Annotated in this window: 404 protein-coding genes, 18 tRNA genes, 6 rRNA genes, 1 other RNA gene, 10 pseudogenes and 1 riboswitch (2 of these 440 only partly in view); of the genes and pseudogenes, 216 read left to right on the top strand and 223 right to left on the bottom strand. The window is 71.3% G+C overall.

All coding sequences use genetic code 11. The annotated features are described in order from the left end of the window. The 3 genes in view from OHS33_RS20150 to OHS33_RS20140 are tightly spaced (each overlapping or abutting the next) and all read left to right on the top strand, a layout consistent with a single transcriptional unit that may run on beyond the window. A protein-coding gene (locus OHS33_RS20150) for a FecCD family ABC transporter permease (RefSeq protein ID WP_330331797.1) crosses the window boundary here: on the top strand, nt 1-1,018 show its 3' portion. Its footprint begins 14 nt before the window's first position; 1,018 of the gene's 1,032 nt are visible here — the last part of the coding sequence; its start codon lies off the left edge, out of view; its stop codon occupies nt 1,016-1,018. Further along, nucleotides 1,015-2,073: a FecCD family ABC transporter permease gene (locus OHS33_RS20145; RefSeq protein ID WP_330331796.1), complete on the top strand. Its 1,059-nt coding sequence runs from the start codon at nt 1,015-1,017 to the stop codon at nt 2,071-2,073. Before OHS33_RS20150 ends, OHS33_RS20145 begins: the two co-directional genes overlap by 4 nt. Then, a complete protein-coding gene (locus OHS33_RS20140; RefSeq protein ID WP_330331795.1) occupies nt 2,070-2,858 on the top strand; it encodes an ABC transporter ATP-binding protein in 789 nt (262 codons plus the stop codon). The genes OHS33_RS20145 and OHS33_RS20140 overlap by 4 nt, the downstream gene beginning before the upstream one ends. Nucleotides 2,859-3,630: 772 nt before the next feature. Here the strand turns inward: OHS33_RS20140 and OHS33_RS20135 are convergent. Further along, nucleotides 3,631-4,653 (bottom strand): hypothetical protein, encoded by a 1,023-nt coding sequence (locus OHS33_RS20135; protein WP_330331794.1) that lies wholly within the window; start codon nt 4,651-4,653, stop codon nt 3,631-3,633. A 130-nt stretch (nt 4,654-4,783) separates the two neighbouring features. Here OHS33_RS20135 and OHS33_RS20130 point away from each other — a divergent pair, with 130 nt between their 5' ends. From OHS33_RS20130 to OHS33_RS20115, 4 genes are all read left to right on the top strand, one after another. Next, complete coding sequence (locus OHS33_RS20130; RefSeq protein ID WP_330331793.1) at nt 4,784-7,231, top strand: helicase C-terminal domain-containing protein; 2,448 nt, start codon at nt 4,784-4,786, stop codon at nt 7,229-7,231. A 90-nt stretch (nt 7,232-7,321) separates the two neighbouring features. Continuing rightward, the gene (locus tag OHS33_RS20125) at nt 7,322-7,936 is read left to right on the top strand and encodes a DUF4291 domain-containing protein (protein WP_330331792.1); all 615 of its coding nucleotides are present in this window, start codon (nt 7,322-7,324) and stop codon (nt 7,934-7,936) included. Nucleotides 7,937-7,990: 54 nt separating this feature from the next. Further along, entirely contained in the window at nt 7,991-10,468 is a 2,478-nt protein-coding gene (locus OHS33_RS20120) for an ATP-binding protein (RefSeq protein ID WP_330331791.1), read from the top strand. 84 nt (nt 10,469-10,552) lie between these two features. After that, the gene (locus OHS33_RS20115; protein WP_330331790.1) at nt 10,553-12,196 is read left to right on the top strand and encodes a DNA repair helicase XPB; all 1,644 of its coding nucleotides are present in this window, start codon (nt 10,553-10,555) and stop codon (nt 12,194-12,196) included. Nucleotides 12,197-12,236: 40 nt separating this feature from the next. Here the strand turns inward: OHS33_RS20115 and OHS33_RS20110 are convergent, their stop codons facing one another. Continuing rightward, on the bottom strand, nt 12,237-12,410 hold the full coding sequence (locus OHS33_RS20110; RefSeq protein WP_330331789.1) for a hypothetical protein: 174 nt from the start codon (nt 12,408-12,410) through the stop codon (nt 12,237-12,239). A 414-nt stretch (nt 12,411-12,824) separates the two neighbouring features. Between OHS33_RS20110 and OHS33_RS20105 the strand changes: the two genes are divergently transcribed. Then, complete coding sequence (locus OHS33_RS20105) at nt 12,825-14,810, top strand: HelD family protein (RefSeq protein WP_330335120.1); 1,986 nt, start codon at nt 12,825-12,827, stop codon at nt 14,808-14,810. 563 nt (nt 14,811-15,373) lie between these two features. Here OHS33_RS20105 and OHS33_RS20100 read toward each other — a convergent pair. Next, nucleotides 15,374-16,060, bottom strand: coding sequence for a copper homeostasis protein CutC (locus tag OHS33_RS20100; RefSeq protein WP_330331788.1), 687 nt, complete (start codon nt 16,058-16,060; stop codon nt 15,374-15,376). Between the two features lie 124 nt (nt 16,061-16,184). On the opposite strand from OHS33_RS20100, the gene OHS33_RS20095 reads away from it, so the two are divergent. Beyond that, nucleotides 16,185-16,844, top strand: coding sequence for an HD domain-containing protein (locus tag OHS33_RS20095; RefSeq protein WP_330331787.1), 660 nt, complete (start codon nt 16,185-16,187; stop codon nt 16,842-16,844). A gap of 74 nt (nt 16,845-16,918) precedes the next feature. Beyond that, the gene (locus tag OHS33_RS20090) at nt 16,919-18,148 is read left to right on the top strand and encodes a Cmx/CmrA family chloramphenicol efflux MFS transporter (protein ID WP_330335119.1); all 1,230 of its coding nucleotides are present in this window, start codon (nt 16,919-16,921) and stop codon (nt 18,146-18,148) included. On the opposite strand, the gene OHS33_RS20085 is transcribed toward OHS33_RS20090, so the two are convergent. Then, on the bottom strand, nt 18,145-18,417 hold the full coding sequence (locus OHS33_RS20085; RefSeq protein WP_330331786.1) for a DUF4031 domain-containing protein: 273 nt from the start codon (nt 18,415-18,417) through the stop codon (nt 18,145-18,147). The genes OHS33_RS20090 and OHS33_RS20085 overlap by 4 nt on opposite strands. A gap of 12 nt (nt 18,418-18,429) precedes the next feature. After that, nucleotides 18,430-18,804: a hypothetical protein gene (locus OHS33_RS20080; RefSeq protein ID WP_330331785.1), complete on the bottom strand. Its 375-nt coding sequence runs from the start codon at nt 18,802-18,804 to the stop codon at nt 18,430-18,432. Between the two features lie 169 nt (nt 18,805-18,973). Here OHS33_RS20080 and OHS33_RS20075 point away from each other — a divergent pair, with 169 nt between their 5' ends. From OHS33_RS20075 to OHS33_RS20065, 3 genes are read left to right on the top strand one after another with little or no spacing between them, the layout of a single operon-like run. Then, nucleotides 18,974-19,882: a MurR/RpiR family transcriptional regulator gene (locus tag OHS33_RS20075; protein ID WP_330335118.1), complete on the top strand. Its 909-nt coding sequence runs from the start codon at nt 18,974-18,976 to the stop codon at nt 19,880-19,882. Nucleotides 19,883-19,894: 12 nt separating this feature from the next. Continuing rightward, entirely contained in the window at nt 19,895-20,860 is a 966-nt protein-coding gene (gene murQ, locus OHS33_RS20070) for an N-acetylmuramic acid 6-phosphate etherase (protein ID WP_330331784.1), read from the top strand. 49 nt (nt 20,861-20,909) lie between these two features. Beyond that, a complete protein-coding gene (locus OHS33_RS20065; RefSeq protein ID WP_330331783.1) occupies nt 20,910-22,424 on the top strand; it encodes a PTS transporter subunit EIIC in 1,515 nt (504 codons plus the stop codon). Nucleotides 22,425-22,436: 12 nt separating this feature from the next. Here OHS33_RS20065 and OHS33_RS20060 read toward each other — a convergent pair whose 3' ends face one another. Genes OHS33_RS20060 through OHS33_RS20050 form a run of 3 tightly spaced genes read right to left on the bottom strand, consistent with a single transcriptional unit; the run spans nt 22,437 to nt 24,492 of the window. Continuing rightward, the gene (locus OHS33_RS20060) at nt 22,437-23,684 is read right to left on the bottom strand and encodes a serine hydrolase domain-containing protein (protein WP_330331782.1); all 1,248 of its coding nucleotides are present in this window, start codon (nt 23,682-23,684) and stop codon (nt 22,437-22,439) included. Nucleotides 23,685-23,734: 50 nt separating this feature from the next. Then, nucleotides 23,735-24,277, bottom strand: a complete 543-nt coding sequence (locus OHS33_RS20055; RefSeq protein ID WP_330331781.1) for an amidase — start codon at nt 24,275-24,277, stop codon at nt 23,735-23,737. Next, the gene (locus OHS33_RS20050; protein ID WP_330331780.1) at nt 24,274-24,492 is read right to left on the bottom strand and encodes a hypothetical protein; all 219 of its coding nucleotides are present in this window, start codon (nt 24,490-24,492) and stop codon (nt 24,274-24,276) included. The genes OHS33_RS20055 and OHS33_RS20050 overlap by 4 nt, the downstream gene beginning before the upstream one ends. 114 nt (nt 24,493-24,606) lie before the next feature. Between OHS33_RS20050 and OHS33_RS20045 the strand changes: the two genes are divergently transcribed. Further along, nucleotides 24,607-25,443, top strand: coding sequence for a helix-turn-helix domain-containing protein (locus OHS33_RS20045; protein ID WP_330331779.1), 837 nt, complete (start codon nt 24,607-24,609; stop codon nt 25,441-25,443). Then, on the top strand, nt 25,427-25,687 hold the full coding sequence (locus tag OHS33_RS20040; protein ID WP_330331778.1) for a DUF397 domain-containing protein: 261 nt from the start codon (nt 25,427-25,429) through the stop codon (nt 25,685-25,687). Before OHS33_RS20045 ends, OHS33_RS20040 begins: the two co-directional genes overlap by 17 nt. Here the strand turns inward: OHS33_RS20040 and OHS33_RS20035 are convergent. Further along, complete coding sequence (locus OHS33_RS20035) at nt 25,684-27,255, bottom strand: alpha/beta hydrolase (RefSeq protein WP_330331777.1); 1,572 nt, start codon at nt 27,253-27,255, stop codon at nt 25,684-25,686. The two genes, OHS33_RS20040 and OHS33_RS20035, sit on opposite strands and share 4 nt — an antisense overlap. Nucleotides 27,256-27,590: 335 nt before the next feature. Here OHS33_RS20035 and OHS33_RS20030 point away from each other — a divergent pair, with 335 nt between their 5' ends. After that, entirely contained in the window at nt 27,591-28,808 is a 1,218-nt protein-coding gene (locus OHS33_RS20030) for an NAD(P)/FAD-dependent oxidoreductase (RefSeq protein WP_330331776.1), read from the top strand. Next, a complete protein-coding gene (locus tag OHS33_RS20025) occupies nt 28,805-29,746 on the top strand; it encodes an RNA polymerase sigma-70 factor (RefSeq protein ID WP_330331775.1) in 942 nt (313 codons plus the stop codon). Before OHS33_RS20030 ends, OHS33_RS20025 begins: the two co-directional genes overlap by 4 nt. A 13-nt stretch (nt 29,747-29,759) precedes the next feature. On the opposite strand, the gene OHS33_RS20020 is transcribed toward OHS33_RS20025, so the two are convergent. Next, nucleotides 29,760-30,422: a beta-glucanase gene (locus tag OHS33_RS20020; RefSeq protein ID WP_330335117.1), complete on the bottom strand. Its 663-nt coding sequence runs from the start codon at nt 30,420-30,422 to the stop codon at nt 29,760-29,762. A gap of 165 nt (nt 30,423-30,587) precedes the next feature. Next, nucleotides 30,588-31,196, bottom strand: a complete 609-nt coding sequence (locus OHS33_RS20015; RefSeq protein WP_330331774.1) for a phosphoribosylanthranilate isomerase — start codon at nt 31,194-31,196, stop codon at nt 30,588-30,590. 138 nt (nt 31,197-31,334) lie between these two features. Between OHS33_RS20015 and OHS33_RS20010 the strand changes: the two genes are divergently transcribed. Continuing rightward, a complete protein-coding gene (locus OHS33_RS20010) occupies nt 31,335-31,841 on the top strand; it encodes a SigE family RNA polymerase sigma factor (RefSeq protein WP_330331773.1) in 507 nt (168 codons plus the stop codon). 80 nt (nt 31,842-31,921) lie between these two features. Next, complete coding sequence (locus OHS33_RS20005) at nt 31,922-32,746, top strand: hypothetical protein (RefSeq protein ID WP_330331772.1); 825 nt, start codon at nt 31,922-31,924, stop codon at nt 32,744-32,746. 108 nt (nt 32,747-32,854) lie between these two features. Here OHS33_RS20005 and groL read toward each other — a convergent pair whose 3' ends face one another. From groL to thrC, 4 genes are all read right to left on the bottom strand, one after another. Continuing rightward, entirely contained in the window at nt 32,855-34,477 is a 1,623-nt protein-coding gene (gene groL / locus OHS33_RS20000) for a chaperonin GroEL (protein ID WP_330331771.1), read from the bottom strand. Between the two features lie 316 nt (nt 34,478-34,793). After that, a complete protein-coding gene (locus OHS33_RS19995) occupies nt 34,794-35,000 on the bottom strand; it encodes a cold-shock protein (protein ID WP_003967346.1) in 207 nt (68 codons plus the stop codon). Nucleotides 35,001-35,420: 420 nt separating this feature from the next. Beyond that, nucleotides 35,421-35,696: a MoaD/ThiS family protein gene (locus OHS33_RS19990; RefSeq protein ID WP_330331770.1), complete on the bottom strand. Its 276-nt coding sequence runs from the start codon at nt 35,694-35,696 to the stop codon at nt 35,421-35,423. Nucleotides 35,697-35,741: 45 nt separating this feature from the next. Then, the gene (gene thrC / locus OHS33_RS19985; RefSeq protein ID WP_330331769.1) at nt 35,742-37,055 is read right to left on the bottom strand and encodes a threonine synthase; all 1,314 of its coding nucleotides are present in this window, start codon (nt 37,053-37,055) and stop codon (nt 35,742-35,744) included. Between the two features lie 17 nt (nt 37,056-37,072). Beyond that, nucleotides 37,073-37,223, bottom strand: a riboswitch (SAM riboswitch). A gap of 194 nt (nt 37,224-37,417) precedes the next feature. Here thrC and OHS33_RS19980 point away from each other — a divergent pair. Together OHS33_RS19980 and OHS33_RS19975 are read left to right on the top strand one after the other, a co-directional pair. Continuing rightward, a complete protein-coding gene (locus OHS33_RS19980) occupies nt 37,418-38,368 on the top strand; it encodes a glucosyl-3-phosphoglycerate synthase (protein WP_330331768.1) in 951 nt (316 codons plus the stop codon). Between the two features lie 70 nt (nt 38,369-38,438). Further along, on the top strand, nt 38,439-39,869 hold the full coding sequence (locus OHS33_RS19975; protein ID WP_330331767.1) for an alpha,alpha-trehalose-phosphate synthase (UDP-forming): 1,431 nt from the start codon (nt 38,439-38,441) through the stop codon (nt 39,867-39,869). A gap of 423 nt (nt 39,870-40,292) precedes the next feature. On the opposite strand, the gene otsB is transcribed toward OHS33_RS19975, so the two are convergent. From otsB to OHS33_RS19960, 3 genes are read right to left on the bottom strand one after another with little or no spacing between them, the layout of a single operon-like run. Then, nucleotides 40,293-41,150, bottom strand: a complete 858-nt coding sequence (gene otsB, locus OHS33_RS19970) for a trehalose-phosphatase (protein WP_330331766.1) — start codon at nt 41,148-41,150, stop codon at nt 40,293-40,295. 34 nt (nt 41,151-41,184) lie between these two features. Next, on the bottom strand, nt 41,185-41,421 hold the full coding sequence (locus OHS33_RS19965) for a DUF3263 domain-containing protein (protein WP_330331765.1): 237 nt from the start codon (nt 41,419-41,421) through the stop codon (nt 41,185-41,187). Nucleotides 41,422-41,455: 34 nt separating this feature from the next. Continuing rightward, a complete protein-coding gene (locus OHS33_RS19960; RefSeq protein ID WP_443065324.1) occupies nt 41,456-42,760 on the bottom strand; it encodes an ABC transporter substrate-binding protein in 1,305 nt (434 codons plus the stop codon). 178 nt (nt 42,761-42,938) lie between these two features. Between OHS33_RS19960 and OHS33_RS19955 the strand changes: the two genes are divergently transcribed. The 3 genes from OHS33_RS19955 to OHS33_RS19945 all read left to right on the top strand — a co-directional run bounded on the left by OHS33_RS19955 (nt 42,939) and on the right by OHS33_RS19945 (nt 46,089). Then, on the top strand, nt 42,939-43,871 hold the full coding sequence (locus OHS33_RS19955) for an ROK family protein (RefSeq protein ID WP_330335115.1): 933 nt from the start codon (nt 42,939-42,941) through the stop codon (nt 43,869-43,871). Continuing rightward, nucleotides 43,871-45,022: an N-acetylglucosamine-6-phosphate deacetylase gene (gene nagA, locus OHS33_RS19950; protein WP_330331764.1), complete on the top strand. Its 1,152-nt coding sequence runs from the start codon at nt 43,871-43,873 to the stop codon at nt 45,020-45,022. The genes OHS33_RS19955 and nagA overlap by 1 nt, the downstream gene beginning before the upstream one ends. 119 nt (nt 45,023-45,141) lie before the next feature. Further along, entirely contained in the window at nt 45,142-46,089 is a 948-nt protein-coding gene (locus tag OHS33_RS19945) for a 1-phosphofructokinase family hexose kinase (RefSeq protein WP_330331763.1), read from the top strand. 19 nt (nt 46,090-46,108) lie between these two features. Here OHS33_RS19945 and OHS33_RS19940 read toward each other — a convergent pair whose 3' ends face one another. Both OHS33_RS19940 and cdgB read right to left on the bottom strand, forming a co-directional pair. Continuing rightward, nucleotides 46,109-47,170: a CBM35 domain-containing protein gene (locus tag OHS33_RS19940; RefSeq protein ID WP_330331762.1), complete on the bottom strand. Its 1,062-nt coding sequence runs from the start codon at nt 47,168-47,170 to the stop codon at nt 46,109-46,111. Nucleotides 47,171-47,249: 79 nt separating this feature from the next. Beyond that, entirely contained in the window at nt 47,250-48,995 is a 1,746-nt protein-coding gene (gene cdgB / locus OHS33_RS19935) for a diguanylate cyclase CdgB (RefSeq protein ID WP_330331761.1), read from the bottom strand. Between the two features lie 392 nt (nt 48,996-49,387). Here cdgB and OHS33_RS19930 point away from each other — a divergent pair, with 392 nt between their 5' ends. Then, nucleotides 49,388-49,978 (top strand): flavin reductase family protein, encoded by a 591-nt coding sequence (locus OHS33_RS19930; RefSeq protein WP_330331760.1) that lies wholly within the window; start codon nt 49,388-49,390, stop codon nt 49,976-49,978. Nucleotides 49,979-50,002: 24 nt separating this feature from the next. Here OHS33_RS19930 and arfB read toward each other — a convergent pair whose 3' ends face one another. Continuing rightward, nucleotides 50,003-50,428, bottom strand: a complete 426-nt coding sequence (gene arfB / locus OHS33_RS19925; RefSeq protein ID WP_330331759.1) for an alternative ribosome rescue aminoacyl-tRNA hydrolase ArfB — start codon at nt 50,426-50,428, stop codon at nt 50,003-50,005. A gap of 240 nt (nt 50,429-50,668) precedes the next feature. Here arfB and OHS33_RS19920 point away from each other — a divergent pair, with 240 nt between their 5' ends. Beyond that, nucleotides 50,669-51,244 carry a TerD family protein gene (locus OHS33_RS19920; protein WP_330331758.1) on the top strand — a complete coding sequence of 192 codons (576 nt, stop codon included), beginning with the start codon at nt 50,669-50,671 and terminating at the stop codon, nt 51,242-51,244. Between the two features lie 427 nt (nt 51,245-51,671). Next, nucleotides 51,672-52,205, top strand: a complete 534-nt coding sequence (locus OHS33_RS19915) for a GNAT family N-acetyltransferase (protein ID WP_330331757.1) — start codon at nt 51,672-51,674, stop codon at nt 52,203-52,205. Here the strand turns inward: OHS33_RS19915 and OHS33_RS19910 are convergent. Beyond that, nucleotides 52,189-53,658 carry a M1 family metallopeptidase gene (locus OHS33_RS19910; RefSeq protein ID WP_330331756.1) on the bottom strand — a complete coding sequence of 490 codons (1,470 nt, stop codon included), beginning with the start codon at nt 53,656-53,658 and terminating at the stop codon, nt 52,189-52,191. The two genes, OHS33_RS19915 and OHS33_RS19910, sit on opposite strands and share 17 nt — an antisense overlap. Before the next feature lie 53 nt (nt 53,659-53,711). Beyond that, nucleotides 53,712-54,242 carry a GlcG/HbpS family heme-binding protein gene (locus OHS33_RS19905; RefSeq protein ID WP_330331755.1) on the bottom strand — a complete coding sequence of 177 codons (531 nt, stop codon included), beginning with the start codon at nt 54,240-54,242 and terminating at the stop codon, nt 53,712-53,714. Nucleotides 54,243-54,634: 392 nt separating this feature from the next. Between OHS33_RS19905 and OHS33_RS19900 the strand changes: the two genes are divergently transcribed. The 4 genes from OHS33_RS19900 to OHS33_RS19885 all read left to right on the top strand — a co-directional run bounded on the left by OHS33_RS19900 (nt 54,635) and on the right by OHS33_RS19885 (nt 59,060). Next, the gene (locus OHS33_RS19900) at nt 54,635-55,906 is read left to right on the top strand and encodes a sensor histidine kinase (RefSeq protein ID WP_330331754.1); all 1,272 of its coding nucleotides are present in this window, start codon (nt 54,635-54,637) and stop codon (nt 55,904-55,906) included. Beyond that, the gene (locus OHS33_RS19895) at nt 55,903-56,559 is read left to right on the top strand and encodes a response regulator transcription factor (protein ID WP_330331753.1); all 657 of its coding nucleotides are present in this window, start codon (nt 55,903-55,905) and stop codon (nt 56,557-56,559) included. Before OHS33_RS19900 ends, OHS33_RS19895 begins: the two co-directional genes overlap by 4 nt. A gap of 362 nt (nt 56,560-56,921) precedes the next feature. Then, a complete protein-coding gene (locus OHS33_RS19890) occupies nt 56,922-58,454 on the top strand; it encodes a M4 family metallopeptidase (protein ID WP_330331752.1) in 1,533 nt (510 codons plus the stop codon). 102 nt (nt 58,455-58,556) lie between these two features. Further along, nucleotides 58,557-59,060 carry a hypothetical protein gene (locus OHS33_RS19885; protein WP_330331751.1) on the top strand — a complete coding sequence of 168 codons (504 nt, stop codon included), beginning with the start codon at nt 58,557-58,559 and terminating at the stop codon, nt 59,058-59,060. 30 nt (nt 59,061-59,090) lie between these two features. Here the strand turns inward: OHS33_RS19885 and OHS33_RS19880 are convergent, their stop codons facing one another. The 3 genes and pseudogenes from OHS33_RS19880 to OHS33_RS19870 form a co-directional block, all read right to left on the bottom strand. Continuing rightward, a complete protein-coding gene (locus OHS33_RS19880) occupies nt 59,091-59,750 on the bottom strand; it encodes a pentapeptide repeat-containing protein (RefSeq protein ID WP_330331750.1) in 660 nt (219 codons plus the stop codon). Nucleotides 59,751-59,779: 29 nt separating this feature from the next. Continuing rightward, nucleotides 59,780-60,283, bottom strand: a complete 504-nt coding sequence (locus OHS33_RS19875) for a GNAT family N-acetyltransferase (RefSeq protein ID WP_330331749.1) — start codon at nt 60,281-60,283, stop codon at nt 59,780-59,782. Between the two features lie 80 nt (nt 60,284-60,363). Then, nucleotides 60,364-61,301 (bottom strand): annotated as a pseudogene (locus OHS33_RS19870) (aminoglycoside phosphotransferase family protein). A gap of 76 nt (nt 61,302-61,377) precedes the next feature. Here OHS33_RS19870 and OHS33_RS19865 point away from each other — a divergent pair. After that, nucleotides 61,378-62,775: an NAD(P)/FAD-dependent oxidoreductase gene (locus OHS33_RS19865; protein ID WP_330331748.1), complete on the top strand. Its 1,398-nt coding sequence runs from the start codon at nt 61,378-61,380 to the stop codon at nt 62,773-62,775. A 96-nt stretch (nt 62,776-62,871) separates the two neighbouring features. Here OHS33_RS19865 and OHS33_RS19860 read toward each other — a convergent pair. Beyond that, a tRNA-Thr gene (locus OHS33_RS19860) sits at nt 62,872-62,949 on the bottom strand. Nucleotides 62,950-63,257: 308 nt separating this feature from the next. Here OHS33_RS19860 and OHS33_RS19855 point away from each other — a divergent pair. The 4 genes from OHS33_RS19855 to OHS33_RS19840 all read left to right on the top strand — a co-directional run bounded on the left by OHS33_RS19855 (nt 63,258) and on the right by OHS33_RS19840 (nt 67,687). Further along, nucleotides 63,258-65,000 (top strand): hypothetical protein, encoded by a 1,743-nt coding sequence (locus OHS33_RS19855; protein WP_330331747.1) that lies wholly within the window; start codon nt 63,258-63,260, stop codon nt 64,998-65,000. A gap of 152 nt (nt 65,001-65,152) precedes the next feature. Beyond that, nucleotides 65,153-66,241, top strand: a complete 1,089-nt coding sequence (locus tag OHS33_RS19850; RefSeq protein ID WP_330331746.1) for an ABC transporter ATP-binding protein — start codon at nt 65,153-65,155, stop codon at nt 66,239-66,241. 176 nt (nt 66,242-66,417) lie between these two features. Next, complete coding sequence (locus tag OHS33_RS19845; protein WP_330331745.1) at nt 66,418-66,831, top strand: hypothetical protein; 414 nt, start codon at nt 66,418-66,420, stop codon at nt 66,829-66,831. 52 nt (nt 66,832-66,883) lie between these two features. Then, nucleotides 66,884-67,687, top strand: a complete 804-nt coding sequence (locus OHS33_RS19840) for a nucleotidyltransferase family protein (protein ID WP_330331744.1) — start codon at nt 66,884-66,886, stop codon at nt 67,685-67,687. Between the two features lie 84 nt (nt 67,688-67,771). Here OHS33_RS19840 and OHS33_RS19835 read toward each other — a convergent pair whose 3' ends face one another. The 6 genes from OHS33_RS19835 to OHS33_RS19810 form a co-directional block, all read right to left on the bottom strand. Then, nucleotides 67,772-69,319, bottom strand: a complete 1,548-nt coding sequence (locus OHS33_RS19835) for a DoxX family protein (protein WP_330331743.1) — start codon at nt 69,317-69,319, stop codon at nt 67,772-67,774. A 142-nt stretch (nt 69,320-69,461) separates the two neighbouring features. Continuing rightward, nucleotides 69,462-70,418 carry a 23S rRNA (guanosine(2251)-2'-O)-methyltransferase RlmB gene (rlmB, locus tag OHS33_RS19830; RefSeq protein ID WP_330331742.1) on the bottom strand — a complete coding sequence of 319 codons (957 nt, stop codon included), beginning with the start codon at nt 70,416-70,418 and terminating at the stop codon, nt 69,462-69,464. An 85-nt stretch (nt 70,419-70,503) separates the two neighbouring features. Next, nucleotides 70,504-71,904 (bottom strand): cysteine--tRNA ligase, encoded by a 1,401-nt coding sequence (gene cysS, locus OHS33_RS19825; RefSeq protein ID WP_330331741.1) that lies wholly within the window; start codon nt 71,902-71,904, stop codon nt 70,504-70,506. A 106-nt stretch (nt 71,905-72,010) separates the two neighbouring features. Next, nucleotides 72,011-72,520 carry a 2-C-methyl-D-erythritol 2,4-cyclodiphosphate synthase gene (ispF, locus tag OHS33_RS19820; protein WP_330331740.1) on the bottom strand — a complete coding sequence of 170 codons (510 nt, stop codon included), beginning with the start codon at nt 72,518-72,520 and terminating at the stop codon, nt 72,011-72,013. After that, the gene (gene ispD / locus OHS33_RS19815; protein ID WP_330331739.1) at nt 72,510-73,256 is read right to left on the bottom strand and encodes a 2-C-methyl-D-erythritol 4-phosphate cytidylyltransferase; all 747 of its coding nucleotides are present in this window, start codon (nt 73,254-73,256) and stop codon (nt 72,510-72,512) included. The genes ispF and ispD overlap by 11 nt, the downstream gene beginning before the upstream one ends. Nucleotides 73,257-73,550: 294 nt before the next feature. Next, complete coding sequence (locus OHS33_RS19810; RefSeq protein ID WP_003953493.1) at nt 73,551-74,033, bottom strand: CarD family transcriptional regulator; 483 nt, start codon at nt 74,031-74,033, stop codon at nt 73,551-73,553. A gap of 549 nt (nt 74,034-74,582) precedes the next feature. On the opposite strand from OHS33_RS19810, the gene OHS33_RS19805 reads away from it, so the two are divergent. Next, complete coding sequence (locus OHS33_RS19805) at nt 74,583-75,248, top strand: DUF461 domain-containing protein (RefSeq protein ID WP_330331738.1); 666 nt, start codon at nt 74,583-74,585, stop codon at nt 75,246-75,248. 88 nt (nt 75,249-75,336) lie between these two features. On the opposite strand, the gene OHS33_RS19800 is transcribed toward OHS33_RS19805, so the two are convergent. Both OHS33_RS19800 and OHS33_RS19795 read right to left on the bottom strand, forming a co-directional pair. Continuing rightward, a complete protein-coding gene (locus OHS33_RS19800) occupies nt 75,337-76,017 on the bottom strand; it encodes a response regulator transcription factor (RefSeq protein WP_007265514.1) in 681 nt (226 codons plus the stop codon). Continuing rightward, complete coding sequence (locus OHS33_RS19795; RefSeq protein ID WP_330331737.1) at nt 76,014-77,252, bottom strand: sensor histidine kinase; 1,239 nt, start codon at nt 77,250-77,252, stop codon at nt 76,014-76,016. The genes OHS33_RS19800 and OHS33_RS19795 overlap by 4 nt, the downstream gene beginning before the upstream one ends. Before the next feature lie 207 nt (nt 77,253-77,459). Here OHS33_RS19795 and phoU point away from each other — a divergent pair, with 207 nt between their 5' ends. Both phoU and OHS33_RS19785 read left to right on the top strand, forming a co-directional pair. Next, nucleotides 77,460-78,137 carry a phosphate signaling complex protein PhoU gene (phoU, locus tag OHS33_RS19790; protein WP_330331736.1) on the top strand — a complete coding sequence of 226 codons (678 nt, stop codon included), beginning with the start codon at nt 77,460-77,462 and terminating at the stop codon, nt 78,135-78,137. Between the two features lie 104 nt (nt 78,138-78,241). Beyond that, nucleotides 78,242-78,388 (top strand): hypothetical protein, encoded by a 147-nt coding sequence (locus OHS33_RS19785; RefSeq protein WP_283456926.1) that lies wholly within the window; start codon nt 78,242-78,244, stop codon nt 78,386-78,388. Between the two features lie 120 nt (nt 78,389-78,508). Here OHS33_RS19785 and OHS33_RS19780 read toward each other — a convergent pair whose 3' ends face one another. After that, nucleotides 78,509-79,270, bottom strand: a complete 762-nt coding sequence (locus OHS33_RS19780) for a phosphoglyceromutase (RefSeq protein ID WP_330331735.1) — start codon at nt 79,268-79,270, stop codon at nt 78,509-78,511. 197 nt (nt 79,271-79,467) lie between these two features. On the opposite strand from OHS33_RS19780, the gene OHS33_RS19775 reads away from it, so the two are divergent. Continuing rightward, entirely contained in the window at nt 79,468-80,748 is a 1,281-nt protein-coding gene (locus OHS33_RS19775; protein ID WP_330331734.1) for an MDR family MFS transporter, read from the top strand. Between the two features lie 27 nt (nt 80,749-80,775). On the opposite strand, the gene OHS33_RS19770 is transcribed toward OHS33_RS19775, so the two are convergent. Together OHS33_RS19770 and mshA are read right to left on the bottom strand one after the other, a co-directional pair. Next, nucleotides 80,776-81,282 (bottom strand): YbjN domain-containing protein, encoded by a 507-nt coding sequence (locus OHS33_RS19770; protein WP_330331733.1) that lies wholly within the window; start codon nt 81,280-81,282, stop codon nt 80,776-80,778. Further along, nucleotides 81,275-82,645, bottom strand: coding sequence for a D-inositol-3-phosphate glycosyltransferase (mshA, locus tag OHS33_RS19765; RefSeq protein ID WP_330331732.1), 1,371 nt, complete (start codon nt 82,643-82,645; stop codon nt 81,275-81,277). The genes OHS33_RS19770 and mshA overlap by 8 nt, the downstream gene beginning before the upstream one ends. A 204-nt stretch (nt 82,646-82,849) precedes the next feature. On the opposite strand from mshA, the gene OHS33_RS19760 reads away from it, so the two are divergent. From OHS33_RS19760 to OHS33_RS19740, 5 genes are all read left to right on the top strand, one after another. Beyond that, entirely contained in the window at nt 82,850-83,656 is an 807-nt protein-coding gene (locus OHS33_RS19760; RefSeq protein ID WP_330331731.1) for a class I SAM-dependent methyltransferase, read from the top strand. Nucleotides 83,657-83,869: 213 nt separating this feature from the next. Beyond that, nucleotides 83,870-84,991 (top strand): C40 family peptidase, encoded by a 1,122-nt coding sequence (locus tag OHS33_RS19755; protein WP_330331730.1) that lies wholly within the window; start codon nt 83,870-83,872, stop codon nt 84,989-84,991. 310 nt (nt 84,992-85,301) lie between these two features. Then, nucleotides 85,302-85,880, top strand: a complete 579-nt coding sequence (locus OHS33_RS19750) for an IS607 family transposase (RefSeq protein WP_330331729.1) — start codon at nt 85,302-85,304, stop codon at nt 85,878-85,880. Next, nucleotides 85,873-87,531 carry a transposase gene (locus OHS33_RS19745; protein ID WP_330331728.1) on the top strand — a complete coding sequence of 553 codons (1,659 nt, stop codon included), beginning with the start codon at nt 85,873-85,875 and terminating at the stop codon, nt 87,529-87,531. Before OHS33_RS19750 ends, OHS33_RS19745 begins: the two co-directional genes overlap by 8 nt. 147 nt (nt 87,532-87,678) lie before the next feature. Further along, nucleotides 87,679-88,992: a PP2C family protein-serine/threonine phosphatase gene (locus OHS33_RS19740; protein ID WP_330331727.1), complete on the top strand. Its 1,314-nt coding sequence runs from the start codon at nt 87,679-87,681 to the stop codon at nt 88,990-88,992. A gap of 9 nt (nt 88,993-89,001) precedes the next feature. Here the strand turns inward: OHS33_RS19740 and OHS33_RS19735 are convergent, their stop codons facing one another. From OHS33_RS19735 to OHS33_RS19715, 5 genes are all read right to left on the bottom strand, one after another. Beyond that, complete coding sequence (locus OHS33_RS19735; RefSeq protein WP_330331726.1) at nt 89,002-89,349, bottom strand: DUF2516 family protein; 348 nt, start codon at nt 89,347-89,349, stop codon at nt 89,002-89,004. A gap of 146 nt (nt 89,350-89,495) precedes the next feature. Continuing rightward, a complete protein-coding gene (locus OHS33_RS19730; RefSeq protein ID WP_330331725.1) occupies nt 89,496-90,080 on the bottom strand; it encodes a hypothetical protein in 585 nt (194 codons plus the stop codon). A gap of 16 nt (nt 90,081-90,096) precedes the next feature. After that, nucleotides 90,097-90,507, bottom strand: a complete 411-nt coding sequence (locus tag OHS33_RS19725) for a helix-turn-helix domain-containing protein (protein ID WP_330331724.1) — start codon at nt 90,505-90,507, stop codon at nt 90,097-90,099. 81 nt (nt 90,508-90,588) lie between these two features. Then, the gene (locus OHS33_RS19720; RefSeq protein WP_443065323.1) at nt 90,589-91,749 is read right to left on the bottom strand and encodes a serine hydrolase domain-containing protein; all 1,161 of its coding nucleotides are present in this window, start codon (nt 91,747-91,749) and stop codon (nt 90,589-90,591) included. Nucleotides 91,750-91,847: 98 nt separating this feature from the next. Further along, nucleotides 91,848-92,555, bottom strand: a complete 708-nt coding sequence (locus OHS33_RS19715) for a helix-turn-helix domain-containing protein (protein ID WP_330331723.1) — start codon at nt 92,553-92,555, stop codon at nt 91,848-91,850. A gap of 120 nt (nt 92,556-92,675) precedes the next feature. On the opposite strand from OHS33_RS19715, the gene OHS33_RS19710 reads away from it, so the two are divergent. Then, the gene (locus tag OHS33_RS19710) at nt 92,676-94,130 is read left to right on the top strand and encodes an MFS transporter (protein ID WP_330331722.1); all 1,455 of its coding nucleotides are present in this window, start codon (nt 92,676-92,678) and stop codon (nt 94,128-94,130) included. On the opposite strand, the gene OHS33_RS19705 is transcribed toward OHS33_RS19710, so the two are convergent. From OHS33_RS19705 to OHS33_RS19690, 4 genes are all read right to left on the bottom strand, one after another. Continuing rightward, a complete protein-coding gene (locus tag OHS33_RS19705) occupies nt 94,108-94,911 on the bottom strand; it encodes a putative protein N(5)-glutamine methyltransferase (RefSeq protein ID WP_330335113.1) in 804 nt (267 codons plus the stop codon). The genes OHS33_RS19710 and OHS33_RS19705 overlap by 23 nt on opposite strands. Nucleotides 94,912-94,928: 17 nt before the next feature. Continuing rightward, on the bottom strand, nt 94,929-95,843 hold the full coding sequence (locus OHS33_RS19700) for a sigma-70 family RNA polymerase sigma factor (RefSeq protein ID WP_330331721.1): 915 nt from the start codon (nt 95,841-95,843) through the stop codon (nt 94,929-94,931). A gap of 97 nt (nt 95,844-95,940) precedes the next feature. Beyond that, nucleotides 95,941-97,197, bottom strand: coding sequence for a GNAT family N-acetyltransferase (locus OHS33_RS19695; RefSeq protein ID WP_330331720.1), 1,257 nt, complete (start codon nt 97,195-97,197; stop codon nt 95,941-95,943). Between the two features lie 113 nt (nt 97,198-97,310). Continuing rightward, a complete protein-coding gene (locus tag OHS33_RS19690) occupies nt 97,311-97,934 on the bottom strand; it encodes an RsiG family protein (protein ID WP_330331719.1) in 624 nt (207 codons plus the stop codon). A 133-nt stretch (nt 97,935-98,067) separates the two neighbouring features. Between OHS33_RS19690 and dtd the strand changes: the two genes are divergently transcribed. Next, nucleotides 98,068-98,493, top strand: a complete 426-nt coding sequence (gene dtd / locus OHS33_RS19685) for a D-aminoacyl-tRNA deacylase (RefSeq protein ID WP_330331718.1) — start codon at nt 98,068-98,070, stop codon at nt 98,491-98,493. 27 nt (nt 98,494-98,520) lie between these two features. Here dtd and ygfZ read toward each other — a convergent pair whose 3' ends face one another. From ygfZ to OHS33_RS19625, 13 genes are all read right to left on the bottom strand, one after another. Next, nucleotides 98,521-99,486, bottom strand: a complete 966-nt coding sequence (gene ygfZ / locus OHS33_RS19680) for a CAF17-like 4Fe-4S cluster assembly/insertion protein YgfZ (RefSeq protein ID WP_330331717.1) — start codon at nt 99,484-99,486, stop codon at nt 98,521-98,523. A gap of 21 nt (nt 99,487-99,507) precedes the next feature. Continuing rightward, nucleotides 99,508-99,960: a Fur family transcriptional regulator gene (locus tag OHS33_RS19675; protein WP_330331716.1), complete on the bottom strand. Its 453-nt coding sequence runs from the start codon at nt 99,958-99,960 to the stop codon at nt 99,508-99,510. 98 nt (nt 99,961-100,058) lie between these two features. Continuing rightward, nucleotides 100,059-100,631, bottom strand: coding sequence for an FABP family protein (locus tag OHS33_RS19670; RefSeq protein ID WP_330331715.1), 573 nt, complete (start codon nt 100,629-100,631; stop codon nt 100,059-100,061). A 253-nt stretch (nt 100,632-100,884) separates the two neighbouring features. Then, nucleotides 100,885-101,775: a hypothetical protein gene (locus tag OHS33_RS19665; RefSeq protein ID WP_330331714.1), complete on the bottom strand. Its 891-nt coding sequence runs from the start codon at nt 101,773-101,775 to the stop codon at nt 100,885-100,887. Next, on the bottom strand, nt 101,772-102,656 hold the full coding sequence (locus tag OHS33_RS19660) for a hypothetical protein (protein WP_330331713.1): 885 nt from the start codon (nt 102,654-102,656) through the stop codon (nt 101,772-101,774). The genes OHS33_RS19665 and OHS33_RS19660 overlap by 4 nt, the downstream gene beginning before the upstream one ends. Then, on the bottom strand, nt 102,653-103,492 hold the full coding sequence (locus OHS33_RS19655; RefSeq protein ID WP_330331712.1) for a hypothetical protein: 840 nt from the start codon (nt 103,490-103,492) through the stop codon (nt 102,653-102,655). Before OHS33_RS19655 ends, OHS33_RS19660 begins: the two co-directional genes overlap by 4 nt. 134 nt (nt 103,493-103,626) lie before the next feature. Continuing rightward, on the bottom strand, nt 103,627-103,893 hold the full coding sequence (locus OHS33_RS19650; protein WP_330331711.1) for a DUF3099 domain-containing protein: 267 nt from the start codon (nt 103,891-103,893) through the stop codon (nt 103,627-103,629). Between the two features lie 173 nt (nt 103,894-104,066). Next, the gene (locus OHS33_RS19645) at nt 104,067-104,357 is read right to left on the bottom strand and encodes a DUF1416 domain-containing protein (RefSeq protein WP_330331710.1); all 291 of its coding nucleotides are present in this window, start codon (nt 104,355-104,357) and stop codon (nt 104,067-104,069) included. 57 nt (nt 104,358-104,414) lie between these two features. After that, nucleotides 104,415-105,260 carry a sulfurtransferase gene (locus tag OHS33_RS19640; RefSeq protein ID WP_330331709.1) on the bottom strand — a complete coding sequence of 282 codons (846 nt, stop codon included), beginning with the start codon at nt 105,258-105,260 and terminating at the stop codon, nt 104,415-104,417. A gap of 201 nt (nt 105,261-105,461) precedes the next feature. Then, entirely contained in the window at nt 105,462-105,545 is an 84-nt protein-coding gene (locus OHS33_RS39845) for an Ms5788A family Cys-rich leader peptide (RefSeq protein ID WP_351046484.1), read from the bottom strand. 173 nt (nt 105,546-105,718) lie between these two features. Beyond that, nucleotides 105,719-106,420 carry an LmeA family phospholipid-binding protein gene (locus OHS33_RS19635; protein WP_330331708.1) on the bottom strand — a complete coding sequence of 234 codons (702 nt, stop codon included), beginning with the start codon at nt 106,418-106,420 and terminating at the stop codon, nt 105,719-105,721. 75 nt (nt 106,421-106,495) lie between these two features. Beyond that, a complete protein-coding gene (locus tag OHS33_RS19630; protein WP_330335112.1) occupies nt 106,496-107,710 on the bottom strand; it encodes a hypothetical protein in 1,215 nt (404 codons plus the stop codon). A gap of 592 nt (nt 107,711-108,302) precedes the next feature. Continuing rightward, on the bottom strand, nt 108,303-108,557 hold the full coding sequence (locus OHS33_RS19625) for a MoaD/ThiS family protein (protein ID WP_330331707.1): 255 nt from the start codon (nt 108,555-108,557) through the stop codon (nt 108,303-108,305). Nucleotides 108,558-109,042: 485 nt separating this feature from the next. Between OHS33_RS19625 and OHS33_RS19620 the strand changes: the two genes are divergently transcribed. From OHS33_RS19620 to OHS33_RS19600, 5 genes are all read left to right on the top strand, one after another. Next, nucleotides 109,043-109,870, top strand: a complete 828-nt coding sequence (locus tag OHS33_RS19620) for a response regulator transcription factor (protein WP_330331706.1) — start codon at nt 109,043-109,045, stop codon at nt 109,868-109,870. Nucleotides 109,871-109,894: 24 nt separating this feature from the next. Further along, on the top strand, nt 109,895-110,917 hold the full coding sequence (locus OHS33_RS19615) for a LacI family DNA-binding transcriptional regulator (protein ID WP_330331705.1): 1,023 nt from the start codon (nt 109,895-109,897) through the stop codon (nt 110,915-110,917). 137 nt (nt 110,918-111,054) lie between these two features. After that, nucleotides 111,055-112,275: a S1C family serine protease gene (locus OHS33_RS19610; protein ID WP_330331704.1), complete on the top strand. Its 1,221-nt coding sequence runs from the start codon at nt 111,055-111,057 to the stop codon at nt 112,273-112,275. An 89-nt stretch (nt 112,276-112,364) separates the two neighbouring features. Beyond that, nucleotides 112,365-113,108, top strand: coding sequence for a response regulator transcription factor (locus tag OHS33_RS19605; RefSeq protein WP_330331703.1), 744 nt, complete (start codon nt 112,365-112,367; stop codon nt 113,106-113,108). Continuing rightward, nucleotides 113,105-114,592 (top strand): sensor histidine kinase, encoded by a 1,488-nt coding sequence (locus OHS33_RS19600; RefSeq protein WP_330331702.1) that lies wholly within the window; start codon nt 113,105-113,107, stop codon nt 114,590-114,592. The genes OHS33_RS19605 and OHS33_RS19600 overlap by 4 nt, the downstream gene beginning before the upstream one ends. Here OHS33_RS19600 and OHS33_RS19595 read toward each other — a convergent pair. Continuing rightward, nucleotides 114,566-115,477, bottom strand: coding sequence for a phosphatidylinositol-specific phospholipase C (locus OHS33_RS19595; protein ID WP_330331701.1), 912 nt, complete (start codon nt 115,475-115,477; stop codon nt 114,566-114,568). The genes OHS33_RS19600 and OHS33_RS19595 overlap by 27 nt on opposite strands. 149 nt (nt 115,478-115,626) lie before the next feature. Then, nucleotides 115,627-117,444: a bifunctional metallophosphatase/5'-nucleotidase gene (locus OHS33_RS19590; protein WP_330331700.1), complete on the bottom strand. Its 1,818-nt coding sequence runs from the start codon at nt 117,442-117,444 to the stop codon at nt 115,627-115,629. 153 nt (nt 117,445-117,597) lie between these two features. Between OHS33_RS19590 and mshD the strand changes: the two genes are divergently transcribed. The 7 genes from mshD (at nt 117,598) to pstB (ending at nt 126,993) form a co-directional block, all read left to right on the top strand. Continuing rightward, nucleotides 117,598-118,527 (top strand): mycothiol synthase, encoded by a 930-nt coding sequence (mshD, locus tag OHS33_RS19585; protein ID WP_330331699.1) that lies wholly within the window; start codon nt 117,598-117,600, stop codon nt 118,525-118,527. 229 nt (nt 118,528-118,756) lie between these two features. Beyond that, a complete protein-coding gene (locus tag OHS33_RS19580) occupies nt 118,757-120,988 on the top strand; it encodes an RNA degradosome polyphosphate kinase (RefSeq protein WP_330331698.1) in 2,232 nt (743 codons plus the stop codon). Beyond that, nucleotides 120,969-121,940, top strand: coding sequence for a CHAD domain-containing protein (locus OHS33_RS19575; protein ID WP_330331697.1), 972 nt, complete (start codon nt 120,969-120,971; stop codon nt 121,938-121,940). Before OHS33_RS19580 ends, OHS33_RS19575 begins: the two co-directional genes overlap by 20 nt. A 903-nt stretch (nt 121,941-122,843) precedes the next feature. Then, nucleotides 122,844-123,986 (top strand): phosphate ABC transporter substrate-binding protein PstS, encoded by a 1,143-nt coding sequence (pstS, locus tag OHS33_RS19570; RefSeq protein WP_330331696.1) that lies wholly within the window; start codon nt 122,844-122,846, stop codon nt 123,984-123,986. A gap of 129 nt (nt 123,987-124,115) precedes the next feature. Further along, nucleotides 124,116-125,105: a phosphate ABC transporter permease subunit PstC gene (pstC, locus tag OHS33_RS19565; protein ID WP_330331695.1), complete on the top strand. Its 990-nt coding sequence runs from the start codon at nt 124,116-124,118 to the stop codon at nt 125,103-125,105. Next, a complete protein-coding gene (gene pstA, locus OHS33_RS19560) occupies nt 125,105-126,187 on the top strand; it encodes a phosphate ABC transporter permease PstA (protein WP_330331694.1) in 1,083 nt (360 codons plus the stop codon). The genes pstC and pstA overlap by 1 nt, the downstream gene beginning before the upstream one ends. 29 nt (nt 126,188-126,216) lie before the next feature. Beyond that, entirely contained in the window at nt 126,217-126,993 is a 777-nt protein-coding gene (gene pstB, locus OHS33_RS19555; RefSeq protein ID WP_330331693.1) for a phosphate ABC transporter ATP-binding protein PstB, read from the top strand. A gap of 159 nt (nt 126,994-127,152) precedes the next feature. Here the strand turns inward: pstB and OHS33_RS19550 are convergent, their stop codons facing one another. Further along, nucleotides 127,153-128,151 (bottom strand): inorganic phosphate transporter, encoded by a 999-nt coding sequence (locus OHS33_RS19550; protein WP_330331692.1) that lies wholly within the window; start codon nt 128,149-128,151, stop codon nt 127,153-127,155. A 5-nt stretch (nt 128,152-128,156) separates the two neighbouring features. Continuing rightward, complete coding sequence (locus OHS33_RS19545; protein ID WP_330331691.1) at nt 128,157-128,777, bottom strand: DUF47 domain-containing protein; 621 nt, start codon at nt 128,775-128,777, stop codon at nt 128,157-128,159. Between the two features lie 210 nt (nt 128,778-128,987). Here OHS33_RS19545 and OHS33_RS19540 point away from each other — a divergent pair, with 210 nt between their 5' ends. Further along, nucleotides 128,988-129,332, top strand: coding sequence for a metal-sensitive transcriptional regulator (locus OHS33_RS19540; RefSeq protein ID WP_330331690.1), 345 nt, complete (start codon nt 128,988-128,990; stop codon nt 129,330-129,332). Between the two features lie 15 nt (nt 129,333-129,347). On the opposite strand, the gene OHS33_RS19535 is transcribed toward OHS33_RS19540, so the two are convergent. Then, the gene (locus tag OHS33_RS19535; protein WP_283457082.1) at nt 129,348-129,503 is read right to left on the bottom strand and encodes a hypothetical protein; all 156 of its coding nucleotides are present in this window, start codon (nt 129,501-129,503) and stop codon (nt 129,348-129,350) included. Between the two features lie 147 nt (nt 129,504-129,650). Further along, nucleotides 129,651-130,475, bottom strand: a complete 825-nt coding sequence (locus OHS33_RS19530; RefSeq protein ID WP_330331689.1) for a hypothetical protein — start codon at nt 130,473-130,475, stop codon at nt 129,651-129,653. A 131-nt stretch (nt 130,476-130,606) separates the two neighbouring features. Between OHS33_RS19530 and OHS33_RS19525 the strand changes: the two genes are divergently transcribed. Together OHS33_RS19525 and OHS33_RS19520 are read left to right on the top strand one after the other, a co-directional pair. Next, the gene (locus OHS33_RS19525) at nt 130,607-130,804 is read left to right on the top strand and encodes a hypothetical protein (RefSeq protein ID WP_443065322.1); all 198 of its coding nucleotides are present in this window, start codon (nt 130,607-130,609) and stop codon (nt 130,802-130,804) included. Nucleotides 130,805-131,279: 475 nt separating this feature from the next. Further along, nucleotides 131,280-131,588: a hypothetical protein gene (locus tag OHS33_RS19520; RefSeq protein WP_330331688.1), complete on the top strand. Its 309-nt coding sequence runs from the start codon at nt 131,280-131,282 to the stop codon at nt 131,586-131,588. A gap of 208 nt (nt 131,589-131,796) precedes the next feature. On the opposite strand, the gene OHS33_RS19515 is transcribed toward OHS33_RS19520, so the two are convergent. The 4 genes from OHS33_RS19515 to OHS33_RS19500 all read right to left on the bottom strand — a co-directional run bounded on the left by OHS33_RS19515 (nt 131,797) and on the right by OHS33_RS19500 (nt 136,688). Continuing rightward, complete coding sequence (locus tag OHS33_RS19515; RefSeq protein WP_330331687.1) at nt 131,797-132,507, bottom strand: phosphatase PAP2 family protein; 711 nt, start codon at nt 132,505-132,507, stop codon at nt 131,797-131,799. Nucleotides 132,508-132,748: 241 nt separating this feature from the next. Continuing rightward, entirely contained in the window at nt 132,749-133,780 is a 1,032-nt protein-coding gene (locus OHS33_RS19510) for a C40 family peptidase (protein ID WP_330335110.1), read from the bottom strand. An 85-nt stretch (nt 133,781-133,865) separates the two neighbouring features. Then, a complete protein-coding gene (locus OHS33_RS19505) occupies nt 133,866-135,860 on the bottom strand; it encodes a serine/threonine-protein kinase (RefSeq protein WP_330331686.1) in 1,995 nt (664 codons plus the stop codon). A gap of 21 nt (nt 135,861-135,881) precedes the next feature. Continuing rightward, nucleotides 135,882-136,688: a thioesterase family protein gene (locus OHS33_RS19500; RefSeq protein ID WP_330331685.1), complete on the bottom strand. Its 807-nt coding sequence runs from the start codon at nt 136,686-136,688 to the stop codon at nt 135,882-135,884. A gap of 172 nt (nt 136,689-136,860) precedes the next feature. Here OHS33_RS19500 and OHS33_RS19495 point away from each other — a divergent pair, with 172 nt between their 5' ends. Continuing rightward, complete coding sequence (locus OHS33_RS19495; protein ID WP_330335109.1) at nt 136,861-137,658, top strand: pentapeptide repeat-containing protein; 798 nt, start codon at nt 136,861-136,863, stop codon at nt 137,656-137,658. A 159-nt stretch (nt 137,659-137,817) separates the two neighbouring features. Here the strand turns inward: OHS33_RS19495 and OHS33_RS19490 are convergent, their stop codons facing one another. Then, a complete protein-coding gene (locus OHS33_RS19490; protein ID WP_330331684.1) occupies nt 137,818-138,969 on the bottom strand; it encodes an alpha/beta fold hydrolase in 1,152 nt (383 codons plus the stop codon). 43 nt (nt 138,970-139,012) lie between these two features. Next, nucleotides 139,013-139,309: a hypothetical protein gene (locus tag OHS33_RS19485; RefSeq protein WP_330331683.1), complete on the bottom strand. Its 297-nt coding sequence runs from the start codon at nt 139,307-139,309 to the stop codon at nt 139,013-139,015. A 702-nt stretch (nt 139,310-140,011) separates the two neighbouring features. Between OHS33_RS19485 and OHS33_RS19480 the strand changes: the two genes are divergently transcribed. The 6 genes from OHS33_RS19480 (at nt 140,012) to OHS33_RS19455 (ending at nt 147,074) form a co-directional block, all read left to right on the top strand. Then, nucleotides 140,012-140,320, top strand: a complete 309-nt coding sequence (locus OHS33_RS19480; protein WP_008742356.1) for a hypothetical protein — start codon at nt 140,012-140,014, stop codon at nt 140,318-140,320. A gap of 97 nt (nt 140,321-140,417) precedes the next feature. Beyond that, nucleotides 140,418-141,254, top strand: a complete 837-nt coding sequence (locus OHS33_RS19475; RefSeq protein WP_330331682.1) for a hypothetical protein — start codon at nt 140,418-140,420, stop codon at nt 141,252-141,254. Beyond that, complete coding sequence (locus tag OHS33_RS19470; RefSeq protein ID WP_330331681.1) at nt 141,244-142,569, top strand: hypothetical protein; 1,326 nt, start codon at nt 141,244-141,246, stop codon at nt 142,567-142,569. Before OHS33_RS19475 ends, OHS33_RS19470 begins: the two co-directional genes overlap by 11 nt. After that, nucleotides 142,566-144,128, top strand: a complete 1,563-nt coding sequence (locus OHS33_RS19465) for an SCO6880 family protein (protein ID WP_330331680.1) — start codon at nt 142,566-142,568, stop codon at nt 144,126-144,128. Before OHS33_RS19470 ends, OHS33_RS19465 begins: the two co-directional genes overlap by 4 nt. Before the next feature lie 19 nt (nt 144,129-144,147). Continuing rightward, nucleotides 144,148-145,572: an ATP-binding protein gene (locus OHS33_RS19460; protein WP_330331679.1), complete on the top strand. Its 1,425-nt coding sequence runs from the start codon at nt 144,148-144,150 to the stop codon at nt 145,570-145,572. A 2-nt stretch (nt 145,573-145,574) separates the two neighbouring features. Continuing rightward, nucleotides 145,575-147,074, top strand: a complete 1,500-nt coding sequence (locus OHS33_RS19455) for a type VI secretion protein (protein ID WP_330331678.1) — start codon at nt 145,575-145,577, stop codon at nt 147,072-147,074. Between the two features lie 28 nt (nt 147,075-147,102). On the opposite strand, the gene OHS33_RS19450 is transcribed toward OHS33_RS19455, so the two are convergent. From OHS33_RS19450 to OHS33_RS19425, 6 genes are all read right to left on the bottom strand, one after another. After that, nucleotides 147,103-147,666, bottom strand: a complete 564-nt coding sequence (locus OHS33_RS19450) for a GNAT family N-acetyltransferase (protein WP_330331677.1) — start codon at nt 147,664-147,666, stop codon at nt 147,103-147,105. A gap of 122 nt (nt 147,667-147,788) precedes the next feature. After that, a 5S ribosomal RNA gene (gene rrf, locus OHS33_RS19445) occupies nt 147,789-147,905 on the bottom strand. A 74-nt stretch (nt 147,906-147,979) separates the two neighbouring features. Continuing rightward, nucleotides 147,980-151,101 (bottom strand): 23S ribosomal RNA (locus OHS33_RS19440). A gap of 287 nt (nt 151,102-151,388) precedes the next feature. Further along, a 16S ribosomal RNA gene (locus OHS33_RS19435) occupies nt 151,389-152,913 on the bottom strand. Together the 16S, 23S and 5S rRNA genes form the textbook arrangement of a ribosomal RNA operon. A 536-nt stretch (nt 152,914-153,449) precedes the next feature. Then, nucleotides 153,450-154,070 (bottom strand): cysteine hydrolase family protein, encoded by a 621-nt coding sequence (locus tag OHS33_RS19430; RefSeq protein ID WP_330331676.1) that lies wholly within the window; start codon nt 154,068-154,070, stop codon nt 153,450-153,452. Beyond that, nucleotides 154,067-155,320: an MFS transporter gene (locus OHS33_RS19425; RefSeq protein ID WP_330331675.1), complete on the bottom strand. Its 1,254-nt coding sequence runs from the start codon at nt 155,318-155,320 to the stop codon at nt 154,067-154,069. The genes OHS33_RS19430 and OHS33_RS19425 overlap by 4 nt, the downstream gene beginning before the upstream one ends. Before the next feature lie 139 nt (nt 155,321-155,459). On the opposite strand from OHS33_RS19425, the gene OHS33_RS19420 reads away from it, so the two are divergent. Continuing rightward, nucleotides 155,460-156,392: a LysR family transcriptional regulator gene (locus OHS33_RS19420; RefSeq protein ID WP_330331674.1), complete on the top strand. Its 933-nt coding sequence runs from the start codon at nt 155,460-155,462 to the stop codon at nt 156,390-156,392. Nucleotides 156,393-156,420: 28 nt separating this feature from the next. On the opposite strand, the gene OHS33_RS19415 is transcribed toward OHS33_RS19420, so the two are convergent. Next, nucleotides 156,421-157,074: a maleylpyruvate isomerase N-terminal domain-containing protein gene (locus OHS33_RS19415; RefSeq protein WP_330331673.1), complete on the bottom strand. Its 654-nt coding sequence runs from the start codon at nt 157,072-157,074 to the stop codon at nt 156,421-156,423. Nucleotides 157,075-157,164: 90 nt separating this feature from the next. Between OHS33_RS19415 and OHS33_RS19410 the strand changes: the two genes are divergently transcribed. After that, nucleotides 157,165-157,578 carry a cytidine deaminase gene (locus tag OHS33_RS19410; protein ID WP_330331672.1) on the top strand — a complete coding sequence of 138 codons (414 nt, stop codon included), beginning with the start codon at nt 157,165-157,167 and terminating at the stop codon, nt 157,576-157,578. Nucleotides 157,579-157,652: 74 nt separating this feature from the next. On the opposite strand, the gene rrf (OHS33_RS19405) is transcribed toward OHS33_RS19410, so the two are convergent. From rrf (OHS33_RS19405) to OHS33_RS19390, 4 genes are all read right to left on the bottom strand, one after another. Further along, nucleotides 157,653-157,769 (bottom strand): 5S ribosomal RNA (gene rrf, locus OHS33_RS19405). Nucleotides 157,770-157,843: 74 nt separating this feature from the next. Beyond that, nucleotides 157,844-160,965, bottom strand: a 23S ribosomal RNA gene (locus tag OHS33_RS19400). Nucleotides 160,966-161,254: 289 nt separating this feature from the next. Then, nucleotides 161,255-162,779 (bottom strand): 16S ribosomal RNA (locus OHS33_RS19395). 557 nt (nt 162,780-163,336) lie between these two features. Next, complete coding sequence (locus tag OHS33_RS19390; protein WP_330331671.1) at nt 163,337-163,873, bottom strand: MarR family winged helix-turn-helix transcriptional regulator; 537 nt, start codon at nt 163,871-163,873, stop codon at nt 163,337-163,339. A gap of 124 nt (nt 163,874-163,997) precedes the next feature. Here OHS33_RS19390 and OHS33_RS19385 point away from each other — a divergent pair, with 124 nt between their 5' ends. Next, nucleotides 163,998-165,287, top strand: coding sequence for an MFS transporter (locus OHS33_RS19385; protein WP_330335108.1), 1,290 nt, complete (start codon nt 163,998-164,000; stop codon nt 165,285-165,287). A gap of 71 nt (nt 165,288-165,358) precedes the next feature. Here the strand turns inward: OHS33_RS19385 and OHS33_RS19380 are convergent, their stop codons facing one another. Both OHS33_RS19380 and OHS33_RS19375 read right to left on the bottom strand, forming a co-directional pair. After that, entirely contained in the window at nt 165,359-167,146 is a 1,788-nt protein-coding gene (locus tag OHS33_RS19380; RefSeq protein ID WP_330335107.1) for an ATP-binding SpoIIE family protein phosphatase, read from the bottom strand. Between the two features lie 142 nt (nt 167,147-167,288). Then, on the bottom strand, nt 167,289-168,707 hold the full coding sequence (locus tag OHS33_RS19375) for an NAD(P)/FAD-dependent oxidoreductase (RefSeq protein ID WP_330331670.1): 1,419 nt from the start codon (nt 168,705-168,707) through the stop codon (nt 167,289-167,291). Nucleotides 168,708-169,050: 343 nt separating this feature from the next. On the opposite strand from OHS33_RS19375, the gene OHS33_RS19370 reads away from it, so the two are divergent. After that, entirely contained in the window at nt 169,051-169,833 is a 783-nt protein-coding gene (locus OHS33_RS19370; RefSeq protein WP_330331669.1) for a TetR/AcrR family transcriptional regulator, read from the top strand. 283 nt (nt 169,834-170,116) lie between these two features. Continuing rightward, the gene (locus OHS33_RS19365; RefSeq protein ID WP_330331668.1) at nt 170,117-172,105 is read left to right on the top strand and encodes a sigma-70 family RNA polymerase sigma factor; all 1,989 of its coding nucleotides are present in this window, start codon (nt 170,117-170,119) and stop codon (nt 172,103-172,105) included. Between the two features lie 98 nt (nt 172,106-172,203). Here OHS33_RS19365 and OHS33_RS19360 read toward each other — a convergent pair whose 3' ends face one another. After that, on the bottom strand, nt 172,204-175,500 hold the full coding sequence (locus OHS33_RS19360) for a BTAD domain-containing putative transcriptional regulator (RefSeq protein WP_330331667.1): 3,297 nt from the start codon (nt 175,498-175,500) through the stop codon (nt 172,204-172,206). A gap of 524 nt (nt 175,501-176,024) precedes the next feature. Then, on the bottom strand, nt 176,025-178,310 hold the full coding sequence (locus tag OHS33_RS19355) for an asparagine synthase-related protein (protein ID WP_330331666.1): 2,286 nt from the start codon (nt 178,308-178,310) through the stop codon (nt 176,025-176,027). A 591-nt stretch (nt 178,311-178,901) separates the two neighbouring features. On the opposite strand from OHS33_RS19355, the gene OHS33_RS19350 reads away from it, so the two are divergent. The 4 genes and pseudogenes from OHS33_RS19350 (at nt 178,902) to OHS33_RS19335 (ending at nt 184,102) form a co-directional block, all read left to right on the top strand. Then, nucleotides 178,902-180,560: a sporulation protein gene (locus OHS33_RS19350; protein WP_330331665.1), complete on the top strand. Its 1,659-nt coding sequence runs from the start codon at nt 178,902-178,904 to the stop codon at nt 180,558-180,560. Between the two features lie 178 nt (nt 180,561-180,738). Further along, nucleotides 180,739-181,641 (top strand): annotated as a pseudogene (locus tag OHS33_RS19345) (FAD-dependent oxidoreductase); the annotation flags it as partial. Between the two features lie 185 nt (nt 181,642-181,826). Further along, nucleotides 181,827-182,633, top strand: coding sequence for a tRNA (guanosine(46)-N7)-methyltransferase TrmB (gene trmB, locus OHS33_RS19340; RefSeq protein ID WP_330331664.1), 807 nt, complete (start codon nt 181,827-181,829; stop codon nt 182,631-182,633). A 107-nt stretch (nt 182,634-182,740) separates the two neighbouring features. Then, the gene (locus tag OHS33_RS19335; RefSeq protein ID WP_330335105.1) at nt 182,741-184,102 is read left to right on the top strand and encodes a PrsW family intramembrane metalloprotease; all 1,362 of its coding nucleotides are present in this window, start codon (nt 182,741-182,743) and stop codon (nt 184,100-184,102) included. Here OHS33_RS19335 and OHS33_RS19330 read toward each other — a convergent pair. The 4 genes from OHS33_RS19330 to OHS33_RS19315 form a co-directional block, all read right to left on the bottom strand. Next, complete coding sequence (locus tag OHS33_RS19330; RefSeq protein ID WP_330331663.1) at nt 184,011-185,096, bottom strand: M23 family metallopeptidase; 1,086 nt, start codon at nt 185,094-185,096, stop codon at nt 184,011-184,013. The two genes, OHS33_RS19335 and OHS33_RS19330, sit on opposite strands and share 92 nt — an antisense overlap. A 309-nt stretch (nt 185,097-185,405) precedes the next feature. Further along, nucleotides 185,406-186,500: a PP2C family protein-serine/threonine phosphatase gene (locus OHS33_RS19325; protein ID WP_330335104.1), complete on the bottom strand. Its 1,095-nt coding sequence runs from the start codon at nt 186,498-186,500 to the stop codon at nt 185,406-185,408. A 280-nt stretch (nt 186,501-186,780) separates the two neighbouring features. Beyond that, nucleotides 186,781-186,854: transfer RNA gene (locus OHS33_RS19320), tRNA-Met, on the bottom strand. Between the two features lie 83 nt (nt 186,855-186,937). Further along, entirely contained in the window at nt 186,938-187,432 is a 495-nt protein-coding gene (locus tag OHS33_RS19315; RefSeq protein WP_330331662.1) for an FBP domain-containing protein, read from the bottom strand. A 273-nt stretch (nt 187,433-187,705) separates the two neighbouring features. Between OHS33_RS19315 and OHS33_RS19310 the strand changes: the two genes are divergently transcribed. Further along, nucleotides 187,706-187,778 (top strand) — tRNA-Lys (locus OHS33_RS19310). 132 nt (nt 187,779-187,910) lie between these two features. On the opposite strand, the pseudogene OHS33_RS19305 reads toward OHS33_RS19310, so the two are convergent. Beyond that, a pseudogene (locus OHS33_RS19305) lies at nt 187,911-188,407 on the bottom strand (hypothetical protein); the annotation flags it as partial. 176 nt (nt 188,408-188,583) lie between these two features. On the opposite strand from OHS33_RS19305, the pseudogene OHS33_RS19300 reads away from it, so the two are divergent. After that, nucleotides 188,584-188,816: pseudogene (locus OHS33_RS19300) on the top strand (class I SAM-dependent methyltransferase); the annotation flags it as partial. Nucleotides 188,817-188,984: 168 nt separating this feature from the next. Here OHS33_RS19300 and OHS33_RS19295 read toward each other — a convergent pair. After that, nucleotides 188,985-189,155 (bottom strand): annotated as a pseudogene (locus tag OHS33_RS19295) (HAD family phosphatase); the annotation flags it as partial. Nucleotides 189,156-189,328: 173 nt separating this feature from the next. Between OHS33_RS19295 and OHS33_RS19290 the strand changes: the two are divergent. Continuing rightward, nucleotides 189,329-189,697, top strand: a complete 369-nt coding sequence (locus OHS33_RS19290; RefSeq protein WP_330331661.1) for a hypothetical protein — start codon at nt 189,329-189,331, stop codon at nt 189,695-189,697. Here OHS33_RS19290 and OHS33_RS19285 read toward each other — a convergent pair. From OHS33_RS19285 to OHS33_RS19270, 4 genes and pseudogenes are all read right to left on the bottom strand, one after another. Continuing rightward, entirely contained in the window at nt 189,685-190,233 is a 549-nt protein-coding gene (locus tag OHS33_RS19285; RefSeq protein ID WP_330331660.1) for a dihydrofolate reductase family protein, read from the bottom strand. The two genes, OHS33_RS19290 and OHS33_RS19285, sit on opposite strands and share 13 nt — an antisense overlap. Before the next feature lie 56 nt (nt 190,234-190,289). Further along, nucleotides 190,290-191,240, bottom strand: a pseudogene (locus OHS33_RS19280) (sigma-70 family RNA polymerase sigma factor); the annotation flags it as partial. Between the two features lie 42 nt (nt 191,241-191,282). After that, complete coding sequence (locus OHS33_RS19275; RefSeq protein ID WP_330331659.1) at nt 191,283-192,257, bottom strand: RNA polymerase subunit sigma-70; 975 nt, start codon at nt 192,255-192,257, stop codon at nt 191,283-191,285. 68 nt (nt 192,258-192,325) lie between these two features. Beyond that, nucleotides 192,326-193,066, bottom strand: coding sequence for an SDR family oxidoreductase (locus OHS33_RS19270; RefSeq protein ID WP_330331658.1), 741 nt, complete (start codon nt 193,064-193,066; stop codon nt 192,326-192,328). Nucleotides 193,067-193,427: 361 nt separating this feature from the next. Here OHS33_RS19270 and OHS33_RS19265 point away from each other — a divergent pair, with 361 nt between their 5' ends. Then, a complete protein-coding gene (locus tag OHS33_RS19265; RefSeq protein ID WP_330331657.1) occupies nt 193,428-193,946 on the top strand; it encodes a hypothetical protein in 519 nt (172 codons plus the stop codon). 436 nt (nt 193,947-194,382) lie between these two features. On the opposite strand, the gene OHS33_RS19260 is transcribed toward OHS33_RS19265, so the two are convergent. Beyond that, the gene (locus tag OHS33_RS19260; RefSeq protein WP_330331656.1) at nt 194,383-194,742 is read right to left on the bottom strand and encodes a hypothetical protein; all 360 of its coding nucleotides are present in this window, start codon (nt 194,740-194,742) and stop codon (nt 194,383-194,385) included. A gap of 750 nt (nt 194,743-195,492) precedes the next feature. Between OHS33_RS19260 and OHS33_RS19255 the strand changes: the two genes are divergently transcribed. Continuing rightward, entirely contained in the window at nt 195,493-195,834 is a 342-nt protein-coding gene (locus OHS33_RS19255) for a MerR family transcriptional regulator (RefSeq protein WP_330331655.1), read from the top strand. Nucleotides 195,835-195,926: 92 nt separating this feature from the next. On the opposite strand, the gene OHS33_RS19250 is transcribed toward OHS33_RS19255, so the two are convergent. Further along, nucleotides 195,927-196,202, bottom strand: a complete 276-nt coding sequence (locus tag OHS33_RS19250) for an isoamylase early set domain-containing protein (RefSeq protein WP_330331654.1) — start codon at nt 196,200-196,202, stop codon at nt 195,927-195,929. Nucleotides 196,203-196,407: 205 nt separating this feature from the next. On the opposite strand from OHS33_RS19250, the gene OHS33_RS19245 reads away from it, so the two are divergent. Then, complete coding sequence (locus OHS33_RS19245) at nt 196,408-196,608, top strand: hypothetical protein (RefSeq protein ID WP_330331653.1); 201 nt, start codon at nt 196,408-196,410, stop codon at nt 196,606-196,608. A gap of 177 nt (nt 196,609-196,785) precedes the next feature. On the opposite strand, the gene OHS33_RS19240 is transcribed toward OHS33_RS19245, so the two are convergent. Continuing rightward, a complete protein-coding gene (locus OHS33_RS19240; protein ID WP_330331652.1) occupies nt 196,786-198,858 on the bottom strand; it encodes a SpoIIE family protein phosphatase in 2,073 nt (690 codons plus the stop codon). A gap of 584 nt (nt 198,859-199,442) precedes the next feature. Between OHS33_RS19240 and OHS33_RS19235 the strand changes: the two are divergent. Then, nucleotides 199,443-199,520: pseudogene (locus OHS33_RS19235) on the top strand (hypothetical protein); the annotation flags it as partial. 91 nt (nt 199,521-199,611) lie between these two features. After that, nucleotides 199,612-199,884: a hypothetical protein gene (locus OHS33_RS19230; RefSeq protein ID WP_330331651.1), complete on the top strand. Its 273-nt coding sequence runs from the start codon at nt 199,612-199,614 to the stop codon at nt 199,882-199,884. 72 nt (nt 199,885-199,956) lie between these two features. Here OHS33_RS19230 and OHS33_RS19225 read toward each other — a convergent pair whose 3' ends face one another. The 4 genes from OHS33_RS19225 to cseB form a co-directional block, all read right to left on the bottom strand. Further along, nucleotides 199,957-202,503 carry an ABC transporter permease gene (locus tag OHS33_RS19225; protein ID WP_330331650.1) on the bottom strand — a complete coding sequence of 849 codons (2,547 nt, stop codon included), beginning with the start codon at nt 202,501-202,503 and terminating at the stop codon, nt 199,957-199,959. Between the two features lie 43 nt (nt 202,504-202,546). After that, nucleotides 202,547-203,290, bottom strand: a complete 744-nt coding sequence (locus tag OHS33_RS19220) for an ABC transporter ATP-binding protein (protein ID WP_330335103.1) — start codon at nt 203,288-203,290, stop codon at nt 202,547-202,549. Between the two features lie 164 nt (nt 203,291-203,454). Continuing rightward, complete coding sequence (locus OHS33_RS19215) at nt 203,455-204,717, bottom strand: sensor histidine kinase (protein ID WP_330331649.1); 1,263 nt, start codon at nt 204,715-204,717, stop codon at nt 203,455-203,457. After that, entirely contained in the window at nt 204,714-205,430 is a 717-nt protein-coding gene (gene cseB / locus OHS33_RS19210; RefSeq protein WP_330331648.1) for a two-component system response regulator CseB, read from the bottom strand. The genes OHS33_RS19215 and cseB overlap by 4 nt, the downstream gene beginning before the upstream one ends. 244 nt (nt 205,431-205,674) lie before the next feature. Here cseB and OHS33_RS19205 point away from each other — a divergent pair, with 244 nt between their 5' ends. Beyond that, nucleotides 205,675-206,880, top strand: a complete 1,206-nt coding sequence (locus tag OHS33_RS19205; protein ID WP_330331647.1) for a S8 family peptidase — start codon at nt 205,675-205,677, stop codon at nt 206,878-206,880. Nucleotides 206,881-206,995: 115 nt separating this feature from the next. Here OHS33_RS19205 and OHS33_RS19200 read toward each other — a convergent pair whose 3' ends face one another. The 3 genes from OHS33_RS19200 to OHS33_RS19190 form a co-directional block, all read right to left on the bottom strand. Further along, complete coding sequence (locus OHS33_RS19200) at nt 206,996-209,347, bottom strand: DEAD/DEAH box helicase (RefSeq protein ID WP_443065321.1); 2,352 nt, start codon at nt 209,345-209,347, stop codon at nt 206,996-206,998. 984 nt (nt 209,348-210,331) lie between these two features. After that, nucleotides 210,332-210,709 (bottom strand): fluoride efflux transporter CrcB, encoded by a 378-nt coding sequence (gene crcB, locus OHS33_RS19195; RefSeq protein WP_330331645.1) that lies wholly within the window; start codon nt 210,707-210,709, stop codon nt 210,332-210,334. Continuing rightward, nucleotides 210,706-211,191, bottom strand: a complete 486-nt coding sequence (locus OHS33_RS19190) for a FluC/FEX family fluoride channel (RefSeq protein WP_330335102.1) — start codon at nt 211,189-211,191, stop codon at nt 210,706-210,708. The genes crcB and OHS33_RS19190 overlap by 4 nt, the downstream gene beginning before the upstream one ends. Nucleotides 211,192-211,316: 125 nt before the next feature. Between OHS33_RS19190 and OHS33_RS19185 the strand changes: the two genes are divergently transcribed. From OHS33_RS19185 to OHS33_RS19170, 4 genes are all read left to right on the top strand, one after another. Beyond that, entirely contained in the window at nt 211,317-211,667 is a 351-nt protein-coding gene (locus OHS33_RS19185) for a metallopeptidase family protein (protein ID WP_330331644.1), read from the top strand. A 146-nt stretch (nt 211,668-211,813) separates the two neighbouring features. Beyond that, nucleotides 211,814-211,886, top strand: a tRNA-Glu gene (locus tag OHS33_RS19180). 39 nt (nt 211,887-211,925) lie between these two features. Further along, nucleotides 211,926-211,999: transfer RNA gene (locus OHS33_RS19175), tRNA-Asp, on the top strand. Between the two features lie 22 nt (nt 212,000-212,021). Continuing rightward, nucleotides 212,022-212,095: transfer RNA gene (locus OHS33_RS19170), tRNA-Phe, on the top strand. 40 nt (nt 212,096-212,135) lie between these two features. Here OHS33_RS19170 and OHS33_RS19165 read toward each other — a convergent pair. The 3 genes from OHS33_RS19165 to OHS33_RS19155 all read right to left on the bottom strand — a co-directional run bounded on the left by OHS33_RS19165 (nt 212,136) and on the right by OHS33_RS19155 (nt 214,152). Beyond that, nucleotides 212,136-212,972 carry a cytochrome c biogenesis CcdA family protein gene (locus OHS33_RS19165; RefSeq protein ID WP_330331643.1) on the bottom strand — a complete coding sequence of 279 codons (837 nt, stop codon included), beginning with the start codon at nt 212,970-212,972 and terminating at the stop codon, nt 212,136-212,138. Beyond that, complete coding sequence (locus tag OHS33_RS19160; RefSeq protein WP_330331642.1) at nt 212,969-213,700, bottom strand: DsbA family protein; 732 nt, start codon at nt 213,698-213,700, stop codon at nt 212,969-212,971. The genes OHS33_RS19165 and OHS33_RS19160 overlap by 4 nt, the downstream gene beginning before the upstream one ends. Before the next feature lie 62 nt (nt 213,701-213,762). After that, complete coding sequence (locus OHS33_RS19155) at nt 213,763-214,152, bottom strand: hypothetical protein (protein WP_330331641.1); 390 nt, start codon at nt 214,150-214,152, stop codon at nt 213,763-213,765. A gap of 117 nt (nt 214,153-214,269) precedes the next feature. Between OHS33_RS19155 and hrpA the strand changes: the two genes are divergently transcribed. The 3 genes from hrpA (at nt 214,270) to OHS33_RS39840 (ending at nt 218,633) form a co-directional block, all read left to right on the top strand. Continuing rightward, a complete protein-coding gene (gene hrpA / locus OHS33_RS19150; protein ID WP_330331640.1) occupies nt 214,270-218,193 on the top strand; it encodes an ATP-dependent RNA helicase HrpA in 3,924 nt (1,307 codons plus the stop codon). Nucleotides 218,194-218,272: 79 nt separating this feature from the next. Continuing rightward, a tRNA-Asp gene (locus OHS33_RS19145) sits at nt 218,273-218,346 on the top strand. Nucleotides 218,347-218,477: 131 nt separating this feature from the next. After that, on the top strand, nt 218,478-218,633 hold the full coding sequence (locus tag OHS33_RS39840) for a DUF6274 family protein (RefSeq protein WP_443065320.1): 156 nt from the start codon (nt 218,478-218,480) through the stop codon (nt 218,631-218,633). Nucleotides 218,634-218,985: 352 nt separating this feature from the next. Here OHS33_RS39840 and bldC read toward each other — a convergent pair whose 3' ends face one another. Both bldC and OHS33_RS19135 read right to left on the bottom strand, forming a co-directional pair. Then, on the bottom strand, nt 218,986-219,192 hold the full coding sequence (gene bldC, locus OHS33_RS19140) for a developmental transcriptional regulator BldC (protein WP_003949541.1): 207 nt from the start codon (nt 219,190-219,192) through the stop codon (nt 218,986-218,988). Nucleotides 219,193-219,704: 512 nt separating this feature from the next. Then, nucleotides 219,705-220,559, bottom strand: coding sequence for a hypothetical protein (locus OHS33_RS19135; protein ID WP_330331639.1), 855 nt, complete (start codon nt 220,557-220,559; stop codon nt 219,705-219,707). A gap of 190 nt (nt 220,560-220,749) precedes the next feature. Between OHS33_RS19135 and OHS33_RS19130 the strand changes: the two genes are divergently transcribed. Further along, nucleotides 220,750-221,859 carry a Leu/Phe/Val dehydrogenase gene (locus OHS33_RS19130; RefSeq protein ID WP_330331638.1) on the top strand — a complete coding sequence of 370 codons (1,110 nt, stop codon included), beginning with the start codon at nt 220,750-220,752 and terminating at the stop codon, nt 221,857-221,859. A gap of 275 nt (nt 221,860-222,134) precedes the next feature. Then, nucleotides 222,135-222,446 (top strand): DUF3073 domain-containing protein, encoded by a 312-nt coding sequence (locus OHS33_RS19125; protein ID WP_443065319.1) that lies wholly within the window; start codon nt 222,135-222,137, stop codon nt 222,444-222,446. A gap of 132 nt (nt 222,447-222,578) precedes the next feature. On the opposite strand, the gene purM is transcribed toward OHS33_RS19125, so the two are convergent. After that, nucleotides 222,579-223,649: a phosphoribosylformylglycinamidine cyclo-ligase gene (gene purM, locus OHS33_RS19120; protein ID WP_330331637.1), complete on the bottom strand. Its 1,071-nt coding sequence runs from the start codon at nt 223,647-223,649 to the stop codon at nt 222,579-222,581. Between the two features lie 49 nt (nt 223,650-223,698). Beyond that, nucleotides 223,699-225,216 (bottom strand): amidophosphoribosyltransferase, encoded by a 1,518-nt coding sequence (purF, locus tag OHS33_RS19115; RefSeq protein WP_330331636.1) that lies wholly within the window; start codon nt 225,214-225,216, stop codon nt 223,699-223,701. 158 nt (nt 225,217-225,374) lie between these two features. On the opposite strand from purF, the gene OHS33_RS39835 reads away from it, so the two are divergent. Beyond that, on the top strand, nt 225,375-225,470 hold the full coding sequence (locus OHS33_RS39835) for a putative leader peptide (RefSeq protein ID WP_350325720.1): 96 nt from the start codon (nt 225,375-225,377) through the stop codon (nt 225,468-225,470). Between the two features lie 110 nt (nt 225,471-225,580). After that, nucleotides 225,581-227,011, top strand: a complete 1,431-nt coding sequence (locus OHS33_RS19110) for a sulfatase-like hydrolase/transferase (protein WP_330331635.1) — start codon at nt 225,581-225,583, stop codon at nt 227,009-227,011. Nucleotides 227,012-227,033: 22 nt separating this feature from the next. On the opposite strand, the gene OHS33_RS19105 is transcribed toward OHS33_RS19110, so the two are convergent. The 4 genes from OHS33_RS19105 to purS form a co-directional block, all read right to left on the bottom strand. Next, nucleotides 227,034-227,834 carry a maleylpyruvate isomerase family mycothiol-dependent enzyme gene (locus tag OHS33_RS19105; RefSeq protein WP_330331634.1) on the bottom strand — a complete coding sequence of 267 codons (801 nt, stop codon included), beginning with the start codon at nt 227,832-227,834 and terminating at the stop codon, nt 227,034-227,036. A gap of 85 nt (nt 227,835-227,919) precedes the next feature. Beyond that, entirely contained in the window at nt 227,920-230,169 is a 2,250-nt protein-coding gene (purL, locus tag OHS33_RS19100) for a phosphoribosylformylglycinamidine synthase subunit PurL (RefSeq protein ID WP_330331633.1), read from the bottom strand. Further along, nucleotides 230,166-230,846 carry a phosphoribosylformylglycinamidine synthase subunit PurQ gene (purQ, locus tag OHS33_RS19095; protein WP_330331632.1) on the bottom strand — a complete coding sequence of 227 codons (681 nt, stop codon included), beginning with the start codon at nt 230,844-230,846 and terminating at the stop codon, nt 230,166-230,168. Before purQ ends, purL begins: the two co-directional genes overlap by 4 nt. Before the next feature lie 2 nt (nt 230,847-230,848). Further along, the gene (gene purS / locus OHS33_RS19090) at nt 230,849-231,100 is read right to left on the bottom strand and encodes a phosphoribosylformylglycinamidine synthase subunit PurS (protein WP_008740952.1); all 252 of its coding nucleotides are present in this window, start codon (nt 231,098-231,100) and stop codon (nt 230,849-230,851) included. A gap of 320 nt (nt 231,101-231,420) precedes the next feature. On the opposite strand from purS, the gene OHS33_RS19085 reads away from it, so the two are divergent. The 8 genes from OHS33_RS19085 (at nt 231,421) to OHS33_RS19050 (ending at nt 235,989) form a co-directional block, all read left to right on the top strand. After that, on the top strand, nt 231,421-231,738 hold the full coding sequence (locus OHS33_RS19085; RefSeq protein WP_330331631.1) for a histone-like nucleoid-structuring protein Lsr2: 318 nt from the start codon (nt 231,421-231,423) through the stop codon (nt 231,736-231,738). Between the two features lie 88 nt (nt 231,739-231,826). Then, nucleotides 231,827-231,898: transfer RNA gene (locus OHS33_RS19080), tRNA-Gly, on the top strand. A 93-nt stretch (nt 231,899-231,991) separates the two neighbouring features. Continuing rightward, nucleotides 231,992-232,064, top strand: a tRNA-Gly gene (locus tag OHS33_RS19075). 164 nt (nt 232,065-232,228) lie between these two features. After that, nucleotides 232,229-233,173: an ABC transporter ATP-binding protein gene (locus tag OHS33_RS19070; protein ID WP_330331630.1), complete on the top strand. Its 945-nt coding sequence runs from the start codon at nt 232,229-232,231 to the stop codon at nt 233,171-233,173. Nucleotides 233,174-233,178: 5 nt separating this feature from the next. Next, complete coding sequence (locus tag OHS33_RS19065) at nt 233,179-233,940, top strand: ABC transporter permease (protein WP_330335100.1); 762 nt, start codon at nt 233,179-233,181, stop codon at nt 233,938-233,940. Nucleotides 233,941-233,990: 50 nt separating this feature from the next. Beyond that, the gene (locus OHS33_RS19060; RefSeq protein WP_330331629.1) at nt 233,991-235,244 is read left to right on the top strand and encodes a sensor histidine kinase; all 1,254 of its coding nucleotides are present in this window, start codon (nt 233,991-233,993) and stop codon (nt 235,242-235,244) included. Further along, entirely contained in the window at nt 235,241-235,894 is a 654-nt protein-coding gene (locus tag OHS33_RS19055; RefSeq protein WP_330331628.1) for a response regulator transcription factor, read from the top strand. Before OHS33_RS19060 ends, OHS33_RS19055 begins: the two co-directional genes overlap by 4 nt. A gap of 22 nt (nt 235,895-235,916) precedes the next feature. Continuing rightward, nucleotides 235,917-235,989, top strand: a tRNA-Gly gene (locus OHS33_RS19050). A gap of 118 nt (nt 235,990-236,107) precedes the next feature. Here OHS33_RS19050 and OHS33_RS19045 read toward each other — a convergent pair. The 6 genes from OHS33_RS19045 to ffs form a co-directional block, all read right to left on the bottom strand. Next, a complete protein-coding gene (locus OHS33_RS19045; RefSeq protein ID WP_330331627.1) occupies nt 236,108-237,019 on the bottom strand; it encodes a phosphoribosylaminoimidazolesuccinocarboxamide synthase in 912 nt (303 codons plus the stop codon). 107 nt (nt 237,020-237,126) lie between these two features. Further along, nucleotides 237,127-238,614 (bottom strand): N,N-dimethylformamidase beta subunit family domain-containing protein, encoded by a 1,488-nt coding sequence (locus OHS33_RS19040; RefSeq protein WP_330331626.1) that lies wholly within the window; start codon nt 238,612-238,614, stop codon nt 237,127-237,129. A gap of 397 nt (nt 238,615-239,011) precedes the next feature. Beyond that, nucleotides 239,012-240,685, bottom strand: a complete 1,674-nt coding sequence (locus tag OHS33_RS19035) for a hypothetical protein (protein ID WP_330331625.1) — start codon at nt 240,683-240,685, stop codon at nt 239,012-239,014. Nucleotides 240,686-240,993: 308 nt separating this feature from the next. Continuing rightward, entirely contained in the window at nt 240,994-242,247 is a 1,254-nt protein-coding gene (gene purD / locus OHS33_RS19030) for a phosphoribosylamine--glycine ligase (protein ID WP_330331624.1), read from the bottom strand. Nucleotides 242,248-242,306: 59 nt separating this feature from the next. Continuing rightward, nucleotides 242,307-244,478 carry a DNA polymerase III subunit gamma and tau gene (locus tag OHS33_RS19025; RefSeq protein WP_330331623.1) on the bottom strand — a complete coding sequence of 724 codons (2,172 nt, stop codon included), beginning with the start codon at nt 244,476-244,478 and terminating at the stop codon, nt 242,307-242,309. Between the two features lie 121 nt (nt 244,479-244,599). Further along, an RNA gene (gene ffs / locus OHS33_RS19020) (signal recognition particle sRNA small type) lies at nt 244,600-244,698 on the bottom strand. Nucleotides 244,699-244,827: 129 nt separating this feature from the next. On the opposite strand from ffs, the gene OHS33_RS19015 reads away from it, so the two are divergent. After that, nucleotides 244,828-244,915: transfer RNA gene (locus OHS33_RS19015), tRNA-Ser, on the top strand. 77 nt (nt 244,916-244,992) lie between these two features. Here the strand turns inward: OHS33_RS19015 and OHS33_RS19010 are convergent. Next, entirely contained in the window at nt 244,993-245,238 is a 246-nt protein-coding gene (locus tag OHS33_RS19010) for a hypothetical protein (RefSeq protein ID WP_330331622.1), read from the bottom strand. Then, the gene (locus tag OHS33_RS19005) at nt 245,235-245,510 is read right to left on the bottom strand and encodes a hypothetical protein (RefSeq protein ID WP_330331621.1); all 276 of its coding nucleotides are present in this window, start codon (nt 245,508-245,510) and stop codon (nt 245,235-245,237) included. The genes OHS33_RS19010 and OHS33_RS19005 overlap by 4 nt, the downstream gene beginning before the upstream one ends. A 501-nt stretch (nt 245,511-246,011) precedes the next feature. Here OHS33_RS19005 and OHS33_RS19000 point away from each other — a divergent pair. Together OHS33_RS19000 and OHS33_RS18995 are read left to right on the top strand one after the other, a co-directional pair. Beyond that, nucleotides 246,012-246,380, top strand: a complete 369-nt coding sequence (locus tag OHS33_RS19000; RefSeq protein WP_330331620.1) for a hypothetical protein — start codon at nt 246,012-246,014, stop codon at nt 246,378-246,380. 3 nt (nt 246,381-246,383) lie between these two features. Continuing rightward, nucleotides 246,384-247,079, top strand: coding sequence for a hypothetical protein (locus OHS33_RS18995; protein WP_330331619.1), 696 nt, complete (start codon nt 246,384-246,386; stop codon nt 247,077-247,079). Nucleotides 247,080-247,146: 67 nt separating this feature from the next. Here the strand turns inward: OHS33_RS18995 and OHS33_RS18990 are convergent, their stop codons facing one another. The 3 genes from OHS33_RS18990 to OHS33_RS18980 all read right to left on the bottom strand — a co-directional run bounded on the left by OHS33_RS18990 (nt 247,147) and on the right by OHS33_RS18980 (nt 248,983). Then, nucleotides 247,147-247,791 carry a disulfide bond formation protein B gene (locus tag OHS33_RS18990; protein WP_330331618.1) on the bottom strand — a complete coding sequence of 215 codons (645 nt, stop codon included), beginning with the start codon at nt 247,789-247,791 and terminating at the stop codon, nt 247,147-247,149. Nucleotides 247,792-247,803: 12 nt separating this feature from the next. Then, nucleotides 247,804-247,962, bottom strand: coding sequence for a hypothetical protein (locus OHS33_RS18985; protein ID WP_330331617.1), 159 nt, complete (start codon nt 247,960-247,962; stop codon nt 247,804-247,806). Between the two features lie 112 nt (nt 247,963-248,074). Next, nucleotides 248,075-248,983: a LysR family transcriptional regulator gene (locus OHS33_RS18980; RefSeq protein WP_330331616.1), complete on the bottom strand. Its 909-nt coding sequence runs from the start codon at nt 248,981-248,983 to the stop codon at nt 248,075-248,077. Between the two features lie 70 nt (nt 248,984-249,053). Here OHS33_RS18980 and OHS33_RS18975 point away from each other — a divergent pair, with 70 nt between their 5' ends. Together OHS33_RS18975 and cydB (OHS33_RS18970) are read left to right on the top strand one after the other, a co-directional pair. After that, nucleotides 249,054-250,556 carry a cytochrome ubiquinol oxidase subunit I gene (locus tag OHS33_RS18975; protein ID WP_330331615.1) on the top strand — a complete coding sequence of 501 codons (1,503 nt, stop codon included), beginning with the start codon at nt 249,054-249,056 and terminating at the stop codon, nt 250,554-250,556. A 67-nt stretch (nt 250,557-250,623) separates the two neighbouring features. After that, nucleotides 250,624-251,715, top strand: a complete 1,092-nt coding sequence (gene cydB / locus OHS33_RS18970; protein ID WP_330331614.1) for a cytochrome d ubiquinol oxidase subunit II — start codon at nt 250,624-250,626, stop codon at nt 251,713-251,715. On the opposite strand, the gene OHS33_RS18965 is transcribed toward cydB (OHS33_RS18970), so the two are convergent. From OHS33_RS18965 to OHS33_RS18955, 3 genes are all read right to left on the bottom strand, one after another. After that, nucleotides 251,702-251,995, bottom strand: coding sequence for an SCO5918 family protein (locus OHS33_RS18965; protein WP_330331613.1), 294 nt, complete (start codon nt 251,993-251,995; stop codon nt 251,702-251,704). The genes cydB (OHS33_RS18970) and OHS33_RS18965 overlap by 14 nt on opposite strands. Beyond that, the gene (locus tag OHS33_RS18960; protein ID WP_330331612.1) at nt 251,983-252,267 is read right to left on the bottom strand and encodes a hypothetical protein; all 285 of its coding nucleotides are present in this window, start codon (nt 252,265-252,267) and stop codon (nt 251,983-251,985) included. The genes OHS33_RS18965 and OHS33_RS18960 overlap by 13 nt, the downstream gene beginning before the upstream one ends. Before the next feature lie 87 nt (nt 252,268-252,354). Then, the gene (locus OHS33_RS18955; protein WP_330331611.1) at nt 252,355-252,558 is read right to left on the bottom strand and encodes a cold-shock protein; all 204 of its coding nucleotides are present in this window, start codon (nt 252,556-252,558) and stop codon (nt 252,355-252,357) included. A gap of 370 nt (nt 252,559-252,928) precedes the next feature. Between OHS33_RS18955 and OHS33_RS18950 the strand changes: the two genes are divergently transcribed. Next, nucleotides 252,929-253,351: a TOBE domain-containing protein gene (locus OHS33_RS18950; protein ID WP_330331610.1), complete on the top strand. Its 423-nt coding sequence runs from the start codon at nt 252,929-252,931 to the stop codon at nt 253,349-253,351. 18 nt (nt 253,352-253,369) lie between these two features. On the opposite strand, the gene OHS33_RS18945 is transcribed toward OHS33_RS18950, so the two are convergent. Next, nucleotides 253,370-254,851, bottom strand: a complete 1,482-nt coding sequence (locus OHS33_RS18945) for a helix-turn-helix domain-containing protein (RefSeq protein WP_330331609.1) — start codon at nt 254,849-254,851, stop codon at nt 253,370-253,372. 284 nt (nt 254,852-255,135) lie between these two features. Here OHS33_RS18945 and OHS33_RS18940 point away from each other — a divergent pair, with 284 nt between their 5' ends. From OHS33_RS18940 to OHS33_RS18920, 5 genes and pseudogenes are all read left to right on the top strand, one after another. Next, nucleotides 255,136-255,960: an FAD binding domain-containing protein gene (locus OHS33_RS18940; RefSeq protein ID WP_330331608.1), complete on the top strand. Its 825-nt coding sequence runs from the start codon at nt 255,136-255,138 to the stop codon at nt 255,958-255,960. Then, the gene (locus OHS33_RS18935; protein ID WP_330331607.1) at nt 255,957-258,740 is read left to right on the top strand and encodes a molybdopterin-dependent oxidoreductase; all 2,784 of its coding nucleotides are present in this window, start codon (nt 255,957-255,959) and stop codon (nt 258,738-258,740) included. The genes OHS33_RS18940 and OHS33_RS18935 overlap by 4 nt, the downstream gene beginning before the upstream one ends. A gap of 65 nt (nt 258,741-258,805) precedes the next feature. Continuing rightward, a pseudogene (locus OHS33_RS18930) lies at nt 258,806-259,270 on the top strand (molybdopterin-dependent oxidoreductase); the annotation flags it as partial. Between the two features lie 88 nt (nt 259,271-259,358). Beyond that, entirely contained in the window at nt 259,359-259,874 is a 516-nt protein-coding gene (locus tag OHS33_RS18925) for an SRPBCC family protein (protein WP_330331606.1), read from the top strand. A gap of 314 nt (nt 259,875-260,188) precedes the next feature. Beyond that, the gene (locus OHS33_RS18920) at nt 260,189-261,166 is read left to right on the top strand and encodes a helix-turn-helix domain-containing protein (protein WP_330331605.1); all 978 of its coding nucleotides are present in this window, start codon (nt 260,189-260,191) and stop codon (nt 261,164-261,166) included. Here the strand turns inward: OHS33_RS18920 and OHS33_RS18915 are convergent. Then, nucleotides 261,129-261,941, bottom strand: a complete 813-nt coding sequence (locus OHS33_RS18915; protein ID WP_330331604.1) for a VOC family protein — start codon at nt 261,939-261,941, stop codon at nt 261,129-261,131. The genes OHS33_RS18920 and OHS33_RS18915 overlap by 38 nt on opposite strands. Before the next feature lie 120 nt (nt 261,942-262,061). Here OHS33_RS18915 and OHS33_RS18910 point away from each other — a divergent pair, with 120 nt between their 5' ends. Both OHS33_RS18910 and OHS33_RS18905 read left to right on the top strand, forming a co-directional pair. Next, nucleotides 262,062-262,670 carry an HhH-GPD-type base excision DNA repair protein gene (locus OHS33_RS18910; RefSeq protein WP_330331603.1) on the top strand — a complete coding sequence of 203 codons (609 nt, stop codon included), beginning with the start codon at nt 262,062-262,064 and terminating at the stop codon, nt 262,668-262,670. 63 nt (nt 262,671-262,733) lie between these two features. Continuing rightward, nucleotides 262,734-263,249 carry a cupin domain-containing protein gene (locus OHS33_RS18905; protein ID WP_330331602.1) on the top strand — a complete coding sequence of 172 codons (516 nt, stop codon included), beginning with the start codon at nt 262,734-262,736 and terminating at the stop codon, nt 263,247-263,249. On the opposite strand, the gene opcA is transcribed toward OHS33_RS18905, so the two are convergent. Together opcA and OHS33_RS18895 are read right to left on the bottom strand one after the other, a co-directional pair. After that, nucleotides 263,198-264,130 (bottom strand): glucose-6-phosphate dehydrogenase assembly protein OpcA, encoded by a 933-nt coding sequence (opcA, locus tag OHS33_RS18900; RefSeq protein WP_330331601.1) that lies wholly within the window; start codon nt 264,128-264,130, stop codon nt 263,198-263,200. The genes OHS33_RS18905 and opcA overlap by 52 nt on opposite strands. 118 nt (nt 264,131-264,248) lie before the next feature. Next, a complete protein-coding gene (locus tag OHS33_RS18895) occupies nt 264,249-265,856 on the bottom strand; it encodes a helicase HerA-like domain-containing protein (protein ID WP_330331600.1) in 1,608 nt (535 codons plus the stop codon). An 88-nt stretch (nt 265,857-265,944) separates the two neighbouring features. Between OHS33_RS18895 and OHS33_RS18890 the strand changes: the two genes are divergently transcribed. Together OHS33_RS18890 and OHS33_RS18885 are read left to right on the top strand one after the other, a co-directional pair. Further along, entirely contained in the window at nt 265,945-266,241 is a 297-nt protein-coding gene (locus tag OHS33_RS18890; RefSeq protein WP_330331599.1) for a type II toxin-antitoxin system VapB family antitoxin, read from the top strand. A 114-nt stretch (nt 266,242-266,355) separates the two neighbouring features. Continuing rightward, the gene (locus tag OHS33_RS18885; RefSeq protein ID WP_330331598.1) at nt 266,356-267,042 is read left to right on the top strand and encodes a LytR C-terminal domain-containing protein; all 687 of its coding nucleotides are present in this window, start codon (nt 266,356-266,358) and stop codon (nt 267,040-267,042) included. 50 nt (nt 267,043-267,092) lie between these two features. On the opposite strand, the gene upp is transcribed toward OHS33_RS18885, so the two are convergent. After that, nucleotides 267,093-267,728 (bottom strand): uracil phosphoribosyltransferase, encoded by a 636-nt coding sequence (upp, locus tag OHS33_RS18880; RefSeq protein WP_330331597.1) that lies wholly within the window; start codon nt 267,726-267,728, stop codon nt 267,093-267,095. Nucleotides 267,729-267,866: 138 nt separating this feature from the next. On the opposite strand from upp, the gene OHS33_RS18875 reads away from it, so the two are divergent. The 9 genes from OHS33_RS18875 to OHS33_RS18835 all read left to right on the top strand — a co-directional run bounded on the left by OHS33_RS18875 (nt 267,867) and on the right by OHS33_RS18835 (nt 273,807). Continuing rightward, nucleotides 267,867-268,076: a hypothetical protein gene (locus OHS33_RS18875; RefSeq protein WP_330331596.1), complete on the top strand. Its 210-nt coding sequence runs from the start codon at nt 267,867-267,869 to the stop codon at nt 268,074-268,076. A gap of 300 nt (nt 268,077-268,376) precedes the next feature. After that, nucleotides 268,377-268,934 (top strand): tRNA adenosine deaminase-associated protein, encoded by a 558-nt coding sequence (locus OHS33_RS18870; protein ID WP_330335099.1) that lies wholly within the window; start codon nt 268,377-268,379, stop codon nt 268,932-268,934. Between the two features lie 116 nt (nt 268,935-269,050). Continuing rightward, entirely contained in the window at nt 269,051-269,479 is a 429-nt protein-coding gene (gene tadA, locus OHS33_RS18865; RefSeq protein WP_330335098.1) for a tRNA adenosine(34) deaminase TadA, read from the top strand. Between the two features lie 75 nt (nt 269,480-269,554). Next, a tRNA-Ser gene (locus OHS33_RS18860) sits at nt 269,555-269,641 on the top strand. A gap of 144 nt (nt 269,642-269,785) precedes the next feature. Beyond that, nucleotides 269,786-270,073, top strand: a complete 288-nt coding sequence (locus OHS33_RS18855; RefSeq protein WP_330331595.1) for a hypothetical protein — start codon at nt 269,786-269,788, stop codon at nt 270,071-270,073. Between the two features lie 387 nt (nt 270,074-270,460). After that, entirely contained in the window at nt 270,461-270,622 is a 162-nt protein-coding gene (locus OHS33_RS18850; protein ID WP_330331594.1) for a hypothetical protein, read from the top strand. 345 nt (nt 270,623-270,967) lie between these two features. Next, nucleotides 270,968-271,774 (top strand): RNA polymerase sigma factor SigF, encoded by an 807-nt coding sequence (locus OHS33_RS18845; protein ID WP_443065457.1) that lies wholly within the window; start codon nt 270,968-270,970, stop codon nt 271,772-271,774. Nucleotides 271,775-272,028: 254 nt separating this feature from the next. Continuing rightward, complete coding sequence (locus OHS33_RS18840) at nt 272,029-272,910, top strand: RNA polymerase sigma factor SigF (protein WP_330331592.1); 882 nt, start codon at nt 272,029-272,031, stop codon at nt 272,908-272,910. An 84-nt stretch (nt 272,911-272,994) separates the two neighbouring features. Continuing rightward, complete coding sequence (locus OHS33_RS18835) at nt 272,995-273,807, top strand: hypothetical protein (RefSeq protein ID WP_330331591.1); 813 nt, start codon at nt 272,995-272,997, stop codon at nt 273,805-273,807. Nucleotides 273,808-273,833: 26 nt separating this feature from the next. Here OHS33_RS18835 and OHS33_RS18830 read toward each other — a convergent pair whose 3' ends face one another. Then, nucleotides 273,834-274,052, bottom strand: a complete 219-nt coding sequence (locus OHS33_RS18830) for a hypothetical protein (protein WP_330331590.1) — start codon at nt 274,050-274,052, stop codon at nt 273,834-273,836. A 198-nt stretch (nt 274,053-274,250) separates the two neighbouring features. Here OHS33_RS18830 and OHS33_RS18825 point away from each other — a divergent pair, with 198 nt between their 5' ends. Together OHS33_RS18825 and OHS33_RS18820 are read left to right on the top strand one after the other, a co-directional pair. After that, on the top strand, nt 274,251-274,667 hold the full coding sequence (locus OHS33_RS18825; protein WP_330331589.1) for a MarR family winged helix-turn-helix transcriptional regulator: 417 nt from the start codon (nt 274,251-274,253) through the stop codon (nt 274,665-274,667). Between the two features lie 14 nt (nt 274,668-274,681). Beyond that, nucleotides 274,682-276,325: an MDR family MFS transporter gene (locus OHS33_RS18820; protein ID WP_330331588.1), complete on the top strand. Its 1,644-nt coding sequence runs from the start codon at nt 274,682-274,684 to the stop codon at nt 276,323-276,325. 3 nt (nt 276,326-276,328) lie between these two features. Here the strand turns inward: OHS33_RS18820 and OHS33_RS18815 are convergent, their stop codons facing one another. From OHS33_RS18815 to OHS33_RS18765, 11 genes are all read right to left on the bottom strand, one after another. Further along, nucleotides 276,329-276,940 carry a TetR/AcrR family transcriptional regulator gene (locus OHS33_RS18815; protein WP_330331587.1) on the bottom strand — a complete coding sequence of 204 codons (612 nt, stop codon included), beginning with the start codon at nt 276,938-276,940 and terminating at the stop codon, nt 276,329-276,331. 93 nt (nt 276,941-277,033) lie between these two features. After that, complete coding sequence (locus tag OHS33_RS18810) at nt 277,034-279,202, bottom strand: ArnT family glycosyltransferase (protein ID WP_330331586.1); 2,169 nt, start codon at nt 279,200-279,202, stop codon at nt 277,034-277,036. Next, nucleotides 279,199-280,497: a glycosyltransferase gene (locus tag OHS33_RS18805; RefSeq protein ID WP_330331585.1), complete on the bottom strand. Its 1,299-nt coding sequence runs from the start codon at nt 280,495-280,497 to the stop codon at nt 279,199-279,201. The genes OHS33_RS18810 and OHS33_RS18805 overlap by 4 nt, the downstream gene beginning before the upstream one ends. Before the next feature lie 25 nt (nt 280,498-280,522). Beyond that, nucleotides 280,523-282,034, bottom strand: a complete 1,512-nt coding sequence (locus tag OHS33_RS18800) for a sensor histidine kinase (RefSeq protein WP_330335097.1) — start codon at nt 282,032-282,034, stop codon at nt 280,523-280,525. A gap of 23 nt (nt 282,035-282,057) precedes the next feature. Further along, a complete protein-coding gene (locus tag OHS33_RS18795) occupies nt 282,058-282,825 on the bottom strand; it encodes a response regulator transcription factor (RefSeq protein WP_330331584.1) in 768 nt (255 codons plus the stop codon). Between the two features lie 69 nt (nt 282,826-282,894). Next, nucleotides 282,895-283,830 carry an amidohydrolase family protein gene (locus OHS33_RS18790; protein ID WP_330331583.1) on the bottom strand — a complete coding sequence of 312 codons (936 nt, stop codon included), beginning with the start codon at nt 283,828-283,830 and terminating at the stop codon, nt 282,895-282,897. 55 nt (nt 283,831-283,885) lie between these two features. Beyond that, a complete protein-coding gene (locus OHS33_RS18785) occupies nt 283,886-284,776 on the bottom strand; it encodes a DUF2797 domain-containing protein (RefSeq protein ID WP_330331582.1) in 891 nt (296 codons plus the stop codon). 17 nt (nt 284,777-284,793) lie between these two features. Next, nucleotides 284,794-285,228, bottom strand: coding sequence for an Lrp/AsnC family transcriptional regulator (locus OHS33_RS18780; protein WP_330331581.1), 435 nt, complete (start codon nt 285,226-285,228; stop codon nt 284,794-284,796). 117 nt (nt 285,229-285,345) lie between these two features. Next, nucleotides 285,346-285,711 carry a PH domain-containing protein gene (locus tag OHS33_RS18775; protein ID WP_330331580.1) on the bottom strand — a complete coding sequence of 122 codons (366 nt, stop codon included), beginning with the start codon at nt 285,709-285,711 and terminating at the stop codon, nt 285,346-285,348. 75 nt (nt 285,712-285,786) lie between these two features. After that, nucleotides 285,787-285,859 (bottom strand) — tRNA-Arg (locus OHS33_RS18770). A gap of 229 nt (nt 285,860-286,088) precedes the next feature. Next, a tRNA-Ser gene (locus OHS33_RS18765) sits at nt 286,089-286,179 on the bottom strand. 189 nt (nt 286,180-286,368) lie between these two features. Here OHS33_RS18765 and OHS33_RS18760 point away from each other — a divergent pair. The 3 genes from OHS33_RS18760 to OHS33_RS18750 all read left to right on the top strand — a co-directional run bounded on the left by OHS33_RS18760 (nt 286,369) and on the right by OHS33_RS18750 (nt 290,864). Continuing rightward, on the top strand, nt 286,369-286,797 hold the full coding sequence (locus tag OHS33_RS18760; protein ID WP_330331579.1) for an SSI family serine proteinase inhibitor: 429 nt from the start codon (nt 286,369-286,371) through the stop codon (nt 286,795-286,797). A 130-nt stretch (nt 286,798-286,927) separates the two neighbouring features. Further along, complete coding sequence (locus OHS33_RS18755; protein ID WP_330331578.1) at nt 286,928-290,275, top strand: PAS domain-containing protein; 3,348 nt, start codon at nt 286,928-286,930, stop codon at nt 290,273-290,275. Nucleotides 290,276-290,288: 13 nt separating this feature from the next. Then, the gene (locus tag OHS33_RS18750; RefSeq protein ID WP_330331577.1) at nt 290,289-290,864 is read left to right on the top strand and encodes an antibiotic biosynthesis monooxygenase; all 576 of its coding nucleotides are present in this window, start codon (nt 290,289-290,291) and stop codon (nt 290,862-290,864) included. A 6-nt stretch (nt 290,865-290,870) separates the two neighbouring features. On the opposite strand, the gene OHS33_RS18745 is transcribed toward OHS33_RS18750, so the two are convergent. The 16 genes from OHS33_RS18745 to OHS33_RS18670 all read right to left on the bottom strand — a co-directional run bounded on the left by OHS33_RS18745 (nt 290,871) and on the right by OHS33_RS18670 (nt 307,648). After that, complete coding sequence (locus OHS33_RS18745; RefSeq protein ID WP_330331576.1) at nt 290,871-292,520, bottom strand: long-chain fatty acid--CoA ligase; 1,650 nt, start codon at nt 292,518-292,520, stop codon at nt 290,871-290,873. A 203-nt stretch (nt 292,521-292,723) separates the two neighbouring features. Then, nucleotides 292,724-293,281, bottom strand: coding sequence for a SigE family RNA polymerase sigma factor (locus OHS33_RS18740; protein WP_330331575.1), 558 nt, complete (start codon nt 293,279-293,281; stop codon nt 292,724-292,726). 134 nt (nt 293,282-293,415) lie between these two features. Continuing rightward, complete coding sequence (locus tag OHS33_RS18735) at nt 293,416-294,582, bottom strand: lipid-transfer protein (RefSeq protein WP_330331574.1); 1,167 nt, start codon at nt 294,580-294,582, stop codon at nt 293,416-293,418. Next, a complete protein-coding gene (locus tag OHS33_RS18730; RefSeq protein WP_330335096.1) occupies nt 294,579-295,040 on the bottom strand; it encodes a MaoC family dehydratase in 462 nt (153 codons plus the stop codon). The genes OHS33_RS18735 and OHS33_RS18730 overlap by 4 nt, the downstream gene beginning before the upstream one ends. A gap of 18 nt (nt 295,041-295,058) precedes the next feature. Next, nucleotides 295,059-296,099 carry an acyl-CoA dehydrogenase family protein gene (locus OHS33_RS18725; RefSeq protein ID WP_330331573.1) on the bottom strand — a complete coding sequence of 347 codons (1,041 nt, stop codon included), beginning with the start codon at nt 296,097-296,099 and terminating at the stop codon, nt 295,059-295,061. Continuing rightward, nucleotides 296,099-297,100: a bifunctional MaoC family dehydratase N-terminal/OB-fold nucleic acid binding domain-containing protein gene (locus tag OHS33_RS18720; RefSeq protein WP_443065318.1), complete on the bottom strand. Its 1,002-nt coding sequence runs from the start codon at nt 297,098-297,100 to the stop codon at nt 296,099-296,101. Before OHS33_RS18720 ends, OHS33_RS18725 begins: the two co-directional genes overlap by 1 nt. Continuing rightward, entirely contained in the window at nt 297,097-298,272 is a 1,176-nt protein-coding gene (locus OHS33_RS18715; protein WP_330331572.1) for an acyl-CoA dehydrogenase family protein, read from the bottom strand. Before OHS33_RS18715 ends, OHS33_RS18720 begins: the two co-directional genes overlap by 4 nt. Nucleotides 298,273-298,438: 166 nt before the next feature. Next, complete coding sequence (locus tag OHS33_RS18710) at nt 298,439-298,750, bottom strand: hypothetical protein (RefSeq protein WP_330331571.1); 312 nt, start codon at nt 298,748-298,750, stop codon at nt 298,439-298,441. Nucleotides 298,751-299,331: 581 nt separating this feature from the next. Next, nucleotides 299,332-299,682, bottom strand: coding sequence for a DUF6344 domain-containing protein (locus OHS33_RS18705; RefSeq protein WP_330331570.1), 351 nt, complete (start codon nt 299,680-299,682; stop codon nt 299,332-299,334). Nucleotides 299,683-299,926: 244 nt separating this feature from the next. Beyond that, nucleotides 299,927-301,186 (bottom strand): transglycosylase family protein, encoded by a 1,260-nt coding sequence (locus OHS33_RS18700; RefSeq protein ID WP_330331569.1) that lies wholly within the window; start codon nt 301,184-301,186, stop codon nt 299,927-299,929. A 73-nt stretch (nt 301,187-301,259) separates the two neighbouring features. After that, a complete protein-coding gene (locus tag OHS33_RS18695; protein WP_330331568.1) occupies nt 301,260-302,720 on the bottom strand; it encodes a CHAP domain-containing protein in 1,461 nt (486 codons plus the stop codon). A 369-nt stretch (nt 302,721-303,089) separates the two neighbouring features. Then, nucleotides 303,090-303,179 (bottom strand) — tRNA-Ser (locus tag OHS33_RS18690). A 96-nt stretch (nt 303,180-303,275) separates the two neighbouring features. Beyond that, nucleotides 303,276-304,328 (bottom strand): YeiH family protein, encoded by a 1,053-nt coding sequence (locus tag OHS33_RS18685; protein ID WP_330331567.1) that lies wholly within the window; start codon nt 304,326-304,328, stop codon nt 303,276-303,278. Continuing rightward, nucleotides 304,328-304,882 carry a cysteine dioxygenase family protein gene (locus OHS33_RS18680; RefSeq protein ID WP_330331566.1) on the bottom strand — a complete coding sequence of 185 codons (555 nt, stop codon included), beginning with the start codon at nt 304,880-304,882 and terminating at the stop codon, nt 304,328-304,330. The genes OHS33_RS18685 and OHS33_RS18680 overlap by 1 nt, the downstream gene beginning before the upstream one ends. A gap of 102 nt (nt 304,883-304,984) precedes the next feature. Continuing rightward, nucleotides 304,985-305,890 carry a LysR family transcriptional regulator gene (locus OHS33_RS18675; RefSeq protein WP_330331565.1) on the bottom strand — a complete coding sequence of 302 codons (906 nt, stop codon included), beginning with the start codon at nt 305,888-305,890 and terminating at the stop codon, nt 304,985-304,987. 132 nt (nt 305,891-306,022) lie between these two features. After that, nucleotides 306,023-307,648, bottom strand: a complete 1,626-nt coding sequence (locus OHS33_RS18670; RefSeq protein WP_330331564.1) for a S1C family serine protease — start codon at nt 307,646-307,648, stop codon at nt 306,023-306,025. A 241-nt stretch (nt 307,649-307,889) separates the two neighbouring features. On the opposite strand from OHS33_RS18670, the gene OHS33_RS18665 reads away from it, so the two are divergent. The 3 genes from OHS33_RS18665 to OHS33_RS18655 all read left to right on the top strand — a co-directional run bounded on the left by OHS33_RS18665 (nt 307,890) and on the right by OHS33_RS18655 (nt 310,633). Next, a complete protein-coding gene (locus OHS33_RS18665) occupies nt 307,890-308,726 on the top strand; it encodes a glycerophosphodiester phosphodiesterase (protein ID WP_330331563.1) in 837 nt (278 codons plus the stop codon). A gap of 85 nt (nt 308,727-308,811) precedes the next feature. Beyond that, nucleotides 308,812-309,414 carry an ATP-binding protein gene (locus tag OHS33_RS18660; protein ID WP_330331562.1) on the top strand — a complete coding sequence of 201 codons (603 nt, stop codon included), beginning with the start codon at nt 308,812-308,814 and terminating at the stop codon, nt 309,412-309,414. A 244-nt stretch (nt 309,415-309,658) separates the two neighbouring features. After that, nucleotides 309,659-310,633, top strand: a complete 975-nt coding sequence (locus OHS33_RS18655) for a DUF5926 family protein (protein ID WP_330331561.1) — start codon at nt 309,659-309,661, stop codon at nt 310,631-310,633. Between the two features lie 254 nt (nt 310,634-310,887). Here the strand turns inward: OHS33_RS18655 and OHS33_RS18650 are convergent, their stop codons facing one another. Next, nucleotides 310,888-311,436: a hypothetical protein gene (locus tag OHS33_RS18650; RefSeq protein WP_330331560.1), complete on the bottom strand. Its 549-nt coding sequence runs from the start codon at nt 311,434-311,436 to the stop codon at nt 310,888-310,890. Nucleotides 311,437-311,613: 177 nt separating this feature from the next. Continuing rightward, nucleotides 311,614-312,363, bottom strand: a complete 750-nt coding sequence (locus OHS33_RS18645; RefSeq protein ID WP_330331559.1) for a bifunctional DNA primase/polymerase — start codon at nt 312,361-312,363, stop codon at nt 311,614-311,616. A gap of 406 nt (nt 312,364-312,769) precedes the next feature. Here OHS33_RS18645 and OHS33_RS18640 point away from each other — a divergent pair, with 406 nt between their 5' ends. Next, nucleotides 312,770-314,332 carry a PP2C family protein-serine/threonine phosphatase gene (locus OHS33_RS18640; RefSeq protein WP_330331558.1) on the top strand — a complete coding sequence of 521 codons (1,563 nt, stop codon included), beginning with the start codon at nt 312,770-312,772 and terminating at the stop codon, nt 314,330-314,332. Nucleotides 314,333-314,418: 86 nt separating this feature from the next. Further along, the gene (locus tag OHS33_RS18635) at nt 314,419-315,885 is read left to right on the top strand and encodes an aminopeptidase P family protein (RefSeq protein ID WP_330331557.1); all 1,467 of its coding nucleotides are present in this window, start codon (nt 314,419-314,421) and stop codon (nt 315,883-315,885) included. 95 nt (nt 315,886-315,980) lie between these two features. Here OHS33_RS18635 and OHS33_RS18630 read toward each other — a convergent pair whose 3' ends face one another. Beyond that, a complete protein-coding gene (locus tag OHS33_RS18630; protein WP_330331556.1) occupies nt 315,981-316,472 on the bottom strand; it encodes an ATP-binding protein in 492 nt (163 codons plus the stop codon). Between the two features lie 259 nt (nt 316,473-316,731). Between OHS33_RS18630 and OHS33_RS18625 the strand changes: the two genes are divergently transcribed. From OHS33_RS18625 to OHS33_RS18585, 9 genes are all read left to right on the top strand, one after another. Beyond that, nucleotides 316,732-317,577, top strand: coding sequence for a hypothetical protein (locus OHS33_RS18625; RefSeq protein ID WP_330331555.1), 846 nt, complete (start codon nt 316,732-316,734; stop codon nt 317,575-317,577). 110 nt (nt 317,578-317,687) lie between these two features. After that, on the top strand, nt 317,688-318,398 hold the full coding sequence (locus OHS33_RS18620; RefSeq protein ID WP_330331554.1) for a YcnI family copper-binding membrane protein: 711 nt from the start codon (nt 317,688-317,690) through the stop codon (nt 318,396-318,398). 49 nt (nt 318,399-318,447) lie between these two features. Next, the gene (locus OHS33_RS18615; protein ID WP_330331553.1) at nt 318,448-319,098 is read left to right on the top strand and encodes an SCO family protein; all 651 of its coding nucleotides are present in this window, start codon (nt 318,448-318,450) and stop codon (nt 319,096-319,098) included. Further along, nucleotides 319,095-319,568 (top strand): copper chaperone PCu(A)C, encoded by a 474-nt coding sequence (locus tag OHS33_RS18610; protein WP_330331552.1) that lies wholly within the window; start codon nt 319,095-319,097, stop codon nt 319,566-319,568. Before OHS33_RS18615 ends, OHS33_RS18610 begins: the two co-directional genes overlap by 4 nt. Before the next feature lie 22 nt (nt 319,569-319,590). Further along, the gene (locus OHS33_RS18605) at nt 319,591-321,537 is read left to right on the top strand and encodes a copper resistance protein CopC (RefSeq protein ID WP_330331551.1); all 1,947 of its coding nucleotides are present in this window, start codon (nt 319,591-319,593) and stop codon (nt 321,535-321,537) included. A gap of 5 nt (nt 321,538-321,542) precedes the next feature. Then, entirely contained in the window at nt 321,543-322,808 is a 1,266-nt protein-coding gene (gene efeB, locus OHS33_RS18600; protein WP_330331550.1) for an iron uptake transporter deferrochelatase/peroxidase subunit, read from the top strand. Nucleotides 322,809-322,850: 42 nt separating this feature from the next. Continuing rightward, nucleotides 322,851-323,786 carry a prephenate dehydratase gene (pheA, locus tag OHS33_RS18595; protein WP_330331549.1) on the top strand — a complete coding sequence of 312 codons (936 nt, stop codon included), beginning with the start codon at nt 322,851-322,853 and terminating at the stop codon, nt 323,784-323,786. Between the two features lie 556 nt (nt 323,787-324,342). Further along, nucleotides 324,343-325,632 (top strand): serine--tRNA ligase, encoded by a 1,290-nt coding sequence (gene serS / locus OHS33_RS18590; RefSeq protein WP_330331548.1) that lies wholly within the window; start codon nt 324,343-324,345, stop codon nt 325,630-325,632. Beyond that, nucleotides 325,629-326,441: an HAD family hydrolase gene (locus OHS33_RS18585; protein ID WP_330331547.1), complete on the top strand. Its 813-nt coding sequence runs from the start codon at nt 325,629-325,631 to the stop codon at nt 326,439-326,441. Before serS ends, OHS33_RS18585 begins: the two co-directional genes overlap by 4 nt. Nucleotides 326,442-326,635: 194 nt before the next feature. Here the strand turns inward: OHS33_RS18585 and OHS33_RS18580 are convergent, their stop codons facing one another. The 5 genes from OHS33_RS18580 to OHS33_RS18560 all read right to left on the bottom strand — a co-directional run bounded on the left by OHS33_RS18580 (nt 326,636) and on the right by OHS33_RS18560 (nt 330,885). Then, nucleotides 326,636-327,307: a rhomboid-like protein gene (locus tag OHS33_RS18580; RefSeq protein WP_330331546.1), complete on the bottom strand. Its 672-nt coding sequence runs from the start codon at nt 327,305-327,307 to the stop codon at nt 326,636-326,638. 85 nt (nt 327,308-327,392) lie between these two features. Continuing rightward, a complete protein-coding gene (locus OHS33_RS18575; protein ID WP_330331545.1) occupies nt 327,393-328,112 on the bottom strand; it encodes an ABC transporter permease in 720 nt (239 codons plus the stop codon). A 16-nt stretch (nt 328,113-328,128) separates the two neighbouring features. Continuing rightward, complete coding sequence (locus OHS33_RS18570; RefSeq protein ID WP_330331544.1) at nt 328,129-329,040, bottom strand: ABC transporter ATP-binding protein; 912 nt, start codon at nt 329,038-329,040, stop codon at nt 328,129-328,131. Continuing rightward, a complete protein-coding gene (locus tag OHS33_RS18565; protein WP_330331543.1) occupies nt 329,037-329,924 on the bottom strand; it encodes an ABC transporter permease subunit in 888 nt (295 codons plus the stop codon). Before OHS33_RS18565 ends, OHS33_RS18570 begins: the two co-directional genes overlap by 4 nt. Further along, nucleotides 329,914-330,885, bottom strand: coding sequence for an ABC transporter ATP-binding protein (locus tag OHS33_RS18560; RefSeq protein WP_330331542.1), 972 nt, complete (start codon nt 330,883-330,885; stop codon nt 329,914-329,916). The genes OHS33_RS18565 and OHS33_RS18560 overlap by 11 nt, the downstream gene beginning before the upstream one ends. Nucleotides 330,886-331,108: 223 nt before the next feature. Here OHS33_RS18560 and OHS33_RS18555 point away from each other — a divergent pair, with 223 nt between their 5' ends. The 4 genes from OHS33_RS18555 to OHS33_RS18540 are packed head-to-tail and all read left to right on the top strand — an operon-like array spanning nt 331,109 to nt 335,657. Continuing rightward, entirely contained in the window at nt 331,109-331,981 is an 873-nt protein-coding gene (locus OHS33_RS18555) for a M24 family metallopeptidase (protein ID WP_330331541.1), read from the top strand. 5 nt (nt 331,982-331,986) lie between these two features. Next, a complete protein-coding gene (locus tag OHS33_RS18550) occupies nt 331,987-333,747 on the top strand; it encodes an SDR family oxidoreductase (protein WP_330335094.1) in 1,761 nt (586 codons plus the stop codon). Next, complete coding sequence (locus OHS33_RS18545; RefSeq protein ID WP_330331540.1) at nt 333,744-334,646, top strand: metal-dependent hydrolase; 903 nt, start codon at nt 333,744-333,746, stop codon at nt 334,644-334,646. The genes OHS33_RS18550 and OHS33_RS18545 overlap by 4 nt, the downstream gene beginning before the upstream one ends. A 54-nt stretch (nt 334,647-334,700) precedes the next feature. After that, nucleotides 334,701-335,657, top strand: a complete 957-nt coding sequence (locus tag OHS33_RS18540) for a MerR family transcriptional regulator (RefSeq protein ID WP_330331539.1) — start codon at nt 334,701-334,703, stop codon at nt 335,655-335,657. Between the two features lie 118 nt (nt 335,658-335,775). Here the strand turns inward: OHS33_RS18540 and OHS33_RS18535 are convergent, their stop codons facing one another. After that, nucleotides 335,776-336,594, bottom strand: a complete 819-nt coding sequence (locus OHS33_RS18535) for an aquaporin (RefSeq protein WP_330331538.1) — start codon at nt 336,592-336,594, stop codon at nt 335,776-335,778. Nucleotides 336,595-336,727: 133 nt separating this feature from the next. Between OHS33_RS18535 and OHS33_RS18530 the strand changes: the two genes are divergently transcribed. Both OHS33_RS18530 and OHS33_RS18525 read left to right on the top strand, forming a co-directional pair. Next, nucleotides 336,728-337,267, top strand: coding sequence for an RNA 2'-phosphotransferase (locus OHS33_RS18530; protein ID WP_330331537.1), 540 nt, complete (start codon nt 336,728-336,730; stop codon nt 337,265-337,267). Between the two features lie 70 nt (nt 337,268-337,337). Then, entirely contained in the window at nt 337,338-338,012 is a 675-nt protein-coding gene (locus tag OHS33_RS18525; protein WP_330331536.1) for a hypothetical protein, read from the top strand. A 44-nt stretch (nt 338,013-338,056) separates the two neighbouring features. On the opposite strand, the gene OHS33_RS18520 is transcribed toward OHS33_RS18525, so the two are convergent. Then, complete coding sequence (locus tag OHS33_RS18520; protein WP_330331535.1) at nt 338,057-338,959, bottom strand: LLM class flavin-dependent oxidoreductase; 903 nt, start codon at nt 338,957-338,959, stop codon at nt 338,057-338,059. Between the two features lie 54 nt (nt 338,960-339,013). Between OHS33_RS18520 and OHS33_RS18515 the strand changes: the two genes are divergently transcribed. Further along, complete coding sequence (locus OHS33_RS18515) at nt 339,014-339,928, top strand: Cof-type HAD-IIB family hydrolase (protein ID WP_330331534.1); 915 nt, start codon at nt 339,014-339,016, stop codon at nt 339,926-339,928. Here OHS33_RS18515 and OHS33_RS18510 read toward each other — a convergent pair. The 4 genes from OHS33_RS18510 to OHS33_RS18495 form a co-directional block, all read right to left on the bottom strand. Beyond that, on the bottom strand, nt 339,925-341,640 hold the full coding sequence (locus OHS33_RS18510; RefSeq protein WP_330331533.1) for a sensor histidine kinase: 1,716 nt from the start codon (nt 341,638-341,640) through the stop codon (nt 339,925-339,927). The genes OHS33_RS18515 and OHS33_RS18510 overlap by 4 nt on opposite strands. A gap of 63 nt (nt 341,641-341,703) precedes the next feature. After that, on the bottom strand, nt 341,704-345,270 hold the full coding sequence (gene cydD, locus OHS33_RS18505; RefSeq protein WP_330331532.1) for a thiol reductant ABC exporter subunit CydD: 3,567 nt from the start codon (nt 345,268-345,270) through the stop codon (nt 341,704-341,706). A 65-nt stretch (nt 345,271-345,335) separates the two neighbouring features. Then, the gene (gene cydB, locus OHS33_RS18500; protein WP_330331531.1) at nt 345,336-346,337 is read right to left on the bottom strand and encodes a cytochrome d ubiquinol oxidase subunit II; all 1,002 of its coding nucleotides are present in this window, start codon (nt 346,335-346,337) and stop codon (nt 345,336-345,338) included. Nucleotides 346,338-346,355: 18 nt separating this feature from the next. After that, a complete protein-coding gene (locus OHS33_RS18495) occupies nt 346,356-347,861 on the bottom strand; it encodes a cytochrome ubiquinol oxidase subunit I (RefSeq protein WP_330331530.1) in 1,506 nt (501 codons plus the stop codon). A gap of 201 nt (nt 347,862-348,062) precedes the next feature. Between OHS33_RS18495 and OHS33_RS18490 the strand changes: the two genes are divergently transcribed. Next, complete coding sequence (locus OHS33_RS18490; protein ID WP_330331529.1) at nt 348,063-348,431, top strand: cyclophilin-like fold protein; 369 nt, start codon at nt 348,063-348,065, stop codon at nt 348,429-348,431. Nucleotides 348,432-348,479: 48 nt separating this feature from the next. Here the strand turns inward: OHS33_RS18490 and hisC are convergent, their stop codons facing one another. Continuing rightward, entirely contained in the window at nt 348,480-349,562 is a 1,083-nt protein-coding gene (gene hisC, locus OHS33_RS18485; RefSeq protein ID WP_330331528.1) for a histidinol-phosphate transaminase, read from the bottom strand. A gap of 350 nt (nt 349,563-349,912) precedes the next feature. Between hisC and OHS33_RS18480 the strand changes: the two genes are divergently transcribed. The 3 genes from OHS33_RS18480 to OHS33_RS18470 all read left to right on the top strand — a co-directional run bounded on the left by OHS33_RS18480 (nt 349,913) and on the right by OHS33_RS18470 (nt 353,447). After that, entirely contained in the window at nt 349,913-351,028 is a 1,116-nt protein-coding gene (locus tag OHS33_RS18480) for a LacI family DNA-binding transcriptional regulator (protein ID WP_330331527.1), read from the top strand. 175 nt (nt 351,029-351,203) lie between these two features. Further along, nucleotides 351,204-352,496 (top strand): metallophosphoesterase, encoded by a 1,293-nt coding sequence (locus OHS33_RS18475; RefSeq protein ID WP_330331526.1) that lies wholly within the window; start codon nt 351,204-351,206, stop codon nt 352,494-352,496. A gap of 147 nt (nt 352,497-352,643) precedes the next feature. Next, on the top strand, nt 352,644-353,447 hold the full coding sequence (locus OHS33_RS18470; protein ID WP_330331525.1) for a hypothetical protein: 804 nt from the start codon (nt 352,644-352,646) through the stop codon (nt 353,445-353,447). A 100-nt stretch (nt 353,448-353,547) separates the two neighbouring features. Here the strand turns inward: OHS33_RS18470 and thiC are convergent, their stop codons facing one another. After that, nucleotides 353,548-355,335 carry a phosphomethylpyrimidine synthase ThiC gene (gene thiC / locus OHS33_RS18465; RefSeq protein ID WP_330331524.1) on the bottom strand — a complete coding sequence of 596 codons (1,788 nt, stop codon included), beginning with the start codon at nt 355,333-355,335 and terminating at the stop codon, nt 353,548-353,550. A 171-nt stretch (nt 355,336-355,506) separates the two neighbouring features. Here thiC and OHS33_RS18460 point away from each other — a divergent pair, with 171 nt between their 5' ends. After that, nucleotides 355,507-356,934: a YibE/F family protein gene (locus tag OHS33_RS18460; protein ID WP_330331523.1), complete on the top strand. Its 1,428-nt coding sequence runs from the start codon at nt 355,507-355,509 to the stop codon at nt 356,932-356,934. A gap of 17 nt (nt 356,935-356,951) precedes the next feature. Here OHS33_RS18460 and OHS33_RS18455 read toward each other — a convergent pair whose 3' ends face one another. The 4 genes from OHS33_RS18455 to OHS33_RS18440 all read right to left on the bottom strand — a co-directional run bounded on the left by OHS33_RS18455 (nt 356,952) and on the right by OHS33_RS18440 (nt 359,226). Beyond that, a complete protein-coding gene (locus OHS33_RS18455; protein ID WP_330331522.1) occupies nt 356,952-357,401 on the bottom strand; it encodes an SsgA family sporulation/cell division regulator in 450 nt (149 codons plus the stop codon). 97 nt (nt 357,402-357,498) lie between these two features. Next, nucleotides 357,499-358,236 (bottom strand): IclR family transcriptional regulator, encoded by a 738-nt coding sequence (locus tag OHS33_RS18450; RefSeq protein WP_330335093.1) that lies wholly within the window; start codon nt 358,234-358,236, stop codon nt 357,499-357,501. 281 nt (nt 358,237-358,517) lie between these two features. Then, entirely contained in the window at nt 358,518-358,736 is a 219-nt protein-coding gene (locus OHS33_RS18445; RefSeq protein WP_330335092.1) for a DUF5326 family protein, read from the bottom strand. Nucleotides 358,737-358,908: 172 nt separating this feature from the next. Continuing rightward, a complete protein-coding gene (locus tag OHS33_RS18440) occupies nt 358,909-359,226 on the bottom strand; it encodes a cupin domain-containing protein (RefSeq protein ID WP_330331521.1) in 318 nt (105 codons plus the stop codon). Between the two features lie 89 nt (nt 359,227-359,315). Between OHS33_RS18440 and OHS33_RS18435 the strand changes: the two genes are divergently transcribed. The 5 genes and pseudogenes from OHS33_RS18435 (at nt 359,316) to OHS33_RS18415 (ending at nt 362,669) form a co-directional block, all read left to right on the top strand. After that, entirely contained in the window at nt 359,316-359,696 is a 381-nt protein-coding gene (locus OHS33_RS18435) for a phage holin family protein (RefSeq protein ID WP_330331520.1), read from the top strand. Nucleotides 359,697-359,751: 55 nt separating this feature from the next. After that, the gene (locus tag OHS33_RS18430) at nt 359,752-360,195 is read left to right on the top strand and encodes a low molecular weight protein-tyrosine-phosphatase (protein ID WP_443065456.1); all 444 of its coding nucleotides are present in this window, start codon (nt 359,752-359,754) and stop codon (nt 360,193-360,195) included. Continuing rightward, nucleotides 360,192-361,337 (top strand): cystathionine gamma-lyase, encoded by a 1,146-nt coding sequence (locus tag OHS33_RS18425; protein ID WP_330331518.1) that lies wholly within the window; start codon nt 360,192-360,194, stop codon nt 361,335-361,337. The genes OHS33_RS18430 and OHS33_RS18425 overlap by 4 nt, the downstream gene beginning before the upstream one ends. Before the next feature lie 253 nt (nt 361,338-361,590). Next, nucleotides 361,591-362,136: pseudogene (locus tag OHS33_RS18420) on the top strand (substrate-binding domain-containing protein); the annotation flags it as partial. Nucleotides 362,137-362,189: 53 nt separating this feature from the next. After that, nucleotides 362,190-362,669: an NUDIX hydrolase gene (locus OHS33_RS18415; RefSeq protein WP_330331517.1), complete on the top strand. Its 480-nt coding sequence runs from the start codon at nt 362,190-362,192 to the stop codon at nt 362,667-362,669. A gap of 28 nt (nt 362,670-362,697) precedes the next feature. Here the strand turns inward: OHS33_RS18415 and OHS33_RS18410 are convergent, their stop codons facing one another. Continuing rightward, nucleotides 362,698-363,798, bottom strand: coding sequence for a globin domain-containing protein (locus OHS33_RS18410; RefSeq protein ID WP_443065317.1), 1,101 nt, complete (start codon nt 363,796-363,798; stop codon nt 362,698-362,700). Between the two features lie 228 nt (nt 363,799-364,026). Next, nucleotides 364,027-364,677 carry an HAD family hydrolase gene (locus tag OHS33_RS18405; RefSeq protein WP_330331515.1) on the bottom strand — a complete coding sequence of 217 codons (651 nt, stop codon included), beginning with the start codon at nt 364,675-364,677 and terminating at the stop codon, nt 364,027-364,029. Between the two features lie 130 nt (nt 364,678-364,807). Between OHS33_RS18405 and OHS33_RS18400 the strand changes: the two genes are divergently transcribed. From OHS33_RS18400 to OHS33_RS18390, 3 genes are all read left to right on the top strand, one after another. After that, on the top strand, nt 364,808-365,695 hold the full coding sequence (locus OHS33_RS18400) for a GNAT family N-acetyltransferase (RefSeq protein WP_330331514.1): 888 nt from the start codon (nt 364,808-364,810) through the stop codon (nt 365,693-365,695). 26 nt (nt 365,696-365,721) lie between these two features. After that, a complete protein-coding gene (locus OHS33_RS18395) occupies nt 365,722-366,174 on the top strand; it encodes a GNAT family N-acetyltransferase (protein ID WP_330335091.1) in 453 nt (150 codons plus the stop codon). A 64-nt stretch (nt 366,175-366,238) separates the two neighbouring features. Then, nucleotides 366,239-367,414: a winged helix DNA-binding domain-containing protein gene (locus OHS33_RS18390; RefSeq protein WP_330331513.1), complete on the top strand. Its 1,176-nt coding sequence runs from the start codon at nt 366,239-366,241 to the stop codon at nt 367,412-367,414. Here OHS33_RS18390 and OHS33_RS18385 read toward each other — a convergent pair whose 3' ends face one another. Together OHS33_RS18385 and dnaB are read right to left on the bottom strand one after the other, a co-directional pair. Continuing rightward, nucleotides 367,415-368,833 carry a serine hydrolase domain-containing protein gene (locus OHS33_RS18385; RefSeq protein WP_330331512.1) on the bottom strand — a complete coding sequence of 473 codons (1,419 nt, stop codon included), beginning with the start codon at nt 368,831-368,833 and terminating at the stop codon, nt 367,415-367,417. Between the two features lie 9 nt (nt 368,834-368,842). Next, nucleotides 368,843-370,306, bottom strand: a complete 1,464-nt coding sequence (gene dnaB / locus OHS33_RS18380) for a replicative DNA helicase (protein ID WP_330335090.1) — start codon at nt 370,304-370,306, stop codon at nt 368,843-368,845. Nucleotides 370,307-370,758: 452 nt separating this feature from the next. On the opposite strand from dnaB, the gene OHS33_RS18375 reads away from it, so the two are divergent. Beyond that, nucleotides 370,759-372,096 (top strand): MATE family efflux transporter, encoded by a 1,338-nt coding sequence (locus OHS33_RS18375; protein WP_330331511.1) that lies wholly within the window; start codon nt 370,759-370,761, stop codon nt 372,094-372,096. A gap of 115 nt (nt 372,097-372,211) precedes the next feature. Here OHS33_RS18375 and rplI read toward each other — a convergent pair whose 3' ends face one another. The 4 genes from rplI to rpsF form a co-directional block, all read right to left on the bottom strand. Then, nucleotides 372,212-372,658: a 50S ribosomal protein L9 gene (gene rplI / locus OHS33_RS18370; RefSeq protein ID WP_330331510.1), complete on the bottom strand. Its 447-nt coding sequence runs from the start codon at nt 372,656-372,658 to the stop codon at nt 372,212-372,214. A gap of 18 nt (nt 372,659-372,676) precedes the next feature. Next, entirely contained in the window at nt 372,677-372,913 is a 237-nt protein-coding gene (gene rpsR, locus OHS33_RS18365) for a 30S ribosomal protein S18 (RefSeq protein ID WP_003956534.1), read from the bottom strand. Nucleotides 372,914-372,955: 42 nt separating this feature from the next. After that, on the bottom strand, nt 372,956-373,558 hold the full coding sequence (locus tag OHS33_RS18360) for a single-stranded DNA-binding protein (protein ID WP_330331509.1): 603 nt from the start codon (nt 373,556-373,558) through the stop codon (nt 372,956-372,958). Nucleotides 373,559-373,631: 73 nt separating this feature from the next. Continuing rightward, nucleotides 373,632-373,922, bottom strand: coding sequence for a 30S ribosomal protein S6 (rpsF, locus tag OHS33_RS18355; RefSeq protein ID WP_004950685.1), 291 nt, complete (start codon nt 373,920-373,922; stop codon nt 373,632-373,634). A 257-nt stretch (nt 373,923-374,179) separates the two neighbouring features. Here rpsF and OHS33_RS18350 point away from each other — a divergent pair, with 257 nt between their 5' ends. From OHS33_RS18350 to OHS33_RS18340, 3 genes are all read left to right on the top strand, one after another. Then, nucleotides 374,180-374,482 (top strand): hypothetical protein, encoded by a 303-nt coding sequence (locus OHS33_RS18350; protein WP_330331508.1) that lies wholly within the window; start codon nt 374,180-374,182, stop codon nt 374,480-374,482. A 129-nt stretch (nt 374,483-374,611) separates the two neighbouring features. Continuing rightward, complete coding sequence (locus OHS33_RS18345; protein ID WP_330331507.1) at nt 374,612-375,730, top strand: lipid II:glycine glycyltransferase FemX; 1,119 nt, start codon at nt 374,612-374,614, stop codon at nt 375,728-375,730. Nucleotides 375,731-375,788: 58 nt separating this feature from the next. After that, entirely contained in the window at nt 375,789-376,820 is a 1,032-nt protein-coding gene (locus OHS33_RS18340) for an alanine racemase (protein WP_330331506.1), read from the top strand. A 25-nt stretch (nt 376,821-376,845) separates the two neighbouring features. Here OHS33_RS18340 and OHS33_RS18335 read toward each other — a convergent pair whose 3' ends face one another. Beyond that, nucleotides 376,846-378,303: a glycosyltransferase family 87 protein gene (locus OHS33_RS18335; RefSeq protein ID WP_330331505.1), complete on the bottom strand. Its 1,458-nt coding sequence runs from the start codon at nt 378,301-378,303 to the stop codon at nt 376,846-376,848. An 87-nt stretch (nt 378,304-378,390) separates the two neighbouring features. Then, complete coding sequence (locus OHS33_RS18330; RefSeq protein ID WP_330331504.1) at nt 378,391-380,916, bottom strand: transglycosylase domain-containing protein; 2,526 nt, start codon at nt 380,914-380,916, stop codon at nt 378,391-378,393. A gap of 267 nt (nt 380,917-381,183) precedes the next feature. On the opposite strand from OHS33_RS18330, the gene OHS33_RS18325 reads away from it, so the two are divergent. The 3 genes from OHS33_RS18325 (at nt 381,184) to OHS33_RS18315 (ending at nt 384,302) form a co-directional block, all read left to right on the top strand. Continuing rightward, entirely contained in the window at nt 381,184-381,786 is a 603-nt protein-coding gene (locus tag OHS33_RS18325) for a PadR family transcriptional regulator (protein WP_330331503.1), read from the top strand. Nucleotides 381,787-381,835: 49 nt separating this feature from the next. Continuing rightward, nucleotides 381,836-382,918, top strand: coding sequence for an inositol-3-phosphate synthase (locus OHS33_RS18320; protein WP_330331502.1), 1,083 nt, complete (start codon nt 381,836-381,838; stop codon nt 382,916-382,918). A gap of 115 nt (nt 382,919-383,033) precedes the next feature. Next, the gene (locus OHS33_RS18315) at nt 383,034-384,302 is read left to right on the top strand and encodes an MFS transporter (RefSeq protein ID WP_330331501.1); all 1,269 of its coding nucleotides are present in this window, start codon (nt 383,034-383,036) and stop codon (nt 384,300-384,302) included. Nucleotides 384,303-384,368: 66 nt separating this feature from the next. Here the strand turns inward: OHS33_RS18315 and OHS33_RS18310 are convergent, their stop codons facing one another. Beyond that, nucleotides 384,369-385,811 carry a CCA tRNA nucleotidyltransferase gene (locus OHS33_RS18310; protein WP_330331500.1) on the bottom strand — a complete coding sequence of 481 codons (1,443 nt, stop codon included), beginning with the start codon at nt 385,809-385,811 and terminating at the stop codon, nt 384,369-384,371. A 199-nt stretch (nt 385,812-386,010) separates the two neighbouring features. Here OHS33_RS18310 and OHS33_RS18305 point away from each other — a divergent pair, with 199 nt between their 5' ends. The 7 genes from OHS33_RS18305 to trxA all read left to right on the top strand — a co-directional run bounded on the left by OHS33_RS18305 (nt 386,011) and on the right by trxA (nt 395,511). Next, a complete protein-coding gene (locus OHS33_RS18305) occupies nt 386,011-388,290 on the top strand; it encodes a DUF6049 family protein (protein WP_330331499.1) in 2,280 nt (759 codons plus the stop codon). Between the two features lie 46 nt (nt 388,291-388,336). After that, nucleotides 388,337-390,511 (top strand): murein biosynthesis integral membrane protein MurJ, encoded by a 2,175-nt coding sequence (gene murJ, locus OHS33_RS18300; protein WP_330331498.1) that lies wholly within the window; start codon nt 388,337-388,339, stop codon nt 390,509-390,511. Between the two features lie 117 nt (nt 390,512-390,628). Continuing rightward, nucleotides 390,629-392,371: a protein kinase family protein gene (locus OHS33_RS18295; protein WP_330331497.1), complete on the top strand. Its 1,743-nt coding sequence runs from the start codon at nt 390,629-390,631 to the stop codon at nt 392,369-392,371. A gap of 26 nt (nt 392,372-392,397) precedes the next feature. Further along, entirely contained in the window at nt 392,398-393,093 is a 696-nt protein-coding gene (gene sigM, locus OHS33_RS18290; RefSeq protein ID WP_330331496.1) for an RNA polymerase sigma factor SigM, read from the top strand. Then, on the top strand, nt 393,090-394,022 hold the full coding sequence (locus OHS33_RS18285) for a hypothetical protein (RefSeq protein WP_330331495.1): 933 nt from the start codon (nt 393,090-393,092) through the stop codon (nt 394,020-394,022). Before sigM ends, OHS33_RS18285 begins: the two co-directional genes overlap by 4 nt. A 125-nt stretch (nt 394,023-394,147) precedes the next feature. Continuing rightward, nucleotides 394,148-395,107, top strand: coding sequence for a thioredoxin-disulfide reductase (trxB, locus tag OHS33_RS18280; protein WP_330331494.1), 960 nt, complete (start codon nt 394,148-394,150; stop codon nt 395,105-395,107). 59 nt (nt 395,108-395,166) lie between these two features. Beyond that, nucleotides 395,167-395,511, top strand: coding sequence for a thioredoxin (trxA, locus tag OHS33_RS18275; protein WP_330331493.1), 345 nt, complete (start codon nt 395,167-395,169; stop codon nt 395,509-395,511). A 75-nt stretch (nt 395,512-395,586) separates the two neighbouring features. On the opposite strand, the gene OHS33_RS18270 is transcribed toward trxA, so the two are convergent. The 9 genes from OHS33_RS18270 to rpmH all read right to left on the bottom strand — a co-directional run bounded on the left by OHS33_RS18270 (nt 395,587) and on the right by rpmH (nt 402,079). Beyond that, entirely contained in the window at nt 395,587-396,204 is a 618-nt protein-coding gene (locus OHS33_RS18270) for a GNAT family N-acetyltransferase (RefSeq protein ID WP_330331492.1), read from the bottom strand. A gap of 105 nt (nt 396,205-396,309) precedes the next feature. Further along, entirely contained in the window at nt 396,310-397,410 is a 1,101-nt protein-coding gene (locus OHS33_RS18265) for a ParB/RepB/Spo0J family partition protein (RefSeq protein ID WP_330331491.1), read from the bottom strand. After that, a complete protein-coding gene (locus OHS33_RS18260; protein ID WP_330331490.1) occupies nt 397,407-398,495 on the bottom strand; it encodes a ParA family protein in 1,089 nt (362 codons plus the stop codon). The genes OHS33_RS18265 and OHS33_RS18260 overlap by 4 nt, the downstream gene beginning before the upstream one ends. 301 nt (nt 398,496-398,796) lie before the next feature. Further along, nucleotides 398,797-399,513: a 16S rRNA (guanine(527)-N(7))-methyltransferase RsmG gene (gene rsmG / locus OHS33_RS18255; RefSeq protein WP_330331489.1), complete on the bottom strand. Its 717-nt coding sequence runs from the start codon at nt 399,511-399,513 to the stop codon at nt 398,797-398,799. Nucleotides 399,514-399,620: 107 nt separating this feature from the next. Beyond that, nucleotides 399,621-400,136 (bottom strand): Jag family protein, encoded by a 516-nt coding sequence (locus OHS33_RS18250; RefSeq protein WP_330331488.1) that lies wholly within the window; start codon nt 400,134-400,136, stop codon nt 399,621-399,623. 15 nt (nt 400,137-400,151) lie between these two features. Further along, entirely contained in the window at nt 400,152-401,261 is a 1,110-nt protein-coding gene (gene yidC, locus OHS33_RS18245; RefSeq protein ID WP_330331487.1) for a membrane protein insertase YidC, read from the bottom strand. A gap of 3 nt (nt 401,262-401,264) precedes the next feature. Continuing rightward, complete coding sequence (yidD, locus tag OHS33_RS18240) at nt 401,265-401,546, bottom strand: membrane protein insertion efficiency factor YidD (protein ID WP_443065316.1); 282 nt, start codon at nt 401,544-401,546, stop codon at nt 401,265-401,267. Further along, entirely contained in the window at nt 401,543-401,917 is a 375-nt protein-coding gene (gene rnpA / locus OHS33_RS18235; RefSeq protein ID WP_330331486.1) for a ribonuclease P protein component, read from the bottom strand. Before rnpA ends, yidD begins: the two co-directional genes overlap by 4 nt. 24 nt (nt 401,918-401,941) lie before the next feature. After that, nucleotides 401,942-402,079 (bottom strand): 50S ribosomal protein L34, encoded by a 138-nt coding sequence (rpmH, locus tag OHS33_RS18230; protein WP_330331485.1) that lies wholly within the window; start codon nt 402,077-402,079, stop codon nt 401,942-401,944. A 97-nt stretch (nt 402,080-402,176) separates the two neighbouring features. Here rpmH and dnaA point away from each other — a divergent pair, with 97 nt between their 5' ends. The 11 genes from dnaA (at nt 402,177) to OHS33_RS18175 (ending at nt 416,742) form a co-directional block, all read left to right on the top strand. After that, a complete protein-coding gene (gene dnaA / locus OHS33_RS18225; RefSeq protein WP_443065315.1) occupies nt 402,177-404,291 on the top strand; it encodes a chromosomal replication initiator protein DnaA in 2,115 nt (704 codons plus the stop codon). Between the two features lie 843 nt (nt 404,292-405,134). Next, nucleotides 405,135-406,265: a DNA polymerase III subunit beta gene (gene dnaN, locus OHS33_RS18220; protein WP_330331483.1), complete on the top strand. Its 1,131-nt coding sequence runs from the start codon at nt 405,135-405,137 to the stop codon at nt 406,263-406,265. Between the two features lie 180 nt (nt 406,266-406,445). Beyond that, nucleotides 406,446-407,321: a phosphogluconate dehydrogenase (NAD(+)-dependent, decarboxylating) gene (gene gnd / locus OHS33_RS18215; protein ID WP_330331482.1), complete on the top strand. Its 876-nt coding sequence runs from the start codon at nt 406,446-406,448 to the stop codon at nt 407,319-407,321. A gap of 78 nt (nt 407,322-407,399) precedes the next feature. Further along, nucleotides 407,400-408,551, top strand: a complete 1,152-nt coding sequence (gene recF / locus OHS33_RS18210) for a DNA replication/repair protein RecF (RefSeq protein ID WP_330331481.1) — start codon at nt 407,400-407,402, stop codon at nt 408,549-408,551. Then, complete coding sequence (locus tag OHS33_RS18205) at nt 408,548-409,093, top strand: DUF721 domain-containing protein (protein ID WP_330331480.1); 546 nt, start codon at nt 408,548-408,550, stop codon at nt 409,091-409,093. Before recF ends, OHS33_RS18205 begins: the two co-directional genes overlap by 4 nt. A gap of 325 nt (nt 409,094-409,418) precedes the next feature. Beyond that, nucleotides 409,419-411,476 (top strand): DNA topoisomerase (ATP-hydrolyzing) subunit B, encoded by a 2,058-nt coding sequence (gyrB, locus tag OHS33_RS18200; protein WP_330331479.1) that lies wholly within the window; start codon nt 409,419-409,421, stop codon nt 411,474-411,476. Between the two features lie 40 nt (nt 411,477-411,516). Next, the gene (gene gyrA / locus OHS33_RS18195; RefSeq protein ID WP_330331478.1) at nt 411,517-414,111 is read left to right on the top strand and encodes a DNA gyrase subunit A; all 2,595 of its coding nucleotides are present in this window, start codon (nt 411,517-411,519) and stop codon (nt 414,109-414,111) included. Between the two features lie 2 nt (nt 414,112-414,113). Continuing rightward, nucleotides 414,114-414,788, top strand: a complete 675-nt coding sequence (locus OHS33_RS18190) for a DUF3566 domain-containing protein (protein ID WP_330331477.1) — start codon at nt 414,114-414,116, stop codon at nt 414,786-414,788. Between the two features lie 104 nt (nt 414,789-414,892). Continuing rightward, nucleotides 414,893-414,966: transfer RNA gene (locus OHS33_RS18185), tRNA-Ile, on the top strand. 179 nt (nt 414,967-415,145) lie between these two features. Then, nucleotides 415,146-415,280, top strand: a complete 135-nt coding sequence (locus OHS33_RS18180) for a DLW-39 family protein (protein WP_208809277.1) — start codon at nt 415,146-415,148, stop codon at nt 415,278-415,280. 112 nt (nt 415,281-415,392) lie between these two features. Then, complete coding sequence (locus OHS33_RS18175; RefSeq protein WP_330331476.1) at nt 415,393-416,742, top strand: hypothetical protein; 1,350 nt, start codon at nt 415,393-415,395, stop codon at nt 416,740-416,742. Nucleotides 416,743-416,749: 7 nt separating this feature from the next. Here OHS33_RS18175 and OHS33_RS18170 read toward each other — a convergent pair whose 3' ends face one another. Beyond that, entirely contained in the window at nt 416,750-417,913 is a 1,164-nt protein-coding gene (locus tag OHS33_RS18170; protein WP_330331475.1) for a serine/threonine-protein kinase, read from the bottom strand. Nucleotides 417,914-417,966: 53 nt separating this feature from the next. Continuing rightward, complete coding sequence (locus OHS33_RS18165) at nt 417,967-418,515, bottom strand: helix-turn-helix domain-containing protein (RefSeq protein WP_134072835.1); 549 nt, start codon at nt 418,513-418,515, stop codon at nt 417,967-417,969. 159 nt (nt 418,516-418,674) lie between these two features. Between OHS33_RS18165 and OHS33_RS18160 the strand changes: the two genes are divergently transcribed. From OHS33_RS18160 to OHS33_RS18150, 3 genes are all read left to right on the top strand, one after another. Further along, a tRNA-Ala gene (locus OHS33_RS18160) sits at nt 418,675-418,747 on the top strand. 338 nt (nt 418,748-419,085) lie between these two features. Continuing rightward, nucleotides 419,086-420,129, top strand: coding sequence for a hypothetical protein (locus OHS33_RS18155; protein WP_330331474.1), 1,044 nt, complete (start codon nt 419,086-419,088; stop codon nt 420,127-420,129). Further along, nucleotides 420,122-420,739 (top strand): class F sortase, encoded by a 618-nt coding sequence (locus OHS33_RS18150; RefSeq protein WP_330331473.1) that lies wholly within the window; start codon nt 420,122-420,124, stop codon nt 420,737-420,739. The genes OHS33_RS18155 and OHS33_RS18150 overlap by 8 nt, the downstream gene beginning before the upstream one ends. Nucleotides 420,740-420,850: 111 nt before the next feature. Here OHS33_RS18150 and OHS33_RS18145 read toward each other — a convergent pair whose 3' ends face one another. Then, a complete protein-coding gene (locus tag OHS33_RS18145; protein WP_330331472.1) occupies nt 420,851-422,377 on the bottom strand; it encodes an MFS transporter in 1,527 nt (508 codons plus the stop codon). Between the two features lie 115 nt (nt 422,378-422,492). Between OHS33_RS18145 and OHS33_RS18140 the strand changes: the two genes are divergently transcribed. Together OHS33_RS18140 and OHS33_RS18135 are read left to right on the top strand one after the other, a co-directional pair. Continuing rightward, a complete protein-coding gene (locus tag OHS33_RS18140; protein ID WP_330331471.1) occupies nt 422,493-422,972 on the top strand; it encodes a MarR family winged helix-turn-helix transcriptional regulator in 480 nt (159 codons plus the stop codon). Between the two features lie 112 nt (nt 422,973-423,084). After that, nucleotides 423,085-423,570, top strand: coding sequence for a LysM peptidoglycan-binding domain-containing protein (locus OHS33_RS18135; RefSeq protein ID WP_330331470.1), 486 nt, complete (start codon nt 423,085-423,087; stop codon nt 423,568-423,570). Between the two features lie 108 nt (nt 423,571-423,678). Here the strand turns inward: OHS33_RS18135 and OHS33_RS18130 are convergent, their stop codons facing one another. Further along, nucleotides 423,679-424,362 carry a DUF5324 family protein gene (locus OHS33_RS18130; RefSeq protein WP_330331469.1) on the bottom strand — a complete coding sequence of 228 codons (684 nt, stop codon included), beginning with the start codon at nt 424,360-424,362 and terminating at the stop codon, nt 423,679-423,681. A gap of 188 nt (nt 424,363-424,550) precedes the next feature. On the opposite strand from OHS33_RS18130, the gene OHS33_RS18125 reads away from it, so the two are divergent. Both OHS33_RS18125 and OHS33_RS18120 read left to right on the top strand, forming a co-directional pair. After that, nucleotides 424,551-425,078, top strand: a complete 528-nt coding sequence (locus OHS33_RS18125; protein ID WP_330331468.1) for a peptidylprolyl isomerase — start codon at nt 424,551-424,553, stop codon at nt 425,076-425,078. 138 nt (nt 425,079-425,216) lie between these two features. Further along, nucleotides 425,217-426,113 (top strand): rhomboid family intramembrane serine protease, encoded by an 897-nt coding sequence (locus OHS33_RS18120; RefSeq protein ID WP_330331467.1) that lies wholly within the window; start codon nt 425,217-425,219, stop codon nt 426,111-426,113. A 230-nt stretch (nt 426,114-426,343) separates the two neighbouring features. On the opposite strand, the gene crgA is transcribed toward OHS33_RS18120, so the two are convergent. Then, nucleotides 426,344-426,598: a cell division protein CrgA gene (gene crgA / locus OHS33_RS18115; protein WP_214931340.1), complete on the bottom strand. Its 255-nt coding sequence runs from the start codon at nt 426,596-426,598 to the stop codon at nt 426,344-426,346. Nucleotides 426,599-426,689: 91 nt separating this feature from the next. Here crgA and OHS33_RS18110 point away from each other — a divergent pair, with 91 nt between their 5' ends. From OHS33_RS18110 to OHS33_RS18085, 6 genes and pseudogenes are all read left to right on the top strand, one after another. Continuing rightward, a complete protein-coding gene (locus tag OHS33_RS18110) occupies nt 426,690-427,475 on the top strand; it encodes a DUF881 domain-containing protein (RefSeq protein WP_330331466.1) in 786 nt (261 codons plus the stop codon). Nucleotides 427,476-427,512: 37 nt separating this feature from the next. Then, nucleotides 427,513-428,211, top strand: coding sequence for a class E sortase (locus OHS33_RS18105; RefSeq protein WP_330335089.1), 699 nt, complete (start codon nt 427,513-427,515; stop codon nt 428,209-428,211). A gap of 79 nt (nt 428,212-428,290) precedes the next feature. Further along, nucleotides 428,291-428,467: a hypothetical protein gene (locus tag OHS33_RS18100; RefSeq protein WP_330331465.1), complete on the top strand. Its 177-nt coding sequence runs from the start codon at nt 428,291-428,293 to the stop codon at nt 428,465-428,467. Beyond that, nucleotides 428,464-429,102 (top strand): aminodeoxychorismate/anthranilate synthase component II, encoded by a 639-nt coding sequence (locus tag OHS33_RS18095; RefSeq protein WP_330331464.1) that lies wholly within the window; start codon nt 428,464-428,466, stop codon nt 429,100-429,102. The genes OHS33_RS18100 and OHS33_RS18095 overlap by 4 nt, the downstream gene beginning before the upstream one ends. Next, nucleotides 429,093-430,013, top strand: a pseudogene (locus tag OHS33_RS18090) (class E sortase); the annotation flags it as partial. The gene OHS33_RS18095 and the pseudogene OHS33_RS18090, both read left to right, overlap by 10 nt. Before the next feature lie 62 nt (nt 430,014-430,075). Continuing rightward, entirely contained in the window at nt 430,076-430,807 is a 732-nt protein-coding gene (locus OHS33_RS18085; RefSeq protein ID WP_330331463.1) for a class E sortase, read from the top strand. A 168-nt stretch (nt 430,808-430,975) separates the two neighbouring features. Here OHS33_RS18085 and pknB read toward each other — a convergent pair whose 3' ends face one another. From pknB to OHS33_RS18055, 6 genes are all read right to left on the bottom strand, one after another. After that, nucleotides 430,976-432,991, bottom strand: coding sequence for a Stk1 family PASTA domain-containing Ser/Thr kinase (gene pknB / locus OHS33_RS18080; RefSeq protein ID WP_330331462.1), 2,016 nt, complete (start codon nt 432,989-432,991; stop codon nt 430,976-430,978). Between the two features lie 236 nt (nt 432,992-433,227). Continuing rightward, complete coding sequence (locus tag OHS33_RS18075; RefSeq protein ID WP_330331461.1) at nt 433,228-434,688, bottom strand: peptidoglycan D,D-transpeptidase FtsI family protein; 1,461 nt, start codon at nt 434,686-434,688, stop codon at nt 433,228-433,230. Next, entirely contained in the window at nt 434,685-436,109 is a 1,425-nt protein-coding gene (locus OHS33_RS18070; protein ID WP_330331460.1) for an FtsW/RodA/SpoVE family cell cycle protein, read from the bottom strand. The genes OHS33_RS18075 and OHS33_RS18070 overlap by 4 nt, the downstream gene beginning before the upstream one ends. Before the next feature lie 31 nt (nt 436,110-436,140). Continuing rightward, a complete protein-coding gene (locus OHS33_RS18065) occupies nt 436,141-437,631 on the bottom strand; it encodes a Stp1/IreP family PP2C-type Ser/Thr phosphatase (RefSeq protein WP_330331459.1) in 1,491 nt (496 codons plus the stop codon). Nucleotides 437,632-437,775: 144 nt separating this feature from the next. Next, nucleotides 437,776-438,288, bottom strand: coding sequence for an FHA domain-containing protein FhaB/FipA (locus OHS33_RS18060; RefSeq protein ID WP_330331458.1), 513 nt, complete (start codon nt 438,286-438,288; stop codon nt 437,776-437,778). A 10-nt stretch (nt 438,289-438,298) separates the two neighbouring features. After that, nucleotides 438,299-439,141, bottom strand: a complete 843-nt coding sequence (locus tag OHS33_RS18055) for a DUF3662 and FHA domain-containing protein (protein ID WP_330331457.1) — start codon at nt 439,139-439,141, stop codon at nt 438,299-438,301. A 291-nt stretch (nt 439,142-439,432) separates the two neighbouring features. Here OHS33_RS18055 and OHS33_RS18050 point away from each other — a divergent pair. From OHS33_RS18050 to OHS33_RS18025, 6 genes are all read left to right on the top strand, one after another. Then, nucleotides 439,433-439,515 (top strand) — tRNA-Leu (locus OHS33_RS18050). A gap of 263 nt (nt 439,516-439,778) precedes the next feature. Then, a complete protein-coding gene (locus OHS33_RS18045; RefSeq protein ID WP_443065455.1) occupies nt 439,779-441,407 on the top strand; it encodes a sensor histidine kinase in 1,629 nt (542 codons plus the stop codon). 75 nt (nt 441,408-441,482) lie between these two features. Then, nucleotides 441,483-442,160 carry a response regulator transcription factor gene (locus tag OHS33_RS18040; RefSeq protein WP_330331455.1) on the top strand — a complete coding sequence of 226 codons (678 nt, stop codon included), beginning with the start codon at nt 441,483-441,485 and terminating at the stop codon, nt 442,158-442,160. A 119-nt stretch (nt 442,161-442,279) separates the two neighbouring features. After that, nucleotides 442,280-443,836, top strand: a complete 1,557-nt coding sequence (locus tag OHS33_RS18035) for a DUF2252 domain-containing protein (protein WP_330331454.1) — start codon at nt 442,280-442,282, stop codon at nt 443,834-443,836. 67 nt (nt 443,837-443,903) lie between these two features. Next, nucleotides 443,904-444,719 carry a J domain-containing protein gene (locus OHS33_RS18030; RefSeq protein ID WP_330331453.1) on the top strand — a complete coding sequence of 272 codons (816 nt, stop codon included), beginning with the start codon at nt 443,904-443,906 and terminating at the stop codon, nt 444,717-444,719. Between the two features lie 37 nt (nt 444,720-444,756). Further along, nucleotides 444,757-445,110 (top strand): rhodanese-like domain-containing protein, encoded by a 354-nt coding sequence (locus OHS33_RS18025; protein WP_330331452.1) that lies wholly within the window; start codon nt 444,757-444,759, stop codon nt 445,108-445,110. A 22-nt stretch (nt 445,111-445,132) separates the two neighbouring features. Here the strand turns inward: OHS33_RS18025 and OHS33_RS18020 are convergent, their stop codons facing one another. The 6 genes from OHS33_RS18020 to paaA form a co-directional block, all read right to left on the bottom strand. Continuing rightward, nucleotides 445,133-446,290, bottom strand: coding sequence for an acyl-CoA dehydrogenase family protein (locus OHS33_RS18020; protein ID WP_330331451.1), 1,158 nt, complete (start codon nt 446,288-446,290; stop codon nt 445,133-445,135). Nucleotides 446,291-446,410: 120 nt separating this feature from the next. Then, the gene (gene paaE, locus OHS33_RS18015; protein ID WP_330331450.1) at nt 446,411-447,523 is read right to left on the bottom strand and encodes a 1,2-phenylacetyl-CoA epoxidase subunit PaaE; all 1,113 of its coding nucleotides are present in this window, start codon (nt 447,521-447,523) and stop codon (nt 446,411-446,413) included. Beyond that, entirely contained in the window at nt 447,524-448,018 is a 495-nt protein-coding gene (gene paaD / locus OHS33_RS18010) for a 1,2-phenylacetyl-CoA epoxidase subunit PaaD (RefSeq protein WP_330331449.1), read from the bottom strand. Next, complete coding sequence (gene paaC, locus OHS33_RS18005) at nt 448,012-448,758, bottom strand: 1,2-phenylacetyl-CoA epoxidase subunit PaaC (protein WP_330331448.1); 747 nt, start codon at nt 448,756-448,758, stop codon at nt 448,012-448,014. Before paaC ends, paaD begins: the two co-directional genes overlap by 7 nt. Continuing rightward, nucleotides 448,755-449,039: a 1,2-phenylacetyl-CoA epoxidase subunit PaaB gene (paaB, locus tag OHS33_RS18000; RefSeq protein ID WP_330331447.1), complete on the bottom strand. Its 285-nt coding sequence runs from the start codon at nt 449,037-449,039 to the stop codon at nt 448,755-448,757. Before paaB ends, paaC begins: the two co-directional genes overlap by 4 nt. Beyond that, on the bottom strand, nt 449,036-450,031 hold the full coding sequence (gene paaA, locus OHS33_RS17995; RefSeq protein ID WP_330331446.1) for a 1,2-phenylacetyl-CoA epoxidase subunit PaaA: 996 nt from the start codon (nt 450,029-450,031) through the stop codon (nt 449,036-449,038). Before paaA ends, paaB begins: the two co-directional genes overlap by 4 nt. Before the next feature lie 102 nt (nt 450,032-450,133). Between paaA and OHS33_RS17990 the strand changes: the two genes are divergently transcribed. From OHS33_RS17990 to OHS33_RS17980, 3 genes are read left to right on the top strand one after another with little or no spacing between them, the layout of a single operon-like run. Next, nucleotides 450,134-450,844, top strand: coding sequence for a DUF5819 family protein (locus OHS33_RS17990; protein ID WP_330331445.1), 711 nt, complete (start codon nt 450,134-450,136; stop codon nt 450,842-450,844). After that, nucleotides 450,820-452,082 carry an HTTM domain-containing protein gene (locus OHS33_RS17985; protein ID WP_443065314.1) on the top strand — a complete coding sequence of 421 codons (1,263 nt, stop codon included), beginning with the start codon at nt 450,820-450,822 and terminating at the stop codon, nt 452,080-452,082. The genes OHS33_RS17990 and OHS33_RS17985 overlap by 25 nt, the downstream gene beginning before the upstream one ends. Before the next feature lie 22 nt (nt 452,083-452,104). Continuing rightward, nucleotides 452,105-452,881 (top strand): TrmH family RNA methyltransferase, encoded by a 777-nt coding sequence (locus tag OHS33_RS17980; protein ID WP_330331444.1) that lies wholly within the window; start codon nt 452,105-452,107, stop codon nt 452,879-452,881. An 18-nt stretch (nt 452,882-452,899) separates the two neighbouring features. Here the strand turns inward: OHS33_RS17980 and paaN are convergent, their stop codons facing one another. Continuing rightward, nucleotides 452,900-453,069, bottom strand: the 3' end of a protein-coding gene (gene paaN / locus OHS33_RS17975) for a phenylacetic acid degradation protein PaaN (protein WP_330331443.1). It continues 1,513 nt past the right edge of the window; only the last 170 of its 1,683 coding nucleotides appear in the window; its start codon lies off the right edge, out of view — the gene reads right to left on this strand; the stop codon is at nt 452,900-452,902.

Here is a 453,069-nt window from a genome sequence, read left to right as displayed (position 1 = left end):
TCCCAGCGCCGCCCCGCGGCGCACTCTGACGGCCCGTCGCCTCGGCTGGACGGCGGCCGCGCTCGCCGCGCTGCTGTGCGCGGTCGTGCTGAGCCTCGCCGTCGGCGCCCGTTCCATACCCCCCGCCGAAGTCTTCGACGCGCTCTTCCGCGGCGCGCACACCCCGGACGCCGAGGTCGTACGGAGCCTGCGGGTCCCGCGCACCCTGGTCGCCCTGATGGTCGGGGTGGGCCTCGCGCTCGCCGGGACCGCGCTCCAGGGCATCACCCGCAACCCCATCGCCGACCCCGGCATCCTCGGCATCAGCCAGGGTGCCGGGGTCGCCGTCGTCTGTGCGATCGCCTTCGCCGGGGTGCACACGCTCACCGGGTACGTGTGGTTCGCGTTCGCCGGGGCGGCGGTGGCCTCCGTCGCCGTGTACGCCATCGCCGCGAGCGGGCGCGGGGGCGCGACCCCCGTGAAACTCGCCCTCGGCGGCGCCGCGATCAACGCGCTGCTCGCCTCCGTCACCATGGCGGTCCTGACCGCCAAGGCGTCCACGCTGGACGAGTTCCGCTTCTGGCAGGTCGGCTCGGTCGCCGGGCGCGACCTCCAGGTCGTCTCCCAGCTCTGGCCGTTCCTGCTGGTGGGGGCCGTCCTGGTGCTGTCGGTGGCGCGCGGACTGGACGCGCTCGCGCTAGGCGAGGACGTCGCCCGGGGTCTGGGGCAGAACGTCGGCGCGGTCCGCGTCATCGGCGGGCTCGGGGCCACCGTGCTGACCGGCGCCGGGGTCGCGGCGGCCGGGCCGGTCGCCTTCATCGGGCTGGCCGTGCCGCACATCGCGCGGGCCGTGGTGGGCGGCGACCACCGCTGGGTGCTGCCGATGGCCGCGCTCATCGGGCCGGTGATGCTGCTGGTCGCGGATGTGGCCGGGCGGATCGTGCTGCCGCCGGGCGAGGTTCCGGCCGGGGTGATGACCGCGCTCATCGGGGTGCCGTTCCTGATCGTCCTGGTGCGGCGCAAGGCGGTGGCCGCGTGAGCGCCCCTGCTCTCGCGCGTCCCGCTGGGTACGCGCTGGTCCGGGCCGGGCGCGGGTCGTTCCTGCTGCACCGGCGGGCCGCGGCGGTCGCGCTCGGCCTCGCGGGGCTGCTGGCCGCAGTGTGCGTGGCGTACCTCTGCGTCGGCGAGTCCTTCGTCGCCCCCGGGGAGGTCGTCAAGGTGCTGCTGGGGCGGCCCTCGCCGGACGACCTGGTCGTCGGCACGCTGCGGCTGCCCCGCCTGACGGTGGGTCTGCTCGTCGGCCTCGCCTTCGGGGTCGCGGGCGCGCTGATCCAGACCGTCGCCCGCAACCCGCTGGCCAGCCCCGACATCATCGGCATCAGCCAGGGCGCGGGCGCGGTCACCGTGGCGGCGCTGACCTTCGGGGTGACCTCGTACGCCGTCCTGCCCTACCTCTCGGTGCTCGGCGGGCTCGCCGCGGCCGCCCTCGTCTACGCCTTCGCCTGGCGCGGCGGCCTGCACGCGGGGCGCTTCGTGCTCATCGGCATCGGCTTCGCCATCGCGCTGCGCTCCGTGACCAGCCTGCTGATGACCAAGGGCGACTACCTGGTGGCCCAGCAGGCCCAGATCTGGATGACCGGCTCCCTCAACGGGCGCGGCTGGGACATCGCGGCCCCGCTCGCCTGGGTGCTGGTGGCGCTGCTTCCCGCCGTCCTGTGGGCGGCGCGGGCACAGCGTACGGTCTCGCTCGACGACGACACCGCGACCGCGCTCGGGGTCCGGCTGGGCCCGGTACGGCTCGGGCTGGTCGCGCTGGGCGTCGTACTGGCCTCCGTGGCCACGGGAGCTGCCGGACCCGTCGACTTCGTCGCCCTGCTGGCCCCGCAGATCGCCCGCCGGATGACGAGGACCGCGCAGATCCCGCTCCTGTCCTCGGCGCTGACCGGCGCCGTGATCGTGCTCCTGGCCGACCTGCTGGCCCGCAGGCTGCTGTCACCGACCGAGCTTCCCGTGGGCGTGCTGACCGCCGCCGTGGGAGCGCCGTACCTGATCTGGCTGATCATGCGCAGCCGCAGTGGAGGGACGAAATCGTGAGCCGTCTGACAGCCAGCGGGCTGACCCTGGCCTACGAGGACCGGGTCGTCGTGGAGGACCTCGACCTGTCCGTCCCCGACGGGAAGGTCACGGTGATCGTCGGGCCGAACGCCTGCGGGAAGTCCACCACGCTGCGGGCGCTGGGGCGGCTGCTGAAACCGCGGGCGGGGGCCGTCCTGCTCGACGGCGAGGCGCTCGCCTCCCTGCCCACCCGGCGGATCGCCCGGACGATCGGGCTGCTCCCGCAGTCCCCGGTGGCGCCCGAGGCGATCACGGTCGCGGACCTGGTGGCGCGCGGGCGCCAGCCGCACCAGCACTGGTGGCAGCAGTGGTCCGAGGCGGACGAGCGGGCCGTGGCCGCGGCGATGGAGCGTACGTCCGTCACCGAGCTGGCGGACCGGCCCGTGGACGCGCTGTCCGGCGGGCAGCGGCAGCGGGTGTGGATCGCGATGGCGCTGGCGCAGGAGACGGACCTGCTGCTGCTGGACGAGCCGACGACGTTCCTGGACATCGCGCACCAGGTGGAAGTGCTGGACCTGGTGCGGCGGCTGAACCACGAGCGGGGGCGGACGGTGGTCGCCGTCCTCCACGACCTGAACCAGGCCGCGCGGTACGCGGATCATCTGGTGGCGATGAAGGCGGGGCGGGTGGTGGCCCAGGGCCCGCCCTCCGCCGTCGTCACCGCCGACCTCGTCCGCGAGGTCTTCGGCCTCGCCTCCATCGTCATCCCGGACCCGATAACGGGCTCCCCTCTGATCATCCCGTCCTCCCCCTGGTCCCCGTAACCCCCTCAACCGCCGGGCGGTCCGCCCCCCTTCCCCTCCGGCGCGCCCCGGTAAGGCCTCCGGCGGGCCCTCAAACGCCGGGCGGGCTGGATCTGCCCACCCAGCCATACCGCCTGCAGCCCCCAGCGCCTCCGGCGGCGGCCCTCAAACGCCGGGCGGGCTGGATTTGCCGCGCGGGCCAGCCCAGGGCGGGACCATCCCGGCTGCGCCGGACCGTCCCAGCCCCGCCGGCGTTTGAGGCGCGGGGCCGGGTGGAGCCTCCGGCGGGCCCTCAAACGCCGGGCGGGCTGGATTTGCTCGCTCAGGGTGGATTTGCTCGCTCGGGCATCTCGGCCGAGGGCGGGCTGGGTTTTCAGCCCCGCCGGCGTTTGAGGCGCGGGGCCGGGCGGAGCCCGGGGACCACCTCAGCCTCGCCGGCGATTGAGGCGCAGAGCCGGGCAGAGCCCGGGGACCACCTCAGCCTCGCCGGCGATTGAGGCGCAGAGCCGGGCAGAGCCCGGGGACCACCTCAGCCTCGCCGGCGATTGAGGCGCAGAGCCGGGCAGCGCCCGGGGACCACCTCAGCCTCGCCGGCGATTGAGGCGCAGAGCCGGGCAGCGCCCGGGGACCACCTCAGCCTCGCCGGCGATTGAGGCGCAGAGCCGGGCGGAGCCCGGGGACCACCTCAGCCTCGCCGGCGATTGAGGCGCGGGTCCGGGCAGCGCCCGGTTTCGGGAAGGGGCGGGGAGGGGGACAGGCACCGCGCAGCGGGACACCGGCAGCGGCGGCGGCGTCAGGCTCGGCGGCGGGAGCGCCAGCCCAGGTAGAGGGCGGAGGCGACGGCCGCCCCGCGGACCAGCCACGGCCACATCCCCGAGAAGGCCTCGCCGAGCTGGCCGTCGACGAGCGGGTCGCCCCAGTGGTGGTTCAGCCGCCCCCACACCCACACCACCGCACCGGCGAACACCGCCCCCGGCAGCCCGAACACGACCCACTTCTTCTCCGCGGGCCCGAGCACCCGCGAGGCGTAGGCGACCAGCCAGCCCAGCCCGAGGAGCACCCAGTACCCGCTGACCGCACCGACCGTCAGCAGCAGCGCCGCGAGGAGCAGGAACGCGTGCGGCTTCGGGCGCGCGGCCTCCGCGACGGCCACGTCGGGAGCCGCGGCCTCCTTCTTGCGGCGCCGCCGCTCACGCAGCGCCCGTACGACGGCCCGCCCCCGGGACCCGTCCCTGCCCGCGCCGACCGCATCGGCCTCGGCCGCCTCGTCCTCCTCCGCCGGCACCTTGAAGAGGTCCGGCAGGTCGGGCATCTCGATGCCGCCCGCGAATCCCTCGACCTGCGGCCCGGCGCCGTAGGGGCCGGGGGTGACGCGCCACCAGTCGGGTTCGGCGGACCCGCCCCCGTCGGGGCCGAGTTCGTCCAGCCCGGCGAGGTGCGGCGACGCGGGCCCGGGCGCCGGGGGCGGCGCGGGGGACGGCGCGGTCCGCGGCGGCGGTACGGACTTGCGGCCGCGCAGCCGCCCCGGCCCCCGCTGCTCGGGCACGCCCACAGCCGCCTCCGGAGCCGCGGCCGCCCCCGGCCCGCGCCCCGACGCCAGCGCGTCCAGGATCTCCTCGGGGCTGCCGATCCGGTCGAGGATGCGCCGCACGGCGGCCGGGGTGTCCGGGTCGTACTTGGCACGGCGCCGGTCGATCTCGTCCCGAAGGCCCGTCACCAGCCGCATCCGGTCGCTCGACGGCAGCTGCCGCCGCTGGGCCAAGTCGCCGACCCGGCTCAGATATTCGTAGACCAGATGGTCGCTCTCGATGCCCACGCCCCGGCTCCTCCCGTACCGCCTCGTCGAAAGGTAGCGCGTGCGCCCGTGGAGCGGCCGCGTACGCAGCGGATAACGTGGACCGGATGGGAACCGGCCGAAGACCGGCCGACGCGACCAGGAGGCGACCGTGCCCGAGCCAAGCACCGCAGGGACCGCTCCGCGTTCCCTCGCCGAGGCGCTGCGCGCCCGTGACGACGCCGCGCTCGCCGCTCTGCTGCGCGCCCGGCCGGATCTGCTGAACCCGGTGCCGGGGGACGTCACCCAGCTGGCGACCCGCGCCGGGACCCGCGCGTCGGTGGTGCGCGCCCTGGAACACCTGGACCGGTTCTCGCTGCAGTGCGCGGAGGCGCTGGCGGTGGCCCCGGACCCGTGCCCCTACGAGGCGCTGGAGTCGCTGCTGACCGGGGTGGCCCCGGACGGCGGGGACGACCGGCCGGCCGCCGCCGACGCGGTGCGCGCCGCGCTGCCCGGCGCCCTGCGGACGCTGCGCGACCAGGCCCTCGTGTGGGGCGGGCCGGACGCGGTGCGACTGGTGCGCACGGCAAGGGAGTTGCTGGCCCCGTCGGCTTCGCGGCCCTCCCCCACCGGGCTCGGCCCGACCGTCGCGGAGGCCACCGCGGGGATGTCCCCGGGCCGGGTTCAGGAGATCGTGCTGGCCGCCGGGCTGCCCGCCACCCACGACCCGGTGTCCGCGGTGTCCGCGCTGACCGCCCTGTTCACCGACGGGGAGCGGATGTCGGCGCTGCTCGACGAGGCGCCCGCCGAGGCCCACCAGGTGCTGGGGCGTCTGGTGTGGGGGCCGCCGTACGGGGAGGTGACCGCGAATCCGACGCCGCCGGTGCGCTGGCTGCGCGACCGCGGGCTGCTGCTGCCCGCCTCGACGCGCACGGTCGTCCTCCCGCGCGAGGTGGCCCTGCACCTGCGCGGCGGGCTGGCCCACCGGACGGCGGAGCCGGTGGCCCCGCCGGTGGCCGCCGCGCGCGAGCACCGTCCACAGCTTGTGGACGCGAACGCGGCCGGGCAGGCGCTCGCCGCACTGTCCACGGTCGAGGAACTCGTCAAGTACTGGGAGCACACCGGCCCCGCCGTGCTGCGCGCGGGCGGCCTCGCCGTCCGCGACCTCAAGCGGACCGCCGCCGCCCTGGACACCACCGAGTCCCTCGCCGCGTTCTGGATCGAGCTCGCCTACGCCGCCGGTCTGCTGGCCAGCGACGGCGAGGCCGACGAACGGTACGCGCCCACCCCCGCCTTCGACACCTGGACCGAACTCCCGCCCGCCGAGCGGTGGTCGGCGCTGGCCGCCGCCTGGCTCCCGGCCACCCGTACGTCCGCGCTGGCCGGGGAGCAGGACGCGAAGGGCCGCACCCTGTCCGTCCTCGGCCCCGACCTGGACCGCAGCGCCGCCCCCGAGGTGCGCCGCCGGGTCCTCGAACTCCTCGCCGCGCTGCCCGAGGGCGGCTCCGCCGACCCCGACGCGCTGCTCGCCCGCCTCGCGTGGGAGCGCCCGGTGCGCGGGACCAGTGAGCTGCGGGCCCGCCTCGCGCACTGGACCCTGGCGGAGGCGGAGCTGCTCGGGGTGACCGGGCGCGGGGCGCTGTCGGCCCCCGGCCGGGCGCTGCTCGCGCACGAGGATCCGGGGCCGCTGCTGGCGCCGCTGCTGCCGGAACCGGTGGACCACGTACTGCTCCAGGCCGACCTGACGGCCGTCGCGCCGGGTCCGCTGCGCCGCCCGCTCGGGGACGTGCTGGCCGTGCTCGCCGATGTGGAGTCCAAGGGCGGGGCGACGGTGTACCGGTTCACGCCCGGGTCCGTACGCCGCGCCCTGGACGCCGGGCGGACCGCCGCCGACCTGCACGCCTTCCTCGCCGAGCACAGCCGTACGCCGGTACCGCAGCCGCTGTCCTACCTGATCGACGACGTGGCCCGGCGGCACGGGCACCTGCGGGTGGGCGCGGCCTCCTCCTACGTGCGCTGCGACGACGACGCGGTGCTCGGCGAACTCCTCGCCGACAAACGCTCGGCGGGCCTCGGGCTGCGCCGCCTCGCGCCGACCGTGCTGGCCGCGCAGGCCGAACCGGGCGCGCTGCTCGACGGGCTGCGGGCCATGGGCTACGCCCCGGCCGCCGAATCCCGGACCGGTGACGTACTGGTGGCGCGGGCCGACGCGCACCGCACACCGCGCCGCGCCGCGCCCGTACCCGTCCCGGACGGCCCGCCCGCGCCGGACGCGACCCTGCTGGGCGCGGCGGTACGGGCGATCCGCGCGGGCGACCTGGCGGCGACGGCGGTCCGCAAGGAGCCCGCGCCGTCCGCCGCCGCCTCCGCCCTGCCCGGTGAACTGCCGCGCACGAGCGCGGCGGAGACCCTGGCGACGGTGCAGGCGGCGGCGCTGACCGGCTCGGCGGTGTGGATCGGCTACGTGAACGCGGACGGCGCCGCCAGCCAGCGCGTGATCGCTCCGGTCCGGGTCGAGGGCGGCTTCGTCACCGGCTACGACCACACCGCGGACGAGGTGCGCACCTACGCCCTGCACCGGGTGACGGGCGTGGCGGAACTGGCCGACGACCAGGTGTAGCAGCGCGTGGGCGGACAGCACGCGGGCGGACAGCGCGAGGGCGGCGAAAACCGTTCGCCGCGCCGCCCGGCGAACGGCGATCCTGAGGGCATGTCCCGAGAACCATCCCCGGAACCCTCCCCGGAGCCGTCCCGCCGGATCCGCGCGGCCCACACCGCCGACACCATCACCGTCTACCAGGCCTACGGCCCGCACCTGGGCCCCCCGGCCGCCCGCGACGGCCGCTTCCCGCCCGCCTGGAAGCGGGAGCGGATGACGTGGATCAAGCCGTCGTTCCTGTGGATGATGTACCGCTGCGGCTGGGCCACCAAGGAGGGCCAGGAGACGGTGCTCGCCGTCGAGATCACCCGCGCCGGTTTCGACCACGCGCTGCGCCACGCCTGCCTGTCGCACTACAAGTCCGGCGTCCACTCCGACCACACCGCCTGGCGGCACGCGCTGCGCGCCGCCCCGGCCCGCGTCCAGTGGGATCCCGAGCGGGACCTCCGCCTGAAGGCCCTGCCGTACCGCTCGCTCCAACTGGGCCTGTCCGGGCCCGCGTCCCGGGCGTACGCCGACGAGTGGACGGTGTCCATCCGCGACGTCACCCCGCTGGCCCGGGAGATCCACGCCCTGGTCCGCGCCGGGGACGACGCGGCGGCCCACGCCCTGCTCCCCGCCGAAACCCCCTATCCGGCGGGCCCACTGCCACATCTGGGCACCTAGGCCGCCTCCCCCTTGTACGGTGGCCCAACTGCCGCCGCAGCCAGGGGGGTTCGGGTGGATGTCCGCAACGACGCGGCCGGGATCTACTTCAGCACCGTGGTGCAGGGCGCCCACATCACGCTGACCCTGCCCCGGGAGATCACCCCCGCGCTGAGCGGGATGCCCGCCGCCTCGGGCACCTTCACCGGCCGCGAGGACGTCATGGCGGCCCTGACGGGCGCGCTCGCGCCGCCCACGCCCGACGGCGCGCCCACGCTCCCGGCGCACGCCGTGTCCGGGCTCGCCGGGGTCGGCAAGACCGAGCTGGCCCTGCAGACCGCCCACCACGCCCTGAAGCAGGGGTGGTTCCCCGGCGGGGTGCTCTACGTCGACCTCTTCGGCTACGACGACGACCGGCGCCTCGACCCCGAAGACGCCCTGGCCTCCCTGCTGTACGCCCTCTCCGTCCCCGGGGAGCACATCCCGCACACCCTCCAGGACCGCGAGCGCCTCTACCGCTCGGTGCTCGCCTGCTACGCCGACCAGGGCCGCCGCGTCCTCGTCGTCCTCGACAACGCGAGCAGCTCCGGCCAGGCGGGCCCGCTGCTGCCCGGCGACCCCCGGATCCCCGCCCTGATCACCTCCCGGCACACCCTGTCCGACCTCGGCGCGCGGCTGTACGACCTGGACGTGCTGGAACCGGAATCCGCCGTGGAGCTGCTCCGGCTCGCCGGGCAGGCGGCCCGCGGTGCCGGGGACCAGCGGGTGCGCGAGGACCCCGCCTCCGCCGCCGAGATCGCCCGGCTGTGCGGACACCTGCCGCTGGCCCTGCGGATCGTCGCCGCGCTGCTCGCGGACCTGCCCGCCCGGCCGCTCGCCGACCTGGCCGGGGCCCTCGCCGACAGACAGCGCCGCATGCACCGGCTCTCCCGCGGCGATCTCGGCGTGCGCGCCGCCTTCGAACTGTCCTACCGGAACCTGGGGCCCCGCCAGGCCCGGCTGTTCCGGCTGCTGCCGCTGAACCCGGGCCCCGACCTGTCCACCGAGGCCGCGGCCCGTCTCGCCGACGGGGACCCCTACGACACGGAGGAGCTGCTCCAGGACCTGGCCCGCGGCCACCTCATCGAGGCGGGCACGACCTACGGCCGCTGGCGCATGCACGACCTGATGCGCCTGTACGCCGCCGGCCTCGGCGAGACCCACACCGCGGCCGTCCAGCACCCGGCCGCGGTCCAGCGGCTGCTGAAGCACTATCTGGCCACCTCTTGGGACGCGGTCGGCCACTTCACTGCCGGGATGGTCGTGACGCCCCGGTTCGAGGACCGGCGGGCCGCCCTCGAATGGCTCGACGCGGAATCCGGCTCCCTCACCGCCGCCGTGCCCTTCGCGGTGGCCCAGGGAAACCACGTCTTCGCCATGGCACAGGGCAACCTGTTGCTCGAATACCTGACGCTGCGGCGCATGCCCGATGTGCTGATCGCCGTGTGCGACAGCTGCCTGAGCATCCCCCCGGAGCAGGTCCCCGCACCGATCAGGATCGCCATGGTCGGCGGAAGGGGCGGCGCGCTGATCCTGCTGAGACGCTTCGAGGAGGCCATCGCGGACCACGAGGAGGCGCTGCGCCTCAGCACAGACCATGACGTCCCCCTCGGCCGGGCGGAAGCCCTCAACAACATCGGGCTCGCCCTGGCCTTGATGGGCCGCGCCGAGGAGGCCGTGCCCGTCCTGTACGAGGCGGTCGCCCTCCACCGTGAGGTGGGACAGGCCCCGGACCTCGCGAACGCGCTGAACAACCTGGGCTCGGCACTCACCGGAACGGGCCGGCACGAGGAAGCCGTCCCGGTCCTGATGCAGGGCATCGAGGCGGCCGGGCGCTGCGGCGACCTCCGCGTCAAGGCCGCCAACTGCAACAGCCTGGGGAACGCACTGCGACACCTGGGCCGCCACGAGGAAGCCGTCGCCACCTTCCGGCGGGCGGCCACCCTGTTCCGCGAGGCCGACGACGCGCACGGCGCGGCCAAGGCGGACGGCAACCTGGGCACCGCACTGCGCGAGGCCGGGCTCAGCGACGGCACGGCGGAGCACAGGGCGGTCGCCGCCGCCATCCGCGAACTGGGCGACCCGCACCAGGAAGGCGGGGCCCTGATCAACCTGGGGGTGTCCCTGATGCGGGCCGGACGGCACGACGAGGCCCTCACCGCCCTCGCGGAGGCCGCACGGCTGCTGTGGGAAGCGGGAGACCCGCGCGCCCACGTCGATGCCCTCGTGTGCACGGGGATGGCCCTCGGCCTGGCGCAACGCCCCGCCGAATCCATCGCCGCCTACCGCCGCGCGGTCAGCGCACTGCGGGCGCTGCCGCCCCTGCCGGAGCTGGCCCAGGTCCTGCGCCTCCTCGCCGAGGCCCTGCGGGACGCCGGTCCCCCCGGCTCCGCCGAGGCCCCGACCGTGATGGCCGAGGCCGCCGACGCCTTCGAACGGACCGGTTTCCCCGACGAGGCGGCCCGAGCCCGCACCCACGCCACCCGCATGTCCGCGGACCTGCGATCCCGCTGAACCCCCACACCCGGCGGGCGATACGGCAGACTGGAGGTTTGGCCGTCCGCGCCCGGACCGCCACACCGCCGGAAAGGGACGCTCTTGAACGGGCCTCTGATCGTCCAGAGTGACAAGACCCTCCTGCTTGAGGTCGACCACGAACTGTCCGCCGCCGCGCGGCGGGCCATCGCGCCCTTCGCCGAGCTGGAGCGGGCTCCCGAGCACATCCACACCTACCGGATCACCCCGCTCGGACTGTGGAACGCCCGGGCGGCCGGGCACGACGCCGAGCAGGTCGTGGACGCGCTCGTCGAGTACTCCCGCTACCCGGTGCCGCACGCCCTGCTCGTCGACGTCGCCGAGACGATGGCCCGCTACGGACGGCTCACCCTCACCAAGCACCCCGTGCACGGGCTGGTGCTGACCAGCACCGACCGGCCGGTGCTGGAGGAGATCCTGCGGTCCAAGAAGATCGCCCCGCTCGTCGGCGCGCGGCTCGACGCCGACACGGTCGCCGTGCACCCCTCCGAGCGCGGGCAGATCAAGCAGACCCTGCTGAAGCTGGGCTGGCCCGCCGAGGACCTCGCCGGGTACGTCGACGGTGAGGCGCACCCGATCGAGCTGGCCGAGGACGGCTGGGCGCTGCGCCCCTACCAGCAGCAGGCCGTCGAGGGTTTCTGGCACGGCGGCTCGGGCGTGGTCGTACTGCCCTGTGGCGCGGGCAAGACGCTGGTGGGCGCCGGGGCCATGGCGCAGGCCAAGGCGACCACGCTGATCCTGGTCACGAACACGGTCTCGGCCCGGCAGTGGAAGCACGAGCTGATCAAGCGGACCTCGCTCACCGAGGAGGAGATCGGCGAGTACTCGGGCACCCGCAAGGAGATCCGCCCGGTCACGATCGCGACCTACCAGGTCCTGACGACGAAGCGGAAGGGCATCTATCCGCACCTGGAGCTCTTCGACTCCCGGGACTGGGGCCTGATCGTCTACGACGAGGTGCACCTGCTGCCCGCGCCCGTCTTCAAGTTCACGGCGGACCTGCAGGCCCGGCGGCGGCTCGGACTGACCGCGACGCTGGTGCGCGAGGACGGCCGCGAGTCGGACGTCTTCTCGCTGATCGGCCCCAAGCGGTTCGACGCGCCGTGGAAGGAGATCGAGGCGCAGGGCTACATCGCCCCGGCGGACTGTGTCGAGGTACGGGTCAATCTCACCGAGAGCGAGCGGCTCGCCTACGCGACCGCCGAGACGGAGGAGAAGTACCGCTTCTGTGCGACGACCGCGACGAAGCGGAAGGTCACCGAGGCGTTGGTGCGCAAGCACAAGGGCGAGCAGACGCTGGTGATCGGGCAGTACATCGATCAGCTCGACGAGCTGGGTGAGCACCTGGACGCGCCGGTCATCAAGGGCGAGACCTCGAACGCGCAGCGCGAGAAGCTGTTCAACGCGTTCCGCGAGGGGGAGATCAGCGTGCTGGTCGTCTCGAAGGTCGCGAACTTCTCGATCGACCTCCCGGAGGCGACGGTCGCCATCCAGGTGTCGGGCACCTTCGGCTCCCGCCAGGAGGAGGCACAGCGCCTCGGCCGTGTGCTGCGCCCGAAGGCGGACGGTCACGAGGCCCGCTTCTACTCGGTGGTGGCACGGGACACGATCGACCAGGACTACGCCGCCCACCGCCAGCGCTTCCTCGCCGAACAGGGCTACGCCTACCGGATCATGGACGCCGACGAGCTGCTGGCCGGCGACTGACCGTACGCCGGGGAGTACGCCGGGGAGTACTACGGGGACGTCAGCGACGTATAACGCCGGCGTCCTCGGCGTATTCGCCGAGGAGGACCACGCTCACGGCGGTACCGGCGAAGATCTTCGCCGCCCGCAGCAGGCCGTTCTTGTGTACAGGCTTGGTGGTGGCGCCGCGAGTGTGGCGGCGGCCCTGGCTCGGGGTGAAGGTTGCGGTGCTCATGTATCCAATGGTGCTTTTCCCGCACGGAAATCACATCGCCCTCGGGGCGGAACCTGACACCCTCCCACCTCCTCCTCACGGCGCACGGCGACCCCTAGGGCCCCTACCCAAGGTCTGACACTCTCCGGTATGACACGGGTGGTACCAGCGTCGAAAACGGTTCGCGCCGCGCCGCCCCGCTGACTAGAATCTCCGCTCTTGCCGCCTCCCCTCCCGCCGTCGCTCCACCACGCCGCCGGGGAGAGCCGCCGTCCGCTCGGAAACCGGACGGTCCGATCACAGAGATCAGCAGCTGGAGGCAGTTCCGTGTCCGCAGGCAGTTCCGTGTCCGCCGATCCCCTCGCCCTCGATCCCCTCGATCCCCTCGCCCGGGAACGGGCCCACCTCGCCGCGTCGCGTTCCGCGCTGCGCGCCATGCGCGAGGACGTCGAATCCCTCGACATCCGCGACGTCACCGCGAACTGGGTCAACGCCATCGTCCTGCAGGCCCAGATCGACGACCGGATCAAGGCCCTCGCGGACCTGGCCCACACCCCCCTCTTCTTCGGCCGCCTCAACTACCTGCACGCGCCCGGCGCGTCCGTCGCCGAAGGCGCGGAGGGCGAGCAGTTCTACATCGGCCGCCGCCACGTCCACGACGCGGGCGGCGACCCGATGGTCATCGACTGGCGCGCGCCCGTCTCCCAGCCCTTCTACCGGGCCTCCAAGACCGACCCGCAGGACATCGCGCTGCGCCGCCGCTTCGGTTACACGGGCGGCGAGCTGACGGCGTACGAGGACGAGCACCTCTCCGACCCCGCCGAGGCGTCCGCCGTCAGCAAGCTCCTCCAGCAGGAGATCGAGCGCCCGCGCGTCGGCCCGATGAGGGACATCGTCGCGACGATCCAGCCCGAGCAGGACGAGATCGTCCGCTCCGGCCTCGGCGGATCGGTATGCGTCCAGGGCGGCCCCGGCACCGGGAAGACCGCCGTCGGCCTGCACCGCGTCGCCTACCTCCTCTACGCGCACCGCGACCGGCTCGCCCGCACCGGCACCCTGGTCATCGGGCCGAACCGTTCCTTCCTCCACTACATCGAGCAGGTCCTCCCGGCCCTGGGCGAGCTGGAGGTCAAGCAGGCGACCGTCGACGACCTGGTGGCCCGCCCGGGCGTGGCCGAGATCCGGGCCGTCGACCAGGCCGAGACCGCCGTGGTCAAGGGCGACGCCCGGATGGCGGAGGTGCTGCGCCGGGCCGTACGGTCACACGTCACGCTGCCGACCGAGCCGCTGATGGTGGTCCGCGGATCGCGGCGCTGGCGGGTCCCGGCGTACGAACTCGCCGAGATCGTCGAAGAGCTGCAGAACCGCGACATCCGCTACGGCGCCGCCCACGACGCGCTCCCGCAGCGCATCGCGCACACCGTGCTCGTACGGATGGAGCAGGCGGGCGAGGCCCCCGACGACCGCGTCCAGGACGCCGTGGCCCGCAACCCCGCCGTCAAGGCGGCCGTCAAGCAGATGTGGCCGCCGGTGGACCCGGCGAAGCTGGTGCTGCGGCTGCTGGCCGACCCGGAGTTCCTCGCGGAGCACGCCGAGGGGATCCTCACCGAGGACGAGCAGAAGCTGCTGCTGTGGCCGAAGCCGTTCCGCAGCGTGAAGGCCGCCAAGTGGTCCCCGGCCGACCTCGTCCTCATCGACGAGGCGAACGACCTGGTGGAGCGCACGCACTCGCTCGGCCACGTCGTCCTCGACGAGGCGCAGGACCTGTCGCCGATGCAGTACCGGGCGGTGGGGCGGCGCTGCACGACGGGCTCGGCGACGGTACTGGGCGACCTGGCCCAGGGGACCACTCCGTGGGCCACGCGGAGCTGGGCCGAGGCGCTGGGGCACCTGGGCAAGCCGGAGGCGGTGCTGGAGGAGCTGACGGCCGGTTTCCGCGTGCCGCGCGAGGTGATCGCGTACGCGTCGCGGCTGCTGCCGGAGATCTCGCCGGGGCTGGCCGCGGTGTCCTCGGTGCGTGAGACGCCGGGGTCGCTGGACGTACGGGCCGTCCCGGCCGCCGACGAGCTGACGGGGGCGGTCGTCGCGGCCTGCCGTCAGGCGCTCGCGCACGAGGGGTCGATCGGGCTGATCGCGGCCGACGCGCGGGTCGGGGGGCTGGGGGAAGCCCTGCTGGCGGCGGGGCTGCCGTATCTGGCGCCGGGTGAGGAGACCACGGCCGAGTCCCGGCTGACGCTGGTGCCCGCATCGCTGGCCAAGGGTCTGGAGTACGACTACGTCGTGCTGGACGAGCCGTCGGCCATCGTGGACGGCGAGCCGGACGAACGGACCGGGCTGCGTCGGCTGTACGTCTGCCTGACCCGAGCCGTCTCCGGCCTGACGGCCCTGCACACGTCCGCCCTGCCGGCGGCCCTGGCCTAACCCGTCCCGGGGGGGGGCGCGGAGGCCGAATGGCAACCTGCGGCGCATCTGCCCTCCGGGGGCGCCTCAAACGCCGGCGAGGCTGACTTTGGCCGCGTCCTCGGACGGCCGGCGAGGCTGATTCTGGCCCCGACCTCGCCCCGGGCCCGGGCGCACGGAGCCCAGACGGCGACCTCCGGCACATCCGCCCTCCGGGGGCGCCTCAAACGCCGGCGAGGCTGACTTTGGCCGCGCCCTCGGACGGCCGGCGAGGCTGACTTTGGCCCCGTCCTCGGACGCCTGCCGAGACCCCCCAGCCCCGCAGGAAACCCCAGCCCCGCCGGCGTTTGAGGCGCCCCCGGAGGGCCAACCGGCCGCAGGCGGCGTCCGGCCCGCAGCCACACCATCCCCAGCCGCACCCCACCACCCCCAGCCCCAGCCCCGCCGGCGTTTGAGGCGCCCCCGGAGGGCAGCGGAGCCGCAGGCGGCACTCCGGGGCGCGCCCGTCCCCCGGGTCCGGGTCGGGCAGCACCCGGGGCGCGGCGTCAGGGCGAGGCCCGGGGCGCGGTGTCAGGGCAGGGCCGTCAGGACAGGGCCTCGCGCCATTCCGCGACCGCGGCCGGGTTGACCGGGGCCGACCAGCCTTCGGGGCGGGCCGCGCCGCCGATGTGGAAGGCGTCCACGCCCGCCGCCCGCAGCCGCGGCAGGTGGTGCAGGCCCAGCCCGCCGCCGACCAGGATCCGCGCCTCGTAGCCGGGCTCACCGCGCCGCGCGGCCTCCGCGAGGAGCATCGGCAGGCCCGCGTCCACGCCATCGGCGGCGCCCGCCGTCAGGTAGGTGTCCAGGCCGGGCAGGTCCGCGAGGGCCTTGCGCAGGCCGTCCCGGTCCGCGGCCCGGTCGATGGCCCGGTGGAAGGTCCAGCGGCAGCCGTCCAGCTCCGCGACCAGCGCCTCGACCGTCTTGAGGTCGGGGGTCCCGTCCGGGTTGAGGAAGCCGAGTACGAACTCCTCCGCGCCCTCCGCCCGCAGCGCCCGCGCGTTCTCGGTCAGCGCGTCGACGTCGCCCGCGGCGAAACCGTCCGCCAGCCGCAGCATCACCCGCAGCGGGATGTCGACGGCCGCCCGGATCGCCGCGAAGGTCTCGCGCGGCGGGGTGAGTCCGTCGGCGGCCATGTCGGTGACCAGTTCCAGACGGTCCGCCCCACCGGCCTGGGCCGCGACCGCGTCCTCCGCGTCGAGGGCGATCACCTCCAGGAGCGCACGGTTGCTCATTTGACCCCATCCTTCGGATTGCTGCTCGTATGACTGGTATGGAAAATAGGTCTAGTCCAATATCCAGGGTACGGCTCCTCCGGCACCCTCACCAGCAGAATCACGCCACCCGCACAATGTGCGCATGGACTCCGACACCCCGCAGCTCCAGCAGGACCTCCGCGCCGCCTGGCACCGGACCGCCACCGAAGCCGGAGCCGACCGCGATCCCGGCCCCTACGCCGACCGGCTGCTCGCAGCCTGGGCCGAGCCCTGGCGCCGCTACCACTCCACCGCGCACCTGGCCGCCGTACTCACCCACGTCGACACGCTGGCCCCGCACGCCGCCGATCCGGTCGCCGTCCGCCTCGCCGCCTGGTTCCACGACGCCGTCTACCGCCCCGACCGCTCCGAGAACGAGGAGCGCAGCGCCGCACTCGCCGAGCGCGCCCTGCCCGAACTCGGCGTCGGCGCGGCCCGCACCGCCGAGGTGGCCCGGCTCGTCCGGCTCACCGTCACCCACGACCCCGCCCCCGGCGACACCGACGGCGAGGTGCTCTGCGACGCGGACCTCGCCGTCCTGGCCGGGTCCCCGCAGGCCTACGCCGCCTACGCCGCCGCCGTCCGCGAGGAGTACGGCTTCGTCCCCGACCAGGCCTTCCGGGCCGGCCGCGCGGCCGTACTGCGCCAGCTCCTGGCCCTGCCCCGGCTCTTCCGCACCCCGTACGGCGCCGCGCACTGGGAGGCCCCGGCCCGCGCCAACCTCGCCGCCGAAGCCACACAGCTCGAGCAAAACGTCTCATAACGGAATGTCCGGGAATGCGGCGGCGTTCCGCGCGGTTGGTGCAGATCATGCCCGCAGCAGCCGAACGCACCCGCATGCCCGTCGCCGTCTACATCCTCGGCCTCTCCGTCTTCGCCCTCGGGACCAGCGAATTCATGCTGTCCGGGCTGCTGCCACCCATCGCCGAGGACATGGGCGTGAGCATCCCGCAGGCGGGCCTGCTCATATCCGCCTTCGCGATCGGCATGGTCGTCGGCGCCCCGCTGCTCGCCGTGGCCACCCTGCGGCTGCCCCGGCGCACCACCCTCATCTCCCTGATCAGCCTCTTCGGCCTCGGACAGGTCGCGGGCGCGCTCGCCCCGACCTACGAGCTGCTCTTCGCCTCCCGCATCGTCTCCGCCCTCGCCTGCGCGGGTTTCTGGGCCGTCGGCGCGGCCGTCGCGATCGCCATGGTCGAGCGGAACCAGCGGGCCCGCGCCATGGCCGTCATGATCGGCGGCCTGTCCATCGCGAACGTCCTCGGCGTCCCGGCGGGCGCCTTCCTGGGTGAGCACCTGGGCTGGCGTTCCGCGTTCTGGTCGGTCGGCGCCGCCTCCGCGATCGCGCTGGTCGGCATCCTGGCGCTGATCCCGCCGATCCCGCTGCCCGCCGAGAAGCCGCGGCTGGTGCGCGAGCTGCGCATCTACCGCGACCGTCAGGTCTGGCTGTCCATCGGCGTCACCGCGCTCGCCGCGGGCGGTGTCTTCTGCGCCTTCAGCTACCTCTCCCCGCTGCTCACCGATGTCGCCGGGCTGGACGCGGGCTGGGTGCCGTGGATCCTCGGCCTCTTCGGCGTCGGCGCGCTCATCGGTACGACGGTCGGCGGCCGGGTCGCCGACGCGCACCTCTTCGGGGTGCTGCTCTGGGGCATCAGCGCCTCCACCGTCTTCCTGACCGCGCTCGCGCTGCTGGCCTCCGCGCAGGCCGCCGCGATCGCGCTGGCGTTCCTGCTGGGCTTCTCCGCCTTCTTCACGGCCCCGGCGCTCAACGCCCGCATGTTCAATGTGGCGGGCGCCGCCCCGACCCTGGCCGGGGCGACCACCACGGCCGCCTTCAACCTGGGCAACACCGGCGGCCCCTGGCTCGGCGGTACGGTCATCGACGCGGGCTGGGGCTTCGCCGCCACCGCCTGGGCGGGCGCCGCCATGACGGCCACCGCGATCGCGCTGGCCGTCGTCTCCCTGCGCCTGGACCGCCGTACGCCGCCCCGCGCGACCCGCGTCGTGACCTCGTCCGCCCCCGCCCCGGCCCTGCGGAACAACCGGGTCCAGGAAGACCTGGTCTAGTACGGAGCCGGGCGCCCCTTGGGCCGCCGCAGGCCCGCCGCCGTGATCCGGCGGACGATCTCCTTGCTGCCGACCTCGACGGCGCCCGCGCGCACCGCGTCCGCGTACCGGTGCGCGGGCACGTCGTAGTGGTCGCGCTCGAAGGCCCGCTCCGGGCAGCCGATGCGCGCCGCGAAGGCGTGCAGCTCCTCGAACGAGACGTCGCTGACCAGGTGGGACCACATCCGGCCGTGCCCCGGCCAGGTGGGCGGGTCGATGTAGAGGGTCACCGGCGCCCCGGACTAACGGCCGAGGACGGCGCCGAGGCCGCCCACCGCGGCCACCTTCACGCCCTGCTTCCCGCACACCCAGTGTGGATCGGGCCCGAGTTCCGGATCGACGTCCATCGCGTGCAGATCGGCGTGCGAGCACACCGGGCACAGCGGCCAGCGCCCGTGCTTCTCCAGGAGCGCGTCCTGCACGTCCTGGGCGACGAGCCCGGCGAGGTAGCCGGCGCCCTCCGGCCACTGCTCCGCCCACCAGCGGCGGTGCACGACCGAGTCCTCGACGAGGGAGACGACATCGGCTTCGGCGACCTCACCCGCGATGAGGTCGGCGAGTACAAGAGCGCGAGCGGCGTGCAGTGCCTGCTCCAGGGGTGGGGTCGCGTGGTCCATACGAGTCATTGTGGACCCCGGCAAGCCAAGTGGCGAAGGTCCCCCCGGTCCGGGGCCTCATGGCGTCTTGACGCCCGGAACGGCCTGAAAATATCTTTCAAGGGTGAGCGAAAACCAGAAGGAAACTTTCAGCCGGACCAAGGTCGCGACGGCACCCGCCCCGGCGGCCATCCCCGGCCCCGAGACCCTGCGCGCCAAGATCCGCGCGCTCGGCCCCGCCATGACCCGTTCCATGCTGGTCGTCGCCGAAGCCGTCGCCGCCGACCCGGCCGACTGCTCGCAGCTCACCGTCACCGCGCTGGCCGCCCGCACCGGCACCAGCGAGGCCACCGTGGTCCGCACCGCCCGCCTCCTCGGCTACCCCGGCTACCGGGACCTGCGCCTGGCCCTCGCCGCGATCGCCGCCCGCCAGGAGTCCGGCGCCTCCCCCGCCGTCACCGCCGACATAGCCGTCGACGACCCGATCGCGGACGTCGTCGCCAAACTGGCCTACGAGGAGCAGCAGACCCTCGCCGAAACCGCCGCGGGCCTGGACCACGCCCAGCTCGCGGCGGCCGTCGCCGCGCTCGCCGCGGCCCGCCGCATCGACATCTACGGCGTCGGCGCCTCCGCCCTGGTCGCCCAGGACCTCGCGCAGAAGCTGCTCCGCATCGGCCTGATCGCCCACGCGCACGGCGACCCGCACCTGGCCATCACCAACGCCGTCCTGCTGCGCCCCGGCGACGCGGCGGTCGCGATCACCCACTCCGGTTCCACCGGCGATGTGATCGAGCCGCTGCGCCACGCCTTCGAGCACGGCGCGGCCACCATCGCCATCACCGGCCGCCCCGGCGGCCCGGTCTCCCGCTACGCCGACCTCGTGCTCGCCACCTCCGCCGCCCGGGAGACCGAGCTGCGCCCGGCCGCCATGTCGAGCAGGACCAGCCAACTGCTCGTCGTCGACTGCCTGTTCGTCGGCATCGCGCAACGGTCCTACGCGACGGCCGCCCCCGCACTGGCCGCCTCCTACGAGGCCCTCGCGCCCCGGCACCGAGCCTCAGCCCCCGGCACGCCCCGCACCCCCGGCACCGCCCGCTAGGAGCCCTTCGCCATGACCCCCGACACGACGACCGGCACGGCCACGGCCTACGCCGCCCTCCGCGCCCAGCTCGACACCCTCACCACCGAGGCGTTCCGCCCCGAGCTGGCCGACATCGACCAGCTGTCGACCCTCGACATCGCCGTCACCATGAACGCCGAGGACGCCACCGTCCCCACCGCCGTCGCCGCCCAGCTGCCCCGGATCGCCACCGCCGTCGACGCGATCGCGGAGCGCATGGCCCGCGGCGGCCGGCTGGTCTACGCGGGCGCGGGCACGGCGGGCCGGATGGGCGTCCTGGACGCGAGCGAGTGCCCGCCCACCTTCAACACCGACCCGTCCGTGGTCGTCGGCCTGATCGCGGGCGGCCCCTCCGCCATGGTCAAGGCCGTCGAGGGCGCCGAGGACTCCAAGGAGCTGGCGGTGGCGGACCTCACCGCCCTCGCCCTGACCGCCGACGACACGGTCATCGGCGTCTCGGCCTCCGGGCGCACCCCGTACGCCATCGGCGCCGTCGAGTTCGCCCGTACGCGCGGCGCCCTGAGCGTCGGGCTGTCCTGCAACGCGGACTCCGCGCTCGGCGCGGCCGCCGACCACCCCGTCGAGGTCGTCGTCGGCCCCGAGCTGCTCACCGGCTCCACCCGGCTCAAGGCGGGCACGGCCCAGAAGCTCGTCCTGAACCTCATCTCGACGATCGTGATGATCCGCCTCGGCAAGACGTACGGAAACCTGATGGTCGACCTGCGCGCCTCCAACGAGAAGCTGCGCGCCCGCTCCCGCCGCATCGTGGCCCTCGCCACCGGCGCCCCCGACGAGGAGATCGAGGCCGCGCTGAGCGCCACGGACGGCGAGGTCAAGCACGCCATCCTGGTCATCCTCGGCGCGGTCGACGCCCCCACGGCCGCCGCCCTGCTGGAGTCCTCCCACGGCCACCTCCGCGAGGCCCTCGCCGCGTCCCGCCCGGCCGCCACCGCCTGACCCGACCCGACCGACCCGCCCGACCCACCACCGAGGGACGACCCGCCCCATGTCCACAGACAAGAACCGCGCCACCGCCGCCGCGATCCTTCCGCTGGTCGGCGGCCCCGGCAACATCCTCTCGATCGCGCACTGCATGACCCGGCTGCGGATCGGCCTGCGCGACCGGACCCTCGTCCAGGACGAGGCCCTCAAAGCCCTCCCCGCGGTGCTGGGCGTCGTAGAAGACGACACCTACCAGATCGTCCTCGGCCCGGGCACCGTCGCCCGCGTCACTCCGGAACTGGAGGCCTTGGTCGCGGAAGAACGCGCCAAGGCCCCGGCACCCGAAGCGCCCCACCCCGTCACGGCCGACGAACTCGCCGCCCAGGGCGCGGCCCTCAAGCAGGCGCAGAAGGCGAAGAACTCCACCCCCTTCAAGCTCTTCCTGCGCCGCGTCGCGAACATCTTCGTCCCGCTGATCCCCGCCCTCATCGGCTGCGGCATCATCGCGGGCCTGAACGGCCTGCTCACCAACTTCGGCTGGCTGCCCGCCCTCGTCCCCGCGCTCGCCGCGATGGCCTCCGGCTTCATGTCGCTGATCGCGGTCTTCGTCGGCTACAACACGGCCAAGGAGTTCGGCGGTACGCCGGTCCTGGGCGGGGCCGTCGCCGCGATCATCGTCTTCCCCGGCGTCGCGAAGATCGACGCCTTCGGCCAGCACCTCTCCCCCGGCCAGGGCGGTGTCCTCGGCGCGCTGGCCGCCGCGCTGCTCGCCGTGTACGTCGAGAAGTGGTGCCGCCGCTGGGTCCCCGAGGCCCTCGACGTCCTGGTCACCCCCACCCTCACCGTGCTGCTCTCCGGCCTCGTCACCCTCTTCGGCCTGATGTTCCTCGCCGGTGAGGCCTCCCACGCCATCGGTACGTTCGCCACCTGGCTGCTCGCCACCGGCGGCGCCTTCGCCGGGCTGGTCCTCGGCGGGCTCTTCCTCCCCCTGGTCATGCTCGGCCTGCACCAGGCCCTGATCCCGATCCACACCACGCTGATCGAGCAGACCGGCTACACCGTCCTGCTGCCGATCCTCGCCATGGCGGGCGCGGGCCAGGTCGGCGCGGCCATCGCGGTCTACTACCGCCTCCCGCGCAACGGTTCGCTGCGCCGCACCATCAAGTCCGCGCTCCCCGCCGGTTTCCTCGGCGTGGGCGAACCCCTCATCTACGGTGTCTCCCTCCCCCTGGGCCGCCCCTTCGTCACCGCCTGCGTCGGCGGCGCGGCGGGCGGGGCCTTCATCGGCCTCTTCAACCAACTGGGCGTCGCGTTCGGTTCGACCGCGATCGGCCCCTCGGGCTGGGCCCTGTTCCCGCTGCTCAACGGCAAGGCCGGGCTGGGCGCGACCATCGCCATCTACGCGGGCGGCCTGGCCGTCGGCTATGCGGTCGGCTTCCTCGCCACCTACTTCTTCGGCTTCACGAAGCAGATGCTGCTGGACCTGAACACCGACCCGGAGCCGGACCCGGCCGCCGCGACCGCCACGGACACGACCTCGCCGGCCCCCGATACCGCGAAGGAACCGGCGCTGTCGTAGGACCGCGCCGCGCTACCGTGCCGCGGGCTGGCTCGGCAGGTTGAACACGTTCCCGGGCGAGGCGATCTTCGTGATCGCCTCACCGAAGACCGTGGAGGGCTCCGCGCCCTTGTAGTTGATGTCGGTGTTCAGCACGACCACGAGGGTCGCCTTCGCCTCGGGCAGGTAGATGGTCAGCGTCTCGTAGCCCGGCAGCGAACCGTTGTGCCCGGTCCAGCCCTGCACCCTGAAGATGCCGAGACCGTACCCGGCGCCCGGGATCGTGGTCTTGATCGTGTCCAGCCGCTCCTTCTGCGTGGCGGCGCTGATCAGCGGCTTCCCGTCGGGCAGCACCCCGGTGGCCACGGTCGGCGCCCAGGTCCGCAGGTCGTCGAGGGTCGAGATCATCGCCCCGGCCGCCCATCCCCAGGACGGGTTCCAGTCGGCGGAGTCCTCGACCTTCCCGCTGGCGGTCTGGTCCGTGTACCCCTGCGCGTGCGGCTCCGGGAACTCCGCGCCCTTCGGGAAGAGCGTCTGGTGCATGCCCGCCGGGGTGACGACGTACTCCTGTATGTAGTCCGCGAGCGTATCCCCGCTCAGCTTCTCGACCACCAGCCCGAGCAGGATGAGATTCGTGTTGCAGTAGAGGAACTTCGCCCCCGGCGCGAAGAGCACCGGGTGCTTGAAGGAGTACGCGAGCAGCTCCTGCGGCGTGAACGGCTTGTCGGGGTTGGTCGTCAGCGCCTTGTAGAAGCCCTCGTCCGCCGAGTAGTTGAAGAGCCCGCTGCGCATTTCGGCGAGCTGGCGCAGGGTGATCTTGTCGCCGTTCGGCACCCCGGAGATGTACTTGGCGATGGGATCGTCCAGCCCCGCCTTCCCCTGGTCCACCAGCTGGAGCAGCGCGGTCACCGTGAAGGTCTTGGTCTCGCTGCCGATCCGTATGTGCAGGTCCTGGGTCATCTTCTGCCCGCTGGCCTTGTCCGCGACCCCGAAGGACCGTACGTACTGCCCCTTGTCCGGAGTCCACAGCCCGACGCTCACCCCGGGCACGTTCGCCTCGTGCATGACCCGCTGCACGGCCGCGTCCAGCTGCCGGGCCACGGCGGGCGTGAGCTGCCGTACGGTCCCGGGCGCGACCGGCGGCTCGGTCGCGGCGGCGGCACCCGTTACGGAACCCGCCCTATCCGCGAACGCGACCCCGCCCGCTACGGGCACGAACAACGCCCCGACCGCGACGGCGGTCACGGCCCCCCTGCGCAACCGAATGGACGAGTGCGTCATGGCCGTACTCCTGCCACACGAGAACAAACCCGAGCTTCCAGCGTAGGCCGTCACGGGTGGGCCCGCTCGTGGAGCGGAGGGCCGCTGAGCCTGGCCCGCTTGGCCGCGACGTCCTGCGGGTCGGCCGGGCCGTTGACCTCCTCGAAGTGGGCGATGAGTTCGTCCAGGCCCGCACTCCCACTCTCGGATTCGGCAGCCGTACGCAGGAACCGGACCAGGTCATCGACGCTGTAGCCGAGCTTCGGGCCCCGCTCGGCGGCCATCAGCAGCAGTTGGCCCACGATCTCCGCGCCCCAGCCGTCCGTACCGTCCGCCGACCACTCCCAGAGCTTCTCGATGCCGAGGTCGGTCATCAGCAGCCCGTACCGGACCCGGATCTCACGGCAGGTCTCGCCAACGGCGTCCAGGAGCCGCACACCCGGCCGCTCGCAGCGCAGCCCGAAGTACCCGCCGATGTCCTCGACCACGCACCCTTCCGGCGGCGCCGCCCTGATCGGGTCGTACCTCGGGTCGTCGAAGCCCGGGAAGTCGTCCACCGGACAGTGGACCAGCGTGAACCGCTGCGCCCCCGCCGGCCCAGGCGCCCCGGTCACGGGTGGGCCCGCTCGTGGAGCACGGCCGCCAGCCGCATCGCCGTGTCCAGGTTGCACCGGCCGAGATCGACCAGCGGGAGCCCGTACGTCCCGGCCGCCGACACCACGTCCACCCCGAGGGACGGGAACACCACCCCGACGCCGTCCAGCGCCTCCTTGAGCTGGCCGACGGCCTCCTCCGCCGCCCGGCGCCGCTCCTTCGGGGTCATCACCATGACATGTCACCTTTCGCTCTGAGTAATCAACTTCCGCACACAGAGTGGCGACCGGCTCGGTAGCCTTTCAATGCGAACCCCGCAACAACGGGACGTGTTGACCAAGGAGTTGGCATGCCACCTAAGCCCCTGGACCCCTCCACCTCACCCCGCGCCCTGCTCGGCGCGGAACTCCGCGTGGCCCGCGAACGCGCGGGCCTCACCCAGGCCGAACTCGGCGAACCCCTCTTCGTCAGCGGCTCGTTCATCGGCCAGCTCGAAGCCGGTACGCGGCGCATGCACCTCGACATCGCGCGCCGGATCGATGAAATCCTCAAGACGGACGGCTTCTTCGCCCGCAACTGCGAGGCGGCGGCGAAGTCGAAGTACCCCGATCACTTCGCCGAGGCGGCCGAGGCCGAAGCGCTGGCGACGGGCATCCGGGAGTACGCGCCGCTGATCATCCCGGGGCTGTTGCAGACGGAGGCGTACGCCCGCGCCATCTGCCGCGCCTACCAGCCGACAGCGACCGAGGACGTCATCGACGAGCTGGTCAAGAATCGGCTGGACCGTGCCGCGCTGCTCGATGACCCAACAACCCCGCTGATGTGGTGCGTGCTCGACGAGGCGATCCTTCGCCGGGCGGGCGAGCACACAGCCGTGCTCGCCGAGAACCTACGACACATCGCGTCGCTGATCCGGTCGCGCCGGATCATCGTGCAGGTGCTCCCGTTCAGTGCGGGCCTGCACGCAGGCCTGTTGGGCTCCCTCAAGTTGATGACTTTCGACGGTGCACCCCCACTGGCCTACATCCAAGGCATGGGAACGGGGCAGCTGTTCGACGACCCGGCAACGGTCGCCAAACACAGGCTGACCTACGATCTCCTCACGGCCAATGCGCTGTCGCCGCGCGAATCACTGGCCATGATCGAATCGGTGGCGGAGGATTTCGAGAATGACCAGCACACGTGAGTACGACCTCTCGACGGCCCGGTGGCACAAGTCCAGCTACAGCGGCGGTGACGGCGGCGACTGCCTGGAGATGGCCACCTGGCGGAAGTCCACGTACAGCGGCGGCAACGGTGGCGAGTGCGTCGAGGTAGCCGAAGACCACGGCCACCCCGACATCGTCCCCGTCCGGGACTCGAAGCGTCCCGACGGCCCCCACCTGGCCTTCGCCACCCCCGCGTGGTCGGCCTTCGTCACCACCCTCTAGGGCCGCTTGACGCAGGTCTGGTCCTTCGACGGCAGTTCTCCGGAGGCCAGGTACGCGTTGACCCGGTCGTCCACGCAGTCGTTGCCGTAGCGCCCGAAGAGGGCGTGCCGGTTGGCGCCCTCAAGGGTGACCATCCGGGAACTCGGCAGCATGCGGCGCAGCTCGGCACTGCCCCTGTACGTGGTGCGCGGATCACCCGTGGCGGCGACGATCAGCACAGGGGCATCGCGCCGCACCTGCGTGGGCTCTTCGCGCGGCCGGTCCCAGAAGGCGCACGGCCCGATGTTGTGGGTCAGCGGGCCGAACAGCGGGTGCGCGGTCCGGCTGCGCTCGATGTCCCGCCAGTAGACCTCGGGGTGGCGCGGTGCGGCCACGTCCCCGCAGATGACCGCGGCCTGCACGCCCGAGGGCTGGGCATCGCCGTGCAGCAGGTAGCGGAGCGTCGCGGCGAAGTCGGGCGACAGCGAGGTCGGCGCCGCGCCCCGGGCGGCCTTGTCCAGTACGGACATCTGCTCGCCGAGGAAGGCCCGCGTGGGGTCCCTGTCGTCCCCGATGGCGCTGAAGAGGAGCACCGGCACCTGGCTGTCGTCGATCCGGAAGGTGTCGGCGCCGATGCCGACGGTCAGCGGCTCGCGCGCGGCGGCCGCGACCACACGGCCGACGGTGGCGAGCACCTCGGCGCGGGTGCGCCCGAGGCCGTAGGTGTCGTGGCGCTCCGCCGCCCAGGCGGCCCAGTCCGCGAGGGCCTTCTCGTTCTCGCGCTCGGAGCCCTTCAGCAGCCGCGGGCCGAAGTCGTCCGGGGCGATGGCTCCGTCGAGCACCATCCGGTCGTAGCGGCCGGGGAACATCTGGGTGTAGACCGTGCCGAGGTAAGTCCCGTACGAGTAGCCGAGGTAGGAGATCTTCCGCTCGCCGAGCGCGCCGCGGATGACGTCCATGTCCCGGGCCGTGTTGCGGGTGCTGATGTGCGGCAGCACCGAGGGGTCGGCGGCGCGGCACTTGTCGGCCAGGCCCTTCTGCAGCGCGACCTGACGGTCGAAGGCCGTCCGGCTGGCCCCGGCCGAGAACCAGGACGTGCCGACGGTCCAGCCGCAGTCCAGCGGAGTGCTGCGGCCGACGAAGCGCGGGTCGAAACCGACGATGTCGTAGCGCGCGCCGACCTCCTTCATCGCCGTGCGGACGACCGGCGGTGACGGGACCGAGGGACCGCCCGGGCCGCCGTTGTTCAGCAGGATCGAACCGATGCGGTGACGGGTGTCGGTGGCCTTGAGCCGGGACACCGCAACGGTGATCGTCCGGCCCCGGGGGGCGGCGTAGTCCAGCGGTACGGTCACGTCCGCGCACTGCACGCCAGCCTTGTCGAGATCGCGGCCCGCGGCGTCGGCGGGGCCCTCGGCGCAGGTGCCCCAGCCGAGGCGCTGCCCGTAATACCGGTCGAGCCCGGCCCCGTCCTCGGCAGCGGCCCCCGCCCCGGCGGCCGCGGCCGGGGCGGGGGAGGCGGTCAGGCAGGCGGTGAGGGCGAGGCCCACGGCGGATGCGAGGCGCGCGGCGGGGCTGAGGGTGGGCATGGGTCTCCTTGGCTGGTCGCGTACGCCCGGCCGCTTCGCCCGGTCGCATGCCCCGAGGCTAGGAACCGGCCCCGGTACGGCGCATCGCCCACGGGCACGAGGACCCCGCTCCCACTCCCGGCCCCACCCGGGACCGGCGGCCCGGTCGGCCTGGAACCCGCCCTGGCGGGCCCGCGCCCATCAGCCCGCCTTCCGGCTACCAGTTCGATCATGATTGAATGCCGCGTCGCGGTGACGCGGGTCACATCGCCTCCATGTCACGAACGGAAGGGCAGCTTGCGTCTGGTGGTCGTACGCACGGCGGGAACGACCGACACGAAAGAGGCAGCGCAGCGATGGACACGACGACAGCGCAGCGGCACGAGGTTCCGGTCCACGAGGTTCTGGTCCTGGGCGCCGGTTACGCCGGGCTCTCCACGGCGATCCAGCTCGCGGCCCGCACCAGGAAGCGCGGGAACCTGCGCGTGACGCTGGTCAACCCGTACGACACCTTCACCGAGCGGCTCCGGCTGCACATGACCGCGACCGGCCAGGAGACGGCCGAGATGAACATCCCGGAGCTGCTCGACGGCACCGGCGCCGCCTTCGTCCGCGGCTGGGTCACCGCCGTGGACGCCGACGCGAAGACCGTACGGATCGACGACGACCGGGTGCTGCGCTACGACACCCTGGTCTACGGCCTGGGCAGCATCGCGGACACCGTCACCGTCCCCGGCGTCGACGACCACGCCTACACCTTCAACAGCCCGCAGGACGCGGCCCTCCTCGCCGACCGGCTGACCCGGCTGACCCGGCTCGACGGCGGGACCGTCGTGGTCGGCGGCAGCGGCCTCACCGGCATCGAAGCCGCCGCGGAGATCGCCGAGCGGCACCCGGAACTCCAGGTGGTGCTGCTGGGGCGGCAGGAGCCGGGCGCGGGCATGCACCCGAAGGCCAAGGCCCACCTGGACGCGGCGCTCGCCCGGCTCGGCGTGCGGGTGCTCGCCGGCGTCGAGGTGGTCAAGGTGCTGCCGGACAGCGTCGAACTCGCGGACGGCACCGGCATTCCGGCGGACGCGGTGCTGTGGACCAGCGGCACCCGCGTCTCCCCGCTGGCCACCGCCGCGGGCCTGACCGTCGACGAGCGCGGCCGGGTGGTCACCGACAGCGCGCTGCGCTCGGTCTCCCACCCCGAGGTCTACGCCGTGGGCGACGCGGCGGCGATCCGCCAGGGCTACGGCGTGATGCACGGGACCTGCCAGGGCGGCATGCCCACCGGTGTGCACGCGGCCCTCTCGATCCTGCGGGTACTGGCCGGGAAGGAGCCCAAGCCCTTCCGCTTCGGCTACTACCACACGCCCGTCAGCCTGGGCCGGGGCGACGCCGTCGTGCAGTTCACCCGCCCCGACGACAGCCCGCGCCGGATCGTGCTGACCGGCAAGCGGGCGGCGAAGTACAAGGAGACGGTCAGCGCCGCGCCGTGGCCGACCTTCGCCCGCATGAAGAAGATGCCCGCCTCGGGCGCGTTCTGGCCGCACGGCGGCCGCTACACGAAGATTCGGAGCGCCAAATGACCCAGCCGCAGCAGACCGGCCCGCAGTCGACCGGTCCGGAGCAGACCGGTCCCGACCAGCTCGCCTTCCAGGAGTACCGGACCCTGCTCTTCTCCGTCGCCTACCGCCTCCTCGGCTCCGCCGCCGACGCCGAGGACGCGGTCCAGGACGCCTGGCTCAAGTGGTCGTCGGCCGACCGGTCCCAGGTCGCCGACCCCAAGGCCTACCTGACCCGGATCGTCTCCAACCTGGCGATGGAACGGCTGCGTTCGACCCGCCACCAGCGCGAGACCTACGTCGGCCCCTGGCTCCCCGAGCCGATCCTCACCGGCCCGGACACCGCCGACGGCGTCGCCATGGCCGACTCGGTCTCCACGGCCCTGCTGGTCGTCCTGGAGACCCTGAGCCCCCTGGAGCGCGCGGTCTTCGTCCTGAAGGAGGCCTTCGCCTTCAGCTACGCGGAGATAGCGGACGCGATGGAACGCTCGGAGGCGGCCGTCCGGCAGGCCGCCCACCGCGCCCGCGAGCACGTCCAGGCCCGCAGGCCCCGCTTCACCGCGGACCGCGCCCGCCAACGCGATGTCACCGAGCGGTTCTTCGCGGCGGCGACGGGAGGCGACATCAACACGCTCATGGAGCTGCTCTCCCCGGACGTGACGCTGTGGACCGACGGCGGCGGCAAGGTCCGCCAGGCCCTCAAGCCGGTCATCGGCCTGGAGACCGTGGCCCGCTGGTTCGCCGCGCTCGGCACGGTGACCTACCAGGGCATCGAGCCCGGGCAGATGCGCGCGGAACTCACCTCGGTCAACGGCGGCCCGGGCGTGGTCTTCCGCGGCCCGGACCGCGTGATCGCCACGCTGACCTTCGACTTCGACCAGGAAGGCCGCATCTCGACCATCCACAACGTGGCCAACCCCGACAAGCTCCACGCCATCACCGACGGCACCCGGCACGCCTGACCCAGGCCCAGGCCTAGCTCCGGTACACCCGCAGCCCCGTCACCTCATACGACAGCTCAGTGACCCCCGGCTCCGGGGCCGGGTGGTAGCGGCCCGCCGAGACCGAGAGGTTGACGACGAGGTAGGCGTGCCAGGAGCGGCCCACGCCCCGGCCGTCGCTGAAGACCCGGGCGCCGTTGACCCACCAGATGACCGAGGACTTGCCGAATTCGACCTTGAGGTCGACCCACTCCCCAGGCCGGATCACCGGGTCGCGGTGGTAGCGGTGCGCCTCGCGGACGTGGTTCGACAGCTCCAGCAGGTCCGGGTTGTCGGGGTGGTACTCGAAGACGTCGATCTCCTGGCCGCCGTCCCGCCAGGTCCAGATCGCGGGCCAGGCGCCCCGCCCCACGGGCAGCTTCACCCGGGCCTCCAGCACATCGCCGGTGCGCACCATGAAGCCCTCGTCGCTGCCCTCGGTGGTGAGCAGCCCGCTGTCCCAGTCGCCGTCGGGGCGCAGGGTGGCCCGGAAGACCCCGCCCCGGCTGTACGCGGGGTCTTCGACGAGGTGGTCCAGCTTGTTGTCGCCCGGATTGACCGGGCCGCCGTCGGGATAGGCCCACGAGCGGCCCGCGATCCACTGGGCGGGAGAGGTGAAGTCGGCGGTGAAGACGGGAGTGCGGCGCGGGCGCGGCATGAACAGCCCCCCGCCGCCGCCCTCCCTCGGGGCGAGGTGGCGGGTCAGCCGCCACAGTCGTTCGAGCATGTCCGAGACCATGGTTCCGGTCTGCCCGCCCGGCGCCGCCCCACACCCAAGTTCTCGCTCAGAGTAATCACACCAACACGATGTGCGACTACGCGACTAGCGGTGGCTGCTCCGGGCCGCCTCGATGAACGCCCGGATCAGCTCGGGGGACTTGACCCCGCGCGCGCTCTCCACCCCGCTGGACACGTCGACGCCCCACGCCCCCGTGGCCCGTACCGCTTCCCGCACGGTGCCCGGCGTCAGCCCGCCCGCCAGCAGCCAGTGCCCCTCGGGGGCGGTGAACTCGTCCGATCCCCAGTTCCAGGGCTTGCCGGAGCCCGGGTCGGGGGCGTCGAGCAGGAGCAGGTCCTCCCCGTACTCCCCGCACCGCTCCACGCGCTCGGCGGTGGCCCGCAGCAGGGTCCGGCCCTCGGCGCGCAGCGCCGCGAAGTCCCCAGGCCCCTCCTCCCCGTGCAGCTGCACGCCCCGCACACCGCTCTCCTCTGCCAGCCGGCGCACCTCGTCCACCGGCTGCCCCCGGAACACCCCGACCGTGAGCACCCCCGCCGGGACCCGGGCCGCCAGCTCGCGAGCGGACGCGGTGTCGACCGTACGCGGGCTGCCCGCGGCGAAGACGAACCCGATGGCGTCGGCCCCCGCGGCCACGGCCACGTCGACGTCCGCCGCGGTCCGCAGCCCGCAGATCTTGATGAACACGTCAGTCATGCCCGCAGTCAACCACCCGCACAGGAGAACGAGCGCAGGAGACCGAGAAAGAACTCCCGGCCGCGCGACATCCTGTCCCCTCGCGTAGTCATCAGGGGTATGCGGGGATCACTGAGCAAGAGAACGGGCGGGGACCGCGTGACATCAGCACAGGAGGAGGCGTACCTGGAATTCGTGGCCGGGCGGGCGAAGGCGCTCTACCGCTCGGCGTACGCACTCGCGGCCGGCGACACCCATCTCGCCGAGGACCTGGTCCAGGAGACCCTGAGCCGGCTGTACGTGCACTGGAGCCGGGTGGCCCGCGCGGACAGCCCGGCGGCCTACGCCCAGACGGTCCTGGTCCGTACGTTCCTCAGCATGCGGCGTCGGCGCAGCACCGGCGAGCGCCCGACCGGGAACATCCCCGACAGCCCGCAGGCCGGTCCCGACGCCGCGCTGCGGATCACCCTGCTGGACGCGCTCGGCCAACTGCCGCCCCGCGACCGGGCGGTGATGCTGCTGCGCTACTGGGAGGGCCACACCATCGAGGAGACCGCCAAGATGCTCCGGCTGAGCAACGGCGCGGTCCGCTCCCAGGGCACCCGGGCACTCGGCAGGCTGCGCGCGCTGCTCGGCGACAGCCTGTCCGACCTGGTTCCGCGGTGAGCGCCGGAGCCCGCGGGCCCGTGCCGCCGCAACGCCCCCACCAGCGAAAGAGAAGTGACGCCACCATGCCGGATGCCACCATGCCGTTCGAAACAGACCTCGCCCACGCCCTGAACCGCACGACGGACTCCCTCGAACCCGACCTCACCGCGCTCGTCGGCGGAGCCGTCCAGCGCGGCCGCAGCCGCCGGCGCCGGCGCAACGCCGGGATCACGGCCGGGGTCGGCGCCTGCGCCGCGCTCGCGGTGGGCGCCCTGATGCTCCCCGGCATGCTCTCCGGGGCCTTCCCCGGGACCTTCTCCACCGGGTCCGACATGGAACCGGCGGCGCTGGCGCTGCCCCGCTCCGCGGTCAGCGGCGACCAGATGATCGCGGCCGTGGAACAGTCGCTCCCCGGGGGCCGGTTCAGCGAGAAGACCGGGCAGAGCAACAACCCCGCGGATCCGTCCGCCGGGTACGTCGCCAACGGCGGCATGGCCGTAGACGACGGGCACGGCGTCGCCTACGTCGGCGTCTCGGCCCTGCGGCTCAAGCTGCCGCTCAGGGACGGCGACGGGCTGAACTGCGAGGAGAAGCGGACGCCCAAGCGGGCCAAGGGTGACACCTGCGAGCTGCGCGAGCTGCCGAGCAGCGCCGCGGTCCCCGGCGGGGCGCTGGTGATGTGGGAGAAGACCGCGGCGGAGCAGCCGGTCCGGGCCGACACCGCCCACCGCTGGACGATGACGGTCACCCTGAAGGCAACCGGCGCGCAGGTTCAGATGGTGCAGTGGAACAGCCCCGGCGGCGGCACCGGCGGCGGCGTGTTCCCGAAGGCGACCCGGCCCGCTCCCCCGCTCTCCGAGGAGCAGGCGGAGGCCGCCCTCACCGGCGCCGTCTGGGCACCGGTCCTGGGCGCCGTCGGCTGAGCCAACGAAACATCTCAAATAAACGCCCGAGGGCGGCACCCCCCGTGGGGAGTGCCGCCCTCGTTCGAAGAACAGCCGATCAACCGTCGGGCCGGAGCCCGGGGCGGATCAGAAGTCCATGTCACCGCCCGGCATGCCGCCGCCCGCGGGGGCACCGGCCTTCTCGGGCTTGTCGGCGATGACGGCCTCGGTGGTGAGGAAGAGGGCCGCGATCGACGCCGCGTTCTGCAGCGCGGAGCGGGTGACCTTCGCCGGGTCGATGATGCCCTCGGCGATCATGTCGACGTACTCGCCGGTCGCGGCGTTCAGGCCGTGACCGATCGGCAGGTTGCGCACCTTCTCGACGACGACGCCACCCTCGAGACCACCGTTGACGGCGATCTGCTTGAGCGGGGCCTCCAGCGCGAGCTTGACGGCGTTGGCGCCGGTCGCCTCGTCGCCGGTGAGCTCGAGCTTCTCGAAGACCGCGGAGGCCTGGAGCAGGGCCACGCCGCCACCGGCGACGATGCCCTCTTCGACGGCCGCCTTGGCGTTGCGGACGGCGTCCTCGATGCGGTGCTTGCGCTCCTTGAGCTCAACCTCCGTCGCGGCACCGGCCTTGATGACGGCCACGCCGCCGGCCAGCTTCGCGAGGCGCTCCTGGAGCTTCTCGCGGTCGTAGTCCGAGTCGGAGTTCTCGATCTCGGCGCGGATCTGGTTGACGCGACCCTGGACCTGGTCGCTGTCGCCGGAGCCGTCGACGATCGTGGTCTCGTCCTTGGTGATGACGACCTTGCGGGCGCGGCCGAGCAGGTCGAGGCCCGCGTTCTCCAGCTTGAGGCCGACCTCCTCGGAGATGACGGTGCCGCCCGTGAGGATGGCGATGTCACCGAGCATGGCCTTGCGGCGGTCGCCGAAGCCCGGAGCCTTGACGGCGACGGACTTGAAGGTGCCGCGGATCTTGTTGACGACCAGGGTCGACAGAGCCTCGCCCTCGACGTCCTCGGCGATGATCAGCAGCGGCTTGCCGGACTGCATGACCTTCTCCAGGAGCGGCAGCAGGTCCTTGACCGAGCCGATCTTGGAGTTGACGATCAGGATGTACGGGTCGTCGAGGGACGACTCCATGCGCTCCATGTCGGTGGCGAAGTACGCCGAGATGTAGCCCTTGTCGAAGCGCATGCCCTCGGTGAGCTCAAGCTCCAGGCCGAAGGTCTGCGACTCCTCGACCGTGATGACGCCTTCCTTGCCGACCTTGTCCATCGCCTCGGCGATGAGCTCGCCGATCTGGGTGTCGGCGGCGGAGATGGAGGCCGTAGAAGCGATCTGCTCCTTGGTCTCGACATCCTTGGCCTGGGCCAGCAGGGCGGCGGAGACGGCCTCGACGGCCTTCTCGATACCACGCTTGAGGGCCATCGGGTTCGCACCGGCGGCTACGTTGCGCAGGCCCTCGCGGACGAGCGCCTGGGCCAGCACGGTGGCCGTGGTCGTACCGTCACCGGCGACGTCATCCGTCTTCTTGGCGACTTCCTTGACCAGCTCGGCGCCGATCTTCTCGTACGGGTCCTCGAGCTCGATCTCCTTGGCGATGGAGACACCATCGTTGGTGATCGTGGGGGCGCCCCACTTCTTCTCAAGGACGACGTTGCGACCCTTGGGGCCAAGGGTGACCTTGACGGCGTCGGCGAGCTGGTTCATGCCTCGCTCGAGACCGCGCCGGGCCTCCTCGTTGAACGCAATGATCTTGGCCATCTGAAGTGGTCCTCCCGGACAGCGGTGGATTGCTCCTGGACCGCGCCCGCGCCCGCGACGGACGGCCTGTTGAGCCTGCCGGTTCCTTCCCGCCAGACTCGCTGGGCCTCACCGACCCGGTCCTCGTTTAGTAGCACTCTCACCAGGAGAGTGCTAACGCCAATGATTAGCACTCGGCACCCCCGAGTGCAAGCGGCTTCGGGGAACAGCCGGTGAACGACGGGGCCGGGCGCGGGCCGGGCGTACGAGGGGCCCGCATCCCCTGTCTCAGGATGCGGGCCCCTCGTGTTCGTCTGTCGGTGGTCGATCGCTCCGGCTAGCCGACTGCGAGCTTGACCATGTCCGCCTGCGGACCCTTCTGGCCCTGCGAGATCTCGAACTCGACCCGCTGACCCTCTTCAAGGGTGCGGTATCCGTCCATCTGGATGGCGCTGTAGTGGACGAACACATCCGCACCACCGTCGACCGCGATGAAGCCGTAGCCCTTCTCCGCGTTGAACCACTTGACGGTGCCCTGAGCCATGCCTAACTCCCCTATTACTGGCCCTTGCGCAGGACCGCACTTCGCGGACCCGGGTCAGAACTTGCGCCGGAACGCCTCGACCGGGGCTGAATGTATCCGCACCGCTGCTGTCTGCGACAGGTCATTCCGACGAGAAATCCGGACACGCCAATAGATTGAAATAGGGTGAAAATTAGGAATCTTCCGGGGCAACTCGGGCCGGACAAACTGCGCCAACGACCCATAGCGCGCCTGCATGTTGACTCAATGTCAACCCTTCCGCGACCCGTTCATATGCGGCGGGCAAGAACAGCGGCGGGGACTTCCCCAACTCTACCGCGCCCAACCAAGCAGAATTGCCCCCTCCGTTTCTTACCGGAGGGGGCAATTCAGGTTTTCGCCTGCTCGGCAGGCCTACAAGGCGGGCCTACAAGGAGCGGCTCAGCCGCCCGCGACGGCGGGAATGATCGAGACACCCACGCCGTCGGGCGTCGGCGTCTGCAGCCCGCTCTCGAAGCGCACGTCGTCGTCGTTCACGTAGACGTTCACGAAGCGGCGCAGCTTGCCCTGGTCGTCGAGCACGCGGGCGGCGATGCCCGGGTGGCTCTGCTCCAGGGAGTCGATGACCTCGCTGAGGGTCGCGCCCTCGGCGGGGACCTCGGCCTGGCCGCCGGTGTAGGTGCGCAGGATGGTGGGGATGCGGACGTTGACGCTCATGGCGCTACTGCCTTTCCGGGGGTCAGAGGACGGTCGGGAGGGTGGTCACGCCAGGCCGGCGGCGCGGAACGCGTCCAGGCTCGGGCGGATGGTGGCGGTCTGGCCGCTGTCGCCGGCCACCGCCTCCAGGGTCTTGAGGCCGTCACCGGTGTTCAGGATCACGGTGGTGAGCGCCGGGTCGAGCTGCCCGTTCTCGATGAGCTTCTTCGTCACGCCGACGGTCACGCCGCCCGCGGTCTCGGCGAAGATGCCCTCGGTCTGCGCCAGGATCTTGATGGCCTCGACGACCTGCGTGTCGTTGACGTCCTCGACGTAGCCGCCCGTACGGCGGGCGATGTCCAGGACGTACGGGCCGTCGGCCGGGTTGCCGATGGCCAGCGACTTGGCGATGGTGTCCGGCTTCTGCGGGCGGACCACGTCGTGACCGGCCTTGAAGGCGGTCGAGACGGGCGAGCAGCCCTCGGCCTGGGCGCCGAAGATCTTGTACGGCTTGTCCTCGACCAGGCCGAGCTTGATCAGCTCCTGGAGGCCCTTGTCGATCTTCGTGAGCTGCGAGCCGGACGCGATCGGGATGACGATCTGGTCGGGCAGCTGCCAGCCGAGCTGCTCGCAGATCTCGTACGCCAGCGTCTTGGAGCCCTCGCCGTAGTACGGGCGCAGGTTGACGTTGACGAAGCCCCAGCCCTCGCCGAGCGGGTCGCCGATCAGTTCGGAGCAGAAGCGGTTGACGTCGTCGTAGTTGCCCTCGATGCCGACCAGGTCACCGCCGTACACGCCGGCCATGACGACCTTGCCCTGCTCCAGGTCGTGCGGGATGAACACGCAGGAGCGCAGTCCGGCGCGGGCGGCGGCGGCGCCGACGGCCCCGGCCAGGTTGCCCGTGGAGGAGCAGGAGAGCGTGGTGTAGCCGAAGGCGCGGGCGGCCTCGACGGCGATCGCGACGACCCGGTCCTTGAAGGAGTGCGTCGGGTTGCCGGAGTCGTCCTTGACGTAGAGCTTGCCGGTGACGCCCAGCTCCTTGGCCAGGTTCTCGGCGTCCACGAGCTTGGTGAAGCCCGGGTTCAGGTTCGGCTTCGAGGCCACGTCGGCGGGGACGGGCAGCAGCGGGGCGTAGCGCCAGATGTTGGCCGGGCCGGCCTCGATCGCGGCGCGCAGCGCTTCGGGGTCACCGGCCGGAAGCTCGTAGGCGACTTCCAGGGGGCCGAAACACTCGGCGCAGGCGAAAATGGGACCCAGTTCGAAGCGGGTGGCACATTCGCGGCAGGAAAGCGCGACGGCGGGTCCGAGATCGACGGTGGTCGCAGCAGAAGTGGCGGAAGTGGTGGTCGCGGCAGAGGTGGCGACAGTCTGTGCAGACATGACGGCGAGGCCCTTTCTCCTCATCTTCCCCGTGGCGCACTTCGCCACGAGACGGATTTGGCACCTTCCCTAGCCGGGGACCTCGCTGACTTTGCAAAAATCGCGAGACCGACTGGAGGGTTGCCGGGGCTTCAACGGGCCGTATCCCTCTGCCCCTCTGGATGAGCGGTATGGCGCGAACGCGCCTTGGCGGCGCACCCGTGCGTTTGTACGTGGGGACCCCCGACATGCGATGGTCCTCCGCGTTGTTCAAGACTGTAACCGAAGGCATGGATGGTTGAGACAGCCGTCCAAACCGCGAGATGGATCATATTTCGGCCATAACGATGGCCGGGACACCACTGAATCAGGGAGTGCTGAAGGTGCTGGAAGAGGTGGAGCGCTGGCTGGGGGCCCGCTCCTGGTCCGCCACCGACCGACCGCTGGAGCGGCTACTTTCGGCCAAGCGGGCATCGGGCATCAGGGTCAGTGTCGTGTTGCCCGCTCTCGACGAGGAGGCGACGGTCGGCGCGATCGTCGAGGTCATCCGCCGTGACCTGATGGATTCCCTGCCCGTACCGCTCGTCGACGAACTCGTCGTCATCGACTCCGGGTCGAGCGACCGCACCTCCGAGGTCGCGGCCAAGGCCGGCGCCCGCGTGGTGCACCGCGACGACATCCTGCCGCGGGTCCCGGCCCTGCCCGGCAAGGGCGAGGTGCTGTGGCGCTCGCTCCTGGTCACCAGCGGGGACATCGTCTGCTTCGTCGACGCCGACCTGCGCGACTTCTCCGCCGCCTTCGTCTCCGGGATCGTCGGCCCGCTGCTGACCGAGCCGGACGTGCAGTTCGTCAAGGCGATGTACGACCGCCCGCTCGGCGACGCGCCCGGCCAGGGCGGCCGGGTCACCGAACTGGTGGCCCGCCCGCTGCTGAACCTGCACTGGCCGCAGCTGGCCGGATTCGTCCAGCCGCTGGGCGGCGAGTACGCCGTACGCCGCTCCCTGCTGGAGCGGCTGCCGTTCCCCGTCGGCTACGGCGTCGAGCTGGGGCTGCTCGTGGACGCGCTGCACACGGCCGGCCTGGACGCGCTCGCCCAGGTCGACGTCGGCGTACGGCTGCACCGCCACCAGGACGGGCGGGCGCTGGGCCGGATGGCCGCCGCGATCTACCGGACCGCGCAGCTGCGGCTCTCGCGCGGGCACCTCGTACGGCCGGAGCTGACCCAGTTCGAGCGCGGGCCGGACGGCTTCGAACCGCACACCTACCCGGTGGACACGGTGGAGCGGCCGCCGATGCGGGACGTGGAGGAGTACGCCCACCGGCGCGTGGCCTGACGGGTGCCCCGGCGCGCCGCATGACGGGACTCACGGTTTGAGGGAACGTCGGCCGGGCTAGGTTGCCCGCATGGCCTCTCAGGTACTCGTCGCCGCCAACCGCGGCCCGCTCTCGTACGCCCTCGACGCCGAAGGCACGCTCAGTGCCCGGCGCGGCGGGGGCGGTCTCGTCTCCGGCCTCTCCGCCGCCCTCGCCCAGCAGCCGGAGGCGCTGTGGATCTGCGCGGCGCTCTCGGAGGCGGACCGCGAGGCGGTGCGCCGGGGGGTCGCCGAGCCGGGCGTGCGCATGCTGGACATCGACCCGGCGGTCTATGACGACGCCTACAACTCCATCGCCAATTCGGTGCTCTGGTTCACCCACCACCACCTGTACGACATTCCGCGCGAGCCCGTCTTCGACGCGGCGTTCCACCGGGCCTGGGAGTCGTACATCGCCTACAACCGGGCCTTCGCCGAGGCGCTGGCCGAGGAGGCGGGGCCGGGCGCGCGGGTCCTGGTGCAGGACTACCACCTGGCGCTGGTGCCCGGCATGCTGCGCCTGCTGCGGCCCGACCTGCTGATCGCGCACTTCACCCACACTCCGTGGGCCTCCCCCGACTACCTGCGCGTCCTGCCCACGCACGTCCGCGAGGAGCTGGCCTGGGGCATGCTCGGCGCGGACCTGGTCGGCTTCCACACGGGGACCTGGGCCGGAGCGTTCCTGGCATCGATGGCGGAGATGGACGACCGCTACGGCGTGGTCACGGTGGACGGCGACGACATCGACCACCGGCGGTACGCGGTCTGGTCGCGCCGGACCACCGCGGTACGGGTCTTCCCGCTCGGCGTGGACGGCGACGAACTGCGCGCGCTGGCGCACCGGCCCGAGGTCAACGACAAACTGGCCGCGCTGCGGGCGGAGGTCGCCGGGCGCAAGACGATCGTCCGCGTGGACCGCACCGAACTGTCGAAGAACATCCTGCGCGGGCTGCTCGCCTACCGGGAACTGCTGACCACCCGGCCCGAATGGCGCGGGCGCGTGGTGCACCTGGCGTCCGCCTACCCCTCGCGGCAGGACCTGGCCGTGTACCGGGCGTACACGGAGTCCGTGCGGGAGCTGGCCGCGGAGATCAACACGGAGTTCGCCACCCCGGACTGGCAGCCGGTGATCGTCTCCGTCGAGGACGACTTCGCGCGCTCCCTGGCGGCGTACCGGCTCGCGGACGTGGCTCTGGTGAATCCCGTGCGGGACGGGATGAACCTGGTCGCGAAGGAGATTCCGGTGGTGTCGGAGGCGGGGTGCGTGCTGGTGCTGTCCTCCGGGGCGGGGGCGTACGAGGAGCTCCACTCGGATGCGCTGACGGTGAACCCGTACGACGTCACGGAGACGGCCTCCGCACTGCACGCTGCCCTGTCCATGCCGGACGGCGAGCGCGCCGAGCGCACCAAACGCCTGGCGGCGACCGCCACCGCCCTCCCCCCGGCGTCCTGGCTCACCGCCCAACTCACCGCCCTCGCTTAGCCCTCAATCGCCGGGCGGGCTGACCCATGCGCTCAATCGCCGCGCGGGCTGAGGATCTGCCCTCAATCGCCGGGCAGGCTGACCTCGTGCGCTCAATCGCCGCGCGGGCTGATCTTGCCTCCGGCGGGCCCTCAAACGCCGGGCGGCTGGGGGTGCCCACCGGCCCAGCGAATCCAGCCCCGCCGGCGTTTGAGGCGCCCCCGGAGGGCGAACCGGCCGCAGCTCGGTCTATCGCCGTGCGGGCCGATGTCGCCTCCGGCGGGCCCTCAAACGCCGGGCGGGCTGGGATTGCCGGGCAGGCCACGCCGGCAAACCCAGCCCCGCCGGCGATTGAGGCGCCCCCGGAGGGCCCAGCAGCCGCGGGCGCCCACCGAGGGCAGCGAATCCAGCCTCGCCGGGCGGCTGAAACTGCCCCCGCCGGGGCTAGAGGGCGGCGGCCAGGGTGGCGAGGAAGGCGGCTATGTGGGGCGGGCCCGCGAGGGTGAGGTCGGCTCGGGCGGCCAGCTCGGGAACTTCGGCGGAGCCGCTGCACAGGAGGAGGCCGGGGATCCCGTCCGAGCGGAGCTTTTCCACGGCGGAGAAGGCGGCCAGGTCGCCCAGGTCGTCCCCGGCGTACAGCACCGCCTCGGCCCCCGTCTCCGCGAGGTAGGACGAGAGGGCCACCCCCTTGTCCATCCCCGGCGGACGGAGTTCCAGCACGGCCCGCCCTGGTTCGACGATCAGCCCGTGCCGCGCGGCCAGCTCGGCCAGCGGCCCCCGCAGCGCGTCGAAGGCGGCCGCCGGATCCGCGGCGCGGCGGGTGTGGACGGCCAGGGCCCGCCCCTTCTCCTCGATCCAGGTGCCGCGCCACGCCCCGATGGAGTCGAGGAATCCCGGCAGCTCGGCCCGCAGGGCCGCGACCCCGGGGTGTTCGGCGGGGGCGTGGACGCTGCCGGTGACGGCGTCCCAGCGTTCGGCTCCGTAGTGGCCGAGGACGACGAGGTGTTCCAGCCCCGGCACCCCGGCGAAGCCCCCGTGGCGGACGGCGACCCCGGCGGGCCGCCCGGTGATCACGGCGACGGACGCCACCCGCGGTGCGAGCGCGGCGAGCGCGGGCACGGCGTCGGGGTGGGCGCGCGCCTGGTCGGGGTCGGGCACGATCTCGGCGAGGGTGCCGTCGAAGTCGAGGGCGATCACGGACCGGCGCGGGTTGCGCAGCAGGGCGTCGAGCCCTTCGCGTCCGGCGGCGGTGACGGGCACCGGCAGGTGGTTCATCGGCAGGCTGTGCGGATGGCTCCCCATGCCCTCGACCCTAACGGTCCCCCCGACCGGAGGGCTATCGCCGGGCGCGCTGCGCTTCGCGCAGCCTGCGCAGGCGGTTGACCGTACCCGGCGCGTGGGCGAGCGCCCGGGGGTCGTCCATCAGCGCGTTGAGCAGCTGGTAGTAGCGGACGGGGGGCATCCCGAGCACTTCCCGTATCGCCCGCTCCTTGGCGCCGGGTCCGGGCCAGGTGCGCCCCTCGTACGCGAGCACGGCGGCTTCCGTCTCCGTCAACCGCCCGCCCTCCGTCATACCGCCAGATTAACGCCGCCCACCGACAGGACGCTCAGTGCGTGTCCGCCGCCCGCGCCGAGCGCGCCATCTCCTCCAGCGTCTTGGCCGGCTGTCCGCCCGGCTGGACGGTCTTGCCGATGTTCTGCTTGATGTTCTCGCTCACCCCGGCCCAGGACTTCTTGCCGACGGGGTAGAGCCGCGAGGTGGGCAGCGCCTGGAGGAAGGTCTTGAGCTGGCTCGCGCCCGCCCCGTTGGCCGCTTCCATCGACCGATAGCCGCTGGTGGTCACCGGCAGCAGGTCGTAGCGGCTGGTGAAGGCGGTCTGGTTGTCGGCGGAGTAGAGGAAGTCGAGGAACTTGCCGGACTCCTTGCGGTGGCCGTTCTTGAAGGCCATGACCCAGTCGGCGACGCCCATGCCGGGCTTCTCGGCGCCGTCGGCGGTCGGCAGGGCGACCATGCCGAACTTCACGCCCTTCCCGCCGGCCTGCTTGATCAGCGTCGGGTGGCCGTTGAGCATGCCGACCTCGCCGCGCGTGAAGCCGTCGAAGGCGGCCTGGCGGTCGAGCTTCGCGGGCTCGACGGGGCCGGTGAGGCCGCCGCCGACCAGGGTGTCGCGCAGGTACTCGAAGGTCTTGACGTTGTCCGGGGAGTCGAGGGCGTAGGACTCCTCGTTGTCGGTGTAGCCGCCACCGCCCGCGAGCAGCCAGTTCATGGTCTCGGCCTGCGCCTCCTCGCGGCCCAGGGGCAGCGCGAAGGGGGTGGGGACCTTGGCCGCCTTGAGTTTCTTGGCGGCGGCTTCCAGTTCGGACCAGGACTTGGGCTGCCAGCCCTTGCCGGTGCCGACCGCGCTCGCCGGGATGATGCCCGCGTCGGCGAAGAGCTTCTCGTTGTAGAAGAGCAGCCGGGTGCTGGCCACGAAGGGCATGCCGTACTGGACCCGCTTGACCTTGCCCGCGTCGGCGAGCGGCGCGAGGAAGTCGGCCTCGGTCTGTACGGAGAGCAGCTCGTCGGCGGTGTAGAGCTTGTCGGCGGCCGCGTAGTCGGCGTAGGCGCCGATCTGCGCGATGTCGGGGGCCTTGCCGGCCTTGACCAGCTCGGCGACCTTCGCGTCGACCTCGGTCCAGGAGTAGACGTTGACCTCGACCTTGATGCCGGGCTGCTCCTTCTCGAAGCGGTGGGCGAGGTCCTTCCAGTACGTGGCGGAGGAATTCGCCGGATTGTCCCCGTAGTCGGCCGCCACGACGCGCAGGGTCACCTCGTTGTTCCCGCCGAGGACCTCGCTCCCGCAGCCGGTCAGGGTCACGGTCATGCACAGTGCGGCGCCGGAGGCCGCCAGGCTCAGGTAACGGGCTCTCACAGCTCTCGGTCCACCCCATGGTTGTACGTACGATCCACGTAAGGTCTACACCACTTTCGCGGAGTGTCCACAACCGGACGGGGGTCGGGGTCCCCCATTTGTATGGCCACTCAACAATCCCTCTCAGTGGACTAGACCTTTGCCCGTCGAGCACGCGAGACTGTCACCTGTGAAACCCGTGAAACACGTCATCGCCCTCGATGTGGGCGGCACCGGGATGAAGGCCGCCCTCGTCGCCGAGGACGGCACTCTGCTCCACGAGGCGCGCCGCGCGACCGGCCGCAAGCGGGGCCCCGACGCCGTCGTCGAGTCGATCCTGGAGTTCGCCTCGGAACTGCGCGACCTGGGGGCGCAGCGCTACGGAGGCAGCGCCCGCGCCGCCGGAGTCGCCGTCCCCGGGATCGTCGACGCCGAGAACGGGATCGCCGTCTACGCGGCGAACCTGGGCTGGCGCGACGTACCCATGCGCGCCCTGCTCAGCGAACGCCTCGGCGGCATCCCCGTCGCCCTCGGGCACGACGTGCGCACCGGCGGACTCGCCGAGGGCCGCATCGGCGCGGGCCGGGGCGCCGACCGCTTCCTCTTCGTGCCGCTCGGCACCGGCATTGCCGGCGCCATCGGCATCGCGGGCCGGATCGAGGCGGGCGCCCACGGCTACGCGGGCGAGATCGGCCACATCGTGGTCCGCCCCGGCGGCCCCGCCTGCGGCTGCGGCCAGTACGGCTGCCTGGAGACCCTCGCCTCCGCCTCCGCCGTCACCCGCGCCTGGGCGGCCGCCTCCGGCGACCCCGACGCGGACGCCGCGGACTGCGCCAAGGCCGTCGAATCCGGCGACCCGCGCGCCCAGGAGGTGTGGCTGGCCGCCGTCGGAGCCCTCGCCGACGGGCTGGTCACCGCGCTCACCCTGCTGGACCCGCGCACGCTGATCATCGGTGGCGGGCTCGCGGAGGCCGGGGAAACCTTGTTCACACCACTTCGGACGGCCGTGGAGGAACGCGTGACGTTCCAGCGGCTGCCCGAGATCGTTCCGGCGGCCCTCGGGGACACCGCCGGATGCCTGGGCGCGGGTCTGCTCGCCTGGGACCTACTCGCCACGGAGGTACCTGCCTGATGGCCGGAAGCGCACACAGCACCGTTCTCTCCGGCGCCAAGGTGGTGCTGCCCACCGGGACCGTCACGGGCGGCCGCGTCATCGTCGAGGGCGAGCGCATCGCGGGCAGCGCCCACGAGGACGCGCGCACCCTCGACCTGGCCGGACACTGGATCGTCCCCGGCTTCGTGGACATGCACAACCACGGCGGTGGCGGCGCCTCCTTCACCTCCGGCACCCCCGAGGAGATCCTCAAGGGCGTACGGACGCACCGCGAGCACGGCACCACCACGCTGGTCGCCTCCACCGTCACCGGTGACCTCGACGAGCTGGCCCGGCGGGCCGCGCTGCTCGCCGAGCTGACCCAGCAGGGCGAGATCGCGGGCATCCACTTCGAGGGCCCCTTCATCAACCCCTGTCGCAAGGGCGCGCACAAGGAGGACCTGCTGCGCGACCCGGACCCGGCCGAGGTCCGCAAGCTGATGGACGCCGCGCACGGAGCGGCCCGGATGTTCACCCTGGCCACCGAGCTGCCGGGCGGGCTGGACTCCGTACGCCTGCTGGCCGAGCACGGGGTGATCGCCGCGATCGGGCACACCGACTCCACCTACGACCAGACCCGCGAGGCCATCGACGCGGGCGCCACCGTCGCCACCCACCTCTACAACGCGATGCCCGGCCTGGAGCACCGCGCGCCCGGCCCCATCGCGGCGCTGCTGGAGGACGAGCGGGTCACCGTCGAGCTGATCAACGACGGCACCCACCTGCACCCGGCGATGCTGGAGCTGGCCTTCCACCACGCGGGCGCGCACCGCGTCGCGCTGATCACCGACGCGATGGACGCGGCGGGCTTCGGCGACGGCACCTACCACCTGGGTCCGCTGGAGGTCGAGGTCAAGGACGGCGTGGCCCGGCTGGTCGAGGGCGGCTCCATCGCGGGCTCGACGCTGACCCTGGACACCGCCTTCAAGCGGTCGGTGACCCTGGACCGGCTGCCCGTCGAGTCCGTGGTCCAGGCGATCTCCGCGAACCCGGCCCGGCTGCTCGGCGTCTACGACCGGGTCGGCTCGCTGGAGCCCGGCAAGTACGCCGACCTCGTCGTCCTCGACGCGGACTTCGACGTCAAGGGCGTCATGCGGCGCGGCGAATGGATCGTCACCCCGGCGGTGTGAGCCCGGCCGCCTGAGCCCGGCCGTTCGAGCGCAGGCGGCGGGCGGTCGGCCCGGGGGACTGGGCCGACAGCCCTGCATTTGGCATGATCCCGGCAGACCGATACCCGGGGGTCCGCCACATGATCGTCACCGTCACACTCAACACCGCACTCGACGTCACCTACCGCGTGCCGAGGCTGCTGCCGCACGCCTCGCACCGGGTGTCCGACGTCATCGAGCGCCCCGGCGGCAAGGGCCTCAACGTGGCCCGGGTGCTCGCCGCCCTCGGCCACGAGGTCACCGCCACCGGCTTCGCGGGCGGCCCGGCGGGCGAGGCGGTGCGCGCGGGCCTGGCCGCCCACGCGCCCGGCGTCGTCGACGCGCTCGTCCCCTGCGCGGGCCCCACCCGCCGCACCCTGGCCGTGGCCGACGCGGCGACCGGCGACACCACCCAGTTCAACGAACCCGGCCCGCTGATCACCACCGCGGAATGGGCCGCCTTCCAGGGCCGGTACGAGACCCTCGTACGGTCCTCCGCGCGCCCCGTCGCCGCCGTGGCCCTGTGCGGCAGCCTCCCGCCCGGCGTCCCCGTCGGCGCGTACGCGCTCCTGATCCGCACCGCCCGCGCGGCCGGCGTCCCGGTCCTCCTCGACACCAGCGGCGAGGCCCTGCGCCGCGGGATCGCCGCCCGCCCCGAGATGATCAAGCCGAACGCCGCCGAACTCGCCGAACTGACCGGCTCCCGCGACCCGCTCCCCGCCACCCGCGACGCCCGCCGCCGCGGCGCCCACGCGGTCATCACCTCGCTGGGCCCCGCCGGGCTGCTCGCCGCCACCCCCCAGGGCACCTGGCGGGCCGCCCCGCCCCGCGCCCTGTCCGGCAACCCCACCGGAGCCGGGGACTCCGCCGTCGCGGGCCTCCTGTCGGCACTGGCCGAGGGCCTCGACTGGCCCGCCCGCCTCACCCGCGCCGTCGCCCTCTCGGCGGCCACCGTGCACTCCCCGGTCGCGGGAGAGTTCGACCCCCGCACCTACGAAGAGGTACGGGGGTCGGTCACCGTCACGCAGGCACCCGGTCCCGGTCAGTGACCAGGGCCCGGGGTCGGCGTCAGCTCGCTTCGAGCCACAGCTGGTCGATGAGGACGTCGCACTGGTTGCCCGCCTCGCACGAGATCTTGACGGTGTTCGCGCCCGCCTTGAGGTCGACCAGCGAGTAGGTGTTGGTCCAGCCCTTGTCCCACTCGCCGGGCTTCGCGTTCGCCCAGTTCTTCATGTTTATCGGACGGGTCTGCGCCTCGCCGTTGACGGTCAGCGTGGTCGTGCCGTCCTTGCCGGGCACCCCGTAGGTCATCTTCAGCTTGTAGTTGCCGGCCTTCGGCACGTCCAGCGACCAGGTCAGCGACGCGCCCGGCTTGTTGAAGCCGCCCACGTACTGACCGGTGCTCGACTTGGCGCCCGGCACCGCGTTCTGCACGCTCGCACCGCCCGCCAGCGCGAAACCGGAACCCGTCGCGTCCGCCTTCGGCAGCGCCGGGCCCGCCGAGGGCGACGCCGAGCCGCTCGGCGACGTGGAGGACGGCGGCTGCTGGGACTGCGACTGCGTCGTGCCCTTGTCCTTGCCGTCCGCCTTGTTCTGGTCCTTGTTGTCGTTCCCCCAGATCACGGCCGCGCCGATGCCGATCGCCACGGCGGCGACCACCGCACCGGCCGCGATCAGCATGCCGCGGCGGCTGGACCCGCCGCCGTTGCCGCCGCCGTGACCGCCGCCCTGGGGCGGGATGGCCTGGGTGTACTGCTGCTGCGGGGGCACGCCGTAGCCGCCCGCCTGGAGCGCTTCGGGGGCCTGGTACTGCGCCTGGTACTGCGGGGCCGGGCCGTTCGGGTACGCGGGCTGCTGGCCCGGGCCCTGCTGCGGCGGGCCCTGCTGGTAGGGGACCTGGCCGCGCTGGCCGCCGTACGTCCGGTCGCCGACCGTACGCACCTGGTTGTAGGAGGTCCTGGGAACACCTGGCTGCGCACCACCGGCGGGGCCGGGGTAGCCGTATCCGCCACCCTGTCCGGGCGGCGTGGCGCCGGCGGCCTGCCCGTCCTCGTAGAGGTAGCCGAACGGGTCGTCGTCCTCGGGCTTGTTCGCCCCACCGTTCGAGCCGTGGTTCGCGGGCGTCGTCATCTCAGGTCACTCCTTTCGACCCACGGGAGCCTACCTCGAACAGGCAAGCTCCAGGCGCTCTGCCACCAGGTGGACGGACTCAGCCCGCCCTGCGGTGGGCCTTGGAGCGCGAGCGCTTCTCGATGTACATCCGCTGGTCGGCGGAGCGCAGCACCTCGTCGGCGGACATTCCGCAGCTGGCCCAGCCGATCCCGAAACTCGCCCCCACACGGACCGCCCGGCCGTCCACCCGGATCGGCGGGATGATCGCGTTGCGCAGCCGGACCGCGAGGTCCGCCGCGTCCGCGGAGCCCAGCCCGTCGGCCAGCACCACGAACTCGTCGCCACCCAGCCGGGCGACGGTGTCACCGTCCCTGACCCCGGTCGTCAGCCGCCGGGCCACCTCGATGAGCACCGCGTCCCCGGTGTGGTGCCCGAACCGGTCGTTGATCGACTTGAAGCCGTCCAGGTCGCAGAAGAGCACCGCGAGCCCCTTGGTGCCGTCGTCGACCTCCGTCTCGGGCGCCACCGTGTGCACGTGGTGGTCGTACGGTCCCGCTCCCCCGGCACCGCCCGGGCCACCGGGGCCGCCCGCCTGCCCCGGCACCCCGGGGAACTCGAAGGGGTCGGGCCCGCCGGGCCCGCCGTCGGGGCGGAAACCGTGCTCACCGCCCCCGCCGCCACCGCCCGCCGCCACCGGCCCGCCCGGCCCGTCCCGCCCCTCGAAGGCGGCGTCCAGGGCCTCCACGGCCGTCGCCCGCACGGACTGCGGTCTGCGACACAGCCGCGCGCCGAGCCGGGCGCGCAGCTCGGCGCTGTTGGGCAGCCCGGTCAGCGCGTCGTGACTGGCCCGGTGCGCGAGCTGGAGCTCGTGCCGCTTGCGCTCCTCGATGTCCTCGACGTGGGTGAGGAGGAAGCGCGGCCCGTCGGCCGCGTCCGCCACCACGGAATTGCGCAGCGACACCCATACATACGTGCCGTCGCGCCGCCCCAGCCGCAGCTCGGCCCGGCCGCCCTCGGCGGAGGTCCGCAGCAGGGTGCCGATGTCCTCGGGGTGGACGAGGTCGGAGAAGGAGTACCGGCGCAGGACGGAGGCGGGCCGGCCGAGCAGCCGGCACAGCGCGTCGTTGGTGCGCAGCAGCCGTCCGTGCTGGTCACCGCCCATCTCGGCGATGGCCATGCCGCTGGGCGCGTATTCGAAGGCCTGGCGGAACGACTCCTCGCTGGCCCGCAGCGCCTGCTGCTCGCGTTCGAGCCGGACCAGGGCCCGCTGCATGTTCGCGCGCAGCCGCGCGTTGCTGATCGCAATCGCCGCTTGGAACGCGTACATCTGGAGGGCTTCGCGGCCCCACGCGCCGGGACGGCGCCCGTTGCGCGGCCTGTCCACCGAAATGACACCCAGCAGTTCCCCGCCTGACGCGTACATGGGGGCGTAGAGCCGGTCCTCGGGGTGCCACTCGTCCTCGAACCGCGGATCGGGCCCCTCGGTGTGCCACTGGGGGACGTCGTCCTCGATCAGGACCCAGCCCTCGGTGTGCGGGATGAAGCGCAGACCGTCCCAGTCCCGACCCATCGTCAAGCGGCGGTCCCAGGAGGCGCGGGAGCCCACGCGACCGGTGATGAGGGCCTCCGCGGAGGGGTCCCCGGCGAAGGCGGCGACGACGAGATCGCCGTCCGGGCGTACGAGGTTGACACAGGCGAGTTCATAGCCGAGGCCCAGGACGATGCCGTCCACGACGGTCTGCAGGGTGTCCGCGAGACTCCGGGCCGTATTCAGCTCGGCGACCACCTTGTGCAGCTGCCGCAGGGTCGCAAGACGGACGTACGGCTCCGACTCGGTCTCCATTGCTCGCTCTCCCCGAGACCTCGACAGCAACTCCAGGTTTGTCATCGGCGTTTCGTTGCGGTGTCCCGTCCACTGAATCACAGTGAGCTGTGCCGCAGGTACACAGGGTCAACAAATCTTGCCCTCTGTGACTCAAGTCACATGAGATGGATAGTGGGGCTCCAGCCGCCTGGGGGCGCTCCCCTTCATTTCCGGGAGCAAACGATACGCCGAGCACCGGGGAACCGGTGGGAAGAGCGCGGCAGAACGCGGCACGTGTGGCGGGCAGGCGTGGCCGGGAAGCACGGCCCGGCAGACCGGAGCGCGGCCCGGAAGACCTAGGCCGCGGGTCGCGGACCTCCTGGGACCAGGGCCCGATGTGCCGGCCGGACCGCGAGACTAGCGTTCCCGGTGTGCTGAAGACGAGACCCGCGATACCGCAGATCCCCGCCGTGATCCCCGCGCCCCCGGCCACCCCTCATGCTGAGGGAGTGAGCAACGACGAGTTCCGGGAAGCCATGTCCCGGCTGGCGGCGGGCGTGGTGCTGGTCACCGCACGCGAGGAGCCCCTGTCCGCGACCGGCCCCAGCGGCGAGGACGTCGGCATGACGGCGACCGCCTTCATGTCGGTGTCCCTGGACCCGCCGCTGGTCCTGGTGAGCCTGCGCGAGGGCTCCCGGATGGACGACCTGCTGGCCGAGCAGCCGCTGTGGGGCGTCTCCGTACTCGCCGAGAACCAGCGCCAGGTGGCGAGCCGGTTCGCGATGAAGGGCCGGATCAGCGACCGGCTGCTGTTCGAGGACGTGCCGCACCTGCGCGGCGAGGCCTCCGGCGCACTGCTGATGGGCGGCGCGCTCGCCACCCTGGAATGCCGCACCGAGAGCCGCGTCGAAGCGGGCGACCACACCCTGGTCATCGGGCGCGTGCTGACCGCCACCCTGCCGTCCTCGGGGGACCGCCCCCTCACCTACTTCCGGGGGCGCTACCGGAACCTGGGGGCGTGACCGGCGACCACCGCGGTCGCTCGGCTACCAGTCCCGGCCGGTGCGGCCCCGCTTGGTCTCGGCCCGCGCCTTCTTCTCGCGCAGCCGCCGCTCGTTGATCCCGCGCGGGATCTTCGTCGCCCGCCGCGCCTTCGGCGGCGGCGCCGTCGCCTCCGCGAGCAGCGAGGCCAGCCGGACCAGCGCCATCTCCCGGTTGCGCAGCTGCGAGCGGTGCTCGGAAGCCCGTACGGTCACCACCCCGTCCACCAGCCGGGAGGCGAGCCGCTCCAGCGCCCGCGCCTGCCACACCTCGGGCAGCGCCTTGGTGGCGCCGAGGTCGAAGAGCAGCTCCGCCCGGGAGTCGGAGGTGTTGACGTGCTGCCCCCCGGGCCCCGAGGAGCGCGAGAAGCGCCACGTGAGCTCGGCCTCGGGCAGCACGACCGAACCGCGGATGACATAGGGACCAGGCATGCCCCCTATGATCCGCCCCCGCCCACCGCCGCGTCACCCGCATTTCACAGCGGGTCCCGGAAGCTCGGCGGGTCCTGGAACTTCGGCGGGTCCTGGAACCTCGGCGGGTCCTGGAACCTCGGCGCCCCCTCCCGGCGTTATGACAGTCAGCGGTAACGTCACCAAGTCGGTCACCAAGGCGTCAGAGGACGTCGCACGGCGTCGCAGGGCGCCGGCAGCACAGAGGAAAGGGACATCCCCATGGCTGTAAGCCTGTCCAAGGGCGGCAACGTCTCGCTCAGCAAGGAGGCTCCCGGCCTCGCAGCCGTCACGGTCGGCCTCGGCTGGGACGTCCGCACCACGACCGGCGTCGACTTCGACCTCGACGCGTCCGCGATCGCGGTGAACCCGACGGGCAAGGTCGTCTCCGACGGCCACTTCGTCTTCTTCAACAACAAGTCCACCCCGGACCAGACCATCGTGCACACCGGTGACAACCGCACCGGCGAGGGCTCCGGCGACGACGAGTCCATCAAGGTCAACCTGGCGGGCCTCCCGGCCGACGTGGACAAGATCGTCTTCCCGGTCTCCATCTACGACGCCGACGCCCGCGGCCAGAACTTCGGCCAGGTCCGCAACGCGTACATCCGCGTCGTGAACCAGGCCGGCGGCGCCGAGATCGCCCGCTACGACCTCTCCGAGGACGCCGCCACCGAGACCGCGATGGTCTTCGGCGAGCTGTACCGCAACGGCGCGGAGTGGAAGTTCCGCGCGGTCGGCCAGGGCTACGCCTCGGGCCTGACGGGCATCGCCCAGGACTTCGGCGTCAACGTCTAGTCCCCCGCACCAGTCCGGGACCCGTCCGTCCCGGCCTCCCCACCAAGGCCCCCCGAGCCCGTCCGCCCGGGGGGCCTCGGCACGCCCGAATCCAGCCCGCACCCGTGCCCCAGGCCGGCCAACTCCAGCCCGCCCGGCGCTTGAGGGCCCGCACCCGGCACCCAGGCCGGGGCAAATCCAGCCCGCCCGGCGCTTGAGGGCCCGCACCCGGCACCCAGGCCGGGGCAAATCCAGCCTGCCCGGCGTTTGAGGGCCCGCCGGAGGCCCCACGACCCGCGGCCGGGACCAGGGGGCCGGGCCAACTCCAGCCTGCCCGGCGCTTGAGGGCCCGCCGGAGGCCCCACGACCCGCGGCCGGCACCCGGCACCCGGCACCCGGCACCCAGTGGGCATCCGCACCCGGGACCAGGACGGGCTACCGTCACCCGGTGATCCTCGAACCCCTCGCCCCCGTCGACGGCGCCCTCCCCGGCCCGGTCCTCACCGAGGTCGCCGCCCTCTACGCGACGAACCGCGCCTTCTTCGAACTCAGCGGGGACTTCCCCGACCCGGCCCGCATCACCGTCGAGCAGGTCGCGGCCGCGCTCGCCGACGAACTCGCCCGGGACGGCGCCCAGGTGCTGCTGGCCCGTTCGGCGGGCCGCCTGGTCGGCCTGGCCGCCACCCTCGACCGGCACCCCGACCCGGCCTCCGGCGACCCGGACCCCTGGATCGGCCTGCTGCTGATCGACGCGACCGCCCACCGCGCCGGGTACGGCCGTACGCTCGCCACCCTCGTCGAAGACCGGTTCCGCGCCGCGGGACGGGACGGCGTACGCCTGGCGGTCCTCGACGCCAACCCGTCCGCGCTCGCCTTCTGGACCGGCCGGGGCTACACCGAACTGCGCCGGGCCCCGGACCTCGAACACGGCCGCCCCTGCACGGTCCTGCGCAAACCGCTCACCCTCACCGCACCGCGCTGACCCCGGGCCGCGGCACGGCGGCCTTCCCGTCATCCACGGTGGGCTTGTCCTTCCCGTACAGCCACACGTCCCAGACATCGCTCAGGTCGTGCCCGGTCGACTTCTCGGCGAAGGCGGTGAAGTCGCCCGTACCGGCGTTCCCGTGCCGGTGCTCGGCCGCCCAGCCGCGCACCAGCGCGAAGAAGGCCGGGTCCCCGACCTCCTGACGGATCCGGTGCAGGACCATCGCGCCCCGGTAGTACACGGGGTCGGCCGAGATGTGCTCGGGCCCCGGCGGCTCGGCGGGCGGGAAGTCCCCCCACGGCCGGTCGGCGTCCGGATCGACCTTGGTGTCACCCTCCACGAACGCGGTGAACCGGGCCTGCGCGCTCGGTCCGCCGTGGTCCTCGGACCACAGCCACTCCGCGTAGGTCGCGAAGCCCTCGTTGAGCCACATGTCCTTCCACGCCTTCGGCGACACCGAGTTCCCGAACCACTGGTGCGCCAGCTCGTGCAGCACCAGCACCTCGCTCGGCGCACCGGCGAACACCGGCCGGGTCTGCGTCTCCAGCGCGTAGCCCAGCGTGCCGTGCCGCTCGACGATCGCCCCGGTGGTGCTGAAGGGGTACGGCCCGAACTTCGCGCTGCCCCACTCGACCATCTCGGGCAGCCGCGCGAGCGGGGCGGCGCTGGCGGCCGCCTCCTCCGGCGCGACGGCTTCGTACACGGGGATCCCCGAGGGGGTCTTCCCCGTCGTGATCTTGTACTTGCCGATGGCGGCCACCGCCAGGTAGCTCGCCATCGGCTGGTCGCCGTGCCACGCGAAGACCGTCCGCCCCGCCGCGTCGTCGTCCGTACGGGAACGCAACTCCCCGTTGGACACCGCCTCGTACCCCTTCGGCACGGTGAGCGTGATGTCGTAGGTCGCCTTGTCGCTCGGATGGTGATTGCCCGGGAACCAGGCCATCGACCCGACCGGCTCGCCCACCCCCACCGCGCCGTCGGCCGTGGGGATCCAGCCCTCCTTGGAATCGTCCACGTCGTGGATGACCTTCGGCGTGCCCGAATAGCTCACCTGCGTACGGAAGACCGCGCCCTTCGCCAGATCCTCGGCGGGGCGCACCGTCAGCTCGTTCCCGGTCCGGTTGAACCGGGCCCCGGCGCCGTCGACGGTGACGCCCTTCACGTCGAGCCCGGCCAGGTCGAGGTTGAAGGAACTCAGCCCCTGGGTGGCCCGCGCGGTGATGACGGCGGTCCCCGTCAGATGCCGCCGCCCCGGCTCGTAGGCGATCCCGAGGTCGTAGTGCTGTACGTCGTAACCGCCGTTGCCCGCCTTGGGAAACAGCGGATCCCGCAGCCCCGAAGACCCCGGCATGCCCTCGACGGGCCCGCCCGTACACCCGGAGAGCAGGCCGATGAGCAGGGCGAGGACGGTCGCCACGGCGGGGGCGGGAGGCAGGGCGCGGTGATCCACGCTCCGATAGTAGGGGTGTCCTACATATCGGACGTGTCGGACGCTCCTTCGTGTTACTTCAGGAGGGAGTCCGCGCCCGCCTTGGCGTACTTCTCGTCCAGGTCACCGCTCGGCGCACCGGCCACACCGATGCCCGCGACCGGGGCGCCCTTGGCCTGAACGGGCGTACCGCCGCCGAGGAAGAGGGTGCCCGGGATGTCCTTGAGGTTCGGGGTCTGGGCGAGACGGCCCGCGAGGACGGAGGTCGGGGCGTTCCAGGACACGGCGGTGTACGCCTTGCGCTGCGCCGACTCGTAGGACTGCGGGCCCGCGCCGTCACCGCGCAGGGTCACGATGGTGTTGCCGTTGCGGTCTACCACCGCGACCGTCACCTTCTGGTTCTCCTTCTCGGCGGCCTGCAGCGCGACCTCCGCGGCGCGGGTGGCGGCGTCGATGGTGAGGTGGGTGGAGGTGGTGAAGTTCTTGTCGCTCGCGTCCTTCGCCACGGTGGCGGGCGCGGCGCTCGCGGTGACGGCCCCGAAGGTCCCCGCGCCGAGGGCTACGGCGAGGGCGGCACCGGTGAGGACACGGGTACGGGTGTTCATGGCTGCTCCTGGGGTTCAGGGGCCGGGGTTCCGGCCACCCCCACATCGTGTCCCGGGCCCCCGCCCCGCCGGATCCCCGCACCGGCTCGCCCGCGCGCCCGCACCGGATGACCCGGGGGTCAACCGATCGGCCGATGCGGAGGCCGCCCGGAGGGGCCACGGTTGTCTCCGGGGCTCAGCCCCGCGGGGCCTCCGGCGGGCCCTCAAACGCCGGGCAGGCTGACTTTCCGGCCCCGCCGGACAAACCCAGCCCCGCCGGCGTTTGAGGCGCGGGTCCGGGCAGAGCCCGGGAGCCACCCCAGCCCCGCCGGCGATTGAGGCGCGGGTCCGGGCGGAGCCCGGTTTCGCGAGGGGGCGGCCCCGCGCAGCGGCACGCACCCCGGCCGGGCACGATGGACGGGCACCGGCCCACCGGCCACCCACCCACCCACTCCGGAGGAGGAAACCCCGTGCCCCCACCCAGCCGCACGCTCACCACCGTCGTCCACACCGCCTTCTTCCTCCTCCTCGGCTCCTCCGTGGCCCGCTTCCTCCTCCGCCACCCCGGCGAACCCCGCACCCCGTGGATCATCGCCCTGAGCATCACCCTGGCCCTGCTGTACGTCCTCGGCCCGACGACCGCCAAGGCCACCGCCAGGGCAACGGCAACGGCCACCGCCGACGGCCCCACCCCCCGCCACCTCGTCTGGCTCGCCCTGGTCGTCACCACCTGGGTGGTCCTCGTCGTCCTCGCCCCCAGCTTCGCCTGGTGCGCCGTGCCGCTCTTCTACACCGCCCTGCGCACCCTCCCGCCCCGCGCCGCCGTCGTCCTCGTCGCCCTGCTCACCGCCTTCGTCGTCGCCGCCCAGCTCAAGCTCTCCGCCGCCTTCGACCCGAACCTGCTGCTGGCCCCGCCCGCCGTCGCCGCCCTCGCGACCGCCGTGTTCGTCCACATGGAGCGCCAGACCCAGGCCCAGCGCACCCTCATCGACGACCTCATCCGCACCCGCCGGGAACTGGCCGCCACCGAACGCCGCGAAGGCACCCTCGCCGAGCGCCAGCGCCTGTCGATGGAGATCCACGACACCCTCGCCCAGAACCTCTCCAGCCAGCAGATGCTGCTCCAGGCCGCCGAGCGGACCTGGGACGCGGACCCGGCCACCGCGCGGGCGCACGTCCGTACCGCCACCGGCATCGCGGCCCGCGGCCTGGCCGAGGCGCGCCGCCTGGTGCACGACCTGGCCCCCTCCGAACTCGCCGACGGCGTCCCGCTCGCCGACGCCCTGCGGGGACTGGACGCCGGTCCGGAGGTCACCGTCCGCTTCCACCTGGAGGGCGCCCCGGTCCCGCTCCCGGCCCGGACCCAGTCCGCGCTGCTGCGCATCGCCCAGGGCGCCCTCGCCAACGTCCGCGAGCACGCCGGCGCCCGCACCGCGGCCCTGACCCTCAGCTTCCTCGGCGACCAGGTGGTCCTGGACATCGCGGACGACGGCCGCGGCTTCACCGCGCCCCCGGCGGGTCCGGGGGCACCCGACCGCGGCCACGGCCTGCCCGCGATGCGCGCCCGGGTCCGCCAGCTGGGCGGCACCCTGACCGTCGAGTCCACCCCTTCGGAGGGCACGGTCCTGTCCGCCGCGCTCCCCCTGCCCCCCTCCTCCCCCACCCCCCTGGAGCCACCCCGATGACCCCGCCGACCCCCACCCCTCCCACCACGATCCTGCTCTGCGACGACCACCTGGTCGTCCGGGCCGGCCTGCTCGCCCTCCTCGGCAGCGAGCCGGACATCGAGGTGGTCGGCGAGGCGGGCAGCGGCGAGGAAGCGGTGGCCCTGGCGGCCGCGCTGCGGCCCGACGTCGTCCTGATGGACCTCCAGCTCGGCGAGGGCATCGACGGGATCGAGGCCACCCGCCGCATCGCCGCGCTCCCGGGGCCACCCGCCCCGCCGCACGTCCTGGTGCTGACGACGTACGACACGGACGCCGACATCACGCGCGCCATCGGCGCGGGCGCCACCGGGTACCTGCTGAAGGCGGAGCGGCCCGAGGAACTCTTCGCCGCCATCCACTCCGCCGCCCAGGGCCGCACCACGCTCTCCCCGCCGGTGGCCAGCCGGGTGATGGCCCACATGCGCGGTACGAAGCCCACCCTGACGGAGCGTGAACTGGACATCCTGGGTCAGCTCGCCCGTGGCCTGGGCAACCGGGACATCGCCCGCGCCCTGTTCATCAGCGAGGCCACCGTCAAGACCCACCTGGGCCGGATCTACGACAAGCTCGGCGTCGACACGCGCACGGGCGCCGTCTCGGTGGCCAAGGAGCAGCGCCTCCTGCCGTCCTGACCCGGCCCGGACCCGCCCGTACGCCCGTACGCCCGTACGCCGGCGAGGCTGGAACGGCCCCCGGGCTCTGCCCGGACCCGCGCCTCAAACGCCGGCGAGGCTGAGTTGGCCCGCAGGGCCGCGGTGGCCCAGGCCCGGGCACATTCAGCCTGCCCGGCGTTTGAGGGCCCGCCGGAGGCCCCGCGGCCCGCGGCCGGAAGACCAGCCCACCCACTCCACCGCCGAATTCCGGACAGTCACGCCCCCTCTTCGGACAACCACACCCCGCCCCGCGTCACACCCCTGTCCCCTCCGCACCCTCCGCTGGCACGCTCCGCTCACGCGTCCACACCCCGGCCGCCGCCGCCAGCGAAGGAGCCCGAGTGACCCACCACGCGTCCTCCCCCCGCACCCTCGTCCGTCTCGCCACCGCCACCACCGCGGTGCTCGCCGCCACCCTCGCGACCCTCGCCGCCCCGGCGAGCGCGACGACCACCGCACAGAACGCCTCCGCGCAGGCCCCCTCCGCGCGGCTCACCGCCGAGCAGCTCACGGCCCGCCCCGGTGCCACCGTCACCGACCCCGACGGCACCACCCACACCCACTACGACCGGACCATCGGCGGCATCCCCGTCCTGGGCGGCGACCTGATCGTCCACCAGCGCCCCGACGGCACCCGTACGACCACCGACTCCACCACCCCGGCCGCCCTGAGAGCCGCCGCCGCGGCCCCCGTGGGAGCCGCGGCCCCCGCCGGAGCCGCCCCGGCCACCGCCCACGGACCCGGCCCCGGCGCCCGCCGGATCATCTGGGCCGCGACCGGCACCCCCGCCCCCGCCTGGGACACCGTCACCCGCACCCCCCGGCCCGACGGCACCCCGAGCGAACTGCACACGGTGACCGACGCCCGTACCGGCGCCGTGCTCGGCTCGTACGACACCGTCCACGCGGGCACCGGCAACAGCCAGTACGCGGGCACGGTCACCCTGGGCACCAACCCCAGCGGCTCCCTCTTCCAGCTCCGCGACCTCCCCCGCGGCGACCAGCGCACCCTCGACGCCATGAACCAGACCACCGGCGGGGTCCTCTTCACCGACGCCGACGACGTCTGGGGCAACGGCGGACCCACCAGCCGCCAGACCGCCGGCGTGGACGTCCACTACGGCACCGCCGTCACCTGGGACTTCTACCGGGGCGTCCTCGGCCGCAACGGCATCCGCGGCGACGGCCGCGGCGTCGTCTCCCGCGTCCACTACGGCAACAACCTCGACAACGCCTTCTGGGACGACAGCTGCGGCTGCGTGAGCTACGGCGACGGCGCCGCGGGCAGCGGAAAGCCGCCCACCTCCCTCGACATCGTCGGCCACGAACTCGCCCACGGCCTGACCGCCGCCACCGCCGGACTCCTCTCCTCCGGCGAGTCCGGCGGACTCAACGAAGGCACCTCCGACATCCTCGGCACCGCCGGGGAGTTCTTCGCGAACAACCCCGCCGACCCCGGCGACTACCTCATCGGCGAACGCGTCTACAAGGGCGCCCTGCGCACCATGGACCGCCCGAGCAGCGACGGCTCCTCACGCGACTACTGGTCCAGCGACATCGGCAACCTCAACGCCTACGCCGCCTCCGGCCCCGCCCGGCACTTCTTCTACCTCCTCTCGGAGGGCAGCGGCCGCAAGGTGATCAACGGAATCACCTACGACTCCCCCACCTACGACGGCTCCAAGCTCCTCGGCATCTCGCGCGAGAAGGCCGTCCGCATCTGGTACCGGGCCCTGACCGTCTACATGACCTCGACCTCGAACTACTCCCGCGCCCGCGTCGCCACCCTCCAGGCCGCCACCGACCTCTACGGCGCCACCAGCCCCGAGCGCCTGGCCGTCGCCGCCACCTGGAACGCGGTCAACGTCCACTGACCCCCACGTCGTCCAAGCCCGCACTGGTGCCGCGCGGCCGGAGCAGCGAATCGAACGCCCCTCCGGCCGCACGACGCCCCCACCCGTGACACCATCGACTACGTGCTCGACATCGGCTACTCCCTCTCCCGGCGCTTCCCGGACCCCCCGCAGACCGACTACCGCTCGGCGGACGTCCGCTCCCTGCGCCACGACCTGTTCTGCGGCGACGTCTACCTCGCCGACACCAACGCGGACCGGGAAGTATCCACAGCCTGGGGATGGGTCCCCGTCCTCGACTTCGCCTGGGCCCTGTGCGACATCGTCGAACAGCTCGACCAGGACCCCCGCGGCAGCCGCGCGGCGAACCGCCAGTACGCCGAACTCGACTTCACCGAGTCCTCGGACCGCATGCTCTTCGAACGCCGCTTCGGCTGGGTCGACGTCGAAGCCGACTGGATGGACCCCGAGGAGCCCCCGCTCACCTTCAGCCACCGCCTGCTGCGCCGCGAGGCCCGCGACTTCCTCCACGACGTGATCGCGGACCTCACCGACATGCACGACGGACTGGCCGACAACCCGACCATCTGGACCCTCCAGACCCGCTTCCCCCGCGTCCCCGCGTAAGAGCACGGGAAGGCACCGGAAGCACCTCCCCTACGCCTCCACGCGCAGCCCCACCTGCGCCGCCAGCGCCGGAGCCAGGTCCAGCAGCTGCGGCGGGCTGATCACCGCACCCGCCAGGGACTCCACCCCCCGCGCGATGTCCAGCTCGACCGCACCCCGCAGGTCCACGTCCGTCATCCGCGCCCCGCCGAAATCCACCCCGCGCAGCGCACAGTCCCGGAACTCCACCCGCTCCAGCACCGCACCCGCGAAATCCGCCTCCACCAGGACGCAGCCCTCGAAGACCACGTCCTTGAGCCGGGCCTTCCGCAGGTTCAGGTAATCGATCTTGCCGCCGCGGACCAGCACCCGCTCCAGCACCGCCCCGTGCAACTGCACCCCGCCGAGCCGGGCATCACGCAGCTCCACATCGCGCAGCGAAGCCTCCGCCAGATCGGTGCCCACCCCGCGCACCCCCTCCAGCACCACGTCCATGAACCGCGCCCGCGCCAGCCCCGTCTCGTCCAGCGAGCAGCGCCGCAGCGCGCAGTCCATGAACCGCGCCCCGCCCCCCTCCTGCCCGCCCAGATCCAGGTCCGCGAACTCCAGCCCGTCGTAATCCCCGTCCGGCTCCAGCTCCGCGTCCCCGAAGGGCCGCAACTCCGGCAACCGCACCTCTGCCCGCCGCACAGCCTTCACTTTTCGCGCCATACGTCCATCCTGGCGCAGGCCACTGACAGTCACCCCGAAGCGGGCGCCGAAGCGGGCGCCGCCCCGCCGCCCAGCTCCGCGAGCGCCCCGTCCGTCAGCCGGAACACCGTCCACTCGTCCTGCGCCACCGCGTCCAGCGACTCGTAGAACTTGATGGCCGGCTCGTTCCAGTTCAGCACCCACCACTCCAGGCGCTCGTAACCCCGCTCGCGGCACAGCCCCGCCAACTCCCTCAGCAACGCCTTCCCGTACCCGCCACCGCGGTGCTCCGGACGGACGTACAGGTCCTCCAGGTAGATCCCGTGCACCCCGCGCCACGTCGAGAAGTTCAGGAACCACAGGGCGAACCCCGCCACCTCGCCCTCCTCGGTCTCCGCGATGTGCGCGAACACCGCCGGACGCTCCCCGAACAGGGCCTCCCGCAGCTGCTCCTCCGTGGCCCGCACCTCGTGCAAGGCCTTCTCGTACTCGGCGAGTTCACGGACCATCGCATGAATCGCGGGGACATCGGCTTCAGTCGCTGTACGGATCATGCCCGCAGCCTAGGGGGTGTCTTGCGGATCACGCCGGGCTCCCGGCGCCCGGCACCGCGCCCCGCCCGCACCGCCCGCCCTCACCGCCCGAGCAGCAGCCGCGCCACCTCCGCCTGCTCCTCCCCCATCGCCGCCTCCCCGTCCTCCACGTCCCACACCGCGTTCTGCAGCACCCGCCCCAGCGTCCACGCCCGCGCCCGCTCGCGGTCCAGCCCCAGCTCCCCCGCCAGCAACTCGAACCGCCACACCACCTCATCGGCGCGGAACCGGTTCACGATCGCCGGAAGCAGCTCGAACCCCGGATCCCCGGACAGCGGCTTCGGATCGATCGCCAGCCACTCCCCCCGCCCCGCCCCGGCCCAGGCCCTGGCCCCGCCACCGGCACCGCCGTCCGCACCCAGCACGTTCCCGAAGTGCAGGTCCCAGTGCAGCAACCGGTCCCCCGGCTCCCCCGCCACCTCCGCCAGCGCCGCCGCACAATCCCGCAGCAACCCCCGCTCCCCCGCGTCCGCCAGCCGCCCCACCGCCCCCGGCGCCCGCTCCAGCAGCCCGCCCGCGATCTCGCCCAGCCCCCGCAACCCCACCGGAGCCGGAACCTCCGTCAACCGCCCCAGCAACCCCGCGATCACCCGCACCGCACCCCGCGCGTCCCCTCCGCCGCCCCGAGCACCGACAACGGCCTGCCCTCGTCGAGCCGCTCCAGCAACAGCGCCCCGGACCCCGCGTCGTGCTCCAGCAGACGCACGCACCCGCGCCCGTCCCAGGCGCGCAACGCGAGCGCCTCCCCCGCGTTCTCCTCGTCCGGCAGGACCAGCTTCAGCACCGCCGCAGTCCCGTCCGCCCGCACCACCGGCAGCACCAAGGCCGTCACCCCGTGCATCCCCGGACCCGTACGCCGCAGCTCCCACCGCTCCAGGAACCGCGCCGCCAGCCCCGGCAGCGCGTCCAGGAACGCCCGCCCCCGCGCCCCGTTGAACTCCAGCTGCCCCGCGGCCAGTCCGTCCGGAATGTCGACCATGCGCCGACGATAACGGCCACCAGCCGCAAGGCACCGGCCCTGGACACCTGTGCGGAACGCGGTGTACCACTCCCCCATGACCAGCGCGACGATCAACGGCGGCATCTCCTTCTGGTACGCGACGGAGGGCACCCCGCCACCCCGCGAACCCCTCACCGCCGACGCCACGGCCGACGTCGTCATCGTCGGCGGCGGCTACACCGGCCTCTGGACCGCCTACTACCTCAAGCAGGCCGCCCCCTTCCTCCGGATCACCGTCCTGGAGCAGAAGTTCTGCGGCTACGGCGCCTCCGGACGCAACGGAGGCTGGCTCTACAACGGCATCGCCGGCCGCGACCGGTACGCCACACTCCACGGCCACGAGGCCGCCGTACGCCTCCAGAAGGCCATGACCGACACCGTCACCGAGGTCATCGACACCGCGGCCAAGGAAGGCATCGACGCCGACGTCCACCACGGCGGCGTCCTCGAAGTCGCCCGCAGCCCCGCCCAGCTCGCCCGCCTCAAGGCCTTCCACGCCGCCGAAACCGCCTTCGGCGAGACCGACCGCGTCCTGCTCGGCGCCCGCGAGACCCGCGCCCGCGTCGACATCGCCGACGCCGTCGGCGGCACCTGGAGCCCGCACGGCGCCCGCATCCACCCCGCCAAGCTCGTCACCGGCCTCGCCGACGCCTGCGAACGCCTCGGCGTGACCATCCACGAGTCCACCCCGGTCACCGCCATCGCCCCCAAGCAGGCCGTCACCCCGTACGGAACCGTCCGCGCCCCCTACGTCCTGCGCTGCACCGAAGGCTTCACCGCCTCCCTCAAGGGCCAGAAGCGCTCCTGGCTCCCGATGAACTCCTCGATGATCGTGACCGCCCCGCTGCCCGCCGCCACCTGGGACTCCCTCGGCTGGACCGACCGCGCCACCCTCGGCGACATGGCCCACGCCTACATGTACGCCCAGCGCACCGCCGACGACCGCATCGCCATCGGCGGCCGCGGGGTCCCGTACCGCTACGGCTCCCGCACCGACAACGACGGCCGCACCCAGCCCGCCACCATCGAGGCCCTCACCGCCCTCCTCACGTCCTTCTTCCCCCAGCTCACCGGCACCCCGATCACCCACGCCTGGTCCGGCGTCCTCGGCGTCCCCCGCGACTGGTGCGCCTCCGTCACCCTCGACCGCACCACCGGCCTGGGCTGGGCCGGCGGCTACGTCGGCTCGGGCGTCGCCACCGCCAACCTCGCCGCGCGCACCCTGTGCGACCTGGTCCAGCAGGACTCCGGCCAGTCCGGCCCCACCGCCCTGACCACCCTCCCCTGGGTCAACCACCGCGTCCGCCGCTGGGAACCGGAACCCTTCCGCTGGCTCGGCGTCCAGGCCCTCTACGCCGCCTACCGCGAAGCGGACCGCCACGAAACCGCCACCCACACGGCGACCACGACCCCCCTGGCCCGCCTGGCCGACCGCATCTCAGGCCGCCACTGACCCACACAAAAGGCCCACGCAAAAGGCCCCGGGCAACCGCCCGGGGCCTTCCGCTTTCGTTCGAATCCCCTCGGCCAGCAAGCCTCTGACCTGGGATGGGGCCCCCTGTCGGATTCGAACCGACGACCTTTCCATTACAAGTGGAGTGCTCTGGCCGGACTGAGCTAAGGGGGCACCTGTGACACTGCACAGCGCACAGAATCGCCTTCACTCTACACAGCAGCCAGACACCGCCGCGAAGAACTTTCCGACCCCCGCAACCCCTCGCCCGCCAGTTCGTTCTACGTACTGGAGTGCACGTCCGACTATCGGACCGTAGGGATGGGAGGGTTCGTGGCCGAAGCCGCGGAGCAGAAGGAGCGCCTCACAGGCGCCGAGGCCAAGCGCCTCAAGCGCAAGGTTCTGGGCATCCCGGACCAGCGCAAGCACCAGCAGCGTGCCGCGAAGCCGCTCACGAGCCCGATGCGAGAGGAGGTCAGCGCGTGGAACGTAACAAGCGTGGCAAGCGTCTGCGCGTCCTCGCCGACCCGTTCACCGTGGCAGCCCCGACCGGCGCCCGAATCCGGGACCGGCTGCACGCCACCAGCCGGGATACCGAAGTCCTGACGCTGGTCGGCCGACACCTGGGTGGCCTCCAGAGGGCCGACCTCGCCCGTCGGGTGGAAATCGGCAAGGTTCCGGTTAAGGAAAACCAGCGAGCCGCCCGTAAGAAGACGCTCACGAAGGCGTCGTCCTCGCGGTGGGCCGGGGCCATGACCCGGGTGAGCGAGGATCAGTACCAACTGTCGTTGCGCTGCCTGTATGACGACCTATCCGGTCTGCGCCGGGCTGTCCGGAAGATCGGCAAGCGTCTCGTGGTGCCGTGCGGGCAGCGTGAGGGCAAGGTCCGTGGCTACAAGGACCAGGCCGAGCGGGCTCAGAAGCAGCGCCGCCTGCGGGTCCTCGTGGCCCGGATGGCAGTGGTCGAGCAGCGGATCAGCGAGGGCCGCCCGAGCATCGTGGTTGGCGGGCGCCGCCTGGCGAAGGTCCGGCACAACTTGGAGGACGCCCAGCTCACCGAGCAGCAGTGGCGTGAACGTTGGGATGCAGCCCGCCTGTTCCTCACCGCCGATGGCGAATCGGGGGCGCCGCACGGCAACTACACGATCTGCGTGGACCCGAACGACGGTTGGGTGATGCTCGTGCTGCCCGAACCCCTCAGGCACTTGGCCAACGCCCCCCGCGGCCGGTACCGGCTGGCCTGCACCGTGTCTTTCTCCCACCGCCGCGAAGAGTGGCTCGATCGTGTAACCGCGAACCGCGCTGTGCGGTACGACATCACCTACGACCCGGCCCGTGGCCGCTGGTACCTCGATGCATCGTGGTCCACCGGCGAAGTCGCACTGCCCACCCCGAAGGAGATCCACGGCTTCGGTGAACGCCTGGTCGGTGTCGATCTCAACGCCGACCACCTGGCCGCCTACGTCCTCGACCCGCACGGAAACCCTGTCGGCCAGCCGGTGACGATCCCCCTCCACCTCACTGGACCGACGTCCCAGCGGGACGGTCGGCTCCAAGAAGCGATCAGCCGTCTGCTCGACCTCGCCCGAGAGCACCAGTGCGCGGGCATCGCGATCGAGAACCTGGGTTTCGCTCACGCCCGATCGACCGGCCGCGAAACGATGGGCCGAGGCCGACGTGGCAAGACCTTCCGCCGAACCGTCGCGGGCATCCCTACCGCGAGGTTCCGCGACCGGTTGTCCGGGATGGCTTTCCACGCTGGCCTCGTCGTGATCGCCGTCGATCCCGCGTACACCAGCGTCTGGGGCGAACGGTACTGGAAGGCTCCACTCCAGCGGCAGAACAGCAAGACCACCGTCACACGGCATCATGGTGCCGCAGTGGCCATCGGCAGGCGCGGCCTGGGACACAGGGCTCGGCGTCGGCCAGGTGTGACCTCCGCTCACCAGAGGATGAGTGCGGGGAAAGCTACCGGCCAGGCCGTATCCGCCCCCAGGCCACGCGGGACCGCGAGTCCACCCAGGACAGCGAGCGCAGCCCAACCGGGCGGTAAGACTCGACCGTGCCAAAGTGACCAGCTCACGCTGTTCCCGACCCCGAAGACCGTTCGCGGGGCTACCGGATCACCGATCCGGTTTGTCGTGATTCAGCCAACACTGGCCGAGCACGATAGGAACGGTCAGGTCGTAGACGGTCATGGGCGGGATCAAAGCAGTCGCCTCTGACAGCCGCCCCGGGCCATAAGTGAAGTCACGCGCTCCGGGGGCTGACAGGAGCGGACTCCGGCGGGTAGCGTCGGGCGGAGTCCAGCGACTGGACTAGACCTTCCTACACGGATCGTCCGGCACGTTCCTGCCGGTAGAAGGGATTCATCACCATGGCTTCTGTCACGTTCGACAAGGCGACCCGCATTTACACCGGGGGCGAAAAGCCCGCCGTCGACCAGCTCGAGCTGCACGTCGAGGACGGCGAGTTCCTCGTCCTCGTCGGACCGTCCGGCTGTGGCAAGTCCACCTCGCTGCGCATGCTCGCCGGCCTGGAGGACGTCAACGGCGGTGCCATCCGCATCGGCGACCGCGACGTCACGCACCTGCCGCCCAAGGACCGGGACATCGCGATGGTGTTCCAGAACTACGCGCTGTACCCGCACATGTCCGTCGCCGACAACATGGGCTTCGCGCTCAAGATCGCCGGTGTGGACAAGGCCACCATCCGCAAGAAGGTCGAAGAGGCCGCGGACATCCTGGACCTGCGCGCGTACCTCGACCGCAAGCCGAAGGCGCTCTCCGGCGGTCAGCGCCAGCGCGTCGCCATGGGCCGCGCGATCGTGCGCCAGCCGCAGGTGTTCCTCATGGACGAGCCGCTGTCCAACCTGGACGCCAAGCTCCGCGTCAGCACCCGTACGCAGATCGCGAGCCTCCAGCGCCGTCTGGGCATCACCACCGTGTACGTGACCCACGACCAGGTCGAGGCCATGACCATGGGCGACCGGGTGGCGGTGCTGAAGGACGGCCTGCTCCAGCAGGTGGACACCCCGCGCAACATGTACGACCGCCCGGCGAACCTCTTCGTCGCCGGTTTCATCGGCTCGCCCGCGATGAACCTGGTCGAGGTCCCGATCACCGACGGCGGCGTGACCTTCGGCGAGACCCTGGTCCCGATCGCCCGCGAGGCGCTCTCGGCGGCCGCGGATGCCGGTGACCGTACGGTGACGGTCGGCGTGCGTCCCGAGCACTTCGACATCGCCTCCGAGGGCGGCCTGGCCGTCACGGTCAACGTGGTCGAGGAGCTGGGCGCGGACGGCTACGTCTACGGCACGGCGACGATCGACGACAAGCCGCAGGACATCGTGGTCCGGGTCAACGGCCGTCAGGTGCCGGACAAGGGCTCGGTCCTGAACGTGGTGCCGCGCGCCGGTGAGGCCCACGTGTTCTCGACCTCGTCGGGCGAGCGCCTCGCCAACTGATCGACCGGTAAGGAGCGTTGGGCGCGCGTGGGCGCGCCCAACGCTCCTTTACCCCGGCAGACCCGTCCTTTTCGAGTGCCGTTCGTCAACGCCCCATTCGAAAAGCCACGTCGAACCGTCCCCCGACCGGGTGACTAAATGTCGCCAAATCTTCACCGAGCGCTACTCTCGCCCTCGTGACCCACTCTGCCCGCCGTATCGGCCGTTCCCTCGCCCTGGTCCTGCCCGTCGTCCTGGTCCTGTCCGGGACCCTCGCGGTCACCATGGTTCCCTGGGCCGACAGCACCCCGTCCCAGATCCTCACCGCGTCCTCCGAGAACGTGAACGTTCCCGCGAAGCCGCTCGCCGCACAGGACGTGCTGCGCGAGAAGCTGCTCGGCGAACTGCAGCAGGGCAAGGAGCCCGGTGTCGTCCTCACGCACCTCCAGCAGGAGGTGGACCGGCGGCCGTCGCTCGCCGACCACTGCGTGGGCATCGCCCGGGCGATCGGCCGGGCCGCGGTGGACGCGTACGGGCCCACGAAGGCCCAGTCGTTCGCGCGCCCGGTGTGCGACACGTCGTACGCCGCCGGTGTCGCCTCCTTCAGCTGACCCGGCCCGCGCCCGGCGGCCCCAGGGACCTTCCGGCCTCTAGGCTGCCCGCATGACGGACGCCCCCACAGCAACCGCAGCAACCGACTCCCCGCCCACCCAGCCCCAGCGTTCCGCGGCCGCGGACCCGGTCCCGTCCCCCCAGGCGCCCACCCAGGCGGTGGTCCTGGCGGGCGGCCAGGGTTCGCGGCTGCGCCCGTACACGGACGACCGGCCGAAGCCGATGGTGGAGATCCCGGGCACGGGGATGCCGATCATCGGGCACCAACTGGCCTGGCTGGCGGCCGAGGGCGTCACCGACGCGGTGATCTCCTGCGGGCACCTCGCCGGGGTCCTCCAGGACTGGCTGGCGGGGGCGGACCTGCCGCTGCGGGTGGCCACCGTCGTGGAGGACGAGCCGCTGGGCCGGGGCGGGGGCCTGAAGTTCGCCGCCGCGCACCTGCCGCATCCCGACGAGCCCTGGTACGCGACCAACGGGGACATCTGGACCCGGTTCTCGCTCCGGGAGATGGCGGCGTTCCACGCCGAGCGCGCGGCGGTCGCGACCCTCGCGCTGGCGCGGCCGCGGATCCCGTGGGGCGCGGTGGAGACCAATGAGTTCGGTCAGGTCCTGGACTTCATCGAGTCCCCGCCGTCGCCTTATCTGATCAACGCCGGCGTGTATGTGTTCGCGGCCGAATTCGCCGCGCTGCTGCCCGACTTGGGCGACCACGAGCGGACCACGTTCCCGCGGCTGGCCCGCGAGCGCCGCCTGGCGGGCTTCCCGCTGCCCCAGGGGGCCTACTGGCGGGCGATCGACACGGCGAAGGACCTGACCGAGGCCGCGCGCGAGCTGGCGGCTCACAGGCCCGTGTAGCGCCTCGCCCGCCATACGACATGTGACAGGGCCCGGTGCGCGTCACGCGCACCGGGCCCTGTCAGATCTGGAACGGCTGACCGGTCAGCCGCCCAGCAGCCCGCCCACCAGGCCCGGCTTCTTCGCCGGGGTGGACGAACCGCTGGTGCCGGCGGACGAGGACTTCTGCGGGGTGGACTGGCCCGTGGAGCCGCTCCGTTGGGGCTGGGTCGCACCGGCGCCGCGGGTCGCGGTCGGGGATCCGGTGCTGCCCGCGGTCGACTTGGACGGTGCGCCGGAGGCGGTGTGTCCGGGCTTGGCGCTCTCCGAGGCCTTCGCGGAGGGGGCGGCCGTCTTGGACGGCTGCTGCTTGGCGGGCTGCCGGGAGGTGGAGGGGTCCTGCGGCAGCGGGGAGCCGGGCAGGTAGTTGCTGGGGGCCTGGCCGGGGCCGGGGACGGTGACCACGGTGGAGGAGCGGACCGCGCCGCCGAGCAGGGAGCCGACGAGGAGGGTGAGTCCGCAGACGACGGTGGCCATCATCGCGCCGCGCCGCAGGACGCGCCGCCGCAGCCGCCAGATCTCGGAGCGCGGGCCCAGCGTGCGCCAGGCCTCGCCCGCGAGCCGCCCGTCCAGGGAGTAGACGGGGGCGCCCGCGATGATCAGCGGGCTCCAGGCGGCGAGGTAGATGATGTCGGGCGCGTCGTAGGCGGGGACGGTCTTCCAGCTGACGGTCATCAGCAGGGCCGCGGAGAGCAGCGCGCCGAAGCAGGCGGCGAAGCGCTGCCAGAGGCCGAAGACCGTGAGGACGCCGACGACGACCTGGAGGAAGGCGACGCTGAGGCCGGCGCCGACCGGGTGGGCGAGGGCGAAGTCGCGCAGCGGTTCGGCGAGCGCCCAGGGGTGCAGGGTGTGCAGCCAGGTGACCATGGAGCCGCGCTCGCCGCCGTCGAAGTAGACGGGGTCGCAGAGCTTGCCCATGCCGGCGTAGATGGAGATGAAGCCGAGGAAGACGCGCAGCGGGAGCAGGACGACGCCGAGGTTCATCCGGCGGCCGGGGTAGTACGAGGCCTGCCCGCGCGCGTCGGCGGCGCGCCGGGTGTCCTCGGCCGAGGCGGGACCGCCCGGACCACCCGGTCCGCCGACTCCGCCGCCGCTGTCGCCGTACTGCGGTGCGTACGGCAGGCCGCGTACGGGCGCCATCGCGCGGGTCTCGTCGGGGTCCCCGTAGCTGCGCTGGCCGATGACGGTCGGCGTGGCGAGGGTGTCGTCGGCGAGGTCCTGGGCGAGGTCGACGCGCGGGATGACCTGGGTGTCGCCGCCGTCGAACTCGTCGTGGCCGCGTCCCGCCTCCCGTACGGCCTGGAGCAGTCCGCCCATCGCGGCGGCGTCGCCGGGGGCGGACTTGCCGCTCCAGACGACGGGCGCGCGCCTGCGGCCGGCTCCGGCGGCGCCGACGACGGCGCCGGCGAGGGCGGGGGCACGGCCCGGGAGGGGGCCGTTCGCGGGGGGCTTGGGACGCGCGCTCGGGCTCGGAGCGAGCCGCACACGGAAGCTGGCGTGGTTGACGATGACCTGTGCGGGGTCGCACGGCACCTTGACCATGCTCAGCGCGGGCTGATCGTCGAACCCTGGCGTTCTGGTGTCCACACTCATCTAACCGAGTGATGAGTGTTTAGGACACTGCCTTGACAGCAGGGATGTGTCCGAGGCCCGTCAAGATCAAGCCATTCGGGGGGCCCGGGCGGGACCCGGCCGGGTGAAAGCGTTCACCCGGCCCGGTACCAAAGGGGACTGCTCAGGCGCGGCGGCGCGCGGTCTCGTACAGGACCACACCGGCGGCGACACCGGCGTTGAGCGACTCGGCGCCGCCCGGCATCGCGATGCGGACGAGGTAGTCGCAGGTCTCGCCGACGAGGCGGCCGAGGCCCTTGCCCTCGCTGCCGATGACGATGACGACGGGGCCGGCGAGCTGTTCGAGGTCGTCGACCGTGTGCGTGCCGTCGGCGGCGAGGCCGACGACGGTCAGGCCTTCCTTCTTGTACGCCTCCAGGGCGCGGGTCAGGTTGGTGACCCGGGCGACCGGGGTGCGGGCCGCGGTGCCGGCGGAGGACTTCCAGGCGCCGGCGGTCATGCTGGCGGCGCGACGCTCGGGGATGACCACGCCGTGGCCGCCGAAGGCGGAGACGGAGCGGATGATCGCGCCGAGGTTGCGCGGGTCGGTGACGCCGTCGAGGGCGACGATGAGGGGTTCCTCGCCGTTGTCGTAGGCGGCGGCGGTCAGCTCGTCCGGCAGGGCGTACTCGTACGGCGGGACCTGGAGGACCAGACCCTGGTGGTTGAGCCCGTTGGTCATGCGGTCCAGCTCGGGGCGCGGGGCTTCCATCAGGTTGATGTTGCCGCGCGCGGCGGCGAGCTGGAGGGCTTCGCGGACGCGCTCGTCGTTGTCGATGAACTGCTGGACGTAGAGGGTGGTGGCGGGCACGCCGTCGCGCAGGGCCTCGAAGACCGGGTTGCGGCCGACGACCATCTCGCTGGTGCCCTTGGGGCCGCCGCGGCGGGGGGCCGGGCGGCGCTTGGCCGCCTGGCGGGCCATGGCGCCGGCGATGCGGTTCGCCTTGTGCTTCTTGCGGTCCTCGGCCTTGGGCGTGGGGCCCTTGCCTTCCAGGCCCCTGCGCCGCTGGCCACCGCTGCCGACCGTCGCGCCCTTCTTGTTGGACGTGCGGCGGTTCCTGCGCTGGCTGTTCCCGGCCATGACCTATACCTGTTTCGTTTGTTCAGCAGTGTGTACGTATGAAGAGTGTGCCGCCCGGAGCGCCGGGCGGCACAACGAGCTGGGCTCAGCGGGGGCCGAGCGTCCAGCGGGGACCCGTCGGACCGTCCTCGATGACCAGGCCGGACTGCTGGAGCTGGTCGCGGATCGCGTCGGCGGTCGCCCAGTCCTTGCGGGCCCGCGCGGATTCGCGCTGCTCCAGGACGAGGCGGACGAGTGTGTCGACGGCGCCGTGCAGGTCCTCGCCGCGGTCGGTTTCCCCGGCCCAGTGCGGGTCGAGCGGGTCGAGTCCGAGGATGGCCAGCATGGCCCGTACCTCGGAGAGGCGGGCGATCGCGGCGTCCTTGTCGTCGGCGGCGAGCGCGCTGTTCCCTTGGCGGACGGTGGTGTGGATGATCGCGAGGGCCTGGGGGACGCCGAGGTCCTCGTCCATGGCCTCGGCGAAGGCGGGCGGCACCTCGGTGGCGGGCTCGACGTTCTTGCCGGCCTTCTCGATGACGCGCTGGATGAAGCCCTCGATGCGGGCGAAGCCGGATTCGGCCTCGCGCAGGGATTCCTCGCTGTATTCGATCATCGAGCGGTAGTGCGGGGTGCCGAGGTAGTAGCGCAGGACGATGGGGCGCCAGTGCTTGACCATCTCGGAGACGAGGACCGAGTTCCCGAGGGACTTCGACATCTTCTCGCCGGACATGGTGACCCAGGCGTTGTGCATCCAGTACTTCGCGAACTCGTCGCCGTAGGCCTTGGCCTGGGCGATCTCGTTCTCGTGGTGCGGGAAGATCAGGTCGAGGCCGCCGCCGTGGATGTCGAAGGCGCTGCCGAGGTACTTGTGGGCCATCGCCGAGCACTCCAGGTGCCAGCCGGGACGGCCGCGGCCCCACGGGGTCTCCCAGTCGGGCTCGCCCGGCTTGGTGGCCTTCCACATGGCGAAGTCGCGGGGGTCGCGCTTGCCGGTGATGCCGCTCTCGGCGGGCTGGCGCAGCTCGTCGATGTCCTGGTTGGACAGCTCCAGGTAGCCGGGGAAGGAGCGCACGTCGAAGTAGACGCTGCCGTCGGCCTCGTAGGCGTGACCGCGCTCGATCAGGCCGCGCATCATCTCGATCATCTCCGGCACGTGGCCGGTCGCGCGCGGCTCGTAGGTGGGCGGGAGGCAGCCCAGGGCGTCGTAGCCGTCGTTGAAGGCGCGCTCGTTCTCGTAGCCGATGGACCACCAGGGGCGGCCCTGGTCGGCCGCCTTCGAGATGATCTTGTCGTCGATGTCGGTGACGTTGCGGATGAAGGTGACGTCGAGGCCGCGGTAGGTGAGCCAGCGGCGCAGGATGTCGAAGTTGAGGTACGAGCGGACGTGCCCGATGTGCGGAGCCGCCTGCACGGTGGCACCACAGAGGTAGATCGAGACGCAGCCCGCGACGAGCGGAGTGAAGTCACGGATCTGCCGGGCGCTGGTGTCGTACAGGCGAAGAGTCACGGCATCCAGGGTAGTGCGCGTGCGGCAGTGCCCCGCGACCCTTTCGGGGGCGCGGGGCGGCTTTGTTGCGGAAGCGGTGCCGTGCGAGGCGTTCGTACGGTCGTACTCAGGCCCCGCTCGTGCGGTACACCAGCGCCGTGGCGATCGCGGCGAGGCCCTCGGCCCGGCCGGTGAGGCCCAGGCCGTCGGTGGTGGTGCCGGAAACGGAGACGGGGGCTCCGGCCGCGGCGGTCAGTGTCTTCTGCGCTTCGTCGCGCCGCTTGCCGATCTTCGGGCGCACGCCGATGACCTGGACGGCGATGTTCCCGATCTCGAAGCCTTCGGCGCGGACGATCCGGGCCGCCTCGGCCAGCAGGGTGACGCCGGAGGCGCCGGACCACTCGGGGCGGGAGGTGCCGAAGTGCGCGCCGAGGTCGCCGACGCCCGCCGCGGAGAACAGGGCGTCGCAGGCGGCGTGGGCGGCGACGTCGCCGTCGGAGTGCCCGGCCAGGCCGTCCTCGCCCTCCCAGAGCAGGCCGGCGCACCACAGTTCGCGGCCGGTCTCGAAGGCGTGGACGTCGGTGCCGATGCCCACCTGCGGGAGCAGGGGGAGGGCCGGTCGCGGGCTAGTAGACATCGGTGGCCCTCCTGCGGGCGAGTACGGCCTCGGCGAGGACCAGGTCGAGCGGGCGGGTCACCTTGAAGGCTTCCTCGTGGCCGGGGACGAGCACCACGGGCACGCCGAGCTTTTCCACCATTCCGGCGTCGTCCGTGGCGCCCTCGCCGTTGACGGCGATGCGCTCGTGGGCGCGGACCAGGGTGGCCAGGTCGAAGCCCTGCGGGGTCTGCACGGCGCGCAGCCGGGCCCGCTCGGGGGTGGCGACGACCGGCTCGGGCTCGCCCGGCTTGCCGGGCTCGACCTCCTTGACGGTGTCGGAGAGCGGCATCGCGGGGACCACGGCGGGCGCGCCGTCGCGGACGGCCTCCACGACCGCGTCCACGGTGTCCACGGGCACCAGGGGGCGGGCCGCGTCGTGGATGAGGACGGAGGTGATGGTGTCCGGGAGCGCGTCCAGGCCGGCCCGTACGGACTCCTGGCGGGTCTCGCCGCCGGAGACCACGACGAAGTCGGTCCGCTCGGGCAGCGCGTGCTCGTCGAGGAGGTTCCTGACCTCCTGGGCGCCGCCGGGCGGGGCGACGACGACCACGAGGGAGACGGCGCGGGAGCGGGCCATGGCGCGCACGGCGTGGATCAGCATCGGGACGCCACCCAGGGAGCGCAGGGCCTTGGGGGCGCCGGGGCCCAGCCGGGTGCCGCGGCCGGCCGCGGGGATCACCGCGGCGGTGCGGTGGGGACGCGTTTCGTCATACATCGGTGGTGGCTCCGGGTTTGTGACTTCGGCCGACGTGGGTATGGCCAGAAGGGTGCCGGGTGCGACGCCCTCGCCCCTTCCGTGACGACCGGTCGAGCCGGCTGCCCGGACCCGGCCCGCCACCGCGCTGTGCGCGGGGAGCCGGATGCGGCAGCTCGGCATGCGGCGACCGGGGATGCGCGGTGGAGGCCGGGGAAACAGACATGCCGCAGCGCCCGGCGACAGTCCTCTCGGCGAGCGAGAGGGCCGTCATCGGGCACCGCGGCACGACTGCTGTGTAGGCGGTTCGTCGCGTCAGGACGCGAGAACCTCGTCGAGGAGGGCCTCGGCCTTGTCCTCGTTGGTGTTTTCGGCGAGCGCGAGCTCGCTCACCAGGATCTGGCGCGCCTTCGCGAGCATGCGCTTCTCGCCCGCGGAGAGCCCGCGCTCGCGCTCACGACGCCACAGGTCACGGACTACTTCCGCGACCTTGATGACATCGCCAGAGGCGAGCTTCTCCAGATTTGCCTTGTAGCGACGAGACCAGTTCGTCGGCTCTTCGGCGTACGGTGCGCGAAGCACCTCGAAGACCCGGTCCAGCCCGTCCTGGCCGACCACATCGCGGACACCGACGAACTCCGCGTTGTCCGCAGGTACGCGAACCGTCAGGTCACCCTGGGCGACCTTGAGCACCAAGTAGGTCTTGTCCACGCCTTTGATCTGGCGAGTTTCGATGGCCTCGATCAGCGCGGCCCCGTGATGGGGATAGACCACGGTGTCGCCAACCTTGAACGTCATGTGACAGGTACCCCTTCCGTGGCTATCCAGGGTAACACGAGAACCGACTGTTATGAATGGCGTTTTCGCAGGTCAGGGCCTATCTCGGGGCTTGACAACAGCGACACGATCGTGCTGCGGAGGGCTTCCGGAAGGGGGTATTCGCAGGTCGGAGCCACTGCGCGGACGGACAGAATCGACCACGCTACACCCGCGGGGCGCCGCGCTCGACGTGACGTACGTCCCGTTTTGCCTGGTTCGGCGCGGTGAAACCGAACTACTCCGTACGACTGGTGAGGCCACTCTGTAGCGGGTTCCGGCCCAATCCCGAATTGATCACGGAGCGCTGTTCGAAGGAATCCCGGAATTGATCATTAATTGCGAGATCGACGGGACGGGTTCAGGGTGGCCCGCGCACTGCGGAGGGTCGGGTGCGGGGGCGGGGCGGCGGCTCGGTAACCTAAGCGCGCTGACACACACTTAGGGCGGCTTTACCCGCCGCCCGACCGCACCACCCGCAGTACCTGCCTCGCCGTCCTCCGTCCGTACGTCCTAGGAGTTGCCGCCGCCGTGAGCCGCAGCCTTCGACGCGGCGCTCTCGCCGCCTCCGCCCTCGCGTTCTCGATCGCCTCGCTCGCCGCATGCGGCGCGGGCAACGACGCACAGACGCTCGAAATCAAGCCGGACAACGCCGCCGTCACCAAGGGCGACATCAAGGTCCAGAACGCACTGGTCATCACCCAGGGCACGAAGGACGGCAAGGGCCCGGCCGTCGTCTCGGCGACCGTCTTCAACACCGGCGCCACCCCGCAGACCCTCGACGCCGTCACCCTCGCGGGTGCCACCGGCAAGGTGACGCTGAAGGACTCCACGGGCGGCGCCAAGGTCACCGTGCCCGCCCACGGCTCGGTCGTGCTCGGCGGCAAGGGCAACGCCTCCGCCGTCATCGAGGGCGGCCGCCAGGCCGTCAAGGACGGCGACGCGCAGAAGGTCGTCTTCCAGCTGAGCCAGGCCGGTGACGTCGAGCTGGCCGCCTTCGTCGTCCCCGCCTCCGGGTTCTACGCGGGCTACGGCCCGACCGAGGCCCCCGCGGCCGGTGCCACGCCGTCCGGCAGCGCCTCCGCCTCGCCCTCGGGCACGCCGTCGCCCTCCGGTTCCGCGTCGCCCTCGGGTGCCGCGTCGCCGTCCGGCACCCCCTCGGGGTCCGCGTCCCCGTCGCACAGCGCCGGTCACTGACCGACCCCGCTCGCGGACACAGACGAGGAGGGCCTCCCCCGGATTCCGGGGGAGGCCCTCCTCGTCTGTGTGCCCGTACGGTTTCGGTTTACGGCTCGAACTTGTAGCCGAGGCCGCGCACCGTGACCAGGTAGCGCGGCGCGCCCGGGTCCGGCTCGATCTTGGCGCGCAGGCGCTTGACGTGGACGTCGAGGGTCTTGGTGTCGCCCACGTAGTCAGCGCCCCACACCCGGTCGATCAGCTGCATGCGGGTCAGTACGCGGCCCGCGTTGCGCAGCAGCATCTCCAGGAGGTCGAACTCCTTGAGCGGGAGGTCGACCTTGGCACCGGCGACGGTGACCACGTGACGGTCGACGTCCATGCGGACCGGACCGGCCTCCAGGGCCGCCGGGGTGACCTCTTCCGGCTCGCCGCGGCGGCGCAGGACCGCGCGGATGCGGGCGACCAGTTCGCGCGAGGAGAAGGGCTTGGTGACGTAGTCATCGGCTCCTATCTCCAGCCCGACGACCTTGTCGATCTCGCTGTCCTTGGCGGTGACCATGATCACGGGCACGTTGGAGCGGCCTCGCAGCTGCCGGCAGACCTCCGTACCGGGCAGCCCGGGGAGCATCAGGTCGAGGAGGACGAGGTCGGCGCCGTTGCGCTCGAATTCGTCCAGCCCGTCGGGCCCGGTCGCGGCGATGGCGACCTCGAAGCCCTCCTTGCGGAGCATGTAGGACAGGGCGTCGCTGAAGGATTCCTCATCCTCGACGACGAGCACTCGGGTCACGGAAGGACCTCCGGGGCAGGAATGGCTGGTTCGGGTTGGAGCACGGGTCGGGCGGGTGCGGTGGCCGCCGCGGGGGCGGGTACGGCGGCCTCCGGAAGCCGCAGGGTGAAGGTGGAGCCCTGTCCCTCGGAACTCCACACCGTGACCTCCCCGCCGTGCGAGGCGGCCACGTGCTTCACGATCGCGAGGCCGAGGCCGGTGCCGCCCGTGGCACGGGAGCGGGCCGGGTCCACGCGGTAGAAGCGTTCGAAGATGCGCTCACGGTCCTTTTCCGGGATGCCGATGCCCTGGTCGGTCACGGCTATCTCGATCAAGTCTCCACCCGGCGCGTTCACCCGGCGCGCGGCGATGCCGACGCGGGTGCGGGCGGGGCTGTAGTTCACGGCGTTCTCGACGAGGTTTCCGAGGGCGGCGGCGAGCTGCCCCCGGTTGCCCCAGATCCGCAGGTCGGCGGTGCCGCCGACGGCCATGGTGATCTGCTTGGAGGAGGCCGTGTGGCGGCAGCGGTCGATGGCCTCGGCGACCAGGGTGTCGGCGCGGACCGGTTCGGCGTCCTCCAGCGGGTCGTCGTTCTGGACCCGGGAGAGGTCGATCAGCTCCTGGACGAGGTTGATCAGCCGGGTCGCCTCGATCTGCATGCGGCCGGCGAAGCGGCTGACCGCCTCGGGGTCGTCGGCCGCGTCCATGACGGCCTCGGAGAGCAGGGAGATCGCGCCGACGGGGGTCTTCAGCTCGTGCGAGACGTTGGCGACGAAGTCACGGCGGACCGCCTCGATCCGGCGGGCCTCCGTCAGGTCCTCGACCAGCAGCAGTACGAGGCGGGAGCCGAGCGGGGCGACCCGCGCCGAGACGGCGAGGGCCTCGCCGCGGCCGGTGCCGCGGCGCGGGAGGTCCAGTTCGATCTGGCGTATCTCCCCGTCGCGGCGGGTGTCGCGGGCCATGTGGAGCATGGGCTCCACGGCGAGTTTGCCGCCGCGCACCAGGCCGAGGGCGTACGCCGCGGAGCTGGCCTTGACCACCGCGTCACCCTCGTCCAGTACGACGGCGGAGGAGCGGAGTACGGAGAGGACGGTGTCCACTCCGGGCGGGAGTACCGCATTGATGTCGGGTCGCATGGAGCTCCGGGTGGGGCGGGCTTGGTCGCGCTCGCTCCAGCGGAACGCCAGCATGGCGATCACACCGGTGCACAACCCGGCGATCGCTGCAGCTGCGGCGACCGCCGCGTTCACGTCCATGTGTCCAGGTTAAGCAGGTGCGACGAGACTTCCACAGCCGTTCGGGTGGCACCTCGAACAGTCGTCGCCCAGAGTTCACCCTGGCGACGGGGTTGATTCACTTGTGATGCCGGAGTCGGACGCGTTTACGGCTCAACGTGTCAACGTGGGGCAAGAGGCCCCGGCCCCACGCACGAGCGGGCACGACGCAAGAGAGGGACACCCACCATGCGGGACGCGTACCACGAGGAACTGGACTCGATCGGAGAAGGCCTGGTCGAGATGGCCCGGCTCGTCGGTTCCGCGATCGGCCGGGCGACCACGGCCATGCTCGACGCCGACCTCAAGCTCGCCGAGAGCGTCATCGCCGCCGACCAGAAGGTGGACGACCTCCAGCACGACCTGGAGGCCCGCGCCATCGCCCTGCTGGCCCGGCAGCAGCCCGTAGCCACCGATCTGCGCATCGTGGTGACCTCGCTGCGCATGAGCGCGGACCTGGAGCGCTCCGGCGACCTGGCCCAGCACGTGGCGAAGCTCGCCCGGCTGCGCTTCCCGGACACGGCGGTCCCGCGGGACCTGCACGCCACCATCCTGGAGATGGGGCAGCTGGCGCAGCGCCTGATGGCGAAGGCCGCCGAGGTCATCATCACCAAGGACGTCGACCTCGCGCTCCAGCTGGAGCAGGACGACGACGAGATGGACCAGCTGCACCGCACGCTGTTCCAGCACCTGATGGACGACCGCTGGAAGCACGGCATCGAGACGGCCGTCGACGTGACGCTGCTGGGCCGCTACTACGAGCGTTTCGCCGACCACGCGGTCTCGGTCGCCAAGCGCGTCGTCTACCTGGTGACGGGCGAGCACGCCGACGAGCTGCAGCCGCCGACGGCGGTCGACGGCGCCTGACGGCGCATCACGGCGCCTGCCCCAATGCGCCGTTGACGCGCCCGTGCGGCTGGGCATGAATGAGGCAAAGGCAGTACGACCCGGTACGCCTGCGAGGAGGAACCATGTCCGATTCCCCCGTCCCCATCACGCCCGAGCAGGAGCACCAGCCCCCGGAGGCCCTGCGCCTCCCGCTGCTCGCGGCCTGCGGCTGCGGCTCGGGCTGCGGCTGCGGCTGCCAGTCCGGCGCCCCCTGCCAGTGCGGCGGCTGACCCCGCCCGCCTGACGCCCGTACGCGCAGACAGCCCCCCACCCGCCGGGAAACGGCGGGTGGGGGGCTGTTCCGTGCGTGAGGGCTGCTTCTCGCTGCCGCTTCTCGCTACTTCTTCTTGCTACTTCTTCTTGCCCTGGTTCTTGACGGCCTCGATGGCGGCCGCGGCGGCGTCCGGGTCGAGGTAGGTGCCGCCCGGGTTCAGGGGCTTGAAGTCGGCGTCCAGCTCGTAGGAGAGCGGGATGCCGGTCGGGATGTTCAGGCCCGCGATGTCCGCGTCGGAGACGCCGTCGAGGTGCTTGACCAGGGCGCGCAGGGAGTTGCCGTGCGCGGCGACCAGGACGGTGTGGCCGTCGAGGAGGTCCGGGACGATCGAGTCGTACCAGTACGGGAGCATGCGGACGACGACGTCCTTGAGGCACTCGGTCCGCGGGCGCAGCTCCGGCGGGATCGAGGCGTAGCGCGGGTCCTCGGACTGCGAGAACTCGGTGCCGTCTTCCAGCGCCGGGGGCGGGGTGTCGTACGAGCGGCGCCACAGCATGAACTGCTCCTCGCCGAACTCGGCGAGGGTCTGGGCCTTGTCCTTGCCCTGGAGGGCGCCGTAGTGGCGCTCGTTCAGGCGCCAGGAGCGGTGGACCGGGATCCAGTGGCGGTCGGCTGCCTCAAGCGCCATCTGCGCGGTGCGGATCGCGCGCTTCTGGAGCGAGGTGTGCACGACATCGGGGAGCAGACCGGCGTCCTTGAGCAGCTCACCGCCGCGGACCGCCTCCTTCTCGCCCTTCTCGTTGAGATTGACGTCCACCCAGCCGGTGAACAGGTTCTTCGCGTTCCACTCGCTCTCGCCGTGGCGGAGGAGGATCAGCTTGTACGGTGCGTCGGCCATGCGTACGAGCCTAATGGACGCCGGATGCCCTCGCGCGCGTCGCAGGGGGCCTGCCGGGACGGGTCCCGGGACCCTCGTCAGGCGGCGCCAATTGACGCACGGCGTCAATCCAGTGGCGCCCGCGCGCCCGTGGTCGTAACGTGCCGATGGCAGCCGCACCACTTACATCTCCAGGGGGAGCCCGTATGTCATCCCGTATGTCCGCCGACAGGATGAGGCGGGCCGCGCGTGCCAGCGTCGCGGGGCTGCCGCGCGAGTTCTGGTGGCTGTGGACGAGCACCCTGGTGAACCGGCTCGGGGCTTTCGTCGCCACATTCATGACCTTGTACCTGACCCTGGACCGGGGCTACTCGGCCTCGTTCGCGGGGCTGGTGGTCGCCCTGCACGGGCTCGGCGGGGTGGTGTCCTCGCTGGTCGCCGGGGTGATGACGGACCGGCTGGGGCGGCGCCCGACGCTGATGGCCGCGCAGCTGTCCACGGCCTTCTCCGTCGCCCTGCTCGGCTTCATGCAGCACCCGGCGGCGATCGCCGCGGTCGCCCTGCTCGTCGGCATGACCTCCAACGCCTCCCGCCCGGCGGTGCAGGCGATGATGGCGGACATCGTGCGCCCCGAGGACCGGGTCCGGGCCTTCGCCCTCAACTACTGGGCCATCAACCTCGGTTTCGCGGTCTCCGCGACCGCCGCCGGTTTCATCGCCGAGTACAGCTACCTCGCCGGGTTCCTCGGCGAGGCGGCGCTGACCCTGGCCTGCGCGGTCCTCGTCTACGTCAAGCTCCCCGAATCGCGCCCCGAGAAGGGCGCGGACGGCGCCGCCGGGGGCGCGGAGCCGGCGGTCGGGATGGGGACCGTGCTGCGCGACGGCCGCTTCATGGGGGTCGTCGGGCTGTCGTTCCTGATCTCGCTGATCTTCATGCAGGGGTCGTTCGGGCTGCCGCTGGCGATGGGGGCCGCGGGCTTCACCCCGGGTGAGTACGGCATGGTCATCGCCCTCAACGGGGTGCTGATCGTGCTGCTGCAGATCCCGGTGACCCGGCTGATCGAGCACCGCGATCCGCAGAAGCTGCTGGTCGCCTCGGCCCTGCTGGCCGGGTACGGGTTCGGGATGACCGCCTTCGGCGGCTCCCTCGGGGTGATCGCGCTGACCGTCTGCGTCTGGACGGTGGCCGAGATCATCAACTCGCCGACCCAGATGGGCCTGGTCGCGCGGCTCTCCCCGACCCACGGCCGGGGCCGCTACCAGGGCATGTACACGATGTCGTGGGCGGTGGCCTCGCTGATCGCCCCGCTGACGGCGGGCTTCGTCATCGACCGGTTCGGCGCGGGCTGGCTGTGGGGCGCGATGGTGGTCCTCGGCTCGGTCGCGGGCCTCGGCTACTGGATGCTGATGCGGAACCTGCCCGAGGCCGGGCAGCCGAAGGAAGAGGAAGAGGTGCGGGAGGAGGCGGACGCCGTCCTGCCCGCGCCCGCCGCCGCCTGAGGCGCGGACGCCCGGCCGGTCAGCCGGTCAGCCGGCCGGGCGTTCCGTCAGGTGCTTGAAGGCGTCGAGGTTGCGGGTGGACTCGCCCCGCGAGACCCGCCACTCGTACTCCTTGCGGATGGCGCTCGCGAAGCCCAGTTCCAGCAGCGTGTTGAAGGCCCCGTCGGCGCCCTCCAGGACCGCGCCGAGTACGCGGTCCAGCTCCGGCGGGGTCACCACGGCCAGCGGCAGCCGGGCCGTCAGGTAGACGTCGCCGAGGCGGTCGACGGCGTAGGACATGCCGTAGAGCTTGAGGTTGCGCTCCAGCAGCCAGCGGTGCACGGCGCCTTCGTTCTCGTCCGGGTGACGGATGACGAACGCGTTGACCGACAGGGAGTGCCTGCCCACCTTGAGGGAGCAGGTGGTCGACAGTTTGCGCGTGCCCGGCAGCTTGACGACGTACGACCCGGGCTCGGGGCTCTCCCACTCCAGCCCGGCGTCGTCCAGCGTGCTCTCGATGATCTCCGCCGGGGCGGTCGGGGCGCTCTCAGCCATGGTGGGAGCGTACGTGACGGCGGTGATCGTGCATCGCCGCGGTGTACACGTCCGCCGTGCCGGCGGCCGCCGTGTCCCAGCCGAAGAACTGCGCGTGGCGGGCCGCCTCGCGCCCCATCCGGTCGGTGAGCGTGGGGTCGTCGACGAAGCGGCGCAGCTGGCGCGCGTAGTCGACGGGGTCGTGACCGGGTACGAGAATGCCCGTGACCCCGTCGTTGACGGCGACCGGGAGCCCGCCGACCGCGGCCGCGAGGACCGGCGTACCGGTGGCCTGGGCCTCTATGGCGACCAGTCCGAAGGATTCGTTGTACGAGGGCATGACCAGCACGGACGCGGCCCGGAACCAGTCCGCGAGCTGGTCCTGGCCGACCGGCGGGTGGAAGCGGACCAGGTCGGCGATGCCGAGCCGGGCCGCGAGCTTCTGCAGGCCCTCGGGCTTGGCGAGGCCGCTGCCGCTGGGGCCGCCGACGACGGGGACGAGGAGGCGGCCGCGCAGGGTGGGGTCCTGGTCGACCAGCTCGGCGACGGCGCGCAGCAGGATGTCGGGGGCCTTGAGCGGCTGGATGCGGCCCGCGAAGAGCGGGATGACGGCGTCCTGCGGGAGTCCGAGGCGGGCGCGGGCGGCGGCGCGGCCGTCGCCGACGGTGAAGCGCTGGAGGTTCACGCCGGGGTGTACGACGGCCACTTTGCCGGGGTCGGCCTCGTAGTGGCGGACCAGCTCGTCGGCTTCCTCGGCGGTGTTGGCGATGAGGCGGTCGGCGGCGGCCACGATCTGGGTCTCGCCTATGACGCGCGCGGCGGGCTCGGGGCTGTCGCCCTCGGCCAGCGCGGCGTTCTTGACCTTGGCCATGGTGTGCATGGCGTGCACGAGCGGGACGCCCCAGCGTTCGGCGGCGAGCCAGCCGACGTGGCCGGAGAGCCAGTAGTGGGAGTGGACGAGGTCGTAGTAGCCGGGGCGGTGTCCGGCCCAGGCCTGCATGACGCCGTGGGTGAAGGCGCAGAGCTGGGCGGGCAGCTCTTCCTTCGCGAGGCCCTCGTAGGGGCCCGCGTCTATGTGCCGGACCAGGACGCCCGGGGTGATCTCCACGACCGGGGGCAGCCCGCCGGTGGTGGCCCGGGTGAAGATCTCGACCTCGATATTGATCGCGGCGAGCCGCTTGGCCAGCTCCACGATGTACACGTTCATACCGCCCGCGTCACCGGTGCCGGGCTGGTGCAGCGGCGAGGTGTGCACGCTGAGCATCGCGACCCGGCGCGGTTTGCGGTGGTGGCCGACGGCGGGCAGCAGCCGCCGGGGCGCGTCGAGGCGGGTGCTGCGGGCGGCGGCGATCCTGCCGCCGAGCCGGGACACGTACTGACTCAAGGAGCGGTCCTCTCACTCGGGCTCGTACGGCTTACAGGACGGGGCACGACGGGGCTGGGCGGAACAGGGCAGCGCGGAGCGCGGCGCACCCCCTGCAAGGAGTGCAACCCGCGCGACCGTCCCGCGCATTCCGGGGCGGCGCGAGGAATCCCGGCGGTTTACCGGATTTTTATCGAGCGCCCGGCGTCCGCTTACCCTCGGATCATGGCCGCACGCACTCCTCCTCCCAGCCGACCCGTGGGTGCGGTGACCCGGGGCACCACCAATCCGAACCGGTTGCGCCGAATGGACCGCTGGATCGCCGCCACGCACGGGGCCGCACTGCTGCGCGCCGCGGCGCCCGTGGCCGTGGACCTGGGGTACGGGGCCGCGCCGTGGACGGCGGTCGAGCTGCTGGCCCGGCTGCGGCCGGTGGCGCCGCGGGTCCGGGTGGTCGGGATCGAGATCGAACCGGCCCGGGTCGCGGGCGCGAAGCCGTACGAGCGCGAGGGCCTGAGCTTTCGGCACGGCGGCTTCGAGGTGCCGCTGGACGGCGGTGAGCGGCCGGCCCTGATCCGGGCGGCGAACGTGCTGCGCCAGTACGACGAGGAGCAGGTCGCACAGGTGTGGGAGCGGCTGTGCGGGCGCCTCGCGCCGGGCGGGCTGCTGGTGGAGGGGACCTGCGACGAGATCGGGCGGCGGCACGTGTGGGTCGCGCTGGGCCCGGAGGGGGCGCGCACGGTGACCTTCGCGACCCGGCTGGGCTCCCTGGAGCGCCCCTCGGACCTGGCGGAGCGGCTGCCGAAGGCGCTGATCCACCGCAACGTGCCGGGCGAGCCGGTGCACGCGTTCCTGCGGGACTTCGACCGGGCGTGGGCCGCGGCGGCTCCGTACGCCTCGCTGGGCGCCCGGCAGCGGTGGATCCGTGCGGCGAAGGGACTGGCGGCGGACTGGCCGCTGACGGACGGTCCGAAGCGCTGGCGGCAGGGTGAACTGACGGTCCGGTGGGAGGCGTTGCGCCCGAGGGCGTGAGGCGGGACGGGGTGCGGCGACTCGGTGGGGTGAGGCGTGCCGGACGGGGAACCGGGGGCGTGGGCGGCCCGTTGAGTGCGTGCGGGGCGTGGCGGGTGCGGGTCGGAGGGTGTTGGAATTCGCCGAGTCGTGGCACCATCCCGAGGGCAGTGAGAAGTTACTGATGAATAGTCAGATCTGATACGGGATCTGGCGCGGGTGCCTGGGGGGACCATGAAACGACACCGTGGCGCATCCGCGCTCACCCTGCTCTGCGCGATGGCGATACTGACGGCCCCGGGCCTGGTGAGCACGGCGTACGCCGCCCCGGGCGCCCTGGCGGCCCCGCTGGCCCCCTCGGCCCCCTTGGCCCCTTTGACCCCCGCCGCGCCGGGCACTCCGGCCGCGCCGGAGCCGGGGGCCAAGTCGCTGGAGCAGGTGCACAAGGAGATAGAGGACCTGTACCGCCAGGCGGGCACCGCCACGGACGCGTACAACCTCGCGGTGGGCGAGGCCAAGACCCAGTCCGACAAGATCGTCGAGATCGCCAAGCAGGTGGTGGCCGGGCAGGAGCGGATCTCGACGCTCAAGAACCGCGCGGGCGCCGCCGCCCGCGCCCAGTACCGCTCGGGCGGCCTGCCGCCGGGCGCGCAGCTGGCCCTGAGCCCCAGCCCGAGCGTGTTCCTGGCCGGCGCCGACCTGCTGCGGCAGGGCGAGAAGGCCACCGCGGACAACCTCGCCGAGCTGAACCGGACCCAGTCCGACCTCCAGCAGTACGCGGCGGACGCGAGCGCTCACTGGCAGACCCTGGAAGCCAACCGGGTCAAGCAGGAGACCGCCAAGAAGGAGATCGAGCAGAAGATCAAGACCGCGGAGGAGCTGGAGAGCAAGCTCCAGGCCGAGGAGAAGGCCCGGCTGATCCAGCTGGAGCAGGAGGCGCAGTACAAGGCGCAGACCGCCTGGCTGTCCTCGGGCGCGCTCAAGGAACTCCAGGGCACGGCCTCCGAGGCGGGGCGCAAGGCGGTCCAGTTCGCCACCGCCCAGATCGGGAAGCGGTACGAATGGGGCCACGAGGGCCCGGACACCTTCGACTGCTCGGGGCTCACCTCGCAGGCGTGGCTGGCGGCGGGCCGGCCGATCCCGCGGACCTCGCAGGAGCAGCTGCGGCTGCTGCCGAAGGTCGCGGTCAAGGACATGCGGCCGGGCGACCTGATCATCTACTTCGACGACGCGAGCCATGTCGCGATGTACATCGGCGACGGGGCGATGGTGCATGCGCCGCGGCCGGGGCGGACGATCACGATCGCGGGTGCGGGTTCGATGCCGATCAAGGCGGTCGTGCGGCCTGACGCGTAGGGCTCCGGCGGGGGGCGGGGTATGTGTGCCGGGGGCGGGTACGTGCGCCGGGCCGCCGCCGCTGCCGACGCTGCTGCCGCCGCCGCCCAGGGCTGGGGGCCCGGGGCTGCCGCCCTGCGGCCCGGGGCCCGTGGCCCGTCCCCGTGGCGGGCTGGGGTGCGGGGGCCCGGGCGGAGCCGGGTGGGGCCCCCGGCGGGCCCTCAAACGCCGGGCGGGCTGGGATGGCGGCCAGGGGTGGAGAACTGCTGGTCCTTTGGTTCGCTCTTGTGAGTGATAGTGCATTTGGGTGAGTGTCGTTACGGTCGCGCGTATGAACCTCAAGGAGTGGGCGAAGGCGCAGGGTGTGCATCCGCAGACCGCGTATCGCTGGTTCCGTGAGGGCGTGTTGCCGGTTCCTGCTGAGCGGGTGGGGCCGCGCACGATCCTGGTCAACGTCGAGGCGAACTCGTCGCCGTCCGTGACGGGTGGTGTGGGCCTGTACGCCCGCGTTTCCTCTCACGATCAGAGGCAGGATCTGGAACGTCAGGTCGCCAGGCTGACCGAGTGGGCGGCGAAGGCCGGGCACCGAGTGGTGCGGGTCGAATCCGAGATCGCCTCGGGCATGAACGGCAGCCAGGCAAAGGCGCGTCGCCTGCTGGCCGACCCTGCGGTGACCACTGTGGTGGTCGAGCACAATGACCGCCTCGGCCGGATGAACATCGAACTCGTCGAAGCCGCCCTGTCTGCGACCGGCCGCCGCCTGGTGGTCCTGAACGAGGGCGAAGCCGAAGACGACCTGGTACGGGACATGGCTGAGGTCCTGACCTCCTTCTGCGCCCGCCTGTACGGCCGCCGCTCTGCGGAGAACCGGGTGAAGAAGGCTCTGGAGGCGGCGGCTGCCGATGACTGAGCGGCCGAAGAAGAAGCAGCTCCGTACCCTCGACGCGCCATTCGTGGCCCTCGGCCCGTCCGGTGTGGCGATACGCGACCGCCTCAAGAACCTCACGCCCGAGGACGAGAAGGTGTTGCGGCTGGTGGGTGAGCACCTGGGCGCGCTGGCTTCCCGCGACCTGGCGGCCCGCTGTCGTGATGGTCTGGAGCACTCCACGGATACGTGGGCTGGCCGGAAGCGAGGTGTGACGGCTGAGTCCTCGTCCCGCTGGGCCGGGGCGATCACGAAGGCCACACACGATCAGTGGGCCCTCTCCCGCCGCTGCCAGCTCGCGTACATCCTGAGCCTTGAGGCCGGTGTCCGCACGCTGATGCACCGCCTGTCCCAGCCGATCGGCGAGCGCGGTACGAAGCGGGCACCCGGCGCCTACCGCTCCAAGCGCGAATGGTTCCACAAGTCCCGGCGTCTGCACGTACTGGAGCACCGTCTCGACATCGCGCATGCTGAGCGGGAAGCGGGTGCAGTGCACGTGGTGCGCGGCGGCCGGAAGCTCCTGAATACCCGCCACAACCTCGAAGCCGCTCAGATCGATGAGTCCGAGTGGCGCCAGCGGTGGGAAGCCGAACGCTGGTTCCTCCAGGCGGACGGCGAGTCGGGGAAGCGGTTCGGGAACGAGACGATCCGCGTCACCCCCGACGGCGAGATCGACATCAAGCTGCCCACCCCCCTCGCCCACCTGGCCAACGCGCCGCGTGGCCGGTACGTCCTCGCCTCCAAGGTGGCATTCGCGCACCGGGGCCAGGAGTGGGGCGACCGCATCGAGGCGAACCGGGCCGTCGCCTACCGCGTCCACCTCGACGTGGAACGCGGACGCTGGTACCTCACCGCCTCGTGGCAGCGCCCCGTCGTCCGGACGATCCCGCTGGCGACGGCCCAAGCTCAGGGCATGATCGGTGTGGACACGAACGCCGACCACTTCGCCGCCTACCGGCTCGACGCGCACGGCAACCCGGTCGGCGACCCGCGCCGGTTCTTCTACGACCTGTCCGGCACCGCCGACCACCGCGACGCGCAGATCCGCCACGCCATCACCCAGATACTGCACTGGGCTGAGCGATCCGGGGTGGCGGCCATCGCGATCGAGAACCTCGACTTCACCGCCGAGAAGACCCGCGAGAAGCACGGCCGCAAAAAGCGGTTCCGGCAGCTCATCTCCGGCATCCCCACCGGCAAGCTCAAGGCCCGGCTGGTGTCCATGGCAGCCGAGATGGACATCTCCATCGTCGCCGTCGATCCCGCATACACGTCGATGTGGGGCGACCAGCACTGGCGCAAGCCCCTGACCAGCAACAAGCGAAAGATGTCCCGTCACGATGCCGCTGGCATCGCGATCGGACGACGCGCCCTCGGGCACCCGATCCGGCGACGGGAGGCACCGCCCCACGACGACCGGAGTGATCGTCGCGGGCATCGGACCGTCCAGGCCGGACCGGACACCCGAGGGCGTGAGGGAACCCGCCCACCCGTCACGGAACGTGCACACGATGCACGCCGCCGGACAGGGACACAGCGAACGCGGGAGACCAGCGCACCCAAAACCGTTCGGGATGCGCGCAGTGCCGGGACGTGGGTCCAAGATTCACTCCTGCTCACTGATGAGGAACGGTGACGTTGGTCATCCCAGGATGGGCGATCCCACGCGATAACGGCATATGCCGGGGGCGGCCGCCGGGGACACCATTCACGTGCCGGGCGCGGACCGCTAGGGTCGGGGCGCACGAGCGCACCCTCGGGGGGAGGGAAGGAACCGGAGACGATGCCCGCATCCGTACCGCGGCAGAGGGACACCCCGCCCGCGGAGAGCGGTCAGGCCCGCCCGCCCGCCACGTACACCGTCGTACCGCCCCAGCAGCCGGGCGGAACGGCCCAGCCGGCCGGGCCGCAGGCCCTGACCCTGCTGGTGATCCAGGACGACCCCGCGGGCGGTCTCACCGTCCCCGAGATCCTCGACTCCGACGGCCACCGCATCCGGATCCGCACCGCCCGCAACCTCACCGAAGCGGCGCGGCTGCTCACCCATGACGTGCACTGCATCCTGCTCGACCTGTCCTTGACGGGGACAGGGACAGGTACCGACAGCGCCGACCCCGAGGCCGACGAGCTGGCGATGCTGCGCCAGGTGCTGCGCATGGCTCCGCGGCACGCCGTCCTGGTCCTGACCGCCGAGGCCGACGCCGAGCGGGCCGCCGAGGCGGTCCGTGTCGGCGCCCAGGACTTCCTCTTCGGCAGCGAACTGGACGGCCGGCTGCTGAGCCGCGCCATCCGCTACGCGGTGGAACGAAAACGCGCCGACATCGCCCAGTACAAGCTGGCCGAGTCCCGGCTGCGCGCCCAGGAGAACGCCCGCCTGGAACGCGGCCTGCTCCCCCACCCCCTGCTGGAGGGCTCGGACCTGCGCTTCGCCGCCCGCTACCACGCGGGCCGCAGCCGGGCCCTGCTCGGCGGCGACTTCTACGACACCGTCCGCACCCCCGACGGCACCGTCCACGCGATGATCGGCGACGTCTGCGGCCACGGCCCGGACGAGGCCGCCCTCGGCGTGGAGCTGCGCATCGCCTGGCGCGCGCTGACCCTGGCGGGCCTGTGCGGGGACGATCTGCTGGCGACGCTCCAGGAAGTGCTGGAGGTGGAACGTCCCTGCGAGGAGATCTTCGCGACGCTCTGCACCGTGGACATCTCCCCGGACGGCCGCCGCGCGGGCCTGTGCCTGGCGGGCCATCCGGCCCCGCTCATATCCCGGCCGGGCCGCCCCGCACGACTCCTCCCCTACGAGGACAGCGGCCCGGCGCTGGGACTGCTGCCCCGGGCCCGCTGGCCCCGCCGCCAGGTCGACCTCGGCGGCACGTGGAGCCTGATGCTCTACACGGACGGCCTGATCGAGGGCCGGATCGGCGCCGGGCGCGAGCGCCTCGGCCAGGACGGCATGGTCGAGATGATCAACCGGCACCTCGACCGCGGACTGCGCGGCGAGGGCCTGCTGGAAGCGGCCGTCAGCGAGGCCCGCCGCCTCAACGGGGGCGAACTCACCGACGACGTGGCCGTCGTCCTCCTGGACCGCACGGCGGGCTGACGGCTACGCCTACCGGCCGCCGTTGTAGGGCCCGTACGGCCCGTCGCTGCTGCTGCCGCCCTTGCGCCGCCCGCCGCCGCCCGAGACCTGCTTGAGGGCGGGGCGTACGTCGACGAAGAAGACGATGGTGGCGACCAGCCCGGCGATCTGCAGGAACAGCATCGCGGACCCCAGGAAGAAGTCCACGAGGACCGCGACGCCGAGGAGCACCATCCAGAAGGTCTTGGTCTGCTTGCCCGCGGCCCGGTACGCGTCCTCACGGGCCAGCAGCGCGAAGACGAACGCCGCGACGGCGAGCAGCAGCATGGCGTAGCCCAGCAGGGGCAGGACCCCGTTGTCGAAACCCCGGATCAACATCGACTCGACCGCCTTCTCGCACGTGCATTTGTGTGGGAACGCCCCCTGTGAATCCACTCCACGCTACCGGCTGGGCGATCCCGTGGAACGACAACGGACCGGGCACCCGCAAAGGTGCCCGGTCCCGTCCGTGTCGTGCGTGTCGCTCAGCTGGCGTCGTCCGGCGCGGCCGCGGCCTTCTTGGCCGTGCTCTTGCGCGCGGAGGTCCGCTTCGCGGCGGGCTTGTCCTCGGCGGCGGGCGCCTCGTCCACCGGCTCGGCCTCGGCCGGGGCCGGGACCACCGCCACGACCACGGGCTCCGGCTCGACGGCCTCGGCGATGTCGACGATCTCCTCGGCGACCTCGCCGCGCCAGGCCCGTACGGCCTGCTCGCCGTGCTCGGCGACCTTGTCGTAGGTCTCCTTGGCGCGCACCGCGTACTCGGCGGCCACGCCCACCCCGCGCAGCGCCAGGTCCTGCGCGCTCTCCCCGAGCTTCTTCGGGTCGAAGGCCCCGAGGACCTCGGCGACCTTGGCGGTCACCGCTTCCTGGGCCTCGCGCGCCTTGTCCTGCACGACCTTCGGGTCGGTGTTCTTCACGGCCTCGATCCGCGCCGGGGCCTCGGCGCGCAGCTGCTCGATGAGCCCGGGCACCTTCTTGGCCTGCTGCACGGCGAGGTCCGCGGTTCCGGCGGCGAAGTAGAGCGGGGTCGGGTCGGTGAGGGTCTTCTTCAGCTCATCGGCGATGGCCATGTGCGGTCCTCCCGGATCACAGTTCGGTCGTATCGGCTTCGGCACGCGTATCGGCTTCGGCATGCGCACCGGCTTCGGCATCGAGCGCGTTCTCCTTGCGGAACGACTCGTAGATCTGGAGCAGGACCTGCTTCTGCCGCTCGCTGATCGACGGGTCGGCGAGGATGACGGCGCGCGTCTCCACTTCGTCGCGGTCGCGCTCGTCGAGGATCCCGGCCTGCACGTACAGCGTCTCCGCGGAGATCCGCAGCGCCTTGGCGAGCTGCTGCAGGATGTCCGCGCTCGGCTTGCGCAGCCCGCGCTCGATCTGGCTGAGGTACGGATTGGACACCCCCGCCGCCTCGGCCAGCTGCCGCAGCGAGAGCTGCGCCTGCCTCCGCTGCTCGCGGAGGTACTCGCCGAGGTTCCCGACGTTGAGCGATGCCATGCCCCGATCCTGCCGCACCCTGCTAACTATTGCAAGCACTTGCTTGCAATAACTCCCGCTGGAGAAGGGCGGGGAACCGGGTCAGCGGCCGCACAGGGCTGTGTCCACGATCTTCGCGACGTGGTTCATGGCGGCCTTGTCCGTCGGCTGGATGGTCACCGCCACGTTCGCCGCGCGGCCCTTGGCGGTGACGCCGCCGCGGGTCTCGTACCCGGGGAAGCTGCCGCCGTGGCCCCAGTAGACGCCGCCGCACGACAGCGGGATGCTCACCAGGCCCAGGCCGTAGCGAGCGCCCTCGCCGAAGTACTCCGCGCCGACGGTGGTCTTCATCTGGTCGAGCTGGGCGCGCGGCAGGAGGCCGCCGGACAGGAGCGCGGTGTAGAAGCGGTTGAGGTCCGCGTTGGTGGAGATCATCTGGCCCGCCGCCCAGGCCCAGGACGGGTCCATCTCCGTGATGTCGACCAGCGGCGCGGTCGCCGACTCCCGGTCGTAGCCGTGGGGGTGGGGCTCCCGGATGGTGATGTCGCCGGGGGCGGGGAAGTAGGTGTGGCGCAGGCCCGCGGGCACGATGACGCGCCGGGTGATCTCCTCGGCGAGGGGGCGCCGGGTGACCTGTTCGACGATCAGGCCGGCCAGGACGTAGTTCGTGTTGCTGTACTCCCACTTCTCGCCGGGGTCGAAGTGGCCCGGGTGCGCCAGGGCGATGGCGACGAGGTCGCGGGGATCGTAGGGCTTCGGCTGGATGTCGTAGGCGGTGTAGTTGGGGAGGCCGCTGGTCTGCTGCAGGAGGTGCCGGACGGTGATCCGGCTGCCGTCGATCCGCTCCCCGTGGACCAGGCCCGGCAGGTAGGTGTCGACCGGGGTGTCGAGGCCGACCCGTCCCTCCGCGACCAGTTGCAGCACGGCCACCGCGGTGAACGCCTTGGTGTTGCTGCCGATCCGCACCTGCCCGTCCCCGGGCACCGCCGCGCCGGTGGCCAGGTCGCCGACGCCCGCGGTGTACGTACGGGTACGGCCGTCGCGGTCCCGTACGGCGGCCAGCGCGCCGGGCAGGCCGTCGTCGCGCACCAGCGCGTCCAGCCCCCGCTGGACGGTGTCCGTGCGGGTGGCGGCGAACGCCGCGGGGGGCGCCAGTGCGCCCGCCGTCATGACGGCGGCGGTCATCGCGGCGACCACGGCCACCGCGGCCGCCGACCGCGCTCCGAAGAACGAACGCGACTTCTGTCCTGCTTGCTCACTCACGAGCACGAGCCAACTCCTGTGATCGACGGAGGAGATCACAGCATGTCCGGGCGCCGCCGCCCGGGACGATCCTGCTGGCCGCCGACTCCGGCCGGGGGCTAGCCCCCGTCGCCGCGGGGTTTCGCGCGGACGTGCATGCGCTCGCCCTGTCTGCCGAAGAGGCTGAGGAGTTCGACCGGGCGGCCGTCCGCGCTGGTGAACCAGTGCGGGAGGCGGGTGTCGAACTCGGCGACCTCGCCGGGCCCGAGGACCAGGTCGTAATCGGCGAGGACGAGGCGCAGCCGCCCGTCGAGGACGTACAGCCACTCGTAGCCCTCGTGCGTCCGCGGCTCCGGCTGCGCGCCCCGGTCCGCGATGACCATCTTGAACGCCTGGAGCGGGCCCGGGCCGCGCGACAGGGCCACGGACATGCCGCCGTTGGGCAGGGTGCGCGGGGTCAGCCGCACCCGCGGGTCCCCCACCTCCGGCGCGCCGACCAGGTCGTCCAGCGGCACCCGGTACGCCTCGGCGAGCGGGAGCAGCAGTTCCAGGCTGGGGCGGCGCTGGCCGGACTCCAGCCGGGACAGCGTGCTCTTGGAGATGCCGGTCGTCTCGGCGAGCGCCGCCAGCGTCAGCCCGCGGCGGGCGCGCAGCCGCTTGAGGCGGGGGCCGACCTCGTCGAGAACCGCCCGGTGCCGAGCCCTCGGCGGGCCGCCGTGCCGTGAGTCCTGCTCGGCGTCGTGCTCAGCGTCGTGCTCAGCGTCGTGCTCGGCGTCGTGCTCGGCGTCGTGCTCAGCGTCCTGGTCGGATTCCGGCTGCTTTTCCATGCGGGCATTCCACTCCCTCGTCCCGGAACCGGCAACAGAAGTTGTCGCCTCGCAGAGTCGGGCGCACGCTCCGGGCACACCCGCTCCCCCTCGGGGCGGCACCGCAGATCGGAGTTCACCGTGAAGGCGAAGTCGACCCGGACCGGGCCCGCCCCGGCCGCCCCCGGAACCGGACCTACGCGCGGCACGCCCCCCGTCCGGTGGGTGCTCGCCGGTCTGTCCCTCTCCATGCTGCTGTCCTCGCTCGGCACCAGCATCGCCAACGTCGGCCTCCCGACGCTGGCCCAGGCCTTCGACGCCACCTTCCAGCAGGTCCAGTGGATCGTCCTGGCCTACCTCCTCGCCGTCACCACCCTGATCGTCGGCGCCGGGCGGCTCGGCGACATCACCGGCCGCCGGCGGCTGCTGCTGGCCGGGATCCTGCTCTTCACCGCGGCCTCCGTGGCGTGCGGCCTCGCGCCGACGCTCGGGCTGCTGATCGCCGCCCGCGTGGCGCAGGGCCTCGGCGCGGCCGTCATGATGGCCCTGACCATGGCGTTCGTCAGTGCGACGGTGCCGAAGGAACGGACCGGCCGCGCCATGGGCCTGCTCGGCACCATGTCCGCCGTGGGCACCGCGCTCGGCCCCTCGCTCGGCGGCCTGCTGATCGCCGGGCCCGGCTGGCGGGCGATGTTCCTGGTCAACGCGCCGCTGGGCGTGCTGGCCTTCCTCCTCGCCCGCCGCCACCTGCCCGCCGACCCGCCGCAGGCGGCCGCCCGGCCGCGCTTCGACCACCGGGGCACGCTGCTGCTCGCGCTCGCCCTCGCCGCGTACGCCCTCGCGATGACCCTGGGGCGCGGTGCGTTCGGCCCGCTCAATCTGGCGCTGCTCGCGCTCGCGGCCCTGGGCGCCGTGTTCTTCGTACGCACCGAGGCCCGGGTGTCCTCGCCGCTGGTCCGGCTCGCCCTCTTCCGGGACCGGGCGCTGGTCGCGAGCCTCGCCATGAGCGCGCTCGTCTCGACGGTGATGATGGCGACGCTGGTGGTGGGCCCGTTCTACCTCTCGCGCACCCTCGGGCTCGCCGCGGCCCCGGCCGGGCTGGTCCTGGCGGCCGGTCCGTTCGTGGCCGCGCTGACCGGCGTACCGGCCGGGCGGATCGTGGACCGGTTCGGCGCTCCGCGCACGACCGTCGCGGGGCTCGTCGCGATGGCGGCGGGGGCGGTCGCCCTGGCGGCGGCGCCGACGGCGCTGGGCACCGGCGGTTACGTCGTTCCGCTCGTCGTCGTCACCATCGGGTACGCGGTGTTCCAGACGGCCAACAACACGGCCGTCATGGCCGAGGTGCTCCCGGACCGGCGGGGCGTCGTCTCGGGCCTGCTCAACCTGTCGCGCAACCTCGGGCTGATCACCGGCGCGTCCGTCATGGGCGCCGTGTTCGCGCTCGCGGCGGCCACGGACGACATCACGACGGCCGCGCCCGGGGCCGTCGCCACGGGCATGCGGGTCACCTTCGCCGTCGCCGCGGCCCTGATCGCCGTGGCGCTGGCCCTAGGGGGTGTCCGCAGGAGCGTGCCTACTCCGCGGCCGTCCCGATGACCACGGTCGCGTCGAGTTCCTCCGAGGACACCACCGCGACCTCGCCGAACCCGGCCCTGGTCAGCGCCTCGGTGGTCCACCGCGCCTGCCGGTCGCTGGTCTCGATCAGCAGCCGCCCGCCCGGCGCGAGCCACGGCAGGGCGCCCGCCGCGACCCGGCGCTGGACGTCGACGCCGTCCGCGCCGCCGTCCAGGGTGGCCGACGGCTCGTGCTCGCGGGCCTCCGGCGGCAGCAGCCCGATCTCGTCCGTGGGGACGTACGGCGCGTTCGCGACCAGGATGTCGACCCGGCCCAACAGCGCGGCGGGCAGCGGCCCGTACAGGTCGCCCGCGTAGACGCGGCCGTCGTACGGCGCCACGTTGCGCGCGGCGTACGAGACGGCCACCGGGTCGATGTCGGCCGCGTGCAGCTCCACGCGGCCGCCGTCCCCGCCGCGGACGCCCCTGGCGGTCAGTTCCGCGGCCACGGCCGCGCCGACCGCGCCGACCCCGCAGCACAGGTCCAGCACCACCGAGTCCGCCCGCCCGCCGGCCGCGGCCTCGCGCACCAGGAACTCGGTGCGCCGCCGCGGTACGAAGACCCCCTCGCCCACCGCCATCCGCAGCCCGCAGAACTCCGCCCAGCCCACCACGTGTTCCAGCGGCCGCCCGGCCACCCGGAGTTCCACCAGGGCGGCCAGGTCGGCGCCTTCCGCGGCGGCCGCCAGCAGCAGCTCCGCCTCCTCCTCGGCGAAGACGCAGCCCGCCGCGCGCAGGGTGCCGACGAGGGCATCCACATCCATGGTCGAAGACAAGTGGCTCAGTCCTCCAAGACTGCGACATCGAGGTGTTCCAGACGGACCGGGTCCGCCAGGATGTCGATCGCGACGATCCGTCCGCCGCTGACCGTGAAGCCCATGACCGCGACCGGCTTGCCTTCGGTCATCGTGACCACGCCGGGCGCGCCGTTGACCAGCGCGGGCCGGGCGAAGGACGACAGCCGCTGGAAGGTGAGCGCCTGCCGGGCGACCGCCCCCGCGCCGCGCAGGGGCCCGGTGAGTCCGCCCGCCACTTCCCCGAGGTCCACGCGCAGCACGACCTCCGGGTCCAGGACCGCGATCAGGTCCTCGAAGCTGCCCCCGCGCGAGGCCGCGAGGAAGGCCCCGACGACCTCCCGCTGCCGCCCCAGGTCCGGATCGGGGACGGGCGCACCGCCGCGGACCCGGCGCCGTGCCCGGCTGGCGAGCTGCCGGGCGGCGGCCGGGGTGCGGTCCACGATGGGGGCGATCTCGTCGAAGCTCACCCCGAACATGTCGTGCAGGACGAACGCCAGCCGTTCCGCGGGCGCCAGCTGCTCCAGTACGACGAGCAGCGCGAGGCCGACCGAGTCCGCGAGCAGTACTTCCTGCTCCGGGTCGAGGCCTTCGGCGCGGCTCACGATCGGGTCCGGCAGGTGGAACCGCGTCTCCAGGAACCCCTCCGGGGACCCGTCCAGGGATTCCTCGCGGCGCACCTTGCGGGAGCGCAGCTGGTCCAGGCAGACCCGGGCGACGACCGTGGTCAGCCAGCCGCCCAGGTTGGTGACCTCGCTGGTGTCGGAGCGGTCGAGCCGGATCCAGGCCTCCTGGACGGCGTCGTCGGCCTCGGCCAGCGAACCCAGCATGCGGTAGGCCACGGCCCGCAGATGGGTCCGCTGTTCCTCGAACCGCGCCGCCAGCCGGTCGTTCTCGTTCATCCCGCGCTCCCCGTTCCCGTTCGGCCTCGTCCTCGTCGGCCTCGTCCATCCTCTGACGTACGCGCGGCCGCCGATGTGACGGCCGCCCGGTCACCGGTCAGAAGACGTCCGGGCACCACGGCCGCCGTGCGGTGCGCAGCATCGCGTCCGCCAGCGCCAGCGCCCCCGGCCGCAGCTCCTCGATCCCGCCGAGCGCGGCCAGCCGGACCGCGGATTCGTCGCCGAGGTAGAGCGAGCCGAGCCTGGCCACGTCGAGCCGCAGGTCCGCGGGTTCCCCCGTGGGCGCGCACTCGGCCGTGCCCGCCGCCGTCCCGGCGTCCAGCCGGAAGCGGCCCCCCGCGTAGCCGTCCGGGTCGGTGACGTCCAGGACGAGGGTCCCGGGCACGGCGTACGTCCGCGCCCGGAGCGCCGCGGCGACGTCCAGCAGCCGCACCCACAGGTAATCGGCGCTGGTCAGCGTACGGGCGGAGCGCGGGTCGGGCAGCAGCAGGGGAGCCAGGTCGTCGGGGGCCCGGTAGCCGGTGCGCACCTTCATCACCCAGTCGATGGAGCACAGGTAGTGCCACAGCGCCCGCTCGGCCGCGACGGTCACCGCGAGGAGGTCCTGGACCTCGACGGTGGTGAGCGGGACCTTCGCGTCCGTCCAGTGGTCGTCGGCCCGGTAGGCGACCGCGCCCTCCACCTCGCCGGCCGCCGAACGGTACACGGCGAAGAACTTCGGCTTGTAGGGGCGGATGGAGACTTCCTCCAGGCCGGTGGCCAGGTTCCACCAGCGTTCGTCCCGGCTGACGAGCCCGGGCGTCGTGGTCCGCAGCCGCTCGTGCAGTACGGGTCCCACCCGGCGCATCTCGGCGGCGTCCACCAGGTCGATCCGGCCGCCGTCCGCGGGCACCGGCCGGCGGCGGTCGATTCCGGCGCGCGGGACGTCGATCTCCCATTCGGCGATGCCCGCGGCGGGCCCGTACCCGTACCGGCCGTAGATCGGGTATTCGGCGGCGATGAGCGTCGACAGCACCTCACCGCGCTCCTTGGCCGCGGTCAGTTCGGCGCGCATCATCCGGCTGAGCAGGCCGCGGCGCCGGTGCGTGGCCAGCACGGCGACGTTGGAGACCGCGCTCGCGGGCAGCCGCGCGCCGCCCGGCACGGTCAGCTCCTGCGCGAACGAACGGAAGGTGCCCACACAGCGCCCGGTGTCCGTGTCGAAGGCACCTTGGACGCGGGCGAGATCGGTGTGCTCGGCGCGCTGGACGACATCCGACTCGGGTACCGGCGACGCGTTCAGGAAACCGGCGCACAGGGCGTTCAGCCACTCGGGGAATTCGGACGCGGCGATGGTCCGGACGTCAGTGCTCATGACGGGCCACGCTAATGGCGCCGGTGCCGCCCGGTCTCCCCATTTTTCCGCGGCCCGGACCGGCCGTGGCACCGGTGGACGGACCGGCCGTGGGACCAGCCTCGCACCGGCCGTCAGACCAGCAGGTCGTCCACCTGCGCCTCGCCCTCCCGGTAGCGCCGGGTGATCTCCGCGCTGCAGTCGTCCGCCGCGCGCTGCAACTGCTGGCGGCGGCGCGAGACCTGCTGCTCGTAGCGGACCAGCTTGCCCATTCCCTCGTGCAGTTCGCCGTCCGTACGGGCGCCCAGGTCCGACAGTTCCACGTCGGCCAGCATCTCCGCCGCCAGCAGCCGGTACTCCTCGCTGTGCGGGGTGCCGAGCGTGACGTGGCGCGCGGAGGCGCTGCGGCTGGAGGGGGCGTCGGCGAGGATCTCGGAGAGCCGGTCGACGACGGGCGACTCGGGGTCGGTCCGGCGGGCCAGTTCGGCGCGCAGGATGTCGATCCGGCCCTGGAGGAGTCTGCGGACGTAGCTGAGGTCGGCCTCGTCGCGCTGCGCGTCGCGGCGCAGCGCGCGCAGCTCGGGCAGCCCGAGCGAACCGGCGGGCTGCTGCGGATCACCGGCGCCCGGACCCGCGCCGGTGCGTTGCGCGGGCGGCCGTACCGCGGAAGCCATCGCCGTGGCCGTTGTGATGGACGTTGCGGTGGACTTCGCTGAGGTGTCGGTGCCGGTGCCCGTTCCGGTGCCTGAAATGTTCATGCGTTGGTGTCCGTCCCCTCGACCGGTGCATGGCAGCACCGCCTGCGAGCATCGTGCCACTCTCCGTGGTGTGGATGCAGGCCCACTCCACCCGATCGGCCCCGGACGGGTGCACGCCTGATACACAGGTCGCATGCGAGCAGTGGTGCAGAGGGTGGACGGCGCGAGCGTCGTCGTGGCGGGCGAGACCGTCGGCGAGATCGTCGGCGAGGGACTGTGCGTGCTGGTGGGGGTGACCCACGACGACACTCCGGAGAAGGCCGCGCTGCTGGCGCGCAAGCTGTGGTCCGTACGGATCCTGGAGGCCGAGAAGTCCTGCAGCGACGTGGACGCGCCGCTGCTGGTGATCTCCCAGTTCACGCTCTACGGCGACGCCCGCAAGGGCCGCCGCCCCACCTGGAACGCGGCGGCTCCCGGACCGGTGGCCGAGCCGCTGGTGGACGAGGTCGTCGCGCAGCTGCGCGCGCTGGGGGCGACGGTGGCGACGGGCCGGTTCGGGGCGGACATGCGCGTCTCGCTCACCAACCACGGCCCGTTCACCATCGTCATCGACATCTGATGCAGTGACCGGAAGGGGTCGAAGGGGTCACGGCGCGACGACGACCTCCTGCGCGGCCGCGATCGTGCCCGCCAGCAGCTCCGCGTCCACCGGAACGTTCCGCTTCACCAGGGCGAGGGCGATCGGCCCCAGTTCGTGGTGGCGCACCGCGGTGGTGACGAAGCCGAGCTGGCGGCCCTCCGCGCCGTCGGCGGCCAGCCGTACGGGCGTCCCGTGCGGCGGCAGCAGGACGTCCGAGCCGTCCAGGTGCAGGAAGACCAGGCGGCGCGGCGGCTTCCCCAGGTTGTGGACACGGGCGACCGTCTCCTGCCCGCGGTAGCAGCCCTTCTGCAGGTGCACGGCGGTGCCGATCCAGCCCAGCTCGTGCGGGATCGTGCGGTGGTCGGTCTCGGCGCCGAGCCGCGGCCGGTGGGCCTCGACGCGCAGCGCCTCGTAGGCGTCCAGGCCGGCGGCCGGGCCGTGGGCGGCGGCGAAGGCCTCCAGCGCGTCGCGCGGCACGAAGACGTCCCGGCCGTACGGGGTCTCCCGTACCGCGTACTCCTTCGGCACCTCGGCGGTGGAACCGGCCGGGAGGTACACGACGGCGAACTCGCCGGTGCGGTCGGCGGTTTCGACGCGGTAGAAGAACTTCATCGACTCCAGGTAGGCGAGCAGCGCCTCCTGGGTGCCGGGCTCGACGTGCGCCCACACCGTCTCGCCGTCGTCGACGAGGTAGAGGGCGTGCTCGATGTGCCCGTTCGCGGAGAGGATCAGCGCCTCGGTGGCCTGGCCCGGCGGGAGTTCGGTGAGGTGCTGGGTGAGCAGCAGGTGCAGCCAGGACAGCCGTTCGGGACCGGTGACGGTGATGACACCGCGGTGCGAGAGGTCGACGAAGCCGCGGCCGTCGGCGAGGGCGCGCTGTTCGCCGTACAGCTCTCCGTAGTGGGCTGCTACGCCCTCGTCACGGCCTTCTGCCGCCACCGCACCGGGAAGATTGAGCAAAGGGCTGGTCATGGCCCCAGCCTACGACCGTGCCTACGCCTGCGCGGACGCCGCCTGTGCGGACGCCGCCTTCGCGGCGCAGTCGCGGCAGCGCCCGAAGATCGCGAAGTGCTTCATGTCGGTCTCGAACCCGAAGTCGGCGCGCAGCTTCGCGGTGAAGTCCGCGGCGACGTCCACGTCCGCCTCGATGACCTCGGTGCAGTCCCGGCAGACCAGGTGGATGTGGTGGTGCCGGTCGGCGAGGTGGTACGTCGGCGCCCCGTGCCCGAGGTGGGCGTGCGAGACCAGGCCCAGCTCCTCCAGCAGCTCCAGGGTCCGGTAGACGGTGGAGATGTTGACCCCGGAGGCGGTCTTGCGGACGTGTACGAGCAGCTCGTCGGGGGTGGCGTGTTCGAGGACGTCCACCGCTTCCAGCACGAGCTGGCGCTGCGGGGTCAGGCGGTATCCGCGCTGCCGCAGGTCACTCTTCCAGTCGGTGCTCACCACGCGCCCAGTGTAGGCGTGCGGAAGGGGATCGCGGAGGGCCCGCGATCCCCTTTCACCGTGCGTGACCGATGCGCTGCCTCGGCTCGGCTCGCGCCGGCTCAGCGGAAGAAGGCGATGCCGTCGTCCGGCATGTCCGGGAGGTTGCGCGCCATCTCGGCGACCTCCTCGGGCGTGACGACCTTCTTGAGCTGCGCCGACATGTACGGGCGGAGCTCGATCTCGGGCGTGGTCTTCTCGCCGACCCACATCAGGTCGCCCTTGACGTAGCCGTAGAGCCGCTTGCCGCCGCTGTGCGGGCGGGAGGTCGCGGTGCGCGCGACGGCGTCGGTGATCAGGTCGATCTGCGGCTTCTGGGCGGCCAGGTCGCCGTACCAGATCTCCACGACGCCCTGGTCGCGGACCATGACGACCTCGACCTTGCGCTGCTTGTCGATGCGCCAGTAGCCCTTCTCGGACTCCAGCGGGCGGACCTTCTTGCCGTCGGCGTCGAGGACCCACGTGTGCGAGGAGTACTCCAGGAAGTCCCGGCCGTCGTGGCCGAAGACGACCTCCTGGCCGAAGTTGCACTTCTCTTCACCGGGGTAGTCGAAGACGCCCGCGCCCTCCCAGGTACCGATGAGGAAGGCGAGGGGCAGGAGGTCCGGGTTCAGGTCGGACGGGATCTGGATCATGAATGGCTGCTCAGGCGATCTGTGGGAGGAGGGGTTCCGGAGGGCAGGCCGATCAGGAGATCAGCGCTGGCCCTGGTACAGCTTCTTCACGGCCAGGCCACTGAAGGCGAGGACGCCGACGCAGACCAGGACCAGCAGGGAGGTGAAGACTGCCTCAAGCACGGGGTGCTCCTCGGAGGGTTCGTTGGGCGATACGGGCCGGGGCCCAAGCCTACTGGCCCGGGCCCCGGCACACCGTGTGAGGTAGGCCGTACTACTCCAGCAGCTGGTCCTGGAGGATCACGGTCTGGTGGAACGGGACGTCCGCGATGGTGCCCTTGTGCGTCTGGATGACCACGCCGAGCAGGTCACCGGCCTGGACGCAGCCGACCTTGGTCTGCTCGGGACCGTACGGCTTCTCCTCGGCGTAGGTGGTGACGGTGGCGTGTTCCATCCGGCCGGCCGTGGCCTGCCCGTTCTGGGCCTTGTCCCAGGCGGAGTCCAGGTCGAAGGAGTCCGCGCCCTGGAGCGTCATGCCGGACTTGCAGCCGTCGAAGTTGCCCACGAAGCCCGCCGAGTGGAAGCGCAGCAGGTAGACGCGGGTCGCGGTGCCGTCGGAGGTGGTCCAGCCGCGGCCCGCGATCTGGCGCAGCCCCGAGTCCTCGCGCAGGCCCTTGCGCAGCTGCTCCCGGAACTTCTCGGAGTACTCCTCCAGGAAGCGGTCCTGGGTGACCATGCCGTCCTTGTCCGCCTTGAGGCTCTCGTCGGGCTTGGAGCCCTCCGGGGCGGGCAGCAGCAGCTGGCTCAGCGCGGCGTAGTGGATGCCCTCCGTGTTGTCCGCGGCGAAGGGCAGCGGGGCGCCCGGGGGCAGCACCGGCTTGGCGATCGCGGGGTAGGCCCAGCGGCCGTCGCTCTTGGTGGCCAGGCCCGGGATCTCCGTGCGCTCCGGCTTGATCACGGCGTACGCGGTCCCCGCGGCGGCGACGGCGAAGACCAGCACGGCCGCCGTCCAGCGCAGGGCGGCGAACAGCGCGCGGCGGTCCCGCGGGGCGGCCGGCGGGACCGGGACGCCGGTCGGGTCCGGCGCGGCGAACGGGTTCGCGGTCTCGGGCGCGGCCTCGGCGGTCTCCGCGGTGAGGGTCTCGGTGGCGGTCGTGTCGGTCACGCGGACTCCCCGGGGGACTTCAGGCGGTCGAGCTGCGTGCGGAACAGCTTGACCTCGTCATCGGCCTTGAACGGCTTGGCTCCGTAGGCGTGGAAGGTGATCAGGAAATCGCCCTGGGACGCGGCGCAGAGCACCGATTCCAGGGGTTCCTTCTTCTCCCCGTCGTTGTTCTTGTCGCCCTCGCCGATGGCGTGCAGCGCGCACTTGGCCTCGGGGTAGCCCTCGACCTTGGGGGCCTGGCGGTCGTCGCCGATGATCTCCATCAGCTTCTTGCTGAACTCGCCGAAGGTCTTGACCGCCTGCGGGTCCGCCTGCGTGATCGAGATCTCGACGACCTGGTCGCCGTTCTCGCCGCGGAAGCTGCGTCCCGCCTGCCCCTTGAGCTTGAGCTGGTCGACCATCTTGTCGCTCTCCGCCCGCCGGTCGGCGGGCAGGTTGCGGTTGTTCTCCTTCATCAGCTGGGCGGCCTTGGCACCCGGCACGGTGAAGTAGTTGCTGTGCTCGCCCTGGTCCGGACCCGGCTTGTAGTGGTCCGGCACCGGGATCAGCCGGTCGCCGAGGTCGCCGAGCGACACGACGGGCGGGGTGGGCGGGGCCTCGGCCGGGGCCGGGTCCGCGGTCTGCCAGTACACGGTGCGGGCGGTGCGCGGGGCGTCGGCGATCCAGCCCTTCGCCCACACGCCGAAGCCGCCGACGGCCGCGAGGGCCACCACGGCGCCGACGGCGGCCACGGCCTTGCGGTTCACCGTGCGCGGCGGCTTGGCGGTGGCGAGCAGCTCGTGCGGCTCCCGCGGCTCCCGCGCGCCCTGCGGGGCGGCGTCCTCGGGGGTGTCCAGGATGATCTCGGAGAGGGCCGAGCCCGGGGTCTGCGGCTCGGTCACAGCTGCTCCACCTGTCGCTTCGCCAGGTCGACGACGTCCTTTTCGGAGATCGCACCCGTGTTGTCGAAGTAGTCCATGAACACGGCGATGTTCCCGACCCGCGCGATCGCGCGGGCCTCGTGCACGGGCATGTACCCAGCCTTCTCGTGCGGCTTGGAGAACACCCAGGCACGGCCGGTGCCCTTGAGGCCGTCGGGCAGTGCCACGCCCAGGTTCCCGGCGCCCTCCTTCTCGCTCGGCATGTAGCCGGACTGCTCCTTCGCGTACTGCTCCGCGCCCTCGCGGTCACGGAACTGCAGCAGCGTGATGACCACCGAGACCCGTTCCCCCTCCTGCCAACGGGTCACGCCGACCCGCCGGATGGCGTCCGCGTTGATCGAGTGGAACCCGCGGCCGGGCTCGTTGAACCAGTCGGCCGCCCAGTCCCCGACGGGCTCCAGGCCCCGGGACACCTGCGCGGCTCCCTGCGGCGCTTCCAGCAGCATCTTGGTCAGGTCGTCGTCGGACTTGTCCCAGCGGTTGGCGTTGATCGAGCGGTACGTGGTCGAGTCGTCCGCCTTGATCGGCTTCGGCGTGGCCAGCCCCTGCTGGGCCAGCGGGGCCAGCGGTGTCGGCGGGCGCTGGTACTGGACGCCGTAGCCGGTGGCCACGCCTGCCCCCACCCCGAGGACGGCCGCGGCTGCGATCAGGAGCGTCGTACGGCCGCGGCGGCGGCGCGGGCGGGCGTCACTGAGCGTAGCGTCCGGGGCGTTTGCCGCCGGAAATTCCGAGCTGTCCGGGTCCGGGGCGTTCTCGCCCTCTTTCCCCGGCTCGGTGGTGGTCTGTTCGTGTTCCAAGAGAGAGTCCCCCCACAGGACATTGGCCACAGGTTGCATTACCTGTGCACATGGAGGACTTGTATCTCAGGGGTGAAGTTGTACGCACTGTTATTACGGTTCGATAGCGGGGAATCAATCATTCCGCCATGAAATCAATCGTCGTGCGGGCGCCGTTTGCCGTCCAGCTCGTCCCACCACTCGTCGGACTTCGGGTCCCCGGAGGGGTCGTCCCACCAGCGGTCGTCCGGTCCGCGCCGGTTCGCCGCGATCGCCGCGACCGGCGGGATCAGCATGGCGACCACGCACAGCGCCACGGCCGCCGGCACCGAGAGCAGGCGCACCCAGGACCAGGCGGACACGAACAGGAACAGGCATCCGCCCATGAGCAGGAAATAGCCGCGCCGACGCCGGGCGTACATGCCCCAAGGATAGGACGGGATCCGGACGGCGCGAAGGGCCGCGGACGGCACGAAGGGCCGCACCCCGTTCCAGTGGCGTCCAACCCCCGGGGGTGCGGCCCTTCGGCCGGTCATGCGGTGCGCGGTGCTCAGGCCGTGATGGCTCAGGCCGTGATGGCTCAGACCGCGATGGCTCAGACCGCGATGGCCACGTCCGTCACGCCACCGGTCTCGGCGACGACGACCGTACGGTCCGCCTTGGCGCCCGGGACCAGCGCCCGCAGGGTCCAGGTGCCTTCGGCGGCGTAGAAGCGGAACTGGCCGGTCGCCGAGGTCGGGACCTCGGCCGTGAACTCACCGGTCGAGTCCAGCAGGCGGACGTAGCCGGACACCGGCTCGCCGCCCTGGGTGATCTGGCCCTGGATGGCCGTCTCGCCCGGCTTGAGCGTGTCGAGGGAGGGCCCGCCGATCTGTGCTCCACACATGTTCTCTGTCCTGTCCTAGAGAGGTAGTACGCGCGTCCTGCTACAGGCCGTACGGGATTACTTGTTGGCGCCCAGCTCGATCGGCACGCCGACCAGCGAGCCGTACTCGGTCCACGAGCCGTCGTAGTTCTTGACGTTCTCCTGGCCCAGCAGCTCGTGCAGCACGAACCAGGTGAGCGCGGAGCGCTCACCGATGCGGCAGTACGCGATGGTGTCCTTCGCCAGGTCGACCTGCTCGGCCTCGTAGAGGGCGGTCAGCTCTTCGTCCGACTTGAAGGTGCCGTCGTCGTTGGCGTTCTTCGACCACGGGATGTTGCGGGCGCTCGGCACGTGGCCGGGGCGCTGCGACTGCTCCTGCGGGAGGTGCGCCGGGGCGAGCAGCTTGCCGCTGAACTCGTCGGGCGAGCGCACGTCGACCAGGTTCTTCGAGCCGATCGCGGCGACGACGTCGTCACGGAAGGCGCGGATGGAGGAGTCCTGGGCCTGGGCCTTGTACGCGGTGGCCGGGCGGTTCGGGACCTCGGAGCCGTCGACCAGGTCGCGGGAGTCCAGCTCCCACTTCTTGCGGCCGCCGTCGAGCAGGCGGACGTCCTGGTGGCCGTAGAGCTTGAAGTACCAGTAGGCGTAGGACGCGAACCAGTTGTTGTTGCCGCCGTAGAGGACGACCGTGTCGCCGTTGGCGATGCCCTTGGCCGAGAGGAGCTTCTCGAAGCCCTCCTGGTCCACGAAGTCGCGGCGCACCGGGTCCTGGAGATCGCGCTGCCAGTCGATGCGGACGGCGTTCGTGATGTGGTTCTTGTCGTAGGCGGACGTGTCCTCGTCCACCTCGACGACGACGACGTTCGCGTCGTTCAGGTGGGCCTCGACCCAGTCGGCGTCTACGAGGACGTCGCTGCGGCTCATGGTGTTCTCCTCCGGGCAGTGTGCGGCGGGGCGGTGCGGGTGCTGCGGGCGGGCTGCGGTGGCGCTGCTCCGGCCGGTTTCGGTGGCTGTCCGTCGTGGTCCGGGTGCGCTCGGTCGTCCCGTGCGGGGAGGCGAGGGGCGGGAGGCAGCCGTGGTCACGCGGTGGCCGTCAGGTCCGGCCGGAAAGGGGGAGCGGGTCGCTCAGAAAGGGCGACAGAGCATGGCGGCGACGCGACACAGGTCTACTGCCCGCCGCTTCGTGAGGTCCGCCTGCTGATGCTTCATAGCCATGGATCGTAGGGACGAATCGGCCGCCCTGTCACCGGTGTGTCATATTCCGAGACAGGATCGTCCGCATAGTGGGATACGAGTCCTCGGAACCCCTGCCGAGGGGGTCCCGGAACCCCCTCGGAGCAGGCCGGAAGGCCCGATCCGCCTGCGGACCGGACCAACCCGTCTCACGATCCGGCCAGCACCACGTCCGAGCCGTCCACCGTGAGGTGCACACCGCTCGCGTCGGAGGTCAGCGCGGACAGCTTCAGCCCGGCCGGCAGACCGCCGTCGAGGTTCCGGTCGAAGTCGGTGCGCTTGCGCACCAGGGACTCGACCCCGGGGAGGCCCTCACCCGGCACCTCGTCGGCGCGCACCCGCACGGTCGTCCCGTTCACCAGGCTGATCGTGGAGACCACGCTCCGCGTCAGGGACCGGCCCAGCACCTCGACGGACGCGGTCACCTTCACCTTGCCCGGGGCCCCGCCGTAGGTGACGGTGACCCCGTTCTGCGAGGCCTCGGTCAGGTCGGCGTACGAGATCTGCGCGGACCCGTCGGCGCGCGCCGCCTTGCCGCCCGTGTAGCTGCTGTTCAGCGACACGTCGTGGAAGCGCGCGTCGAGTTCGGATATCCGGATCTTGCGGCCGTCGGGGCCGGCGGCGTTGACCCCGCGCAGCTTCACGTCGACCTGTTCGAGCCGGCGGTCCAGCGCCTGGGTCAGGAACGGGAAGCCGTGGATGTTCACGTCCGTCTCCCCGGCCAGGCCCCGGCCCGCCTGCACCTTGGCGGCCAGTTCGTCCTCGGCGTAGCCGACCGCCAGCCGGTCGGCGCCCGCGAGTATCCCGCCCAGCACCACTGCGATGATCAAGATCGTCCGTAGGAAACGCACGCTCCCACTCCCCCTACTAATCGGTACGTGCGTTCTAGTTGACCATGACCGGGAGCGGGGCCCGCGGCCGGCGGCTCAGCCGACCACCCGCCCGATCAGGTAGACCGCGGGCGCCGCGGCGGCCAGCGGGAGCGCCACACCGGCCGTCATGTGGACGAACTTGGACGGGTAGTCGTACGCCGCCACGCGCAGCCCGACCAGCGCACACGCACCGGCCGCGAGGCCGAGCAGCGCCCCGCCGACACCGACCGTGGTCAGCCCGCCGACCGCGATGCCCGCACCGGCCGCGGCGGCCAGCGAGACCACCACGGAAGGCGTGGTGGGCAGCGGCAGGGCCCGCGCGAACACGGCCACCGCGACGGCGGCCGCACCGACGGTGACGGCGGCCGGATCGGCGGCCAGGTACCCGGTGCAGACGATCGCGAGGGCGGCCGAGGCCACCGAGGCCATCAGCCCGTACATCCGCTCGTCCGGGTCGGCGTGACTGCGCAGCTGGAGCACCAGGGTCAGAAGCACCCACGCCCCCAGCGTCCCGATGATCGCCCCGGGGCCGTACGAACGCCCCAGCGCGAGGACGGCGATGTCCGCGGCCACGGCTCCGGCGAAGGCCAGGACGATGCCCTGACGGGCGGGCCACATGCCGTTGAGCCGGAACCAGCCCGCGGCGGTGAGCGCCTGCAGCGCGATGAGCGGGGCCACCAGCCCGAACCGGCCCACGGCGGCGGCGCCGGCCAGCAGCAGCCCGAGCGCGGCGGTCAGTACGGCCGCCTGCGGACCCGGATCGATGATCGGCGAGCGCCCCTCGGCGCGGGCCTGCCCGGGGTCCACGACCCGGGTGCTGCCGCCCAGGGTGGGCTCCGAATATCCGGCCGCGGGCCCCGCGGCGACGGCGGGGGCCTGGTGGACCGGGGGTGCGGGCTCCGGCTCCGCGACGCCCGCGTCACCGGGGTAGGGCGGCAGATAGGCGGTCCGCTCCGCCGCGGCTTCGGCCGGAGCGGAGGCCTGCGCGCCCCCGCCGGGCCAGGGCACGCCCGTACCGGCCGGGGAGCCGTGGGAGCCGTGGGCCCAGTCCTGGCCGGGGTCGGGCGCGCGGTGCTGCCCCCGGGGCTGCGGCTGCGCTGCCTGAGGCTGCTGGACCTGCTGCGGCTGCGCCTCCTCCCGGAACCAGCCCTCCGGAGCCACCGGCTCCGCGGACGGCGCCGGGACGTAGGGCTGCTGGTAGTCGCTCCGGTGGTCCTCCTCGCGGTAGGGCGGGAGGTACGCGGTCTCCGCGGCGGCGGCCGGGTTCACGGCCTCCTCGCGGTAGGGCGGGAGGTACGCCGTCTCCGCGGCGGCGGCCGGGTTCACGGCCTCCTCGCGGTACGGCGGCAGGTACGCCGTCTCCGCGGCGGCGGCCGAACCCGCGGCCGCGGCCGCACCGGAGCCGTCCGGCCACGGGACGCCCTGGGCGGGGCCCTGGGCGCCGCCCAGGGACCAGTCCGGCACCGGAGCCGGGTCGGGCGCGCGGTGCTGGCCCCGGCGCTGCGGCTGCGGCGCCTGCGGCTGCTGGACCTGCTGCTGCGGCTGCTGCGGTGCCTGCGGCTGGACCTCGTCGCGGAACCAGCCCTCCGGAGCCACCGGCTCCGGAGCGTGCGGGTGCGCGTGCGGCTGGGGCTGCGGCTGGGGCTGACCCCAGGCCTGGCCCTGCCCAGGGACCCCTTCCAGCGGCTCCGGGGCCGGTGCGACCGGCTGGACCGGCGGCTGGACCGGCTGAAGGGACTGGATCGGCTGGTAACTCGTGTCCCAGGTCTCCGACTGCCAGGTCTGGGTTCCGTAGGGATCCGCGAAGGGATCCTGCGGCTGCTCGGGCCGCTGCTCGTCCGGCGTGGGCGTGGTCATCGGATCACCCGCCCGCGAACGGCGGCAGCACCTCTACGGTGCCGCCTTCGGTCAGCTCGACGGACTCGTGCGGGCGCAGGCCCACGGGCTGCTCGTCCACCAGGAAGGAGCAGCGCTGCAGCACCCGGGTCAACTCCCCGGGGTGGCGTTCCCGCACGGCGTCGAGCGCCTCGGCCAGGGTCCGCGCCGAGTACGCCTCCTCCGCCGTCTTGGCCGCGGACTTGGCCGCGGCCCAGTAGCGGATGGTTCCGGTTGCCACTGCAGCTCCTATCGTCGGCTCCGTACCGTCGGGCTCCATGATGGCCCCTCCCGCGCGGAACCCCGGCGTGCCTCCGCGCGCCCCGCATGCGCCCGGGCGGCCCGACGGGATTCCACCGATCCGGTGAAACCGGGCGCAACCTGCTCCGGAAGGTGGCGGGAACCACAGAATCAGGGCATGCCGAAGCCTCTGCCCCGAACGGACCGGTGGGCTATTCTGACTTCGCAGAGGATCCGGGCAACGTAGCCCCCGGGTCCTTTTGTGCTTTCAGCACGTTGAACAGCACGAGAACAGAGCAGGACAGTGGCGGCCACGAGGTCCTCAGGGCGCGGGGACACGGGGCCGCCGGAAGCGCGACGCAAGACGCGAGACGTACGAAGCAGTGCCGCATGTCCTCGACGGGACCGAGGAGGAACCGACGTGATGGCCCAGCGAACCGTGCACCACCGGCGACACCGCCAGACCCCGGCAGGGGGGTGGCGGCGATGAGTTCCCTGCTGCTGCTGACCAACGCCCTGCAGCCGTCCACCGAGGTGCTGCCCGCCCTCGGACTGCTGCTGCACAGCGTCCGGGTGGCGCCCGCGGAGGGCCCCGCCCTCGTGGACACCCCCGGAGCCGACGTCATCCTCGTCGACGGCCGCCGCGACCTGCCGCAGGTGCGGTCGCTGTGCCAGCTGCTGCGCTCCACCGGACCGGGCTGTCCGCTGATCCTCGTCGTCACCGAGGGCGGCCTGGCCGCCGTCACCGCCGACTGGGGCATCGACGACGTGCTCCTGGACACCGCGGGCCCGGCCGAGGTCGAGGCGCGGCTGCGCCTGGCCACCGGCCGCCAGCAGCTCGGCTCCGACGACTCCCCGATGGAGATCCGCAACGGCGACCTCTCCGTCGACGAGGCGACGTACTCGGCCAAGCTCAAGGGGCGGGTCCTCGACCTCACCTTCAAGGAGTTCGAGCTGCTCAAGTACCTCGCGCAGCACCCGGGCCGGGTCTTCACCCGCGCCCAGCTGCTGCAGGAGGTGTGGGGCTACGACTACTTCGGCGGCACCCGGACGGTCGACGTCCACGTGAGGCGGCTGCGGGCCAAGCTCGGCCCCGAGCACGAGTCGCTGATCGGGACCGTCCGCAACGTCGGCTACCGCTTCGTGACCCCCGAGAAGGTCGAGCGGGCGAACGAGCGGGCGGCCGAGGAGGCCCGGCAGAAAGCCATCGCCCAGGCGGCCGCCGCACTGGTCGCCGAAGCCGACCGGGCCGTCCCCCGTATGGCCGACAGCACCCCGCACACCCGGACGCCCGGCCGCCCTGCCCAGAGCTAGGTCACCCCGCGTAGACTCCACCGCGTGGCCAAGGTGACGCGGGACGATGTGGCACGACTTGCGGGAACGTCTACCGCGGTCGTGAGCTATGTCATCAACAACGGACCCCGGCCGGTCGCCCCGGCCACGCGCGAGCGTGTCCTCGCAGCGATCAAGGAGCTGGGCTACCGACCGGACCGGGTCGCGCAGGCCATGGCCTCGCGGCGCACCGACCTCATAGGCATGATCGTCCCGGACGCCCGTCAGCCGTTCTTCGCGGAGATGGCGCACGCGGTCGAACAGGCCGCCGCCGAGCGCGGAAAGATGGTCCTGGTCGGCAACTCCGACTACCGGGACGAGCGCGAGGTGCACTACCTGCGCGCGTTCCTCGGCATGCGGGTCTCCGGGCTGATCCTGGTCAGCCAGGGCATGAGCGAGCGCGCCGCCTCCGAGATCGAGGCGTGGGACGCACGGGTCGTGCTCCTGCACGAGCGCCCCGAGGCCATCGACGACGTCGCCGTCGTCACCGATGACATCGGCGGCGCCCAGCTCGCCACCCGGCACCTGCTGGAGCACGGCCACGAGTACGTCGCCTGCATCGGCGGCGTCGAGAACACCCCGTCCGTCGGCGACCCGGTCGCCGACCACGTCGAGGGCTGGCGGCGCGCCATGCAGGAGGCGGGCCGCTCGATCGAGGGCCGGCTCTTCGAGGCCCCGTACAACCGCTACGACGCCTACCGGGTCGCCCTGGAGGTCCTGGCCGGACCCCAGCGCCCCCCGGCGATCTTCTGCGCCACCGACGACCAGGCCATCGGGGTGCTGCGCGCCGCCCGCGAGCTGCGGATCGACGTGCCCGGGGAGCTGGCCGTCGCCGGCTTCGACGACGTGAAGGAAGCCGGGCTGACGGACCCGCCGCTGACCACGGTCGCCTCGGACCGCCCGGCGATGGCCCGCGCCGCGGTCGACCTCGTCCTGGACGACGCGCTGCGCGTCGCGGGCTCCCGGCGCGAGCGGCTCAAGCAGTTCCCCTCGGCGCTGGTGATCCGCCGCTCCTGCGGCTGCCGCTGATCCGCCCGCCCGGCGCCTCGTCCCGGGCTTCCGTCCCGGGCTTCCGTCCCGGGCCTTATATCGGGCATACGCGGTTCTGTCGGGCTTCTCAGCGGGGACTCAGGAAGCTCTCATGATCCCGGCCCAGAGTCATACCCATGACCGACAGCTTCCGCCGCGAAGGCGACCCGCAGGAGAACGGCCCCCACCAGGACGCGCCCTTCGGCGAGGCCTGGCAGCAGGGTCACGACCGACTGGCGCACGACGCCCGGGCCACCGGCGGGGCCGGTGCGTACCCGCCGCCGCCCGTCCACCCCCCGACCACGCCCGGAGCGCCGTACGCGGCCCCCGCCCCCGGCTGGTTCGAGGCGCACCAGCCGCAGCCCCCGGTCCCCGGGGACGTCCACGGAGCGACCGCCCCCTCGGCCGGGCACGCCCGCCCCCGGCGTTCCTTCGCCCTGATCGCCGCCGTCGCCATCGCGGCGGCCATCATCGGCGGCGGCACCTCCGCCGGGATCCAGCAGTACCTCAGCCACCGCGGCGGCAGTGACGGCGGCGTCACCGGCTCCAACGTCTCGCAGTCCAACATCGGCACCGTCTCCGGCGTCGCCGAGCAGGTCAGCCCCTCCGTCGTACGGATCGACACGACGACCGCCGCGGGCCAGGGCACCGGCTCCGGCATCGTCGTCACCTCCGACGGCGAGATCGTCACCAACAACCACGTCGTCAGCGGCGCCACCGAGGTCCAGGTGACGATGAGCGACGGCAAGAAGTACAAGGCGAAGGTCGTCGGCACCGACCCCGACAAGGACCTCGCCCTGATCAAGCTGGAGGGCGCGAGCGGCCTCAAGGCGGCCAAGTTCGGCAACTCCGACAACCTCAAGGTCGGCGACCAGGTCGTCGCCATCGGCTCCCCGGACCGCCTCACCGGCACCGTCACCAGCGGCATCGTCTCGGCCCTGAACCGCGACGTGAACGTGCCCAAGTCGGAGCAGCAGTCCCCGCAGAACCAGCGACAGCAGCAGGGCGGGGGCGGCGGCGGCTGGCCGTTCTCCTACGACGGCCGCCAGTTCAACGGCAACACCGGCCAGAACACCACCTCGTACAAGGCCATCCAGACGGACGCCTCCCTCAACCCCGGCAACTCCGGCGGCGCGCTCGTCAACATGAACGGCGAGATCGTCGGGATGCCCTCCGCGATCTACTCCCCCTCCAGCGACAGCTCCGGCGCGGGCAGCGTCGGCCTCGGCTTCGCCATCCCGGTCAACACCATCAAGGGCGACCTCGACTCCCTGCGCAAGGGCGGCGCCGGGGGCGGCGACAGCGGCAACGGCGGGAACAGCAGCGGCACCGGAAACGGCTTCGGCACCTCCTACTGACCCCGGTCGGCGCCGCCCACCGTGGCAGGCTGGAACACGATCGGACAGCAGGCCGCCGTCCCACCGACCCGAGACTTGGGGAACCAACGATGAATCCCGCCGAAGGCGAAGCGCGCGTACTCGTCGTGGACGACGAACCGGCCGTCCGCGAGGCCCTGCGCCGCAGCCTCGCCTTCGAGGGATACGGCACCGAGACCGCCGTCGACGGCCTCGATGCCCTCGACAAGGCCGCCGCCTACGCCCCGGACCTGATCGTCCTGGACATCCAGATGCCCCGGATGGACGGCCTGACGGCGGCCCGGCGGCTGCGCGCCGCCGGATCCGTCACCCCGATCCTGATGCTGACCGCCCGCGACACCGTCGGCGACCGCGTCACCGGCCTCGACGCGGGCGCCGACGACTACCTCGTCAAGCCGTTCGAGCTGGACGAGCTGTTCGCCCGGGTCCGCGCCCTGCTGCGGCGCAGCTCGTACGCCGCCCCCGCGGGCTCCGCGGACGCCGCCGAGGACGTACTGACCTTCGGCGACCTGCGCATGGACCTGGCCACCCGCGAGGTGACCCGGGCCGGGCGGGCCGTCGAGCTGACCCGCACCGAGTTCACCCTGCTGGAGATGTTCCTCGCGCACCCGCGCCAGGTCCTCACCCGCGAGCAGATCCTCAAGGCCGTCTGGGGCTTCGACTTCGAACCCAGCTCCAACTCGCTGGACGTGTACGTGATGTACCTGCGCCGCAAGACCGAGGCGGGCGGCGAGCCCCGCCTCGTGCACACCGTCCGCGGGGTCGGCTACGTCCTGCGCGCCACCGTCTCCGGTGACAGCGGCGGGCCCGAATGAGCCCGGCCGCCAAATTCCGCGGGCTGCCGCTGCGTTCGCGGCTGGCCCTGCTCGTCGCCGTCGCCGTGGCCCTGGCCGTGGCGGCGGTCGCGGGCGTGTCCTGGATCATGGTCCGCGCCCAGCTCACCGACCAGCTCGACCGCTCCCTGATGTCCACGAACGTCAGCGGACAGGTGCTCAGGTCCTTCCGGGAGGGCAGCTGCGTGGTGCGGCCGCCCGAGCCCACGCAGCAGATCGCGGGGAACCTGAACGCGACCGTGCAGATCGTCCTCGCCGACGGCACCCGGTGCTGGCTGGGCGGACTGGGCAACCTCCCCGTCACCAAGGACGACCGTGCGGTCGCGGGCGACGCGGGGGCCCGGCCGATCCTGCACGACGTGACGACCCCGGACGGCGTGGACATGCGCGTCTACACGATCCAGGGCAACCCCGGCGGAGCCGCCTTCGCCGTCTCCATCGCCAAACCGCTCTCCGACATCGACAAGCCGCTGTCCACCCTGGCCTGGGTGCTGCTGCTGGTCGCCGGGGTCGGCGTGGTCGGCGCGGGCGCGGCCGGGCTGTGGGTGGCCCGTACCGGCCTGCGGCCCGTCGACGAACTGACCGGCGTGGTCGAGCACATCGCCCACACCGAGGACCTCACCGTCCGCATCCCCGACACCGGGGACGACGAGATCGCCCGGCTCTCGCGCTCCTTCAACTCGATGACCAGCGCGCTCGCCTCCTCCCGCGACCGGCAGGCCCAGCTGATCGCCGACGCGGGCCACGAGCTGCGAACCCCGCTCACCTCGCTGCGCACGAACATCGAGCTGCTGGCCCGCAGCGAGGACACCGGCCGGGCCATCCCGCCGCAGGACCGCAAGGAGCTGCTCGCCTCGGTCAAGGCCCAGATGACCGAGCTGGCCTCCCTCATCGGCGACCTCCAGGAACTCTCCCGCCCCGACGCGGCGGCGCCCGGCCCGCTCCAGGTCGTCGCCCTGCACGAGATCGCGGGCAGCGCCCTGTCCCGGGCCCGGCTGCGCGGCCCCGAGCTGACCTTCACGGCCGAGCTGGAGCCCTGGTACGTCCGCGGCGAAGCCCCCGCCCTGGAGCGGGCCCTGGTCAACATCCTGGACAACGCGGTGAAGTTCAGCCCGCCCGGCGGCGCGGTCGAGATCGCGCTGCGCGGCGGCGAGCTGACCGTGCGGGACCACGGGCCCGGCATCCCCGCCGAGGACCTCCCGCACGTCTTCGACCGCTTCTGGCGCTCCCCGTCGGCCCGGGCCCTGCCCGGCAGCGGACTGGGCCTGTCCATCGTGGCCCGTACGGTGCAGCGCACCGGCGGCACCGCCGAGCTGCGGGCGGCGCCCGGCGGCGGGCCGGGCGCCGAAGCGGTGCTGCGCTTCCCGGGCGCGCCGGCCCCGCCGCCGCGGTTCCCCTCGGACGAGGAGGACCCGTACGCCCCTCGCGACGGGAGCGGCTCAGGCGGGATTGTGACGGATCAGTGAACCGACCAGTCCGGAGCGGGTGTTGGGGAAGTCCATCGGGACGATCCCCAGCCCGGTCCGGCCGACCAGCTCGCCGCCGTCCACGAAGGACTGCACCTGCGGGTTGAGCCGGTCGGAGTTCCAGCGGGGCGGGAGGGCCGCCGCCGTGCTCGTGTAGTTCATGAAGAACCTGCCGGGCTGCTGGACGGACTTGCGGAACTGGGCCTCGATCTTGCCGCGCTTGGCGAAGGGCTCGGCCATGTAGTCGTCCTGGATGTCGAAGACCGACCCGTCCCCGTAGCGCAGGCCCGGCAGCCCGCCGTTGTCGGCGAGCAGGACCACCTTGCCGCGGGCCTGGCCGAGCGAGCCGGGCAGCGCGTCGGCGATCCGGAACAGCGGCCGCCAGCCGCGGTGGTCGAGGTAGTCGTCGAAGACGGCGCGGAAGGTTGCGTCGCTCTCCTCGGAGTACTCCTGCTTGACGCGCATCAGCACGGTCTCGCTGGGGTGCGCGGCCAGGAAGTTCCAGCAGGCCACGAGCACGTCCCCGAACATCAGGTTCTGGAAGTACGCGGCGTGGTGGATCGCGAAGGAGCCGCCGGTGACCCGGCAGCGCACGTCGAGGAAGCGGATCCCGGAGTCGAGCTGCTCGGCTATGGAGGTGTTCTGGCAGGCGACGTACAGGCCGCCCTGGCGGGCGCCCGAGTCGTGGGTGCCGGGGATCGTCATCCGCTGGAAGGGGGTGGAGTCGGGGACCCCGGCCATCCAGTCCTGCGTCCCGAGCGCACCGAGCGTCTTCGCCGAGGCCGTCGGCGCGCTCAGGCCGGTGACCGCCACGCCCGCCGCCACCGCGGCCGCCCCGGCCAGGAACCCCCGCCGGTCCATTGCCCATCCCTCGCTCATGCCCATGCCCGCCCCTTCGCCGACCCAGTGGTGGCCCGGATTATGGCCTGCGGAGCCTGGCATTACTACCCACGGGTAGGCACCAAAGGGGCCCGGACACACGGAAGGGGCGGCGGACCAACGGCCCACCGCCCCCTCTCAGTTGCTCACACCCGCTACTGGACGACCGTGATCCGGTCCGCCACCGGCGGCGCCAGCGGAGCCGTCGCCGAGGAGTGGTTCGCCAGGTAGGCGTTGAAGCAGTCCAGGTCGGACGCGCCCACCAGCTTGTTCTTGTGCTCCTTCAGGACGGTGAAGCCGTCACCGCCGCCCGCGAGGAACTCGTTCATCGCGACCCGGTAGGTCTTGGCCGGGTCGATGGCCGCGCCGTTCAGCTTGACCGAGTCCACGACGATCCGGTCCGCGCCCGTCTTCGTCGTGTCGAGGGTGTAGGTCAGCCCCTTGGAGATCTGCAGGATCTTCGGGTTCGGGCCGTTCACCGGACCGCTGACCTGCTGCTGGAGCGCGGTGATGAGCTGCGCGCCGGTCAGGTCCACGACGTTCATCATGTTGGTGAAGGGCTGCACGGTGTACGACTCGCCGTACGTCACCACCCCGTCGCCCTCGGCGCCCGAAGCCTTGTAGGCCAGGTCCGCGCGGATGCCGCCCGGGTTCATGATGGCCAGCTGCGCACCGCCCTTGTCGGCCGGGGCCAGCGCCTCCAGCTGCGCGTCGGCGATCACGTCACCGAGCGGCTTCTCGAACTTCTCCGAGCCGCGGCCCGCGATGTCCGCCGAGATGAAGCCCTGCGGGCGGCCGGCGATCGGCGCCGCGAGGGTGTTCCAGCGCTGGATCAGCTCGCTCATGTCCGCGGCCTTGGCCTGGTCGCGGGAGACGATCTTGTTGACCGGCTTGGGCGCGAGGAGCGGCGTACGGACGATGTCCTTGGTCTGCCGGTCGTAGGTCAGCGTGGTGTCCGTGAACACGCGGCCGTAGGAGGCGGCCGAGGTGACCATGCGCGGGTTGCCCGCCGGGTCGGGGATGTTGCACGCGTACGCCTGGTGCGTGTGGCCGGTCACCAGGGCGTCGACCTTCGGGTCCACGTTCTTGGCGATGTCCACGATCGCGCCCGAGATGCCCGCGCCCGCGCCCGGGGTGTTGCAGTCGTAGTTGTAGGCGCCGCTAGCGGGCAGGCCGCCCTCGTGGATCAGCGCGACGATCGACTTGACGCCCTGCTTGTTCAGCTCGTCGGCGTACTTGTTGATCGTCTCGACCTCGTCACCGAACTTGAGGCCCTTGACCCCATCGGCCGTCACGACGTCCGGGGTGCCCTCCAGGGTGACGCCGATGAAACCGATCTTCACGTCCCCCTTCTTCCAGATGAAGGTGGGAGACATCAGCGGACGCTTGGTCTTCTCGTCCGTCACGTTCGCCGCGAGGTACTTGAACTCGGCGCCCGTGAATTCCTTGCCCTGCTCGTAGCAGCCGTCGACCGGGTGGCAGCCGCCGTACGCCATGCGGCGCAGCTCGGTCTTGCCCTCGTCGAACTCGTGGTTGCCGACGCTGGTGACGTCCAGGCCGAGCTTGTTCATCGCTTCGATGGTCGGCTCGTCGTGGAAGAGCCCCGACAGCAGCGGGCTCGCGCCGATCATGTCACCGGCGGCGGCGGTGACGGAGTACTCGTGCCCCTTGCGGGCCTCGCGCAGGCTGGTGGCGAGGTACTCGACACCGCCCGCCGGTATGGCCTTGGTGCTGCCGTCCGCCTGACGCTCGCTCACGTTGCCCGAGGAGCCCTGCGGGGGCTCCAGCGTGCCGTGGAAGTCGTTGAAGGACAGCATCTGCACGTCGACGGTCCGGCCCGGGCCGGCACCGTGGCCACTGGCGGCCCCGGCCGGGAGGGCGGCGGCGACCATGGCACCCGCCCCCGCGGTGAGGGCGAGGGCGGCGAAGGTCAACCGGCGGGCTCGGCGGTGCCGTTGTGGCGTCGCTGACATGTAGTCCCCTTTTGGACAGCGATGTGAACTGGGAGGTCGGCCGCAGCCTATGGTCAACGCGCGTAGCACGACAGGGGGTAACGGGTTTCGAGCCGGTTACGCGCAGGCGTTCCGCGTGTGCTTTCGCTCACCCGGACCTCGTAGTCTCGTCGCATGACTGACGCAGCAGCGGCCCTGGAGCCGGGACGGCAGATTGAGACCCTCGACGAACTGACGGAGGAACAGGCCGACGCCGTACTTGCGCTGATCGAGGACGCAGCCCGTACGGACGGCACCACCGCCGTGTCCGAGCAGGGACGGCTCCAGCTGCGCGGCGGCCGCCGCGCCGGGATCCGGCACCTGCTGCTCACCGCGGACGGGCGGCTGACCGGATACGCGCAACTGGAGGACACCGACCCGGTGGAGGCGCCCGCCGCCGAACTCCTCGTGCACCCCGCGCTGCGCGGCCGCGGCCACGGCCGGGCGCTGGGCCAGGCCCTGCTCGCCGCCTCCGGCAAGCGGATCCGGGTGTGGGCGCACGGCGGCCGCTCCGCCGCCCGCCACCTCGCCCAGGTCCTCGGCCTGACCCTCTTCCGCGAGCTGCGCCAGCTCCGCCGCCCGCTCGGCCCGGATGCGGCCCCGCTGCCCGAGCCGGTCCTGCCCGCGGGGGTGACCGTACGCACCTTCGTGCCCGGCGCCGACGACGCGGCCTGGCTCGCGGCGAACGCGGCGGCCTTCGCCCACCACCCGGAGCAGGGCTCGCTGGTCCAGCGGGACCTCGACGACCGGATCGCGCAGCCCTGGTTCGACCCGAAGGGCTTCTTCCTCGCCGAACGCGACGGGCAGCTCGTCGGCTTCCACTGGACCAAGATCCACGCCGAGCAGCAGCTCGGCGAGGTGTACGTCCTCGGCGTCCGGCCCGGCGCCCAGGGCGGCGGCCTCGGCAAGGCGCTCACCGCCATCGGACTGCGCCATCTGGCCGCGTCCGGACTCCCCACCGCCATGCTCTACGTGGACGCCGACAACCCGGCGGCCCTCGCCGTCTACGAGGGCCTCGGCTTCGCCACCCACGAGGTGGACCTGATGTACCGCACCGAGAGCTGACCGGCCCGCGGAGCCGTCCCGGGGCGGCCGCGGAGCCGTCCCGGGGCGCGCCCGCGCGCGTCCCGGGCGCCCGGTACCACCTTTGCCACCAGCCGCACCCTGGATGCCACACGCCATTAACCGGGCATTCAGACGCGCTTGCGACTCTCCGCTCATGCAGCCTGGACTTCGACCACTCGCGGACGCCTCCGACGCGCCTGTCCTTCCGCGTGCGCGGAAGAATGGAGTCATGAGCCACAAGCCCGGCGTCAGCCCCACCGAGGTCCCCGTCCAGCACTCCCAGGCCGAGCGGCACGCACGACTGGGGTCCATAGCCGCGCACCGGCCGCACGTGGACCTCGAACCCGACCTCGACGCGGATCTCGACGCGTACGAGTTCAAGGACGACGGCGAGCTGCCCGCCGGACGCTTCCTCGACCGCGAGCGCAGCTGGCTCGCCTTCAACGAGCGGGTGCTCGAACTCGCCGAGGACCCGGCGACCCCGCTCCTGGAGCGCGCCAACTTCCTCGCGATCTTCGCGAGCAACCTCGACGAGTTCTTCATGGTCCGGGTGGCCGGCCTCAAACGGCGCATCGCGACCGGCGTCGCCACCCGTTCGGCCTCCGGCCTCCAGCCCCGTGAGGTCCTCGACCTCATCTGGACCCGCTCGCGCGAACTCATGGCCCGCCACGCCGCCTGCTACCAGCAGGACGTGGCCCCCCAGCTCGCCGAAGAGGGCATCCACCTCATCCGCTGGCACGACCTCACCGAGAAGGAGCAGGCGCGCCTCTTCACCCTGTTCCGCAACCAGATCTTCCCGGTGCTCACCCCGCTGGCCGTGGACCCCGCGCACCCCTTCCCGTACATCTCCGGGCTCTCGCTCAACCTCGCCGTCGTCGTCCGCAACCCCGTCAGCGGCCACCGCCACTTCGCGCGCGTCAAGATCCCGCCGCTCCTCTCCCGCTTCCTGGAAGCCTCCCCGCAGCGCTACGTCCCGCTGGAGGACGTCATCGCCGCGCACCTGGAGGAGCTGTTCCCCGGCATGGAGGTGCTCGCGCAGCACAAGTTCCGGGTGACCCGCAACGAGGACCTGGAAGTGGAGGAGGACGACGCCGAGAACCTCCTCCAGGCCCTGGAGAAGGAACTCATGCGGCGCCGCTTCGGCCCGCCCGTGCGCCTGGAGGTCGAGGAGTCCATCGACGCGGGCGTACTGGACCTGCTCGTCCAGGAGCTGAAGATCTCCGCGGCCGAGGTGTACCCGCTGCCCGGGCCGCTCGACCTCACCGGGCTCTTCGGCGTGGCCTCGCTGGACCGGCCCGAGCTGAAGTACCCCAAGTTCATCGCCGGGACCCACCGCGACCTCGCCGAGGTCGAATCGGCCTCGGCGCCGGACATCTTCGCCGCCCTGCGCGAACGCGACGTGCTCCTGCACCACCCGTACGACTCGTTCTCCACCTCCGTGCAGGCCTTCCTGGAGCAGGCCGCGGCCGACCCGGACGTCCTCGCGATCAAGCAGACGCTGTACCGGACCTCCGGCGACTCCCCGATCGTCGACGCCCTCATAGACGCCGCCGAATCCGGCAAGCAGGTCCTCGTACTCGTCGAGATCAAGGCCCGCTTCGACGAGCAGGCCAACATCAAATGGGCGCGCAAGCTGGAGGAGTCCGGCTGCCACGTCGTCTACGGCCTGGTCGGCCTCAAGACGCACTGCAAGCTCTCCCTCGTGGTCCGCCAGGAAGGCGAGACGCTGCGCCGCTACGCGCACGTCGGCACCGGCAACTACCACCCCAAGACCGCCCGGCTCTACGAGGACCTCGGCCTGCTCACCGCGGACCCGCAGGTCGGCGCGGACCTCTCCGACCTCTTCAACCGGCTGTCCGGCTACTCGCGCCGCGAGACCTACCGCCGGCTGCTGACCGCACCCAAATCGCTGCGCGACGGCCTGGTCTCCCGCATCGACAAGGAGACCGCCCACGCGAAGGCGGGCCGCCCGGCCTACGTGCGGCTCAAGCTCAATTCGATCGTCGACGAGGCCCTGATCGACGCGCTCTACCGGGCCTCGCAGGCGGGCGTACCGGTGGACATCTGGGTGCGCGGCATCTGCGCCGTGCGCCCCGGCGTCACCGGGCTCTCGGAGAACATCCGGGTCCGCTCCATCCTCGGCCGCTTCCTCGAACACTCCCGGGTCTTCGCCTTCGCCAACGGCGGCGAACCCGAGGTGTTCATCGGCAGCGCCGACATGATGCACCGCAACCTCGACCGCCGCATCGAGGCCCTGGTCAGAGTCACCGACCCGGCCCACCGCGCGGCCCTGGACCGGCTGCTGGAGACCGGCATGTCCGATGCCACCTCCTCCTGGCACCTGGGGCCGGACGGGGACTGGACCCGGCACTGCACGGATGCCGAGGGGCAGCCGCTGCGGCACGTACAGGAGATGCTCATAGACGCCCGGAGGCGCCGGCGTGGCTCAGCAAAACCATGACCTGACAGCGGGTACGGCGACGGCGGGCGATGTCCTCGGCGCCTATCTGCGCTCGCAGGCCACCGCTTTCCTGCGCGGGCTGCGCCTGCACGAGGCGAGCGGGGCCGACGCGGACGGGGGAAGCGAAGCGGCGCGCGGCCTGCGGGGGGCCGCGCGCCGCATCGGGGGATCCCTGGCCACCTTCCGCTCGGTCACCGAAACCTCCTGGGCGGACGGCCTGCGCACCGAACTGGTGTGGCTGTCCTCGACCCTGGCCGACGAACACGCCTACGGGGCCCGGCTGACCCGGCTCCTGGACGCGCTGCACCGGCTGTCGGGCGCCCCGGAGGTCCCCGCGCCGCGCGGCGCGTCCGGCGCGGGCGCGCTCACCGTGGGCTCGGCCCGCGCGGCCGCCCTGCTGGAACGCCAGCTGACCCTGGCCCGTACGAGGGCCCACACGGCCACCCTCCAGGCGCTCGGGTCGTCCCGCTTCCACGCGGTCGCCGACGCGGTGGCCGTCCTGGCCTCCGAGGTCCCGCTGAACGCGGTGGCCGCGCGGGGCGCCGTCGCGGACGTCCTGGTCCCCCTGGCCGCCCTGGCCGAGTCCCGGCTGACCTCTGCCGTGACGGCCCTCCCCCTGACCCGGGCCGCCCGGCCGTACAACGCCGACGCGCTCATCGACAACTCGCACCAGGACGCGCCCTGGCACGAGGTACGCCGCCTGCTGCGCGTGCACCGCTACGCGCGGGAGGCTCTCGGCGAGGACGTGACCCGGCTCGCGGCGGCGTGCGAAGCCCTGGACCGGCACCGGGACGCGGCCGAAGCCGCGGCCGCCTCCGCGACGGCCGCCCGCACCCCCCGCATCGCCCCCGCCACCGCCTACGCCCTGGGCGTCCTCCACGCCGACCAACGCCACGAGGTGGAAGCCTCCCGCTTCACCTTCCACCACCTCTGGCTCCCCACCCCGGTCTAACCCGGCATTCCAGCCCCACCGGCGTCCGAGCCGCCCCAACCTCGGCCAAACCCAGCCCCACCGGCGTCCGAGCCGCAGCCACCTCCAGCCTCGCCGGCGTTTGAGGCGCCCCAACCTCGGCCAAACCCAGCCCCACCGGCGTCCGGGCCGCAGCCACCTCCAGCCTCGCCGGCGTTTGAGGCGCCCCCGGAGGGCCCACGGGCCGCAGCGCCCCACCGGACCGACGGACCACGGTCCAAGCACAGACGCCGGGTGCGACCCTCATGCCCTCCGGGGGCGCCTCAAACGCCGGCGAGGCTGGGTTTGGCTGCGGGTTGGCCCGGCCCGGCCGCGAGGCGGGGTTTGGCTGCGGGTTGGCCCAGCCCGGCTCGCGAGGCCGGGTTTGGCGGGTTGGCCCCGCCCGGCTCGCGAGGCGGGGTTTGGCTGCGCCCAGCCGGGCTCGCGAGGCCGGGTTCGGCTGCGCCCAGCCCGGCTCGCGAGGCCGGGTTGGGCTGCGCCCGGCCCGGCTCGCGAGGCCGGGTTCGGCTGCGCCCGGCCCGCAGGGCGGAGGAGATCCGGGCCGGAATGGCCACGCCCCGGCAGGGGCGAATTCCGGCCACCCCCGGGCGCGGGGGTCCGTACCCCCACGGCACCGCCCCGGAAACCGTCACGGCACAATAACGGCAAGGTAACGGCCCGATACCCCCCGGCAACGGCGCAGCCCCCCGCACCATGCCGTCCGCCACGGTTCACCGTCCGTTCACCCACCCCCGTCGGCCGCTTCACCTGATCTGCCTAATTTCGGAACTGCACGGTGCGGGTCGCACGCCACTGGCCACGGCCCCCCGAGCAACCACGTAGTCCTCTTCGCACGCCGCCCCGATACAGAAAGCGGCCGGCGGCTTCTGGAAGGAACACCCGAAAGTGAAGCTTCAGCGCAACAACCGGCTTCGTGCCTCCGTGCTCGGTGCGCTCGTCGTGTCCGGTGCCCTGGTCCTCACGGCGTGCGGCTCGGACAACAACACCACCAAGGACAACGGCTCCGGCACGGCGAAGCCGTCCGCCCCGGCCCCGGGCGACGTCAAGTGCGACGACGCCAAGGGCCAGCTCCTCGCTTCCGGCTCCTCCGCCCAGAAGAACGCGGTCGACCTGTGGGTGAAGAACTACATGGCCGCCTGCTCCGGCGTCGAGGTCAACTACAAGTCGATCTCCTCCGGTGAGGGCATCGTCGCCTTCAACCAGGGCACCGTCGGTTTCGCCGGTTCGGACTCCCCGCTGAAGCCCGCCCAGGTCGAGGACTCGAAGAAGGTCTGCACCGGCGGCCAGGGCATCAACCTGCCCATGGTCGGCGGCCCGATCGCCATCGGCTTCAACGTCGCCGGCGTCGACAAGCTGACCCTGGACGCTCCCACCATCGCCGCGATCTTCAACGACAAGATCAAGAAGTGGGACGACGAGGCGATCAAGAAGCTGAACCCGGGCGTCACGCTTCCCTCCACCGCCATCCAGGCCTTCCACCGGTCAGACGACTCGGGCACCACCGAGAACTTCACCAAGTACCTCAAGACCGCCGCCCCCGACGCGTGGAGCTACGAGCCGGCGAAGAAGTGGGCCGCTCCGGGCGGCCAGGCCGCGGGCAGCTCGTCCGACGTCGCCGCCCAGGTGAAGGCCGCCGACGGCGCGATCGGCTACTTCGAGCTCTCCTACGCCAGCTCGCAGAACATCAAGACGGTCGACGTGAACACGGGCGCCGCCGCCCCGGTCAAGGCCACCGGTGAGAACGCCTCCAAGGCCATCGCCGCCGCCAAGGTCGTCGGCACCGGTTCCGACCTGTCGCTGAAGCTGGACTACGCGACCAAGGCCGACGGCGCCTACCCGATCGTCCTGGTCACCTACGAGATCGTCTGCGACAAGGGCAACAAGCCCGCGACGCTGAAGACCGTGCAGTCCTTCCTGAACTACACCGCCTCGGACGCGGGCCAGAAGCTCCTCACGGACAACGGCTACGCGCCGATCCCGGCCGAGATCAACGCCAAGGTGCGCGAAGTCATCAAGTCGCTCGCCTGACCCTGATCCCCGCGGTACCGGCTCCTCCCCCGTCCGGGAGGGGCCGGTACCCGGGGCCCTCCCCTCCACCCAGGGGAATCCGGTGCACCGCCGCCAGGGGGCTCGCCCCCCACACAGACCGGAAAGACCATGGCTTCCACCACACCCACCCAGATAGACCCGGCTCCGCCGGTCTCCAAGAGCGGAAGGTCCACCGGCCGCGCCGGTGACAAGATCTTCGCGGGGCTCTCCCAGGGCTCCGGCATCCTGCTCCTGGTGATCATGGCGTCGATAGCCGCCTTCCTCACCTACCGCGCGTCGATCGCCCTCTCGGACAACAAGGGGAACTTCCTCACCACGTTCGACTGGGACCCTTCGGCCACGCCCCCCGTCTTCGGCATCGCCGTCCTGCTCTTCGGCACCGTCGTCAGCTCGGTCATCGCGATGGCCATCGCGGTTCCGATCGCCGTCGGCATCGCCCTCTTCATCTCGCACTACGCGCCGCGCAAGCTGGCCGGTCCGATCGCCTACGTCGTCGACCTGCTGGCCGCCGTGCCGTCGATCGTCTACGGCATCTGGGGCGCCCTCGTCCTGGTCCCCTACCTCGGCGGGCTGAACCTCTGGCTCGACGAGTACTTCGGCTGGACCTACATCTTCGAGAAGACCCAGGTCGGCGTCGCCCGCTCGATCTTCACCGTCGGCATCCTGCTCGCGATCATGATCCTGCCGATCGTGACCAGCGTCAGCCGCGAGGTCTTCCTTCAGGTCCCGCGCATGAACGAGGAAGCCGCCCTGGCCCTCGGCGCGACGCGCTGGGAAGTCATCCGGCTGTCGGTCCTGCCCTTCGGCCGCTCCGGCATCATCTCCGCCTCGATGCTGGGCCTCGGCCGCGCGCTCGGCGAGACCATGGCCGTGGCGACCGTACTCTCCCCGAGCTTCCTCATCTCCGGTCACCTGCTGAACCCGGGCGGCGGAACCTTCGCGCAGAACATCGCCGCGAAGTTCGGCGAGGCCAACGAGTTCGGCCGGGACGCGCTGATCGCCTCCGGTCTGGTGCTCTTCCTCCTGACCCTGCTGGTCAACGGCGCCGCACGCCTGATCATCGCCCGTCGCAAGGACTTCTCGGGGGCGAACGCCTGATGAGCCACGTACTCCAGGACCAGCGCCCCACCCGGGCCCGCAAGTCCGTCGCCCCGGCCAGCCTCACCCGCGGTGGTCTGCCCCGCTGGGCCCCGGCCGGCATCGCGCTCCTCTCGGTGGCCCTCGGCTGCGGCATCGGCGCCGTCTTCGGCCTCTCCAGCAAGACCCAGTGGGGCCTGATCGCCGCCCTGCTGTTCGTGGTCATCACGTACACCGCGAGCGCGGTCATCGAGAACCGCCGCCAGGCCAAGGACCGGATCGCGACCTCGGTCGTCTGGGTCTGCTTCGTCCTCGCGGTCGTCCCGCTGGTCTCCCTGCTGTGGACGACGATCGCCCGCGGCATGAAGGCGCTCACGCCCGACTTCCTGAGCCACTCGATGAACGGCGTGACCAGCTTCGAGCAGGGCGGCGGCGTCTACCACGCACTGCTCGGCACGATGGAGCAGGTCGGCCTGGCCACCGCGATCTCGGCCCCCATCGGCCTGCTGACCGCGGTCTACCTGGTCGAGTACGGCCGGGGCCCGCTCGCCAAGATCGTGACCTTCTTCGTCGACGTCATGACCGGCATCCCGTCCATCGTCGCGGGTCTGTTCATCCTGACGACCTGGAACCTGATCCTCGGCTTCGGCCCCTCCGGCTTCGCCGGTTCGCTGGCCCTGTCGATCCTGATGATGCCGGTCGTGGTCCGCTCCACCGAGGAAATGCTCAAGCTCGTCCCGAACGAGCTGCGCGAGGCCGCCCTGGCCCTCGGTGTGCCGAAGTGGCGCATGATCCTCAAGGTGGTCCTCCCCACCGCCATCGGCGGCATCTCCACGGGTGTCATGCTGGCCGTGGCCCGCATCGCCGGTGAGACCGCCCCGATCATGCTGCTGGTCTTCGGTTCGCAGCTGATCAACGGCAACCCCTTCGAAGGCGCGCAGTCCTCGCTCCCCCTGTACATCTGGGAGCAGTACAAGGTCGGCAGTGAAGCCTCCTACGACCGGGCCTGGGCCGCTGCCCTCGTCCTGATCGCCTTCGTCATGATCCTCAATCTGGTGGCCCGCGGCATCGCCCGCTGGAAGGCCCCGAAGACCGGTCGCTGACGCGATCATGAAAGCGAAGTGACCCCCTCATGGCCAAGCGCATCGATGTCAGCGGCCTCTCCGCCTTCTACGGCAACCACAAGGCCATCGACGACATCTCCATGACCGTCGAGCCCCGCTCCGTGACGGCCTTCATCGGCCCCTCCGGCTGCGGCAAGTCCACCTTCCTGCGCACCCTGAACCGCATGCACGAGGTCACCCCCGGTGGCCGCGTCGAGGGCAAGGTGCTGCTGGACGACGAGAACCTGTACGGCCCCGGCGTCGACCCGGTCGCGGTCCGCCGCACGGTCGGCATGGTCTTCCAGCGCCCGAACCCCTTCCCCACCATGTCGATCTTCGACAACGTGGCGGCGGGCCTGCGGCTGAACGGCAGCTTCAAGAAGTCCGAGCTGACCGACATCGTCGAGAAGTCCCTCCAGGGCGCCAACCTCTGGAACGAGGTCAAGGACCGCCTGAACAAGCCCGGCTCCGGCCTCTCCGGCGGCCAGCAGCAGCGTCTGTGCATCGCCCGCGCCATCGCGGTCGAGCCCCAGGTCCTGCTGATGGACGAGCCCTGCTCGGCCCTCGACCCGATCTCCACCCTCGCCATCGAGGACCTGGTCGGCGAGCTGAAGGAGCGCTTCACGATCGTCATCGTGACGCACAACATGCAGCAGGCGGCCCGCGTCTCGGACCGCACCGCGTTCTTCAACCTCGCGGCGGTCGGCCAGCCCGGCAAGCTCGTCGAGATCGACGACACGGACCGGATCTTCTCCAACCCGTCCGTCCAGGCCACCGAGGACTACATCTCGGGCCGCTTCGGATAAACCCCGCGAGGGGCGGGCCCGCAAGGGCCCCCACACACGTCCTGCGGTGCTGCATGGCGGTGCCACCGCAAGGCGAAAGAAAAAGAGGGCCGGCTCCCCCTGGGTGGGGGGAGCCGGCCCACTTTCGTTGCCGCTTTTCGTTACCGCTTTCGTTTACCTCTAGCCGAGGGCGAGGTCCACGACCCAGAAGCTCATCGCCGCGACCAGCGCCGCGGCCGGCATGGTGATGAACCAGCCCAGGATGATGTTCTTGGCGACGCCCCAGCGGACCGCGTTGACCCGCTTGGTCGCACCCACACCCATGATCGCCGAGGTGATCACGTGGGTGGTGGAGATCGGCGCCTGGTACAGGTAGGACGCGGTGTACATGATCGAGGCGCCGGTGGTCTCGGCAGCGAAGCCCTGCGGCGGGTCCAGCTCGATGATCTTGCGGCCGAGGGTGCGCATGATCCGCCAGCCACCCGCGTACGTACCGAGCGAGAGCATCACGGCACACGCGATCTTGACCCACACGGGGATGGGGTCGCCGGCCTTCTCGACATCGGCGATGACCAGGGCCATCACCACGATGCCCATCGTCTTCTGCGCGTCCTGGAGACCGTGGCCCAGCGCCATGGCGGCCGCCGAGACGGTCTGGGCGATCCGGAAGCCGCGCTTGGCCTTGTGCGGGTTGGACCTGCGGAACATCCACATGATCGCGACCATCACCAGATAGCCCACGATCAGGCCGACGACGGGCGAGAGGAACATCGGGATGACGACCTTCTCCAGCACCCCGTGCCAGATGACGCCGATCCCGCCCGCGAGCGCCGCGCCGACCATGCCGCCGAAGAGCGCGTGCGAGGAGGACGACGGCAGGCCGAAGTACCACGTGACCAGGTTCCACACGATCGCGCCGACCAGCGCCGAGAAGAGGATCCACATCCCCCGGGTCCCGTGGGGCGTCTCGATGAGCCCCTTGCTGACCGTCTTGGCCACTCCGCTGCCCAGGAAGGCACCGGCGAGGTTCATCACCGCGGCCATCGCGAGGGCGGCGCGCGGCGTCAGCGCCCGCGTCGAGACCGAGGTCGCGATCGCGTTCGCCGAGTCGTGGAAGCCGTTGGTGTAGGTGAAGCCGAGCGCGACACCGATGGTCACGATCAGCGCAAAGGTGTCCACGAGGTTCAGGACTCCTTGACCGCGATGGTCTCCACCGTGTTCGCGACGTGCTCGAACGCGTCGGCGGCCTCTTCAAGCACGTCGACGATCTGCTTGAGCTTGAGCACCTCCATGGCGTCGTACTTGCCGTTGAAGAGGTGGGCGAGCAGCTTGCGGTGGATCTGGTCGGCCTGGTTCTCCAGCCGGTTGACCTCGATCCAGTACTCGGTGAGGTTCTCCATCGTCCGCAGGTGGGGCATGGCCTCGGCGGTCAGCTCGGCCGCCCGCGCCAGCACCTCGATCTGCTGCTCGACGCCCTTGGGGAGCTCCTCCACCTGGTAGAGGACGACCAGGTCGACCGCCTCTTCCATGAAGTCCATGATGTCGTCGAGGCAGGACGCGAGGTTGTAGATGTCCTCGCGGTCGAAGGGCGTAATGAAGGAGGAGTTCAGCTGGTGGAAGATCGCGTGGGTGGCATCGTCCCCCGCGTGCTCCGCCGCCCGCATCCGCTCCGCGATCTCGGCCCGCGCGGACGAGTCCGCCCCGAGCAGTTCCATCAGGAGCTTCGAGCCCGTGACGATGTTGTCCGCGGAGGCGGCGAACATGTCGTAGAAGCTCGTCTCCCTGGGGGTCAGACGAAATCGCACGTGAGGTCCTCGGGGTGCATTGGATTCGGTCAGGCTGATGCTAGGCGCATCCTCCAGCCACGGCTAACCGGCGGTTCCCCAGTGTCCTCCATCAGGCAGAGTGAGCGGTACGGACCCCTGCCACCGCGCGTGGCGGCCGGTACCCTATACCCATGAGGGGTATGTACACCCCATGGCCCTCATGACGGAACACGGACCACGGGAGGACGCATGACGACCACCGAGGCAGCGGCGGCCGGGCCCGCGCAGGGCGACAGCCCCGGCGCCCCCGCCGTACACGGCTACCACCACCAGAAGGACGAACACCTCAAGCGCCTGCGCCGGATCGAGGGCCAGATCCGCGGCCTGCAACGGCTCGTGGACGAGGACGTCTACTGCATCGACATACTCACGCAGGTCTCGGCCAGCACGAAGGCCCTCCAGTCCTTCGCGCTGCAGCTGCTCGAAGAGCACCTGCGCCACTGCGTCGCCGACGCGGCGGTCAAGGGCGGCACCGAGATCGACGCCAAGGTCGAGGAAGCGACGAAGGCCATCGCCCGCCTACTGCGCACCTGACCCCCACCCCCGTATCTACGGGCAGCAGATCGCGCCGAGCACCTCATCGATCCGGTCCTGGCTGAGCCGCTCCTCGGCGGCGGCGGAAGCCGCGATGATCAGCTCACCGCACAGCTCGATCTCGGCGAGCGCCACGTGGTCCTGCACCGTCGTACCGCCTGCGGGAGTCACGCGTGTCACCTCTATCTGCCGCCATCGGGCATCGGACTGCTCCGCTCCCAGCGTAGGGAGCGCAGCTCGCTGCGCACATGACACGGATGGACCATTTCCGGATACCCGGCGATGGCCCGGTCGCCGCGTCCCGGACCACCGCACCGGCTACTCGGCGATCTTCCCGGCGAAAATGTCCCCGCTTGCGGGGAGAACGACCGTCACCGGAGCGCCGAAGCCGTAGAGCAGCGTGGTCGAGGAGACATCGATCACGCCATTGTTGACATAGCTGAAGCGGTGCCGGACCTTCCGCAGCCGCCCCTCGTGATCCAGGTACGCGTCGAAGGGCACGGCGTCGTTGCTGAACCCTTTCGCCGCCGCCTCCAGCGCCCCCCGCACGTCCGGCGAGGCGCTCCGCGCGGCCCGCCCGATGTCCGTGGTGCCCTGGTAGTGGCGGACCTTCGTCCCCGACAGGTCCGTCTCACCGACGTACGTGACCCCCTGCGCCCCGCGCAGCAGCTCGGCGGCGGTGATCGGATCGGTGGCCCCGCCGGTGACGAGGTTCCCGTCCGCGAGGGTCGTCGTGTCGACCCGGACCCACTTGTCGGCGGGCACTCCGGCGCCCCGGTTCTTCATGTACAGAGCGCCGGGAGTGAGCAGCTCCGTAATGGGCCGATGCCCCGGCTTGCCGGTCACATCGGCCGGGAGCATCACCAGCAGCTGGCCCATCCGCTTCTTGAAGTCGACCCCGCCCTCGCCCCGGATGGTGATCCGGGTACCGCCGGTGGCCATCTCCATCGCCGTACGGGCCTGGGCGCTGCCGCTGCGGGTCAGCGCGTCGGCGGCGCCGCGCACGGCCGCCGTGGGATCACCGGGTGGCCTCGCGTCAGCGCCCGCAGGCGCCCCTTCCGGACCACCACACCCGCCGATCGCCACCATGGCCGCCACGGCCACGGCCGCAGCCCCCCGCCGCCTGTGCTGGTGCACCACCATCGCCTGCCAACCCCCAACGCATGAACGCTGCTTGCCCGAGGCCCCCACCCGCTCCGGTTAACGAGACCCCGGGTTCCCCGTCACGGCCCACGGCCCTCCCGCCCCCGCACCGGCCCGGGTACCGTGGTGCCGTGGACCCGCACCCCTTGGCGCCCGTCGTCCCTCCGCTTCCGGCCGTCCCGGCCCAGGCACAGCCGGACGGTCACACCATCACCACCTCGGAACGCGGCTCGTTCTGCCTGGCCAGCTGCACCTGCGGCTGGCGCGGCCCAGCCCGCCGCTCAAGAGACCTGGCCCGCAAAGACGCCACCGCCCACCTGACGGGCTAGCCCACCGAACCCCATCCAGCCCCGCCGAGCCCCATCCAGCCCCGCCGGCGTTTGAGGCGAAGGCCCCGCAGGGGCCCATCCAGCCCCGCCGGGCACCATCCAGCCTCGCCGAGCCCTATCCAGCCTCGCCGAGCCCAATCCAGCCCCGCCGAGCCCAATCCAGCCCCGCCGGCGTTTGAGGCGCGGGGCCCGGGGCAGCGCCCCGGCACACCCACCCGCACCCGCACCCCAGCCCCGCGGGCACCCTCCAGCCCCGCCGAGCCCCATCCAGCCCCGCCGAGCCCCATCCAGCCTCGCCGGCGTTTGAGGCGCGGGGTCCGGGGCGGCGCCCCGGCACACCCACCCGCACCCGCCCACCGGCCCCGGCCCCGGCCCCCACACCGCCCCCCGCCCCCCCCATTCGGACGACCCCACTGGCCGAACCACCCGCAACCGGATGCCCTGGAGGGAAACCCCTCTCCAGAGCGGAGCCCCCGTGCGCGGAAGACCACCGGTACGACGACCCCGCGGCCGTACGACCCCCCGCGCCGCACCCCTCGCCTGGGCGGCCCTGCTCCTCGTCCTGACCCCACCCCCGGCCCCGGCCTGGGCGAAGCCCGTACACGCTCCGGCCTGGGCGAAGCCGGTCGGCACGGCGGACGGCCCGGGCGACGTGGCCCTGGCCATCGGGGTGACCTCCGCCGCGGCCGCGGCGACCGGCCTGTGGCTGCGCTCGCGCCACCGCCGCGAGGAAACCGACCCCGAGCCCCACCACCACCGCGGCGACGGCGGCGGCGGCCCATGACCCACCCCGAACCCACCCCCCGAACCCGAACCCGCACGCGCACCCGCACCCGCCCCGCCGCAGTCCGCCTCTGCTTCGCCGGCGCGGCACTGTGCCTGCTCTCAGCGGTCCTGCTCACGCTCTGGAACTCGTACGCCCCCGGCTGACAAGCCGCATCCGGCAGACCAGCCAGCCAGCCGGCAGCGTGCCCAGCGCGAGGACGTAAGACTCAGGCCGCCAGATCACTGTCCCGCGGATGCCCACCCGGCGGCGTCTGCGCATGCGGAAGGTCCAGCGCCCGGGGCACGCCGTGCCCCTTCGCCCGGACGATCCACCCCACGCGCGCCGACGAGGCCACCGCCCGCACCACCGGCCCGAGCAGCGCCATCGCGAGCGGCGCGAGCAGCAGCACCACCGCCGTGCCGAGCGCGAGGCCGCCGATGACGTCGGTGGGGTAGTGGACGCCCATGTACACGCGGCAGAACCCCTCGGCCAGCGCGAGCCCGATCCCGATCAGCCCGAGCCTGCGGTTCGCGATGAAGACGCCGACGGCGAGCGCCATCGTCAGGGTGGCGTGGTCGCTGACGAAGGAGAAGTCGCCGCCCTTCCCCGAGACCAGCACCTCCAGCCCCTCGTGCTGGCGGAACGGCCGCGGCCGGGCGACGAACTCACGCAGCGGCACGTTCACGAGCAGCGCGATCCCGGCGGCGAGCGGCGCCCACACCAGCGCGGTGAACGCCTCGGCCGCACCGGGCCCGTCCTGCCTGCGGGCCCCGCGCCAGCACCACAGCACGAGCAGCACCATGGCGAGCGGCAGCCCGTATTCGCCGACGAGCGCGACGATCCGGTCGACCTGTTCGGGGGCGCGGCGGGCGAGGCCGTTGATGTCGTACAGCAGGCTGACATCCACATTCGGCCCACCGGTCGTGAGTCCAGCCATGGCGACGCGGCCCCTTGCCTTGGTTCCCCTGAGGACACACCCCTGTGTGCGCCCCTTCGACCCCCGTGATCAACGCGTGTGATCAACCCCCGTGTCCATGGAACGCCCGTTCTGGCGGCTACGTTCCACTCTCCACCGAATGATCACTCCAACGTTACCCAAGAGTGACTCATCGTCGCAGCTCAGGGCCTGCGCTTAACGGAGAGTCAGCAGAGCGGCGGACGAGCGCCACCGCCCCCGCTTAGGAGGTCTTCGCACCCGTGCCGGCGGCCGCACCCGCGCCCGCGTCCCGCACCGGCGAGGCCTCCGCGCCGTCCTTGGTCACCCGGGTCGCCCCGAAGTAGTCCGGACTGTCGATCTTGTCGAAGCGGATCACGGCCCCGGTGTACGGAGCGTTGATCATGTACCCGCCGCCCACATACAGCCCGACGTGGTGGATCTCCCGCGAGTTCGTCAGATCGTTGGAAAAGAACACCAGGTCACCGGGGAGCAGTTCGCTCCGCGAAGGGTGCGGACCCGCGTTGTACTGGTCGTTCGCCACGCGCGGCAGATCGATCCCCACCGTCTTGTACGCCGCCACCGTCAGCCCCGAGCAGTCGAACCGCCCGTCCTGGTCGGGCGTACCGTTGCCGCCCCACAGGTACGGCGTCCCCAGCTGCTTCTGCGCGAAGTAGATGGCCCCGGCGGCCTGTTGCGAAGGCGCCACCCGCCCGACCGGCTTCGCGAAGCTCAGCGCCAGGGTCGTGATCGTCTTCACGTACCCCTGCGTCTCCTTGTACGGCGGCACGCCCTGGTACTTGATGACCGCGTACGCCCCCGCGTTGTAGGCGGCCAGCATGTTCGACGCCGCGTCGCCCGGCACCCCCGCGACGTCCTTGGACAGCTCGCAGTCGTACGAAGCCGCCGACGGGATCGCGTCGTTGGGATCCCAGATGTCCCGGTCCCCGTCACCGTCCCCGTCGATCCCGTGCCCCGCCCAGGTCCCCGGGATGAACTGCGCGATCCCCCGCGCGTCCGCCGGACTGACCGCCTGCGGGTTCCAGCCGCTCTCCGAGTAGAGCTGCGCCGCCAGCAGCGGCGGACTGATCGCGGCGCACAGATTGCCCCACTTCTGCACCAGGTCCTGGTACTTCGCCGGCACGGCGCCCGGGGCCAGCCCCACGCGCCCGCCCACGCCACCGGGACCACCCAGCCCCGCCGCCGCCGAGTACGTCCCCACGACGAGCAGCATGACGAAGGTCAGGCACACCCCGACCCCGATCCCGCCCACCATCCAGAATCTGCGCACCCGTCAACCCTCCCCCATGCATGTCCCCTCAAGGGGCGGTTTCCCAGGGTTTCCCCCGTGTCGCGGGCCGTTACCCCACCCTGAACCCCGAACAGGCGATACGCGCGTACTTCTTGGGGTCATCCTCGACGTGGTAGAAGACCACCGTCCAGTCCCCCCGGTCGGACGCCAGGGCCGGGGCGCCGGCTCCCTTGCCGTCCGTGTAGGTACGGAACTGCGTCGGATAGGTCAGCTCCAGGTACTCGCCCGAGTCCCAGTTCTCGTAGATGTCCACGGGCACGCTCGTGGCCCCAAGCCCCCCGGCCGCCACCTGGGAGGGCGACTTCACGGCCACCGCGACGTAGTAGGGCGCCGGGCGGGTGCCCCGGTCCGGGTCGCCCGCGCCCTTGGGCCGCATCTTCACCGTCATCGTCTTGCCGGGCACGCCGTTGGTGTGCGTGGAGACGGTGGAACTCTCCATTCCGGTGCCCGGCGCGTCCTCCTCGCCCGAGACCTCGTTGCACAGCCCGCTGCCGTACTTCGCCATCTCCGGATCCTTGTCGAGCGTCCAGCGCTCCCGCGAGGTCCGGCTCTGCTCGATGTGGTCGGCGGGCGGCCCGGCCTTGGCCTTGCCCTTGCCCGGCGACGCGCTCGCCTTCCCGTCGGGCGTCCGCGCCCCGGCGGACGCCCCCGCGCCCCCACCGGCCCCGGCCCCGTCTCCCCCTCCGCCCACCGGGAACTGCCAGTAGCCCACCGCCCCCACCACCGCCAGCGCGAGCACACCCCCCACCCAGCCCCGCCCCCGCCGCCGCTGCGGGCCCGCGGGGGCCTCGGACGCGGCGGTGTCGCCGTCCGGCGAATCAAGCACCCGGCCCGGCACCCGGCCCGCCGACGGGTCGGCCACCGAGCCCGTGTCCGGTCGCGCGATCGGCTCGGCCCCCGGCCCCCGGCCCGGCCCCTGATCCGCCGCAGAATCCGGCACCCGGCCCGGCTCCGGCCCGGACACTGGGATCGGCCCGTGCTCCGGCCCCGTTCCCGCACCCGCGACGGGCCCCGGGAACGTTCCCGATCGCGGCTCCGACTCCGGGTACGGCTCCGCCTCTGGCGTCGCGACCGGCGACGGCCGGGGGCCCGGGCCCACAACCGGCTGCGGCACCCGGTCCGGGTCCGGGAGCACCCGCGTCGCCACGGGATGCACCGCACCCGGGATCGCCTCGCGCAGCGAACCCGGCAGCGAACCCGGCGGCGCCACCAGCTCCGCGTACACCGGGTCGTCCACCAGCGCCCGCGCGACCCCGCACCGGCGGATCACCTCCGCCGGTGACGGCCGCGCCGCCGGGTCCTTCGCCACGCACGCCTCGATCAGCGCCGCCAGCCCCGGTTCCACCCCCGCCGCGTCCACCGGCTCGTGCACCGTCCGGTACCAGACGCTCGCCGCCTCGCCCGCCCCGAACGGCGGCCGCCCCGTCGCCGCGTACGCCAGCAGCGCCCCCAGCGCGAAGACGTCGGCCGGGGCCTCCCCCGCCGCGCCCAGCAGCACCTCGGGCGCCGTGAACCCCGGCGTCCCCGGCGACTGGCCCTCCTGCGTCAGCGCGGTCACCCCGACCCCGCGGGCTATCCCGAAGTCGATCAGCTGCGGCCCCTGCGCCCCCAGGATCACGTTCTGCGGCTTCACGTCCCGGTGCGTCACCCCCTGCTCGTGCACGCCGGCCAGCCCCTCCGCCAGCGCCGCCCCCAGCGCCCGGCAGGTGTCCGCGGGCAGCGCGCCCCGGTCCTGCACCGCGTGGGCGAGCGTGGGCCCGGCGACGTACTCGGTGGCCAGCCAGTACGGGGCCTGCTCCAGCGAGGCGTCGATCAGCCGCGCGGTGTACGCGGAGCGCACCTCCCGCACGGTGTTCGCCTCGCGCCGGAACCTCGCCAGCGCCTGCGGATGCCCGAGGATCTCCTCCCGGACCACCTTGACGGCGACCAGGCGCCCCCCGGGCGACCGCCCGAGGTACACCTGCCCCATCCCCCCGGCCCCCAGCCGGGCCACCAGCACGTGCACCCCGATCCGCGTCGGATCGGTCTCCCTCAGCGCGTCCATGCGCGAGAGCCTGTCACAGGGTCAGCGCGGAGCGACGTACAGGCTCTGCGCACTGCGCCCGATGGGCCCGTCCTCATCGTGCAGGCGGGCGTCGGCGAGCCCGATCCCGGCCGCGTCCACGCTGGTCCGGGCCTCCACGCAGGCCCACTCGCCCACCGGATGCCGGTGCAGGTGGACCGTCAGGTCCCCGTTGATGAACAGGTACTTGGCGAAGTCCAGGACCGCGCTGATGCCGTTCCCGGAATCGGCCGCGATCAGCACCCGGTCCAGCGGCCGGGTCTCCTCGCCCACGATCAGCGGGACCCGCATCCGCATCCAGCAGGTCCCCGGGCCGGGCTCGGTGAACGTCCCCTCCGTGAAGCGGGTCTCCATCGCCGTGTGGTAGCCGGTCGACCACGGCACCGGGAAGAACGGCGTACGCCCCACCGCACCCGGCGGCGGCACGGCGGGCCCCGGCAGCACGGCCGGGACCGGCTCCCCGGCCACCCGGATCCGCAACGCCCGGGCGAACATCACCGGCGCCGCCCCGGCGGGCGCGAGCGCCGCCTCGATCACCTCGGTGCCGCGCCCGGCCCGCAGGACCGAGGTGGTGATCTCCAGCGGCCCGATCGGGACCGGCCGCAGGATCTCGTAGGTGATGCGCGCGACCCGCATGTCGTCGCGGGCGTCCGGGCGCTCCTCGACGGCCCGGCCGAGCAGCGCGGCGGGCGGCCCCGCGTGCTGCGAGTCCCGGTCCCACGGCCCGCGCGTATAGGCGGAGGCGAGGAACCGCCCGGCGCCGGTCCGCTCGTAGAACCCCTCGACCGGCACGTCCTCAGCGTCGTCCATGCCGCGCACGCTACCCAGAGGTAACCAGCCGCACCAGCCCCCACCGCCCACGGGGGACAATGGGACCGTGTCCAGCTCTCACCCCGCCTCCGCCCCCACCTCCGGACCCACCTCCGGACCCACCACGGGCCCCGGCCCCGCCGCGCGCCCCGGCCCCGCCTCCGGCCCGGCCCTGCCGCTGCTCCAGGCCGACTGCGCGAGCTGCTTCGCCCTGTGCTGCGTCGCCCTGCCCTTCGCCCGGTCCACCGACTTCGCCGTGGACAAGCCCGCCGGCACCCCCTGCGCCAACCTCCGGCAGGACTTCCGCTGCGGCATCCACACGAAGCTCCGCGACAAGGGCTTCCAGGGCTGCACCGTCTTCGACTGCTTCGGCGCGGGCCAGCAGGTCTCCCAGGTCACCTTCGAAGGGCGTGACTGGCGCACCCACCCCGGCACCTCCCGCGAGATGTTCGATGTCTTCCCGGTGATGCGCCAGCTCCACGAGCTGCTCTTCTACCTCGCCGAAGCCCTCACCCTCCCGGGCGCCCGCCCCGTCCACGCCGAGCTGCGGCGCGCCCTGGCCGAGACCGAGGAGCTGACCCGCGCCGACGCCGCGACGCTGGCCGCCACCGACGTCGGCACCCGCCGCGCCGCCGTCAACACCCTGCTGCTCAAGACCAGCGACCTGGTCCGGGCCGCCGTCCCCGGCCGCAAGAAGAACCACCGCGGCGCGGACCTGATGGGCGCCCGCCTCTCCGGAGCGAACCTGCGCGGCGCCACCCTGCGCGGCGCCTACCTGATCGCCGCCGACCTCAGCCGGGCCGACCTGCGCTCCGCCGACCTGATCGGCGCGGACTTCCGGGACGCGAACCTGAGCGGGGCCGACCTCACCGGCAGCATCTTCCTCACCCAGGCCCAGCTGAACGCGGCCCGCGGCGACGCCGCCACCCGCATCCCGCCCACCCTGACCCGCCCGTCCCACTGGTCCTGACCCCCCGCAGCGCCCCGGGCCCCCAGGCCCCGCTCCCCGCGGCCCGGCCCGCACCCCCGTGACGGGCCGGACCCCGGGCAGCGGAACCGGACGCCGCGCCCCCCGGTGCGCGGTGTGCCAGAACCGGTGCTCGGTGTCCCGGAGCCGGCGCGCGGCGCGTCAGAGCCGCGCGAGGAACTCCCGCACCGCCTCCGTGAACCCCTCGGGGTCATCGGTGTGCACCCCGTGCCCGGCGGGCAGCTCCACCAGCCGCACCCCCGGCCGCCGGGCCGCCATCTCCCGCGCGTGCCCCGCCGACAGCACCGTGCTGCGGTCCCCCCGGACCAGCAGCGTCGGCTGCCGCACCGCCAGCCAGTCCGCCCAGTGGTCCCCCTGTATCGCCTCGCTGGACGCCAGGATGTCCTGCGCGTCGAAGGCCAGCCCCCAGCCGTCCTCGTACTCCCGCACCGAGTCCGCCAGGAAGCCCGCCGCACCCCCCAGCCCCGCGATCAGCTCCTCCCGGCTGCCCGCCCGGCGCGGCCAGTCGAGCACGAAGGACAGGTCGTCGTCGACGACGGCCCCTATGTCCTCGACCACCACCGCCCGCACCAGCTCCGGCCGCCGCGCGGCCAGCTGGAAGGCGTTGACCCCGCCCAGCGAATGCCCCAGCACCACGGCCGGGCCGGGCATCAGGTGGTCCAGTACGGCCGCCGCGTCCGCGACGTACCCCTCCCGCGAGTACTCCGGCGCCCGGTCCGAATCCCCGTGCCCGCGCTGGTCCAGCGCGATGACGCGCCACCGCGGGGCCAGCTCCCGGGCGAGGCGCGCGAAGGTCCGGCCCTCCATGAAGTGCGCGTGCAGCGCGAGCAGCGGCTCCCCCGGCCCGCCGAAGTCCGTGTACCGCAGCGTGCGCCCGGCCACCTCCACCACCCCCGGCAGCGGCCCCAGCTCGTCCATGACCCGCTGCCGCAGCAGCTGGTACTCCTCCCAGCGCCGCGGCCGCCGGTCCGCCGCCCGCCGCACGACCCGCCCCGGGGTCACCGTCTCGCCGCGACGGAACTGCTCCCGGGTCAGGTCGACCCGTATGCCCCCGGCCAGCCGGTTCCAGCAGTGGTAACCCTCCTGGCGGCCGTCGAGGAAGACCTCACCCACCATCAGGTCCCCACCGAACAGGTCCTGGACGACCAGCGCCGTGATGTCACAGTGCCCCCAGGCCGGGTTGTCGGCCGACCAGGGAATGCGCGTGATGTCCGAGGGGCAGGCCAGATCGGCCGACCAGCCGGCCCGGATGGCCGACTCGATGTCCGCGAGGGTCCAGGATGTCGTCGTCATGCCCCCAGGGTGCCGCAGGCCACTGACAACGCCCCCGCGCACCTCAGGGCTTGACCAGAGCCGTCCAGCCCGACGGGCACGTGAGCGTCCCCATCGGCGAGTACGTGCAGGAGTTCTCGTACACGGCACCCATGACCGTCAGCACCTTCACGTACACGCTGTTCGGATTCTCGGCCTCGACGGACACGCTGCACGCGTCCCGCGGGTGCCCCGGGTTCAACGGACCGGTCAGGTCACGCCAGTAGTACGTACCCACCGTCGGCGTCATCCTGCGCACCCCGATGGACGTCCGGCCGTGCACCAGCGCGGCGCTGAACTCCAGGCCCCTGTTTCCCCTCACCGTGTCCACATCGGTGCACTGCCCGCCGGCCGGACCCGCCGGCCCCCGGTCCCCCTTCGGCCCCCGGTCCCCCTTGGGCCCCTTGGGCCCCACCGGACCGCGCGGCCCCTGACACTCCGTCCGTGCCGTGTCATGGCACTTGCCTCCCGGAGGGGGAGAGCCCGCCCCCTGCCCGGCGGCCGCCGCCGGACCCGCGATCCCCGCACACGCGAGCGCCACCGCCAGTACGAGCCCACCGGCCGGCCACACGAGCCGACCAGCCTTCGATGCGGAACCCATCCGTGAACCCATCCGATTGCTCCTTGCGTCGTCTCTCATCGTGGAACGTCGTGCGCTCCGACCGGAAGCAGGGGGAGCATGACCCGGGCCCGGCATGCCGATCATCCGACATTCCGTCAGTCAGCCCATATGTCAGCGGGTTGGTCCAACGACACGCGACCCCACTGGGCCGAACGGCGGCCACCCGAGCAGACCCGCACCCCGCCTCGCGTACGCCGGGACGACAATCATTGCCCGGGGTCACACCCCGTGATACACAGAGTGACCAGGTCAGCGGACGTGGGCGGGGCCCGGACCGGGAGATCAGGCAAAGAGAGCCGTCAAGTCGACATACGACGGCGATTTCATCAGCGAAGATAGGACGTGACCCCTGCCATCGGGCACGGGCCTTGCGGAACTACCCATACAGGGGCGGTGAGTTACATGATCCTGGCGGCCGAAAAGGGCGACATCACCACCATCATCGGCGGAATCGCCCCGAACTGGGGCCCGTTCGGAAGTCTCGGCAACGAAGCGAAAGTCATGATCGAGGTGGTCATGGCCGTGGCCATCCTGCTCTGCCTCGGCATCGCGATCTGGGGCGCGGCCAAACAGCGCATCGGCGCGACCGCCCTGCGCGACACCTTCAGCGCCGAACAGGGCAAGGGCCTGATCGTGGCCGGGCTGACGGGAGTGTTCATCATCGGCTCCCTCGGCACCCTGTTCACCATCGTCTACGGGATGGCCGTCTAGCCACGCAGCCGGCTCACCACCTGATGACGACTCACCACACCGCGTCCGCGCGGCCACCAGCGCTACCGTCGTACGACGCCGAGGGGGCGGACAGGGAATGAGCCACGACGACCAGTACGGCGGCACCGGCCCAGCCCACGGCGAGGTCGGCGGCACCGGCCAGACCCGCACCCGCCTCCCGGACTCCCCCTCGGACCTCTACCCGGGCCCCCGCCGCGGCCCCCGCCCCTCCCGCGGCCTGATCACGGTCGTCGGCGTGGTTGTCCTCCTGATCGCGGCCATCGCGTTCGCGAACCAGAACCAGGACTCCCCGACCACCCCCGGCTCCACCAAATCCCCCACCACCACCTCCACCGCAGCCACGGGCACCACCCCGGTGGACGGCAAGAACGGGACGATCCCCCGCGGATTCGCACACGACGAACAGGGTGCGCAGTCGGCCGCCGCCAACTTCGCGGTGGCGCTCGGCTCTGACGGCATGTTCAAGGCGGACAGCCGCCACACCATCGTGGACGCGATCTACACGCCGGACGCGGCCGCCCGCCTCAAGGGCCCGCAGGACGCGGCTTACTCGGCAGCGTTCCTCGCCAAGCTCGGACTCGACGTGAACGGCAACCCGCCCCAGGGCAGCACCTTCGTCACCCGAGCCGTTCCGGTCGGTACCAGAGTGGACAGCTTCAGCCCGGGCGGCGCCAAGGTCTCCGTCTGGTACACGGGACTGATCGGCATGTCCGGCGACAAGTCCACCAACCCCGTGCGGACCTCCTGGTACACGTGGGCCTTCGACCTGGCGTGGTCCGGCGGCGACTGGAAGGTCACCGCCGACAGCCAGCACGAAGGCCCCGCCCCGGTGCCCGGTGACGTCGCGGCGGCACCCTCCGACGACATCAGCAAGGCCATCAAGGAGTTCGGAGGGTTCACCTATGCCCGCTAGCCTCCGGCTCCGGTTCGGGGTTCTCGCCTCCGTCCAGCTGGCTGCCGTCGCCCTGGCCACGCGTGCCTACGCGGCCCCCGGCCCGACGACGACGCCGACCCCGACGCCCACGCCCAGCGCGAGCAACAACCCCTGCGACCTGCTCATCGGCCCCGCCAAACAATTCTGCGAACGAGGCGACGGCAACCCCGGCGGAGCCCCCCGCACAGGCCTAGCCCCCACCAACCCCACAGACGCCCTGAACCCCCTCGCCTCCCTCTCCAAGGGCTGCGCCGAAGCCGCCTCCTGGATCGTCGGCAAGCTCAGCAAGGCCGTCAACAGCACCGCGAACGTCGACTTCACCAACCCGTCCTTCCTCAAGCAGTACGCCGTCGTCTTCGCCGCCTCCGCCGTCCTCACCCTCGTCCTGTGGCTCTTCGCCGTCGCCAAGCGGGCCATCCGCGGCGTCCCCTTCACCACCGCCATGTCCGAAGCCATCGGCTTCCTCTGGCTCACCGTCCTGGCCTCCGCCTTCACCCCCCTGATCCTGTACACCGTCGTGTCCGCGACCGACGGCGTCACCCAGGTCATCGCCACCGCCACCGGCGGCCAGAGCGACGTCTTCTTCGGCTCCTTCGCCGAAGCCCTCAAGAAGGGCGACGACATCGGCGGCGGCCCGATCATGCTGATCGTCGTCTCCCTCGTCACCGTCCTCGCCGCGGGCGTGCTCTGCCTCGAACTCGTCATCCGGGCCGCCCTGCTCTACGTCGGCGCCCTCCTCGGCGTCGTCGTCTACGCGGGCCTCGTCGACCGGAACCTGTGGGGCCACGTCCGCCGCTGGGCGGGCATCATGATCGCCGTCATCCTCGTGAAGCCGGTCATCGTCATCGTGCTCGGCCTCGCCGGAGCCCTCGCGGGCGAGAAGGGGCCGAATGCCCTGTCCGCCGTCGTCTCCGGCCTCGCCATCATCCTCCTGGCGATCTTCGCCTCCGCGATGATCTACCGTTTCGTTCCCGGCTTCGGCGACGAGATCGCCTCCGCCCGCTCCAACCGCAGCAAGGCCACCGACGGCGCCCAGGCGGCCGCCGTCATCAGCTCCCCGGCCTCGCTCGTCTCCCAGGGCATCAAAACGCACAGCAGCCGCGGCTCCCACCGCGCGGGCGACGGCGGTGGCGGCAATTCCGCCCCCCGCCCCGCCAACCCCCTCTCCGGAGGCGTGGCCGCCCACAGCAGCCGCCCCACCGGCGGATCCGGCGGCGGATCCGCAGCCACCCCACCGCCCCGCACGAGCACCGGCACGAGCAGCACGAAGAACACAGGAGGTGACGGGCGTTGACGACCCAGTCCCACCAGATCCACCCGGTCGCGCCCCGCCGCACGTATCTCATCGGCCGCGCCCGGCCGAACGCGATCGTCGGCAAGAACCGCGAGACCGGAGAGATCGCGCTGATCATCGCCGGCGCGTTCCTCGGCATGATGAGCGGACTGCTCGTCCCCGGCATCGCCCCGCGCATCGCCATGCTCGCCGGCTTCCCCGTGCTCGCCCTCGCCGCCGTGTACGTCCCCTACAAGGGCCGCACCTTCTACAAGTGGTTCGAGATCAACCGCAGCTTCAAGCGGACCCTGCGGCGCGGAACGGCGTACCGCTCGGCCGCCATGGAAGCGGGCATCCGCGGCTCCGACGGCCGCGAGGTCGAGGTCGGCCCGCCCCCCGGCATCGGCCGGATCAACTGGCTCGCCGCCCCCTTCGGCCCCGACGAGATCGCCGTGCTCCTGCACGCCGACCGCCGCACCGTCACCGCCGCCATCGAGATCGAGGGCCCCGGCGTCGGCCTGCGCGACAGCGAGGACCAGGAAGCGCTCGTCGACCGCTTCGGCACCCTCCTCAAGCACGTGGCCAACGGCGACGGCTTCGTCACCCGCCTCCAGATGCTCGCCCGCACCCTCCCGGCCGACCCCGACGCCCACGCCAAGGACGTCGCCCAGCGCGGTGACACCACCGCCCCCGGCTGGCTCCGCGACTCCTACGACCAGCTCCAGTCGATGGTGTCGACGTCCTCCGAGCAGCACCGCGCGTACCTCGTCGCCTGCATGCACTTCACCCGCGAACTCGCCGCCGAGGCCGTCACCATCGCCCGCGCCTCCACGCCCCACAAGGGCCGCAAGCTCGACCGCGACGCGGGCCTCGCCATCGTCATGGCCCGCGAACTCACCGACATCTGCGCCCGCCTCGCCGAAGCCGACATCCGCGTCCGCCAGCCCCTCGGCCAGGGCCGCCTGTCCTCCCTCGTGCACTCCATGTACGACCCGGACCACCCCATCGACCACATCCAGGCCATGACCAAGCGCAACGCCTGGCCCGCCGAACTCGACGCGATGGAACCCACCTACCTCCAGGCCAAGACCCGCGAGTCCTCGACCCGCGCCCCCTGGTGCCACGCCACCGCGTGGGTGAAGGAGTGGCCGATGACCCCCGTCGGCGTCAACTTCCTCGCCCCCCTCCTCGTCCACACCCCGGACGTCATCCGCACCGTCGCCGTCACCATGGACCTCGAACCCACCGAGATCGCCATCGAACGGATGCTGACCGAGAAGACCAACGACGAGGCCGACGCCAGCCGCGCCGCGAAGATGAACCGCACGGTCGACCCCCGCGACATCGCCGCCCACGGCCGCCTCGACCAGAGGGGTGAAGATCTCGCCAGCGGCGCTGCGGGAGTCAACCTCGTCGGGTACATCACCGTGTCCTCGCGATCCCCCGAGGCCCTCGCCCGCGACAAGCGCACCATCCGCGCCTCCGCCGGCAAGTCGTACCTCAAGCTGGAGTGGTGCGACCGCGAGCACCACCGCGCCTTTGTGAACACACTGCCGTTCGCGACCGGCATCCGACGCTAGCCGGAGGGAAGAAGCCGCCATGCGAGATCCGCTGTCCGCGATGTCGGACGCCTTCACCAGCTTCCTCTTCGGAAAGGTCGAGACGACCCGCCTCCCCGTACGCACCTCCACCGGCCAGGCCCAGGCCGTGTACCTGCCCACCGCCGCCCCCGGCCTCGGCGACTCCGGCGTCATCATCGGCCGCGAGGTCTACAGCGGCAAGGGGTACATCTACGACCCCTTCCAGCTGTACGGCCAGCAGCTCCCGGCCCCCCACTGGCTGGTCCTCGGCGAATCCGGCAACGGCAAGTCCGCCCTGGAGAAGACCTACGTCCTGCGCCAGCTGCGCTTCCGCGACCGGCAGGTCGTCGTCCTCGACGCCCAGGGCGAGGACGGCGTCGGCGAGTGGAACCTGATCGCCCAGCAGCTCGGAATAATGCCCATCCGGCTCGACCCGGTGGCCGCCCTCGACGGCGGCATCCGGCTCAACCCGCTCGACCCGGCGATCACCACCACCGGCCAGCTCGCGCTGCTCCGCACGATCATCGAGGTCGCGATGGGGCACGGCCTGGACGAACGCTCCGGCTTCGCCCTCAAGGTCGCACACGCCTACGTCAACGAGACGATCAACGACCGGCAGCCCGTACTGACGGACATCGTCGAGCAGTTGCGCCACCCGGAACCCGAATCCGCCGAGTCCATGAACGTCGGCATAGACGACGTACGGGCCTGGGGCCTGGACGTCGCCCTCGTCCTGGACCGCCTCGTCGACGGCGACCTCCGCGGCATGTTCGACGGGCCCACCTCCGTCGGCATCGACCTCGACGCGCCCCTCATCGTCTTCGACCTGTCCCACATCGACCGCAACTCCATCGCCATGCCCATCCTCATGGCGATCGTCGGCGTATGGCTCGAACACACATGGATCCGCCCAGACCGGAAGAAACGGATCTTCCTGGTCGAAGAGGCATGGCACATCATCAACTCCCCCTTCGTCGCCCAGCTCTTCCAGCGCCTCCTGAAGTTCGGCCGCCGCCTCGGCCTGTCCTTCGTCGCCGTCGTCCACCACCTCTCCGACGTCGTCGACGGCGCGGCCGCGCGCGAAGCCGCCGCCATCCTCAAAATGGCCTCCACCCGCACCATCTACGCCCAGAAAGCCGACGAAGCCCGGGCCACCGGCCGCGTCCTCGGCCTCCCGCGCTGGGCCGTCGAAATCATCCCCACCCTCACCCCCGGCATCGCGGTCTGGGACGTCAACGGCAATGTCCAGGTGGTCAAACACCTCATCACCGAATCCGAACGCCCCCTCGTCTACACCGACCGCGCCATGACCGAATCCTCGGTACCGCACCAGCTCCCCGACGAGCTGCTCGCGGCCGAACTCGAAGCGGAGGAGCGAGCCCTGCGAATCGAACGGAACCGCAACGGCGGCCACGGCCCCGGCTCGGCGACCACGGTGGCCTGAGCATGGCCGACCCCCGCCGTACGGACCCCCGCCACCCCACCGGACAGCAGCGCGGCGGCATCCCCGACGGGCTGCTGCTCGCCCTGCTCGCCTTCCTCCTCGGCCTGGCCGTCCTGGTGTGGTCCGCCACCGGCCTCGCCGCCTGGATCACCCGCGGCGCCTGGCCCGGCACCGTCACCTTCGGCCACACCCCGGCGGCGATCCGCGCCCTGATAGCGCAACCCCACGACGTGGCGGGCGCCTGGCCGGACACCGACCCCGCCGCCCTGTCGGGCTGGGGCCTGTTCTGGGGCACCTTCATCAGCCAGCTGCTCGTGCTCTTCGTCGCCACCGTCTTCGTGATCGGCGTCGTCGCCCGCACGAAGTCCCGCCGCGCCCAGGCCCGCCAGGCCCCGGAGCAGCCCCCGGCCCCCGAACCGGCCCCGTTCCCGGTCCAGCCCGTGACGGCGTACGAACCCCCGCGCCCCGCACCCCGACCAGCGGCGCCCCAGCCCCCCGCCCCCACGGACGAGGCCTACCGCTACGGCTTCGGCTACGCCCCCGCGACACCCCCGGCGCCCTCCCCGTCCCACGGGGAGCAACGCCTCCAGTACGCGGATCCCGACCGCCGCCACCAACTCGCAGCGCAGAGCATCGTCATGGCCGAGGGCGCAGCGCTCATCGTGACCTCGTCCCCCGCCCTCTGGGCCGAGACCAAGGACGCCCGCGCCAAACTCGGCCCTGTCCTCCTCTACGACCCCGCCCACCTCTGCGACACCCCGGCCCGCATGCACTGGAACCCGGCCGAGGGCTGCGCCGAGCGCGACACCGCCGCGGCCCGCGCCGCCGCCCTGCTGGCGCCCGTACGCCCCCAGGCCCGCATCGACGCGGCCGTCGCCGACACCGCGGAAACGCTCCTGCGCAGCTGGCTGCACGCCGTCGCCCTCGACAGCCGCCCGTTCAAGCAGCTGCACCGCTGGGCCCAGGGCACCAACGCCCAGGAGCCGGTCCGCATCCTGCGCACCCACCCCCATGCGGCCCCCGGCGCGGCCGGCGAACTCGAAAGCGCCCTCACCGCCCACCCCGAACGCCGCGAACTCGCCCAGCACCTGACGGCCCGCGCGCTGAGCTGCCTGTCCTCCATCAACGTCCGCGAGGCATGCAACCCAAACCGAACGGATTCGCTCACGCTGGCATCGTTCCTGACCGAAGGGGGCAGCCTGTACGTGGTGGGCGAGCCCCTGGAGGACCCGCGCACCCACCCGGGTGCGATGCCCCTCCTGACCGCACTCACCGCAAGCGTGGTCGAGCACGGCCGTCGCATGGCCGCACGGTCATCCCACGGTCGGCTCGACCCACCACTCTCGCTGGTCCTGGACGACATCGCCGCCGTCGCCCCGATCCCGCAACTCCCGGAGCTGCTGGCCGACGCCACCGGCCTCCCGGTCCTGGCCCTGTGCCGCAGCCGCGAACAGGCCCGCTCCCGCTGGCCGGAAGCCGACCTCCCCCTCCCGGCGCACTGAGTACCCATCGGCCGGCGCAGGGGCTGGATCAGGGACGGGAGATCAGATACTCGAACTCCTTCGCTCCGGAATCCCCGGGCATCGGCACCACGGTCCCGCTCGCCGCGAACCCGAACCGCCGGTAGAAGGCCTGGGCCCGCGCGTTCTCCTCGTGCACGAAGAGCCGTACGCGCTCCAGCACCGGCTCCTCCAGCCCCCAGGCCCAGTCCAGCGCGGCCTGGAACAGCGCCTCCGTGAGCCCGGTCCCCCGCTGCTCGGGCCGTACGAACACCCCCACGAGGTGCCCCTGCTCGACCGGGATCACCTCATCGAAGATCCCGCGCGCCCCGGCGCTCTCCAGGAGCACCGTCACGGACCCGACCCAACGCCCGTCGGCCGCCTCGGCCACGAACTGCCGGACCGGGTTCCCCTTGGCCCCGCCCTCGGCCCTGCCCTGCCAGAACTCATCCGGCTGAGCCGCGGCCTCCACCGGGTTCTCCAGGAAGGCCACCGGCGCCACCGGATCGGCGAGCGCGGCCAGCCGCAGCTCCTTGACCTTCTCCCACTCGTCGGCCCTGATCCCACGTATCACGTACTGGCTGTCCTCGTTCATGGCCAAGATCCTAAGCCGCACCCCCACCCCGGCCTCCACTGCTTTTTCCTGTACTCCCCTTTTTTGGTCCGGAACGCAGAAAAGCCCCGCACCATAAGGTGCGGGGCTTTCCCGGAAAAATTGTTCGGCGGCGTCCTACTCTCCCACAGGGTCCCCCCTGCAGTACCATCGGCGCTGAAAGGCTTAGCTTCCGGGTTCGAAATGTAACCGGGCGTTTCCCTAACGCTATGACCACCGAAACACTATGAAGTTAACCAAACCGGATATGGGCACGGTTCGTTACTTCAGAACTACACAGTGGACGCGAGCAACTGAGGACAAGCCCTCGGCCTATTAGTACCAGTCAGCTCCACCCGTTACCGGGCTTCCACATCTGGCCTATCAACCCAGTCGTCTACTGGGAGCCTTACCCTCTCAAGGAGGTGGGAATACTCATCTTGAAGCAGGCTTCCCGCTTAGATGCTTTCAGCGGTTATCCCTCCCGAACGTAGCCAACCAGCCATGCCCTTGGCAGGACAACTGGCACACCAGAGGTTCGTCCGTCCCGGTCCTCTCGTACTAGGGACAGCCCTTCTCAATATTCCTACGCGCACAGCGGATAGGGACCGAACTGTCTCACGACGTTCTAAACCCAGCTCGCGTACCGCTTTAATGGGCGAACAGCCCAACCCTTGGGACCGACTCCAGCCCCAGGATGCGACGAGCCGACATCGAGGTGCCAAACCATCCCGTCGATATGGACTCTTGGGGAAGATCAGCCTGTTATCCCCGGGGTACCTTTTATCCGTTGAGCGACAGCGCTTCCACAAGCCACTGCCGGATCACTAGTCCCGACTTTCGTCCCTGCTCGACCCGTCGGTCTCACAGTCAAGCTCCCTTGTGCACTTACACTCAACACCTGATTGCCAACCAGGCTGAGGGAACCTTTGGGCGCCTCCGTTACTCTTTAGGAGGCAACCGCCCCAGTTAAACTACCCATCAGACACTGTCCCTGATCCGGATCACGGACCGAGGTTAGACATCCAGCACGACCAGAGTGGTATTTCAACGGCGACTCCACAACCACTGGCGTGGCTGCTTCAAAGTCTCCCACCTATCCTACACAAGCCGAACCGAACACCAATATCAAACTATAGTAAAGGTCCCGGGGTCTTTCCGTCCTGCTGCGCGAAACGAGCATCTTTACTCGTAGTGCAATTTCACCGGGCCTATGGTTGAGACAGTCGAGAAGTCGTTACGCCATTCGTGCAGGTCGGAACTTACCCGACAAGGAATTTCGCTACCTTAGGATGGTTATAGTTACCACCGCCGTTTACTGGCGCTTAAGTTCTCAGCTTCGCCACACCGAAATGTGACTAACCGGTCCCCTTAACGTTCCAGCACCGGGCAGGCGTCAGTCCGTATACATCGCCTTACGGCTTCGCACGGACCTGTGTTTTTAGTAAACAGTCGCTTCTCGCTGGTCTCTGCGGCCACCCCCAGCTCACGGAGTAAATCCGATCACCAGTGATGGCCCCCTTCTCCCGAAGTTACGGGGGCATTTTGCCGAGTTCCTTAACCATAGTTCACCCGAACGCCTCGGTATTCTCTACCTGACTACCTGAGTCGGTTTAGGGTACGGGCCGCCATGAAACTCGCTAGAGGCTTTTCTCGACAGCATAGGATCATCCACTTCACCACAATCGGCTCGGCATCAGGTCTCAGCCTTAATGTGTGACGGATTTGCCTATCACACGGCCTACACCCTTACCCCGGGACTACCACCGCCCGGGCTGGACTACCTTCCTGCGTCACCCCATCGCTTACCTACTACCACCTTGGATCAGCGGCTCCACCACTTTCCTTTCCCCGAAGGGTCCGGAACGGCTTCACGGCCTTAGCATTAATGGATTCGATATTGGGCGTTTCAAAGCGGGTACCGGAATATCAACCGGTTGTCCATCGACTACGCCTGTCGGCCTCGCCTTAGGTCCCGACTTACCCTGGGCAGATCAGCTTGACCCAGGAACCCTTAGTCAATCGGCGCACACGTTTCTCACGTGTGTATCGCTACTCATGCCTGCATTCTCACTCGTGAACCGTCCACAACTAGCTTCCGCTGCTGCTTCACCCGGCACACGACGCTCCCCTACCCATCACAGCGGGCGTTGGCCCTATTGCTGCAATGACACGACTTCGGCGGTACGCTTGAGCCCCGCTACATTGTCGGCGCGGAATCACTTGACCAGTGAGCTATTACGCACTCTTTCAAGGGTGGCTGCTTCTAAGCCAACCTCCTGGTTGTCTCTGCGACTCCACATCCTTTCCCACTTAGCGTACGCTTAGGGGCCTTAGTCGATGCTCTGGGCTGTTTCCCTCTCGACCATGGAGCTTATCCCCCACAGTCTCACTGCCACGCTCTCACTTACCGGCATTCGGAGTTTGGCTAAGGTCAGTAACCCGGTAGGGCCCATCGCCTATCCAGTGCTCTACCTCCGGCAAGAAACACGTGACGCTGCACCTAAATGCATTTCGGGGAGAACCAGCTATCACGGAGTTTGATTGGCCTTTCACCCCTAACCACAGGTCATCCCCCAGGTTTTCAACCCTGGTGGGTTCGGTCCTCCACGAAGTCTTACCTCCGCTTCAACCTGCCCATGGCTAGATCACTCCGCTTCGGGTCTAGAGCGTGCAACTCAATCGCCCTATTCGGACTCGCTTTCGCTACGGCTTCCCCACACGGGTTAACCTCGCTACACACCGCTAACTCGCAGGCTCATTCTTCAAAAGGCACGCAGTCACGACCCATTGAGTAAACTCAATGAGCGACGCTCCCACGGCTTGTAGGCACACGGTTTCAGGTACTATTTCACTCCGCTCCCGCGGTACTTTTCACCATTCCCTCACGGTACTATCCGCTATCGGTCACCAGGGAATATTTAGGCTTAGCGGGTGGTCCCGCCAGATTCACACGGGATTTCTCGGGCCCCGTGCTACTTGGGAGATTCTTAAGCAAGCCGCTGATGTTTCGTCTACGGGGGTCTTACCCTCTACGCCGGACCTTTCGCATGTCCTTCGACTACATCAACGGTTTCTGACTCGCCGACCGGCCGGCAGACCGATCAAAAGAATTCCCACAACCCCGCATGCGCAACCCCTGCCGGGTATCACACACATACGGTTTGGCCTGATCCGGTTTCGCTCGCCACTACTCCCGGAATCACGGTTGTTTTCTCTTCCTGCGGGTACTGAGATGTTTCACTTCCCCGCGTTCCCTCCACACTGCCTATGTGTTCAGCAGTGGGTGACAGCCCATGACGACTGCCGGGTTTCCCCATTCGGACACCCCCGGATCAAAGCTCAGTTGGCAGCTCCCCGGGGCCTATCGCGGCCTCTCACGTCCTTCATCGGTTCCTGGTGCCAAGGCATCCACCGTGCGCCCTTAAAAACTTGGCCTACAGATGCTCGCGTCCACTGTGTAGTTCTCAAGCAACGACCAGCCACCCATCACCCCACCAGACAAGCTGGCGAGTTCACTGGGGCCGGCATCGCAGAAAGCACAACCTCACGGCCGTACCTTCAGATACCCAACAACGTGCCAGGCACGACCACCCTTTGGAATCTTCTTTCCACGCCGAAGCAGTACTTGAAGACCTTCAGGTCTGATCGCGCCAAATAATCAACGTTCCACCCATGAGCAACCGTGCGAGTCATTCGCTCGCAGTCGGCTATATGCTCCTTAGAAAGGAGGTGATCCAGCCGCACCTTCCGGTACGGCTACCTTGTTACGACTTCGTCCCAATCGCCAGTCCCACCTTCGACAGCTCCCTCCCTTACGGGTTGGGCCACCGGCTTCGGGTGTTACCGACTTTCGTGACGTGACGGGCGGTGTGTACAAGGCCCGGGAACGTATTCACCGCAGCAATGCTGATCTGCGATTACTAGCAACTCCGACTTCATGGGGTCGAGTTGCAGACCCCAATCCGAACTGAGACCGGCTTTTTGAGATTCGCTCCGCCTCGCGGCATCGCAGCTCATTGTACCGGCCATTGTAGCACGTGTGCAGCCCAAGACATAAGGGGCATGATGACTTGACGTCGTCCCCACCTTCCTCCGAGTTGACCCCGGCAGTCTCCTGTGAGTCCCCATCACCCCGAAGGGCATGCTGGCAACACAGAACAAGGGTTGCGCTCGTTGCGGGACTTAACCCAACATCTCACGACACGAGCTGACGACAGCCATGCACCACCTGTATACCGACCACAAGGGGGCGACCATCTCTGGCCGTTTCCGGTATATGTCAAGCCTTGGTAAGGTTCTTCGCGTTGCGTCGAATTAAGCCACATGCTCCGCTGCTTGTGCGGGCCCCCGTCAATTCCTTTGAGTTTTAGCCTTGCGGCCGTACTCCCCAGGCGGGGAACTTAATGCGTTAGCTGCGGCACCGACGACGTGGAATGTCGCCAACACCTAGTTCCCAACGTTTACGGCGTGGACTACCAGGGTATCTAATCCTGTTCGCTCCCCACGCTTTCGCTCCTCAGCGTCAGTAATGGCCCAGAGATCCGCCTTCGCCACCGGTGTTCCTCCTGATATCTGCGCATTTCACCGCTACACCAGGAATTCCGATCTCCCCTACCACACTCTAGCCTGCCCGTATCGAATGCAGACCCGGGGTTAAGCCCCGGGCTTTCACATCCGACGCGACAAGCCGCCTACGAGCTCTTTACGCCCAATAATTCCGGACAACGCTTGCGCCCTACGTATTACCGCGGCTGCTGGCACGTAGTTAGCCGGCGCTTCTTCTGCAGGTACCGTCACTTTCGCTTCTTCCCTGCTGAAAGAGGTTTACAACCCGAAGGCCGTCATCCCTCACGCGGCGTCGCTGCATCAGGCTTTCGCCCATTGTGCAATATTCCCCACTGCTGCCTCCCGTAGGAGTCTGGGCCGTGTCTCAGTCCCAGTGTGGCCGGTCGCCCTCTCAGGCCGGCTACCCGTCGTCGCCTTGGTAGGCCATTACCCCACCAACAAGCTGATAGGCCGCGGGCTCATCCTTCACCGCCGGAGCTTTTAACCCCCGCCCATGCAGGCAGGAGTGTTATCCGGTATTAGACCCCGTTTCCAGGGCTTGTCCCAGAGTGAAGGGCAGATTGCCCACGTGTTACTCACCCGTTCGCCACTAATCCACCCCGAAGGGCTTCATCGTTCGACTTGCATGTGTTAAGCACGCCGCCAGCGTTCGTCCTGAGCCAGGATCAAACTCTCCGTGAATGTTTACCGGATATCCGGTTTCCACTCGCGTTGAGCGGGACAGTCATGCCGGAATATGGCCGACCGTCCACTGCGTCCTCGCTGTTGTGGTTGCCTGCAAGCACCCGAAGGCCTCACAGGTCTTTTTCAAAGGAACCTCATCCACCGAAGTGGACGGGGTATCAACTTCTGGCGTTGATTTTTGGCACGCTGTTGAGTTCTCAAGGAACGGACGCTTCCTTTGTACTCACCCTCTCGGGCTTTCCTCCGGGCTTCGTTCTTCGTTTCCGACTCTATCAGACTCTTTCGTGTCCGATTCCCGGTCGAAGCGGGTTTCACTTTCCAGGTTTTCGCTTTCGCGTTTCCCTTTCCGGTGAGACCGACTCTATCAGAAGTTTCGGACCGGTTCTCCCGGCGTTCACATCTGAAAAAGAGCGGAGTGCACCCCTGATGGATTTCAATTCCATGGAAGGGGGGCGGTAAGACTCTAAACCATCGCTGCCGAACTTGTCCAGTTCGAGGCAACCGTTCGACTCTACTCAGCCACCAGCGCCGTGTCAACGCCCCCGCGTACGCCCGCGCAACCCGCACAACAAGCCGTGCAGCTCGGCCGTGTCGATGATGTGGGCCCGCGCGGGAAGGACCCGGCGCAGCAGGATCTCGTGGACTTCGGGGTCGGGGTCGGCGATGCCGTCGGACAGCACGTAGACGCCGTAGTCACGGTCGGCCGCGTCGATGACGGTGGACAGGACGACCCCGCTGGTGCTGAAGCCGGCGACGACCAGGGTGGTGATCCCGCGCTCCCGCAGCTGCTCGTCGAGGTCGGTGGTGGACATGGCGCCGTACCGGACCTTGCGCACCACGATGTCTCCCTCCCGCGGCGCCAGGCGCTCGTGGACGGCGGTGGCCGGATCCTCGTCGTGCATGAGGCGGTACTCGGCCAGCGGGCCGAAGGACTTGTTCGCCGCCGGGACCGCGTCCCAGTCGGCCTCCGTAAAACCGACGCGGACGTAGGCGACGGCTCCGCCACTGGCGCGGATGTCGGCAATGGCACCTTCCACACGGGCCAGCAGGGCCTCGCCGTCCTGGCCCTCGGGCAAATGGGCCAGGACCGCGGGCTGGAAGTCCATGACGAGCAGGGCGGTGCGCGCGGGGTCGAGTGCGGGGGTGGTGTTCACGAGAGTGTGCTCCTTGCTTCTGGCGCCGGGGCGGTTTCGTGGTCGTGCCGGGGAAGCAGGAAAGGGGTGACCAGCAGGAGGAGGCCGGCGACGGCGATCGCGGTGCGGGGGCCGGTGATACCGGCCAGCAGGCCCCACAGCCCGGTCATGGCCGCGACCGTCACCTTGCTGGTGACCGACCACGCCGACAGGGTGCGGGCGATCCGGTCCGGCGCCGTCTGGTCGAGCCGGTAGGTGGCGAACACCGGGTTGAAGACACCCATGCAGGTGATCAGCCCGAACTCGACCACCACGACCAGCACCAGCCCGGTCACGCCGGGCCGGACGAAGGCCAGCCCGAGCGACCAGCACGCGCGCAGCGCACCGGCGGTGAGCATCACCTTGTGCCGGCCGAACCGTGTGACGAGCCGGCGGGACAGCCGCGCGCCGACGATCCCGCCGACGCAGGGCAGGCCGAAGGCGAGGCCGTACTGCCAGGGGGCGAACCCGAGGTCGCCGAGCATGAGGACGGCGAGCAGCGGCAGGCTCGCCATGATCAGGCCGCTGACCAGGACCGTATTGAAGAACAGGGGACGCAGGGTGGGGTGCGTGAGGACGTACCGCCACCCTTCGAGCAGGTCGCCGGGCCGCAGCCGCGCCCCGGGCCCGTCCGTGCGCACGGGGCGCGGCTCACCGCCGCCGCCGATCGCCCGTAGCCCCGCGGCGGAGAGCAGGTAGCTGACCGCGTTGGCCACCACGGTCATCACCGGGCCGAACAGTCCGATCGCGGCCGTGCCGGCCGGCGGGCCGAGCACCGTGGCGGTCCAAGTGGTGGACTCGAACCGCCCGTTCGCGACGAGCAGGTCCTCCGGCCGCACCAGCGCCTTCAGATACGCGCCACTCGCCGCGTTGAAGGCGATGTCGGCCGCACCGACGACGACGGACACGACCAGGAGCTGGCCGAACCCGAGCAGACCGAGTGCGTAGGCGGCGGGGACGCTCATCAGGGCCGCGAACCGGATCAGGTCCATCGCGATCATCACCGGCCGCTTGCGCCGGAACTCCACCCACGGCCCGAGCGGCACCGCGACCACCGCCCCCACCGCCAGCCCCGCGGCCGTCAGCGCCGACACCTGGGCCGGCCCGGCGTGCAGCACGAGGATCGCGATGAGGGAGAACGCGTCGAAGGCGAGCCACGTGCCGAAGGTGCTCACCCCGTACGCCGCCCACAGCCACCCGAACCGCCGGCCCAACCGCCTTCCGCCCACCATGCTCAGCACACCGCCTTGATCTCCCGCTCGTACAAACTGAAGTTGACCAGGAAGAGCAAAACCGTCAGCGCTGTGGCAGGTCAAACAACCGATCCACGGGCCGGTCACAACCAAACGTTGTCCCCTAAGGTGGAGCGCCATGGACCTCGACACCGTCCGGACCTTCGTCGCCGTCGCCGACACGGGGCAGTTCCAGGAAGCCGCCGTCGAGCTGGCGGTCACCCAGCAGGCCGTCTCCAAGCGCATCGCCGCGCTGGAGCGCAGCCTCGGCGTACGGCTGTTCATCCGCACCGCGCGCGGCGCCGACCTCACCATCGACGGGCAGGCGTTCCTGCCCCACGCGCGCGAGCTGCTGCGCGTCGCCGAGCGCGCGGTCGCCTCCGTACACCCCGGCAGCCGTCCGCTCCGCGTCGACGTGCTCGCCTCGCGCGGCGCGCAGGCGGGCCTGATGCGCGCCTTCCACCGTGCGCACCCCGAGATCGACCTCGACGTGGTGATGCTGTTCGAAATCGAGACGGCCATCGCCAACATCCGTTCCGGTGCGATCGACGCGTCCTTCCGTGCCGTCGGTGCGCCCGGGCGGCCGCTTCCCGAGGACATCGAGTCCGTCCGGGTCCTCGACGAGCCGCTCCAGCTCCTCACCGGCCCCGCCCACGCGCTGGCGGGCGCCCGGTCGGTGACCCTCGCCCAGCTCGCCGGGCACCGGATCTGGATGCCCGGCATCGTCCCCGGCACCGAGTGGGCCGCCTACTACGACGATCTCGTCGCCGAATTCGGCCTCACCATCGAGGCCACCGGCCCCAACTTCGGCTCCGACGCGCTCCTCGACACCATCGCCGACACCCCGGCCCTGGCCACCTTCATGGGTGAGCACACGCGCCTCGTCTGGCCCGCCGGCCACGGCCTGCGCCGCATCCCGGTGACCGACCCGACGCCCGTCTACCCGCACTCACTGATCTGGCGCCGCGACAACCCGCACCCCGCCCTCACCGCACTCCGCGACCACCTGCGCGCCGTCCAGCCCGGCCACCCCGCCGACGACACGTGGACCCCCGCCTGGACACGGCGCTGACGGACGTCCGTCGCACGTCGCACCGCTCTCACCCGAGAACGAACGGCAGGCGCTCCGCCAACTCACCCAGCTCAGCGGCCTGTTCCCCACTCGCGGTCCGACGCCCGGTACCGATGAGCAGCGCGTCCGTATCGGAGAAGGTCGCGGGGAACTGCGCACCGGCGATCCGCTCCAGCAGCTCACGTGACCGGGCGAGCCCCTCGTAAGGCGGCTCCGCCGCGGCCGGGAGGTGCGCGATCAGGTCGAGGTGGTGCAGCGTCCACTCCAGGACGTACGCCGCCAGGTAGTCCCCCGCGGTGAGCACCTGGTCCCGCGTACCCACCCGGAGCGCCCGGTCCGCGAGCCCGGCGGCGCGGCCGGCGGCGGACCCGACGTCGTCGAGGTGGAACTTGAGCAGCCACGGCTCCCCGTACGCAGCCGCGAGCCGCACGACCAGCGCATCGAGCGGGTCGTCACCGGTCGGGGGCTCGACGATGTCCCAGTAGGTCACCGCGTCCCGGGTCGGCTCCGCCTCCACCGGAGTGACCAGCGTGATCAGCACGTCCTGGGCGTCGATGACCAGATGACACACCAAGTCCCGGACCAGCCACCCGGCACACCCGGACGGCCGCCCGAAGTCCTCGTCCGAAAGCCCGGCAACCGCCGTGCGCAACGCAGTCCATGAGCGCGAGAAGTCATCCACGCCCGCAACCTAGCGCCGCGCCGCCGCGCTTGCCGGACGCGCCACCGAAATTCACTTGCGCACCCTCGTGACGTGCGCAAACGTCGCCTGATGACTACGCAGACCCCCCACGTCGACCACGAACTGATCGAGGCCGCGGCGCACGTCGCCCGCACGCGCTGCCGGGGCGACAACCACACCATGGCGGCGGCGGCCCGCGCCCGGGACGGCAGGATCATCACGGCGGTGAACGCCTATCACTTCACGGGCGGCCCCTGCGCCGAGCTGGTCGTCATCGGCGCGGCCGCAGCCCAGGGCGCCTACGAACTCGACACGATCGTCGCCGTGGGCGACCGCGACCGCGGAGTTGTTCCCCCCTGCGGGCGGTGCCGCCAGGCCCTCCTCGACTACTTCCCGACCCTCAAGGTCATCGTCGGCACGGCCGACCGCATCCGCACGGTCCCCATCACCGACCTGCTCCCCGAAACCTACGTCTGGGCGGACCACCAGCTCGAAGCCGAATGATCCGCTTTCTGGTTTCTGGTCCGGAACGCAGAAAAGCCCCGCACCATAAGGTGCGGGGCTTTCCCGGAAAAATTGTTCGGCGGCGTCCTACTCTCCCACAGGGTCCCCCCTGCAGTACCATCGGCGCTGAAAGGCTTAGCTTCCGGGTTCGAAATGTAACCGGGCGTTTCCCTAACGCTATGACCACCGAAACACTATGAAGTTAACCAAACCGGATATGGGCACGGTTCGTTACTTCAGAACTACACAGTGGACGCGAGCAACTGAGGACAAGCCCTCGGCCTATTAGTACCAGTCAGCTCCACCCGTTACCGGGCTTCCACATCTGGCCTATCAACCCAGTCGTCTACTGGGAGCCTTACCCTCTCAAGGAGGTGGGAATACTCATCTTGAAGCAGGCTTCCCGCTTAGATGCTTTCAGCGGTTATCCCTCCCGAACGTAGCCAACCAGCCATGCCCTTGGCAGGACAACTGGCACACCAGAGGTTCGTCCGTCCCGGTCCTCTCGTACTAGGGACAGCCCTTCTCAATATTCCTACGCGCACAGCGGATAGGGACCGAACTGTCTCACGACGTTCTAAACCCAGCTCGCGTACCGCTTTAATGGGCGAACAGCCCAACCCTTGGGACCGACTCCAGCCCCAGGATGCGACGAGCCGACATCGAGGTGCCAAACCATCCCGTCGATATGGACTCTTGGGGAAGATCAGCCTGTTATCCCCGGGGTACCTTTTATCCGTTGAGCGACAGCGCTTCCACAAGCCACTGCCGGATCACTAGTCCCGACTTTCGTCCCTGCTCGACCCGTCGGTCTCACAGTCAAGCTCCCTTGTGCACTTACACTCAACACCTGATTGCCAACCAGGCTGAGGGAACCTTTGGGCGCCTCCGTTACTCTTTAGGAGGCAACCGCCCCAGTTAAACTACCCATCAGACACTGTCCCTGATCCGGATCACGGACCGAGGTTAGACATCCAGCACGACCAGAGTGGTATTTCAACGGCGACTCCACAACCACTGGCGTGGCTGCTTCAAAGTCTCCCACCTATCCTACACAAGCCGAACCGAACACCAATATCAAACTATAGTAAAGGTCCCGGGGTCTTTCCGTCCTGCTGCGCGAAACGAGCATCTTTACTCGTAGTGCAATTTCACCGGGCCTATGGTTGAGACAGTCGAGAAGTCGTTACGCCATTCGTGCAGGTCGGAACTTACCCGACAAGGAATTTCGCTACCTTAGGATGGTTATAGTTACCACCGCCGTTTACTGGCGCTTAAGTTCTCAGCTTCGCCACACCGAAATGTGACTAACCGGTCCCCTTAACGTTCCAGCACCGGGCAGGCGTCAGTCCGTATACATCGCCTTACGGCTTCGCACGGACCTGTGTTTTTAGTAAACAGTCGCTTCTCGCTGGTCTCTGCGGCCACCCCCAGCTCACGGAGTAAATCCGATCACCAGTGATGGCCCCCTTCTCCCGAAGTTACGGGGGCATTTTGCCGAGTTCCTTAACCATAGTTCACCCGAACGCCTCGGTATTCTCTACCTGACTACCTGAGTCGGTTTAGGGTACGGGCCGCCATGAAACTCGCTAGAGGCTTTTCTCGACAGCATAGGATCATCCACTTCACCACAATCGGCTCGGCATCAGGTCTCAGCCTTAATGTGTGACGGATTTGCCTATCACACGGCCTACACCCTTACCCCGGGACTACCACCGCCCGGGCTGGACTACCTTCCTGCGTCACCCCATCGCTTACCTACTACCACCTTGGATCAGCGGCTCCACCACTTTCCTTTCCCCGAAGGGTCCGGAACGGCTTCACGGCCTTAGCATTAATGGATTCGATATTGGGCGTTTCAAAGCGGGTACCGGAATATCAACCGGTTGTCCATCGACTACGCCTGTCGGCCTCGCCTTAGGTCCCGACTTACCCTGGGCAGATCAGCTTGACCCAGGAACCCTTAGTCAATCGGCGCACACGTTTCTCACGTGTGTATCGCTACTCATGCCTGCATTCTCACTCGTGAACCGTCCACAACTAGCTTCCGCTGCTGCTTCACCCGGCACACGACGCTCCCCTACCCATCACAGCGGGCGTTGGCCCTATTGCTGCAATGACACGACTTCGGCGGTACGCTTGAGCCCCGCTACATTGTCGGCGCGGAATCACTTGACCAGTGAGCTATTACGCACTCTTTCAAGGGTGGCTGCTTCTAAGCCAACCTCCTGGTTGTCTCTGCGACTCCACATCCTTTCCCACTTAGCGTACGCTTAGGGGCCTTAGTCGATGCTCTGGGCTGTTTCCCTCTCGACCATGGAGCTTATCCCCCACAGTCTCACTGCCACGCTCTCACTTACCGGCATTCGGAGTTTGGCTAAGGTCAGTAACCCGGTAGGGCCCATCGCCTATCCAGTGCTCTACCTCCGGCAAGAAACACGTGACGCTGCACCTAAATGCATTTCGGGGAGAACCAGCTATCACGGAGTTTGATTGGCCTTTCACCCCTAACCACAGGTCATCCCCCAGGTTTTCAACCCTGGTGGGTTCGGTCCTCCACGAAGTCTTACCTCCGCTTCAACCTGCCCATGGCTAGATCACTCCGCTTCGGGTCTAGAGCGTGCAACTCAATCGCCCTATTCGGACTCGCTTTCGCTACGGCTTCCCCACACGGGTTAACCTCGCTACACACCGCTAACTCGCAGGCTCATTCTTCAAAAGGCACGCAGTCACGACCCATTGAGTAAACTCAATGAGCGACGCTCCCACGGCTTGTAGGCACACGGTTTCAGGTACTATTTCACTCCGCTCCCGCGGTACTTTTCACCATTCCCTCACGGTACTATCCGCTATCGGTCACCAGGGAATATTTAGGCTTAGCGGGTGGTCCCGCCAGATTCACACGGGATTTCTCGGGCCCCGTGCTACTTGGGAGATTCTTAAGCAAGCCGCTGATGTTTCGTCTACGGGGGTCTTACCCTCTACGCCGGACCTTTCGCATGTCCTTCGACTACATCAACGGTTTCTGACTCGCCGACCGGCCGGCAGACCGATCAAAAGAATTCCCACAACCCCGCATGCGCAACCCCTGCCGGGTATCACACGCATACGGTTTGGCCTGATCCGGTTTCGCTCGCCACTACTCCCGGAATCACGGTTGTTTTCTCTTCCTGCGGGTACTGAGATGTTTCACTTCCCCGCGTTCCCTCCACACTGCCTATGTGTTCAGCAGTGGGTGACAGCCCATGACGACTGCCGGGTTTCCCCATTCGGACACCCCCGGATCAAAGCTCAGTTGGCAGCTCCCCGGGGCCTATCGCGGCCTCTCACGTCCTTCATCGGTTCCTGGTGCCAAGGCATCCACCGTGCGCCCTTAAAAACTTGGCCTACAGATGCTCGCGTCCACTGTGTAGTTCTCAAGCAACGACCAGCCACCCATCACCCCACCAGACAAGCTGGCGAGTTCACTGGGGCCGGCATCGCAGAAAGCACAACCTCACGGCCGTACCTTCAGATACCCAACAACGTGCCAGGCACGACCACCCTTTGGAATCTTCTTTCCACGCCCTAAGGCAGTACTTGAAGACCGTCAGGTCTGATCGCGCCAAATAATCAACGTTCCACCCATGAGCAACCGTGCGAGTCATTCGCTCGCAGTCGGCTATATGCTCCTTAGAAAGGAGGTGATCCAGCCGCACCTTCCGGTACGGCTACCTTGTTACGACTTCGTCCCAATCGCCAGTCCCACCTTCGACAGCTCCCTCCCTTACGGGTTGGGCCACCGGCTTCGGGTGTTACCGACTTTCGTGACGTGACGGGCGGTGTGTACAAGGCCCGGGAACGTATTCACCGCAGCAATGCTGATCTGCGATTACTAGCAACTCCGACTTCATGGGGTCGAGTTGCAGACCCCAATCCGAACTGAGACCGGCTTTTTGAGATTCGCTCCGCCTCGCGGCATCGCAGCTCATTGTACCGGCCATTGTAGCACGTGTGCAGCCCAAGACATAAGGGGCATGATGACTTGACGTCGTCCCCACCTTCCTCCGAGTTGACCCCGGCAGTCTCCTGTGAGTCCCCATCACCCCGAAGGGCATGCTGGCAACACAGAACAAGGGTTGCGCTCGTTGCGGGACTTAACCCAACATCTCACGACACGAGCTGACGACAGCCATGCACCACCTGTATACCGACCACAAGGGGGCGACCATCTCTGGCCGTTTCCGGTATATGTCAAGCCTTGGTAAGGTTCTTCGCGTTGCGTCGAATTAAGCCACATGCTCCGCTGCTTGTGCGGGCCCCCGTCAATTCCTTTGAGTTTTAGCCTTGCGGCCGTACTCCCCAGGCGGGGAACTTAATGCGTTAGCTGCGGCACCGACGACGTGGAATGTCGCCAACACCTAGTTCCCAACGTTTACGGCGTGGACTACCAGGGTATCTAATCCTGTTCGCTCCCCACGCTTTCGCTCCTCAGCGTCAGTAATGGCCCAGAGATCCGCCTTCGCCACCGGTGTTCCTCCTGATATCTGCGCATTTCACCGCTACACCAGGAATTCCGATCTCCCCTACCACACTCTAGCCTGCCCGTATCGAATGCAGACCCGGGGTTAAGCCCCGGGCTTTCACATCCGACGCGACAAGCCGCCTACGAGCTCTTTACGCCCAATAATTCCGGACAACGCTTGCGCCCTACGTATTACCGCGGCTGCTGGCACGTAGTTAGCCGGCGCTTCTTCTGCAGGTACCGTCACTTTCGCTTCTTCCCTGCTGAAAGAGGTTTACAACCCGAAGGCCGTCATCCCTCACGCGGCGTCGCTGCATCAGGCTTTCGCCCATTGTGCAATATTCCCCACTGCTGCCTCCCGTAGGAGTCTGGGCCGTGTCTCAGTCCCAGTGTGGCCGGTCGCCCTCTCAGGCCGGCTACCCGTCGTCGCCTTGGTAGGCCATTACCCCACCAACAAGCTGATAGGCCGCGGGCTCATCCTTCACCGCCGGAGCTTTTAACCCCCGCCCATGCAGGCAGGAGTGTTATCCGGTATTAGACCCCGTTTCCAGGGCTTGTCCCAGAGTGAAGGGCAGATTGCCCACGTGTTACTCACCCGTTCGCCACTAATCCACCCCGAAGGGCTTCATCGTTCGACTTGCATGTGTTAAGCACGCCGCCAGCGTTCGTCCTGAGCCAGGATCAAACTCTCCGTGAATGTTTACCCGTAATCGGGTGCCCACTCGCGTTGAGCGGGACAGTCATGCCGGAATATGGCCGACCGTCCACTGCGTCCTCGCTGTTGTGGTTGCCTGCAAGCACCCGAAGGCCTCACAGGTCTTTTTCAAAGGAACCTCATCCACCGAAGTGGACGGGGTATCAACTTCTGGCGTTGATTTTTGGCACGCTGTTGAGTTCTCAAGGAACGGACGCTTCCTTTGTACTCACCCTCTCGGGCTTTCCTCCGGGCTTCGTTCTTCGTTTCCGACTCTATCAGATCCTTTCGGGCCTGACCCCCAGTCAGCGGGGTTTGTCTTTCCGGCTGTTGGGCCGTTCCGACTCCCGAACTCTAGCGGATTTCCCGGGCGGCTCATAATCGGGCCTTGGAAATGAATTCGGGCATGCCGAATTCGTTCCCGGTGGGAGATCGTGCTGAGTTGGGTGCCGCTACGAGGCGGCGTCATCTGTTCTCACAGAACCGTTCCGGCTCCGGGACAACTCGAAGAACCTTACGGATCCCCGGGGCTGGTGTCAACCCCGGGTTCACGTGGCAGGTCAGGCGGGCGACTGGAGGCCTTCGACCCGGTCCAGCAGGCGCGTGAGGATGTCGCCGAGGAGGGCGCGCTCCGCCGTGGAGAGGTCCTGGAGGAGGTCCTCCTCGAAGACCGTGGCCGCGCGCATCGCGTCGAGCCACTTGCTGCGGCCCTCGTTCGTCAGCTCCACGATCACGCGGACCCGGTTGGACTCGTCCCGCTCGCGCGTCACCAGGCCGTCCGCGGTCATGCGGTCGATCCGGTGGGTCATCGCGGCCGGCGTCAGGCCCAGCTGCTTGGCCAGCTCGCTCGGGCCCATCCGGTACGGGTCGCCCGCGAGCACGAGGGCCTTGAGGACCTCCCACTCGGCGTTGCTGATGCCCAGGGCCGCCGTCTGGCGGCCGTACGCGACGTTCATCCGGCGGTTGAGGCGGCTCAGGGCCGACACGACCTTCTCGACCTGGGGGTCGAGGTCCTGGAACTCGCGCTGATAGACGGCGATCTGCTCATCGAGGCTCGGCTCGTGGACGGGCGTAGTGCCGTCGGGGGTGTCACCCATGGACCGAAGTATGGCACGGGCCCATTGGCGTCTAACTCCTTCGGTGTGTAGAGTTAAGGATCGAACTTTAGGTATGAAGTCTTCAGGCTTCAGTAGTGAAGGCAGGTGAGAAGTGACCAAGGTGATGGGCGCTGCGATGCGGAGGATCCAGGCCGGTAACGCGCTGACCGCGTTCGGTATCGGTTTCACGGTTCCGTTCCTCTATATCTACGTGGCGCAGGTGCGGGATCTGGGTGCGGCCACCGCGACGTGCGCCTTCGTGGCGTTCGCCCTGGGCGCTCTCCTCGCGCTGCCCCTGACCGGTCGGATCATCGACCGGCGCGGGCCCGTCCCCGTGGTCATGGGCGCGGCGGTCGCCGCGTCCGTGGGTGCGATATCGCTGGGGCTGTCGACCGGCGTCGTCCCGATCCTGCTGTCCGCGCTGGCGCTGGGCGCCGGTCAGGCCGTGATGCAGCCCGCGCTGGCCACGATGATCGTGTGGTGCTCGACCCCGAGCACCCGGACGCGCGCCTTCGCGCTGCAGTTCTTCATGCAGAACCTGGGTCTGGGCATCGGCGGCCTCATAGGCGGCCAGATCGTGGACGTGACGCGTCCCGGCAGCTTCACCCTGCTGTTCAGCATCGAGGCCGTGATGTTCCTGGTGCTGGCGGGCGTGATCGCCACCGTGCGGATGCCGCACGCGCCGAGCATCAAGGACGCGGTGCCGAAGGACCCCGCCCAGGCCGGCGGGAGCGGCTGGAAGCGGCTTCTGGAGCACAAGGCGATGGTCCAGCTCTGCGTGCTGGGCTTCGTGATCTTCTTCGCTTGCTACGGACAGTTCGAGTCGGGTCTCGCCGCCTTCGGTACCGAGGCCGCCGGGATCTCCCCCTCCACCCTCGGTTTCGCGCTGGCCGCCAACACCGGTGCGATCGTCGTGGCGCAGTTCGTGGTGCTGCGGCTGGTCGAGAAGCGGCGCCGGTCGCGCGTCATCGCGCTGGTCGGTGTGATCTGGACGGGCGCCTGGCTCATAGCCGGGTTCTCGGGCCTGGGGCACGGCAGCGCCATGATGGCCGCCGCCGCGTTCATCACGACGTACGCCCTCTTCGGCATCGGTGAGGCGATGCTGTCGCCGACGCTGGCCCCGCTGGTCGCGGATCTGGCGCCGGAGGGTTCCGTCGGTCAGTACAACTCGGCTTTCGCCCTGGTCAAGCAGATGGCGCTGGCGCTCGGCCCGCTGGGCGTGCCGGTCGGCGCCGGGGTGCCGATGCTGTACATCGGGATCTTCGTCGTGGTCTCGCTCGGGATCGCCTGGCTCGCGCTGCGGCTCGGCAAGCGGCTGACGCCGGTGCAGGACAACCCGTCGCTGCTGAAGGGCGCGCCGGCTGCGGTGGCGGCTCCGCGGGCCGCTGCCGTCGCCGAGCCCGTCTCGGCGTAGCGGGCGAGCGCGTACGTACGTACACGGGTGAGGCCCCGGTCCGATGGGACCGGGGCCTCACGCGTGCCCGCCTACCTGTCCGGGTGCTTGTCGGGGTGTTTGTCCGGCAGGGCGAACTCGCACCAGACGGCCTTGCCGCCGCCCGGGGTGCGGCGGGTGCCCCACGAGGAGGCGATGGTGGCGACGATCGAGATGCCGCGGCCCGTCTCGTCGGCCGGTTCGGCGCGGCGGCGGCGCGGGAGGTGGTCGTCCCCGTCGGTGACCTCGACGATCAGGCGGCGGTCGGTGCGGCGCAGCCGCAGGCGCATCGGCGGGGTGCCGTGCTGGAGGGAGTTCGCCACGAGTTCGCTGGCGGCCAGCACCCCGAGGTCGCACAGCTCGATCGGGAAGCGCCAGGAGGCGAGGACGCCCTGGGCGAAGGCACGGGCACGCGGGGCCGCCTCGATGCCGCCCAGCAGCTCCAGGGCGGCGTTGTGGAACAGCTCGGCTTCCGAGCCGACGCGGGCGGGCTGCTGGAGGACCATGACCGCGACGTCGTCGTCGTGGTCGGCGTCCACGCCCAGGGCGCGCATCAGCCGGTCGCAGATGACGGCGGGGGTGCCCAGGGCGCCGGAGAGGGCGCGTTCCAGGGCGGCCACGCCCTCGTCGATGTCCTCGCCCCGGCGCTCGACCAGGCCGTCGGTGTAGAGGACGGCGGTGGAGCCGGGTCCCAGGGCGATGGTGCCGGAGGTGTGCAGCCAGCCGCCGGTGCCGAGCGGTGGACCGGTGGGGTCGGCGGCTCTGCGGACGGTGCCGTCCTCATCGCGGACCAGGATGGGCAGGTGGCCCGCGGAGGCGTAGGCGAGCAGGCCCTCGCTGGGGTCGTGGACGGCGTAGACGCAGGTCGCGATCTGGCTGGCGTCGATCTCGGCGGCGAGTCCGTCGAGGAGCTGGAGCACTTCGTGCGGGGGCAGGTCGAGGCGGGCGTAGGCGCGGACGGCGGTGCGCAGCTGGCCCATGACGGCGGCGGCGCGGACGCCGCGGCCCATCACGTCGCCGATGACGAGGGCGGTGCGGCCGGCGCCGAGGGTGATGACGTCGTACCAGTCGCCGCCGACCGCGGCTTCGGTGCCGCCGGGCTGGTAGGTGGCGGCGATGCGCAGGTCGTCGGGCTGTTCCAGTTCCTGGGGGAGCAGGGAGCGCTGGAGGGTGACGACGGCCTCGCGCTGGCGGCGCTCGGCGGCGCGCAGCCGTTCGACGGCTTCTGCGTGGTCGGTGACGTCGGCGAGGTGGATCAGTACGCCCGCGCTGCGGCCCGCGCCGTCGGCCTCGGGGAATTCCACGGGGGTGCAGGTGGCGGTGTAGGAGCTGCCGCCGGGTGCCTTGCGGTTCTTGGCGGTACGGGGCTTGCCGCTGCGCAGGACCTGGTCGAGGAGCGGGAGCAGGCCGAGCTCGCCGATTTCGGGCAGGGCTTCGTGGGCGGCGGCGCCGGTGGGCCGGGGGCCGAACCCGGCGGTGTAGGCGTCGTTGACGTAGGCGATGCGGTGCTCGGGGCCGTGGACGAGCGCGACGCGGGCGGGGAGGCAGCCGAGGACCTCTCGTACGGAGAGCACGTCGAGGGAGGGGACGGCGGCGAGCGCGGCGGCGGAGCCGGTTCCGGTGCCGGAGACGGTGGCGTCCGTGGGGTCGGCGGGGCAGCCGTCGCGGGTGGACGGGGTCCGCTCGGCACCGGCACCGGTGCCGGCGGGGTCGGCGCGGCCGCCGCGGGCTGCCGGGACGGAGCCTTCGCCCCGCTTGGCCTGGGCTGCGGCGTGTTCGGTCCTGGCGGCGGCGCGGCGCTGCGTTCCGGGAAACCGGGCGCTCCAGCGCGTGAAGTTCACTGCGTTCAAGCCTCGTGGTGTCGCTATTGGTCGCTGCATCGCTCGTGGTCGGTCGCCGGGCGGCGTCACTGCGGCGTCACTCTGTGCAGGTGTGAGCCCACCTATGGTCACACGCCCAGTGTGGCCGACCACACGGTCGACGTCAGCGCTGGTTGTCCTTCGGGGGGTTGGGGGCGGTGGGGGGCGGGGGTTGTTTGGGGCCGCCGCCCGCGGCGAGTTCGAATTCGGCCCTGGGGTGTTCGAGGGAGCCGAGGGAGACGATCTCGCGCTTGAAGAGCCCGGAGAGGGTCCATTCGGCGAGGACGCGCATCTTGCGGTTGAAGGTGGGGACGCGGCTCAGGTGGTACATGCGGTGCATCAGCCAGGCCGGGTAGCCCTTGAGCTTGCGGCCGTAGACGTGGGCGACGCCCTTGTGGAGGCCGAGGGAGGCCACGGAGCCGACGTACTTGTGGGCGTACTCGGTGAGGACCTCGTCGCGCAGGGCGTGGACGAGGTTGTCCGCGAGCACCTTGGCCTGGCGGACCGCGTGCTGCGCGTTGGGGGCGCATTCGGTGCCCGGTGCGGCGGCGGTGATGTCGGGGACGGCGGCCGCGTCGCCGGCGGCCCAGGCGTGTTCGACGCCGGCGACGGTGAGGAAGGCGGTGCAGGCGAGCCGTCCGCGTTCGTTCCTGGGGAGGTCCGTGGCGGCGAGGACGGGGTGGGGTTTGACGCCCGCGGTCCACACGATGGTGCGGGTGGGGAAGCGGGCTCCGTCGCTGAGGACGGCGACGCGGTTCTCGCAGGATTCGAGGCGGGTCTCCAGGCGCAGGTCGATGTTGCGGGCACGCAGTTCGCGGATCGTGTATTTGCCCATTTCGGGGCCGACTTCGGGGAGGATCCGGTCGCTGGCCTCCACCAGCACCCATTTCATGTCTTCGGGTTTGATGTTGTGGTAGTACCGGGCGGCGTAGCGGGCCATGTCCTCCAGTTCCGCGAGTGCTTCGACGCCCGCGTAGCCGCCGCCGACGAAGACGAAGGTGAGGGCCGCGTCGCGGATGGCGGGATCGCGGGTGGAGGAGGCGATGTCCATCTGTTCGATGACGTGGTTGCGCAGGCCGATGGCCTCTTCGACGGTCTTGAACCCGATGGCGTACTCGGCGAGCCCGGGGATGGGCAGCGTGCGGGACACGGAGCCGGGGGCGAGGACGATCTCGTCGTACTCGATCTCGACGGCGCCGGTGCCCTCCTCGTCGGTGGCGAGGGTGGTGACGGTCGCGGTCCGTTTGGCGTGGTCGATGCTGCGGGCCTCGCCGATGACGATGCGGCAGCGGTTCAGGACGCGGCGCAGCGGTACGACGACGTGGCGCGGGGAGATGGATCCCGCGGCCGCCTCGGGGAGGAAGGGCTGGTAGGTCATGTACGGCTCGGGAGTGATCACCGTGACCTCGGCCTCGTCGGCTCTCAGCTTTCGCTGGAGCCGGAGCGCCGTGTACATGCCGACGTAACCTCCGCCGACGACGAGGATGCGTGTCCGGGGCGGGGTGCCGGGGGCCGAGCCCCGGGAGTTAGCAGCCTTCACCATCCCATGACGCAACGTGGCTGGGAGTTTGTCCACAGGCCCGACAAATTGTGTGACCGGAGGTGGGGGCGTGAAGGGCCGGTCCGGCGGTGCCGATGGGGGGTGAGGTGCGCAGGTCAGGCCGTGCGGAAGGGGTGATTCCGGGGGCTTGGAACGGAAAAGTGGGGGTCAATGCTCCGATCGAGCGATGGTCCGTACGGAGCTGCCTCTTCTGAATTGACTCTGGCTCAACTATGTTCGTAGCCCGTCGAGGAGTTAGGACCAGGGCCCACATGACCGTGGCCCCCCTCGACACGAAGGCGGGGACTGTCTCCGGGGGGAGACAAATGATTACCGGGGGAAACATATGAACATTTCCGATTTCCATGGTTCTGCGACCGCGCTCTCGGCCGAGAGCGCCACTCGCGTGATCGCTGGTGGAACCTCGCACGGTGTGGGCCGTTCCACGCCCCTGCGGGTCGACGCACAGCGCAACCTCGAACACGTCCTGCGCGCCGCGCGCGAGGTGTTCGGCGAACTGGGCTACGGGGCTCCGATGGAGGATGTCGCGCGGCGCGCCCGCGTCGGCGTCGGCACCGTCTACCGGCGCTTCCCGAGCAAGGACGTCCTGGTCCGGCGCATAGCCGAGGAGGAGACTTCCCGGCTGACCGAGCAGGCCAGGGCCGCGCTCGGCCAGGAGGAGGAGCCGTGGCAGGCGCTGTCGCGCTTCCTGCGCACCTCCGTCGCCTCGGGCGCCGGGCGGCTGCTGCCGCCGCAGGTGCTGCGGGTCGGCTCGGTCGGCGAGGACGGCGAGGACGTACTGGAGGCCGTCGACACGGCGCGGGTGCCGCAGCAGCGGCAGGCCGCCGTGGTCGGCGGACAGCCCGACCTGCGGGTCGTGGGCGGACGGACGGCGGCCGAGGACGAGCCGTCGGAGGACGCGGGCGCCGGAGCGCTCCTGGAGGTGGTCGGCCGGCTGGTCGACCGCGCCCGGGAAGCCGGTGCGCTGCGCCGCGACGTCACGGTGGCCGATGTCCTGCTCGTCATAGCGACGGCGGCGCCCGCGCTGCCGGACCCCGCTCAGCAGGCGGCCGCTTCGGCCCGGCTGCTGGACATCCTGCTGGAGGGGCTGCGCTCGCGGGCCGTCTGAGGATGTGAGGCGCGTGGGTCACCACGGTGCGGTGGGGCCGCCGGGGAACCGGTGGGCCTGCCGCGCCCGGTGGCCCTCCGCCTCCGGATACGGCTCCGCCGGGTGAATCCGTGGACCGGGCTCCTCGAACGGACCATCACTCGGACGGGTGAGGTGTGGAGCGGGGATTCGCCGAATCCTGCCCGGATGAGTGGATGCCGTCCGGAGCGGTCCGGTGCGCGGTCGCCGTGTGACACGCTGGATCGGTGTACCGGTCTGAGTGTGTCCTGCGGGGGCTTGCGCGATGAGCGTTGACGGGCGGGAAGATCCGGTCTCCGGTGCGATGGGCCCCGGCGGCGAGTCCGACGCGGGTGAACTGCCCGCCCGACAGGTCCCCGCCCAGCGCGAACCGGGCGGCGGCAGCCGCGGGTACGGCGCCGCGGGTACGGCTGGTGTCGCCGGTACCGCCGGTGGGGCCGGTGGGGAAGCGCCCGCTTCCGATGCCGAGTTGATCGCCCGGATGCGTGGGGGTGACGACGGTGCCTATGAGGAGCTGTTCCGTCGGCACGCCGATTCCGTACGCCGTTACGCGCGCACCTGCTGCCGGGACGCCCACACGGCCGACGACCTGACCGCCGAGGTGTTCGCCCGGACCCTCCAGGCGGTGCGCGGCGGGGCCGGGCCGGACCAGGCGGTGCGCGCGTACCTCCTCACCACCGTCCGCAGGGTCGCCGCGGCCTGGACGAAGACCGCCAAACGCGAGCAGCTCGTCGAGGACTTCGCCCTGTTCGCGGAGCAGGCCGGAGCGGGAGCCGAGGCCGGGACGGGGCTGGCGCCCGGCGCCGACACCCTCGAACTGGGCGCGGACGTACGGGCCATGCACGAGGCCGAGCAGTCCCTGGCCATGCAGGCCTTCCGCAGCCTGCCCGAGCGGTGGCAGGCCGTGCTGTGGCACACCACCGTCGAGGAGGCGTCGCCGAGCGCGATCGCCCCGCTGTTCGGCCTGACCGCCAATGCCACCGCGGTCCTGGCCAGCCGGGCCCGGGAGGGGCTCAAGCAGGCCTACCTCCAGGCCCATGTGAGCACCGCGCTGAGCGAGGGCGGGGACTGCGCCCGCTACGCCGACCGCCTCGGCGCCCATGCCCGGGGCGGGCTGCGGGTGCGGGCCGAGCGGGGGCTGCGCAAGCACCTGGAGGAGTGCGTGAAGTGCCGGCTGGTCGCCGGTGAGCTGAAGGACGTCAATGCCGGGATCCCGGCGCTGCTTCCGGTCGCGGTCATCGGGTGGTTCGCCGCCGGGTACGCGGTCAAGGCGGCCGGGGTGGTGGCCGGTGGGGTCGTGGCCGCGGGTGGCGCGGGTGCCGCCGCTGCGGCCGTGGGCGGTTCGACGGCGGGGGCCGGGGCGGCGGGTGCGGGTGCCGGGGCTGCCGGTGCCGGGGCCGCGGGCGCCGCCGGTGGGTCCGGGGCCGGTGCCGGGTCGGGTGCCGGGGCGCTGGCCTCCGAGGGGCTCGGGCTGCCCGCCAAGGCCGCCATCGCCGCCGGGGTCGTGGTCGCCGCCGCGGCCGGGGTGGTGTTCGCGCTGGCCGGGGACGACGCGAAGCCCGAGGCCCGGGTGGCGCCGAAGCCGCCCGCGGTGGCGCCCGCGGTGCCGGACGCCCCGGTTCCGCCGCCCCCGGAGCCCGGTTCGCCCGCGCCGCTGACGCCGGTCGCGCGTACGCCCGTACCGTCGCCGCGCAGTTCGGCGCCGCATGCTCCCTCGCCCTCGCCGTCCAAGGCGGCCCCCGCGAAGCCGAGCCCCGGGCGGCCGACGCCGACTCCGACCCGGCATTCGCCCACGCCGTCCCCGCCGTCCGCTCCGGCGGCCGGGTACCAGCTGGTGCGGCTGGATCAGTCCGTCCTCGGCGACCACACCGGGCCCGAGGTGCAGACCTGGCGCAGCAGCTGGGTGTGGCAGCGCTGGGGGCTGGTGGTCGGGGACCGGCGGTATGCGCACGGGATCACCGTCAACGCCCGTTCGTCGGTGGAGATCACCCTGAACCGGACGTGCACGTCGTTCTCGGCACGGGCCGGGGTGGACGGGCTGTCCCTGCCGGGTGACGGCTCGGTGCGGTTCTCCGTCTACGGCGACGGGGTACGGCTGTGGCAGTCGGCCGCCGTCGGCTACGGGGACCGCGCGGTGCCCGTCGAGGTCGGGCTGAGCGGCCGCAAGACGCTGCGGCTGGTCGTGGAGCACGCCGGACGGCACCCCGACCTGACCCTGGCCGCCTGGGCGGACGCGGTCATCAGCTGCCGGTGATCGGCCGGCGGTGAGCCGCTGCCGGTGATCGGCTGCCGGTGATCGGCTGCCGGTGATCGGCTGCCGGTGATCGGCTGCCGGTGATCAGCCGGCGGTGATCAGCCGGCGGTGAGGGTGGCGAGGAGGGCCCGGGGGGACAGGGCCGCTCCCGCCGCCGCCTCCCGGTCGTACGCCTCCGCGCCGAGGGCCGCCCTGGTGCGCTCGGGCAGCCCGCGGACGAACCCCTCCTCCGGCACGGACCGCGGGAGCCCGCCCCGCCAGGCACCGGCCGCCGCCAGCGCGCGTACGGACTCGGCGCAGCGGTCCGCGTCCGCCAGCAGCGCCGCGGCCGTCTCGGCGAGGACGGCCAGCACCTGCTCCGCGCAGTGCCCGGTGACCGCCGCCTCCAGCGTCGGCAGGATCACGGCCAGCCCGGCGTCCGGCCCCTCCTCCAGCCGCTTGATGTGGGCCTCCAGATTCGCCAGCCCCGCCGAGAACTGCGCGGGCATGGTCGTCCGCAACGACTCGGCGAGGGCCCGGTCGTGCTCGGCCCGCGCCCGGACCGGATCGCCCTGGTCCAGCGCGATCATCCCGGCGAGCAGGCCGGAGAAGGCCCGTACGTCGCTCCCCCCGGAGCTGTCCGCCTCGGCGTCCGCCGCCGCCAGCAGCCGCAGCGCGCCGGACGAATCGCCCGTGCAGTAGGCGGTCTGCGCGATCCGGGTGAGCGCGAACGGCGCCTCGAAGTGCGCGCCGACCTCACGGGCGAGCCGCAGGCACTCCTCGTACTCGGCGCGCGCCCAGTCGTACTGGCCCCGGGAGAGCGCGACCTCGCCCGCGGCGCTGGACACCTGGGCGCGGGTCCAGCGGTCACCGACGCGGCGGGCGATCTCGTGGAGTTCGGCCAGGTCGGCGTCGACCGTCGGCAGTCCGCCCGTGATGTCGATGGCGACGTGCGTACGGAGCATGAGGGTCACGCCGAGTTCCCAGTCGCCCGCGTACGCACGGCAGTTGGCGACGGTCTCGTCGAGTCCCCGGTGGAAGTCGAGGGCGTCGCCGGTGAGGTACGAGGTCAGCGGCCACAGCATGCCGGGGAAGCGGGCGGTCTCCGGGCCGGGGCGGCGGAAGGCGTGCTGGAGGCGCTCGGCCAGGGCGAGGCGTTCCGGCGTGCGGAACTCCCCGACCGGCCGGGTTTCCGCCATGAGGAACACGCTGAGGAGCTGGAGGCGCATCCAGTTCCAGTACGCGGGGGTGTCGAGGGGCGGTTCGGCCGGGTCGAGGTCGACCACCCGGGCGGTCCATTCGGCGCCTTCGGTGCGGTAGTTGCGCAGCCACCAGAACCAGCCCAGGGCGAAGGCGAGCCGCACTGCGGTCTCCGGGTCGGCGGGCGAGGTGCGTGTGGTGGATATCGAGGTGGTGAAGGCCGTGCGCAGGTTGTCCAGTTCGGTTTCGATCCGGGCGATCCACGGCAACTGCGCCGCCGAGCGCAGGAAGGGTTCCGCTTCCTCGGCGAGGGTCGTGAAGTGGGCCGCGTGGCGGCGGGCGGTGGCGGACCGGTCGGCGGGGTCCTCGGCGGCGCGCTCGGCGGCGTACTCGTGGATGGTCTCCAGCATGCGGTAGCGCATGGCGGCGGAGGCCTGGGCCGTGGCCGGGGCTGGGTCGGCCAGGACCAGGGATTTGTCCACCAGGGCGCCGAGTACGTCCGCCACGTCGGCGATGTCGGCGAGATCGGGGCCATCGGGGCCATCGGGGCCGGGGTCGGCGCAGACGGCTTCGGCGGCGGTCAGGTCGCAGCCGCCCGCGAAGACCGACAGGCGGCGCAGGACCGTACGTTCGGACGCGTCCAGCAGGTCCCAGGACCAGTCGACCACCGCCCGCAAGGTCTGCTGGCGGGGCAGGACCGTACGGCTCCCGCTCGTCAGCAGCCGGAACCGGTTGTCGAGGCGGTCCGCGATCTGGCGCGGGGTGAGCAGCCGCAGCCGCGCCGCCGCCAGCTCGATGGCCAGCGGCAGCCCGTCCAGGCGGGCGCAGATCTCGGCGACGGCGGCGGGATCGTCGGCCACGGTGAACCCCGGCCGGGCGGCGGCCCCGCGGTCGGCGAACAGCCGGTGCGCGGGGTCGGGCGGCAGCGGCTCCACGGGGCGGACGTTCTCGCCGGGCACGCCGAGGGGTTCGCGGCTGGTCGCCAGGATCCGGACGCCGGGGCAGTGCGTGAGCAGCCGCTCGGCCAGCTCGGCGGCGGCGCCGATGACGTGCTCGCAGTTGTCGAGGACGAGGAGCAGGCGGCGCTGGGCGCAGTGCTCCAGGAGCTGGGCGGTGGGGTCCTGGGCGGCGGCGGGCTTCTCGCGGCCGACCAGGGCGGTGTCGCGCAGGCCGAGGGCGCTGAGGACCGCGGCGGGGACGGCCGCGGGGTGGTCCAGGCGGGCCAGTTCGACCAGCCAGACCGGTTCGAGGGGGGTGGTGTGGTCGGCGCGCGCCGCGTGCTGGGCGCCCGCGTGCTCGGCGAGCCGGGTCTTTCCGGAGCCGCCGGGGCCGGTGAGGGTGACGAGGCGGGCGCGGGACAGGTCGGTGTGCAGGGCGGCGAGTTCGGGTTCGCGGCCGACGAAGGAGGTGAGGCGGGGGCGGAGGTTGCCGCGGCGCTCCGGGGCGGGGGCCGGGGTGGGGGCGGGGGCGGGGCGGAGGAGGTCCGCGTGGAGGGCGGTGAGTTCCGGACCGGGGTCCGTGCCGAGGCCTTCGGCGAGGGCGCGGCGGGTGCGGTCGTACGCGGCCAGGGCGTCGGCGGTGCGGCCCGCGGCGCGCAGGGCGCGCAAGTGCTGGGCGCGCAGCGGCTCGTCGTACGGGTGCGCCGCGATCAGCGCCTCGATCTCCGGGAGGAGGGTGGCCGGATCGGTGCTGGGGGTGCGGAGTTCGGCCTCGATGAGGTCGCGGACCGCGGCGGCGCGCTGGGCCTCGGGGCCGGTGGCGTGACTCGCGCGGGTGGCGGGGTCCGGGAGGTCGGCGAGGGCCGGGCCGCGCCAGAGGGTTAGGGCGGTGCGGAGGGTGGGGGCGGGGGGCTGCCCCGTGGGGGTCGGGGTGGAGAGGGCCTGGGCGGCCTGGCGGGCGAGGCGCTGGAAGACGTACAGGTCCACGTCGTCCCGCGTGGCGGGGAGGCGGTAGCCGCCGGTGGGGTCGGCCTGGACCGTGTCCTTGCCCCCGAGGGCGCGACGCAGGCGGGAGACGAGGGCCTGCAGGGCGGCGGGGGCGTCCTGGGGCGGGTCCTCGCCCCAGACCTCGTCCACGAGGACGGAGACGGGGACGGCGGGGCCGCCGGCCCGGAGCGCGAGGGCGGCGAGGAGCGCGCGAAGGCGGGCGCCGCCGAGGGGGAGGGGGGCGCCGGAGTCGTCACGGGCTTGGGTGGTGCCGAGGATCAGGTACCGCACGGGGTCATTTTGCCTTGGGGGTGGCGGGGTGGGGGACGTGGCCGCCGCTGCCCGGGGGCGGGGCAGGGGCGGGGGCGCCGCTGCCCGGGGCTGGTCCCCTACCCGCCCCTTCCCGAAACCGGGCTCCGCCCGGACCCGGTCCTCAAACGCCGGACGGGCTGGATTTCAGCCGCCCGGCGTCTGAGGACCGCGCCACGCGACAGGCACGGGCCCCGCCAAACCCAGCCCGTCCGGCGATTGCGGACCCCCCAGGGGCCCGCCCAGGCCACATCCAGCCCGTCCGGCGATTGAGGACCCGCCGGAGGCACCCCAAGCCCGCGGCACCGCGACAGGCCCGGGCTCCCGGCCACACCCAGCCCGTCCGGGCCGCTGAGACCCACCAGAGGCACCACCTCAGGCCAAACCCAGCCCGTCCGGCGATTGAGGACCCGCCGGAGGCGCCCCAGGCCCGCGCGCCGCGACAGGGCCGGGCCGCCGGGGGAAACCCCAGCCCGCCCGGCGGTTGAGGGCGCCTCCGGAGCGGGTCAGGAGAGGGCTGGGCGGCGGAGGGGGACGCCGGTGGGGACGGCTCGGCGGCGGGGGGAGGAGGTGCCGGTCCAGCAGGTGCCGCGGCGGGCTAGGAGGCGGCGGAGCCAGAGTTCGACCGAGACGAGTTCCGCGAGGCCGTCGAGGGGGACCGGGTGGCCGTCGGCCGCGTCGATCAGGGCCTGCTGGATGACCCGGGCCTCGATCAGGCCGGCGTCCGCCAGGAGCGGCGCGGTGAAGAGGGCGAGGAGCGGGTCCAAGGCGGCGCGCAGGCCGAGGCGGACGGCCGTTTCGTTGGCGGAGTGGGCGGGGGCGCCCCAGCCGGGCGGGAGTTCGCGTACGCCCGTACCCGCGAGGACGGTGCGCAGGACGGCGGCGCGGGCGCCCGGCTGGACGCGCAGGGATTCGGGGAGGGCGCGGGCGGCGCGGACGACCTGGTTGTCGAGGAAGGGGGCGTGCAGGCGCTGGCTGCGGACCTCCACGGCCTGTTCGAAGACCCGGTGGTCGGCGGCGTGGCGGGTCAGGACCGAGCGGGCCCGGGCCTCGCCGGGGCGCAGCGAGAGCGGGGGGCGGCCCGCGGCGGCGGCGAGCCGGACGGCGACTTCGGCGAGGGCTTCGCCGGTCAGCCAGCTCGCGGCGGGGCCGGGCCGGCACCAGGTGAGGGCGGCGAGGGAGGCGTCGAGCGGGCTGGCGGCGCGGCCGGGCAGGAGGCCTTCGCGCAGCCGGGCCGCGGCCGCTTCCATGCCCGCGCGGTAGGGCGTACGGGCGAGGCGGCGGGCGGCGGAGTACACGGTCAGCGGGACGAGCAGGGACTGGCCGGAGGACTGGCCTTCGGCGCCGGCCGAGCGGGCGAGGGCGGCGACGGGGCGCAGCAGGTGGCGTCTGCGGCGGTCCATGAGGAGGTCGGCCAGCCGGGCGGGGTGCGCGTCGAGGACCTGGCGGGCGCCGTGGCCGACGAAGTGGTCGGCGCTGCCCGCGGCCAGTCGGCGCCGGTCGCGGGCGGCGAGGACGAGGGAGGGGCCGGGTTCGTCGGTGAGCGGGCCGTCGAGGTCGGCGTAGGGGAGGGCTTCTTCGGCGGCGGCCACGACGACGTGGTGCAGGCGGGGGTTGGCGGCGATGGCGTGGGCGCGTTCGAGTTCGCCCTCGCGGCCCTGGGGGGTGGTGAGGTCGTTGAAGGTGACGGCGAGGAGGCGTTCCCCGGCGCCGGAGCCGTGGCCGAGGACGGTGCCGGGGGCGCCGGGGAGTCCGGCGGCGAGGAGGGCGAGGGTGGCGGAGGCGCTGCCGCCGGAGAGGTCGGCGCCGACGCCGGGGGCGGGGGCGCCGCGGGCGGCGCGGCGGTCGGCGGGGCCCATGCCGGGAACCGGCCCGGGGTCGTGGGGCAGGGTGTCGGGGGCATGGCGGGGCGCCGTGAGCCGGGCGCGCACCGCATCGACCAGTGCTTCCCGCACGCCCTCGGTGGCGGCCCCGGGTTCCATCTCGGGGGCGGCGACGGCGAGGGAGGCGACGGGCTCGTATCCGGTGATCTCGCGGGAGCCCTCGCGCAGGATGATCGCGTGCCCGGGCGGGATCCGGCGGACGCCCGCGTACGGTGTGCCGTCGCCCAGTGCCTCGGGGCTGTCGGGGCAGGCCAGCAGGGCGGCGAGGTGGCCGATGTCGAGCTGGGCTTCGATCAGGTCGGCGAGCGGGAGGGCCGCGGTGGCGTACGCCGTTCCGCCCGCCCAGGGGGTGTAGAAGACGGGCCGGGCGCCCGCGAGGTCGCCGACGACGGTGATCCGGCGGCCGGCCTGGACGACGGCGGTGTAGCTGCCGGGCCACTGGGTGAGGTGGCGCAGGGCGCCGCCGCGGGCGGCGTAGAGGGCGCGGCGCAGTTCGTCGTCGCGGGCGCCGCAGCAGCCGAGGACGGCGAGCCGGGTGAAGGGGTCGGCGGGGTCGGCGGTGACGGTGCGGATCTCGTCGGGGCGCCAGTCGCCGACGGCCCACAGGGGGTCGGGGTCGCCCCACAGGAGCTGGGCGCCGACGGGGTGCAGGGTGCGTTCGGTGTATTCGTCGGGCTCGCCGTAGGCGTCGTACGCGCCCTGGTCGTCCGGGTACGCGCCGCCGCGGCCGTAGCCGGTCGCCTGGGCGGCTCCGGACGGGCCGTGCGGGGTGTGGGAGGCGTAGGAGGCGCGTGGGACGTCCGCGAGGCCGCCGCGCAGCCCGTCGGCTGCTCCTCGGCCGGGTTCGCCGACGCGCCCGGCCGTGCCGAAGCTTGCGGCGATACTGCTCCAGCCCACCAACCACCGCATAGCCGTCTCCCCAGCCTGTGGGCACGTGACCGGGGCCGGACGGCCGGACGGCGGGACCCCGGGTGGCTCGGGTCCATGCTGCCACGAGACAGGCGTGCGAGAGTGGCTTAGGGGGGCGCACATGCAAACGAACACGCCCCGCGCACGCGGTATTTGGCGTTCCGTGCCTGCCGCCCCATAGGTCGGTTTCGGCCATTCTTCAGCCGTACTGAGTGCCCTGGCGCGGGCGCGGTCCGGGAGGCGGCGTCCGCCCCCCGGACCGTACCGCCACCCGCGGGGATTGAGGCGGCGGTGTCTCCCGGCCCGCCGGATCCACGCGCCGGGCCGACCCACGCACCGCACATCGAATCGCCGGGCCCCGGGGCGGGCCAGAGCGCACGGGCGGGCGCACGGCCACACGGGCGGAGCACGCACTGACACGTGCGCCCCGGGCGCAGCCCCGGCCACGACTGTGCGTACGGACAACAATCTCGCCATCCGGAAGGCGGGGCCTTAACGCTTGGGATGCGGCGAACTACGCTGGGTTTACGTTGCCGGGCGCCTATGCCCCGATGACGGTCTGCGTTCCACGTGTGTGACGAGGGGTGGCGCATGTCCAGGGAGCTCCGTGAGCCGAACGAGAAGCTCGGCGCCGTCCTCGCCCTCGCGGGCATCAGCAACGCGGGGCTGGCCCGGCGGGTCAACGACCTGGGGGCGCAGCGCGGACTGACGCTCCGGTATGACAAGACCTCGGTCGCCCGGTGGGTGTCCAAGGGCATGGTGCCGCAGGGCGCGGCCCCTCATCTCATCGCCGCCGCCATCGGCGCGAAGCTGGGGCGGCCGGTACCGCTGCACGAGATCGGGCTGGCGGACGCGGACCCCGCGCCCGAGGTCGGCCTCGCCTTCCCGCGCGATGTCGGCGCGGCGGTGCGCTCGGCCACCGACCTCTACCGGCTCGACCTCGCGGGACGGCGCGGGGGCGGCGGGATCTGGCAGTCCCTGGCCGGGTCCTTCTCCGTGGCGGCGTACGCGACGCCCGCCTCGCGCTGGCTGATATCTCCGGCGGACGGCTCGGTCGCGCGTGAGGCCGTCGCGCGTGAGACCACTGCTCCGGCCCCCCTTCCCTCGGGCGGTACGGGCGCCACGGGCGCCGCTCCGGCTCGTACGGGCACTGCTCCGGGCGGTGCGAGCGGCGCTCCGGGCGGTACGGGCGCCACGGCGGGTGGCGCTCCGGGCGGCCCGGCGGCCCCGGCCGCATCGCCGCCGACCTCCTTTGTGCCCGCGCAGTCCGGCCCCGAAACGCCCCGCGCGCCCGGTCAGCCGACGGCCGCGCACTCCCCGGACCCCTCCCCGCAGCGGGTCGGCCACAGCGATGTGGCCAAACTGCGCGAGGCGGCCGAGGACGCGCGCCGCTGGGACTCCAAGTACGGCGGCGGGGACTGGCGTTCCTCGATGGTCCCCGAGTGCCTGCGGGTGGACGCGGCCCCGCTGCTGCTGGGCTCCTACACCGACGAGGTGGGCCGGGCGCTCTTCGGGGCGACGGCCGAACTGACCCGGCTGGCCGGGTGGATGGCCTTCGACACCGGCCAGCAGGAGGCCGCCCAGCGCTACTACATCCAGGCGCTGCGCCTGGCCCGCGCGGCCGCCGACGTGCCGCTCGGCGGGTACGTCCTGGCCTCGATGTCCCTCCAGGCCACCTACCGGGACTTCCCGGACGAGGGCGTCGACCTCGCGCAGGCCGCCGTCGAGCGCAACCGGGGGCTGGCCACGGCCCGCACCATGAGCTTCTTCCGGCTGGTGGAGGCCCGGGCGCACGCGAAGTCGGGCGATCCGGTGGCCGCCGGGGCGGCGCTGCGGGCGGCGGAGGGCTGGCTGGAGCGGGCGCGGGACGGGGACCCGGATCCGACCTGGCTGGGTTTCTACTCGTACGACCGTTTCGCGGCGGATGCGGCGGAATGCTACCGGGACCTCAAACTGCCCCGGCAGGTCCGGCGGTTCACCGAGCAGGCGCTGTCCCGCCCCACCGAGGAGTACGTGCGCTCGCACGGGCTGCGGCTGGTGGTGAGCGCGGTCGCCGAGCTGGAGTCCGGCAACCTCGACGCGGCCTGCGCCGCCGGGACCCGGGCCGTGGAGGTCGCGGGGCGGATCTCCTCGGCGCGGACCACGGAGTACGTACGGGACCTGCTGCACCGGCTGGAACCGTACGGCGACGAGCCGCGCGTCGCCGAGCTGCGCGAGCGGGCCCGGCCACTGCTGGTCACTCCGGCGTAGCCCACGCCCGGCCCACCGGTGGCCCGGCCGCGTTGTCAGTGGCGGGGTGCAGTATGCGGGGGTGGGAGGTGGCAGCTGCGTGGACCGTGATGACTTCGCTGAGTTCGATGACTTCGATGACCTCGATGACCTCGATGACGATGCGTTCGATCGGCGCGACGAGGTCGACGACTTCGATGTGCTGGTGATCGGCGGCGGGCTCGTCGGCCTGTCGACGGCGCACGCCCTGTCGCGGCTCGCCCCCGGTACGCGCGTGGTGGTGCTGGAGCAGGAGCCCGGGCCGGCGACCGGGCACCACGGCGGGGTCGTTCACAGCGGGGTCATCCACAGCGGGGTCATTCACAGCGGGATCCACCACCGGCCCGGATCGCTCGCGGCGCGCTACGCGGTGCGCGGCGCGGCCGAGATGGTCCGGTTCTGCGCGGAACACGGCATACCGCACGAGGTGACCGGGAAGCTGATCGTCGCCACCGAGCGGGCCGAGCTGCCGCGGCTGCACGCACTGGTCCAGCGCGGGCGGCGGCACGGGATCCCGGTGCGGGAGCTGGGCCCGGCGCAGATCAGGGAGTACGAGCCGGAGGTCCGCGCGCTGGCCGCGATCCGTGTCGCCACCAGCGGGGTCGTGGACCGCGCGCGGGTGGCGGAGCAGCTCGCGCGGTCCTCGGGAGCGGAGATCCGGTACGGGGCGCGGGCGGAGCGGATCGGGCGGCGCCGGGGCCCGGGCCCGGTCCCGGGGGGCCGGGTCTCGGTGCGGACCGCCTCCGGCGAGGTGCTGCGGGGGAAGGTGCTGGTGAACTGCGCCGGGGCGCGGGCCGACCGGGTCGCGCGGCTGGCGGGGGACGAGCCGGGTGTGCGTCTCGTTCCGGTGACGGGCGGAGTTCCAGTCCGGGGGGACGGGGGTGGCCACGGCCCGGTGCGGCCTTCGCCGGGGCGCGGGCTGGTTCAGGTGGTCCCGGACCCGGGGCGGCCCTTTCCCGGGGTGCGGGCCGTCCTGCCGGACGGGACGCCGGTGGACGACGTCCTGGTCCGGGAGGCGGACGGGGTGGTGCACGTGCTGGACGGCGGGGTGCCGGGGGTGGCCGGGGTGCTGCCGTTGGGGGGTGCGGTGGGGAGGCGGGTGGTGCGGATGCTGCGCGGCTGACCGTTGTCGTTGCCTCCGGCGGCGCCTCAAACGCCGGCGGGGCTGAAATTGGGCTGATGTGGCCGGGACAGGGGACGCCGGTGATTGAGGTGGCAGCCCGGCCCGGGTCGTAGAATCGGGGCATTGTGTCTGAGTCACTGAATCCGCAGCCCGGTACCCCCGACGCCCCCGAGGGGGCGGCTTCCCATGTTCCGCCGCGCTGGCGCACGGAGCCCCGGTTTCCCGACGGGCCCGCGCCCGATCCGGCGGGCTCGCACCACGAGCGCCGGATCCGCAGCTTCCAGCCGCGCCGCAGCCGGGTGACCACCGGCCAGGGTGAGGCGCTGCGCCGGAAGTGGTCGACCTGGGGGCTGGACATCGACGGGCACGAGGTCATCGACCTCGACAAGCTCTTCGACGGCCGACCCGTCGTCCTGGAGATCGGCTTCGGCATGGGCGAGGCCACCGCGCAGATGGCCGCCGCCGACCCGGACACCGGGATCCTGGCCGCCGACGTGCACACGCCCGGCCAGGGCAATCTGCTCGCGCTCGCCGAGCGGAACGGCCTCGACAACATCCGCGTCGCCAACGGCGACGCGATCATCCTGCTGCGCGAGATGCTGGCGCCCGACTCCCTCACCGGGCTGCGCGTGTACTTCCCGGACCCGTGGCCCAAGGCCCGGCACCACAAGCGGCGGCTGATCCAGCCCGAGTTCCTCGACCTGGCCGCGACCCGGCTGGCCCCCGGGGCCGTACTCCACTGTGCGACCGACTGGGAGCCGTACGCCGAGCAGATGCTCGAAGTCCTCGGCGCGCACCCCCGGTTCGAGAACACGCAGGCCGACGGCGGTTACGCGCCGCGCCCCGGCTTCCGGCCGCTGACCCGGTTCGAAGGCCAGGGCCTGGACAAGGGGCACGTCGTACACGACCTGCTGTTCCGCCGTACCCCGTAACGGGGATAACGGCCAACGTCACTGCGAGTGTCGGACCCGCTCGCTAGGGTGATGAGGTGTTCCGAGCGCTCCCCGGTGTGCTCGCACGTCCGTCGGGCGCGGTCCGCATGTGCGTGCTCGTCACCCTGCTCTCCTGTCTGGCCCTGTCCGGCGCGGCCATCCTGGAGCTGGTGCGGGAACAGACCGGCACCGCCGGGTTCTTCGTCGGTCTCGGTCTGGCCCTGCTGCCGGTGGCCCCGCTCATGGCGGCGTTCCGGTGGCTGGGCCGGGCCGCGCCGCTGCCCTGGTCCCGGCTGCTGTTCTGCGCGGGGTGGGGGGCGTGCACCGCGGCGCTGATCGCCATAGTCGCCAACAACTTCGCGACCGAGTGGATAGCCTCGGCCGCCACCGACCCCTCCGCCGCCGACCAGCTCGGCTCGGTGGCGATCGCGCCCGTCGTCGAGGAGATCGCGAAGGCCGCCGCGCTGCTGCTGGTGTTCACCTTCCGAAGACGGCATTTCACCGGCCCCGCGGACGGCCTGGTCATCGCCGGGTTCACCGCCACCGGTTTCGCCTTCACCGAGAACATCCTCTATCTCGGCAATGCCTTCGGCGAGGACCTGCACAGCGGCACCAGCGTGCTCGACTCGATGACCGCGGCCACCTTCTTCGTGCGGATCATGCTGTCGCCGTTCGCCCACCCGCTGTTCACCGCGCTGACCGGGCTCGGCCTGGGCGCCGCCGCGCGCAGCGTCCGCCGCCCGGTCCGGACCGGGCTGCCGCTGCTGGGGCTCGCCCTCGCCATGGCCGCGCACGCCCTGTGGAACAGCTCGTCCGGGCTGGGCGCCTACGGCTTCTACATCGTCTACGGCTGTGTGATGGTCCCGGCCTTCGCGGCGCTGGTCTGGCTGGCCGTCCGGCTCCGGCGCGGGCAGCTGCGTACGGTCGCCCGCGAGCTGCGGGTGTACGCGGGCGCGGGCTGGCTGGGCCCCGCGGAGGTGCCCGCGCTCGCGTCGGTGCCGGCCAGGTCGCTGGCCCGCGCGCTGGCCCGGAGTGCGGGCGGGCGTCCGGCGGCCCGGGCGGTCGCCGCCTACACGGCGGACGCGGCGGCCCTGGCCCTGCTGCGCGACGAGGCCCGCTGCGGCGGACCGCGCCGCGCGGTGGACTTCGCGGACCGCGAGCGGGAGCTGCTGGAGCGGCTGTGGCGGGGCCGGGCGGCCGCGGGCCCGGCGCTGGCCCGGGCGGCCGTCATGGAGGAGCTGTACGCGGCGCCGCCGGTGCGGGCAACGGCCGTGGGGCGCCCGCCCGTTCCGGTGCCGGTGCCGGTGCCGGTGCCGGTGCCGGTGGCGAGGAGGCCCGTACCGGCTCCGATGTCCGTACCCGTGCCCGTACCCGCTCCTAGACGTTCAGGCCCTTGCCCTGGAGCCACGTCAGCGGGTCCCGCGTCGCCCCGTCCGTACGTACTTCCAGGTGGAGGTGGGGTCCGGTGACATTGCCGGTGGCTCCGACCCGGCCGATCGTCTCGCCGGTGGCCACCGTGCCGGAGGTCACCGACATCGAGGAGAGGTGGCAGTACCAGACCTCCGTGCCGTCGGAGAGCCGGAGCACGATCCGGTAGCCGTACGAGCCGGACCAGCCCGCGGAGATGATCGTCCCGTCGTGCACCGCCTTGACCGGGGTGCCGGTCGGGGCGGCGAAGTCGAGTCCGGTGTGCATCCCGGAGGACCACATGGAACCGGCGTCGCCGTAGTGCGAGGTGAGGGTGTAGGCGGAGGTGGGGAGGGCGTAACCGCCCGCCGCTGCCGGGGCCGCGTCCGCCGGCTGCTGCGCCGCGGCCGCCGCCTTCGCCTGTTCCTGTTCCTGGGCCTTCGCCTGCTCCTGGGCCTTCGCCTCGGCCTCCGCCTTGGTACGGGCGGCCGCCTCGGCGGCGGCCTGCTTCTGCCGGGACTCCTCGGCGGCGCTCTGCCGCGCGGCCCGCTCGGTCTCCGCCTTGGCGGCGGCCGCTGCGGCGTCCTGCTGGGATTCGGCCTGCTGGAGGATCCGGTGGCGCAGCACCTCGCCCGCATCGAACCCGGCGGCCGACTGCCCCTGGGCGGTGCCGGTCCCGGTGGCCGAGCGCTCCTGGGCCGCGCCATGGTCCCGCGTCTGGACGATCCCGTTCTCGGAGCCGTCCCCGGCGTGGTCCGCGCCCCCGTCCGAGCCGCCGAGAGCGCCCAGGTCACCCAGGTCGCCCAGGGACGGGATGCTGATGGCGACCTGCGGGCGGCCCTGCGCGGTGGCGATCCCGCCCGCGCCGACGGCGGCGATGACGCCGACCCCGAGCACGGTGGAACTGCGGGCCAGTCCGCCGCGCTGGCGTGCCACGCGGTGCTTGCCGCGGACCGGGCGGGCCGAGTCCTCCGTCGGGTTCCACTCGCCCCAGGCACCGGCGGTGGGGGACTCCTGGACGTCGACGCCGTCGGGGGCAGGCGGTTGGGACGGCACCGGGGCACACTCCTCGAAATCCGCGCGCACGCGCACTGTGCCGTCTCTTGCGACGGTTGTGGCGACCGCGCTGCGTTATCGAACGGTAATAGACACCGGGGAGTGATTCCAAGCAGTTGCGATTGATCGTTCACGCCAATCGGCCACCGGCCGACCGGCTTTGGCCTGGACTTTCCCGTACCTTCCCGTGTGAACCAGGTCAAAAAGGTGCACAAACTCGTGCATCTCCAGCCACACGCTCTTCATGACGGTCCGTCAATCGCCTTGCGGAGCGCGGCCTTTCGCTCACACAGGGTGAGCGGGAAGCTGTCATGGAGTGTCCCGGCGCACCACCGGTACGGTCCGCCGCCGGGCCGGCTGGCCCTCGCCCGGCCGGGCCACCGCCAGCAGGGCCATGTCGTCCGTCGCGCCGCCGCCCGTGTGGTGGCGTACGTCGGTGATGAGCGCGTCCAGCACCTCCTCCGGGCCCGGAAAGATCCGCCCCCGCAGCCGGGCCGGAGGATCGTAGAACTCCCCCGCCCGGTCCCGGGCCTCGTTCAGCCCGTCGGTGTACAGCAGCAGCGTCGCGCCCGCCGGGAAGTCCCACTCCTCGGCCCGGTCCGGCCAGCTGCCCAGCTCCCCCATGCCCAGCGGCAGCGCCGCCTCCGCCGGGTGCAGCACGGCCAGGGAACCGTCCGGGCCGAGCAGCAGCGGTTCGGGATGGCCCCGGTTCACGATCCGCAGCGCCCCGGTCCCGCGCGGGATCTCGGCCAGCACACAGGTGGTGAACCCCTCGACCGCGTCCAGGCTGTCGCGCCGGTTGCCCTCCCGGGCCAGCGCCCGCTCCAGCCGCCGGGCCACCCCCTCCAGGGCGGCCTCCTGCTCGGCCGCCTCCCGGAAGGCCCCGAGGACCACCGCCACCGCCTCCACCGCGCCCAGCCCCTTGCCCCGTACGTCGCCCACGGCCAGGCGCACGCCGTACGGGGTGTCCTGGACGGCGTACAGGTCCCCGCCGATGAACGCGTCGGCCTCCGCGGCCTCGTACCGGGCGGCGATGTGCAGTCCCCCGATCCGGTCGGCCGGGGTCGGGAGCACCGCGCGCTGCGCCGCCTCGGCGATCCCACGCGCGGAGGCCAGCTGTGCTCCGCTGCGCCGCACCACCCGGTTGATGAGGACGGCGAGCCCGGAGACGGTCAGGACGGTGACCAGTTCGGTGAGGGCCTCCCCTTTCCAAGTGGTGCCGTTGTGGACGTGCAGCGCGACCACCGCGAGCGAGGCGAGGACGCCGGTCAGCACGGTCGCACCGAGGGCGAAGAGCGGCGCGGCGACCAGCGGGGCGGCGGAGAAGAAGGGCGAGCCGGTGTAGTTGGGCGGGGTGGTCACGTCGAAGACCAGGCCCAGGACGACCAGGAGCACCGGGAGCATCCGGACGAAGCGCCGGGCCAGCCGGGTCCCGCCGCTGACCGCCCCGCCGTTGGTGTCGCCCTGCTGCCCCAGCCCCACCAAGATGCTCTCCTGCCAGGTCCCTCGCGCGGGTGCGGGCCGCTGCCGCCTCGCCCTCCAGGGTGTGGGCCGCGGGGAGCCGGGGCGAACCGGCCGGAGCCGTTCGGGTGACCCGCCCACCTGACCCAGGCGTGTCCCGGGAACGACGAAGGCCCGGATCCGTGAGGATCCGGGCCTTCGTCTTCGCCCCTGAGGGCTTTCGTAGCGGGGGCAGGATTTGAACCTACGACCTCTGGGTTATGAGCCCAGCGAGCTACCGAGCTGCTCCACCCCGCGTCGGTAAACCCAACTCTACGCCATCCGGGGCGGACCTCCGACCAATTAACGGCGGGCCCCCTCCGCCCACCCCTCGGCCCGGCTCAGAGCCTGGCCAGGAACCCGGTCAGATTGCCGGTCATCCGGTCGATCTGCTCCTCCACGGTGAGCGTCTCCTCGAACCGGCCGCCCGGCTCGGGCAGCTTCTTGCCCCGCACGTAGAGCGAGCAGGCCAGGTCGGTGCACATGTACAGACCGAGCGAATTCCCCTCGCGCCCGTCCTTGCCGCGCTTGCGGGCGGTCATCAGCGAGACCCCGCTGCCCGCGTGGAGGGTCAGGCACAGGCCGCACATGCTGCGGTGCAGCGCCCTGCGCTTGACGGACGGGAAGCGCAGCGCCACCCCGACCGGTCCGCCGCCGTCGGTCCCGCCGGTCACCAGGTAGCTGCGGTCGGGTGCGGACAGGTCGCGCCAGCCGAGGAAGTCGAGGTCCTCCCACGGGCGGGTGGCGAGGTCCCGGGGCAGCGGTATCCGGGAGGCCTCGCCCTTGGAGCAGTTCACGAACGAGCCCCGGATGTCCTTCTCGGTCAGTGCTTTCATGGGACACACGCTAGGTTTACCTAGACCTCCTAGGCAAATGATTAATGCCTATCGGAAAAACCCGACCCTCTACGGATCCACCCGCCACCGGCGCCCGACTCGCCCCCCACGCCCCGGGGTTGGCGCCCCGGACACCCCTCCCCCGGCGAACCCACCGCACCCACCCGGCCGTTCGGCCGGCCCCGGATGGCGGGAAACCGCCGGAGCCACTCCGGGCGATACCCGATCGGCCACGCGCCCCTCTCCGGCTATGCTCTGGGGTGAGCACTCCGCGGGCCATTAGCTCAATTGGCAGAGCAGCGGACTTTTAATCCGTTGGTTGTCGGTTCGAGTCCGACATGGCCTACTGCTCACAGGGGAGGGGAAACCCTCTGACCTGGCACTTAGCGCCCCACCCGGTTTCGGCCGGGTGGGGCGCTCAGTCGTTTCCGGGCCGGTGCGTGAGCGGTGCGTGAGCGGACGGCCCGTCATGCCCTGGTCAGGAGGCGGACGAGCGGGCACGAGGCACCAGCTGGGCCGCCGCTTCGGCCGCTGCCTGGTCGACCTCGGGGAGCAGGCTTGTGTACGTGTCCGAGGTCAGCGTGATCGTGGAGTGCCGGAGGGTCTCCTTGATCGTGTGGAGGTCGCCGCCACCGCCGTGGGTGAGCGTGGCCGAGACGTGACGCAGGTCCCGGAGGGTGATCGGCGGCAGGTCGGTGCGGGCCAGGATCTGGCGGAAGGTCTCCGAGGCGGTCTCGGGGTGGAGCCAGGCGCCGTTCTCCTGGGTGAAGACCTTGCCGGTGTCCTGCCAGGCCTTCCCCCACCTCTTCCGCTCCTTCAGCTGGCGTCGAGGAGGGCACCGAACTGAGCCGGGGTCCACACCATGACGGGGGAGGGCTTTTCGCCGGTGAGGCGCCACCGTTCCACGCGGGCGTCTGTCCACAGCAAGGGCTTCGGACGCTTGCCGGATTCCAGCTCGACGTGGGACGCAGGGTTGTTACCTGGCGAGCGGCGAGGTGGAAGGCGCCGGGACGGAACTCGCCGCGGTCCTCGGCGCGGATCAGTACACCGCAAGCATCACCATCAGGCTTCGCAAACTGGACACGCTCATCGGCAGCGGCCAGCACCTCGCAGCCCGCCAGTCCCTCTGCCAATGGCAGACCCCACGACACGACCTCCCCGGCATCCTGGGCACAGTCTTCGACGATGTCAGGAAGTGACCGACCCCGGGCCCGTGGTCGCGCACCTGGCCTCGTACGAGGCGTGGGCTGGCCAGATGGGCGTCCCGTTCACGGAGACGATCGAACGGGCCCGCCAACGGGTGGACGAAGCCATCCAGGCGGAAGGCGCGTTCCGGGTCACCTGCCTTGGCGGATTCCTCGTCCGCCGAGCAGCGCACGCATAGAACAGTATCCTTGAGCTGCGGTGACGCCTTCCGCAACCCAGGCCGACCGGACTTGGCCCCAGGACCTGTGGCTTCCAAGCGGGCCAGGAAGGCCGCCACCAGCCAACAGCCGCGGTCAAGCGGCGGGGACCGCAACTTCCAGCAGAGCCTCAAGCTCCGCGACGGCCTCAGGTTCACCGGGTCCACGTGTGTACCTAGCAGAGCGGCAGTGCCCTCGTTCCACTCCGCCTGCCCTATCTCCCCAACCTCCAGAGCCGCGTACAGACGCCGACCCTCCGGGTGGTCGTTGAGAGTGCTGCGCCACGCCTCCGGGTCCAGTCCTTCGGATACGCACCACGACGCGAAGGCGCTGTCCGCCCTCGTCGACTGGGTCAGCGTGATGACCTACGACTTCACGGGAGCCTCGGACACGAGGCCCTGCGGACCGCATTCCGAAACCCTGCGCATCAAGCGACAGAAGGACTACCTGGGCGATCAGCAGGGCACGTGGCCACCCACGCGGTCGGGCCACAGTGACCCCGAGGCTCGCGAGGCAGAAGCCCCCCGGCTACAAGGTCGAGCGCTGGTGGGAAATCGTAGAGGCCTACGGCCCGTCCCGCGCCCTCAACGGAAAGCCCAACATCAAGGACATCGGCGAAACGCCCCGGCCGCCGTTCCGGAAGGGCCAGTCCGGCACGTACGCGTACAAGAACAACGTGTGGTTCGAGACTCCGGCCACGGCCACCACCAAGCTGAACTTCGCCCAGATCGTCGGAATTTGGAAAGCGTGGTGGGATAAAACCCCTCACGAGTTCGAATCTCGTATCCTCCGCCTCGGCATCTTCGGCAACCGGTCGGCCGGGGCTTCACCCCGCTCTGGGTCAGAGGGCTACCGGCCGTAGCGGGTGAGGACGAGGGCGCCGACCTGCTCCGCTGACAGGCACTCCAGGTTCGTGTGCGGGCCGTCGGCCGGGAAGAGCCTCTGGCCGGCGCCGAGGACGGTGGGGAAGGTCATCAGCCGGTACTCGTCGACCAGGTCCTCGGCCATCAGCTGGCGCACGATGCCGAGGCTGCCCATGACGACCACGTCGCGGTCCTCGCGCTTGACGGCCTCGACGAGATCGCCGTCGAGGGGCTGGGAGTTCGCCCAGGCCGAGGTGTCGGTCAGGGTACGGGTGGCGACCAGCTTCGGGACGGCGTTCATCTGCGCGGCGAACGGGCCCTCACGGTGCGGCCAGAGGTTCGAGAACTGCTGCCAGGTCCCCCGCCCCTGCAGCAGGACCCCCTTCTCCAGCGTGCTCCCGATCCGGAACTTGTCGCCGTCGATCTCCTCACGGCCGAACCGGAACAGCCAGCCGCCCTCCGGCGTGCCCGCAGAGCCGTCGGGGTCGGACACGACCCCGTCCACGGTGGTGAACGCGATGACGATGACGCTCATGATGAGTCTCCTTCGGTGTGGTGTTCACCAGTACGTACCGGCGACACCGCCCGGACTCATCGCTCCCGGCGCAGCTTTTCGGAAGAAATCCGCGAGGGAAGGCCGAAGACCTGCAGCAGTCCTGGATCGGCAAAGACCACGTTGTGCGTGATTCGGCCACTGTGGACGGTGAAGACCTGCAGACTGTGGAGTCGGAAGGCGTCCGCTGTCTCCGCCGCAGGCAGGTACGTGGCGAGCGCGGGCTGGCCGTTGGCGGTGAGCTGCCGTGTGGCCCAGCCTCGGCCGCGCATCTCGAACACCCGGTCCATGAACCGGCCGTAGTCCTGACGACCGAGGTACCACAGCGGGACGGGCGGCATCTCGAGGATCGCGTCCTCGGCCAACAGCCGTACAAGGGCAGGGACATCGGCCGCCTCGAAGGCGCGGGCGTAGCGCTGGACCACCTCGCGCGCCTCGGGACTGTCCGGTTCGGTGAGTTCGGTGAGCTCGGTGCGCCCACCGGCGAGGGTGACGCGGGCGCGCTGCAGGGAGCTGTTGACCGCCGCGACCGTGGTCTCCAACTGGCCGGCGACCTCTGCGGCGGTGAACCCGAGCACCTCACGCAGCACGAGTACGGCCCGCTGTCGTGCCGGCAGCAGTTGAACCGCCGCCACCCAGGCGAGTCGCAGGTCGGCGCGCGTCTCCAGATCGAAGCGGGTGTCGGGGAACGGCTCCAGCCAGGGAACGTCCGGGGCCGGCACGAGTGGCACCCTCGGGTCCTCACCGGGCGCGCCGAGACCGGACGGCAACGGACGCCGCGCGCGGCCTTCCAGCGCGGTCAGGCACACGTTGGTCGCGATCCGGTACAGCCAGGTCCGCACCGAAGCCCGGTCCGGGTCGTACCGGTCCCGCGCCTTCCATGCGCGCAGCAGCGACTCCTGCACCTGGTCCTCGGCGTCCTGGTAGGAGCCCAGCATCCGGTAGCAGTACGCCGTCAGTTCACCCCGGTACGGCTCGAAGTCCACCGGTCCATCATGCCGGACCCCGGCGGCGGAAGGCCCGGTCCGGGCTCAGCGGGCTCGCAGGGTGCGGGTGCTTTGGTCCGGCACGAAGGCCGGCACCAGGGTCGGGTCGTTGAAGGCGGTGATCCGGGCGATGCGGTCCCCGCGCAGGGTCAGGACCTGGATGCCGTAGGGCTCGTACCGGCCGTCGCCCGCGTGGCGCTCGACGACGAAGGCGGGCTGGCCGTTGGCACGGGTGGGCGTCATCCGCCACAGATCCGGTCGCAGGACACGGGCGGACAGGAAGCCGAGGACGGCCGGGCGGCCGGTGAACCAGGTCGGGGTCGGCGGCATCTCCAGCTCGACGTCGGCCCGCAGCAGCTTGACCAGCGCGGCGGCGTCGGCGCGGGTGAAGGCGTCGACGTAGTCGTCGAGGAGGCCGCGCCGGATCCCCTCGTCCGGATCGGCCAGCTCGTCCGCGACAGGCGCGGCCTCGGCCAGACGAGCCCGGGCGCGGCGGAGCGCGCTGTCCACGGCCGCGATGGTCGTGTCCAGCACCTCCGCCACCTCGGCCGTCCGGAACCCGAGCACGTCGCGCAGGGTCAGCACGGCGCGCTGGCGGGCGGACAGGTACTGGAGCGCGGCGATGAAGGCGAGGCGCACGCTCGTCCGCGCAGCCACGACCGACGCCGGGTCGCCGGCGCCGAACCGAGCGTCCGGCGCCGGCTGGAGCCATGCCACCGTCGGCTCGCGGGGAGCCACCTCCACCCGGTGGTCGTCCGACGGCGCGCCCAACCCCGACGGCAGGGGCCTGCGCTTGCGCGTCTCCAGTGCCGTCAGGCAGGCCATGGTGGCGATCCGGTACAGCCACCGCCGCAGCGAGGAGCGCCCCTCGAAGCCGTCGAACCCACGCCACGCCCGCAGGTAGGTCTCCTGCACCAGGTCCTCGGCGTCGTGGATCGAGCCGAGGATCCGGTAGCAGTACGCGAGCAGTTCCGGCCGGAACGGCTCGGCCAGGGCGGTGAAATCGGCGTTCGACGGCATCGCGGATCCTCCTCGGAGTGCGACGGGGCCACTGTAGGCGGCGGTGGGCGGCGTGGCCGGGTGGCGGCTCAGCCGATCAGGCGCAGACCATCGCCGCCGAGCCGGTACTCCGCACCGCTGTCCCGGTTCCCGGCGAGTTCCAGGACGGCCTTGCCGACCTGCTCCAGGCGGAGGATCGGCTGCCGTCCCTCGATGAAGGTCTCCCGATCGACACCCACCCGCGCGGCGTAGCCCGTCACCCCGACCTCGCCCACCCCGCCGACCGGGGTCATGTCCGGCAGCACCGTGACGAACCGGATTCCCAACCCGGCCCGCTCGGACTCCTCGGCACCGTACTGACGCAGGTAGCGGACGGCGGCCTTGGCGCTCGCGTACCCGCCGCTGAGCGGGGAGCCACCCAGAGCGGCCCCGCTGGACATCGACAGGACCAGGCTGCCCGGCGCCAGCGGCTCCCGCAGCGCCGCCCCGGTCCAGGCGAACACGTGCCGGGTGTCGACCTCCCAGTTGCGACTGAAGGTCTCCCAGGTCTGCTCCTGCACGGGCGCCATGTGCGGCGTGGCCCCGGCGTTGAGGACGAGCAGGCTCGGGCCATGCGTGCGGATCACCTCCGCGGCGAGCGCTTCGTCGGTGGCGTCTGCGGCAACGGGCGTGAAGCCCTCGCCGAGATCGTCGCGTACGGCGCGCAGCCCCTGCCCGTCGCGGGCGATACCGATGACGCGGGTTCCCCGGGCGACGAGCGCGGCGGCAATCGCGCGCCCGAAGCCACGGCTGGCACCAGTGACCACAGCGGTCTGAACGGGATCTGACATCGGAGACTCCACGTGGTGGTCGGGTTCGGTACCTATCCAGACCAGCGGCGGGCGGAAAAACCGTCGCCCTCGCGGAAAGATTTTTCGGAGGATCGAGGGCGGATCGCGCACCGCACGGATCGGGCCGCCGCGGCGTACCCGACCGAGCGCTGGCGCCCCCGGCTGGAAGGCCGCGCTCGCCGAGATCCTCGCGTTCGCCGACGGCCGGCCCCTGGTCGCCCACAACGCCGGGTTCGACTTCAGCGTCATCCGGGCCGCCTGCGACGCCGAAGGCATCGCCTGGCCCGAGCTTCGGTACACCTGCTCCCAGGTCGTCGCACGCCGCACCTGGCAGCTGCTGTCCTACGGACTGCCCCATTGCATGGACGCCGCCGGCCACGCCTTCACCGACCACCACCAGGCCGAAGCCGACTCCAGGGCGTCCGCCGAGATCATGCTCGCGGCGATGCGTGAATCCGGCACGACGACGCTTGATGAGCTGCTGGACAAGCACCAGATCCGCTGGGGCTCCATGACGGCCGACAACCAGTGGCGCGGCAGCCAGTACCAGGGCTCGGGCCGCCGCGATCGCAGGCCTGTTCCCGGCGCCAACCCCGACGCCGATCCCGACGGGGCCCTGTACGGACTGACCGTCTGCCTCACTGGCAAGCTCACGGCGATGGAGCGGCCCGAGGCGTTCGCCCGCCTCGCCGAGGTCGGCGCGCAGCCCACGAAGAACATGACCAAGAAGACCGACATCCTGGTCTCCGCCACGCAGACCCAGCTCAAGCCCGGCGACACGCTGAGCGGCAAGTTGAAGGACGCACAGGCTCTCCTCGACGCCGGCCAGGCCATCGAGGTCGTGGACGAGGACGAGTTCCTCCGCCGTCTCGGGGCCTGACAGACAGGCCCCTGCGGGCGGCAAGAGGCCAGGTCACCGGGGTCCGATGCGTGAGCGATGCGTGAGCGGACGCGAGGGGAAGGCGGGGGCTGGAGCGGATCCAGTAGCACGCCGCATCCGTCTGACCAGGCACGTCCGGACCCCGCCGGACCGAGCGGAACGGCCCGGCATGATCTTGCCGGGACTTTTAATCCGTTGGTTGTCGGTTCGAGTCCGACATGGCCTACTGCTCCCGGGCCGAGGGAAAGCCTCTGACCTGGTACTTAGGGACCACCTACCGATGTTGGTAGGTGGTCCCCAAGTCGTTTCCAGGCCCGTGGGTGAGCGATGCGTGAGCAGACGGCCCGTCATGCCCTGGGCCACCTCGATGGTGCGGCGTGGCGCCCATGACCCCACCCCGCTGCCAGAGGGCGTACAAGTAGCTGTCGACCGCAGGTCAGTGGTCGGAGTAGCTGAAATCGCCCATGGTCCAGGCGCTGACGTTCTCGATCGAGACGCGGTACATGCCGCCCGTCTCCGGGATGCCCACGGTTCCCTGCAGGATCCGCGCCACATGGAAGTGCAGATGCGTGGGTGGCCCCTCCTTGGGTGTCGTGGCGGTGAAGATGGCGGAGAACTCGCCCAGACGGGCGGAATCCGTCAGCACCTCCGACACCCGCTGCCTCCACACGGCTTCGGGGGCGAGCCGGCCGGTGATGACAGCACCGCCGGTGACCACGGTCAGGGACATCTGGTTGCTCTGCTCGGACTCCACCAGGGCGGCGACGTTCACGAGCAGCTCGTCAGGCTTCGACATGGGAGCCGATTCTATTGCCCGCCCCGCCCTGCGGGCCCGGCGCATGCGATCCGCTCGCCCAGCACGCCGAGGCGCGCAGGCGCTGCGTCGACCGGAGGCGGTGCCACCCGCCGGCTGCCCCGCGCACGGATACAGGCCACGTTCGACCCCGATTACCTACCCGTCGAACACGCGAAAATCTGTGACGGCCGCAGTAGACATTCGATTGCGGCGTGGTTATGGTTTCTCTCGTAGCCGAGATCGAGCAAGGCCCGGAGGGACGAACTGCCGGGCATCAGTACATGCAGTGCGCAGGACGGTGCGGTGGTGGAGTTCCGAAGCCAAGGTTGTTGCTTGATGGCGACGGAACTGACGACCGGACCGGGCGGCCCGCAGTGATCAGGGGCTGCCACGAGCAGTACCGCAGTTAACGCAGTGGCAGTTCAGAAAGTGCAGTTCGCACGACCAGCAGTCGCAGTCCCCCCGTTTGGTAAGTGATTGGTTCCACCAGAGGGAAGAACGGAGGAGTTGACCGCCATCAGGATCGCCCGGGTCGGAAGGCTGAGCCCGGGTACCGCAGGACATCGATAGTGAGGTGGTCTCCGGTCAAGCAACCGCGATCCCCGCGCCCCCGGCCGAGTGCTGGTCAGGCCCGCGGAAACAGAAGGCCGACGCAGTACTAGGGTCGGCAGATGGTGTAGCAGTTCCTTCGGGGCCCTGGTGCCGTACGGCGCTAGGGCCCCTCCACGCGTTCCACAGAGAGAGGTGCAAATGACAGCACACGACTCGTTCGACGATCGTCTCGACGACGACGACTACCCCGCGTACACCATGGGCCGGGCCGCAGCCGTGCTCGGCACCACCCAGAGCTTCCTCCGCGCCATCGGAGAAGCCCGCCTCATCACCCCGCTCCGCTCAGAGGGCGGACACCGCCGCTACTCCCGCTACCAGCTGCGGATCGCCGCCCGAGCCCGGGAGCTCGTCGACCAGGGCACCCCCATCGAGGCCGCTTGCCGCATCGTCATCCTCGAAGACCAGCTCGCGGAAGCCCAGCGCATCAACGCCGAATACCGCCGCACCACCGAAACACCCCATCCATCAGCCGCCGTGTGACGACTGCGCCTGCGAGCCAAGGTTGCCGTGGGCCGGGGCGTTTCACCGTGGAAGCGACCGAAGCTGTGTGCCGGATCGCGCCGCTGGGGCCATCAGGTGTGCAGACGGCTGTTGGGGCCGTCCTGGTCGCCGGCGCTCTCGTCGTTGAACCAGTAGTCACCGGCGGCCAGGTACCGGAAGGAATGCGTGCTCTCGCTCGGCAGCTCGACGGTGACCGCCCGCTTCCCGTCTTCGCGTGGCCGGAGGGTGTGGGTGCCGGGCCGCCAGTCGTTGAAGTCGCCCACCACGCTGACCGGGCCGGGCGGGGTGTCGGCGGGCAGGACGAAGGTGACTTCCGTGCGGTCCTTGCCCAGCGTGCGCTCCAACATGAGACGGACTCCTGACAGCGAATGGGGTGGGGATCGCGCCCATCCTCGGCGCTGAAGGGATGGTCCGCCTCCGGACGCCGCCACGCCGGGGACCGGCGTCACCCGTGCGCCTCGCTCCGTAGTCGAAATGATGCAGACCGTCACTGTGCGTGTCAGCGTGATCCGAGGGGAATCCGCAGCCCACGCATCAAGAGGAGTCGCCGACATGGACGGTAAGCAGGACAAGCGTCAGGAGCCGGGCAAGGGCCGCGAGGCGCAGGAGCACCATCGTCCCGGAGATCCCGCGCACGCGCAGCCGGGCAAGCCGTCCCGCGAGCAGGGGCAGAAGCCCGGTCAGAAGGAGAGCCCGCGCCGCCGCGAGGACGACCTGCTGCGCGAAGAGGACCTGCACGACGAGAACCTCTGAGCAGAGCAGCGCTCGCCCACACACGCAGGGCCCGGCCGGTCCACAGTCACCCCGGCCGGGCTCTGTCGCGTCCCGCCCGACGCCGGTCTTGAGGGGGCGGGGTCGGCTTCGAGGGTTCCGGGACTGATCCGTTCCCGCCGGCACCCACAGGTGACCCCCGGCCCGGCCGTGGGGGTGTCAGGCATGGACCCGGGCGATGAGCAGGGCGACGTCATCGTGGTCGCCGGGGTGGCGCAGGGCGTGGAGGAGCATGTCGCAGGTCTCCTCCAGAGAGGGTGGCGGCTTTGCCAGGAGGGCGAGGAGAGCGTTCAAGCGTTCGTCGATGGACTGGTCACGGGTTTCGACCAGGCCATCGGTGTAGAGGACCAGTTGGTCGCCCGGGTGCAGATCGAACGTGGTGGTGTGGAAGACGACGTCGCCGACTCCGAGAGGGACTCCGGTGGGCAGTTCCAATAGTGCGGGCGGCCGTCCGCGACGCATCAACACGGGGGGCATGTGCCCCGCGTTGGCGACGAGGCATCGGGTGTGGTGGGGGTCGTAGACCGCGTAGACGCAGGTCGTGATGGTCTGTCCCATGAGGTCCGTCAGGCGGTCGAGGTGACGCAGTACCTGGCCGGGGTCGAGGTCGAGGTCGGCCAGTGTGCGGGTGGCGGTGCGGAGCTGGCCCATCGTTGCGGCGGCGCTGATGCCGCTGCCCATGACGTCGCCGACGACGAGGGCGGTCTTGTCGCCCGTCAGGGGGATGACGTCGAACCAGTCGCCGCCGACCTCGTCCGCCGCTTGGGCGGGCTGATAGCGGTAGGCGATCTCCAGGCCGGGCGGGTCCGGTGGCTGCTGAGGGAGGAGGCTGCGCTGGAGGGTGAGGGCGGTGTTGCGTGCCTGCTGGTACCAGCGTGCGTTGTCGATGCACACGGCGGCGCGCGCGGCCAGCTCGCCGGCCAGGACCTCGTCGTCGGCGGTGAACGGTTCCGGATTGCGGAGGCGTTTGAGGTCGAGGGCGCCGAGGACTTCGCCACGGGCGATGAGCGGCACGGCCAGGTAGGAGTGGAGTCCCGCGGCGGCCAGCATGCCGACGGCTTCGGGACTGCGGGCGATGCGGATCAGGTCATCGGCGTCCACGTGGGGCACGCGGACCGGGCGGCCGGTGTTCACGCACCGGGTGACCAGCCGGTCGGCGTCGTAGCGTGCCACCTCACCCGGCGGATCGGCCGCACGCACCGCGTCCGTGGGGTACGCGGCAGCCACGGCCAGGGCCCTGAAAACCGCTGACCCTTTGTGTACGGCAACGGCCTCACGGCTGTGCAGGATGCTGTCGAGCACGTCCACCGCGGCCACGTCGGCCAGCTCCGGCACCGAGACCTCGGCGAGTTCGCGGGCGGTCTGGTCGAGGTCGAGCGTGGTCCCGATGCGCAGGGAGGCGTCGGCTACGAGGGCGAGGCGCTGCCGGGCCCCGGCGGCCTCGGCCGTGGCGCGATGCCGTTCGCTCACGTCGACGACGGAGGTCGCGACGCCGAGCACCTTCCCGTTGGAAGCTTCCAGCCGGTAGAAGGACACCGACCACACGTGGTCACGGTCCGGGTCGGCCGGGGTGCGCCCCTTGGATTCGCGGTCAAGGATCGGGATTCCGTCGGCCAGAACCTCGCGCATGGCGGACTCGATGGACTCGATGTCCAAGAAGGGCAGTGCCTCGCGGACGTTCCGGCCGACATGCTCGGCAGCCGGCAGGCCGTTGATGCGTTCCAGCGCCGGATTGACGGTCACATACCGCAGATCGGTGTCTACCACCGCCAGCCCGATCGGGGACTGCGAAATCAGCCGGGTGGACAGCGCCAGATCCCGCTCCACCCGCCGCAACGTCGCCTGGTCGGTAGCCAGGCCCAGGGCATAGACGCCTTTCCGGCCGTCCTCCAGCCGCATGTTCCGGAACTCCACCAGCCGCGTGCCGCCATCCTTGTGCCGCACGGGAAACACGCCCGCCCAGCTGCCCCCGCCCGCCATGACCCGCGCGAACAGCTCGACCACCAGCTCCAGGTGCTGCTCGTGGACCAGCAGCCGGCCCGCGAACCGGCCGAGGGCCTCATCCGAGGTGTATCCGAACAGTTCCTCGGCCTGCGGGCTCCACAACGTGATCCGTCCGTCCGCGTCGAGCACCACAGCTGCGACCTTCAGGACGTCCAGCAGGCCCCCCGGCTCGGGTGAACCACCATCCGGGGACTGGCCGGGGTAGCCCGGGAAGGATTCGGCTTGCATCCCGTGGCTCCTTCCGCGCCCGTCACCGCTGGTGACCAGTGGCCTCCTCGTCAGCGGAGCCTCCCGGCCTGCCCCCGGCTGCCGGTCGGCACCAGCCCGGGGACGTCACCCTTGCTGGTCTCAGTTCGCCATCAGAGGGCCGTCGGCGCCAGTCTTGGGCTGAGCGGTCTGTCGGCGTGGTGGTGGCTATGAGGGAAGGAGCCTGGGCGGAGTGGGTGTGCCGGATGCAGCCATGTCGGTTCGCCTGTCTGCGGGGTACGGCGACACCGGATCCGACGCCAGTGACCAGCGTCAGAGTGGCTGTTGACCGGCACATCGCCACCACCGTTTCACGGTACTCCGCATGCCCCCGGTGACGCTCGTCTCCACACAGGCGGGGCTCCCTGCGGAACCGGAAAGTACCTGGTCAGAACCGACTTCCGGGGCCGCAGACCGGAGTAGGGTGAAGGAACCGGGAGTATTTCGTACGTCTGCTCCCCCGCGGATGTCGTTTCCGGCGATCACTGCACCGGGCCGTTCGCGAACGGCCCGGGGACGGGTCCGCGACATGGCCACGGCCCTTCACCGCGCCGAGTCCCAGGTGGGTGCTCCCCTGGCTCCGGCGCGCCTGTCCCTCACGCCGGTCGGCTCTCGCGGGTCGGCTGGACGGTGCCTGGTGGCCCTACTCCCGTGATCTCGGAGCCGAGCTCCCGACGAGACCTGAGAGCCTCGACGGGCCCCGGAGCCCACTCCCACACACGAAAGGACGCGGTCATGGCCACACTGCGCGAACGCAAGACCTACCGCGAACAGGTGCTCCGGGTCCTGTACGAAGCCATCGAAGGCAACCGCCTCCTCGGCATCACCGGAGCCCAGCTCCGGCACGACCTCCACGTGCCGGAACAGGATCTGGCCGCCGCCTGCACCTACCTGGCAGGCGAGGGCTTGATCACGGTCGACTGGGAGCCGGGCAACACACCCGCGATGGTCACCCTCACGCACGAGGGAATCCGTCGCATGGAGGCCGAGGAGGAAGAACGCGACTGAGCGGTCCTTCAGCCCCACACCCGGTTCCGGCCGGGTGGGGCGCTCTGTCGTGCGGGTGGGGGGTGTTGGCGGCTACTGGGCCGTCATCGCGGCCGGGATGTCGACGCGGGCGGCCCTGCGGGCCGGCCAGAGCGAGGCGAGCAGGGCGCCCGTCATGGCGATGAGCACGCCGAGGGCCAGGCGGCCCCAGGGCAGGACCAGGGTGTAGCCCGCGACGCTCTCCTGGAGGGTGCGGCCGAGCGCCCAGCCGAGGAAGACGCCCAGGACGGTGCCGACCGTGGCGCCGAGCGCGCCGAGGACCAGGGCCTCCAGGCGGATCATCCGGGCCACTCCGGCGCGGTCCACGCCGAGGGCGCGCAGGGTGCCGATCTCCTTGCGGCGTTCGAGTACGGACATGGCGAGGGTGTTGGCGATGCCGAGCGCGGCGATCGTCAGGGCCATGCTCAGCAGCGCGTAGAAGACGTTGAGCTGGTCGCCGATGCTGCCGCTGTCCTGGGCGCGGAGGTCCGTCGCGTCGAGGACGGCCAGGGCGGGGTTGTCGCCGAGGGCGTGGGTGACCTGGGCGAGCGCGGCCCGGCCGGGTCCGCCGTCGGTGGCCAGCAGGATCCCGTTGGTGTGCGGGGTGGGGTCGTAGCGGGCGACGAGTGCGTCGGGGGCGGTGATGCTGGGCAGCAGGTTGCTCTGCTCGTCCGCCCGGTACACCGCGCCGATGGTGACGCTGCCGCGCTGGTTGTCCTGCCCGGTCGGGCGCTCCAGGGGGAGGGTCTGGCCGATGTGCCAGCCCTCCTTCTTCGCCTTGAAGTCGGCCACGGCGATCTGGCCCTGGGCGAGGCGGTCGAGGGAGCCCTCGGTCACGTCGTAGCGCAGCAGCCGGCCGATGGTGGCCGGGTCGACGCCGGTCAGGACGGACGGGGCGCCCGCCAGCCGGTATTCCGTGGACTGGTTGAGGGGGCTGAACGCGACACCGGGCAGCTTCTTGAGCGGCGCCGCGGTGACGGGGGTCATGCCCGCGCCGCCCTCGACGGGCTTCACCAGGTAGTCGGCGGCGAAGTCGTGGGTGGTCGCGCGGTCGAGGTACTGGGCGGCGGACGCCCCGAGGACGGACAGGCCCGAGGCGAGGGTGAGGGCGATGGCGAGCGCGGCCGCGGTGGCGCCCGTACGCCGCGGGTCGCGCACGGTGTTGCGGACGGCGAGGTTCCCGTACACCGGGTGGACGCGGGTCAGCAGCGGCCGCAGCAGGGCGGCGAACGGCCGCGACAGCAGCGGGATGAAGCCGATTGCCCCGGCCAGGGTCAGGGCCGCGCCGAGGCCGATGACGCTCCGGCTGTCCTTCCCCGTGGTGAGGGCGCCGTAGACCACGGCGGCGGTGCCGGTGAGCACCAGCGCGGCGCTGAGTCCGCTGCGTAGGGAACCGGTGCGCGCGGGCGCCGCGGGTTCGGCCGCGCCGAGGGCGGCGACGGGCGGGATGGCCATGGCCCGGCGGACCGGCAGCCAGGCGGCGGCCATCGGCAGCAGGGTGCCGACCAGCAGGGACACGCACACGGTGGCCGGGGTGAGGACCAGCGGGGCGGCCGGGGCGCTGTCGGTGGCGAAGATGCTCTGGAGGAGTACGGCGGCACCGGTGCCGAGGGCGAGGCCCGCCGCGGAGGCGAGCGCGCCGACGAGCAGGGACTCGGTCAGCAGGATCCGGCGCACCTGCTTGCGGGAGGCGCCGACGGCCCGCATCAGGGCCAGTTCCCGGGTGCGCCGGGCGACCAGCATGGTGAAGGTGTTGGAGATGAGGAAGGTGGCGACGAAGAGGGCGACCGCGGCGAAGCCGAGCAGGATCTGGCTCATCGTGTCGCTGTCGCTGGTGGCCAGATTGGCCTGGATCCGGGCGAGTTGGGCCCCGGTGGCCGCCCCGGCGCCCTTCGGGAGCATCGCCTCGACCCGGCCCAGGAGCTGCTGCGCGCCGGTGCCGGGCGCGGCCGTCAGCTCGATGTTCTCGAAGCGGCCGGGCTGGAGGAAGAGCCGCTGGGCGGTGGCGTCGGTGAACAGCGTGAGGCTGCCCCCGGCGGCGCGCGCGGCGGCGTCCGTACGGAAGATGCCGCTGAGGGTGTAGCTCGCGGCGCCCTCGTTCGTACCGGCGCGGACGGTGTCACCGACGCGGTAACCGCCCTTCGCGGCGGTGGTCTCGTCGAGGGCGATCCGGTCGTCGCGGGTCGGGCCGGAGCCCTGGGTGAAGCGGTATGCGGGGTCCTGGCCATCGGCCCCCGGGGTGAAGTTGGCGGCCTTGTGGGACGGGCCGTGACCGAGCGGGCGGCCGTCCTTCCCGGCGACCGCGGCGAAGCCGCCCACCCGGCCCGAGGCCGCGGCGACGCCCTCGACCTTGGCCAGGGCGCGCACGGTGGCCGCGTCGAGGCCGGCCGGTGGGGCGCCGCCCGCGCGGGAGTTTTCGGCGAAGACGCTGACGGCGATGCGGTCGAACCCGGCGGTCGCCCGGGCGGTGGCGGCCCGGTTCATGCTGTCGCCGTAGACGAGGCTGCCGGAGATGAAGGTGACCCCGAGCATGACCGCGAAGGCGGTCATCAGCAGGCGGGCCTTGTGCGCGGACACGTTGCGCAGGGCGGTACGGAACATGGGTGCGGATCCTGGGGGGGGAGGGGAGTGGAGGACGTCGGGCTCAGCTGATGCGCGCGCGGGTGTCCAGCTCCTTCATCCGGTCCAGCACCCGCTCCGGGGTGGGCCGCGCCATCTCGTCGACCAGACGGCCGTCGGCGAGGAAGACCACGCGGTCGGCGTAGCCCGCGGCGATGGGGTCGTGGGTGACCATGACCACGGTCTGGCCCAGCTCTCGCACCGAGTCCCGCAGGAAGCCGAGGACCTCGGCCCCGGCGCGGGAGTCGAGGTTGCCGGTGGGCTCGTCACCGAAGACGATCGCGGGGCGGGAGACCAGCGCCCGGGCGACCGCGACGCGCTGCTGCTGCCCGCCGGACAGCTGGCCGGGCCGGTGCGAGAGCCGCTGCGAGAGGCCGACCATGGAGACCACCCGGTCGAGCCACTCCCGGTCGGGCCTGCGGCCCGCGACGGTCAGCGGCAGCGTGATGTTCTCCAGCGCGGTGAGCGTCGGCAGCAGGTTGAACGCCTGGAAGACGAAGCCGATCCGGTCGCGGCGCAGCTGGGTCAGCTGGCGGTCGTTCAGCCCGCCGAGTTCGGTGGTGCCGATGCGGACGGAGCCCGAGCTGAAGGAGTCGAGCCCGGCGGCGCAGTGCATCAGCGTGGACTTGCCGCAGCCGGAGGGGCCCATGATCGCGGTGAACTCGCCCTCCCGGAAGGAGATGCTGACCCGGTCGAGGGCGACGACGCGGGTGTCGCCGCTGCCGTAGACCTTCGACAGGTCGGTGGTGGAAGCGGCCGCGGCCCCCATCGTCACGTGCGGGGCAAGGGGGTCGGCGGTCACAGGGGACTCCTCTTCGAGTGCGGAAGGCGGTGCACTTCGAAGGGTGTCCGGGGAACGTATCGGTGCCCGGTCCGCCGTGTATCGGCGGGCGCTTGGCTTCGTACCGGTTGTGTAGAACGCGTGGGGGGATGTCAGACCGGCAGGCGCAGGGTGGCGACGGCGCCGCCGTCCGGGGCGTTGGCCAGGCGCAGTTCGGCTCCGAGGACCCCGGCCTGTCCCAGGGCGATCGTCAGGCCGAGGCCGTGGCCCGAGCCGCGCTCGGCGGCGCCCGTGTGGAAGCGGCGCGGACCGCCGCGCAGCAGGTCCGGGGGGAATCCGGGGCCGTGGTCGCGTACGACGACGGTACGGGCCCCCGCGTCGACGGTGACCGACACCGGGGCTCGCCCGTGCCGGTGCGCGTTGACGACGAGGTTGCCGACGATCCGTTCGAGACGGCGCGGATCGGTCTCGACGGCCGCGGCCGCACTCCCCTCGGACTCCGTGACCTCGGCGTCGAAGCCCGTACGGGCCACCGCCTCCGCGACCACCTCGGCGAGCGGGACCCGGGCACGGACCGGCCGTTCGGCCCCCGCGTCCAGCCGGGAGATCTCCAGCAGGTCCTCGACCAGCCCGCGCAGGTCGCGCACCCGGGCCCGCAGCAGGTCCTCGGTCTCCCCGTCCGGCAGCAGGTCGGCGGCGGCCAGCAGACCGCCGACGGGGGTGCGCAGCTCGTGGGCCACGTCGGCGGTGAACCGGCGTTCGTCGCGCAGCCGTCGGCTGAGGGTGTCGGCCATGAGGTCGACGGTGGCGGCGATGTCGGCGACCTCGTCGCGGCCCCGGGTGGGTCCGGTACGGGCGTCCAGGTCCCCGGCGGCGATCCGGCCCGCGGTCTCGGAGACCCGCCCGAGCCGCCGGCCGAGCAGCCCGGCCCCGTACACGGCCAGCGGCGTGGTCACCGCGAGGGCGATCAGGGAGGCCACGGCCATGGTCGCGTCCAGCCGGTACAGCTCGTGGAACTCCGTGGTGATGGCGACGTGGACGGCCAGCACCGGACTGCCCGGGCCGCCGGTCCGCTGGGCGCCCCACACCGTCGGGTCCATGCTGCCGGGGAGGCTTCCGCCGTAGGAGACGTGCCGGTCGCCGTCGGCCGGGTTCCGCAGGGCGTAGGGCAGCTCGGGCGGATCCAGCTCGGCGCCGCTCGGGAGGGCGCCGGTGCGGCGGTAGGTGTCCATGGCCGCGTACACGCCGTTGAAGGCATCGCGTTCGGCCCGGCCGCGGATCTCGTGCGCGGTCCACACGTGCACCAGCAGCCCCACGGCCACCGCCACCAGGCACGCCGTGGCGGCGGCCAGCGCGGCGATCTTCCAGCGCAGGCGCAGGCGCGGAAGCCCACGAACTCGGCCCACGGCCGTCATCGCCGGAACTTGTAGCCGAAGCCGCGGACCGTCTCGATCCGGTCCCGGCCGACCTTGCCGCGCAGCCGCTGCACGCACAGGTCCACGACCCGGCTGTCGCCGTCCCAGCCGTACTCCCACACGTCCCGCAGCAGGGTGTGCCGCTCCAGCACGGTCCCGGGGTGCGCGGCGAACTCCAGCAGCAGCTTCAGCTCGGTCGGGGTGAGCGCGACCGGCTTGCCCGCGACGGTCACCTCCAGGCCGGCGGTGTCGATGGCCAGGTCCCCAAAGACCAGCAGCTCCCCCTCGGGGCCCGCGGAGTCCGGCCCCGGGGGCGGGGTGGGCGCGTAGGTCGCCCGCCGCAGCAGCGACCGGATGCGGGCCACGAGGACGAAGGTGTCCACGGGCTTGACCACGTAATCGTCGGCCCCGGCCTCCAGGCCCGCGACCACGTCGAGCCCGTCCCCGCGGGCGGACATCATCAGGACGGGCACCAGGCTGGTCTCCCGGACCTTGCGGCACAGGCCGATCCCGTCCAGGCCGGGCAGCATCACATCGAGGATCAGCAGGTCGAAGCTCTCGTCCCGGAACAGCTCCAGCCCGGTCAGCCCGTCGGCGGCGGCCTTCATCTCGTAGCCGTAGCGCTCCAGGGCGAGGGTGAAGGACCGGCGCATCAGATCGTCGTCCTCCACCAGGAGCACGCGCACGGGGGCGGGGACGGGGGCGGAGGACACGACAGCTTGCTCCTGTTCGGGCGGCACGGACGCTCGTACGGCCGGACGGCCTGAAAGGAACGATAGGCAGACACCGCCCCCGCACCCCGCCTCCCACGGCCCGGCACGCTGATCCGATGGGCGACCAAGCGCTCCCCGATGCCCGCCCGATACAAAGGCCGCGGGAAAGCCACATGGGTGGCTCGGCGGAACACTGGATGAATGCACTAGTGGATGATCGTTTCTGCATGATGCTCTGCCCGGCATGACCACTCGCACCAAGCTCACCCTCGCCGCCACCGTCACGGCGGCCCTGGCCTTCGCCGCCCCGCTGGCGACCGCCTCGCAGTCCACCGCCGCCCCGGAGCCGAACCCGGCGCCGCTGCTCCGTGCCGCCAATCCGGTGGCGGGCCAGTACATCGTGACGCTCGACAAGATGGTGGACCCGGCCAAGGCGGCCGAGAAGCTGGGCCTGAAACCGACGTTCGTCTACTCCAAGGCACTCAACGGCTTCGCCGTCCCGCTGACCCCGCTCCAGCTGACGATCGTCCGCAACAGCCTCGGTGTGAAGACGGTGGAGGAGGACGGGAAGGTCAGCGCCCCCGCGTCGGCCGAGGGATCAGCCCCGCGCGGCCCGTCCTCCACCTGGGGTCTGGACCGCATCGACCAGAAGGAGCTGCCGCTCGACAACTCCTTCACCACCCAGGGCAACGGCGCGGGCGTGACCGCCTACATCCTGGACAGCGGCATCGACTACAAGCACACCGAGTTCGGCGGCCCCGACAACAGCCGCGCCACCTTCGGCTTCGACGCCATCAAGGACGGACGCAACGGCCAGGACTGCCAAGGCCACGGCACGCACGTCGCGGGCACGGTCGCGGGCAAGACGTACGGGGTCGCCCGCAAGGCCAACCTCGTCAGCGTCCGCGTCCTCGGCTGCGACGGCAAGGGCGAATGGTCCGGGATCATCGCCGGAATGGACTGGGTGGCCAAGAACGCCAAGCAGCCCGCCGTCATGAACGCCTCCCTGGGCGGCGACAAGTCCAAGGCCGTCAACGACGCGGCGACCGCCGTGTCCGACGCGGGTGTGCTGCCGGTCGTCGCGGCGGGCAACTCCTCCGTTGACGCCTGCGGCGTCTCTCCGGCCTCCGCGGCCAGGGTCCTGACGATCGCGGCCACCAATAAGTACGACGAGGAGACGGACTTCTCCAACTACGGCGAGTGCGTGAGCCTCTACGCACCGGGGGAGGCGATCGTCTCCGCGAAGCTCGGCGGCGGCTCGGTCTCCCTGAACGGCACCTCCATGGCCGCCCCGCACGTCGCCGGCGTCGCCGTCCTCTACAAGCAGGCCCACCCCAAGGCGGACGCCGCCGAAATCGCCGAATGGGTCGACACCGAGTCCACCAAGGACGTCCTGAAGAGCGTCAGCAAGAGCAGCCCCAACCGGTTCCTCTTCACGGCCGGCCTGTAACCCCCGGCCCCACCACCCGCGCCACCAACGCACTTGGCCCCCACCGCACCGGAGTGCCGTGGGGGCCAAGTGGACGCTAGGCGTCAGGTGTTGCGAGTCCTACAGGTGCCGACGATCAGCCGTTGCGCTTCCAGCGCGGCTTGTCGTCGCGGCGGGCGGTGCCGCCACCGAAGGACGAGCCGGAGCCGGAGCCCGACGGACGGTGGTCGTCACGGCGGCCGTACGGGCGGTCGCCGCCACCGGAGCGGAAGCCGCCCGAGGGACGGTCGCCACCGCGGTCGTCACGGTTGAAGCCACCGGACGGACGGTCGTCGCGGCGGAAGCCACCACCGGCGGGACGGTCGCCACCGGAGCGGAAGCCGCCACCGGCCGGACGGTCGCCACCGGAGCGGAAGCCACCGGACGGACGGTCGTCGCGGCGGAAGCCGCCACCGGCCGGGCGGTCGCCGCCACGGTCGTCACGGTTGAAGCCGCCCGAGGGACGGTCGTCGCGGCGGAAGCTGCCACCGGTCGGACGGTCGTCGCGACGGAAGCCACCACCGGCGGGACGGTCGCCACCGGAGCGGAAGCCGCCCGACGGACGGTCGTCGCGGCGGAAGCCGCCACCGGCGGGACGCTCGTCACGACGGTCGCCACCGGAGCGGAAGCCACCGGACGGGCGGTCGTCACGACGGAAACCACCGGAGGGGCGGTCGTCACGACGGTCGCCACCGGAGCGGAAACCGCCACGGTCGCCACGGTCGTCGCGGTTGAAGCCGCCACGGCCGCTGCGCTCGCCGCGGTCGTCGCGACGCTCGAAGTTGCCACGCTCGTCACGACGCTGGACGGCCTGCGCCTCGGCGGCGGCAGCCGCGGCGGCGGCCTCGGCCGCAACCTCGGCTTCGGCGGCTTCGGCGACCTCGGCCACAGCGGCCTCCGGGTCCTCGCCGCGCTCACGGGCGGAACGGGCGACGAGGCGGTCGGCCTCCTCGCGCAGTTCCACGGCACGGCGCTGGACGCGCTCCAGCTGCTTGGTGAGGTCGGCGACCTCGCGCTCGGCCTGCTTCGCGGCGTTGTTCGCGGAGTCGGCCTGGACCTCGGACAGCGAACGGGCACCGGTGATCTCGGCGACCTCGGGCTCGAACGCGCCCGCACCGCCGACGATGTGGCGCGAGGCGTCGACGCCCGCGTCCTCCATCAGGCGGAAGATCTGGCGGCGCTGGTGCGGCAGCGACAGCGAGACCACGACACCCGACTTGCCGGCACGGGCGGTACGGCCCGAGCGGTGCAGGTAGTCCTTGTGGTCGCCGGCCGGGTCCACGTTCAGGACCAGGTCGATGCCGTCGACGTGGATGCCACGGGCGGCGACGTCGGTCGCGACGAGCGCGTTGACGTAGCCCTTCTTGAAGTCTTCCAGGACGCGGGTGCGGGCACCCTGCGTCATGCCGCCGTGCAGCGCGTCGGCCTTCACGCCGGACTCGATGAGCTGCTCGGCGATGCGGTCGGCGCCCAGCTGGGTGCGGACGAAGATGATCGTGCGGCCCTTGCGGGCGGCGATCGCGGCCGTGACCGGCGCCTTGTCCTTCGGCTTCACGACGAGGACGTGGTGGGTCATGGTCGAGACGTTGCCCTGCGCGCTGTCGACCTCGTGCGTGACGGGGTTCGAGAGGTAGCGCTTGACGAGCGTGCCGATCTCGTTCTCCATGGTGGCGGAGAAGAGCATGCGCTGGCCGCCGCCGGGGATCTGGTCGAGCAGCTCGGTGACCTCGGGCAGGAAGCCCAGGTCGGACATCTGGTCGGCCTCGTCGAGGACCGCGACCTGGACGTTCTCCAGGGAGCAGGCGCCACGGTTGATGATGTCGCGCAGACGGCCCGGGGTGGCGACGAGGACGTCGACACCGCGCTCCAGGGCGTAGATCTGGTTGCCCATCGAGGTACCGCCGCAGACGACCTTGAGCTTCAGGCCGAGGACGTCACCGTACGGCTGGAGCGCGTCGGCGACCTGCATGGCCAGCTCACGGGTCGGCGTGAGGATGATCGCGCGGGGCTTCTTCTTCTCGGTGGTGCCACCGGCCAGCGAGGCCAGGGTCGGCAGACCGAAGGAGAGGGTCTTGCCGGAGCCGGTGCGGCCACGGCCGAGGATGTCCTTGCCGGCCAGGGCGTCCGGGATGGTCGCGGCCTGGATCGGGAAGGGGGCGGTGACGCCGTTCTGCGCGAGCTTGCGGACGATGCCGTCCGGCAGACCGAGGTCGCCGAAGGTGATCGTGGGCTCGGCGTCGGCAGCCTCGTCGGCTGCGGGGGCGTCGATGGACTGGTCGGTCGTCAATTCGGCCTCAAAAGCTTCGTCGATGTCGGCGGCGAGGGAGTCGGTCACGAGTTCGTCGACCACAGGGGTGGTCTCGACGAGATCGGTGATCTCTACGGCCTCAACGGCCTCGATGGAGTCGTTCTCGGGCATGACGGCACGGTCAGAACTGGAAATGGACATGCGAAATGCGAAACCTTCCGGAGTCTCGGCACGCGCCCAAACTCCGTGAATCGCAAATCGACCGCCTCAATGCGGTCAGCCACGGTAGGGGAGAGTACGCGCCACGCGGCGCTCTTCGGATTCGGCGCCGGGCAATGGGATCAAACGATCTATAACCATACGCACCCTCCCCCCACTCTGGCAAGTCACCCCCACCAAGAGGCCACTGACCTGCAAGAACGTCACTTCGCCAAACAGGAGTACGAGTCCCACTCGCCCACCCGAAGCGGCTCGGAGAGGGCTCCGGACTAGGTCGTGACGGGCGGCGAAGGGTCCACCGGGGAGGGCGTCGGAGTGGGCGGAGTCACAGGCGGCGGGGACGACGGACTCGGCGCCGGGGTGGGCGGAGTGCCCCCACCAGACCCACCGGTCCCGCCAGACCCACCAGACCCCGCGGTCGTCCCGCCCGCCGAGGTGGCAGGGTGCCCCGGCCCCGGTCCGGGACCCACCGGTCCACCCCCACCCCCGTTGCCGCCCGCGCCCGGGCCGGCCGACGGGGAGGGGCCGCCGGGGGCGCCCGCCACCGCCGCGCCCGGGCTGGCCGAGGCGCCCGGGGGCAGCATCTTCCCGTCGGGGCCCACGGCGCTCGCCTTGTCGCCCGTACCGTCCTTCTTGTCGTGCCCGCCGCCGTGCGCCCCGCCGCTCCGGCCCCCGGAGGAGCCGCCTCCGGACTCGGCGGCGGCGCCCTGGTGGCCCGCTGGGGACGTGGCTCCGGGCTTGGCGGCGTCGTCGGTGACACTCATGCAGCCCGCCGTGGCCGTGAGCGCGAGCGTGGCGACGGCCAGTCGGACGGAAGCAGACAAGTGGCGCACGGGTGGCACCTCCGGGACAGGGGCAGGTTTCCGCCGTGAACGGGTTTCCGCGGTGAACGGGTCAATGTGCCCAACTCTCTTTGCCCCGTAAGAGACACGCCCCTTCCGCCACCGGCTCACTGCGCCCGCGCACTCAGCCCGCGGCCAGCCCCCGCGCCACCCGCAGCCCCAGGTCCACGGCGCCCAGCCCGACCAGCACGGACGCGGCCACGTTCACCACCGCGAGGAACTTCCAGCCCCGCTCCGCCAGTCGGAGCGTCTCGTAGGAGAACGTCGAGTAGGTGCTCAGCGCCCCGCACAGCCCCGTCCCGAGCAGCAGGTTCAGCCGCGAGGAGGCCGCGCCGTCCAGCACCGCCCCCGTCAGCGCCCCCAGCACGAGACAGGCGGCCGCGTTCACCACGAAGGTCCCCCAGGGGAACACCGAATCGTGGCGCACCTGCACCGCGCGGTCGGTCAGATAGCGCAGCGGGGCCCCCACCACCGCACCCAGGACCACCATCAGCCAGTTCACAGGCCCGCCCGCGCCCCTCGGTCGCCGACCGCGAGGCGGGTCACCCGGGCCGCCGCCCACACCGCGCCCAGCGCGGCCACGACCGTGAGACCGGCGTACGCCAGTGCGGTCCGGGCCGCACCGGCGTCCAGCAGCCGCGCGAAGTCCACGGCGTAGGTGGAGAAGGTGGTGAATCCGCCGAGCACCCCGACCCCCAGGAAGGGCCGTACGAGGGGATGCGCCGACCGGCCACCCTCGCTGATCAGCACCATCAGTACGCCGATGAGCGCGCAGCCCGCCGCGTTGATCCAGAGGGTCGCCCACGGGAAGGCCCCGGGCGCGGTCGGCCACAGCAGCCCGACCGCGTACCGCGCCGAGGCGCCCACGGCGCCGCCGGCCGCCACGGCCGCGAGCACGCGGCGCTGCGGTTCGCCGCGCTGCGCCGGCACATGGAGGTCGACGTCCGGGTCGATCGCCTCGGAACCCTCGACCGGCCGGGTCATCCGCGCCCCGCCGCACACATCAACGCTGCACACATCAGCACTGTCGTCACTGTCGCCACCGGGCCATTCTCACGCGCCGGGGCGCTTCCCTCCCGGACGGCACGTCCCTCCCGGACAATGGGCGGGTGCTGCAGATGACGCGCGACGACTTCGAAGAGCTGGTGGCCCAGGCCCTGGACCGGATCCCGCCCGAGCTGACCCGGGTAATGGACAACGTGGCGGTGTTCGTGGAGGACGAGCCTCCCGCGGACGACCCGGAACTGCTGGGGCTCTACGAGGGGACGCCGCTGACCGAGCGCGGCGAGTGGTACGCCGGGGTGCTGCCGGACCGGATCTCGATCTACATGGGCCCGACCCTGCGGTACTGCGAGGCGCCCGACGACGTGGTGCACGAGGTCGCCGTGACCGTCGTGCACGAGATCGCCCACCACTTCGGCATCGACGACGACCGGCTCCACGAACTGGGCTGGGGCTGAGTCTCCGGAGGGAAGCGCGGCGGGCCGCGGGGACCGCCCGCCCCACCGGGGGAAACACCGGGGGAAACCGTTTTGGCGATCGCCGCCCCGATCCCATATGCTTCTCACGTCCCCGACGCGCTGGAAAGTGCCTAGGCGGGCCTTTAGCCCTCATCGTCTAGTGGCCCAGGACGCCGCCCTTTCAAGGCGGTAGCACGGGTTCGAATCCCGTTGGGGGTACGCAACACCGTGTGCGAGACTTGCGCTCGCACATTGCAAGGACCTGTGGAGCAGTTGGTTAGCTCGCCACCCTGTCAAGGTGGAGGTCGCGGGTTCAAGTCCCGTCAGGTTCGCTGAAGCTCGTAAGAGTTTCGTGGCTGGGTAGCTCAGTTGGTACGAGCGATCGCCTGAAAAGCGATAGGTCGCCGGTTCGACCCCGGCCCCAGCCACCTTCGAGAAGGCCCCGTCCATCGGACGGGGCCTTCCGCGTTACCCCTCGTCTCCCGCCGTACGGGCCGTACGCCGCCAGCGCACCAGGCCCACGCCCAGCGCCCCGGCCGCGATCAGCCCGAGCAGCGCCCAGTCCGGCACCCCGGCCGTGGCGGTGCGCACCCACTCCTCCACGGCGAACGAGTCGTCCACGTCCAGCAGCCCCGGCAGCGCGCTCGCCCCGTCGTAGACCAGGAACAGCGCGCCCAGCGCGATGAAGAACAGGCCGGACAGCAGCGAGGTCGTGTGCAGTTCGAAGCGGCCCGCCCGGACCACCCGGCCGCGCAGCCAGCGCCGCCGCCCGAGGTCGAACCGCTCCCAGAGCAGCGCCAGCAGGAAGAGCGGTACGGCCATCCCGAGCGCGTAGACGGCCAGCAGCAGGCCGCCGTAGACCGGGCTGCCGCTCACCGCCGCGACGGTGAGGACACTGCCCAGGATCGGGCCCGCACAGAATCCGGCCAGCCCGTAGACCGCGCCCAGCGCGTACACGGAGAGGGCGGTGGTCGGCCGGATCCGGCCGGAGAGGTCCGAGATCCGGCGCGAGGCGAAGCCCAGGCCCAGGATCTGCGCCAGGCCCAGCGCGATGATCAGCCAGCCGCCGAAGAGGACCAGGGCGTCCCGGTTGCCGTGGAAGAAGCGGCCGGCGTACGAACCGGCCGCGCCCAGCGGCACCAGGGTGGTCGCGAGCCCGGCGTAGAAGATCCCGGTGCGGGCCAGCAGCCGGGACGCGGAGTCGATGGAGTAGGCGAAGAAGGCGGGCAGCAGCAGCGCGCTGCACGGGCTGAGCAGCGCGAGGAGGCCGCCCAGCAGGGCGGCCAGGTATCCGATGCCGTTCACTTCGCGGCCGCCGCCTGCGCGGCCTGCTTGGCCTTGGTGATCGCCGCGGTGAAGACCGAATCCGGCTGGGCGCCCGCGATGGGCTGCCCGTTGACCAGGAAGGACGGGGTGGAGGTGACGCCGATGCGGTAGCCCTCCTCCTGGTCGGTGCGGACGGCCGCGGCGGCCTGCTCGCCGCCCATGTCCCGCTGGAAGCGCTCCAGGTCCGGGACCCCGGCTTCCTTGGCGATCTCCAGCAGGCGGGCCTCGCCGAAGCCCTTCTCCTTGGCGCCCTCGGCATAGGCGGCGGCGTGGAACGCGGCGAAGCGGTCCTGCTGTCCGGCGGCCCACGCGGCCTTCGCGGCCGCCTCGGACTCGGCCCCGAAGATCGGGAAGTTGCGCCATTCGATGCGCAGGGTGCCGTCCTCGACGTACTTCTTCACCAGTTCGGGTTCGGTGTCGCGGGCGAACTTGCCGCAGTAGCCGCACTTGAAGTCGGAGTACTCGATGAGGACGACGGGCGCGTCGGCGCGGCCGGTGGTCAGCTTGTCGTTCGCGTCGCGGCGGGCCAGCTTCATCAGCTCGGCGCGGCTGTCGGGGGCCTGCGGCGCGGACGCGGAGGCGGGTTCGGAAGCCGCCTCCTTGGGAGCGGTGGCCTGCCAGGACACGATGCCGAGGGTGACGGCGGCGAGCGCGACCCCGGCGGAGATCAGCAGGGGCTTGCGGGCGGAACGGGAAGAAGAGGTCATGCGGGTGCTCCGGAGCGGTGGGTGAGGAAAGGGGAGTGGGCGGACCGGGGGAACCGGTCCTCCTAGACCCGCATCACGGACATCTCCAGTGGCCCCGGCGCCGCGCGGTCCGGCCCGCGTGCGGGCGCCCGTACGGGCGTGCCCCAGGCCTGCCGGTCCTGCTCCGCCGCGCACCGCGCGACCGGCGGGTACCCGTGGTCCCCGGAGGCGCGCTGCGGCACGGCCGGGACCCGGCCGCGGTCGGGATCGTCCGGCGTGCACGAGGGGCCCCGGTCGGCGGGCGCCATCGCCAGGGCCACGGGGGCGCTGTCCACGGCCTGCACCGTCACGTGCACGGCTTTCCGAACCGGTGTCCCCGCCCCCGCAGGCACCGGCACCGCCGCGAGACACCCCACCAGCACCGCGAGGACGGCGCCCAGCAGGCACCAGATGCGCGGGGCGGGGCGGGACATGGCGGGCCTCTCACTCACACGGTGGGCTGCTTGGGGGGACTCGTCCGGAAATGGTACGGGGCCGCCCCACAAATGCGTTCGCCACCCGACGCCCACGGGTGAGATCCTCGACCAGGTATGTCTACTTCCTTCGCCGCCCTGCAGACGCTTCTCGGTGAGATCTCCCTCCGCGACGCGCACCGCCTCGGCCGCCGCCTCGAAGGCGCCCGCCGTATCCGCAAGCCCGAGGCCAAGCAGGCCGTGCTCGACGAGATCGCCGCGGAGGCCACGAAGGCCGCCGCGCGACTGGCCGGACGCGCCTCGCGGATGCCCGAGGTCACCTATCCCGAGAACCTTCCGGTCAGCCAGAAGAAGGACGAGATCGCCGAGGCGATACGCGACCACCAGGTCGTGATCGTCGCTGGCGAGACCGGCTCCGGCAAGACCACCCAGATCCCCAAGATCTGCATGGAGCTGGGGCGCGGTGTCCGGGGCATGATCGGCCACACCCAGCCCCGCCGGATCGCGGCCCGCACGGTCGCGGAGCGGATCGCCGAGGAGCTGAAGTCCGAGATCGGCCAGACGGTCGGCTGGAAGGTCCGGTTCACCGACCAGGTGGACCAGGACGCGACCTTCGTGAAGCTGATGACGGACGGCATCCTGCTGGCCGAGATCCAGACGGACCGCGAGCTGCGCGCGTACGACACGATCATCATCGACGAGGCCCACGAGCGGTCGCTGAACATCGACTTCCTGCTCGGCTACCTGGCCACGCTGCTGCCGAAGCGCCCGGACCTCAAGGTCATCATCACCTCGGCGACGATCGACCCCGAGCGGTTCTCCCGGCACTTCGGCGAGGCCCCGATCGTCGAGGTCAGCGGCCGGACCTATCCGGTCGAGGTGCGCTACCGCCCGCTCCTCGAAGAGGAGGGCGACGACAGCGACCGCGACCAGATCACCGCGATCTGCGAGGCCGTCGACGAGCTGCAGTCCGAGGGTCCGGGCGACGTCCTGGTCTTCCTCTCGGGCGAGCGCGAGATCCGCGACACGGCGGACGCGCTCAACAAGCGGAATCTCCGCTTCACCGAAGTCCTCCCCCTCTACGCGCGCCTCTCGCACGCCGAGCAGCACCGCGTCTTCCAGCAGCACACGGGCCGCCGGATCGTCCTCGCGACGAACGTCGCCGAGACCTCCCTCACCGTCCCGGGCATCAAGTACGTGATCGACCCGGGCAATGCCCGGATCTCCCGCTACAGCCACCGCACCAAGGTGCAGCGCCTGCCCATCGAGCGGATCTCGCAGGCCAGCGCCAACCAGCGCAAGGGCCGCTGCGGCCGTACCTCGGACGGCATCTGCATCCGGCTGTACTCCGAGGACGACTTCCTCTCCCGGCCCGAGTTCACCGACGCCGAGATCCTGCGCACCAACCTCGCCTCCGTCATCCTCCAGATGACCGCGGCGGGCCTCGGCGAGATCGAGAAGTTCCCCTTCATCGACCCGCCGGACCACCGCAACATCCGCGACGGCGTGCAGCTGCTCCAGGAGCTGGGCGCGCTCGACCCGGCGGAGAAGGACCACAGCAAGCGGCTCACGCCGATGGGCCGCCAGCTGTCCCAGCTGCCCGTGGACCCGCGCCTCGCCCGCATGGTGGTGGAGGCGGACAAGAACAACTGCGTGCGCGAGGTCATGGTGATCGCGGCCGCCCTGTCGATCCAGGACCCGCGCGAGCGGCCCTCGGACAAGCAGACCCAGGCCGACCAGAACCACGCCCGGTTCAAGGACGAGACCAGCGACTTCCTCTCGTTCCTGAACATGTGGCGCTATGTCCGCGAGCAGCAGAAAGAGCGCGGCTCCTCGTCCTTCCGCCGGATGTGCAAGCAGGAGTACCTGAACTTCCTGCGGATCCGCGAGTGGCAGGACATCTACTCGCAGCTGCGTACGGTCGCCAAGACCATGGGCATCCACGTCAATGAAGCCGATGCCCCCGAGCAGCACATCCACGTGTCGCTGCTGGCGGGCCTGCTGTCGCACATCGGGCTCAAGGACACCGACAAGAACGAGTACCTGGGCGCCCGGTCGGCGAAGTTCGCGATCTTCCCGGGTTCGGCGCTGTTCAAGAAGCAGCCCAAGTTCGTCATGTCCGCGGAGCTGGTGGAGACCTCGCGGCTGTGGGCCCGGGTCAACGCCAAGGTCGAGCCCGAGTGGGTCGAGCCGCTGGCCCAGCACCTGATCAAGCGCACGTACAGCGAGCCGCACTGGGAGAAGGACCAGGCCGCGGTGATGGCGTTCGAGAAGGTGACGCTGTACGGCGTCCCGATCGTCGCCCAGCGGAAGATCAACTACGGCCGGATCGACGCCGAGGTCTCCCGCGAGCTGTTCATCCGCAACGCCCTGGTCGAGGGCGATTGGCGCACGCACCACAAGTTCTACGCCGACAACCGCAAGCTGCTGACCGAGGTCGAGGAGCTGGAGCACCGGGCGCGGCGCCGGGACATCGTGGTCGACGACGAGACCCTCTTCGACTTCTACGACCAGAAGATCCCCGAGCACGTGGTCTCGGGCGCGCACTTCGACTCCTGGTGGAAGCACAAGAAGCGGGACGAGCCGGAGCTGCTCGACTTCGAGCGGGCGATGCTGCTCACCGAGAAGGCCGCCGGGGTCACCAAGGACGACTACCCGGACTCCTGGCGCCAGGGCGCGCTGAAGTTCCGGGTGACCTACCAGTTCGAGCCGGGCGCGGACGCGGACGGCGTGACCGTGCACATTCCGCTGACGGTGCTGAACCAGGTCACCGACGAGGGTTTCGACTGGCAGATCCCTGGGCTGCGCGAGGAGATCGTCACCGAGCTGATCCGCTCGCTGCCCAAGCCGATCCGTCGGCACTACGTGCCCGCGCCGAACTTCGCGACCCGCTTCCTGGACACCGCCGTTCCTCTCCAGGAGCCGCTGACGGTCACGCTCGCGCGCGAGCTGAAGCGGATGGTCGGGGTCCCGGTCGCGGCCGAGGACTTCGACCTGAGCCGGATCGCCGACCACCTGAAGATCACCTTCCGGATCGTCGACGAGCGGCGCAAGAACATCGCCGAGGACAAGGACCTGGAGGCCCTGCGGCTGCGGCTGCGGCCCAAGGCCCGCCAGGCCCTCTCGCAGGCCGCCGCGGCGACCGCCGAGCGCGCGGGCGGCGAGACCATCGAGCGGACCGGGCTGACGGACTGGACGATCGGCACCCTGACCAAGGTCTTCGAGACCCGGCGGGCCGGTCAGCCGGTGAAGGCCTACCCGGCGTTGGTGGACGCGGGCGCGAGCGTTTCCGTACGGCTCTTCGACACCGAGGCCGAGCAGCAGCTCGCGATGTGGCGCGGGACCAGGAAGCTGATCCTGCTCAACATCGCGGTGAACCCGGCGAAGTTCGCCTCGGACAAGCTCGGCAACCAGGCGAAGCTGGCGCTCTCCCGCAATCCGCACGGCTCCATCCAGGCGCTGTTCGACGACTGCGCGACGGCGGCGGCCGACAAGCTGATCGCGGACCACGGCGGTCCCGCGTGGGACGAGGCTGGCTTCCGGAAGCTCTACGACGCCGTACGGACCGACCTGGTGGACACGACCGTACGCACGGTCGGCCAGGTGCAGCAGGTGCTGGCCGCCTGGCAGGCCTGTGAGCGGCGGCTGAAGGCGACCAACAGCCTGACCCTGGTCGCGAACGTGCAGGACGTGCAGAAGCAGCTGGCGGCCCTGGTGCCGGCCGGCTTCGTGACCCTCACCGGGCTGAAGCGGCTGCCGGACCTGATGCGCTATCTGGTGGCGGCCGACCGCCGGCTCCAGCAGATGCCGACCTCGGTCCAGCGCGACACCACGCGCATGGAGAAGGTCCACGAGATGCAGGACGAGTACGCCTGGCTGCTGGAGCAGTTGCCCAAGGGGCGGCCGGTGCCGACGGCGGTCACGGACATCCGCTGGATGATCGAGGAACTGCGGGTGAGCTACTTCGCCCACGCCCTCGGGACGGCGTATCCGGTGTCCGACAAGCGCATCGTGAAGGCGGTCGACGCCCTGGCTCCGTGACGGCGGCGTGATCGCATTCGACCTCACCCCCTGAGCTGTTGTACAGTCGGTTTCGCAGCCACCAAGTGGCCGCGAACGAGGACCTGTGGAGCAGTTGGTTAGCTCGCCACCCTGTCAAGGTGGAGGTCGCGGGTTCAAGTCCCGTCAGGTTCGCAGTGACGTCAGGGCCCGTATCCCCCAGGGATACGGGCCCTGACGCGTTCCCCCCATGGATACGCACGGCACACGAGCGGCCCCACGGGCCCCTGCGGCCATCACAGGTACGGGAGGTGTGGTTTTCCCTCATGAATGCCCGGGACGAGCTCAGAGCGCTCCTGAAGGCCCATCTGGCGGCCTCGCGCGGACGTCGCCACCTCACGCGCCACTGCCTGGTCTGCAACCGGCTCATGCACCTCGCACGGGAAGCGGCGCGGAGGGCCGAAGGTCCCGCGCCCGGCTGACATTCACATCTGGCGGACCCCATTACGGGCGCAATGCCGGATGTACAAGAGTTGTTAGCTGTGACGGGAGTCACCACATGAGTTTTCGAGACGCACACGTTTATCACGCACATACGCCCCTTCGATTTAATATGTGCAATGGCACCCCCTCTACGAGGCACCCCACGCGTCGGCCCGGGACCATCCCCCGGGCATAAAAAAGATCGCGCTGGACCCGGCGGAGTCCAGCGCGATCGACGGCTGATGAACCTGTTGGGGCAGATCCGGCCGCATGAAGCCATGTGGGTTTCATCGGATTGGGGGACCCGATATCGACCCGTTAAAAGGGGTTGTGCTGCGGAACCTCGGGACCTCAGGCCTCGCTGCGCTGCTGCGGAATTCCCGCGAGCAGTGCGCGAACCTCGGCCTCGCGGTAGCGGCGGTGCCCACCCAGGGTGCGGATGGACGTGAGCTTGCCAGCCTTGGCCCAGCGGGTGACCGTCTTCGGGTCCACGCGGAACATCGTGGCAACCTCAGCCGGGGTCAGCAGCGGCTCGGCATCAGGGGTGCGAGCGGTCATGAGCGGCCTCCTCGGGAGAACCGAACCATCTCGGTTCTTTCCTCTAAATTCTGCACCTTGGCCCTCGTTGCCCGAAATGGACAGACGAAGGCCGAGTCGGTTATAGGACGAACGGCTTGTCCTCGGCACTACAACTACACCATCTGTCCAGCCTCGTCGGCCAAACCGATGGAATTGCCCTCCGAGGTGTTCATCAGCGACGGAAGCCGATGGACTGCCCCATAACGGACAGTCACCCCACCGTGACGATCAGTCACAGAGCGATCAGGAGTCGTCAGACCCCCCATAGCGTGCAATCCCGAGCAATCCACCCAAAGTTGGGCGGAAGGAACCCTCCCCGGACTCCTTGTCCTATTTTGGCACGAGGGTAGGGGAAGGGCGCAAGAGTGTGGAAAGTGCGGTCCGTCACGCTTGAGCCAATGGCCGGGATCGGGACGTAGGTCCTGGCACTAAGACCCTAATGAGTGAATCGTCCTGAAGTACCACGGCTTGTGGCCGTTCGGACCATACGGCTAGTTGGCGAACAGTCTCTCCCGAACAGCCCGCCAACGGTCGGCCAATATGACGTACGTCTCCACGGCTCCGTCAGAGTCGCCCGCCCGCAGCGCCGCGATCCCCGCCGCCAGCTCCGCCGCCGACCGGTCCTCCGCCAGTCCCGCCGCCGGCAGCCCGTGCACCAGCCCGCCGTAGTCCAGCTCGACCATCGAGCGCGGGTGGAACTCCTCCAGCCAGCTGCCGACCTCGACGAGCCCGTCGGCCAGCGCGCCGTACCCCTCCGCCTCGCGCAGGGTCCGCAGCCCGCGCGCGAGCCGCCGCCGGGCCTGGACCATCGGCGTCCGGTAGCGCAGCAGCTCCCCCGGCACGTACTCCCGCTCCTCGTCGGCCACCAGCACGAACCAGCGCAGCGGGACCTGCCACACCGCCGTACGGATCCACGGGCGCGCGTCCGGGTTCCGCGCCCGCCAGGCGTCGTACTCCTCGGCCGCCCGGCGGCGCACCCCCGGCGGCAGCGCCGCGTCCAGCACCGGCAGCGGCAGATCCGCCACCAGCTCCTGCAGCGCCAGCCAGCCGCGCAGCCGGGTCCGCCACGGGCAGACCAGCAGCACCCCGTCCAGCTCCGCCGTGAAGGCGTCCGCGCTCTCGTGCGCGGGCACCCCCACCAGCGGCACCCGGACCAGATCGGCCAGCGACCGGCGCAGCTCGTCCTGCGCCGTCGGGGTGTGCCCGCGCCGGGCGTAGTCGGCCCAGTGCGCGCGCTCCGGCTCGGCGAAGGCCGCGAGGGGTTCGTAGACGCGCAGGTAGGACGCGTAGGGGACGGTCGGCGCCTGGCGCGCGGCGGGCAGCCGGGGATCGGGGGATTCGCTCACGCTCTCGTACTCCCCCGCGCCGGGCGCCCGTACGCGGCCGCGCGCCCCCGACAGGGGAGAAATCCGGTCAGAAGTCCGAGCGGAGGTCCGATCCCCGGACAGGACGGCCGGGCGCGCCCCGCAGGTCTTACGCTGCTCCCAACAACGCCCTCCCCACCCGCAGGAGGGCGCTTCCCGCCGCATCTCATCCATGGGAGTCACCACCGTGACCGAAATGACCGACGGCGTCCTGCACACCCTGTTCCGCACGGAACAGGGCGGCCACGAGCAGGTCGTGCTCTGCCAGGACCGCGCCAGTGGCCTCAAGGCCGTCATCGCCCTTCACTCCACCGCACTGGGCCCCGCGCTCGGCGGTACGCGCTTCCACGCGTACGCCTCGGACGAGGAGGCCGTCCTCGACGCCCTCAACCTCGCCCGCGGCATGTCGTACAAGAACGCCCTCGCCGGGCTCGACCACGGCGGCGGCAAGGCCGTGATCATCGGCGACCCCGACGTCCTGAAGAGCGAGGAACTGCTGCTGGCCTACGGCCGGTTCGTGGAGTCCCTCGGCGGCCGCTACGTGACCGCCTGCGACGTCGGCACCTACGTGGCCGACATGGACGTCGTCGCCCGCGAGACCCGCTGGGCCACCGGCCGCTCCCCCGAGAACGGCGGCGCCGGCGACTCCTCGGTGCTCACCGCCTTCGGCGTCTTCCAGGGCATGCGCGCCAGCGCCCAGCACCTGTGGGGCGACCCGACCCTGCGCGGCCGCAAGGTCGGCGTCGCGGGCGTCGGCAAGGTCGGCCACCACCTGGTCGAGCACCTGCTGGAGGACGGGGCCGAGGTCGTCATCACGGACGTCCGCGCCGAGTCGGTGCAGCGGATCCTGGACAAGCACCCGGGCAAGGTGACGGCGGTCGCCGACACCGACGCGCTGATCCGGCTGGCGGGGCTGGACATCTACGCCCCCTGCGCGCTCGGCGGCGCCCTCGACGACGTCACCGTGCCGGTCCTCACCGCGAAGGTGGTGTGCGGCGCCGCGAACAACCAGCTCGCGCACCCCGGCGTGGAGAAGGACCTCGCGGACCGCGGCATCCTCTACGCCCCGGACTACGTGATCAACGCCGGCGGCGTGATCCAGGTCGCCGACGAGCTGCACGGCTTCGACTTCGACCGCTGCAAGGCCAAGGCGACGAAGATCTTCGACACCACGCTGGCCATATTCGCACGTGCGAAGTCGGACGGGATTCCGCCCGCCGCGGCGGCCGACCGGATCGCCGAACAGCGGATGGCCGAAGCGCGCGCCGCGCGGGGTCTGTAAAACGGGTTCGGCGCCGGATTGAATCCGGCGCCGGGCCCCGTACCACGGGTGTTTGCGCCCGCCGGGGTTGCGGAGAGACGGAACTCACTGCGCTTCGGCGGGTCGCTCGCCAATATAGGGTTAAAATCGCAGCTGACCAGCGAGTACGGGGCGTCTCGCAGGCACTGTGCCGGGGCACGTCATGCGGGCGGCGTACCGTATGGCCGCGGAAGCAGGTACCGTTAAAGCCCTACGGACGGTCTCTCCACGGAGAGCCCGCTCCGAACCATGAACGCGTGTCAGACTCTGGGGCCGTCGAGCCCCGTCACCGAGGGGGTCGAGCCATGGGGCGCGGCCGGGCCAAGGCCAAGCAGACAAAGGTCGCCCGCCAGCTGAAGTACAACAGCGGCGGGACTGACCTCTCGCGTCTGGCCAATGAGCTGGGCGCATCGCCGACGGAGCCGCTGCCTGTCAGCGCGCCGGTCGAGGTCGATGACGAGCTGGAAGACGACGACGACCCGTACGCCAAGTACGCGAAGTTGTACAACGGCGATGACGAGGACGAGGACGAAGAGTCCGGCCCGTCGGCGCAGCGTCGCGGCGCTTGACGCATCCAGCGTCCACACCGCATCACCAGCTGAGCAACAACACATGAACCCGGTCCAGGGCAATGCCCCGGACCGGGTTTCAGTGCGTTCCCGGCGGAACCGATCTGGTCGGTTCCGCCGGTCCCGTCGTGCTCAGTTCGCGTAGTCGCCGGTCAGGGTCGAGCCCTCGGTGTGCGCCCCGCGGTCCAGGATCTCGCCCGCGACCCAGGCGTCGACGCCCCGGTCGGACAGCGTGGTCAGGGCCACGTCCACCGATTCCTGCGGGACCACGGCGATCATGCCGACGCCCATGTTCAGCGTCTTCTCCAGCTCCAGGCGCTCGACCTTGCCGGCCTGGCCGACCAGGTCGAAGACCGCGCCGGGGGCCCAGGTCGAACGGTCGACCGTGGCGTGCAGGTGGTCCGGGATGACCCGGGCGAGGTTGGCCGCGAGGCCGCCGCCCGTGATGTGCGAGAAGGCGTGGACCTCGGCGGTGCGGGTGAGGGCCAGGCAGTCCAGCGAGTAGATCTTGGTCGGCTCCAGGAGCTCCTCGCCGAGGGTCCGGCCGAACTCCTCCACGTGGCTCTCCAGCGCCATCTTGGCGCGGTCGAAGAGGACGTGGCGGACCAGCGAGTACCCGTTCGAGTGAAGCCCGGACGACGCCATCGCGATGACGGCGTCCCCCGTACGGATACGGTCCGCGCCGAGCAGGGCGTCGTACTCGACGACTCCCGTACCGGCGCCCGCGACGTCGAAGTCGTCCGGACCCAGCAGACCCGGGTGTTCGGCGGTCTCGCCGCCCACCAGGGCGCACCCGGCCAGGACGCAGCCCTCGGCGATGCCCTTGACGATGGCAGCGACGCGCTCGGGGTGGACCTTGCCGACACAGATGTAGTCGGTCATGAAGAGCGGCTCGGCGCCGCAGACGACGATGTCGTCCATGACCATCGCGACCAGGTCGTGGCCGATCGTGTCGTACACGCCCAGCTGGCGGGCGATGTCCACCTTGGTGCCGACGCCGTCGGTGGCCGAGGCCAGGAGCGGGCGCTCGTAGCGCTTGAGGGCGGAGGCGTCGAAGAGGCCGGCGAAACCGCCGAGGCCACCGAGGACCTCGGGGCGCTGCGTCTTCTTCACCCACTCCTTCATCAGCTCGACGGCGCGGTCGCCCGCTTCGATGTCGACGCCCGCGGCTGCGTAGCTGGCACCGGTGGTCTTCTCTGTCATGACAGGGATGAGCTTTCGTGTCGTTACTGCGGTTACTGCGGGTGCGTGATCAGGGACGGCGGAGCGCGTCGGCGGCGTCCGTGCCGCCGGCCAGCTCGGTCTCCAGGAGCTGCTTGCCCAGGAGCTGCGGGTCGGGCAGCTCCATGGGGTACTCGCCGTCGAAGCAGGCACGGCAGAGGTTGGGCTTCTGGATCGTCGTCGCCTCGATCATCGAGTCGAGCGAGATGTAGGCGAGGGAGTCCGCACCCATGGAGGTGGCGATCTCCTCGACGGTCATGCCGTTGGCGATCAGCTCCGCACGGGTGGCGAAGTCGATGCCGAAGAAGCAGGGCCACTTCACGGGCGGGGAGGAGATCCGGATGTGGATCTCGGCCGCGCCGGCCTCGCGGAGCATCTTGACCAGGGCGCGCTGGGTGTTGCCGCGGACGATCGAGTCGTCGACGACCACCAGGCGCTTGCCCCGGATGACTTCCTTGAGGGGGTTCAGCTTCAGACGGATGCCGAGCTGGCGGATCGTCTGCGAGGGCTGGATGAAGGTCCGGCCGACGTAGGCGTTCTTGACCAGGCCCACGCCGTACGGGATCCCGCTCGCTTCGGCGTAGCCGACGGCGGCGGGCGTGCCGGATTCCGGTGTCGATATCACCAGGTCGGCCTCGGCCGGGGCTTCCTTGGCCAGGCGGCGGCCCATCTCGACACGCGAGAGGTACACGTTCCGGCCGGCGATGTCGGTGTCCGGGCGCGCCAGGTAGACGTACTCGAACACACAGCCCTTGGGCTTCGCTTCCGCGAATCGGGAGGAACGGAGACCGTTCTCGTCGATCGCGATCAGCTCGCCCGGCTCGACCTCGCGGACGAAGCTGGCGCCGCAGATGTCGAGGGCGGCGGTCTCGCTCGCCACCACCCAGCCGCGCTCCAGGCGGCCGAGGACCAGCGGGCGGATGCCCTGCGGGTCACGGGCGGTGTAGAGGGTCCCCTCGTCCATGAAGACGAGCGAGAAGGCGCCCTTGACCAGCGGGAGGACCTTGGTGGCCGACTCCTCGATGGTCAGGGGCTTGCCGTCGTCGTCCGTCTGTCCGGCGAGCAGGGCCGTCACGAGATCGGTGTCGTTGGTCGCGGCCACCTGGGTGGCACGGCCGTCCTGCCGGGGGAGGTCGGCGACCATCCCCGCCAGCTCGGCGGTGTTCACCAGGTTTCCGTTGTGACCCAGGGCAATGGAGCCGTGGGCCGTCGCACGGAAGGTGGGCTGCGCGTTCTCCCAGACCGAGGCTCCGGTGGTCGAGTAGCGGGCGTGACCGACCGCGATATGACCTTGGAGGGATCCGAGAGAGGTTTCGTCGAAGACCTGGGACACGAGGCCCATGTCCTTGAAGACGAGGATCTGGGAACCGTTGCTCACAGCGATTCCCGCGGACTCTTGTCCGCGGTGCTGCAGTGCATACAGTCCGAAGTAGGTGAGCTTGGCGACCTCTTCACCCGGAGCCCAGACACCGAAGACGCCGCAAGCGTCCTGGGGGCCCTTCTCACCGGGGAGCAGGTCGTGGTTGAGTCGTCCATCACCACGAGGCACGGCTCCGAGTGTAGGCGAGATCGACCACTGGTCCGAATTGGGGAAGGCCAGGAAATGTCACAGTGCGGACAGTCCGGTAAACCGGACACAGGGTGACCGTCTCGAAATCCGGATGCGCTGGTTGACAGGCGCCTGTGGGTTCGCACAAGCTCCACCCCATGCAGCCTCTCGGTGACCGTTCCGTCACCCTTGTCGAGCGCCGCCACGTAGACCTGGTCCGTGTCGCGAGCGCTATCTGTCGCTGTTCCGCGTAACCACTCACATTTCGCGGTTCTTTTCCCTTTTCTGACCCTTTCTGGGTCTTTTCTGTCTGGGCCGGCCGGAGACTTCCGTCGGCGGCTCCGCCCTGGACTGGAGTTCCTCTGTGAGCACGAACCGATCCGAGCTGTCCCGGCGCGCCTTCGGCGGCGCGGTCGGCGCCACCGCCGCCACCGCGGCCGTCGGACTCGCCGCCGCCCCGGCCGCCGCGTCCGCCCCTGCTGAAGCGCAGTACGCGCAGCCCCGGGAACGGGAGTTCGAGGCCGCGCGCGGCCGCTCCGGGCGCCGCCCGAACATCCTGTTCATCCTGGGTGACGACCTGGGCTGGGCCGACCTGTCCTCGTACGGCTCCCCGCACATCAAGACCCCGAACCTGGACCGACTGGCCCGCCAGGGCGTCCGGTTCACCGACGCCTACTCCGGATCCGCGACCTGCTCGCCGACCCGGTTCAGCCTCTACACCGGCCGCTACCCGGGCCGCACCAAGGGCGGACTGGCCGAGCCGATCGCCGACACCTCCGTGGGCCTGGACCCCACCCACCCCACGCTGGCCTCGCTGCTGCGCGCCTCCGGTTACGCCACCGCGCTGATCGGCAAGTGGCACTGCGGCTACCTCCCCGACTACAGCCCGACGAAGTCCGGCTGGGACGAGTTCTTCGGCAACTTCGGCGGGGCCCTGGAGTACTACTCCAAGCTGGGCCTGGGCGGCGAGTACGACCTCTACGAGGGCGACGCCGAGTACAAGGACCTGCGCTACTACACCCGGATCCTGACCGAGCGGGCGAGCGAGTACGTCGGCCGCCGCCACGACCGGCCCTGGCTGCTCAACCTGAACTTCACCACCCCGCACTGGCCTTGGATCGCCGACGGCGACACCGAGGAGAGCAAGGAGATCGTCCGCCGGATCAAGGCCGGTGACGGGCGCGCGCTGTGGCACCAGGACGGCGGCTCGGTCGAGAAGTACAAGCAGATGGTCGAGGACCTCGACCGCTCGGTGGGCGAGGTACTCGCCGCGCTCAAGCGGTCCGGGCAGGAGGAGGACACCCTGGTCTTCTTCGCCAGCGACAACGGCGGCGAGCGGTTCTCCTACAACTGGCCGCTGAGCGGCAACAAGGCCGCCCTCCTGGAGGGCGGGATCCGCGTGCCCACCATCGTGCGCTGGCCCGCCCGGATCGACGGCGGCCAGGTCAGCCACGTCCCGGTGGTCACCCCGGACTGGACGGCGACCCTGCTGGAACTGGCCGGGGCCCGCCCCGACCGGGCCTTCCCGCTCGACGGCAAGAGCCTGGCCGGCTATCTGCTGCGCGGCGAGAAGGCCCCGGAGCACGACCTGTTCTGGCGGGTGCGCGGCGAGCGGGCGCTGCGCCGCGGCGACTGGAAGTACTACCGCGGCAAGACCGGCCGGGACCAGCTCTTCCACCTGACCGCGGACCTCCGCGAACAGGCCGACAAGGCGGCTCTGGAACCGGCCCGCCTCGCCGAACTGCGGGCGGCCTGGGAGAAGACGGACGCGGGCCTGCTCCCGTACCCGGGCTGACCGCGGGCCGACGGAACCGGCCTCAGCTCATCAGGGGGAGCAGCGCCGAGAGGTCGGCGCGTTCGCCGCTGGCCCGGACCTGGGCGGCGGCCAGCGCCTCGGCCCAGGTCACGCGGCCGGTGGCCAGCCGGAGCCAGGTCAGCGGGTCGGTCTCCACCACGTTCGGCGGGGTGCCCCGGGTGTGCCGGGGCCCCTCGACGCACTGGACCACGGCGAAGGGCGGGACCCGGAACTCCACCGCGCCGCCCGGTGCCTTGACCGCGAGGGCGTCGGCGAGCAGCCGGGTGCAGGCCGCCAGGGCCTGCCGGTCGAGCGGGATGTCCCGTCCGGTGGCGCGGCTGAGGTCATCGGTGTGCACGACCAGCTCGACGGTGCGGGTGACCAGGAAGTCGGCCAGGGTCATGGCCCCGATCCACAGGTCCAGCACCCACCCGCCGGGGTGCGTCTCCAGCGCCTCGGCCAGCCGGAGCGCCGCCCGGTCGTACAGCTCGGGGAGCGGGGCGCCCTCCAGGGTCTCCAGCGTCTCCCGGGCCGCCTCGGTGATCTTCCCGGCGAGCGAGGCGGTGGCGAAGGGCCACTCGGCGACGGCCAGTTCGGCGACGGCGGCGGGCGGCTTCGCGAGACCCGCCGCCAGCGAGTCCGCGATCCACGCGATGTGCGCGGCCAGTTCGGCCACGGTCCACTCCCCGACCCCGCTGGGCCGGGCCAGCTGGTCGGCGTCGAGGTCGCGCACGGCGTCCCGCACGTGCCCGAACTGCGCGAGGACGGCGGCCCGGGTCCGGGCGTGGTCGTAGGTACGCGGCTTCTTCTTGGCGGGCGGCATGCGGCGACCCTACTGCGGGCGGGTACACAGGGGCCCCGCCCACACCGTGGACGGGGCCCCGTACAGCGCTCTGCGAGCGGGACGGTCAGGCCAGCAGGGCCGGGATCGTCGCCTCGTGCGCCGTGCGCAGTTCGCTCAGCGGGATGCTGAACTCGCCCTGGATCTCGATCTCCTCGCCGTCCACGACACCGATCCGCGTGGCGGGCAGGCCGCGCGCCCCGCACATGTCGGTGAAGCGGAGTTCCTCGCTGCGCGGCACGGCCACGATGGCCCGGCCCGCCGACTCGGAGAAGAGGAAGGTGAAGGCGTCCAGCGTCTCCGGGACCACGATCCGCGCGCCGTTGCCGCCGCGCAGGCAGGACTCGGTGAGCGCCTGGATGACGCCGCCGTCGGACAGGTCGTGCGCGGCGTCGATCATGCCGTCGCGCGAGCCCGAGATCAGGATCTCGCCGAGCAGCATCTCGCGGGCGAGGTCCACCTTGGGCGGCATGCCGCCCAAGTGCTGGTGGACGACCTCGGACCAGGCCGAACCGCCCAGTTCCTCGGCGGTGTCGCCCAGCAGGTAGAGCAGCTGGCCGGGCTCCGTGAACGCCATCGGCGTCCGGCGGTTGACGTCGTCGATCACACCGAGGACCGCCACGACCGGGGTCGGGTGGATCGCGGTCTCGCCGGTCTGGTTGTACAGCGAGACGTTGCCGCCGGTGACGGGGATGCCCATCTCCAGGCAGCCGTCGGCGAGCGCGCGGCAGGCCTCGGCGAACTGCCACATGACGCCCGGGTCCTCGGGGGAGCCGAAGTTCAGGCAGTCGGAGATGGCCAGCGGCTTGGCGCCGGTCGCGGCCACGTTGCGGTAGGCCTCGGCCAGGGCCAGCTGCGCGCCCGTGTACGGGTCGAGCTTGGCGAAGCGGCCGTTGCCGTCGGTGGCCATGGCCACGCCGAGGTTGGTCTCCTCGTCGATGCGGACCATGCCCGCGTCCTCGGGCTGCGAGAGCACCGTGTTGCCCTGCACGAACCGGTCGTACTGGTCGGTGATCCAGGACTTCGAGGCCTGGTTCGGGGAGGAGACCAGGGCGAGGACCTGCTCGCGCAGCTCGGCCGAAGTCGCCGGGCGCGCCAGCTTGTTCGCGTCGTCCGCCTGGAGCGCGTCCTGCCACTCGGGGCGTGCGTACGGGCGGTTGTAGACCGGGCCCTCGTGCGCGACGGTGCCCGGGGGCACGTCCACGATCTGCTCGCCGTGCCAGAAGATCTCCAGGCGCTCGCCGTCGGTCACCTCACCGATGACGGTGGCGATGACGTCCCACTTCTCGCAGATCTCCATGAACCGCTCGACGTACTGCGGCTCGACGATCGCGCACATGCGCTCCTGCGACTCGCTCATGAGGATTTCCTCGGGCGAGAGGGTCGCGTCGCGCAGCGGGACGGTGTCCAGCTCGACGCGCATGCCGCCGGAACCGGCGGAGGCCAGCTCGCTCGTGGCGCAGGAGAGCCCGGCGCCGCCGAGGTCCTGGATGCCCGCGACCAGCTTCTCCTTGAAGATCTCCAGGGTGCACTCGATGAGGAGCTTCTCCTGGAAGGGGTCGCCGACCTGGACGGCGGGGCGCTTGGTCGGCTTGGAGTCGTCGAACGTCTCCGAGGCCAGCACGGACACGCCGCCGATGCCGTCGCCGCCGGTGCGGGCGCCGTAGAGGATGACCTTGTTGCCGGGGCCGGAGGCCTTGGCGAGGTGGATGTCCTCGTGCTTCATCACGCCGATGCAGCCGGCGTTGACCAGCGGGTTGCCCTGGTAGCAGGCGTCGAAGACGACCTCGCCGCCGATGTTGGGCAGGCCCAGGCAGTTGCCGTAGCCGCCGATGCCCGCGACGACGCCGGGCAGCACGCGCTTGGTGTCGGGGTGGTCGGCCGCGCCGAAGCGCAGCGGGTCCACGACCGCGACCGGGCGGGCGCCCATGGCCAGGATGTCGCGGACGATGCCGCCGACGCCGGTGGCCGCGCCCTGGTAGGGCTCGATGTACGAGGGGTGGTTGTGCGACTCGACCTTGAAGGTGACCGCGTATCCCTGGCCGACGTCGACGACGCCCGCGTTCTCGCCGATCCCGACGAGCATCGCGGTGTTCTCGGGGGCCTTCTCGCCGAACTGCTTCAGGTGGACCTTGCTGCTCTTGTACGAGCAGTGCTCGGACCACATGACGGAGTACATGGCCAGCTCGGCGCCGGTGGGACGGCGGCCGAGGATCTCCCGGATCCGGGCGTACTCGTCCTCCTTGAGGCCGAGTTCCTTCCACGGCTGGGAGGCATCCGGGGTCTCGGTGGCGTTCTTGACGGTGTCGAGGCTCATGCGCTGACCAGCTTCTTCAGGACCGAGGTGAAGAACGGGAGACCGTCGGTGCGGCCCGTCCCGATCAGCGGCTCGACCGCGTGCTCGGGGTGCGGCATGAGACCGACGACGTTGCCCGCCGCGTTCGTGATGCCGGCGATGTCGCGCAGCGACCCGTTCGGGTTCACGTCGAGGTAGCGGAAGGCCACGCGGCCTTCGGCCTCCAGCTCGTCGAGCACGTGCTCGTCGGCGACGTACCGGCCGTCCATGTTCTTGAGCGGTACGGAGATCTCCTGGCCGGCGGTGTAGTCGCCGGTCCACGCGGTCTCCGCGTTCTCCACGCGCAGCTTCTGGTCGCGGCAGATGAAGTGCAGGTGGTTGTTGCGCAGCATCGCGCCCGGCAGCAGGTGGGCCTCGGTGAGGACCTGGAAGCCGTTGCAGATGCCGAGGACGGGCATGCCGGCCTTGGCCTGCTCGATGATGGTCTCCATCACCGGCGAGAACCGGGAGATGGCTCCGGCGCGCAGGTAGTCGCCGTAGCTGAACCCGCCCGCGAGGACGACCGCGTCGACCTGGTGCAGGTCCTTGTCGCGGTGCCACAGCGAGACCGGCTCGGCCCCCGCGAGGCGGATGGCGCGCAGCGAGTCACGGTCGTCGAGCGTTCCTGGGAACGTGACGACTCCGATGCGAGTGGTCACCGTCAGGCCTCGACCTTCACGGTGAAGTCTTCGATGACGGTGTTGGCGAGGAACGTTTCGGCCATCTTGTGGATGCGGTCGAGGGCGGCCTGGTCGACCGGTCCCTCCACCTCCAGTTCGAAGCGCTTCCCCTGGCGGACGTCGGCGATCCCCTCGAAGCCCAGCCGCGGCAGTGCACGCTGCACCGCCTGGCCCTGGGGGTCGAGGATCTCCGGCTTGAGCATGACGTCGACTACGACGCGTGCCACTGGCACTCCCGTGTGTGGTTTGGTGCGAAGGCGGTTCCATCAGCGTACCCGGCCAAAATTTCTACGCGGGTAGATTTCGGGCGGCGGACCTCGCGGGGCGGTTTCGGTTTCACCAACGCTTCGCAAAATCCACCGGAAAAACCCGCACCCGGCATTGCGGCGGGACACGCGGAGAGAATTAACTGGGCTTCGCTATACAACGTGAATCGCGGTACAAAGGAATCCCCCGGAAAAACGGGGGAAAGTAGCAATGCTCCGAAGCATCCACACAGTCGGCATCACCGCACGTCACCCGGCGCCGGTGCCGCACGAAGGGACCGATATCCGTGGCGCAGCGCGTAGTAGTCACGATCTCCGACGACATCGACGGCGGAGAAGCGGCGGAAACGGTCGTCTTCGCTCTGGACGGTAAGTCGTACGAGATCGACCTCAATGTCGCCAACGCAAAGAAGCTCCGCAAGGGCCTGGCTCCCTTCGTGGCGGCCGGCCGCCGGCAGTCCCGCTCCGGCAAGACCTTCAAGCACACGGCGATCGCACCCGACCCGGCGGTCGTCCGCGCCTGGGCCCGCTCCAACCAGCTCGACGTGCCGCCCCGCGGCCGCATCCCCAAGAAGGTCTACGAGGCCTACAACGCCGCCCACTGACCCCCGATTTGCCATCCACCCCCAGGGATCGGCTAGTGTGTGGATCACGCCGAGGGGCCAGACCGCAGGTCAAAGCCCCGAAGGTCGTGCGGGTGTAGTTCAGTAGCAGAACATCCTCCTTCCAGGAGGAAGGCGCAGTGTGCAATTCCTGTCACCCGCTCTGCACGCTTTACCGACCACTGTGGTGGATCGGGTAGAGTGATGCTCGCAACCGCTTGATGGCTCCCTCCGGGGAAGCGATCATCGCGAGTTTGCGGACGTAGCTCAGTTGGTAGAGCACCACCTTGCCAAGGTGGATGTCGCGAGTTCGAGTCTCGTCGTCCGCTCTTGTTCCAAGAGTTTCATCAGAAGGCCCCAGTCATCGACTGGGGCCTTCTGCGTTGTCCGGCGCTGTTGTCCAGCACTGTTGTCCGGCGCCGATGACATTTGTCATCGGTGCCGGTGACAGCGCGCACTGACCGGCTCCCGGACGCGGCCCGACGCTGGAGTCATGACTGACACCGAGCGGACAGTGATCGAAGCCGAGGAGCTGCGCCGCGGCTACTCGGGCGGGTTCGAGGCCGTGCGCGGGGTCTCCTTCTCCGTCGCCCGCGGCGAGATCTTCGCCCTCCTCGGGACGAACGGGGCCGGGAAGACCTCCACCGTCGAGCTGCTGGAGGGGCTGGCCGCGCCGAGCGCAGGCCGGGTCCGGGTCTTCGGGCTCGACCCCCTCCGGCAGCGGGCCGCCGTCCGCCCGCGGACCGGGGTGATGCTCCAGGAGGGCGGGTTCCCCTCCGACCTGTCCGTCGCGGAGACCGTCCGGATGTGGTCCGGGGTCACCAGCGGCGCGCGTCCGGGGGCGGAGGTGCTGGAGCTGGTCCGGCTGACGGCGCGGGCGAACGTACGGGTCAAGCAGCTGTCCGGCGGGGAGCGGCGGCGGCTCGATCTGGCGCTGGCCCTGCTCGGGCGGCCCGAGGTGCTCTTCCTCGACGAGCCGACCACCGGCATGGACCCCGAAGGCCGCCGGGACACCTGGGCGCTGGTCCGGGCGCTGCGCGACGAGGGCACCACGGTGCTGCTGACCACGCACTACCTGGAGGAGGCGGAGGAGCTGGCGGACCGGCTGGCGATCCTGCACGAGGGGGAAATCGTCCTGTCCGGGACCCCGGCCGAGGTGACCGCGACCCGGCCGGCCCGGATCCGGTTCACCCTGCCCGCGGGAGTGGCGGCGGCCCGGCTGCCGCTGTCGCTGCGGGCCGCCGCCGAGGGGCGGCACGTGGAGATCCGTACCGAACGGCTCCAGTCCGCGCTCGGCGAACTGCTGCGCTGGGCGGAGGAGGCCGCGGTGGAGCTGGGCGGGCTCGACGCCCGGTCCGCCTCCCTGGAGGAGGCCTTCCTGGAGATCGCCCGGAGCCGCCGCGCGGCCGGGGCGACGGTGGGAGCGGGAGCCCGATGAGCAGCATGAACACATCCGCCCTGAACCTGCGGCCCCGGCGGCTCGTCGCCCTCGGCCGGTCCGAACTCACCCTGCTGGTCCGCAACCGGGCCGCGCTGTCCGTGGCGCTGCTGATGCCGGTGGCGATGGTCTTCTCCCTGCGCTCCGTCCTCAGCGCGAACGGCGCGGCGGCCATCGGCGAAGCCACCCTGACCGGTGGCATCGGGATGGTGCTGCTGCTCGTCGTCTACATGAACCTCGTCTCCGCCTACGTCGCCCGGCGCGAGGAACTCGTCCTCAAGCGGCTGCGCACCGGTGAGGCGGGCGACCTGGAGATCCTGGCCGGGACCGCGCTGCCGGCCGCCGTGCTGGCGCTGGCCCAGATCGCCGTCCTGGCGGTGGCCGGGTCGTCCGTCCTGCACGTGCGCGCCCCGCGGGATCCGGCGGTGCTCGTCCTCGGCGTCCTCGCCGGGATCGTGCTGCTGGCCGGGCTCTCCGCCCTCACCAGCGCGTTCACCCGCAATGTGGAGAGCGCGGGCCTGACCACGCTGCCGCTGCTCCTGGTCTCGCTGATCGGGTCCGGGCTGTTCGTACCGGCGGACTCGCTGCCGGACGGCGCCGCCGCAGCGGCCGAACTGCTCCCGCTGAGCGGGGTGATGGCCCTGGTGCGGGCGGGCTGGCTCGGCGGGGAAGCGGAGCTGCTCGTACCGGCCGTGACCGCGCTGGCCTGGATCGCGCTCACCGTGTTTGCTGTCCAGCGGTGGTTCCGCTGGGAACCGCGCCGGTAGCGGTGTGCGGGCAGGGCGTGCGGGAACGACGGATCGGGGGGACCGGGGCTGTGTCCAGGCTGACCGGGTGGTGGAAGGACCGCGGCAGCGCGGCCAAGGTCGAGCTGTACACCCGCGTTTCGTTCCACTCCTTCGTGCTCATCGAGATCCTGTCGATCGGGCTGATGCCGTACGTCTCCGTCGAGCGCGCCGGACCGGCCGGCCTGCTGGTCCTCCTGCTGGTCTGCGCGCACGCCGTGCTGTGCGGGCTGCTCACCTCGCGCGCGCTGGACTGGGTCGTCGAGCGGCGCGGTCGCCCGGTGCGCCTGGCCCTCGCGACCGCCGCGGTCAGCGGCGCCGTCGTCCTCGTCCCCCTCGCCCTCGCGACGGACCCCGGGACGCTCGACCCGAAGGCCGCCACGACAGTGGTGATCGGGGCGCTGTGCTTCGGCGTCGGATCGCTGACGATGGCGCTGAAGTCCGTACGTCACATGCGCTCCGTTCCCCCGGCCGCGGCGGTCGGCACGGCGCTGGCGGCGCTCGCGCTGGGCCACTCCGGCCGGCAGGCGCTCGGACTGCTGATCGGGGTGCTGATCAGCGGCCTGTTCCTCGCCTTCACCTACGGGTTCTCCAGCTGGCTGCTGGCCACGGTGTGGGAGCTGGACCGGGCCCGGGAGCTGCAGACGCGGCTCGCGGTCGCCGAGGAGCGGCTGCGCTTCGGCCGCGATCTGCACGACGTGATGGGCCGCAACCTCGCGGTGATCGCGCTCAAGAGCGAGCTTGCGGTCCAGCTGGCGCGGCGCGGCCGCCCGGAGGCGGTGGACCAGATGGTCGAGGTGCAGCGGATCGCGCGGGAGTCGCAGCGGGAGGTGCGGGACGTGGTGCGGGGTTACCGGGAAGCCGATCTCGCGGTCGAGCTGGAGGGGGCGCGCGGGGTGCTGAGCGCCGCCGGGATCGACTGCCGGGTGGAACTCCTGGACGAGCGCGTGCTCCCGGCGGCCGTGCAGTCCGCGCTGGGCTGGGTGGTCCGCGAGGCGACCACCAACGTGCTGCGGCACGGGGATGCCCGCGGGTGCGTGATCCGGCTGGCGGGCGGGGACGCGGGGGCGGTGGTCCTGGTGGTCGAGAACGACGGGGCGCCCCCGGAACCGGCCGGGCCGCCCGGCTCGGGGCTCGCCGGGCTGCGGGAGCGGCTGGCGGCGCTGGGCGGTTCGCTGCAGGCGGGCACCGTCCCCGCCGGGGGGCCTGCGGGGGTGTTCCGGCTGCGGGCCGAGATTCCGGGGCAGCGGCCGGGGACCGCGCACGACGAGGAGGCGGGGACATGACCGGGACCGTGACCGGGGGCTTTGGGGATACCGCGGGGAGTGGTCCCGTACGGGTGCTGCTCGCCGATGACGAGCACCTGATCCGGGGTGCGCTGGCCGCGCTGCTGGGGCTGGAGGACGACCTCCTGGTGGTCGCCGAGGCGGCCACGGGTCCGGAGGCCCTCGCCATGGCCCGGGCCCACCGGCCGGACGTGGCGGTGCTGGACCTCCAGATGCCGGGGGCGGACGGTGTGAGCGTGGCCACATCGCTGCGGGCCGAACTGCCCGGCTGCAGAACCATGATCGTGACCAGTCACGGCCGCCCGGGGCACCTGAAGCGCGCCCTGGCCGCCGGTGTCCGGGCCTTCGCGCCCAAGACCGTGTCGGCGCAGCGGCTGGCCGAGATCATCCGGACCGTGCACGCCGGAGGGCGTTATGTGGACCCGGAGTTGGCGGCCGACGCGATCAGCGCGGGGGACTCACCGCTGACCGTGCGGGAGGCCGAGGTGCTGGAACTCGCGGCGGACGGGGCCCCGGTCGCGGAGATCGCGGCGCGGGCCTCGCTGTCGCAGGGCACGGTGCGCAACTACCTCTCCTCGGCGGCGGCGAAGCTGGGCGCCGAGAACCGGCACACGGCAGTGCGTCTCGCACGTGCCCGGGGTTGGGTATAGTAGGTCTCGCCTTACGGCGCTTGCGGACATAGCTCAGTTGGTAGAGCACCACCTTGCCAAGGTGGATGTCGCGCGTTCGAGTCGCGTTGTCCGCTCTGTAAGGAAGATGCCCCCGGTCGATGACCGGGGGCTTCTTCGTGTTCCGGGCCTGCCGACCGGGCTCCCGGGCCCGCGCGGTGGCGGGCCCGGGAAGCGGGGATCAGGAAGCGGGTATCAGGTCCAGCTCTTCCAGCTCTGGCCGGTGAGGCGCTCGTACGCCTCGATGTACTTGGCCCGGGTCCGCTCCACCACGTCCTGCGGCAGCTCGGGCGGCGGGAGCTCGCCGTGGCGGTCCCAGCCCGAGGCCGCCGAGGCCAGCCAGTCGCGGACGAACTGCTTGTCGAAGGAGGGCTGGGCGTGGCCCGGCTCCCACAGGTCGGCGGGCCAGAAGCGGGAGGAGTCCGGGGTCAGCACCTCGTCGGCGGCGACCAGGGCGCCGTCCTTGTCGAAACCGAACTCGAACTTGGTGTCCGCGAGGATGATCCCGCGCTCCCGGGCGATGTCGCGGGCCCGCCCGTACACGGCGAGGGTCGTCTGGCGCAGCAGCGCCGCCGTCTCGGCGCCGGTGGTGCGCGCGACCTCCTCGTAGGAGACGTTCTCGTCGTGCTCGCCGACCGCGGCCTTCGCGGCCGGGGTGAAGATCGGGGCGGGCAGCTCGGAGCCGTCCACGAGACCCTCGGGGAGCGCGAGTCCGCACACGGTCCGGGTCTGCTCGTACTCGGCCAGGCCGGAGCCGGTGAGGTAGCCGCGGGCCACGCACTCGACCGCGACCATGTCGAGGTTCTGGCAGATCAGGGTGCGGCCGGCCCAGTCGGCGGGGGCGCCGGCGGGCAGCTCGGTGCTGATCACGTGGTTCGGGACGACGTCCGCGAGCTGGTCGAACCACCACAGGGACAGCTGCGTCAGGACACGGCCCTTGTCGGGGATCTCGGTGGGCAGTACCCAGTCGAAGGCGGACATCCGGTCGCTCGCGACCATGACGAGGTTGTCGTCCCCGTCGCGGTAGAGGTCGCGCACCTTGCCGGTGTGGAGGTGGACGAGGCCCGGCACCTGCACCGGCTCGGGCTTTTCGACGAATCCGGACACGGGGTCTCCCTGTGGTTCTGTACGAGCGCACGCCCATTCTCCCGTATCGGGTCGCGTGCCCCCTCCCAGGGGTCCCGCGCCCGCTCGCCGCGGGGTCCCGCACCGCCTCAGTCGCGCTTGCAGATCCGGTCGAGGAGATTGGCGGTGGCCTTCTGGATCCGCTCGTCGACATGGCCGGGGCGGTCGAGCGCCGGGGACCAGGCGAAGGTGCCGGAGGCGAAGACGAGGGCGCCGCTGGGGGCCCGGTACAGGGAGGTCTCCTGATGCCGCCGGTGGCCCTCGGTGTCGTCGTACGGGGAGTGCGCGAGCAGGATCCGGTCCTGGTGTTCGGGCAGCTGGGTGCGCGGGAAGTAGCGGTCGGCCTCGCCCGCGACCAGGCCGGGCAGTTCGTCGTTCTCCGTGGCCCCGGTGGAGTCCCAGAGCCAGTGGGAGGCGTTGCGCACGATCATCGGCGCGGGTTCGGGGACGCGGCCGGCGTACTGGATGCCCAGCAGCTGCTGTTCCGGCCGGTCCACCTCGCGCCAGAGGGCGGGGCGGCCGGGGCCGCGGCGTTTTCGGCAGGTCAGCAGCCGGTCGGGGATCCCGGACGGGGACGGGGCCAGCTCCACCTGCCAGTACATGGTGTTGGCGGAGAGGAAGACCAGGGAGGTGCCGTGCTCGCGGGCGCGCTCGACGGTCCGGCGCATGGGGACCGACCAGTACTCGTCGTGGCCCGGGAAGACCAGGCCCCGGTAGCGGGCCGGGTCGACGCGGCCCGCGTGCAGGTCGCTGGTGTCGGCGTAGGCCAGGTCGTAGCCGTAGCGCTCGGCCCAGCGGATGAAGTCGTAGGCGTGGCCGACGTGCAGGGGCAGGCCCGCGCCCGCGTAGGGGCGGTCGTAGGAGACGGTGATGGCCGCGTCCTCCTCGCCCAGCAGGCGGCCCTCGTCGTCCCAGGCGTGGTAGAGGCTGGCGCCGGTGCGCCCGTCCTCCGGGTAGAGGTTGTAGGCCTGCCAGGTGATGTCGGGCAGGAGCAGCAGCAGGTCGGCGGGGTGGTCGTCGCGGACCGTGAAGGGGATGTGGGAGCGGTAGCCGTCGTCGGTGGTGAGGACGGCGACGTACGCGCCGAGGTTCCAGTACGAGGGGACCTGGAGCCGCCAGGACAGCCACCAGTGGTGGCAGGAGACGGTCCGGTCGGCGGTGAGGGGGGCGGGCTGGACGATGCCCGACAGCCGCGGACTGGAGTGGATCTTCGAGGCGCCGTCGCCGCCGTAGTGGCCGATCCGGTAGATGTCGACCGAGAACTGCTGGGGCGGGTCCACGGTGATGCGGAAGTCGATGGCCTCGCCGGGGGCGACGGCGCCGGTGGAGGCGAAGCCCTTGATCTGGCGGTGCACGTCATCGGCGGTACGGGGGCCGCTGGTGCGGGCGCGCGGGATCTGGCCGGGGGCCAGGGAGGGGTCCAGGGAGGGGTCCACGTACCAGGGGAGCACCTGGCCGGTGTCGCCGATGTACGTCTCGCTGCCCCGGAACCAGGGCAGGGGGCCCTGACCGAAGGGATCGGTCACCGCGTGCGCGAGCGCACCTGACTCCCAACGCCGGATCTGGTCCGCACCCATACCGCTCCCCTCCCTCGCTCCCCCGAACGCGCATGCCCGCCTCGCCGCGGTCCATGTCCGCGACCGGTCCCAGCACATCACATAACGCACGCACTCCGTCACCGTTCGTCGCGAATTGACGTGACCGGAACATTCGCATCCGCTTGCGCGTGCGACCCGTACGCCGGAGCGCACGTGGGGCTCCGCCCCACACCCCGCGCCTCAAACGCCGGCGAGGCTGGATTTGCCCGGAGGGCAAACCCAGCCTGCCCGGCGATTGAGGGCCCGCCGGAGGCAACATCAGCCCGCGCGGCGATTGAGCGCACAGCCCACCCGCGCTCCGGGCCCGCCCACCGCCGCCCGGCCCGGCAAGGCACGGCCCGCCCCGGCAAGGCCCGGCACGGCCCGGCGACGGCCCTCAGACCAGCCGGACCGGCTTCTCCGGCCGCACTCCGAGCGCCCCGAGCCAGTCGCGCAGCGGCACGGGGTCACCGTCCTCCACCAGCGCCAGCACCGGCAGCGCCAGATCCGCACACCGCGTCCCGGCAACGAGCAGCACCGGCCCGTCCAGCCAGTCCAGCCCCGGCGCACCGCCCGCCGAGTCCACGGCCGCGCAGCACACCATCGCCATGACGTGGTCGGCCAGCAGGTCCCGCCCGCTGCGCGGGGCCTGCAAGGGGAACAGCGGAACCGCATCCGCGCCGCGCGCCTTCGCCGCTCCGGCCGCCGCCACCGCACCGGCGCCCACGCCGGCCCGCTCGGCCACGGCCCGCTCCTCGCGCGCCAGGTCTCCGCTGAGCCGCCCGGCCAGCGTGTCCGCGGCGGCGTTGTCGGCCCCGCCGGACCCGAGGTAGCGCAGCACCCGTTCCAGGGTCGGTCCGGTCACCGCGTCCCCGGCCACCACGCCCTGGGGCGCGGCCGCGGCCAGGACGTCCAGCGAGCGGTGCAGCCGGGCCGCCTCGGTCCGCCATTTGCGGTCGACGACCTCTTCCGGATACGCCGCCCAGTCCACCGGCGACCAGTCCGGACCCACTTCGGCCGGACCGCCGTGGAAGAGCCGCGCGGCCAGCAGCGACGCCGCCTCGTCGACCACCCCGGGCTGCTCCAGCAGGTCACAGGCGGGGCGCTCGCCCAGCCGGGAGGTGAACCCCTCGGCCAGCCGGTCGCGCCGGGACAGCTCGGTGAGCGCGCGGACCACCCCGGTGTCGAGGTGCGCGGGCCAGCGGCCCATCCGCCACGCGGGCAGCGCGACCCGGGTCAGCAGCCGGTCCCAGCCCGCGTAGGCGAGGCCGACCTGCTCCTGGGCGACGATGCGCAGCCCGTAGTCCACACCCTGTGCACGGTCCGAGGCGGCCGCGGCCACCCCGCGTTCCATCTCGGCCGCGTCGGTCCGGCACAGCCGCAGCAGCAGCCGGGCCGTCCGGCCGATCCAGCCGAGGCCGGGCCGGTTGCCGACGTCGGCGGCCGCGTCCAGCCCGCGCACGAAGCGGCGGGCGTCGGCTATGTCGGGGTGCGCGGAGGGGCCCGTCCCGGCGACGACCGGGGCGAGGACCGCCCGTAGCTCGGCGACCCGCATCCACCACAGGAACGGCGAACCGATCACCAGCACCGGCGCCGCGCCGGGGGCCGTCTCCGGCGCGCCCTCGGTACCGGCCGCCGCGCCCCGCTTGCGGTGCGCGGCGTGCGTACGGTCCTCCAGCCAGCTGTCACAGTCGGGGGTCAGGGCTATCGCGGAGGGCGCGGGCACCTTCATCCGGTCGGCCAGGTCCCGCACCATCCGGTAGAGGTCGGGCGCGGCGGCCTCGGCCAGCGCGACCGTCGGCGTCACCGCCGGGGCGGCCCGCAGCACCACGGCGCCGAACACACCGGCGATCAGCAGCACGAGCGCCGCGACGGCGCACACGACGAGGGTGGCGGTGGCCCAGGATTCCCCGGCCAGCCGCCCGGTCATCCGCGCTGCCACCAGCACCACCGCGAAGGCGGCGGGCAACAGTGCGAGGGCCAGTGCCCTGCTGCGCACGCGCAGCACGGCCAAGGCCCGGGAGCGCGCGGACTGCGCGCCCACCTCCATGGTCGAAACGGTTCCGGACACGGCCGGACGTCACCCCCTCTGCCCTGCGACGGTCTTGGTCACTCCCCCACTGTGACACCCGCCACTGACATCGCAATGCCGGTGGGCCAAGTGCCGGAATGCTTGCGCCGCACCCTAGTTGGGGTGCGGGCGGCCGTCAGGCGGACCGGGCATCGATCACCCGATGGAATGGCTTTGGGTAAAGCTGGGTGCGTTCGAACGCGGCCGGATGCAGTCGCACGCGCGGGCCCGGAGCGCGTCGAATGCGCTCCGGGCCCGCGTCGCAGGTGGTGGGGGAGACCCCGCTGGTCAGTGCCCTGGGGCGGTGTTCAGCGCCCTTCGGCGGCTCGGGCCGCGATGTCCGTGCGGTGCTGGGAGCCCGCCAGCCGGATCCGTCCGACGGCCTTATACGCCCTCTCGCGGGCCTGCGCCAGATCGGAACCGGTCGCCGTCACCGACAGCACGCGGCCGCCCGCGCTGACGACCGCGTCGCCGTCCCGGCGGGTGCCCGCGTGCAGCACGTACGCCTCCGGGGCGTCCTCGGCCGCGACCTCGGCGAGACCCTCGATCGGGTCCCCGGTGCGCGGGGTCTCCGGGTAGTTGTGGGAGGCGATGACGACCGTGACGGCCGCGTCCTCGCGCCAGGAGAGCGGCGGCTCGGTGTCGAGCGTGCCCCGGGCCGCGTTCAGCAGGACGCTCATGAGCGGGGTGCGCAGCCGGGCGAGGACGACCTGGGTCTCGGGGTCGCCGAAGCGCGCGTTGAACTCGATGACGCGCACGCCGCGCGAGGTGATCGCGAGGCCCGCGTAGAGCAGTCCGGAGAAGGGGGTGCCGCGGCGGCGCAGTTCGTCCACGGTCGGCTGGAGCACGCTCGCCATGACCTCGTCGACGAGCTTGGGGTCGGCCCAGGGCAGCGGCGAGTAGGCGCCCATGCCGCCGGTGTTCGGGCCCTCGTCGCCGTCGAGCGCGCGCTTGAAGTCCTGCGCGGGCTGGAGCGGCAGCACGGTGACGCCGTCGGTGATGGCGAAGAGGGAGACCTCGGGGCCGTCGAGGAACTCCTCGATGACCACCCGGTCGCAGGCCAGGGCGTGGGCGCGGGCGGCGGCCCGGTCGTCGGTCACCACGACGCCCTTGCCGGCGGCGAGTCCGTCGTCCTTGACGACGTACGGGGCGCCGAAGGCGTCGAGGGCCTCGTCGATCTCTTCGGGGGTGGTGCAGACGTAGGAACGGGCGGTCGGGACACCGGCCCCGGCCATCACGTCCTTCGCGAAGGCCTTGGAGCCCTCCAGTTGCGCCGCCTCGGCGGACGGGCCGAAGACGGGGATGCCGACCGCGCGCACGGCGTCGGCGACCCCGGCGACCAGGGGCGCCTCGGGCCCGACGACGACCAGGCCCGCCCCCAGTTCGGTGGCGAGCCGGGCCACGGCTTCGCCGTCGAGGGCGTCCACCGGGCGCAGCTCCGCCACCTCGGCGATGCCGGCGTTGCCGGGGGCGCAGTAGAGCGCACTGACGTCGGGGTCGAGGGACAGAGAGCGGCACAGGGCGTGTTCGCGGGCGCCGCCGCCGATGACGAGGACCTTCACGGGTGCAGCCTAGCCCGCCTGCGGGAATGTCTTTCGTGCGGCCACCCAATCACCGGCCCCTACTCGTTCGTATATTCCTCCACCACGGTGGCTCCCAGCTCGCGCACGATCAGGTCGTGTCCGGTCAGCGCACTGTCCACGAGATCCGGATCATCCGCTTCCGGTACGTCGTCCTCGGGGCGTACGGGCTCCCGCACCGGTACGGGCGCGGGCGCGGCCGGAGCCTGCTGCTGGTGCTGCTGCTGGTATCCCGGGGACTGGCCCGGGGACTGCTGCTGCGGCTGGTGGGCCGGAGCCTGCGACTGCTGCGGGGCCTGGGGCTGCTGCGGCTGGTACGCGGGGGCCGGGGCGGCGGGCGCGTACGACGGCGGCGGGGCCGAGTAGGACGTGGAGACGGGGACGGGCTGGCCGCCGCCCACCACGGCCTCGATCTTCCAGTTGACGTGGAACTGCTCGGACAGGACCTGCTTGAGGACCTCCTCGCTGCCGCTGCTCGCGAAGTTGTCGCGGGCTCCGGCGTTGGGGAAGCCGAGCTGGAGGGTGGTCCCGTCGAACCCGGCCACCTGGGCGTTCTGGCTGAGCAGGATCCAGGTGAAGCGGCGCTTGTTCTTGACCGCCTCCAGGACGCCGGGCCACATCGCCTGGACCTGCCCGGCCCCGGCGGCCATCGCGGGCCCGGAGGCGGGCGCGGCGGCCGGTGCGGGGGCGGCGGGTGCCGGGGCCTGCGGTGCGGGGGCCGGGGCGGCCGCGGGCGCCGGAGCCGGGGCGCCGGGCGCGGCGGCACTGGGCCAAGCCCCGCGCGCGGGCTGCGCGGCCCCGGGCCAGGCACCGGGCGCGGGGGCGGGGGCCGGGGCGGTGGGCGCGGGATGAGCGGCCGGGGTGGGGGCGGGCGCCATGGCGTGTGCCTCGGGCCCGGCGACGTATCCCATGGACGGCGCGGACGGCGCGGGTGCGGCGGGCGCGGGCTGCGCGACCGGGGTCGGGGCCGGGGCCGTGTACACGGGAGCGGCGGGCGCGGCGGCGGGCAACGAGACGGGAGCCCCGGCACCGGCACCAGCAGCGGCAAAGGTGACTCCGCTGCGCTCCAGGCGGTCGAGCCGGGCCTGGAAGGACCGCTCGTCGTCGAAGGCGGCGGGCAGCAGCACCCGGGCGCAGATCAGCTCCAGCTGGAGCCGCGGCGAGGTCGCCCCCCGCATCTCGGTCAGCCCGGTGTTGACCAGGTCGGCGGCGCGGCTCAGCTCGGCGGCGCCGAACACGGAGGCCTGGGCCTGCATCCGCTCCACCACGTCGGCGGGAGCGTCGATGAGCCCCTTCTCCCCGGCGTCGGGCACGGCGGCCAGGATCACCAGGTCCCGCAGCCGCTCCAGCAGGTCGGCGACGAACCGGCGGGGGTCGTTGCCCCCCTCGACCACCCGGTCCACGACCTCGAAGGCCGCGGCCCCGTCCCCGGCGGCGAAGGCGTCCACGACGGAGTCGAGGAGCGAGCCGTCGGTGTAGCCGAGCAGGGAGGTGGCCATGGCATACGTCACACCGTCGGAGGTGGCGCCCGCGAGCAGCTGGTCCATGACGGACATCGAGTCGCGCACCGAACCGGCGCCGGCCCGCACGACCAGCGGCAGCACCCCGTCCTCGACGGTGGCGCCCTCGCGCCCGCACACCTCGCCGAGGTAGTCGCGCAGGGTGCCGGGCGGCACGAGCCGGAACGGATAGTGGTGCGTCCTGGACCGGATCGTCCCGATGACCTTCTCGGGCTCCGTGGTCGCGAAGATGAACTTGAGGTGCTCCGGCGGCTCCTCGACCACCTTCAGCAGGGCGTTGAAGCCCGCCGAGGTGACCATGTGCGCCTCATCGATGATGTAGATCTTGTACCGGCTCGCCGCGGGCCCGAAGAAGGCCTTTTCCCGCAGGTCACGGGCGTCGTCCACGCCACCGTGGGAGGCGGCGTCGATCTCGATGACGTCGATGGAACCCGGCCCGTTGCGCGCGAGGTCCTTGCAGGACTGGCACTCCCCGCAGGGCGTGGGCGTGGGGCCCTGCTCACAGTTCAGACAGCGCGCCAGGATGCGGGCACTGGTGGTCTTGCCGCACCCCCGCGGCCCGCTGAACAGGTACGCGTGATTGACCCGGTTGTTGCGCAGGGCCTGCATCAGCGGGGCAGTGACATGCTCCTGCCCGATGACCTCGGCGAACGACTCGGGGCGATAGCGGCGGTACAGCGCAAGGGACGACACACTCACGAGGTTATCCGGGCCCGCCGACAACGCGACGCAGCCAAGGGACACAGGCCCCCGTCAGAAACCCGGCAGACCCCCTGCGGCCCCCCGGGCGGACACCCTGGCCACCGCCCCCGGAACGCAAAGCGCCCCCCACGCACCCACCAGAGCCCACTTACCCTTGCTGCCTTCCGGCCCTGGGGGAGTTGGGTGAGATAGCGCCACGTGAGGGGCTGACCCCACCCTAGCGGATGGAAGCCCCCGGAATCGAGCCGGACCCCAGCCCAACCCCGCCCACCCCCCGCCCGGACCCTCGCCGGACGATCACGTTCGCGAGCACCCCCCAACGTCTTGTATTGTTCGTCGCGGAGGATTCGCCTAGTGGCCTAGGGCGCACGCTTGGAAAGCGTGTTGGGGGCAACCCCTCACGAGTTCGAATCTCGTATCCTCCGCCATTGCTCTCACCGGGCAATACGTTGAAGGCCCCGACCGGGAAACCGGCCGGGGCCTTCCGCGTTCCCGCCTCGGCGGGCTACCCCTCGTACTCCCAAGGGTTCAGCAGGAGCACACCTGACCGCGCCAGATGCTTGATGTTGCGGCTCACCAGCGTCCAGCCGTTAGCCAGCGCTGTGGCGGCGATCAGCGCATCGGGCGGATCGATGACGCTGAGGTGGAGGGCAGGAGCCGGCACCGACCGAGCCCAGGCAATGACGGCCGGTGCAGGCTTCGGGCGGGTGGTGATCTCAGCGACCACGTTGGTGTCGAGTAGGTAAATCACTCGCCGTCCGCCGCGTCGTCATAGGGCCGCTGCCCGAACTCCAGCCCCTCGAAAGGGGCCGCCGTAAGCCGCTCAAGGAACCCATCGCCACCCAGGGTCGCCCAGCGGTGAAGCATGTCGGGCAAGGCATCGATGTCGGTGTCGGTGAGTTCGGCATCAAAATGCTCAAGTTGGTGCTCGGGCAGAGCCTCCCGGATCTCCCTGATCGTCCGCAGCGGATGAGGCTCCTCGGGCCTGCGCGGCGGGAGCGGCAGATTCGGGGCAGTGCTCATGATCGGCTCTTCCACGCTGCGGTTCAGGGGCTCATACCTGGGACCCGGCCTAGGCTGGGTGACTGTCCGCCGGGACTGGGCCGCCGGAATCCGAGGCACCAGGGCAAACGAAGGACCCGACCGCATCGCGGCCGGGCCCTTCGTCGTTCCGTGGTTGCAGTCGCCGGGCCGGTCACGAGTCGTGGATCAGTGCACCGGGTTCGTCAGCGGCCCCGAACTGAGCCGGCTGCGGATCGAGCATCCCGCAGGCGCTGTCACTGAAGGCCCTCCAAGAGAACCCGCTGGTTCCCTTCGCGGCCTTCCGCGTTCCCGGGGTCATCCGGCTCGGCACGCGGCGCCGAGGGGCAGTGGTGTGGCACCGGCCCCGGCGGGAGCGGAACGCCGTGATCAGCGGGGCCGCTTCACAGGCGCGGAACATCCAACTACATGAGTGGACACGACACCTGACAGATCGTTATCGTCTGCGCTCCAGGTGATCCGTCGCAGCGTGGGGGCCGCTCAGTGGGTGCGTTCAACCAGCAGAACCAGCAGGTGCACGGCAAGCAGATCAACATCGAGGGCGGTGTCCAGGGAGGTCTCCACATCGGTGGGGACGACGACGGGCAGAACGATCTGATCGCCGCCCTCGGACAGCTCCTGGAGCAGATCCGGCAGGCCAAGAACAACGGCACCCTCGCCGAAGACGTGGCCTCCGATGTTCAGCACGAGGTCAGCCAGGCGGCTTCGGCGGCCCGGCGGCCGGACGCGCAGGCTGCCGCCGTAACCGGCCGGCTGACCCGGGCCCGCGATCTGATCTCCGGGATCGCGAGTGCCGCAGCCCTCACGACGGCGTTGAGCGCCGCGATCACCACCGCACAGACCCTCCTCTGACCGGTGGTGGATCCCTTCGACCAGAGCAACCAGAAGGTCCGCGACCAGATCAACATCAACAACCCCGGCGCCCTGATCGGCGGGGGCGTGGTGCTGGGCATCGTCGGGATCGTGGTCTTCGCCATCGTCACGGTCACCCATCGCCCGCCTGAGGCCGGATCTTCCGGTACGGCCCCACAGGTCCAGGCCTCGGTGTCCGCGCCGCCGTCTTCGCCGGGTCCCGGCAGCACTCAGCCGCCGTCGCCCGACGCCAAGAGCTCACCTTCTTCTCCCGTGGCCCCGCCGGCCGCCGGCCCGTCGCACACCCCTGCCGCCGTGCGGCCGTCACCGGCGTGTGGGAGCGACAACCCCATTGAAGTCGGCTCAGCGGTGACCCAGCGCGTCTGCTACCAGCGCGACGGAGACAAGATCTACATGGTGGTCGGAGTGAGCGCTCCCGCCTCGACACGCGTGGACGTCTACCTGTGGCTCACCTCCGGCTCGGGCAGCGCCTACGTGTATCCCGCCAACCGGCCGCAGACCTGGAAGGGGATTCTGGTCGGGCCGGATACGCAGGAGTTCAAGTGGCCGGTCGACATGCCGCTGACGCCCAAGGTGTCGTACGGCGTGCATGCGAGCACGAAGATCGCGGGCGACACCGCGCCGAACGCCGTCGGCAATCCGAAGGTCACCGGCAATTCCATGCCGTTCACGTACTGAGCCGCCCGACGCGAGCGCCCCGACCAGTGAACCGGTCGGGGCGCTCGGGGCAGGAGGGTCAGAGGGGTCAGAAGAGGTCGGTGAAGAACTGGTAGCTGGTGGGGTCGCCGGGCATCTGCCAGTGGAAGCCCTGGAGGAGGAAGCAGGCCACCAGGTTGCTGACCACGAAGAGGGCCAGGACGGCCAGGGTGAGGCCGGCCGCGCGGTGCAGGGCGGGGGAGGTGCGGGCCGCGTCCAGGGGCTGTGCCTGGTGGGTCAGGACGAGGTTGACCGCGGCGGCGAGGACGGCCACCAGGAAGGTGATCGCGGCCCAGGTGTACAGGTGCAGGCCGAAGAGGGCGCCCGCGTAGCCGGGGTCGGGGGGCACGATGTGCATCAGTACCTGCGCACCGGAGACGGTGCTGCCGATCAGCGCGGAGACGATCGCGATGCCCCACCCGGAGGCGAACTCGGCGGCGGTCACGGAGCCCTTGCGCGAGCGGGCGATGATCATGGCGGGGCCGAGTGCGCTCAGCAGCATGAACATCCGCTGGAGCAGGCACATGGGGCAGGGGTACTCCCACAGGACGAACTGGAAGATGTAGGCGCCGCCGATGGTGGCGCACATGCCCAGGACGTAGGCGTGGGCGAACCAGAGGCCGAGGCGGTTCGACAGCCCGGCCCGGGGAGCCGAGGCGGGGGTGGTGACAGTGGCGGTGGTGGTGGCGTTCATAGCGGCTCCTCCTCAGAAGCTCAGGTGGAAGGCACGGTCGAGGTGGGGGAGGAACGCCAGCGTGGTGAAGGCCAGGGTCCCCGCCCACAGCAGCAGCCGTGTCCTGCGTGACCCGTCACGCAGGACCGCGACCACACAGACGGTGATCAAGAGGAAGAGGATGGTGTACATGGTGTCCCTGCTTCATCGGAAGGCTCTTGCCTCCACTCTGATCCCGGGCACCCGGCGCCGGTAGCGCCATCGGATCGATGGATCCATAGAACCGTTCTATGGCCATCACTATCTACTTCCCCCGCGCCGCGATCGCGTACAGGTCCCGGGCCGGGCCGGTCAGGGTCTGGCCGGCGGGCCACACCGCCCGCAGCGCGCGCCCCAGTTCCAGGTCCGCGACGGGCGGTGACTTCAGGGTTCCGGCGGCCAGTTCCGCCTCCACGGACCGCGAGCTGACCACCGCCGGGCCCACCCCCGAGGCGGCCGCCCTCTTGATGGCGGTGGTGGAGGACAGTTCCAGCAGGGCGCGCGGTTCCCAGCCGGGCAGCCGCGCGGTGACGGCCTGCTCGAAGGCCGTACGGGTGCCGGAGCCGGACTCCCGCTGGATCAGGGGCGTACCGGCGATCTCGTCGAGGGTGATCGCGGTGCGCCGGGCCCAGGGGTGTCCGGGTGCCACGACGACCACGAGCCGGTCCCGGGCGATCAGCCGGCTCTGCAGGCCCTTCGGCGCCCTCGGCCCCTCGATGAAGCCGATCTCGGCGCGGCCCTCCAGGACGGCCCGCGCCACGTCCGCCGAGTTCCCGGACTGGAGGGCGATGACGGTCGAGGGGGCGTGCACGCGCAGTGCCATCAGCCACTCGGGGAAGAGGTACTCGGCGACGGTCTGGCTCGCCGCGACCTGGAGGTGGGACCGGCGCTGTTCGCGCAGGGTGTCGATGCCCGCGTCGAGCTGCCGCGCGGCGGCCAGTACCACCTGGGCCCACTCGGCGATCAGGGTTCCCGCCTCGGTGGGCCGGGATCCGAGCGTGGTGCGTTCCAGGACGGGCACCCCCACCAGCTTCTCCAGGTAGCGCAGCCGGGAGCTGGCCGAGGGCTGGCTGATGCCGTGCGCCTCGGCGGCCCGGCCCATGCTGCCCAGTTCGATGACGCTGAGGAGCAGGTCGAGGGCGGAGAGGTCGGGGACCCGCGAGGAGAGACGCATAGAACGATTCTATGGATGCATCGACCCGTTGCCGCTACCGGCGCGGCCGCGCCCGCCCGACCGTGGAGGCATGAGCACCACCCTCGCCCTCGCCCCCGAGACGCTGGCCCGCTGGCAGTTCGGCATCACGACCGTCTACCACTTCCTCTTCGTCCCGCTCACGATCAGCCTCGCGGCCGTCACGGCGGGCCTGGAGACGGCCTGGGTCCGCACGGGCAAGGACAAGTACCTCCAGGCCACCAAGTTCTGGGGAAAGCTCTTCCTGATCAACATCGCGATCGGGGTCGTGACCGGCATCGTCCAGGAGTTCCAGTTCGGCATGAACTGGTCCGACTACTCGCGCTTCGTCGGCGACGTCTTCGGCGCGCCCCTGGCCTTCGAGGCGCTCGTCGCGTTCTTCCTGGAGTCCACCTTCATCGGGCTGTGGATCTTCGGCTGGGACAAGCTGCCGAAGAAGGTCCACTGCGCCTGCATCTGGCTGGTCTCCCTCGGCACGGTGCTGTCCTCGTACTTCATCCTCGCGGCCAACTCCTGGATGCAGCACCCCGTCGGGTACGCCCTCGACAAGGCCACGGGGCGGGCCCGGCTCACCGACGTGTGGGCGGTCCTGACCCAGCCGACCACCCTCGTCCAGGCCTGGCACACGCTCAGCGCGTCCTTCCTGACCGGAGCCGCCTTCGTCGTGGGCATCGCCTCCTTCCACCTGTGGCGCAAGAACCACACCGCCGTGATGCGCACTTCGCTGCGCCTCGGCCTCACCCTCGCCGCGGTCGCCGGCCTCGCCACCGCCCTCAGCGGCGACAGCCTGGGCCAGATCATGTTCGAGCAGCAGCCGATGAAGATGGCGGCGGCCGAGGCCCTGTGGGACACGCAGGCACCCGCGCCGTTCTCCGTCTTCGCGGTGGGCGATGTCGGCGAGGGCCGCAACGACGTCGCCGTCGAGATCCCCGGTGTCCTGTCCTTCCTCGCCCACCACAACCTCACCGACGCCGTGCCCGGCATCAACGACATCGCCCGCCAGGAGGCCGCCCGCTTCGGCGGCAGGCCCGAGGACTACATCCCCGGGATCTTCACGGCCTTCTGGGGCTTCCGCCTGATGATCGGCTTCGGCATGGTCTCCTTCGGCGCCGGGGTCGCCGGGCTCTGGCTGACCCGCCGCAAACGGTGGCTCGATGCCCCGTACCGCACCGGCGAGGACGAGACGCCCCGGCTGATGCTCACCCGGCGGCGCGAACTCGGCCCGTTCCTCACCCGGTGGACCTGGCGGACCGGCGTCATGACCATGGGCTTCCCCCTGATCGCCAATTCCTTCGGCTGGATCTTCACCGAGAACGGGCGCCAGCCGTGGGCCGTCACCGGGCTGATGAAGACCGCCGACGCGGTCTCGCCGGGCGTCTCCACCGCCTCGGTCGTCACGTCCCTCACCGTCTTCACCCTGCTCTACGGGGTCCTCGCGGTGGTCGAGGTCCGGCTCATGACCAGGTACGCCAAGGCCGGGCCGCAGAGCGGCGGGGAACTGCCGCCGGATCCGGCCGACGCGGGCCAGGACTCGACCCCCGTATTCACCTACTGACGCGATCCGCCTGCTGACGCGACCACTGACGCGATACCCGGACCCGGACAAGGACCCCCTGAGCCCCGTGCACCTCAACGACTTCTGGTTCGCCCTGATCGCCTTCCTGTGGACCGGCTACTTCTTCCTCGAAGGCTTCGACTTCGGCATCGGCGTCCTCACCGGACTGCTCGCGCGCGACGCCGAGGAACGCGGGACCCTGCTGGCCACGATCGGCCCGGTGTGGGACGGCAACGAGGTCTGGATGCTGACCGCCGTGGGCGCGACCTTCGCCGCCTTCCCCGACTGGTACGCCGCGCTGTGCAGCGGCTTCTACCTGCCGGTCCTGGCCGTCGTGGTGTGCCTGATCGTGCGCGGCGTGGCCCTCGAATACCGGGCCAAGCGGGCGGACGCGCGCTGGCGCCGCACCTGCGACCGGGCGGTCTTCTGGTCCTCGCTGGTCTGCGCGTTCCTGTGGGGCGCCCTGTTCGCGACCATGGCGCGCGGGGTGCCCATCGGCGCCGACGGGAACGTCACGGGCGGCGCCGGCCTCATCGTCAACCCCGACGCGGCCTTCGGCGGCCTGGTCTCGCTGACCCTGTTCACCCTCCACGGTGCGCTCTTCGCCGCACTGCGCTGCCGGGGCGCGCTGCGTGTACGGGCCCTGCGCACCGCCCGTCGGGTGGGCGGCGGGTGCGCCGTACTGGCCCTGTGGGCCGCGTTCTGGCTGATGGTCCGCACCGGGGACGTCGTCGTCCTCGCCCTTGTATCGGTGGTCGTGTGCGCGCTGCTGGTGGTGCGCGAGCTGGCCGAACAGCGGCGCGAGGGGTGGGCGTTCGCCCTGTCGGGTCTGATCGTGGTGCTCGTCACGGGCACCCTGTTCGGTTCCCTGTACCCGGCGCTCATGCCCTCGGCCACCGACCCGGCGTGGAGCCTGACCGTGTCCTCCGCCGCCGCGGGCCCCTACACGCTCGGGATCCTGACCTGGGTGGCGGCCTTCACCGCTCCGGTGGTCATGGCCTACCAGGCGTGGACGTACTGGGTCTTCAGGAAGCGGATCGGGGGCGGGCCGATCGGGGGCGGGCCGATTGAGGGCGGGGCGATCGGGGGCGGGGCGCCGGTCCACCGGCCGGGGCGGCGAGGGCCCCGGCCGGAGAGGGACGTGGCTACCAGAGGTTGACGCCGTCGCCGGCCGGGGGCGAGGTCTCTTCCGGGGCGAGGGCGGGCTGACACGTGAAGCCGAGGCGGGTCAGCGCCCGGACGACCTCGTTGGCGGTGAAGTCACGCGGGTCCTGGCGGGTGATGACCTGGCCGACCTGCTTGACCGGGTACACACGGCGGCCGATGGTCACCGACGCGACGGAGGCGACGGTGATCGGCTGGGGGGCGACGCCCTTCATGGATGCCTCCACTTCGCTCTTGCTCAGGTCGAAGGGGAAGCGGGCGATCACAAGGCGCATGGTGGTACCTCCTCGGGGCGGAAGCGTCCCTGTCCGGCGTTCCGGTCAGGGGTCCTGCGGGTGACGCGGGTGACGCGGGTGGTGTGTGGGCCGGCCTGGTGGCGGGAGGGGACACCGCCGAGGGCGGTCGCGAGCCGTGGCTCCAGCGACCGTGCGCAGGGGGCCGGTTCGGCTGCCGACAGCCGCCGCGCCCCGACCGGATGCGAGTTGCTCGTATTGCTCTTGTTGCTCTTGTTGTCTGTGGTGTTCGTGTCCGTGGTGCGGCGGTCCATGGAGAACCCTCCTGGTGCGACACGTTGCGGAGAAACGAACCGGGGCCCGCACCCAAGGTGCGGGCCCCGGCGAAGTCGCCTCGGCGATCAGGCGGTGACGATGTTCTCCGCCTGCGGGCCCTTCGGGCCCTGCGTCACGTCGAACGAGACCTTCTGGCCCTCCTGGAGCTCACGGAAGCCCTGGGAAGCGATGTTCGAGTAGTGGGCGAAGACGTCGGCGCCGCCGCCGTCCTGGGCGATGAAGCCGAAGCCCTTTTCAGCGTTGAACCACTTCACGGTGCCAGTAGCCATGTCAAATCTCCTTCAAACGGGGCAGTTCCGGGGGCCGCAGTGTGCGAGCCCCGCGTCGCCGCGATGATTGCCCCGTACCCGGAAAGCACCGGAAACAAAAAGCGCATCCGCCGGTAGAACACCAGGTCGGAAGCGCTTGTCGTTTTTTGGGAACCACAACTGCAACTGATTCGACAGTACCACGGCCTTGAGCGGCAGCGCTGTGCGTCAGTTATTCGAATTCGCCCGGGTGGTCGGCCCCTTGAACATAGTTTCTGTATCCGCGATAGCAGATATTTCGCCAGTCCGCCTCATTTCGCCTCGGTACGCCTCGGTACGCCTGGCCCAGCGCACTCACGGCGGCTCCCGGGCCGCCCGCTACAGTGCGGGCGTGCCGTCGTACTCGATCGGGCAGGCCGCCAACCTGCTGGGCGTCAGCCCGGAAACCGTCCGCCGCTGGACGGACGGCGGCCGCCTGCCCGCTTCCCGGCCGCACGACGCCCCGGGGGCCGCCGGCGGCTCCCGCGTCATCGACGGGGTGGCGCTCGCCGCCTTCGCCAAGGAACGGGCGGAAGGACTGCACCCGGTGCCCGACAGCGGGGTGGCCACCTCGGTACGCAACTCCTTCGCCGGGATCGTCACCGGTCTGCGCGTGGACGACGTGGCGGCCCAGGTGGAGATCCAGTCCGGCCCGCACCGCGTGGTGTCCGTGGTCACCCGGGAGTCGGTCGAGGAACTCGGCATCGAGGTCGGGGTCACCGTCACGGCCCGGGTGAAGTCGACGAACGTCCACATCGACCTCACCGTTCCCTAGGGCCGTGGCCCGCGGCCGCTACCCGCAGCGCAGCGCCGCGTACAGGTCGAGCTTGTGATCCAGCCGGGACAGGTCCCGGCCGGTCAGCGTCTCCACCCGTTCGATGCGGTAGTGCACGGTGTTGACGTGCAGGTGCAGCGCCTCGGCCGTGCGCGTCCAGGAGCAGTTGTTCGCGAGGAACACCTCCAGGGTCTCCCGCAGCATCCCGTCCCCGAGCGCCCCCAGCGTCCGCGCCCCGAACACCGCCCTGACCTCGGCCGGTACGCCCGCCAGCAGCGCCGCCAGGGTGTCCAGCTGGTCGATCACCCGGACCGGGGTCCCGTCCCCCGCCGCGGTCAGCGCGAACCGGGCCTGGTTCAGCGAGGCCCGCAGGTCCTCCGTGCCCGGTGCCACCGCGCCCACGCCGACGCGCAGTTCCGCTTCCGGGCGGCAGGCCTGGAGCAGCGGCCACAGTCCGCGCAGCTCCGCGCCCGCATCCGCGCCCGCATCCGCCCCCGCGTCCGGGCCGCCGGGGGCGTCCTCGTGGAGCACGGCGACGCCCTCGCCGACCACGGCCGTCACCCCGAGGTGCGCGAGCGCCTCGGCCAGCGCGTCGCCGGAGGTGGCGGCGAGCACCCGGTACGGTCCGCGCGCGGGCAGCCCGGCCGCGGCCAGCGCGTCCTCCAGCGCCCCGGGGTCGGCCGTCGCCGCGCCCTCCATCAGCGCGACCAGTTCCGCGGCGGCGGCCCGCTCGGCCGCCGTCCGCCGCGCCTGCCCGTCCCGGTACTGGGCGAGCACCTCGGCGATCTCGTGCAGCACCCGCGGCGGGGCCGCGTCCGCGTCGGGCAGGTGGAGGCGCCAGGCGTCGTACGGCGTGCCGGCGGCCTCGATGTTCAGCGAGACCCCGCCCAGGGCGCCGGCCGCGGCGTCCGCCCCGCGCTGCGCCGGGATGGCGGGCGCGGAGGGCGTACGGGCGATCGTGCGCCCGCTCGCGGTCAGCAGGTAGCAGGGCACGCGCCCCAGGTGCGCGCAGGCCCGGTCGAGGAGTTCGGCCGGTCCCGCGCCGCGCTCCAGCAGTCCGCTCAGCTCGCTGCGGACGTTCTCCGGCAGCGCGAAGAGCCGGGTCGGGCGGCGGCTCAGGTCGCCCCACTGGCGCAGGTACACCGCCTCCGTCACGGCCCGGAAGCTGGTGCGCGCGGGCACGGCGACGATCGGCACCCTGCGGGCCCGGCAGGCGGCGACCAGTTCGTCCGGGACCCGGCCGTGGGTCTCCTCACCGGCGAGCAGGGCGGTGGCCCCGGCGTCCGCGAGCGCGGCGACGAACCGGTCGGCCTTGCCGAGGTCGCCCTCCGCCCACCAGACCAGCCCGCTGAGCACCAGTTCGCCGGGGCCCAGGAAACGGCCCGGGTCCTCCAGGTCGGTGGCGGTGACCCCGCTGACCTCTTGGCCGAGAAGGGCGTCCTCGCCCCAGAGCAGGGTGAGGCCGAGGTTGTCGGACTGGAGCAGGTCGAGGACGTGCATGGCAGGGGCTCCTTGCGGCGGGTGGGACTCCTTGCGGCGGGTGGCATCCCACATTCGCCAGGCGAATACATGGAGACCCATAGTAAATGCCAGGGCAAGAGGGTCATAGGCCTCCTGGTTGATCCTCCAGGGCCGACCCTGCCGGACTCGTCCGTTTCCGTGCCCGTGACCAGTCGTCCCGCCCCCCGCGCCGTTGCTTCACTGGCTGGAAACCTGCGGAAACCCCGGGGAACAGCCGCGGTACAGCGGGAACACAGCGGGAACAGAGGGGCTGGTGGCCGGCATTGGATCTCAACACGGTGATCGACGTACGTGACCCGCGACGCCGCGAGCCCTGGCGGCCGGGCGACGCCTTCCTCGGCGGCGGCACGTACCTCTTCTCCGAGCCGCAGCCCCACATCCGCCGGCTGATCGACCTCTCGCGGATGGGCTGGCCGCCGCTGTCCTGGCAGCCCGACGGCTCCCTCGACATCGCCGCGACCTGCACGATCACCGAGCTGTCCCGCTTCGGCCGGTCGCTGCCCGCCACCGCCGCCCCGCTCATCGAGCAGTGCTGCCGCGCCTTCCTCGCCTCCTTCAAGATCTGGAACATGGCGACGGTCGGCGGCAACCTCTGCAACGGCCTGCCCGCGGGCCCGATGATCTCCCTGACGGCCGCGCTGGACGGCGTGTGCCGGCTCCAGGGCCAGGACGGGGTGGTGCGCCGGATCCCGGTCGCCGACTTCATCACCGGCGCCGGGAAGAAGGACCTGCGCGAGGGCGAGATGCTGCGTTCGATCAGCCTGCCCGCCCGCGCGCTGGACGGGCGTACGGCCTTCCGGCAGGCCTCGCTCTACGGGCTCGGGCGCTCCGGCGCCCTCGTCATCGGCGTCCGCGACCCCCAGGACGGCTCCCTCACCGTCACGATCACCGCCGCGACCGTGCGCCCCTTCCGCTTCTGGTTCGCGCTGCCGCCCACCGCCGCCGAACTGCGCGCCGCGATCGAGGGCGCGGTCCGCGAGGAGGACTGGTTCGACGACATCCACGGCCTGCCCGCCTGGCGCCGGCACATGGGTCTGCGCCTGGCCGAGGAAGTCCGCCGCGAACTCTCCCCGGAGGTACCCCGATGAGCTTCGAGACCGACATCAACCGGCGCCGCTGCGAGGCCGTGCCCCGCCCCGGCCAGTGCCTGCGCACCTACCTGCGCGACCAGGGCTGGTTCGGCGTGAAGAAGGGCTGCGACCAGGGCGACTGCGGGGCCTGCACGGTCCATGTCGACGGGCAGCCCGTGCACAGCTGCGTCTATCCGGCCGTCCGCGCCGAGGGCCGTTCCGTCACCACCGTCGAGGGCCTGGCCGAGCCGGGCGGGGAACTCCACCCGGCGCAGCGGCAGTTCCTCGACGCGCAGGGCTTCCAGTGCGGCTTCTGCACGGCCGGGTACCTGATGACCACCGCCGCGCTGCAGGCCGAGCGGGGCACCGCCCACGACGACGGCAAGCTGGACGACCTCCCCCGCGCCTTCAAGGGCAACATCTGCCGCTGTACGGGCTACCGCGCCATCGAGGACGCGGTGCGCGGGGTCAAGCACACCGAGTCCCCCGAGGCCGGGCAGGCCGTCGGCAAGTCCCTGGGCGCCCCGGCCGGGCCGCAGGTCGTCACCGGCACCGCCCGCTACACCTTCGACGTCGAGGTGCCCGGGCTGCTCCACATGAAGCTGCTGCGCTCCCCGCACCCGCACGCCCGGATCGTCGGCATCGACACCCGCGACGCGCTCCAAGTCCCGGGCGTGCACGCCGTATTCACCCATCACGACGCGCCCGACCGGCTGTACTCTTCGGCCCGCCACGAGCACCCCACCGAAGACCCGATGGACACCCGCGTCCTGGACGACGTGGTCCGTTTCGTCGGCCAGCGCGTGGCGGCCGTCGTCGCGACGAGCGAGCAGGCGGCCGAGGAGGGCTGCCGCCGCGTGGTGGTCACGTACGAGGAACTGCCGTACGTCATCGACCCGGAGGAGGCCATGCTTCCGGGTGCCCCCGTCCTGCACCCCAAGGGCCCCGAGTCGGGCATCTTCCGTGCCGGGAACAACGTGTGCGGCGAGGTCCACCACACCCTCGGCGACATGGAGAAGGGGTACGCGGAGGCGGACGTCGTCCACGAGGAGACGTATCTGACCCAGCGCGTGCAGCACGCCAGCCTGGAGACCCACGGCAGCGTGGCGTACTTCGAGCCCAAGGAGGACGGCTCCCCGGGCGAGCGGATCACCGTCCGCTCCTCCACCCAGGCGCCGTTCCTGACCCGGCGGGCGCTGTGCGCGCTCTACGACCTGGGCGAGGACGAGGTCCGCGTCGTCGCGGGCCGCGTGGGCGGCGGGTTCGGCGGCAAGCAGGAGATGCTCACCGAGGACATCGTGGTCCTCGCCGCCCTGAAGCTGCGGCGCCCGGTGAAACTCGAATTCACCCGGGCCGAGCAGTTCCACGGCGCCACCACCCGCCACCCCTTCAAGATCACCATCAAGATCGGCGCCAAGGCCGACGGCACCCTCACCGCGCTGCGCATCCGCGTGGTCTCCAACACCGGCGCCTACGGCAACCACGGCCCGGCGGTCATGTTCCACAGCGTCGGCGAGTCCTTCGCGGTGTACAAAGCGCCGAACAAAGAGGTCGAGGCCTACTCCGTCTACACCAACGCGGTACCGGCGGGCGCCTTCCGCGGCTACGGCCTGGGCCAGGTCCTCTTCGCCCTCGAATCGGTGATGGACGAGCTGGCCCTCCGGCTCGGCATGGACCCGCTCGTCCTGCGCGAGAAGAACGTCATCGGCCCCGGCGACCACATGGTGACCCCGATCGGCCACGAGGAGGACCTCTTCATCGCCTCGTACGGGATGAAGCAGTGCATGGACGTCGTCCGCAAGGCCATCGCCGAGGACCGCAGCCACGAGGACGTCCCGGCGGGCTGGCTCACCGGGACGGGCGCGGCGGTCGCGATGATCGCGACCGGCCCGCCGGGCGGCCACTTCGCCGACGCGCGGGTCAGCCTGCTGCGCGACGGCACCTACGACATCGCGGTGGGCACGGCGGAGTTCGGCAACGGCACCACCACCGTCCACAAGCAGATCACCGCGGGCGCGCTGAACACCACGGTCGACCGGATCACGGTCCGCCAGTCCGACACGGACGTCGTCCGCCACGACACCGGCGCCTTCGGCTCGGCCGGCACGGTGGTGGCGGGCAAGGCCGTGATGCTGGCGGCCAACTCCCTCGCGCAGCGCCTCCTGACCTTCGCGGCCCGCCACACGGGCGTCGCCCGGCACCTGTGCACGCTGGGGGCCGAGGCCTTCGACTGCGCGGGCCGCGTCGTCACCCTCAAGGAGCTGTACGAGGCCGCCCACGACCAGGGCAGGCCGGAGGAGATCGCGGCCGACGGCCACTGGGGCGGCTCCCCCCGCTCGGTGGCCTTCAACGCCCAGTGGTTCCGCATCGCCGTCGACCCGGACACCGGCGAGATGAAGATCCTGCGCAGCGTGCACGCGGCGGACGCGGGCAAGGTCATGAACCCGATGCAGTGCCGCGGCCAGGTCGAGGGCGGGGTGGCGCAGGCCCTGGGCGCGACCCTCTTCGAGACCGTACGGGTCGACGACCGCGGGGAGGTCACCACGGCGGCCTTCCGGCGCTACCGGCTCCCGCAGTACGCCGACGTACCGCGCACCGAGGTGCACTTCATGGAGACCTCGGACGCGATCGGCCCGCTGGGCGCCAAGTCCATGTCCGAGAGCCCCTTCAACCCGGTGGCCCCGGCCTTCACGAACGCGCTGCGGGACGCGACGGGCGTGCGGTTCACGGAGCTGCCCGTCACCCGGGACGTCGTCTGGCAAAAGATCCAACAGGAGATGCGATGCACTTCCGAGTAACTCTCACACACTTGCCACCCACATCGTGAGATGAGCCTTGCACATGAGTTTCCGGAACGACTCCGCCCGGGCATGACACCGACATGGCCAAACTCATGCTGCACGGAGACCTGGACCACCCGGCGACCCTCAGCGTCGCGGACCTGCGGGAGTGGCGGGAGCACCGGGCCGAGGTGACGTTCGACTGCGCCACCAACGGCCCCCAGCACCACGTGTTCGAAGGACCGTTGCTGCGCGAGGTGGTCGCGGACGCGGGCCCCGCCTTCGACGCCCGGCGCCGCAAGGACCGCTCGCGCTTCCTGCTCGCGGTCAGCGGCGGCGACGGCCACCACACGGTCCTGTCCTGGGCCGAGCTGGACGCCGACTTCGGCGACAGCCCGGTCCTGCTGGCCACCCGCATGGACGGGGTGGACCTCGACGAGGCGGGCAGCCAGCTGGTGGTCCCCTCGGACCGCTGCGGTGCGCGCTACGTCAGCGCGGTCACCCACGTCTGGTTCGGCGCGCTGACGGCGCCGAACCTGGGCGTCTGACCGTCTCCGGTCTCCGCCTCTCCTGGGGTTACCGATCGGTAGCTCCGGCGGTAGCGTGACGCGCGAAGCCGTGAGAGATCGGAGTGTCATGCCCCGCACGTTCAGCGTGTCCGACAGCATCCTCGTCGGAGTCAGCCCCGCCACCGCCTACCGGCAGGTCTCCGACCCGGCCCTGATGGGCAGTTGGAGCCCGGAGAACCTGGGGGCGACACTGCGCGGCGAGCGCCGGGAAGCCGCGTACGTCGGCATGACCTTCGACGGCCACAACAAGCGCGGCCCCTTCCGCTGGACCACCCGCTGCACGGTCACCGCCGCCGACCAGGACCGGCTCTTCCGGTTCCGGGTGCACGCGATCGGCCGCACCCGGCCGCTGCTGCCGGGACCCATCGCCACCTGGGAGTACCGCTTCGAGCCGGACGGCGACGGGACCCGCGTGACGGAGACCTGGACCGACGACCGCCGCTCCTGGCCCGACGCCGTGGCGAACGCCTTCGACCGGCTGGCGACGCGCGGCCACCTCTTCGCCGATTTCCAGCGGCGCAACATCCGCACCACCCTGGCCAACCTCAAGAAGAAGCTCGAATCGGCCGCCGAAACGGTGTAGTTGAACCCGACATCGAAATCGGCTTCCGACGTCTGGCGCACCGGCTTCCGGTCAAACGAAGTTCGGTGCGCCGTATTTCTTCTTTGCTTCGCAGTACCTGGGGAAGAAGAACCCGGCCCAACCCAACCAGCCTTCCCGTCGGGCCCGCCGAAAGCCCGCTCACTCACACGGGTGAACCCTGCCAACTGGACTGGATTTCGGACCGGTTGCCGGGCATATGCTCGCCCCGACAACCCCACAAACGAAGACGGCCCCCGCCGGGACTGCGAATCCCGGACGAGGGCCTGACCAAGCAGGAAGTCTCTCGCTTCCCCATGGCTCTGACGCAGCTTAGCGCTGACCCCCGCCCGACGTACGGCGTTCAACACGCCAACGTCCGGCTCACGTCCCGGTTCACCGTCCTCGGCAACCAACTGCTCCAGGATCCCGGGCTGTCGATGACCGCGCGCGGGCTCGCCGGGTACATCCAGTCGCTGCGCCCCGGCGTCCCGATCAGCATCGAAGCGCTGGCCAAGGTGGCTCCCGAGGGGAAGATCCGGATCGCCTCGGCGCTGCGCGAGCTGGAGGCCGCCGGGTACCTGAAGCGGGTACGGGAACAGCTGCCCGACGGCACCTATGTCACCCGCACGATTTCCTACAACCACCCCCGCGCGATGACGCGGCAGGCAGCGGCGCCGCGTCCGGCCCCGAAACCGAAGCCCGCGCCCGAGCCCGTACCGCAGGCGCCCGAGCCGGAGCCGGAGCCGGAGCCCGTACAGCCCGAGCCCGTACCGCAGGCACCGGAGCCCGAGCCCGAGCCCGTACAGCCTGAGCCCGCCCCGGAACCAGAGGCAGCACCGGAACCGGAACCGGAGCCGGAGGCACCGGAGCCGGAGCCGGAGGCGACACCGCACTCGGCCGCCGTGCGCCGGGCGTCCACGGACATCCTCATCCGGCTACGCCGCGTCGACAGCCGGCTGTTGCTCGGCGCGCGCGACATCGAGAGCCTCGCGCCCCGGGTCGAGCCCTGGCTGGAGCGCGCGAGCCCGGACGCGATCATCGCCGTACTGACCGCCCGGCTCCCGCATGCGCTCGAAAACCCCGCCGGGCTGATCGCCCACCGGCTCCGGGAGCAGTTGCCGCCGCGCCTGGAACCCGAACGCAGGCGGGCCAACTACGTGCCCCCGGACCCCTTCCAGTCCTGTGTGACGTGTGACCTCGCCTACCGCGCTCCGGCTCCCGGCGGCCAATGCCGCGACTGCCGGGAGGACGGCCTCAGCCCATCTTCGGCATCTCACCCACCGTCGTGGTGATGTCGATCAGGGCCAGGGCCGCGCCCTGGGGGTCGGTGACCGCCGCGAAGCGGCCGAAGGGGCTGTCCATCGGGCCGAAGTGCAGCATCCCGCCGAGTTCCGTGGTCTTCGCGACCGCCGCGTCACAGTCCGGGACGGTGAAGTAGACCTGGACGTACGAGGGGATCTCCGGCGGGAACTCTGAGCCCATGTTCATCCGGCCCAGCACCGGGTTGTCCGGGCCGCCCACGCTGAAGACCTTGAAGTCCATGCCCGCCATCTCGGGACCGTCACCGAGGTCGACCTGGTGCGCGGTATAGGGGAAGACCTTCGGCAGGAAGGCGTCCGCCGCGGCCGGATCGCGGGTGAAGACCTCCGCCCAGCAGTAGGCGCCCGGCTCCGCGACCTTCTCGAAGCCCTTGTGGTCCCCCGGCTGCCAGACGCCGAAGACCGCGCCGCTCGGCTCCTTCGCGATCGCCATCGTGCCGAAGCTGCCGACCTGCATCGGCTCCATCAGCACCTCGCCGCCCGCCGCCTTGATCTTCCCGGCGGTCGCGGCCGCGTCGGGCGAGGCGAAGTACAGGCACCACTGCGAGGTGGCCTCCTGCCCCGGCATCGGCGGGACGACGGCCGCCACCGCCTTGCCGTCGGCGTAGGCCTGCGTGTAGTTGCCGTACTCGCTGGAGGACTCACCGAAAGTCCAGCCCAGCACCGCGCCGTAGAAGCTCTTGGCACCCTCCACATCGGTGAACATCGCGTCCACCCAGCACGGTGCGCCTTCCGGGAATTCAGTCATGATCATCGACTCCTGAGTCGTGTACGACCGTCGTGTACGACGTGACGGGTCACGCCTCTCACGCTAGGCGCGCGGTGTGCCCCCCGCGCGCGGAGCACGGGCGCGCGGGACGCTGGAGGCATGGACATCACGATGCGCCTCGCCCAGCAGCCGGAAGCCGACGCGCTGCTCGGGCGCAGCCCCCTGGCCGCGCTCGTCGGCATGCTGCTGGACCAGCAGGTACCGATGGAGTGGGCCTTCGCCGGTCCCTACACGATCGCCCAGCGGATGGGGACGGACGATCTGGACGCGCACGCCATCGCCGCCCAGGACCCGGAGGCCTTCGCGGCGCTGCTGTCGCAGAAGCCGGCCGTGCACCGCTATCCGGCGGCGATGGCGAAGCGGGTGCAGCAGCTGTGCGCGTATCTGGTGGAGCACTACGACGGGGACGCGGCCGCGCTGTGGACCGGCGTCGGGACCGGCGCCGAGCTGCTCGAACGCCTCAAGGCGCTGCCGGGCTTCGGCGAGCAGAAGGCCCGGATCTTCCTGGCGCTGCTGGGCAAGCGGCTCGGCGTACGGCCGAAGGGGTGGCGGGAGGCGGCGGGCGGTTACGGGGCGGCCGGGGTGTACCGGTCCGCCGCCGACATCACCGGGCCGGAGTCGCTCGCGAAGGTCCGGGCGCACAAGCAGGAGATGAAGGCGGCGGCCAAGGCGGCTGCCGGTGGGACCGGGGATACGGCTGGGAATTGACCGGGAAATCAGGGGTGGAATTGGCCCCTGACCCCGGTCAACGGGCCGCCTAGATTAGGAGTCATGAACACGGAAACCGCACAGCGCGCCCCGCACCTGCCGCACCTGACCCGCTCCGCCACCGCCGAGAGCATCTGCGACGCCCCCGGCAGCCTGATCACGCTGCTCGCCGACTCCGACACCACCGGCGGCGCGCTGACCTGCAACACCGCGGTCTTCGAGGAGGGCGCGGCCGGCGCCCCGGTGCACTTCCACACCAAGGCGACCGAGTTCTTCTTCGTGACCGCGGGACAGCTGGACGTGCTCGTCGGCGACGAGGTGCAGACCCTCGGCAAGGGCGACTTCCTCGCCGTGCCGCCCGGCATCAAGCACGCCTTCGCGCCCGCCGCCGGACACACCGCCGAGGTGCTCGTCGGTTTCACGCCCGGCATGGGCCGCTTCGACTACTACCGGCTGCTCGGCCGGGTCAACGCGGGCGAGGCCACCGTCCAGGACATCAAGGACTCCTCGCCCGTGTACGACAACCACTACGCCGAGAGCGCCGCCTGGAGCGGCCGCCGGCGCAGCGCCGAGCCGTAGGTCTCGTCCGCGTCGAGGCGGCGCAGCTCCTCCGCGATCAGCTCCGCGTTGTTGCGGATCTTCAGCGCGACGGTACGGTCCGGACTCCCCGGCAGCACCAGCGTGGCCAGTGCCCCCTTGGGCCGGTCCACCCGGATCTCGCCGCCCGAGGTCTCCAGCCGGACCCGGGTGATGACGGGGCCCTCGGTCGTCACGCGGGTGAAGGGCACCCCGAGCCGGTCCTCCAGCCAGCGGGCGAGCAGCTCGGCACTCGGATTGTCGGCCTCGCTCTCGACCGAGCCGCCCGTCACCGGGAGCGGCTTCTGGTCCAGGGCCGCGGCCAGCAGCGCCCGCCAGGGCGTCAGCCGGGTCCACGCGAGGTCGGTGTCCCCGGGGGCGTACACGGCGGCGCGCTCGTCCAGGATCGCGACCGGGTCCAGCGCCGTCTGGGCGTCGGTGATCCGGCGCTTGGCCAGCGCGCCCAGCGGGTCCCGGGCCGGATCGGCCGGGGCGTCGGCGGGCCACCAGGCCACCACGGGCGCGTCCGGCACCAGCAGCGGCAGCACCACGGAACCCGGGTGTCCGGTCAGCTCGCCGTGCAGCCGCAGCAGCACGACCTCCCCGCTCCCCGCGTCCGAGCCGACCCGCAGCTCCGCGTCGAGCCGGGTCTGGCGCAGCTTGTGCGGACCGCGCGAGGTCCGCTTGATGACCGCGATGATCCGGCACGGGTGCTCGCGCGAGGCCTCCGAGGCCGCGCGGACGGCGTCGTAGGCGTTCTCCTCGTCGGTGACCACGACCAGGGTCAGGACGAGTCCCATGGTCGGGCTGCCGACGGCGCGCCGGGCCTCCAGGAGGGCCCGGTTTACCTGGCTGGACGTGGTGTCGGTGAGTTCGGTCCGCATCCCAGGAGTCTCTCAGCGTCCGCTACGGGGGCGTCACCCGGATGGCTCGATTCCCCCTGGATGACCTCCGCGAGGCCGTCCTTGTCATCCTTCACGGGGTCCTCCACGGGGTCCTCCCTCAGCGGCGGCGCTTGGCCGTGCCGAAGAGGGAGCGGGAGATCTCCCGGCCCAGCTGGGTGCCGATCGAGCGGGCCAGCGAGCGGAACAGCCCGCTCCCCACCACCTGTTCGGCCAGCGAGGGATCCGGCTTCGGGGCGCTGCGCGCCGCCTTCTCGGCCTCCTTCGCCTGCTTCTCGGCCTCCGCCGCCGCGGCCGCCGCCTCCGCCTCGGCCTCCGCCGCCGCCTGGTCGGCGCTGATCTTCTCGTACGCCGATTCGCGGTCGACGGGCTCGGCGTAGCGCGAGTAGAGCAGCGAGGCCTTGACCGCCTGGTCCAGGGCGGCCCCGTCGATCGGCCCCATCAGCGACTGCGGGGCGCGCAGCCGGGTGGCGGCCACCGGGGTGGGCGCGCCCTTCTCGCTGAGCACGGTGATGACGGCCTCGCCCGTGCCCAGCTGGGTGAGCAGTTCCTCCAGGTCGTACTCCGAATTGGGGAACGTCTTCACCGTCGCCTTGAGCGCCTTCGCGTCGTCCGGGGTGAAGGCGCGCAGCGCGTGCTGGACCCGGTTGCCGAGCTGCGCGAGGACATCGGCCGGCACGTCTTTCGGCGTCTGGGTCACGAAGAAGATCCCGACGCCCTTCGAACGGATGAGCCGGACCGTCTGGGTGATGGAATCGAGGAACGCCTTCGAGGCGCCGTTGAAGAGCAGGTGCGCCTCGTCGAAGAAGAAGACGAGTTTGGGCTGCTCCAGGTCGCCGACCTCCGGCAGGTCGTTGAAGAGGTCCGCGAGCAGCCACATGAGGAAGGTGGAGAAGAGCTGCGGTTTGTCCTGGACCGCGGGCAGCTCCAGGACGGAGACCGTTCCCCGCCCGTCCGCGGCCGTACGGAGGAATTCGCTGGTGTCGAATTCCGGCTCGCCGAAGAACTCCGTGGCGCCCTGCTGCTCGAACGCCGTCAGCGCGCGCAGGATCACCCCGGCGGTGACCGTCGAGAGGCCGCCGATTCCCTTCAGCTCGGGTTTGCCCTTGTCGGAGACGAGGAAGGCGACGGTGGCCCGCAGGTCCTTGAGGTCGATGAGTTCCAGGCCCTTGGAATCCGCGTAATGGAAGATGAGGCCGAGCGACTGTTCCTGCGTCTGGTTGAGCTGGAGCACCTTCGACATCAGCACCGGACCGAAACTGGTCACCGTCGCCCGGACCGGAATTCCGGGGCCGATGCCGCCCAGCGAATAGAACTCGCTGGGGTGGCCGGTCGCCCGCCAGTCCTGGGCGACGTCCCGGGCCCGCTCCTGGACCTTCTCACCGGGCACTCCGGGGGCCGAGATGCCGGAGACGTCCCCTTTGATGTCGGCGAGGAAGACGGGCACGCCGTTCGCCGAGAGCTGTTCGGCGATCAGCTGGAGGGTCTTGGTCTTGCCGGTGCCGGTCGCGCCCGCGACCAGGCCGTGACGGTTGAGCATGGACAGCGGGATGCGGATCTGGTGGTCCGGCAGACAGGTCCCGTCCCAGAGCAGCGCCCCCAGGTCGAGTGCCGGTCCGGTGAAGGCGTACCCGGCGACGATCAGGTCGGCGGCGTCGGCGGCGTCGGCGGCGGTCGTTTCGCCACTCTCGTGGCTGCTCTCGCTCATGCATCACTCCCGAAATAGCACTATCCGCCACTTTTGCACCAAGCAGGCGAGGCTGCGCCCGCAGGCCCTTGACCGGTAGGCTTTCCGTGTGATCTTCAAGCGCATCGGAAGCGGGCGGCCGTACCCCGACCACGGCAGGGAAACCACCCGGCAGTGGGCGGACGTAGCCCCGCGCCCGGTCCGGCTCGACCAGCTCGTGACCACCAAGGGACAGCTCGACCTCGAAACGCTGCTCGCCGAGGACTCGACCTTCTACGGCGACCTCTTCGCGCACGTCGTGAAGTGGCAGGGCGACCTGTACCTGGAGGACGGGCTGCACCGCGCCGTGCGCGCCGCGCTCCAGCAGCGCCAGGTGCTGCACGCGCGCGTCCTCGAAATGGGCTGAACCGCGCTGAACCGCGCGCCGGGAATCCCCGGGATTGCGCCTTTCGGGTCTGCCTTGGCCTATGAACAGATCATTTAGTAGGCATCGTCACCGGGCCGCACTACGCTGCCGCCCATGAGCATGCTCACTCCCCCCGGCCTGGGCGGAAAGTACCGCGTCACCGGGACCGCGTACCCCCGCATGCGCCGCCCCCGGAGACGACGTCGGATCGTGTTCGCCGTGCTCGGCGCGGTCGTCGCGCTATCACTGCTCGGCTACGGAGCGCTGCAGCTCATCGACGTCTTCCGGGGCGACAGCGGCAAACGCCCCACCGCCGCCGGCGCCAAGGACTGCGCGAAGACCGCCGCGAACGCGAAGACCGCCAAGGACACGGCGGGCGGCGCCCGGGGCGAACCGGCCGGTGCGCCCAAGGCCGCTCCGGCGGCCGCGCTGCCCCAGCCCGGCCAGATCACCGTCAACGTCTACAACGCCACCCCGCGCGCGGGCCTGGCCAAGGCCGTCGGCGAGGAACTGAAGAAACGCGGCTTCCTCCTCGGGCACGTCGGCAACGCCCCCGCCGACTTCGAGAAGAAGGTCACCGGACCCGGGATACTGCTGGGCTCGCCCAGGACCGACAAGGCCGCCTTCTCCGTACTCGGCGCGCAGCTGGCCGGCGCCACCCCGCAGACCGACGCCCGCGAGGGCACGGACATCGACCTGATCCTCGGAGACTCCTTCAAGGAGCTGACGAAGAAGGAGGACGCGGACAAGACGGTGGCCCTCCTGGCCCACCCCAAACCCGCGCCCGCCGCGACCTGCTGAAACGCCGAACGGCCCCGGAGCTGCGCTCCGGGGCCGTTCGGTTCATGCCTCTATTCGGCGGAGCCGTACATGCGGTCGCCCGCGTCGCCCAGGCCCGGCACGATGTAGCCGTGCTCGTTGAGGCGCTCGTCCACGGCGGCGGTCACGACCGTCACCGGCGCGCCCGCCAGCTCGCGCTCCATGACCTCGACGCCCTCGGGCGCGGCCAGCAGCACCACGGCGGTGACGTCGTCGGCGCCCCGCTTGATCAGTTCCTGGATCGCCGCGACCAGCGTGCCGCCGGTGGCGAGCATCGGGTCCACGACGTAGACCTGGCGCCCGGAGAGGTCCTCGGGCATGCGCGTCGCGTACGTGGAGGCCTCCAGGGTCTCCTCGTTGCGGACCATGCCCAGGAAGCCGACCTCGGCGGTGGGCAGCAGCCGCACCATGCCGTCGAGCATGCCGAGACCGGCGCGCAGGATCGGCACCACGAGGGGGCGCGGGTAGGAGAGCTTGACACCCGTCGTCGGGCCGACCGGAGTGATGATGTCGCTCTGCTCGGTGCGGACGTCCCGCGTGGCCTCGTAGGCGAGCAGGGTCACCAGCTCGTCGGCGAGCCGCCGGAAGGTCGGGGAGTCCGTGCGCTGATCGCGCAGAGTGGTGAGTTTGTGCGCCACCAGCGGGTGGTCGACGACATGAATCCGCATGACTCCACAGTAACCGGGCGGACCGGCCCGTCCGCCCTCCGCGCTGGCATCAAAGCGCGGGTCCGGGGGAAGGTGGGTGGCGGGGGGTCTGCTTCGCGACGCGGAGGAGGACGACCGGACCAGCCGGGGTGAGGGCCGATGGCCGACGTTCAGCCGACCGAAGAGGGCCGGGAAGCACCGGTACCGATACCGGAGCCGCAGGAGAGCGCCGCGCAGCGCAGGGCGCGACGCGCGCAGTTCCTGCGCGATCTCAACGAGGCCCGCGAGCTGCGCGACCGGGTGCAGCCCCGGCGTGCCCGCGCGGCCCGGATGCGCCAGCAGATGCGGATGCGTACGTTCCGCTGGTGAGCGGCGCCGGAAGCCGTGCCGCAGCGGCGTACGGGCTCCGCCACGCCCGCCCGTACGCCGCTCGCGCGACCCCGGGCACCCCTCCCGCACGCCCCCGACCGGCCCCCGGACACCCCCCGAGCAGCCCACCGGCGACACGGCACGGCACGACGCAAGCGCGGAAGACCTCTCGCAAAGCCGCTGTTTCTGCCACGATGCCGATTGGGCGGGGCAAGGCGGCGAGCACGACGGCCGTCCCACCCCAACCTCCGGCCGGGGGGACCTCCAACCGGCACGCCTATGACCAGTGGGAGAGTCACGGTGTACTTCGCCGCACTGCTCGCGCGCACCGAAGACGGGTGGGAAGCGAGCGACACGGATCTCGACAACGTCGAGTCGCTGACCGATCTGATCGATCTCGCCCGTTCCACCGCTGTCGACGACGACACGGTGGTCGCCCTCATCGAGCAGGAGGACGCCTGGTTCGGCGTCGTCCGCGTGGACGGGGAGGAGGACCCGCGGATCTTCGTCTCGAACGCCGCCGCGGCCTCCCGCAGCTCCTACGGCTCGATGCTCACCGACGAGCTGCTCGGCAGCGACGAGGAGGAAGACGAACTCGACGAGCTGGACCTCGACGGCACCGAGGACGGTGAAGAGGACGTGGTCGCCGTCTTTGAGCAAGGGTCCTCCACCGAGGACGACGTGGACGACGAGGAAGGGGCCGGCGCCGAGCCGGTGCCCGCGGGGCCGCTCGGCGACCCCCGGCTCCTCGACGACCTCGGAGTCGGCCACAAGGAACTGCTGGACCTCGACGGGGACGCGCTCTCGCAGATCGCCGAATCGCTCGGCGCGACCGAGGTGCTGGAGGCCGTTCGCTAGTGGGCTCCACGCACCACCCCGTCCCCGACCCCCCTGTCCACCCCGACACCAACACCAATACCGGCGCCGACACCAACACCGGGACCGATCCGGTCCGGGACCCGTGGCGGACCTCCATGCGCCTGGCGCTGTCGGAGGCCGCCCGGGCGGTCCCGGCCGGTGACGTACCGGTCGGCGCCGTCGTCCTCGGCCCGGACGGGAGCGTGCTCTCGACCGGGTACAACGAACGCGAGGCGACCGGCGATCCGACCGCGCACGCCGAAGTGGTCGCCATCCGCCGAGCCGCCGCGCGGCTCGGGGAATGGCGGCTGCCCGGGTGCACCCTCGTGGTGACCCTGGAGCCGTGCGTGATGTGCGCGGGCGCGCTCGTACAGTCCCGGATCGCCCGCGTCGTCTACGGCGCGAGCGACGAGAAGGCGGGCGCCGCCGGGTCGCTCTGGGACCTCGTACGGGACCGCAGGCTCAACCACCGGCCCGAGGTGGTCCCCGGCGTGCTCGCAGAGGAGTGCGCGCGGCAGCTGACGGACTTCTTCCGGAACCTGTGACGCCCATCGATCTCGGAGCATCGATCTCGGAGCACGATTTCAGAGCACGGGCCACCTTGGGCTAAGCTCTCTCTCGGTAGCGTGTCCGAGCGGCCGAAGGAGCACGCCTCGAAAGCGTGTGATGGTGCAAGCTGTCCGTGGGTTCAAATCCCACCGCTACCGCTCTGATCCGAGAGCCCCCGCCCCGCAAGGGTCGGGGGCTCTCGGCGTACCGCGGACGCTTCGCGCGTACTCCGCACCGGTGAGCCCGGGGCCGTGGCGGGCGGGGCGTGCGTGACCGGCCGGGTGCTCGGCCGTTGACACGGCATGACCAAGACCCAGCGCATGCTCGCCGCCCTGGCCCTCGCGGGCGCCACGGCGGGCTTCGCCGCCGCCACCGCCCCCGTCGCCTCGGCCGCCCCGATCACCCTGCCGGACCTGCCGGTCGCCGCCCCCGGCATGCCCGCGGGCGCGACCCCGGGGTCGGTCCAGGAGATCGGCGCGAAGCTCAACGACCTGAACCAGCTCAACCAGCTGATGACCGTCCCCGACCAGCTCTCGCCCCTGACGGACACGGTGGCGCCGGTGACCAACCTCGCCACCGGCATCGAATAGGGCCGGGGCCGGCGCCCTCAGCAGCCACCGCAAACGCGCAGAAGGCCCCGACCGAGGTCGGGACCTTCATACGGTGGGGACGGGGGAAGTGACATCGGGGGGACAAGTCACTTCCCCCGATGAGGACGGAACCTGCCAGTCCGAGCCGCAGTCAGGGGGGAAGCTTGCGGCTCGGACCCCGCAGTGAGGTCCTGTCCCTCACCCACCGATTTCCTGCCAGAACCGGTGGGCTCATCACCAATACTGCCCCTCCCGCCACCACCGCCGCAGCGGCAAAGGGCCCGGACCGTCGGGTCATTGGTCCTTAAAGGACAGGTGAGTGATCGAACCTGACCGGTTAGACTCACTCGACGTTGCAAGGACCGGCAGGGGAGGCCGAACCCGCTCGTGGACATCAAGAAGGTCGTCGTGGGCGGACTCGTCGTCTTCGTGCTCTATGTGATCATCACTCAACCGGTCAAAGCCGCCGAATTCGTTCAGATCGGCTTCCAAGGCATTTCGGACGCCGCCTCGGGCATCGGCGCGTTCATGACCGAACTGGTGCGCTGAACCCGTACGCTGCTGCGGCTTCCGGACTTCCGGCCCCCCACTCCGACGGGTGGGGGGCTTTTTGCGTTCCCGTTCGATTTGAAATTGCCCCTGAATACCCGCTAAATGCCCAACTTGCCCTCAACACGGCGATATACGGTGCTTGCGCACAGTGCACATGTCTTGTGATGCTATGACCGCTTTTGACTGATTGGTTGACTTGACTGAAGGGGTGGCGTGACCGTGCCGGCCAGTACTGCGCCTCAGGTGCCACCCCAGCAGGACGTCCAGGGCGATCCACCGTCGTCCGGCGCGGTCGCCGCCACCACCGAGACCACCACCGGGACCACCTCCGAGGCCACCCCGGTGACCTCGGCCACCGTCACCATCGCCCCGCGCGCCCCCAGCACCCGCGGCGCCGACACCCGGGCCCTGACCCAGGTGCTCTTCGGGCGGCTCAAGGGCCTGGAACCGGGCACCAGCGAGCACAGCCGGGTCCGGGGGGCCCTCATCGAGGCGAACCTCCCGCTCGTGCGGTACGCGGCCGCCCGCTTCCGCAGCCGCAACGAGCCCATGGAGGACGTGGTCCAGGTGGGCACGATCGGGCTCATCAACGCGATCGACCGGTTCGATCCGGAACGCGGGGTCCAGTTCCCCACGTTCGCGATGCCGACCGTCGTGGGCGAGATCAAACGGTACTTCCGCGACAACGTCCGCACCGTCCACGTACCGCGCCGCCTCCACGAGCTGTGGGTCCAGGTCAACGCGGCCACCGAGGACCTCACCACGCTCCACGGACGCATGCCCACGACCCCCGAGATCGCCGAGCGGCTGCGCATCGGCGAGGACGAGGTGCTGTCCTGCATCGAGGCGGGCCGCTCGTACCACGCGACCTCGCTCGAAGCCGCCCAGGAGGGCGACGGCATGCCGGGGCTGCTCGACCGGCTCGGCTACGAGGACCCCGAGCTGACCGGGGTCGAGCACCGCGACCTCGTCCGCCACCTGCTCGTCCAGCTGCCCGAGCGCGAGCAGCGGATCCTGCTCCTGCGCTACTACAGCAACCTGACACAGTCCCAGATCAGCGCGGAGCTGGGAGTGTCCCAGATGCACGTCTCCCGGCTGCTCGCCCGGAGCTTCGCGCGACTGCGGTCCGCGAACAGGATCGAAGCGTGAGCAGGATGGAAGCGCAAGCAGGATCGAGGCGTAACCGGAACGGGTGAAAGCCTCCGGACGCTTTACCGACATGCCCGGCTACACCCCTTCTGTCGCTGGAGTTATATGTCGACTTGGCGCTACAGCGTGTTGCCGACATGTGACATTCTGCTGGAACCGCGTTTGCCGCAGCCCCGCCTCCGGTATTCAGGTGGAGGCTGCGTTCCTCCGACGGGCGCGCCCGCCGCGACCGTCCGCGATCCCAAGGGGGTGGCATGTCCGTAGAACAGGGCAGCTCCAAGGTGCTCACGCTCGTCAAGAGTGAGACGCCGGCTGTGTCCGACCGCACGGAAGCCCCGCCAGCGCCCACAGCGCCCACGCCCACGGCCACGGCGCCCAATGACACCCGCACCCTCTCCCGCTCCCTGTTCCACCGGCTCGCCGCACTGGACGCGGACAGTCCCGACCGGGCGTACGTACGCGACACCCTGATCGAGCTGAACCTGCCGCTGGTCCGCTATGCGGCCGCCCGCTTCCGCAGCCGCAACGAGCCGATGGAAGACATCGTCCAGGTCGGCACCATCGGCCTGATCAAGGCGATCGACCGGTTCGACTGCGAACGCGGCGTGGAGTTCCCGACGTTCGCGATGCCGACCGTCGTGGGCGAGATCAAACGCTTCTTCCGCGACACCTCCTGGTCCGTCCGCGTCCCGCGCCGGCTCCAGGAGCTGCGGCTCGCGCTGACCAAGGCGAGCGACGAGCTGGCCCAGAAGCTGGACCGCTCGCCGACCGTGCCCGAGCTGGCCGCCGTACTCGGGGTCTCGGAGGAGGACGTCGTCGACGGCCTCGCCGTCGGCAACGCGTACACCGCCTCCTCGCTGGACTCGCCCTCTCCCGAGGACGAGGGCGGCGAGGGCTCTCTCGCGGACCGCCTCGGGTACGAGGACACCGCGCTCGAAGGCGTCGAGTACCGCGAGTCGCTCAAGCCGCTGCTCGCCAAACTCCCGCCCCGGGAGCGGCAGATCATCATGCTGCGCTTCTTCGCCAACATGACCCAGTCGCAGATCGGCGAAGAGGTCGGCATCTCGCAGATGCACGTCTCCCGGCTGCTGACGCGCACCCTGGCCCAGCTGCGCCAGGGCCTGATCGGCGAGTAGCCCGGCCACCGGGCACGCCGGGCGAGCCGGGTAACCATGCCGCGGGCGCTTCCCAATTGACGATCCGTCAGGAAAACTGGCGCGATGCGAAAGGGACCGCTCACCCTGCTTGCCGTGTGCGTGACCGCCGCGACCCTGACGGGCTGCGGCGGTCCGCCGCGCGACGGTTACGTCGCCGTGGGCGCCGCCGCCCAGGGCCCCGAGCGGGGCGCGGGGGAGACCGTGGCCCCCAAGGGCGCGGTGGAGTACCAGCCCCTCGGCAGCCCCTCGGCCGCGGGCCCTTCCGCCCAGTCCACGAGTACGTCGCCCAGTGCGCCGGGAAACCAGCCGCCGGGTGGCTCCGGCGCGGGCGGAGCCGTCCCGGGCGCCCCCACGGGCTCCGCGAGCGCCCCCGTATCCACCGCGACGGGCGGATCCACGGGCGGCTCGGCGGGAGGTTCGACAGGCGCTTCGACAGGCGGTTCGGCGGGAGGTTCGACGGGCGGGTCCACCGGCACCCCGGGCACCACGTCCGGCGGCTCCGGCTCGACCGGCGGCTCCGGCGGCACTGGCACGCCGACGGCCCCGGTACCGCAGCCCCCGGCGGCCACCCCGGCCCGGCTCCAGCTCGGCGCCCCCGCCCGGTCGGCGGCGGCGGACCGCTGGTGCGAGCGGGTCGGCGTCACCTTCACCAACACGGGCTCCACCGCGGCCCGTTCGGGCACGGTGACCTTCTCCACCCACATCATCGGCGCGCTCGGCATCGACTGGGCCACCATCACCTCGGCCCAGCCCCTGCCCGCCCCCATCGCGGGCGGGTCGGCGAAGACGCAGACCTACACGGTGTGCGTGGAGTCCTGGCGGGTCCCCCTGGGCATGCACATCGAAACCCAGCGGGTCACCGCCACCTGGAGCTGACCTGAAGCCGGCCTGGAGCTGATCGCTCAGCTCAGCGCGAGCCAGGCGACCGCGCCGATGACGACCACGAGTCCGGCGACGAGCGCCAGCCACAGCCCCGTCCTGGAAGCCTGCTGCCGGTGCGAGGCGGCCACGGCCGCCGGACGGACGGTCTCCGCCTCGTCCACGAAGGCACGGAACATCTGGGTGCTGCCCGCGGGGTCGTAGTTGCCCTCGGGGCCCTGGGAGTTGGTGTGTGCAGCCATGACTCAGGACCCTAGCGGGTTTTCCGATTCCTTTACCGCCCCCTCCCCCGAAATCATTTGCCTGTAGCAACCATCCGCTTATATGGTTGCTCAAAGCAACAAGATGGGGAGGGGAGCGCGGTGCTCACGCGACACGACACACGGAGCGGCATGCAGGCCCTCACACGGACTGACGCACGGGCCGTCACACGGACCGGCATGCAGTACGAGATGTACGCCGAGCTGGCCCGCCAGCTCACCGGGATCGGCGCGGTCAAGCGCGACCTCGCCCGTACCCTCCCGGCCGAGTGCCCGCCCGGCGCCGCCGCCGTCCTCACCGTCCTCGACCGGCACGGGGAGATGCGGCTCAGCCGCCTCGCCGAGCTGCTCGCCGTCGACATCTCCGTGACCAGCCGGCACGTGGCCCACGTGGCCGAGCGCGGCTGGATCGCCCGCGAGACCGACCCCGGCGACGGCCGCTGCCGGATCCTGCGCCTCACCCCGGCGGGCCGCGCCCTGCTCCTCGAACTCGGCGCCCGCCACACGGCCGCCCTGGAGAGAGCACTGGGCGACTGGTCCGCCGAGGACATCACCGCACTGACCACTCTGCTGGCCCGACTCCGATCGAGCTTCTAGAACAAAGGAATCACATGGCTACGACCACACCCACCGGTGTGCGGGGAGGCAGCCAGTCGGAGCCCACGCCCGACGGCACACCCATGACCCACCCGCAGATCATGAAGGCGCTGTCCGGGCTGATGCTCGGCATGTTCGTGGCGATCCTGTCCTCCACGATCGTCTCCAACGCCCTGCCGCAGATCATCAGCGATCTCGGCGGCACCCAGTCCTCCTACACCTGGGTGGTCACCGCCGCCCTGCTGTCGATGACCGCCGCGACCCCGCTGTGGGGCAAGCTGTCGGACCTCTTCAGCAAGAAGCTGCTGGTCCAGATATCCCTGGTGATCTACGTCCTCGGTTCGGTGGTCGCGGGTCTGTCCCAGAACACCGGCACGCTGATCGCCTGCCGCGTGGTCCAGGGCATCGGCGTCGGCGGCCTGTCCGCCCTCGCCCAGATCGTCATGGCCGCGATGATCTCCCCGCGCGAGCGCGGCCGGTACAGCGGCTACCTCGGCGCGGTCTTCGCCGTCGCCACCGTCGGCGGCCCGCTGCTCGGCGGGGTCATCACCGACACCGACTGGCTCGGCTGGCGCTGGTGCTTCTACGTCGGCGTGCCCTTCGCGATCATCGCGCTGATCGTCCTCCAGAAGACCCTGCGGCTCCCGGTCGTACGCCGTGACGTCAAGGTCGACTGGCTCGGCGCCTTCCTGATCAGCGCCGCCGTCTCGACGCTGCTGATCTGGGTCACCCAGGCGGGCACCTCGTACGACTGGATCTCCTGGCAGACCTGGACGATGACCGGCGGGGCCGTGGTCCTCGGCCTGCTCTTCCTCCTCGTCGAGTCCAAGGCGAGCGAGCCGATCATCCCGCTGCGCCTCTTCCGCAACAAGACCATCAGCCTGGCCTCGGCGGCCTCGCTGTTCGTCGGTGTCGCGATGTTCTCGGGCACGGTCTTTTTCAGCCAGTTCTTCCAGTTGGCCCGGGGCGAGACCCCCACGATGTCCGGAATCCTGACGATTCCGATGATCGGCGGCCTGTTCGTCTCCTCCACCCTTTCCGGTCAGGTGATCACCAAGACCGGCAGGTGGAAGGCCTGGCTGGTCTCCGGCGGCGTCCTGCTGACCGCCGGACTGGGCCTGCTCGGCACCCTGCGCTACGACACCCCGTACTGGCACATCGCGATCTACATGGCGCTGACCGGACTCGGTCTCGGCATGATGATGCAGAACCTGGTCCTCGCCACCCAGAACCAGGTGGCCCCCGAGGACCTGGGCGCGGCCAGCTCCGTCGTGACCTTCTTCCGCTCGCTCGGCGGCGCCGTGGGCGTCTCCGCGCTCGGCGCGGTCATGGCGAACCGGGTGACGCACTACGTGAAGGACGGCCTGGCCGAACTCGGCCCGAAGGCCGCGGCGATGGGTCACGGCGGCACCGGCGGCGGGGCCATCCCCGACCTGAAGACGCTGCCCGCGCCCTTCCGCACGGTCATCGAGTCCGCGTACGGGCACGGCGTCGGCGACGTCTTCTTCTACGCCGCCCCGACCGCGCTGCTCGCCCTGCTGCTGGTGGTCTTCATCAAGGAGGTCGCGCTGCGCTCGAAGCCGATGGCCGAGGCTCCGGCCGCCGCCTCCCCCGCCACCGCCACAGCCGCCGCCCCCGCGGTCGCCGAGGTCAAGTAGGCCCTAGGGACCCGTCTTCGCCTCGATGCCCGCGATGAGGACGTCGAGCGCGAAGTGGAAGTCCCCCTCGGGCGCCCGCCGGACCGGACCCCCACAGCCGTGCAGGAACTGCGACACGGCGAGGTGGGCTCCGGTCCGGCCGCCGTCCGTCAGCCCGGTGGCGTCGAGCAGGCGCAGCAGCGCCGCGTCGAAGGCCCGGGCGTGCGGTCCGATGTTGGGGTACTCGGCGGCCAGGGTCGCCACCCACGGCCGCTCGGCGAGCAGCCCGCGGTATCCGCAGGCCAGCGACCGCAGTCGGCCGGGCCAGCCCGCCGGGGGCGAGTCGGCGGGCAGGGTCAGCTCGCCCAGGGCGCTGTCCAGGGCGAGTTCCAGCAGGTCGTGCTTGGTGTCGACGTACCAGTACAGGGACATCGCGGTCACCCCGAGCCCGGCCGCGAGGCGGCGCATGGAGAACCGGGCGAGTCCCTCGGTGTCGAGCAGCCGGACCGCGGCGCCGGTGATCCGGTCCCGGTCCAGTCCCGAGGGGCCCTCGCTGCGCCGTCTGGCCCCGGAAGCGGGCCGCGCGGTCAGCCACACACTGGTCCGGATGGTCACGGGGTCCGTCGTGGTGGCCATCGAGGCACCCTCCTCAAGACAGGTGGATCGGCCCGGAATGCCCGGTCCGCCCTCTTGACGATGCTAGAGGGTGCCCCTCGCGTTGTGGTCGGTTCAGGACGGGGTGAGGTCGTAGAAGGTGGCTCCGCCCACCGTGGTGGGCCGGTAGTTGGCCTTCACCCAGGTCTCGATGGCGCTGCTCGCGCCGCCGCCGGGACCGCCGCCACCACGGGTCGCGCCCTGGCCGCCGCCGCCCGCTTCGGTGCCCGCTTCCGTGCTCTGGGCGATGAAGTAGTGGATCTTCCCGGCCTTCACGTACTCCTGGAACCGCGCCAGGGTCGGTGACGGATCGCTGCCGTTGAACCCGCCGATCGGCATGACGGGTGCGCCCGAGGCCAGTTGGTAGCTCGCGGCGTTCTGCGCGCCGATGGCCGCGGCCGCCCAGGTGTACCGGTCCGCGTCCGCGCGCAGGGCCGCCACGGCCGCCGCGCTCGTCTTCGTACCGCCCAGCAGACCGCCCATGCCCCCGCCGCCACCGGGACGGCCGCCGCCGAAGCCGCCCTTGGCCCGGGCGCCCGTACCGCCCGTACGGCCTGCGGCGCCCTGTGCGCCCTGACCCGCGGGGCCGCCCGGCGCCATCGCGCCGGGTCCGGCTCCCGGTCCGGCTCCCTGGCCCGCGCCCTGCGGCGGTGCTCCCTGCGGGAAGCCTCCCTGGCCGCGCCCGCCTTCCGCCCCGGCGAACCGCGGTCCCCCGCCCATGCCGCCCGGGCCACGGCCGCCCGCCACCGCGGGGCCCGCCGTGACGATCGAGCCCGCGTGCGCGGTGCCCACCGTGTCCAGCGTGTACGCGAGGGGCCCGGCCAGCGCCGCGCCGACGCCCAGCGCCGCCACCGCCACGACCGCCCGGCGCCCGAGGCGCGCGCCCACCAGGAGACCGGCGGCCGCGAGCAGCCCGGCCACCAGCACCGTCCAGCGCAGCCACGGCAGATAGCCCGCGGCCCGGCCGAGCAGGACGTACGACCACACCGCGGTCAGCGCGAGGGTGGCGGACAGGGTGAGCGCCGCGGCCCGGCCGCCCCGCTCCTCCCACAGCACGGCCACGCCCGTACCGGTCAGCGCGGCCACGTAGGGCGCCAGCGCCACCGTGTAGTACTCGTGGAAGATGCCCTGCATGTAGCTGAAGACGAGCGCGGTGATCAGCAGGGAGCCGCCCCAGGCCAGGAACGACGCCCGGGCCATGCTCTCCAGGGAGTCGGTGGCCCGCCGGGCCCGCCAGGTGATCACCAGTCCGGCGACGAGCAGCACCAGCGCTGCCGGGAGCAGCCAGGAGATCTGGCCGCCGATGTTGGCCGAGAAGAGCCGGTCGATCCCGGTCTCGCCCCAGCCGCCGCCACCGCCGCCGGCCCGCGCACCGCCGCCGCCGACGCTGCCGGTCTCGTCACCGTTGATCCGGCCGAGACCGTTGTAGCCGAGGGTGAGTTCCAGGAAGGAGTTGTTCTGTGAGCCGCCGATGTACGGGCGGGAGGACGCGGGCCACAGCTCGACGATGGCCACCCACCAGCCGCCGGCGACCACCATCGCCAGCCCCGCGAGGAGCAGCTGCCCCAGCCTGCGGCGCAGCCGGGTGGGCGCGCAGACGGCGTACAGCAGGGCGAGCGGCGGCAGGATGACGAAGGCCTGCAGGGTCTTGGTGAGGAAGGCGAAGCCGACGGCGACACCGGCCCAGACCAGCCACTTGGTGCGGGCGCCGTCGAGGGCGCGCAGCACGCAGTGGACGGTGATGGTCATCAGCAGGGTCAGCAGCGCGTCGGGGTTGTTGAAGCGGAACATCAGCGCGGCCACCGGGGTGAGCGCGAAGACCGCGCCGCTGAGCAGCCCGGCCACCGGGCCGAACCAGCGGCGTACGGAGGCGTACAGGACGGCGGTGGTGCCGACGCCCATGAGGGCCTGGGGGACCAGGATCTGCCAGCCGCCGAGGCCGAAGAGCCGGACGCACAGGGCCATCGGCCACAGCGCGGCCGGCGGCTTGTCGACGGTGATCGAGTTCCCCGCGTCGGAGGACCCGAAGAAGAAGGCCTTCCAGCTCTCGCTGCCCGCCTGGACGGCGGCGGAGTAGAAGGAGTTCGCGTAACCGGAGGCGCCCAGGTTCCACAGCATGAGGACGCCGGTGACGAGGAGCAGCGCGGCGAGCGCGGGGCGCTCCCAGCGGGGCCGCAGGGGGATCGCGGCGGCCGGGGCGCGTTCGGGGAAGGGTGAGTCCAGCAGGGGCACGGCCGTGGTCATCGGAGGTTGTCCTTCGCGGGAGCGGAGCGGTCCGGGAAGACCCAGGCGCGCAAGAGCAGGAAGCGCAGCACGGTCGCGGCGAGGTTGGCGGTCACCAGGACGGCCAGCTCGGTGCCGTGCGCGGGAGCGGTGGTGGCCGCGCCGAGGGCGGCCAGGGAGCCACTGGTCAGGGCCAGTCCGATGGCGAAGACCACCAGTCCCTGGGCCTGGTGGCGCACGGCCCGGTCCCGGCCGCGGATGCCGAAGGTGAGCCGGCGGTTGGCGGCGGTGTTGGCGAGGGCGGAGAGCAGCAGGGCCGTGCCATTGGCGAGCTGGGGTCCGGCGCCGGAGCGCAGGGCGGAGTAGAGCGCCAGGTAGAGGAGGGTGCTCGCGAGGCCGACCGCGCAGAAGCCCATGAGCTGGCGGGCCAGTCCCCGGGGGACTCCGCTCAGGGCGCGGTCGCGCGGGTCGTCGCCGAAGGGGCGGGCGATCCGGTCGAGGGGGAGGGCGCCGACCGCGAGGGCCCGGCCCACCCGCCAGACCCCTTTGAGGTCCTCGGTGGCGGTGCGGACGATGTGGACCGTGGAGTCGGGGTCGTCCACCCAGTCGACGGGCACCTCGTGGATGCGCAGCCCGGCGCGCTCGGCGAGGACCAGCAGCTCGGTGTCGAAGAACCAGCCGGAGTCCTCCACCAGGGGCAGCAGCCGCTCGGCGACATCGCGCCGGATGGCCTTGAAGCCGCACTGGGCGTCGCTGAACCGGGCGGCGAGGGAGGACCGCAGGATCAGGTTGTAGGCGCGGGAGACGAACTCGCGTTTGGCGCCGCGCACCACGCGCGAGGCGGGGGCGAGCCGGGTGCCGATCGCGAGGTCGGAGTGACCGGAGATCAGCGGGGCGACCAGCGGCAGCAGCGCGTTGAGGTCCGTGGAGAGGTCCACGTCCATGTAGGCGAGGACCGGGGCGTCGGAGGCGGACCAGACGGTGCGCAGGGCCCTGCCCCGGCCCTTCTCCTCCAGCCGGGTGCTGCGGACTGCACTGACGGAGCGGGCCAGGCCGGCCGCCACCTCGGGGGTGCGGTCGGTGCTCGCGTTGTCGGCGATGGTGATGCGGAAGGCGTACGGGAAGGTGCGGGTCAGGTGCTCGTGGAGGCGGCGCACGCACGGGCCGAGGTCCTTCTCCTCGTTGAAGACCGGGATGACCACGTCGAGTACGGGTTGGCCGGGCCCGGGGGCGAGCGGCGCCCGGGCGGGCAGGGTCCCGGTCCCGGTCCCGCTCCCGGTCCCGGTCCCGGTCTTGGGAAAGGCGTCGGTTGGCATGCTCCGACTCTCGCCGGGCGGGCTGTCACGGCTGTGTGGTGAGGCTGTGGCCCGTCTGTGAGCCGGAGTGCCGTTCTTCGGCGTGGAGGGGCAGCTGGACCTCGAAGCGGGTCCGTCCCGGTTCGCTGCGCACGCCGACCATCCCGCCGTGGGCCGAGACGACGGCCTGCACGATGGCGAGCCCGAGCCCGGTGGAGCCCGCGTTGCGGGAGCGGGAGGCGTCCCCGCGGGCGAAGCGCTCGAAGACGTGCGGGAGCAGTTCGGGCGGGATGCCGGGGCCGTTGTCCTCGATCTCGACGCGGACGGAGGATGTTTCACGTGAAACACGGGCGATGACGGTGGTCCCGGGCGGGGTGTGGGTGCGGGCGTTGGCCAGCAGGTTCACCAGGACCTGCTGGATCCGGGCCGCGTCGGCGGCCACCAGGGCGGCCTCGGCGGGCAGTTCGAGGCGCCAGTGGTGTTCGCAGCCGGCCGCGCGGGCGTCGCTGACGGCGTCCACGACCAGGGGGGCCAGGTCGGTGGGGGTGGCGGACAGGGGGCGGCCCGCGTCGAGCCGGGCCAGCAGCAGCAGGTCTTCGACCAGGCCGGTCATCCGGGTCGCCTCGGACTCGATCCGGCCCAGCGCGTGCCGGGTGTCGGGGCCGGGTTCCTCGCGGCCCCGGCGCGTGAGTTCGGCGTAGCCGCGGATGGAGGCCAGCGGGGTGCGCAGTTCGTGGCTGGCGTCGGCGACGAACTGCCGGACGCGGGTCTCGCTCTGCTGGCGGGCGGTGAGCGCGGCGGAGACGTGGCCGAGCATCCGGTTGAGGGCGGCGCCGACCTGGCCCACCTCGGTCCTCGGGTCCGCCTCCGCGTCCGGGACCCGTTCGTCGAGGGCGGGTTCACCGCTGTGCAGGCGGAGTTCGGAGACCCTGGTCGCGGTGGCGGCCACCCGGCGCAGCGGGCGCAGGGCGACCCCGACGAGGGCCTGCCCGGCGAGGGAGGCGGCGATCAGACCGGCCAGGGTGACGCAGACCTCGACCCCGATCAGGGTGTTCACGGTGGAGTCGACCCCGTCGAGCGGGAAGCCCAGGACGAGGCTGCCGTCGGCCGCGGTGAGCACGCGGTAGGTGCCCAGGCCGTGCAGACGGACGTCGACCGGCCGCTCCTCGCCCGCCCTGGCTTCCCCGGCGGCGGCCACCAGGGCCTTGGTCTGGGTTTCGGTGAGCGGCTGGCGGTGGTCCGGGGCGGGTCCCTCGGCGGGCGCGCTGCGGGCGGCCGCGATGACCTTGCCGTCCGTGTCGAGGCGGACCCCGGCGGCGCCGAAGGGGCTGCCGGGTCCCAGGACGAAGGCGAGCGTGTCCCGGGTGGGCTTCGCCGCTCCGGGGCCCCGGACGGCCATGTTCACGGAGGTGGCGAGCTGGTGGTCGAGCTGGCCCACGAGATAGGAGCGCAGCACGAGGATGGTGACCGTACCGATCGCCGCGCCCACCACCGCGATGAGGACCACGGCCGAGACGACGAGCCGGGTCCGCAGCGACCAGGGCCGCCGGCCCGGCATCCGCAGCCGCAGCCGCAGCCGCACTATTCGCTCGGCTTGATCAGGTATCCGGCGCCGCGCCGGGTGTGGATCATCGAGGGGAGGCCGGGGCCGCTCTCCAGCTTGCGCCGCAGGTAGGAGATGTACAGCTCGACCACATTGGCCTGGCCGCCGAAGTCGTAGGACCACACGCGGTCCAGGATCTGCGCTTTGCTGAGCACCCGGCGCGGGTTGCGCATGAGGTAGCGCAGCAGCTCGAACTCGGTGGCGGTCAGGTGGATCTCCCGCCCGCCGCGGCTCACCTCGTGGCTGTCCTCGTCGAGCCGCAGGTCGCCGACGGCCAGTACGGACTCGCCGCGCGCGGCCTGGGCCGCGCCGGAGCGGCGGACCAGACCGCGCAGCCGGGCCACGACCTCTTCCAGGCTGAAGGGCTTGGTGACGTAGTCGTCGCCGCCCGCCGTCAGACCGGCGATGCGGTCCTCGACCGAGTCCTTCGCGGTGAGGAAGAGCACCGGGACCTGCGGGAGGCGGCGGCGCAGCTGGCCGAGCACGGCCAGCCCGTCCATGTCCGGGAGCATGATGTCGAGGACCACCACGTCGGGCCGGAACTCCGCCGCTATCCGCACGGCGCCCGCTCCGTCACCCGCGGTGCGGACCTCGCAGCCCTCGTAGCGCAGGGCCATGGACAGCAGCTCGGAGAGCGAGGCCTCGTCGTCCACGACGAGCACCCGGCACGGGCCGCCGTCGGGCCGGACGAGGGCCGTGGGGTTGCTGGTGGACGTGGACGCGTGGGAGGTGGTCGTCGCAGTCATGGCGACCACGTTCGCCCGCGCCGGTGAAAGCCCCCTTGGCCCTTTCTGTGATTCTCCTGAGAATCCCCGTCACGGCCGCCGGGTGTGCTCCGGGAGGCCGAAGAGCTTCGCGGCGTTGTCGTGGCAGACGGCGCGCAGCCAGTCGTCCCCGAGGCCGAGCCGTTCGAGGGCGGCCAGCTGGTGTTCGTAGGGGTAGGGGATGTTCGGGAAGTCGGTGCCGAGCAGGATCCGGTCGCCGAGCGCGGCGAGCCGGCCGAGGTCCCCGGCCGGGAAGGGGCTGGTCCGCTCGGAGAAGTCGGTGAAGGCCATGGTGGTGTCGAGGCGCACCTCGGGGTACCGGTCGGCGAGGTCCATGAACTCGGCGTACTCCGGCATCCCCATGTGCGCGATGACCAGCGGCAGCCGGGGGAACCGGGCGAGCAGCCGGGCCAGCGGCCCGGGCCCGGTGAACCCGGCGGGGGCCGGCATGGAACCGCAGTGGATCACGGTGGGGATCCCGGCCTCGGCGAGCAGCCCCCAGACGGGGTCGAGCAGCGCGTCGTTGGGGTCGTACGCGCCGACCTGGAGGTGGGCCTTGAAGATGCGGGCACCGTTGTCCACGGCCTGCCGGACGTATCCCCCGGCTCCCTCCTCGGGGAAGAAGGTCGCGGTGTGCAGGCAGTCGGGGGTCCGGGCGGCGAACTGCGCCGACCAGGAGTTGAGCCAGGCCGCCATGGCGGGCTTGTGCGGGTACAGCATGGCGGTGAAGGCCCGGACCCCGAACTCGCGCAGCAGACGGACCCGCTGCTGCTCCTCGTGCCGGTAGGTGATGGGCCACTGGGTGCCGGTCAGCGGCCCGACGGCGTCGAAGTAGTCCCACACCTTGGCCAGGACGCGTTCGGGCATGAAGTGCGTGTGGACGTCGACCAGCCCGGGGAGCCCGAGCCGCTCCCGGAAGGCGCGGACCGCCTCGGCCGTCCCCGTGGTCCCGGTCGGAGCCGCTGCTCCGCTCAACTGGATGCTCATGGCACACACCCTCTGCGGCGGCCCCCTCGCGTGTCCACGATTCGGCCGGGCCGGGTCAGAAGAGGCCGTCCTGCTCGGCGGCCGCGGGCGGGGGCGCCAGGTCCGTCCACGGCACCGGGACGGGCGGGTGCGGCCCCGCCGGGGCGGTGAGCGCCCAGCCGGCCAGCAGCCGGGTGTCGACCACCAGCCCGTCGGCGAAGTGCAGGTCCGGCCCGGCCGCGCCCACCAGCAGGCCCTCGACGACCCCGCCGGGCGTCATCTCGGTGATCACCCGGGTCGCCGTCGGCAGCTCGTCGAGCCGGAACAGCCCGGCGTGGTCGGCGACCTCGCACGCCGTGCGCTCCAGCGATTCGGGCCACCCGGTGAGCGCGGTGGCCCGCGCGTGCAGTTCGGCCACCTCGCGGGCCCGCTCCGCGGCGGGCGGCAGCTGCGCCCGTACGGCGCGCTTGCGGGCGTAGGCGATCCGGTCGGGCACGCCGAGGGCGGCCCGCAGCAGTTCCTCGGTGCGCCGGGCGGCCATCAGCGGTCCGCGTCCGAGCCAGCTCCAGGCCACCGCGCCCTGCTCGCGCAGCCGGTCCGGGCCGCGCTCCTCGGCGGTGATGCCGACCTTGACCAGGCCGGGTCCGAACCAGGCGAGGTAGACGCGGTAGGTGCGCGGATCGGCGGCGTTGGTGTCGGCGGCCACCGAGAAGGACCGGTCCAGGCGGGCGCATTCGGGACACTGGGCGTTGCCCGCGCGGCCGGGGACGGTGGCGGCGGTCGGGCAGGGGGTCCGCTTCCCGGCCCGCCGGACTCCCAGGCAGCGCCGCTCGCCCTGGGCGGCGAAGACCAGCCGCGCTCCGTGGGCGAGCACGCTCCGGCGCTCACCGGGCCCGGGGCCGTGGTTCCCGGGGCCGCGGGTCTCGGCGTACCAGCCGATGGAGGGCTGCCCACCGCTCCACCCCATACCGGTGCACCGCCAGGTCACAGCGGGAGCGGCCGCTCGAAGAAGGTCTCCAGGACCACGGTCGCCTGGGTGCCGCTCACGCCGTCGATGGCGTAGAGCCTGCGCAGGACGTCCTGGAGCTGCTCGGTCGTGGCCGTGCGGACCTTGACCAGGACCGAGGCGCTGCCCGCGATGATGTGGGCCTCCTGGATCTCCGGGATCGCGGCGAAGGCGGCTCCGGACTCGCCCATCCAGGCGGTGGAGTCGACGTGCACGTAGGCGAGCACCCCGCTGCCGACGGCAGCGGGGTCCACGTCGATCGTGGTCCGCCGGATGACCCCGCGCTCGCGCAGCTTGCGCACCCGCTCGTGGGTGGCCCCGGCCGAGAGCCCGATGGCGGTGCCGAGGGCGGCGTAGGACTGTCCGGCGTCCTCCTGCAGTCGCAGGAGGAGTGCCCGGTCGATGTCGTCCACGTGGTGTCCTGCCCGCCGGTGTCCCGCGGATCCCGGCGACTCCGGTGATCCTTTACCGAGACGCTACCGCATCCTGCGATACCGCCACCGGGCCAAACGTCATTCGGTCCGCTCGCGCTAGCGGGCGACGAACTGGGTCAGGATCGCCTGGACCTCATAGATGTCGACACCCTTGGTGAAGGTCTTCTGGAGCGGCGCCGCGGTGCCCGAGATCCAGATCTTCAGCTCGGCGTCCAGATCGAAGTGGCCGGCCGTCTCCACGGAGAAGTGCGTGATGCTCCGGTACGGGACCGAGTGGTACTCCACCTTCTTGCCGGTGATCCCCTGCTTGTCGACCAGCACGAGGCGCCGGTCGGTGAAGAGGATCGTGTCGCGTATCAGCAAGTACGCGGCATGCACCTGCTCCCCGTGCCCCAGCAGCCGCGCGTAGTCCCGCTGCGCCGACACGGGGTCGACCGTGTGCGCGTTCCCGAACAGACCCATGAGGGCCCCCCTCATTCCGGTGACAGATCCAACGCAAGAGGCCCCCTGGATTTCTCCAGGGGGCCTCTTGGGCTGTGCACTCGGCAGGATTCGAACCTGCAACCTTCTGATCCGTAGTCAGATGCTCTATCCGTTAAGCTACGAGTGCTTGTGCTTCCCGGGGTTTTGCGCCCCGTTGGCCTTGCGAGAACAACAATACATGGACCTCGGCGGGACGCGAAATCCATTGGCCAAACACCGTCTGACCTGCGGAAACACTCCGGAACGGGTGATTCAAGGGAGGTCGGTCGGGTGCCCCGGCGGGGACCCGCGGCGCCCCCGTGTGCCCCGAACGCACCGAAGCCCCGGTCCAAGAGGACCGGGGCTTCGGTGAGGTGCGGAGGCGGAGGGATTTGAACCCTCGATGGGGGGTAAGCCCCAAACCGCATTAGCAGTGCGGCGCCATAGACCGGACTAGGCGACGCCTCCAGCACACCCCCGCGTACGAAGGTGCGTGCAGATGATGACACAGGCGCAGGGCCGCTCACCAATCCGCTCTTACGGTACTAGGCAGCAAGCCCCGAGGGCAAAGCCTTAAGCCCACGGAAAGCAGGCGGAACGTCTGGGCCCGCTCGTCGTTGGGCAGGCGTACGACGTACGGACGACCTGGAGTGCCCCATGCTGCGTCTCGCCGCCTTCGCCGTCACCACGTCCGCCCTGGCCGCGGCGGCCTCCGGACCGCTGCCACCACTGCCCCTGGGCCTGCTGGCATCGCCCGACCGGCTCACCGTGAGCGTGTCCTCCAGCGGCAACCCACGGGCCGACGGGGAGTACCGCCTGGAGTGCGGCACACCTCCGAGCGGTACGCACCCGCAGGCGGCGAAGGCCTGCGAGCGGCTCGACGAACTCGCCGAGCAGCACAAGGACCCCTTCGCCCCGGTCTCCAAGCGGCAGCTCTGCACCCAGCAGTACGGCGGGCCCGCGACCGCCCGGGTCACCGGTACCTGGCACGGACACGAGGTGAACGCCCGGTTCGAGCGCACGAACGGCTGCGAGATCGACCGGTGGAAGCAGTTGGAACCTCTGCTTCCGAGTGCGCGTTCCTGACCAGGGAGGATGCGGTCGGGATGCGGGATATGCCCGACTCGGGCACCGCATCCACCGTCCCGCCGGGAGGCCGTGCCCTTAGACTCCTCCCGTGTCATGCCAGTAGTCGTGGTCAGGGAGGAAGCTCGTCGTGAGCAGCAGGCCATCCCGAGGCGCTGCTCGCCTCGCAGCAATACTCGACGCTCTTCCTGACGCACTGTTGCTCGTGAACGCCAACGGCACAGTCGTCAACGCCAATTCGATCGCGCTCGAGGTGCTGGAGAGTCCCGGTACGGGACTCGTGGGGCGTGGAGTGCTCGACCTCCTGCCCGGATTCGACTCGAAGCTGATCCCGGGTTCCATGCGCCGTCCCGACGAGGACAAGGAACAGCGCGCCACCCCGATGCGGATGGTCGCGCGCCGCACCGACGGCACCGAGTTCCCGGTCGAGGTCACCAGCGCCAATCTCGACGGCCGCGACGCCTACCGCGACCCGCACCCCGGTTACACGGGCGACGAGCTGCTGATGCTCGTCGTACGCGACCTCACGGGGACCCTCGACACCGAGGCCGAGCTCGCCCGCTCGCAGCGGCAGACCGAGATGATCCTGCGCGCCGCCGCCGAGGGCGTCGTCGGCACGGACACCGAAGGACGCGTGGTGCTGGTCAACCCGGCCGCCGCGCAGATCCTCGGATACCGCGCGACCGACCTCGGCAACCGCGAACTGCACGGGCTGATCCAGCACTCCCGCGCCGACGGTTCGCCGTTCCCCTTCGACGAGTCCCCGCTCGCCGACACCCTGCGCAGCGGACGCAAGCACCGGGTGCGCGGGCAGGTCCTCTGGAACAAGGCCGGCAAGCCCGTCTCCGTCGACCTGACGACCTCCCCGGTCCGTGACGGGGAGCTGCTGGTGGGGGCCGTCATGACCTTCACCGACCGGCGCCCCTACGACGCCCTGGCGGCGCGCCACGCGCAGCTGCTGGCCGTCCTCGGCGACTCCCTGCGCGGGCCGCTGGAGGAACTGCGGGGCGAACTGGCCACCCTGGCCGCGGACGACGCCGGGCAGCTGTGGCCCGAGGCGAACCAGCTGCTGCACCATCTGGCGGCGGGCTACGCCCGGATGACCACGCTGGTCGACAACGTGCTGGGCTTCCAGCGGCTGGACGCGGGCACCGAGAAGCTCGCGAAGAAGAAGGTGCTGATCGACGGGGTCGTCACGGCCGGTGTCGACGGCGCGGTCGAGCTGATCGGGCCGGGACGCGCGCAGTTCGCCGTCCACGCCCCGACCATCGAGGCCGAGATCGACGCGGAGCGGATCTCCACGGCGCTCGCCCACCTGATCGCGGACGTCGCCGGGGTGGACGCCACCGGCAAGACCCCCCAGGGCAGCGGCTACACGGACTCCACGATCGTGGTCGCCGCCGCGCAGCGCGGAGACGTCGTACGGATCGAGGTGCGCGGCCCGTACAGCGGCGGCAACGCGGTGCACGAGCCGATCGTGCGGGGCATCGTGGCCGCGCACGGCGGTGTCCTGCAGACCGTGAAGGTGCCCGGGGCGCCGGGCGGTGCCTTCGTACTGGAACTCCCCCTGGGATCGGGGGCGGGGACCGTGACCCTGCCCGAGCCCGCGCCGGAGCCCGGTCCGGGACAGCCCGCGGCGGACGGCTCCGATGACGCCAAGGACGGCAAGGGCGGCCCCGGCGGCCGTCGGGCCCGGCGCGGTGTCGACGCCTTCCTCGACGACGAGGTCCGCTCCGGCCGGCCGGCCGCGGCGGACTCCGGTTCCGGCGGCGCGCTCGCGCTGCCCTCCGGGCGGCGCCGCGCGGCCGATGCCGCCCCGGCGGCCGACGCCCCCGCGGGCGGCGGTCTGGAACAGTCCCCGGTGAACCCCGCCGGTCTCGGTACGGGCCGCAGGCGCGGCCGGGCCGGTGACGGCGACAGCGGCGCCCCCGAGGGCGCCGCCGGTGACGGCGGCCCCGAGGGCGGTCCGGCCCGGCGGCCGGTGCCCCCGCAGGGCATGCCCGCCCTCCCGCCCGCGCCGGCGCAGGCCCCGTCCGGTGAGGCCCCCGCGGGCCGTCGCCGTGCGCTGGGTCCCGCGCAGGCGCCCGGGCAGGGCAACGACGGACCCGACCGGCCGCAGCAGCCCGTACCGGCCACCGGTCTGGCGCCGGTGGCCCCCGCGCCCGGCACCGGGACCAGCAGCGCCGGTGTCCGGCGGGCGCTCGGCGGCCCCCAGGTCCCCGCGCCCGCGGCCGCCCCCGCGCAGGTCCCCGCTCCGCCGGTCCCCGCGCAGGCCCCGGCTCCTCAGGCCCCCTCCCTTCAGGTCCCCGGCGAGGGCCCGTCACCGGCCGCGGCCGAGCCGCAGGTCAAGGCGGATTCCGACGGGTCCCCCGAGTCGCCCACGGGGCGGCGCCGCGCCCTGCCGGCCACCCCCGCCTGGCCGGTACCGGCCGCGCGGACCGCTCCCGAGGACACGGACCCGGGCGCCGCCGTGGCGCTGCCCGGCGCCCGGCAGCCCCGGGACACCGCGGCCCCGGCCCCGGCCGCCCAGCCGATCAGCGTGCGCCCCTTGGGCAGCACCCTGGGCCAGGGCATCGCCGTCGACTCCGGTTCCGGTCGCAGGCGGCGGCTGTCCGAACCCGCGCCCCAGGGACGGGCCTTCGCCATAGGAGCCCCCGAGGCCGGCTCCGCGGAAGGTCCCGAGCCGCTCGACGGGCCCGGTGGCGCCGTCGAGGTGGTCAACCGGCCCGCCCCGCGCCCGATGGACGACGAGCTGCCGCCCGAGCCACTGGACAACCCGCGGCGGCTGCTGGTCTGGCCCGCCCCGGACGTACAGACCGAGCAGGCCCTGAGCGAGCGCGGCTACCGCCCGGTGATCGTGCACTCGCGCGAGGAGGTGGACGCGCAGATCGCCGCGTTCCCCGCCGCGCTGTTCGTGGACCCGCTGACCGGGCCGATCACCCGGACGGCCCTGCAGTCGCTGCGGCAGGCCGCGGCGGCCGCCGAGGTGCCCGTCCTGGTGACGGCCGGGCTGGGGCACGCGACGCGTGAGGCGGCGTACGGCGCCGATCCGGCCGTACTCCTCAAGGCGCTCGCGCCGCGCGACAGTGAGCAGCACCCTTCCCGCGTCCTGCTGATCGAGCAGCACGACGAGATCGCCACCGCGCTGACCGCCGCCCTGGAGCGGCGCGGCATGCAGGTGGCGCGGGCGGGCGCCGACACCGACGCGGTGGAGCTGGCCACCCGGATGCGGCCCAACCTCGTGGTCATGGACCTGATGCAGGTCCGCAGGCGGCGGGCCGGGATCGTGGACTGGCTGCGCGCCAACGGCCAGTTGAACCGGACCCCGCTGGTCGTCTACACGACCGCCGGGATCGACCCGTCCGAACTGCCGCGGCTCGGCTCCGGCGAGAGCGTGCTCTTCCTCGCCGAGCGGTCCACCACGGCCGAGGTGCAGGGCCGCATCGTGGACCTCCTGGCCAAGATCGGGACCAATTAGCGACCCTGGTCCGATGGCCATCATCGACACGACCGAACGCAGCGTCCCAGCGGACAACGGAGAGGTGAGCCTCCTCATCGCCCGGCAGGTGGAGCCGGGCCACGAGGAGGCCTTCGAGGTCTGGGCGCGCGGGATCCTGGAGACCGCGGCGACTTTCCCGGACCACCTGGGGTACGGCCTGTTCCGCCCGGCGACCGAGGGCGGCCCGTGGTTCCTCGTCCACCGCTTCCGCGACCAGGCGGCCTTCCAGCGGTGGCAGGACTCGGCCGAGCGGGCCCGGTGGTTCGCCAACTGCCAGGGCCATCACCACACCGAGATAGCCCGCCGTGAACTGCACGGCATGGAGACCTGGTTCGCCAAGCCCGGTACGACCCGGCCCGCGCCGCCGCGCTGGAAGATGGCGGTCAGCTCGGGTCTGGCCATCTTCCCGATCTCGCTGCTCGGCAACGCGCTGCTCGGGCCGTACCTGGTGAACGTGAACTTCGTCCTGCGGACGGCCGCCTTCGCCGTCGTCTTCAGCACGCTGATGACGTACGTGGCCATGCCCGCCGTCAGCAAGCTGCTGCGGCCATGGCTCACGCGCGGCTGACGGTGGTCAGTCGAGCTTGGTGACGTCCAGCTCGCCCTCCGCGTACTGCCTGCGGATCACCTTCTTGTCGAACTTGCCCACGCTCGTCTTCGGTACCGACTCGATGACCGTCCAGCGCTCCGGCAGCTGCCACTTGGCGATGGACTGGGCGAGGAACGCGCGCAGGCCCGCGTAGTCCACGGTCGCGCCCTCCTTGAGGACCACCGTGGCCAGGGGGCGCTCGCCCCACTTCTCGTCCGGGACGGCCACGACGGCCGCCTCGGCGACCTCGGGGTGGGCCATGAGGGCATTTTCCAATTCGACGCTCGAAATCCATTCCCCGCCGGACTTGATGACGTCCTTGGCCCGGTCCGTCAGCGTCAGATAGCCGTCGGGGCTGATCACACCGACATCGCCGGTCTTGAGCCAGCCGTCGGCGCTGAACTTGTCCTCGGGACGCAGCGGTTCACCGGCCGCGCCGCCGTAGTAGGCGCCCGCGATCCAGGTGCCGCGCACCTCCAGCTCGCCCGCCGACTCGCCGTCCCAGGGCAGTACGTCCCCGCCCGGGCCGATGAGGCGCGGCTCCACCCCTGCGGGGAAGCGGCCCTGGGTGAGGCGGTAGGGCCACTCCTCCTCGGCGCTGAGCCCGGCCGGGGGGTGGGCCATGGTGCCGAGCGGGGAGGTCTCGGTCATGCCCCAGGCGTGGCAGACACGGACGCCGAGCTTGTCGTAGGCCTCCATCAGGGAGGGCGGGCAGGCCGAGCCGCCGATGGTCACGTGCTTCATGGAGGTCAGGTCGCGGGGGTTCGCGGTGACCTCGGCGAGCAGTCCCTGCCAGATGGTGGGGACGGCCGCCGCGTGCGTGGGGCGCTCGCGTTCGATCATCTCGGCAAGTGGCGCGGCCTGCAGGAAGCGGTCCGGCATCAGCATGTTGATGCCGGTCATGAAGGTGGCGTGCGGCAGGCCCCAGGCGTTGACGTGGAACTGCGGGACCACCACGAGGGTGGTGTCGCGGTCGGTCAGGCCCATCGACTCGGTCATGTTGACCTGCATGGAGTGCAGGTAGATCGAGCGGTGCGAGTAGATGACGCCCTTGGGGTCCCCGGTGGTGCCGGAGGTGTAACACATGGCGGCGGCCTGGCGTTCGTCCAGCTCGGGCCAGTCGTAGGTGTCCGGGCGTCCGGCCAGGAGCTCCTCGTACTCGTGCACGCGGACGTCCAGGCCTTCGAGCACCGAGCGGTCGCCGGCGCCCGCGACCACGACGTGGTCGATGGTGGGCAGGTGCGGCAGCAGCGGTGCGAGCAGCGGCAGCAGGCTGCCGTTGACCAGGACGACCCGGTCGACGGCGTGGTTCACGATGAAGACCAGCTGCTCGGGGGGCAGCCGCAGGTTGAGCGTGTGCAGGATCGCGCCCATGGAGGGAATCGCGAAGTATGCCTCGACATGCTCAGAGTTGTTCCACATGAGCGTAGCCACACGGTCGTCCTGCTGGACGCCCAGCTCGTCCCGCAGGGCGTTGGCCAGGCGGGTGGCACGGACGCCGATCTCGGCGAAGCTGCGCCGGTGCGGCTCGGCTTCCCCGGTCCAGGTCGTGACCTGGGATTTTCCGTGGATCGTCATACCGTGTCGAAGTATGCGGCTGACAAGCAGTGGTACGTCCTGCATGGTGCTCAGCAAAGCGTCCTCCCGGTGGGCGCTGCGGCGCTGCGGCGGCTACGGATGCTGCCGATTCTGCTCACGTACCGGTCGGCATGTCACTACCCGGAGGGGGAGACTCACTGTTTCACGTGAAACATGCCGCTCCCGGGAGTACGGCTGGCCTGTTTCACGTGAAACAGGCCGGAGGCCGGGGTCAACGGACCGGGATCAGCGGACCGGGGTCAGCGGACCGGGGTCAGCTCCGGGTCCTCGCGCAGCTTGACCAGAGCGCGGGAGACGGCGCTCTTGACCGTGCCGATCGACACCCCGAGCAGCTCGGCGGTCTGGGCCTCGCTCAGGTCCTCGTAATAGCGGAGCACCACCATGGCCCGCTGCCGGTCGGGCAGCCGGGTCACCGCGCGCCACATCGCGTCGCGCAGTGCCTGGGCCTCGGCGGGGTCGGCCGCCGGTGGCACGTCCGTCTCCGGCAGCTCGTCGCAGGCGAACTCGTCGACCTTGCGCTTGCGCCACTGGGAGGTGCGGGTGTTGACCAGGGCCCGGCGGACATAGCCGTCGAGGGCCCGGTGGTCCTCGATGCGGTCCCAGGCGACGTAGGTCTTGGCGAGGGCCGTCTGCAGCAGGTCCTCGGCGTCGCACGGATTGGCGGTCAGTGACCGTGCGGTGCGCATCAGGGACGTCCCGCGGGTCCGTACGTACGACGAGAACGACGGGTACGAGGACGGGTACGACGACGGGTGCGACGACTGGTTCGATGCGTACGTGCACACTGGCGTGGTCATAACCCCACGCTAGGAGCGGCGGCGGCCCCGGGGATCGGCCGCAGGTGCCGAAACGGGGTCCCTCTCAGGTTGTAGGGCGGGGGTTTCCCCCACCTCCTGAAGGTGGAGGAGGCGGGGGACTCCCAGAAGACGCCCTAGCGGTCGACGCCCAGGATCAGGCCGGAGGTCGGCACCCCGGTACCGGCCGTGACCAGGGCGTGGGCGGCGCCCTCGACCTGGTTGACCGAGCTGCCGCGCAGCTGGCGCACCGCCTCGGCGATGCCGTTCATGCCGTGCAGGTAGGCCTCGCCGAGCTGGCCGCCGTGGGTGTTGAGCGGGAGCGTGTCGGCGGCGACGTAATCGGCGGCCTCCCCCGGCTTGCAGAAGCCGAATTCCTCCAGCTGCATCAGCACGAACGGCGTGAAGTGGTCGTAGAGGATGGCGACGTCGATCTCCGAGGGGCGCAGCCCGCTGGTCCGCCACAGCTGCCGGGCCACCACGTCCATCTCCGGCAGGCCGGCGAGGTCGTCCCGGTAGAAGCTCGTCATCGCCTCCTGGCGGCGTCCCGCGCCCTGCGCCGCCGCCGTGATGACGGCGGGCGCCCGGCGCAGGTCCCGGGCCCGCTCCACGGTCGTGACGACGATCGCCTGGCCGCCGTCCGTCTCCTGGCAGCAGTCCAGCAGCCGCAGGGGCTCGACGATCCAGCGCGAGGCGGCGTGATCGGCGAGGGTGATGGGCTTGCCGTGGAACCAGGCCGCCGGGTTGGTGGCGGCGTACCGGCGGCCGGTGACGGCCACGTGCCCGAAGGCCTCGGGGGTCAGCCCGTAGGCGTGCAGATAGCGCTGCGCGGCCATCGCCACCCAGGAGGCGGGGGTGAGCAGGCCCCAGGGCAGGGACCAGCCGAGCGCCGCGCCCTCCGCCGACGGCTCGCGCTGCTGCACCCCGGAGCCGAAGCGGCGGCCGCTGCGCTCGTTGAAGGCGCGGTAGCAGACGACGACCTCGGCGACCCCGGTGGCGACGGCCAGGGCGGCCTGCTGGACGGTGGCGCAGGCCGCGCCGCCGCCGTAGTGGATGCGGGAGAAGAAGGAGAGGTCCCCGATCCCGGCCGCCTGGGCGACGGTGATCTCGGGGCTGGTGTCCATGGTGAAAGTGACCATGCCGTCGACATCGGCGGGGTTGAGCCCCGCGTCGTCGAGTGCGGCGTGCACGGATTCGACGGCGAGCCGCAGTTCGCTGCGGCCGGAGTCCTTGGAGAATTCCGTCGCGCCGATCCCGGCGATGGCGGCGCGGCCCCCGAGGGAGTCCCTGGCGTGGACGCTCATGCCGCGCCCCGCGTCCCGGGATCGGACTCGGCCTTGGTCGCGGGCGGGCTCTCGGGCGCGGTCTCGGGCGGGGTCGCGGGCGTCAGGGTGGCGGTGACCGTGCCGGTGACGTGGTGGCCGATGCCGTTGGCGCCGACCACCTTGATCTCTACGGTGTCCGCGGCCACGGCGGTGACCGTGCCGGTCAGGATCATTGTGTCGCCCGGGTGGTTCGGCGCGCCGAGGCGGATGGCCACCTTGCGCAGTACGGCGCCCGGCCCGAGGTGATCGGTGATGTACCGGCCGACCAGCCCGTTGGTCGTCAGGATGTTCATGAAGATGTCCGGGGAGCCCTTCTCCCGCGCCAGCGTCGCGTCGTGGTGCACGTCCTGGTAGTCGCGGGAGGCGATCGCGCCCGCGACGATCAGCGTGCGCGTGACCGGTATCTCCAGCGGCGGCAGGCTGTCGCCCACCCTCATCGCGTCGGCTCTCATCGCTCAGACCTCCTGCGCCAGTACGGCGCCCAGTTCCGCCAGTAGTTCGCTGCCACAGCCGAGGTACGCGTCCAGCTGGCGCCCCCAGAGGAAGTGCCGGTGGACGGGGTGGTCCAGGTCGGCGCCCATCCCGCCGTGCAGGTGCTGGCCCGCGTGCACGACCCGCTTGCCCGCTTCCGAGGCCCACCAGGCGGCGGTCAGCGCGTGCTCGCGCGCCGGGAGCCCCTGGTCGATGCGCCAGGCCGCCTCGTAGGCCGTGACCCGGATCGCCTCGGTGTCCATGTACGCGTCGGCGGCGCGCAGCATGACCCCCTGGTTGGTGGAGAGCGGGCGGCCGAACTGCTCGCGTTCGCCGGTGTGGGCGACGGCCCGGGCCAGGGAGCCCGCGCAGACGCCCGCCTGCAGCCCGGCGAAGGCCGTGCGCGCGCTCGCGAGCACCGCCGCGTACGCCTCTCCGTCCGCGCCACCGTCCCCGAGCCGTTCGCCTTCGGCGCCGGTCAGGGTCAGCCGGCCGGCCGACCACGGGGCGGTGGTCTCCTCCCGCGCCGTCCCGGCTCCGGGCGCGTCCGTCCGTACGAGCCACAGCGCCCGGTCGGTGTCCGGGACCAGCACGTGCGTGGCGTCCCGCAGCCACGGCACGGCCGGGGCCGTACCGGTGAGGCGGCCGTCCGCGTCCGCGGTGAAGCGGCCGCGCGCCGGGAAGGCCCCGGTGGCCACCGCCTCGCCCGAGCCGAGTGCGGGCAGCAGCCGGGCGCGCTGCTCCGCGCTGCCGTGGGCGGCGACGGCGAGCAGCCCGTACACGCAGGTGGCGGCGAAGGGGACCTGGGCGGTGGTGCGGCCCTGTTCCTCCAGCAGCAGCACCAGGCCGAGCAGCCCGATGTCCTCGGTCGCGGCGATCAGCCCGGAGCCCGCGAGGGCCTTCCACAGTTCGGCGTCGGACCCGGTGCCGGCGGCCGCGAGGCGCTCGTGGGTGGCCAGGTCCCGGAAGATCTGTGCGGCCAGGCCGGCGGCGGCGGCCTGGTCCTCGGTGGGGTGGAAGTCCATCAGGCCTCGCTCCCCCGGAAGACGGGCAGTTCCAGTTCCTCGTCCACGCGCAGGAACTCCAGCTGTACGGGCATGCCGATGCGCACCTTGTCGTAGGGGACTCCGGTGATGTTGCTGACCATCCGCACGCCTTCGGCGAGTTCGACGACCGCCACCGCGTACGGGGGGTCGAAGGCCGGGAAGGGCGGGTGGTGCATGACGACGTAGCTGAAGACCGTCCCGGCGCCGGACGCCTCGACCGTGTCCCAGTCCAGGCAGGCGCAGTCGTTGCACCCGGGGAGCCAGGGGAAGCGGAGGGCCGCGCAGGAGGCGCAGCGCTGGATGAGCAGCCGGTGGTCCTGGACCCCGTCCCAGAAGCCCTGGTTGTCGCGGTTGACCACGGGCCGGGGCCGCCGGGCCTTGGCCTTGGCTTGTGCCCGGTCCTCGGCACGTGCCCGGTCCTCGGCCTGTGCCCGGTCCTCGGCCCGGGGGGCGGGGGCGTACTTCAGGATGCGGAAGCGGTGGGTCCCGGCGAGTTCGCCGTCGGCACGGATGTCCATCCGGGTGGTGACGAAGTGCCCGGTGCCCAGCTTGGTGGTCTTGCGGGGGGACACGGACTCGATCACGGCGTCGAAGGTGACCGCGTTCCCCGGGCGCAGGGGCCGGAGGTACTCCTGCTCGCAGTCGGTGGCGACCACGGAGGTGTATCCGGCGCCGTCGAGGAGGACGAACAGCTCGTCGTAGGCGGAGGAGCGGTCGGTGTGACCGGAGAGTCCGCCCATCGTCCAGGCCTGGAGCATCGTGGGCGGGGCGATCGCGTCGGGGCCGGTGTACGCGGGATGGGTGTCGCCCATCGCCTCGCACCAGTGGCGGATCATCGGCTCGTTGACCGCGTCCTTGCCCCGGCCGGAGGTGGCCGCGGCCCGCCCCTCGAAGGCCTTGAGCAGCGGATACAGCTCGTCCCCGGTGTGTCCCGGGCCGGTGTCCGGGCCGGGGCCCTCGCTCTGTGTGGTCGCGGTCACCGCTTCCTCCCCTTCATGCCGAGCCGCATCATGGCGACGATCTCGCGCTGGACCTCGCTGACCCCGCCGCCGAAGGTGTTGATCTGTGCGGCTCGGTTCATCCGCTCCAGTTCGCCGCCCCCGAAGGCGGCCGGTCCGCGTACGAGGGCCTCCTCGCCCACCACTTCCTGGCAGATCCGGTACACCTCGACGGTGGACTCGGTGCCCAGGAACTTCACACCGCTCGCGTCACCGGGGGCCAGGCTGCCCGCGCCCACGTCCTGGACGAGGCGCCAGTTGAGCAGGCGTACGGCGGCCAGCCGCGCGTGCGCCTCGGCGAGCCGGGACCGCACCCAGGGATGGTCGGCCGGCCGCTCACCGGTGGCGGGGTCGGGGGTCCGGGCATGGGCGAGGGCGGCGTCGTAGAAGTCCTCGGCCTGCATGCCGATGGCGGCGAGGGCGACGCGCTCGTGGTTCAGCTGGTTGGTGATCAGGCCCCAGCCGCCGTGCTCGGGGCCGACGAGGTTCCCGGCGGGGACGCGGATGCCGTCGTAGTAGGTCGAGGTCGTCGTCAGACCGCCGACGGTGTCGATGGGGGTCCAGGAGAAGCCCGGGGCGTCGGTGGGGACGAGGATGATGGAGATGCCCTTGTGCTTGGGGGCCTCGGGGTTGGTGCGGCAGGCCAGCCAGATCCAGTCGGCGTTCTGGGCGTTGGATGTGAAGATCTTCTGGCCGTCGATCACCCAGTCCCCGGCGCCGCCGGCGTTCCCGGCGTTCCCGGCGCGGACGGCCCTGGTGCGCAGGGAGGCGAGGTCGGTTCCGGCCTCGGGCTCGGAGTAGCCGATCGCGAAGACGATCTCCCCCTTGAGGATCCGGGGGAGGAAGAAGTCCTTCTGCTCCTGGGTGCCGTAGCGCATCAGCGTCGGGCCGACGGTGTTGAGCGTGACCATGGAGACGGGCGCACCGGCCCGGTAGGCCTCGTCGAAGAAGACGAACTGCTCGTCGGGACCGCGCCCTTGACCGCCGTACTCGACGGGCCAGCCGAGACCGAGCAGGCCGTCGGAGCCGATGCGGCGCAACAGGGCGCGCTGGCCGGCCGGGTCCTGGGGCGCTCCGTCCGGCATCGCGTTCTGGAAGTACTCGCGCAGTTCGGCGCGGAGCCTCAACTGATCTTCGGTCGGGGCGAGGTGCACGGCGCAGGCCTCCCGGCATCACACATCATCAAGTGAACCTGACTGTCCGTCAGATTCCCTTCCGATGTCAAGGTCGGGAACGCGCGAGGGCGCCCGCGCTACCGGACCCCAGCCGGTCCGGTCGCACGGGCGCCCTCAGCGCTCAAGGGGCTTGCTCAAGGGGCTTCTACCACCAGGGGTGGAAGTTGACCGCGACGTTGCTGTTCGACTGATGGATCGCGGTGAAGGCCGAGCCGTTGACCTGCGCAGAGTTGTTCTGGTTGGACGCACCGGCACCGGTGGCCACCTGCTGCGTGGTGGCGGAGTTGCCGTTGTTGTTCCCGCCGACGCCGCTGCCGATGATGCTGGCGACGCTCGCATTCGACCCGTCGTTCGCGAAACCGCCGTTGTCGGCCTGCGCCACCCCGCCGAAGAGGGCGAGGGCGAAGGGAAGCGCGGCGACGGTGGCGATGACGCGGGCGGTACGGATGCTTGCCATGTCTTTATCCTCCAGAGAACCCGAAATGGGGGTGTTGCCAAGGCAGTTGGCCGACCGCCTCGATGCTGTGTGGTGACGACGTCGCTGGACCAGAGTTGCCCACCGAATCCCCGGCGAACCACCCCGGAGCCCACGATTCCCCCGCAAGCATGAGCAACATCGGATAAACCCCATTCGCGCCCCCAGCGCCCCAGATCACAGCACGCGCAACGTGCGAAACCCCCGGCACACAAGAGGCGAACCGTTCCGCCAATCCCACTGGCCCCGGGCATGCCAAAGAGGACCGCTCCATCCGGGAACCCCACCGTCTCCCGGGTCTGCGGTCCTGCACACGCGCTCGCGCGCCCCCTGCACGCCCCCGGCGCTCGCCGGGGTGGCCGAGCGGTACGCCCCACGGGCGCTCTCGCCGACCTGATGTCCGTCCGAAATCTCAACCTGAAGTCACTGCCCGACCGCGTGCGCATCCAACGCACCACCAAGCCGGGCCCACTACGTATCGCCCACTACCTACTACCTACTGCCTACTACCTACTTACCTACTGCCTGCCGCGAAGTGCCACCGCTACCACTACCGGCCCACGTCAGGCGACGAGCTCCAGCGCGTCCCGGGACCGGTCCGACTGGGCGTGGGCCGCGGCGGTCGTGGAGCGCCGGCGGACGGAGGGGGTCGAACCGTGGGCCTCGGCGCGGATCCGCTGGGCGATGGTCGGCGGCAGCGATCCGCCGCGCATCATCGCCCTCCAACTCCGCCGGGCCTGGGCGGCCATCGTCCGCGCCACCGAACCGGCCGGGACGGCGGGGGCGGCGGGGGCGGCGACGGAAGAGGCGGCCGGAGCGGCCGCGCTGCCACCGAGGCCGAGGGCCGCGAAGAGCGCCACGAGTGCGGCGAGGACACTGGTCCAGATCGACTTGAAGGTGTTGCTGCTGGCCATGACGAACCCCTCATTCCGGGATGTTCCGACGGGCGGATCTGAATACATTCGTCATGATGTGACCGCAACCGCAGCGCACCCGACACCCGCGCCGATCTTCCGACAAACACCACCCGGTCGGCCCATCCCCACTTGCGGAACCCCCATGAAGGGGAGCCTGGAACCCCGCGAGCCCCCGGCCGGATGTTCCCGGCAGGGGGCCGCTCACCTGGGGCGCACGGGAAGGGACGCGGGTGCCCCGCCGTCAGCTGGAGGTGGCAGCGGTGACGTCCTGGGTCCCGGTCGCACCACCGGGAATCTCGGCCCACGCACTGGTGCTGTTGGTCGACAACGTGAAGTCCTCGCCGTACACCCGGCCACCACTGCCGACCGCGTAGATCCGGATCGTGTTGCTGTTGCCCGTCACCGAGGTGACATTGGTCAGGCCTACGCCGTTGCGCTTGATCCACGCCGCGTCGAAGTGACCCTGGTCGTAATTCCCGTACTGCGTGTACAGGACGCCGTCCCCGCCCGCCATCGACAGCACGACGTTGTTCCCGCTCACACTCGCCGCGACATCCTTGACGCCCGTCGCACCACCGGGAATCTCAGCCCATGCACCGGTGCTGTTGGTCGACAACGTGAAGTCCTCGCCGTACACCCGGCCACCACTGCCGACCGCGTAGATCCGGATCGTGTTGCTGTTGCCCGTCACCGAGGTGACATTCGTCAGGCCGACACCATTGCGCTTCGTCCACGCCGCGTCGAAGTGACCCTGGTCGTAATTCCCGTACTGCGTGTACAGCACACCATCCCCGCCCGCCATCGACAGCACGACGTTGTTCCCGCTCACACTCGCCGCGACGTCCTTGACCCCCGTCGCACCACCGGGAATCTCGGCCCAGCTGGTCCACCGGTTCTCCGAGGGGACGTGGTCCCGCCCGTAGACCCGGCCGCCCGAGACCCCGTAGAAGTGCACCAGGTCATCCCCGACGTTCACGCTGGTGACCTTCGTCAGAGACGTGCCGCCCACCGTCGCCCAGGAGCCGTTGAAGCGGCCCTGCTGGTAGTTGCCGAACTGGCTGTACATCCCCCCGTCGCCACCCACGATGTCCAGCTGCACATTGCGCGTGGCGGGAGTCGGCGGAGTCGCCGGATACGGATCGGCGTGGTCGGACCCCAGTCCCGCACTCGGTCCACAGCTCGGCCAGGCTCCCTCGCCCTGAACCGCGAGCACCTTCTCGCCGATGAGTATCTGCTGCTGCTTCGTGGCGAGATGGGCCTGCGACGCGTACGCAGTGCCGCCGAAGGCCGCCCACGTACCCGAGCTGAACTGGAGGCCGCCGTAGTAGCCGTTGCCCGTGTTGATGCTCCAGTTGCCTCCGCTCTCACACTGGGCGACCCTGTCCCACGTACTCACAGAGGCGGCGGATGCGGGTCCCACCCCGGTGATCGATGCGGTGACCGCGATCAGCGAGGTGAGCGCGAGGGCCGGAGCGTACTTCGCGCGAGCGGTGCGGAGCATGGGAATCCTTCGGTCAGGTGCGGCGGGCGCGGGGGTGGCAGGTGTGCCATGGGCTGGAGGCGCGGGACGTGGGTCAGTGCGACATGGACGCGGTGATGTCCTTGGCTCCGGCCGCGCCACCGGGGATCTCGCCCCACTCGCTGACGCTGTTGGTCGACAGCGTGAAGTCCTCGCCGTACACCCGGCCACCACTGCCGACCGCGTAGATCCGGATCGTGTTGCTGTTGCCCGTGACCGAGGTGACATTGGTCAGGCCTGCGCCGTTGCGCTTGATCCAGCTCTGGTCGAAGTGGCCCTTGTCGTAGTTTCCGTACTGCGTGTACAGGACGCCGTCCGCCCCTGCGATGGACAGGATGACGTCGGTGCCGTTCACGCTGGCGGCGATGTCCTTGACCCCCTGCACACCGCCCGGGATCTCGCCCCACTCGCCGACGCTGTTGGTCGACAGCGTGAAGTCCTCGCCGTACACCCGGCCACCACTGCCGACCGCATAGATCCGGATCGTGTTGCTGTTGCCCGTGACCGAGGTGATGCTCGTCAGACCCACGCCATTGCGCTTGATCCAGCTCTGGTCGAACCGGCCCTGCTCGTAGTTGCCGTACTGCGTGTACAGGACGCCGTCCCCGCCGATGACCGACAGGATCACGTTCTTGCCGTTGGAGCTCGCGGCGATGTCCTTGACCCCGGTCGCGCCACCGGGGATCTCGGCCCACGGAGTCCAGGTGTTGGAGGCGGAGAAGTGGTCCCGGCCGTAGACCCGGCCGTCGGAGATGCCGTAGAAGTGGACGGTGTCCCCGACCGTGGTGCTGGTGACCTTGGTCAGGGCCGCGCCACCGACGTCCGTCCAGTTCGGGTTGAACCGGCCCTGCTCGTAGTTGCCGAACTGGCTGAGCAGGGAACCGCCGGAACCCGCGATGTCGAGCTGCACGTTCACGGCCGCGGTTTCCGCCGGAGGAGTGGGCTCGCTGCCGCCGATCGGGGACACGTAACCGCTGATGGTCTGGCCACGGGCGGCGCTTCCGACCGCCGAGTTGAACGGGGAGGACTCCTTCACCCGCGAAGTGGCCGAGTAGTTGCCGCTCACACCACCTTCGTTGCCGCCGATCGTGGTGATCGTGCCGTTGCCGACCGAAGCGACGATCGCGACGTGATCGGCGTAGCCCGCCCCGTTGTAGTTGAAGACGACCGCGTCGCCGACGTGCGGGGTGCTGCCGAGACCGCCGTTGTAGGTTCCGAAGCTGCCGGCGGCCGGAGTGAGGCCGGAGACGTTGACACCGTTGTGGGACCACACCCACTTGGCGAAGTCGGCACACCAGGCCTCCGCGGTACCGAAGTTGCCGGTGCAGCTCGAGTAGAAGCCGGTGCCGCCGGCAGTGTTGGTGGAACAGGCCCCGTCACCGACGTTGGCGCGGGCGGTGTCGACGATCCCGGAGCCGCTGGCCGAGGCGGCCGAAGCGGCAAGGAGGAGCACAGGGGCGACGGAGGCCAGGGCGATCGAGGTGTTCAGGGCACGGCGGACGGGCTTCACGGACATGCGGAGTCTCCAGGGCGAGGCTGCGACGACGGACAGGTCGACACGGGGCAGACAGACGGGGTGAGGACGGCGGCGGTGCGCGAGGAAGCTGTGGGCACGCCGGGCCAGGCGACGGCTGCCCTCTTTGAGAGCTGGTTCAAGCGGCCGATCCGGTCTCGCGTCCCGCGGTGACGCTCCGCCCGGTGTGACCTGCCGGGAGGTGTCACCTACCGGCGATCACCAGCATCGCCGCAGCTCACAGCAGGTGTAAGGGCTTTCTGCTGGACGGAACCGGCCCTGGACTGATCCGTCCAGCCGTGCGATCCCTGGGGATGCCCCGCACGAACACGAACGGCCCCTGACCGATCTTCCCGGTCAGGGGCCGTTCACTGGCGGTGGGTGTGGGATTTGAACCCACGGTGACATCGCTGCCACGACGGTTTTCAAGACCGTTCCCTTAGGCCGCTCGGGCAACCCACCTGGCGGGTACAGAGTACCGGGCGGGTGGGGCGGGCGGGGGCTCTGGCCCTGGGTGATCAGGAAGTGGTGGTGGGTGCTGCCGCCGTGGTGGCGGGGCTACATGGTGAGCAGCACGCCCGCGTACGAAACCCCCGCCACCACGGCCCAGGCGCTCAGCCCCAGCACCGCGGCCCGGCCGCCGGTCCGGGCCAGTGTCGGCAGGTGCACCGCGCTCCCCAGGCCGAAGAGGGCGGCGGCCAGCAGGGCCTCCTGTGCCGCGTGCGCCCACTCCAGCGCGGCATCGGGTACGAGCCCGGTGGCGCGCAGTGCGGCCGCCGCCAGGAATCCGGCGACGAACAGCGGTACCGGGGTGGGCCGGCGCCCCGAGGCGGTCCGTACCCCGCGCCGCCGGGCCCGTACCGAGAAGGCCACGGCGGCCACCAGCGGGGCCAGCAGGGCCACCCGCATCAGCTTGACGAGCACGGCCTCCCCGAGGGCATCCGGCCCGGCGGTCTGGGCGGTGGCCACGACCTGGCCCACATCGTGCACGCTGGCCCCGACCCACCGCCCGAACTCCGGGTCGGTGAGCCCCAACGGCCCCTGGAGCAGCGGGAGGACCGCGATCGCGAGGGTCCCGCACAGGGTGACCAGCGCCACCGAGGCGGCCACGTCCTCCTCGTCGCTGCCGGAGACCTCGCTGACCGCGCCGATCGCCGAGGCCCCGCAGATCGAGTACCCGGTCGCGATCAGCAGCGGCTGGTCCCCGCGCAGGCCGAGCCGCCGGCCCAGCCAGAGCGTGCCCAGGAAGGTCGCGGCGACCACGGCGACCACCATGGCGACCGTGGCCCAGCCCAGCCCCATCACGTCGTCCAGGCCGAGACCGAGGCCCAGCAGGACGATCCCGATCCGCATCAGCCGCTTCCCGGCGAGGGACAGGCCCGGCCGGGCGGCGCCGCGCACGAAGGTCCGTATCCGGGGCAGGTGCGCGGCGGCGATGCCCAGCACCACCGAAGCGGTGAGCCAGGGCACCTCGGGCAGCGCCTGGTGCACACCCCACGCGATCGCGGCGCCGAGCACGGCGGTGGCCAATCCGGGCCAGGGGGTGAATGTTTCACGTGAAACGGGCCGGACCCCGCCGGAGCGCGGAACGGACCGGTGCAGCAGCGCCATCAGTCGGTGGGGAGCGTGTAGACCCGCCGGACGCTGCTCCCGAGACGGGCCACGTCGGCGCCGTAGACGTGCAGGGATATCGCCTTCGTGCGACAGGAGTTGCGCACCTTGTGGATGTCACCGGGCGGTGCGAACCCGCAGACGTCTCCGGGGCCGTTGACGATCTCCTCGGTGGCCACCAGCCGGGCTCCCGAGCTGCCCGTCGCCGGGGCCAGCCGGTAGCGCAGTTCGCTCTCCGCGCCCTCGTGCACCCCGGCCACGCACCACGAGACGTGGTCGTGGATGGCCGTCTCCTGGCCGGGCAGCCACACCAGCGCCACCACCGAGAAGCTGCCGTCCGGCTCCGCGTGCAGGATGTGCTGGCGGTACCGGTCCGGGTGGCCCTCGCGCTGCTCGTCGGTGAGCAGGTCGGGCGTACCCAGCTGGGGTGCGACGCGCTCCCCGACGAGATAGGCGGTGAGGTCGGGTGCGAGGCCCCGGTCCACGACCGTACGGATCTCAGCGACGAGGGCGGCCATCCTCGCGGTGGTACGGGCCGGGGTGGTGGTGGTCATACCGGCAGCGTCCGCCAGTCGATCCATCACGTCCAACGACAGTTTCGACCCGAAATCCCAAATCCCGCTTATGGATTGAGGGTGACGTGCCCTCCGGCCGGGTCAGCAGCCGACACGGTTGGCCGCCACCCGCTTCAGCTCGTCCAGAACCGCCACCGTCGCCGGTATCCGCAGGTGGTCCCGGTAGACATAGGCGGCGATGTGACGGCGGGCCACCGGTTCGAGGGGCCGCCCGCACACCTTGCTCAGGGAGAGCGACGGCAGCACCAGCGCGGGCATCATGGCCACTCCGAGCCCCTGGGCCACCAGGCTCTGCACGACCAGGTTGTCATCGGTGGAGAACCTGATGTCGGGGACGAAGCCCAGCTCGGCGCATTCGTGCAGCAGGTTGGCCCGGCAGCGCGGGCAGCCCGCGATCCAGCGCTCCTCCGCCAGGTCCGCCAGGTGCACGGCCCGGCGCCGGGCCAACGGATGGCCCGTCGGCAGCAGCACCGTGAGCTGGTCCTCCAGCAGCCTGACCTCGGCCACGTCGTCCGGGACCGCCTCGTGCAGCCCGGGATAGGTGAAGGCCAGCGTGATGTCGCACTCGCCTCGCTCCAGCCTGCGCAGCGAGTCCGGGGGTTCCCCCTCCAGCAGTTCCACCTGTACGCCGGGGTGGTCCTTGGCGAGCCCGCTCAACGCTTCCGGAACGAGGGTGACATTGACGCTGGGGAACCCGCACAGCCTCACCCGTCCGGCGCGCAGCCGGGTGTAGGCCTTCATCTGTGCCTCGGCCGCGGAGAGACAGCCGAGGATGGATTCGGCGTGCCGGACCAGGGAGTTTCCCGCCTCGGTGAGCTGCATGCGGCGGCCGACCCGGGTGAACAAGGGCGTGCCGACGGCCCGTTCCAGGGCCTTCATCTGCTGGGTGATCGCGGGCTGGGTATAGCCCAGGACGCGGGCGGCCGCCGAGTACGACCCGGAGGCGACCACCTCGTGAAACGTCCGTATGTGCCGCGAATCGAACACGTCAGAAGCATAAGCGGACATTGGGAGGGGCCGTAGGCACTATCCCGCCTACGACCCCTCGCCAACGAATCAAAAGAGCCAAAAGAGCCAAAGGGACCCAAGGAGCCCAAGGAGCCCAAGAGGCCCAAGGGACTACTTGTCGCCCACCCGGGAGCCGAGCGTGATGTCGACCGTGGTCGGCTTGCCACCGCGCAGGTAGGTCAGCTTCACCGTGTCGCCGGGCTTGTACGTCCAGATCTCACTGATGAGCGTCGGGCCGCTGTCGATCGTCTTGTCACCGAACTGGGTGATCACGTCGCCGGGCTTGAGACCGGCCTTGCCCGCCGGACCGGCCGGATCGACCAGCTCGTTGGCCGCGGCGCCCTGCTCGGAGATCTTCGCGCCGTCCGTCTTGGACTGGAGGTCCACGGAGACGCCGATCACCGGGTACGTCGGCTTGCCCGTCTTGATCAGCTGCTCGGCGACGTTCTTCGCCTGGTTGATCGGGATGGCGAAGCCGAGGCCGATCGAACCGGCCTGGCCGCCGCCGAAGCCACCGTTGCCCGCCGACTGGATGGCGGAGTTGATGCCGATGACCGCGCCGCGCCCGTCCAGCAGCGGACCGCCGGAGTTGCCCGGGTTGATCGAGGCGTCCGTCTGGAGGGCGCTCATGTACGAGTTCTTGGTGCCCGCGCCGTCGCCGGAGGCCACCGGGCGGTTCTTGGCGCTGACGATGCCGGTGGTCACCGTGTTCGACAGGCCGAAGGGCGCGCCGATCGCGATGGTCGTGTCGCCGACCGCGACCTTGTCGGAGTCGCCCAGCTGGAGCGGGTTGAGCCCGGAGGGCGGGTTCTTCAGTTTCAGCACGGCCACGTCGTAGCCCTGGGCGCGGCCCACCACCTCGGCGTCGTACCTCTTGCCATTGGAGAAGGTGGCGGAGAGCTTGCCGCCGTTGGCGGCGGAGGCCACCACGTGGTTGTTCGTGAGGATGTGGCCCTGCTGGTCGTAGACGAAGCCGGTGCCCGTGCCGCCCTCGCCGTCGCCGCCCTGTGCCTCGATGGTGACGACGCTGGGCAGCGCCTTGGCCGCCAGGCCCGCGATCGAGCCGGGCTCGCGCTTGAGGTCCTTGGGGGTCTCGCCGGAGGAGCTGACCGTGGTGGAACCGGAGCCGTCGAAACCGCCGTCGGCCAGCTTGTAGCCGATGCCGCCGCCGACCCCGCCCGCGAGCAGGGCGGCCGCCAGCACGGCCGCGACCAGTCCGCCACGGCCCTTCGGCTTGGGCTGCGGAGCGCCGCCGAGCGGGGGCGCGCCCCAGACACCGGCGCCGTTGCCACCGTCGTGGCCCGCGGCTCCGTACGCCGGAACGGCCGGCGGGGGCGGCGGCCAGGCCTCGGCGCCGTGCGCGGCCGGAATCGGGGCGCCGTACGGGTCCGCGGGTGCGCCCGTGACCGGAGCCGCGGCGGGAGCCCCGTACGGATCGGCGGCGGGGGTCGGCGGCAGCTGCTGGGTCTGTTCCGTCCCCGGCGGCGGGGTCGGCGGCAGCTGCTGGGTCACGGGCTCGCCCGGCCCGGACCCGGCGGCGTACGCCTGATCGCCCGCCGGAGCGGCCGGAGCGGCGGGGGCCTTGCCCAGGCCCACGGGAGGTGCGGGGGGCGCGTCCACCGGGGCCGCGTCCGCCGGAGCCACCGGCTCGGGGGTCGGCGCGGCCACCGGCACGGGAGGTGCGGACGGGGCCGCGGGGGGTGTCGGGGCCGCGGTGCCCTCGTTCTCGGTGCTCACAGCGCTCTCTCCTCGTCACACACGGCGTGCTGGATACCGGACGGTACATCCGGCGGGATATCGGTCCGGGTGAACGTTCGACCGGTCATACAAGTTCCTGGGCAAAGCCTTTCCCATCAACCGTCAGAGCACTGTAAGCCGGACCTGTGCGTCCTGGCCCCATCCTTTATCCCGGGCATTTCGGACGCATCTCCAGGGGCCGGCCCCACGCCGGGGGCCCGCGCGATGGCACCATGACCCGGTGACCCACGCAACGCCGCGCCCCATCCAGGTCGTCGCCCACCGCGGCGCCTCGGAGGACGCCCCCGAGCACACCCTGGCCGCCTACCGCAAAGCCGTCGAGGACGGCGCCGACGCCCTCGAATGCGATGTCCGGCTCACCGCAGACGGCCATCTCGTGCTGGTGCACGACCGCCGGGTGAACCGCACCTCCAACGGCCGCGGCGCGGTGTCGGCCCTGGAACTGGCCGACCTCGCCGCCCTCGACTTCGGCTCCTGGAAGGACCGCGACGAGTCCCCCGACTGGGACGCCGGAGCGGGAGCCGCCGGCGAGTACGGCAGGGAGCCCGATCCGGAGCGCACCTCCGTACTCACCCTGGAGCGGCTGCTGGAGCTGGTCGCGGACGCCGGGCGGCCGGTGCAGCTCGCGATCGAGACGAAGCACCCGACCCGCTGGGCCGGACAGGTGGAGGAACGGCTGCTGTTCCTCCTCAAGCGGTTCGGGCTGGACTCCCCGCCCGCCGAGGGCCCCCACCCGGTGCGGATCATGAGCTTCTCGGCGCGCTCGCTGCACCGGGTCCGCGCGGCCGCCCCGACCATCCCGACCGTGTACCTGATGCAGTTCGTCTCGCCCCGGATGCGGGACGGGCGGCTGCCCGCCGGGGTGCGGATCGCCGGTCCCGGGATGCGGATCGTCCGCAACCACCCCGGTTTCATCCGCAAACTTCAGGCCGCCGGGCACTCCGTCCACGTGTGGACCGTGAACGAACCCGAAGATGTTCAGCTCTGCGCTGATCTGGGTGTAGAAGCGATCATCACGAACCGACCGCGCCAAGTTCTGTCACAACTTGGCCGCTGACGCCCCCTTTTGCCCACCCGTCACCCCCTCACCTCCCGTGACAGGGTGTGCCCCGGCGCATCCGTTCCGCATTCAGTCGTCATGAATGCGTCAGAGGGCCCCGCCACGGCGGTTTCCGGTCCAGGCCAATGGGGCATCCAGACCATGGCGTGGGGCTAAGGAGGTTCCGGGGGTGACGTTGGTGGTGGCACAGGAGGTGCCCACGTCGTCGTGCATGGCCGTACCCCATGGCCCTGCGGGCGTGGGTACGGCGAGGCATCGCATGCGTGAGCAATTGCGTATCGGCGGGCTGCCCGAATCGGTCGTGGACGATGCCGTCCTGATCCTTTCCGAACTGCTCAGCAACGCCTGCCGGCACGGCAGGCCACTGGGCGCGCGGGAGATCGGCGACGGGGACATACGCGCCGCGTGGCGCGTCGACAAGGCGGGGCGGCTGACGGTCGAGGTCACGGACGGGGGCGGGCCCACCCGTCCCGTTCCGGCCACGCCCTCGGTCACCGCGCGCGGCGGCCGGGGGCTGAACATCATCAGCGCCCTGGCCCAGGACTGGGGTGTCCGGGACGGCGCGGGCGGCGAGGTCACCGTATGGGTGACGGTCGCGTGCGGGCCCCGGCACGACGATTTCGCTACGCGCGTCACTGCGCCCGCGATCGACTTCGCCGCCCCCTTCGACGACATGGAGCCCTGACCCGGGATTCCCGACCCGGATCCGCAGCGGATCCGCGCCGGACCCGACCTGGATCCCCGGCCCGACGACCGGCCGTCGTCGACGACGACCACGATGGCGACGACCCGGCCATCGACGATCCGCGGCCGTCCGGGAGCGCACGCCGACCGTGCTCCCGGCCGCACCCACCCGGTTGTGGCGGTACGAACGGCTAGGCTCGCGCCGTCACGTAACGCCGTACCGCCGCAACCGGGAGACACCCACGATGGCCAAGAAGCGCCCCGCAGCGAAGCCTGCAAAGCCGCAGCTCAAGGACGGGGAAATCCCCGTGGTGGGCGCCCGTGAGCCCTGCCCCTGCGGATCCGGGCGCCGCTACAAGGCCTGCCACGGCGCCGCCGCCTCGCACGCCGTCACCGAGCTGGTCCAGCGGCCGTTCGAGGGCCTGCCCTCCGAGTGCGACTGGGTGGCGCTGCGCGAGCTGGTGCCCGCCGCCACCATCCCGCTCACCCTCAAGGGCGGCCTGCCCGAGGGCGTACCGTCCGTCACCCTGGTGACCGTACTGCCCATGGCCTGGCCCGCGCTGCGCCGTGAGGACGGCTCCGTCCTGCTCGGCCTGCAGAACGAGTCGTCCAGCGGCAACCTCGCCCGCGACCTGGCCGACACCCTGGAGCGCGCGCTCGTCGCGGAGCCCGGCAAGCCGGTCCCCGCCCGCCGGGTGCCCGCCGAGGGCCCCCGACTTCAGGATCTCCTGGACCCGGACGGCGTTTTCGAGCCGGTTGTGCACAGCGGGTTCGAATTCTGGATTCCGGACGCGGAGGCCGCCCAGGCCGCCTCCCCGGAGATCGCCGCCTCGCTGGAGCGCGCCAACGCGGCCGCGATCCCGACCGTCAAGCTCACCGGCGTCGACGCGGCCTACTGGTGCGAGACCCCGGAGAAGAACCACCTGCGCTGGGTCATGCCGCACCCCGAAGAGCAGCTGCTCGACGCCCTGGCACGGCTGACCGCGGCGGGCGAGTCCTCGCTCGGCGAGGGCACCAAGCTCGTCGGTTCCTTCCGCGCGCACGGCCTGATGGTCCCGGTCTGGGACCTGCCCGTCGGCGTCACCGCCGACCAGGTGGAGGAGCCCGCGGCCCGGCTCGCGGAGCGCCTCGCCAAGGCCCTGACCACGGACGCCCCGCTGACCACCGAGGAGCGCCGGGCGCGCGGCGGACTCACCAACCGTCAGGTGACCCTCAGCTGACCTGGGCGGATCCCGGTGGGCCCGACGTGGGCCCACCGGGGTCCGAACCAGCCCCGAAGGGCCCCCGCGGGCGCTCCGGGCGCCCGCCTCGGGCGGTGACCGGAGTCACAACTCCCGCTAATCGTCTGCAAATCGATGTCCGAATATCAGAGATCGAATTTGCGAACAGGCGATCTCTTGTTACCGTTCTTGTAGCCCGGTCGCTGGTGCATCCCCCGTCGCCAGCGACCGGGCCCTTCATTTTCCGGTGGCGCTCAACCGCCGCCCGGTCCCGGTGAGTTGCTCCCGGACCGCAGGAGCAGGGGTCCTTCAGTATCCGGAACTGCAAATTCCGCTACCGCGGTGTACCGGTCCGGGGTTCCCAGGGAGTCCTCCTTGGGGGTTTCGCACAGCCCCGGTTCGTCGCCCGCCCCGATCCCGCAGCGGATCTGCACCGTCCGGCCCGCCGGACCCATCACGGTCAGCACCGACTCCAGCGCGCGCCCGCTCGTGTTGCGGTAATAGCTGCGCCCCCAGCTCTGCCCCTCACCGGTCAGCACGCAGGTCTGCGCCTCGACGCCCTGGGGCGAGGAGAGTTCGGGACCGCAGTGCGCGTCCGTACGGGGCTGCTCCGGCGGACCGGGCGGCGCCGGCTTCGCCGCGGCGGGCCGGCCGGAGGGGTCCGACAGGCCCAGCGAGGAGAGCAGTCCGCCGCCCTTGCCGTCGTCCCGAGCGGCGAAGTCCGGTCCGGCGATCGCACCCGCGAGCGGAAGCGACAAGATGATCAGCACACCGGCGCCGATACCGATCAGGCGGAGATTCATTCGCCGAAGATAGCGATGCGGGAATGGGGCACGGAGATCCCCGCGCCCAATTCCCTTGGAAACCCACGTCGGTGACACCCGTTCGAGTGATCCCGCGAACTGACGCACCGGTGCGCGGGCCCGTACGAGCGTCAGTGCGGGGGCCGTACGGGCGTCAGCACGAGGCCCGTACGGACGTCAGTACGCGAGTCGGCTCCCGCCGCCCGGCGCTCCGCTGCTCGCTTCCACCAGCGCGTCCACGACCGCCTCGACCTCCGGCAGCCAGGGCGGCCCGCCCTCCGCCGGGGGTTCCCGCTCCCAGCGCACCTGACCGCCGCAGGACGCGGCGGAGGGCGGCAGCAGCAGGTAGCCGCCCTCACCGTGGAACCGCAGCGAAGACGGCACGTGGTCCTTGGCGTACAGGAGTTCGCCGAGCCGCTCCAACGAGTAAGGCGCCACCAGCAGCGACCAGCGCGTGGGCGTCGCGACGACCGGGCCGATCCGCATGCCGCGCTGATCGAGCCGGACCAGCGCCCGCGCGGCCGCCGCGGCCGGCAGGCTCACCGCGCAGGGAGCGGCCCCGCCGGTGGCCAGGAGCAGCGGAGCGGTGGGCCGGTTGGTCCACCACCAGCCCACCATCCGGGGGTCGGTGGTGGCGGCGAGCAGGCCCGGGTCGAAGGGGTGGGCGCCTGGAACCACACAGTCCGGATCGGGGCAGGCACAGCGCGCACCGTCCGCGCCCGCCCGGCCCACACCGGGCAGCACGGGCCACGCCCAGGCGGTGGCGCACACCAATGCGGCGTCGAGGGGCCGCGGGTGGACGGGGACGGCGCCCGGCCCGGCCCCGGCCCGTTGGGCGAATCGAAGGGACTGGAGGGTCCGAAGGGGCTGAAGGGACTGGAGGGAACTGCGGAGCCGCTGGAGACGCCTTCCGAGGATCTCGCGCATGAGCGCTCGTTCCTTTCCGTTGAACGCCGAGGGCCACATCACACCATGTATGCGGTGTTTCACCACACGTACACGTTTCGCGTCACTGTCCGCCAGAAGCAGGTTCACACGGTTCGTGCAGTTTTCGTACGGGTCCATGAAACGTCCGGCAAGGGCGGAACGCGACCCGCGACGGGCCGCGCCCAGCCGCCGCCGCTAAGGACGACGGACCGTACCGGGCGGTTCCCGGCGGGTCCGGGATGGCGTCAACTCACCCCGCGCACCACCGTTTACGTACCCGTGCCGACGACGACGCCCGCCCAGTCGACCGCAAAAAGGCATCCCATCCAACCTTTTCAGGCCAAGTTTTACCCTTGACCGAACGGTGAGTTGTCGTCCCACGGACACCAGGATTCCCACCTGGGCAATGCTGGACATCGATCCACGTGTGCGTGTAGATGTGGATCCATTGATGGCGGCGCAGAACGATCTGGGGGTTTGCGATGCTATTCGGCGAATCACACCAGGTGGAAAGCCGGACGCCATGAGCGCCCCGCATCCGCCGAAAGTGGCTGGAATCGATTCAGTAGTTACGGCTTCCCCGCACACTGCGGCTCCCGTGCCCCCGCGCACCGCTCCCGCACCGGCCCCCGTACCCGCCCCCGGCACCCTGATCCAGGACCGGCTGGCGGGCATGGTCTCCGACCTGACCACCCTCCACGAGCTGACCGAACGCCTCGCCCGGTCCGCCGGACTCGACTCCTGCCTCCAGGAATTCCTGCGCGCCGGAGCCGCCCTGGTCGGCGCCCGCCGCGGGCTGATCGTGCTGGAACCGGCCGACGGCCTCGGTCCCGCCACCACCATCGGGCTGGGTCTGGGCCGCGCGGACCTCGGTCACATCGAGACGGTGCCGCGCGGTGCCACCTCGTACGGCCGCATCCTCGACGGGATCCCCGGCGCCGCCGGCGGTTCCGAGGTGCTCCCCGACGTCGGCGCGATCCCCGGCTGCGGCGGGTACACGACCCCGGTCGACCCCCGCCACCGCGAGGTCGCGGCGCGTCTGGGCTACGCCGCCAGCTACGCGCTGCCGCTGACCGCGGAGGCCACCGGCCGGCTCGGCGCCATCGTCTGGCTGTACGACGAACAGGTCGAGCCGAGCGACCGCCAGCGCGACCTCGTCGGGCTCTACGTCCGCCACGGGGCCGAGCACCTGGCCCGCGTCCTGGAGGCCCAGCGCGCCCGGACCCGGCTCGACACCGTCGCCGAGGAACTGCTGCCGAGCAGGCTGCCCCGGGTCCCCGGGGTCCAGCTCGCCGCCCGCCACCACACCGGACCGCTCGGCGGCGGCGACTGGTACGACGCCCTGCCGCTGCCCGAGGGCGCCCTCGGGCTGGCCGTCGGCTCGGTCACCGGCGCCGGGCCCAGCGCGATCGCCGCGATGGGACGGCTGCGGGCCTCGCTGCGCGCGTACGCCGTGATGGAGGGCGAGGACCCGGTCGCGGTCCTCTCCGACCTGGAGCTGCTGCTGCGGCTCACCGAACCCGCGCGGACGGCCACCGCGCTCTTCGCCTACTGCGAGCCGGAAGCCCGGAAGATCATCCTGGCGGGCGCCGGGCACACCCCGCCGCTGCTCATCGGCGAGCACCGCACCGAGTACGTGGAGACCTCGCTGTCCGCGCCGCTCGGCATGCTCGCCTGCTGGGAGGCGCCGAGCGTGGAGATCGAGCCCGCAGCGGGAGAAACGGTGCTGCTGTACACCGACGGGCTGCTGCGCCGTACCGGTGACCCCATGGACCGCGCCTACGCCCGGCTGCACGCGGCCGCCGCCTCGGTGCCGCGGGCCGCCCGCGAGGACCCGGCCGCGATCGTGGACCACGTACTGCGGACCGTGCTGCCGGAGGAGGACCTCACCGCCGGGACCGGGGCCGGAGCGGGCGCCGCGGCGGCCCGCGCCGAGGACATCGTCCTGCTGGCCGCCCGGTTTGACTGATTTATCACAGCCCTTCGGGGCCACTTCCTCTCGCACATACGATGGATGAGGTCCGTACCCGGTCCTGTCGTAGCTGAGGAGATGACGTGGCTGACGAGCTCACCCCGGAGACCCCGGAAGAAGAGCAGCCCAAGAAGACGCACAAGCAGCGCAAGAACGGGCTGTACCCGGGTCTCAGCGATGAACTCGCCGAGAACATGCGCACCGGCTGGGCGGACACCGAGCTGCACGGCCTGGAGCCCATCGCCCAGGCCGCGCACACGGCCGCGCGCCGCGACGCGCTGTCCGCGAGCTTCCCCGGCGAGCGCCTCGTCGTCCCCGCGGGCCGCCTCAAGACGCGCTCGAACGACACGGAGTACCCCTTCCGTGCCTCCACCGAGTACGCCTACCTGACCGGTGACCAGAGCGAGAACGGCGTCCTGGTCCTGGAGCCCACCGGCGACACGGGCCACAGCGCGGCCATCTACCTGCTCCCGCGCTCCGACCGCGAGAACGGCGAGTTCTGGCTGTCCGGCCAGGGCGAGCTGTGGGTCGGCCGCCGCCATTCCCTCGCCGAGGCCGAGCAGCTCCTGGGCATCCCCGCGAAGGACGTCCGCACGCTGGCCGACGCCCTGACCGAGGCCACCGGCCCCGTCCGGATCGTCCGCGGCCACGACGAGGTCATCGAAGCGGCCCTGACCGACAAGGTCACCGCCGAGCGCGACGGCGAGCTGCGCGTGAACCTCTCCGAGGCGCGCGTGGTCAAGGACGCGTTCGAGATCGGCGAGCTGCAGAAGGCCGTCGACTCCACCGTCCGCGGCTTCGAGGACTGCGTGAAGGTCCTCGACAAGGCCGAGGCCACCAGCGAGCGCTACATCGAGGGCACCTTCTTCCTGCGCGCCCGTGTCGAGGGCAACGACGTCGGCTACGGCTCGATCTGCGCCGCCGGCCCGCACGCCTGCACCCTGCACTGGGTCCGCAACGACGGTCCCGTCCGCCCGGGCGAGCTGCTGCTGCTGGACGCCGGTGTGGAGACGCGGTCCCTCTACACGGCCGACGTCACGCGCACCCTGCCGATCAACGGCCGGTTCACCGACATCCAGCGCAAGATCTACGACGCGGTGTACGAGGCCCAGGAGGCCGGAATCGCAGCCGTCCAGCCCGGCGGGAAGTTCCGCGACTTCCACGACGCCTCGCAGCACGTGCTCGCCGAGAAGCTCGTCGAGTGGGGCCTGGTGGAGGGACCGGTCGAGCGGGTCCTGGAGCTGGGCCTGCAGCGCCGCTGGACCCTGCACGGCACCGGTCACATGCTCGGCATGGACGTCCACGACTGTGCGGCCGCCCGCACCGAGGCCTATGTGGACGGCACCCTGGAGCCCGGCGTGTGCCTCACCGTCGAGCCCGGTCTGTACTTCCAGGCCGACGACCTGACCGTGCCGGAGGAGTACCGCGGCATCGGCGTGCGGATCGAGGACGACATCCTCGTCACCGAGGACGGCAACCGGAACCTGTCCGCGGCCCTGCCGCGCCGGTCCGACGAGGTCGAGAGCTGGATGGCGGCGCTGAAGGGCTGACCCTTCCGCCGCCTTGCCGGGGCTGACCCTTCAGCCACCGCGCTCCACCGCCGATGGGCGGGGTCCCCTGTACCGGGACCCCGCCCATCGGCCGCTCAGGACGCCTTCAGCAGCGCTCCGTCCCGCCATTTGAGGATCTTGTCGAAGCTGACGACGGCTCCCCGGCCCGGACGGTTCCGGAACCGCGCGTGATCGGCGAGTTCGGCGATCAGGGAGAGCCCCCGGCCGTGCTCCGCCAGCGAGGGTCTGCGGCGGGCCACCGTCGCGGCCGGGAAACCCGGGCCCGAATCGGTCACCTCGATCCGGCAGCGGTCGCCGTCGAGATAGGCCGTGACGCGGTACGCCGCACAGGCCCCCGGACCGGGGGGAGCCGGGCCGTCGCCCTCGGCGCGGCCGTCGGCGCCGGCCTCGGCCACCGGCCCGCCGTGCTCCACCGCGTTCGCGCACGCCTCGCTCAGCGCCACCGACAGATCGAAGGAGATGTCGGGGTCGACCCCCGCGGTCTCCATCGTCCCCAGCAGCAGCCGCCTGGCGAGCGGGACGCTCGCGGCCTCGCGCCTCAAGTGGAGAGACCACCAGATGCTCATACCGTTACCTATTGCCGCCCGGAGCACTGCGTAAGCCCCGAGCGCCCGTCGGAGCCCTCATTCGGCCGATGCGGCCCGCCCGGACACCGGTGTATGCGGCGGTGCGCGGCGTACGGGTCCGGCCGGCCGGACCGCGCGGGAGCGTCCCCCGGAGGGACTGGGAGAGGGACCGGGGGAGGGACTCCGTCCAGGGGGATTCAAGGGACCTTCCGGACCTGCCGTATGGGAGGCCTAAGCGCAGTGCGATGATGGCCCGGCCATGACTGCCCCCCACACGATGCGTGCAGGAGCCGGGCTCCGGATCCTGCGGGCCGCGGTGTTCACCGCGGTCTGTGTCGTGCTGTCCGCCGTCGGGCACGCCCTCGCCTCCTGCGCCACCGTGCCCTGGTGGACGATCTGCGCGGGCTTCCTGGCCGTCTTCGCGGTCGCGGCTCCGCTCGCGGGCCGTCGGCGCACCCTGCCGGGTCTCGCCACCGCCCTCGCCGTGGGCCAGTTGGGGCTGCACGCACTGTTCGGCCTCGGCCAGCACGGCGCGGCCTCCGTCTCCGCCGCTGTCGCGTCCGGTTCCGCCGGTTCCGCCGCCGCGGGCGCTTCCGCGCAGGCGGCCTCCGACACCTCGCTCGCGGCGCTCGCCGCCCGGCTGATCTGCGGGGGCAACTCCGTACCGCTCAGCCCGGCCGACGCCCGTCAGGTGCTGGAGACCGCGGGACTGAACCCGGCCGCGCTCACCGCTCCGGCGCACGACGCCCACGCGCACATGGCGCAGGCGGCCGCGGAGCCCTCGACCGGGCTGTTCAGCCTGTCGATGCTGCTGGGGCACCTGCTGGCCGCGCTGATCGCGGGCTGGCTGCTGAGCCGCGGGGACGCGGCCCTCTTCCGGCTCGTCGAGCTGTCCCGGCTCGCCGCCCCGGCCGCCCCGGTACGCGCCCTGCGCACCGCACTGGCCTTCGTCCGCGCCCTCGGCGCCGGACTTCCGGGTACGCCCGGAGGCGTCCCGCGGGCCCAGCGCACCACTGCGGACCGGGCCGTGGCCTCCGGCCGGACGGCACTCCAGCACACGGTGATCAGGCGCGGCCCGCCCGTGGCCCTCGCCCTCGCAGCCTGACGCGGCACCTCCACTCCCCGGGACGACCGGGGGAGCACCGGTGCCGCGAACTCCGCGCGCCTGTGCGCCGGAGCCACCGTCACCCCTGCTTCCCGTGGAGTGTTCCTGTCATGAAGACCTCTCGCGTCTCCTTCGCCGCCGCCCTCGCCGCCGGCAGCGTCCTCGTCCTGTCCGGCACCGCCTTCGCCCATGTCGGCATCCAGCCGGGCGAGGCCGCCAAGGGCGGCTACGCGACGATCAACTTCAAGGTCCCGAACGAGCGTGACAACGCCTCGACCAACAAGCTCGAAGTCAGCTTCCCGACCGACCACCCGCTCTCGTCCGTCATGCCGCAGGACGTCCCGGGCTGGACGGTCAGCGTCGAGAAGAGCAAGCTCGACAAGCCGCTCACGGTCCACGGCAAGCAGATCAACGAGGCCGTCACCAAGGTGACCTGGACCGGCGGCAAGATCGAGCCCGGCAAGTTCCAGCAGTTCCCGCTCTCGATCGGCCAGCTCCCCTCGGACGTCGACAAGCTCACCTTCAAGGCCGTCCAGACGTACGACAACAACGAGGTCGTCCGCTGGATCGAAGAGGCCAAGGACGGCGCCGCCGAGCCGCAGAACCCGGCGCCGGTGCTGAAGCTGACGGCCGCGGCCGCCACCGACGACCACCACGACGACGGTGACGCGAAGGCCGACGGGGCCAAGAACACCGAGCACCAGGACGCCGCGAAGTCCACCGGCTCCGACACGACCGCGCGGGCCCTCGGCATCGCGGGGATCGTCGTCGGTCTCGGCGGGGTCGCCTTCGGCGTCGCCTCGCGCCGCCGCACGTCCTGACCGACGTCCGCAGCCCATCCGAACCATCCCCGATCCCAGGGACATCCCCATGCGCACCACACGTGTGACGGTCGCCGCCCTCGTGGCGGCGGCCGCACTCGCCCTCACCGCCTGTGGCAGTGACACCGGCAAGAACACGCCGCTCGCGGAGGTCAACGCCCCCGCCAAGTCCAAGCCGGGCACCGTCCTCGACCGCCCCTTCGACAAGCCGGACCTGGTGCTCACCGACACCAACGGCAAGCCGTGGAGCCTGCGCGAGCAGACCAAGGGCAAGCCGACGCTGATCTACTTCGGCTACACCAACTGCCCGGACGTCTGTCCGCTGACGATGAGCAACATCGCCGTCGCCAAGAAGGCGCTGCCCAAGGCGGACCAGGACAACCTCCAGGTCGTCTTCGTCACCACCGACCCCGACCGGGACACTCCCGAGTCCCTCGGCAAGTGGCTCAAGGCCCAGGACCCGGCCTTCATCGGGCTCACCGGAGACTTCGCCAAGATCCAGGCCGGTGCCCGCACCCTCGGCATCGGCATCGAGGCCGCCAAGAAGGAAGCCGACGGCAGCGTCGTCTCCATGCACGGCGCGCAGGTCATCGCCTTCTCCCCGAAGACCGACGAGGGCTACGTCCTCTACGGGGAGTCGGCCACCGCCGAGGACTACACCAAGGATCTGCCGAAGATCATCAAGGGAGAGAACCCGTGAACCGCCGCACCACCCGCACCATCGCCGCCGTCCTCTCCCTCTCGGCAGCGCTCGCCATATCCGGCTGCTCCTCCGACTCCGGCTCGGGCGACGGCAAGCCCAAGCTCTCGGTCAGCGGCGGCTACGTGCCCGAACCGGTCGACGACAAGATGGCCGGCGCGTTCATGGTCATCAAGAACGACTCGAAGACGGCGGACAAGCTCACCGCCGTCACCAGCACGCTCTCCGACGACGTGACGATCCACCAGACCAAGGACCAGAAGATGCAGCAGGTCCAGTCCCTGGACGTGCCGGCCAACGGCGAGCTGAAGCTGGCGCGCGGCGGCGACCACGTCATGTTCATGGGCCTGAAGAACAAGCCGAAGGTCGGCGACAAGGTCACCGTCGAGCTGCGCTTCGAGAAGGCCGACCCGGTCAAGGTCGAGCTGGACGTGAAGGAACGCACGTACAAGCCGCAGAACGCCAACTGACGGACCGAGGGACTGACACGCCATGACGGCCACCGCCCCCGCCCCCTCCACGGCCCGCAGGGCCGCGGCGGCACACCTGCCGCGGCTCCTGCTGGTCCTCGCGGCCCTGGCCGCGGCCCTGTTCACCGCGGCCGCACCGGCCTCGGCACATGCCGCGCTCACCGCGAGCGACCCCCGGGACGGGGCGGTGGTCGCCACGGCCCCCGCCCAGGTCACCCTCTCCTTCTCCGAAGCCGTCGCCATGAACGGCGACTCCATCCGGGTCATGGACCCCCAGGGCAAGCGGATCGACACGGGAGAGCTGCGCGACATGTGCAGCGGCTCCACCATCCGCTACGGCACCGCCCTGCACACCGGGCTGCCCGACGGCACCTACACGGTGGCCTGGCAGGCGGTCTCCGCCGACAGCCACCCGGTCTCCGGCGCCTTCACCTTCTCCATCGGCGCGCCCTCCGCCACCAGCGTCTCGCTGCCTTCGCAGGTGGCGGGCGGCGGACCCGTGGGCATCGTCTACAACATCGCGCGCTACGCCGCCTACGGCGGTTTCGCCGTGCTCGTCGGCGGCGCGGCCTTCATCCTGCTGTGCTGGCGCCGGGGCGCCGCCGAGCGGCCCGTGCAGAAGCTCGTCCTGCGCGCCTGGGTCACGCTGACGGCGGCCACGCTCGCCATGCTGGTGCTGCGCAACCCCTACACCGGGTCGGGCGACTTCGCCGATGTCTTCGACCTCGACGGGCTGAAGTCCGTCCTGGAGACCAAGACCGGGGCGTCCCTGGTGTCCCGGCTGCTGCTGCTGGGCGCCGTGGCCCTCTTCATGGCCGTCCTCTTCGGCACCTTCGCCCGCAAGGTGACGGGCAGCGGCGAGAGCGAAGCGGACGCCAAGGACACCAGCGACCTCACCTTCGGTCTCGCCATCGGCGGGACCGTGGTGGCCGCCGGTATCGCCGCCACCTGGTCCCTGTCCGAACACGCCTCCACCGGTATCCAGCCGGGCATCGCCATGCCGGTGGACATCGTCCACCTGCTGGCCGTCGCCACCTGGCTCGGCGGGCTGGCCGCCCTGCTGATCGCCCTGCACAAGGTCCCGGACATCGAGCGCGAGGCCATCCGGCGCTTCTCGCGGGTCGCGTTCATCAGCGTCCTCGCCCTCACCGCCACCGGTGTCTACCAGTCCTGGCGCCAGCTCGGCAGCTGGTCCGCGCTGACCGGGACCGAGTACGGCCGGTACCTCCTCATCAAGGTGGGGCTGGTGGCCGTCCTGGTCGCCATCGCCTCCGTGTCCCGCAAGTGGACCGGCCGACTGGCCGGGAACACCAGCGACCGCGCGGGCGACGGCGCGGCGCGGGTCGTGGCCCAGCACGATGTTTCACGTGAAACAGAGGCGACGGTCACCGTCCCGCCGAGCGCCAAGCGCGCCGCCCAGCTGGCCCGGCAGCGCGCCGCCCGGGAGAACGCGCGGGACAAGCAGCTCCGGGACGCCGATCCCGACCGTGCGGGGCTGCGCCGGTCCGTCCTCGCCGAGGCGGGTGTCGCCGTCGTCCTGCTGGCCGTCGCCACCCTGCTGACCGGCACGGAACCCGGGCGGGCCGCCGAGCTGGAGAGCAGCGGCGCCGTCACCGCCGTGCCCAACCGGGCCGTCAAGATCACCCTGCCCTTCGACACGGGCGGCCAGAACGGAAAGGGCAGCGTCCGGATCGAGCTGGATCCGGGCCGGGTCGGCGCCAACTCCCTCCACGTCTGGGTCGACTCCCCGGACGGGAAGCCCTTCGACATCCCCGAGGTGAAGGTCGCCTTCACCCTCCCCGCCAAGGACATCGGCCCTCTGCCGCTCGCCCCCGACCACGCCGCCCCGGGACACTGGAGCGCGTCCGGCGTCCAGCTGCCGCTGGCCGGTGAGTGGCGCATCGACGTGAGTGTCCGTACCTCCGACATCGACCAGACGACCGTCCAAAAGACCGTCAAGATCGGCTGAACAGCGTGACCGAGAGCAACCCCGACATCGAGATCTCCCGGCGCAGGCTGCTGGGCACCGTAGGCGCCGCGGGCGCCGCCGGTCTCGCACTCGGCGCCACCGGCGGCGCCCTCGTGCATGCCGCGATCGCCGGTTCCGACGGGAGCGGTGGCGGCGCGTCGGCCGCCCTCGGCGCCGCCGAGGTCGACTTCCACGGCGAGCACCAGGCGGGCATCACCACGCCGCTCCAGGCCAAGGGCCATGTCCTGGCCTTCGATCTGGCACCGGGGGCGGGCCGCAAGGAGGCCGTCGCCCTGATGCGCCGCTGGTCCGACAGCGCCCGTCGGCTGATGGCCGGTGAGGAGGCCGGGGCGGCCGACTCGGGGATCGCCCTGGACGCCGGACCGTGCTCGCTGACCATCACCTTCGGCTTCGGCCACTCCTTCTTCGACCGCACCGGCCTCACCGCCCGGCGGCCGGCCGCGCTCGACCCGCTGCCGGAGTTCTCGGCGGACCGGCTCGACCCCCAGCGCGGCAACGGCGACCTGTGGATCCAGATCGGTGCCGATGACGCGCTCGTCGCCTTCCACGCGCTGCGCACCCTGCAGAAGGACGCCGGGGAGGCGGCCCGCGTCCGCTGGCAGATGAACGGCTTCAACCGCACCCCGGGGGCCACCGCCAAGCCGATGACCGCCCGCAACCTGCTGGGCCAGATCGACGGCACCGGCAATCCCAAGCCGTCCGAGGCCGACTTCGACAAGCGGATCTTCGTGCCCGGCGCAGGCCCCGGGCCCGCCGAACACGCGTGGATGGCCGGAGGCTCGTACGCTGTCGTCCGGCGCATCCGGATGCTCCTGGACGACTGGGACAAGCAGCCGCTCGCCAAGCAGGAGCAGGTCATCGGCCGGAAGAAGGCCGACGGGGCGCCCCTGACCGGTGGCACCGAGACCAGCAAGCTCGACCTCGCCGCGTTCGGCGCCGACGGCAAGCCGGTCATCCCCTCCAACGCCCACGCGCGGATCTCCGCCCCGGCGCAGAACGGCGGGGCGGCCATGCTGCGGCGCCCCTTCTCCTTCCATGACGGGATCGGCCCCGACGGCGCTCCCGACGCCGGGCTCCTCTTCATCTGCTGGCAGGCCGATCCGCTGCGCGGCTTCGTGCCCGTCCAGCGCAAGCTCGACCGGGGCGACGCCCTGTCCGAGTTCATCCGCCACGAGTCGAGCGGGCTGTACGCCGTCCCGCGCGGACCCCGCGCCGAGGAGTACGTGGGGCAGCCGCTGCTCGAAGGATGAACAGCGCCTCGGGGCACGGGGCACCGGCATTAGGCTGATCACATGTCGGCCACCCGCTTCACGTATCTCGGTCCCGAGGGCACCTTCACCGAAGCCGCCCTGCGCACACTGCCGGAAGCCGCGACCCGGGAACTCGTTCCCATGGTGTCGGTCCCGGCGGCGCTCGACGCCGTACGGAACGGGGAGGCGGCGGCGGCCCTGGTCCCGATCGAGAACTCGGTCGAGGGCGGAGTCACCGCCACCCTCGACGAGCTGTCCTCCGGCGAACCGCTGATGATCTACCGCGAGGTGCTGCTGCCCATCGCCTTCGCCCTGCTGGTGCGCCCCGGGACCAAGCTGTCGGACGTCAAGACCGTCACCGGGCATCCGGTCGCCCAGCCCCAGGTCCGCAACTGGCTGCGCGCGAACCTGCCCGACGCCCTGTGGGAATCCGCCGCCTCCAACGCGGACGGCGCCCGGCTCGTCCAGGAAGGCCGCTTCGACGCCGCCTTCGCCGGGGAGTTCGCCGCCGCCACCTACGGGCTGGAACCCCTCGTCACCGAGATCCACGACGCGGAGAACGCCGAGACCCGCTTCGTGCTGGTCGGCCGGCCGGCCCGGCCCGCGGCGCCGACCGGGGCCGACAAGACCTCCGTCGTGCTCTGGCTCGGCGAGGACCACCCGGGCGCGCTCCTCGAACTCCTCCAGGAGTTCGCCGTCCGCGGGGTCAACCTGATGCTGATCCAGTCCCGGCCCACCGGCGAGGGCATCGGCAACTACTGCTTCGCCGTGGACGCCGAAGGCCACATTTCCGACCGCCGGGTCAGCGAGGCCCTCATGGGACTCAAGCGGACCTGCCCCCAGGTCCGTTTCCTCGGCTCCTACCCCCGCGCGGGCGTCGCTCTGAGTGAGGTGCGCGCGGCGCGGCCCGGAACCTCGGATGGCGATTTCACGGCCGCCTCCGACTGGCTGACCCGCTGCCTGGACGGCCGGGCGTAGCTCGCTCACAGGGCGGCGTGACTTATCCACAGACTTATCCACAGGAGCCGGTGGAGACCTGGGGACAAGTCGACAGTGCGGCACGACAAGGTCGACAAATCGGTCGGCGGCCCAGGTTTCGCGCTGGGGAGCGGGGGGTGAACGGCGTCACCTGCGTATCACCGATCAACTCTTTGGGGCGAGCCATTCCCACCCGAATGAGTGTGTGAGGGGGGTTTGAACCCTGATTCGCCCCGCCTCCACACCGATCGGGAATGATCTCTTTTCGTGTCCACAGATACGGCGCACAGCCTGTGGATAAGCCCGCCGGGATCGCAATTCCTGTGGACAAGAGGTCGCTTCGGCCCTGCTCAGCCGCACGTCCGAGACCACACGTTGTGCCCCTTTTCAGGGATTCGGGCCGGTATATCGACTGCGGATTGGGGCGGATCGGCCCGGCGGGAAGGTCCGCTTCCGGCCACACGGCAGGAGTTTTACATTCGCGGCAATTAGGACATAGCGACACGCAGCGTTATATCGGTGCGAGGCCTCGAACCCAGCCCGGTAGCCTGGTGGGGTGATTGACCTCCGGCTGCTCCGTGAAGACCCTGACCGTGTCCGCGCCTCGCAGCGCGCCCGTGGAGAGGACGTCGACCTCGTCGACGCACTGCTCTCCGCCGACGAGCGCCGCAGGTCCTCCGGCTCCCGCTTCGACGAGCTGCGCAATGAGCAGAAGTCCCTGGGCAAGCTCATCCCCAAGGCCTCGCCCGACGAGCGCGCCGAGCTGCTGAAGAAGGCCGAACAGCTCAAGACCGACGTCAAGGCCGCCGAGGCCGAGCAGAACGAGGCGGACGAGACCGCCAAGCGGCTGCTGCTCCAGCTCGGCAACATCGTGCACCCGGACGTTCCCGTCGGCGGCGAAGAGGACTTCACCGTCCTGGAGACCCACGGCACGATCCGCGACTTCGGCGCCGAGGGCTTCGAGCCCAAGGACCACCTGGAACTCGGCGAGTCCCTCGGTGCCATCGACGTCGAGCGCGGCGCGAAGGTCTCCGGTTCGCGCTTCTACTACCTCACCGGTGTCGGCGCCCTGCTGGAACTCGCCCTGGTGAACGCGGCGATCGCGCAGGCGGGCGAGGCCGGCTTCATCCCGATGCTCACCCCCGCGCTGGTCCGCCCGCGCGCCATGGAGGGCACCGGCTTCCTCGGCCAGGCCGCGGAGAACGTGTACCACCTGGAGAAGGACGACTACTACCTCGTCGGCACCTCCGAGGTACCGCTCGCGGCCTACCACATGGACGAGATCCTGGAGGCGGACCAGCTGCCGCTGCGCTACGCCGGGTTCTCGCCGTGCTTCCGCCGTGAGGCCGGTACCTACGGCAAGGACACCCGGGGCATCTTCCGCGTCCACCAGTTCGACAAGGTCGAGATGTTCTCGTACGTCGCGCCGGAGGACGCCGAGGCCGAGCACCAGCGTCTCCTGGAGTGGGAGAAGCAGTGGCTCACCGCCCTGGAACTGCCGTTCCAGGTGATCGACGTCGCCACCGGCGACCTGGGTTCCTCGGCCTCCCGCAAGTTCGACTGCGAGGCGTGGATCCCGACGCAGGGCAAGTACCGCGAGCTGACCTCCGCCTCGAACTGCAACAGCTTCCAGGCCCGCCGCCTGTCCGTGCGCATGCGGGAGACGAAGGACGGCAAGAAGGTCATGCGGCCGCTGTCCACGCTGAACGGCACCCTGTGCGCCGTGCCGCGCACCATCGTGGCCATCCTGGAGAACCACCAGCAGGCCGACGGTTCGGTCCGCGTGCCCCCGATCCTCCGTCCCTACCTGGGCGGCCGCGAAGTGCTGGAGCCGATCGCCAAGTGAGTTCGGCACCGTTCCCGTACAAGCTCGTCGCGACCGACCTCGACGGCACGCTGCTGCGTGACGACGACACGGTTTCGGAACGCACCCGCGAGGCGCTGGTCGCGGCCACCGCGGCGGGTGCGGTGCACATCATCGTCACCGGACGGGCCGTGCCCTGGACCCGGCACGTGCTGGACGATCTCGGCTACAAGGGGATCGCGGTGTGCGGGCAGGGTGCCCAGGTGTACGACGCCGGTGCGCGCAGGCTCCTCACCTCGGTGACGCTGGACCGGCAGCTGGCCGGTCTGGCGCTCTCCAAGATCGAGGCCGAGGTCGGGCCGCTGGCCCTCGCGGCGAGCCGCGACGGAGTGGACGGCGAAGTGCTGTTCGGCCCCGGTTACCAGGTGCAGGAAGGTCTTCCGGCGGTGTACCTGCGGGACACCGCGGAGGTCTGGACGGCTCCGCTGAACAAGCTGTACATCCAGCACCCGGGACTCGACGACGACGAGCTGGTCCGGGTGGCGCGCGCCACCGTGGGCAGCCTCGTGGACGTGGTGATGGCCGGACCGGGCGTCGTGGAGATCCTGCCGCTCGGCCTGAGCAAGGCCACCGGCCTGTCGCTGGCCGCGCGCCGGCTGGGGGTGAAGGCGGCGGAGACGATCGCCTTCGGTGACATGCCCAACGACATCCCGATGTTCGGATGGTCGGCGCACGGCGTGGCGATGGCCAACGCGCACGCGGAGCTGAAGGCGGTGGCGGACGAGGTGACCACCTCGAACCAGGCCGACGGCATCGCGGTGGTACTGGAACGTCTGCTCGGCGCCGCCTGAGCGCGACGACCGCAGGGAAGGTCCGGGGCTGCCCGCGCCGCGAGGCGCGCTCGAAGTGGCTGCCCCGGACCTTTTTGTTGCTCCCCGCACCGCTCACTCTGCCCCCGGGGAGGGCCCCGTACCAGCGAATTACCGCCAGGCCGTTCGGCCACGGTCCGGCCGCGGCCGGACCTCTTCATGTTTGCCGGACCTCTTCATGTTTCACGTGAAACACGATGGTGGTGTGCGTCGGCTTCCACGTGCGGGTGCGGGTGGCGGGTCAGCGGCCAGGCGATCAGGCCGATGGAGAGGGCGATGGCGTGCCCCGCGTCGGTGAAGGTTCCGCCGGTGGCCAGGGGGATCCCGAAGAAGGACACGGCTCCGGCGAGGTAGAGCCACCGCCAGGGGTTCGGCAACCGGTAGGTGAGGACCCCGACGGCCGCGGCGAGACCGTAGCTGACTCCGATGTCGACGACGTGGGCCATGCTGCGCGGGGCGCGGTGGTCCTGGATCGCCGTGAGGACGATCTTCTGGCTGATCAGCGTGGCGACGACATGGGCACTGGCGACGATCAGCAGCCAGCGCAGGGTGCCGAGCCAGCGTTCCACCGAGGCGTGGAACACCTCGAAGAGCACGGCGTAGAGCGCCAGGGAGGCCGGGTTCTCGATCCAGAACGCGCTGCCGATGAGTGCCTGGAACGGGTGCTTGACGAGCTGGTGGATGTTGCTGCTGTTGCGGTGGAACAGGAAGTGGTCGACCTCTTCCGGGACGACGGCCACCACGATGCTGGTGATGGCGATGATCAGCAGCCAGACGTGCGTACCGGGCGAGGCCCGGATCCAGGACCACACGGGCCTGGAGGGCTCGGGCTCGGTGTGCGGCAGCATGCCCCGATCATGACGCGCAAACCTGTGCCCCGCCCGGCATGTGGGCCGGGCGGGGCACAGGTCACGCGAGGGGGAGCTGCGGGCCCTACTCCTCGCCCGCCAGGGTCAGACGGCGCAGCTTCTGGCCGGCGTAGACGGTGGCCCCCACGGTGACGGCGACGAGCAGGATCACGGCTGTGCCGATGCCGACGGAGGAGTCGACGTACCCGGGACCGGCCACCCGCTCGGCCAGCGCGAGCGCCCACTGCTGGACGCTCAGGGTCTTGGCTCCGGCGACCAGGCTGCCGAAGAGCGACTCCCAGATCAGGGCGTAGACCAGACCGAAGACGACCGCGTGCCGGCTGACGGTGCCCAGCAGCAGGAAGAGCGCGCTGTAGGCGATCGAGGCCACGAGTGCGGCGACGGTGTAGGCGACGGCGATCTGCTGGCCGTTGCCGTTGAGGATGAACCCGGCGATCAGGGTGGGGATGGCGGAGAAGGCCATGGTGACCGCGATCGCGACGATCAGCTTGGTCATGATGATCGTGGGCCGCTTCACCGGCTTGGCGAGCAGGTAGACGATCGAGCCGTCGTCGATCTCCGGGCCGATGGCGCCCGTACCGGCGATGACACCGATCAGCGGGACCATGGTGGCGAGGGCGAAGCCGCCGAGCAGATCGGCGGCGGCCTTGTCGTCCACTCCGGTGAAGCCCCGGACGGCGATGGAGATGACGATCAGCAGCGCGGGCAGCGCGAAGAGGATCAGCGCGCGGCGGCGGCCGAGCAGGGCTCGGTAGGTGAGCCGGGCAACGGTGGGGTTGTACATCGGGTGCCAGCTCCTTTCAGGCCGCGACGAGGTAGGAGAAGACCGATTCGAGGGACTCGTCCGAGGGCGAGACCGTCGTCAGCCGGATGCCGTGTGCACGGGCGATCCGCGGAAGCAGCTCGGTGAAGCGTCCGAAGTCGACGGCCTGGATCCGCAGTGCGCCCTCCTTGAGGTCGACCTCGATCCCGGCGGTCGACGGGTCGGCGATCAGGGCCGCGGCGAGCGCCCGGTCGTCGGAGGAACGGACCAGGTAGCGGTGCGGGCGGTCCGTCATCAGGCGGCGGATCTTGCGGAAGTCGCCGGAAGCCGCGTGCCGTCCGGCAACGACCACCTCGATGTGCGAGGCCAGTTGCTCGACCTCCTCCAGGATGTGGGAGGAGAAGAGGACGGTGCGGCCTTCGTCGCCCATGCGCCGCAGCAGCTCCATGAGCTGCATGCGCTGGCGCGGGTCCATCCCGTTGAAGGGCTCGTCGAGCAGCAGCACGGACGGATCGTGGACGAGGGCCGAGGCCATCTTCACGCGCTGGCGCATGCCCTTGGAGTAGGTCGAGATCTTGCGGTCCTGGGCGGACTCCATCTCGACGGTGGCGAGTGCCCGCTGGGCGGCCGCGTCGTCGAGGCCGTGCAGTTCGGCGTTGGCGACGACGAACTCCCGGCCGGTGAGGAAGTCGTACATGGCCTCGCGCTCGGGCACGACGCCCACGTTCTTGTAGACCTGCTCGTTGCGCCAGATCGGCGCCCCGTCGAGGGTGACGGTGCCGGTCGAGGGGGCGAGGAAGCCGCCCATCATGTTGATGAGGGTGGACTTCCCGGCGCCGTTGGGGCCCAGCAGACCGGTCACACCGGGGGCGATGCGCATGGTCACGTCGTTCACGGCGACGACGTTCCCGAACCAACGGGAAGCGTGGTCGATGTCGATGATGCTCACAGCCCGGCCTTCCGGTAGCGGGCCATCAGCGCGGCGTAGGAGCCGACGATGAGGCCGAGTACGACCAGCAGATAGACGAAGCCGATACCGGCCGTGGGTCCTTCGCCGCCGGGGAAGGCGGAGGCGCCGCCGAGGAAGGCGGTCTGGATCCCGTCGATCAGGGTGACCGGGGAGAACAGGCCCATCCACTGGACGGCGTCGGCGGACCCGGTGTTGTAGGCGACGGCCTGCACGGTGGTGACGGCGCCGTAGGGGATGATCAGCAGTCCGATGACCGCGGCGACACCGAAGCCGCGGCGCGGGGTGAGCGCCGCCGCGACCAGTCCGAGGCCGGAGAAGAGCAGCGAAAGCAGCAGTACGCCCACGAGTCCCTGCCCGAATCCCTTCGCCTGGTGGGCGAAGTCGAACTTGGCCAGCAGCGCGCCGATGAACATGATCAGCAGCGGGATGGCGGTGAGGATGAAGAGGGCCGAGGCCATCGCCGCGTACTTGGCGAGGACGTAGTCGACGCGCTCGATGGGCCGCGAGAAGTACAGCGGGACCGTCTTGAAGCGCAGGTCCCGGGAGACCGACTGCGGGGCCTGGGAGGCGAGGTACAGCCCGATGATCACCTGGGTGGTGATGGCGTACGTCGTGTACTTGATCGGCAGGTCGGTGTTGCCCGGCACCGCGATCGCGACCGCGACCATGATCAGCGCCGGGATGCACATCACCCCGAAGAGGATCATCGGGAGGACCTTGGACTTGGCGGAGCGGCCGAGCCCGTAGGAACCGCGCAGCGACATCGAGTACAGCGAGGTGCGCGCGTAGGCGCGGCCGAGCCGCGAGCCCTCGTAGGACCGGTAGCCGATGTTGTGGATCTGGGTCGAGGTGTCAGGCGCCATCGGAACCGGCTCCCTTCTGCTGGTCGTGGTCGCGGAAGACCTCCGCGATGTGGTGGCGGCGCTGTTCCATGCGGACCAGACCGAGGCCGAGGTCCGCCACGATGTCGCGGATCCTGTCGTTGGTCTCCTCGCCGACGGCCTCGACGAGCAGGATGTGACCCGCGCCGGGCAGGCCCTGCTCCTCGGCCGCGTGGAGGGCGAGGCCCGCCTCGGTGAGCGCCTTGCGCAGCGCGGCGGTCCCGTCGGGGTGGGCGTCGGTGTCGGTGACCTCGACCGCGAGGGTCGCCGTGGTCTGGGTGAAGTCGCTGGTGGAACTGGAGCGCAGCAGCTTCCCGCCGTCGACGACCACCACGTGGTCGCAGGTCCGCTCCAGCTCTCCGAGGAGGTGGGAGGTGACCAGGACCGAGATCCCGAAGTCGGTGTGGACGCGGCGAATCAGGTCGAGCATCTCGTCGCGGCCGACCGGGTCGAGGCCGTTGGTGGGCTCGTCGAGGAGGACCAGCTGCGGGTCGTGGACCAGCGCCTGGGCCAGCTTGACGCGCTGCTTCATGCCGGTGGAGTACCCGCCGATGGGGCGGTAGCGCTCCTCGTAGAGCCCGACGTGGCGCAGCGTGTCAGCGGTCCGCTCGCGGGCCGCGGTCGGCGGCAGCCCGGACATGCGGGCCATGTGCACGACGAACTCGGTGGCCGAGACGTCGGGTGGCAGGCAGTCGTGTTCGGGCATGTAGCCGACGCGTTCACGGATGGCGTTGCCGTGCGTGGCGACATCGAGCCCGAGCACGGCGGCACGGCCCTCGGTGGCGGGGGACAGTCCCAGCAGAATCTTGATCAGCGTGGACTTGCCGGCTCCGTTGGCACCCACGAGGCCGGTTACGCCGGGCCCGATGTCCAGGGAGAGCCGGTCGAGGGCGGTCACTCGGGGGTACCGCTTGCTCAGGCTTTCGGTCGCGATGACAGTCACAGAACCGACGTTAGTGCGCGTGTCCCCGCGGAACGTCAGCCTTGGAGCGGGACCCCGTCTCCGCCTTCAGGAGTACGCGGCATGCCGGAAGACTGATGCGGCTGTCCACATCGCAGAACTTTTCCACAGGTCCGTGCACGGCCCTTGACGTGATCTCCAAGCATTGTCACATTCATCAGTGTCAAGTTACGGACGCGTACGGCTACACGGACGGACGGCTGGCATGGCAGGGGACACCAAGCAACGGGGCACCGGGCGGACCGCCGCCGGACGGGCCGCCGATCTCGACGGATTCAGGGAAGTGCAGCGCCTCTCGTACGCGTGCGCCGAGGCGGTCGCGGCGCAGCTGAGACCCGGGGTGACCGAGCGCGAGGCGGCGCGGATGCAGCGCGACTGGCTGCGCGAGCGCGGGGTGCGGGACTGGTTCCACATGCCCTTCGCCTGGTTCGGGGACCGCACGGCCTTCGTGAACTTCCGGATCCCGCTCCAGTTCTTCCCCACGAACCGGAAGCTGGAGCCGGGGATGCCGTTCATCCTCGACATGGCGCCCGTCTACAAGGGGTACACGGCCGACATCGGGTACTCCGGCTGTCTCGGGCTGAACCCCGTGCACGACCGGCTGCTCTCGGACCTGAAGGCGCACCGCGAGCTGATCCTGGAGCAGGTGCGCGCGCGCCGCTCGCTGCGCGACATCTACGAGGACGTCGAGCGGCTGATGATCCGGCAGGGGTACGCCAACCGGCACCGCGCCTATCCCTTCGGCGTGATCGCGCACAAGGTGGACCGGGTCGCCGAGCGGCGCTGGTCGCCGACCGCCTTCGGGTTCGGCACCCAGGCACTGAAGGGGCTGGCCTCCGACGCCCTGCACGGGCACCGGGAAGGATGGTCCCCGCTGTGGAGCCCGTACTCCTTCTCCGACCACCCGCCGCAGCCCGGCCTGTGGGCGGTGGAGCCGCATCTGGGTTTCCGCGGCACCGGCGCGAAGTTCGAGGAGATCCTGGTCGTCACCGACTCCCGGGACCCCGAGGAGAGCGCGTTCTGGCTCGATGACGATCTGCCGCACGTGCGGCGTTGGGCGGAGGAGATGGCGGCGTGAGCGAGATGCGACTGGCGGGAGCGCGGGAGCGCTGGGTGAGCACCGGCGGGGTCGAGCTGTGCGTCGTGGAACTGGGCGACGCCGAGCGGCCGACCGTGGTGCTGGTGCACGGGTACCCGGACAGCAAGGAGGTCTGGTCGGAGGTCGCCGAGCGCCTCGCGGAGCACTTCCACGTGGTGCTCTACGACGTGCGCGGGCACGGCAGGTCCACGGCCCCCGTGCCGCTGCGCGGCGGTTTCACGCTGGAGAAGCTGACGGACGACTTCCTGGCGGTGGCGGACGCCGTGAGCCCGGACCGGCCGGTGCACCTGGTCGGGCACGACTGGGGGTCCGTACAGGGCTGGGAATTCGCGACCGTACGGCGCACGGAGGGGCGGATCGCCTCCTTCACCTCGATGTCGGGGCCCTCCCTCGACCACTTCGGGCACTGGATCAAGAAGCGGATGACCCGGCCGACCCCGCGCCGGGCCGCGCAGCTGCTCGGCCAGGGGGCCAAGTCCTGGTACGTGTACATACTGCACACCCCGGTGCTCCCGGAGCTGGCCTGGCGCGGACCGCTGGGCAAGCGGTGGCCCAAGATGCTGGAGCGGCTGGAGGGCATCCCGGCTGGCGACTATCCGACGAAGTCGCTGCCCTCTGACGCGGCGCACGGCGCCTGGCTCTACCGGGACAACGTCCGGCCGCGGCTGCGCCGCCCGCGCGCCGACGCCTACGCGCACGTACCCGTCCAGCTGATCACCCCGACCGGGGACGCGTTCCTGTCCGAGCGGCTCTACGACGACCTGGAGCTGTGGGCCCCCGACCTGCTGCGCCGGACCCTGCCGGCGAAGCACTGGGTGCCGCGGACCCGCCCCGACCAGCTGGCCGCGTGGATCGGCGAGTTCGTCACCTCGCGGGAGGAGCCCGCGACCCGGGCGCCGGAGCGGAAGGCCCCGGGGAGGTACGCCGACCGGTTCGGCGGCCAGCTCGTCCTGGTCACCGGGGCGGCCAGCGGCATCGGGCGGGCCACGGCCTTCGCGTTCGCCGAGGCGGGCGCCCGCGTGGTGGCCGTGGACCGGGACGGCGAAGGGGCCTCCCGGACCGCCGAGATGGCCCGGCTGGTGGGCGCCCCGCAGGCCTGGGGCGAGTGCGTGGACGTCAGCGACGAGCAGCAGATGGAGAAGCTCGCGGCGAAGGTCGCCGCCGAGTACGGCATTGTGGACGTCCTGGTCAACAACGCCGGGATCGGGCTCTCCGGGCCGTTCCTGGAGACCAGCTCGGAGGACTGGAAGAAGGTCCTCGACGTCAACCTGTGGGGCGTCATCCATGGCTGCCGGATCTTCGGGAAGCAGATGGCGGACCGCGGCCAGGGCGGCCACATCGTCAACACCGCCTCCGCCGCGGCCTACCTGCCGACCAAGAGCCTGCCCGCCTACAGCACCTCGAAGGCGGCGGTGCTGATGCTGTCCGAGTGCCTGCGCGCCGAGCTGGCGGACCGGTCGATCGGCGTCTCGGCGATCTGCCCCGGCATCGTCAACACCAACATCACCGCCACCTCCCGGTTCACCGGGGTGGACGCGGCGGAGGAGAAGCGCCGCCAGCAGAAGTCCTCGCGGCTGTACGGGCTGCGCAACTTCCCGCCGGAGAAGGTCGCCGACGCGATCCTGCTGGCCGTGGTGAAGAACCAGGCGGTGGTGCCGGTGACGCCCGAGTCCAAGGGCGCGCTGTGGATGTCCCGCCTCGCCCCCGGGGCGCTGCGGGCCTTCGCGAAACTGGACCCGCTGTGAGCGGGGCGTACCGGATCCAGCCACGCCGGGTGGCCTTCGACTGGCGGACCACCCCGCTGCACTGGATACCGGACGAGCCCACCGCCACCCATGTGATCAATGTGCTGCACCTGCTGCTGCCCGCCGGGGAGCGGTGGTTCGTCAAGGTCTTCAAGGAGGGCCTGCCCCTGGTCACCGACCCCGTGCTGCGCCAGGAGGTCAAGGGGTTCATGGGCCAGGAGGCCACGCACAGCGTGCAGCACTCCTACGTACTGGACCACCTCACGGCGCAGCGGCTGCCGACCGCCGAATTCACCAAGTACGTCGACTTCCTCTTCGAGAAGCTGCTCGGCGAGACCCCGCCGTTCGGCGTGCCGCTGCCCGCGCAGGAGTGGCTGCGCTTCCGGCTCTCCCTGGTCGCCGCGATCGAGCAGTTCACGGCCGTGCTCGGCGACTGGGTGCTGCACGCCGAGGGGCTCGACCGGGCGGGCGCGGACGAGATCATGCTGGACCTGCTGCGCTGGCACGGGGCGGAGGAAGTGGAGCACCGCTCCGTCGCCTTCGACATGTACCAGCACTGCGGGGGGACCGGCGCGGCCCGGTACGCGCGCCGGGTCGAGGGCATGGTGGTGGTCGCCCCGGTGCTGGCCTGGCTGTGGGTGTGGGGGACGGCGTACCTCATACGCAACGACCCCGAACTCGCCGGTCGGCTGCGGTATTCGCTGCGCGCTCACAACCAGGCCGTGGCCAAGGGGCTGCTGCCGACCTGGAGAGAGCTGGGCGCGGCCATACCCCGCTACTTCCGGCGGTCGTACCATCCCTCGCAGGAGGGCTCGCTGCGCAGGGCGGTCGAGTACCTGACGACTTCGCCCGCCGCCCGCGCCGCGGCGGGCGCGGTCGGCCGAGCCGCCATGTCGTAGGGCCTGTCGTGGGCCCCTCGTAGGCCCGTCGTAGGCCCGTCGTAGGGAGTGGGATTGTCCGATCAGGCAGTAGCCGAGTACCGGATCGAGGATCTGGCGCACCACAGCGGGGCGACGGTGCGCACGATCCGGGCGTACCAGGACCGCGGTCTGCTGCCGAAGCCGGAGCGGCGCGGCCGGTCCAACGTGTACCGGGACACGCATCTGGCACGGCTGCGCCAGATCGCCGACCTGCTGGACCGCGGCTACACCCTGGCCTCCATCAAGGAGCTGCTGGAGGCCTGGGACGCCGGGCGCGGACTGGGCGGCGTACTCGGGCTGGTCGCCGAGGTGCACGGGCCGTGGACGGACGAGGAGGCGGCCCGGATCAGCCGGGCCGAGTTGAACGAACGGTTCGGCGGCACGCCGGACGACGCGGCGGTGGACGAGGCCTGCGAGCTGGGTGTCCTGGAGCGGATCCCGGGGCGGGCGGACGAGTTCCTCGTCCCCTCGCCCCAGGAGCTGGCGGTGGCCGCCGAGCTGTATGCGGCCGGGGTGCCGCTCGCGGCGATCACCGGGCACCTGCGGGAGCTGCGCGGCCAGGTGGAGCACATCGCCTCGCGCTTCCTGGAGTTCACCACCGAGCACGTCTTCGCCCGCTACCTCGGCCACCACACCGAGGCGACCGCCGCGATCGACCCCGCGTGCGCGGTGGAGCTGACCCTGACGGACGCGGCGGCGACCGCCGCGGCCGCCATGGTGCGCAGGCTGCGGCCGCTGGCCCAGCAGACGGTGGACGCCGAGCTGGCCCGGGCCATGCGGCTGTTCGCGACCCGGCACCTGCAGCGGCACCTGGGAGCGGTCGGCCCGCAGCAGCCGCCGGGTCCGGCTCCGGTGGTGCTGCCGGCCGAGACCGTACGGGCGGTACAGGACCTGGTCGGGGCCGAGCACGTGGCGGCCTTCGTCCGGGCCGCCACGGAGCGGGAGTTGCAGGCGCGGACGATGAACGAGCTGGCGCGGCGCGGCGGTTAGTTTCCACAGGGGGGTCACCCGTTTGCCGACAAAACCCACCGAATCGGCTGTGGACAAGTGGGTCTTTCCTGTGGACATCCCCGATCCCCGTCGATGGCAGGCCGGTTGGGGCGGGAGGTCAGCCGGCGCGCGCGTAATCCGGGTCGGTTCCGGCGCCCACGCTCTTGGGCGTCACCACGAGCACCGCGTCGGCACCGCCAACCGCCGGGCGGCGGCCGTACAGCAGGGCCGCGAGGGCCAGGCCGAGGACCCCGCCGACCAACTGCGCCCCGACGAACCCGGGCAGCGACTGCGGCGCGATCCCGGTGAAGGAGTCGCTGAAGGCGCGCCCGACGGTTCCGGCCGGGTTGGCGAAGGAGCCCGAGGAGGTGAACCAGATCGCGGCGGCGATGTACGCGGCCACCGCGGCCGGGATCAGCCTCGGCCGCCCGATCCGCCCGAGCCCCTGGATGACGAGGACCAGCCCCGCGGTGGCGACGACCTCGCCGACCAGCAGGTGTCCGCCGCCCCGGACCTGGGTGGCGAAGGTGCCCGGCACCCGCCCGAACATCGTTTCGGCCAGCACCGCCCCGCCGATGGCGCCCGCGGTCTGGGCCGCGGTGTAGACGAGCGCCTCGCGCCCGTCCAGGCCCTCACCCCCGCCGCGCCGCGCCCACCAGGAGGTGAGGCTGACGACGGGGTTGAGGTGCGCCCCGGACAGCGGCCCCAGCAGGGTGATGATCAGACCGAGGCCGATCGCCGAAGCCAGGGAGTTGGCGACGAGGGCCACGCCGGCGTCCCGGCTCAGGGCCGCGGCCTGTATTCCGGATCCGATGACGACGACGAGGAGCCCGCAGGTTCCTATGAGTTCGGCGGCCGCGCGGCGTGGCAGAGAGGCCACGGCCAGGGCCGTGACGGGTGCGGTGATCGCTGGTGCGGCAATCGCTGGTGCGGTCATGGTTTCTCCCCCAGGTCGGAGTGCAACGGAAAAAGTATTCCGTATACCGAAAGCACGGAAGGGGGGTCTCATCAAGATCCAAGGGAACGTAAAGCCTTTGGCATGCCGTCCTCCACCGGGCAACCTGGCCTCCATGGACGAGAAACGCACCGTGAAGGTGTCCAAATACGTCTCGAAACACCTGCGACATCAGCCGGAACGGATCGGACTGGTGCTCGATGCCCACGGCTGGGTGGAGATCGACGACCTCCTGCGCGCGGCCGCGGACCACCGCTTCCCCATCACCCGGGCCGAACTCGACCACGTCGTCGCCGCCAACGACAAACAGCGCTTCGCCGTGGCCGGCACCCGCATCCGGGCCAATCAGGGCCACACCGTCGACGTCGACCTGGACCTCCCCGAGGCCGAACCGCCCGCGTACCTCTACCACGGCACCGTCGCCGCCGCCCTCGGCGCGATCCGCGCCGAGGGCCTGCGCCCCATGCGGCGCCACCACGTCCACCTGTCCCCCGACCGGGAGACCGCCACCCGGGTGGGCGCGCGGCGCGGCCGACCGGTCGTGCTCAGCGTGGACGCGGGCGCGATGCGGGCGGCCGGGCACGTGTTCCGGATCAGCGCGAACGGCGTGTGGCTGGTGGACTCCGTACCGCCGGAATTCCTGCGCCTGCCGTAGCCCCTGGCTCCTGCTGTGCGGAGGCGCGAACGGGGACGCGAACGGGGACGCGAACGGGGACGGGGAGGCCGTGGCGGAGGCGGCCCGGCTCGCCCTGGACAGCGCGCACTGGTTCGATCTGGCCGGCCTCACCGAGGCGGGCGGGGCGCGGGCCCGGCTGCTGCTCGCCCGCGCCTACGCGGCGGGCCAGCGCACGGCCGAAGCGGTGGAGGTGCTCCAGTCCGCGCTCGCGGACCTCGCGGGGCACGGGGAGCACCCGGAGGTACAGGCCCGGGAACTCCTCGGTGACCTGCTGGCCGATCTGCACGACCCGGCGGGGGCGGCCGAGCAGTACCTGCTGGCCGCCGATGTCACCAAGGGCTGGGAGGATCCCCGGCCCCACGCGCACCTCGCGCACTCGGCGGCCGGCGCCCTGTCCCTCGCCGACCGGCCGGCGGACGCGGGTCGCCGCCTACGAACGGGCACTGGAACTGCGCCGGGCGATCGGCGAAGACCCGGTGTCCGAGGTCCGGATACTGCGCTCGCTGGCCTGGCTGACGGTGCGCGACCGGACCCAGGGCGCGTCTCGGAGCGGTTCCTGTGCCTGCGGGCCGCCACCGGAACCGACCGGGAGCTGGGCCGCACGGACCGTGCCACGGCCCGGCTGACGGCCTTCGTCGAGGAGCTGCGCGCCCTGCCCCAAGGGGCGGCGCCCGACTGGCTGCTGCCCCAGGCCGAGAAGGCGCTGAGCCGGCTGACCGCCTGAGCACGGTCGGGGCAGGGCGGCGAACCGCCCTGCCCCGGCCCGCGTCACGCCAGCTGCGCGAGTCCCTCGGTGGCGATCTTCTCGAACACGTCCTGGTCAGCGGCGAAGTCCGAGTCCGGGATCGGCGCGTGGATCACCAGCTCACTGAAGCCCAGCTCGCTGTGGCGTCCGACGAAGTCGACGAACGCGTCGAGCGAGCGCAGCATCGTGTTCGCCTCCGGGGTGAACCCGGTCAGCAGGATCTTCCCGACCGTCTCCGGGTCACGGCCGATCTCGGCGCACGCCTTGCCCAGCTTCTCGATCTGGCCGCGGAGCGCCTCGACCGACTGCTCCGGGGTGCCCGCCTCGAACAGCTTCGGGTCGCCCGTGGTCACCCAGGCCTGGCCGTGCCGGGCGGTCAGCTTCAGCCCGCGCGGTCCGGTCGCGGCCACCGCGAACGGCAGCCGGGGCCGCTGGACGCAGCCGGGAATGTTGCGGGCCTGGTCAGCGGAGTAGAAGGTGCCCTCGTGCGTCACCGCTTCGTCGGTCAGCAGCCGGTCGAGCAACGGCACGAACTCGGCGAACCGGTCGGCCCGCTCGCGCGGGGTCCAGGCCTCCTGCCCGAGCGCGGTCGCGTCGAAGCCGTTGCCCCCCGCCCCGATGCCGAGAGTGATCCGGCCGCCGGAGATGTCGTCCAGCGACATCAGGTCCTTGGCGAGGGTCACCGGGTGCCGGAAGTTCGGCGAGGTCACGAGCGTGCCCAGGCGCATCCGCTCGGTCGCGGCGGCCGCGGCGGTCAGGGTGGGCACCGCACCGAACCACGGGCCGTCCCGGAAGGTCCGCCAGGACAGGTGGTCGTAGGTGTAGGCGGTGTGGAAGCCGAGTTCCTCGGCTCGCAGCCACTGATCGCGGCCGCCTTCGTGCCAGCGGCGTACCGGGAGAATCACAGTGCTCAGACGCAGACTCATGGCTCAGAGCCTACGGTGACCCGGCCGACGGGACTGGTCCGGCCAGGCCGGCCCATGGGCGAAGATGGAGCCGTGACCTCGGCTCCCCAGCGCCCGGACGGGCCCGCACCCACCCCCCGCCTCATCGCCACCGACCTCGACGGCACCCTGCTGCGCGACGACAAGTCGGTGTCCGACCGCACGGTCGCCGCGCTCGCGGCCGCCGAGGAGGCCGGGATCGAGGTCTTCTTCGTCACCGGCCGTCCGGCCCGCTGGATGGACGTCGTCGCCGAACACGTGCACGGACACGGCCTCGCCATCTGCGCGAACGGCGCCGCCGTGGTCGATCTGCACGCCGGGCGGGAGTTCGTCCAGGTCCGTGAGCTGCCCCGGACCGACGCGCTGGCCGTCGTGCACGCCCTGCGCGCCGCCGCCCCCGGCAGCTCGTTCGCCGTCGAGCTGACCACCGGCATCCACTACGAGCCCACCTACCCCCCGTTCTTCCAGGACCCGGGTGCCACGGTGGCCACCGCCGAGAAGCTGCTGTACGCGGACCCGTCCACGGCGGCCGCGCCCGTCCTCAAGCTGCTCGCCCACCACCCCGAGCTGTCGCCGGACGCCTTCCTGACCCTGGCGCGCGCCGTCGCCGGGGAGCACGGCTCGATCACGCGCTCCAGCCCGACCGCCCTCCTGGAGGTCAGCGGCCTCGGCGTGTCCAAGGCCAGCACCCTGGAGCGCTGCTGCGCCGAACGCGGCATCTCGCCCGCCGAGGTCGTCGCCTTCGGGGACATGCCCAACGACGTGGAGATGCTGAGCTGGGCGGGCACCTCGTACGCGATGGGCAACGCCCACCCCGCCGTGATCGAGGCCGCGTCGGGACGTACGGTCGCCAACAACGAGGACGGGGTCGCCCTCGTCATCGAGCAGATCCTGGCCGACCGGAAGGAAGCGGACCGGAAGGAAGCGGACCGGAAGGAGAGGGCGAACTAGAGGGGCGCCTCCCACACCAGGGTGGTCCCGCCGCCGTCCTCCCCAAGGCCCGGGCCGTACGAGCTGGACCCGCCCAGCGACTCCGCCCGGCGCCGCAGGTTCCGCAGCCCGCTGCGCCGACCGCCCTCGGGGATGCCCACTCCGTCGTCCGCGACCTCCAGCCGGACGCCCGGCCGCCCGTCCGCCAGCGTGACCGTCGAGTCCACCACCACCTCGATCCGGCCCGCCTCAGAGTGCCGGAACGCGTTGGACAGCGCCTCGCGCAGCGCGGCGATCAGGTTCTTGCCGACCAGTTCGCCGACCACCGCGTCGATCGGCCCGAGGAAGCGGTGCGCGGGCTTGAAGCCCAGCGGTACAGCCGCCATGTTGATCTCGCGCAGCACCCGCGTGCGCAGCCCCGAGGGCGCCTCCGCCGGGCCCTGCTGGAGGGCGAAGATCGCGGTCCGGATCTCCTGGATCGTCACGTCCAGCTCGTCGACGGCCTTGCCGACCCCGTCACGCACCTCGGGGACGATGGAGCGGCGCTGGGCGCCCTCCAGCATCATTCCGGTGGCGAACAGCCGCTGGATGACCAGGTCGTGCAGGTCACGGGCGATCCGGTCGCGGTCCTCGAACACCGCGAGGCGTTCCCGGTCCCGCTGGGCCTCGGCCATCATCAGCGCGAGCGCCGCCTGTGAGGCGAACTGCGTGGCCAGGGTCCGCTCGGCCTCGCTGAACGGCCGCTTCCCGCGCCCCCGGGGCGTCACGAGCGCGCCCAGCACCCGCCCGCCGCTGTGCAGCGGGAGCATCATGCAGGGCCCGTACTGGCTGGTCAGACGCCCTATCATCCGGGGGTCCGAAGACGCGTCGTCCACGAACACCGGCTCGCCGTGCAGGAGCTTGTCCACCACGGGGCTCTCGCCCGGGATCAGTACGCCGAGCGAGGTGCCCGGGTTGTCGGCGGAGACCGCCACGATCTCCATCCCGCCCTCCTCGGAGGGCAGCATCACGATCCCGGCCGCCGAGTCCGCCAGACGGCGGGCCTGTTCCGCGACGACGGCGAGCGCGTCGTCGGCGTCCCCGCCCGACAGGAGCGCGGTGGTGACGGCCACCGAGCCGTCGATCCAGCGTTCGCGCTGGGTGGCCGCCTCGTACAGGCGGGCGTTGCCGATCGCGATGCCCGCCTCGGTCGCCAGCACCCGAACCATGTGGACGTCGTAGTCGTTGAACTCGCCGCCGCCGTGCTTCTCGGCGAGGTACAGATTGCCGAAGATCTCGCCCTGCACCCGGATCGGTACGCCGAGGAAGGTCTTCATCGGCGGGTGGCCCGCCGGGAACCCGGCCGAGCGCGGGTCCCTGGAGAGATCGGCGAGCCGGACCGTGTCCGGGTCCTTGATCAGCGCGCCGAGCAGGCCGCGCTTGCCGTCGGGGCGGTGCCCGATGCGCCGGGCCGTCTCGGTGTCGATGCCGTAGGTGACGAAATCGGAGAGCCCGCGGCCCTCCGTGTCCACGACGCCGATCGCCGCGTAGCGGGCGTCGGCCAGCTCCGCGGCGGTCTCGCAGATGCGGTCCAGCGTGGAGTGCAGTTCGAGGCCGGTGCCGACCGACCGCATCGCCTCCAGCAGCTGCGGTACACGGGCGGTGAGCTCGGTGGACAGCCCCTGCAGACTCCGGGTGGCCCGGGTGGCGGCCTCCAACGGGTCCGGCGATTCCTGCGACTCCTGCACTGACATGCCCTTGAGACTAGTTAGTCCCTTTTGCTGGGGAAAGTCGGGACCGGCCTTCTCCCCTCGGGATCAGGCCGTTTCCAGGCGCCCGGCTCCGGCCAGGTCTCCTTCCCGCTCCCGCTCGACCATCCGCCGCAGCGGCCCCTCGACGGCGGCGAGCTCGGCGTACGGACCGCGCTGCACCACCCGGCCGCCGTCCAGTACGAGGATCTCGTCCACCGCGTCGAGCCCGGCCAGCCGGTGCGTGATCAGCACCGTGGTCCGCCCCTCGGTCGCGCTCAGCAGGTCCTCGGTCAGCGCGTCCGCGGTGGCCACGTCCAGGTGCTCGGCCGGCTCGTCCAGCACCAGGACGGGGAAGTCGGCCAGCAGCGCCCGTGCCAGGGCCAGCCGCTGCCGCTGACCGCCGGAGATCCGTTCGCCGTGCTCACCGACGAGCGTGTCCAGCCCGTCGGGCAGCCCGTCCGCCCACTCCAGCAACCGGGCGGCCGCGAGCGCCGCGCGCAGCTCCGCCTCGCTCGCCCCGGTCCGCGCCAGGCGCAGGTTCTCCCGCACCGAGCTGTCGAAGAGGTGCGCGTCCTGCGCGCACAGGCCCACGAACCGGCGCACGTCGTCCCCGTCCAGGGTCCGTACGTCGACCCCCGCGACGGTGTAGGAGCCCTCGCCCACGTCCAGGAACCGCAGGAGCACCTGCGCCAGCGTGGTCTTCCCCGCGCCGGAGAGCCCCACGACCGCGATCCGGCGGCCCGCTTCGAGGGTCAGGTCGACCTCCCGCAGCGCATCCCGCTCCTGCCCGGGGTGACGGGCGGCGAGCCCGGTCAGCCGCAGCGGGAAGGGGGAGACGGGCGCGTCGCCCGGCCGCTCCGGCTCGGCGACCGGCGCCGGAGCGTCGATGACCTCGTAGACGCGCTCGGCGCTGCGCCGGACCCGCTGGCGGTACTGGACGGCCAGCGGCAGCCCGTTGACCGCTTCGAAAGCGGCGAGCGGGGTGAGCACGGCGACGGCCATCGCCACCCCGCCGAGCCGCCCGTCGGCCACCGCGCCCGCGGCGACGGCGGCGGCCGCCACCACGGTCAGACCACAGATCAGGGAGGAGAGCCCGCTGCCGATCCCGGTGGCCACGGCCCCGCGGGCGGCGATCCGGGTGAGGACCCCGTCGCTCTCCCGCGCCCGTTCCTTGCGTCCGTCCAGCGCCCCGGCGACGGTCAGCTCGGCGGTCCCGGAGAGCAGATCCGCCACCCGGGTGGCCAGCTCACCCCGCGCGGGCGCGAGCCTGCGCTCGGCCCGCCGCGCACAGGCCCCGCTGATGAGCGGTACGCCGATCCCCGCGGCGAGCAGCCCCACGGCGAGCACGGCCCCGGCCTCCGGAAGCAGCCAGGCGGTGAAGCCGACCGAGCCCAGCCCGACGAGCACGGCGGTACCGACCGGCAGCAGCCAGCGCAGCCAGTAGTCCTGCAGCGCGTCGGCGTCGGCCACCAGGCGGGTCAGCAGATCACCGCGGCGCCGCTCGCGCAGTCCGCCGGGCGCGATGCGCTCCAGCCGCCGGAACACGGCGACGCGCAGCTCCGCGAGCATCCGCAGCACCGCGTCGTGGGAGACCAGCCGCTCCGCGTAGCGGAAGACGGCGCGGCCCATCCCGAAGGCCCGGGTCGCGGTGACGGCCACCATCAGATAGAGCACGGGAGGGTGTTCGGAGGCCCGGGAGATCAGCCAGCCGGACACCGCCATCAGGCCGACTCCGCACCCGACGGCCAGCGCCCCGAGCAGCAGCCCGAGCCGGAACCGGCCCTGCCACCGCGCGGCGGCGGCCCGGACCCGCGCGAGCGGGTGGCCGGTGGTGGCGCCGCCGGCCACGGGAACGGGTGCCCCCGGCCCGGCGGCCCCGCCGCTCTCGTCGACCTCGCCCAGGATCCATCCACCGGGTTCACTGTGCGGCCCGGCCGCCACGTCGGGGACGGCGCCCGGCGCGGGGCCCGTGGCCGGGGTGCGCGCCGCGGCCCCGGTCCCCACGGCCACCACCCGGTCCGCCACCGCCAGCAGCGCCGGCCGGTGCACCACGAGCAGCACCGTCCGACCGGCGGCCAGCCGCCGTACAGCGTCCACCACCGCGGCCTCGGTCTCCCCGTCCAGCGCGGCCGTCGGCTCGTCCAGCAGCAGCACCGGCCGGTCCGCCAGGAACGCCCGGGCGAGCGCGAGCCGCTGACGCTGTCCGGCCGACAGGCCCACCCCGCCCTCGCCCAGCGCGGTCCGCGCCCCGCCCGGCAGCGCGGCGACGAACTCCTCGGCCCCCGCGTCCCGCAGCGCCCGCGCGACCTCTTCGTCCGAGGCCTCCGGACGGGCCAGCCGTACGTTCTCCGCGATGGTCCCCGCGAACAGGTGCGGGCGCTGCGGCACCCACGCGATCCGCTCGCGCCACTGCTCCAGGGACAGCTCGGCCAGGTCGACGCCCCCGATCCGCACCCGCCCCCCGGTCGGCGCCACGAACCCGAGCAGCACCTGGAGGAGGGTGGACTTGCCCACCCCGCTGGGACCGGTGAGCGCGACGCACTCCCCCGGCGCGACCGTCAGCGAGACCGGCCCGGGCGAGGACTCGGCGCGGCCCTCGTAGCGGACCTCGACGCCCTCGAAGCTCAGCTCCGCGGCGGCGGCGGGCGGTACGGCGGCCGTACCGCCCGCGGCGGTCACCGGTGTCTCCAGGACCTCGAAGATCTCTTCCGCGGCCGCCAGCCCCTCGGCGGCCGCGTGGTACTGCGCCCCGACCTGCCGCAGCGGCAGGTACGCCTCGGGCGCCAGGATCAGGATGACCAGACCCGTGTACAGGTCGAGGTCACCGTGCACGAGCCGCATGCCGATGGTCACGGCGACCAGCGCCACCGACAGGGTGGCGAGCAGCTCCAGTGCGAAGGACGAGAGGAAGGCGATGCGCAGCGTGCGCATCGTGGCCCGCCGGTAGTCGTCGGTGATGGTCCGGATGGACTCGGCCTGGGCCTTGGCCCGGCCGAAGACCTTGAGCGTCGGCAGGCCCGCGACCACGTCGAGGAAGTGGCCCGAGAGCCGGGACAGCAGCCGCCACTGGCGGTCCATCCGGGACTGGGTGGCCCACCCGATGAGGATCATGAAGACCGGGATCAGCGGCAGCGTGACCACGATGATGGCCGCCGATACCCAGTCCTCCGTGACGATCCGGGCGAGCACCGCCACCGGCACCACGACCGCGAGCCCGAGCTGCGGCAGGTACCGGGAGAAGTAGTCGTCGAGCGCGTCCACGCCCCGGGTGGCCAGGGCCACCAGGGAACCCGTCCGCTGGCCGCTGAGCCAGGACGGGCCCAGGTCCGCGGCCCGTTCCAGCAGTCGGCCGCGCAGCTCCGACTTGACCGCGGCACTGGCCCGGTGGGCGGCCAGCTCGGTGAGCCAGGCGACCAGGGCCCGGCCCAGGGCCACCGCCGCGAGGAGCAGCAGCGGCGTCCGCAGGGCCTGACCGCCCCGACCGTCCTCGAAGGCACCGACCACGATCTCGGCGATCAGCATCGCCTGGCCGACGACCAGCCCCGCTCCGGCGAGTCCCAGGGCCACCACCGCCCCCAGGAAGAGGCGGGTGGAGCGGGCGTACCGGAGTAGGCGCGGGTCGATCGGTTTCACGTGAAACATCCCCCAAGGCAGGGTCAGACAGGAGGGTCAGCCGGAACGGCCCGGCGGATCCGGGCTCAGTGCGCGTCGGCGATGTGCTGCGTGCCGATCCGCTTGCGGAACACCCAGTAGGTCCAGCTCTGGTAGAGCAGGACGAGCGGGGTCGCCACGCCCGCGCACCAGGTCATGATCTTGAGGGTGTAGGGCGTGGACGAGGCGTTGGTGACCGTGAGGCTCCAGGCGTCGTTCAGCGAGGAGGGCATGACGTTCGGGAAGAGCGTCAGGAACAGCATCGCGACCGCCGCCGCGATGGTGATCCCGGACAGCGCGAACGACCAGCCTTCACGGCCCGCCAGGTTGAAGCCGAGCGCCCCGAGGAGCGCGATCACCGCGATGGCCATCGCGATCAGGCTCTTGCCGTCGCCCTTGGAGACCTGGGTCCAGATCAGGAAGACGAGCGCCAGCACGGCGGTCACCACACCCAGCCGGGTGGCCAGCTTCCGCGAGCGGACCCGGATGTCACCGACCGTCTTGAGCGAGGTGAAGACCGCGCCGTGGAAGGTGAACAGGGTGAGGGTGACCAGGCCGCCGAGGATCGAGTAGACGTTGAGCAGGTCGAGGAAGGTGCCGACGTACTCCTTGTGTTCGTCGATCTTCACGCCCCGCGCGATGTTGGCGAAGGCGACGCCCCACAGGAAGGCGGGGATCAGCGAGGTCCAGAAGATCGCCTGCTCCCAGTTGGACTGCCACCTGTCCTCGGGCCTCTTGTGCCGGTACTCGAAGGCCACGCCCCGGACGATGAGGCAGACCAGGATGATCAGCAGCGGCAGGTAGAAGCCGGAGAAGAGGGTGGCGTACCAGTCGGGGAAAGCCGCGAAGGTCGCGCCTCCCGCGGTGAGCAGCCAGACCTCGTTGCCGTCCCAGACGGGCCCGATCGTGTTGATCAGGACCCGCTTCTCCTTGCGGTCACGGGCCAGCAGCTTGGTCAGCACGCCGACCCCGAAGTCGAAGCCCTCCAGGAAGAAGTAGCCGATCCAGAGGACGGCGATGAGCACGAACCAGACGTCGTGGAGTTGCATGGTGTGGTCTCCCCAGCCTCAGTAAGAGAAGGCCATCGGCCGGTCGGCGTCGGCGTCGTCGCCGCCGATCTTGGTGGGCGGGTTGAGGTCGGCCTCGGTCAGCTCCGGCGGACCGGCCTTGACGTACTTCACGAGGAGCTTGACCTCGATCACGGCGAGGACGGCGTAGAGCGCGGTGAAGACGGCCATCGAGGTGATCACCTCGCCCTGGGAGACCGAGGGCGAGACCGCGTCGGCGGTGCGCAGGACCCCGTAGACGGCCCAGGGCTGACGGCCCATTTCGGTGAAGATCCAGCCCCACGAGTTGGCGATCAGCGGGAAGCCGAGCGTCCAGATCGCGCCGAGCCAGTAGAGACGGGTCAGCCGCGGGCTCAGGGCGGTCTTGAAGAGGACCAGGTGGGGCCGTTCGTCCTCGCCGGTCCGCAGGGCCGGTGGGAGCAGGAACTTGCGCCGGGTCAGCCAGAGCCCCACCGCGCCGATGGCGAAGGAGGCCATGCCGAAGCCGATCATCCAGCGGAAGCCCCAGTAGGCGACGGGGATCGCCGGCCGGTAGTCGCCGGGACCGTACTTCTCCTGCTCGGACTTGTTGACGTCGTTGATGCCCGGCACGAAGGAGTCGAAGTTGCTGTCGGCGAGGAAGGACAGGACGCCGGGGACCTCTATGGCCACCTTGTTGTGACCCTTGTCGACGTCTCCGTAGGCGAAGATCGAGAAGGGTGCGCCCTTCTCCCCGTCCCACAGCGCTTCGGCGGCGGCCATCTTCATCGGCTGCTGCTTGAACATGACCTTGGCGAGGGTGTCACCGCTGATCGCGGTGAGCAGACCGCCGATGACCACGGCGATCAGGCCGAGGCGCAGCGAGGTGCGCATCACGGCGATGTGCTTCTTGCGCAGCAGGTGGAAGGCGGCGATGCCGACCATGAAGGCGCCGCCGGTCAGCAGGGCTGCCGTCAGGGTGTGGAAGACCTGGCTGAGCGTGGTGTTCTGGGTCAGCACGAGCCAGAAGTCGGTCAGCTCGGCGCGGCCGGTCTCCTTGTTGAAGCGGTACCCGACGGGGTGCTGCATCCAGGAATTGGCCGCGAGGATGAAGTAGGCGGACAGGATGGTGCCGATCGACACCATCCAGATGCAGGCGAGGTGGATCTTCTTCGGCAGTTTGTCCCAGCCGAAGATCCACAGGCCGATGAAGGTCGACTCGAAGAAGAAGGCGATGAGCGCTTCGAAGGCCAGCGGGGCGCCGAAAATGTCACCCACGAACCGCGAGTAGTCGGACCAGTTCATGCCGAACTGGAACTCCTGGACGATGCCGGTGACGACACCCATCGCGATGTTGATCAGGAAGAGCTTGCCCCAGAACTTGGTGGCCTTGAGGTACTTCTCTTTTTCCGTCCGCACCCATGCCGTCTGCAGGACCGCGACGAGAGCGGCGAGCGAGATCGTCAGAGGGACGAAGAGGAAGTGGTAGACGGTGGTAATGCCGAACTGCCATCGCGCCAGGGTCTCTGGCGCCAAAGCTAGGTCCACGTCGTCTTCTCCTTCGCGTCGCCGTGGTCACGGCCGCAGTTTGCCCCTTACAGCCCACCCAATACGGGAGGAAGCAGGACACGCTTGTGAACGCGTTCACATTCACAAGCATTATGTCGCACGCCTGTCGGCATCCTTCGGGCGGGGTCCCCAGTAGCGCGGCACTAGCCAATCCATTCAACAGATTGTTGAATGCGGCCCATGCAGATACGAATCTCCTGGCCCTCCGGCCAGCTCACCGCGACCCTCGACGACACCCCCACCGCCAAGGCCCTGGCGGAAGCACTGCCGATCTCCGCCTCCGCCAACACCTGGGGCGAGGAGGTCTACTTCGACACCGGCGTCTCCGTGGCGCTCGAAGACGACGCCCGGCAGGTCGTCGACCCGGGCACGGTCGCCTTCTGGACCGAGGGCGACGCGCTCGCGCTCCCCTACGGCCCGACCCCCATCTCGCGGGGCGGCGAGAGCCGCCTGGCGAGCCCGTGCAACGTCCTGGGCTCGTTCGACGGCGACCCCCGCCTGCTGGCCACCGTCCGCGACGGCGACCCCCTCCGCGTGGAACTGGCGTAACGGTTCCGCCGGCTCCACGCGTACTGACAGGCCTACCGGCCTACCGGCCTACAGCTCCTTGAAGAACGCCTCTGCCGTGTGCAGGAACAGGTCGTTCGCCTCGGTCTCACCGATCGTGACCCGCAGGCCCTCACCCGCGAAGGGCCGGACCACCACACCGGCCTTCTCGCAGGCCGCCGCGAAGTCGGCGGTGCGCTCGCCCAGCCGCATCCACACGAAGTTCGCCTGCGTCTCGGGAACCACGGACCAGCCCTGCGCGATCAGCGTTTCGTACACCCGCACGCGCTCACCGAGCAGCGAGCCGACGCGGCCCATCAGCTCGTCCTCGGCCCGCAGCGAGGCGACCGCCGCGTCCTGGGCGAGCTGGCTGACGCCGAAGGGGACCGCCGTCTTGCGCAGCGCGGCGGCCACCGGCTCGTGCGCCACGGCGAACCCGACCCGCAGGCCGGCCAGCCCGTATGCCTTGGAGAAGGTCCGCAGGACCGCCACGTTCGGCCGGTCCCGGTAGATCTCGATCCCGTCCGGCACCTCGGCGTCGCGCACGAACTCGCGGTACGCCTCGTCCAGCACCACCAGGACGTCGGAGGGCACCCGGTCCAGGAACCGCTCCAGCTCCGCACGCCGCACGACGGTGCCGGTGGGGTTGTTGGGGTTGCAGATGAAGATCAGTCGGGTGCGCTCGGTGATCGCGTCGGCCATGGCGTCCAGGTCGTGCACGTCACCCGAGGTCAGCGGCACCTTCACCGAGGTCGCCCCGGAGATCTGGACGATGATCGGATAGGCCTCGAAGGAGCGCCAGGCGTACATCACCTCGTCACCCGGACCGGCCGTCGCCTGGATCAGCGACTGCGCGACCCCGACCGACCCGGTGCCGGTCGCCACGTGCTCGACCGGTACGCCGAAGCGCTCGGCGATCTCGTTGACGAGCCCCGTGCAGGCCATGTCCGGGTAGCGGTTGAAGTCCCCCGCGGCCGCGACGACGCTTTCGAGCACGCCCGGCAGCGGCGGGTAGGGGTTCTCGTTGGAGGACAGCTTGTACGCCACCGGGCCTCCGGCGGCGGCGGGCTTCCCCGGCTTGTAGGTGGGAATGCCATCCAGCTCGGCACGCAGCCTCGGGCTCTTCTCGCTCACCGCAGGTCCTCCTCGACCATCCCGTGCAACTCAATACTGCTCACCTTATGAGGATTCCGCGCTCCCGAGAACGGCGGACGCCGGGAATGAGGGGGAGCGCATGCATATATGCGTGCGCCGGTGGCCTGCGCCGTGGCGCGCGTCCCTCGTGCAGGTGAGTTGAGACCGGTCCGAGACCTCATCACTTTGGCATGCTCGTACCCGACGACAAGCGCCATGGTCACTCATGGCTACCAAATGGCTTTGTTTCCAAGGTCATTGGGGGTGGCGAACCATGCAGAATCGTGCCTGTCAACGCCTGCATATGCATACGGACCAGCCACCCCACCGAGCCCTACTATCGGCTCGCCATGACAGCAGCAGGGAAGCATCAGGTGAGCCGGACCGAGACCCCCCGGCGGACCGCGGGCCGTCCGGGCCGCGCGGGAATCAGGGACGTGGCCGCCGCGGCCGGCGTCTCGATCACGACCGTCTCCGACGCGCTCAATGGCAAAGGGCGGCTCCCGGACGCCACCCGCCGCCACGTCCGCGAGGTGGCCGACCGGCTGGGCTACCGCCCTTCCGCCGCCGCCCGAACCCTCCGTACCGGCAAATCGGGCCTCATCGGCCTGACCGTGACGACGTACGGGGATGAACCTTTCACCTTCACCGAGTTCGCCTACTTCGCCGAGATGGCCAGGGCCGCCACCTCCGCCGCGCTCGCGCGCGGTTACGCCCTGGTCATCCTCCCCGCCACATCCCGGCACGACGTCTGGTCGAATGTCGCCCTCGACGGCACCGTCGTCATCGACCCCTCCGACCACGACCCCGTCGTCACCGAGCTGGTCCGCCAGGGCCTGCCGGTGGTCTCCGACGGCCGTCCCGCCGGGTCCCTCCCCGTCACGGCCTGGGTCGACAACGACCACGAGGCCGCCGTCCTCAACCTGCTCGACCACCTCGCCGCCGCGGGAGCCCGTCGCATCGGACTCCTCACCGGCACCACCACCGACACCTACACCCGGCTCTCCACCACCGCCTACCTCAGCTGGTGCGAACGGGTCGGACAGGACCCCGTCTACGAGTCCTACCCCGCCCACGACCCGTGCGCCGGAGCAGTGGCCGCCGACCGGCTGCTCGCCCGGCCCGACCGACCCGACGCCGTCTACGGGCTCTTCGACCCCAACGGCACCGACCTGCTGGCCGCCGCCCGGCGGTACGGCCTGCGGGTACCCGAGGACCTCCTGCTGGTCTGCTGCAGCGAGTCCACCGTGTACGCCACCACCGAACCCCCCATCACCACCCTCTCCCTCAAACCGCGCCGCATCGGCACCGCCGTGGTGCAGCTGCTCATCGACGCGATCGAGGGCGTGGACACCGGACGACCCGTCGAGCAGGTGGTCCCGACCGAACTGATCGTCAGGACTTCCTCACAGCGCAGGCACCCGCGCACCACCGTCAGCCCGCCCCGATCCCCGGCCGGAGACTGACCTCCGGGGATTCCCGCACCATCCCGCAACACGCATATCGGAAGAAAACGGTAGGAACGACCGGCTCCGGCCAGGATTCACCACCCCTGGTGCGTCACAGAGCGCGAGCCGCATTCCTATGATGGGCGCACGACATCACGGACCCTCCGATCCTGGAGGTCAGGAGGGTCCGCAGATGTACGGCAGCGCGACGGTGGTGGAGGGGTCGATGACTCAGGGGGCCGGTCAGGGACCCGCGATGCGGACGGACACGCTGCGGGACTTCCGGGTGCCGACCACCCCGCCCGCCGCGTACGGCACGGACACGGCCTCGGCCGCGATGCCCGGCGAGGCCCCCGTCTACGGCGCGTACCCGGCGTACTACGACGACGGCGCACCCGTGCCTCCGCCGCGGCCCGCCTACGCGCCCACCCCCGCTCCCGTGCACGCCCCCGGCCCGGAACCCGCGCCGGACCCCGGCGCGCCCCTCGGCACCGCGCCGCACCAGCACTCCGAACACGACGCGCACCACGACCACTCCGACCCGGGCGCGGACTCCGAGGACTACACGCCCACCCAGCGCGACCTGCCCGTCATCAGCCGCGGCGGACCGGGCGACACCGTCCAGGTCCAGTACGTCCACCAGGACGCTCCCGCCGACGGACCCGGGCCGCTCTACGTCGTCGGCGATGTGCACGGCTACCTCGACGAGCTGATCACCGAACTCCGCGTCCAGGACCTCATCGACGCCGACGGCCGGTGGTCTGCCGGGAACGCCCGGCTCTGGTTCCTCGGCGACTTCACCGACCGCGGACCCGACGGCATCGGCGTGATCGACCTCGTCATGCGGCTCTCCGCCGAGGCCGCGGCCGCGGGCGGCTACTGCAAAGCCCTCATGGGCAACCACGAACTGCTCCTCATCGGCGCCAAGCGGTTCGGAGACACCCCCGTCGTGTCCGGCGCGGGCACCGCCACCTTCCAGGCCGCCTGGCTGCTCAACGGCGGCCAGCGCACCGACATGGAGCGGCTGGAGGACGTACACCTGCAGTGGATGTCGCGGCTGGACGCGGCCGCCCTGGAGGACGGCCACCTGCTGCTGCACTCCGACACCACGGCCTACCTGGACTACGGCGACTCCATCGAGGACGTCAACGACAAGGTCCACGAACTCCTCAACCAGCACGACGCGGACGAGACCTGGGACCTGTTCCGCAAGTTCACCAAGCGCTTCGCCTTCCGCGACCAGGAGACCGGGCCGCAGGCCGTGCGCGAGCTGCTCGGGACCTACGGGGGCGGGCGCGTGGTGCACGGGCACAGTCCCATCCCGTACCTGCTGGGCGAAGTGGGCACCGAGGACGGCGAGCACACCCACGGCCCGGAGTCCATCGACGGCCCCCACGTCTACGCCGACGGCCTCGCCATCGCCATGGACGGCGGGGTCACGATGGCCGGGAAACTGCTGGTCGTACAACTCCCGTTGAACGACTGAGTGTTCCTGGAGCGGGGTATTTCCGGAAAGCCCCTGTCACCGCGTGGTGTGGGCGTTCTACCATCGCACTATCCGTAGCAGGCTCTCCTCCGTTTGTGCCGGCGCCCGGTCCACGCGGGCCGACCGGCCTTCACGGAGCATCGGGGGATGCACATGACCAGCGCTCCGCACCTGCTGACCGAAGACCGACCGGAGTTCGATCGGCTCCTCGACGAGGCGCTGCGCACCGCACACGAACGGCCCGAACTCGCGACCCTGGGCGAACGTCTGAACGCCGAACAGTTGCGCACCATGGCCCTCGATGCCAGTGCGCTGCTGACGGCCGCCGCGGCGGCCGAATACGACCACTACGTGAAGATCCGCGGTGAGCTGCGCGACGAGTCGGCGGCCACCCCGACGACGGCGCCGGACGACGATGCGGGCGGCAGCGGCGCGGGAGTGAGCGCCGTCGTGGCGGTCCTCGCACCGGTCCTGGCCGGCACCGCGATGGTCATCTTCCTGCTGGTGGGCTACATCCTGAAGATGATCGAGCCGGAACCGGCCTTCGCGGAGACCATGCTGAGGGCGGGCTGGCTCTTCGGCGGTCTCACCGCGGCGGCGATCCTGTTCGCGGCGATCGGCCTGCTGGTCACCGCCGTCCGCAACAGCTCGACCGAGCTGACGGTGGATGTGGCCGAGGCCGTCCCCGACGAAGTCTCGCGCGCCCGGGAGGCCTGGCGGCACGCGCTGCTGGAGCGGGGCATCATGCCGTTCCTGCGGGACGCGCTGGCCGACCCCAGCGCCGGGTCCGGGTCTCCGGTACCGCGCCGCCAGCCCCGGCGCATCCCGCAACTCGGCTACACCCCGCCCGATTTCACCAGCCCGGGAGGCGCGCAGAGCCCCCGCCCCGGCTATTCGCCGCCGGACTTCACCAGCCCCGACTTCGGCGGTCCGGAGCACGAGCCGGAATGATGTTTCACGTGAAACACCGCGGACCGCCCCCGGTCCGGGGCGTCGTCCGGCGTCGTTCCCGAGGGGGACGGCCCCCGGGAACGACACCGCGGCGCCGGTGTCAGTCGGCCAGCGGCAGGTAGACGCGGTTGCCCGAGGCCGCGAACTCCGCGGACTTCTCCGCCATGCCCGCCTGGATCTCCTCGGCCTTCAGGTCCCCGCCGTGTTCGCGGCGGATGTCCTGGGAGATCTTCATCGAGCAGAACTTCGGACCGCACATGGAGCAGAAGTGCGCGGTCTTGGCCGGCTCGGCGGGCAGGGTCTCGTCGTGGAACTCACGCGCCGTGTCGGGGTCGAGGGCCAGGTTGAACTGGTCCTCCCAACGGAACTCGAACCGCGCGTCCGACAGCGCGTCGTCCCACTCCTGGGCACCAGGGTGCCCCTTGGCCAGGTCGGCGGCGTGCGCGGCGATCTTGTAGGTGATGACTCCGGTCTTGACGTCATCGCGGTTGGGCAGGCCCAGGTGCTCCTTGGGCGTCACGTAGCAGAGCATCGCGGTACCCCACCAGGCGATCATCGCGGCGCCGATGCCCGAGGTGATGTGGTCGTAGGCGGGAGCGACGTCCGTGGTCAGCGGGCCCAGGGTGTAGAACGGGGCCTCCTCGCAGATCTCCTGCTGGAGGTCGATGTTCTCCTTGATCTTGTGCATCGGGACGTGGCCCGGGCCCTCGATCATGGTCTGCACGTTGTGGCGCTTGGCGATCGTGTTCAGCTCGCCGAGGGTCTTGAGCTCCGCGAACTGCGCCGCGTCGTTGGCGTCGGCGATGGAACCGGGGCGCAGACCGTCACCCAGCGAGTAGGTGACGTCGTACGCCGCCAGGATGTCGCAGAGTTCCTCGAAGTTCGTGTAGAGGAAGTTCTCCTTGTGGTGCGCGAGGCACCAGGCGGCCATGATCGAGCCGCCGCGCGAGACGATGCCCGTCTTGCGGCGCGCGGTCAGCGGCACGTACGGCAGCAGCACGCCCGCGTGGACGGTCATGTAGTCGACGCCCTGCTCGGCCTGCTCGATGACCGTGTCCTTGTAGATCTCCCAGGTCAGGTCCTCGGCCCGGCCGTCGACCTTCTCCAGCGCCTGGTAGAGCGGAACGGTGCCGATCGGGACGGGGGAGTTGCGCAGCACCCACTCGCGGGTGGTGTGGATGTTGCGGCCGGTGGAGAGGTCCATGACCGTGTCGGCGCCCCACTTGGTGGCCCAGGTCATCTTGTCGACCTCCTCCTCGATCGAGGAGGTGACGGCGGAGTTCCCGATGTTGGCGTTGACCTTCACCAGGAAGCGCTTGCCGATGATCATCGGCTCGATCTCGGGGTGGTTCACGTTCGCGGGAAGGACCGCACGGCCTGCCGCGATCTCCTCACGGACGACCTCGGGGGAGACGTTCTCGCGGATCGCGACGTACTCCATCTCCGGGGTGATCTCACCACGGCGGGCGTACGCGAGCTGGGTCACGGCCTGGCCGCCACGGCCCCGGCGGGGCTGGCGGGGGCGGCCCGGGAAGACCGCGTCGAGGTTCTTGAGCCCACCCCGGGGCGAGGTGTGCTTGATGCCGTCGTCCTCGGGGCGCACCGGACGGCCCGCGTACTCCTCGGTGTCACCGCGGCCGATGATCCAGTTCTCGCGCAGCGGCGCCAGGCCGCGACGGACGTCGGTCTCGATCTGCGGGTCGGTGTACGGACCGGACGTGTCGTAGAGCGTCACGTCCTTGCCGTTGGTGAGGTGCACCTGGCGAACCGGCACGCGGAGGTCGGGGCGGGAGCCCGCGACGTACCCCTTGTGCCAGCCAGGCTGGCGCTCTTCCTGGCCGTTGCTGTCCTGGCTGACGGCAGGCGTGTGTGCGTCCTGAATGGTCATGAGACCTATCTCCCTACGCCGGCATTACCCGGTAACAGGTTCGGCGGTCGACGCAGCCTCTTCCCGTACGTGTCCACGTACGGTGATCAGCGCCCTCTCAGCCCGGTGCTCCGAGCTCCCGCGTTGTGCAAAGGTGCCCCCACGCTAGCGTCATCCCTGGCGTGCTGAACAGTGGGCCCCCTCATCTCTTGCGATGATCAGTCGGTGACGTCCTCGCCGCAGCCCCCCATCGAGCCCACGGACCCCACGGATCACACAGGCCATGCCCACTCCCGCCATGGGGCGTCGCATGAGCCGTCCCACGGACCGTCCCACGGGCACTCGCACTCCCACAGCCACGGCCCGGCAGCACCCGTCTCGAAGCACCTGCGCAAGGTGATCGCGGCGGTCCTGATCCCCTTCGCCGCCGCCGTCTTCGTCGGCATGATCGTCCTGTGGCCGGGAGGCACCCCCGCCCACGAGCGCACCGGTGTCGGCTTCGACCGGCAGACCCAGCAGGGCAAGGTCGTGTCGATCGAGCAGGTCGACTGCAAGTCCGTCAACGCCTCCCAGGTGCCGACCCCGGGCGACGCCCCCCAGGGGAGCGGGGCCAGGACTCCGGCCGGCGACTGCAAGAAGGCCACGGTCGAGGTCTCCACCGGGCCCGATCAGGGACGCAGGTTCGTCGAGATCGTCCAGCCGGGCGCACCACGGCAGTTGGGGAGCGGCCAGGAGGTCGTGGTCGCGTACGCTCCGGCCGCGCCGCGCGAACTGCAGTACTCCGTCATCGACGTGAACCGCAAGCTCCCGATGGCACTGCTGGCCGGCATCTTCGCCGTCGCGGTGGTCGTGGTCGGCCGGATGCGCGGGCTGTTCGCGCTGATCGCCCTCGTGGTCAGCTTCTCCGTGCTGACGCTCTTCATCCTGCCCGCCATCCTCCAGGGCTCGAATCCGCTGGTCGTCGGGGTCGTCGGAGCCAGCGCGATCATGCTGATCGCGCTCTACATGTGCCACGGCCTGACCGCCAGGACCTCGGTCGCCGTCCTCGGAACCCTGGTCTCCCTGCTGCTGATCGGGCTGCTGGGCTCGGCGTTCATCGGCTGGGCGTTCCTCAGCGGCAACACCGATGACAACACCGGGCTGATCCACGGGCTCTACCCGCACATCGACATGAGCGGCCTGCTGCTCGCCGGCGTGATCATCGGATCGCTGGGCGTGCTCGACGACGTGACGGTCACCCAGACGTCAGCGGTCTGGGAACTCCACCAGGCCGACCCGTCGATGGGACCCCGCGCGCTGTACCGGGCGGGCATCCGGATCGGGCGCGACCACATCGCCTCCGTGGTCAACACCCTCGTACTCGCCTACGCGGGCGCCGCGTTGCCACTGTTGCTGCTGTTCTCCATCGCGAACAGCAGTGTGGGGACGGTGGCCAACAGCGAGCTGGTGGCGGAGGAGATCGTACGGACCCTCGTGGGCTCGATCGGTCTCGTCGCCTCGGTCCCGGTGACCACGGCGCTGGCCGCGCTGGTCGTTTCCGCCGACCGGCCGGGGTCCCCGGCCGCCGCGGCGGCCCCGGGCCCGAGCCGCGGTGGACGCGGCCGTCGCCGTAAGCGCTGACTCAGCGTGACGGACGCTCAGCCGGCGTTCTGCTCGTTCTGCCGGGCGTCGGCCAGGATCTTGTCCAGCGCCTCCTCGAGGTTGCCCTCGAAATCGCCGAGGTTGCGCTCCTGACCGAGCGGCACGATCCGGTCGGTGCGGTCGAGGAACGCCACCAGGGGCGCCGCGCTCGCCCGGAACAGGGCCCGGTCGGCGCCGACCTGGAGCCGGATGTGCACGTCCGACAGCTCCTCCGGATCGGTGGGAGCGATGTGCACATCACCGTCACCGCATGGCTTGTTGATGCCGTCGAGGAGCAGTTCCCGGCCAAATGCCCAGGTCACGGGCGCATCTCCAGGAAGGTGGAACGTCAGACACACCGCGTAGGGGTCCCGTGCGTCGTACCGGAGTTCCACCGGGATCCGGAACGAAAGCTCCTCGGAAACGAGGAAGCTCATCATGACCTCTGCCTGTACCGACTCGCGCATTGCCTACCCCGCTGTAGTGGAAGTGGCCAGGAATGGTCCCCCAAGGCCCTCTTGACAAGAGTGGTGTAAGCGCTTGCAGATCACAAGGAGTGAGTTTTCAGATACTGATAGAGAACGAGAGGGAGCTCAACAGCGCGCCTACTTCACTCCGTAGCCGTTCGACCGCATAGGGCAATCGGTCTTCCAAGTGCAGCGGAAGCGAAATGGCCATGGTCGCGGCGGCATCTCCGGCCGTGATCGGGATGGCGGCACACACCGTGCCGAGGGAATATTCCTGACGCTCTGTAACCGGCTGCATCCTGCCGAGCGCGCCGATCCGCTGCTCCAGAGCGTGCATGTCCGAAACCGTGTACGGGGTGACGGGCTGGACCGGATGGCGGTCGTAGTGGTCCTTGCGCGCCTTCTCGTCGAGCTGGCCCAGCAGGCACTGCCCGATGGCGTGCGCATGGCCGGTCTCCCGGAAAGCGGCCCACTCCTCGACGGCCCGGCCGGCCGGGGTGTCCGAGACACCCACGACCTCGATCTCACCCTCGCGGTAGACCGCGAAGTAGACGGGGGCCCCGACCGCCTCGCGGAAGTGCGCGAGCGAGTCGAGGATCATGGTGCGACGTTTCTGCTCAAGCCCGCGACCGGCCAGCCGGTCGACGGCGTCACCGAGGACGAAGACCCCGCTCTCACGGCGCAGATAGCCCTCGTGGGTCAGGGTCCGCAGCAGGTGGTACGCGGTGGGGAGCGGGAGCCCGGCTTCGCGCGCCAGCTGTTTCGCCGGAGCTCCCTCGCTATGGGAACCCACCGCTTCGAGCAGTCTCAGGGCCCTTTGCACGGAGCCGATCAGAGTCGGCACACCGGCAGCATTGTGAACCGATGACAAAGCTCACCCCCAGGCGTGGCGGCGGGCCTCGGGGGTGGCCCACCTGCGGGGGCCGCCCCCGCGTGTCCGCGCCTCCTGGGGGTCGTGCTCGGCTGTTGCTTGAGATCACCGCGGGTCAGAGCGGATTACCGGCTTCGATGCCCCGGGAACGGCACAGATTGCCACCCTATCCACCGGTTCCCGGCCCCTGCGCGGTTTCCCGCCTCACGTCCCCCGCCTGGGTTAATCCGCCACGGAACCGGCTTCTACCAATCGCTGGACGAGGACTTCGAACCGCCGCCGGTGAACTTCTTCACGACGAAGATGAGACCGCCGACGAGACCGGCGAAGAGCAGCACCTTGAAGATCAGGCCGATGATGGCGCCGAGGATGCTCGCGAGCGCGCCGCCGAAGACGAACAGCGCCAGCAGCGGAACCGCGACCCACTTAACCCACCAAGGCATACCTGCGAATGTCTCCCGGATGCCGTCCATGTCCTCAACCTCTTCCTGGTCCGTTACTTCCTGACTCCGATGCTAGGAGGCGGCGAAACGGAATGGGGGCGCCGGATCCCTTGGAGTCCCCTGACCCACCCCCTAGGGGCTCCGGGCCGCCCGGGCCCCGGGGAGTCAGGGGTCCCGCGGGCCCCGGGGCCGGTCAGCCCTCCGGCGGCGAGAAGACGACGAGCACCTTCAGGTCCTCGGTGATGTGGTGGAAGCGGTGCGGCACTCCCGCCGGGACATAGACCACACCGCCGCGCGCGACCGTCGTCGTTTCCTCCCCGACGGTGATCGACGCCCGCCCGCTGACGACGAAATAGACCTCGTCCTGCGCATGCGGCTGCTGGGGGTCGCTCTGTCCGGCGTCCAGCGCGTACAGCCCGACCGACATATTCCGTTCGCGCAGGAACTGGAGATAGGCCCCGTCGTTGGCCAATCGCTCGGCCTCCAGTTCGTCCAGCCGGAATGCCTTCATCGTTCTTACGCCCCTTGTGCTCTTTCATGCCCTGGCATCCGCTGTCGTGCTGATGTGCCAGCCGGATCTTCTCTGCAACGATCAGACACATGACGAATTTCGTAGTCAAGACGCTCGCCAACGCGGCGGCCCTGGCCGTGGCGATCTGGCTGATCGCGGACATCACGCTCAACGACGGCAGCAGCATGGGTCACCGGGCCCTCACCCTGATCCTGGTCGCCCTGGTGTTCGGCCTGGTCAACTCCATCGTCAAGCCCGTGGTGAAGCTGTTCTCGCTGCCCCTGTTCATCCTCACCCTCGGCCTGTTCACCCTGGTCGTGAACGCCCTGATGCTGCTCCTGACGTCCTGGCTGGCCGGCAAGCTGGACCTCAGCTTCCACGTCGAGGGCTTCTGGACGGCCGTGGTCGGCGGCCTGATCATCTCCATCGTCTCCTGGGCCGTGAACATGGTCCTGCCCGACAAGAACTGAGCCGCCCGTGTACCGCGTGTGCTTCGTCTGCACCGGCAACATCTGCCGCTCGCCCATGGCCGAGGCCGTCTTCCGCGCCCAGGTCGCCGAGGCCGGACTGAGCGGCCTGGTCGAGGTCGACAGCGCCGGCACCGGGGGGTGGCACGAGGGCGACGGCGCCGACCCGCGCACCGTCTCCGTGCTGGCGGTCGCCGGATACGGACACGGCCACCGGGCCCGGCGGTTCCACCCCTCGTGGTTCGGCCGCCTTGACCTCGTCATCGCACTCGACGCCGGCCACCTGCGTGACCTGCGCAGGATGGCCCCGACTCCCGAAGACGCCGCCAAGGTCCGGCTGCTGCGGTCGTACGACCCGGCCGCCGACGGCCTCGACCTGGACGTACCGGATCCGTACTACGGCTCCCCCGCCGGGTTCGAGGAGTGCCTTGAACTGGTCGAGGCGGCCGGACCCGGCCTGCTGGCGGCCGTCCGTACCGCGCTGAAGGAGCACACCCCGTGAACCCCCACGACCGCGCACGTCTCGGCGACGGCACCCGGGCCGTACGCGCCGGACTGCCCGATCCCGTCAAGAACGAACCGACCATGCCGGGGCCGGTCTTCGCCGCCCACTTCCACCTGCCCGGCGACGTCGAGGGACCGTACACCTACGGCCGCGACACCAACCCCACCTGGACCCTGCTCGAACGGGCCATCGGGGAACTCGAAGCCCCGGGGGAGGAAGTCGAGACGGTCGTCTTCGCCTCCGGCATGGCGGCGGTCTCCGCCGTCCTGCTCTCCCAGGCCCGTGCCGGGGACACCGTCGTCCTGCCGGACGACGGGTACCAGGCCCTGCCGCTCGTCCGCGCCCAGCTGGAGGCGTACGGGGTCCACGTGCGCACCGCCCCGACCGCCGGGGAAGCCCAGCTCGCGGTGATCGAGGGCGCCAGGCTGCTCTGGATCGAGACCCCGTCCAACCCGGGGCTCGACGTCTGCGACGTACGACGGCTGGCCGAGGCGGCCCACGCGGGCGGCACCCTGGTCGCCGTGGACAACACCCTCGCCACCCCCCTCGGGCAGCGCCCGCTGGCACTCGGCGCGGACTTCTCGGTCGCCAGCGGCACCAAGGGCCTCACCGGTCACGGCGACGTACTCCTCGGATACGTCAGCTGCCGCGACCCGGAACTCGCCGCCCGGGTACGCCAGTGGCGCAAGGTCGTCGGCGCGATCCCGGGCCCCATGGAGGCCTGGCTGGCCCACCGCTCCCTGGCGACCCTGCAACTGCGCACCCACCGGCAGTGGGACAACGCCCTGGCGGTCGCCGAAGCACTGGCGGACCGCGCCGACGTCACCGCCCTGCGCTATCCGGGACTGCCCACCGATCCCTCCCACCAGACGGCGACCCGGCAGATGTCGGGCCACGGCTCGGTGGTCTCCTTCACCCTGCCCGACCGGGCCCACGCCGAACGCTTCATGAGCGCTCTCCATCTGGTGGAGGACGCCACGAGTTTCGGCGGCGTCCGCTCGACGGCCGAGCGGCGCGGCCGGTGGGGCGGCGACGCCGTGCCGGACGGATTCATCCGGTTCTCCGCCGGAGCCGAGGACACCGCGGACCTCGTCGCGGATGTCCTGCGAGCCCTTGATCACGCGGGCTCCGGGGCCTGACCGCCTCGCGCACAGGCGGTCCGAGCCTCCCCCCTGGTGGCTCGGACCGCCCCGGGTTCCGCGTGAAGAACCACGTGAAGAACCACGCGGGCAAGGCTAATTGACCCTCCGTCAGTGTCCAATCACGGTAGCGACAGGCAGCTATCGACATATTTATAGTGGATGGCCTCACCGAGAGGGGCGGCCATGGACCTGGCGCTGCTGCGCACCTTCGTCGCCGTGCACCGGGCGGGCTCGTTCACCCGGGCCGCAGAGCCTGCGCACTTCCCCGCCGACCGGTGCCGGGCACGGCCTGGAAGGGCTCGCCGCCTGCCAGTTCGACCTCGTGGTCACCACCGCCCGCCCCCGGGGCGGGATGTTCACCGCGACCGCCCTGTGCGACGAGGAGCACGTGCTGGTCGCCGCGCCCTACTGGGCCGCGCTGGTCGACCCCGAACTGCTCCGCGCCAAGGGCCCCGCCGCCATGGACGGGATCCCGCTCGTCGAGGTCCACGAATCCCTGCCCCTGATCACGCGCTACTGGGCGGCCGTCTTCGACACCTTTCCCCCGGCCGCGGCCACCGTCGTCGTTCCCGACCTGCGGGCGGTCCTGGAATGCGTGGGCGCGGGCGGCGGCCTCGCCGTACTGCCCCGCTACCTGTGCCAGGACGCCCTCGACAGCGGCCGGGTCGTGGCCCTCCTGGAGCCCGCCGTACCTCCCCTGCGCACCTGGTTCCTGGTGGTGCGCGCGGGCAGTCTCGCCCTTCCCCATCTCGCACGGGCCCACGACCACCTGCTGCGCGCCGCCGCGCAATGGTGACCCGATTCGCGGTGTCGCGTTTCAGAAGCGGAGTCCTGGGCCACGCTTCATCCATGACCGAACGTCCTGTGGTCAAACGCACCGCCCGCGCGATCCTGCTCGACGGTGACGATCTGATCCTGATCAAACGCACCAGGCCCGGCGTCGATCCGTACTGGCTCACCCCCGGCGGCGGAGTGGAGTCCACGGACGCCACCGTCGTCGACGCCCTGCACCGAGAAGTCCACGAGGAGCTCGGAGCCAAGATCACTGATGTGGTGCCCTGTTTCGTCGACACCGTCGAGCACATCGCGGAGGCCGGCGTGACCGGCGTCAAGGTGCAGCACTTCTTCGTCTGCCACCTCGAATCGATGGACACCAGCCTGCGCCACGGCCCCGAGATCGACCAGCCCGAAGGCGAGTACGAGATCGTGAGGGTGCCGTTCAGCCGCGTCGGCATCGCCGCCGTCCATCTCGTCCCGCTGTCCCTGCGGCACTACCTCGACGGCAACATCGAGGGCGTCCGCGCCATGCACGCGCCCGACCTGGGCTGAGCCGGGCCAGGTGGTGGCCTGCGGCTGCTCAGCCGGAGGCCCCCACCAGCTCCTCGACGGCGTCGTACCGGATCCGGTCCCCCGGGATCCCGATCCGCTTGAGGGCGTCCACACCACTGCGGATCATCCCCGGCGGACCCGAGATGAACGCGTCGTACGAGTTCCACGGGCCGTGCTCACCGGCCGCCTCCGGCAGCTGCCCGGCCAAGCCGTCGCACACCACGGGCCGCACCGACAGCCACGGGTGCGAGCGCTGCAGACCGAGCAGGGTGTCCTTGTCATAGAGGTCGTCGTCGCTGCGCGCCCCGAAGAAGACCTCCATCGGGCGGCGCTCGCCGTGCCCCGCGACGTCCTCGATCAATGCCTTGATCGGGGCGATGCCCGTCCCGCCGCCCAGGCACAGCATCCCGTTGTCGGTGCTGTGGTCGACCACCATCGAACCCGCCGGCGGCCCCAGTCGCAGCACATCGCCCGGGCGGGCGTGCCGCACCAGCGCGTTGGAGACCCATCCCGCGGGGACGGCCTTGACGTGGAAGGAGAGCAGCCCGTCGGAGCGTGGCGCCGAGGCGAAGGAGTAGTGCCGCCACACCCTTGGCCACCACGGGGTCTCCAGGCTCGTGTACTGGCCCGCGAGGAAGGCGTAGGGCTGATCGGGACGGACCGTCAGTACGGCGATGTCCGGGGTGCGCAGATCGTGCGAGACCACCTCGGCCTGCCACGACGCGGGCGACTTCAGTTCGTCCTCCGCCGCGGCGTCGATCATGATCTGGGACATCGCGGTGTACGCCCGTACCCAGGCGGCTTCCGTCTCCGGTCCCCAGGCCCGCTCCGCGTACCGGGCCAGCGCCCCGATCAGGGCCTCGCCGACGACCGGATAGTGCCCGGCCATCGTGCCGTACTTGCGGTGGCCGGTGCCCAGTCGGCGCAGGTAGGGGGCGAGCACCCGTGGATCGTCGATGTGTTCGGCGGCCGTGAGCAGGGCCTTCAGCAGCCGGTCCCGCTGCGTGTCCATTGCGGCGGGAAACATCGACCGTAATTCCGGGTGGCCCGTGAAGACCAGGGCGTAGAAGTACGAGGTGACCTTATCGGCCACAGGACCGACCTCGGCGAGGGTCTTGCGGATGAGCACGGCATCGGGGGACGGCTCGGTCGCGGCGCCCCCGGAGGGTATCCCGTCGGTTCCCCATCTGGCCGATCTGGTGGGCGGAGCGTCCATGCGGTGCCTCGCTTCGAACATCTCGGTCGGTTTGCACGCGCCACGGATTTGAATCCGTGGTTCCGGGGTTCGCAGCATGCCAGCCGACAGAGTGGGTTGCGGGGAAATGCGGAAAATCCGCAGTTCGAACCAGCCACCCGCTTAAGATGCCGCGACGTCCGGGAGGAGCGCCTCAGCGAGCCGATAGGCCGCCCGCAGGTCCCGGCCCTCGTACACATGCGTCGCGAGGGCCGCCACGTGGGGCCGCGCGTTGACCGCCACCGAGACCGGCAGCGCCCCGAACAGCACCGCATCGGTCATCGAGTCCCCGTAGACGACACAGTCGCTCCGGCTCACCCCGAACCGCTCACAGAGCCGGTCCGCCACCTCCAGCTTGCCCTCCGGGGTCAGGATCCCCGCCACGTCCACGGGGCGGGTGAACGGCACCTCCGGGAAGACCGAGCCGTGGGCCGCGTGCGCACCCCACTCCAGCAGGAGTTCCACGAAGAACGACGGCGACAGGGAGACCACCGCGCAGTAGTCCCCGCGCTCCCGGATCTCCTGCCACACCTCACGGATGCCCTCGATCCACGGCGCCCCGTCGAACGCCGCCCGGACGTGCGCGGGTGTCAGCTCCGCCCACAGCGCGCGCACCCCTGCGGCGAAGTCCGGCGGCCCGATCTCCCGCGCGCCGAAGGCCCGCTCCAGCTCGGCGATCTCGGCATCCAGACCGAGCTGCCGCGAGATCTCGATCGGAGCCGCGGAGCCGAACATGAGCGTGCCGTCGAGGTCGAAGAGGTGCAGACGCGTCATGAGAGCCGAGGCTAGCCCGTCGGTTTCACGTGAAACAGCGCGTTTCACGTGAAACAACGGCCGGTTTCACGTGAAACATCCGCCGCCAAAACCCCTGGACGCCCCCCAGCCGGTGATCCAGGCTGGGCCGGTGACACCACCACAGCTCATCGATCCACAGATCCGCGCACTGAGCCTGGACGATCTCCAGCACTGCGCCGACCTCTCCCAAGACCGCGGCTGGCCGCGTGAGGACCACAAGTGGGGCCTGCTCCTCGCCGCCGGAAACGGGTACGGAGTCGACGCCCCCGACGGGCAGGGCCTCGCGGCCGCGTGCGTCGTCACCCGGTACGGGCAGACGCACGACACAACGGAACTGGCCGCCATCGGCATGGTCCTCGTCGCCGAGCGGTACTCCCGCCAGGGCCTGGGCCGCCGACTGATGGCGTACGTCTGCGACGACGTCCTCAAGGGCATCCCGCTCACCCTCAACGCCACCCCGTACGGCCGCCCCCTCTACGAGGAACTCGGCTTCGCCACCACGGGCCGGGGCGAGATGCTCAAGGGCAGCTTCCGGCCGGACCCCTCGGTTCCCGGAACGGATGCCCTCCCCGTCCGCCCGGCCACCGCGGAGGACCTCCCGCGGATCCTGCGGCTGGACGCGGAGGTGTTCGGTACCGACCGGACCCACATCATCGCCCGGCTGCCCGCCTTCGCGGACCGGCTGGTCGTCGCCGAGGACCACGCCGGCGACCTCGTCGGATACGCCGCCATCTGGCCCAACATGGAAACCCATGTCATCGGCCCGCTGATCGCGCGCGACACCTCCGGGGCCCAGGCGCTCGTCACGGCCCTCGCGGCGACCACCGAGCGGCCCCTGCGTACGGACGTCGACGTACGCCACGAGGAACTGCGCGACTGGCTCAAGGACCGCGGGCTCGAATCGATCACCTTCAACACCGTCATGACCCGGGACCTCGCGGACCTGCCCGGAGACTGGACCCGCCGGTGGGCCCCGCTCACCGTGGCCGCGGGCTGAGAAAGGAACGCTCCCCCATGACCGACCTGCCCCGGCTGGACATCCGGCCCGCCACCGAGGCCGACCTGCCCGACATCGTCGCGATGCTCGCCGACGACCCGCTCGGCGCCACCCGGGAGTCCCCGGACGACCTCACTCCGTACGTCGCGGCCCTCAAGCGGCTCATCGACGACCCGAACCAGCACGTCGTCGTCGCCGTCCGCGGGGACCGGGTGGTCGGCACCCTCCAGCTGACCGTCATCCCGGGCCTGTCCCGCAAGGGCTCCACCCGTTCCGTCATCGAAGGCGTCCGTGTGCACGCCGACGAACGCGGCGGCGGACTGGGCACCCGCTTCATCGAATGGGCGATCGAAAAGTCCCGGGCGGAGAACTGCCAGTTGGTACAGCTCACCTCCGATGTCACCCGTACCGATGCCCACCGGTTCTACGAGCGGCTCGGCTTCGCCGCCTCCCACGTCGGCTTCAAGTACCAGCTCTGACGGCACCGCCGGAACACGCGCGATGGCCGGGTCACTGTCGGTGGCCCGGCCTACCATCCCGAGGATGAGCCGCAGCCTCCCTCTCGTCACCACCGCCGACCGCCGTCACCGGCTCGGCCGTCGGCACTGCCTCGCACCCTCCGCCCGCGCCGCCACGGTGCCCCGGGCGGCGGACGCCGTGGTGGCCCTGCACGCCACGGACGCCGCGACCGTCTTCCTCTCGGCCCGCGCCCGCCTCGTCGACGGCGCGCCCGAGGCCATCGAGCGGGCCCTCTACGAGGACGTGAGCCTCGTCCGGCTGCTCAGCATGCGCAACACCCTCTTCGCCGTCTCCAGGGAGTTCGCCCCCTACGTCGATTCCTCCACCGCGCGGGCGATCGCCCTCAAGGAGCGGCGCAGCCTGCTCAAGCACCTCGCGGAGGACGGTCAGGGGCTGGACGCCGAGTGGCTCGGCCGGGCGGAGGCCTCGGCCCTCGACGCCCTGGATGCCAACGGGCCCTCGACCGGCAGTCAGCTCTCCGCGGCGGTGCCCGCCCTGCGCCAGAAGATCACCGTCGGACGCGGGAAGAAGTACGAGGCGCAGACCGGTGTGACCACCCGGGTGATCCGGCTGCTGGCCGCCGACGGGCGGATCCGCCGGGACCGGCCCCGCGGCTCCTGGACCTCCAGCCAGTTCCGCTGGGTGCACACCGAGCCCTGGACCCACGTCCCGGCCGCCGAGGCGCGCGCCGAGCTGGCCCGCCGCTGGCTGTACGCCTACGGACCGGCCACCGAGGCCGACCTCAAGTGGTGGACCGGATGGACCCTGACCGACGTGCGCAAGGCCCTCGCCGCCACCGGAACCGAAGAGGTCGCTCTCGAGGGCGGCGCCACCGCCCTCGTCGCGGCCGGGGACGCGGGACCCGAGACCCCGCCCGAGCCCTGGGCGGCCCTGCTGCCCGCCCTCGACCCCAGCGGCATGGGCTGGGCCGACCGCGGCTTCCAGCTCGACCCGGCCCACCGGGCCGCCCTCTTCGACTACGCCGGGAACATCGGTCCCACGGTGTGGTGGAACGGCGAGATCGTGGGCGGGTGGGCACAACGCGCCGACGGAGAGATCGTCTGGAAGCTGCTGGCCGACCGGGGCCGCGCCGCCGGGCGAGCGGTCGCCGCGGAGGCCGGGCGGCTCGCCCAGTGGGTGGGCGACGCACGCGTCACCCCGCGCTTTCGCACCCCACTGGAACGCGAACTCGTCGCCTGATCAGCCGACGCCCCGCCACCCCTGGGGGTCGACGCCCCCGGGGACCGGGGCGCCCGGATCGTAGGGCGCCCGGGTGAACACGAACGAGCCGATGTCCAAGTGGCTCACCGAACCGTCCTCGCGGCGCACCACCCGCAGGGTCTCGCCCGCGTGGTAGCCGCTCAGCCCGGTCCAGCTCCCGTCCCCGGCGGCCTGGAACCGGGCGGCCCGTCCGGTCGCCGCCACCGGTCCGAGCGCCATCGTCCCGTCCGCGTGCAGCCGGAGCAGGAACGGGGCCGTTCCCCAGTACCAGGGGCCGGTCAGCTCCAGGGCCACCTCATCGGCTTCCCGGAAGGGCTTCCACGGCTCCGGGATCCGCGGTTCCGCCTCGGCCACGATGCCGAGCAGTTCGGCGGCCAGCTGGGCGACCGCGAGGCCTGAGGTGCAGTTCGCCAGGGCGACCGTGGCGAGGTCGTCCGTCTCGCTCAGCCACACGCACGCGACGAACCCCGGCAGTGAGCCCGTGTGCCCGGCCAGGGACCGCCCGCCGGAGGTCATCAGCTGCATGCCCAGCCCGTACCCGCCGTCCGCGACGCCCGGTTCGGGCGGCGAGGCCGCCGTGCGCATCTCGCGCACCGTCTCCGCGGCCAGTACCCGCTCGTCGCCGCGGGTGAGGAAGACCGCGAAGCGGGCCAGGTCACGGGTCGTGGACCAGAGCTGACCGGCCGGTGCCATGAGCCCCAGGTCCTCCAGCGGCTCCGGCATCATCACGTCGGCCCAGGGGTGGACGGCCCAGCCGCCCGCGTGCGGGGCCTGCGGCAGCACGCTGGTCCGCTCCAGCCCCAGCGGCTCCAGCACCTCGGCCCGGAGCACCTCGGCCCACGGCTTCCCGCGGACCGCCTCCACGAGCGAACCCAGCAGGGTGTAGCCGGGGTTGGAGTAGTGGTGCCGCCGCCCGGGCTCGTGCCGGAACGGCTCCTCGCCCAGTACGTCCGCCAGCTCGGGACGCAGCGCGCCCGGGGTGCGCTCCCACCACGGCCCGGGCGTCTCCGCCGCGAGTCCGCCCGTGTGGGCGAGCAGCTGAGCGATGGTCACCTCGCCGGCGCCGGTGCCGGGAAGGTGCTTCTCCAGCGGGTCCTCAAGGCTCAGAAGACCCTCGTCCCGCAGCCTCAGCACGAGCACGGCGGTGAAGGTCTTGCTGATCGAACCCACCCGGTACTGCACGTCACCGTCCGGGCCGTGCCCGTCCACGCAGCTGCGGGTGCCCTCCCAGACGATCTCGCCGCCGCGGACCACGGCGGCCACGATCGACGGCGCCCGTCCCTCGCGTTGCGCCACGGCGAGCCGGTGCAGCAGTGCCCGCCTGGTCGAGGGGAGCAACTCCCGGTCTTCGGCCGTACCCGCTGCGTCTGATGTGTCTGCTGTGTCTGCGGAACTCATGCTCCGACTCTAGGTGTTGGCCATGTCCACGAACCGCGAATAATGGCCCTGGAAAGCGACCGTGATCGTCGCCGTCGGGCCGTTTCGGTGCTTGGCCACGATCAGGTCCGCCTCACCGGCGCGGGGCGACTCCTTCTCGTAGGCGTCCTCGCGGTGGAGCAGGATCACCATGTCGGCGTCCTGCTCGATGGAACCGGACTCTCGCAGGTCGGAGACCATCGGCTTCTTGTCGGTGCGCTGTTCGGGACCACGGTTCAGCTGGGACAGCGCGATCACCGGGACCTCCAGCTCCTTCGCGAGCAGCTTGAGGTTTCGGGACATGTCCGAGACCTCCTGCTGACGGCTCTCGGGCCGCCGGGAGCCACCGGACTGCATCAGCTGCAGGTAGTCGATGACGACGAGAGACAGATCGTTTCGCTGCTTGAGCCGACGGCACTTCGCGCGGATCTCCATCATCGACAGGTTGGGGGAGTCGTCGATGTAGAGCGGCGCGGCGGAGACGTCCGGCATCCGGCGGGCCAGCCGGGTCCAGTCGTCGTCCGTCATGGTGCCCGAGCGCATGTGGTGCAGCGCCACCCGCGCCTCCGCGGAGAGCAGGCGCATGGCGATCTCGTTACGTCCCATTTCGAGGGAGAAGATCACGCTGGGCAGGTTGGCCTTGATGGAGCAGGCGCGGGCGAAGTCCAGGGCCAGGGTCGACTTGCCCATGGCGGGACGGGCCGCGATGACGATCATCTGGCCCGGGTGCAGACCGTTCGTCAGCGAGTCGAGGTCCGTGAAGCCGGTCGGCACACCGGACATCTGGCCGCTGCGCGAGCCGATGGCCTCGATCTCGTCGAGCGCGCCCTCCATGATGTCGCCGAGCGGGAGGTAGTCCTCGGAGGTCCGCTGCTCGGTGACGGCGTAGATCTCGGCCTGGGCGCTGTTGACGATCTCGTCGACGTCGCCGTCCGCCGCATAGCCCATCTGTGTGATCTTCGTACCCGCCGCGACCAGCCGGCGCAGGACCGCCCGCTCGTGGACGATCTCCGCGTAGTACTCCGCGTTCGCCGCCGTCGGCACCGACTGGACCAGCGTGTGCAGGTACGACGCACCGCCGACCTTGCTGATCTCGCCGCGCCGGGTCAGCTCCGCGCCGACCGTGATCGGGTCGGCGGGCTCCCCCTTCGCGTACAGGTCGAGGATGGCCTGGTAGATCGTCTCGTGCGAGGGACGGTAGAAGTCATGGCCCTTGAGGACCTCGACCACGTCGGCGATCGCGTCCTTCGAGAGCAGCATGCCGCCGAGGACCGACTGCTCGGCGTCCAGGTCCTGGGGCGGGACCCGCTCGAAGCCGCCGCCTCCGCCGTCCCAGGAGCCGCCCTCGCGGCCCCGATCGTGCTGCTCGTCCCCGCGGCCGCGGCCTTCACTGTTACGGCGTGGACGGGCGGGCAGACGGTCACCTGGACCGCTGTCGGCCCAAGGGTCGTCCATGGGCTCGGGACTGCTCACCGGGCCGCCTCCTCCCGTCCGCAAAGCGGACCTTGCCGTGTCACTCTTTCTACGACACGGCTCTGACATTTGGGACACCCGGATCGGCTCTCGGCGCGTCGGGCAACGCACCACGGTAGAGCCGCTGACGACGTCAGCCAATCTTGTTATCCACAGGCTGTGTGGATGAGATGTGGATGACGAGCCGAATGCTGTGGGTAACTCACCTGAAGCTGTGTACGGACCGGGGGACGGTGCTGTGGACAAAATCACCTGACCCACCCCGTTACCCGTGCTGACCTGGCCTTTCGTCTTCCATGGCCTGTGGGGGAGAAAATTCTTCGCCACTGTCTCAAGATCGCCTCCAAAGGGGTGGGAAGAACGCCCAAGTCAGCGCGTCGGTAAGACTCCAATGGCCCTTGCGTCCATTACCTGTGGAAGATTAGATTGAGCACATGACACAGGCCACCGAGACACCGAAGGACGCCCCGAGACGGCACGACCGCGAGATCTTCGCCCTCGCCGTCCCCGCCTTCGGCGCCCTCGTCGCCGAACCCCTCTTCGTCATGGCCGACAGTGCCATCGTGGGGCACCTCGGCACCCCTCAGCTCGCCGGCCTCGGGGTCGCCGCCGCCCTCTTGACGACCGCGGTGAGCGTCTTCGTCTTCCTCGCCTACGCGACCACCGCTGCGGTCGCGCGCCGGGTCGGTGCGGGCGACCTCCAAGCGGCCATCCGGCAGGGCATGGACGGCATCTGGCTCGCCCTCCTGCTCGGCGCGGCCGTCGTCGCGATCGTGCTGCCCACGGCCCCCTGGCTGATCTCGCTCTTCGGCGCCTCCGACACCGTGACCCCGTACGCCGTCACCTACCTGCGCATCTCCGCCCTCGGCATCCCGGCCATGCTCGTCGTCCTGGCCGCCACCGGGGTGATCCGCGGGCTCCAGGACACGCGCACCCCCCTGTACGTCGCCATCGGCGGCTTCGCCCTCAACGGGGGCCTGAACGTGGCCCTGGTCTACGGGGCGGGCCTCGGCATCGCCGGTTCCGCCTGGGGCACGGTCATCGCCCAGTGCGCCATGGCCGCCGCCTACCTGATCGTCGTCGTCCGGGGCGCCCGCCGCCACCGGGCCTCCCTGCGCCCCGACGCCGCCGGCATCCGGGCCTGCGCACAAGCCGGAGTACCCCTGCTGGTGCGGACCCTGTCCCTGCGGGCCGTGCTGATGATCGCGACCGCCGTCGCGGCCCGGCTGGGCGATGCGGACATCGCCGCCCACCAGATCCTGCTCTCGCTGTGGAGCCTGCTCGCCTTCGCACTCGACGCCATCGCCATCGCCGGGCAGGCCATCATCGGCCGCTACCTGGGCGCGGGGGACAGCGAGGGCGCCAAGGCCGTGTGCCGCCGCATGGTGCAGTGGGGGATCGCCTCGGGGGTGGTCCTCGGGATCCTGGTCGTCGCGGCCCGGCCGCTCTTCGTACCGCTCTTCACCGGTGACCCCACGGTCAAGGACGCCCTGCTGCCCGCCCTGCTCGTCGTGGCCCTCTCCCAGCCGGTCTGCGGGATCGTCTTCGTCCTCGACGGAGTCCTGATGGGCGCGGGCGACGGCCGCTACCTCGCCGGAGCGATGGTCGTGACGCTGGCCGTCTTCACCCCGGCCGCCCTGCTCGTCCCCAGCATCGGCGGTGGCCTCACCACGCTCTGGTGGGCGATGACGCTGATGATGCTGGTCCGGATGGTCACGCTCCAGCTGCGGGCCCGCTCCGGCCGCTGGCTGGTCACGGGCGCCGCACGCTGACCGCGGTGCGCCGCCGATGTTTCACGTGAAACGGACTGTTTCACGTGAAACACGTGTTTCACGTGAAACGACGAAGGGCCGTACCCCGGGGGGTACGGCCCTTCGTGCGCGGCACTTAGGCGGCGACGACCTCGATGCCCAGGTTCGCGACGACCTCGGCGTGCAGACGCACGGAGACCTGGTACGAACCGAGGGTCTTGATCGGGGACGCCAGCTCAACGCGGCGCTTGTCGACCTTCGGACCACCGGAAGCCTCGATCGCCGTGGCGATGTCGGCCGGGGTCACGGAGCCGAAGAGGCGGCCGCTGTCACCCGAACGGGTGGCCAGACGCACCTTCACGCCCTCGAGCTTGGCCTTGAACTCGTTGGCCTGCTCGATGGTCGCGATCTCGTGGATCTTGCGGGCGCGGCGGATCTGCGCCACGTCCTTCTCGCCACCCTTGGTCCAGCGGATCGCGAAACCACGCGGGACCAGGTAGTTGCGAGCGTAGCCGTCCTTGACGTCGACGACGTCGCCGGCAGTTCCGAGGCCAGAGACCTCGTGGGTCAGGATGATCTTCATTATTCGGTCACCCTTTCCTTATCGCGCGGTGGACGTGTAGGGCAGCAGTGCCATCTCACGGCTGTTCTTGACTGCCGTGGCGACGTCACGCTGGTGCTGCGTGCAGTTGCCGGTCACGCGGCGGGCACGGATCTTGCCGCGGTCGGAAATGAACTTCCGCAGCATGTTCGTGTCCTTGTAGTCCACGTACACGGTCTTGTCCTTGCAGAACGCGCAGACCTTCTTCTTAGGCTTGCGCACAGGCGGCTTCGCCATTGTGTCTCTCCTGTGTGATCAAGAAGTGGGGTAGAGCTGCCCTTAGAAGGGCGGCTCGTCCGAGTAGCCGCCGCCGGAGCCGCCGGAGCTTCCGCCCCAGCCGCCCCCGCCGCCGCCCTGCTGCGGCTGACCGCCGCCGGCCGGTGCGCTGGACGCCCACGGGTCGTCGGAGGGTGCTCCGCCGCCCTGCGGGCTCGCACTGGGGGCTCCGCCCCAGTTGCCACCGCCGCCGCCCTGCTGGCCGCCGCCACCGCCGCCGTAGCCACCCTGGCCGCCGCGACCCGTGGTCTTGGTGACCTTGGCCGTGGCGTTCTTCAGGCTGGGGCCGACTTCCTCGACGTCCAGCTCGTAGACCGTGCGCTTGACACCCTCACGGTCCTCGTAGGACCGCTGGCGCAGTCGGCCCTGAACGACGACACGCATGCCCCGCTGAAGGGACTCTGCGACGTTCTCGGCCGCCTGCCGCCACACCGAGCAGGTCAGGAACAGGCTTTCGCCGTCCTTCCACTCATTGGTCTGGCGGTCGAAGGTGCGGGGAGTGGACGCGACACGGAACTTCGCGACCGCCGCACCCGAGGGGGTGAAGCGCAGCTCGGGGTCGTCGACGAGATTGCCGACGACCGTGATGACGGTCTCGCCTGCCATGGATGAACCTCTCGGCGGGTTTTGCAGCTGGCTTGTGCTACTCGAATTCCCGATTACCGCTGAACTGGGAAGTTCAGTGGGTCTCGGGACGGAGGACCTTGGTCCGGAGGACCGACTCGTTCAGGTTCATCTGTCGGTCGAGCTCCTTGACGACCGCAGGCTCGGCCTGAAGGTCGATGACCGAGTAGATGCCCTCGGGCTTCTTCTTGATCTCGTAAGCGAGACGACGACGGCCCCAGGTGTCGACCTTCTCGACCTTTCCGTTGCCCTCACGGACGACAGAAAGGAAGTTCTCGATCAGCGGGGAGACAGCGCGCTCCTCGAGATCGGGGTCGAGGATGACCATCACTTCGTAGTGACGCATGTGGAACCCACCTCCTTTGGACTCAGCGGCCACGGTCGTTCCGTGGCAGGAGGGTCGTGATGCGTATCGGCACCGCGTCCGAGCGAACGGACACAGGTGCAGACCGTACAGAGTACCTGCTCACCTCCTTCCGGTTGAAATCCGGCACAAGGAGGCCACACTCTGTACTCATCGGGTGTGCTCGGTGCTATGCCCCCCGGCCTCTCCGGACGGCAGCGCCGCTGCACCGCTCTGCGTCAGCCAGGAGGTGCCTTCCGATGGCACAGGCAATGCGGCCCCAGTCGTCCATCTCGCTGTTCTCCACCGACGGCAAGCCCCACCCGCTGCAAGACACCCTTGTGGCGATCACTCTGATCCTCGGCATCGTGGCGTTCGTCACGGCGTTCTTCCACAATCTGCACCTGCTCAGCTCGTGGACCGGCCTGATCGGCATCCTCACCGGCGCCTACGGACAGTTCATCTCGGCCACGACACGCGAGCGCTTCGCACTGATCGTCGGCCTGGGAGCGGCCGCGGTCGGGTTCTATCTCGCCATGGCACACGGCGGGCTCTTCGGGTAGCCGGGCACCTCCGCGACAGGGCGCCGGCCGGCCTCCGGCCCGGACCGGGTCCGTCCCCCAGATGGGTGGCGCCCTTGTCGCAGTAGGCTTCGCGCCATAGCCAGCGAAGCCGCCTAGGAGACGCCCCGCATGAGCCTGTCCCTGAGGACCATCAGCCGAGAGCAGCATCTGGCATACCTCCAGAGCCTGCCCTCGGCGAGCCACTGCCAGGTTCCGGCGTGGGCCGACGTGAAGAACGAGTGGCGTTCGGAGAACCTCGGTTGGTTCGACAACACCGGTGAACTCGTCGGTGCAGCCCTGGTGTTGTACCGGCAGCTGCCCAAGGTCAAGAGGTACCTCGCGTACCTTCCCGAGGGCCCCGTCATCAACTGGTACGCCCCGAATCTGGAGGAATGGCTCCAGCCGATGCTGGCCCACCTCAAGCAGCAGGGCGCGTTCACCGTGAAGATGGGCCCGCCCGTCGTCATCCGCCGCTGGAACTCGACGGCCATCAAGGCCGGCATCCAGGACCCTGACGTCAAGCGCCTGCGGGACGTGGAGGCCTCGGTCATCGAGCCCCGCGCCTTCGAGGTGTCCGACAAGCTGCGCCGCATGGGCTGGCAGCAGGCCGAGGACGGCGGCGCCGGTTTCGGTGACGTCCAGCCGCGCTACGTCTTCCAGGTGCCGCTCGCCGAACGCTCCCTGGACGACGTCCTCAAGGGCTTCAACCAGCTGTGGCGCCGCAACATCAAGAAGGCCGAGAAGGCCGGCGTCGAGGTGGTCCAGGGCGGTTACGAGGACCTGCCCACCTGGCAGCACCTCTACGAGATCACCGCCGTGCGCGACAAGTTCCGCCCGCGCCCGCTCAGCTACTTCCAGCGTCAGTGGACGGCCCTCAACTCCGAGGACCCGAACCGGATGCGGCTGTACATCGCCACGCACGAGGGAGAGCCGCTGGCCGCCGCCACGATGCTCACCGTCGGCCAGCACGTCTGGTACTCGTACGGCGCCTCCGCCAACCACAAGCGCGAGGTCCGGCCGTCGAACGCGATGCAGTGGCGCATGCTGCGCGACGCGTACGCGCTCGGCGCGAGCGTGTACGACCTGCGCGGCATCAGCGACACCCTGGACGAGAACGACCACCTGTTCGGCCTGATCCAGTTCAAGGTCGGCACGGGCGGCGAGGCCGTCGAGTACGTCGGCGAGTGGGACTTCCCGCTCAACAAGATGCTGCACAAGGCGCTCGACATCTACATGTCCCGCCGCTGATCCCCACCCCACCCCCGCTGCACCGAGCAGTTCTTTTCTAGAGAGGTTCCGGACGGGCATGGCGCTCACGCTCTACGTCGACACCGCGCGCTGGCGTGCGCACCAGAAGCAGATCCAGGATCAGTTCCCCGGGCTGATCCCGGTCTGCAAGGGCAACGGCTACGGCTTCGGCCACGAGCGGCTGTGCGAGGAGGCGACCCGCATGGGCGCCGACATCCTGGCCGTGGGAACGACGTACGAGGCCGCCGCCATAAAGGATCTGTTCGGCGGGGACCTCCTGGTCCTGACCCCGTTCCGGCGGGGCGAGGAGCCGGTTCCGCTGCCCGACCGGGTCATCCGCTCGGTGTCCTCGGTGGACGGGGTGCGCGGCCTGGTCGGCGCCCGCGTCGTCATCGAGTGCATGAGTTCGATGCGCCGCCACGGGATCTCCGAACACGACCTGGGGCAGCTGCACTCGGCGATCGAGGACGTGCGGCTGGAGGGCTTCGCCCTGCACCTGCCGCTGGACCGCCCCGACGGCTCCGACGCCGTCGAGGAGGTCATCGCCTGGATGGACCGGCTGCGGGCGGCCAGGCTGCCGCTGCACACCATGTTCGTCAGCCACCTGCGGGCCGAGGAGCTGACGCGGCTGCGCCAGCAGTTCCCGCAGACCCGCTTCCGGGCGCGCATCGGCACCCGGCTGTGGCTGGGCGATCACGAGGCGACCCAGTACCGGGGCGCCGTACTGGACGTCACGCGGGTCTCCAAGGGCGACCGCTTCGGCTACCGCCAGCAGAAGGCCGCCTCGGACGGCTGGCTGGTCGTCGTGGCGGGCGGCACCTCCCACGGGGTGGGCCTGGAGGCCCCCAAGGCCCTGCACGGTGTGATGCCGCGCGCCAAGGGGGTCGCCCGGGCGGGACTGGCCACCGTGAACCGGAACCTGTCGCCGTTCGTGTGGGCGGGCAAGCAGCGCTGGTTCGCGGAGCCCCCGCACATGCAGGTGTCGATCCTGTTCGTGCCGTCCGACGCGACCGAGCCGCACGTGGGCGACGAACTGGTGGCCCACCTGCGGCACACCACGACCCAGTTCGACCGGGCGCTCGACGCCTGAGTCCCGGTGCGGGCGCCGGCCGGGCTCAGTCCCGGGTGGCGCCCCACTCGACCCGCTGTCCCTCCGAGGGCGTCGCATCCTGCGGCGCCCTCGTGGCGTGAGAGAGCGTGAACCGGTCCTCGGCCCCGTCCAGGACACCGCCGGAGGGGTCGTCCGAGCCGTCCTGGCGTACGACGTCCCGGTCGGGCAGCAGGACGTCCCGGACGATCACGGCGCAGAGGTAGAGGGTGCCGAGCAGGTGCGCGGCGATGGCCAGCTGGTAGCCCTCGACGGGCAGTCCCTGGTGCTTGTCGCCGCTGGTCGTGTAGGCGAGGTAGGACCAGATCCCAAGGAAGTACATGACCTCACAGGCCTGCCAGATCAGCATGTCGCGCCAGCGCGGCCGGGCGAGGGCGGCCAGCGGGATGAGCCACAGCACGTACTGCGGCGAATAGACCTTGTTGGCCAGGATGAAGGCGGCGACGACCAGGAACACCAGCTGGGCGTACCGGGGGCGGCGGGGAGCGGTGAGACCGAGCAGCCCGATGGCTCCGCAGAGCAGCAGGGTCAGGCCCGTCGCATAGGTGTTCGCGCCTTCGAGCGGGTTGCCGGAGCGCTGGGAGATCAGCAGCCACACCGACCCGAAGTCGATCGGCCGCTCCTGGCTGAAGGTGTAGAACTTCGACCAGCCGTCCCACGCGTAGAGCATGACGGGCAGGTTCACCACGAGCCAGGACGCGACCGCGCCGAGGGTCGCCAGCCCGAAGGCACGCCACTTGCCGGCCCGCCAGCACAGGACGAACAACGGGCCCAGCAGCAGCACGGGATAGAGCTTGGCGGCGGTGGCCAGGCCGATCAGGATGCCGAAGGCCAGGGCCCGGCCGCGGGACCACATGAGCATCCCGGCGGCGGTCAGCGCGATGGCCAGCAGGTCCCAGTTGATCGTGGCGGTCAGTGCGAAGGCGGGCGCGAGGGCGAAGAGCAGGGCGTCCCAGGGGCGGCGGCGGTGCGTACGGGCGACACAGACGGCGATGACCGCGGCGCAGGCCATCAGCATGCCCGCGTTGACCATCCAGTACATCTGCTCGCGGTGCTGCATGGAGCCGCCCGTGGGCGTGAGCCACGACGCGACCTGCATGAAGAGCCCGGTGAGCACGGGGTACTCCAGGTACTGCATGTCGCCGGTGAGCCGGTCGAAGTACGGCGTCAGACCGTCGGCGAAGCCGCGCACGACGTACAGGTGCGGGATGTCCGAGTAGCAGGCGTGGGTGTACTGCGAGCCCGCGCCGCGGAACCACGCCCAGTCGTAGCAGGGCAGCTTCTGCACCATGCCGAGCGCGAACATGCCGATCGCGACCAGGACGATGACGCGCACCGGGTTCAGCCAATGGCCGCCGAGCCGTGCGTACCTGCCCATCGGCCCGCCGATCAGCTCACTGCCGGCCGCCGCGACCTCGTCCTGCTGGGTGGGCAGTACGGGGCGGTCCTCGTGCACCTTCGTCATGCGCTCATCCTGCCGTACGGGGCTGTGTACGTGCCGGGGGCCGCCGCATCGGAATGCGACGGCCCCCGGAGGATGGAACGGGGCGGATCAGCCGCCGGCGGGATCGGCGCCCGCGGGTCCCCAGAAGCTGCTGCCCGGCCGGCCCGGCTTGCTCTTGGTCGGGCTGGGCATTCCGGTGGGCGTGCCGCTCGGATCCGGGTCGCAGTACAGCTTCCACGGGTTGCAGCTGGGCTTGCCGCCCCGGCTCGGGGACGGGGAGACCGTCGGCGACGGCGAGATCTCCGAAGACGGTGACACGGACGGCGAGGGCGAGGGCGGCGGAGTGGGCGTGGGCGTGGGAGCGCCCGCGGCGTCCGCCTTCACTCCGATGTCCTCGGCCTCCGGGAAGTCCTTCTCCGGGGAGCCCTTGAGCGCGGCCTTCATGTACTCGGTCCAGATCACCGCGGGGATGTCACCACCGTGGATGGAGTCGACGCCGCCCACCCGGTTCATGGACATGAGCTTCTTGTCCGCCGAATTCGGGTCGTTGCGGAACAGGGTCACGGCGGTCGACAGCTGCGGGGTGTAGCCGACGAACCAGGCCGACTTGTTCTGGTCGGTGGTGCCGGTCTTGCCCGCGGCGGGGCGGCCCAGCTTCTTGGCCTTGGTGCCGGTGCCGTTCTCCACGACGTTGCGCAGCACCTTGGTGATGTTGTCGGCGATGGAGTTGTCCATGGCCCGCTGGGCCTTGGGCGCCTCGAAGCCGGACAGTTCCTTGCCGTCCTTGAGCACCTTGGTGACCGAGAAGGGCTCGTGGTGGGTGCCGGAGTCGGCGAAGGTCCCGTAGGCATCGGCCATGCGAATGGCCGACGGGGTCGAGGTGCCGAGGGCGAACGACGCGTTGTCGGTCGGGTCCATCGACTCCTTGAGGATGCCGGAGGCCTCGGCCACGCTGCGCACCTTGTCGTGGCCGACGTCGAAGACGAGCTGCGCGAACGGCGTGTTGATGGACTTCTCCATCGCCTCGTTGAGGGTCACGTAGCCGTACTGGGTGGGGCTCTCGTTCTTCTGCTGGAAGGGCTTCCCGTCGGCGGAGCGCAGCGGCTTGCCGTCACGGTTGTTGATCACCGCGAGGTCGTTGCCGTTGTACTTGCTCTCGACGGAAAGGCCCTCGCCGTGCGAGTTCTGGGTGCCGTACTCCAGCGCCGCGGCCAGCACGAACGGCTTCCAGGTGGAGCCGACCGGGACGCCGATGGTGTTGGCGTTGTTGGTGAAGTGCTTCTGGTCCCAGCCGGGCCCGCCGTAGAGGGCCACCAGCGCGCCGGTCTTCACGTCCACGGAGGCCGCGCCGAACTGTACGAACGTGTCGTAGTCGGGCCGCGCCTTCTCGTCCAGGAACCCGTTGCGGGTGTCCTCGACGGCCTTGACCAGCGCGTCCACCTTGGGCTTCTGGAAGGTGGTGGTGATCTGGTAGCCGCCGAGAGCCATCTGTTCGGCGGTGAGGCCCTTGGCCTTCATCACGTACTGCTTGGCCGTTTCGACCAGGTAGCCGGTCTGGCCGCCGAGCGAACGCGCCTGCGCGGAGTCGACCAGCTTGGGGAACTCGCGGTACTTGTCCCGCTCGGCCTGGTCCATCCGGCCCACGGCGACCTCGCGGTCCAGCACCCAGGCCCAGCGGCTCATGGCGCGCTTGGTGTTGGCCTCGGGGGTGGCCGCGGATCCGATGCCGCCGTCCGGGTTGTAGAGGTTGGGGCCCTTGAGCACGGAGGCGAGGAACGCGCCCTCGGAGGGGGTCAGCTTGTCGCAGTCCTTGTTGAAGTACGCCCGGGAGGCGGCCTGGATGCCGTAGGCGTCCCGGCCGTAGTACGCCGTGTTCAGATAGCCCGCGAGGATCGTGTCCTTCTCCGCGGTGACACCCAGTTTTATCGAGATGAACAGCTCCGTGACCTTCCGCTTGAGCGTCTGGTCGGAGTCCAGGAAGGTGTTCTTCACGTACTGCTGGGTGATGGTGGAGCCGCCCTGGGTCGAACCGCCCTTGGCCATGTTGACCACGGCGCGGGCGATGCCCATGGGGTCGACGCCCTTGTCGGTCTCGAAGGACTCGTTCTCCGCCGAGATCACGGCGTTCTGCATCGACCGCGGGATCTTGTCGATGGGCACGATCTGCCGGTTGGTCGAACCGCCGGTCGCGACCATCTGGGTGCCGTCGGCCCAGTAGAAGACGTTGTTCTGGGCCTCGGCGGCCTTGTTCGCGTCGGGGGTGCCCACCATCGCGATGCCGATGCCCGACCCGGCCGTGATGATGGCGAAGAAGCCCAGGGCCGTGCCCCCGACGAGCTTCCAGGAGGGCAGGAAGCGCTTCCAGCCCTGTCTGTCGGACCTCGGGTAGTTGATGAGCCGCTTGTCCTTGCGGCCCGGGCCCTTGCCGCCGCGGCCCCCGCCGGTGCCACGGGTGCCCCTGCGGGCTCCGGCACGGCTGTCGGGGTCCGGCTGTCCCGCGTACGGGCCACCGGGTGATGCGGTGGGGGCGTCCCGCCCGGGCGTGACGCCCCGGCCGGGTCGCTGCTGGGCCCGGCGGGCCGCAGCGCGTCCACCGCCTTGCTGCTGCGGCGGTTTGCGGCGGTGCTCGCTCATCGAACGACTACTCCTCGGGCAGGCGAGTGGCCTGGAAGCGGCAGGCGTATTCCGGTTCCCCCGGCGCACAGACTACGCACGCTCAAAACCCAACCAGTGCCGAAGTTCACCCCAAATCAGGCAACTTGCCTCCCACGAATTGATGATGTGACGCCGGTCACCACGTCTCCCCTTGTCGTAACGGGCCGCCCGTTCTATCGTCTGGATGTATCGAGTCGATACATCAGCTCGGCATAAAGAACTCAGGGGCGAGGAGGAAGCAGGCGGATGAGCCGGCGCTCAGGCATTCTCGAGTTCGCTGTCCTCGGCCTGCTTCGCGAGTCCCCCATGCACGGCTATGAGCTGCGCAAACGGCTCAACACCTCGCTGGGGGTGTTCCGGGCGTTCAGCTACGGAACCCTCTATCCCTGCCTCAAGACGCTCGTCGCCAATGGGTGGTTGATCGAAGAACCGGGCAACGCCCTGGAAGACGCGGTCGCCGCTTCACTCGCAGGGCGCCGCGCCAAGATCGTCTACCGGTTGACGGCGGCGGGTAAGGAGCACTTCGAGGAGCTGCTCTCCCACACCGGCCCCGATACCTGGGAGGACGAGTCCTTCGCCGCCCGCTTCGCGTTCTTCGGCCAGACCGAACGGGACGTGCGCATGCGAGTGCTGGAGGGCCGCCGCAGCCGGCTGGAGGAGCGCCTGGAGAAGATGCGCACCTCGCTCGCCCGTACGCGGGAGCGCCTCGACGACTACACGCTTGAGCTGCAGCGGCACGGTATGGAATCCGTGGAGCGCGAAGTGCGCTGGCTGAACGAGCTGATCGAGAGCGAGCGGGCGGGACGGGATCGCAGACGACCCGGCTCGTCCGACGAAACTGCAAAATGAGGCCCTGCATTCGCAGGCCTCGTCCGAGAACAAACAGGGAGCAACCGGAATGGGTTCGGTTCGCGTAGCCATCGTCGGCGTAGGCAACTGCGCCGCCTCGCTGGTGCAGGGCGTCGAGTACTACAAGGACGCCGACCCGGCGGCCAAGGTCCCCGGCCTGATGCACGTCCAGTTCGGCGACTACCACGTCCGCGACGTCGAGTTTGTTGCCGCCTTCGACGTCGACGCGAAGAAGGTCGGCCTCGACCTTTCGGACGCCATCGGCGCCAGCGAGAACAACACGATCAAGATCTGCGACGTCCCCAACAAGGGCGTGACCGTTCAGCGCGGCCACACCCTGGACGGCCTGGGCAAGTACTACCGGATGACGATCGAGGAGTCCGCCGAGGCGCCGGTCGACATCGTCCAGGTCCTCAAGGACAAGCAGGTCGACGTTCTGGTCTGCTACCTGCCCGTCGGTTCCGAGGCCGCCGCGAAGTTCTACGCGCAGTGCGCCATCGACGCCAAGGTCGCGTTCGTCAACGCCCTTCCGGTCTTCATCGCCGGCACCAAGGAGTGGGCGGACAAGTTCACCGAGGCCGGTGTCCCGATCATCGGTGACGACATCAAGTCCCAGGTCGGCGCCACCATCACGCACCGCGTGATGGCGAAGCTGTTCGAAGACCGCGGTGTCCGTCTTGAGCGCACCATGCAGCTCAACGTCGGCGGCAACATGGACTTCAAGAACATGCTCGAGCGCGACCGCCTCGAGTCCAAGAAGATCTCGAAGACGCAGGCCGTCACCTCGCAGATCCCGGACCGCGAGCTGGGCGAGAAGAACGTCCACATCGGTCCGTCCGACTACGTCGCGTGGCTCGACGACCGCAAGTGGGCCTACGTCCGCCTTGAGGGCCGCGCCTTCGGTGACGTTCCGCTGAACCTCGAGTACAAGCTCGAGGTGTGGGACTCCCCGAACTCCGCCGGTGTCATCATCGACGCCGTGCGCGCCGCGAAGATCGCCAAGGACCGCGGCATCGGTGGCCCGATCCTGTCGGCTTCGAGCTACTTCATGAAGTCCCCGCCGGTGCAGTACTTCGACGACGAGGCCTACGCGAACGTCGAGAAGTTCATCAAGGGCGAGGTCGAGCGCTAAGCAGGACACAGCGCGATGTTCCAAGGGCTCCGGCACTTGGACTTCGACTGTTCTTCCGCGGAGGGTCCCCAGGCAATGTGCCCGGGGACCCTCCGCGTATGTGACCCTTGCCCACATGCCTGTCGTAGGTGATCTGCGCGTACTCCTGCGCCTGAGGGATTTCCGCAATCTGCTCGGCGTGCGACTGCTGTCCCAGGCCGCCGACGGCGTCTACCAGGTCGCACTCGCCACCTATGTGGTGTTCTCCCCGGAGAAGCAGGCCTCGCCCGCCGCCATCGCCTCGGCCATGGCCGTCCTGTTGCTGCCCTACTCGGCGATCGGTCCCTTCGCCGGAGTGCTGCTGGACCGCTGGCCCCGCCGTCAGGTCTTCCTCTACGGCAACCTGCTGCGGGCCTTCCTGGCCTGCGTCACCGGGATGCTGATCGTGGCGCAGGTCCCCGACTGGCTGTTCTACGCCTCCGCGCTCTCGGTGACCGCCGTCAACCGCTTCGTCCTGGCCGGGCTCTCGGCGTCTCTGCCCCGGGTCGTCGGCGCCGACCAGCTGGTGACCGCGAACGCCCTCTCTCCGACCGCCGGTACCCTCGCGGCCACCCTGGGCGGGGGCATGGCCTTCCTGGTGCGCCTGCTCGCCGCCGAGTCCAACGCCGTCGTCGTCCTGCTCGGCGCCGGGCTCTACCTGTGCGCGGCGCTTGTCTCCCTCCGGCTGGGGGTCCGCCTCCTCGGCCCCGACCACAGCCCCGCCCGCCAGTACCCGTCAGTGGCCGAGGGCGTGGCTCTGACCGTGCGGGGCATGGCCCAGGGGCTGCGGCACCTGTACGAACGCCGGGAGGCGGCGCAGGCGCTCACCGCGATGACCTTGATGCGCTTCTGCTACGGAGCGCTGACGGTGACCCTGCTGACCCTCTGCCGCTATGCCTGGTCGGACAACGAATCGGACGGCCTCGCCCTGCTGGGGGTGGCCGTCGGGGTTTCCGGCGCCGGGTTCTTCACGGCGGCCGTCATCACTCCCTGGCTGGTGGGACGGCTCGGCACCCGGGGCTGGATCACGCTCTGCGCGGCGATAGCGGCCGTTCTGGTGCCGAGCCTCGGTCTGTTCTTCGCGCCCGAGCCGATGCTGGCCGCCGCGTTCGTGCTGGGGATGGCCACGCAGGGAGCGAAGATCGCCACCGACACGGTCGTGCAGTCACAGGTGGACGACGCGTTCCGCGGCCGGATCTTCTCCGTCTATGACGTGCTCTTCAACGTCGCCTTCGTCGGAGCGGCCGCCGCGGCCTCGCTCGTCTTGCCCCTGGACGGGAAATCCGTCCCGCTGATCCTGGGCGTGGCCGCCCTCTACGCGCTGACCGCCATGTTGCTGTTCCGGCAGGGGCGACGTTTCACGTGAAACATCGCCCCTGACCGATCGCGCTCCCGCCGTCGATGTTTCACGTGAAACATCGACGCGAGCGCCTCAGTTCTCGGCGGCCCACCACTCCTTGAGTGCCGCAACGGCCGTCTCCCGCTCCATCGGGCCGTTCTCCAGCCGCAGCTCCAGCAGGAAGGCGTAGGCCTTGCCGATCACCGGGCCGGGGCCGACCTCCAGGACCTGCATGATCTCGTTGCCGTCGAGATCGGGACGGATCGAGTCCAGCTCCTCCTGCTCCTGGAGCTGTGCGATCCGCGCTTCCAGGCCGTCGTAGGCGTGGGAGAGCGCCTTGGCCTTGCGCTTGTTGCGCGTGGTGCAGTCGGAACGGGTCAGCTTGTGCAGCCGCGACAGCAGCGGCCCCGCGTCCCGCACATACCGGCGGACCGCGGAGTCCGTCCACTCGCCGGCCCCGTAGCCGTGGAAGCGCAGGTGCAGCTCCACCAGCCGGGAGACGTCCTTGACCATGTCGTTGGAGTACTTCAGCGCGGTCATGCGCTTCTTGGTCATCTTCGCGCCCACCATCTCGTGGTGGTGGAAGGAGACCCGCCCGTCGCTCTCGAAGCGGCGGGTCCGGGGCTTGCCGATGTCGTGGAGCAGAGCGGCCAGCCTGAGCACCAGGTCCGGTCCGTCCTCCTCCAGATCGATCGCCTGCTCCAGCACGATCAGGGAGTGGTCGTAGACGTCCTTGTGCCGGTGGTGCTCATCGCTCTCCAGCCGCAGCGCGGGCAGCTCCGGCAGCACCCGGTCGGCCAGGCCCGTCTCCACGAGCAGGCCCAGCCCCTGGCGGGGCCCGTCCGACAGCAGGAGCTTGTTCAGCTCCGCCTGCACCCGCTCCGCCGAGACGATCTCGATCCGGTCGGACATCTCCTTCATCGCCGCGACGACCTCGGGGGCGACCTCGAAGTCCAGCTGCGCGGCGAAGCGGGCGGCCCGCAGCATGCGCAGCGGGTCGTCGGAGAAGGAGTCCTCGGGGGTCCCGGGGGTCCGCAGCACCCGGGCCTCCAGGTCCTCCAGGCCGCCGTGCGGATCGATGAACTGCTGCTGCGGGAGCGCCAGAGCCATGGCGTTGACCGTGAAGTCACGGCGGACCAGGTCCTGCTCGATGGAGTCGCCGTAGGACACCTCGGGCTTGCGCGAGGTGCGGTCGTAGGCCTCGGACCGGTAGGTGGTCACCTCGATCTGGAAGCCGCCCTTGTTCGCTCCGACCGTGCCGAAGGCGATGCCGACGTCCCAGACGGAGTCCGCCCACGGCCGGACGATCTTCAGTACATCCTCGGGGCGGGCGTCGGTGGTGAAGTCGAGGTCGTTGCCGAGGCGCCCGAGCAGCGCGTCGCGAACGGACCCGCCGACCAGTGCAAGGCTGAAGCCCGCCTCCTGGAAACGGCGGCCGAGATCATCGGCGACAGGGGCGACCCGCAGCAGTTCACTGACCGCGCGGTGCTGCACCTGACTCAGGGCACTGGGGTTGTCTTCGTTGGCGTTCGGCACAACAGAAAAGGGTACGTGCCCCGCCCGGCAGGGGCTCCCTTCTTTATGGTCGGCACAGCATGGGCACCCCCGGCACCGCGCGCACGCCCGGCGGACCCGATCATGTGGAGCAAGGCGCGGCACTCGCGCACAGCGGGCCTCGTTACCATGCGTGGACGCACAAACGACGACCACTGACACTTCGAGGACGGGCGGGCGCGTGGCCGAGGCGGCAGACATCCAGGGGACGGCACCCGCCCCTGTCCGGCGCCGCTGGCTGCGGCGCGCGATCGTCATGCTCACCGGGACACCGGTTCTCGCCGCCCTCGTCTACGCCCCCGCGCCATCGGCCCGCGCCGCGGAGACCGCTCCCTCCGCCTCCACCGCGGTCGACGTCCAGCTGGACACCCTGATGCCGAGCGCCCCGGTGAAGGGCGACACCCTCACCATCTCCGGCACGGTGACCAACAACAGCCGAGAGACGATCACCGGGGCGCACGTCGGACTCCGCGTCGGCCCGGTGATCAGTGACCGCGACACGATCGGCGAGGCCGCCGAGCAGAGCGGATACCGGCCCGGCAGCGACCCCGCGGAGATCGACGCCGCCTACTCCGCGAAGATCTCCGCCCTGCCCGCGAAGAACAGCCAGCAGTTCATCCTGAAGGTCCCGGTCGACAAGCTGGGGCTCGACAAGGAAGGCGTCTACCAGCTCGGCGTCTCCGTGTCGGGGGAGACCGAGAACCGGCCCACCGAGCAGGTGCTCGGCATCCAGCGGACGGTCCTGCCCTGGCAGCCCGAGACCGCCGCCAAGCGCGCCCAGCTCAGTTACGTGTGGCCGCTGGTCTCCCGGGTCCACCTCACGGCCGAGACCGGATCCGACGAGCTGCAGACGCCCGTCTTCGAGGACGACACCCTCGCCGACGAGCTGCGGCCCGGAGGACGGCTGGAGCAGATGGTCTCGCTCGGCAAGGACCTGCCGATCACCTGGGTCATCGACCCCGACCTGCTGTACACGGTCGACGCGATGACCAAGGGCTACCGGGTCCGGGTCCCTGGCGGGAAGCCGGTGCCGGGCAAGAGCAAGGCCGTCGCCGAGCACTGGCTGAGCGCCCTGGAAGCGGCCGTCCAGGGCAAGAAGGTCGTCGCCCTGCCCTTCGCCGACCCGGACCTCGCCTCGCTCGCGCACCGCGGCAAGGACGTCTCGGGCACCCTGGGCCAGCTGCGGCCCGCCACCGACAAGGCGAAGCAGGCGGTGGAGACCGTCCTGCACGTCACCCCGTCCACCGACTTCTCGTGGCCCGTGGACGGTGCCATCGACCCATCGATCGTCAACGTCGCCACCTCGGCGGGCGCCCACAACGTCCTCACCCGCAGTGACAGCCTGCAGGAGAACGCGGGCCTCGGTTACACCCCGTCGGCCGCCCGCCCGATCGGGGCCGGGGCGACCGCCATCGTCGCCGACGCGCGGCTCTCCACCGCCTTCGAGGGCGACATGCTGAGGGCGGGCAACTCCGTCCTCGCGATCCAGCAGTTCCTCGCCCAGAGCCTCGTACTGAACCAGCAGGGCACCGACGAGCAGCGCAGCTTCGTGGTCACCCCGCAGCGGATGCCCACCTCCAGCCAGGTCCAGACGATGGCCTCGGCCCTGCGCGCCCTCCAGCCGGGGCGCTGGAGCCAGCCCCTCGACCTCGAAGCCGCCGCCACCGCCAAGCCCGACCCGGGCGCCGCGACCCAGGTGCCGGGCGCGGGTCAGTACCCGGAGGCTCTGCGCAAGCAGGAACTCCCGCTGTCGGCGTTCGAGAAGATCCGCAGCACCCAGAACACCCTCGACCACTTCAAGGTGATCCTTTCGGCCCCGGACCGGGTCGAGATCCCCTTCGGCAACACCACCAACCGGGAGATGTCGGCTTCCTGGCGCGGTCGCCCCGATGAGGCCGCGGTCTTCCGCGACGGTGTCCAGCAGTACCTGACCGGTCTCACCGAACAGGTACAGCTGATCCCCAAGTCGGATGCCACACTGTCCGGGCACAGCGCGACGATCCCCGTCTCGATCCAGAACAGCCTCGTCCAGGACGTCCACGGCCTGGTCCTGCGCCTGAAGTCCGCCAACCCCACCCGCCTGATGTTCGACAACGAGGGCGAGGCGGAGAAGGACGTCAACGTCCAGGCCGAGCACAGCCAGACCCTGAAGTTCAACGCCAACGCCACCGCCAGCGGCCCCGTAGAGGTCACCGCACAGCTCTACACCCAAGACGGCGTGCCCTACGGCAAGGAGCGCAGGTTCACCGTGGAGGCAACGGAGATCACTCCGACTGTCATGCTCGTCATCGCGGGCGGGGTGCTCCTCCTCGTCGTGGCAGGCATCAAGATGTATGCCAGCCGCAAGCGTGTCGCGGCGCGCGCTGCCACCGAAGAGAGCACGCAGCCGAGTGACGAGACCCCGGACACCGGACCGCAAAGCACCAGCGGGTCCGGCACGGGTGAGACAGTGGACCGTTGAGCGACGCCGTGGCCGGTCGGCCTGGGGACGATGAGGTGGGGTTTCGATGAACGCGCCGTACGACGGTGACCGCGGGCAGGGCGCCGGCGGTCCCGCGCCAGCCCAGGGCACTGCCCCGGGCACCCCGGTACCGGGGCAGGTACCTCCGCCTGCCGCCGCGCCGGAACACGACCCGTATGTCCAGGGTGCCTACGACTACGACCCGTACCGGTCCCAGGACCTGTCCGCGCAGGATCCGGTGGCCGAGGTCCTCTACGACCGGGCCGCACACCCGCCGCCGCCTCCCGGTACCTACCAGGAGCCCGGACCGCTCTACGCGGCCCCGGCGGCCCCTGCCTACGCCCCGGACCCGCGCGTCTGGGCCCAGACCCCGCCGCCCGAGCCGGACGGTCCCTCCCGCCACATGCCGTACGGGGACCACGCGACCACCACGCAGTTCGTCGGCGTCGACTCGCTCGTCACCAAGGCCACGGACCAGCAGCCGGAGCCGGACGCCTTCGCCCACCTCTACCGGGACCAGCAGGCGGCTCCCCGTACCGCGGCGGAGGAAGCCCCCGTCGCCGCGCCCGCGCCCAGCAAGCCCGCCGGGCGCGCGTCGAGCCTGCTCAAGTCCAGCGCCCTCATGGCGGCGGGCACGATCGTCTCCCGGCTCACCGGCTTCCTGCGCACCCTGGTCATCGCCGGGGCGATCGGTGTCGGCACCTTCAACGACACCTACCAGATCGCCAACACCCTGCCGACGATGATCTACGTCCTCGTCGGCGGCGGCGCCCTCAACGCGGTCTTCATCCCGCAGCTCGTGCGGGCCATGAAGAACGACGACGACGGGGGAGAGGCCTACGCCAACCGGCTGCTGACCCTCGTCGTGGTCCTGCTGGCGGGCATCACCACGGTCTGTGTGCTCGCGGCGCCGCTGTTCATCACGATGATGTCGCCGAAGATCGCCTCGAACCCCGAGCAGATGGCCGTCGCGGTCGCCTTCGCCCGCTACTGCCTGCCAACCATGTTCTTCATGGGCGTGCACGTGGTCCTCGGCCAGATCCTCAACGCCCGCGGCCGGTTCGGCGCGATGATGTGGACCCCCGTCCTCAACAACATCGTCGTCATCGCCACCTTCGGCGCCTTCATCTGGGCCTTCGGCGGCTTCACCACTTCCGGCGTCAACGCCGCCACCGTCACCTCCGACGGCGTCCGGCTGCTCGGACTGGGCACCCTGCTGGGGCTCACCGTCCAGGCCCTGGCGATGCTGCCCTACCTGCGGGACGCGGGCTTCAAGCCGAAGCTGCGCTTCGACTGGAAGGGTCACGGCCTCGGCAAGGCCGCCGGCCTCGCCAAGTGGACGTTCTTCTTCGTCCTCGCCAACCAGATCGGTCTGGTCGTCGTCACCCAGCTGTCCACCTGGGCCGGTTCGATCGCCGAGAAGCAGGGCCACCCGGGTACCGGCATCACCGCCTACAACTACGCGCTGCTGCTGTGGCAGATGCCGCAGGCCATCATCACCGTCTCCGTCATGACCGCGGTCCTGCCCCGGATCTCCCGTTCGGCCCACGACGGCGACGTCGCCGCGGTCCGCGACGACATCTCCTACGGGCTGCGCACCTCGGCCGTCGCGATCGTGCCCTGCGCCTTCGCGTTCCTCGCCCTCGGCGTGCCGATGGCCACCCTGCTCTACGCGGGATCCGGCGCCGGTGCCCAGAACATCGGCTACGTGCTGATGGCCTTCGGCCTCGGACTGATCCCGTACTCCGTGCAGTACGTCGTCCTGCGCGGGTTCTACGCCTACGAGGACACCCGCACCCCCTTCTACAACACCTGCATCGTCGCGGGCGTCAACGCGGCGGTCTCGGTCGCCGCGTTCCTGGTGCTGCCCGCGCGCTGGGCCGTGGTCGGCATGGCCGCCGCGTACGGTCTCGGCTACGCCGTCGGGGTCGGCGTCGCCTGGCGCCGCCTGCGCACCCGCCTGGGCGGCGACCTGGACGGCGCGCACGTGATGCGGACCTACGCCCGCCTCGCCGGCGCGTGTGTTCCCGCGGCCGTCGTCGGAGGTGGCGTCGCCTTCGGCATCACCCGACTGCTCGGCAGCGGAGTGACCGGTTCCCTGGCCTCCCTCGTGGCCGGCGGCATCACTCTGGCGGCCGTATTCCTCATCGCGGCCAAGCGCATGAGGATCGAGGAACTCAACGCCATGGTCGGAATGGTGCGCGGACGTCTGGGGCGCTGATGCGCACAACCATCGGCCCCCCTAGCGTGTCGTGCATAGCGTCGGACTGTGGGCACAATTGGCATGGCTTCGCAGACTGGCCGACAGCGCGTAACGGATGGGGAGGCAGGAACGACGGTGGCGGAACGTAGCACGGCTGCCGTCGACGTGGCCGACAACAGCGGCGAAGAGCCGCCGGCCGCCGAGGCGGCCAAGGCCACGGCCGACGGGGCTGAGATCCAGGACGGACGAGCCTCGGACGGACCCATGCCCGAACCGGACGGCGAACCCAAGAACGCCACGAAGCCCAAGAGCACCGCACCCGCCACCGCCCCCGAGCTCCACAGCGGCCACAAGCTCGCCCGCCGCTACCGGCTCGAAGAGTGCGTCACCCGTCTGGACGGATTCAGCAGCTGGCGTGCGATGGACGAGAAGCTGCGCCGTGCCGTGGGCGTCCACCTGCTGCCCGCCGACCACCCCCGGGCCCGTTCGGTCCTGGCCGCGGCCCGCTCCTCCGCCCTGCTCGGCGACCCCCGGTTCGTCCAGGTCCTCGACGCCGTGGAAGAGAACGACCTCGTCTACGTCGTCCACGAATGGCTGCCCGACGCCACCGAACTGACGGCCCTGCTCGCGGCGGGCCCGCTGGAACCCCACGAGGCCTACCAGCTCGTCAGCCAGATCTCCCAGGCCATGGCCGCCGCACACCGCGAGGGCCTGGCGCACCTGCGGCTCACCCCGAGCGCCATACTGCGCACCTCCACCGGCCAGTACCGCATCCGCGGCCTCGCCGTGAACGCCGCCCTGCGCGGCATCACCAGCGAGACCCCGCAGCGCGCGGACACCGAGGCGATCGGCGCGCTGCTGTACGCCTCCCTCACCCAGCGCTGGCCCTACGAGAACGACGCCTACGGCCTGACCGGCCTGCCCAAGGGCGTCGGCCTGATCGCCCCGGACCAGGTCCGTGCCGGCGTCCACCGGGGTCTGGGCGAGCTCGCCATGCGCGCGCTGGCCAACGACGGGGCCACCGCCTCCCGCCAGGAACCCGCCTGCACCACCCCGGAAGAACTGTCGAAGGCCGTCGCCGCGATGCCCCGCATCCGGCCTCCCGAGCCCGCGTTCACCGCCCCGCCCGAGTACCAGCACACGACCTACCAGCAGGGCAGCTACGGCCGTCCGGCGGTGCACAACGGCGTCACCACCGCCACGGCCCTGCCCCCGGTCCCCCCTCCGCCCCCGCTCCAGAGCCGGACCGGCCGGGTCCTCAAGTGGGGCGTCGCCGCGCTGCTCATCGCCGCACTCGGCCTGGGCAGCTGGCAGCTCGCCGACACGCTCCTGCGCGGCAAACAGAGCAATGGGAACCACCAGGCCCCGCCGCCCAAGGGCGACGACACCCCGGCGAAGAAGACTCCCGCCCCCGTCACGATCAAGAGCGCGCAGGAGTACTACCCGGACGGCACCCCCCAGGACACGGCGGGCGTTCCCAACACCTATGACGGGGACACGTCCACCTACTGGCGCACCAAGAGCTTCGTCGACGGCCCCGAGATGAAGACCCACTACAAGGCGGGCGTCGGGATCGTCTACGACCTCGGATCCGAGCAGGAGGTCACCGCCGCCTCGATAGGGCTCCGGTACGCGGGTGACCACACCACGGCCACGCTGTACGGGGCCGACTCCATGTCCTCGTCGACCCCGGTGACCTCCATGAAGAAGATCGCCGAAGGCACCACCTCGGACAACAGCCTGACCCTGACCGCGGAGAAGCCCGTCAAGACGCGCTACGTCGTCGTCTGGATCACCGCGATGCCCAGGTCCGGCCTCGACCAGTACAGCGGCGAGGGCTACAAGCAGGCCATCACGGACGTGAAGTTCTCCGGCTGAGGCCGCGGCAGGGGAGGGGCTCACCGTTGGACGACGCCGCACCCGGCGGCCACAGCGACCAGGAACTCCTGGCGCTGCACGCCGCCGGAGACCCCGACGCGTTCGGTGAACTCGTGCGACGCCACCGCGACCGGCTGTGGGCCGTGGCCCTGCGGACCCTCGGCGACCGGGAGGAGGCCGCCGACGCCGTCCAGGACGCCCTCGTCTCCGCCTACCGGGCCGCCCACACCTTCCGGGGCGAGTCGGCCGTCACCACCTGGCTGCACCGGATCACCGTCAATGCCTGCCTGGACCGGGCCCGCAAGGCCGCCTCGCGCAAGACCGCGCCCCTCGACGACACGGACCGCCTGGAGCGGCTCCTGGAGCCGCACGAGTCCGCCGAGGCGCCCGCCGAGCGCCATGACCTCCACCGGCAGCTCCTGGCCGCGCTGGCCACCCTGCCCGCCGAGCAGCGGGCCGCCCTCGTCCTGGTCGACATGCAGGGCTATCCCGTGGCCGAAGCCGCCCGGATCCTCGACGTCCCCACCGGGACCGTCAAGAGCCGGTGTGCCCGTGGCCGGGCGAAACTCGTCCCGCTCCTCACTCATCTGCGCGCCGATACCGGGGATAACACCCCGGCGGAGCGGGGAAGGAACCGGACGCAGGGGACATCCGTCCCACCAGCGGCAGACCCCAGGAATCCAGATCCAGACGCGGTGAAGGGCGGAGGTGGACGCACATGACCCCCACGACGGGCACGACCGGTGCGACCGGCACGATCCGGCACCCGGACGTCTCGGAGATCTCCGACCTCGCCGAGGGCCTGCTCTCCCCTTCCCGGACCTCCGAGGTACGGCGGCACCTGGGTGAATGCGCCCTGTGCGCCGATGTCCGCGCCTCCCTGGAAGAGATCCGCTCGCTCCTCGGCACCCTGCCCGGACCGCCCCGGATGCCCGTGGACATCGCGGGCCGCATCGACGCGGCCCTGGCCGCGGAAGCCCTCCTCGACTCCCGGCCCCCCGCCCCGCAGCCCCCTTCGGCTCCCACGCACCGCGCCACCCCCGATGTTTCACGTGAAACATCGCCCGCCGCCCGCGCCCCCGAAGGCCACCCCGCGGGATCCACCGGTCCGGGGCGGCGCCGGGCCCGCCGACGGATCGCCGTGCTGACAGGACTGGCCGGAGCGGCCGCCTGCGCGCTCGGAGTCTTCCTCTTCACCGGCCTGCAGGGCTCCCCCTCCCAGGACGCCTCCGCCCGCAAGGACGCGGCCAGCACACTGGCCCAGCCCAAGGCCTCGGGCGAGTACTCCGCCCAGAACCTGCGCTCCACCGTCCAGCAACTGCTCACCGAGGGGAACGCCACCGCGCAGTCCACCCAGCGGGAGCAGAGCCCGGGGCTGCAGAACACCTCGCCCGACGGCGCGGTCGCTCCCCAGGACCGCCGGGCGGCGGATTCCGTCCCACGGTGCGTCCTGGACGGCACCGGACGTCCGGACGCCCCGCTCGCGAGCGGACAGGGCAGCTACCAGGGCAGCCCCGTCTACCTCGTGGTCCTCCCGCACCCCGGCGACGCCGGCCGGGTGGACGCCTACCTCATCGGCTCAGGCTGCGCGGACACCCCGGGGGCCGACCCCGGAAAGGTGCTGTTGACCAGCACCTACCCGCGCCGCTGAACCGTTCCGCACGTCACGGGGACAACTCGGGAATGCTCGCGCCGTAGGATCCGTTGGGTGGGGTGAAGGTCCGCACCGGCCCCCCGGTAGGCAAGAAGCAGTCCGTAGAGACGAGGAAAGTACCCGTGAGCGACGTCCGAAACGTGATCATCATCGGCTCCGGGCCGGCCGGTTACACGGCCGCCCTGTACACCGCACGTGCCTCGCTCAAGCCCCTCGTCTTCGAGGGGGCCGTCACCGCGGGCGGTGCGCTCATGAACACCACCGAGGTCGAGAACTTCCCCGGCTTCCGTGACGGCATCATGGGCCCCGACCTCATGGACAACATGCGCGACCAGGCCGAGCGCTTCGGTGCCGAGCTGATCCCGGACGACATCGTCTCCGTGGACCTCACCGGTGACATCAAGACCGTCACCGACACCGCCGGTACCGTCCACCGCGCCAAGGCCGTCATCGTCACCACCGGCTCGCAGCACCGCAAGCTCGGCCTGCCCAACGAGGACGCGCTCTCCGGCCGCGGTGTCTCCTGGTGCGCCACCTGCGACGGGTTCTTCTTCAAGGACCAGGACATCGCCGTCGTCGGCGGCGGCGACACCGCGATGGAGGAAGCCACCTTCCTCTCCCGGTTCGCCAAGTCCGTCACGATCATCCACCGCCGTGACAGCCTGCGTGCCTCCAAGACGATGCAGGACCGCGCCTTCGCCGACCCGAAGATCAAGTTCGCCTGGGACAGCGAGGTCGCCGCGATCCACGGTGACCCGAAGCTGGCCGGTCTGACCCTGCGCAACACCAAGACCGGCGAGACCTCCGAGCTGCCCGTGACCGGCCTCTTCATCGCCGTCGGCCACGACCCGCGCACCGAGCTGTTCAAGGGCCAGCTGGAGCTGGACGGGGAGGGCTACCTCAAGGTCGACGCCCCCTCCACCCGGACCAACGTGACCGGCGTGTTCGGCGCGGGTGACGTGGTGGACCACACCTATCGTCAGGCCATCACCGCCGCCGGCACGGGCTGCTCCGCCGCCCTCGACGCCGAGCGTTTCCTGGCCGCCCTCACGGACGCGGAGCACGCCGCCGCGGCGGTCTGAGTCCCTCACAACGGCACCACCCCACACCCCACACCCCGCAGAAAAAGAAGGAGGCCGCTGTGGCCGGCACCCTGAAGACTGTGACCGACGCCAGCTTCGACGCAGATGTCCTGGCCAGCGACAAGCCCGTCCTGGTGGACTTCTGGGCCGAATGGTGCGGCCCGTGCCGCCAGATCGCCCCGTCCCTGGAGGCGATCGCGGCCGAGTACGGCGACGAGATCGAGATCGTCAAGCTCAACATCGACCAGAACCCGGACACGGCCGCCAAGTACGGCGTCATGTCCATCCCGACGCTGAACGTCTACCAGGGCGGCGAGGTCGTCAAGACCATCGTCGGCGCCAAGCCGAAGGCCGCCATCCTGCGTGACCTCGACGGCTTCGTCACCATCAAGCCGGTCGCCTGAACCGTCCGATGAACCCGGGTACGTGAACGGGGCCGCCCCACCAGGGGCGGCCCCGTTCGCATTCCCCTACGCCGGTCAGAGCGGCCGCAGCGCCGGTTCCTTGCGCGCGCCACCCAGCAGCCGGTCCAGGGCCAGCTCGACGTCTTCCTTCCACGACAGCGTGGAACGGAGCTCCAGCCGCAGCCGCGGATTCACCGGATGGGGGCGCACCGTCTTGAAGCCCACCGCCAGCAGGTGATCAGCGGGCAGCAGGCAGGCCGGTCCTTCCCAGCGGGCGTCCCCGAAGGCCTCGATCGCCCGGAAGCCGCGCCGCAGCAGATCCTTCGCGACCGTCTGCACCATCACCCGGCCCAGCCCCTGCCCCTGATATCCGGGCATGATCCACGCCGTGATCAGCTGCACGGCGTCCGGCGACACGGGACTGGTGGGGAACGCGGTGGCCCGCGGGACATAGGCGGGCGGGGCGTACAGCACAAAACCCACCGGGACGTCGTCCACGTAGACCACCCGGCCGCAGGAGCCCCACTCCAGCAGCACCGCGGAGATCCACGCTTCCTTCTCCTGCTCCGCGGTCCCCGACTTCACCGCGGCGTTGCCACTGACGGGATCCAGCTCCCAGAACACACAGGAGCGGCAACGTCTGGGCAGGTCCCGGAGGTTGTCCAGCGTGAGCGGTACGACCCTGCGACCCATGAACGCATCGTATCCACAGGCCCCCCGCTCCAACACCGGAGCACGGCAAAGGGGCGGGCCGCGCCGGTTCCCACCGGCACGGCCCGCCCCACGGCGACCGGGGAGTCACTCCCCGGCGAGACCCTGTTCCAGTACCCGGCCCTCGCCCGGCGCCAGTGTCCCCAGAATGCGCTCCAGGTCCTCCATCGAGGCGAACTCGACGGTGATCTTGCCCTTCTTCTGACCCAGGTCCACCTTCACCCGCGTCTCGAAGCGGTCCGAGAGCCGTGACGCCAGATCGCTCAGTGCCGGTGCCACCCGGGTCCCCGCCCGGGGACCCTTCGGCTTCACCGAACTCGTTGGCTGCGACCCCATCAGCGTGACGATCTCCTCGATCGCCCGCACCGACAGGCCCTCCGCCACGATCCGGTGGGCCAGCCGGTCCTGCTCGGCGGGGTCCTCCACCGACAGCAGCGCCCGTGCGTGCCCCGCCGAGAGCACTCCGGCCGCCACCCGGCGCTGGACCGGCGGCGAAAGCTTCAGCAGGCGCAGCGTGTTGGACACCTGCGGACGCGAACGCCCGATCCGGTCCGCCAGCTGGTCGTGGGTGCAGCTGAAGTCCTGGAGCAGCTGGTCGTACGCCGCCGCCTCTTCCAGCGGATTCAGCTGCGCCCGGTGCAGGTTCTCCAGGAGCGCGTCCAGCAGCAGCTTCTCGTCATCGGTCGCCCGGATGATCGCCGGAATGCGCTCCAGTCCCGCCTCCCGGCAGGCCCGCCAGCGCCGCTCACCCATGATGAGTTCGTAGCGGCCCGGAGCCGACTGACGGACCACCACCGGCTGGAGCAGGCCCACCTCCTGGATGGAGGTCACCAGCTCGGCGAGAGCGTCCTCGTCGAACACCTCACGCGGCTGGCGCGGGTTCGGCGTGATCGCGTCCATCGCCAGTTCGGCGAACGTCGCCCCGGCCACGGCGGTCGCTTCCAGCAGCCCGCCGGTGTCCGCGGCCTCCGGCTCGGCCGCGGTCGCGATCCGCTCCGTTTCACGTGAAACATCGGCCTGCGCGAGCGAAGCCAGCTTCGCCGCCGCGACCCCGCGCTCCGAGGGCAGGACCGGAACCGCCGACGGCGATGTCGATCCGGCGCCCACCACCGCGGGATTCCTCTCTTGCGGAGCCGCGGGGATCAGCGCACCGAGTCCCCGCCCCAGACCCCTACGTCGCTCACTCACTGGATCCCCTCCGACATGCTCTGCGTGCTGTTCACTCCGGCGCCCAGATGGGCGTGCCGGGCGTCGTACCGGATTCCGACCCCGCGCAGCGCGATCTCTCGCGCCGCCTCCAGATAGGAGAGGGAGCCGCTGGAGCCCGGGTCATAGGTGAGCACCGTCTGGCCGTAGCTCGGGGCTTCCGAGATACGCACCGACCGCGGGATGCTCGTCCGCAGCACCTCGTTGCCGAAGTGACTGCGCACCTCCTCGGCGACCTGGGAGGCCAGCCGGGTCCTGCCGTCGTACATGGTCAGCAGGATCGTGGAGACGTGCAGATTCGGGTTGAGGTGGGCCCGCACCAGGTCGACGTTGCGCAGCAGCTGACCCAGTCCCTCCAGCGCGTAGTACTCGCACTGGATCGGGATCAGCACCTCGGCGCCCGCGACCAGGGCGTTCACCGTCAGCAGGCCCAGCGAGGGCGGGCAGTCGATCAGGATGTAGTCGAGGGGCTGCTCGTACGCCTGGATCGCCCGCTGCAACCGGCTCTCCCGGGCCACCAGCGACACCAGCTCGATCTCGGCGCCCGCCAGGTCGATCGTGGCGGGAGCGCAGAAGAGGCCCTCCACATCGGCCACCGGCTGCACGACCTCCAGCAGCGGCCTGCTCTCCACCAGCACGTCGTAGATCGACGGGACATCGGCGTGGTGATCGATGCCCAGGGCGGTGGAGGCATTGCCCTGCGGGTCGAGGTCGATGACCAGGACGCGCGCGCCGTGCAGTGCCAGCGACGCCGCCAGATTGACGGTCGTCGTGGTCTTGCCGACGCCGCCCTTCTGGTTGGCGACCACCATGATCCTGGTCTGGTCGGGCCGCGGCAGACCTTCACCGGCCCGGCCCAATGCCTCTACCGCCAATTGGGCGGCACGGCCGATGGGGGTGTCATTGTCCACAAGGGGCGGAGACGATGTTTCACGTGAAACATCGTCGCCCGCCGACTCTGAGCGGGGACCGGGGACCGGGTCGGCCATCGGCCCCGCGAGGTTGGCGTCAGACCGCACGGGTTCACTCTCCTCGACATCAGGCTCGCGATGAACAGAGCCTGCCATGCCATCGGGGTCGCGAACCAGCGGGGCCCGTACTCCTGTGGATGATTCCACCGTTGTGGACAACTCGATCACCCCCGGGCCGCTCGGGGCGTCCTTACGGTCTCGCGGGGAGGTGGCCGCACGACCGCGGCTGATGATTCCGTGCAGCAGAGAGCGACGTTTCACGTGAAACACGATGCCCGGGCGCAGTCATCAGCCCACTACGACACTCCGAAATCCATACCTATAGGGCGCAATGGATCCCGGTGTGGCCTCGCCGCGCCGCCGAGCGCCCTTCGGTGCGGCCAGGAGCGGTCGCCCGTCAGCGGCGCCGGCGCGTCCGTGACGTCCGGGCCGCCTTAGCCCGCTTGGCCGCAAACCTCACCCCGCCGGGGCTTTCTCCGACCTCCACCCGGACCACGGTGGACAGCGGATCCACGATCCCTTCGCCCACATGCAGCACCGAGGTCTTCACCACACCGAGCTTCGCCAGCGCGGCCTTCGCCGCCACCAGCTCCTCCTCGGCCGTGTCGCCCTTCAGCGCCAGCATCTCCCCGTACGGGCGCAGCAGCGGAACGCCCCAGCCGGCCAGCCGGTCCAGCGGAGCCACGGCCCGCGCGGTCACCACATGCACCGGCTGCACCTTGCCCAGGACCTCTTCCGCCCGGCCGCGCACCACGGTCACGTGATCGAGACCGAGCAGCTCCACGACCTCCTGGAGGAAGTTCGTGCGCCGCAGCAGCGGCTCCAGCAGCGTGATCTTCAGGTCCCGCCGCACCAGGGCCAGCGGGATGCCCGGCAGCCCCGCCCCGGAACCCACATCGCACACGGTGACGCCCTCCGGCACCACCTCGGACAGCACCGCGCAGTTCAGCAGGTGCCGCTCCCACAGCCGTGGGACCTCGCGCGGCCCGATCAGGCCCCGCTCCACTCCCGCGTCCGCCAGCAGCTCCGCGTAGCGGACAGCTTCCGGGAAGTACTCACCGAATACCACGCGCGCCTCTTCAGGCGCCGGGGGAAGCTCCGCTGTCTCCGTCACGGGGACCGTCCTTCCGTACCGCACTCAAAATCGTGTAGTTCACAGTCAGGCTGACAAACTTCGGCCCCGCCTGCGAGACAGACGGGGCCGAACACTCACGCTTGCGGTCAGGCCGGGAGCACGACGACGAAGCGCTGCGGCTCCTCGCCCTCGGACTCACTGCTCAGACCGGCCGCCGCCACGGCGTCGTGCACGACCTTGCGCTCGAACGGAGTCATCGGGGCCAGCTTCACCGGCTCACCCGAGGACTTCGCGTCCGCCGCGGCCTGCGCACCCAGGATCGCCAGCTCTTCGCGCTTCTTCGCGCGGAAGCCCGCGATGTCCAGCATCAGCCGGCTCCGGTCCCCGGTCTCCCGGTGCACGGCCAGACGCGTCAGCTCCTGCAGAGCCTCCAGCACCTCACCGTCGCGCCCCACGAGCTTGTTCAGGTCACGGCTCGCCGAGTCGCTGACGATCGACACCGCGGCCCGGTCGGCCTCGACGTCCATGTCGATGTCGCCGTCCAGATCGGCGATGTCCAGCAGACCCTCAAGGTAGTCAGCCGCGATCTCACCCTCCTGCTCCAGGCGGGTCAGGGTGTCGCCACCCTCGGCAGCGGCGGCGGAGATGGTGCCTTCCGTCACGGGATGGACTCCTTCTTACTTCTTGGTGGAGGGCTTGCTGGGGGGCGGCGTCTGCCGCTGCGACTTCGACTGCCGCTTGGGCTGCTGCCGCTTCGCGGCACCACCGCTCGCCGCGTCCGCGTCCGCCGTGGCCTCGGAACTCTTGATCACAGAGCCGTCCGCCTGCGCGGCCAGACCCTGCTTCGCCAGCGTGGTGATGAACTTGCGCTCGTTGTCGTTGCGGTCCGGGCCCTTGGCCACGATCGCCGCGACGATCTTCTTCTTGCCGCGGCCCTTGACCTCGCCGTGCGAACCGAGGTGCTTCACCAGGCGGGTCAGGTACTGGTCCTGCGCCTTGCTGCCCGGGGTCGGGTTCTGGTTGATCACGTACATCTGCTGGCCCATGGTCCACACGTTCGTGGTCAGCCAGTAGACGAGGACACCGACGGGGAAGTTGATGCCCATCACCGCGAAGATCAGCGGGAAGATGTACATCAGCATCTTCTGCTGCTGCATGAACGGCGTCTTGACCGAGAGGTCGACGTTCTTCTGCATCAGCTGACGCTGGGTGTAGAACTGCGAGAACGACATCATGACGATCATGACCGCGGTCACGATGCGCACGTCGGTGATCGAGGCGTTCAGACCCGCGACCTTGTCGGCGCTGTCCATGAACTTGGCGGCCAGCGGGGCACCGAAGATGTGCGCCTGGCGGGCGCTCTCCAGCAGCGGCTTGTCGATGACGCCGATGGTCGTGCCATTGGCGATGCTCGACAGCACGTGGTAGAGCGCGAAGAAGAACGGCGACTGCGCGAGGATGGGAAGGCACGAGGAGAGCGGGTTGGTACCCGTCTCCTTGTACAGCTTCATCATCTCTTCGGACTGACGCTGCTTGTCGTTCTTGTAGCGCTCCTGGATCGCCTTCATCTTCGGCTGGAGCGCCTGCATGCCCCGCGTCGACTTGATCTGCTTCACGAAGAGCGGGATCAGGCAGATACGGATCAGGATCACCAGGGACACGATGGACAGGCCCCAGGCCCACCCACTGTCCGCACCGAAGACCGCGCCGTAGACCTTGTGGAACTGAACGATGATCCACGAGACGGGATAGGTGATAAAGCTGAACAGACTGGCAATCGTGTCCACTAATCAGGCTCCTTGAGCATTGCGAGATCGACGCAACGCACTGCGCAGCTGCTCGTGCCAACGCGGGCGTTTACGAGGTGGGACATGATCCACACCGCCGGGGCTCCACGGATTGCACCGCAGGATCCGCCAGGCGGTCAGTACTGTCCCCTTCACCGCACCATGCCGGTCGATGGCCGCATATCCGTAGCGAGAGCACGACGGGTAATAACGGCACACCGGTCCGAGCAGCGGACTGATCGTCCACTGGTACAGCTTGATCAGGGCGAGCAGCGGGTACTTCATCGAGCCACGCCTCCCAGGAGCCGCGCCAGTGCGGCGTCCAGGTCCCGGGCCAGATCGTCATAGTCGGCATCACCCGCTCCGGGCAACGCACGCACCACCACCAGGCTACCGGCGGGCAGCTCGGAGAGCCGCTCCCGGACCAGATGACGCAGCCTGCGCTTGACCCGGCTGCGGACGACGGCGACACCCACCGCCTTGCTGACGACGAAACCCGCACGCGTCGAGGGATCGATCTCCCCCGGCTCGTGCGGGTCCGTGGCACCGCTGGTACGTAGGTGGACGACGAGGAGCGGGCGACCGGCCCGACGACCTCGACGTACCGCACTCGCGAAGTCCTCGCGCCGCCTCAGCCGATTTTCGCGAGACAGCACGACGTCACGACCTGTGTGCGTTGGTTACGCGGAGAGTTCGGTACGGCCCTTGCCGCGGCGGTTGGCCAGGATCGCGCGACCGGCACGGGTACGCATCCGGAGACGGAAGCCGTGGGTCTTGGCACGACGGCGGTTGTTCGGCTGGAAGGTGCGCTTGCTCACTCGGGGGCTCCAGAGAATGAATCGTTGTGGCGGGACATCGCCTGGCTGTCACCGTGCGCCCACGAGGAAACTCGCGTGTTCGCCCGAGCGCCGCTAAATGATCACGATCAGTGACCTTCGCCCATCGGTAGGCAGGCGGCAGCAGCCATCGACAACTCGACCTCGTTACGGTACGCGCGGCTACGCCATCCGGTCAAACCGAGCCGATGGCGTGGTCCACTGTGCACAGGCTGTGGACAACGACTTGAACCGTACCCGTCGGCCTGACTACCGTTGCCCGACCCCTGATTTTTTGTCCCGACCGTCCCAAAGAACCACACATTCGTGGGACCCCCGTGAGAGAGCGTGCTCTGTGGCTGACGTACCTGCCGATCTTGCCGCAGTGTGGCCGCGCGTGCTCGAGAAGCTGCTCGGGGAAGGTCAGCAGGGCATCGAGCCCAAGGACAAGCAGTGGGTCGAACGCTGCCAGCCGCTGGCCCTCGTCGCCGACACTGCGCTGCTCGCCGTCCCCAATGAATGGGGCAAGCGGGTCCTGGAGGGCCGCCTGGCCCCCTTGATCAGCGACGCGCTGAGCCGCGAGTGCGGCCGTCCGATCCGGATCGCCATCACCGTCGACGACTCCGCGGGCGAGCCCGCGCCGCAGGCGCCCCCCGCCGCGCAGCGCGACTCCTACGAGTCCGGGCCCTACCCCGGCCAGCGCTCCGGCGGTCACACCGGTCACTCGGGCCACACCGGCCCCGCCGACGACCAGCTCCCCAACGCCCGCCCGGCCTACCCGGACTACCAGCAGCAGCGCCCCGAGCCCGGCGCCTGGCCCCGCGGCGGCCAGCAGGACGAGTACGGCTGGCAGCAGCCCCGCCTCGGCGGCTACCCGGAGCGCGACCCGTACGCCTCCCCGCAGCCCGGTTACCTCCAGCAGCCCGAACCCCAGGGCTACGAGCCCCCGTACGACCCGCAGCAGTACGAGCAGAACCGTCAGCAGGGCTACGAGCAGCAGTCCTACGACAAGTCCGGCTACGAGCAGCAGCAGTACGAGCAGCCCGCGCCGCGCCCCACCCCCGGACGCACGGGTCCTGGCGGCCCGGGCGGTCCCGGTGGCCCCGGCGGCCAGAGCGGCACGGGCCGGCAGTCGGGCTCGTCCGGCGGTTCCGGCGGTTCCTCCTCGGGCCCGCTGGAGCCCACGGCCCGGCTGAACCCCAAGTACCTCTTCGACACCTTCGTCATCGGCGCCTCCAACCGCTTCGCGCACGCCGCGGCGGTGGCCGTCGCCGAGGCCCCCGCGAAGGCCTACAACCCGCTCTTCATCTATGGGGAGTCGGGGCTCGGCAAGACGCACCTGCTGCACGCGATCGGGCACTACGCGCGGAGCCTCTACCCGGGCACCCGGGTGCGGTACGTGAGTTCCGAGGAATTCACCAACGAGTTCATCAACTCGATCCGCGACGGCAAGGGCGACGCGTTCCGCAAGCGCTACCGCGAGATGGACATCCTGCTCGTCGACGACATCCAGTTCCTCGCGAGCAAGGAGTCGACGCAGGAGGAGTTCTTCCACACCTTCAACACCCTCCACAACGCGAACAAGCAGATCGTGCTGTCCTCCGACCGGCCGCCCAAGCAGCTCGTCACCCTGGAGGACCGGCTCCGCAACCGCTTCGAGTGGGGCCTGATCACCGACGTCCAGCCGCCCGAGCTGGAGACCCGGATCGCGATCCTGCGCAAGAAGGCGGTCCAGGAGCAGCTCAACGCCCCGCCGGAGGTGCTGGAGTTCATCGCCTCCCGGATCTCGCGCAACATCCGCGAGCTGGAGGGGGCGCTGATCCGGGTGACGGCCTTCGCCAGCCTCAACCGGCAGCCGGTGGACCTCGGTCTGACCGAGGACGTCCTGAAGAACCTGATCCCGGGCGGCGAGGATTCGGCCCCCGAGATCACCGCCTCGGACATCATGGCGGCCACCGCCGACTACTTCGGGCTGACCGTGGACGACCTGTGCGGCTCCTCGCGCAGCCGGGTGCTCGTCACGGCCCGGCAGATCGCCATGTACCTCTGCCGGGAGCTGACGGACCTCTCCCTGCCCAAGATCGGGGCGCAGTTCGGCGGCCGCGACCACACCACCGTGATGCACGCGGACCGCAAGATCCGCGCTCTGATGGCCGAACGCAGGTCCATCTACAACCAGGTCACGGAGCTGACGAACCGCATCAAGAACGCCTGATTCCGGGCCTTGGGCCCGCCAGTGAGCACTGCCGAAGGGCGCTCCCGGACCACACCGGGGGCGCCCTTCGTCGTGCGCGCGCCCCCAAGTTGTTCGAATACGCCCCCGCGAGGCCAACTCATCCACAGATCGGGCGACTTTCTGTCGTCCACAGCCTGGGGACCGGTCCCGTCGCCCACAATCTGTCCACAGGGGAGTCTCCTGAGAGATCATCAGCCCAGGTCATGACCCTGTGGAATTGTGCGCAATCGTTGTCCACAGGCTGTGGACAACTTTTTGTCCACAGGTTCGTCCACGGCTCTGTCCACCGGCAACCCACAGGTTTGGATCAGCCGTGCACAGGATCGGCGGGCTTCTCCACACCGTTGTCCACTGTTCGGCAACTCGGAGGGGTCTCTCACCGCCCCGAGTGAAAGCGGTCACACCGATGTAGACGTTTGGGTTGTGGAGTACCGGGGGAAACCTGGGGACGCACCTGTGGAGTAACCGGGGTCACCTGGGGACGGCCTGTGCAGAAGTTTTTGTTCTCCACAGACACCATGGGTTTTCCACCGGCTCCGCCCACAGGCGCGGTGGACAAAAAAGGGTGGCTGACCTGCGAAAAGGCAGTTATCCACTGTATCCACAGGCCCTACTACTACCCCCATAGACAGTTAGGCCTGGTCTGGTTTTCAAGCAGGCCCTGTGCACAACTCGTCGAGAGCGGCCTCCCGACACCTCCCACCCGACTTGACCGCCAGCAGCGACGCCTGTCGGCGCCGTACGTCAGACTGGTCTCCGGCATCGGGGCAGAGAGCCTCCAGCCGACGACGAAGGCCAGCAATCAGCAGGAGGCGGTTTCCGGTGAAGATCCGGGTGGAGCGCGACGTACTCGCGGAGGCGGTGGCTTGGGCCGCCCGTAGCCTCCCGGCCCGGCCGCCGGTGCCCGTTCTCGCGGGCCTTCTCCTGAAGGCCGAGGAGGGCTCCCTGAGCCTCTCCGGCTTCGACTACGAGGTCTCGGCCCGCGTCTCGGTCGAGGCGGACGTCGAGGAGGACGGCACCGTCCTCGTCTCCGGCCGGCTGCTCGCCGACATCTGCCGCGCCCTCCCCAACCGGCCGGTGGAGATTTCCACAGACGGTGTACGGGCAACCGTGGTCTGCGGCTCCTCGCGATTCACACTCCACACCCTGCCTGTGGAGGAATACCCGGCGCTGCCGCAGATGCCGACCGCGACCGGCACCGTTCCCGGTGACGTCTTCGCCTCCGCCGCCGCCCAGGTGGCCATCGCCGCCGGCCGTGACGACACGCTGCCGGTGCTGACCGGTGTGCGGATCGAGATCGAGGGCGAGCGCGTCACCCTGGCCTCCACCGACCGCTACCGCTTCGCGGTCCGCGAGTTCACGTGGAAGCCGGAGGACCCGGAGGCCTCGGCCGTGGCCCTGGTGCCCGCCAAGACGCTCCTGGACACCGCCAAGTCCCTGACCAGCGGAGACACGGTCACCCTGGCGCTCTCCGGCTCCGGCAAGGGCGAGGGCCTGATCGGCTTCGAGGGCGCGGGCCGCCGCACCACCACCCGTCTGCTCGAAGGCGACCTGCCGAAGTACCGCACGCTGTTCCCGACCGAGTTCAATTCGGTCGCCGTGATCGAGACCGCCCCGTTCGTCGAGGCCGTCAAGCGCGTGGCCCTGGTCGCCGAGCGCAACACCCCGGTCCGCCTGAGCTTCGAGCAGGGCGTGCTGATCCTGGAAGCCGGTTCCAGCGACGATGCACAGGCTGTGGAGCGCGTCGACGCCAAGCTGGAGGGCGACGACATCTCGATCGCCTTCAACCCGACCTTCCTGCTGGACGGCCTGAGCGCGATCGACTCGCCCGCCGCCCAGCTCAGCTTCACCACCTCGACGAAGCCCGCGCTGCTCAGCGGCCGCCCGGCCGTCGACGCCGAGGCGGACGAGGCGTACAAGTACCTGATCATGCCGGTGCGCCTCTCCGGCTGATCTCCGGCTGAACCGGACACAGTCCGTCCGCAGCAGGCCGCTCAGGCCCGGACCCGCCGCCCGCGGTCCGGGCCTGCCGCCTTCCCGGGGGCGCCAGCTGGGCCGGGCCGCGCGGCCCGGCGTAGGCTCGGACGCGGGAAATCCCGGGAAAAATCGCCTCGACGCTTAAGGAACCACCTGATGGAGCTCGGTCTCGTCGGTCTCGGCAAGATGGGCGGCAACATGCGCGAGCGCATCCGCCGCGCAGGCCACACCGTCATCGGATTCGACCGCAACCCGGACCTCGCCGATGTCCACAGCCTGTCCGAACTTGTGGACAGCCTGCAGGCCCCCCGCGTGGTGTGGGTGATGGTCCCGGCCGGCGAGGCCACCCAGTCCACCGTCGACGAGCTGGGGGAACTGCTCTCCCCCGGTGACGTCGTGGTCGACGGCGGCAACTCCCGCTGGACGGACGACGAGAAGCACGGCGCCGAGCTGGCCGCCAAGGGCATCGGCTTCGTGGACTGCGGCGTCTCCGGCGGTGTCTGGGGCCTGGAGAACGGCTACGCGCTGATGTACGGCGGTGCGCCGGAGCACGTGGCCGCCGTCCAGCCGGTCTTCGACGCCCTCAAGCCGGAGGGCGATTTCGGCGCCGTACACGCCGGGAAGATCGGTGCGGGCCACTTCGCGAAGATGGTTCACAACGGCATCGAGTACGCCATGATGCAGGCCTATGCCGAGGGCTGGGAGCTGCTGGAGAAGGTCGACTCGGTCACCGACGTCCGCGAGGTCTTCCGCTCCTGGCAGGAGGGCACGGTCATCCGTTCCTGGCTGCTGGACCTGGCGGTGAACGCACTGGACGACGACGAGCACCTGGCGGGCCTCAAGGGCTACGCCCAGGACTCCGGCGAGGGCCGCTGGACGGTCGAGGCCGCGATCGACAACGCGGTGCCGCTGCCGGCGATCACCGCGTCGCTGTTCGCGCGCTTCGCCTCGCGCCAGGAGGACTCCCCGCAGATGAAGATGATCGCCGCGCTGCGCAACCAGTTCGGCGGCCACGCGGTGGAGAAGAAGTAACCCCGAACCACCGAACCGACAAAGCACCACAGCACCACAGCACCACAAGCAGTAGGGCCGGGGGAGGTCGGCGCCGTCATGCACGTATCGCATCTGTCGTTGGCCGACTTCCGCTCGTACGCCCGGGTCGAGGTTCCGCTCGACCCGGGCGTGACCGCTTTCGTGGGCCCCAACGGCCAGGGCAAGACGAATCTGGTCGAGGCCGTCGGCTACCTGGCGACCCTGGGCAGCCATCGGGTCTCCTCGGACGCCCCGCTCGTACGGATGGGCGCCGAGCGCGCCGTGATCCGCGCGGCCGTGACCCAGGGCGAGCGGCAGCAGCTGGTCGAGCTGGAGCTGAACCCGGGCCGCGCCAACCGGGCCCGGATCAACCGGTCCTCGCAGGTCAAACCCCGTGACGTGCTGGGGATCGTACGCACGGTGCTGTTCGCCCCGGAGGACCTGGCCCTGGTCAAGGGCGACCCGGGGGAGCGGCGCAAGTTCCTGGACGAGCTGGTCACCGCGCGCTCGCCGCGGATGGCGGCGGTCCGCTCCGATTACGAGCGCGTGCTCAAGCAGCGCAACACCCTGCTGAAGTCGGCCGCGATGGCCCGGCGCCACGGCGGCCGCTCCATGGACCTCTCCACCCTCGACGTGTGGGACCAGCACCTGGCCCGCACCGGCGCCGAGCTGCTGGCCCAGCGCCTCGACCTGATCGCGACCCTGCTGCCGCTGGCCGACAAGGCGTACGAGCAGCTCGCGCCCGGCGGCGGCCCGCTCGGGCTGGTCTACCGCCCGACCTCGCTGGCCGGGGCGGCGGGCGAGGCCGTGGACTCCGGCGCCGCGCGGACCCGGGAAGCGCTGTACGACGTACTCATGGGCGCCCTGGGCGAGGCCCGCAAGCAGGAGATCGAGCGCGGGGTGACCCTGGTGGGACCGCACCGCGACGACGCGCTGCTGAGCCTCGGCGAGCTGCCCGCGAAGGGGTACGCGAGCCACGGCGAGTCCTGGTCGTACGCGCTGGCGCTGCGCCTCGCCTCCTACGAGCTGCTGCGCTCCGAGGGCAGCGAGCCGGTGCTGGTCCTGGACGACGTGTTCGCCGAGCTGGACGCGCGGCGCCGGGAGCGGCTGGCGGAGCTGGTGGCGGGCGGCGAGCAGGTACTGGTGACGGCCGCCGTGGACGACGACGTTCCGGGGGTGCTGGCGGGGGCTCGGTTCGGGGTGTCCGGCGGTGAGGTGACGCGGTGGTGAGCGAAGAGCGGGGCGGCCCCGAGGCGGCCGGGACCCCCAGAGCGCCGGAGCCGTCCGGTGTCGACCTGGCCCGCCAGGCCCTGGCGGCGGCGCGCGAGCAGGCGCGGGCGCGCGGTCTGGCGGCGGGCGGCAAGAAGTCCCGGCACGGCCAGCCGGGCCTGCGCTCGGGCGCCCGGGCGGACGGCCGGGACCCGATGCCGCTGATGGCGGCGCTGGACCGGCTGCGCACGGAGCGCGGCTGGGAGATGCCGATGGCGGTCGCGGGCGTGATGGAGCGCTGGGCGCAGATCGTCGGCCCGGAGGTGGCGGCGCACTGTGAACCGGAGCGCTACGAGGACCGTGAATTGGTCGTGCGGTGCGATTCCTCGGCCTGGGCGGCCCAGCTGAAGCTGCTCGCCCCGCAGCTGGTGGCCCGGCTCAACGAGGACCTCGGCCAGGGCACGGTCCGGCTGCTCAAGGTGCAGGGACCGGGCGGGCGGGCCCGCGGGTACGGGCCGCTGCGCGCCCCGGGCAGCAAGGGCCCGGGGGACACGTACGGCTGAGCGCGGACGGTCGCGGGGCGTGCCGGCAAGCCGCCCCGCGCGGAGGTGCGAGTGGTCTCGCTCACGGTGGCGGGAGGTTGACAGCCCGAAGCGCTGGACGCCCGTGTGAGCCTCTTTGAGCCCCTGCCCGGATATGGGGAGTCGGAGAGTGCGGGTTGAGGGCGGCACATGCGGACTCAGGTACTGGCAAACCCCCATTCATGTCCGTGGTACCGGTAGACTGACGGAAATCCCGCCGCCTTGCGGGATCCAGTCGACAAAAGCTGACAACGCAGATTGACGCAGCCGCTCCTGCTCGCATGCCTGCTGGCCCGGAGTACGGCCTGTGCTGTGCCAGAAAGGGCGCTTCGTGGCCGATTCCGGCAACCCCAACGACAACCAGTCCACCGCCGGCCAGAACGGCGAGGTCACCGCCTCGTACGACGCCAGCGCGATCCAGGTCCTCGAGGGCCTGGACGCGGTCCGCAAGCGGCCGGGCATGTACATCGGCTCGACCGGTGAGCGTGGGCTCCACCACCTCGTGTACGAGGTGGTCGACAACTCGGTCGACGAGGCCCTGGCCGGGCACGCGGACACCATCGACGTGACGATCCTCGCCGACGGCGGGGTGCGCGTGGTCGACAACGGACGAGGCATCCCGGTCGGCATCGTGCCGTCCGAGGGGAAGCCGGCCGTCGAGGTCGTCCTGACGGTCCTGCACGCGGGCGGCAAGTTCGGCGGTGGCGGCTACGCCGTCTCCGGCGGTCTGCACGGCGTCGGTGTGTCCGTCGTGAACGCCCTGTCGACCAAGGTCGCGGTCGAGGTCAAGACGGATGGCCACCGCTGGACCCAGGACTACAAGCTGGGCGTACCGACGGCCCCGCTGGCCAAGAACGAGGAGACGGCCGAGACCGGCACCTCGGTCACCTTCTGGGCCGACGGCGACATCTTCGAGACGACCGAGTACTCCTTCGAGACGCTCTCGCGCCGCTTCCAGGAGATGGCCTTCCTCAACAAGGGCCTGACCCTGACGCTGACGGACGAGCGCGAGTCGGCCAAGGCCACGGTGGGCGCGGACTCGGCCGAAGAGTCCGACGACAACCAGGCGCGCACGGTGAAGTACTACTACGAGGGCGGCATCGTCGACTTCGTGAAGTACCTCAACTCCCGCAAGGGCGAGCTGATCCACCCGACCGTCATCGACGTCGAGGCCGAGGACAAGGAGCGCATGCTCTCGGTCGAGATCGCGATGCAGTGGAACTCGCAGTACACGGAGGGGGTCTACTCCTTCGCGAACACGATCCACACGCACGAGGGCGGTACGCACGAGGAGGGCTTCCGTGCGGCGATGACGGGTCTGGTCAACCGTTACGCGCGCGAGAAGAAGTTCCTGCGCGAGAAGGACGACAACCTCGCCGGTGAGGACATCCGCGAGGGTCTGACGGCGATCATCTCGGTGAAGCTGGGCGAGCCGCAGTTCGAGGGCCAGACGAAGACCAAGCTGGGCAACACGGAGGCCAAGACCTTCGTGCAGAAGGTCGTCCACGAGCACCTGAACGACTGGTTCGACCGGAACCCGAACGAGGCCGCGGACATCATCCGCAAGTCGATCCAGGCGGCCACGGCGCGCGTCGCGGCCCGCAAGGCCCGTGACCTGACCCGCCGCAAGGGGCTGCTGGAGTCGGCCTCGCTGCCGGGCAAGCTGTCGGACTGTCAGTCGAACGATCCGTCGAAGTGCGAGATCTTCATCGTCGAGGGCGACTCGGCCGGCGGCTCGGCCAAGTCGGGCCGCAACCCGATGTACCAGGCCATCCTGCCGATCCGCGGCAAGATCCTGAACGTCGAGAAGGCGCGGATCGACAAGATTCTCCAGAACACCGAGGTCCAGGCGCTGATCAGCGCCTTCGGCACCGGTGTGCACGAGGACTTCGACATCGAGAAGCTCCGCTATCACAAGATCATCCTGATGGCGGACGCCGACGTCGACGGCCAGCACATCAACACCCTGCTGCTGACCTTCCTCTTCCGCTTCATGCGGCCGCTGGTCGAGGCCGGGCACGTGTACCTCTCCCGCCCGCCGCTGTACAAGATCAAGTGGGGCCGCGACGACTTCGAGTACGCGTACTCGGACCGCGAGCGCGACGCGCTGGTCGAACTCGGCAAGAGCCAGGGCAAGCGGATCAAGGAAGACTCGATCCAGCGCTTCAAGGGTCTCGGTGAGATGAACGCCGAGGAGCTGCGCGTCACCACGATGGACGTGGACCACCGCGTCCTCGGCCAGGTCACGCTGGACGACGCGGCACAGGCCGACGACCTGTTCTCCGTGCTGATGGGCGAGGACGTCGAAGCCCGGCGCTCGTTCATCCAGCGCAACGCCAAGGACGTTCGGTTCCTCGACATCTGAGTCGGCTCAGCTGACCGCCTGAAAGGATCTTTGACCAGCAATGGCCGACGAAACCACCCCCACCGCGGAGAATCCCGCGGAGGAGCAGCCCGTCATGCGCATCGAGCCCGTCGGGCTCGAAACCGAGATGCAGCGCTCCTATCTCGACTACGCGATGTCCGTCATCGTCTCCCGCGCCCTGCCCGACGTCCGGGACGGCCTCAAGCCGGTCCACCGGCGCGTGCTGTACGCGATGTACGACGGCGGCTACCGGCCCGAGAAGGGCTTCTACAAGTGCGCCCGCGTCGTCGGTGACGTCATGGGTACGTACCACCCGCACGGCGACTCCTCGATCTACGACGCCCTGGTCCGCCTGGCCCAGCCGTGGTCGCTGCGCATGCCGCTGGTGGACAGCAACGGCAACTTCGGCTCCCCGGGCAACGACCCGGCCGCCGCGATGCGCTACACCGAGTGCAAGCTGATGCCGCTGGCCATGGAGATGCTCCGGGACATCGACGAGGAGACCGTCGACTTCACGGACAACTACGACGGCCGCAACCAGGAGCCGACGGTCCTGCCGGCGCGCTTCCCGAACCTGCTGATCAACGGCTCCGCGGGCATCGCGGTCGGCATGGCGACCAACATCCCGCCGCACAACCTCCGCGAGGTCGCGGCGGGCGCGCAGTGGGCGCTGGAGCACCCGGAGGCCTCGCACGAGGAACTCCAGGACGCGCTCATCGAGCGGATCAAGGGCCCGGACTTCCCCTCCGGCGCGCTGGTCGTGGGCCGCAAGGGCATCGAGGAGGCGTACCGCACCGGTCGCGGCTCCATCACGATGCGCGCCGTGGTCGAGGTCGAGGAGATCCAGAACCGCCAGTGCCTGGTGGTCACGGAACTCCCGTACCAGACCAACCCGGACAACCTCGCGCAGAAGATCGCCGACCTGGTCAAGGACGGCAAGGTCGGCGGCATCGCCGACGTCCGCGACGAGACCTCGTCCCGCACCGGCCAGCGCCTGGTGATCGTGCTCAAGCGCGACGCCGTCGCCAAGGTCGTGCTGAACAACCTCTACAAGCACACCGACCTCCAGACCAACTTCGGCGCGAACATGCTGGCGCTGGTCGACGGGGTGCCGCGCACGCTGTCGATCGACGCGTTCATCCGCCACTGGGTCACGCACCAGGTCGAGGTCATCGTCCGGCGCACGCGCTTCCGCCTGCGCAAGGCGGAGGAGCGCGCCCACATCCTGCGCGGTCTGCTCAAGGCGCTGGACGCGATCGACGAGGTCATCGCGCTGATCCGGCGCAGCAACACCGTCGAGATCGCGCGCGAGGGCCTGATGGGCCTGCTGTCGATCGACGAGATCCAGGCGAACGCGATCCTGGAGATGCAGCTCCGCCGCCTGGCGGCCCTGGAGCGGCAGAAGATCGTCGCCGAGCACGACGAACTCCAGGCCAAGATCAATGAGTACAACGCGATCCTGGCCTCGGAGGAGCGTCAGCGCTCCATCGTCAGCGAGGAACTGGCCGCGATCGTCGAGAAGTTCGGCGACGACCGGCGTTCCAAGCTGGTGCCCTTCGACGGCGACATGTCCATGGAGGACCTGATCGCCGAAGAGGACATCGTCGTCACGATCACGCACGGCGGCTACGTCAAGCGCACCAAGACCGAGGACTACCGCTCGCAGAAGCGCGGCGGCAAGGGCGTGCGCGGCACGAAGCTGAAGCAGGACGACCTGGTCGACCACTTCTTCGTCTCCACCACGCACCACTGGCTGCTGTTCTTCACGAACAAGGGCCGGGTCTACCGAGCCAAGGCGTACGAGCTTCCGGACGCCGGCCGGGACGCCCGCGGCCAGCACGTGGCGAACCTGCTGGCCTTCCAGCCGGACGAGCAGATCGCGCAGATCCTCGCGATCCGCGACTACGAGGCCGCCCCGTACCTGATCCTGGCCACCAAGGCCGGTCTGGTGAAGAAGACGGCGCTCAAGGACTACGACTCCCCCCGTTCGGGTGGTGTCATCGCCATCAACCTCCGGGAGACGGGCGACGGCAACGACGACGAGCTGATCGGCGCCGAGCTGGTCTCCGCCGAGGACGACCTGCTCCTGATCAGCAAGAAGGCGCAGTCGATCCGCTTCACCGCCACCGACGACGCGCTGCGCCCGATGGGCCGCGCGACCTCGGGTGTGAAGGGCATGAGTTTCCGTGAAGGTGACGAACTGCTCTCCATGAGCGTGGTCCGGCCCGGTACGTTCGTCTTCACCGCGACCGACGGCGGCTACGCCAAGCGGACGCCGGTGGACGAATACCGCGTCCAGGGACGTGGCGGTCTGGGCATCAAGGCTGCCAAGATCGTGGAAGACCGCGGTTCGCTCGTAGGAGCGCTCGTGGTCGACGCCACCGACGAGATCCTCGCCATCACCCTCAGCGGTGGTGTGATCCGTACGCGCGTCAACGAAGTCAGGGAGACCGGCCGTGACACGATGGGCGTCCAGCTGATCAACCTGGGCAAGCGCGATGCCGTGGTCGGTATCGCTCGTAACGCCGAGGCGGGCCAGGAGGCTGACGAGGTCGACGAGACCGAGGAAGCCGAGGGACAGGCCACCGAGGCCGCCGAGGGCACGCAGCCTTCGGCTGGGGAGCACGAGGAGTAAGCGTGAGTGGAGCCACGGGCGCCGGACCGGCAAAGACTGGAGCGAACGGTGCCCGTGGCCCCGCCGCGGACTCCCAGGGGGGAACCGTGACGGACACCCGAGACCCGAAGCCTCCGGCCGGCGCAGCGGACGGGCAGAACCGTCCCGCACAGCCGCAGCAGCCGTCGTCGCCGTCACAGCAGCCGTCACAGCAGCCGTCACAGCCGTCGCAGGCCCGTCCGGCGCCCTCGGGCCCGGGGGCGCCCCGCGGCGGCGGCGCGGCGGCGGCGCAGCGGGGGCCGCAGACGGGCGTGCGCACGGCGCCCAGGACGCGCAAGGCACGACTGCGGGTGGCCAAGGCCGACCCGTGGTCGGTGATGAAGGTCAGCTTCCTGCTGTCGATCGCGCTGGGCATCTGCACGATCGTGGCGTCGGTGGTGCTGTGGATGGTCATGGACGCCATGGGCGTCTTCTCGACCGTCGGCGGGACCATCAGCGAGGCCACCGGCTCCAACGAGAGCAACGGCTTCGACCTCCAGTCGTTCCTGTCGCTGCCGCGCGTCCTGATCTTCACCTCGGTGATCGCGGTCATCGACGTGGTGCTCGCGACGGCGCTGGCAACGCTGGGGGCCTTCATCTACAACCTCTCCGCGGGCTTCGTGGGCGGCATCGAGCTGACCCTCGCCGAGGACGAGTGAGCCAGAGTGAGCCACGAATGACCTGCGCGGACGCCGTCCGGCAGCGGATTTTGGACTGACCCGGTCTGTGCGCTAATCTTCATCAAGTCAGCGCACAGCGCGGAGGGGCTATAGCTCAGTTGGTTAGAGCGCATCCCTGATAAGGATGAGGCCACAGGTTCAAATCCTGTTAGCCCCACAGTACGGATTCGGTCCGGCGGAGATTCTCCGCCGGACCGTTCTCGTTCCCGGCCTTCTCTCCGGGAGCGCAAGGGCGTTGGGCCGTCAGGGGCCTTCCCAGGTAACCGATCGGTATCGGTCGGTGTGTATAGTCGGGCGCCAGTAGTCCCCAACGTCAACGAAGGACGAGGTCGCGCGGTGAAGAAGCTTCTCCTGGTCGCACTGGCCGCCATCGGCGGGCTCCTCGTGTACCGCCAGATCCAGGCGGACCGCGCCGAGCAGGACCTGTGGACGGAGGCAACTGACTCCGTGCCTTCTGGTTCCGGTGTGTGAGACCGAAGATTGATCTCATGAAGCCCCGACTGCCGCTGCGGTCGGGGCTTCGTGCTGTTCCGGGGCCGGTCTCGTACCGGTCCGGCCCCGTTTGTTGCGTTATGCAAAATTCTTGATTGCGCTGGCAAACTCGGGGTGGGTGGGCGTGATGGTGCGGGTGCTCTCGGCTGTGCTGCTGGCGGGAACCGCCCTGGTGGGGGCGCCGGGAGCCGCCCCGGCGGCGGCGGATCCGGGGGCGGTGGAGCCGTACCGGCCCGCCGCCGGGGCGAAGACGGTCACCGGCGCGGGGACCACCGCGGACGCTCCGGCGCTGGCCGCCGGGACGACGTACGAGGACACCGTGGCCCCCGGCGAGCGGTACTACCGGGTGGTGCTGGACGCGCGCTCCAGCGTCTACGTCTCGGCCGTCGTACGGCCCGGGGCCGGCGCGAAGGTCGGGTACGCCGACGGTGTGGACGTCACGCTCATGACCAATGCGGGCAAGGCCTGCCCCGGCAACCCCGGCCGCGCGTCCTTCGGTTACGACCCGGTGCCCCTCGCGGCCGTCGGCGTGCGGCAACTGGCCGAGGACGCCGACTGCCAGGCGGCCGGGGTGTACTTCGTCAGACTCACCCGGACCTCCGCGAAGGACGACGACCAGGCGCCCTGGCCGGTGGAACTCCGGGTCATGCGCGAACCCGGCCTCGCCGCCGGCGGGGCGCCGGCCGGTGCGACCGTCGCTACTGTCGCGCCTTCGGTCTGGCCCTCGGCTCCGCCCGCGGTCCCCGGCACCGAACCCGTGCACCGGGCGGGCGGCAGCGGCTTCAACGACGCGCGGGCGCTCGGCCCGGGCGTCTGGCGCGACGACCTGCGGCCGGGACAGACCCGGTGGTACCGGGTGCCCCTGGACTGGGGGCAGCAGCTCGCGGTCGGCGCGGAGCTGGCGGGCGCGCGGATGACGAAGCAGTACGGGACGGCGTACGCCGGGCTCGGCGTCTCGCTCTACAGCCCCTACCGGAGCCTGGTCGGCGCCAAGGACACCCCGTACGACGGCAAGCAGGCGGCGGCCGGGCTCGGGCTGACGCCGCCCGTGGCCTACGAGAACCGGCTGTCCGACGACCGGTGGGTGCGGCCGGTCCGGGTGGCGGGCTGGTACTACGTGGCCGTGACGATGGGCGCGAAGGTCGGTGAGTTCACCGAGGACGCCACCCCGGTGCCGCTGACGCTGCGGCTGACCGTGCAGGGCCGGGCCGCGGCCGCGCCGCCGTACGCGGAGGACCCGGCGAAGGGCGGCTTCGGCGTGAGCGCCGACGACCGGGCGGCGGTACGGGAGGGACTGACGGCGCCGGAAGCGGTGGCCGCGGCGGGGACCCGCTCGGTGATGCGGGCGGTGGCCACGGGCGGATTCGGGGCGGGGGCGCTGCTGTTGGCCGTGCTGGGCGGGTGGGTGCTGCTGGCCCGGCGCGGGGCGCGTACGTCCTAGATCCGGGCTAGATCCGGGTCAGGGCCCAGATGCCGACGGCGAAGCACACCAGGGCGGCCAGCAGCAGTCCGGCGGTGGCCTTCGGGCCGGGTGGGGCGAGGGGGCCGCGCGGGCGGTCGGGCCGGTGGCCGGGCCGGTGGCCAGGCCGGTGGTGGATTGTCGGAGGGGGCGTCGGCGGGGGCAGGTGGAAGCTGCCGGTCGGCGACGGCATGCGCGGGGGCGGGCCGTACGTCGCCACGGGGGGCGGGACCACCGCGGCGGTGGGTGCGTCGGGGGTGACCGCGGCCGTGTCCTGCGGTCCCCCGGGGCCGAAACCGGCGGGCAGGGGGCTGAGTTGGTCGAACACTTCGACCGGTTCCGCACCCGGGCCGGGCTCGGGCAGCAGCTCCACCGCCCCGGCAAGGGCCTTGCGGGCGCCTGTGGCCGTGCGGAAACGGTTTTCGGGGTCCGGCTGCAGGAGCGTGGCAATGACGTCCCACAGGGCCGCAGGGACCCCTTCCGGGGCGTCCGGGGTGCCATGGGCGAGGAAGTGTTCGACGAGGGCCTGCGCGTCGGGCTTGCGGCCCAGCAACAGGTAGAGGGCGACCAGGCCGACGGCGAACAGGTCGGCGGAGAAGTCGGGTTCGGCGCCGAGCAGCTGCTCGGGGGCGAAGTAGCCGGGAGTGCCCACCACGTGGTCCGTGGCCGTCAGGCGGGGCTCGCCCATGCGCATGGAGATGCCGAAGTCGGACAGCCGCAGGTGCGGCCGTCCGGTTCCGGTGGCCTCCATCAGGATGTTGGCCGGTTTGATGTCGCGATGGACGACACCCTCGGCGTGCACCGCGGCCAGACCCGACAGGAGCTGGTCGAGCAGGGTGCACACGAAGCGGGGCGGCAGGGGCCCGTAATCGCCTATGACATGACCGAGGGAACCGCCGCTGACGAGGTCCATGGTGAACAGGACCTTGTCGTCGTCGGCCGCCCAACTGGCCGGGGCCAGCACGTGCGGATGATCGATACGGAGGGCCTGCTCGCGCACGAAGCGGAGCAGGGTGTGGGCATCGCTCTGCTGGAGGACCTTGGCGGCGACGTAGCGGCGGCGCCTGTGATCCCAGGCCCGCCACACGGCGCCGACTCCTCCACGACCGATCGGGTCGACCAACTCGTACCGACCGGCGAAGATCTCACCCATCGCTGCGCCCGTCCCCCGTCCCCGTCACCTCGTCAGAACACCGTGTCCACGCCTCAGTTCTGGTGCGCCTCGTAGTGGGCGACGGCGTCGGCCGTGCGCCCGGCGCCGTACACCCTGAGGAACTCTGCCAGTTCCGGATGGCTGGGGGCGAGGGAGTCCGCCGCGTCGATGATGTCGCCGGCCGCGGAGACCGAGCGCAGCAGGGACTGGATCTCTCGGACGACCCGCTTGACGGTCGGTGCTCCCGAACTGGTCGTGGTCTGGCCGCTGTTGCTGAGGACCGAGCCTCCCTGGGTCTTCTTGATCTCGTCCATCCGGTCGGTGGCTTCCGCCGCGCTGACGCTGCCGTCGGCCACCTGGCCGGCGAGATCCTGGAGGGCCTGGACGCGCTGTACCACGGCCGGGTTCCCGATCTTGGCGCGCTGACCGCTCATCAGCTGGGACAGCATGGGCGCCGACAGTCCGAGGACGGCAGCGAGGCGGGCCTGGTTCAAGCCGAGGTCATCTATGAGCCGACGGAAGAGCGCGCCGAGCGGCTCCCCGTACCAACTGCGCTGGAGTTCCCTGGCTCTGGCGGTTGCCTCTTGCTGTACTGCGTCCACTCTTACTACTCCCCTTCGCTGGTGCGAACCTCGCGAGCATCTTACGGAGAGTGGTCGCAGGGCGGGAGTCCCTATCATTTTGTGGGATACGGGGGTACACCCGGTACTCTGGTCTGCGGAACGGCTGCTCCTTTCGAGGGGACAGCCACGTCCGTTTTCGGGGCCTTAGCTCAGTTGGTAGAGCGCTGCCTTTGCAAGGCAGATGTCAGGAGTTCGAATCTCCTAGGCTCCACGTTGATAGAGGTCCTCTGACCTGCGGAAACGCGGTCAGGGGGCCTCTTTGTGTTCACCTGGGTACCTCTTTCGTGGCTCCGGGGCGGCCTTCCGTCGCCGGGGCCACTGTCCTCCGTCGTGGGGAGCCGGGCCGGAGGTGCGGGCGGGGTCCTGAGATGCGGGGACAGAGGTCCCGAGTGTCCCGGCCGGGACACCACGGTGGCTGGGCCGTGAAGTGGCCTCTCACCTGTGGTTTTCCTCTGAACGATGATCGACGGAGCGGTTTTTTGGCCTGCTCCGGAGGTGGGGTCGAGCCCCCAGGATGACTCTCCTGACCGTTCCTCAGGAGGTTCAATCATGCGCAAAGCACTGACTTTCTCGGCGATCGCGCTCGCGTCGTCGATGGCGCTCGCCGCCCCCGTCGCGGCCTTCGCCGCCGACTCGCACGGCCTCGTGTCCGCCGCGACGGTCAAGTATCAGGCGGCCGAGATCTCGTTCTCCAGCCAGACCGTCGCGCCGGGCGATCACGTGACGGTCACCGTGAAGGTCCGCAAGGGATCTTCCAAGCCGACGGTCACATCGGCTGCCTTCAAGGAGGCCGCGGTGCCCATGACCGATGACGGGACGGGCGTCTGGACGGGCACCGCGACCATCAAGGGGGACATGAAGGACGGGACCTACCCGGTTTACTTCGCGGGCTCCGGAGGCAGCGGTCAGGCCGATCTGAAGGTGGCCGACAAACGGTCGAGCATCTCCCTGTCGGCCACCACGGCCAAGCCCGGTGACCAGGTCACCGCCATGCTGAAGATGCCCAAGGGCGCCTCCAAGGTCCTCGTGAGCTCGCAGGCGCTGGGCAACGTGACGGCGCACCAGGCGATGGACGGTGCCTGGACCGCCACGGCCAAGGTCGGCGCCGTCAAGGACGGCGTCTACGACGTGAAGTACACCGGGATCGCCGCCGATGGCTCCCGCCTGTCGGGCTCCACCAAGCTGACCGTCAAGGCCGATGCGCCGGTGCCGCCGGTCGTTTCCAGCGTCACCCTGTCCAAGAACAGCGGGGTCGCCGGTGACAAGATCGAGATCGCCATCCAGACCAACGCCAAGGATGCCAAGGCCTACGTCGACTCCGCCGCCTTCGGTGGCAAGGTCGAGCTGAAGGACGCCGGCAACGGTGTGTGGACCGGCACGGCCACCGTCGCCAAGGGCCTCAAGGCCGGCGCGTACGGCGTCGACGCTTTCGCGGGCGGCAAGAAGTTCGACACCGTCACGTTCAGCGCCAAGGACGGCGGCAGCGGTGGCGGTGGCGGTGGTGGCGACGTCACCCCGGACCACCACGTCAAGCCGCACGGTGGCGTCAACACCGGTCAGGCTCCGGTCGGCTTCGTGACGAGCAATGACTGAGCCCACGGCTGTCAGCCAGGGTGGCCGCGCGATCCGCGTGGCCGCCCTGGCGGGGGCCGCGGCCCTCGCGGTCTCCCTCGTCTCCGGCTGTTCCGCCGCCTCGGACAGCGGCAAGAAGTCCGCCCCGACCCCCAAGGCGGCCCCGGCAACGGCGGCCCCGGCGCCGGAGCGGATCGAGATACCGGACATCAAGGTCGACGCGCAGTTGGAGACGGTCGGCCTCGATGCCAAAGGCGTGATGCAGGAGCCCGACTTCGCCAAGCCGATGGAAGCCGCCTGGTACAAGCAGGGGCCCGCGCCCGGCGAGCAGGGACCGGCCGCGATCGTCGGTCACATGGACACGCCGACGACTCCCGAGGCGGTCTTCTTCAATCTCAAGAAGCTGACGAAGGACGAGAAGATCAAGGTGCACCGCGCGGACGGCACCACGGTCGTCTTCGCGGTGGACCGGATCGAGACGTACAAGAAGGACGCGTTCCCCACCGACAAGGTGTACGGGGACACGGCCGACCCCGAGCTGCGCCTGATCACCTGCGGCGGCAACCTGATGAAGGACCGGCACTGGGACTCCAACGTCGTGGTCTTCGCCCACCAGACGGAGGGCGCGTAGCGGTCACGGGGCGGCGGGGGACAGGAGGGGGAGGGCGGGTAGTCGTTGTTTCACGTGAAACACACCGGCCGTGGTGGCACCGGCCGGTGTGTTTCACGTGAAACATCGGGCTCAGGCCCGGCGCTCCGGGCGGAGCAGGATCGCGGCCAGGGCGACGGCCGCCAGGAGCAGTCCGGAGCCGATCCCGAAGGCCACGTGGTAGCCGCCGGTCAGGGCTTCGGCCGTGGTGTGCCCGGTGCGGGTGAGGGACTCGGTGTGCGAGGCCGCCAGGGTGGAGAGGACCGCGACGCCCACCGCCATGCCGATCTGCTGGGTGGTGTTGAACAGCCCCGAGGCCAGGCCCGCGTCCTCGGCGCCGGCACCCGACATGGCCAGTCCGGTCAGGGCCGGCAGGGCCAGGCCGAAGCCCGCCGCGAGGAGCATCACGGGCAGCAGGTCGGTCACGTAGTCGGCGTGCACGGGCAGTCGGGTCAGCAGGAGCTGGCCGCCCAGCAGCAGGACGAGACCGGTGAGCAGGACCGCGCGGCCGCCGAACCGGGAGATCAGGCGGGTCGAGATGCCGAGGGAGGTCACACCGATCACCACGGCGGCCGGAAGCATGGCGAGCCCGGTGGCGGCGGCGCTGTAGCCGAGGACCTTCTGGAGGTAGAGGGCGACCAGGATCTGGAAGGAGAAGAGCGCGGCGATCATCAGCATCTGGACCAGGTTGGCGCCGACCACGGTGCGGGACCGGAAGATCCGGAGCGGCATCAGCGGGGTACGGGCCTTGGCCTGCCGGACGGTGAAGGCGGCGAGCAGGGCCAGGGAGAGCGCGCCGAGCCCGAGGGTGTGCGCGGAGGTCCATCCGTACTGCTCGACCTTGACCACGGTGTAGATGCCGAGCATCAGTCCCGCGGTCACCAGGACCGCGCCCAGCACATCGGCGCCCGCACCCAGCCCGAGTCCACGGCCCGCCGGGAGCGCAGGCAGTGCCAGCAGCAGTGCGGCCAGGCCGATCGGCAGGTTGATGAAGAAGATCCAGTGCCAGTCGAGGGCATCGGTGAGGACGCCGCCGAGCACCTGGCCGAGGGAGGCTCCGGCCGCTCCGGTGAAGGAGAAGACCGCGATGGCCTTGGCCCGCTCGCGGGGTTCGGTGAAGAGGTTGATCAGGATGCCGAGGCTGACGGCGGAGGCCATCGCGCTGCCCAGTCCCTGGAGGAAGCGGGCGGCGATCAGCAGTTCGGGGGAGCCGGCGAAGCCCGCGAGCAGGGATGCGCCGGTGAAGACGGCCGTCCCGGCCAGGAACATCCGCTTGTGACCGATGAGGTCCCCGAGGCGCCCGGCGAGCAGCAGCAGGCTGCCGAAGGCGATCAGGTAGGCGTTCACCACCCAGCTGAGTCCGGCGGGGGAGAAGCCGAGGTCGTTCTGGATGGCGGGCATGGCCACCGTGACGATGCTGCCGTCCAGGACCGTCATCAGCATCCCGGTGGAGAGGACGGCGAGGGCGGTCCAGCGGGAGCGCAGTCCGTGTCCGGGACGCGCGGCCCCCGCGGTGGTCACCGTGACCGGGGCTTCGGCCGGCGCTTCGGGGCGTGCCGAGGGCGGCGTGGAAGAGGGGGCGGAAGTCGGTGCGGAAGACGGTGCGGGTGCGGCAGGCATCGGGCTCTCCGTTCAGTGACCTTCGGCTGCGGTGCAGCGGGGGCGATAAGAAGGACACTAGCAGATGGTTCCGTTGCAGACTATTTATTTCGGATCCAGTTGTTAGGCTGGATCCATGACTGCCATGGCACCCACTCGGACCGAGCCCGACCTCTCCTTCCTGCTGGACCACACCAGCCATGTCCTGCGCACCCGGATGGCGGCCGCCCTCGACGAGGTCGGCCTGACCGCCCGCATGCACTGCGTCCTGGTCCACGCCCTGGAGGAGGAGCGCACCCAGATCCAGCTCGCGGAGATCGGCGACATGGACAAGACGACGATGGTGGTGACCGTCGACGCCCTGGAGAAGGCCGGTCTGGCCGAGCGCAGGCCCTCCTCCCGGGACCGCCGGGCGCGGATCATCGCGGTCACCCCGGCGGGCGCGGAGCTGGCCGAGCGGAGCACCCGGATCGTGGACCGGGTGCACGCCGAGGCCGTCGGTTCGCTCACCGACGCCGACCGGACGGCGCTGCTGCGCGTACTGAACCTGCTGGTGGAAGGGGATCTGGCGGTCCCCAGCGAGAGCCCGCGCCCGGCCCGCCGGGCCCGCCAGTAGTGCACCGGCGCGTCCCTCGGATGGCGTAGTCACACGGCCGGGCGACGTGCCGTGGCCGAGAGTGGGGGCAGGCACCGAGCCAGGGGGCACACCACGCCGGAGGCGTCACACCATGGGAATCTTCGACTTCCTCAAGTCCGACAAGAAGAAGGCGCACGACGCCGCGGAGAAGGCCAAGGAACAGGTCGAACAGCAGGCCGCGGCCCGCTCGGCACCCGCGGCGAGCGCACCCGCCGACACCGCCATCAAGTACACCGACGCGTCGGCCACGGCGACCAAGGAGGCCGCCGACCGGATGGCGGCCCAGGCCCGGGCAGCCGCGCAGGCGGTCACTCCGCCCAAGCCCGCCCCGGTCGCGCCGAAGCCCGCCGCGGCAGCGCCCGCGCCGCCCCGCCCCGCCCCGATGGCCCCGAAGCCCGCACCCGCCGCCAAGAAGCGCACCTACACGGTCAGGTCCGGTGACTCCCTCTCGGCGATCGCCCGCCGCGAGCTGGGCAACGAGGCCCGCTGGCGCGAGCTGTACGCCATGAACAAGGGCGTCGTCGGTTCCAACCCCGACCTGATCCGCCCGGGCATGGTGCTCACCCTCCCCAACTGAAGCCCGCGGAGCCGACTGACCCGCGGACCCGCGCGTACGGCGATGGGGCCCGGATCCACCCACGGATCCGGGCCCCATCGCCGTACGCACCCAGCGGCAGCGCGGCGGCTAAGACTGCTGCTCGTCGGCCGCCGACCGCTCCTTCGCCGCCGACTCGTCATCGAAATCCGCCGACTCGCCGTCGCGGGCCGACAGTTCGGTCGCCGCGGGCGGTTCCACCAGCCAGTCCGGGTTCGACTGCTGGTCCCACCACTTCCATGCGGCGAAGGCGCCACCGGCCAGCAGGCCGATCAGGGCGGCTCCCTTGAACAGCCGGCCGCAGCGCGCCCGGCGCTCGTTGCGCTTGACCAGCTGCTGCACGTCCTGGGCCGAGACCTGCCCGCGCAGCGCGGCCAGTGCGGCGGCCGACCGCGAGGCGGCCTCCTCCGCCACCGGCTGGGCCGCCGCGAGCGCGCTCTCGAACCGCGGCGCCGTGTAGTCGGCGGCCTGCCGCGCGGCCTGGCGGGTCCGGCACACGGCGCGCGTCGCCGCCCGGTCCACATTCGGGGGGACGTGGGCGCGCGCCGACAGCACGCGCGGATGCAGATGGCTGTCGTAGGCAGTGCGGGCCTGCCGGGCGGCCTCACCGGCCGCGTACGAAACCTTCGGTGTCAGCCGTACGTTCGCTTCGTGCGCGTAGTGCGCGGCGGCGTCCTTGGCGGTTCCCGCGTACGGCGCCACCACTTCCGCGGCGTGCCGCATGCTTTCCCTCGCGCTCTCGGCCGCGGCGTGCACGCTGTCCTTGCGGGTCACGGGATCATCCTCCTTGGTGGCGGACACAGTTCGGCGGACACAGTTCACCTTTCCACCCTTTGTCGGATCATGCCCCCGATACCGCACCGTGGCATGGCCGACAGGGCATCCGAGTGGCCTATTTCCTCTTCCCGGAGCACTCCGTGGGAAGATTCGGCCGACCAGTGATGACGATGGAAGGCAGATTCGTGGCCGCGAAGCTTTTCGCCACCCTCAAGACGAACCACGGCGACATCGAGATCGAGCTGCTGGCGAACCATGCCCCGAAGACCGTCCGGAACTTCGTGGAACTGGCCAAGGGCGAGCGCGAGTGGACCCGCCCCTCCGACGGCCAGAAGACCACCGAACCGTTCTACGACGGCACCGTCTTCCACCGCGTGATCAGCGGTTTCATGATCCAGGGCGGCGACCCGCTCGGAAACGGCACCGGTGGCCCCGGGTACCAGTTCGCCGACGAGTTCCACCCCGACCTGGCCTTCACCAAGCCGTTCCTGCTGGCCATGGCGAACTCCGGGCCGGGTACGAACGGCTCGCAGTTCTTCATCACCGTCGCCCCCACCGCGTGGCTGACCCGCAAGCACACGATCTTCGGTGAGATCACCGACAAGGCCAGCCAGGCGGTCGTCAGCGCCATCGCCGCCGGGGCGACCAACCCGCGCACCGACCGTCCCGTGGAGGACGTGGTGATCAAGGCCGTGGTGATCGAGGAGCGCTGACCGCGCTCCCCGGACACCTCCGGAGCTGTTTCACGTGAAACAGCGGCCGGCACCCCGGCCGCTGTCTCCACGGGAACGATGCCCCCCGCCCGTCCGTACTCGTTGTGAAGACGCCCGCCGCCGCGATGGAGGGGACCGATGGACAGCGACCGGCCGGACACCGGACGGGTACCGGGCTGCTACCGGCACCCGGATCACGAGACCCGGATCAGATGCACCCGCTGTGAGCGCCCGATCTGCACCGACTGCATGATCAGCGCCTCGGTGGGCTTCCAGTGCCCGGAGTGCGTCCGTTCCGGATCGGGTACGGGCCACGTCGCGACGGCCAACACCCCGCGCACCATCGCGGGCGGGGTCGTGGTCGCGGACACCGCCCTGGTCACCAAGGCCTTGCTGGGGATCAATGCCGCGGTGTTCTTCGCGGCTCTCGCCGCCCCGGCCGTGCTGCTCCCGCTGGAGCTGATCGGCCGGTACGCCGAATATCTCGGCGGCCCGCCCGAAGGGGTGTCCACCGGCCAGTACTACCGGCTGCTGACCTCGGTCTTCCTGCACGAGCAGTGGTGGCACATCATCGGCAACATGACCGCCCTGTGGTTCCTCGGCGCCCCGCTGGAGGCCGCCCTGGGCCGGGCCCGCTACCTCGCCGTGTACCTGCTCTCCGGGCTGGGCGGCAGCGCGCTGGTCTATCTGCTCACCCCGCCGAACATGCCGACCCTGGGCGCGTCCGGGGCGATCTTCGGGCTGCTCGGAGCCACCGTCGTGCTGATGCGGCGGATGCGGGACAGCATGCGCCCGATCGCCGTGATGGTCCTGCTGATGCTGCTGCTGACCTTCGTACCGATCGGCGGGACCGGGGAGATCTCCTGGCAGGCCCACATCGGCGGGCTGGTCACCGGGGTGCTGGTCGGTCTGGGCATGCTGCTGCCCTCCTCCACGCCTGGGAAGCGGCGGGCGCTGGTCCAGTGGGGGACCTGTGCGGTCGTCTTCCTGCTGGCGGTGGCCGTCGTGCTGATCAGGACGTCCGAGCTGGTCTGAGGCCCTTTTCGCTGGTCGAGGCCCTTTTCCGGGCCTCGACCACTCGCTCGACCACTCTCCCGGGTGCCCTGGAAAGTCACACCGGCGTCAACTCTCCACAGAGTTATCCACAGATCTTCTGCCTTTTTCCTCAGGTGTGGATGACGCTGTGGATAACTCATGGGGAGAGCTTGCTTCAGGCCGCCGTTACTGCTCTGCCATCGCCCGGCCGCCTCCGCGCCACGGCGCGGTTACTTCCACTGCGTGGAGACGCCGAAGCCTGCCGCGATGAAGCCAAAACCAACCACAATGTTCCAGTTGCCGAGGGATTCGATCGGCAGCTGGGTATCGGTCACATAAAAGACGACAATCCAGGCAAGACCGATGAGGAAGAACGCCAGCATCACCGGGGCTACCCAGCTGCGGTTCGTCAGCCTGATCGTCTGCGCCTGCTTCGCCGGCGGCGGGGTGTAATCGTCCTTCTTGCGGATACGTGACTTCGGCACGAGGGTCTCTCCTGTCGATGCGCTGGGGACCTTGCCTCCCCCGGGCGTCCGTTAGCGTAGTGGGTCTGTGGCGTTGAAGGAGAAGGGTACGTTGAGCAATTCCGACGACTCCTCCGCGGGTCCCCGTCGCCGGGTCAGACCGGTCCGGCTGCTGACTGCCGCCGTGTTCGCCCTGGCCGGCCTCATTTTCGTCACCAGCTTCAACACGTCCAAGGGTACGAACATCCGCACGGACGGCTCACTCCTGAAGCTGTCGGACCTCATCCACGAACGCAGCCAGAGCAACGCCGAACTCGACGCGAGCACCGCCGAGGTCCGCCGCGAGGTCGACGCGCTGGCCGAGCGCGACGACGGCAGCACCAAGGCCGAGGACGCCAAACTCGCGGCCCTGCGCGCCGCCGCGGGCACCGCCGAACTCTCCGGCAGGGCCGTCTCGGTGACCCTCAACGACGCTCCGCCGAATGCCACCGCCCGCATCCCCAACGTCCCCGAGCCGCAGCCCAACGACCTGGTGATCCACCAGCAGGACCTCCAGGCCGTGGTCAATGCCCTGTGGCAGGGCGGCGCCCGGGGCATCGAGGTCATGGACCAGCGGCTGATCTCCACCAGCGCCGTGCGCTGCGTGGGCAACACCCTGATCCTCCAGGGCCGGGTGTACTCGCCGCCGTACAAGGTCACCGCGATCGGCGACCCGGGCGCGTTGCGCAAGGCGCTCGCCGCCTCGCCGGCCATCCAGAACTACCAGCTGTACGTCAACGCCTACGGGCTGGGCTGGAAAGTCGAGGAGCAGAAGGCGCTGACACTTCCGGGCTACTCCGGCACAGTGGACCTCCACTATGCGAAGCCCGTGGAGTCCGCGTCGGCGTCCGCGTCCTGAGCCGGGACGGAGCCCGTCCGCCCAGGCCGTACTGCGGCTGCTGGTGCGGACGTTCAGCGAGGTGTGCCTGACCGTCGGCACGGTGATCGTGCTGTTCGTCGGGTACGTCCTGCTGTGGACCGGGGTCAAGGCCGACCGGGCCATGGACGGCGAGATGGAGCGGCTGCACGGCCGGTGGTCGGCGGCCGCCCCCGCCCCCGCCGCGGCCGCCGGATCCGGCACCGGCCCGGCGCCCGCCCCCACGGCGGGTCCCGCACCGGCCCCCGCGCAGGGCGGGGCGTTCGCCGAGATGTACATCCCGCGCTTCGGAGCGGACTGGAAGAAGCCGGTCCTTCAGGGCACCGCGGCCGAGGTCCTGAAGAAGGGCCTCGGTCACTATGCGGACACCGCGCTCCCGGGAGACGCCGGGAACTTCTCGGTGGCCGGGCACCGGCGCACGTACGGAGATCCCTTCAAGGATTTCCCCGAGCTGCGCCCCGGTGACCTGGTGATCGTCAAGGACGCGTCCGCCTGGTACACGTACACGATCCGGAACGAGCCGCTGCGGACCCTGCCGACGGACGTCGCGGTGGTCGATCCCGTACCCCGCAGGTCCCCCTTCACCTCGCCCGGCCGCTACCTGACGCTGACCACCTGCGATCCGGAATGGGGGCACAGCCACCGGCTGATCGTCTGGGCGGAACTGACCCGGACCGTCACGGCCGCGCGGGGCAAACCGGAGGGATTGCCCGGCTGACCCCCCGGGCGCGCCCGGTGCCTTTAGGCTGTTGCGGTACCGCCCCCGCGGTACGCGGAGGGAAAGGGACGCGGACGGCATGTACGGCTGGATCTGGCGGCATCTGCCGGGCAACGCGTGGGTACGCGCGCTGATCTCCCTCGTGCTGATCCTCGCGGTGGTGTTCGTGCTCTTCCAGTACGTCTTCCCGTGGGCCGAGCCGCTCCTTCCCTTCAACGATGTGACCGTCGACGAGGGATCGGGAGCCACCGGGTGAACGCGCGCATTCTGGTCGTGGACAACTACGACAGCTTTGTCTTCAACCTGGTCCAGTACCTCTACCAGCTCGGTGCCGAGTGCGAGGTCGTGCGCAACGACGAGGTCGCTCTCGCCCACGCCCAGGACGGGTTCGACGGCGTCCTGCTCTCCCCGGGCCCGGGCACGCCCGAGGAGGCCGGGGTCTGCGTCGAGATGGTCCGCCACTGCGCGGACACCGGCGTGCCGGTCTTCGGCGTCTGCCTGGGCATGCAGTCGATGGCCGTGGCGTACGGCGGGGTCGTCGGCCGTGCCCCCGAGCTGCTGCACGGCAAGACCTCCCCGGTGGTCCACGAGGGGCAGGGCGTCTTCGCCGGCCTCCCGTCGCCCTTCACCGCGACCCGCTACCACTCCCTCGCCGCCGAGCCGATGACGCTCCCGGACGAGCTGGAGGTCACGGCGCGGACCGAGGACGGGATCATCATGGGGCTGCGGCACCGCGAGCACGACGTCGAGGGCGTGCAGTTCCACCCCGAGTCGGTGCTGACCGAGTGGGGCCACAAGATGCTCGCCAACTGGCTGGTGCGCTGCGGTGACGCGGACGCCGTGGCCCGTTCGGTGGGACTGGCCCCGGTGGTGGGCAAGGCCCTCGCGTGACGACCCTCGCGCCGTCCGCGCCCCCCGGGGGCCGGGCCGCGCGGCGCAGGGCCGCTCAGGATGCCGCCAAGCGCGCCTCGCGGCGCGGCGGCAGACGCCGCAGGGCGGGCGGCGCTCCGGGTGACGGCGCACCGGACGGTGGCACACCGAGTGCCGTCGGTACGAGCGCGAGCCGCGCCGGGACGACGCGCGGCGGTACGCGCCGACGTGCGCGGCGGCGGCCCGGCGGCGGCCCGGTGGTGGTCGCGAGCAGGCTGGCCGGGGAACTGTTCATCACGCTCGGCCTGGTGATGCTGCTCTTCGTCGCCTACCAGCTCTGGTACACGAACGTACTGGCCGAGCGGCAGGCGAACGGCGCCGCGGGGACGCTGCGCAGCGACTGGGACACCGACAAGGCGGCGCCGCCGGTCGCGGCGTTCTCCCCGGGGCAGGGCTTCGCGATCCTCTACATCCCCAAGCTGGACCTGAAGGTTCCGGTGGCGGAGGGGATCAGCAAGCCGAAGGTGCTGGACCGGGGCATGGTCGGGCACTACGGCGGCGAGGGGTCGCCGCAGTCGGCGATGCCGTCCGACAAGCAGGGCAACTTCGCGGTGGCGGGCCACCGCAACACCCATGGCGAACCGTTCCGCTACATCAACCGTCTCCAGGCCGGGGACAAGGTCGTCGTGGAGACCCGGGACGCGTACTACACGTACGAGATGACCTCGGTGCTGGCGCAGACCCCGCCGACGAACGTCTCCGTGATCAAGCCGGTGCCCGAGGGATCGGGCTTCACGGCTCCCGGCCGGTACATCACGCTGACGACCTGCACCCCCGAGTTCACCAGCACTTACCGGCTGATCGTATGGGGGAAGATGGTGGACGAACGCCCCCGTGACAAGGGCGCTCCCCCCGCGCTCGCGCAGCCGTAACTCCCGCAGCCGTAACGCCCGCAGTCGTCACGCCCCACCAGACCGCAGAGGACGAACCCGCAGTGTCACGTGCCCGCCGCGCCGCCCCCCGCGCCCGAGCCGGGAGCCCGAGCCGGCTCGCCGGTTTCCTCAGTCTGCTGGGCGAACTGCTGATCACCGTGGGCCTGGTGCTCGCCCTGTTCGTGGCGTACTCGCTGTGGTGGACGAACGTCCTCGCCGACCGGCACGCCGCGCAGCGCGGCGATTCGGTCCGTCAGCAGTGGCAGGCGGCCCCGCCCGCGGCGACCCCCGAGGCGGGCGCCCTCGACACCGGGGACGGCATCGGCTTCCTGCACGTGCCGGCCATGAACAACGGCGAGGTGCTGGTCAAGCGCGGGACCTCGGCCGACGTCATCAACGACGGGGTGGCCGGGTACTACACGGATCCGGTGAAGTCGGCGCTGCCGTGGGACAAGCAGGGCAACGTCACGCTGGCCGCGCACCGCGACGGGCACGGGGCGAAGTTCCACAACATCGACAAGGTGAAGACGGGCGACGCGGTCGTCTTCGAGACCCGTGACACCTGGTACGTCTACAAGGTCTTCGCCGAGCTGCGCCAGACCTCGAAGTACAACACCGACGTGATCACCCCGGTCCCGAAGGAGTCGGGGAAGACCGCCCCCGGCCGGTACATCACGCTGACGACCTGCACCCCGGTGTACACCTCGAAGTTCCGCTACGTCGTGTGGGGCGAGCTCGTCCGCACGGACAAGGTGGACGCGCAGCGGACCCCGCCGCCGGAGCTGCGCAAGTAACTCCTGTGGCCCCTGCTCCTCGTGGGACCCGGTGAGCCCCGGGAAGGGAGCCCCGGGAAGGGGTCTGGACGCCCTTCTGCCGCACACACAGGAAGCCCTGGCCCTAGGGCCAGAGCTTCCTGTGTCACGCCGTGTACGGGCCGCCTGCGCGCCCGGGGCCTTCCGGGGTCAGCGGCGGTTGCCGATCCCGCCGAGGAGCCCGGTCCCCTGGTTGTTGCCGCCCGGCTGGCCCGGCATCGTGTTGACGTTGATCACGGCACCGGCGGCCACCGGCTGACCGAAGCCCGGGTCGGTGCTGATGATCGCCGCGTTGTCGTCCGAGGGGCCGGACAGGACCGCGCCGAGGCTCAGTCCGCGGGCCGTCAGCTCCGTCCGTGCCTGGGCCAGCGTCTTGCCCGCGAGGAACGGCACGGTGGTCGCCTGGCCGGCCTTGGCGATGGTGACGTTGACCGCGGTCCCCGTCTCGACCTGCGAACCCGGGTCCAGCGCCTGCCCGATGATCGTCTTCGGCGGCGCGGTGGAATCGGCCTCGGTGGTGCTGCCGAGCTTGAGCTTGGCGTCGTTCAGGGCCTTGACCGCCTGCTCCCTCGTCTTGCCGGTCAGGTCGGGAACGATCGACTTCGACGGCTCCTTGGCCACGGTCAGCGTGATCGTCGAACCCTTCTCGACGGAGCTGCCGGCCTTCGGGTCCTGGCTCAGCACGGTGCCCGGAGTGCTGTCGTTCTCCTGCGCCTTGCGCTCGACCTGGAAGCCCTTGGCCTTGAGCGCGGCCTCGGCCTGGTCGAAGGGCAGCCGGAACACGTCGATGACCTGGACCTTGGGTGCGCCCGTGGACACCTTCACCTTGATGACCGTGTTCTTGTCGACCTTGAGGTCGGGCGCCGGGTTCTGCGAGCAGACGTTGCCCTTGGGCTGGTTCTCGCAGGGTTCCTCGGCTTCCTTCTCGATCTTCAGCCCGACGTTCGTCGCCCGGCCGCTCGCGCTGTCGAAGGTCTCGCCGATCAGCTTGGGCACGGTGGGCCGGTTGTCGGCGGTGTTGTTGAACAGCGAGCGCCCGATCAGGATCGCGCCCACGAGGACGAGGATCCCGGCCGCGACGAGCAGGAAGGTGGACGCCCTGCTCTTCTTCTGGCGGCGGCGCGGGCCCTGGTCGTAGCCGCCGTGGCCCTGGTCGCCGTACCCGTAACCGCCGTCGCCGCCGGGCGGCATCGGCGGCATCATCGAGGTCTGCCCGGCGTCGGTGGCGCGCAGGGCGGTGGTCGGCTGGTCGTAGCCGTTGTGGTTCTGGTCCGGGTAGCCGTAGGCCCCGTAGCCCGCGCCCATGTTCGCGGCCGCGGCGACGGGCTGGCCGTCGAGGCAGGCCTCGATGTCGGCGCGCATCTCGTCGGCGGACTGGTAGCGGTAGTCGGGGTCCTTGACCAGCGCCTTGAGGACGATGGCGTCCATCTCGGGCGTGATCTCGGGGTCGAAGTTGCTCGGCGGCTGCGGTTCCTCGCGCACGTGCTGGTACGCGACGGCGACCGGGGAGTCGCCGATGAAGGGCGGCCGGACCGTGAGCAGCTCGTAGAGCAGGCAGCCCGCGGAGTAGAGGTCGGAGCGCGCGTCGACCTGCTCGCCCTTGGCCTGCTCCGGGGAGAGGTACTGGGCGGTGCCGATGACGGCGGCGGTCTGCGTCATCGTCATGCCCGAGTCACCCATGGCGCGGGCGATGCCGAAGTCCATCACCTTGACCTGCCCGGTGCGCGTCAGCATGACGTTCGCGGGCTTGATGTCGCGGTGGACGATCTGGGCGCGGTGCGAGTATTCGAGGGCCTGGAGGATGCCGATGGTCATTTCCAGGGTGCGCTCGGGCAGCAGCTTGCGCCCGGAGTGCAGCAGCTCGCGCAGGGTGGAGCCGTCGACGTACTCCATCACGATGTACGGGATGGAGATGTTGTCGACGTAGTCCTCGCCGGTGTCGTACACGGCGACGATGGCGGGATGGTTGAGCGAGGCCGCCGACTGGGCCTCGCGCCGGAACCGTGCCTGGAAGGACGGGTCGCGTGCGAGGTCGGCGCGCAGTGTCTTGACGGCGACGGTACGGCCGAGCCGGGTGTCGTGGGCGAGGTAGACCTCGGCCATGCCACCGCGGCCGAGCACATGGCTCAGCTCGTACCGACCGCCGAGGCGACGCGGCTCTTCCATAACGTTCCAGCCCTCTCCGTCAGTCCCGACCGCACCCGTGTGAGGTCCGGCGGTGCGCTGTCCGCGCAAAGGCTACCGGCCGCGTGTCGCTGATCGGCCCGTGACCACAGGCCGATACCGGACCGGTACCGTGTGCTCCCACGTGCGCGGGGACCGTGATCCGGATCACTCCGGGCCGCGCGCGGTGGGCGCGCGGGCCCGGGACGCGGGCGGGTCGTATCGGGGCCGTCACCGGCTCAGCCCTGGCTCTTCAGGACGGCGTTCATGACGGCGAGCGCGACCGGCGCGGCGAGACCGCCACCGGTGATGTCCTCGCGGTCGGCCTGGGAGTCCTCGATCACCACGGCGACGGCGACCGGGGCGCCCTTGTCGGTCTTGGCGTAGGAGATGAACCAGGCGTAGGGGCGCTTGGCGTTCTTCTCACCGTGCTGCGCGGTGCCGGTCTTGCCGCCGACCGTGACGCCGTCGATCTTGGCGCCGGTACCGGTGCCGTTCTCGACGACGTTGACCATCATCTTCTGGACCTTCTGCGCGTTCTCGGCGGAGAGCGGGCGGCTCATCTCCTCCGGCTCGTGCTTCTGCAGGACGTCCAGGTTGGGGGCGGTCACCTGCTCCACCATGTACGGCTTCATCAGCTTGCCGTCATTCGCGATCGCGGAGGCGACCATGGCCATCTGGAGCGGGGTGGCGGCGGTGTTGAACTGGCCGATGGCGCTCTGCGCGTTGCCGTCGCGGCCCATGTTCTTGTCGTAGACGCTCGCGAACGCGCGGACCGGGACGTCGATCTTGTCGTTGTTGAAGCCGAACTTCTGGGCCGTCTCCAGCATCTTGTCGCGCCCCACCTTGTCGCCGACGTTGGCGAAGACGGAGTTGCAGGAGACCCGCAGCGCGTTGTTCAGGCTGGACTTCTCGCAGCCGCTCGCGTGGTTGGGCAGCTGGGTCTTGGTGCCCGGCAGGATGTACGGCTCGGGGGTGTCCGTGGGCGCGTCGATGTCGCTGATCACGCCGTGCTCCAGCGCGGCGGCGGCGGTGACGACCTTGAAGGTGGAGCCGGGCGGGTAGGTCTCGCGCAGGGCGCGGTTGACCAGGTTCTTGTCCTCGCTGTCCTTGAGCGCGACCCAGGCCTTCTCGTCGGCCTTGGAGTTGCCCGCGAAGGTGGAGGGGTCGTACGAGGGGGTGCTGGCCAGCGCCAGGATCGCGCCGGTGCGCGGGTCTATGGCGGCGACCGCGCCCTTCTTGGTGCCGAGCGAGGCGAAGGCGGCCTTCTGGGCGGCGGGGTTCAGGGTGGTGACGACATTGCCGCCCTGCCGCTTCTCGCCCGTGAACATGCCGATGGTGCGGTCGAAGAACAGCCGGTCGTCGTTGCCGGTGAGGATCCCGTCCTCCAGCGATTCGAGCTGGCTGGAGCCGAAGGCCTGCGAGGCGTACCCGGTGACCGGCGCCCACATGGGGCCGTCGAGGTAGGTGCGCTTGAACTTGTAGTCGCTGCCGTTCGTGACGACCGAGCCGGTGATGGGCTGGCCGCCGACGATGATGTTGCCGCGCTCCGAGGCGTACTGGGCGATCTGGACCCGGCGGTTCTCCTTGCGGGTGCTGAGGTCCTCGGCCTTGACGTACTGGAGCCAGTTGGTCCGCAGCAGCAGGGCGAGGACGAGCAGCCCGCAGAAGATCGAGATGCGGCGCAGGGGCTTGTTCATGAGGGTCGGACCACCTGGGTCATCTCGGAGTCGGGGGACGGTGCCGGGGCCGGGGCAGGGCGGCGTGCGGTGTCGCTGATCCGGATGAGGATCCCGATGAGGGCCCAGTTCGCGAGGACGGAGGAACCGCCGGACGCGAGGAAGGGCATGGTCATGCCGGTGAGGGGGATGAGGCCCATGACGCCGCCCGCGACGACGAACACCTGGATGGCGAAGGCGCCGGAGAGGCCGATCGCGAAGAGCTTGCCGAAGGGGTCGCGGGCGGCGAGCGCGGTACGGACGCCGCGCTCGATGATCAGGCCGTAGAGCAGGAGGAAGGCCATGACGCCCGCCAGCCCGAGCTCCTCGCCGACGGTGGCGAAGATGAAGTCGGAGTTGGCGGCGAAGAGGATCAGGTCGGAGTGGCCCTGGCCGAGACCGGTGCCGAGGACCCCGCCGGAGCCGAAGCTCATCAGGGACTGGCCGACCTGCTCGCAGGCGCCGGAGGTGGAGTAGCAGGCGAAGGGGTCGAGCCAGGCGGTGACGCGGACCTTGACGTGGCTGGCGGTGGTGCCGACCACGACGGCGCCGGCGGCGCTCATGAGCAGGCCGATGACGATCCAGCTGGTGCGCTCGGTGGCGACGTACAGCATGATCACGAACATGCCGAAGAAGAGGAGCGAGGTGCCGAGGTCGTTCTCGAAGACGAGGACGAGCAGGCTCACGCCCCAGATCATCAGGATGGGACCGAGGTCGCGGCCGCGCGGCAGGTAGAGCCCCATGAAGCGGCGGCTGGCCAGGGCCAGGGCGTCGCGCTTGACCATCAGGTATCCGGCGAAGAAGACCGCGATGATGATCTTCGCGAACTCACCGGGCTGGATGGAGAACCCGGCCACGCTGATCCAGATCTTGGCGCCGAAGACGTCGGCCCCCAGACCCGGGATGACGGGCAGGATCAGCAGGATGAGCGAGGCCGCCATCGAGATGTACGTGAACCGCTGGAGCGTGCGGTGGTCCTTGAGCAGCAGCAGCACGCCCGCGAACAGCGCGAGGCCGACCGCCGTGTAGAACATCTGGTTCGGCGCGGAGGGGGAGAACCCGCCGAACTGCCGCTTGGCCAGGTTCTGGAGCCGCTCGGACTGGTCCAGGCGCCAGATGAAGACCAGGCCCAGGCCGTTGAGCAGGGTGCCCAGCGGAAGCAGCAGCGGGTCGGCGTACTTGGCGTACCGGCGTACGACGAGGTGGGCCAGGCCGGCCAGGAGGCCGAGCCCGAGCCCGTACGCGATCATGCCGGGAGGCAGTTTGCCGTGCACCGCGAGGCCTACGTTGGCGTAGGCGAAGATCGGGATGACCACGGCGAACGCGAGCAGCAGGAGCTCGGTGTTGCGCCGGCTCGGCAGCTCGATGGCGCCGATGGTGGTCGTGTTCGTGACAACGCTCATGGTGTGGCAGGCCCCCTGTGCCCGCGTCTGTCTACTGCTGCCCGCACTGGCTGACCAGCTTCTGCTCCTCAGGAGTCAGGCTGGTGCCGGGTGCCGGGGTCTGGTTGGGCTGCCCCTCGGCGGCGCGGCGCGCTTCGTCCTTCTTGCAGGCCGAGGCCTGCACGGCGAGTTCGTCGATCTTCTTGCGGGCGCTGTCGAGGCTGCCCTCGCTGATGGTGGACTCGACGAGCTTGCGCTGGAAGGGCGGCAGGTACTTCAGCTCGATGTCCGGCTGGTCCGTCTCCACCGAGGAGAGCTTGATCCAGGCGAGGTCCTGGCTGATGCCCCGGTAGAGCGCGACGTGCTCGTCCTTGACGCCGACGTAGTACTGCGTCTGCGTCCAGCGGTGGGCCGCGTACAGACCGCCGCCGATCAGGCCCGCGGCGACGAGCAGGATCAGCGTCCGGGTCGTCCACTTGCGCCCTTTGCTGCGGCGCCGGCGCGGGTGGTCGTACGTGTCGTCGTAGGCCGAGGAATCGCCGTCGTAGCCGTCGGCTTCGCCGAAGCTCCCGTACGCACCGCCACCGCCGTTGCCGCCGTAGCCCGCGTCGGGGGCCGCGCCGTAGGCGGGGGCCTCGCCGCTGCCGGGGGGACCGAAGGAACCGGGCGGCGGCGGGGAGGCCTGGCGGCCCAGCCCCGAGGCGCGGCCGGCCGGGGTCTGCATGGCGTTGCCGCCGTCGAAGAGCTGGTGCTGGTTCTCGGCGACCGCGCCCACGACCACCGGGGTGTCGTTGAGCTGGGCGGCGAGGGTGTCGCCGCTGTCGGTGTCGAGGACGTCCGCGACGATGCAGGTGATGTTGTCAGGGCCGCCGCCGCGCAGGGCGAGCTGGATCAGCGCCTGCACGGTCTCGTGCGGGCCGTGGTAGTCGGCGAGGGTCTCTTCCAGGGTCTGGTGGGAGACCACGCCGGAGAGGCCGTCGGAACAGATGAGGTAGCGGTCGCCGGTCCTGACCTCGCGGATCGAGAGGTCGGGTTCCACGTGCTCCCCGCTGCCCAGGGCTCTCATCAGGAGCGAGCGCTGGGGGTGGGTGGTGGCTTCCTCTTCGGTGATCCGGCCCTCGTCGACCAGCCGTTGCACCCAGGTGTGGTCCTGGGTGATCTGGGTCAGGAGACCGTCGCGCAGCAGGTAGGCGCGGGAGTCGCCGACATGGACGAGACCGAGGCGCTGACCGGTCCACAGCAGGGCGGTGAGCGTGGTGCCCATGCCCTCCAGCTGGGGGTCCTCCTCGACCATGACCCGCAGCTGGTCGTTGGCGCGCTGTACGGCGGTGGCCAGCGAGGTCAGGATGTCGGAGCCGGGCACGTCGTCGTCGAGCTGGACCAGGGTGGAGATCACCTCGGAACTCGCGACCTCACCGGCCGCCTGGCCGCCCATGCCGTCGGCGATCGCGAGCAGGCGGGGACCGGCGTAGCCGGAGTCCTCGTTGCCCTCGCGGATCATGCCTTTGTGCGATCCGGCGGCGAACCGCAGGGACAGACTCATGCGCACCTGCCCAGTCGACGATGCCTCCGGGTACAACCGGTCTCGAGCCACACTGCCCACCCTCCGGTCGGGAGCGCGCGCGGGTCCGTCTCCCCAGGGGGACGGACCGCCGCGGCTCGCTCGCTCCGCTCGCTCATTCTCGTACTACTTCCGCAGCTCGATGACGGTCTTGCCGATGCGGATCGGGGCGCCCGGAGGAATGGGCGTCGGGGTGGTCAGCCGGGTCCGGTCGAGATACGTGCCGTTGGTGGACCCGAGATCCTCGACGATCCACTGGCCGTCACGGTCGGGATAGATCCTGGCATGGCGGCTGGAGGCGTAGTCGTCGTCCAGCACGATCGTGGAGTCGTGGGCCCGGCCCAGCGTGATGGTCTGCCCCTGGAGGGCGACCGTCGTGCCGGTGAGGGTGCCCTCGGAGACGACGAGCTTGGTCGGCGCACCGCGGCGCTGGCGCTGCTGCGGTGGCGCTGCCTGGCGGCCGCCGCCCGACTGCTGCTGTTGCTGCGGAGCGCGGTCGGCGCCGCCGCGGCGGGAGCCGCGCTGCGTCACCCGCGTCCCGAAGAGGTCGCTGCGGATGACCTGGACGGCCACGATGACGAACAGCCACAGAACGGCCAGGAAACCCAACCGCATGACCGTAAGGGTCAGCTCTGACATTGCCCCCGCTTCACCCTTCGGCTTGCCTGTAAATGATGGTCGTGTTGCCCACGACGATCCGCGAGCCGTCGCGGAGCGTAGCGCGGGTGGTGTGCTGCCCGTCCACCACGATGCCGTTGGTGGACCCGAGATCCTGGATCGAGGGAGGCGTTCCGGTCCGGATCTCACAGTGCCGGCGCGAGACGCCGGGGTCGTCGATCCGCACGTCGGCTTCGGTGCTTCGGCCGAGTACGAGCGTGGCGCGCGAGATCTGGTGGCGGGTGCCGTTGATCTCGATCCAGCAGCGCGTGGCACCACCGGAACCCGGCAGCGGGCCGGGGCCCGGGCGGCGCGGGGGCTCACCCGGGGGGTTGTGGGGCATGGGCGGGGCGGCGACGGGCGGATACCCGTAACCGCCGGGGCGGCCCTGGCCCGGACCCTGACCCTGCGCGGGGCCGGGGCCCTGCGCCTGGCCCTGATCGGCCTGCGGCTGGGAGGTGCTGGAGGCGAGGGTGCGACTGCGGACCCGGTACAGACCGGTGTCGAGGTCGTCCGCCTTCTCCAGGTGGACCTTGATGGGGCCCATGAAGCTGTAGCGCTGCTGCTTGGCGTAGTCCCGCACGAGACCGGCCAGCTCGTCACCGAGCTGACCGGAGTAGGGACTCAGCCGCTCGTAATCGCCGGCGCTCAGTTCCACGATGAAGTCATTGGGGACGACGGTCCGCTCGCGGTTCCAGATGGTCGCGTTGTTGTCGCACTCGCGCTGGAGCGCGCCCGCGATCTCGACCGGCTGGACCTCGGACTTGAAGACCTTGGCGAAGGTGCCGTTCACCAGACCTTCGAGTCGCTGCTCGAACCGCTTCAGGACTCCCATGGGGCACCTCCTCCGTCGTTGTCGCCCTGTACTGCTTACTGATCGTATCCACGCGTGGCGGATTCGGCTGGTTCCCCTCCGGGTCCGCGGCGAGGAGTGTTGGTCCTCACAAGGGATCGTAGGGTCGCCCGGACAACAGTGTCCCGCACCCGGAGGGCTGTCCGGGAGGGGCTGGCGGGACCGTGCCCGGCGGTCGGGGAAAGCGATGTGAATCCACCCCCTCCGACGTGCTAATGTTCCGATGTCGCCAGGGGAACGGCCCGCAAGGGAAGAACCGCTGGAGAGCTACTCGGGCGAGTGGCGGAACGGCAGACGCGCTGGCTTCAGGTGCCAGTGTCCTTCGGGACGTGGGGGTTCAAATCCCCCCTCGCCCACTTGTGAGAAGCCCCGCAGATCATCGATCTGCGGGGCTTCTTCGTTGTGTTCAGCGTTGTGTTCAGCGTGGTGTTCCGCTCGATGGGATGCTGCCCGACTGCCTCCGCCCGACTGTGGGCTGTCCGACTTTCGTTGGCGCGGGCGCGACGAAAGAGAGCGGCCCGGCGTCGCGGCCGCTGTCTAGGGTCGGGGCGTGGAAGCGACGGCGAAGGTGCGGGCGGGGCTGGACTGGCTGAGGGGTCCCGAGCCGTGGACCGCGCGGATGCTGGCGGGCGATCTGGTGCTCGTGGCCGTGCTGGTGATGCTCGGCCTGGGCGTCGAGGAGCTGGACAACGGCTCCGCCGCGCGGATGTTGAGCAGCGCAGTGGCCGTGCTGGTGCTCACGCTGCTGCGCCGTCGGCTGCCGGTGCTCACGCTGGTGGTGGGCTCCGCGCTGGGCGCCTACCTGCCCGGGGCGTTCCTCGTGGTGATCCTGCTGGGCTGGTCGGCGGGGCGGCGGGTCCCCGGGGTCGTCCGGGCGTTCGGGGCCTTCACCGTGGCCTTCATCGCCTCCCTCGGGCTCAGCGTCTTCAAGGACTGGTCGCAGGGCCGGGTCGTGCTGGTGATCGTCTTCGGCACCCTGATGTTCCTGGCGATGACCGTCATGCCCGCGCTCGCCAGCCGCTATTGGTCCCAGCGCCACACGCTGCTGCGCGCCCTCCAGGAGCGCAACGCCCAGCTCATGCGCGAGCGGGCGATGATCGCCGGACAGGCCAGGCTGCGCGAGCGCCAGCGGATCGCCCAGGACATGCACGACAGCCTGGGGCACCAACTGGCCCTGATCTCGGTGCACACCGGAGCGCTGGAGGTCGATCCGGTGCTGACTGAGCGGCAGCGCGAGGCGGTGGGGGTGCTGCGGGCGGCCTCGGTCGCGGCCATGCACGAGCTGCGCGAGGTGGTCGGGATCCTGCGGGACGGGGTCGAGGCGCCCGTTCCCGTGGAGGAGTCGGCGGGGCCCGCGGCGCGCGGGGTGGCCGGGATCGCCGGGATCGTGGAGGCGGCGCGCGGCGCGGGGACCGACGTACGGCTGACCACCTCGGGGCAGCCGAGGCCGCTCGTCGCGGCCTGCGACCACGCGGCGTACCGGATCACCCAGGAGTCGCTCACCAACGCCTACAAGCACGCGCCGGGCGCGGCGATCACCGTGGAACTGCGGTACGAGGACGACTCCCTGGTGGTGGAGATCGCCAACGGGCCGGCGGCCGGGCCCGGAGCGGGCGAGGTGGTCTCGGGCGGCCAGGGGCTGACGGGGCTGCGGGAGCGGGCCCGGCTCGTCGGCGGGATGGTGCACGCCGGAACCACCGAGGGCGGCGGCTTCCGGGTGGCCGGGGTGCTGCCGTACGGGACGGAGCCGGCCGGCGCTCGGGAGACGGGCGTGGAGGAGGTGGCCGATGACTTCGGGCAGCAGCTGCGGGTGCCCATGCTGAAGGGCGCCGCCGTGCCGGTGGACTGGGCCGCGGTCGACCGGGAGCTGACGCGGGGGCGCAGCCGCACCGGGGGCATCGCGCTGGGCTGTGGGATCGCGGTCGCGGCGCTCGTGGTGCTGCTGATCGTGATCGGCGCCGGTGTGGCGCTGCTGGTGGGTTCGGCGAGCGACGTGACGATCAGCAAGGCCACCTTCGACGCGGCCAGGGTGGGAGAGCCGGAGGAGGCGGTCCGTGCGCGGCTGCCCGACGGGGGCAGCATCCTGACCGAGGGGCTGGAGAGCAAGGGCCCGCCGACGCCCGAGGGGTCGAACTGCATCGCGCTGCTCGCCGCCGGGAACGCGGAGCTGACCACCGATAGTGTTTTCCGGTTCTGCTTCAAGGACGGCAAGCTCGTGGAAAAGCAGGCGTACCAGGCCAAGCAGTAGCAGCGGCGGGAGCGGAGCGCGGGTGACGGGCGTGACGGGGCCACAGGGGCGACGAGGGCGACGGGGATGGCGGCGATGACCGGGACGACCGGGACGACGGCCAAGGCGATCAGGGTGGTGATCGCCGACGACGAGCCGCTCATCCGGGCCGGGATCAGGATGATCCTGACCTCGGCGCCGGACATCGAGGTGGTGGCCGAGGCCGCGAACGGGCGGGAGGCCGTGGAACTGGCGCGCTCCCACGTGCCCGATGTGGTGCTGCTGGACATCCAGATGCCGGTCATGGACGGGCTGAGCGCGCTCGCGGAGCTGGCGCGGGCGGTGCCTTCGGTGCACGCGCTGATCCTGACGACCTTCGGGGAGCGGGAGAACGTACTGCGGGCGCTGTCCCACGGCAGCGCCGGTTTCCTGCTGAAGGACTCCGCTCCGGCCGAGCTGATCGGGGCGGTACGGGCGGCCGCGGCCGGGGACGCCTACCTCTCCCCGGCGGCGACCCGGCACGTCGTGGACCAGCTGGCCTCGGGCCAGGGCGCGGGGCGCGGCGAGGACGCGCGGCGCCGGGTCGCGGCGCTGAGCGAACGGGAGCGCGGGGTGCTGGCGCTGCTGGGCGAAGGGCTGTCGAACGCGGACGCGGGGCGGCGGCTGCACATGAGCGAGGCGACGGTGAAGACGTACGTCAGCCGGATCCTGGCGAAGCTGGAATGCGAGAACCGGGTGCAGGCGGCGCTGCTCGCGCGGGACGCCGGGCTCTGATGTACCCCTTGACCCCCCTTCCCCGGCTCTGTCCGGATCGGTACGGTCATCCGCGGACGAGCAGTGATCCAGACGTGCAGTGGTTCAGCCGGGCACGTGATCTAGCGGGGGCGGCAGACATGGCGGCGGTACCGGTACGGGGCGCGGCGCAGGCCGAGGGCAAGGCCGAGGGCAGGGCGAACGGCAGGGCCAACGGCAGGGCCGGCGGCGCGGCCAACGGCAAGGCCGGGGCGCGGGCCGGAGGGAAGGCAGCGCCCAAGGCCGCGCCGAAGGCGGCGGCGGCCGGGCGGATACCGGAGGTCGCGGGGTACGCGGCGCGGGTGACGGGGTCCGCCGCGGGCTCCCCGAAGGCCGAGGGCAAGGCGCTGCGGGTCCGGGTGCCGCGCGCCGCGCACGCGCACTTCGAGGTCGTGGCCGGACGGCCGGACGCGGTGCGGGCGGTGGAGGAGTCCAACGTCGGGCGGGTGGCGGAGCTGACGCCGATCCGGGTGGGGCGGATGGCCGCCAACCCCTTCGCGTTCCTGCGCGGGGCCGCCGGTCTGATGGCCCACGACCTGGCGGCGACACCGGTGACCGGGGTGGGCGCGCAGATCTGCGGAGACGCCCACGCGGCCAACTTCGGGCTGTACGGCGATGCCCGCGGGCGGCTCGTCATCGACCTCAACGACTTCGACGAGACGGTCTTCGGGCCCTGGGAATGGGACCTCAAGCGGCTGACGACCTCACTGGTGCTGGCCGGGCGGGTGGCGGGCGCCGACGAGGACACCTGCCGGGCGGCCGCGCTGGACACGGTCGGCGCCTACCGGCGCACGATGCGGCTGCTGGCCAAGCTCCCGGCGCTGGACGCCTGGAACGCGATTCCCGACGAGGAACTGGTCTCGCACACCGACGCCCGGGATCTGCTGGGCACGCTGGAACGGGTGTCGGAGAAGGCCCGTAACAACACCAGCGCGCGGTTCGCCGCCAAATCCACCGAGGCCGCACCCGACGGCGGCCGCCGTTTCGTGGACGCGCTGCCGGTGCTGCGGCGGGTCGGGGACGGGGAGGCGGCGGCGGTCGCGGCCTCGCTGGGTCCGTACCTGGACACGCTCCAGGGGGACCGGCTGCCGCTGCTGGCCCGGTACGCGATCCATGACGTGGCCTTCCGGGTGGTGGGCACCGGCAGTGTCGGAACCCGCTCCTACGTGGTGCTGCTGCTGGACCACCGCGGTGAGCCGCTGGTGCTCCAGGTGAAGGAGGCGCGGCCGTCGGTGCTCCTGCCGCACCTGTCGGGGCTGGGCTTCGACACCGCGCCGGAGGACCACGAGGGCCGCCGGGTGGTGGCCGGGCAGAAGCGCATGCAGGTCGTCTCCGACATCCTGCTCGGCTGGACCACGGTCGAGGGCCGGCCGTTCCAGGTGCGGCAGTTCCGCAACCGCAAGGGCAGCGTGGACCCGGCCGCCCTCGCCGTGGACCAGATCGACGACTACGGGCGGATGACCGGCGCGCTGCTGGCGCGGGCGCACGCGCACAGCGCCGACCCGCGGGTCCTGGCCGGGTACTGCGGCAAGAACGAGGAACTGGACGAGGCGATCGCCGCCTTCGCGGTGGCCTACGCCGACCGCAGTGAGGCCGACCACGCGGATCTGGTGGCCGCGGTGCGGTCCGGGCGGATTCCGGCGGAGATGGGCGTCTAGTGCCGGTCACAGCACGAGGAATGTTTCACGTGAAACACGCCCTTCGGGCGGGCCGTAGGCTGGCCGGGTGAACGAGCAGACTGCCGGGGACGCCTCGGCCTCCGAGGACGAGCGGCCCGAGGCGCGGCTGGAGCGGGCCGTGCGGGCCGCCGAGCAGGCGCTGATCGAGTTCGAGATCGCGGTGGAGACCTTCCGGGTGGAGGTCGAGAACTTCTCCCGGCTGCACCACCAGAAGCTCGGCCCGATGTACTCGCGGCTCGACGAACTCGACGCGCTGATCGCCGAGGCCAGGGCCGCCCGCACCGGCGACCCCGAGGACCTGCGCAAGGCGCGGGACGCGCGGGCGCTGGTCATGCCGATGCCCGGGGTGGACGAGCTGTTCCACGACTGGCTGGACTCGGACGGCATCTCCGACGACGCCGGTGCCATGCTCACCGACCAGCCGGTGCGGCCTCCGGAGCGGGTCCGCCCCTCCGAGGAGGTCCGCCGCCTCTACCGCGAGCTGGTCCGCCAGGCGCACCCGGACCTGGCCCAGGACGACACGGAGCGGACCCGGCGGGACGAGTTCATCGCCCGGGTGAACGCCGCGTACGGGCGCGGCGACGAGGGGCTGCTGCGGGAGCTGGCCACGGAGTGGGCGGCCGGACCGGTGCCCGCGGAGGAGCGGCCCTCGGAGACCGAGGAGCTGTACGCCCGGCTGGAGTGGCTCTCGCGTCGCAAGGAGCTGCTGACCGTGGTGGCCCGGGAGCTGGAGGACAGCGCGATCGGGTCGATGCTGCGGATGGCTCCCGAGGACCCGGACCGGCTCCTGGAGGAGATCGCCGAGCAACTGCTCGGGCAGGTCTCCGAGCGCGAGGCGGAGCTGGCCGCGCTCGCCGGGTAGGTTCTGAACACCCCTGTTACGAGAGAAGGCGACAGCTATGAACTTCGGACCGCTTCCCTCGGTGGACGCCACCGCGGTGCCCTCCGAAGGCTTTGTCCTCGACGTCCGTGAGGACGACGAATGGGCGGCCGGCCATGTCGAGGGTGCGCTGCACATCCCGATGAGCGACTTCGTGGCGCGCTTCGGCGAGCTGACCGAGGCGATGGACTCGATCGAGGGCACCCCGCGCGTCCACGTGATGTGCCGGGTCGGCGGGCGCTCCGCGCAGGTCACCCAGTACCTGGTGCGCCAGGAGATCGACGCCGTCAACATCGACGGCGGAATGCAGGCCTGGGACGCCGCCGGGCGCCCGATGGTGACGGACAACGGGAACCCGGCCTTCGTCCTCTAGGGCGGCGGCGCTCCCGCGCGGCTCAGGCGAGGGGGTGGGCGGCCAGCAGGTCGCCCAGGGCCTCCTCGTGGGCCGCGGCCGGGCCGAGCTGGAGTTCCAGCTGCTTGGCCCAGGCGTGATAGCGGTGCAGCGGGTAGTCGGTGTCGGCGCCGAAGCCGCCGTGCAGGTGCTGGGCGGTCTGGACGACCCGGCGGACCCCTTCGGACGCCCAGATCTTGGCCACGGCCACGTCCCCGGCGCTCGGCAGCGGGCCGCCCGCCCCGTCGGTCGACGCGTCCAGCCGCCAGGCGGCCTGCCAGAGGGTGACCTCCATGGCGCGCAGGTCGATGTAGCGGTCGGCGGCCTGTACCGCGACCGCCTGGAAGGTGGCGACGGGGAAGCCGAACTGCTCGCGCTTGCTCGTGTACTGGCTGGTCATGGTCAGGACGTTCTCGCCGAGCCCGAGGGCGAGGGCGCAGGTGCCGGTGGCCAGCAGCTGGCGCAGCCGCTCCCAGGCGCCGGGGGCGTCGATGAGGTGGCTCGCGGGGACCCGTACGCCGTCCAGGGTCAGCTCCGCCATCTTCTCGCCGCTGGTGGAGAACTGGTCGGCGAGCGCGAGGCCGTCGGCGGTGCGCGGGACGAGGGCGAGGACCGCGTCCCCCTCGCCGGTGTGGGCGGGGACGGCGATCCAGTCGGCGCTGTGCGCCCAGGGCACGGCCGTCTGCACGCCGTCCAGGGTCCAGGCGCCGTCGCCGTCCGCCGCCGCGGACGGGCGGGCGGTGACGGCCAGTTCGGCCGGGTCGTGGCCGGAGCGGCCGTGGGCGGCGACGGTCAGCACGTTCTCGCCCCGCGCGGCCCCGGGCAGCAGCTCGGCGCGCAGGGCCGGGCCGCCGTGGGCCTGGACGGCCATGGCGGTGGCGCAGTGCTCCAGCAGCGGGACCCGGGCCAGCACCCTCGCCGCCTCGCGCAGCACCAGGCACAGGGCGATGGTGTCGAGTCCCGCCCCGCCGTGCGCCGGGTCCAGGACCAGGCCGATCAGGTCGGAGGCGGCGAGTTTGGCCCACAGTGGCCGGTCGAACTCGTCGGCGACGGAGCCGGGCGTGAGCGCGGGGCTGGGCACGCTGTCGGGTGCGACGTCCGCGAAGACGGCCTTCGCCGCCTCGACCGCGGCCTGCTGCTCCTCGGTGAAGGTGAAGTCCACTGCCTGTCCTCCCGCGTGCACCGGATGTGTGTCTGTCTGACGGTGCGTCAAGATAGAACACGCTTCTAAAAAAGCACAGCCGGAAAAAGCACAGGCCTGGAAAAGCGCAGGAGCGGCGGGTCAGCGGTCGAAGTCGATCTCCACTTCCTCCGTCATCGGGTGCGACTGGCAGGCCAGCACGAATCCGGCCTCGGTCTCCTCGGCTTCCAGCGCGAAGTTCCGGTCCATCCGGACCTCGCCCGTCACCAGGAACGCCCGGCAGGTACCGCACACCCCGCCCTTGCAGGCGTACGGCGCGTCCGCGCGGTTGCGGAGCACCGCGTCCAGCAGGGACTCGCCCTCCTGGACGGGCCAGGTGCCCGAGCGGCCGTCGAGCCGGGCCGTGACCCGGCTGAGCGTGCCCGTCCCGGCCGGGCCGGAGGGGGCGCCCGTCGCGGTGGTGGTGGCGGTGTCCTCGACGTGGAAGATCTCCTCGTGGATCCGGGTCCGCTCGACGCCGAGCCCGCGCAGTGCCCGCTCCGCGCCCTGGACCAGGCCGTACGGCCCGCACAGGAACCAGCCCGCGACCTCGCCGACGGGCAGCAGCGCGGGCAGCAGCGCCGTCAGCCGCTCCTCGTCGAGGCGCCCGGAGGGCAGCCCGGCTTCCTGCTCCTCCCGGGACAGGACGGTGACCAGCTGGAACCGCTCGGGATAGCGGTCCTTGAGGTCGGCGACCTCCTCCAGGAACATCGTCGAGGCCGCCGTACGGTCGCTGCGCACCAGACAGAACCGGGCGCCCGGCCGGGCGGCGAGCAGGGTCGCGGCGATCGACAGCACCGGGGTGATCCCGCTGCCGCCGACGACGGCGGCGTAGTGACCGTCGGCCGGGGCAGCGGCCGGGTCCAGCACGAAGCGGCCGGCCGGGACCATCACCTCCAGCACGTCACCCGCGGCGATCTCCTTGTGAGCGAAGGTGGAGAACTCCCCGCCCTCCACCAGCCGCACCCCGACCCGCAGCCACTGCGGGCCCGGACCGTCGGCGGCCGGAGCGGGGGAGCAGATCGAATACGTCCGCCGGACCTCCGCGCCGTCGGCGGGGCGGCGGCGCAGGGTCAGGTGCTGGCCCGGGGCGTGCCGGTACTCCTCGCGCAGCTCCGGCGGCACCCGCAGGGTGAGCGCGACCGAGTCGTCGGTGAGCCTCTCGACCTCCGTCACCGTCAGCGAGTGGAAGGCGCCGTGCCGGGCCGCGGTCATCTACAGCTCCTTGAAGTGGTCGAACGGCTCGCGGCAGGAGACGCAGCGGCGCAGGGCCTTGCACGCGGTGGAGGAGAAGCGGCTGAGCAGCTCGGTGTCGGTGGACCCGCACTGCGGGCAGCGCACCGACAGGGTGAGCGGCACCGGACCGCCCGCGGAATGCGGCCGGGGCGGGGCGATCCCGAACTCCGCCAGCTTGCGGCGGCCTTCGGCGCTGATGTCGTCGGTGGACCAGGCGGGCGAGAGCACGGTCCGCACGCTCACCTCGGCTATGCCGTGCGCGTGCAGGACCCGCTCGATGTCCGCGGCCATGGCCTCGATGGCCGGGCACCCGGTGTAGGTCGGGGTGAGGGTGACCTCGGCGCTCCCGTCCTCGCCCATCCGCACGCCGCGCATCACGCCCAGCTCGGTCAGGGTGAGCACGGGCAGTTCGGGGTCGGGGACGGAGCCGGCGAGCGCCAACAGCTCCTCCTCCAGCCGGGTCGCGGTCACCATGACGCCCCCGGGTGGCTGCGGTGCAGGTGCTGCATCTCCGCGAGCATCCGCCCGAACGTCTCGGTGTGCAGGCCCTGGCGCCCGGCGCCGGCGGCCCAGGCCCCGGTGCGCGGCCCCTCGGGCAGCGCGAGTCCGGCCCGCTCCAGCACCTCGCCCAGGGCGGCCAGCCAGTGGCCTTCCAGGGCGGACCAGTCCACTTCCAGGCCGGGCACCGGCTGGAACATCTCGCCGGTGAACTTCCACAGGGAGTCCAGGGCGGTGCGCATCCTGCGCCCGCTCTCCTCGGTGCCGTCGCCGAGCCGCAGGGTCCACTGCTCGGCGTGGTCGCGGTGGTAGGCGGTCTCCTTGACGGCCTTGGCCGCGAGCGGCGCGAAGGGTCCGTCCCCGGCGGCCAGTTCGGTGAAGAGCAGCTGCTGGTACAGGGAGAAGAAGAGCTGCCGGGCGATGGTGTGGGCGAAGTCCCCGTTCGGCTGCTCGGCCAGCTGGAGGTTGCGGAAGGCGCGCTCCTCGCGCAGGAACGCCAGCTCGTCCTCGTCACCGACCATGGAGAGCAGCACCCGGGCCTGGCCGAGCAGGTCGAGGGCGATGTTCGCGAGGGCGACCTCCTCCTCCAGGACCGGCGCGTGGCCCGCCCATTCACCGAGGCGGTGGGAGAGGATCAGCGCGTCGTCGCCCAGGGCGAGGGCGGCGGCCCGCACGGGGTCCGTACGGGGCGCGTCGGTCCGCGACGTGGTGGTCACAGGTGACGCACCCCCTCCGGGATGTCGTAGAAGGTGGGGTGGCGGTACGGCTTGTCCCCGGCCGAGGCGAAGAACGGGTCCCGCTCGTCCGGCGAGGACGCGGTCACCGCGGCGGAGGGGACCACCCAGATCGAGATGCCCTCGCCCCGCCGGGTGTAGAGGTCGCGGGCATTGCGCAGCGCCATCTCCGCGTCGGGGGCGTGCAGGCTCCCCGCGTGCGTGTGCGAGAGCCCGCGGCGCGAGCGCACGAACACCTCCCACAGGGGCCAGTTCTGCGTCATACCCGTGCCTCCTCGTTCTGTGCGGTGTGCTTCGACGCATACGCCGCGGCCGCGTCGCGGACCCACGCGCCGTCCTCGTGCGCCTGCCGGCGCTGGCCGATGCGCTGTTCGTTGCAGGGGCCGTTGCCCTTGAGCACGGCCCAGAACTCCGACCAGTCGATCGCGCCGAAGTCGTGGTGCCCGCGCTCCTCGTTCCACTTCAGGTCCGGGTCGGGCAGGGTCAGGCCCAGCGATTCGGCCTGCGGGACGGCGATGTCCACGAACCGCTGGCGCAGCTCGTCATTGGTGTGCCGCTTGATCCGCCAGGCCATCGACTGGGCGGAGTGCGCCGACTCGTCGTCGGGCGGGCCGAACATCATCAGGGAGGGCCACCACCAGCGGTCGACCGCGTCCTGCGCCATGGCGTGCTGTGCCTCGGTGCCCTGCGAGAGGGCCATCAGCAGCTCGTACCCCTGGCGCTGGTGGAAGGACTCCTCCTTGCAGATCCGGACCATGGCCCGGGCGTACGGACCGTAGGAGCAGCGGCAGATCGGCACCTGGTTGGTGATCGCCGCGCCGTCCACGAGCCAGCCGATGGCGCCGACGTCGGCCCAGGTCAGGGTGGGGTAGTTGAAGATCGAGGAGTACTTCTGCTTGCCCGCGTGGAGCTTGTCGAGCAGCTCGTCGCGGCTGGTGCCCAGGGTCTCCGCGGCGCTGTACAGATAGAGGCCGTGCCCGGCCTCGTCCTGCACCTTGGCCATCAGGATCGCCTTGCGGCGCAGCGAGGGCGCGCGGGTGATCCAGTTCGCCTCGGGCTGCATGCCGATGATTTCCGAATGGGCGTGCTGCGCCATCTGGCGGACCAGCGAGGCGCGGTACTCCTCGGGCATCCAGTCGCGCGGTTCGACCCGCTCCTCGGCGGCCACGGCGGCCTCGAAGGCCGCCACCAGCTGCTCCGTCAGGCCTGCCGCGAGGGCCGCGCCCTGCCCCGTCTCCGGGGTCACTGCCACCATCACGGCCTCCTGCCGATGTTGCCCTGCCGCCCGACCGACCGATCGTTCGGTTCATTCCCTTCAATGGTGAGACGACGGCCCGTAGGGTGTCAACCTCTGTGGATGGCCGATGATCGGGGCGGGATGGTTTCGAACGAGCACGAAGCCGCGGAAAGGCCCGCAGCGCGGCCGCCCCGGGCGCCCGGAATCGCCGGTCTGTCCACCCCGTACCGGGTCGTCGCGGCCCTGGCGCTGGGCGCCGTCGCGGTCACGGCCTGCTGGCACCTGGCGCTGGTGTTCCTGCACGTCGCGCCGTCGAACACGGTCAGCAAGCAGCACGCGCGCACGGTGGACGACTGGATCTACCCCGAGTTCGAACAGAACTGGAAGCTCTTCGCGCCGAACCCGCTCCAGCAGAACATCGCCGTCGAGGCACGCGCCCAGCTCCGCACCGCGGCGGGAGCGCTGACCACCACCGCGTGGCGCGACCTGTCCGCCGAGGACGCCGACGCGATACGGCACAACCCGGTCCCCAGCCACACGCAGCAGAACGAGCTGCGCCGGGCCTGGGACTTCTTCACCGGCTCGCACGACGAGGACAACAAGCCGAACGGCGACCGGGGCGCGCTCTCCGAGGCCTACCTCCAGCGGATCGCGGTCGCCCGGCTGACCGCCGAAGGGGGCGGAACCGGGGCCGGGTCCGGGGACCGGATCCTGCGGATCCAGCTGCGCTCGGCGACCACCTCGGTGGCGGCGCCGAAGTGGAGCGCGGAGAAGACCGACACCCAGACCTACTACCGGGAGCTGCCGTGGTGGACCGTGCCGACCGTGTGAGCCCCGCCGCGGCCCCCGCTGGTGCCGGAGCCCGCCTCGGCGCCCGCGTCAGCGCCCTCCGGTCGGCCGTGGGGCGCGGGCTGGCGAGGGTCACCGGGGAGGCGCTGGGCCCGTACCAGAGCGCCGTGGTCCGGATCGGTTTCTCCACGACCTGGCTGCTCTTCCTGCTGCGCGAGTTCCCGAACCGGCGCGAGCTGTACGGTCCCGACGGGCCCTGGAGCTGGCAGCTGGCCGAGCGGCTGATCGGCTCCAACCACGCCTTCACCGTGCTGATGTGGTCGGATTCGACGCTCTGGTTCGAGATCGTCTACGCGCTCGCCCTCGGGTCGGCCGCGCTGCTGCTGGTCGGCTGGCGCACCCGGGCGATGTCCGTGCTCTTCATGGTCGGGGTGCTGTCGCTGCAGAACCGCAGCGTGTTCATGGGCGACGGCGGTGACAACGTCATCCACCTGATGGCGCTCTACCTGGTGCTCACCCGGTGCGCGCGGGTGTGGTCGCTGGACGCACGGCGCGCGGCCCGGACCGGGTCGGCGTCCACCGGGGCCGCCGGGCCGGTGCTGTGGGGCCTGCTGGGCCTGGCGCTGCCCTACGCCGCCTTCGCCGACGCGGTCGGCGCGGGCTGGCTGGCGGTGTTCGCGACGCTGTGGGTGGTCCAGGGCCTGTGGTGGATGGTGGAGCGGTATGAGCCGGAGGGCGAGGGGCGCGCGACCCTGGACGTGATCGCCAACCTGCTGCACAACGCGGGGCTGCTGGTGATCATGGCGGAGGTCTGCCTGATCTACGCCACGGCGGGCTGGTACAAGATCCAGGGCTCGCGCTGGCAGGACGGCACCGCCCTGTACTACCCGCTGGGGCTGGACTACTTCACCCCTTGGCCCGGACTGTCGGCGACGCTCGCGGCCAGCGGGACCCTGGTGATGCTGCTGACCTACGGGACGGTCGTGGTCCAGGTCGCCTTCCCGTTCACCCTGTTCAACCGGCGGATCAAGAACGTACTGCTCTGCGCGATGATGCTGGAGCACGCCGGGATCGCGGTGCTGCTGGGGCTGCCGTTCTTCTCGCTGGCGATGATCGCCGCCGACGCCGTGTTCCTGCCGACGGTGTTCCTGGTGTGGCTGGGGGCGCGGGCGCGCGCCCTGCGCCGCGGCCGTACGGGCGGACCCGCGGGCTTCGCCGCGGACCCGGAGCCCTCCGCTCCGGGGCGGGAGCAGGAGTACGCGCCCGCGCCCGCACCCTGAGCCGCGCCGTAAGGTCGTCCGCATGAGCAGCGAAAAGACGGCCGGGACGGTGGACGTGGCCTCGGCCGAGGCGGTACGGCGGTGGCGGGAGGCCGCCGGGCGGGAGGAGCTGGTCCTCCTCGACGGTTTCCACGCGCTCAAGCACGCCGTGCGCTTCGGCGCGGACGTCACCGTGGCCGTCGCCGAGGACCGCCGGGCGCTGCTGGAGCTGGCCGGGGAGCTGGCACCGGACGTCCGGGACGCCCTGGACGGCCTCGTGCGCGAGGCGCCGCTGCGCGAGCTGGTGGCGCGCGTGCACCCGACCGGGGTCGCGGCCCTCGCCGTACGTCCGGACCGGGAGGCCCTGCTGGCCGCGCTCGGCCGTACGCCCCGCAGCGCGCCCGTGGTGGTCCTGGACAACCCCCGCAACCTCGGCAACGTCGGCGCGGTCGTCCGGCTCGCGGCGGGCTTCGGCGCCACCGGGGTGGTGACCCGGGGCGATCTCGACCCCTGGCACCCGCACGTGGTCCGGGCGGGCGCCGGACTGCACTACGCCACGGCGGTGGCCCGGCTGGAGCTGGAGGAGCTGCCGCCCGGGCCGCTCTACGCGCTCGACCCGGAGGGCGAGGACATCCGCGCCCTCACCCTCCCGGACGACGCCCTGCTCGCCTTCGGCTCGGAACGCCACGGCATCTCGCCCGAGCTGCGCGCCCGGGCCGATCACCTGGTGTCCCTGCCGATGCGTCCGCAGGTCTCCAGCTACAACCTCGCCACCAGTGTGGCCATGACCCTCTTTCACTGGGGCGGCCCGAAAGCCTGACCACCAGTGGGCAGCCGCTCAGGCCTGGCGGCGCACCTCCACCACCCGGAAGCGGTTGGCCACGAACGCCCCGTCGCACAGAGCGGCGTTAGCGGCCGGGTTGCCACCCGAGCCGTGGAAATCGGAGAAGGCGGCGGTCTGGTTGACGAAGACCCCGCCCGTCAGGTTCAAGGAGAGCTGCGCGGACT

The sequence above is a fragment of the Streptomyces sp. NBC_00536 genome, from assembly GCF_036346295.1.
Lineage (GTDB): Bacteria > Actinomycetota > Actinomycetes > Streptomycetales > Streptomycetaceae > Streptomyces.
The sequence above is the reverse complement of the archived record's forward strand: the minus strand, read 5'-3'. Positions and strand labels throughout refer to the sequence as shown.

What these genes read in the sequence shown, in the direction of transcription:
- OHS33_RS20125 (WP_330331792.1), top strand. Translation starts at nt 7,322, where the DNA reads ATGTCCCGAGAACCATCCCCGGAACCCTCCCCGGAGCCGTCCCGCCGG.
- OHS33_RS20110 (WP_330331789.1), bottom strand. Translation starts at nt 12,410, where the DNA reads ATGAGCACCGCAACCTTCACCCCGAGCCAGGGCCGCCGCCACACTCGC.
- OHS33_RS20105 (WP_330335120.1), top strand. Translation starts at nt 12,825, where the DNA reads ATGCGCGAGGACGTCGAATCCCTCGACATCCGCGACGTCACCGCGAAC.
- OHS33_RS20100 (WP_330331788.1), bottom strand. Translation starts at nt 16,060, where the DNA reads ATGAGCAACCGTGCGCTCCTGGAGGTGATCGCCCTCGACGCGGAGGAC.
- OHS33_RS20095 (WP_330331787.1), top strand. Translation starts at nt 16,185, where the DNA reads ATGGACTCCGACACCCCGCAGCTCCAGCAGGACCTCCGCGCCGCCTGG.
- OHS33_RS20090 (WP_330335119.1), top strand. Translation starts at nt 16,919, where the DNA reads ATGCCCGTCGCCGTCTACATCCTCGGCCTCTCCGTCTTCGCCCTCGGG.
- OHS33_RS20080 (WP_330331785.1), bottom strand. Translation starts at nt 18,804, where the DNA reads ATGGACCACGCGACCCCACCCCTGGAGCAGGCACTGCACGCCGCTCGC.
- murQ (WP_330331784.1), top strand. Translation starts at nt 19,895, where the DNA reads ATGACCCCCGACACGACGACCGGCACGGCCACGGCCTACGCCGCCCTC.
- OHS33_RS20065 (WP_330331783.1), top strand. Translation starts at nt 20,910, where the DNA reads ATGTCCACAGACAAGAACCGCGCCACCGCCGCCGCGATCCTTCCGCTG.
- OHS33_RS20060 (WP_330331782.1), bottom strand. Translation starts at nt 23,684, where the DNA reads ATGACGCACTCGTCCATTCGGTTGCGCAGGGGGGCCGTGACCGCCGTC.
- OHS33_RS20050 (WP_330331780.1), bottom strand. Translation starts at nt 24,492, where the DNA reads ATGGTGATGACCCCGAAGGAGCGGCGCCGGGCGGCGGAGGAGGCCGTC.
- OHS33_RS20045 (WP_330331779.1), top strand. Translation starts at nt 24,607, where the DNA reads ATGCCACCTAAGCCCCTGGACCCCTCCACCTCACCCCGCGCCCTGCTC.
- OHS33_RS20040 (WP_330331778.1), top strand. Translation starts at nt 25,427, where the DNA reads ATGACCAGCACACGTGAGTACGACCTCTCGACGGCCCGGTGGCACAAG.
- OHS33_RS20035 (WP_330331777.1), bottom strand. Translation starts at nt 27,255, where the DNA reads ATGCCCACCCTCAGCCCCGCCGCGCGCCTCGCATCCGCCGTGGGCCTC.
- OHS33_RS20030 (WP_330331776.1), top strand. Translation starts at nt 27,591, where the DNA reads ATGGACACGACGACAGCGCAGCGGCACGAGGTTCCGGTCCACGAGGTT.
- OHS33_RS20025 (WP_330331775.1), top strand. Translation starts at nt 28,805, where the DNA reads ATGACCCAGCCGCAGCAGACCGGCCCGCAGTCGACCGGTCCGGAGCAG.
- OHS33_RS20020 (WP_330335117.1), bottom strand. Translation starts at nt 30,422, where the DNA reads ATGCCGCGCCCGCGCCGCACTCCCGTCTTCACCGCCGACTTCACCTCT.
- OHS33_RS20015 (WP_330331774.1), bottom strand. Translation starts at nt 31,196, where the DNA reads ATGACTGACGTGTTCATCAAGATCTGCGGGCTGCGGACCGCGGCGGAC.
- OHS33_RS20005 (WP_330331772.1), top strand. Translation starts at nt 31,922, where the DNA reads ATGCCGTTCGAAACAGACCTCGCCCACGCCCTGAACCGCACGACGGAC.
- groL (WP_330331771.1), bottom strand. Translation starts at nt 34,477, where the DNA reads ATGGCCAAGATCATTGCGTTCAACGAGGAGGCCCGGCGCGGTCTCGAG.
- OHS33_RS19995 (WP_003967346.1), bottom strand. Translation starts at nt 35,000, where the DNA reads ATGGCTCAGGGCACCGTCAAGTGGTTCAACGCGGAGAAGGGCTACGGC.
- OHS33_RS19990 (WP_330331770.1), bottom strand. Translation starts at nt 35,696, where the DNA reads ATGAGCGTCAACGTCCGCATCCCCACCATCCTGCGCACCTACACCGGC.
- thrC (WP_330331769.1), bottom strand. Translation starts at nt 37,055, where the DNA reads ATGTCTGCACAGACTGTCGCCACCTCTGCCGCGACCACCACTTCCGCC.
- OHS33_RS19975 (WP_330331767.1), top strand. Translation starts at nt 38,439, where the DNA reads ATGGCCTCTCAGGTACTCGTCGCCGCCAACCGCGGCCCGCTCTCGTAC.
- otsB (WP_330331766.1), bottom strand. Translation starts at nt 41,150, where the DNA reads ATGGGGAGCCATCCGCACAGCCTGCCGATGAACCACCTGCCGGTGCCC.
- OHS33_RS19965 (WP_330331765.1), bottom strand. Translation starts at nt 41,421, where the DNA reads ATGACGGAGGGCGGGCGGTTGACGGAGACGGAAGCCGCCGTGCTCGCG.
- nagA (WP_330331764.1), top strand. Translation starts at nt 43,871, where the DNA reads ATGGCCGGAAGCGCACACAGCACCGTTCTCTCCGGCGCCAAGGTGGTG.
- OHS33_RS19945 (WP_330331763.1), top strand. Translation starts at nt 45,142, where the DNA reads ATGATCGTCACCGTCACACTCAACACCGCACTCGACGTCACCTACCGC.
- OHS33_RS19940 (WP_330331762.1), bottom strand. Translation starts at nt 47,170, where the DNA reads ATGACGACGCCCGCGAACCACGGCTCGAACGGTGGGGCGAACAAGCCC.
- cdgB (WP_330331761.1), bottom strand. Translation starts at nt 48,995, where the DNA reads ATGGAGACCGAGTCGGAGCCGTACGTCCGTCTTGCGACCCTGCGGCAG.
- arfB (WP_330331759.1), bottom strand. Translation starts at nt 50,428, where the DNA reads ATGCCTGGTCCCTATGTCATCCGCGGTTCGGTCGTGCTGCCCGAGGCC.
- OHS33_RS19920 (WP_330331758.1), top strand. Translation starts at nt 50,669, where the DNA reads ATGGCTGTAAGCCTGTCCAAGGGCGGCAACGTCTCGCTCAGCAAGGAG.
- OHS33_RS19905 (WP_330331755.1), bottom strand. Translation starts at nt 54,242, where the DNA reads ATGAACACCCGTACCCGTGTCCTCACCGGTGCCGCCCTCGCCGTAGCC.
- OHS33_RS19900 (WP_330331754.1), top strand. Translation starts at nt 54,635, where the DNA reads ATGGACGGGCACCGGCCCACCGGCCACCCACCCACCCACTCCGGAGGA.
- OHS33_RS19895 (WP_330331753.1), top strand. Translation starts at nt 55,903, where the DNA reads ATGACCCCGCCGACCCCCACCCCTCCCACCACGATCCTGCTCTGCGAC.
- OHS33_RS19880 (WP_330331750.1), bottom strand. Translation starts at nt 59,750, where the DNA reads ATGGCGCGAAAAGTGAAGGCTGTGCGGCGGGCAGAGGTGCGGTTGCCG.
- OHS33_RS19875 (WP_330331749.1), bottom strand. Translation starts at nt 60,283, where the DNA reads ATGATCCGTACAGCGACTGAAGCCGATGTCCCCGCGATTCATGCGATG.
- OHS33_RS19865 (WP_330331748.1), top strand. Translation starts at nt 61,378, where the DNA reads ATGACCAGCGCGACGATCAACGGCGGCATCTCCTTCTGGTACGCGACG.
- OHS33_RS19850 (WP_330331746.1), top strand. Translation starts at nt 65,153, where the DNA reads ATGGCTTCTGTCACGTTCGACAAGGCGACCCGCATTTACACCGGGGGC.
- OHS33_RS19840 (WP_330331744.1), top strand. Translation starts at nt 66,884, where the DNA reads ATGACGGACGCCCCCACAGCAACCGCAGCAACCGACTCCCCGCCCACC.
- OHS33_RS19835 (WP_330331743.1), bottom strand. Translation starts at nt 69,319, where the DNA reads ATGAGTGTGGACACCAGAACGCCAGGGTTCGACGATCAGCCCGCGCTG.
- rlmB (WP_330331742.1), bottom strand. Translation starts at nt 70,418, where the DNA reads ATGGCCGGGAACAGCCAGCGCAGGAACCGCCGCACGTCCAACAAGAAG.
- ispF (WP_330331740.1), bottom strand. Translation starts at nt 72,520, where the DNA reads ATGTCTACTAGCCCGCGACCGGCCCTCCCCCTGCTCCCGCAGGTGGGC.
- ispD (WP_330331739.1), bottom strand. Translation starts at nt 73,256, where the DNA reads ATGTATGACGAAACGCGTCCCCACCGCACCGCCGCGGTGATCCCCGCG.
- OHS33_RS19810 (WP_003953493.1), bottom strand. Translation starts at nt 74,033, where the DNA reads ATGACGTTCAAGGTTGGCGACACCGTGGTCTATCCCCATCACGGGGCC.
- OHS33_RS19795 (WP_330331737.1), bottom strand. Translation starts at nt 77,252, where the DNA reads ATGGACGTGAACGCGGCGGTCGCCGCAGCTGCAGCGATCGCCGGGTTG.
- phoU (WP_330331736.1), top strand. Translation starts at nt 77,460, where the DNA reads ATGCGGGACGCGTACCACGAGGAACTGGACTCGATCGGAGAAGGCCTG.
- OHS33_RS19785 (WP_283456926.1), top strand. Translation starts at nt 78,242, where the DNA reads ATGTCCGATTCCCCCGTCCCCATCACGCCCGAGCAGGAGCACCAGCCC.
- OHS33_RS19780 (WP_330331735.1), bottom strand. Translation starts at nt 79,270, where the DNA reads ATGGCCGACGCACCGTACAAGCTGATCCTCCTCCGCCACGGCGAGAGC.
- OHS33_RS19775 (WP_330331734.1), top strand. Translation starts at nt 79,468, where the DNA reads ATGTCCGCCGACAGGATGAGGCGGGCCGCGCGTGCCAGCGTCGCGGGG.
- OHS33_RS19770 (WP_330331733.1), bottom strand. Translation starts at nt 81,282, where the DNA reads ATGGCTGAGAGCGCCCCGACCGCCCCGGCGGAGATCATCGAGAGCACG.
- OHS33_RS19760 (WP_330331731.1), top strand. Translation starts at nt 82,850, where the DNA reads ATGGCCGCACGCACTCCTCCTCCCAGCCGACCCGTGGGTGCGGTGACC.
- OHS33_RS19755 (WP_330331730.1), top strand. Translation starts at nt 83,870, where the DNA reads ATGAAACGACACCGTGGCGCATCCGCGCTCACCCTGCTCTGCGCGATG.
- OHS33_RS19750 (WP_330331729.1), top strand. Translation starts at nt 85,302, where the DNA reads ATGAACCTCAAGGAGTGGGCGAAGGCGCAGGGTGTGCATCCGCAGACC.
- OHS33_RS19745 (WP_330331728.1), top strand. Translation starts at nt 85,873, where the DNA reads ATGACTGAGCGGCCGAAGAAGAAGCAGCTCCGTACCCTCGACGCGCCA.
- OHS33_RS19740 (WP_330331727.1), top strand. Translation starts at nt 87,679, where the DNA reads ATGCCCGCATCCGTACCGCGGCAGAGGGACACCCCGCCCGCGGAGAGC.
- OHS33_RS19735 (WP_330331726.1), bottom strand. Translation starts at nt 89,349, where the DNA reads ATGTTGATCCGGGGTTTCGACAACGGGGTCCTGCCCCTGCTGGGCTAC.
- OHS33_RS19730 (WP_330331725.1), bottom strand. Translation starts at nt 90,080, where the DNA reads ATGGCCATCGCCGATGAGCTGAAGAAGACCCTCACCGACCCGACCCCG.
- OHS33_RS19725 (WP_330331724.1), bottom strand. Translation starts at nt 90,507, where the DNA reads ATGGCATCGCTCAACGTCGGGAACCTCGGCGAGTACCTCCGCGAGCAG.
- OHS33_RS19715 (WP_330331723.1), bottom strand. Translation starts at nt 92,555, where the DNA reads ATGGAAAAGCAGCCGGAATCCGACCAGGACGCTGAGCACGACGCCGAG.
- OHS33_RS19705 (WP_330335113.1), bottom strand. Translation starts at nt 94,911, where the DNA reads ATGGATGTGGATGCCCTCGTCGGCACCCTGCGCGCGGCGGGCTGCGTC.
- OHS33_RS19700 (WP_330331721.1), bottom strand. Translation starts at nt 95,843, where the DNA reads ATGAACGAGAACGACCGGCTGGCGGCGCGGTTCGAGGAACAGCGGACC.
- OHS33_RS19695 (WP_330331720.1), bottom strand. Translation starts at nt 97,197, where the DNA reads ATGAGCACTGACGTCCGGACCATCGCCGCGTCCGAATTCCCCGAGTGG.
- OHS33_RS19690 (WP_330331719.1), bottom strand. Translation starts at nt 97,934, where the DNA reads ATGAACATTTCAGGCACCGGAACGGGCACCGGCACCGACACCTCAGCG.
- dtd (WP_330331718.1), top strand. Translation starts at nt 98,068, where the DNA reads ATGCGAGCAGTGGTGCAGAGGGTGGACGGCGCGAGCGTCGTCGTGGCG.
- ygfZ (WP_330331717.1), bottom strand. Translation starts at nt 99,486, where the DNA reads ATGACCAGCCCTTTGCTCAATCTTCCCGGTGCGGTGGCGGCAGAAGGC.
- OHS33_RS19670 (WP_330331715.1), bottom strand. Translation starts at nt 100,631, where the DNA reads ATGATCCAGATCCCGTCCGACCTGAACCCGGACCTCCTGCCCCTCGCC.
- OHS33_RS19650 (WP_330331711.1), bottom strand. Translation starts at nt 103,893, where the DNA reads ATGTACGCCCGGCGTCGGCGCGGCTATTTCCTGCTCATGGGCGGATGC.
- OHS33_RS19645 (WP_330331710.1), bottom strand. Translation starts at nt 104,357, where the DNA reads ATGTGTGGAGCACAGATCGGCGGGCCCTCCCTCGACACGCTCAAGCCG.
- OHS33_RS19640 (WP_330331709.1), bottom strand. Translation starts at nt 105,260, where the DNA reads ATGAGCCGCAGCGACGTCCTCGTAGACGCCGACTGGGTCGAGGCCCAC.
- OHS33_RS39845 (WP_351046484.1), bottom strand. Translation starts at nt 105,545, where the DNA reads ATGAAGCATCAGCAGGCGGACCTCACGAAGCGGCGGGCAGTAGACCTG.
- OHS33_RS19620 (WP_330331706.1), top strand. Translation starts at nt 109,043, where the DNA reads ATGAGTTCCCTGCTGCTGCTGACCAACGCCCTGCAGCCGTCCACCGAG.
- OHS33_RS19610 (WP_330331704.1), top strand. Translation starts at nt 111,055, where the DNA reads ATGACCGACAGCTTCCGCCGCGAAGGCGACCCGCAGGAGAACGGCCCC.
- OHS33_RS19605 (WP_330331703.1), top strand. Translation starts at nt 112,365, where the DNA reads ATGAATCCCGCCGAAGGCGAAGCGCGCGTACTCGTCGTGGACGACGAA.
- OHS33_RS19600 (WP_330331702.1), top strand. Translation starts at nt 113,105, where the DNA reads ATGAGCCCGGCCGCCAAATTCCGCGGGCTGCCGCTGCGTTCGCGGCTG.
- OHS33_RS19595 (WP_330331701.1), bottom strand. Translation starts at nt 115,477, where the DNA reads ATGGGCATGAGCGAGGGATGGGCAATGGACCGGCGGGGGTTCCTGGCC.
- OHS33_RS19590 (WP_330331700.1), bottom strand. Translation starts at nt 117,444, where the DNA reads ATGTCAGCGACGCCACAACGGCACCGCCGAGCCCGCCGGTTGACCTTC.
- mshD (WP_330331699.1), top strand. Translation starts at nt 117,598, where the DNA reads ATGACTGACGCAGCAGCGGCCCTGGAGCCGGGACGGCAGATTGAGACC.
- OHS33_RS19580 (WP_330331698.1), top strand. Translation starts at nt 118,757, where the DNA reads ATGAGCCACAAGCCCGGCGTCAGCCCCACCGAGGTCCCCGTCCAGCAC.
- pstC (WP_330331695.1), top strand. Translation starts at nt 124,116, where the DNA reads ATGGCTTCCACCACACCCACCCAGATAGACCCGGCTCCGCCGGTCTCC.
- pstA (WP_330331694.1), top strand. Translation starts at nt 125,105, where the DNA reads ATGAGCCACGTACTCCAGGACCAGCGCCCCACCCGGGCCCGCAAGTCC.
- pstB (WP_330331693.1), top strand. Translation starts at nt 126,217, where the DNA reads ATGGCCAAGCGCATCGATGTCAGCGGCCTCTCCGCCTTCTACGGCAAC.
- OHS33_RS19540 (WP_330331690.1), top strand. Translation starts at nt 128,988, where the DNA reads ATGACGACCACCGAGGCAGCGGCGGCCGGGCCCGCGCAGGGCGACAGC.
- OHS33_RS19530 (WP_330331689.1), bottom strand. Translation starts at nt 130,475, where the DNA reads ATGGTGGTGCACCAGCACAGGCGGCGGGGGGCTGCGGCCGTGGCCGTG.
- OHS33_RS19515 (WP_330331687.1), bottom strand. Translation starts at nt 132,507, where the DNA reads ATGGCTGGACTCACGACCGGTGGGCCGAATGTGGATGTCAGCCTGCTG.
- OHS33_RS19510 (WP_330335110.1), bottom strand. Translation starts at nt 133,780, where the DNA reads ATGGTGGGCGGGATCGGGGTCGGGGTGTGCCTGACCTTCGTCATGCTG.
- OHS33_RS19505 (WP_330331686.1), bottom strand. Translation starts at nt 135,860, where the DNA reads ATGGACGCGCTGAGGGAGACCGATCCGACGCGGATCGGGGTGCACGTG.
- OHS33_RS19500 (WP_330331685.1), bottom strand. Translation starts at nt 136,688, where the DNA reads ATGGACGACGCTGAGGACGTGCCGGTCGAGGGGTTCTACGAGCGGACC.
- OHS33_RS19490 (WP_330331684.1), bottom strand. Translation starts at nt 138,969, where the DNA reads ATGACGACGACATCCTGGACCCTCGCGGACATCGAGTCGGCCATCCGG.
- OHS33_RS19480 (WP_008742356.1), top strand. Translation starts at nt 140,012, where the DNA reads ATGATCCTGGCGGCCGAAAAGGGCGACATCACCACCATCATCGGCGGA.
- OHS33_RS19475 (WP_330331682.1), top strand. Translation starts at nt 140,418, where the DNA reads ATGAGCCACGACGACCAGTACGGCGGCACCGGCCCAGCCCACGGCGAG.
- OHS33_RS19470 (WP_330331681.1), top strand. Translation starts at nt 141,244, where the DNA reads ATGCCCGCTAGCCTCCGGCTCCGGTTCGGGGTTCTCGCCTCCGTCCAG.
- OHS33_RS19460 (WP_330331679.1), top strand. Translation starts at nt 144,148, where the DNA reads ATGCGAGATCCGCTGTCCGCGATGTCGGACGCCTTCACCAGCTTCCTC.
- OHS33_RS19455 (WP_330331678.1), top strand. Translation starts at nt 145,575, where the DNA reads ATGGCCGACCCCCGCCGTACGGACCCCCGCCACCCCACCGGACAGCAG.
- OHS33_RS19450 (WP_330331677.1), bottom strand. Translation starts at nt 147,666, where the DNA reads ATGAACGAGGACAGCCAGTACGTGATACGTGGGATCAGGGCCGACGAG.
- OHS33_RS19425 (WP_330331675.1), bottom strand. Translation starts at nt 155,320, where the DNA reads ATGGTGGGCGGAAGGCGGTTGGGCCGGCGGTTCGGGTGGCTGTGGGCG.
- OHS33_RS19420 (WP_330331674.1), top strand. Translation starts at nt 155,460, where the DNA reads ATGGACCTCGACACCGTCCGGACCTTCGTCGCCGTCGCCGACACGGGG.
- OHS33_RS19410 (WP_330331672.1), top strand. Translation starts at nt 157,165, where the DNA reads ATGACTACGCAGACCCCCCACGTCGACCACGAACTGATCGAGGCCGCG.
- OHS33_RS19390 (WP_330331671.1), bottom strand. Translation starts at nt 163,873, where the DNA reads ATGGGTGACACCCCCGACGGCACTACGCCCGTCCACGAGCCGAGCCTC.
- OHS33_RS19385 (WP_330335108.1), top strand. Translation starts at nt 163,998, where the DNA reads ATGGGCGCTGCGATGCGGAGGATCCAGGCCGGTAACGCGCTGACCGCG.
- OHS33_RS19375 (WP_330331670.1), bottom strand. Translation starts at nt 168,707, where the DNA reads ATGGTGAAGGCTGCTAACTCCCGGGGCTCGGCCCCCGGCACCCCGCCC.
- OHS33_RS19370 (WP_330331669.1), top strand. Translation starts at nt 169,051, where the DNA reads ATGAACATTTCCGATTTCCATGGTTCTGCGACCGCGCTCTCGGCCGAG.
- OHS33_RS19365 (WP_330331668.1), top strand. Translation starts at nt 170,117, where the DNA reads ATGAGCGTTGACGGGCGGGAAGATCCGGTCTCCGGTGCGATGGGCCCC.
- OHS33_RS19355 (WP_330331666.1), bottom strand. Translation starts at nt 178,310, where the DNA reads ATGCGGTGGTTGGTGGGCTGGAGCAGTATCGCCGCAAGCTTCGGCACG.
- OHS33_RS19350 (WP_330331665.1), top strand. Translation starts at nt 178,902, where the DNA reads ATGTCCAGGGAGCTCCGTGAGCCGAACGAGAAGCTCGGCGCCGTCCTC.
- OHS33_RS19335 (WP_330335105.1), top strand. Translation starts at nt 182,741, where the DNA reads ATGTGCGTGCTCGTCACCCTGCTCTCCTGTCTGGCCCTGTCCGGCGCG.
- OHS33_RS19325 (WP_330335104.1), bottom strand. Translation starts at nt 186,500, where the DNA reads ATGCTCCCGGTGCTCCTGGTCGTCCTGGGCCTGGTCTTCGACGTGACC.
- OHS33_RS19315 (WP_330331662.1), bottom strand. Translation starts at nt 187,432, where the DNA reads ATGAAAGCACTGACCGAGAAGGACATCCGGGGCTCGTTCGTGAACTGC.
- OHS33_RS19285 (WP_330331660.1), bottom strand. Translation starts at nt 190,233, where the DNA reads ATGAGCGTCATCGTCATCGCGTTCACCACCGTGGACGGGGTCGTGTCC.
- OHS33_RS19275 (WP_330331659.1), bottom strand. Translation starts at nt 192,257, where the DNA reads ATGCCGTCGAACGCCGATTTCACCGCCCTGGCCGAGCCGTTCCGGCCG.
- OHS33_RS19270 (WP_330331658.1), bottom strand. Translation starts at nt 193,066, where the DNA reads ATGTCAGATCCCGTTCAGACCGCTGTGGTCACTGGTGCCAGCCGTGGC.
- OHS33_RS19265 (WP_330331657.1), top strand. Translation starts at nt 193,428, where the DNA reads ATGGACGCCGCCGGCCACGCCTTCACCGACCACCACCAGGCCGAAGCC.
- OHS33_RS19260 (WP_330331656.1), bottom strand. Translation starts at nt 194,742, where the DNA reads ATGTCGAAGCCTGACGAGCTGCTCGTGAACGTCGCCGCCCTGGTGGAG.
- OHS33_RS19255 (WP_330331655.1), top strand. Translation starts at nt 195,493, where the DNA reads ATGACAGCACACGACTCGTTCGACGATCGTCTCGACGACGACGACTAC.
- OHS33_RS19250 (WP_330331654.1), bottom strand. Translation starts at nt 196,202, where the DNA reads ATGTTGGAGCGCACGCTGGGCAAGGACCGCACGGAAGTCACCTTCGTC.
- OHS33_RS19245 (WP_330331653.1), top strand. Translation starts at nt 196,408, where the DNA reads ATGGACGGTAAGCAGGACAAGCGTCAGGAGCCGGGCAAGGGCCGCGAG.
- OHS33_RS19240 (WP_330331652.1), bottom strand. Translation starts at nt 198,858, where the DNA reads ATGCAAGCCGAATCCTTCCCGGGCTACCCCGGCCAGTCCCCGGATGGT.
- OHS33_RS19230 (WP_330331651.1), top strand. Translation starts at nt 199,612, where the DNA reads ATGGCCACACTGCGCGAACGCAAGACCTACCGCGAACAGGTGCTCCGG.
- OHS33_RS19225 (WP_330331650.1), bottom strand. Translation starts at nt 202,503, where the DNA reads ATGTTCCGTACCGCCCTGCGCAACGTGTCCGCGCACAAGGCCCGCCTG.
- OHS33_RS19220 (WP_330335103.1), bottom strand. Translation starts at nt 203,290, where the DNA reads ATGGGGGCCGCGGCCGCTTCCACCACCGACCTGTCGAAGGTCTACGGC.
- OHS33_RS19215 (WP_330331649.1), bottom strand. Translation starts at nt 204,717, where the DNA reads ATGACGGCCGTGGGCCGAGTTCGTGGGCTTCCGCGCCTGCGCCTGCGC.
- OHS33_RS19205 (WP_330331647.1), top strand. Translation starts at nt 205,675, where the DNA reads ATGACCACTCGCACCAAGCTCACCCTCGCCGCCACCGTCACGGCGGCC.
- OHS33_RS19200 (WP_443065321.1), bottom strand. Translation starts at nt 209,347, where the DNA reads ATGTCCATTTCCAGTTCTGACCGTGCCGTCATGCCCGAGAACGACTCC.
- OHS33_RS19190 (WP_330335102.1), bottom strand. Translation starts at nt 211,191, where the DNA reads ATGACCCGGCCGGTCGAGGGTTCCGAGGCGATCGACCCGGACGTCGAC.
- OHS33_RS19160 (WP_330331642.1), bottom strand. Translation starts at nt 213,700, where the DNA reads ATGACCTCTTCTTCCCGTTCCGCCCGCAAGCCCCTGCTGATCTCCGCC.
- OHS33_RS19155 (WP_330331641.1), bottom strand. Translation starts at nt 214,152, where the DNA reads ATGTCCCGCCCCGCCCCGCGCATCTGGTGCCTGCTGGGCGCCGTCCTC.
- hrpA (WP_330331640.1), top strand. Translation starts at nt 214,270, where the DNA reads ATGTCTACTTCCTTCGCCGCCCTGCAGACGCTTCTCGGTGAGATCTCC.
- OHS33_RS39840 (WP_443065320.1), top strand. Translation starts at nt 218,478, where the DNA reads ATGAATGCCCGGGACGAGCTCAGAGCGCTCCTGAAGGCCCATCTGGCG.
- bldC (WP_003949541.1), bottom strand. Translation starts at nt 219,192, where the DNA reads ATGACCGCTCGCACCCCTGATGCCGAGCCGCTGCTGACCCCGGCTGAG.
- OHS33_RS19130 (WP_330331638.1), top strand. Translation starts at nt 220,750, where the DNA reads ATGGGAGTCACCACCGTGACCGAAATGACCGACGGCGTCCTGCACACC.
- purM (WP_330331637.1), bottom strand. Translation starts at nt 223,649, where the DNA reads ATGACAGAGAAGACCACCGGTGCCAGCTACGCAGCCGCGGGCGTCGAC.
- OHS33_RS39835 (WP_350325720.1), top strand. Translation starts at nt 225,375, where the DNA reads ATGCAGCCTCTCGGTGACCGTTCCGTCACCCTTGTCGAGCGCCGCCAC.
- OHS33_RS19105 (WP_330331634.1), bottom strand. Translation starts at nt 227,834, where the DNA reads ATGCCGCCCGCCAAGAAGAAGCCGCGTACCTACGACCACGCCCGGACC.
- purL (WP_330331633.1), bottom strand. Translation starts at nt 230,169, where the DNA reads ATGAGCCTCGACACCGTCAAGAACGCCACCGAGACCCCGGATGCCTCC.
- OHS33_RS19070 (WP_330331630.1), top strand. Translation starts at nt 232,229, where the DNA reads ATGACTGACACCGAGCGGACAGTGATCGAAGCCGAGGAGCTGCGCCGC.
- OHS33_RS19065 (WP_330335100.1), top strand. Translation starts at nt 233,179, where the DNA reads ATGAACACATCCGCCCTGAACCTGCGGCCCCGGCGGCTCGTCGCCCTC.
- OHS33_RS19055 (WP_330331628.1), top strand. Translation starts at nt 235,241, where the DNA reads ATGACCGGGACCGTGACCGGGGGCTTTGGGGATACCGCGGGGAGTGGT.
- OHS33_RS19040 (WP_330331626.1), bottom strand. Translation starts at nt 238,614, where the DNA reads ATGGGTGCGGACCAGATCCGGCGTTGGGAGTCAGGTGCGCTCGCGCAC.
- OHS33_RS19005 (WP_330331621.1), bottom strand. Translation starts at nt 245,510, where the DNA reads ATGAGCACTGCCCCGAATCTGCCGCTCCCGCCGCGCAGGCCCGAGGAG.
- OHS33_RS18990 (WP_330331618.1), bottom strand. Translation starts at nt 247,791, where the DNA reads ATGAACGCCACCACCACCGCCACTGTCACCACCCCCGCCTCGGCTCCC.
- OHS33_RS18985 (WP_330331617.1), bottom strand. Translation starts at nt 247,962, where the DNA reads ATGTACACCATCCTCTTCCTCTTGATCACCGTCTGTGTGGTCGCGGTC.
- OHS33_RS18980 (WP_330331616.1), bottom strand. Translation starts at nt 248,983, where the DNA reads ATGCGTCTCTCCTCGCGGGTCCCCGACCTCTCCGCCCTCGACCTGCTC.
- OHS33_RS18975 (WP_330331615.1), top strand. Translation starts at nt 249,054, where the DNA reads ATGAGCACCACCCTCGCCCTCGCCCCCGAGACGCTGGCCCGCTGGCAG.
- OHS33_RS18965 (WP_330331613.1), bottom strand. Translation starts at nt 251,995, where the DNA reads ATGCGCCTTGTGATCGCCCGCTTCCCCTTCGACCTGAGCAAGAGCGAA.
- OHS33_RS18960 (WP_330331612.1), bottom strand. Translation starts at nt 252,267, where the DNA reads ATGGACCGCCGCACCACGGACACGAACACCACAGACAACAAGAGCAAC.
- OHS33_RS18955 (WP_330331611.1), bottom strand. Translation starts at nt 252,558, where the DNA reads ATGGCTACTGGCACCGTGAAGTGGTTCAACGCTGAAAAGGGCTTCGGC.
- OHS33_RS18945 (WP_330331609.1), bottom strand. Translation starts at nt 254,851, where the DNA reads ATGCACGTCCTCGACCTGCTCCAGTCCGACAACCTCGGCCTCACCCTG.
- OHS33_RS18935 (WP_330331607.1), top strand. Translation starts at nt 255,957, where the DNA reads ATGAGCTTCGAGACCGACATCAACCGGCGCCGCTGCGAGGCCGTGCCC.
- OHS33_RS18925 (WP_330331606.1), top strand. Translation starts at nt 259,359, where the DNA reads ATGCCCCGCACGTTCAGCGTGTCCGACAGCATCCTCGTCGGAGTCAGC.
- OHS33_RS18920 (WP_330331605.1), top strand. Translation starts at nt 260,189, where the DNA reads ATGGCTCTGACGCAGCTTAGCGCTGACCCCCGCCCGACGTACGGCGTT.
- OHS33_RS18915 (WP_330331604.1), bottom strand. Translation starts at nt 261,941, where the DNA reads ATGACTGAATTCCCGGAAGGCGCACCGTGCTGGGTGGACGCGATGTTC.
- OHS33_RS18910 (WP_330331603.1), top strand. Translation starts at nt 262,062, where the DNA reads ATGGACATCACGATGCGCCTCGCCCAGCAGCCGGAAGCCGACGCGCTG.
- OHS33_RS18905 (WP_330331602.1), top strand. Translation starts at nt 262,734, where the DNA reads ATGAACACGGAAACCGCACAGCGCGCCCCGCACCTGCCGCACCTGACC.
- opcA (WP_330331601.1), bottom strand. Translation starts at nt 264,130, where the DNA reads ATGCGGACCGAACTCACCGACACCACGTCCAGCCAGGTAAACCGGGCC.
- OHS33_RS18895 (WP_330331600.1), bottom strand. Translation starts at nt 265,856, where the DNA reads ATGAGCGAGAGCAGCCACGAGAGTGGCGAAACGACCGCCGCCGACGCC.
- OHS33_RS18885 (WP_330331598.1), top strand. Translation starts at nt 266,356, where the DNA reads ATGAGCATGCTCACTCCCCCCGGCCTGGGCGGAAAGTACCGCGTCACC.
- upp (WP_330331597.1), bottom strand. Translation starts at nt 267,728, where the DNA reads ATGCGGATTCATGTCGTCGACCACCCGCTGGTGGCGCACAAACTCACC.
- OHS33_RS18875 (WP_330331596.1), top strand. Translation starts at nt 267,867, where the DNA reads ATGGCCGACGTTCAGCCGACCGAAGAGGGCCGGGAAGCACCGGTACCG.
- tadA (WP_330335098.1), top strand. Translation starts at nt 269,051, where the DNA reads ATGCGCCTGGCGCTGTCGGAGGCCGCCCGGGCGGTCCCGGCCGGTGAC.
- OHS33_RS18855 (WP_330331595.1), top strand. Translation starts at nt 269,786, where the DNA reads ATGACCAAGACCCAGCGCATGCTCGCCGCCCTGGCCCTCGCGGGCGCC.
- OHS33_RS18840 (WP_330331592.1), top strand. Translation starts at nt 272,029, where the DNA reads ATGTCCGTAGAACAGGGCAGCTCCAAGGTGCTCACGCTCGTCAAGAGT.
- OHS33_RS18835 (WP_330331591.1), top strand. Translation starts at nt 272,995, where the DNA reads ATGCGAAAGGGACCGCTCACCCTGCTTGCCGTGTGCGTGACCGCCGCG.
- OHS33_RS18830 (WP_330331590.1), bottom strand. Translation starts at nt 274,052, where the DNA reads ATGGCTGCACACACCAACTCCCAGGGCCCCGAGGGCAACTACGACCCC.
- OHS33_RS18825 (WP_330331589.1), top strand. Translation starts at nt 274,251, where the DNA reads ATGCAGTACGAGATGTACGCCGAGCTGGCCCGCCAGCTCACCGGGATC.
- OHS33_RS18820 (WP_330331588.1), top strand. Translation starts at nt 274,682, where the DNA reads ATGGCTACGACCACACCCACCGGTGTGCGGGGAGGCAGCCAGTCGGAG.
- OHS33_RS18815 (WP_330331587.1), bottom strand. Translation starts at nt 276,940, where the DNA reads ATGGCCACCACGACGGACCCCGTGACCATCCGGACCAGTGTGTGGCTG.
- OHS33_RS18810 (WP_330331586.1), bottom strand. Translation starts at nt 279,202, where the DNA reads ATGACCACGGCCGTGCCCCTGCTGGACTCACCCTTCCCCGAACGCGCC.
- OHS33_RS18805 (WP_330331585.1), bottom strand. Translation starts at nt 280,497, where the DNA reads ATGCCAACCGACGCCTTTCCCAAGACCGGGACCGGGACCGGGAGCGGG.
- OHS33_RS18800 (WP_330335097.1), bottom strand. Translation starts at nt 282,034, where the DNA reads ATGCCGGGCCGGCGGCCCTGGTCGCTGCGGACCCGGCTCGTCGTCTCG.
- OHS33_RS18795 (WP_330331584.1), bottom strand. Translation starts at nt 282,825, where the DNA reads ATGACTGCGACGACCACCTCCCACGCGTCCACGTCCACCAGCAACCCC.
- OHS33_RS18790 (WP_330331583.1), bottom strand. Translation starts at nt 283,830, where the DNA reads ATGAGCATCCAGTTGAGCGGAGCAGCGGCTCCGACCGGGACCACGGGG.
- OHS33_RS18785 (WP_330331582.1), bottom strand. Translation starts at nt 284,776, where the DNA reads ATGGGGTGGAGCGGTGGGCAGCCCTCCATCGGCTGGTACGCCGAGACC.
- OHS33_RS18775 (WP_330331580.1), bottom strand. Translation starts at nt 285,711, where the DNA reads ATGGGTCTGTTCGGGAACGCGCACACGGTCGACCCCGTGTCGGCGCAG.
- OHS33_RS18760 (WP_330331579.1), top strand. Translation starts at nt 286,369, where the DNA reads ATGCTGCGTCTCGCCGCCTTCGCCGTCACCACGTCCGCCCTGGCCGCG.
- OHS33_RS18750 (WP_330331577.1), top strand. Translation starts at nt 290,289, where the DNA reads ATGGCCATCATCGACACGACCGAACGCAGCGTCCCAGCGGACAACGGA.
- OHS33_RS18740 (WP_330331575.1), bottom strand. Translation starts at nt 293,281, where the DNA reads ATGACCACGCCAGTGTGCACGTACGCATCGAACCAGTCGTCGCACCCG.
- OHS33_RS18735 (WP_330331574.1), bottom strand. Translation starts at nt 294,582, where the DNA reads ATGAGCGTCCACGCCAGGGACTCCCTCGGGGGCCGCGCCGCCATCGCC.
- OHS33_RS18730 (WP_330335096.1), bottom strand. Translation starts at nt 295,040, where the DNA reads ATGAGGGTGGGCGACAGCCTGCCGCCGCTGGAGATACCGGTCACGCGC.
- OHS33_RS18725 (WP_330331573.1), bottom strand. Translation starts at nt 296,099, where the DNA reads ATGGACTTCCACCCCACCGAGGACCAGGCCGCCGCCGCCGGCCTGGCC.
- OHS33_RS18710 (WP_330331571.1), bottom strand. Translation starts at nt 298,750, where the DNA reads ATGGCAAGCATCCGTACCGCCCGCGTCATCGCCACCGTCGCCGCGCTT.
- OHS33_RS18705 (WP_330331570.1), bottom strand. Translation starts at nt 299,682, where the DNA reads ATGGCCAGCAGCAACACCTTCAAGTCGATCTGGACCAGTGTCCTCGCC.
- OHS33_RS18700 (WP_330331569.1), bottom strand. Translation starts at nt 301,186, where the DNA reads ATGCTCCGCACCGCTCGCGCGAAGTACGCTCCGGCCCTCGCGCTCACC.
- OHS33_RS18695 (WP_330331568.1), bottom strand. Translation starts at nt 302,720, where the DNA reads ATGTCCGTGAAGCCCGTCCGCCGTGCCCTGAACACCTCGATCGCCCTG.
- OHS33_RS18685 (WP_330331567.1), bottom strand. Translation starts at nt 304,328, where the DNA reads ATGGCGCTGCTGCACCGGTCCGTTCCGCGCTCCGGCGGGGTCCGGCCC.
- OHS33_RS18680 (WP_330331566.1), bottom strand. Translation starts at nt 304,882, where the DNA reads ATGACCACCACCACCCCGGCCCGTACCACCGCGAGGATGGCCGCCCTC.
- OHS33_RS18660 (WP_330331562.1), top strand. Translation starts at nt 308,812, where the DNA reads ATGCGTCAGAGGGCCCCGCCACGGCGGTTTCCGGTCCAGGCCAATGGG.
- OHS33_RS18655 (WP_330331561.1), top strand. Translation starts at nt 309,659, where the DNA reads ATGGCCAAGAAGCGCCCCGCAGCGAAGCCTGCAAAGCCGCAGCTCAAG.
- OHS33_RS18650 (WP_330331560.1), bottom strand. Translation starts at nt 311,436, where the DNA reads ATGAATCTCCGCCTGATCGGTATCGGCGCCGGTGTGCTGATCATCTTG.
- OHS33_RS18645 (WP_330331559.1), bottom strand. Translation starts at nt 312,363, where the DNA reads ATGCGCGAGATCCTCGGAAGGCGTCTCCAGCGGCTCCGCAGTTCCCTC.
- OHS33_RS18640 (WP_330331558.1), top strand. Translation starts at nt 312,770, where the DNA reads ATGCTGGACATCGATCCACGTGTGCGTGTAGATGTGGATCCATTGATG.
- OHS33_RS18630 (WP_330331556.1), bottom strand. Translation starts at nt 316,472, where the DNA reads ATGAGCATCTGGTGGTCTCTCCACTTGAGGCGCGAGGCCGCGAGCGTC.
- OHS33_RS18625 (WP_330331555.1), top strand. Translation starts at nt 316,732, where the DNA reads ATGACTGCCCCCCACACGATGCGTGCAGGAGCCGGGCTCCGGATCCTG.
- OHS33_RS18620 (WP_330331554.1), top strand. Translation starts at nt 317,688, where the DNA reads ATGAAGACCTCTCGCGTCTCCTTCGCCGCCGCCCTCGCCGCCGGCAGC.
- OHS33_RS18615 (WP_330331553.1), top strand. Translation starts at nt 318,448, where the DNA reads ATGCGCACCACACGTGTGACGGTCGCCGCCCTCGTGGCGGCGGCCGCA.
- OHS33_RS18605 (WP_330331551.1), top strand. Translation starts at nt 319,591, where the DNA reads ATGACGGCCACCGCCCCCGCCCCCTCCACGGCCCGCAGGGCCGCGGCG.
- pheA (WP_330331549.1), top strand. Translation starts at nt 322,851, where the DNA reads ATGTCGGCCACCCGCTTCACGTATCTCGGTCCCGAGGGCACCTTCACC.
- OHS33_RS18580 (WP_330331546.1), bottom strand. Translation starts at nt 327,307, where the DNA reads ATGCTGCCGCACACCGAGCCCGAGCCCTCCAGGCCCGTGTGGTCCTGG.
- OHS33_RS18575 (WP_330331545.1), bottom strand. Translation starts at nt 328,112, where the DNA reads ATGTACAACCCCACCGTTGCCCGGCTCACCTACCGAGCCCTGCTCGGC.
- OHS33_RS18565 (WP_330331543.1), bottom strand. Translation starts at nt 329,924, where the DNA reads ATGGCGCCTGACACCTCGACCCAGATCCACAACATCGGCTACCGGTCC.
- OHS33_RS18555 (WP_330331541.1), top strand. Translation starts at nt 331,109, where the DNA reads ATGGCAGGGGACACCAAGCAACGGGGCACCGGGCGGACCGCCGCCGGA.
- OHS33_RS18550 (WP_330335094.1), top strand. Translation starts at nt 331,987, where the DNA reads ATGCGACTGGCGGGAGCGCGGGAGCGCTGGGTGAGCACCGGCGGGGTC.
- OHS33_RS18535 (WP_330331538.1), bottom strand. Translation starts at nt 336,594, where the DNA reads ATGACCGCACCAGCGATTGCCGCACCAGCGATCACCGCACCCGTCACG.
- OHS33_RS18530 (WP_330331537.1), top strand. Translation starts at nt 336,728, where the DNA reads ATGGACGAGAAACGCACCGTGAAGGTGTCCAAATACGTCTCGAAACAC.
- OHS33_RS18520 (WP_330331535.1), bottom strand. Translation starts at nt 338,959, where the DNA reads ATGAGTCTGCGTCTGAGCACTGTGATTCTCCCGGTACGCCGCTGGCAC.
- OHS33_RS18515 (WP_330331534.1), top strand. Translation starts at nt 339,014, where the DNA reads ATGGGCGAAGATGGAGCCGTGACCTCGGCTCCCCAGCGCCCGGACGGG.
- OHS33_RS18510 (WP_330331533.1), bottom strand. Translation starts at nt 341,640, where the DNA reads ATGTCAGTGCAGGAGTCGCAGGAATCGCCGGACCCGTTGGAGGCCGCC.
- cydB (WP_330331531.1), bottom strand. Translation starts at nt 346,337, where the DNA reads ATGCAACTCCACGACGTCTGGTTCGTGCTCATCGCCGTCCTCTGGATC.
- OHS33_RS18490 (WP_330331529.1), top strand. Translation starts at nt 348,063, where the DNA reads ATGCAGATACGAATCTCCTGGCCCTCCGGCCAGCTCACCGCGACCCTC.
- OHS33_RS18480 (WP_330331527.1), top strand. Translation starts at nt 349,913, where the DNA reads ATGACAGCAGCAGGGAAGCATCAGGTGAGCCGGACCGAGACCCCCCGG.
- OHS33_RS18475 (WP_330331526.1), top strand. Translation starts at nt 351,204, where the DNA reads ATGTACGGCAGCGCGACGGTGGTGGAGGGGTCGATGACTCAGGGGGCC.
- OHS33_RS18470 (WP_330331525.1), top strand. Translation starts at nt 352,644, where the DNA reads ATGCACATGACCAGCGCTCCGCACCTGCTGACCGAAGACCGACCGGAG.
- thiC (WP_330331524.1), bottom strand. Translation starts at nt 355,335, where the DNA reads ATGACCATTCAGGACGCACACACGCCTGCCGTCAGCCAGGACAGCAAC.
- OHS33_RS18455 (WP_330331522.1), bottom strand. Translation starts at nt 357,401, where the DNA reads ATGCGCGAGTCGGTACAGGCAGAGGTCATGATGAGCTTCCTCGTTTCC.
- OHS33_RS18440 (WP_330331521.1), bottom strand. Translation starts at nt 359,226, where the DNA reads ATGAAGGCATTCCGGCTGGACGAACTGGAGGCCGAGCGATTGGCCAAC.
- OHS33_RS18435 (WP_330331520.1), top strand. Translation starts at nt 359,316, where the DNA reads ATGACGAATTTCGTAGTCAAGACGCTCGCCAACGCGGCGGCCCTGGCC.
- OHS33_RS18430 (WP_443065456.1), top strand. Translation starts at nt 359,752, where the DNA reads ATGGCCGAGGCCGTCTTCCGCGCCCAGGTCGCCGAGGCCGGACTGAGC.
- OHS33_RS18415 (WP_330331517.1), top strand. Translation starts at nt 362,190, where the DNA reads ATGACCGAACGTCCTGTGGTCAAACGCACCGCCCGCGCGATCCTGCTC.
- OHS33_RS18405 (WP_330331515.1), bottom strand. Translation starts at nt 364,677, where the DNA reads ATGACGCGTCTGCACCTCTTCGACCTCGACGGCACGCTCATGTTCGGC.
- OHS33_RS18390 (WP_330331513.1), top strand. Translation starts at nt 366,239, where the DNA reads ATGAGCCGCAGCCTCCCTCTCGTCACCACCGCCGACCGCCGTCACCGG.
- OHS33_RS18385 (WP_330331512.1), bottom strand. Translation starts at nt 368,833, where the DNA reads ATGAGTTCCGCAGACACAGCAGACACATCAGACGCAGCGGGTACGGCC.
- dnaB (WP_330335090.1), bottom strand. Translation starts at nt 370,306, where the DNA reads ATGGACGACCCTTGGGCCGACAGCGGTCCAGGTGACCGTCTGCCCGCC.
- OHS33_RS18375 (WP_330331511.1), top strand. Translation starts at nt 370,759, where the DNA reads ATGACACAGGCCACCGAGACACCGAAGGACGCCCCGAGACGGCACGAC.
- rplI (WP_330331510.1), bottom strand. Translation starts at nt 372,658, where the DNA reads ATGAAGATCATCCTGACCCACGAGGTCTCTGGCCTCGGAACTGCCGGC.
- rpsR (WP_003956534.1), bottom strand. Translation starts at nt 372,913, where the DNA reads ATGGCGAAGCCGCCTGTGCGCAAGCCTAAGAAGAAGGTCTGCGCGTTC.
- OHS33_RS18360 (WP_330331509.1), bottom strand. Translation starts at nt 373,558, where the DNA reads ATGGCAGGCGAGACCGTCATCACGGTCGTCGGCAATCTCGTCGACGAC.
- rpsF (WP_004950685.1), bottom strand. Translation starts at nt 373,922, where the DNA reads ATGCGTCACTACGAAGTGATGGTCATCCTCGACCCCGATCTCGAGGAG.
- OHS33_RS18350 (WP_330331508.1), top strand. Translation starts at nt 374,180, where the DNA reads ATGGCACAGGCAATGCGGCCCCAGTCGTCCATCTCGCTGTTCTCCACC.
- OHS33_RS18345 (WP_330331507.1), top strand. Translation starts at nt 374,612, where the DNA reads ATGAGCCTGTCCCTGAGGACCATCAGCCGAGAGCAGCATCTGGCATAC.
- OHS33_RS18340 (WP_330331506.1), top strand. Translation starts at nt 375,789, where the DNA reads ATGGCGCTCACGCTCTACGTCGACACCGCGCGCTGGCGTGCGCACCAG.
- OHS33_RS18335 (WP_330331505.1), bottom strand. Translation starts at nt 378,303, where the DNA reads ATGACGAAGGTGCACGAGGACCGCCCCGTACTGCCCACCCAGCAGGAC.
- OHS33_RS18330 (WP_330331504.1), bottom strand. Translation starts at nt 380,916, where the DNA reads ATGAGCGAGCACCGCCGCAAACCGCCGCAGCAGCAAGGCGGTGGACGC.
- OHS33_RS18325 (WP_330331503.1), top strand. Translation starts at nt 381,184, where the DNA reads ATGAGCCGGCGCTCAGGCATTCTCGAGTTCGCTGTCCTCGGCCTGCTT.
- OHS33_RS18320 (WP_330331502.1), top strand. Translation starts at nt 381,836, where the DNA reads ATGGGTTCGGTTCGCGTAGCCATCGTCGGCGTAGGCAACTGCGCCGCC.
- OHS33_RS18315 (WP_330331501.1), top strand. Translation starts at nt 383,034, where the DNA reads ATGCCTGTCGTAGGTGATCTGCGCGTACTCCTGCGCCTGAGGGATTTC.
- murJ (WP_330331498.1), top strand. Translation starts at nt 388,337, where the DNA reads ATGAACGCGCCGTACGACGGTGACCGCGGGCAGGGCGCCGGCGGTCCC.
- OHS33_RS18285 (WP_330331495.1), top strand. Translation starts at nt 393,090, where the DNA reads ATGACCCCCACGACGGGCACGACCGGTGCGACCGGCACGATCCGGCAC.
- OHS33_RS18270 (WP_330331492.1), bottom strand. Translation starts at nt 396,204, where the DNA reads ATGGGTCGCAGGGTCGTACCGCTCACGCTGGACAACCTCCGGGACCTG.
- OHS33_RS18260 (WP_330331490.1), bottom strand. Translation starts at nt 398,495, where the DNA reads ATGGCAGGCTCTGTTCATCGCGAGCCTGATGTCGAGGAGAGTGAACCC.
- yidD (WP_443065316.1), bottom strand. Translation starts at nt 401,546, where the DNA reads ATGAAGTACCCGCTGCTCGCCCTGATCAAGCTGTACCAGTGGACGATC.
- dnaA (WP_443065315.1), top strand. Translation starts at nt 402,177, where the DNA reads ATGATCACGATCAGTGACCTTCGCCCATCGGTAGGCAGGCGGCAGCAG.
- gnd (WP_330331482.1), top strand. Translation starts at nt 406,446, where the DNA reads ATGGAGCTCGGTCTCGTCGGTCTCGGCAAGATGGGCGGCAACATGCGC.
- recF (WP_330331481.1), top strand. Translation starts at nt 407,400, where the DNA reads ATGCACGTATCGCATCTGTCGTTGGCCGACTTCCGCTCGTACGCCCGG.
- gyrA (WP_330331478.1), top strand. Translation starts at nt 411,517, where the DNA reads ATGGCCGACGAAACCACCCCCACCGCGGAGAATCCCGCGGAGGAGCAG.
- OHS33_RS18170 (WP_330331475.1), bottom strand. Translation starts at nt 417,913, where the DNA reads ATGGGTGAGATCTTCGCCGGTCGGTACGAGTTGGTCGACCCGATCGGT.
- OHS33_RS18155 (WP_330331474.1), top strand. Translation starts at nt 419,086, where the DNA reads ATGCGCAAAGCACTGACTTTCTCGGCGATCGCGCTCGCGTCGTCGATG.
- OHS33_RS18150 (WP_330331473.1), top strand. Translation starts at nt 420,122, where the DNA reads ATGACTGAGCCCACGGCTGTCAGCCAGGGTGGCCGCGCGATCCGCGTG.
- OHS33_RS18145 (WP_330331472.1), bottom strand. Translation starts at nt 422,377, where the DNA reads ATGCCTGCCGCACCCGCACCGTCTTCCGCACCGACTTCCGCCCCCTCT.
- OHS33_RS18140 (WP_330331471.1), top strand. Translation starts at nt 422,493, where the DNA reads ATGACTGCCATGGCACCCACTCGGACCGAGCCCGACCTCTCCTTCCTG.
- OHS33_RS18135 (WP_330331470.1), top strand. Translation starts at nt 423,085, where the DNA reads ATGGGAATCTTCGACTTCCTCAAGTCCGACAAGAAGAAGGCGCACGAC.
- OHS33_RS18120 (WP_330331467.1), top strand. Translation starts at nt 425,217, where the DNA reads ATGGACAGCGACCGGCCGGACACCGGACGGGTACCGGGCTGCTACCGG.
- OHS33_RS18100 (WP_330331465.1), top strand. Translation starts at nt 428,291, where the DNA reads ATGTACGGCTGGATCTGGCGGCATCTGCCGGGCAACGCGTGGGTACGC.
- pknB (WP_330331462.1), bottom strand. Translation starts at nt 432,991, where the DNA reads ATGGAAGAGCCGCGTCGCCTCGGCGGTCGGTACGAGCTGAGCCATGTG.
- OHS33_RS18075 (WP_330331461.1), bottom strand. Translation starts at nt 434,688, where the DNA reads ATGAACAAGCCCCTGCGCCGCATCTCGATCTTCTGCGGGCTGCTCGTC.
- OHS33_RS18070 (WP_330331460.1), bottom strand. Translation starts at nt 436,109, where the DNA reads ATGAGCGTTGTCACGAACACGACCACCATCGGCGCCATCGAGCTGCCG.
- OHS33_RS18065 (WP_330331459.1), bottom strand. Translation starts at nt 437,631, where the DNA reads ATGAGTCTGTCCCTGCGGTTCGCCGCCGGATCGCACAAAGGCATGATC.
- OHS33_RS18060 (WP_330331458.1), bottom strand. Translation starts at nt 438,288, where the DNA reads ATGTCAGAGCTGACCCTTACGGTCATGCGGTTGGGTTTCCTGGCCGTT.
- OHS33_RS18055 (WP_330331457.1), bottom strand. Translation starts at nt 439,141, where the DNA reads ATGGGAGTCCTGAAGCGGTTCGAGCAGCGACTCGAAGGTCTGGTGAAC.
- OHS33_RS18045 (WP_443065455.1), top strand. Translation starts at nt 439,779, where the DNA reads ATGCTGGCGGGCGATCTGGTGCTCGTGGCCGTGCTGGTGATGCTCGGC.
- OHS33_RS18040 (WP_330331455.1), top strand. Translation starts at nt 441,483, where the DNA reads ATGACCGGGACGACCGGGACGACGGCCAAGGCGATCAGGGTGGTGATC.
- OHS33_RS18035 (WP_330331454.1), top strand. Translation starts at nt 442,280, where the DNA reads ATGGCGGCGGTACCGGTACGGGGCGCGGCGCAGGCCGAGGGCAAGGCC.
- OHS33_RS18025 (WP_330331452.1), top strand. Translation starts at nt 444,757, where the DNA reads ATGAACTTCGGACCGCTTCCCTCGGTGGACGCCACCGCGGTGCCCTCC.
- paaE (WP_330331450.1), bottom strand. Translation starts at nt 447,523, where the DNA reads ATGACCGCGGCCCGGCACGGCGCCTTCCACTCGCTGACGGTGACGGAG.
- paaD (WP_330331449.1), bottom strand. Translation starts at nt 448,018, where the DNA reads ATGGTGACCGCGACCCGGCTGGAGGAGGAGCTGTTGGCGCTCGCCGGC.
- paaB (WP_330331447.1), bottom strand. Translation starts at nt 449,039, where the DNA reads ATGACGCAGAACTGGCCCCTGTGGGAGGTGTTCGTGCGCTCGCGCCGC.
- paaA (WP_330331446.1), bottom strand. Translation starts at nt 450,031, where the DNA reads ATGGTGGCAGTGACCCCGGAGACGGGGCAGGGCGCGGCCCTCGCGGCA.
- OHS33_RS17990 (WP_330331445.1), top strand. Translation starts at nt 450,134, where the DNA reads ATGGCCGATGATCGGGGCGGGATGGTTTCGAACGAGCACGAAGCCGCG.
- OHS33_RS17980 (WP_330331444.1), top strand. Translation starts at nt 452,105, where the DNA reads ATGAGCAGCGAAAAGACGGCCGGGACGGTGGACGTGGCCTCGGCCGAG.